Raw genomic sequence first — 455,137 nt, 5'->3', positions numbered from 1 at the left:
GAGCCGTCGGTGCGGACCCCGGAGCTGGCCCGGATCATGGTCGACGCCGACATCCAGCTGCTGGACGACGAGCTCGCCGGCCGGCTGGTCCGCATCGACTGACGGTCCCGGTTCACCGCCGCCGCGCGACCAGGCCCGCCCGGGCCGCGGCCACCAGGATGGCCAGGTCGCGCCCGAGCGACCAGCCGCCGGAGTAGTCGGCCGCCTCGGCCGCCGGCAGCCCGATCAACCCGGGCCGCAGCACCACCGGCTGCCGCACGGCACCGGCCGGCTGCGGCCGGGGACCGATCAGGGACAGGTCGCCGCGCAGCACGTTGAGCAGCTGCGGCAGCTGGTCGAGGCCCGCCGCGCGCAGCAGCCGGTCGAGGAACAGCGGTTCGGCGTCGGCCACCGGCCGGAACGACAGCAGCTGGAAGGTCCGACCGGCCGGCCCGGCGCACTCCCGTCGGGAGAGCACCGGGCCGGGCCGGCTCAGCCACAGCAGCGCCGCGAGTCCGAGCAGGACGGGCAGCACCAGCAGCAGCAGGACGGCACCCCCGACCAGGTCCAGCAGCGACTTGCCCAGCGGCTCGCGCCCCGGTGTCCGCTCGGCTTCCGGCGGCGTTCGACGCTCCGCCGGCCCCCGTGCGCCGGCGGGGCCGTCGAACGGGGTCAGACCAGCGTTCCAGCGCGGCACTGCTCTGCCCTCCCGTCGAAGGCGAAGTGGACAAGGGGCGCGCAGCCGTGGCTGCGGGGGGAACGTCGCATGGCACCGGTCCTGGGTGCAGTCGTGTGACCCGTGACGGGTCGAGAGCGATTTCGTCCGGGTCGCGGCACGAGCGGCCGACGAACCCGCGTGCCGGACGTGCGTCCGGCGGGCGCGCGAGAGCGCGCGCCTCAGTCGGGACTGGCCGACGGCTCCTCGGCACGGACGACGACGAGGCCGCGGCTCCAGGCGGCGAGCCGGGCCGAGCGCTCGTCGGAGAAGAACAGGTCGGACGAACCCGGCAGGGCCGCGAGCAGGCCGAGCGCGGCCGGGTCGTTCTGCGCGCCGCCCGGACCGGCGGTGCCCCCGCACGCCGCGCCGCCGCCCGAGGAGGGCGAGACCGGCAGCGGGGGCAGCGGCGGTTGCGAGTACGGACTCCCGCCGAGCGGTGGCGCTGGGGCCGGGCCGCCGGACAGGTGCGGCGCAGCGGGCGCGGCCGGCACCGTGCTGGCGGTGACCGCGACGGTCAGCGTGCGGGCCGGCTCGAGCACCACGGCCTCGGGCAGCGGGACGGCGACGGCTACGCAGCCGACCAGCGGCTCGGCTACCGGCTCGACCGGCGCCGGCGTGATCGTCGCCGGGTCGGGCACGTCCGCCGGGACCACCTCCGTGGCGGCGGCTTCGGTGACCGGCGCATCCGCGGTCGGCGTCGAGTCGTCGGACAGCGCGACGGTGCTGGTGTCCACGGCCTCGACCACCGGCGGCGCCGGGTCAGGCGCGGACTCGACGATCGGCGGCGCGGGGTCGGGGGCGGTCTCGACGACCGGCGCCGGCTCGGGGGCGGGCTCGACGACCGGCGCCGGCTCGGGAGCGGGCTCGACGACCGGCAGCGGATCAACGACGGGAGGAGGCGTGGTGGCGTCGTCCGCCGGTGGATCGGCCGGCGGGACGTCCGCGTCGTCCCAGGAGCTCGGGTCGGTCGTCGGGGTGTCGGCGTCCGGCACCTCGTGCACCGGCGGGGCGTCCGCCGGGAGGGACGACGTCCCGTCGTCCGTGCCCCACGCCCCGGGCTCGGCCGACAGGCTGGGGTCGCCGGACGAGTCCGTCGCGTCGCCGGCGGTCGTGCCGGCGACCGGGATCTCGGCGGCGCGCGCTCCACCGCCGAGCAGGACCAGGACTCCCCAGACGGCGGCGCACAGCGCAGCGAGCAGGAGCAGACGGCGCAGCCAGGCGCGCGAGATCGGCGAGGCACCCGTGCCTTCGGCCGACTCCGCGTCCGTCACCGGGCGAATCTTGGTTGTTGGTGGAGGGAAAACGACCGGTTCCGCTCGCTCCGAGGCTCGATCACGGCGCGTGATCGACGGAGCGTGACGACCTCCGTCAGCTACCGCGACGACCGAGCGCGCGATACGACCACCCGGCGGCCACCCACGCGTCCCTGTCCAGCGCATTCCGGCCGTCGAGAACGCGCTTCCGGTTCACGATCTCGCCGAACGCGGCCGGGTCGAGGTCGCGGTACTGCTTCCACTCCGTGAGCACCAGGACGGCGTCGGCGCGCTCGGCGGCCTCCTCCGGCGTGGCCGCGTAGTCCAGGTGCGGCCATTCCCGGCGGCTGTTCTCGACCGCCGCCGGGTCGGTCACCCGCACCACCGCTCCCTGCAGCTGCAGCTGGGCGGCGACGTTCAGCGCCGGGGAGTCGCGGATGTCGTCGGAGTCCGGCTTGAACGCCGCGCCCAGGACGGCCACGCGCTTGCCGAGCAGGGAACCGTCGCAGACCTCGCGGGCGAGCTCCACCATGCGGATCCGGCGGCGCATGTTGATGTTGTCGACCTCGCGCAGGAACGTCAGCGCCTGGTCCGCGCCGAGCTCGCCGGCGCGCGCCATGAACGCGCGGATGTCCTTGGGCAGGCAGCCGCCGCCGAAGCCGAGGCCCGCGTTGAGGAACTTGCGCCCGATCCGGTCGTCGTAGCCGATCGCGTCGGCCAGCAGCTTGACGTCGCCCCCGGTGGCCTCGCAGAGCTCGGCCATGGCGTTGATGAACGAGATCTTCGTGGCCAGGAACGAGTTGGCCGCCGTCTTCACCATCTCGGCGGTGGCGTAGTCGGTGCGGACCTGCGGGATGCCGCGGGCGACGATCGGCCCGTACACCTCGTCCAGCACCGCCGCCGCGGTGTCGCCGTCCTCGCCCGCAGGCAGGCCGTAGACCAGCCGGTCGGGGTGCAGGGTGTCGCGGACGGCGAAGCCCTCGCGCAGGAACTCCGGGTTCCAGGCGAGCAGGCTGCCCGGCACCTTCTCCCCGAACATCGCCGCGAGGTCGGCCGCCGTCCCCACCGGGACGGTGGACTTGCCGACGACGAGCTCTCCCGGCTCGAGGACCTCCAACAGCGATTCCGCGGCCGACCGGACGAACCGGAGGTCGGCGGCGTACTCCCCGTGCTTCTGCGGGGTTCCGACGCAGATGAAGTGGACCCGCGCACCGGCCGCGTCGGCGACGTCGGTGCCGAAGCTCAGCCGGCCCGAGGCGAGCGAGTGACGCAGCAGCTCGCCGAACTCGGGCTCGTAGAACGGGGCGTCCCCGCGGCAGAGCATCGCGACCTTGCGCTCGTCGACGTCGATGCCGACGACCTCGTGACCCAGCTCGGCCATCGAGGCGGCGTGCACGGCACCGAGGTAGCCGCAGCCGATGACCGCGATGCGCATGGACCGGACGTTAGGTCGGCCCCCGGACCCCTGCCAGCCGAGGAAGTCCGGCTACGCGGCCAGCGGCGCAGCCTCCAGGTGGTCGTCCCGGCGGCGCAGGACGTCGCCCGCCGGCAGGACCAGTCGCGGCAGCACACCGATGAGCACGGCGACCAGCAGCCCGGCCGCGGTCAGCGCCTCACCGCTCTCCTCGACGAAGGTCGCGAACGCCGCGGAGACCGGGCCGGCGGTGATGCGCGCGTAGGTGGAGACCAGCGACAGCCCGACGGCGGCGACGGCGTACCCGGCGAGCAGCGTGACGATCCGCCGGCGGTCCCGCCGGTCGTTGCCGCTCAGCCGCCAGAGGAACACCAGCCCGGCCGCGGTGACGATCCCGAGGACGACGGCGCCGCGCCAGGCCTGCTCGCCCGTCCCGAACAGGTGGACCAGCCGCACGTGCAGGTCACCGGCCGCCTTGGCCGCGGCCAGCCCTACGGCCGAGGCGGCCACAGCCGACCACCACACCCGACGCCCGGGCCGCAGCCATGCCCCGAGCGCCGCGACCACGGCAGCAGCGGCCAGCACGGAAGCGACGAACAGCCGCGGCAGCGAGCCCGGCAGGTCCATCGACAGCAGGTGTCCCAGCGCGCCCCGGACGTCGAACAGCCGCACCCCGAGACCCACCGTCTCGAGCGCGGCGGCGACGGCCGCGAGGACGGCGGCAACCGGCGGCACGACGGGATGCACTGGGACGGACCGGTTCACACCTGGCTGTCTAACCCGGAACGGGACGGGTCGTGTCGGGACGCGCCGTATCTGTGACGGGCACGAATGCATCTGTCACAACGTTCACACAACGCTCAGCTCCCAGGCTTGAAGCTCTCAGGCCAGGGGCACACCATGGGCACAGAGCGAACGGCTCCACCGAACGTTCTGACCGCACCGGACGACACGCCTGCCGCCCGCCTCACCTGAGGACGACGCGCATGACCTGGGTGCTGATCGTGGGGGTGGCCTGGTTGGCCATCGCCGCCGTCGCCGCGCTCGCGATCGCGCGCGCCATCCACGTGGCGGACCAGAAGCAGCACTCCTCCGACGCCGAGAACTTCGTCGTGCTCGATGACGACCCGCACGTCCCGCTGCGGTCCGAGGGGTACGTCGCCCCGGCCGCGGACGGCACCGTCCCGGAGCCCCGCGGCGCCGATGGCCGGCGATCCCGCGGGCGGCGCTCCGTCGTCCGCAACCCTGTCGCCTCCTCGGAGCGGACACCGCATCCGCACAGATCCGGCGCCGTCTGAGGCTCCCCCCTTCGGGGCAGACACGGGTCCGAGCAGGCCCGATCCCTCGTAACCTTGATCGACGCCAGGGATCACGGGGGTTGCATGAACGCCGACGAGCCGGACGCGCGCGGCCAGCAGGCCGACGCGACGACGTCCGAGACGGCTGAGACGGCCGCTCCCGACGCGACCCCCGACCCCGAGAAGACGGAGCCGGCTGCTCCCGCCCCGCGTCGCCGCAGGCTGCTGCGCCGCGCGCTGATCAGCGCCGGCGTCCTCGTGCTGGTGCTGGTCGTGCTCATCGGCGGCGGCATCTGGTTCGTCACCGCCCGCTACGCCGGCAACATCGACCGGATCAGCGACGTCTTCGGGGGCATCTCCGAGGAGACCCGGCCCGCGCCGGCGACGTCGGCCGACGACCCGAGCGGCGATCCGGTCACGTTCCTGCTGGTCGGCTCCGACACCCGCGGCCACCCCGCCTCCGGTGAGGACCCCGACGGCCGCTCCGACGCGATCATGATCGCCCGGCTGTCCGCCGACCGGAAGCACGCCCAGCTGATCTCGATCCCCCGCGACTCGTGGGTGCCGATCCCCGGGCACGGCACCAGCAAGATCAACGCCGCCTACTCGTGGGGCGGCCCGTCGCTGCTGATCCAGACGGTCGAGCAGCTGACCAAGGTGCGCATCGACCACTACGTCGCCATCGACTTCGACGGCATCGCCCAGGTCACCGACGCGCTCGGCGGCGTGGACGTCAAGGTCGCCGAGACGACGACGAACGGCCCGTACACGTTCACCGCCGGGGTCAACCACATCACCGGCGAGCAGGCCCGTTGGTACCTGGGTCAGCGCCACCGGCTGGCCGGCGGCGACTTCGACCGCGTGAAGCGCCAGCAGCAGTACCTGCAGGCGGTGTTCAAGAAGCTGTTCAGCTCCGACACGTTCAAGGACGTCGGCAAGCTGGACTCGTCGCTGCGGGCGCTGACGAGCGCGGTGAGCATCGACGACACCCTGAGCAGCACCGACCTGTTCACGCTGGCCTACTCGATGCGCGACCTCACCCCGCAGGACGTCGACTTCTTCACCGCGCCGGTGCTGGGCACGGGCATGGAGGGCGCGGCCAGCGTCGTCTACCTGGACCAGACCAAGGGCCAGCGGATGTGGGCCTACCTGAACAGCGACTCGCTGGCGCAGAACGCCGCCGAGTTCAGCAAGGAAGCGCTGCCCGACACCCCGCGCTGAGCGCGGTGGGAACCGGCCCGCTACGGCTAGCGCGCCTCGCGGCCGGCCGCGCGCCCGGGCGCGAGGTCGGGCAGGTCGAGGGTCTGTGGGTCGACGGCGCGGCGCAGCGGCCAGCCGGCCGGCAGCACCAGTCGCGGCGCGGCACCGGCGAGCACGGCGATGAGGAACGCGACGCCGCCGAGTGCCTCGCCGGATTCCTCGACGTAGGTCGCGGTGGCCGCCCACGAGGGGTCGACGGCACCGGAGATCGCGGAGAGCCCGACGGCGGCGACGGCGTAGCCGCACAGCGCGCCGAGCACGCGTCGCCGGTCACGGCGCTCGGTGCGGCTGAGGAACCACAGGGCGGTGACGACGGCGAGGGCCAGCAGCGCGCTGAGCGCGGTCGCGGCGGTCGGGCCGGCGGTCGCGGTGAGCCAGTGCAGGGCGTCGGAGTGCACGGTGCTGCCCGCCTTGACCGCGGCGATCACGCCGCCGACGAGGCCGACCGCGGTCCACCAGGTACGCCGGCCGGGCAGCGCGCTCGCACCGGCCAGGGCGATCAGCGCGGCAGCCGCGAACAGCGTGGCGACGAAGAGGCGGGGCAGCGAGTACGGGGCGTCCATCGACAGGGCGTGAGACGGCGAGCCGTCGAGGCGCAGCACGAAGCCGACGGTCTCGAGGGCCACGGCCAGCGCGGCGAGCGCGATGCCGATCGGCGGCAGCGGGAGGCGCCTGCGGGGCTCGGCCGGCACGACCTCCGCCGCGGCGAACCCGGGGAGGTCAGCGGTGGTCAGGACACCGTCGATCTCCCGCTGGTCGGCCATGCGGATCCCACGGCCGAGCACGATCCCTACCAAGAGGGCGACGACCAGCCACGCGGTCAGTCCCCCGAGCACCCACCACAGCCACACGCAGGGCTTATCGGCAGGTTGCGCTCACACCTGAACGGTGCCGTCCGGTTTCAGCCGACGGCGACGAAGTTCGGCAGGTCCGCCGTCGTCAGGACGGCGTCCCGCTCGCGACGGTCGGCCAGACGGACGCCCCGGCCGAGGACGACGCCGGCGACGGTCGCGACGACGAGCCAGGCGGTCAGGACCCAGAGCATCCACACGCGGTGATCATCGGCAGTGCGGACCCGGATCCTGACCGTCGCCGCCCCTCCCGCCCCGAGGGCCCCGTCGCCCTCAGGGGCCTCAGCGGACGTTCGCGGGGTCGGGCGCCTCGATGACGATGTTGAGCGACGACGGCGCCTTGGTCGACGGCTTGCCGGCCTTGCGGCGGCGGCCGTTGCGGTACTCGTTGACGATGAAGCCGAGCACCGGGACGTCGGAGACGTCGGCCCGGTTCCGGATCACCTCGAGGTCGGCGAGCGTCGTCCGCGGGGAGGCGAGCACGACCAGGCCGCCGGCCGCCGCGAGCTGCAGGGCGAGCGGGTGGTCGTTGACCGCCGGCGCGTCGACCAGCGCGGTGAGCGAGTCGAAGCCGTTGAACAGGCGGGCCCAGTTGTCCCGGCGGTGCTCGTTGAGCCGGCGGCCGGGCTCGGTGGCGAAACCGTTGAGGCCGACCGGGACGACCGGCACGCGGCCCTCGCCGAACGAGATGTAGTGCAGGACCTGCGAGAGCGGGCCGCCCTCGAGCACCTCGGCCAGGCCCGGCGAGTCCTGCAGGTCGAACACCTCGGTCGTCGTCGGGTGGCCGAAGCCGGTGTCGACCAGCGCGACCGGCTGGCCGATGTACTCGGCCGCGGCGGCGAGATTGCGGGTGAGGACGCTCTTGCCCTCCCGCCGGTGGGCGCTGGTGACCACGATCGAGCCGAGCCCGCGCCGCCGGGCGCTGAGCACCAGCGAGGAGGAGAGCACCTTCAGCTCGTTGCCGAGGCGGGTGTCCTCGGACAGGTCGGCCAGGCCGGGCAGCTTGCGCAGCCGGCGGTCCTTGCTGATCGTGCCGAGCAGCGGGGCGCCCAGCGTCATCGCGGCCGCGGCGGGGTCGATCACCCGGCGGCGCTCGATGGCGGCGTAGGCGACGGCCAGGCCGATCAGCAGGCCGGCGACGACACCCGCGGCGAGGTTCTGCAGGTTCGGGCTCTTGGCCGCCGACTCCGGGCGCTCGGCGGAGATGACCCGGTCGACGCCGGACTCGAGGATCGCGAAGTTGGCCGTCGACTGCTGGATCGTGTCGTTGGTGTCGTTGATGCTCTGGGTGATCGCCACGGCCTCGTTCTGCAGCCGCTGGTAGTCGACGTCGGTCTCCAGGGTCGACTGGATCCAGTTGGCCCGCTCGGTCGGGTTCGAGATGTCGCCGGAGAGGCTGGTGACGAAGGCGACCTTGTCGGCCAGCTGCTTCTGGACGTCGTCGAGCCGGTCCTGCTGGGTGTCGCGCAGCGTGGTGAGCACCTTCGTGGCCTCGTCGGCGCGCTGCCGGTAGGCCTGCGCCTCGACCGTGGCGTACGCCTGCGGGATCGCGTTGGCGAGCTGCTGGGCCAGGGCCGGGCTCGACGCCTGCGCCTCGATGTTGATGACCGTGGAGTTGCTGACCGGGTCGATCGCAACCTGGGCGGCGACCTCACCCGGGGTCAGCCGGCCACCGAGCAGCTCGCTGGTCGCGCTGTTCACCTCGGGCGAGCGCAGGATCTGCGCCGCGGTCTGCGAGTTGAGGTTGGCGTTGCCGCCGCCGGCGCTGCCGAACAGCGCGACGTCGCCCGGGCTCCGGACGACGATCTGCGACGAGGTTGTGTACGTCGTGGGCAGCAGCGGGGTGACCGCGTAGGCGATGCCGCCGCCGACGAGGGCGCCGACCAGACCGCACGCCACGTACCAGCGCAGCGCGGAGCGGGTGAGCCCCGCCGAACGCGGCGCCGCGGACAGATCGTCGAGCGAAGTCCCAGCTGTCACGTCGGTCTCCTGCGCCTCAGATGGTGCGTGCGCCGGGGACCATACATATGACACTGCGTGATCGGAGCAGGTCGCGCTCTCGCTCTTGGTTACTTTTCGTCGCAGTCAGTGGCGCGGACGACGCAGGGCCACGGGGCCGTCGCGAGCCGTCACGAAATGACGGTCAGGACGCGGAACGAATGCGTCCGGTGTCGTTTCCTGTGTCCGTGAACCCGTCGTCACCGTGGGCAGCGGACGGGACGTCGTCGGCGAGGTCGACGATCCGCTGGAGGAGCGGCAGCAGGGCCGCCGCGATGAGGTCGCCTGCCTCCTGGTGTGCCTCCAGCGGGCGGTTGATCGGGTCGGGGACGTCGTCGTCCTCGCTGGCGGTGTGCCGCGAGCGGGCGGTGGCCATCTCCCGCACCAGGTCGCGGGCACGCGTGGGCAGGTCGTCGCCGTCGGGCTCGACCTCGCCGAGCAGCTCGAGCAGGCTTGCCGCCTCGCGCAGGGTGAACGTGCGCGCGAGGGCCCGCGGCGCGAGCTGGAGGACGTCGCGCCGGTGGCCGCGGGTCATCGTGAGGATGAGGTCGGCGTCGGCCGTGTGGTCGGGCTGGATCTGGCGGGCGGCGAACTGTCCGACGTCTCCCCCGAAGCCGGCGAGGACCAGCGCGCTGTCCGGGTGCATGCCCGAGCCGACGACGGCGCCGGTGCCGGCGCTGGTGAGCCGGATCAGCTCCGGCTCCTCCCCCAGCGTCTCCGCGAGGTAGGCGCGGCCGAGCCGTTCGGCGAGAGCGCTCCGGCAGATGTTGCCGGTGCAGACCAGCAGGATCCGGAACGCGCCTGTCGCATTCTGCTGCCCTGTCACCCGGACAGTCTGCGACCTAGTAGGCGCCAGAACCACGCAGGACCGCGCCCACGGTCTTGAGCAGGATCATCAGGTCGAAGGTGAGCGACCAGTTCTCGACGTAGCGGACGTCGATGCGCACCGAGTCGTCCCACGAGAGGTCCGAGCGGCCGCTGACCTGCCACAGGCCGGTGATGCCGGGCTTGACCAGCAGCCGGCGGCGCATGTCGAAGCCGTACTGCTCGACCTCGCGGGTGACGTGCGGCCGGGGGCCGACCAGCGACATGCTGCCGTTCAGGACGTTGAGCAGCTGGGGCAGCTCGTCGAGCGAGTAGCGCCGCATGACCGCGCCGACGCGGGTGACCCGCGGGTCGCGCCGCATCTTGAACTGGACGGCGTTGCCCTCGTTCTGGTCGTGCAGGTCCAGCTCGACCTTGTCGGCGTTGGTGACCATGCTGCGGAACTTGTAGACGGAGAACGGCTTCTCGTTCTGGCCGATCCGCTCGTGCTTGAAGAGCACCGGGCCGCGGCTGGTCAGCTTGACCGCCAGCGCGAGGAGCACGAGCAGCGGCAGCAGGAACAGGATGCCGAACAGCGCCGAGGTGCGGTCGAAGACGCCCTTGACGATGCGGCGGACGCCGGTGAACTCGGGGCGCTCGACGTGCATGAGCGGCAGGCCGGAGACCGGGCGGATGCGCACCCGAGGGCCGGCGACCTCGGTGACGGCCGGCGCGAGCAGCAGCTCGGCCTGGGTGTTCTCGAGGTCCCAGCCGAGCTGGCGCAGCGCGGGACCGTCAAGCTCCGGGCAGGGCAGGACGGCGACCGTGTCGATCTCGTACTGCTTCACGATGGCGGCAACCTCGTCGAGGCTGCCGAGCACGGGCAGGCCGTTGAAGGCAGCCGGCGCCTCCGCCCGGTGACCGGACGGCAGGGCGCAGCCGACGATCCGGTAGCCGTGGTAGGCCTCGCGGTCCATCTGCTCGTGCAGCGCGGCGACGCCGGAGCGGTGACCGACCAGGATCGCGGTCTGCTGGAAGTGACCCTTGGCCCGCTGCCGGTGCAGCCAGCGGCGCTGGGCGAGGCGCTGGCCGAGCGTGAGCACCATCGCCAGGGGCAGCGCGAGGACGACGAAGCCGCGGGCGACGTCGAGCTTGAAGGCCCACGAGATCGTCCCGACCGTGGCCAACAGCAGCGCGGAGGCGAAGAAGACGCGGCGGAACTCCTCGGCGCCGATCCAGAGGAAGCGCTCCTCGTAGGTGCGCATCGCGGTCATCGCGGCGACCCAGACGATCGGCAGAGCGAGGATCAGCAGCGGCGTGGTCGAGGACGACTCGAGCGAGCCCCCTTCGGCACCGAACCGGAGGACGTGGGAGGCAGCGGCGGCGAGGAGGGCGCACAGCGCGTCGAGCACCACTAGCCGGCGGACGTAGTGCGAGCGCCACGCACGACGAGCGGACGTGCCCTCACCGCGCAGACGCGCCGCAGTCCACAGCCCTCGGCGAGCAACCGTCTGCGTAGCGTGACGTACCGACTCGTCACGAACGTCGAGCAGGGTCAAGCCCCGAACCCCCGTACCTAGATGCGCCGAGTCGCCGAAGCGACCCTCACCGGCGACGAACCCCGTGTTGACCAGGAACTACAGCGTTCAACTGGCGTTCGCTTGAACTTAACGGAGAGTTTCGTCTCGGAAAAGGTCTGTTACGTCACTCGACAGGGGTACAGCGCCCGATCGTGTTCCGGAACCAGTGATCGCCGGCGCGAGCACGCCAGCTACTTCTGCTGGCGCCGCAGGCGTCGCGCTCCGCCGTCTAGATCGGAGGCATAGCTGTAGCCGTAGCCGTAGGAACCCGACACGTCAGCCTTCGGCGGGACGATGTTGAGGATGACGCCGAGGACCCTCGCCCCGACCTGCTCAAGCGCTTCGGCAGCTCGCTGCAACTGATCCTTCCGAGAACTTCCGTATCTGACCGAGAGAAGGACGCCATCGACCATGGCCGCCAGGCCTGTTGCATCAGCGACAGGGAGCAGCGGCGGCGCATCGATAAGGACGTACTCGTACTTGTCACGCAACTGCGCTATGAGCGATGACATATGCGCCGACGCGAGCAACTGACTTGGGTTGGGGGGCGTCGGTCCCGCACCAACGACCGTGACGGCGCCGTCCTCGTACGGCTGGGAAACTTCAGACACTCCGGCCGTACCGGCCAGGATGTTAGTAAGGCCGACGCCACCAACCATGCCGAAGTAGCGCGTAACTCTCGGCCGTCTTAGATCCGCCTCGACTACGACGACTTCTCGACCGGCTTCCGCTAACGCCAATGCCAAGTTCACCGCGACGGTAGTTTTGCCCTCCGACGGCATAGGACTGGATACCATGATCACCCGGGGCGGAGCGTCTACGTTGAGGAACTGCAAGTTGGTGCGCAGTTGACGATAGTCCTCCGCCGATCGTGTTGTGCTCGAGCGATCAATCAAGTGGCTGGTCGCAAGGCGCTCATCGCGGAAAACGGTGCCAATCACAGGTGAGCCGACAAGGCCGGAGATCTCCTTCGGATCTCTCACCGAACGATCCAGGGCCATGCGCGAGATCGCTGCGGCTGTACCAATGAGCAGGCCCAGGACCGCGCCGATCGCCGCATTCCGCAACGGGTTTGGAGAACTCGGTTCCATCGGAACCTCGGGCTTCTGAACCACAGTGACTTTTACGAGCGACGCGCCGCCTCCCGATGGCGTCTCCAAATCGGTGACCAGATCCGAGAACTGTCGCCCCAAGGCTTCGGCGATTTGCTGGGCGCGTTGAGCCGAGGGATCCGTCACCGTCACTTCGAGGAGAACAGTATCAGGGACGACGTTCGCTGTGATTTGCCCGGCCAAGTCAGAGGGAGTCTCGCCGAGGTCCAAGTTATCAATGACGCGACGCGCCAACTCATCGCCGGTGAGCAACTGCGCATACGAAGCGACTCGCTCTTGCGAGAACTGACTGCCTTGGAATGCTTCGGTTGTTGTCGCGGAGTCCCGAGTCGACACAAAGAACTCTGTCCGGGACGTGAACTGCGGCGTAGCCAACAAGGTCAGGAGCACACCGGCTCCAACACCTAAGAGGAGGCCAAGAACAGGCAGCCACCAGGCCGCCCGCACTGCTCGGTAGAGGTCACCCAGCCTCAAGTGAAGATCCCCAATCATCACGACGACGCCACGAAGACGTGCGTCAATGGACCAGGAGCCTAGGCGGACGAACCCAGGAACGCCGTCTGACGGAGAGTGCCCTCCCCCACCCGAGCGATCTTGGAACCGCCCGGGTGGGGAAGCGGTCCGGACAAGAGTTAGCCTCGTCCAGCCTCCGCGGCCGCCCCCGCGCTGACATCGCATGCGCGACCTCGCCCATGCCGCCAAATCCCGAAGAACAGACTCTGGGCGGCTCGGCCAACAGCAGGACGTTACGTCTCAGTTGCAGTGGGCATCCGCTTGGTGTGTAGAACGGGGACAGGAAGTGAGTGAAGCCTTGGCGCCCACCGTGACCGTCAGCGGCATGGTCAACGAGTTCAGTGGCATCGGTGTCGTCCAGCGAGCCCTGTACCCCCGGCTAGAGGCGATGGGTCTGGAGCTTCGCGTCTCCCCGGAACGCGAACCGAGCGGCGCCGGGCTCCGCGACAGGCTCGCAGCCCTGACAACAGCACTCCTGGCGCGACCCGAACCGGGCGGTGTCTACTTTTCCACGGTCAACCCTTTCCCCCTCGCCCCAGGTGACAACGCGGTCACACTGATCCACGACCTCCAATGGCTGAACACCAAGCACGGGGCGAGCCGGCTCTACCATGCGCTCGATCTACGGCGAACGGTGAAGAAGTCCAGGGCGCTGCTCGCCATCAGCGAGCGAGTTCAACGCGATCTCTTAGCACACTTCCCCGAAGACGCGAACAAGATCACCGTCTGTCGCCTCGGGCCTGGCATCGTCGACGTTCCCCGGTTCGAACCGCGGGCGAGTCGCGATATCGTGCTCATGGGCGGCGCACCGCACAAGCGCAATGAACTGGCGGCGGAGATGCTGGCGGACGCACCGGAATCCTTCGACAAGATAATCGGGATCGGCGTCTCAGATCGCACGCGAGCGATTGTCGAAGACCGTGTCGGCACCGACCGATGCATTTGGCATTACCGCGTTCCGCGAGAGCAAGTCCTAGAGATCTTGGCCACGACATACGCGTTCATACTTCTCGGTGTCGAAGAAGGCTTCGGACTTCCCTACATCGAGGCACTCGCTTCAGGCGCACATGTCGTCGCAATAGACCAGCCGCTGACTCGCGAGCTTCTCGGCGATGCGGCGGTCCTGCTCGAAGATGCTAAGTCGGAAGCCCTGGCAAAGCAGTGGCTCGAACTCCAGTCCGACCTGCCCGCGCTCCAGGTACGCCAAGCGGTCGCAAGTCGGTACAGTTGGGATGACTTTGCCGCCCAGGCCCGCGCAGTTCTCACGAGCCTCCCGCCGGTCACATGAATCCACCACGAGTGGCAACCCCGCACCTGAGCGGCCCTCCGAAAAGCAGGGAAGCTCTGCCCCGAGGCCTGACGGACGCTCCTGCGGGCCGCGCGGCGCGACAGTTTGTGGTTATTGCGGCGGCAGTCGCCGGCGCTCTTATAGCTTCGTTTCGCCTTGAGATTCTACCACAGAAGTACTCGTATGACGGGGTGCGGATCTCGCGGATTGCGCAAGGCGTCATTCCGGATTACGGCGACCGCAGCTACGCCTCGGTGGCGGCCATTTATAGCGCGCTGGGTATAGAGAAGAGCCTTCTAACCGCTTCATTCCTAGGTTATGGCTTGTTTCTGCTCGCCCTCACCGAAGCTGTGCGGCGATACCGCCACGGCCACTTGACCTGGTCCACAACGATCGTTGCTGCGGCTGGGTGCATACTCGGGGCCGTATACCTAGGATTCTATTCGAAGGACATCGTTGTCGCGGTAATCGCTTTAGCAGTCATCGCGCTACCAAGTAACCCCGCGGGCAATGTCACGCTAGCACTGATCTTCGTTGGCTACGCTCTTACGTTCCGCAGTTACTGGTTCCTCATCTTGGCCATTTCCATCGGCCTGATCGTCTTGCGTCGAAGACTCCGAACGCCAGCGCGCATGCTTTTGCTCCTTGTCGCCGTTCTAGTGACCGCATCGCTCATTTACGCAAGTCTATACGGAGTGGACATTCGCGACGTCCGCGACGCGATCAACGCCGACAGGCTTGGCAGTGCAGACGCCCAAAGCGCGATAAGCTCTTTCCTGACAGGCGGTGGCGTCGCTGGCGGAGCCATCAACGCCTGCCTTGAACTGCTATTCTTAGTCGCTCCCATCCCCTTGGCCTTGACCGGCGGGCCACTATACGCGGGAATCGCTGTTCTCCTCGCGGCGTTTTGGATGACAGTCTTCCTGGCCGTCCGCAAACTTGGTCGGACACCAAGCGCCGACCCCAGGCTGTGGCGGGCCAGTGCCGTGCTTCTCGCCTGTGTGGTCGTGCAAAGCCTGTTTGAACCCGACTACGGTTCAGCCCTGCGCCACTTAACACCGTTTCTGCCCGTGGCGCTCTTTCTACTCCATGGAGCTTCCACCATTACTGCTCTGAGGGCGAATCAGCAGCCCGCGGCGAGGTCTCGCGTCTATATACGAGGGGCGGTCTAGATGTTCGATTTCATACTTCAAGATGTCCGGCAGGACGAGGTCGAAACCAAGGCCGGCGTCGGATCAGTCCTCACGCTTCGGACTCTGGCCGTTGTTCTCTTCCGACTGAGTCAGGCGATAGGGCGACATTCCCCGGTTCTCGCCGGAGTCTTGAAGCAGGTCAACCAACTGTTAACAGGCGCCGACGTGGCCTGGCAGGCGTCGATCGGACCCAGGCTTTCCCTCTACCACCCGGCCGCCGTAGTCATCGGTCCATACTGTGTCATCGGCGCACGATGCAAGATCCAGTCCAGCGTTACCATCGGGGGCGGTAATGGGATGCAAGGCGGTAAGGATGATTCACCCACGATCGGGGACGATGTGGCTATTGGGCCTGGGGCGAGGATCCTCGGGCCCGTGAGCATTGGACGACGCGTCCTGATCGGTGCGAACGCGGTCGTGACCCGCGATGTGCCAGAAGGTTCGTTCGCGCGCGGCGTTCCTGCTCGGTCGGAACCCCTATCAAGGTAAGTCTCCTCATCGCTCGAGCTGCTGTGAAGTCAGCAAGGAGAATGCGACAAGAGGAGAAAAGACATCACGCTATTGGAGAACGAGTGGAGCTAGAATCTGGAAGGCCCCGCGTTCTTCACGTCACGTCGGCTTGGGGCGCCGGCGTGCAGACGGCATTGATCGAGTACGCAAGGCAGGGGCGAGGGTATGAGCACCACCTGGTCCACTCCCTAGACAACGAGTTCCTGATCGATTCCGAGCTGGATGGGGTGTTTGCGAGCCGCGTAGCGGCTCCTTCAGGCTATTCGAGTCTGGTTCGGACCGCTCGCCGAGAGATCCGACAGGTAAACCCGGATGTCTTGCACCTTCACTCTGCTGTGGCCGGAGGGTTGGGGCGGATCTTCCTTGCAGGGGGTAGGGCGCGACCCGCCATTGTCTACAGTCCGCATGCGTACTTGTTCGAGCGCGCCTATCTCGCAAGACCGGTAAGGTCCGGGGTGCGGGCCTGTGAGATGCTCCTCGCCCGGCGCACAGACCTTACGGTTGGCGTGAGTCCTTACGAAGTGCGACTTGCTGAGAGCCTGGGCTCAAAAGCCAGATACGTCCCGAACATCGTCACAGACGCCCCTCAAGAGGCTCGCTGGCTCGGGGCCGAGGCGGGGAACAGCGAAGGACTTCCCCAGATCACTACGATCGGGAGGTTGATGCCACAGAAGGATCCCGATTTCTTCCTTGCCACCATCGAAGAGGCGAGGAAGGAAGGCCTTCAAGCCCGATGGACCTGGATCGGGACCGGCAACGAGCAAGACGTAGGGCGATTGCGGACTGCTGGAGTTGAGGTCACGGGGTGGCTCTCTCGAGCCAAGACCTTTGAGATATTGTGCCGGTCAGCATGCTACGTGCATACGGCCGCATGGGAAGGCAGCCCGATGTCCATCCTCGAGGCGGCCACAGTCGGCGTTCCAATTGTTGCGCGGAGCATCCCCGCGATAGTTTCTCTAGGCATGCCTGACCGCTTCTCTACACCTGCGTCCTTGGCGCGTGGAGTGATTGACGTGGTCAGCGGCCGCAGAATACCCACGCCGCCCAGGGTCGGTGACCAAAACGACCAGGCGCGCGCGCTGCGGCTCGCGTATACGGAGGCGGTGCGGCAGGTGGAGATTCGCCAAACCCGTGCGAAGTCGTATGGCCGACATGTTGGTATGGACCTGGACGAAAGCAAGTGATGAGAGGTAACTCACGTCGCGACGAGGGCCCGGAATTGTTGCAGTGATACCTCGCGCACGTTTGACCCGGGGACTACGCCGGCTGATGGGTTTCGCCGTGGTACCCGCCGTGTCAATGCTAACTCCGCTGCTCGCTATACCCATCATGTCGAGGAACTACGGGCTCTCCGGCTTCACTGCGTTTGCGATCGGGCAGTCAGTTGGAAGTACAGCCTCCGTGATAGTCGCCCTAGGGTGGCCAGTCCTCGGACCGACCTGGGCTGCTCGTGCGCCCGCCAACAAGAGAAGTGCGCTCTATCGCGCAAGCATGAGTTCGCGCCTAGTCCTATTTCTTGTGGCCGTGCCGGTGTCAACGCTCATTGCGGCTTCTCTAGCCCATGCTTATCCAGAGGTTGCAGCCATTAATGCCGCAGGCTTCACAGCTTACGGCTTGTCCGCGGCTTGGTATTTCGTCGGGCTAGGGGATTCGAAGAGTCTGACCGTGAACGAATCAGTGGTGAGGCTCGTCGCGACTGGATTGTCGTGTATCGCCCTGGCCATCAGGCTGCCACTAGCATTCTACCCCCTGCTGCTGCTGCTGGCTTGGCTGGTGTCAACTATTCTGAACGCCCGGACAACCAAGACGCCCGCCTTTCCGGTTTCGAGAACTTCCTTCTCGGACGCATTCAGGCAAGTGAAGGACCAGCGGGCATCCTCCTGGTCCAGGCTAACCAACTCCGCGTACTTTTCGGGCGGCCTGAGTGTCTACTCACTGACGGCTGGGCGTGCGGCTGTAACCAGTTTCGCGGCCTTCGATCGCGTACAGAAGTCTGCAGTGAACGCGGGCGTCTTCTTTCCGCAGGCGCTAGCGGGTTGGGTCGCGGCACCGGCATTGGCCGCCGAGCGACACAGACGAATGCGACTGACAGTCGCTCTGGATGCCGCATTCGCAACGTTGTTCTTCTTTGCGATCTGGCTTTCGTTGCCATTGGTATCAACGTACTTATTTGGACGGTCACACGCGCTATCTCCGGTCGGAATGGTGCTATGTGCATTATCGGCGGCTTTAATCATATTTTCCCGGAGTGTTCGTCTTCACGTGTTCGTACCGCTCGGGCGCGAGCGCTTCGCCGCGCACGCGATCTCGGTCATGAGCTGCCTGGGCCTGATTGGACTGGCTCTGGCTGGACGCCTCTTGGGCACGACGTGGGCGTTCGTGGTGATTGTCGCGTCGGAAACATTGCTCTTAGCAGTTCTTGGTCTGAGGCTTCTCGTAGGTAAGAGGGAGCTTACTGCAGGATTGGAAGAGGCGAAGATATAGGCGTCACCGGTATGGGGAGGGGCTGGCTGACTGCCTATTCGAATAGATCATAGGAAGAGTCTGGAGTAGCTATGCACCGCGCTAAGCATATCGCTAGGCGGATACTGTTCCGCCTAATCAGTCTATTCTTCGTGTTTCCACCCCTCCGATGGGCGCTTCTGTGTGGGGCCCCTACCGTAGAGGAGAATGCCTACCGACTTTCAGCGTTGCTTGTCCAGTCAGATTTGAGACGGCTTTGGATACTTGACGATGACCTCGGCAATGCTCGCCGAGTGGTGGAGGCATGCGCGCCGGCAGCCTACGCCGACAAACGAACTCGCTTTGTTCGCAGGACGTCACTAGGGGGTGTGCTGGCTTTTCTCTTGAGTAGGGCTGTCTTCTATAGCCATGGTGTCTACGGGTCGCCTCCAAGCGGGCCACATCGAGTCCACGTAAATGTCTGGCATGGTTCAGGGCCGAAGCGTATTGAGAATCCTCAGTTCACCACCCGCATCTCATCCGACTTGCTTACGACTAACAGTTGGGCCTGGGGACGTCCGCTGGCCGCGGACATCGGGATGGATCTTGACCGTCTTGTTGTGGTGGGGAATTCGCGGCAGGATTCGCTGAGCGATAGAGATCCCGATGAGGTACTGCCAACCTTAGGACTTGATCCAGCGCGGCCTGTGGCTCTTTGGCTACCCACATATCGCCGGACAGCGGGCCGCGGTGACGTCGGGTGGACGGATGGGGTCCGTCTGGAAGACGAGTCTCTAAGAGCCGAGGTTACTGATTTTTCGCGGCGTGCTGTTGCTCTCGGAGTTCAGCTGATCGTAAAGCCTCATCCAATGGACTCTGACAGGTTTGAGCTTCCAGGTGTTCGACGGCTGACGACGACGGACCTACTTGAGGCAGGTGTGTCGCTCTACCAATTCATTGGATGCGTTGACGCCCTGGTGAGCGACTACAGCGGAGTCTGGCTGGAATTCCTGGGACTCGACCGACCCCTCCTTCTGTTCTGTCCAGATCTTCAGGCATACAAGGGATCAAGAGGCTTCAACGCGCCAGCGTTCAGCGATGTAGCGAAGGAACTCATTGTCGAACGTGCCGCAGATGCGGCGCATTGGCTGGCGGATATCGCGGAGGGGTTAGACACATATGCGTCAGAAAGGGCGACCGTGGTCGCACGTTTGGGTCTAGCGGATGGCCGAAATACGAGTGAGGCTGTGCTGCGTTCAACGGCCGAGTTCGTCGTCGCAAATAAGAGTCGGTGGGGTCGCATAAAGCTGGTCGGCCTGAACTGCTATCTCTAGCTGTCCGGTGCAACCAATTCGATTATGCAAACTTCAGTGGGACTCGAGGCCCGTGACTGGGCGCGGATAATTTACCTAGAGGGGGCTTCCGCCGCCTAGCAGGGGGCGTTGAATGCGTTCTATGGTCGCCGTCGTCGAGATTGACGGCGTGCGTGGCAGATACACCACCTCGCAAATGTCGCCTAGGTGATCGAAGCGGCCCTGCCAGTCGTCCCCCATGACGAGTACGTCGGCTCGAAAGTGCTGGATGTACTCCGCCTTCATCTCAAGGCTTTCCTCGAGGAAAGTGCCGTCAACGCACCTCAGCGCTCCTACAATGGCCAGGCGCTCGTCTTCCGAGAACACCGGCGGTCGGTCCTTCTTGCTCATGTTGAGCGCATCGCTCGAGACGCCCACGATGAGGTGGTCTCCGAGAAGCCTGGCACGTTCGAGAATGCGGAGATGGCCGATGTGAAAGACGTCGAAAGTGCCGAAGGTGATGACGATCTTCGCGTGCTCCCCGTGTTGCATCACCTGGACAAAGCTACAGCCTTCCCAAAGGAGACGCTTCCACGGGTCCCTCGATGGAGTTGCGGGTGGGTTTGCGGCGTAGTAGGCGAGTTCGGTTAGGGCGAAGACCTAGATTCTAGGCAGTTCGGAAGGTCTGGCGGGCGTCTGTCGAGCAGCGCCAATGTCGGTACCCCATTCGCCGGGGTATCGGCGTTCTGTTCATGTCGTGGCTCTTGAGGCATGCCGGATCGAGTCGTGCCTGACGGATACGTTGCGATCGCGGGCGCGCTTCGGCGATTCTCGATGTGGCGGGGGGCTGACCCCTGTGCAACCCTCCGGGTCTCGGTGGCTCGCAGCGGTGCGTCGCGTGTTGCTGGAGGCTCCCGGTGCTGGGACTGGACGCCGAGTGCGGACTTGCTCGCCCGGCACCGAATTCGTTGTATGCGTCGCCTTGTTTTCGCCTAGACCTGTGCGACGACGACGCTGACGTTGTCCTGCGCACCCAGCTGGACGGCTTCCGCGACCAGTTGCTCCGCGAGCGCCTGCTCGTCGGCATCCGTGGTCATGACCGCGATCCGACCGTCGAGCAGCTCGCCCGTGAGGCCGTCGGAGCACATGAGGAAGCGGTCGCCGGGGACGACCGGCAGGAACGTGTAGTCCGCTCCCCCGCGGTCGCCGAAGCCGGGCGCCTTGGTGATCATGCGCCGCTGCGGGTGGGTGAGCGCCCGCTCCTCGGTGATGGCGCCGGCGTCCACGAGCGCCTGCACGACCGAGTGGTCGCTCCCGATCTGCTCGAGGCCGTCCGCCTCGGACCACCGGTAGATGCGCGAGTCGCCGACGTGGAAGGCCAGCCAGCAGACCTCGCCGTCCTGCTCGGTGAGCGCCAGGCCGGCGACCGTCGTCCCGGGCCGGCTAAGCGTGTCGACGTCCCCAAGGTCATGATGTCCTTGTCCGGCCGGCTCGAGCGCGGCGTTCAGCTGCTCGATGTTCACCGTCCGGCCCTGCACGATTTCGGCCAGCCGCTGCACGGCGATCTTGCTGGCCTGCGCGCCATCGAGGTGCCCGCCCATGCCGTCCGCCGCGGCGAAGATAAGCGGGCCACCGGGTAGCTCTCCCGGTCCTCCTGCCGTCGACCACGGTCGGGTGCGGCTGCCCAGCTGAACTCAATAGTCCGATCGGCGCTCCTGTTTCACGTCGTCCCGTGGCCGTCGTGACCTGCGGAAGAACGCGCCAGCGCTAGATCGGTCAGGGCCCTCTACGTCGAGAACTGGTCCCTAGCCTTGGACCTCCGGATTCTCGCGAAGACCCTCCGCGCTGTCCTCCAGGGCTCCAGTGGCTGCTCGCGGGCGGCGAAGCAGCCACTGACGCCGGGCGTCGGCCGCCAACATGGCCCCTAGGCCGAGGATGACGGCAACTGCGACGGTGACCATTCCGATCCCGACGGAATCCCCCACCGCGGCCCAGAAGGCCACCCCCCACACGTCCACGCCGAGGATCACGAGGCCCACCACGTGCAGAGGAACGGTGAGGAACAGCGGCCGGCCCCGCGGCACGGACGACCTCATCGGAACTCCGCGAGGTGGTCACCTAGCGAGTCCTCCTGCAGATATCGCCAGACTGCCTCCGCCCGAGTCTGGTCCAGAACGGGCGCCCCGGTCCCACCGCCGGTCACCGGCACGGTGACGAAGTCCGGTCGGGAGACGTCGCGGAGGCTCCACGCCAGCTGCACCAGGGCGGTGTCCGACAGGGTGTCGTCGACCCGCACCGCCCCGGTGAGGGCCTCGGTGAAGCTCTGCAGCCGGCGGAGGTCGCCCGACGTCATCTGCTCGAGCCGGTCGAACAGCGCGGAGACCAGCACCTGCTCGCGCTGCTCCGGGAGTGTCGTCCCGGGCTGCGGGGTCGATCGCACGTATGCCAGAGCGGCGTCCCCGTCGAGGTGCTGCCGGCCCGCGGCGAAGGAGTGCCCGTGGTTGTTGAAGGGTGCTGGGACGTCCGCCTCCACCCCGCCCAAAGCGTCGGTGACGGCGCGGAATCCGGTGAAGTCCACCTCGGCGTAGTGGTCGACACGCACGTGGGAGGCGCTCTCCACCGCCTCCAGCAGGGCCGACGGCCCACCGGCGCCGAACACCTCGCGAAGCGTCGGGCTCTGGCCCAGCGACGCGTCGACGGGCAGGAACACCACCTGCACACCCGTGCGCGCACCCGTGACGTGCACCAGGGCGATGGCGTCCGGGAGCAGCGATCCGGCGACGGGCTCGACGCCCACGGTCAGGAAGGTGAGGGATCCGGCCGCCGACGCCGGCCGTCCGCCCTCCGGAAAGACGCCGCTGACCCGCTGCACGTGACTGCTGAAGTGCTCGACCGACCACGTGACGGCTCCGACCAGGAGCCCCGCCCCGGCGACCACGAGGGCGGCGACGATGATGAGCACCGTTCGCCACGGTGGCCGGGATGCCGGCATCTCGGTGTCGGCGACCCTCCGCTTCCGACGAGCGCGCCGGCGAGAACCCGCCGGGGCGGCGGCACGCGGGATCCGAGAACCCGCGTCGGCGGCCGGCGCCTGGGCGCCGGGGAGGGCGCTTCTCGAGTGAACGGCCATCGCTCGCTCCCGGTTTCAGAGCGTTCGGCACTCCTGGAGATCCTCACACGCGACGCCCGACCGTGGTGCGGCCGCGAGCGTCCCACATCGATCAGAACAGCCGCGCCAGCCACGGACGCTGCCGGTAGGCGTCCTTGACGCGGTGGATGTAGTTCTCCCCCGAGGGCACACCGACGGCGCCGTCGTGCCAGTCGCCGGAGAACCATGCGCCCACGCAACCCCACAGATCGCCGGCGCGGTACACGCCCCGCCCCGCGTGACCGTGGTCCCGCAGCCACCACACCCAGCCCTCGTAGCAGCCGCGCAGCCACCCTCCCAGCACGTCGACCGCCGCAGCGGTGGAGTCGCGGTTCCAGGGGAAGATGCCGGGCCAGGACGTCGAGCGCACTCCGACGATGCCGAAAGTGACGGCGCAGGGCGGTGTCGAGTGCACCTCCGCGCACGCGGCGGCGTCGTCCACCTCGTCGCCGAAATTGCCCTGCCGCCACTCCGACTCCCGGTAGGCCATGGCGCGCAGCAGGTCGTCCGGCACTCCCCACTTGGCCGCGGCCCACTGGAAGATCTCGTCGGTCGTCCCGGTGAAGTCGCCCGTGACGCGGCGCAGCACGTGCGTGTTCCACCGGGGGTCGTAGGCCCGCGTGGAGGGGTCCCTGGGCACGAGGCGGAGCCCTTCGGGCACCGTGCCGTTGTAGGTCTCGTTGTCCCTCCGCGGCTCCCAGGTCGACCGGTGCACCTCCGCCGCGGCCCCCTTGTCATCGGGTAGCGACGCGTAGGACCCGACCGGGCTGAGCGAGAAGTAGCCACCGGCCAGCGGTGGCCCCGAGTCCTCGCCCTCGAACGGCGGCCATCCCTGAGCGGCCGCGACGCCGAGCGTCCCGAGGAGCACCGCCACCACCAGCGCGACCACCAGGAGGACGGTCCGCCGGCGGACCGGTCGTGGTGCCAGCACCGCTCAGACCTCGGCCCGCGATCCTCGCCGTCCGAGCACCGGACGGGCGAGGCCGATGGCCAGCAGCCACCAGCCCTGCACCTCCGCCCCGTGCTTCACCACGGCCTTCAGCTGCCGCGCCCACCCGGAGTCGGCCAGCCCGAGATCAAGCAGCAGCCGTTCGCCGACCACGTGCAGACCGAAGGAGAACACCAGCAACCCGAGCCCGACCGCCGCCGTCCTGGCGCTCTCGCGCGGCATGCGGCGGATCAGACCGATCAGGCAGACGGCGGCGCCGGCGAGCACCGGTGCGTAGAGCAACAGGTAGTGCGGCACCTGGTCGTGCAGCCGGACCACCTTGTCGAGCGCCAGGAAGGTGAGCAGCGGCGGGAGCACGACGGCGGCTGGGAGGACCGGTCGCCGTCGCACCAGCAGGAGCCACGCGGCGCCTGCGGCGGAGGCGGCGGCCACGTCCCCGACCGCCCCGAAGATGCCGCCGTCCTGCGACGAGTCGAGAGCATCGAGACCCAGACCGAGCCCGTAGTCGACCAGCTGCGCCGCGCAGCCGGCGATGACCACGGCCACCGATCCGGTGATCAGACCCCGGAGGAGCGCGTCGTGGCCGGGTGGATCGGAGGTTCGTGTCCTCACGCCGGCACCTCCTGCCGGTCGGCGGTCCGACCGGCGAGCCGGTCGATCACCGCGAGGTATCTCGTCGCCTGGTGCTCCCACGCGAGATCGGCGCGAACGCGCTCCTGTCCGACGCGGCCCAGCGCGCTGCGGCGCTCGGGGTCCTCGAGCAGAGCCACCAACTCTCGTGCCAGCGCCGCTGTGTCGCCGGCTTCGACCAGCACGCTCGCCCCGGCACCGATCGCTCTGGTCTCCCGCAGGTCGAAGGCGACGAAGGGCACGCCGAAGGCCATGTACTCCAGGGCCTTGACCGGCGAGACCTCCTCCTGCAGCGAGGCATCGGCACCCACGTCGGCGGTGGCGAGGTGGGCGAAGACCTCGTTCTCCCCCACCCACCCCGGCAGCGAGACCCAATGGTCGAGGCCCAGTTCTGCCGCGAGCGCGCGGCTCTCCTCGAGGCACTCGCCGTCGCCGAGCAGCACGAAGCGGACGTCCTTGACCCCGAGGTCGTGCACCACGTGCGCGATGGTCCGCAGCACCAGGTCCACCCGGTCCTGCCGGCCCATCTTCCCGGCCCAGCAGCACAGGAACGTGTGCTGGCCGCGCAGCGACCGGTCCGGGACGGCGCGCCCCACGCGCTCGAGCACCGGTCCGTTCCGGACGATCGTCACGCGCCGCGCGCCGGCCGCCACCAGTCGTTGCTCGAGGTACTCGTTCACGCAGATCGTCTCGTCGGCGACCCGCTGCGACCGTCGTTCGCACCACCGGAGCGCCGCGACGACGGCACCCACCTGCCGTTGCTGGCGCTCGGCGAACAGCTCTGGCAGGAGATCGCGCTGGTCGACCACGACGGCTGCGCCCAGTGCCTTGTGCAGCCAGGCCAGCGGGAAGTAGAGGTCCGGCGGCTGGCACAACTGCAGGACGTCGATCCGCCCCTGTAGGCGCGCCGCGACCGACCGGACGGCCGCCCAGGCGAAGGACACCGCGTACTCGCCCAGGTAGCCCAGGAGGCCGCCCGGTTCCGGCGGGGACGGGTACTCCAGCACGGTCAGCCCCGGCAACCGGCGGTACTCCTCGTTCTCCGGCGCGGCCCGGGTGATCACCGACACCCGGTAACAGGAGGCGAGCAGGTCGCGGACCTGCTTGCGCACGCGGATGTCGATGCCCAGTGCGACGTTCTCCACGACGACCAGCACGTGCGGCGGGCCCCCGCGGCCGGCCCTGCGCCGCGGACCCCGCCTCACGAGACGACCTCCGTCTCCGCGATGTGACCGACCGGCGGGCTGAGACGGACGGCGCCGTCCGCAGCCGCCGGCCCGTCGATGCGCCACCCGTCCGCGGTCGCCCGCACGCTGGACGACACCCGGCGCCGCCACCAGTCGTCGACCTCCGCGGGCAGCGCCCGCCAGGCGGTGTCGTCATCCCGGAACTCCTCCAGCAGAGCGCGGTACGCGCCCGTCACGCGCGGATCGACGGCGTAGTCCGGATGCGTCAGGACCAGCACCATGCCGCATCGCTCCCTCAGGTGCCGTGCCTTGTCGATCCACAGGCCCCCGTCGGTGTGCCCGAGGACGGTGAAGAGAGTGTGGTCCTGCGGCAGCGTGATCGGCAGTTCCACCTGCCCCCGGTTCAGGAAGGGCAGGTAGGTGCAGCACCCGCCGGCTTGCGGCTCGTACGGGTCGGTGTCGGTGTAGGAGGAGTCGTACGCGAACCCCATCTCGGGCATCCACTCCCAGACCCGCTGCGTGGCCGGAGAGCGGAAGCCGACGGCGCCCCACCGCTCGGCGTGTGCCCGGATCTCAGGGAGCCGCTGCTCGAGCAGGCGCCGGGAGCCGAGGTCGCGCCCGTCGTGGCGCAGCCCGTGGACGCCGATCTCGCAGCCCTGGTCCCGCAGCTCGTGGAGAACCGTCGTCCCCACCTCGTAGCGCTCGGGGTAGCGGTCCGGCACGAAGTTCCACGACGAGCGGTAGCCTCCGGCTCGCTCCGGATCGCGCAGCAGGTGCAGGTTCCGGTAGCCGATCTCCGTCTCGACGTCGTGGGTCAGCACCATCGCCCACGAACGACCGGCAGGCCACACGTCCAGCCACGGGACGGGACCTCCCGCGATCTGGGTCAGCACCGAGAACATCCACGCGTACAGGTCGTGCAGGCTGTCCTCGACCGGCCACCGCGGGAAGGCCGACCGGCCCTGCACCCGGCTGAGGCGCCGACGCAGTGCCAGCTGGGTGCTCCTGGGCACGGCCGGTTTGACCGCGTAGTAGCCGCGGAGGAGCGCGCGCCGCGCCAGGGCGGACGCGCGAGAGCTCTGCACCTGCCGATAGCGCTCGGACCAGAGCGTCTCCATGACCTCGGCCAGGTCGAACGGCACGTACACGTTGCCGGTGAGATCCCGCCAGACGGACGCGACGACGGCGCCGTCCTCCCGTCTCACGGACCGGACCGGTCGCCACCCGTGCCCGACCCTGGGCAGGAAGCGGGCGGCATCGGCATCGGCGACGACGGAACCGACCAGCCAGGAACCGCCCAGGCGGTACCGGGCAGCGATGCCGGGTGACGCGAGCTCCGCGCGCGGCCAGAGCAGCGACGTGCCGGCGATCCCCCGGACCCGGCTCAGGAATCGCGGTCCGTCGCCCTCCTGGGGCCCGGTCACCTCGTACGGCACCCGGAAGTAGTCGAGAAACCCCCAGGGGTGCGAGGCCTGGAACACAGCCGGATCCCTCCGTCGGGTCAGAGTCCGCGCTTCAGCGCCAGATAGGGCAGCAGCGCCAGCTCGTAGAGCCCCGGCAGCGGGTCGCGCACCGAGAACACGGCCTCGGTGTCGACCCCGCGCAGCGAGGAGAGGTACTCGCCCAGCTTCAGCCGGCCACGGCGCACGTCGCGCACCGCGTTGGGCACATCGGTGGCCAGGCGCACCCAGCGCACCCCGGCGCGGGCCTGGACGGGAACGACCTCCTCCCCCACCTGGTCGGCGAAGAGCAGGGCGGCGAAATCGGCTCCGGCCGCGGGTCCCACTGTGTGGTACCCCCAGGTGCGGGCGTTCACGTCGAGCAGCTTTGCCACCCCGTCACGCGGGTCGACCTTGTACTCGAGCTCGACCAGGCCGTAGTAGCCCACCGCGGAGAGGAACCGGACCGAGGGCTCGACCAGCTCCGGGGCGTCGACGGTCTCGACGTAGGTGCTGGAGCGCCCGAGGTCGCTGGGGTGCTGGCGCCGGCGGAGGACCGTCATGCTCGCCACGGGGACGCCCTCCTTGAAGAAGGCGCAGAACGAGCGCTGCTCGGCACCCCCGCCCGGGATCATCTCCTGGACGAGCAGCTCGCCCTCGGTACCCACGACCGCGCGCCCCCGGCGGAATGCGTCGACGAGTTCCTCCCGAGTGCCGACGCACCAGCCCTTGACGCCGGTGGCGTAGAAGAAGTGCTCCTTGATGGCCGGTTTGACCACGAGCGGCACTGCCGTGTCCACCTCGCGCAGGTCGTCCTCCGTGACCGGGTACCAGGTGCGCGGCGCGGGCACGCCGAGGGCTTCCGCCGTCCGGTAGGTACGGCGCTTGTCCCAGGCCTGCTCGATGCACTGCCAGGAGGGCGTCGGTACCCGGAAGTGCGCGGCCAGCTCCTCCCGGTGCGCGGCCAGGACCGCCACCGTCTCGTCGCGCGTGGGGAAGAGAACCCACCCCTCCAACCCGAAGCGCCGTCGCGCCTCCTCCAGCGCGGCGAGCGTGGATTCCGCGCTGCGCAGCTCCGGCACGTGCAGCCGGTGGGTGGTGAACCGCGACGCCGCGGCGATCGACCGCTCGTCGTCCACCACGCACACCGGCACCCCGCGCCGGCCGAGGCTCCGGACGATGCCGAGCCCTTGGTAGTCACCGCCCAGCACGACGGCCCCGACGCCGCGACCGGGCACAGCAGGCGCCCCTGCGGCGTCGGGAGCGGGCAGCGGGCGGACCACCGTCACGCGGCCTGCCTCTCCACGGGGTCCTCGGTCGTCCGGCGGCTTCCCCGGTGGTCCGTCTGCGTGAGGCGGCGGGCCACGGCCTGCCCGGTGTACCAGCCGCCGGAGACGAACCGCATGATCGGGCCGAAGCTCCACGCGGCCGGGGCGCCGACGATGTGCAGGCCGGGCACGGAGGTCTCCATGCCGGGCCCGAGCACCGGGTACCCGCCGACCCGCTGCAGGGCATCGACCAGCGGCGGCGCGAGGAAGGGGTAGCGCGCGACGTCGACCCGGTAGCCGGTACCGAGGACGACGTGGTCCACGGTCGGCCCCACCCCGGTGGACCACCGGACCCGCACCCGGTTCCCCACGGGCTCGAGCTCCCGCACCGTGCTGTCCAGCCGGATGGGCACGTCCACCAGGCGCGGCTGAAGCCAGGCGGCCCCGGCCGGTCGGATCGCCCGGTGGGCGAGCGGCTCCTGCACCGGGCGCGGCAGGCGACGGAAGAGGTCGGGCAGCGCCACCAGCCGGGACAGGCCCATCGGGCCGACGTCGGTCGGGGCGTACACCAGCGGGGCCCAGCGACCCAGCATCCGGTGGTACTTCCCGCCGTGCAGCCAGGTGAGGTGGTCCTTGCGGGCGGCGACCTCGACCTCGGCGCCGTTCTCGTGCAGCAGCGCCGCCGACTCCAGGGCACTCTGGCCGCCGCCCACGACGAGCACGCGGCGGCCGCGGAACCAGGACAGGTCGCGGTGGTCGGACGTGTGCGAGACCAACTCGGCAGGCAGGCCGGCGGCCCACGCCGGGCGGTGTGCGAAGGGGGCGATGCCGGCGGCCACGACGACCCGCCGGGCGTGCAGCCGGCCGCCGTCCGCGAACGCGAGGCGGAATCCGCCCGTGCCCTGCTGCACCAGCTCGACCTGCCGGACGTCGACGTCCGGCGCCACCTGCTGCTGCACCCAGCCGCCGTAGTCGATGAAGCGGTCCAACGGGATGGGACGGCCGAACCGGGCGCCGGTGGCTGCCATGTAGGAGTCCAGGGACAGCGGCCCCTCGTACTCCCCGATGCAGGTCGCGGTCCAGTTCGAACGCAGCACCATGCCCTCCGGCATCGTGCGCCAGAACGACATCGGATCACCGATGACCCGCACGTCCGCCCCCGCGCGCCGCAGGTGCGCCGTCGTCGCCAGCCCGTACGGGCCGGCTCCCAGCACCGCGATGTCCACGTCCGTCATCAGGCTCTCCCTCGCCGATCGATCGCTGTGGTGCCCGGCGTCTCCTCGGCGACGCCGTCGTCCTCAGGGGCAGTCGGCCCCATGTCGTCGTCCCACTCAGCAGGCAGGGGTTGGCTGCGCCGCGCAGCCCGTCCGCCGCGCCCGGCCTTCAGCAGCACACCGCCGAAGAGCGAGCTGGGGCCTCCGGAGAGCTCGGCGGCGGCCCCTTCGAGGTCGCGGCGGGTGGTCGCGCCGATCACCGCCACCAGCACGAGCAGGTGGGCGTGCTCGGCGACGACGGCCGTCTCCGCGGCGTCCAGGACCGGTGGTGTCAGGACGACGACGTGGTCGATGTCCGCGGGGATCGCGCTGAGCAGCCGGCCCACGGCGCCGAAGGTGAACAGCTCCCCCGGACCGAGCGGACCGGGGCTGCCGGCGGGCAGCAGGGAGAGGTTCTCCACCTCGCTCGCCTGCAGCGCCTGGTTCAGCGGCACCCGGCCGACCAGCGCCCGGGCCACCCCCGGTCCGGAAGGGATGTCGAACAACCCGGCGAGGCGGGGCACCCGCACGTCGCACTCGACCAGCACCACCCGGTGACCGGACTGGGCCAGCGCGATGGCGGTGTTCGCGGCGACGTGCGCGACGCCGTCCGAAGCGGACGGACTCGTGAAGAGCGTCACCGTCGTCAGCTTGCGGCGCTGCCGCGCGGCCCGCTCGACCTTTCCGCTCACCTGCCGGTAGGCCTCCCCCGCTGTCGAGCTCGGATCGCGCAGGACGGGCAGCAACGAGGCCCGGCGCCAGCGGCGCCGGCGCACCGGCACGGTGGCCAGGATCGGGAGCTCCGTCCGCTCCACGAAGTCCCGCGGACCTCGCAGACGGTCGTCCGACCGGTCGCGGAGCAGTGCGCTCCCCACACCGACGATCAGCCCCAGCGCGAGACCGGCGGCGCCGTTCACCGGATAGTTCGGCGTCGTCGCGGCGGTCGGCATGGAGGCTGCGCTGAGGGTCGCCGCCTGCCCCTTGCGGTAGTCGACGTAGGCGTCGGCGATGGCTTGGGCGTACCGCTGCGCGGACGCCGCCGAGGTGTCGTCGAACTGGATCACCAGCACCGTGCTCGCCGCGGGCACGGTGACCGACGCGTGCTCCTGGAGGTACGTGGCGGACACGCCCACCTGTTGCGCCGCCGCCGCGGTCACCACCCCCGAGATCGCGACCTGCCGCTCGGTCTCCATGTCCGGCGCCACGGCTGCTCCGACTCGGGGCTCCGCCGGCTCGACCAGGACGCGTATCTCCGACTCGAAGGACGGGTGGTGCAGGGCCCAGGACAGCGCGCAGGCGCTGGCCACCGCCACGAGGGTGACGAGCAGGATCCACCGGAGGTATGCCAGCAGCACCGGCCGCTCGCGGGGCAGACCGCGCGTCGCCGGCGTCTTGTCCAAGTGCACGGTCAACTCCTCGTCTCTTCCGCTCGGAGTCGTCCTCCGGCAGCTGGGGCCACCACGGCCGCGGGCGATCTGCCCGGGATGGCCGACGGTCGGCCGCGGTCGGCGCACGCCGTGAGCGCGAGGAGCGCGAACAGCGCGTCGGCGGAGCCGCGATAGGTGAGGTGCGGATCGAAGACCATGAGTACCGCCATGACCACGAGGCCCACGAAGACCGCCACCCCTGCCGCGCCCATGGCATCGCTGCGCGTGCGGGCGAGGCGCCAGCCGCGAGACGCGCCGACCCGGACGAAGAAGAGGAATGCCCCGAGCAGCGGCAGACCGCCTCCCCAGAGCAGCCAGAGGTAACCGCTCTCGATCCAGACGTAGCCGGTCAGCTGCGTGGGCACCGGCACCCGCGCTGCCGGGCGCACCCCGAGCAGCACGTTCCAGTGGGAAGTCAGCTCCGGCCAGAAGTAGGTGGTGAGGTTGTGCAGCCGGCCCAGCCAGCTCGGTGGCAGGCCGGAGGCGTGGCCGAAGCCCGCCAGCCGGACGGAGATGACGGGCCAGACGACGACCGCGCCGGCGACCAGGAGCACCCCCAGGAAACCCAGCACCGCTGCCGAGCCGGTGACCAGCGCCAGCGCTCCCATCCCGACGACCAGGCCCAGCATGCTGGAGAACTCCCCGGCGGCCAGGCAACCCAAGACCAGGACGGCGACGCCCGCGCAGAACAGCGCGGTGCGGCGTCGCTCACGCAGCCACAGCGCGGTGAGGAGCGCGAGGTTGAGGATCATCAGGTCGGCGGTCGCCGCAGGCAGGCCCAGGGTGGACGAGCCACGGACCGACGTCAGCTGGGTGACCGCGCCGAACTGGGAGTAGTAGTGCGTGAGGAATGTGCGGACGCCCAGCACCCCGAGGCCCTGCAGGATGCCGATGACCGCCACGACGCACGCCGCAGCGACCGACACCAGCAGGCAGATGCGCACCTCCGGGACAGTGCGGACCGCGGCCCGGACGATGAGGTACAGCGCGAGCAGCTTCCAGAGCACGAGGCTGTAGAGCAGGTCGTCGGCGGTGATCTCCTGGCCCCGCACGGACATGGCCAGCAGGAGGACGACGGAGTTGGCGACCGCCATCGCCACGATGGCGACCTCGAGCCGCCCGGGCCCCCGGAACCTGACCGCTCCCCGGCGCAGACCGCACAGCCAGCGCAGGGCCAGGGTGGCTCCGAGCAGCAGTTCGAGGGCCTCGTTGGGCCGGAAGAAGGGGATGGCCACCCCGCGGTCGATGCCGGCGACCAGTGGGGTGATGCCGACGAGGAGGTAACCGGCGACCGCCGGGCGGCGCCACACGAGCCCGGCCAGGAGCAGCGCCCCGCACGCCGCGACCGCCAGGAGCGGGCGGTAGGCCGCCAGACCTCCGGCGAGGACGGCCCCGCCGAGGACGAGCGGCTCGAGGCCCGTCCACCGCCGACGCCGCGGCCGGATGCCGAAAGCGGGGGCGGGAACGGTCAGAGTGCTCACGCCTCCACCCCCCTCGCCGGGGCCTGCCGGGGCCGGATCAGGCCGCGGGTCAGCCAGGACAGCTCCGGCGCGCGCAGCCACGCCTGGACGAGGAGGAATACAGCGGTACCGAGCACCACGGCCGCCCCTCCGGCGACCAGCCAGCCGGCCCGGCCCTCGAGCACCCGCGGGACGAGGACGACGACGGGCGCCACCGGGACCGCCATCAGAGCGGCCCCTGCGACCACCCGGACCACACCCGGCCCCAGCCGTCTCTCCAGCGAGCGGAGCCCCGAAGCCTGCGTCACGGCCAACCGCCACGCGCCCACCGTGTTCGCCAGCGACCAGGCGATCCCGAGCACCAGCGGCACCGCCGCGACGGGCACCAGCAGCGAGCAACCCGCCAGGACGAGGAACACGACGGCCTGGCCGCCCATGGCCCGGACCGGGGTCCGCATGTCCTGCCGGGCGTAGCAGGCGTAGGTCAGCACCTTGAACACCCCGTCCCCGACGAGGCCCGGTGCCAGCGTGGCGATCGTGACGGCGATCAGCAACGCGCCGGAGTGCGAGCTCATCCGCCCCACGGCGATCACCTCGCCGAGGGGCCGGGCGACGAGCACGTAGCCGACCGCGGCGGGCACGGTGACGAACAGGACGAGCGCAAGGCCGTTGGCCAGGGTCTCGCCGAACCCCTCCCGGTCACCGTGGACGTGCATCCGCGACAGCCTCGGCAGCACCGAGAGCGCAACAGGCGTGATGCCCAGCGCGACCACCAGGGTGTAGAAGGTCAACCCCATCTGGACGGCGACGACCCCGCCGGCCACGCGGTTGGCCAGGACGAGCAGCACGAGCGGTTGCAAGGCCGTGGTGCCGGCGAGGGCGAGGGCGGGCAGGGCCCGGCGCACCAGCGCCCGCACGTCGGGATCACGCCAGCCGGCCCGGGGCAGCAGGGTGACGCCCGCGCGGCGAGCCCCGTACCACTGAACCGCGGCGTGCACGGCGACGGCGGCTGTAGACCCTGCGCCCAGGAGGACCAGCTCGCCGACCGGGGCACCGGCCGCATCCGCCGACGTCCCGTAGCGGGCCGCCGCCACGCCGAGGACGACGAGGACCCCGAGGTTCTCCAGCGCAGGAGCCGCCGCTGCCAGCGCGAACCGACGGCGGGCGTTCATGACCGCAGCCGAGGTGCCGACGACGGCGTAGAGAAGCACTTGAGGGGCGAGCAGGAGCACGAGCAGCTGGGCCGCGCGCCCCTGGGCGGCCTGGGCAGCCGCGTCCTGGGTGCCCACCGCCCCGGCCCGGAGAGCGAGCGGGCCCAGCACCATGGCTGCGCCGGCAGCCAGCGTCAGGGCACCGAGCGCCACGCCGAGGAAGCCGCCCGCGATCCGCTCCGAACCGAGGCGGTCCCCCGCATCCAGCGTGCGAACCAGGGTCGGGACCAGGAGCGAGGAGAACAGGGAGCCGGCCAGGAAGCCGTAGTAGACGAGGTTGGGCAGGGAATTCGTGAACTGGAAGGCGTTGCCCAGCAGGGTCGGTCCGAGGACGGCCCCGATGGCGGCGATGCGGAGGACCCCGGTGAGCCGGCTCACCAAGGTCCAGGCTGCGATCCGCAGCGAATCCGACGCGGCCGAGACCGCAGGGTGCTCCCCGTCGACCATCCCGGCCGCGGTGACCGCCCCGTCCGATCTCGCGGTCACCGCACGCCCACTCTCCCCAGCACGCAGGGGACGGTGCGCAGCAGGATGGCGAGGTCCAGATGGAGGCTCCGCCGCCGCACGTATTCGACGTCGAGGTCGAGGGCCTGGCTCATGGTCAACGTGTTGCGGCCGCTGCACTGCCACAGACCCGTGATCCCGGGCGGGACGTCGAAGCGTGCGTCGTGCTCAGGGCCGAAGAGTTCCGCCTCCCAGGGGAGGACGGGCCGCGGACCGACGAGCGCCATCTCGCCCTTGAGGACGTTGATCAGCTGCGGCAGTTCGTCGATGCTGGTCTCGCGGAGCCAGCGACCCAGTCGGGTCACCCGGGGGTCGTCGGCCAGCTTGTACACGCCTCCGGCGTGCCCGGCCAGAGCGGGTTCGGACAGGAGCGCCGCGACGTACTCGCGGTGTGCCCGGTCGTCGCACCCGGTGCGCATCGTGCGGAACTTGTACATGACGAAAGGACGCCGGCTCAGGCCCAGGCGCTCCTGACGGAACAGCGCCGGCCCCCGTGACGTGCAGCGCACGATCAGGGCGACGGCGGCCAGGAGAGGGCTGAGCACGACGAGGACCGCCGTCGCGACGACGACGTCGAGGGCCCGTGACAACGCACGGCGCCGAGGCACCGAGCCGGGTCGCGCCTCGTCCGTCACCGGGCCGGTGGTGCCGAGGCGGGCATCCTTGGCCACCTCGATGGTCATCGTCAGCGCCTCAGGCCGAGGCCAGGCTGAGGGAGCCGTCCCTCTCCTCGAGCGGCACGGACTGACCGCTTCCGAGGGAGAGCTGAGCGGCCTCCAGGACTTCGACGACCGCAAGTCCGCTCAGCCCGTCGGTGAGGCACGGCGCTCCCGTGACGACGGACTCGACGAAGTGGTCGTCCTGGACGGCCAGCGGCTCACCGGCGGGAACGTAAGGCGCCGTGATGTCGCCGTAGCGGTACGACGTCGGCGGCTGGGTCAGGTCCTCCTTGTCGACCGGGAAGGACACGCCCTTGTCATGGATGCGGATCTTCTCTTCCATGGCCAGGTCGTTGTAGACGGCCATCTTCTTGCTTCCGACGACCGTCACCCGCCGCACCTTGCACGGGTCGAGCCAGCTGACGTGGATGTTCGCCGAGACGCCCAGGTCTGCGTACGCCAGACGCAGGTAGGCGACGTCCTCGAACCGCCGGTGGGCATGCCGCGAACCCCAGGCCTGCACCGAGGTCGGGCGCCGCCCCATCAGGAGGTTGATGATCGAGACGTCGTGGGGGGCGAGGTCCCAGACCACGTTGACGTCGCTCTGGTACAGGCCCAGGTTCAGCCGGCCGCTGTCGATGTAGAAGAGATCGCCGAGCTCGCCGCTCTCCACGATCTCCCGGAGTCGCCAGACGGCGCTGTTGTACTCGAAGGTGTGTCCGGCCATGAGGACGACGCCGGCATCTGCCGCCTCGTCGATCAGCTGCCAGGCACCGGCCGTCGTGGTGGCGAGCGGCTTCTCCACCAGGACGTGCTTGCCGGCGCGGATGGCCTCCAGAGCCAGCGGGACGTGCGTCGAGGGCGGCGTCGCCACGATCAGGGCGTCGAGGTGAGGCAATGCCGCCTCGAGACTCGTGAAGGCTCGAGCCGACGGGTACGACCGGAGCAGAGGACGCAGTCGGTCCTCGCGGGTGTCGATGATCGCCACCGACGCCACACGCTCGAGTCCGTTCACGACCCGGACGTGTTTGGAACCCCAGTACCCGGTGCCTATGACGCCGACACGCAGTCCCGACTCAGTCATCATCGCAGCCTTCGCAATCAACGGCACGGGGCGGCCATTTTCGACGTCCCGGGCGGTCCAATTCTTCGGCGCGCGTTGCGCAGAACTCGCAGGCGTTTCTGAATGGGCGCGATCTACACCCCGGAGGTGGCGTCTCCTCCCATTCCAGCGAGCCACTTCCGCACCTACTCGTCCCTGCGAAGCGAATGGATCCTGACTCCGCTCCGGCGTCGTGTCCATACCTCTATTAACGGAACTTTTCGGGGCTCGAACAATCCATCCAAAATGGAGACTCGTCGGGGTGGCGAACACGCCCCGCTGTCGGACGCTGGCGCCCCGTCGAGCTCACTAGGGCCGTTCGCCTCTTGGGACAGCTGGCGCCGATGTCTAGCCTGCGACAGCGCTCGCTGCCTGCGGAGGAGACGCGATGGCCGGCTGGAGGTGGTCGCGCCTCCGCATCGTCTACGGCACGATCCTCCTCGCATCGGGCACGCTTCTCGCTTCCGCCTGCGGGCAGGAGACCACCCGGGCGAGCTCTGCGTCCGCGGCTGAACCGATCTCGGGACTGGCGGTCCACCACGCGGAGCTCGTCGACGACGAGGGCCATCCCGTCGTGCTCCGCGGGTTCAACACGTCGGGCACCGAGTACGCATGCGTCGAGGGCTGGGGCATCTTCGACCTGCCGGGGGGCGCACCCGAGGAGGTACCCGAGGCGGTCGTGGAACGGATGTCCCGCTGGCGTGGGGCGAACACCGTCCGTGTGCCGCTGAACGAGCAGTGCTGGCTCGGCCTGGGGGTACACCCCGGGTTCGGTGGCACCGCGTACCAGCGCGCCATCGAGGGATACGTGCAGCTGCTCCGCCGGCACGGGTTCGTCGTCGTCCTCGACCTGCACCGGTCGGCACCGGCGGACGGCCGGTCGCTCGAGCAGGAGCAGATGCCCGACCGCGACCACAGCCCCGAGTTCTGGCGGCAGGTCGCGACCTCCTTCCGCGGGGACACCGGAGTCGTGTTCGACCTGTTCAACGAGCCGTGGCCGTTCGGCGAGGCCGACAGCAGGCGCGCGTGGGAGTGCTGGCGAGACGGGGGGTGCACGCTCACGTCGCAGAACACCGGGCAGCCCTACACAGCGGCGGGGATGGACGAGCTCATCGCCGCCGTCCGGTCGACTGGGGCGACCAACGTCCTGGCCGTGGGGGGCATCCACTGGGCCGAGGTGCTCGACCGGTGGCTGGAGTACCGGCCGAGGGATCCGATGGACCAGCTCGTCGCCTCGTTCCACGGCTACGCCTTCAACCGCATCTGCGCCGACGTCCGGTGTTACGACGACGTCCTGGCCGGGCTCGCCGACCGGGTTCCGCTGTACGCCGGCGAGATCGGGGCGGACGGCGCGGTGGTGGCGGGGGAAACGTGCCGCCCCGACGCCGTGGGGCGCCGTGGCTTCTCCGAGCGCCTCCTCAGCTGGCTCGACCGCCACGCGGCCAGCTGGACCGTGTGGACGTGGAACGCGTGGGGCGATTGCCTGTCCCTGGTCGCTGATGACGCAGGGGCACCCACCGGCTGGGGCCGGGAGGTGCGCGCCGCGCTGGCCGAGGGGAGCCACGACTGAGCTGAGGCGCAGGACGTCCGCCCGGTATCACCCCCGGCCGGTCGCCGACCAGGTGCGGCGCAGCTCCGCGGCCACCTCGGGCGGCGTGAACCAATCCGGCAGCTCCGCACCGTCGAAGAGGCGGCGGCGTTGCTCGGTTCCGGAGATGTGCAGACAGTGCTGTCCGGGCTCGATCTCGTCCTCGGGGATGTACCGCCGGAGCTCCTCCACGTAGACCATCCGCCGGAACGGCACGACGCCGATCCCCAGCTCCGCCTCGTGCCTGCGGACCAGCTCCTGGGCGGCGTACGGCTCGTAGAAGGGCCTGCCGCCGGCGTCGACACCGGGACCGGCGTGGTCGCGACCGACGATGAAGTGCGTCGCGCCGTGGTTCTTGCGGATGATGGCGTGCCACAGGGCCTCCCGGGGGCCGGCCATGCGCATCGCCAGAGGGAGCAGGGACAGGAGGACGCGGTCGGGCGGATAGGTCGGCAGCAGTGCCTGGTAGCACCGCACGCGCACGTACCGGTCCACGTCGCCGGGCTTGGTCACCCCCACGACGGGGTGGAGCAGGACTGCCGCGTCCAGATCCCGCGCCGCACGGATGGTCAGCTCCTGGTGGGCCCGATGCATGGGATTGCGGGTCTGGAAGGCGACCACACGCTGCCAGCCCCGCTCGCTCAGCAGGGATCGGACCTCGGCAGGGGTGTGCCGCAGGGCCCCGAAGGCCGGGTGGTGCGGTAGCCGTAGCACCTCCAGCCGGCCGGTCACGTACCAGGGATGGGTCTGGTGCAGGAGATGGTGCACGCCGGGGTGGGCGGGGTCGGTGGTGCCGAACACCGCTCTCGCCTCGGCGACACGATCGGGCTGCCATGCCTCGCGCAACCACAGCACGGCGAGTGGGGAGCCCTTGACACGCAGCACCACGGCGCCGGCTGCGCTGCCCGCATCCACCACGTTCCCCGGCAGGTCGAGGGTGACGGGGACAGGCCACAGCTCGCCGCTGGTCAGACGCATGGAGGCGCAGACCGACTCACTGTCGGCCCGGTCCAGGAAGCTGCGCAGAGGCGAGAACGCGCCCGTGGCGAGGAGTTCCAGATCGCACCGCTGACGGCGGGTGAGCTCCCACGACGGCAGCCCCTCCACCACGCGGAGCAGCTCGACGGCACGTCCCGACGGCACCAGCAGATCGACCAGCTGCCCTCCGTGCGGTGGCGGAGCCGGCCCGTCCCGCTCTTCCGCGGCCCGCGCCCGGGCACTCATCGCCGTTCCACCTGCGCCGCGGCGACGCCCGACGCCGCCTGACCGCTCCGCTGCACCGGTCCCTCGCTCGCCAGCAGCGGCCATCCCCTCCGCAGCACGAAGTCCAGCCAGGCCCCGCACGCCTGGGACGTGAGGACCGCGGTCAGGACGAGCGTCGTGAAGAACGGCGGGCTGATGATGCCCGCGTCGAGCGCCACGCTGGCCAGCACGATGCCCGGGCCGCCTCGGGCGTTGTGCGTCAGGGCGAGGTTGACGATGTCCAGACCCCGGAAGCCCGACACATGGGCGGCCAGGCCCACCGAGACGAGGACGACCGCCGTGGAACCGACCAGGAACGCGACCAGCATGACCACCGAGAACCCCCGCGTGAAGTCGAGGCGGTAGCCGACGAGCGCGAAGTAGACGGGGATGAAGACCGCCGAGGAGACGCGGCTGAGGGCGTCGAACGCGGCCCGGAAGCGCGGCTCCTCGCTGTTCGAGACGCCGCCGACCAGGCCGAACCCGGCGAGGAAGGCCGCGAAGGCGAGCGTGACGTCCAGGACGGCGGCCACGCAGACGTAGCCGAGGAAGACGACCATGAGCCAGGCGATCGGGGACCCGCTGGCCAGGACGTTCCACCGGGCACGGCTCAGGCGGCGGAGCAGCAGCGGGAGCACGGTCATGGCCAGCGCCACGTACAGGACGTTCGTCCCGACGTGCAGCGCCACTCGTCCGGCCAGTCCGGCTCCGGGCGCACCACCGGTCGCAGAGGCGAGGGCTGTGGCGACGGCGAGGAACCCCCACAGGACGATGTCCTCGAGGACGGCGACGCCCAGCATGAGGCCGGCGAAACGGGTGTGCAGGATCCCGAGGTCGTGGAAGATCTTGGTGATCACCGGGATGGATGTCACGGCCGCGGCGATGGCGAACACGAGCACGACCGCCGGTCGGTTCCCCGCCTCACCCATGAACCGGTGGAGCGGCAGCAGCGGCGCGACGCCCAGGGCCACGAGGAACGGCAGCGCCGTCCCCAGGCCGAGCATCCACGCGGTCGGCTTCCTGTTCTCCCTGGTGAGCACGTTGCGCACCCCGGCGCCCGAGACGAACATCAGCAGCAGCAGCCCCAGCTGGTAGAGGAAGCCCAGGACCACCGTGGAGGCGTCCTCCCCACCGGAGCCGAAGATCGCCGCGGCCGCTCCCGGCGCCAGCAACCCGAGCAGGGACGGGCCGAGCAGGACACCGGCGAGGATCTCCCCCACGACCCGCGGCTGGCGGAGGCGCACCGCGACCTGACCGAGCAGGTTGGCTCCCGCCAGCAACAGCAGCAGGGCGAGAGCCAGCGACCCCAGGGCTTCAGTCGACATGCTGCCCCCTGTCGATTTCAGCATCCCGGGCAACCGTCCGGAATGGGACCGCGGCCCGTCAACATAGCCGCAAGAAGGGGCCGCGAGGCAGGGTTCTGCGACCTATTGTCCCGGTGCACGCGGAAAGCGCTCGCCGCCCATCCGGATGCGAGACCGCCGCGTCGCCAGAAATGATCCCTCCCGGACGCACAAAAGGCTCCTGACCGGGTTCCCACGACGCGGATCTGCGCCTAATCTGCCCGACACTCCGTTCGATGGATTGCCATTCACCGAGCGCAGCGGAGCAATGACGGATCGTGCTGCGGGCCACTGAGGAGTGCCGTGACCATCTCCGAGCAACCGCTGACCGCAGCGCGGCCCGCGACGACGACCACCGCGTGCCGGCTGTTCGTCGTCCGCCACGGGACGACGACCATGAACGTCGAGAACCGGTACCGAGGACGCCGCGACGTGCCGCTGGACGCCCAGGGCTACCAGGACGCAGTCGACGCAGCCCGGCAGCTGTCGGACGTGGGACTCAGCGCCGTCTACTGCGGGCCCTTGCGACGAACGATCGCCACAGCGCAGATCATCGCCGACGAGGCGAGGATCCCTGACCTGCGCATCCTGCACGGGCTGAACAACGTGGACTACGGCGTCTGGGAGGGGATGACCGCCGGCGAGGCGGCCGTCTACGACCCCGCCGCCTTCGACCTCTACCGCACATCCCCCAGCCGGGCGGCGTGCCCGATGGGCGAGCGGCTCCAGGATGCGCAGGAGCGCATGGTGGGAGCGCTGCAGCTGATCGGCGGCCGGCACGCCGGTGAGACGGTCGTGGCGGTGAGCCACGCGGTGATGATCCGTCTGGCGGTGTCGCGGCTCACCGGGGTCGAGGGCGAGGAGTGGCGCATCCCGGTGGGGCGCGGCTCCCTCACCCAGTTCTGGGTCGAGGACGGCGCGATCACGCTGGCCGAGCTGCCCCAAGGCGACGACGTGGATTGACGGAGCTCCCGTGAACCCCCCTCCTGCGCTCGGTCGGGCTCGCCACCTGACGCGCACCTGGTTGAGCGAGCAGCCGGCCCTCTACCTGCCGCTGGCGCGACGCCGCTATCCGGGGCCGAGCCCGCAGGTCGTAGGGGTGGACACGGAGCTGGTCATCGACGCCTACACGCGTGCAGCGAGCACCCACATGGTCTACGCGTTCCAGCTCGCGCAGCCGCGGCCGGTCCGCCTGGCCCACCACTTGCACGCGCCGGCGCAGGTCATCGCGGCCACGCGACGGGCACTGCCCACGCTCGTCCTGGTCCGCGAGCCGGACGGGACAGCGCTCTCCCAGGCCGCACGAGAGCCGCACGTGACGGTTCGCGACGCGCTCCTGGCGCACGCCCGCTACCACGAACGCCTCCTGCCCTACCGCGACTCGGTCGTGGTGGCCGACTTCGACGAGGTGACCAGGGACCCACGCGCAGCGGTGCAGCGGATCAACGACCGCTTCGGCACCACCTTCGCCCTCCCGGCCGAGGACGAACCGCTCGTGGCCGAGCTGATCGGGCTACGCCCCACGCACTGGCCGACGCTGCTGGCGTTCGAGTCCGGGCAGGTCCCGAAGCAGGAGCTTCTCCGCGCCCTCTCCGATCCCACCACCCGTCCCGCGCCGCCTGAGGACTCAGAGGCGTGGCTTCCCTCGGAGAGGCGCCGGCAGGCCAAGGAGGCGCTGCGGGCGGACCTGCACCGGCCGGAACTGGTGCCGCTGCGCACCCGGGCGCGGGCCGCGTACCGGGCGTTCCTCGGAGGCGATGAGTGAACGGGCGAGCCCGTTCCCGAGCCCGGTCGCCTCCGCAACCGGCCAACCCTGCCGCGCGCCGCCCGCGACGAGCCGACGCCGGTGAAGCCGTTCCGCAGCCATGCCCGTCCAGCAGACCCCCAGCGTGTCGCCACACCTCGGGGCTGCTCTCGCAATCCGCCCCGCACCGAAGGTTCAGGGGAGCACCCGTGGTCACCGATTCGCCGTCGTACCGGGCACGCACGTCGTCCCACCGCGTGCGCAATGCCGCGTTCTGGGTGCTCACCTGCGCCGCCGTCGTGTTCGCGTTCCTCCCTGCCGTGTCCGCTCCCGCCGCCGGGCCGACCGTGGTGTCGTTGACCTTCAACGACGGGCATGTCAGCCAGTTCTCCTACGCCCGCCCGGTCCTGCAGGCCCACCAGATGACGGCCACCTTCTACGTGGCCAGCGGCTGGGTGACGGCCGGCTCGAACAGCAGCATGTCGTGGGGGCAGGTGCGGACCCTCTACCGCGACGGGGACGAGATCGGTGGCATGGGCACCGATCACCGGAACCTCACCACGATCGACGCGGCGACCCAGCAGACCCAGGTCTGCGGTGACCGCCAGACGCTGATCACCCAAGGCGTGGATCCGCAGACGTTCGCCTACCCGGGTGCAGGTGTGAACGCGACGGCCGAGGCCACGGTGCAGGGCTGCGGATACCTGGCAGCCCGGACCATCGGCGGCCTGGCCCAGCCCACCGCCACGACGGGGCCCTGGGCCGAGCCCATCCCGCCCACGGACCGCTACGCGATCCGGACCGCCTTCGTGCCGACCGGCGCCATCACGCTGGCGCAGCTGCAGGCGGACGTGAACCAGGCGGCCGCGAAGGGCGGCGGCTGGCTGCCCATCTCGTTCAACCAGGTCTGCCACGCCGGAACGTCGACCTACAGCACGTGCATGGCCTCGTCCAAGCCGATCGACGACGCCGTCCTCTCCCAGTTCCTCGACTGGCTGCAGAGCGGCGCGCCCGCCGGGACGACGGTCCGGACCGTGCGCGACGTCATGGGCGCTCCCGCTCCTCCTCCGCTGCCGCTGGACCCGACGGTCGTCTCGCTGACCTTCAACGATGCCTACAAGAGCCAGTACACCTACGCGCGCCCGCTGCTGAACGCCCACAACCTCCGTGGCACTTTCTACGAACCGAGCGGATGGATCGACCAGGGCGGGTCCCAGATCCTGGCCTGGTGGCAGCTCGACGACCTCTACCGGGACGGCAACGAGATCGGCGGCATGGGGGTCAACCACAAGGACCTCACCACGCTCGACGCGGCGACGCAGCAGCAGGAGGTCTGCAACGACCGGCAGCGACTGACCCAGCAGGGGTACGACCCGCAGACCTTCGCGTACCCGGCCGGCGCCTTCAACGTCACGACCAAGAGCACCGTGTCCGGTTGCGGGTACCAGGCCGCGCGCGCCTCCGGTGGGCTGTCGGCCAGCGGCCCGACCTACGCCGAGACGCTGCCGCCCAAGGACGCCCTGGCCATCCGGACCGTGACCACCTCCTCGCCGATCACCCTGGCGGATCTCCAGAACGCGGTGAATGCCGCGGCCGGCAACGGGGGCGGCTGGGTGCCGCTGACCTTCAACCAGGTCTGCAGGTCCAGCGACGCCGGCTACTCGACCTGCATGGCTTCCTCGCGGCCGATCGACGAGCAGGTGTTCTCCAGCTTCCTGGCGTGGTTGGACGGCGGCGGGGCGCCGGCGGGAACGACCGTGAAGACCGTGCGCGACGCCATGGGGATCACCGCGCAGCCCCCTCTGGCCAACCGCCCCACGACGGTTTCCCTGACCTTCGACGACGGTCTCGTGTCGCAGAACCTCGTGCCACCCGTGCTGGCCTCGCACGGCTACCACGGCAGTTTCTTCATCAACACCGGCCCCGTGGAGCGGGGCGAGCCGGGGACCATGACGTGGGCGCAGATCGCCGCGCTGCAGGCTGCGGGCCACGACGTCGGCGGTCACACCATCGATCACGTCAACCTGAAGACGACGACGGACTACGACACGAAGTACCACCAGGTCTGCGATGACCGCGCTGACCTCATCCAGCACGGCTTCAACCCGGTGTCCTTCGCCTACCCCGAGGCCGCCTTCGATGCCACGGCCGAGGAGATCGTGCGACTGTGCGGCTACCAGACCGGCCGCACCGGAGGGAGCGTGTCGCCCACCGGCCCGCTGTACGCCGAGACGATCCCGCCTCGCGACCCCTACGCCACACGCGTCCTCGGGACGACGTACGACGGGCCCATCACGCTGGCGTCACTCCAGGACGCGGTCAGCGCGGCGTCCTCGCACGGCGGAGGATGGCTGCAGACGCTCTTCCACCAGGTCTGCCAGAACGGGACGAGCGGCTTCGACACCTGCATGGCCGGCTACCGACCGGTGGACCTCGCAACGCTCCAGGCGTTCGTGGACTGGCTGGCGAACGGCGCCCCCTCCGGGGTCTCCGTCAAGAGCGTCGCCGAGGTCATGGGTGTCGCGCCGCTCGTGACCATCGCGACCCCTGCCTCCGGAGCCACGGTCGGCGGGACCACCCAGTTCAGTGGCACTGCGGATCCCTCAGGAGGCAACGTCTCTGTCACCGTGTACAGCGGGAGCTACCCGAAGGGCATCGCGGTGGCCACGGCCACAGCCGCCACTACCGGGGGCAGCTGGTCGGCAACCCTGTCGAGCGCGCTCGCTTCGGGCACGTACACCGTCAGCGCGGCCCAGACGAGAGGCGGCCTCACCGGCGTCAGCGTTCCGACGACGTTCACGGTGGACTCGTCCATCGGCGCCCCGACCGCCGCCTTCACCGTCGACAAGACCAGCGGCACCGCCCCGCTGGCCGTCCAGTTCACCGACACCTCCACCGGCGGCCCCACCAGCTGGGCCTGGGACTTCGGCGACACCACCAGCGCCACCACCCAGAACCCCGCGCACACCTACACCACCCCGGGCACCTACCAGGTCACCCTCACCGCCACCAACACCACCGGCAGCACCACCTCGGCGGCCACCACCATCACCGTCAGCTCCGCACCGGTCGCCCCGACCGCCGCCTTCACCGTCGACAAGACCAGCGGCACCGCCCCGCTGGCCGTCCAGTTCACCGACACCTCCACCGGCGGCCCCACCAGCTGGGCCTGGGACTTCGGCGACACCACCAGCGCCACCACCCAGAACCCCGCGCACACCTACACCACCCCGGGCACCTACCAGGTCACCCTCACCGCCACCAACACCACCGGCAGCACCACCTCGGCGGCCACCACCATCACCGTCAGCTCCGCACCGGTCGCCCCGACCGCCACCTTCACCGTCGACAAGACCAGCGGCACCGCCCCGCTGGCCGTCCAGTTCACCGACACCTCCACCGGCGGCCCCACCAGCTGGGCCTGGGACTTCGGCGACACCACCAGCGCCACCACCCAGAACCCCGCGCACACCTACACCACCCCGGGCACCTACCAGGTCACCCTCACCGCCACCAACACCACCGGCAGCACCACCTCGGCGGCCACCACCATCACCGTCAGCCCCGCACCGGTCGCCCCGACCGCCACCTTCACCGTCGACAAGACCAGCGGCACCGCCCCCCTGGCCGTCCAGTTCACCGACACCTCCACCGGCACCCCCACCAGCTGGGCCTGGGACTTCGGCGACACCACCAGCGCCACCACCCAGAACCCCGCGCACACCTACACCACCCCGGGCACCTACCAGGTCACCCTCACCGCCACCAACACCACCGGCAGCACCACCTCGGCGGCCACCACCATCACCGTCACCAAGGCACCGATCCAGGCGCGGTCGTCCAGCACGGCGTCCGGCTCGAACACCACCGTGGCGGTCCCGCGACCCGCCGGCGTGGTCACCGGCGACGTGCTGGTCGTGGAGATCACATCGGAGCAGAACCCGACCATGACCGCTGTTCCCGCCGGGTGGACGGCGGTCACCGCGGCGCCGCTCACGGTGGGGACGACTGCGCGCGTGTGGTCCTACGTCCACGTGGTCACGAACGCGGCCACCGACCCGGCGAGCTACACCTGGACGCTGTCGGCGCGGCTCAAGTGGGCGGCGACGATGACGGCGTTCTCCGGGGTCGACAACGCCAACCCCATCGATGTCCCGGCCACCAGCGCGACGACCACCACCGCGGCGACGACGCTCACGGTCCCCGGCGTCTCCACGGTCACTGCGGGCGCGATGCTCGTGAGCGGACTCGGGCTCTCCGCGAACGGCATCACGGCCTCCGGTCCGGCCGGCTGGACGATCGCCGCACAGACGACCGGCACCCAGAAGACCGGTCTCGCCTACCGGTTGACGGGCGCCGCTGCGGCGAGCGGGAACCTCACCTGGTCGCTGTCCAAGGCGACAACCGCCGGCGGCTGGCTGGTCGCCCTCCGTCCGGCCCCCTGATGGTGATGGGAACCGGCGCGGCCGGTTCCCATCACCATCAGCCGGCGGTCGAAGAGACGCTGACGACCACCACCGTCACGTTGTCCTGGGCGACCGCCGGATCGGCCTCCGCGACGAGCCGGTCCGCGAGGGACTGGTCGTCGGCATCGCCCCTGAGCAGTTCGCCGATGCGCGCGTCGAGCACCTCGCCGGTCAGGCCGTCGGAGCACATGAGGAAGCGCTGTCCCGGCACCACGGGGAGAAAGGCGAAATCCGCCCCACCACGGTCACCGAACCCCAGCGCCTTCGTGATCATGTGTCGCTGCGGATGGGTGAGGGCCCGCTCCTCGGTGATCGCGCCGGCGTCGACGAGCGCCTGGACGACCGAGTGGTCGGTGCTGATGCGCTCGAGTCCCTTCTCCGAGCAGCCGTAGATCCGTGAGTCCCCGACGTGGAAGGCCAGCCAGCACAACTCACCGTCATGCTCGGTCAGCGCCAGCCCCGCGACGGTCGTCCCGGGCCGGCTGAGCGGATCGACGTCCGCCCCCATCGCCATGATGTCCTTGTCGGCCTGCTCCAGCGCAGTCCGGATGGCCTCCATGGTGACCGTCGGGCCCTGAGCGATCTCGGCGAGCCGCTGCACGGCCAGCTCACTGGCCTGCGCGCCGCCGACGTGACCGCCCATCCCGTCGGCCACGGCGAAGATCGGCGGTGCCGCCAGGTGGCTGTCCTGGTTCTCGGCGCGGCGGCCCGGATCGGTCGCGGCTCCCCAGCTGAGCTCGGGTAGGTCCATCGGCGCTCCTGTCCACGTCGTCCCGCCACGACACCTCCATCGCCCCCCGTGGGCGAGCGCACGTGAGCGTAAGGGTTCAAGGTCCACTGCGGCGCGGTCGGCCTGCCGCATCGCGGGCGACGTGGACCTCGGCGACGAGGACGGTCAGCGTGCGGTGACCCCTACCGCGGGCAGCCCTTGACCCGGTCGCACTGGTACTGGTTGCCCGCGCCGTTGGCGAAGTCGGCGGTCAGCCAGGTGTGGGCGGTCAGGTGGCCCTGCACCTCGGCGATGTACCGGTCGGCGTCCGCGGAGTGCCAGTCGCCGGAGAACCAGGACCCCACGCAGCCGTTGACGTCGCCCGGGCCGCCCAGCCACGAGACCCAGCCCTCGAGGCAGCCGCGCAGGTAGGACGCCTCGTAGTCGAGGGCGAAGGCGGTGCTGTCCCGGTTGAAGGGGAAGGTCCCGTTCTGGTTGCCGGCGTAGGGCGCACCGGGTGCCTGCCAGGCCGGGTCGTCCCACGACTTGATCCCGATGATCGAGAACGTCTGCGGGCACAGCCCCGCGGCCGGGGCGTACGGGTAGGCGCCGGTCGTGCTGTTGGTGTCGCGCTGGTAGTCGTGGCCGAACCCGGCCAGCCCCGCGCAGTAGGTGCCCGAGGCGGCGGTGGACCGGGGGAACGCGTCACCGCAGCCGCGGTTCCAGTAGCACTGCCCGTCGGCGAAGTGCAGGCCCTGGTACCAGGTGGACTCGGTCACCGCCTGGGCGCGGAGCAGGTTGTCGGAGATGCCCCACTTGCAGGCCGCCCACTGGATGATCTCGTCGGTCGTCCCGGTGAACTGGCCGTCGACCCGCGGGAGCAGCCAGGAGTCCCACTGCGGGGCGTAGGAGTCGCCGCGGGGCCGGGCGGCCAGCGAGGCGTGCACCGCCTGCGGATCCGGCGTCGCGTGGTTCTGCGCCGCGTTCTCCGGCCGCGGCTCCCAGGTCGAGCGGGTGACCCGCTGGGCGCAGGTGGTCCCGCTGGGCAGCGTCGACCACGAGCCCGCGGCTGCGGTCGCGAAGTACCCGTCGGCCCGCGGGGGCGCGCTGTTCGCCGATCCGCCGGTGCTGCCCGACGAGGTGGAGGTCGGGGCGCTGGTGGTGGTCGTCGTGGGTGCCGGTGCGCTCGTCGTCGTGGACGGCGCCGGCGGCGTGGGGGTTGCGGTCGCCGTCGGGGACGGGCTGGTCGTGGTCGGGGTGGGCTTGCCCGGCTTCGCGGGCTTGCGCGAGGCCGCCGAGGACCAGTCGGCGTCGGCGGCGTGGCCGGAGACGACGGCGACGCCGGTCACCACGGCGGTGAGGCAGAGCAGGGCGAGGAGGAGTCGCTTCACGAGAACACCAGACGTGACGGAATCGTTACGCAAGGCACCGTAAGCGCTCTGTATCCGTACCCCTACGGACGGTTCCGTCCGCGGCTCAGGAGCCCCACCCGCCCCAGCCGGAGGACGACGACGGGCCGGAACCCGGGCGGCTCGCCGGCCCCGGTTCCGGCCCGTCGTGCCGCGCCGCGATGCGGCGCGGACGCGTCAGTAGGTGTTGATCGACGAGGCCACGGAGAACACGAAGGCCAGGAGGAGGACGAAGGCCAGGACGGCGAGGATGCCGCAGACCAGGCCGGCGATCGCCAGGCCGGTGCTCGTGCCGCGCTTCTTGCCCTGCGAGATGGCGATGCCGCTCAGCACGATGCCGACGACGCCGAGCAGCATCCCGAACCACGGCACCCAGCAGAGGATCAGGCCGACGAGACCGCAGACGAAGCCGGCGATGCCGAGGCCGTTGCCCTGCGCCTGGGCCTGCGGGGCGGGGTAGCCGTACGGCTGGGCCACGGGCGCGCCGTAGGGCTGGGGCGCGGGGGCCTGGTAGCCCTGCGGCGCCGGCGGCTGCTGCGGGTTCTGCGGGTAGGACGAGTCGTACTGCTCGGTGGTCATGCGGGTCCCCGTTCGGGTTCGGTCGTCGGCGGTGTCCGACGTTTCCGGCGCAGCGTCGTGACGGACGTCGCCGTCCGCAAGGGGACGCACCACGGGAGACCGCGCCGCAGTCCAATCCGGGCACATCCGTCCCAGTGGGCAACCCGCTGTCACCTCGGCGAGGTACGCCGACCGAGTTGCCGGGGACTGCCCGCCCGGCGACGCTGATCCTCGACGAGCCGGGAGTGCAGCAGCCGCCCCGGCGTATCGGCGGGTCCCCGATCCGGACCCCATCTCTTCCCGGTGCGCCCGTACGACCCTGACCCCGTCGTCGGAACTCGTGCTCAGGCGGCTGCCTCGGGCACAGCCGTCCCACCGTTCACGCCGATCGCACGGACCGGACCGCTCCTTCCCTACCGTGGGCGCAGCAGCGGGAAGGAGACCGGCGTGGCCACCATCGGAGTGACCGGACGGCACCGCTCGCTGCGCCTGTCCCGCACCTCCGAGGTCCGCCGGGCGTGGCTCGCTCCGCTGCTGGCCCTGGTCGCCATCGGCCTGCTGCCGGTCCTCGGCCGCTCCCTCGTCTGGCTCGGCACGACCGCCACCGAGGCCCCGGCGCACGAGGCGACGGTCTCCGCGCCGGCGAGCGCACCGGCTGCGCCCTCCGCGGTCGCGACCCCGTCGGCGACGCCGTCCGCGGTCGTGTCCGCCCCGACGGCGTCGACGTCGTCCGCGGCGCCGTCGCACCCGGCCCGCGCGGCCGCTCCGGCGCGCAGCTCGGCGCCGTCGTCGGTCGCGGTCGCGCCGCCGGTGGTCGTCGTCCCGACGCACGCGGACCCCGACCCGGTGGCCGCCCCGACCCCGGACGCTCCGCCCCAGGACCCGGCGACCGACGTCGGATCGTCCGGCTCCGGCGACACGACCACCGGCGACCCCGGCTCGGACCCTCCGGCGTCCGAGTGCACGACCGACTGCGAGATCGTTCCCGCCCCCTGAGGAGTCAGGGCGTCGGCGTCTCCTCACCGGGGAGGTCCACCGGCGGTTCCGGGAACGGCGGGAACGGCTCGGTGGTCTCCGTCGGCTCGCTCGACCCGCTCGGCGTCGTCGGCTCGTCCGTCGTGGTCGGCGCGGGCTCCGTCGTCGGGGTGGCCGTCGGGGCGCCGTCGTCCGTGCCCGGGCTCGGGGCGGGCCGGGACGACGACGAACCACCGGGGGCCGTCGTCCCCGCGGCGACCTCGGGCTGCGTCGTCTCCGGAGTCGTCGTCGTGGTCGTGGTCGTGGGCCTGCGCTCGGGAGGCGTCGACGTCTCGCGCTCGGCCGTCGGCCCCTCGGTCGTCGCGGTGGCCCAGCCGTCCGCGATGTCCGACCGGGTGCGCTCGGCCGACGAGCCGGACGCGGCGCTCGTCGCGGTGCCGATCGACGCGCTCGTGGTGCGCTCGACCGGCACCACCGGCCCGGACGACACGACGACGGCGGTCAGGACGGCGGCGCCCAGCACCGCGTTGCCACCGGCCACGGTCCACCAGAGCCGGCGCCGGGACCGCCGGACGGCGTGCCGAGGACTCATCTGCGGGCTCCCTGCTCGACCCGTCCCCAGCGGTGCACCACGACCCCCGAAACGCGCGTGCGACGATGACTTGAGAGTTTCAACCTTGTCATTCACGAGCGGTCTGCGGAAGAGGTTCCCTGACCCTCTGCGACCGGCCGATCACCCATCGGCCGGGTGCACGCCCGTGGCACCTGTGACGGGCGTGCCGCGCTGGATCCGACACGACCCTGTATCACGCCCGCCCGACGGGGCCGCTCCTAGTCTCCGACGCATGCCCTGTCCTTCCTGCGGGGCGACGGAGACGCGCAGCCGGATGATGCCGGGGTTCTGGCGCTGCGACGCCGTCGTCGAGATCAAGCCGCTGGTCTCCGCACCTGCCGTCGCCGGCCCCTCGGCCCCTGCCACCGCGGAGCGCCCGCGCACCCGGCGGTGCGGCACCGTCTACCCGTACTCGCCCGCCGAGGACGGCGTCACCTGCCGCTGCGGGCTGCCGTCGGTCGGCGAGTGCTCCGAGTGCGACCGCGCGGTCTGCGAGGAGCACTCCGACCTCTGGCGCGGGTGGCGGGTCTGCGACCGCGACCTGGCCAAGGCGCGGATGCGCTCGCGGGCCGCCGCCATCGAGGAGGAGCGGCAGGCCCAGGCCGCCGCGGCCGCCGCCGAGGCCGAGCGGCTGCGCCAGCGTTCCACGGTGCTCGAGCTCTCCGACGAGGAGGCGCTCTGGCTGCTCTACGTGCCGGAGCCGCGCACCGAGCAGGAGATCCGCTCCGCCGTCCGCGTGCTGCAGCGCGTGCCGGCCGACGAGTTCACCGCGCTGTGCATCTACGTGCTCGACCACAGCGCGCCGAGCACCAAGAGCCGGCAGCGCGGGCTGCGCCGGGTCGAGGGCTGGCCGTTCGCGGGCCCGGACTACCACGACCGCTCGTGGTTCCTGACCCGCAAGGGCGACTGGTACCGCACCGGCTCCTACGGCACGACCGACGCCGGCAAGGCCACCAAGGTGCGCCGCCTCGACGACACCGAGAAGCGGGCGATCATCTACGAGATGTCCTGGCAGCAGTCGATCGACAGCGGCGTCGCCTGAGCCGGTCTCAGGACGGCGGCGGGACCAGGCCGTCCTCGACCGCCCGCACGTAGAGGTCACGGCGGGTGGGCGCGGGACGTCCCACCGTCCGGTACTTGACCCGGAGCCGCCGGAGGTGGGTCTTGAGCGTCTCCTCGTCCATGCCCAGCCGCCGGGCCACCACGGGCAGCAGGTCGTTGCAGGAGGCGTAGGCGATCAGCACGTCCCGCTGCCGGGGCGACAGCTGGGGGTCCGCCGCGGGCACCGGTTCGGTTCCGCCCGTCACCTCGATCCCGGGTTCGCCGGCCAGGATCCGCGCGAGACGACGCCACTGCTGCGGGTCGGCGCGGACGATGCGGACCCTCAGAGCGTCGGTCAACCGTGCCCCCGTAGCAGCAGCTATGCATAGCGCGCGCTATGCGTGCGACCGATCGTGACAGCCGTCACGTCTCGTCGTCAAGCGCGGCCGGGTGGGCGAGAGTTCCTCCATGAGCGACGACGCCGCGGCCCGACCGCCGGTCGGCCGCAAGGCCGAGGCCAGCGCCGAGACGCGGGCGACCCTGCTGGAGGCCGGGGCGGCCCTGCTGCGGGAGCAACCCGTCGGCGACGTGCTCAGCCAGGTGACGGCGCGGGCGGTCGTGGAGCGCGTCGGCCGGACGACGGGGGCGTTCTTCCACCAGTGGCCCACCCTCGAGGCCTACCACCGCGACCTCGTGGCGTACGTGCTCGACCCGGTGCGCATCGAGAGCACCGCGGAGGCGGTCGCCTTCATCACGGCCGCGCTGCGCAGCGGCCAGGAGCCCGCGACCGTGCTGCACCTCGCCGCGCGGGGCAACTTCGAGAGCGTGCGGGCCGACCCCTACGCCCAGCTGTGGCAGGCGCTGTGGTCGAAGCACAGCCAGGACGAGCAGGTGCACGCCTCGCTCCGGCAGAACTTCGACTGGGTGACCGATCAGGTGGTGCCGCTGCTCGAGGCCTGCCTGGCCGCCGCGGGCCGTCAGATGCAGCCGCCGTTCACCGTCGACAGCTTCGCCGTCGTGATCACCGCGCTGGTGCAGGGCCTCAACCTGCGCTGGGCGATCGAGCCGGAGAGGGTGCCGGTCAAGCCGCTGTCGGAACGACCGGACGCGCCCGAGGCGCAGACGTCGTGGGACCTGTTCGGCACGACCGTGGAGATCCTGTTCCGGACCATCACGACGCCTCAGGACGGCGGCGGCAGCAGCCCGTCCTCGACCGCCCGCACGTAGAGATCGCGCCGGGTGGGCGCCGGCCGGCCGACCTCGCGGTACTTGACCCGGATCCGGCGCAGGTGCGTCTTGAGCGTCTCCTGGTCCATCCCCAGCGAGCGCGCGACCGCGGGCATCAGCTGGTTGCCGGCGGCGTAGGCGATCAGGACGTCCCGCTGCCGGGCGGAGAGCTTCGGCCGGCGCAGGGCCGGTTCGGCGCTGACGATCGCCAGCTCGTCGTCGTCGTACCCCAGCACCTCGAGGGCCTCGGAGGACTCCAGCCAGCCCACCACCTCGACGCCCGCGACCCCGGCCAGCAGCCGCGCCAGACGGCGGCGCTTGTCCGGATCGGCGCCGACGACCAGCACCCGGAGCGGCTCTGCGCCCTCCCCCTGATCGCCGCCGATGGACACGGCGCTCACTGAATCGCCGGGCCGAACCGGCAGCAAGCGGGCACCCGGCCGCCGGGACCGCAAACTGGGCGCAGCCGGCGCAGGTTGACCGCAACGAAACGCTGACCTGCCGGTACTTGAATGCGTTAGGTTCGCGGCCAGTTCCGATACGGGGGGTTCGATGACGGAGACGGCGGCCGGCCGGGACGTGCCCAAGACGGCGGTACCGGTCGATCCCTTCGTGACGCAGATCGGCTGGCTCGTGGCCACCGCCGGGGGCAAGGAGCAGCTCGTCCAGCGCTGCGGTGGGCTGGTCAGCGAGCGGACCCTCGACAACTGGACGGCCGGCAGCTATCCGCGCACGAAGGTCACCGGCGCCGTCCGCGACCTCGACGCCTGGGCCCGCCAGGCGATGCCCGGCTACCCGGACGCGGCCGGTGCCCCCTCGCTCATCGAGGCCTGCGGCCCCTACCGCAGCGCACCGGCCGTTCCCGAGCCTGCGGTCGACGCGGAGGAGGGCTCGCCCGAGCGGCGGCCGCGTCGGCTGCGCTGGGTGCTGGGGGCGGCCGCGGCGGTCGTCGTCCTGATCGCCGCCGTCGTGACGACGGTGGTCGTCGTCCGGCACAACGACGCGGAGGCCGCGAAGGCCGCGGCGGCGGCCGCCGCCCGCAGCGCGGCGAACGTGCCGCTGCCGAGCACCGGCGACGGCACGTCCCGCACCGAGCTGACCGGCAGCATCGGCGCCAAGACCTTCGCCGATCCGCGCACCCTCACCGCCGGTGGCGCCGCGATCCCGGCGAACACCGAGATCCAGGTCCGCTGCCGGTACTACGCGCCCAGCGTGCCGAGCGTGACGCCCGACGGGTTCTGGTACCTGATCGAGAGCGAGCAGTGGAACGGCCTCTGGACGCCGGCCAACTCCTTCATGAACGGGGACGTCCCGGGCGGGCCGTACACCCACAACACCGACTTCGACGTCCCGATCTGCACATGATCAGTCGTGCGGCGGGGTCAGCTGCCGCGCCGTGCACTGGTCGGCCAGCACGTCGGCCGGCAGGCCCGGGAAGGTCGCCGAGCACCACCGCGTGACGTCGTCCTGGCTCGCGAAGCCGGCGTCGGCGAGCGTCGTCCAGTACGGCGATCCGTCCGCGGCCGTCGAGCGTTTGCCGAAGTCGGTGCCCCAGAGCAGGTAGAGAGTGGCCGAGCTGCCGACCGTCGCGTTGATGTTCTGCAGCTCGGCGAGGATGTCGGCGGCGTAGAAGGTGTGCGTCCCGTTCGCCGCCGTCTGCAGCGGGTCGGTGATGCCCACGCTCTTGCTCGACAGCTGCGCCACCCAGCGCCCGTCGAGCGGCACCTGCGGTACGGACTGGTCGCGCAGCGAGGTCAGCTCGTTCAGCGCCGCCTGCTCGGCATCGGGCGCCGGGCCTGGGGCGGTGGTGGGTTCGCCGGGTTGCAGCGTCTTGCCCCCCGCCTCCGGTGACCCTGCCGACGCGCTGCCGGCCGAGGCGCTGCCGGCCGACGCGCTGCCCGCCGAGGCCGGGTTGTCGGTCGCGGTCGTGGCGCTGTCGGTCGGCGTCGCCGTCGACATCCGCTGCCAGATGAACCAGCCGGCTCCGCCCACGGCCAGCAGGACGACGACCACCACCGCGACGACCACGCCGGTGTTCCAGCCGCGCTTCGGCGGCCCGGGGTCGAACGGCGGCTGAGGCGGCGGGGGCTGGGGCGGCGGCCCCCAGTGGAGCGGCGTCTCCGGCCAGGTGGGCTGCCGCGGCAGCGGGATCGGTCCCGAGGGGTGCGCCGGGTCCTGCTGCCCCACAGGTGGCTGGTACGGATTCACGTCGTTCCCCCGCCCGCCGGCCCGCCTCTGCGCGGTGCTGCGCCGCGGCGGGGTGCTGGTGGCGCGGAGCCTAGACGCCTCCCCTGTCAGCGGGTGACGGTCGGCGCGTGCCCGTTCTGCCGCGCGGCCAGCCGCTCACGCTGAGGGACGACGGTGTACTTCGGGTCCTTGGCGCTGACCATGCCGGCCTCGAAGACGCCGAACCGGGTGAGCGCCGACCCCGCCGCCAGCAGCGCGCCGGCCAGCACCGCCCCGACCCGCTTGCGGCCGGTCAGCAGGGTGAGCGCCGCGCCGGAGACGGTGCACGCCTTGGCGATCTTCAGCAGCAGCCCCGGCCGGCCCTCGTGGTAGGGCTCGCTGACGATCCCGTGGCCGTTCTCCACCTGGTGCATCGCGGCCAGCTCGATCGCCGCGCCGGCCACCGCCATCTTGCGCGCCGGCCCGGCCTCGGCGACCGGTGAGAACGCCATCGTCATGCCCCCGCCCGCGGCCATCCCCGACCCGGCGAAGACGAACGGCAGCTGCTCCCCCGCCGCGTGCCACGACGGGACGGCGGTGTTCGCGATCAGCACCGCCGTGTACGTCGTCATCGGCCCCCCGAGCGCCCCGGCCCCGACGGCGGCCAGCTTGCGCAGTCGCGGGAACCAGCCCAGCACGTGCAGCCCCGCCGCCCCGACCGTGAGGGCGCTGAACGGCGAGAGGATGTACGACCCGACCGACAGCGGCGACGTCGGCTTGAACACCCGCAGCATGTGCAGGAACCGCTCCGGCCGGCCCAGGTCGACGATGAGCAACCCGACCGAGCCCAGCGCGCCGCCCCCGGCGAGGATCTGCGCCGCCTTGGCCAGCGTCGGCCGCTTCGTGAACTCCCCCAGCGCCGACAGGATCGCCGACGACCCGGCCGCGCCGCCGAGGAACAGGTAGAGCGGCACCTCCGGGCTCTTCCACACCGGCGGCTTGATGATCGGGCGGCCGTAGTACGAGGTGAACTCGACGTCGTCCACCATCGACAGCTCGCGGCTGCCGCCCCCGCCGCCACGCTTCTTCCGCTTCAGCCGCGGGCCGCGGTCCGCCTGCCGCCAGCCGCCCGCCGCGGTCACTTCCGCCTCCACGACGCCAGGACGGCGGTCACCGCCACACCGACGACCATCGCCGCACCCTTCGCCGCGGCCCGCCACATCGCCGGCAGGTCGCGGGTGGTCACCACCGGGTCGGGCGGGAGGCCGTACACCTCCGGCTCGTCGAGCAGCAGGAAGAACGCCCCGTTGCCGCCGACGCCGTCGTCCTCGTCGCGCCCGTACAGCCGCGCCGACTCCACGCCCTGGCTCTGCAGCGTCGCCAGCCGCGCGTCGGCCCGGGCCTGCAGCTCGTCGAGGTTGCCGAACTGGATCGACTGCGTGGGGCACGCGGTCGCGCAGGCCGGCATCAGCCCGTCGGTCAGCCGGTCGTAGCACATCGTGCACTTGAAGGCCCGGCCGTCGTCCTTGCGCGTCTCGATGACGCCGTACGGGCAGGCCGGCACGCAGTAGCCGCACCCGTTGCAGATGTCGCCCTGGACGACGACGGTGCCGAACTCGGTGCGGACCAGCGCACCGGTCGGGCAGACGTCGAGGCAGCCGGCGTGCGTGCAGTGCTTGCAGACGTCGGAGCTCATCAGCCACCGGATCTGCTTGTCCGTGCCGCTCTGCGTCGTCTGCGGGTCGAACTCGCTGAGCGCCTCGGCGTTGAGCACCGACGCCTGCGCGCGGGCCAGGGCGTCGTCCTGCTCGGCGCCGGCCGCCGGCGACGGGCCGCTCCCCGTTCGATCGCCCCCCGGCCGACCGAACGTGGGCATCGGCAGGTCCACCGTGCGCGACTGCTCGATGAACGCGACGTGCCGCCAGGAGTTGGCGCCGAGCTGCCCGGTGTTGTCGTAGGACATCCCCGACAGGCCGAGCGCGTCGCGCCGGCCGTGCGAGTCGTCCATCGGCAGCGTGTTCCACTCCTTGCACGCCACCTCGCAGGCCTTGCAGCCGATGCACACCGAGGTGTCGGTGAAGAAGCCGACCCGCGCCGGGTGGTCGCCGTCGTACCCCGACTCCCCCTGCACGTCGGGCAGCGGCCCGTAGAGCCGGTGCTCCGGATCCCGCCCGGTCCACGCCGGGCTGGCCGAGCTGATCGTCACGAGTCCTCCTCCAGCGGCGCGCGGCCGCCCACGGGCACCGTGCCCGACGGCACGCCGGCCCGCCGCCGGTACTCCTCGAGGAACCCGACCAGCTCCGGCCCGCGCGGTCGGCGGCCCGGCCGGATGTCGCAGGTCGCCGCCTTCGACTCCTGGATGTGCACGTTCGGGTCCATGACGACGCCGGTCAGGTCGTTGCCGGAGTCGCCGGTCGAGATGCCGGTCCCGCCCCAGTGGTAGGGGACGCCGATCTGGTGGATCACCCGGCCGTCCAGCCGCAGCGGCCGGATCCGCTCGGTGACCAGCACCTTCGCCTCCACCGCCGACCGCGAGGTGACCACCGTGGCCCAGCCGCCGTTCTCCAGTCCCCGCTCGGCGGCCAGCTCCGGTGAGACCTCGACGAAGAACTCCGGCTGCAGCTCGGCCAGGTAGGGCAGCGTGCGGCTCATCCCGCCGGCGGTGTGGTGCTCGGTCAGCCGGTAGGTGGTGAACACGTACGGGAAGACCTCGCTCGCCACCGGGTTGCCGCGGTTGTACGCCGCCGGGAGCTCCTCCCGGCCCGGGTTGGCCTGCTGCCCGTACAGCGGGTTGGACATCGGCGACTCGGCCGGCTCGTAGTGCGTCGGCATCGGCCCGTCGGCGAGCCCGGCCGGTGCGTACAGCCACGCCTTGCCGTCGCTCTGCATGATGAACGGGTCGGTGCCGGCGATCGCGGCCTGCGCGGTCGCGCCCTCCGGCGGCCTGTAGTCCGGCCGCTTCTCCGGCTCGAAGTCCGGGACGTCGTCCCCGGTCCACGTGCCGGCGTCGTCGTCCCAGTACACGTACTTCTTGCGGTCGCTCCACGGCTTGCCGTCGGGATCGGCCGAGGCGCGGTTGTACAGGATGCGCCGGTTGGCCGGCCACGCCCAGCCCCACTCGGGGGCGACCGCGTTCTGGTCACGCCCGGGCTTGCGGCGCGCGGACTGGTTGACCTCGTCGGCGTAGACGCCGCAGTAGATCCAGCAGCCGCAGGAGGTCGAGCCGTCGTCCTTGAGCTCGGTGTAGGCCCCCAGCGCCTTGCCGTCGGGACCGACACCGTTGATCTCCCGCAGCACCGCCTCGGGGCTGGGGTCGGCGGTCTCGCCCTCGGTCGGGTAGTCCCAGGCGAGGTCGAGGATCGGCCGGTCGCGCGGGTCGGTGGAGTTCGCCAGCCGCTGCTTGAGCAGCCGGCCCAGGTGGAAGTAGAACCACAGGTCGCTGCGGGCGTCGCCCGGCGGCTCGACCGCCTTGTGCCGCCACTGCAGCAGCCGCTGGGTCTGGGTGAACGTCCCGGCCTTCTCCACGTGCGAGGCCGCGGGCAGGAAGAAGACCTCGGTCGCGATCTGGTCGGTGACCAGCTCGCCGGTCTCGATCTCGGGGGCGTCCTTCCAGAAGGTCGCCGACTCGATCATCTGCAGGTCACGGACGACGAGCCACTCGAGGTTGGCCAGCCCGAAGCGCTGCATCCGGCCGTTGGCGTGCCCGATCACCGGGTTCTCGCCGACCAGGAAGTAGCCGGGCACGTTGCCCTCGATCATCTGCGCGACCGACTGGTAGGAGCTGTGGTCGCCGGTCAGCCGCGGCAGGTGGTCGAAGCAGAAGTCGTTCTCGGGCGTCGCCGCGTCGCCGAAGTAGGCCTTGAGCAGGCTGACCATGTAGCTGGGCATGTTGCCCCAGAAGCCCGCGGTGTTCTTGCTCTGCGCGCAGTACTCCTCGAGCGACATGTGCTGCTGGGCGTGCGGCATGACCAGGTAGCCCGGCAGCAGGTTGAACAGCGTCGGGATGTCGGTCGAGCCCTGGATGCTGGCGTGCCCGCGCAGCGCCATGATCCCGCCGCCGGGGCGGCCCATGTTGCCCAGCAGCGCCTGCAGGATCGACGCCGTCCGGATGTACTGCGCGCCGACCGAGTGCTGCGTCCAGCCGACCGAGTAGACGAACGCCGTTGTCCTGTCCCGGCCGCTGTTGGCGGTGATCCACTCGGCGACCTGCAGGAACGCCTGCGGGTCGATGCCGCAGATCTGCGCCACCATCTCCGGGGTGTAGCGGGCGTAGTGCCGCTTGAGCACCTGGAAGACGCAGCGCGGGTGCTGCAGCGTCTCGTCGCGCTTCGGCTTGACCCGGACCGTGGGGCCGCCGCTGCCGGCCGCCTCGTGCTGCGCCGCCTCGTGGACGTCCGGGCCGTGCTCACCGGCCTGCTTGCCCTCGCGGGCGTCGCGGGCGGGCTTGCCGCCCGGCTCGTCGGGGCCGCGCTGACCGGCCGCGGCCGGCGTCGCGTCGCCCTCGTACTCCCACGTCGACTCGTCGTAGTGCTTGTGCTCCGGGTCGTAGCCGGAGAACAGGCCGTCGAGGTCCTCGGTGTCGCGGAAGTCCTCGCGCAGGATCGCCGCGGCGTTGGTGTACGCGACGACGTACTCCGGAAAGTACTTGTCGTTGTCGAGGACGTACTTGATCAGGCCGCCCAGGAACGCGATGTCACTGCCCGCGCGCAGCGGCACGTGCAGGTCGGCGATCGCGCTGGTGCGGGTGAACCGCGGGTCGATGTGCACGACCTTCGCGCCGCGCGCCTTGGCCTCGCTGACCCACTGGAAGCCCACCGGGTGGCACTCGGCCATGTTCGAACCCTCGATGACGATGCAGTCGGAGTTCGCCAGGTCCTGCAGGAAGTTGGTCGCGCCACCACGGCCGAACGAGGTACCCAGACCGGGCACCGTGGAGGAGTGCTATATCCGGGCCTGGTTCTCGACCTGGATCGCGCCCATGGCCGTGTAGAGCTTCTTCATGAGGTAGTTCTCCTCGTTGTCGAGGGTCGCCCCTCCGAGGCTCGCTATCCCCATGGTGCGGTTGACGCGCTTGCCGTCGACCTCGTCCTGCCAGCCCTTGCGGCGGGCGTCGAGCACGCGGTCGGCGATCATCTCCATCGCCGTGTCGAGGTCGAGGTCCTCCCACTGCGTCCCGTACGGACGGCGGTAGCGGACCTTGGTCTCCCGGGTCGGGCTGGTGACCAGCTGCTTGCTCGCGCTGCCCTTTGGGCACAGCCGGCCGCGGCTGATCGGCGAGTCCGGGTCGCCCTCGATCTGGACGATCTTCTCGTCCTTGACGAACACCCGCTGCCCGCAGCCGACGGCGCAGTAGGGGCAGACGCTCTGGACGACGCGGTCGGCGGTGGCCGTACGGCTGACCACGTTCTCCGTGGCCTTGCTGCGCGCCGCCTTGCCGCGGCCGAGCGGGTCGGAGCCGGTCAGCTGCCGGTACACCGGCCACGCGTCGAGCCACGTCTTCACGCTGCGGACTCTGCCACCGCGGACCCATTCCGGCACGCCGGCGACCGCCTCTCCCAGGAAGCGCTCAGCTTCCCTGGACGACGTACCCGCAGGCGATGTCCTCCTGGACGGCGCCCCGTCCGAGCACCGAGAACAGCGCGCTGGCGACCACCGACGCGACCAGCCACGCTGCGACGATCACCAGGACCACGGCGTCCACGGTGCGCCGCCCGGGCGTCGGGCGGGTGACGGCCGGTCGAACATCGCTCGTCAGTTGGGCGGCGGGCCCGTTCCGGTACCCCGCTCGGCACGGCCCCACCTCTCGGCGAGCTCGGCCGACTGAGCAGTTGTGGTCGCCGGCCGCGGCGTGTCCGCGCGTGTCGGCGACCGCAACTGCTCACTCGGCCCCCCGGACGCCGGGCGCGGGCGGCTAGCGGGAGCGGACGGGCCCCGGGACGGCGGCGCCGCTGGCCGCCAGCCGGGCACGCAGGCGCGCTGCCTGGCGCCGGCGCTGTTCGGCCCGGCGGCGCAGGGTCGCCACCTGGGCGGGGTCGGTGGTGCGGCGCGCCTTCATCTCCAGCACCGCGGCCGTCTCGAGGTGCAACGCCATCTTCCGCAGATCAGCAGCTGTGTCCGGGCCGCCGTCGTGCTGTGGGCCGGGAAGTTCCCGCAGCTCGTCCCCCAGGATCATGAGGGCATGGTGGCCGGGCTCCCGGCCGCGCGCGACTCGATCATCGGTTCGCCCGATCGGGTGAAGAAAGCCGCATCTCCAGCGTTTCCGAATCGTGACCTAGGGGCATCGCAGGCGGATGACCTGGCTGCTCGTCCTCCTCGCGTGGACGATCTGCGCGGCGGTGGTGGCCCCGATCGTCGGCCGCGTCCTCGCGCACGGCAGCGTCGTCGCGCGCCCGTCCCGCCGTCCGGTGCACCACCGGCGGGTGCCGACCCGGCGCCACCCCCTCGTCATCCACTGAGCGCCCCGGCGCAACTCCCCCTTCGGGTGATCACCACGCGAGGCCTTCTGTAGGCACCCTCGCCGGTCTCCGATGACCGACAGGTGAGCACCAGACCGTCCGGCGAGGACGCGCGCAGCCATCTGCGCGTCGTCCGCTGGACCGTGCTCGCCGGTCTGGTCGGCCTCGCCGCGGCCGTCCCCTTCAGCGCCCCCGACGGCACCGGCATGCAGTGGGACGAACTGGTCCTCGGCTGCGTCGCCGCCTCCGCGGCCTGGACCCTGTTCCACCGCACCCGGACGATGTCCCGCAGAGTCGCCCGGCCGTGGCAGCTGCTCGGCGTCGCCGCCGTGCTCTTCACGGTCGCCCAGCTGCTCGCCGGCTCCTTCCCCGGCCCGGAGTTCGACGGCTTCGGCGTCGACGACGTCCTGCTGCTGGTCGGCGCGACGATGCCGCTGGTCTCCGCCGGCCTGCTCGCCCGCCGGGTGCGCCGCACCCGCTGGTCGGCGCTGGTCGTCGACGGCGCCATGGTCACCCTGGCCCTGCTGGTGGTCACCGAGGTGGTGCGCGCACCGCTGGCCAACCCGGTGAACGCCCCCGACGACCTGCGCTCGCTCGTGCTCGCCTACGGCGGTTACACGGCCGTGATGCTCGGCACCGGCGCGGCGCTGTGCACGGTCTCGACCGCCTCGCTGCGCCGCTCGGTCACCACCATGGTCGGCGCGATCTCGCTGCAGGCCGTGGCCGCGACCTGCGAGGCGATGGCGATCGTCGCGCCGTCCTGGCTGTGGACCGCGGGCTCGGACGTCGCCGTCGCGCTCGCCCTGCAGACCACCGTGCTCGCCGCGCTGCGCGCCCCCGACACCCTCGACAAGCGCAGCGCCCGCGCCGCGAACCCGGTGGTCAGCCCGGTCGGCCTGGCGCTGCTCGTCGTCGCCGTCCTCGCGCTGCCCCTGGCGATCGGGACGGCCCTGCTGGAGCACCAGCCGCTCACCGTCGGCGCCAAGCTCGCGATCGCCGGCATCTTCGTCCTGCTCGCCGTGCGGCTGGTGCTGCGCATCCGCGAGGACGGCCGGGTCACCGAGGACCTCGTGCGCCACGAGGAGGACTTCCGCGAGCTGGTCGAGTCCAGCTCGGACGGCGTCGTCATCGTGGACGACGACCTGACGCTGCTGCTCGTCTCCCCCGTGGCGCGCACGATGCTCGGCCTGCCCGACGGGGCCGAGGACGTCGAGCTCACCGCGCTCGTCGACCCCGCGGACCGCGCGCTCGTGCGGGCCGCGCTCAGCAGCCCGAACGGCCCCGACCTGCGCTTCCGCGTCGCCGACCGCCAGCTCGAGGGCACCTCGACCGCGCATCCTGGCAGCGGCCGGCGGGTGCTCTACCTCCGCGACGTCACCCGGCGGCTGGCCCGCGAGCGCGAGCTCGAGCGCATGGCCTACACCGACCACCTCACCGGGCTGCCCAACCGCGCGCTGCTGTTCCGGGAGCTCGACCGCCGCGTCGACGACGCCCGCTGCCTGCTCGTGCTCGACCTCGACGGGTTCAAGGCGGTCAACGACCTCGCCGGGCACGAGGCCGGTGACCACCTGCTGGTCGAGATGGCCCGCCGGCTGCAGGCCCTCGTCCGCGAGGACGACCTGGTCGCGCGCCTCGGCGGCGACGAGTTCGCCGTCGTGGTCAGCGGCACGCTGGAGGAGTCGGTCGAGGTCGCCTCGCGCGTCGTCGACGCCCTGGCGCTGCCGCACCGCACCGCCGAGCGCTCGTTCGCCGTCGGCGCCTCGGTCGGCGTCGCGGCGCTGAGCTCGGCCGGCGGGCAGGTCGCCTTCCGCGAGGCCGACGACGCGCTGCGCGCGGCCAAGCAGGCCGGCAAGGGCTGCGTCCGCGTCGCCGACCGGATCACCCACCACACCGACGACGGCCTCGACCTCGCCGCGGCACTGCGCAACCGCGAGCTCGAGCTCCGTTACGACGCCGTGACCGCGCCCGACGGCCGGGTCACCCACGTGCAGGCCCGCGCCGTCTGGATCCACCCCGAGCGCGGCCGCATCGACGGCCAGGACCTCTGGGCGGTCGCCGAGAAGCAGGGCCTGCTGCTGGCGGTGCAGCGGTGGGGCGTGCGCCTGGCCACCCGCGAGGTCGCGGCCATGGACGACGAGCTCGGCCTGTTCCTCCGGCTGCCGTCCAGCCAGGTCCCCGGCGACGTCATGATCGCCGAGCTGACCGCCGCGCTCGAGGCCTCGGGGCTGGCGCCGTCCCGGCTGACCATCACGCTCACCGAGGAGACGCTGCTGACCTCCCCCGCCGGGCTGCTGCCCGCGCTGGAGCAGGTCCGCGACCGCGGCGTCCGGCTGGTGCTGTCGGACTACGGCATGGGCCACAGCCTGTTCGCGATGCTCGCCCGGCTGCCGCTCGACGGCGTCCGCGTCGCGGTCGGCGCGCTGGCCGGCCGGGACGACGACGCGCGCGCCCTGCAGGTGCTCTCCGCGATCGTGCGGACGACGACGTCCTTCGGGCTGACCACGATCGCCGACGGAATCGACACCCCTGAGCTGCGCGCGGGCGCGCTGGCCGCCGGCGCGGAGTTCGTCGCCGGCCGGGTCGCGCCGGAGGACCTCCGCGCGGTCGAGGTCGCCGCGCTCCTCCCCGCCGTCGCGGTCTAGGCGTGGAACGTCGTCCGCCGACGGGATACTGACGGCGTGAGCGAGCCGGACCTGCACTTCCTCGGGCACTCGACCGTGCGGATCGAGCTGGCCGGCCGGACCGTGCTCACCGACCCGGTGCTCACCCCCGGCGTCGGCCCGCTGCGCCGCGTCGTCCCGATGCCCGATCCGGCCACCTGGGCCGGCGTCGACCTCGTCCTGCTCTCCCACCTGCACGGCGACCACCTGCACCTGCCCTCGCTGCGCATGCTCGGGAACGTCCGGATCGTCGTCCCGCGCGGCGCCGGCCGCTGGCTGCGCAGCAAGGGCTTCGCGCACGTCACCGAGCTCGCCCCGGGCGAGGCCCTCCGGGACGGCGACCTGCAGATCACCGGCGTGCACGCCCACCACAGCGGCCACCGCTGGGGTCCGCGGCTCGAGCACGGCCCGCAGACCCGCGCCATGGGCCACCTGATCAGCGGCGACGGCAGCACGGTCTACGCAAGCGGCGACACGGACCTGTTCGACTCGATGAGCTTCCTCGGCGACCTCGGCATCGACGTCGCCCTGCTGCCGGTCTGGGGCTGGGGGCCGAACCTCGGCCACGGCCACCTCGACCCGCACCGCGCCGCCGAGGCGGTCGCCCGGCTGCGGCCGCGGGTCGCCGTCCCGGTGCACTGGGGCACCCTCGCCGTCGGCGGCAGCCACCTGCTGCCGAAGCTCCGCCGCCGGATGCGCCGCGTGCTGGTCGAGCCGCCGCGCACCTTCGCCGAGGAGGTCGCGCACCGGGGCCTCGACACGACGGTGATCCACGTGGAACCAGGCCGGCACGTCCCGCTGCCGGTGATCGCGCCATGACCGTGCTCGCCTCGTCGTGGACCGACGCGTCCTCGCTGGGCTACCCGGTGCTGTTCGGCGGCGTCCTGCTCGGCTCGATCGTCCCCGTGGTCCCCACCGGAGCGGTGGTCGGGGCGGCGGCCGCGGTGGCCACCAGCAGCGGCCACCTCTCGCTGCCGCTGGTCGTGCTGATCGCGGCGGGCGCCGCGCTGATGGGCGATCTGATCACCTTCTCGATCTGCCGGTTCGGCGGGCCGACCGCGGTGCGCTGGGTGTCGCGGGGGCAGCACACCGAGCGGATCGACGAGGTGCGCGGCCAGTTCCGCGACCACGGCTGGCAGATCATCGTCGTCGGCCGGCTGCTGCCCGCCGGGCGGATCCCCGTGCTGGTCGCCGCGGGCGCGCTGGCCTACCCCTGGCGCAAGCTGGTGCCGGCCGCGGCGGGCGGCTGCGTGCTGTGGGCGATCGCCTACACGCTCATCGGCATCGTCTCCGGCGGGCTGTTCGACAACCCGCTGATCGCGACGCTGCTGGCCGCCGTCCTCATCCTGCTCATCACCGGCCTGCTCAACCTGATCGCCGCCCGGCGGCGCAAGCGCAAGGCCGAGCGGGAGAAGACCGAGCGGGAGTCGGAGCCCACGCCGTGAGCCCGCCCTCCGGCACCGGCCGGCTGCTGCAGACCGGCCGCACGCTCGCCCGGGTGCTGCTCGTCTGGGCGGTCGCCACCGGCGCGCTGATCGCCCTGGACGCGGAGCTCGAGACCTTCTCCATGCCCTCGTGGTGGCAGCCGCCGCTGCTGGCGCTGATCCTCGGCGTGCTCGCCGCCGTCGTCTGGCCGCTGGTGCTCCGCGTCGCGCTGCCGCTGGCCTTCTTCACCCTCGGCCTGGGCGGCTTCGTGCTGCTGGGGGCCGCGGTGCTGGGCATCTCCTTCGCCATCCCGGGCGTGGTCATCGCCCGGTTGTGGACGGCGATCGTGGTGATCCTGGTGATGGCGGCGGTCGCCGGCGTCGTCACCAGCGTGCTGGCCCTCGACGAGGACGAGCTCTTCTTCCGCCGCGCCCGCCGCCGCGCCGGGCGGACCGGCGACGCCGAACCCAGCCCGCCCGGCGTCCTGCTGCTGCTCATCGACGGCCTCGGCTACGACACCGTGCGCCGCGCGGTCCGCGACGGGCTGATGCCCACCCTCGCCTCGTGGCAGCGCGACGGCAGCCACGTGCTGCAGCCGTGGCACACCGACTGGAGCTCGCAGACCGCGGCCAGCGTCTGCGCGATCCTGCACGGCTCCAACCACGACATCCTCGGCTTCCGCTGGTACGAGAAGGACCACGACCACGTCGTCGCCGCGGCGCACCCGGTCGACGCCGCCGAGATCGAGCGCCGGCACTCCGACGGCCGCGGGCTGCTGGCCGGCGGCGGCGCGGCGCACGGCACGCTGTTCACCGGCGACGCCGACCACGTCTCGATGACGATGAGCTCCCTGGCGCACGTGGTGCCCAAGACCTCGCGCCGCGAGCGCCGGTTCGACCGCGCCGGCGCCGGCTACTACGCCTACTTCGCCAACCCGGTCAACGCCGTCCGCACCGTGGCCGTCTCGCTGGTCGAGGTGGTCCGCGAGATCCGGGCCTCGGCCCGCGAGCGGCGTGACGACATCCGGCCGCGGGTCTCGCGCGGCGGCATCTACCCCCTGGCTCGGCCCGGCGTCACCGTGATCACCCGCGACATCGTCACCTCGGCGCTGATCGAGGACATGCTGCTCGGCCGGCCGGTCGCCTTCGCCGACTTCCTGGGCTACGACGAGGTCGGTCACCACACCGGCATCGAGCGCTTCGACGCCCTCGAGGTGCTGCGCAGCATCGACCAGCAGATCGGCAGGCTGCAGCGGGCCACCGAGCTGGCGCCGCGCGAGTACCAGCTGGTCGCGCTGTCCGACCACGGGCTGACCCAGGGCCAGACCTTCGCGGACCGGTTCGGCGAGACGATCGAGCAGTACGTCGGCCGGCTCTGCGGCGGTGGCGAGGTCGACCAGAAGAAGCTGCCCGGCCCGACGACCAGCCGCCGGCCGATCGAGGGCTGGCAGCTCACCTCGGCGTTCGCCGCCGGCCCGGGGCCGATCGCCCGCCGGCTGCGCGAGCGGGTCGCCGCCGTGCCGGTCACCGACGGTCACGCCGAGCACGCCGCGGCCGGCGAGGCGAAGGTCCCGCGGGTGGCGCCCGGCGTCGTCTGCGTCGTCTCCGGGCACGTGGCGATGGTGTCCTTCCCCGACATCCCCGGCCGGGTGCCGCTGGAGGAGATCGAGCGGCACTGGCCCGACCTGCTGCCCGGGCTGGTCGACCACGACGGGGTCGGCTTCCTGCTGGTGCAGACCCTCGAGCACGGGCCGGTGGTGTTCGGCAGCGCCGGCGTGCACCGCATCGACACCGGCGAGGTGTTCGGCGAGGACCCGCTCGCGCTCTACGGCCCGCACGCCCCGGAACTCGTCGCCCGGACGTCGTCCTTCCCCCACTGCCCCGACGTCCTGATCAACAGCCGGTACGACCCCGAGACCGACGAGGCGCCGCCGTTCGAGCCGCACGTCGGGTCGCACGGCGGGCTCGGCGGCCCGCAGCAGCACGGCTTCCTCATGTACCCGCGCTCGTTCACCGCGCCGGGCGACATCCTGGGCGCCGAGCACCTGCACCGGGTGCTGCGCGGCTGGCTGTCCGACCTGGGCCACCCCGAGCCGACCGGCGCGGGCGCGACCGTCGGGGCCGACAGCGTGACCGCGCTGCGGCGGGCGGCCGCCGAGGTCTGAGAGTCACGACTCGGTCTCGGGACGTCGCCGAAGCCGTGATCCGGCCCTTACTCTGCGGTCCGCGGCCGACGGGGGCTGCTCGCCGAAGGGACCAGGAGCCATGGGCCGCACGCGCCGGATGCTGGGGACCGCACTGCTGACCTCGGCGCTGCTGCTGGGCACCGCGGCGTGCAGCAGCTTCGCCGAGGACTCCGCGAGCGCGTCGAGCACCTCGCGCACGTCCACCTCCGCCGCCCGGACGACGACCCCCGCCGACACCTCCACGAGCACGTCGACGTCCTCCTCGTCGTCGACGTCCTCGAGCCCGGGCGGACCGCTGGGCACCGAGTCCGCCGGCCGGCCGCTGCACCTCAACGACTTCTTCGGGCCGAGCCAGAACTGGTCGGAGAAGCGCTACGACATCGCCGACAAGAGCCAGGTGCAGGGCATCGGGACGATGGTCCAGAACTGCGGCTCCCGCTACACGCCGCAGGAGCTCGAGCTGCGGCTGGCCAACAACTTCGACCAGCTGACCTTCTCCGTCGGTCAGGCGAACGACTCGAAGGCGTCGGACCAGAACGTCACCGTGGAGATCCTGGGCAACAACCAGCAGATCGACATCCGCAGCGTGCCGTTCAACCAGATCCAGCAGTTCACCGTCCCGGTCAGCGGGGTGAACGCGCTGAAGATCGAGCTGTACCTCGACGACGCGGTGCAGAACTGCGGCCGCACCGGCTCGGTGATCGCCGTCCTCACCGACATCACGCTGAACTGACGCGACCGGACGAGCGGGTCAGTCGGTCGCGGCCTGGATGGGCAGCGCGCTGGACTTCAGGCCGTGCAGCGAGTCGGTCAGCACGTTGTCGCCCCGGGCGCTGAGCAGGCAGCGCGAGCCGTCGGGCTGGAGGGTCAGCTTGTCCTGGACCTGCTCGAACGGCTTGCCGAGGAACGTGCTCGCCCGGCCCTCGCAGTCCACCGCCGCGGTGGGATCGGCCGCCTCGGTGCCGTCGTAGACCACCTCGGTCTTGTGCGGCTTGGTGCACAGGACGTCGGTGCCGCGGTCGTCGGTGCAGCGGCGCCAGACCGCGCCGGCCGAGGTGGCGAGCACGCCCTGCGACGAGGCCTGGCTCGGTTGCGGCGCGCCCACCGTGCAGACCGCGCCGCCGGGGACGTCGGCGGTGTCGAGGGTCAGCTGCGGGGTGAGCGGGTCCTCCCCCGGCGTCCCGCCCAGGTAACCGACCAGCGCGGCCATCGTGCACTCGCCGTCGCTGTAGACCTCGGCCGCGTGCGGGCCGTCGCAGGCGGTCGCGGCCTTCGCCTCGGTCACGCAGGTACCGACCGCCAGGGCCGTCGACCCGCCTGACGCGTTGCCCCCGGTGGCGGTCTCCTGGCTCGTGGTCCCGGTGGCGGCGGCGTTCCCGCCGTTCCCGCCGCCCCCGCCCCCGTCGTTGCCCGCGGACAGCACCACGCCGAGCACGATCGCGGCGACCACCACGACCAGTGCGGCGGCGATCCAGAGCGGTGCCCGTCGGCGGCGCGGCGCCGGGGCGGGCCCCGGCTGCTGGACCGCAGGCTGGACCGGTGGCGGCGCGGGCAGCGTCGGCGCCGGGCGCGGGCGCTCCTGGGTCGCGACGTCGTCCGGCGAGGGCTGCCCGGCGCCGGGCACGGTCGCCGGCGCCGGCCGCGGCTGCACCGCCGTCCACGCGGCCTCGGCCAGCGCGGCGCCGGTCGGGTAGCGCTGCGCCGGGTCCTTGGCCAGCGCGCGGGCGACGACGGCGGCGAGCGCGGGCGAGAGATCGGGCCGGACCGTGCGCAGGTCCGGGGCCGGCTCGAAGGAGACGGCGGCCAGCAGCTGGTACTGGCCCTCCTGCGGGAACGCCTTGCGGCCGGTGAGCAGCTCGAACAGGACGGCGCCGAGCGAGTAGACGTCGGCCCGGCCGTCCATCGGCCCGCCGTTGATCTGCTCGGGCGCCGAGTAGGCGAAGGTGCCGAGCACGACGCCGGTCTGGGTCAGCGGCGAGGCGAGGGCGGCGTCCTTGGCGATCCCGAAGTCGGTGAGCATCGCCTCGCCGGTCCCGCGCTTGAGCATGATGTTCGCGGGCTTGACGTCGCGGTGCAGCAGGCCGCGCTCGTGGGCGTGGTCGAGCGCCCGGCCCACCGCGCCGACGATCTCGACCGCCTGCTCCGGCGGGAACGGGCCGCGCTCGAACAGGGCCGTGTGCAGGTCGACGCCGTCGACGAACTGCATCGCGATCCAGAGCATGTCGTCGTCCTCGCCCTTGTCCATGACGGAGACGACGTTCGGGTGCTCCAGCCGGCAGAGGACGTCGGCCTCCTGCTCGAACCGCTCCCGGAACTGCGGGATGCGCAGGTACGACGGCCACAGCACCTTGAGCGCGACGTCCTTGGGCAGGCTGCGGTGCCGGGCGCGGTAGACCGCCCCCATGCCGCCCTCCCCGAGCTTCTGCTCGATGCGGTAGCCGCCGACGGTCGAGCCGATCGGGATCTCCACGCCACCCCCGCCAAGTGCGCCACCTGTGCTGCGCCACAGTGGCGCATTTGGCGAGTTCAGGCGAGGGGTGTCGTGTCCAGCGCGTCGCGGAGGTCGGCGGGGGTGTCGAAGATGGCGATCGCGCCGGCGTCGCGCAGCTCGTCGTCCCCGAACCCACCGGAACGGACGACGAGAGCCGGCATCCCGGCGTTCTTGGCGGCCTCGACGTCCCAGACCGAGTCGCCGACCATCACGCTGTCGGCGTCCTCGGGGGCGCCGAGCTTCTTCAGCGCGACGTGCAGCAGGTCGGGAGCGGGCTTCGAGGTCTCGACGTCGGCGCTGGAGGTCCACGCGTCGGCGATGTCGCGGGCGTCGAGCAGGTCGAGGAACGCGTCGACGTGGTGCTCCTTGCCCGAGCTGGCCAGCACCAGCGGGTGCCCGCGCTCCTTGACCGCCAGCAGCAGCTCGCGGGCACCGGGCAGCACCGCGATCTCGCCCATGAGCTTGTCGGCCTCCTCGACCTGCCGCTCGCGCGCCCGGTCGCCGAGCCGCTCCTCCAGCTCCTCCCCGCCGAGCGCCGTCACGAGCTGGTCGCCGCCCATGCCGATCAGCCGGTGCAGCCGCCAGACCGGGTAGGTCTCGCCCAGCGAGCGCAGCGCCCGGTACCAGGCCAGCGCGTGCTGGTAGTTGGAGTCGACGAGGGTGCCGTCGACATCGAGGACGGCGATGGGCTTGCTCACGCAGGGGCCTTTAGCCCGAAAAAGTCCCTTTACTCGTGGACGAGCAGGCCGCGGATCGTCTCGCCGGCCGCCTGGGCGCGGTAGCCCTCGCCGATCTCCTCGAGCGGGTACCGCTTCGTGATCAGCCGGTCGAGCTCGAGCCGGCCCTCCTCGTGCAGCCGCGCCAGCATCGGGATGTCGCGGAAGGGGTTGCACGAGCCGAACAGCGCCCCCTGCACCCGGTGCTCGAACACGGTGGTCACCTGCCCGCGCAGCTGCACGTCGCCGTCGTGCGGCCGGTAGCCGAGCGCGGTGAGCACCAGCGTGCCGCCCTTGCCCAGGCACGCCGACGCCTCGGCCATCACCTGCGGCCCCATCACGCCCACGGTCACGACGACGACGTCCGCCCCGGTGCCCCGCGACAGCTCCCTCGCGAGGGCCGCCGCCTCCCCCGCGTCGGCGACGACACGGGTCGCCCCCACCGACGAGGCGAACTCCCGCTTCAGCGCCACCGGATCGACGCCGATCACGTGCAGCGCCCCGGCGTGCCGGGCGCCCTGCACCGCGTTCACCCCGACCCCGCCCAGCCCGACCACGACCACCGTGTCGCCCGGCCGCACGCCGCCGGAGTAGACCGACGAGCCCCAGCCGGTCGGCACGCTGCAGGCCAGCAGCGCCGCGGTGTCCAACGGCACGTGCGGGTCGATGCGCACGCAGGAGTACTCCGACAGCAGCGTGTGCCGGGCGAACGCGCCGACCATGCAGAACCCGCCGAGCGGCTCGCCGTCCAGGAGGAACGGCCAGCGCCCGCTGGGCAGCTGCCCGGTGGCGATCGTCGCGCCCTTGTCGCAGAGGTTGGCCCGGCCGGCCGCGCAGTAGCGGCAGTGCCCGCAGGCGGGCAGGAAGCTGGTGACGACGTGGTCGCCCGGCGCCACCGCGGTCACGCCGTCCCCGACGGCCAGGACGACGCCCGAGCCCTCGTGCCCGCCGACGATCGGGTACCGCCCGCCGGGGTTGCTGTGCCGCAGGTGCTCGTCGGAGTGGCAGAGGCCGGCGAACGCCATCTCGACGAGCACCTCGCCCGGGCCCGGGTCGGCGACCTCCAGCTCGACCAGCTCGTACTCGGTCTCCGGCGCCCGCAGCACCGCGGCAGTCGTCCTCACCGGGCCATCCTTCCCCGGCGCGCCCCGGCGGCTCCCAGCCGGGTGGGGCACGATCGGGCAGGTGAGCGCTCCCCCGTCGACCACCGTCGTCTGCCCCGGGTGCGGCAGCGTGCTCGCCGCCGGTGGGGACGACGTCCCGGCGCACCCCGGCGCGTCGGCCCCGTGCGCGCGGTTGTTCGAGGTGACCCTGCGCGGGCCGCGCGAGGAGGCCTCGGCGGACCCGTCGGCCGAGGCACTGGTCCGGCTGGCCGACGACGCCTACGACGCCCAGCACCCGGACGGCGACGACCCGCAGCGGTCGACGGCCGCGGCCGAGCGCCTGACCGCCCGGTTCGGACGGCAACCGGGACGCGCGCCGGAGAGCTGGCAGATGACGGTCGCCGACGTCGCCGCCGACCTCGACGTGATCGACCTGCCGGCGCTCGTCGAGTCGTGGGCGAGGAGCGTGGCACAGGACTGGTCTGCGTGACGGGTGGTTTCCTGCACAGAGAAGTGCCGTATGCCACACCGTTCCTTCAGCGCTTCAATACTTTGTGCACATACAGTCGACACCGTGGGTGAGCTCATGGACCGCCGTGCACGCAAGAAGGCCCGGACTCGTGAGGAGATCCGCACCGCCGCCCGGGTGATGTTCGCCGCTCGCGGGTTCGAGGCGGTGACCATCGCGGACATCGCGGCGGCGGCCGACGTCGCCGTCCAGACGGTGTTCAACCACTTCGCGACCAAGGAAGACCTGTTCTTCGACGGCCGCACGCCGTGGGTCGAGGGCGCGGCCGAGGCGGTCCGTTCGCGGCCGGCGTCGACGCCCCCGCTGCGCGCGCTGCGCGAGTACCTCGTGGGCACGGTGGCGGCGCTGGGCGATCCGCAGGCCGACGAGGAGCGGCGCAGCTACGTCGCGACCATCGAGGCGTCCCCGACCCTGCGCGCCCGCGAGATGGACATCGTCCGCGAGGCGGAGCAGCGGCTCTGCGCGGCGCTGGTCGAGGCCTGGAGCGCCGACGGCGCCGACCCGCGGCCCGAGGACCCGGACACGGTCGCCGCGCTGATCGCGGCCACCTGGCTGGCGGCCGCCCGCGTGCTGGTGCTCAGCCGGCGCACCGCGATCCTGAGCGAGGACGACGTCACGGCGGACACGGGGACCTGCCTGGCGACGCTGACCGGCGACGTGCTGGACCGGCTCGAGCGGGGGTTCGGCACGCTCCAGGACCTGGGCACGCTGCAGGCACCCCCGACGTCGGTGACCGGCTGGCCGGTCGACGTCGCCCGCGCGGGCTGAGCCCGGCTCAGACCCGCGCCGCCTCCGAGGTCGGCTCGACGACGGGCAGCAGGACGTCGTCCACCACCCGTTCGACCTGGTCGCGGGTCATCGCGCCGTCGCCGGCCGCGGTGTAGCGCTGCCACCAGAAGGCCTCGAGCACCGAGCCGAGCAGCGCCAGCCGGCGCTCGTCGAGCGGTTCACCGCGGGCCGCGGAGCGCGCCCCGATCTCGCCGACCGCGGCGGCCAGCGGCTGCACCAGGGCGGCGTCCAGGCCGGCCCGGAGGTCCTCGTCGTGCCGGGCCGCGCCGACCAGGCTCGCCGCGGCCCGCTCCTCGCGGGAGAGCGGCGAGGCCCACGGGCCGACCAGCGCGACCAGGTCGCCGCGCAGCGAGCCGGCGTCCTCCGGCAGGTCGACCAGCGTGAACCGGCCGACGGCGTGCCGGGCCAGGGCCGCCATCGTCGGCCACCGGCGGTAGATGCCGGCCTTGCCGGCCCGGGCCCGGGCGGCGATGCGGTCGCTGTTGAGCCGCCCCCATCCCTCCTCGGCCAGGATGTCCACCGCGACGGTGACCAACTGCTCCGACAGTTCGGCACTGAGCGGACGGCCCGGCGTGCCGGTCACCGTCGGTTCCCGTGACGTCTGGTCATGCGCACCCGGTCATCCTGGCCCTATCGGTGGAGTGACCACAATGACCACGAGATCGCGGTCGCCCATCCGTGCGGAACCGGAACGGATACGTCCTCCGGCTCAGGCACCGGCGGCGCTCTCGACGTGCACCTGCAGACTCGCTCCGTCGTCCCCGATCCACCCCTTGTCGCGGGCGGTGGCGACCATGCCCTCCCACCGCTGCGCCCAGTCCGGCGCGCTGCTCTGCGGCTCCGCCGCGGCTCGCAACGCGTCGACGGTGACGAATCCGACCTGGTCGTCCTGCAGCCGCCCGAGGCCCGCCTCGCGCAGCGCCTGGTCGGCCTCCTCGTCGGTCACCTCGCCCAGGGCCAGGTGCAGTCTCGTCAGGTCGTCGACGTCCACGACCTTCACCTCGGGCACCTCGTGGGTGCCGCCCACCACCTCGACGATCACAGCGCACCTCCTCGTGCGTGCTTTATCGCGATAAAGCGCGGTTCACACATGCCAGGGGAAACGGGTGAAGTCCGGGTCGCGCTTCTCGAGGAAGGCGTCGCGGCCCTCCACCGCCTCCTCGGCCATGTAGGCCAGCCGGGTCGTCTCGCCGGCGAACAGCTGCTGACCGACCAGGCCGTCGTCGATCAGGTTGAACGAGTACTTGAGCATCCGCTGCGCGGTCGGGCTCTTCGCGACGATGCGCCGGCCCCAGTCCAGCGCGGTCCGCTCGAGCTCGGCGTGCGGCACGACCTTGTTGACCATGCCCATGCGGTGCGCGTCGTCGGCGGTGTACTCGTCGCCGAGGAAGAAGATCTCGCGCGCGAACTTCTGCCCCACCTGACGGGCCAGGTACGCCGAGCCGAACCCGCCGTCGAAGCTGCCGACGTCGGCGTCGGTCTGCTTGAACCGCGCGTGCTCGGCGCTGGCCAGGGTCAGGTCGGAGACGACGTGCAGGCTGTGCCCGCCGCCGGCCGCCCACCCCGGGACGACGCAGATGACCACCTTCGGCATGAACCGGATCAGCCGCTGCGCCTCGAGCACGTGCAGCCGGCCGCTCGAGCCGGCGGAGTGCTCGTAGCCGTACTTCCCCCGTACCCGCTGGTCGCCGCCCGAGCAGAACGCCCAGCCGCCGTCCTTGGACGACGGCCCGTTGCCGGTGAGGATCACGCAGCCGACGTCGGTGGACAGCCGCGCGTGGTCCAGGGCGGTGATCAGCTCGTCGACGGTATGCGGCCGGAAGGCGTTGCGGACGTCGGGGCGGTCGAAGGCGATCCGGACGACGCCGGCGTCCACGGCGCGGTGGTAGGTGAGGTCGGCGAAGTCGAAGCCCTCCACGGGGCGCCACGCCGCGCTGTCGAAGATCTCGGAGACGTCGTCGCGGGCGGTCATGGGCCCGAACCTATCCGCCGCTCCGGGTAGGCCCTACCGCAGCAGGGGCGCAGGCAGGACACTTCCGACCGTCAGCGGTCGGCGCTGCCCCGCGCGCGTCGCCGCTCCGGCTGGCCCTCTCGGGCGCAGGACCGTCCTGCCCCGGTTCGCAGGCAGAGCAAAGGAGCCTGTCCCATGAGCCAGACCATCGACAGTCCCGCCGGATCGGTCACCCAGGAGGTCCCGGGTCCCCGCGTCCCCACGGAGTCCGTCCCCGAGGCGGTGGCGGCCGCGCCCGAACCGGCACCCGTGGGCGATCCCGGCGTGATCGGCCTGCCCGCCTTCCTGGTCGGCGCCATCGCCCTCGCGCTGGTGCTGGTGGGGTTCGTGCCGCCGGCCGCCGGCGCCGCCTCGATCCCGATCATCATGAGCGCCACCTCGGTGGGCCTGCTGATCGCGACCATCTGGGCGGCGCGGCTCGGGCAGAACGCGGTCGCCGGGGTCTACGGCGCCTTCGCCGGCTTCTGGCTGAGCTACGCGGCGCTGGTGCTCGGCCTCGGGCACAACTGGTTCGCCATCGCCACGGGCGCCGCGGCCCGCAGCCAGGAGCTGTTCCTCATCGCCTGGCTGGTGATCTTCGCCCTGCTCACGCTCGGCGGGCTGCGGCTGCCGGCGGTCTACCCCGTGCTGTTCGCGCTGGTGGTCGTGGTCATCGTGCTGGTGCTGGTCGGCACGTCCGCCCCCAGCGTCGCGGCGCTCAAGACGGCGGGCTACGTGCTCTTCGTGATCATCGCGATGGGCGCGTACCTGTTCGTGAACAGCATGAGCACGGCCACCGGTGGACGTGCCCTCCCGCTGGGGCCGCCCATCCTGAAGTGAGCCGAGGCGGTCGGCGGTCTCAGGGCACGAGGCCGCCGACCGCACCGGTCGCACCGCCGACGACCCCGCCGACGGCGCTGGTCGCCGTGTTGACCGCCGAGCACAGGCAGGTCGGCACGCTGGGCACCGGGACGGGGAGCGGCAGGGGCAGCGGGTTGCTGGGCGGCGTCGTCGTCCTCGGTGTGGTGGTGCCACCCGAGCCACCGCCCGAGCCACCGCCGGCCGACCCGCCACCGGAGCCGCCGGTCGAACCGCCCCCGGACCCGCCGGTGGCACCGCCGTTCGACCCACCCGAGCCGGCGGGCTGCCCGCCGGCCAGGGAGCCGCCCGCGGTCCCGCCGGAGCCGCCCACCGCGCCGGCATCCGAGCCGCCCGAGCCGGTGCCGCCACCGCCTCCGACGAGTCCGCCGGGCGACCCGTTGCCGTCGAGGACCGTCGTCCCGTCGGCCGGGACGACGCTGCCGCCACCCGGCACCGCGGACGACGACGACTCGGTCGCGAAACCGGGGGCGGGCGTCAGCGTGGCCGTGCCCCCCGAGCCCCCGGAGCCGTCGGAGCCGTCGGAGCCGGAGCCGCCCGATCCGCTGTCGCCGTCCGAGCCGCCGAAGACGCCCGAGCCGGGGAGTCCGCCCCCGGAGAACAGCAGCGCGAGGGGCGCGGCGACCAGCAGGAAGCCGCAGGCGAAGGAGATCAGCAGGAAGGCGCGGGCCCGGCGCGTGCCGGTGCCGGCAGCGCGGTGACGCGGGCGGGTGGACAGGACCGGCTCCTTCGGTCGTGCGGTGGAACGGAGCGCTCTTCCCCCACTGCCCGGGGTCACAAACCGACGATCCGGCGAGTCGTGACGCGGGTGACGCCTGGGAATCAGAAGTCGGCGCCGACCTCGCGCAGCAACGCCTCCAGCCGGGGCAGCGACGCGGCCAGCCCGGGGTGCAACGGCACCTCGTCCAGGCGGCGCAGCGCCACCCACGCCACCCCGTTGCTCTCGCCGTCCAGGCGCAGGTCGGCCGGCTCGAGCGCGCGGGCCGGCCGCGCCAGCACGGTCGTGTACGACCACCCGCCGTGGTCGTCGACCGACCAGGCCCCGAGGACGACGTCGTCCGGGAGCAGCCCGAGCTCCTCGCGGGCCTCGCGCAGCGCGCCCTGCTCGGCCGACTCCGCGGCGTGCAGCGCGCCCCCCGGCGTCCCCCACGTGTCGCCGTGGTGCGACCAGGCGGCCCGGTGCTGCAGCAGCACCTCCGCGCCGTCGGCGCCGTCGCGGTGCAGGAACAGCCCGGCCGCGCCGGCCCGGCCCCAGTGCCGGTGCCCGAGCGCGCAGACCGTCCAGCCGTCGGTCGAGGTGAAGGGCACGCAGCAAGTGAACACGCCTGCTGCGAGGATCGGGGCGTGAGCACCGTGCAGCTGCGCCGATACACCATGGAGCCCGGGAAGCTGGCCGCCTTCCTCGAGTGGTACCCGACGATCGTCCCGGTCCGGGAGCACTTCGGCTTCCGCGTCCTGTTCGCCTACGCCGACCACGAGCAGGAGACGTTCACCTGGGCGGTCGAGCACGACGGGGACGCCGACGAGTTCCGGTCGGTCGAGCAGGTCTACAACGCCTCCGACGAGCGGGCCCGCGCCTTCGAGACGTTCCCGGCCGGCATCGCCCGGATGGAGATCGGCCTCGTCGACGACGTGCTGGCAGGATCGAGGCCATGACCACGACGACGACCTTGGCGGAGCTGCCCGGCCTCGTGGGCCAGGAGCTGGGGACCAGCGACTGGTACGAGGTGACCCAGGAGGCGGTGAACCAGTTCGCCGACGCCACCGGGGACCACCAGTGGATCCACGTCGACGTCGAGCGCGCGAAGGCGGAGAGCCCCTTCGGCGGCCCGATCGCCCACGGGTTCATGACGCTGTCCCTGCTGGTGCCGCTGGCGTCCGGGACCTACAAGGTCAGCGACGCGAAGATGGGCGTGAACTACGGGCTGAACAAGGTGCGCTTCCCCGCGCCGGTGCCGGTGGGCTCGAAGGTCCGGGCGCGCGTCGTGCTGCAGGACTGCCAGGAGATCCCCGGCGGCGTGCAGAACACGCTGGCCGTCACGGTCGAGCGCGAGGGCGGCGACAAGCCGGTCTGCATCGCCGAGTGGGTCACCCGGGCGTACGGGGGCTGAGCGGTCCCGTGCGCGTCGCGGTCTTCACCGGCTCGCAGTCCGGTCCGTCGTCCCACCGCGAGGCGGCGGCGGCCTTCGCCGCCGACCTCGCGCGGGCCGGGGTCGGCATCGTCTACGGCGGCGGCCACGTCGGGCTGATGGGCGTCGTCGCCGACGCCGCGCTCGAGGCCGGCGGCGAGGTGGTCGGGGTGATCCCGCAGCACCTCGTGGACGACGAGCTGGCCCACCCGGGGCTGCCGCAGCTGGAGGTCGTCGCCTCCATGCACGAGCGCAAGGCGCGCATGGCGGAGCTGGCCGACGTCTTCGTCGCGCTGCCCGGGGCCGCCGGCACGCTCGAGGAGCTGTTCGAGGCCTGGACCTGGGGCATGCTCGGGCTGCACGCCAAGCCGACGGTGCTGCTCGACGTCGACGGGTTCTGGCAGCCGCTGCTGACCCAGCTGCGCCGCATGGTCGACGACGGCTACCTCGACCGGCGCCGGCTCGACGCGCTGGGCGTCGTCACCTCGGCGGCGCAGCTGCTGGACTTCGTCGACGGCTACGAGCACCCCGCCCGCAAGTGGACCGCCCCGCCCCCACCCGCCGCCTGACCTCTGCGGTTTCGCGCGCTTAACCGCGCGCGGTTAAGCGCGCGAAACCGCCTGCCCGGGTAACGCTAACGCAACAAGGGCGTGCTGGAGTGGGGCGATGCCTCCGCCACTGGTCCGGGAGAGCCGTGTCGTGCACGGTCACCGGCGTGCGTTCGTCCGCGCCGGCGACGGACCGCCGCTGCTCCTGCTGCACGGCATCGGCAACAGCGCGCAGACCTGGGCCGGCGTGATGGACAAGCTCGCGGCGGAGCACACCGTGCTCGCGCCGGACCTGCTCGGCCACGGCTCGTCGGACAAGCCGCGCGGTGACTACTCGATCGCGGGCTACGCCAACGGCATGCGCGATCTGCTCAGCGTGCTCGATCTCGAGACGGTCACGGTCGTCGGTCACTCGCTCGGCGGGGGCATCGCGCTGCAGTTCGCCTACCAGTTCCCCGAGCGCTGCGAGCGGCTGGTGCTGGTCGGCAGCGGCGGACTCGGCCCGGAGCTCTCGGTCGGGCTGCGGGCGGCCACGCTGCCCGGCGCCGAGGCGGTGCTCACCGCCCTCGCCGGCGTCTCCGGGGCCCTGCGGACGGGGCTGTGGGCGGTGCGCGAGTTCGGGACGGCTGCCGGGTGGCGGCAGGTCCGCGACCTGGCCGAGGCCGGCGACGCGCTGCTCGGACTCAAGGACGTCGAGGCCCGCCGCGCCTTCCTGCGCACCCTGCGCGGCGTGGTCGACGGCCGCGGGCAGGCGGTCACCGCTCTCGACCGGCTCTACCTGGCCAACGCGATCCCGATGCTGGTGGTCTGGGGCAGCCGCGATCCGATCGTGCCGACCGCCCACGCCGAGACGGTGCGCACGCTCGTGCCCACCGCTCGCGTCGAGGTGTTCGACGGCGCCGGGCACTGGCCGCACCTCGACGACCCCGACCGCTTCTGCGAGGTGCTGCTCGACTTCGTCGCCACCACGTCCCCGGCCTGCCACGACCGCGCCAGCTGGCGGGCGCTGCTGGCGGGCAATCCGGAGGGCGTTCCCGGCTGGGCGGCGTCCTGACCGCAATGGCTATGCGGGGGCGACGTGCGTCTGCACCTGCGCGCCCGGCAGGCCCTGGCCGATCGCCCGTTCGACGCGGTCGGTCACCTCGTGGGCGCGCTCGACGGTCCAGTCGCCCGGCAGCCGGACGGTGAGCGAGACGAACCGCTGCCGGCCTGACTCGCGGGTGCGGATCTCGCCGAAGTCGACCTCCGGCGAGCGCACCCCGTCGAGCGCGGCGTGCAGCGCGGCCAGGTCCGACGGCGGCAGCGCCGCGTCCAGCAGCGAGGTCACCGAGCTGGAGATCAGCCGGTAGCCGGTGACGAGGATGTTCAGGCCCACGGCGATGGCGACCAGCGGGTCGAGCGGCGCCCACCCCGTGAGCGCGACCAGCAGCACGCCCACGATCACCCCCGCCGAGGTGACGACGTCGGTCATCAGGTGGCGACCGTCGGCGGTCAAGGTGACCGAGCGGTGCGCCCGCCCGGCGCGGATCAGCACCACCCCGACCACGCCGTTGATCACCGAAGCGGCGGTGGAGATGAGCAGGCCCCAGCCGAGGCTCTCCAGTGCGACGGGGTGCAGCAGCCGGTGGACGGCGCTGTAGAGGATCACCGCCGCCGCCACGAAGATCATCAGGCCCTCGGCGCCCGCCGAGAAGTACTCGGCCTTGCCGTGCCCGTAGTCGTGGTTGTAGTCGGGCGGGCGCGCGGCCACCCGCAGGGAGACCAGCGCGATCACCGCGGCGCCCAGGTTGACCAGCGACTCGGCGGCGTCGGAGAGCAGGCCGACCGAGCCGGTGAGCGCGAAGGCGCCGGTCTTCAGCGCGATGGTGACGACGGCGGCGGCGATCGACAGCCAGGCGAACCGCTCGAGGCCGGCCGCCGGCGCTCCGTCCTCCGCGCCGACCTGCGGGAACGCGATCTTCTTCACGCAGCACCCCCGCGCCGAGTTTCGCACTAGCGTCGGCCGCCGTGGAGCGCTGGGACGTCGTGGTCGTCGGCGGCGGGCCCGCGGGTGCGGCCGCCGCGCTGGCCGTCGTCCGTACCGGCGCGCGCGTGCTGGTGCTCGACCGCGCCGACTTCCCGCGGGACAAGGTGTGCGGTGACGCCGTCGCCCCGGAGGCGTTCGACGTCCTGGCCGGGCTCGGGGTGGACGTCGCTCCGCTGACCGAGGGCTACCCGCCGGTGCCGCGGCTGTCGCTGCGCTCCCCCGGCGGCGCGACCGTCGAGCGCGCCACGCAGCGCCCGGCGTACGTGATCCCGCGCGAGGTGCTCGACGCCCGGCTGCTGGGGGTGGCCGTCTCCGCGGACGCGGAGTTCCGGCGACAACTCGTCCGTCGCGTCGAGCCGAGGGCGGACGGCGTCGTCGTCGACGGCTCGCTGGAGGCCCGCGTGCTGGTCGGCGCCGACGGCGCGGAGTCCGTCGTCCGCCGTGCGCTGGGGCTGGGTGCCCACGCGCCCGGCCGGCTGGCCGTCGCGATCCGCGGCTACGCCCCGACCACGGAGGACGGCGCCCTCCGGCTGGTGACGACGGCGCAGCGGTGGCCGGCCTACGCCTGGTCGTTCCCGATCGGCGACGGACGGGCCAACGTCGGCTACGGCGAGCTGGTCTCCGGCGGGGCCACTCGCGCCCAATTGGTCGAGGGGCTGCGCCGGTTGCTGCCTGACGCCGAACCCGACGCCCTGCGCGCGCACCGGCTGCCGCTGTCGACCGGCCGCCGACGGCAGCCCGACGGGCGGGTGCTGCTCGCCGGGGACGCCGCCGGGCTGATCAACCCGCTGACCGGCGAGGGGATCTTCTACGCCGTCCTCTCCGGCGCGCTGGCCGGCCGGGCCGCGGCGCACGGAGCGGGCGCCGGGGCCGAGCTGCGAAGTTCGCTGGATCGCCGGCTCGGGGCGCACCTGCGGTCGACGTCGACGGCCTCGCAGCTCTCGCGCTGGCCGCGGCTGATGGACGCCGCGTTCCGCGCCGCGGCCGCCGACCAGCAGGTCTTCGACGACGTGGTGGACCTGGGGCTCGCCGACGGACGGCTGACCGCGAGGACTCTCGCGGCCGCCGTCCGCCGGCTCCGGTGAGACCTCAGGCAGCCGGGCGGACGCCGAACGTCGCCAGGAACCGCAGGTCGTCGGGCTGGTCGATCCGGTAGGCGCCGGTCGTGCCCGCGCACGAAGAATTCGTCGCGTAGGAGTTCACCGCGACCAGCGTGCGGCTGCCGGCGACGAAGATCGGGCCGCCCGAGTCACCGAAGCAGGTGCCGCCGGTGTTGGCGTTGTTCGAGAACTTCGCCGAGACCCCCTTGCCGTTGCCGCCCACCCCGTTCAGGTCGACCAGCCGCAGGTCCGCCCGGCGCCGGGTGTCCCCGCCGAAGGACTTCTTCGGACCCGAGCCCTCGAGCCCGTACCCGACCGCGGTGTAGAGCTGCTGCTTGTTGGCCGCGTAGAGGCGGTCCAGCTGGTTCTGCGCGGCGACCTGCCCGTACTGCGGCATGGTCACCGGCCGGCTCAGCGTCAGCACCCCGAGGTCGTGCGTGAAGAACTGCGCGTCGTCGTACTGCGGGTGCGGGTGGGCGGTGGCGCGGACCCACTCGGAGGAGTTGTTCAGCGCCCGGGACCAGGCCGTGTACCGGCCGGCGTTGTTCCCGGGGACGAAGCCCGAGCTCGGCGGCAGGATCGAGTAGTTCGGGACCTCCGCGAAGCTGATCCAGACGTCGTTGCCGGCCGTGTTCGCCGGAGCCGGCCGGCCGTTGAGGCCGGTGCCGAACGTGCAGTGCCCGGCGGTGACCACGGTCGTCGGGTTCACGAGCGTGCCCGTGCAGTTGAACCAGCCGCCCGGGTCGGTGAACCGGGGGTCGACCTCGTCGGGCTGGTAGAAGAGCAGCTGCCCGACGTAGGGGTGCTGGCCGGCGTCGGCCACGCCGCCCTTGATGGCCTGGGCGTTCGTCGTGATCCCCAGCAGCGTGACCACCGCTGCCAGGACGGTCAGGATCCGTATCCGCATCGATCTCCCCTTCGAGGACGAGCAACTGCTCGGGAACCGGATCGTGCCCGTTCCGGAGGCGGAGGGGAACCCTCCGTCACGATTCTTTGCTCTTCGTGGTCCCGGCTGGCCAGAAGCACGACGGCCCGCACGCAGGTCGCTGGTTGTATTCACCATCCGTACAGCCGGTGCACAGATTCGGTTCGTCTGCGTCACGGAGGTTCGCTCCGCCCGGGCAACTCCGCCCGGCGCGGAGAGGGGACCCCTTCCATGATTTCGTCGGCGTTCCGCCGTCGCGCCGTCCCCCTGGGCGTGGCTGTCGCCCTGGTCGGCGGCACCGTCGCGCTGCTGCCCAGCGCGGCCGAGGCCCACAACGGGGGCGGCAACCACGGCGCCCAGAGCGTCATCTTCATCAACGGCGACGGCATGTCCGCCGCGCACCGCGAGGCCCTCCGCCTCCTGGCGGCCGGCTTCGACGGCGACACCGCGATGGACTCGCTGCCCGTCAGCGGACTGGAGGAGACCGACCCGCGCGACCCGAACGCCGCCATCACCGACTCGGCCGCCGCGGCGACCGCCTGGGCGACCGGCACGAAGACCTTCAACGGCGCGATCAGCGTCGACGTGAACAAGAAGCCGCTGACGACGCTCGGCGTCGAGGCGAAGAAGGCCGGCAAGGCCACCGGCCTGGTGACCACCGCGCAGGTGACCGACGCCTCCCCCGCGGCGTTCTTCTCCAACGTCGCCGACCGCGGCCAGCAGAGCGAGATCGCCCGGCAGTACATCGAGGTCTCCAAGCCCGACGTCATCCTCGGCGGCGGCGAGGACCGCTGGTACCCGACGGGCACCCCCGGCGCCTACCCCGACGCCCCGGCGGAGGACCCGACCGAGCACAGCCAGAGCGACAAGGGCAACCTCGTCCAGGAGGCCCAGCAGCGCGGCTACCAGTACGTCAGCACCGCCCAGCAGCTGAACTCGGTCAACCCGACCCGCCCGGTGCTCGGCCTGTTCGCCAACGAGGAGATGTTCCAGCAGAAGCCCGAGGGCCAGGGCGACCTCTACAACCCGGTGGTGCCGCTGTCGACCATGACGAGCAAGGCGCTGCAGGTCCTCGACAAGGACAAGGACGGCTTCTTCCTGTTCGTCGAGGAGGAGGGCGTCGACGAGTTCGCCCACCAGAACAACGCGACCCGCATGCTGCAGGCGATGCAGGAGCTCGACAAGGCGGTCCAGGTGGCGCGCGACTACGTCGCCCGGCACCCGAACACGCTGCTGGTCGTCACCGGTGACCACGACTGCGGCGGGCCCACCGTCGAGGAGGCCACGGACACCGCCGACGAGAGCGGCGACGGCACGCACATCTCGGGTGAGGACGGGCCCTTCGCCATCAAGGGCACCAACAAGCAGTTCGTCATCGACTGGACGACGACCGGCCACACCGGCGTCCCGACCGTCGTGACGGCGCAGGGCCCGAACAGCGACCAGCTCGAGGGCTACTACCCGAACACGCACATCCACGACGTCCTGCGCACCACCCTGCTCGGCCACTAATCCGCGGTTTCGCGTGCCTAACCGCGCGCGGTTAAGCGCGCGAAACCACATCGGAGGGGCCGTCCCGCGGTTTGCGGGGCGGCCCCCTCTTCGTCTTCTGGACGTCGCCGTTCCCGATTCGCGTCATCCTCCGGCCACCCGGGCCACCCACGCTGACGCCGTGACCGCCGTTCTCCTCGTCGACGAGGCCACCCGGCGTCGTCGCTCCTCCCGGCTGGCGCTCGTGCTCGCGCAGCACGGGGCGACTCGTCTCGTGCCGCGCCGGTCGCGCCGCCGGGGCGACGTGTGCAGGGCAGCCGGGCTGCTGACCGCGCTCGGCGCCCGTGTGGCGGTGCGCCCGCCGTCGACGCCCTGGCCGCGGCCGGGCAGCGGCCGGCTGGTCGTCGCCGACCGGCTCCGACCGCTCGACGAGCTCGTCCTGCGCACCGTCGTCCCGGACCGGGTGCTGCCCGCCGAGCGCGCCCCGGACCTGCCGGGCCCGGTCTGCCCGGTCGAGGTCCGGTACCGGACCGAGGACGGCGACGACGTCACGCGACTGCTCGGTGGCGACCTGGGGACGGCGGTTCGCCGCGCCCTGACCCTCCGTGGACTCGTGATCGAGGTGCGGCTGCTGCCCCACGACCGGTGGAACTGCACGACGATGAGCGCGTGACGCAGCAGCTCCGATTCACCCCGATCGACGGCCAGCCCGGCGAACTGATCGACCTGCGCCAGTGGCGGCTCAACAGCCTGCCCGACGAGAACTCCGACGAGGACTGGGACGACGACCGCGAGCTCTTCGGCCCTGACGGGCTGCGGGTCGAGACCTGGCGCGAGGGCTATCCGTACGACGACCGGATGCAGCGCCGCGAGTACGAGATCATCAAGCGCCGGCTGCAGATCGAGCTGCTCAAGCTGCAGGGCTGGGTCAAGGACACCGGGCAGAAGATCGTCATCGTCTTCGAGGGCCGCGACGCCGCCGGCAAGGGCGGCACGATCAAGCGGTTCACCGAGCACCTCAATCCCCGTGGCGCGCGGGTGGTCGCGCTGGACAAGCCGAGCGAGCGCGAGCAGACCCAGTGGTACTTCCAGCGCTACGTGGCCCACCTGCCGGCCGGCGGGGAGATCGTGCTGTTCGACCGCTCCTGGTACAACCGCGCCGGCGTCGAGCGGGTCATGGGCTACTGCACCGAGGAGCAGTACCAGCAGTTCCTGCGCCAGGCGCCGCTGTTCGAGCGGATGCTGGTGCGCAGCGACATCGCGCTGGTCAAGCTGTGGTTCTCGGTCTCGCGCGGCGAGCAGATCAGCCGGTTCATCGTCCGGCAGATCGACCCGGTGCGGCAGTGGAAGCTCTCGCCGACCGACCTCGCCTCCCTGGACAAGTGGGACGCCTACACCGACGCCAAGGAGGCGATGTTCCTGCACACGGACACCGCCGACGCTCCGTGGACGGTGATCAAGAGCAACGACAAGAAGCGGGCCCGGCTGGAGGCCATGCGTTTCGTGCTGTCGCGTTTCGAGTACACGGGCAAGGACGCCGACGCGGTCGGGGTGCCCGATCCGCGGATCGTCGGCTCCGCGGCCGACGTCCTGGAGGACGACGCCGTCGGCTCCTAGTCTCGAGTCCTGGAGGTCCGCCGTGATCGGTTTCCTCGTCCTGCTCCTGATCATCTGGATCGCGCTGGTCGTCATCGGCGCCGTCGTCAAGGGCCTGTTCTGGCTGGCCGTCATCGGCGTCGTGCTCTTCCTCGCCACCGCGGCCTTCGGCTGGATCCGCCGGCGCACCTGACGCGACAACCCCTGGCGGAGCGCCGGGTCGGTCGGCATCCTGTCCGGCCGGGTGGCGAGGGTCGCCGCCGCTGAAGGGGTGGAGTCTCCATGGTGGACGCGAGCTGGCAGCCGGATCCGAGCGGAGCGCACGAGCTCCGGTACTGGAACGGCACCGACTGGACCGAGCACGTCTCGGACCAGGGGACGACGGGCCAGGCCCCGCTCGCCGCGCCGCTGCCCCCACCGCTGCCGGCGCCGGCCACGCCGCCGCCTCCGCCCCTCCCCGCCGACGCCCCCGCTCCCGGCGCCGCGCCCGCCGCGCCGGCCGGGAAGCTGGGCTGGAAGGACCGCCTGAAGCAGGCCGCCGACCAGGGCAAGGCGATGGCCGAGCAGGGCAAGGCGAAGCTGGCCGAGCAGTCCGCGAAGCGCACCGAGCAGTGGGCCACCGACCCGAGCACGCTGTGGTTCGGCGAGAGCAAGAACGCGACCGGCGTGGCCAAGGCGCGCTACCGGATCACCAAGGACCGCATCTGGATCGAGAGCGGCGTGCTCGGCACCCGCTCCGAGAGCGTGCCGATGTGGGCCGTCCGCGACATGGACGTGCGGCAGGCCGTCTGGCAGCGCGGCAAGGACGTCGGCGACGTCGTCCTCAACCTGGAGGACCCCGCCTACGGGGCGCACCAGGACATGTTCAACCTGACCGGGGCGCCGGAGTCCGGGACGACCAACGGCCAGGTGGTGCTCGACAACATCGACGGGCCCTACGCCGTCCACGACCTGCTCGCGCCGCTGGTGAGCGAGGCGCGGCACAAGAAGACGATCGAGCGGCAGTCGTCGTACGTGCACATGCAGCCGCCGTACGGCGCGCCGGTCGCCCCGCCGGCCCCGGCGCCGGCCGCTCCGGCAGCGCCCCAGGTGGACCTGGCCGACCAGCTGCGCAAGCTCGGCGAGCTGCGCGACGCCGGCCTCCTCACCGACGACGAGTTCGCCGTCCAGAAGGCCAAGCTCCTCGCCTGACCCCCGTGGTTTCGCGCGCTCAACCGCGCGCGGTCAAGCGCGCGAAACCACGATAGCTCTGGAGCAGAGGTATTCTGCTCGGCGTGACTGCCGTGGAACATCGGCCGGAAGACGCCCGGCTGGCCGAGGAGCTGTTCGAGGCGGTCGCCTCGCTGCGCCGCCAGGTCCGGCGGACGGCGGGGCGCCCGTGGCCGGCGGCGGCGCTGTCCGGCGCGCAGATCGACCTGGTCCGGCTGCTGCGGCGCGAGCCCGGCCGCACGGTGTCCGAGGCCGCCGAGGCGCTGGGGCTGGCCCCGAACACGGTCTCGACGCTGGTCCGCCAGCTGACCGACGCCGGCATGCTGCGCCGCGACCCCGACCCCGCCGACCGCCGCGTCGCCCGGTTGCACCTCACCGCGACCGCGCGGCGCCGGATCGAGGGCTGGCGCGACCGCCGGCACGAGCTCGCCGCGCAGGCCCTCGACCGGCTCGACCCGGCCGACCGCGCGGCCCTCGACGCCGCCGTCCCGGCGATGTCGAAGATGGTGGAGGCGCTGCGGGAGCTCGAGTCGTGACCGCGCCCGCGATCGAGGTGCACGGCCTCACGCAGCGCTTCGGCGAGCACGTCGCCGTCGACTCGATCGACCTGACCGTCGGCGCCGGCGAGGTGTTCGGCCTGCTCGGTCCCAACGGGGCGGGCAAGACGACGACGATCCGGCTGCTGGTCACGCTGTTGCCCGTGGAAGCGGGCGAGGTGCGCGTGTTCGGGCACGACGTCCGCGGCGAGGCCATGGCCGTGCGGCGGCTGCTCGGCTACGTGCCGCAGCAGCTCTCGGTGGAGGGCGCGCTGACCGGGCGGGAGAACGTCACCTGGTTCGCCCGGCTCTTCGACGTCCCCCGCCGCGAGCGACGGGACCGGGTCGACGAGGTGCTGGCGATGATGAACCTCACCGACGCCGCCGACCGGCTCGCCTCGACCTACTCCGGCGGCATGGTCCGCCGGCTGGAGCTCGCGCAGGCGCTGGTCAACCGCCCGGCGCTGCTCGTGCTCGACGAGCCGACCGTGGGGCTGGACCCGGTGGCCCGCGACAGCGTCTGGCAGCGGGTGCGCGAGCTGCAGGAGCAGTACGGGACGACGGTGCTGCTGACCACGCACTACATGGAGGAGGCCGACGCCCTCTGCGACCGGGTGGCGCTCATGCACCACGGGACGATCCGCGCCGAGGGGCCGCCGGAGGAGCTCAAGGCCGCGCTCGGGCCGGCCGCCACGCTCGAGGACGTCTTCCGCCACTGGACCGGCGACCTGCTCGCCGGGGAGGAGAAGGGAGGGCTGCGCAGTGTCCGTGTCACTCGCCGAACGGCCCGTCGCCTGGGCTGAGGGCACGCGGCTGCTCGTTCGCGTCGGCACGTTCTGCCTGGTCGAGCTGCAGAAGCTCCGGCACGACCGGTCGGAGCTGCTCACCCGGATGATCCAGCCGGTCCTCTGGCTGGTCGTGTTCGGGCAGACCTTCACGCGGCTCCGGGCGATCCCCAGCGGCGACGTCCCGTACCTGGACTTCCTGTCGGCCGGGATCATCGCCCAGTCGGCGCTGTTCGTCTCGATCTTCTACGGCATCCAGATCATCTGGGAGCGCGACGCCGGGGTGCTCACCAAGCTCATGGTGACGCCGACGCCGCGGGCCGCCCTGGTCACCGGCAAGGCGTTCGCGGCGGGCATCCGCTCCCTGGCGCAGGCACTGGCGATCCTGGTCGTGTCGCTGCTGCTCGGGGTCCGGTTCACCGCGAACCCGCTGAAGCTGCTCGGGGTGGTCGTCGTCGTCCTGCTGGGGGCGGCGTTCTTCTGCTGCCTGTCGGTGACCATCGCCGGGCTGGTGCTCAAGCGCGACCGGCTGATGGGCATCGGCCAGGCGATCATGATGCCGCTGTTCTTCGCCTCGAACGCGCTCTACCCGATCGCCGTCATGCCGCACTGGCTGCAGGTGGTCTCGGCGGTGAACCCCCTCTCCTACGAGGTGAACGCGCTGCGCGGGCTGCTTCTCGGCACGCCCACGGTGCTCTGGTTGGACTTCACGGTGCTCGTCGTCGCCACGATCGCGGCGATCACCGCGGCGTCGGCCCTGCTCGGCCGCCTCACCCGCTGACCCCCCGCGCTTTATCGCGATAAAGCACGCGCGGTTTCGCGTGCCTAATCGCGCGCGGTTTCGCGTGCCTAACCGCGCGCGGTTTCGCGTGCCTAATCGCGCTGGACGGCGGTGACGAGCTGGCAGCCGGTGGAGCCGAAGGACTCGACGGCGAACCCGAGGTGCCACAGGACCTCGGCGATCGCGGCGTTCATCGACTGCTGCACCGCGGCGTCGGCGTAGGCGCCGCGGACCAGCTGCAGGCTCATCCGGTCGTGCGGCCGCCAGCTGACCAGGATCCCGGCCAGGCCCGGCTCGGGCGTGATGCAGACCCCGCCTGCCGTCAGCGTGTTCGCCTGCCCCTCGGTCGACGGTCCGCGCTGGGCGCAGTCGTGCAGCGGCAGCCCGGCCTCGACCAGCGCCGCGGTCACCTCGACGACGAGGGTGGTCAGCTCGTCGGTGTCGGACAGCAGCTCGTCCCAGTCCTCGGGCAGCCGGTCCAGCTGCTGGCCGAGCTCGTCGAGCCACACCCGCTCGTCCGGCGAGGGACGGCGGACGACGTTGCCCTCGGCGCCGCGGACGCCGTACACCGCGGTCGCCTCGTGCCCGCCGGCCAGCGCTGCCCAGTCGGCGTCCATCCGGTCGGGGAAGGGACCGGCGAGCGCCTGCGGGGAGTGCTCGGCGACCAGCCACCACCCGGTCACCGGCGCACCACCGGCCGGCGGAACGGGACGGACGGCGAGCCCGACCGCCTGCGGCTTCGGCTGGGTCTCGGCCTCGGGCAGGCGGCTGCCGGCGGGGTGCGCGGGTGAGGTGCGGGTGGACGACGACCGCCGCTGGGGTTCGCCCGCGCCGTTGCGGTCGAACTCGTAGCGAGCGGTCGCCGTCGCGCCCAGGGCAACGACCACGCCGGTGAGCGCCAGGAAGCCGAAGACGGCGACCATCGGCCACACCAGCGCCACGCCAAGGCTCACGCGGATCTCCTCGAAGAACTTCGGCCGGGGCGGGGGAAGTCGCCCCGGTCAGCGCAGAAAGTTACGGGCACGGCGGGTGCCCGCGACGCGCTGCGACGGGTCGGCAACGGCCCCGTCACCCGATCGTTGTGGTCGTTCCAGTGACCCGTCGTCCCCAGGGCCGTCTTGTCGACAAACCGCCGGTTTCCCCAGCGTGGCGCGCGGTTTCGGCGGTCGGTCATGCTCCCGACGCGGACGACGCGCGGCGTGTCAGCCGGGCCGCGGCAGAGAGTGCGCGACATGGATATCGGCAGTCCCGGCGGCCATGCTGCGCGGCACGGCATCCGTCGTGATCACCGGCGGGACCGGTGGCATCGGCTCGGCGCTGGTCCGCCTGTTCACCGAGCGGGGGGACGACGTCGTCGCGGTGGGCCGGCCGTCTGCCGCAACGCCGTCCTCGCTAGCTGCGCGGGCTGACCCGGTACCGGATGTGGGTGGCGCGCGGCGAGTGCCCGACCTCCACCGGGGTGAGCTCGACGTGGCTGAGGTCGAACATCGACTCACCCCGCCCGAGCACCACCGGGGCGAGGTCGACGACGAGCTCGTCGAGCGCGCCGGAGGCCATCGCCTGGCGCACGGTCGAGGCGCCACCGGCGATGTCGACCACGCCGTCCTCCCCGGCCACCTCGCTCGCCTGCTTCAGGGCGGAGTCGAAGCCGTCGGTGACGAAGTAGAAGGTCGTGCCCCCCGCCATCTCCAGCGGCTCCCGCGCATGGTGGGTGAGCACGAACACCGGGGCGTGGTAGGGCGGCTCCTCCCCCCACCAGCCGCGCCAGTCGCCCTCCCAGGGGCCGCGGATCGGGCCGAACATGTTGCGCCCCATGACGTAGGCGTTCCCCCGCTCGAGCAGCTGCTCGGTCCAGGGGACGTCCTCGGGGAGGAGCGAGCCCATGTGCCACCGGTGCACCGCGTGGCCGCCGATGCCGAGCGGGTTCTCCTGCGACTGGTCCGGGCCGGCGACGAAGCCGTCGAGGGACATCGACATGTGCGAGATGACGGTGGCCATGCCGTCCAGACTGCCGGAAAGCCCGGTACTCATCGGTGGCCGGTCGCGGAGGCGGAGCCGGGTTCGACCAGTCCGCTCTCGTAGGCGAAGACGACGGCCTGGACGCGGTCGCGCAGGTCGAGCTTGGCGAAGACGCGGGCCACGTGGGTCTTCACCGTCGCCTCGCCGACGAACAGCGCGGCCGCGATCTCGGCGTTGGACAGCCCCCGCGCCAGCAGCCGCAGCACCTCCAGCTCCCGCGCGCTCAGCTCGGCCAGCGCCGGTGCCGCGTGCGCGGGGGCCGGGCGCGTGAGGAAGCGCTCGATCAGCCGCTGGGTGATCGCCGGCGCGAGCAGCGCCTCACCCCGCGCCACGGTGCGGACGGCGGTGACCAGCTGGTCGCGCGGTGCGTCCTTGAGCAGGAAGCCGCTCGCGCCGGCCCGGACCGCGGCGTAGACGTACTCGTCGAGGTCGAACGTCGTCAGCACCAGCACCCGGGCCTCGACCCCGGCCTGGCGCAGCCGGCGGGTCGCCTCGATGCCGTCGAGCCCCGGCATGCGCACGTCCATCAGGACGACGTCCGGCCGCAGCTCCCTCGCCAGCCGCACCGCCTGCTGACCGTCGCCCGCCTCGCCGACGACCTCGATGCCCTCGGCGAGCTCCAGGATCAGCCGGAAGCCGGAGCGCACGAGCTCCTGGTCGTCGGCGAGCAGGACGCGGATCACGTCAGCGGCAGCTTCACGCGCAGGGCGAAGCCACGGGTGCCCGGTCCGGCGGCGAACTCGCCCCCGAGCAGGGCCACCCGTTCCCGGAGCCCGGCGAGGCCGCGGCCGCTGCCGCCGCCCGCCCCGGAGCCGTCGCCGTCGTCGTCGACCTCGACGGTGACCGCGTCCGGCTCGTAGCGGAGCAGGACGTCGACCCGGGCGGCGCCGGCGTGCTTGCGCACGTTGGTCAGCCCTTCCTGCAGCACCCGGAAGGCGGCCAGGTCCAACGCCTGCGGCAGGGGCGCGGCTTCTCCCTCGGCCCGGAAGCGGACGTCGAGACCGGCCGCGCACGCCTGCTCCAGCAGCTCGGGAGCCCGGGCCAGGCCGGGGCCGGGCGCCAGCTCGGGCGCCTCGTCGCCGCCGAGCGCGCCGAGCACCCGCCGCATGTCGGTCAGCGCCGCCCTCGCGGTGTCCCGGATCGCGACCAGCGGTTTCTGGACGAGCGCGGGGTCGCGGGCCAGCGCGCCCTCGGCGGCGTCGGCCTGGACGGCGATCACGCTCATTGCGTGGGCCACCTCGTCGTGCAGCTCGCGGGCGATCCGGCTGCGCTCCTCGGCGACGGCGGTCCGGGCCCGCTCCTCCCGCTCGTGCGCGAGCTGTTCGGCCAGCCGCTCCAGCGCCGCCGCCCGCAGCCGCTGCTGGCGCACGTAGAGCCCGGCGAACATCGGGGCGAGGGCCAGCGCGACGTCGCCGAGCAGGCTCCACGAGTGCTCGTGCTGCGGCCCGAGCCAGCTCCACGTGCTGACGCCGAGGACGGCGGCCTCGCCGAGAACCAGCCGCACGGTGCTGGCCGAGTGCGCGCCCAGCGAGTACTGCACGAGCAGCAGCGCCAGCAGCTCCGGCACCGAGTCGTGGTAGCCGCCGACGGCGACCTCGACCAGCTCCGCCCCCGCGATCGTCAGCGCGACGGCCAGCGGGTAGCGGCTGCGCCAGGCCAGCGGCAGCGTCCAGACCGGGGCCAGCACGTAGCTGATCGCGCCCCCGCCCGGCTGCACCCCGCTCGCGAGCGTGACGAGCCGGGCCACGAGCAGACCGACCGCGATCAGCGCGTCCCCGAGCGGCGCACCGGCCACCGTCCTCCGCACGCCGCGAAAACTAGCTCTCCACCAGGCGGATCCACATCCCCCGCGCGGCGGACCACGGCCCGCGCGGATCACCCGCGGGGCGGAGCCGGAACATCCCCGCGCCGGACCCGCGCCGGTGGTCGCCGTCCTAGCGTCTGGCGCCGTCCCGACCTGATCGAGGAGGAACCCAGATGAGCGACACCGTCACCGCAGCCACCCCCGTGGACGAGGCCCGCCGCACGGCACGGACCCGCGCCCTGATCTCCCTGTACGTCGGCGCCGCGAGCGCCGTCGCCCTCGCCGCGGTCCTCGTGTTCGTGCCGACGTCGACCGACGACGACGCCTTCCACCACGTCGGCGACTACTTCTTGACCGCGCTCGGCATCCCCGCCGTGCTCGTGGTGGCCGCCCTGCTGCCCGCGCTGCGCACCCTGCAGGAGCGGCGCGACGGCCGGCTGGGCATGGCCGGCATCGTCGCCACCTGCGCGGGTGCGCTCGTGCTGACCGGGATGTTCGTGTACGGGCTGATCGCCGCCACGGGCAGCTCGCTCGGCCCGACCTACCTGCTCGCCTCGGGCGCGATGATCATCGGCGTCGTCCTCTTCGCGATCGGGTCCTGGCGCACCGGGCTGCTGCCGCGCTGGCTGCTGGTCGCCTGGCCGGTCGCGTGGGCCGTCGGCGGCCTGCTGCCGGTCCTCCCCGGACCGTCGCCGCTGCTGCTCGCCGCCGCCTACCTGGCCATGGCCGTGACCCTGCCGCGCCGGGGGACGACGACGAGCTGACAGACAGCGCCTCAGCGGTCCGGGTGGGCCATCGAGTCGACGGCGACGGTGGCCGCCAGGACCAGCACGGGGTCGCGGTCGGGCTCCATCTCCACGCCGTAGGTGTCGGCGACCCGGAACCACTTCTTCGACACCGTGGCCACGGTCGAGCGCCCCTCGCTGATCGTGTACTCGTGGTCGACGATGTTGCCCTGGATGTCCCAGTCGGGGCCGTTCTCCACGTGGACGACCCAGCGGTCCCGCAGCGGGCTGACCAGGGCCTTCTTGACCATGGCCATCCGGTGGCCGTCGCCGTCCTCGATCTCCATCGAGTCCTTGATCCGGAGCATCCGCTCCTGGATCTTGGCCCGCTCGTGGCCGTCGGCGTCCTCCAGGATCATGGTCTTGCGCATCCGCAGCGCTTTGCCGTCGACCTTGTAGGACCGCCCTCCCCGGTCGTCCTCGATCCAGTAGTCGTCGCCGATCGAGATCAGCCGCTGCCGCATCCGGTAGTGGATGTTCCCGCCGCCCCGGCGCTCCTCGCGCCGTTCCTGCCGGCGCTCCCGGCCTCCCAGCATGGTCGTCCCCCTTCCGTCGTCCCCCGGGACGGCGAGCGTCGCCTCCGTGCGACAGGTGGCACCTCATCCGCAGCGGCGGAGACCGGCGGGAAGAACGCGGCCCAGGGTGCGTTGGCGGCAGGCATGACGACCATCGGGCTCATCGGCAGCGGACACATCGGCAGCACCGTGGCGCGGCTGGCGGTCGACGCCGGGCACGACGTGGTGCTGAGCAACAGCCGGGGACCGGACACCCTGGCCGACCTGGTCGGCGAGCTCGGCCCGCACGCGCGCGCGGCCAGCGCGGCCGAGGCCGCCGCGGCCGGCGATCTCGTGGTGGTGACGATCCCGCTGAAGGCCTACCGCGACGTACCGGTCGAGCCGCTGCGCGGCAAGGTCGTCATCGACACCGGCAACTACTACGCGCAGCGCGACGGGAACATCGCCGAGCTCGACGACGGGACGACGACGAGCAGCGAGCTGCTCCAGGCGCACCTGCCGGAGTCGCACGTGGTGAAGGTGTTCAACAACATCTACTTCGGCCACCTCGGCAGCCTGCAGCGCCCGGCCGGGTCCCCCGAGCGGTCGGCGCTGGCGATCGCCGGTGACGACGAGGCGGCCAAGCAGGCGGTGACGCGGTTCCTCGACTCGATCGGCTACGACGCCTACGACGCCGGCCCGCTCGCGGAGGGCTGGCGCTACGAGCCCGGCACCCCCGCCTACGGCCAGCCCTACGTCACTCCCGGTGCGGACTTCCCGGGACCCGCGCACCAGGTCCCGGCCGCGCAGCTGAAGCAGGCACTGGACGCGGCCGTGCGTCCCTGACGCCCGTGCGAGCGGAGGGCGTGGGATTCGAACCCACGATGGGTTTGACCCCATAGCGGTTTTCAAGACCGCCGCCATCGGCCACTAGGCGAGCCCTCCCGGCTGAGCCGGTGCCGATGCTACGGAACGCGAAAGGGAAGGGAGACACGTCTCCCTTCCCACTTCAACGTATAGCGCGTGGTGGGGCTTGCGGCAAGACCCAGGTGAGGTCGCAGAATCGCCGGGTTTCTCGCACCCCGATCAGAGCGGACGACGTGAATTCCCTGAGCACCAGCGTGTTCTCCCTGCCCGCCAACCTCACCGCCAAGGCCGACCCGGGGCTCATCTCCCGCGACGAGCAGCACTTCGCGGCGATCGCCGAGAGCCTCGCCCGGTCCATCGCCGAGCTGACCGAACGCCTCGACGCCGAGCGCAGGTCGCCCGGCGGCATCGGCCAGAAGGCGCTGGACCGCGACCTGGAGATCCACCGGCTGACCTCCCGGCTGCGCACTCTGCGCCGGTTCGGCCTGGACCTCTGCCTCGGCCGCATCCTCTTCGCCGACGACCCGGAGCCGGTCTACATCGGCCGGCTGGGCCTCACCGACCCCACCGGCCGCCGGCTGCTGGTCGACTGGCGCTCCCCCGCCGCCGAGCCGTTCTTCGCCGCCACCCACGCCCACCCCGAGGGGCTGGTCAGCCGCCGCCGCTACCGCTGGACCCGCGGCCGGATCACCGACTACTGGGACGAGGTGTTCACCGCCGACGGGCTCGAGGGGCACGCCGCGCTCGACGACCAGTCCGCGTTCATCGCCAGCCTCGGCAGCGACCGCTCGCCCCGGATGCGCGACGTCCTGGGCACCATCCAGGCCGACCAGGACGCCATCATCCGGGCCGGTTCCGACGGTGCGCTGGTCGTGGACGGCGGCCCCGGCACGGGCAAGACCGTCGTCGCCCTGCACCGGACCGCCTACCTGCTCTACGCCGATCCGCACCTCGGCCACCACCGGGGCGGCGTCCTGTTCGTCGGCCCGCACCAGCCCTACCTGGCCTACGTCTCCGACGTCCTGCCCAGCCTCGGCGAGGAGGGCGTGCAGACCGTCACCCTGCGCGACCTCGTGCCCGAGGGCGCCGCGGCCGGCGTCGAGACCGACCCGGAGGTCGCGCGGCTGAAGTCGTCGGCCGACCTGGTCGCGGCGATCGAGACCGCCGTGCGGTTCTACGAGGAGCCCCCGACGACGACGCTGACGGTCGAGACGCCGTGGGCGGACCTGCGCCTGCGCGCCGACGACTGGGCCGAGGCGTTCGAGACGCCCGACCCGGGCACGCCGCACAACGAGGCGCGCGACCAGGTCTGGGAGGCGGTGCTCGCGATCCTCGGCGACCAGTTCGAGGAGGACGACGACGCCTCCCCCGACGACCTGCGCCGGTCACTGGCGCAGAACCGCGAGCTGGTCGCGGCGTTCAACCGGGCCTGGCCGCTGATCGACGCGCCCGACCTGGTCGCGGACCTGTGGTCGGTGCCGGCCTATCTGCGCAGGTGCGCGCCCTGGCTGAGCGCGGAGGAGATCCGCCGGCTGCAGCGGGACGACGCCCGTGCGTGGACGCTCTCGGACCTGCCGCTGCTCGACGCGGCGCGGCAGCGGCTCGGCGACCCGGAGACCTCCCGCCGGCGTCGCCGGGCGGAGGCCGCGGCCGCCGCCGAGCGCGAGCGGATGTCGGGCGTCATCGACGAGCTGATCGCCGCCGACGACTCCGAGCTGCTGCTGATGACGACCCTGCGCCACTCCGACCTGCGCGAGGCCCTGGTCGACCAGGCCGCCCTGCCGACCGCCGAGCCCGACAGGCTGGCCGGCCCGTTCGCGCACGTCGTCGTGGACGAGGCCCAGGAGCTGACCGACGCCGAGTGGCAGATGCTGCGGCTGCGCTGCCCCTCGGGGAGCTTCACCATCGTCGGCGACCGCGCCCAGGCCCGGCACGGGTTCACCGAGTCGTGGCAGGAACGGCTCGCGCGGGTCGGCGTCGAGCGGGTCGGCCTGGCCTCGCTGACGGTCAACTACCGCACGCCCGAGGAGGTCATGGCCGAGGCCGAGCCGGTCATCCGGGCCGCGCTCCCCGACGCCAACGTGCCGACCTCCATCCGCAGCACCGGCGTCCCGGTCCGGCACGGATCGGTCTCCGAGCGGGACGCGATCCTCCAGGCGTGGCAGACCGAGCACGCCGAGGGCGAGGGGATCGCCTGCGTGATCGGCGACCCGACCTTCAAGGGGACGCCGCGCATCCGGTCGCTGACGCCCGAGCTGGTCAAGGGGCTCGAGTTCGACCTGGTCGTCCTCGTGGATCCGCAGGACTTCGGCGAGGGCATCGAGGGCGCGGTCGACCGCTACGTCGCGATGACGCGGGCCACGCAGCGGCTCGTCGTCCTGACGTCGTGAGGCTTTAGCTGGAACAGCCTTGTATCGAACCCACGCCGGTTCTACCGTGTGCGCCGGAGGTGAGTCCGATGACGACTCAGGACACTCCGGCCGACACCCGGATCATGGGAATCGTCCACGCCGCCCTGCAGCGCGACCTGCGCCGGGCCCGCGACGTGCTCGGGGCCGCGCCCCCTCCGGAGGGCGGTCAGCGCCGGGCGCTGGGCGCGCACGTGCAGTGGCTGATGCAGTTCCTGCACGGCCACCACACCGGCGAGGACGACGGCCTCTGGCCGCTCGTGCGCGACCGCAACCCGGCGGCCGGACCCCTGCTCGACTCGCTGGAGGCCGACCACGCCCGGATCGCCCCCGCGGCGGAGGCGGTGACCGCGGCCGCGCGCGAGTACGCGACGACCACGACCGACGGGCCGCGGGCCGCCCTCCTGGCCGCGCTGGACCGGCTGGTCGAGGTGCTCGTCCCGCACCTGGACCGGGAGGTGGCCGAGGCGATGCCGGTGGTCGCGGCGAGCATCACCGACCGGGAGTGGGACGCCGTCGAGCAGGAGTACAACGTCAAGCCCAAGTCGATGCGGGAGCTGGGGTTCGAGGGTCACTGGCTGCTCGACGGCATCGACCCCGAGGGCTACGACGTCGTCGTCCACACGGTGCCGGCGGTGCCGCGGTTCGTGCTGCTGCACGGCTTCGCCCGCAGCTACCGGCGGCACTCGGCCGCCTGCTGGTCGCCGGTCGTCCCGCAGCCGCGGACGGCGGTGCGTTGACCGCTCCCGGTCGTCGGGCCTACCGATCCCCCCGCCGGCAGCAGCAGGCCGCGGAGACCCGGGCCGGCGTGCTGGCCGCCGCCACCGCGCTCTTCGGCACGCGCGGCTGGTCGGCCACCGGGATGCGCGACGTCGCGCGCGAGGCCGGCGTCGCGGTGGAGACGGTGTACGCCAACTTCCGGTCGAAGACCGAACTGCTGATGGCGGCCATCGACGTCGGCGTCGTCGGCGACGCCGACCCGGTGCCCCTGGCGCAGCGTCCGGAGTTCGCCCGGCTGTCGGCCGGGGAGCTCGCCGACCGGATCACCGCGGCCGCGCACCTCATGACCGACATCAACCGGCGGATCTCCGGGCTGCGCCGGGCGCTCGCCGAGGCCGCGGGCAGCGAGCCGGAGCTCGCCGCGAAGCTCCTCCAGGCCGAGAACCGGCGCCGGGTCAACGTCCGGCAGGGCGTCGAGCTCGTCACCGGCCGGGACGTGGGCGAGGACCTGCGCGACGAGATCTGGGCGATGTCGGGCGTCGACGTCTTCCACCTGCTCACCGAGATCGCGGGGTGGTCGGTGGCGAAGTACGAGCGGTGGGTGGCCGACGTGCTGGGCAGGCTGCTCGTGCCCGGGGAGGAGGGACGGCGATGAGGCGGGTGCAGAAGAGCTCGTGCGTCAGCGTCGTCGTCGACGCGCCCGTGGACGACGTGTGGCGGGTGATCGCCGACGTCCGGCGCACCGGCGAGTGGAGCCACGAGTGCCGGTCGGGTGAGTGGTTGGACGGTGCGGACGCCGCCGCCCCCGGTGTGCGCTTCCGCGGCCGGAACCGGGCCCGCTGGTGGCGGTGGACGCGCACCTGCCGGATCGTCGTCGCCGACCCGCCGTCCGAGCTGGTCTGGCGCACCGTGCCGACCCGGCTGATCCCGGACAGCACCGAGTGGCGCATCCGGCTGGCGCCGGAGGGCGGGGGCACGCGGATCACGCAGTCGTTCGAGGTGGTGCGGGCCCCGCGGCTGCTCGACCCGGTCTACGCGCTGCTGATCCCGGACCACCGGGATCGCGATGCGCGGCTCACCGACGACCTCAGGCGGATCGGCGCGGTCGCGGCCGGGCGGGGCGTGCCGTTGTGAACCACCGGCCGGGCGGTGGAGCCGAAGCAATGTGCGTGTGTGGCGGGTTCTGGCCGCAGAACCCGCCACACACGCACATCACTGAACGATCCTCGCTTCCCGACGGCCAGCGGAGTCAGCCGAAGACGACCTCCGCGAGCCGGTCGACCTGGTCGAGCTCGGCGACGGTGGGGTCGAGGACCAGCTCGTCGACGCCGGCGTCCTCGAACGCGGCGATCACGTCCTTGATCGCCTGGGGCGAGCGGTGGGCGCCGCCGGCGATCATCTCGGCGACCTGCGGACCGAGGATCCCGTAGTAGTCGAGGAGGTACGCGCGCGAGCGCTCCTCGGTGTCACCGAGGCCGAAGTAGTTGAGCGCAGCGATCGTCGGGGAACCGTCCCGACCCGCCTCGCGCCAGGCGGCTCGGACCCGCTCCGCGAAGGGGCCGGTCGCCTGCGGCGGCGCGCCGCCCGCCGTCCACCCGGACCCGTGCTCGACGGTCCGGCGGATCGTCGCGTCGCTGGTGCCGCCGATGAGGATCGGCACCCCGCCGGGGCCGGGGTCCGGGGCGGGCGGCTTCGAGCCCTCCGCGAGGGGTTCGCCGGACCACGCCCGGCGCAGATCGGCGAGCTGCTGGTCGAACAGCCGTCCGCGGCGGCCGAAGTCGCGGCCGGCCAGCGCGAAGTCGTCCGGCCGGCCGCCGACGCCCAGGCCGAGGGTGAGCCGGCCGCCGCTGAGCTGCTGCACGGTGGCTGCCTGCTTGGCCAGCTCGGCGCTGCTGCGGGTGGGGGCGAGCAGCACGTTCGTCACCAGCCCGATCCGCTCGGTGACCGCGCCGGCCGCGCCGAGCACGCTCAGCTCCTCGAAGCCGGGATAGGCGATCCGCCCGATCGTCGCGAGGGTGGAGAACCCGGCCGCCTCGGCCCGCCGGGCCCAGTCGAGCAGGAGGGGGCCGGTGGCCCCGGTGACGGTGTTCGGGATGCCGATGCCGATGTCCATGACGTTCCCCTCTCGTCGGGTCGTGCTCGCGCCAACCCCGGAGGCGGCGTCCGGATTCCTCAGCGGCCCTCGGTCGCGCGGCGCAGGTCCTCGGGGTCCACCTTCGGCACCCGGTCGGCGGTGAGCAGGCCGTTCACCTCCTGGTAGGTGTCGGTCAGCTGCGTCCAGCAGGCGCCGGCGAGCGCGTCGCTCGCGTGCACCGCGGCCCACTGCGCGCGGTAGCGCTCGAGCAGGTCCTCCGGCGAGCGCGCGTCGGCGTAGCCCCAGTCGCGGCCGCCGGAGTTCAGCGAGATCCCGCCGAACTCCGACAGGACGACGGCCCGGCCGCCCGGGCCCGCGCGGTCGAGATCGGCCAGCCGCCCGTCGCCGCGCCGCGCCGCCACCGTGCGCGCCACCGACTCCGCCGTCCCGTACCGGGCGGCCAGCACGGCGGGGTCCTGCGTGTAGTCGTGCACACCGAAGACGTCCCCGCCGAGGGTCTCCCAGCCGTCGTCCGCCGACACCGGCCGGGTGCCGTCGAGCGCGTCGGCGACCGCGGTCAGCCCGCGCACCAGCGCCCGCTGCCGCGGGTCGACCTCCGCCTCCTGCACGCCCCAGCCCTCGTTGACCGGGACCCAGGCGACCACGCTCGGGTGCCCGCGGTGCGCGACCACGACGTCGGCCCACTCGCGCAGCAGCCGTGCGGACGACGTCGGGCCCGGCCGGTGCGCCGACGGCATCTCCGCCCACACCAGCAGCCCCATCCGGTCGGCGAGGGCCAGGTAGCGGGGGTCCTCGGTCTTCTGGTGCTTGCGGGCGCCGGTGAACCCGAGGGCGCGGGTCAGCTCCAGGTCGCGGCGCAGCGCTTCACCGTCGGGCGGCGTGGCGCCGGTCTCCGGCCAGTAGCCCTGGTCGAGCACCAGCCGCAGCGGCGCCGTCCTGCGGTTGACGAGGAACCGGCCGTCCTCGACGCTCACCGAGCGCAGCGCCGTGTAGCTCTCGGCCTCGTCGAGCACCGTGCCGTCGTCGTCGGTGAGCGCGAGCTCGGCGTCGATCAGCACCGGCGCCCCGGGGAACCACAGCAGGCCCTCCCGGTCGTCGAAGCCGCCGTCGCCCACCTGCAGCGTGCGCTCGACGACCGCGCCGTCCACCCGGACGACGTCGTCGGCCAGCAGCCGCTCGCCGTGCCTGAGCCGGACGTGCAGCCGGCCGCGGAACGGGACGGACAGCTCGACCCGCACGTCGACGCGCAGCGTGTCGGGGTCGCCGCGCCACAGCACGTCGGCGATGTGCACCGGCGCGACCTGCTCCAGCCACACGGTGCGCCAGATGCCGGTGGTCGATGGGTACCAGATGGCGTGCGGCTCGTCCCGCCAGTCCTGCTTGCCCCGCGGCGCCTCGCCGTCGACCGGGTCGTCGGCACGGACGACGAGCTCCCCGCTGCAGTCGGTCACGTCGACGCTGAACGGGGTGTAGCCGCCCTCGTGGTGGGCCACGTGCGCGCCGCCGACCCAGACGTCGCAGACGCGGTCGACCGCGCCGAAGTGCAGGAGGGTGCGCCGGTGGCCGGGGTCGGGCAGGGGGCGGCGGTACCAGGCGCGATTCAGCGGCGATCCGGTCCAGCCGACGCCGCTCGCCGGGGTCTCCGGGGCGTACGGCACCTGGATCCGCCGGTCGAAGACGACGTCGCCGATCGCCTGCTTGAGATCGGGGTCCGCGGCGAACTCCCACTCGCCGGACAGCGACGTCCAGGGACGGCGGAGCAGCGGCCGCGGGTGCTCGGTCGGATCGGTCGACGGCATCCCGAAGTCCTACCGCACCCGGAAGCCTTGCCGCCCCGGGCCGACCGTCGCCACACTCGCGACGCCGACCAGGGAGGTCCCGTGCCCGAGACGACTGCGGTCCCGCCGATCGAACTGCAGCTGCGGGTGACGGACGGCGCCGCCGTCCTGCTCTCGCTCGCCCAGCGCCGGGCCGCGTGGCTGGAGGCCTCGGCACGGTCGACCGACGACGACCTCTTCGCGCTGAACACCATCGGGACCGACATCGAGAGCGCCTTCGGCGAGGCGCCGACGCACGCCCTGGCGCTGCGCGACGTGTTCGAGCAGTACGGGCCGTGGTGCAACGAGCAGATCGCGGCCGCCCTGAGCATCGGGCAGTTCGGGGACGGCGAGCGCGCCGCCTTCGCCCGGGTGATCGACGTGACGGATGGCGACTACGCGCGCCGGGGGACGGAGCTGGCCTCGACGGTTCTCGAGGGCGGCCTGCGGACCGATCTGCGCAACCGGATCGACGGCATCGTGCTGGCCGCCGACGCGCACGACGTGGGTTGCGGCCTGATGGCGTTCGCGGCCATGGGCGGCCTGATGACGTGCCCGAAGACGCTCGGCGCCGGCTGCGCCCTCGGCGCCGGCGCGATGATCACCCTCGCCGCTTTCTGCTGAAGCGGAGGCTGTCGGCGCAGGAAACCTGACCGCTCGGCCTCCGAACGCGCTGCCGACGCATCCGGAGCCGCCATGGACCACAACCTGGCACCCGCCTCGCTGGTCGCCGTCGCCGTGGTCGCCCTCGCGGCCCCGATCCTCGTCGGCCTGGTCCCGCGCCTGCCCGTTCCCCAGGTGGTCCTGCTGCTCGTGGGCGGCATCCTGATCGGCCCGCAGGTGCTCGGCCTCAGCAGCCCCGAAGACGTCCAGGTGCTGGCCGACGTCGGGCTCGGCTTCGTCTTCCTCCTGGCCGGCTACGAGATCGACCTGCGCTGGTTCGGCCAGGACGCCGGACGTCGGGCGGTCGTGGCCTGGTTCGTCTCGCTGGCGCTCGCCCTCGCGGTGACCGGCGTGCTCGCCGGCACCGGCCTGGTCGACGCCTTCGTGCCGGTCGCGCTGGCGCTGACCACCACGGCCCTGGGCACGCTGCTGCCGATCCTGCGCGACCGCGGGCTGCTGACCGGCCGGCTCGGGCGCTACCTGCTCGCTGCCGGCGGCGCCGGAGAGCTCTTCCCGGTGCTGGCCATCGCGGTGTTCCTCGGTACGCAGAGCCGGTTCGCCGCCCTGCTGTCGCTGGCGGCGGTCGCCGTCCTGGGCGTCCTGCTCGGCCTGGCCCGACGGGTCGTGCGCGACGGAGGCCGGCTGTCCACCGTCGTCCGGCTCGGCCAGCACGAGACCGCGCAGATCACCCTGCGCGCGACGATGCTGCTCCTCGTCGTCCTCGTGGCGCTGGCCGACCGGTTCCACCTGGACGCGGTGCTCGGCGCGTTCCTCGCCGGGGTGGTGCTCCGGCACTGGGCCGGTGGCGCCGCGCCGGCGCTGGAGTCGAAGCTGGACGCCGTCGGCTACGGGTTCTTCGTGCCGATCTTCTTCGTCTACTCGGGGATGGCGCTCGACCTGCGCTCGATCGCCGGGACGCCGCTGCGCATGCTGCTGTTCTTCGCGTTGATGGTCGCGGTCCGCGGCCTCCCGGCGCTGGCCGTCTACCGGGGAGTCCTGTCGCTGCGGCAACGCACCCAGACGGTGCTGATCACGGCGACGTCCCTCCCCTTGCTGGTCGCCCTCACGGAGATCGGTCGGCGCAGCGGCACGATGCTCCCCGAGAACGCAGCCGCGCTGGTCGGCGCCGGCGTCCTGACGGTGCTCGTGCTGCCCACGCTGGCCGTCGTCCTCGACCGGCCGGCGGTGGACGCCGTCAGGACGGCCGGACCGTCCCGACCAGGTGGCCGGTCCCGTTGACCGCGTTGCGGACGGCGAAGTCCCAGCCGCCGCCGGCCTCGGCGGTCGACAGCGCCACCGTCGAGGGCAGGTACAGGGGCTTCTGGAAGCCGACGTCGACGCTGAGCGCATCGGGCAGCCGGCCGGACAGCGCCGCCAGCGCGCGGGCCTTGACCCACATGCCGTGCGCGATCGCCCGCTTGAAGCCGAACGCCTTCGCCGACAGGCCCGACAGGTGGATCGGGTTCACGTCGCCGGAGACCTTGGCGTAGCGGCGGCCGGCGTCGTCAGGGACCCGCCAGGTGGCCACCTGCCGCACCTCGCCGATCGCCACCGACGTCTCGGACTCCGGCGCCCCCTCGGGCGCCTTCGCCCCGCGCGCGAGGTAGGTCGACCGGCCGCGCCAGACCTCCTCACCGTCGACGCTCGCCGACGCGCAGAGGTCGACGGTGGCGCCCTTGCCGTGCCGGGCGAACCGCTCGGCCCAGACCTCGAGGTCCAGCGGCTCGGCGGCGCCGATCGGCCGCAGCACGTCGATCCGGTTGCGCACGTGCACCAGCCCGGGCAGGGCCAGCGGGAACGAGCGGTCGCTCATCAGCGCGACCTGCAGCGGGAAGGCGAGCACGTGGGGGTAGGTGGCGGGCAGGACGTCGGACAGGCCGAACCCGCAGACCCGGTCGTAGGCCGCCAGGTCGCCCCGGTCGACCTGCACGCCGGTGCGCGCCACCCGCGTCGACGGCAGCGCGCCGCCGCGGCCGCGCGCGGTGAGCGCGGCCTTGGCGAACAGCGCCGGCATCGCCGGAGGGCCGCTCAGCACGGTGCGGGCGTCCACGCTCACGCCCCCAGCAGCGACTGGCCGCACACCCGCACGACCTGCCCGTTCACCCCGGCGCTGGCCGGCTGCGACAGCCAGGCGATCGTCTCGGCGACGTCGACCGGCAGCCCGCCCTGCTGCAGCGAGTTGAGCCGGGCGCCGACCTCGCGGGTGCCGAAGGGCATCTGGGCCGTCATCTCGGTGACGATGAAGCCCGGCGCGACGGCGTTGATGGTGGCCCCGCGCTCGGCGAAGGCGGGCGCCCAGGCGCGCACCATGCCGATGACGCCGGCCTTCGACGCCGCGTAGTTGGTCTGCCCGCGGTTGCCCGCGATGCCGGACTGCGAGCTCACGGCGACCACGCGACCGCCGGGCTTGAAGACGTCGCCCTCCAGCAGCGCCTGGGTGATGTCCAGCTGGGCCTGCAGGTTCACCGCCATGACCGAGTTCCAGCGGGCGGCGTCCATGTTGACCAGCAGCTTGTCGCGGGTGATGCCGGCGTTGTGGACGACGACGTCCACCCCGCCGTGCCGCTCCTCCAGGTGCGCGATCAGCCGCTGCGCCGCGTCGGGGGCGGTGATGTCGAGCTGCAACGCCGTCCCGCCGATCTCGTTGGCGACGTCGGCCAGCGACTGCCCGGCGGCCGGGATGTCGACGGCGACCACGTGCGCGCCGTCCCGGGCCATGACCTTCGCGATCGCGGCGCCGATGCCCCGCGCCGCGCCGGTGACCACGGCGACCTTGCCGTCCAGGGGGCGGACGTCGTCCTGGTCGGGGATCTCGGCGGTGCTCAGCGTGACCGGCTGGCCGTCGACGTAGGCCGAGCGCCCGGAGAGGAAGAACCTCAGGGGGCTTGCCACCGACGCCTCGGCACCGGCCGGCACGTAGAGCAGGTTCGCCGTCGAGCCGTCGCGCAGCTCCTTGCCGATGGAGCGGACCAGCCCGTCGAGGGCCTGCCGCGCCGCAGCCGCCGCCGGGGAGTCGGCGTCCGACGCCGGGTCGCCCAGCACGACCACGCGGCCGCTCGGCCGCAGCCGCTTCACCGCCGGTGCGAGGAAGTCGTGCGCGGCGGCCAGGTCGGCCGGCCCGGTCAGCCCGGTGGCGTCGAGGATCACCGCGGCCGGTTTCCCCCCGTCGTCGTCCGTGCTCACCCCGGCGTCCTTGAGGACGGCGCTCAGCGTCTCGCGCAGCCGGCCCTCCCCCGCCGAGCCGACGACCGCCGGCCCGGGCAGCAGCGGCTGCCCCGGCTCGTAGCGGCGCAGCACGCCCGGGCGGGGCAGACCGAGCTGCTTGGTGATCGTCGTCCCGATCCCCGAGTGCGCGAAGTCGCGGTACCAGTCACTCACTGCAAAGCCTCCAGAAGGTGGTTTCGCGCGCTTAACCGCGCGCGGTTGAGCGCGCGAAACCTCGGATGTGGGTCAGGACTCGAGGATGGCGACGACGCCCTGGCCGCCGGCCGCGCAGATCGAGATCAGGCCGCGCTTGCCCGGGCCCGCCTCGTGCAGCTGCTTGGCCAGCGAGGCGACGATCCGCCCGCCGGTCGCGGCGAACGGGTGCCCGGCCGCCAGGGACGAGCCGTTGACGTTGAGCTTCGAGCGGTCGATCGAGCCGAGCGGAGCGTCCAGGCCCAGCCGGCCCTTGCAGAACTCCGGGTCCTCCCAGGCCTTGAGCGTGGCCAGGACCGTCGAGGCGAAGGCCTCGTGGATCTCGTAGTAGTCGAAGTCCTGCAGGGTCAGCCCCTGCCGGGCGAGCATCACCGGCACCGCGTAGACCGGCGCCATGAGCAGGCCCTCGCCGCCGTGCACGTAGTCGACCGCGGCGGTCTGCGCGTCGACCAGGTGCGCGAGCACCGGCAGGTCGTGCTCGGCCGCCCACTCGTCGGAGGCCAGCAGGACGGCCGACGCGCCGTCGGACAGCGGGGTCGAGTTGCCCGCGGTCATCGTCGCCTCGGCCCCGGCCGGCAGCGCCTTGCCGAACACCGGCTTGAGCGTGGCGAGCTTCTCCACCGACGAATCCGGGCGCAGGTTCTGGTCGCGGGTCAGGCCCAGGTACGGGGTGACCAGGTCGTCGAAGAAGCCGCGGTCGTAGGCGGCGGCGAGGTTCTGGTGCGAGCGGACGGTCAGCTCGTCCTGCTCCTCGCGGCCGATCTCCCACTCGTTCGCGGTCAGCTGCGCGTGCTCGCCCATCGCCAGGCCGGTGCGCGGCTCGGCGTTGCGCGGGATCTCCGGCGAGATCATCCCCGGCCGGATGCCGGCCAGGGCCTTGAGCCGGTCCTGCACCGTCTTGGCGCTGTTGACCTTGATGAGCACCCGCCGCAGGTCGTCGTTGACCGCGAGCGGGGCGTCGGAGGTGGTGTCGACGCCGCCGGCGATGCCCGACTCGATCTGCCCGAGGGCGATCTTGTTGGCGACGAGAACCGCCGCCTCCAGACCGGTGCCGCACGCCTGCTGCACGTCGTAGGCCGGCGTCGTCGCCGACAGCTTGGAGCCGAGGACGGCCTCGCGGGTCAGGTTGAAGTCGCGCGAGTGCTTGAGGACGGCGCCCGCCACGACCTCCCCGACCTGCTGGCCCTGCAGCCCGAAGCGGGCGACGAGCCCGTCGAGCGTGGTGGTGAGCATGTCCTGGTTGGAGGCCTGCGCGTACGTCGAGTTCGACCGCGCGAACGGGATGCGGTTCCCGCCGACGATCGCGGCCTTGCGAGTGGCGGCGCCAGTGGCGGCGCGACTGGCGGCTTTGCGGGGCTGGGCAGCCATCGGGTCCTCCGGGGTCGGTGGAATTGCTCGGTACCGACAGTATCAGGTACTGTCCGACACATGAAAGTTGGGACGGTGAGACCTGCGTCGCAGGACAAGATCGCTCACGGTGGCGAGGGCCGCGAGTCGAAGCCCGCGGGAGAGCCCCGCGATCGCCGCGACTCGAGGTGGGACGCGCACCGCGCGCAGCGGCGCCAGGAGCTGGTCGACGCGACGCTCGCCGCGGTCGGCAAGCACGGCGCCGGCGTCGGCATGGAGGAGATCGCCGCCGAGGCCGGCACCAGCAAGACCGTCGTCTACCGGCACTTCGCCGACCGCGCCGAGCTGCACGTCGCCGTCTGCAACCGGGTGGCCTCGCAGCTGCTGCCCAAGCTGCGCGAGGCGATCGAGAGCAACGCGCAGCCGCGCCACATGGTCGCCGCGGCGATCGAGACCTACCTGGCGTTCGTCGAGGCCGACCCCGAGCTCTACCGGTTCGTCGTCCACCCGCCGCAACCGGACCGGCCGGACCCGCTCACCAGCCTGGCCGACCTCGTCGGCGAGCAGGCCGCGGCCGCCGTCTCGGTCGCGCTGCAGCAGTCCGGCCGCGACGTGGCCGCCGCGGCGCCGTGGGGCCACGGCGTCGTCGGGCTGGTCCGCTCGGCCGCCGACTGGTGGCTGCGCGCCGAACGCCCCATGCTCCGCAGCGAACTCGCTGCTCATCTGACCGAACTCGCGTGGTCGGGCCTCTCGACCATCGGCACCCACCCTCAGGAGGAGAAGTGACGTCGACCCTGCCAACGACCGTGGACCCGGGGAAGCTCCAGGAGGTCCTCGACGGCCGCTGGGGCCACGTCCGGCGCGACGCCCGTGAACACCTCGGCGACCCCGAGTTCGCACCGGTGTACGGCGAGACGATGCAGGAAGCCCGCGAGCGGATCAGCCGGCTGGCCAAGAAGCTGGCCGCCACCGGCCGGGTCGGCCTCGGCTTCCCCAAGGAGTACGGCGGCCAGGACGACTCCGGCGGCTCGGTGGCCTCCATCGAGATGCTCGCCTTCGGCGACCTGTCGCTGATGGTCAAGGCCGGCGTGCAGTGGGGCCTGTTCGGCGGCGCCGTCCAGCTGCTGGGCACCGAGCGGCACCACCGCGCGCACCTCGCCGACATCATGAGCTTCGACCTGCCCGGCTGCTTCGCGATGACCGAGACCGGGCACGGCTCCGACGTCCAGCAGCTGCGCACCACCTGCACCTACGACGCGGAGACGGGCACCTTCGACCTGCACACCCCGCACGAGGCCGCGCGCAAGGACTACATCGGCAACGCCGCCAAGGACGGCCGGATGGCCGTCGTCTTCGCCCAGCTGATCACCCAGGGCAAGAACCACGGCGTGCACGCCTGGCTGGTGCCGATCCGCAACGACGACGGCACCCCGTGCGAGGGCGTCACCATCGGGGACGACGGTCCGAAGGCCGGCCTGCTCGGCGTCGACAACGGCCGGCTGAGCTTCGACCACGTGCGCGTGCCCCGCGACATGCTGCTCGACCGGTACGGCCAGGTCGCCGAGGACGGCACCTACACCTCGAGCATCGAGAACGAGACCCGCCGCTTCTTCACCATGCTCGGCACGCTGGTGCGCGGGCGGGTGAGCGTCGGCGGCTCGGCCGGATCGGCCACGAAGATGGCTCTGGACATCGCCGTCCGCTACGGCAACGTGCGCCGCCAGTTCGCCGCCCCCGGCAAGGACCGCGAGATCGTCATCAACGACTACCTCGTGCACCAGCGCAAGCTGCTGCCGGCGCTGGCCACCTCCTACGCGCTGCACTTCGCGCAGGAGGAGCTGGTCAGCACGATGCACGACGTGCAGTACAAGACCCACGTCCTCGGCGAGGAGATCGACGAGGCCGGGCAGCGCGAGCTGGAGTCGCGGGCGGCGGGACTCAAGGTGGCCAACACCTGGCACGCGACCCGGACCATCCAGATGGCGCGCGAGGCGTGCGGCGGCGCCGGCTACCTGGCCGAGAACCGGCTGCCCGCGCTCAAGGCCGACACCGACGTCTTCACCACGTTCGAGGGCGACAACACCGTCCTGCTGCAGCTGGTCGCCAAGGGCCTGCTCACCGGCTACCGCGACGCGTTCGGCTCGCTGGACGGCTGGGGCAAGGTCGGCTTCGTCGCCGATCTGGTCCGCGAGACGGTCCTCGAGCGGACGGCGGCCCGCGGGCTGATCGCCCGCCTGGTCGACGCGGTGCCGGGCCGGGACGACGACGTCCCGATGCTCGACCGCGGGTGGCAGCTGAAGATGTTCGAGTTCCGCGAGAAGCACTCCCTCGAGGGCGCGATCAAGCGGCTGCGCAAGAACGCGGCGACCGAGGGCATGGAGCCCTTCGACATGTTCAACGACGTCCAGGACCACGTCCTGCGGACGGCGCAGACGCACATCGACCGGGTGATCCTCGAGGCGTTCGTCGCCGGCATCGAGCGGACGACGGACCCCGACGCCCAGGCCCTGCTCGAGAAGCTCTGCGACCTCTACGCGCTGTGGACGATCGAGCAGGACAAGGCGTGGTTCCTGGAGCACGGCCGGCTCACCCCGACCCGGGCCAAGGTGCTGACCGCGACGGTGAACACGCTGCTCAAGGAGCTGCGGCCGCACATGACCACCCTGGTGGACGCGTTCGCGATCCCGGCTGCGTGGAAGGCCGCGAAGATCCTCGAGGAGGAGGACGACCGCCAGGAGGCGATGGCCGCCCGCGACGCCGAGGTGCGCCAGGGCGCGGAGGGCCGCCAGGCCTCGAAGGAGAGCGCCACCGACCTCGAGGTCGCCCCGGCCCAGTAGAAGGACCCCCCTGCCCCCCGCCGCGAGCAAGCTCGCGGCGGGGCCCTGCAGGGGGGCCGTTCCATCACGTCACCAGGCCGTGGCGGGTTCGCGGACGGGTGGGGCCGGGAAGCCGCCGAGCAGCTGCTCGTAGGCGTGCGCGACCTTGAGGCAGGTCGTGTCCTCGAACCGGCGGCCGACCAGCATCATCCCGACCGGCAGCCCCTCGGAGAGACCGGCCGGGACGCTGGTCGCCGGGTGCCCGCTGACGTCGAACGGCGCGCAGTTGACGATCATCTCCAGCCCGCGCGCGATCCGGACCTCGAGCGGGTCGTCCGGCGCCGGGATCGTGCGCGCCACCATCGGCACCGTCGGCATCACCAGCAGGTCGACGTCGGCCAGCGCCGCGTCGTACCGGGCGCGCACCTCGAAGGCGAGGTTGCGGGCCATCGCGTAGTGCCGGGTGTGCAGCTTCTCCACCGACCACCGCCCGGCCAGCGCGGTCACCGTCACCGTCGGCGACCAGCGGTCTCCCACCTCGCGGCGCTGCCGGCCGTAGTGCTCGACCAGCTCGGGGTCGTAGAGCCCCCAGTAGTTGTGGCCGTAGCCCTCGCCGTCGACCATCTGGATCGTCGCGCCGTCCGTGGCGATGACCGCCCACACCGCCATGGCGTTCGTGTGCCAGGGGACGTCGACGTCGACCACCTCGATGCCGAGCTCGCGCAGCCGGCCGGCGGCCGCGCGCACCGTCTCGTCGACGCCGTCCTCCGACAGCCCGGGGATCCCGAAGCCCTGCGCGACCACGCCGACGCGCAGCCCGGCGACGTCGCCGCCGAGGGCCGCCGCGTAGTGCTCGGGCGCCAGGTCGGCCGGCTGCCGCGGGTCGAGGCCGTCGCGGCCGGCGAGGACGTCGAGCATCGCGGCGGCGTCGGCGACCGTGCGGGTCATCGGCCCGAGGTGGTCGAGGGTCAGCTCGATCGGGAAGGCGCCGGTGTAGGGCACCAGGCCGTGGGTCGGCTTGTGGCCGACGATGCCGGAGAAGGCCGCCGGCATCCGGATGGAGCCGCCCTGGTCGCCGCCGAGCGCGAGGTCCACCTCTCCGGCGGCCACCAGCGCGGCGCTGCCGCTGGAGCTGCCGCCGGTGGTCCGGGACGGGTCCCACGGGTTGCGCACCGGTCCGGTGCACGAGGTGTGGCTGCCGCCGGAGAAGCAGAGGTCCTCGCAGACGGCCTTGCCGGTGATCGTCGCGCCCGCGGCCAGCAGCCGGCTGACCACGGTGGCGTCGCGCGTGGGCACGAAGCCCTCCAGCGTGTGCGAGCCGTTCATCATCGGGACGCCGGCCACCGCGGTGTTGTCCTTGATCGCCACGGTGCGCCCGGCGAAAGGACCGTCGTCGGCGCCCCGGATCTCGGTCCGCACGTACCAGGCGCCGAGCGGGTTGTCCGCCTCCTCGGGCCACGTGACGGGGCGGTCGGCGGGCGGCTCCGGGCGGATCGCCTCGTACAGCTCCTCGACCGCCTCGTAGGCGTCGAACGAGCCGGCGACCAGCAGGGCGTAGGTGTCGAGGTCGGCGTCGGTGTGCTGCAGCCCGTACGCGCGGGCCAGCGCGGCGACGTCGTCGCGATCGGGTCGAGGGACGGCCATGGCAACCTCCGGGGCGGCCGACGGGGCGACGAGGGGATGGCGCCACGCTAGGACCGCACGTTCCCCCCTGTCACCGGAGCCGGCACAGCCGCCGTCGACAATCTCCAGCCGTGTACATCGCCGCTGCCACCGAAGCGCTCAAGGTGCCGCACGTCGTCGATCTGGCCGCCGTCGTCATCGGCGCGCTGACCGGCGGGCTGCTCGCCGCGCGCGAGGGTTTCGCCGTCTCCGGGGTGCTGCTGCTGGCGGTCAGCGGGGGGCTCGGCGGCGGGCTGATCCGCGACATCCTGCTGGCCCACGCGACGCCGGTCGCGCTCACCAACAAGGCCTACCTGCCGACGGTCGCCATCACCGCGGCGGTGACCTTCTTCTTCTCCGGCTGGCTGTCCCGGCTGACCGTGCTGCTGGTGGTGCTCGACGCGGTCACCCTGGGCTTCTTCACGGTCATCGGCGCCCAGAAGGCGCAGCTCGCCGGGCTGCCGAGCGCGTCGGTGGTCTTCATCGGCGTGGTGACGGCGGTGGGTGGTGCCGTCATCCGGGACATGCTGCTGGCGCAGCAGGCCTACATCGTGCGGCCCGGCCCGTACTTCGCGGTGGCCGCGCTGATCGGCGCGGTCGCGCTGACCGTGCTGGCCGGGCCGCTCGACCTGCCGCCGCTGCCGGTCGCCGCGATCGTCATCGTGCTGGTGGCGGGCCTGAACGTGCTGTCGGTCTGGCGCGGCTGGGAGGCGCCGGTCGCGGTCGACCTGCCCACCCGCGCGCGCAGCCGCTTCGTCGCCCGCCGGAAGCAGCAGTGAGCGGTCAGCCCGCGAGCCGGACGGCCAGGACGGCGACGTCGTCCTCGGCGTCGGGCAGGAACAGCCGCTCGAGCACCCGGTCGCACAGCTCGGCCAGCGGCAGCCCGGCGCAGCGGCGCAGCACCTCGGCCAGCTCCGCCGCCCCGGCGTCGAGGTCGCGGTCGCGCCGCTCGACCAGCCCGTCGGTGTAGAGCAGCACGGTCGCACCGGGCGGCAGGACGGCGACGCGGTCGGTGCGCGGGGTGTCCGGGGCGACGCCGAGCAGCAGGTCCACCGGGCCGTCGTCGAGCAGCGTCACGGTGCCGTCGGGGGCGAGCACGGCCGGCGGCAGGTGACCGGCGTTGGACCACCGCAGCGTCGTCCCGGCGGCACCGTCGTCCGGCTCGAGGCGGGCGACCAGGCAGGTGGCCATCGTGTCCAGCGCGAGGCCGCGCACCGCGCGGTCGAGCTGGCGCAGCACGCCGGCCGGGGTGTCGCCGCTGGAGTAGCTGATGCCCCGCAGCAGGCCGCGGACCTGGCCCATCGCGGCCGCGGCCCGGCTGTCGTGGCCGACGACGTCGCCGATCGCGAGCACCGTGCAGCCGTCGGGCTGCAGGAACGCGTCGTACCAGTCGCCGCCGATCTCGGCGCCGGCGGCGGCCGGCACGTAGCGCACGACGATCTCGGTGCCGGAGGGCCGTGGCGGGGCGGTGAGCATGCTGCGCTGCAGCGTCTCGGCCAGCGCGCGCTGCTGGCCGAACAGCCGCGCGTGCTCCAGCGCCAGCCCGGCGCGGCGGCCGATCTCGACGAGGGTGTCGACCTCCGCGTCGGAGTGCGGCCCGCGCTCGGGGTCGTTGAGCAGCCCGAGCGCGCCGAGCGTCCGCCCGCGCCCGGTGAGGGGCACGACCGTGGCCGACGTCCCGCCGAGGCGGGCGAAGAGCTCACGCAGCGCCGGATCGGGCAGCACCGCATCCAGGTAGGCCTGGTCGATCGTCGTCCGGACCACCTGCCCGCTCCGGACGGCGACGTGCAGCGCCGCCTCCTCGCTGGCCCCCGCGACGAGGGCCTTGACGTACTCGGAGACCAGCGCCCGCCGCTCCGGATCGCGGTGAGCCGCCGCCAGCTGCTGCGGCCGGCCCTGCTCGTCGGTGACGACGAGGTAGCACCAGTCCGCGATGCCCGGCACGATGCGCGCGGTCAGCCGGTCGATCTGGTCCTCGATGTCGAGGCTGTCGGAGAGCACCTCGCCGACGTCGGCGAGCAGCTGCAGGTGCCGGTTGGCCTCGGTCATGGCGGCCACGGCGGCGTCGCGCTCCACGTCGGCCTGCAGCCGGGAGACCGACAGCGCGATCTGCGCGGTGAGCGCCTCGAGCACCTCGAGGTCGTCACCGGCGAACGGGTGCTCGGTGTCCCAGACGACGACGAAGCTGCCGAGCACCCGGCTCTCGACCCGCAGCGGCAGCGCGGCGAGGGCCTGCACACCGAGGACGGCGCTGATCTCGCCCATCCGCGGGAACCGGGCACGCGCCTCCTCCGGGGTGGCGAGGAACACCCGCCGGCCGTGCCGGGCGACCCACTGGGTGGGCAGCTCGTCGTCCAGCTCGATCGGGATGCCGTCGCGCGGCAGCTCGACGTCGGCCCCCGCGCGGGCCTGGTCGACCAGCCAGTGCGTCATGTGCAGCCGCAGCGGCGCGCCGCCGGGGTCGAACACGGCCAGCGCGCTGGAGCTCGCGCCGAGCACCTGGCCGCCGCGCTGGGCGATGTCGGCCAGCTCCTCGACGCGGGTGGCGTTGGCCAGCTCCGCGGCGACCTCGGCGATCGCCGCCGCCCGCTGCACCGCCGACAACCGGCGCGCCGACTGCTCGCGGGCGTCGGTGACGTCGACGACGGTGCCGAGGACCCGGATCGGCTCCCCGCTCGGGTCGGCGACGACGCGCGCGCGGGAGACGGTCCACCGCACCGCGCCGTCGGTGCGCAGCACCCGGCACTCGGCGAGGAAGGCACCGCGCTCCGCCAGCGCGGTCTGCATCGCCTGCTGGACGGTGGCGTGGTCCTCGGGGTGGATGTGGCTCATCAGCTGCTCGAGCGAGTCGAGCTGCACCGCGCCCTCGAAGCCCATGATCCCGGAGGCCCGCTCGTCCCAGAACACCGAGCCGGTGCGCAGGTCGCGCTCCCAGATGCCGACCGAGCCGGCCTCCAGGGCGACGTCCAGCCGGGCGGAGGAGGCGCCGACGGCGGACTGGGCGGCGGAGAGCTCCAGCTCGGCGACCACCGACGCCGACAGCTGCTCGAGCAGCTCGGTCGCGTCGCCGGTCCACGACCGCGGGGTCGGGTCGTAGACGGCGAGGACGCCGACGATGTGCCCCGACGCGGCGATGATCGGCGCCCCGAGGTACGCCTGCACCTGCCCGGAGGTGACCGCGGGCAGGTCCGCGACCCGCTCGTTCGCGCGGGCGTCGGGGATGTTCAGCGGGGTGCCCTCGCGGACGACGATCGCCGAGAGCGCACCGGTGAGCAGTGCGGGACCACCCACGACGCCGGCCGGCAGCCCGTAGCCGCCGACGACGATGTCCTGGTCGGTGAACAGCGTGACCTTGGCGTGGCCGGCGCCGACCAGCCGCGCCGCCAGCGCCGAGAGCCGGTCGAACGCGGCCGGACCGGGGACCTCCACCAGCAGCCGTCGGGCGCTGGCGATGCGGTGGGGATCCCGCAGGACGTCGGGCGTCGAGGGGGTGGGCAGCGCCGCCACGCGAGATCTCCCCTCGGACTCGTCGGCGGGCAGCGGGCTCCTGGTTGGGCCCACGGCGTTCGGGACATGCTGTCACGCCCGCTGGTACGAAACGGGATCGTCCCGAGGAGGGACGGCGCGCCGCGCTCCCCCGGACGGGTGAGAGGGAGGTCTCCGACCTCCACGTACGGCCGTGGGAGACCGATGCCCACCTCGTGCCCGCGTCGCGTCTGCTCGCCCTGCCGGACTGCCGTCCGCTGCTGGCGTCCCCCGACGACCTCACGCTGGCCTTCCAGCCGATCGTCGACCTCGCGGGCGCGACGATCGCCGGCTACGAGGCGCTCTCCCGCTTCCCCGGCACCGCCGGCCCGGACGTGTGGTTCGCCGCCGCGGCGGACGCGGGACTGGACGCCGAGCTCGAGGCCCTGGCGATCCACAAGGCGCTGGCCGCCGTCCCGGGCCTGCCGGACAACACCTTCCTGACCGTCAACGTCAGCCCCCACCTGCTGGGCACCGACCCGATCCAGGACGCGCTGGCCATCCGCCGCGACCTGCGCCGCGTCGTCGTCGAGCTGACCGAGCACACCCCCGTCGACGACCTGTCCGCGCTCAAGAGCCAGATCGCCGAGCTGCGCGAGCGCGGCGCGCTCATCGCCCTGGACGACGCCGGCTCCGGCTACTCGGGGCTGCAGCAGATGGCCGAGCTGCGCCCGCAGGTGGTCAAGCTCGACCGCGCGCTGGTCAGCGACGCCGACACCGACCCCGTGCGCGTGGCGCTGGCCGAGATGATGGGCGAGTTCGCCGGCCGGATCGACGCGTGGCTGCTCGCCGAGGGCCTCGAGACCGTCGCCGAGCTGGCCGCGTTCATGCGCCTGGGCGTGCCGCTGGGCCAGGGCTGGGTCCTCGGCCGCCCGGGCCCGGGCTTCGCGCCGCTGGCGCCCGAGGTGATCCGGCTGGTCAAGGGCCAGGTCGCCCGGGTGCAGCTCACCGAGAGCGTCGCCAGCCTGATGCGTCCCGTGCGGCAGATCGAGGCCGGGGCGGACGTCGCCGAGCCGCCGCCCGCCGTCCTGGTCGGCCCGCTCGGCGAGCCCACCGGCCTGGTGCTGCGCGACCCGCGGACGGCGGAGGTCTACCTGGCGCCCGTGTCGCTGCGGGTGCACCCCTCGGCCGACATCGCCGAGACCCTGCAGCGCGCGCTCACCCGGCCCCCGGCCCAGCGCTTCGACCCCGTGCTGGTCACCGATCCGACCGGCACCGTGCTCGGCCTGCTGCGCCTCGAGGACCTCGCCTCCGCCCGCCACGCGAGGTGACCCAGACCCCGGGCCGCTGAGGCCCGGTCCGCCCGTCCCCCAACGACCAAGGAGTCCCCCATGAAGACCTTCGCCTGCGGCGACGTCGTCCCCGGTTGCAGCGCCCGGTTCTCGGCCGCCGACGAGGACGGCATCCTGGCCCAGGTCGCCGGCCACGCCGCGCACGACCACGGCATCCACGACGTCACCCCGGAGCTGGTGCAGGCCGTCCGCGACCGCATCGTCAGCGCCTGAACGGAGGCTGGGAGCGCAGAAAACCTGCGCTCCCAGCCTCCGACTACGCCGAGGCGTCGGTCAGCAGCCGGAGCTCGTCGTCGGCGAGCCGGAGGTCCTGCATCGGCAGCAGGTCGGCCAGCTGGTCGACGTCGCGGCCGCTGGCGATCGGCGCGGTCACCGTCGGCTGGTCGGCCAGCCACCGCAGCGCCACCGCCGAACCGGTGACCCCGTGCGCCCGGGCCACCTCCTCGAGCGCCGCGAGCACGCGGTCGCCCTTCTCCCCCACGTACTTCGCCGCCCCCTGCGCGCGCGGCGAGTCGATCTGCTCGCCCGGCCGGTACTTGCCGGTCAGGAACCCGCGCGCCAGACCGAAGTACGGGAAGCAGCCCAGGTCGTGGCGGGCGACGACGTCGCGCAGCTCGTCCTCGTAGGCCGGGCGCTCCATCAGGTTGTAGTGCGGCTGCAGCGCGACGTAGCGCGTGATGCCGAGCCGCTCGGAGGTCGCCAGCGCCTCGCTCAGCCGCGCCGCCGAGTAGTTCGACGCCGCCGCGTAGCGGATCTTGCCGCTGGTCACGAGCTCGTCGAAGGCGGTCAGCGTCTCCTCGAGCGGCGTCGTCTCGTCGTCGTAGTGGGCGTAGTAGACGTCGATGACGTCGGTCCGGAGATTCCGCAGTGACCGTTCCACCGCCGTCCTGATCTCCCCCGCCGACAGCGGGTGCTCCTTCTGCATCCGCGAGGCCTTCGTGGCCACCACGAACCGGTCGCGCATCCCGCGCTCGGCCATCCACGCGCCGAGCAGCCGCTCGGACGTGCCGTCGCCGTAGGACTCGGCGGTGTCGACGAACGGGCGCAGCACCGACGGCACCGCGTCGTTGAAGCGGTCGAGCAGCGCGAACGTCGTCGGCTCGTCGGCCGTCCAGCCGAAGACGTTGCCGCCGAGGCAGAGATCGCTGACGTCCAGATCGGTCCCGGGGATGCGTGGCACGTCCCCCACGCTAAGCGGGGGGCGTACGGGCCGCTGTCCTGGGTATCCGTGACGGACCGGTACGCCTGTGACTGCAGGGATTCCGCAGGACCCGCACTGGCGGGATCCCGGCCCTGTCTGGCAGCGTGCACGTCCGGTCCGGCCTCAACACCCGAGGTCCGGGCCGAAATACGGGGGGTTCGTGCCTGCGCGGGTCCCCGAGAAGGAGACGGCCGGGTGCCGAGTCCGTTTTTCCGGGACAGAGCACCGGCCACCACACCGAGAGGAACCCTGTGAACAAGAGCGAACTGGTCTCCGCCATCGCCAAGCGCGCCGACGTCCCGGCCTCGACCGTGAACTCGGTCGTGGACGCCCTCCAGGAGGAGCTCGTCGACGCGATCACGCGCGGCGAGAAGGTCGCGGTCTCCGGCCTGCTCACCGTGGAGCGCACCCAGCGTTCCGCGCGCACCGGGCGCAACCCGCAGACCGGCGAGTCCATCGACATCCCGGCCGCCAACACGGTCAAGGTGACCGCGGGCTCGAACCTGAAGAAGGCCGCCGGCAACGTCCCGGTCTGATCGATCCTGATCGACCGGTCCGGCGCCTGCCCTCCTCGCGCCCGCGCTCAGGTGCGTGGGTGAGGATGCGAGGGCAGGCGCCGTCCGACGGCGGACGGCCTTCTCGAGGGAGTGGCCCGTGGCTCAGGAGCTGACCGTCGACGTCGATCCCGCGGAGGTCGGCTTCGACCCCGCCCGGCTGGACCGGCTCGACCGGAGGCTGCAGCGCTACGTCGACGACGGGCTGCTGCCGGGCTACCTCGTCACCGTCGCCCGCCACGGCCGGCTGGCCCACGTGGGGCTGGGCGGGCTGCGGCACGTCGAGGACGCCCTGCCGGTGGAGACGACGACCCGCTGGCGCATCTACTCGATGACCAAGGCGGTCACCTCGGTCGCGGCGATGATGCTGCACGAGGAGGGCGCCTTCCAGCTCAACGACCCGATCGCCGAGTGGCTGCCGGAGTTCGCGCACACGCCGGTCTACGTCGCCGGCTCCGCCCAGCGGCCGGTCACCGAGCCGCAGACCGAGCCGATCCGCGTCTGGCACCTGCTCTCGCACACCTCGGGGCTGACCTACGGCTTCCACCACGCGCACCCGGTCGACGAGATGTACCGGGCCGCCGGCCACGAGTGGGGCGCCCCGCCCGGCGCCGACCTCGCCGAGTGCACCGCGCAGTGGGCCGCGCTGCCGCTGGTCTTCCAGCCCGGCAGCGAGTGGAACTACGGCGTCTCCACCGACGTCCTCGGCCGGCTGGTCGAGGTGCTCTCCGGTCAGCCGCTCGACGAGTTCTTCGAGCAGCGGGTCTTCGCCCCGCTCGGCATGACCGACACGTCCTTCGGGCTCCGCGAGGACGACGACCCCTCGACGCTGGCCCGGCTCTACGCGCCGGTCCGCCGCGACCCGCTCGGGCCGCCGGTCGGCATCCAGCCGCTCGACGTGCTCGGCGACGGCTTCCTGTCCAAGCCGAAGTACCTCTCCGGCGGCGGCGGGCTGGTCTCCACCGCGCCGGACTACCTGCGCTTCGTCGAGATGCTGCGCCGCCGCGGTGAGCACGACGGCGGTCGGCTGCTGGGACCCCGCACGGTCGACCACATGACCCGCAACCACCTGCCGGGCAACGCCGACCTCGCGACGTTCGGCCGCCCGCTGTTCGCCGAGACGCCGCTGCGCGGGGTGGGCTTCGGGCTGGGCTTCGCGACCGTGGTCGACCAGGCCCGCTACGGCGTCGTCTCCAGCCTCGGTGAGTACAACTGGGGCGGCGCGGCCTCGACGGCGTTCTTCGTCGACCCGGTCGAGGACCTGACCGTGTGCTTCTACACGCAGCTCATGCCGTCGTCCACGCTGCCCGTGCGCACCTACCTGCGCTCCCTCGTCTACCAGGCCCTGGTGGACTGAACGTGGCGCTTCATCCCGATCAAGCGCACGTGGGAGTGCGGGAGTTCGGCGGGCGCCGGTTCGACCTCTCCCGCCGCGTGCTCGTCGGCGCCGTCGTCGACGTCACCCCCGACTCCTTCCACGCGCCCGGGACGACGTTCCGCTTCGAGGACGCCCTCGCCGCCTGCCGCCAGGCCGAGGAGGAGGGCGCCGACTGGCTCGACCTCGGCGGCGTGGCCTACGCGCCAGGTGCCTGGGTGCCGGCCGCCGAGGAGCTGGACCGGCTGCTGCCCGTGGTGACCGCGGCGGCCGAGCAGACCGGGCTGGTCGTCTCGGTCGACACCATGCGCGCCGACGTGGCGCGGGAGGTCATCGCCGCCGGCGCCACGATCATCAACGACGCGAGCGGCCTCAAGGAGCCCGCGATCGTGGACGTCGCCGCGGAGACCGGGGCCGGGCTGATCATCACCCACGCCGCCGACGGCCCGGGGACGGCGTCCTTCCGGCCGACCTACGACGACGTGAGCGCCGAGGTCGTGGAGTTCCTGCGCCGCCAGGTCGCGTTCTGCCTGGACCGCGGCGTGCGACCCGAGCAGCTCGTCATCGACCCCGGCATCGACCTGCACAAGAACACTTACCACTCGCTGGAGCTGGTCCGGCGCATGGACGAGCTGGCCGAGCTCGGGTACCCGATCCTGGCGGCGGTCTCGCGCAAGGACTTCATCGGCGAGGCGATCGGCGAGACGCGCACCGAGGACCGGCTCGAGGGCAGCCTGGCCACCACCGTGGCGTGCATCCTGCAGGGCGCCCGGCTGGTCCGCGCGCACGACGTCCGCCCGACGGTCCGGGCCGTGCGGATGACCGAGGTGCTGCTCGGCATGACGCCGCCCGTCTACGCCCTGCACAACCTGGTGTGACCGTGCCGCCGACCCTGCTCCCGGACGAGCGCACCCTGCACGGCTGGTTCGACCGCGATCTGCCGCCGGTGCTCACCGTCGATCCGGGGACGACGGTGCGGTTCGCCGCCCTCGACTCCGGCTGGTGGGCCGGCCCGCACGGGCCCGGGCGCGAGCGGAGCCCCCAGCACACGGAGGGCTCCGGGCACGCGCTGACCGGTCCGGTGGAGGTCCGCGGGGCGCGACCGGGCGACGTCCTCGCCGTCCGGATCGAGGCCGTCGTGCCGGGCGCGTGGGGCACGACGTACGCCGGGGTGCGGTCCACCGCCTGGAACGTGCGGCTGGGCGTCGAGCAGCCGGCCGTCGTCCCGTGGGACATCGACGTGGCCGCCGGAACGGCGACCTCCACCCTCGGCACCGTCGCGCTGCGGCCGTTCCTCGGCGTGATGGGCATGCCGCCAGCCGAGCCGGGGCGGCACTCGACGATCCCGCCGTACTGGCACGGCGGGAACCTCGACTGCCGCGAGCTGGTCGCCGGCTCCACGCTCTACCTGCCGATCCCGGTCGAGGGAGCGCTGTTCAGCGTCGGCGACGGGCACGCCGCCCAGGGGGACGGCGAGGTCAGCGGGACGGCGATCGAGTGCCCGGTGGAGCGCGCCGACCTGACGCTGGACGTGCAGGGCGACCTGCTCGGCCGGCCGCTGACCACGCCGGTCGCCGACACCCCGGCCGGCTGGGTGGCGATGGGGCTCGGGAACGACCTGGACGAGGCCGCGGCCGAGGCCCTGAGCGCCATGCTCGACCTGCTCGGGGCGCTGCACGGGCTGGGTCGGTCCGAGGCGATGGCGCTGGCCAGCGTGGTGGTCGACCTGCGCGTCACCCAGGTGGCCAACCAGGTCTTCGGCGTGCACGCGCTGCTCCCGCGGGACGCCGTCCGGGTCTAGCGTGCCGCGCCATGAGCGGGCGGGTCGTGCACTTCGAGATCCCCTACGAGGACGGGGATCGCGCGCAGCAGTTCTACGAGGGCGCCTTCGGCTGGCAGCTGCAGGGCGTGCCGGGCATGGGCTACGTCCTGGCGAGCACCGGGCCGACCGGCGACCGCGGGCCCACCGAGCCGGGTTTCGTCAACGGCGGGATGCTCCGCCGCTCCGACAGCCCGTCGCCCGGGCCGGTTGTCGTGGTCGACGTCGAGAGCATCGACGAGGCGCTGGAGCGGATCGGGGAGCTCGGGGGTTCGACCGTCGTGGGGAAGACGCCGGTCGGGCCGATGGTTTAAGGACCCTCCTGCCCCCCGCCACTCGCAGGCTCGCGGCGGGCCCCTGCAGGAGGGCCGTTAGGTTCGGCGTCATGGCCGCCACCGGGTTCCACACCGTCGACGAGCTCAACGACCTGCTGCCGGGCACGCTGCCCGGGCTGCTCGGCATCGTGTTCACCGCGCACGAGCCGGGGCGCATCGAGGGACACCTCGACGTCCGCCGCGACGTGCTCGCCCCCAACGGCTACCTGCACGCGGCGACCGTCGTCGGCCTGGCCGACACCGCCTGCGGGCTGGCCACCCGCGCGCTGCTGCCCGAGGGAGCGGCCGGGTTCACCACCATCGAGCTCAAGGCCAACTACCTCGGGACGGCGCGGGAGGGACGGATCGGCGTGGTCGCCACCAACGCGCACGCCGGGCGGACGACGCAGGTGTGGGACGCCACCGTCACCGCCGAGGGGAGCGGCAAGACGATCGCGCTGTTCCGCTGCACGCAGTCGGTGCTCTGGCCCAGGTAACCGCCGGGTAACCGCCATGTGAGACTGGCGCCACAGAGCATCCTGCGAGGAGGACCCCCGTGGCGCTGGCCAGCCCCTTTCCCGACGTCGAGATCCCCGACCTGTCGGTGCCCGCCTTCGTCCTGGCGGCGGGCCGCGACCGGCCGGACGCCCCGGCGCTGATCGACGGGCTCAAGGGCGACGTCATCACGCACGGCCAGCTCGCCGGCTACGTCGACCGGCTGGCCGCGTCGCTGCACGAGCGGGGGCTGCGCAAGGGCGACGTCGTCGCCGTCTTCTGCCCGAACACGATCTGGTACCCGGTCGTCTTCCACGGCATCGCCGCCGCCGGCTGCGTGATGAGCCCGATCAACTCGCTCTACACGCCCGAGGAGATCGCCTTCCAGCTGCGCGACTCCGGCGCGAAGGTCGTCATCACCATCTCGCTGTTCCTGGACCGGGTGCAGGCCGCGGTGGAGAAGAAGCCGGTCGACGAGATCATCGTGATGGACGGCGCCGAGGGGCACGCCTCGCTGATCGACCTGCTCAGCTCGCAGGCGCCGTCGGTGCAGGTGGACTTCGACCCGGCGGACGACCTGGTCACGCTGCCGTACTCCAGCGGGACGACGGGGCTGCCGAAGGGCGTCATGCTCACCCACCGCAACCTGGTGGCGAACGTGTCGCAGTGCCGGCCGCTGATCGCGCTCGGCGAGGAGGAACGGATCATCGCCGTCCTCCCGTTCTTCCACATCTACGGCCTGACCGTGCTGATGAACCAGGGCCTGGCGTGGGGCGGCGCGGTGGTGACGCTGCCGCGGTTCGACCTGGAGGACTTCCTCCGCACCATCCAGGACCACAAGATCACCCGCGCGTTCGTGGCCCCGCCGATCCTGCTGGCGCTGGCCAAGCACCCGCTGGTCGACCAGTACGACCTCTCGTCGCTGACCTCGATCCTCTCCGGTGCCGCGCCGCTGGACGCCGATCTGGCGATGGCCGCGCAGGACCGGCTGCGCAAGGGCGCCGCCGACGGCGTCACCGTGGCCCAGGGCTACGGCATGACCGAGCTGTCGCCGGTCTCGCACACGACCCCTGACCCGGAGAACCTCCCTTCCGGGCTGACCGACGTGCCGAAGGGCTCGGTCGGGTTCGCGATCCCGAACACCGAGTGCCGGCTGGTCTCGTCGGAGACCGGCACCGACGCCGCCCCGGGCGAGAGCGGCGAGCTCTGGGTCCGCGGCCCGCAGGTGATGAAGGGCTACCTGAACAACGCCGCCGCCACCGCGGACACCCTCGACGACGAGGGCTGGCTGCACACCGGCGACGTCGCGGTCGTCGACGAGCACGGCTGCTACACCGTGGTCGACCGGGTCAAGGAGCTGATCAAGTACAAGGGCTACCAGGTCGCCCCGGCCGAGCTCGAGGCCGTGCTGATCGGCAACCCGGACATCGCCGACGCCGCCGTCATCGGGGTCAAGGACGAGGCGACCGGCGAGGAGCTGCCGAAGGCGTTCATCGTGCGGGCGCCGGGCAGCTCGATCTCCGAGCAGGAGGTCATGGACTACGCCGCCTCCCGGCTCGCCCCGCACAAGAAGATCCGCGCGGTCGAGTTCATCGACGCCGTCCCGAAGTCCGCGGCCGGCAAGATCCTGCGCAAGGACCTCAAGAACCGCTGAGTTGCGGAGGCTGGGAGGCGAGGTTTCCTCGCTTCCCAGCCTCCATCAAGCCCCGAGGACGGCGTCGCGGCGGGCGGCGTAGCGCTTCTGGCCCAGCGAGAGCAGCAGCCGGCTGCGCGCGTCGGCCGCGGCGAGCACGTGCCGCAGCTCCGCGGGGTGGCACTGGTCGGCCAGCCACGGCGCCAGGAACAGCAGCCGCGACGTCGAGGTCCCCGCCCGCAGCCGCGTCCGGCAGCGCTCCAGCTCGGCGCCGGTGACGTGCGCGCGGATCCGCGCGAACACGATCGCCTCCTCCGCGGCGAGGTGCGCCTCCAGCCGTGCGGCCAGCTCGGTCAGGACCGGGGCCAGCAGCGGTGCGCCGGTGCTCGCGCAGCGGGCGAACACGGGCAGCGCCGCCCAGGCCAGCTGCAGCAGCCGCTCCAGCTCGACGTGGTCGGCCGACAGCGGTGCGAGGTCGGCCCACTCGTCGGCCGACACCACGACGAGCCGGTAGAGGGCGGCGTCCTCGCGCTCCAGGTGCGCCCGGACCTCGGTGAGCACGGCGCACGCGAACTCGACGATGCCGCGCTGCCGGGACCGGTCGCAGGCGTCGTCCCGGGCGATGCCGTCGACGGCCTCGGCGAGCATCCGGGTGCCCGAGCGCAGCGCGCGGTGCATCAGGGTGAACCCGGAGAGGTCGGGCTCGGTGGTCGCCGGGGCGTGGACGGGGCTCGGAACGGTCGTCGTCATGACGCAGACGGTGACCGGAACCGCTGGTGGCGCGCTTGCGAGCGGCTAGTGCTCGGCTTTCCGCCGGGCGGCCAGGACGATCAGCAGGACGCCGACGAGGCTCACCAGCCCGCCGACGACCAGCAGGCCCCAGCCCAGCCCGGCCAGCGACGGCGCGGTCGCGCCGGCCGTGCTGGTCACCCTGATGCCGGGGCTGCCACCGGCGTCCATGGCCCCGAGCGCCCAGTTCCCGCTCGCGGCCCGCCAGGTCAGCTGCTGGGTACCCCAGCCGCCGGCCCGCGGCGTCCAGAACGTCTGGTCGCCGGACCGCCCCCCACCGGCCGCCTCGGTCCCGGGCGACGCGCCGCTGCCCAGGTCGTCGACCACCGTGCACTGGACGCCGTCGAGGTACCCGGCGATGCCGGACGCGGCGGCGATGCCGGTGACGAGGTCGGTGCCGGGATCGGTGGCATCCGAGGTCAGGTGGGCGACCGAGGTCCGGTGGGTGCTGTCCGCCCAGAGCAGCGCACCCCCGCCGACCAGCAGCGCGAGACCGGGGACCAGCAGGAGCACCCCGAGGACGAGCGCCACGACGCGTCCCGCTCCCCAACGGCCAGGAGTCATGATCACCTCCAGAGGCCGTTCGAGGGTGGCACCGCCGGAACCGGGAAGGGGCGGGACGGCGAGCGGGTGCCGACGGGCCGCTGCGTGCCGTGCCGAGGTGGTCATCGGCTTTCACAGAGGGTCGCGACCGCTAGGCTGCCGCCCGCTATGACGGTCGAGTTCGGGGTGCTGGGCGGCGTGTGGGCCGCCCGCGACGGGGCACCGGTCGAGCTCGGCGGGCACCGGCAGCGATCGGTGATCGCCCGGCTGCTCACCTCCCGCGGCGCCGTCGTCCCGGCCGACCTGCTGGTCGCCGACCTCTGGCACGCCGAGACCCCGCCGCGCGCCCAGGCCGCGCTACAGGCGCACATCAGCCACCTGCGGCGCGCGCTGGAGCCCGACCGCCCGCCGCGCACGCCGGCCCGGCTGCTGCTCACCGTGCCACCGGGCTACGCCCTCCGCCCGGACGACGACGCGGTCGACGCCGCCCGCGCCGCCCGGCTGCTGGCCGAGGGCGACCGGCTCTTCGACGACGACCCGGCCGCGGCGCGGGACCGCTTCGCCGCGGCGCTCGAGCTCTGGCGCGGGCCGGCCTACGCCGAGTACGCCGACGAGCCCTGGGCCGCCCCCGAGGCCGCCCGGCTCGACGAGCTGCGGCTGACCGCGGTCGAGCGCTGGGCCGCCGCCGCGCTCGCGGTGCCCGGCGGCCCGGACCCGCTGGCCCGGCTGCGCGCGCACGTCGCCGAGCACCCGCTGCGGGAGGAGGGCTGGCGGCTGCTCGCGCTCGGCCTGTACCGGGCCGGCCGGCAGGCCGACGCGCTCGCCGCGCTGCGGGAGGTCCGCGGCCGGCTGGCCGACGAGCTCGGTGTCGACCCCGGCCCGGCGCTGCGGCAGCTGGAGGACGACGTCCTGGCCCAGGCACCGCACCTGCTGCACCCGGCACGGGCTCCCGAGCGTGCTCGTGCTCTGCCCACTCCGACGGGGCAGAGCACGAGCGTCGTCGACGAACCTCCCCCGCCCCCTCTCTTCGGGCGGGACGCCGAGCTGGCCGCCCTGCGCGGCGCGGCCGCCGACGCCGCGGGCGGGAGGCTGGCGGTCGCCGTCGTCACCGGCGAGGCGGGCAGCGGCAAGTCGGCGCTGGTCGAGCAGCTGACCGCCGAGCTGGCCGCGACCGGCTGGACGACGTGCGTGGCCCGCTGCCCCGAGACCGAGGGCGCGCCCAGCGGCTGGCCGTGGACGGAGGCCCTCGGCCGGCTGGCGCGCGTGCACCCGCCGGCGGACCCGGCCCGGCTGGCGCCGCTGCTCGAGGACGCGCCCGAGGAGGAGGCCGGCGACGCGGTCGCCTCCCGGTTCCGGCTGCACCGCGCCGTCGCGGCGTGGCTGGCGAGCGTGCCCGGCCCGCTGCTGCTCGTCCTGGACGACCTGCACCGCGCCGACCAGGAGACCGCCTCGCTGCTGCTCGACGTCGTCGAGGCGCTGCAGGCCACGCCCGTGCTGGTCGTGGCCGCGGCGCGCCCCGATCCGGTGCCCGAGCTCGACGCGGTGCGCGCCGCGCTCGCCCGCCGCTCGCCGGTGCGGCTGGCGCTGGCCGGGCTGGACGACGACGCGGTCCGCCGGCTGGTCGACGACGTGTCGGCCACCCCGGTCGACGACGCCGTCCGGACCGCGATCGCCGAGCGCACGGCCGGCAACCCGTTCCTGGTCCGCGAGCTGGCCCGGCTGGTCTCCACGGGCGCCGACGTCGGGGCGGTGCCCGGCGGGGTGCGCGACGTCGTCCACTCCCGGCTGGCCGCGCTGCCCGCGCAGACCGGCAGCCTGCTGCGGCTGGCCGCCGTCGTGGGCCGGGACGTCGACGTCGACGTCCTGCTGGACGCGGCCCAGGGCGACGACGACGAGGAGCTGGTCGACGCCCTGGAGTCGGCGCTGGTCAGCGGCCTGCTGGTCGAGCCGGGCCCCGGGCGGCTGCGGTTCGTGCACTCCTTGGTGCGCGACACCCTCTACGAGGACCTCTCCCGGCTGCGCGCGGGGCGGCTGCACGGCCGGGTCACCGCGGCGCTGCAGCGGCTGCGCCCGCACGACGTGACGGCGCTGGCGCACCACTCGGAGGCGGCCGGCCGGTCGCACGCCGCCGACACCGCCCGCTGGGCGGCCGCCGCCGCGGAGCTGGCCGAGCGGCGGTTCTCCTACCGCGACGCGCTGCACTGGTGGCGGCGGGCGGAGGCGGCGTCCGCGCTGGCGGCCCCGGCCGACGAGGCGGGCCGGCTTCGGCTGGTCGCCCGGGCCGCGCGCGCGGCGACGCTCGCCGGGGACATGCCCGCGGGCCGCGAGCTGCGCGACGGCGCGTTGCCGGCGGCGACGGCGCTGGGCGATCCACTGGTCACCGCCGAGGTGCTGCTCTCCTGCGACGTCCCGACGCTGTGGGCGCCGCGGCAGACACCGGCCGAGGCCGCTCTCGTGACGGCGCTGGAGCGCACCGTGGCGGCCCTGCCCGACCGCCCGGACCTGCGCTCGCGGCTGCTCGGCGTGCTCGCGGTGGAGCTGGCCGGCGCGCCCGACCCGCGCGGCTACGAGGCCAGCCTCGAAGCGGTGGCGCTGGCGCGCAGCACCGGCGACCCGCTCGTGCTGGCCTCGGCCCTCAACGCCCGCTACATCAACACCTACCGGCACGGCGGGCTGGCCGAGCGCGGCGAGCTGGGCCGGGAGCTGCTGGCGCTGGCGCAGCGCGAGCAGCTGGGCCTGTTCGAGGCCACCGCGCGGCTGGTGCTCGTGCAGCACAGCTGCGGCGTCCTCGACCTGGCAGCGGCCGACGAGCACGCCACCGAGGCCGAGCGGCTGGCCCTGGTCTACGGGCTGCCGCTGCTGCACGCGATCGCCACCTGGTACCGCGGCCTGCGCGCCACCATCGGCGGCGACTACGCCACCGCGGAGGCGGCGTACGGCGCGGCCGTGGCCGGCGTGGGCTCCACCGGGTTCTGGGCGCGGCAGGCGCAGGCGCTGTGGTGGGTGTCGGTGTTCTGCCTGCGGCTGACCGCCGGCCGCTACGACGACCTCATCGCGCAGTCGGAGGACCTGCTCGACGTCGCCCCCGTCGAGCTCGCCGAGCTGCTCGCGGTGGCGCTGATGGTCAACGGCCGCACCGAGGAGGCCCGCCGGTTCGCCGAGATCCGGCCGTCGGTCGGACGGGACTACTTCACGCCGATCCTGCTCGGCCTCCGGGCGGTGCTCGGCCTGGGCCTGGAGGACGACGACCGGGTCGACGAGGCCTACGCCGGGCTGCTGGCGCACGAGGACGCCGTCTGCGGGGCGTGGACGGCGACCATCGCCCTCGGCCCGACCGCGACCCTGCTCGCCCGGCTGGCCGCCTACCGCGGCGACGTCGCAGCCGCGGAGGCGCACCGGAAGAAGGCGGTCGAGGTCGCCGAGCGGACCGGCAACCCCGACTGGATCGCCGCCGCCCGCGCTTTGTCGCGATAAAGCGCGGGTGCTTTATCGCGACAAAGCGCGCTACGCGCCGACGACGAGGGCGCGGCGGCGCTGCCAGCGGCCCTCGCCGAGCCTGAGCAGGACCTTGAGCGGCGCCGGCGCGATCGCCAGCACCTCGGCCCGCTCCGCCGGCGAGCACTGCGCGATGATCCAGGGCAGCACGAACATCATGTGCTTGGGGCCCGAGCCCTTCTGGAACCGCTTCTCGCAGGCCGCGAAGTCCTTCGCCGAGACGTGCGCGCGGATCACCGGGAACACCTCCGCCTCCTCCTCGACGATGTGCTCGTCGAGCAGGTCGGCCATCTCGGTGAGGACGGCGCCCAGCGGGGCGGCCGCGGCGCGGACGTCGGTCGCGCCGGCGAACGCCGTCAGGGCCTCCTCGGCGCGGGCGAGGACCGCGTGCAGCTCGGTGTGGTCGTCGGTGAGCGGCTCGAGGTCGACCACGGCGCCGGCGGAGGCCGCGATGACCGGCCAGAGGACGTCGTCCTCGCGGGTGTGGTGCAGGTGGATCTCGTGCAGCACCTCGGTGGCGAAGGCGACGTAGGCGTCCCGCCGCGACGCACGGCACGAGGCACCGGCGGCGATCGCGGTCGCCGCGACGGCGAGGTCGCGGGTGCCGGCGCGCAGCGCGCGGTGGATGAGGGTGAACCCGGTCAGGTCGGCCTCCGGGTCGCCGGGTCGGCGCGGGGTGACGGGGAACGGCAGGGCGGGGGTCTGAGCGGTCATGACCGAAGGTTCGGGCCACCCACTTGCGACCGACTTGCCGGTCACTCCAGCAGCGACTCCGCCCGCGCCACGGCAGCGGCGTGCCCGAACAGCCCGGGCAGCCCGCCCGAGTGCAGCAGCACGGTCCGCTCCCCCGGGACGACGTCGCCGTCGGCGACCGCGGCGGTCAGCCCGGCCAGCGCCCGCCCGGTGTAGACCGGGTCGAGGACGACGCCCTCGGCGCGGGCAGCGGTGCTCAGCGCGTCGAGCACCGGCTCGGTGAGCGCGCCGTAGCCCTCGCCGACCTGGTCGCGGCGGATCCGCAGCACCGCCGGGTCGTACGGCGTCCCGGTCAGCCCGGTGAGCAGCCGGGCCACCTCCGCGGCCGGGTCGGTCACCGCCCCGCAGTCCACGCCCAGCACCCGCGCGGGCCCCAGGACGGCGACCAGCCCGGCCATCGTGCCGCCCGATCCCACCGCGGTCACCACCCGCACCAGGTCCGGCGCCTGCTCGAGCAGCTCGGCGGCGCACCGCGCGTAGCCCCGGGCGCCCACCGCGCTGGACCCGCCGAACGGGATCACGGCGGGGGTGCGCCCCTGCGCGCGGAGGTCGTCGGCCACCGACAGCGCGGTGGCCTCGAGGTCGGCGTCGCCGGCCCACACCACCCGGGCGCCGAGCAGGCCGTCCAGCGCCAGGTTCCCCGACGACGCGGCACCGGCGGAACCGGCCAGCACCAGGACGACGTCGAGCCCGACCCGGGCGCCGGCCGCTGCGGTCAGCCGGGCGTGGTTGCTCTGCGCCGCCCCGGTGGTGACCAGCACGTCCGCGCCGTCGTCCAGCGCGGCACCGACGGTGAACTCGAGCTTGCGGACCTTGTTACCGCCGCCGGCCAGGCCGACCAGGTCGTCGCGCTTGAGCCACAGGTCCTCATCGGCGAGGCCGAGCGCGCGGGCGAGCCGGGGCGCGGGTTCGAGCGGGGTCGGCCAGGTGCCCAGCAGCACGTGCGGAACAGCGGCATCCACCCTGCTCACCCTAGGGTTCGGAACATGCGCGCCGTCACGATCGCAGAACCCGGTGGCCCCGAGGTGCTCGGCTGGGGTGAGGTCCCCGACCCCGTCTGCGGCCCGGGCGAGGTGGTCGTGGACGTCGCCGCGACCGCGGTGAACCGCGCCGACCTGCTGCAGCGGCAGGGCTTCTACCCGCCGCCGCCCGGCGCGAGCGAGATCCTCGGCCTGGAGTGCAGCGGCATCGTCAGCGAGGTCGGCGAGGGCGTGACCGGCTGGCGGGTGGGCGACGAGGTGTGCGCGCTGCTCGCCGGCGGCGGGTACGCCGAGCGGGTCGCCGTCCCGGCCGGTCAGCTGCTCCCCCGTCCGGCCGGCGTCGAGCTGGCCACCGCGGCCGGGCTGCCCGAGGTGACCTGCACGGTCTGGTCCAACGTGTTCCTGCTGGCCGGGCTCACCCGCGGCGACTGCTTCCTGGTGCACGGCGGCTCCAGCGGCATCGGCACGATGGCGATCCAGCTGGCCGCGCGGGCCGGTGCACGGGTGTTCACCACCGCCGGCAGCGCCGAGAAGCTCGAGTTCTGCCGCGAGCTCGGCGCCGAGGTGCTGATCAACTACCGCGACGAGGACTTCGTCGAGCGGGTGAGGGAGGAGACCGACGGCGCGGGGGTCGACGTCGTCCTGGACAACATGGGCGCGAAGTACCTGGCCCGCAACGTCGACGCCCTCGCCGTCGGCGGCCGGCTGGTCAGCATCGGCATGCAGGGCGGCACCAAGGCCGAGCTCGACCTCGGCTTGCTCATGCGCAAGCGGGCCTCGGTGCACGCCACCACGCTGCGCTCCCGGCCGCCGGCCGGGCCCGGGGGCAAGGCCGAGATCGTCGCCGCCGTCCGCCACGACGTCTGGCCCGACGTCGAGCGGGGCGTCGTCCGGCCGATCATCGACCGCCGGCTGCCGATGTCCCGGGCCGCGGAGGCGCACCGCGTGGTGGAGGCCAGCGAGCACATCGGCAAGGTGCTGCTGCTCCCCGAGGACTGACGTCAGTAGGTGTACGAGGGCTGGCCGGAGGAGCTCGACGGGGCCGACGACGAGCCGGACGACGCCGTCCCGGTGACCTTCGTGCCGTCCGGCGCGACCGCCCACCAGAGGCCCATGAAGCCCTGGCCGTTGGTCTGCTTGGCGGCGGAGTCGCCGGAGAAGACGTAGAGCCGGTGCCCGTCGAGGGTCACCTGCTGCTTGCCGTCGGCCGTCGGCGCGGTGCCCACCATGCCGGTGACGCCGGTGACCGTGGGCGTGGACGACGTGGTGGTCAGCGCCGGCCACAGCGGGACGCAGGTGCCGGTGCAGGCACTCGCCGCGCCGGGGGTGTCCTTGTCGAACACGTACACGGTCTGGGCCTTGTCGTCGACCACGATCGTGCCCAGCGGGCTGTCCCAGGACGCGAGGTCGGTCGCCGCAGCAGCGGAGCTGCTCGACGACGTGCTCGAGCCGGACGCCGCGCTCGAGCCGCCGGACCCGCTCGAGCCACCGCAGGCGGCCAGGGTGAGCGCCCCCGCGGCGAACACCGTGATGATCCCGATCTTGCGCACCACGCGCCCCTCTCGTCGAAACGGCGCGGCCTGTATCGGGCGCCGTCACCCGAGGACACGGGCGAGACCGTTGCAGGGTTCAAGCAGCTGAGACCACGACCTCCGGAGCGACCGCCGATCCGCTGACGTAGCGACCTCCGGGACCGCACGCGGCGAGCAGCAGCGCGGCTGCCGCGAGGAGGGCCAGGATCCAGAACCTGCGCACGGCGTTCCCCTTCCGAGCGGGGCCGCGGGCCGTTCCCGCGGCCCACCGGGACACACGTCGGGCAGCCGGTCGGCGGTTCAGGGCCCTCAGCGCAGGCGGAGGGCGGACACGGCGTCGATCACGTAGCCGACCTCCTCGGCCGTGTTGTAGTGCGCCAGGCCCAGGCGCACCGCCCCGCCGGCCTCGTTGACGCCGAGCGCGTCGAACAGCTCGCGGGCGTAGTAGTCGCCGTCCCAGGCGCAGATGCCGCGCCGGGACAGCTCCGCGGTCACCTGCCGCGGCGCGAGGTTCGCGACGGTGAACGACAGGGTCGGCGTCCGGTCCTCGGGGCTGCCGAGCACCTGCACGTGCCGCATCGCGCGCAGGGCGTCGTCCAGCCAACCGAACAGCTCGCCCTCGTAGGCGGCCACCGCGGCCATCGAGGTCTGCAGCCGCTCGCGCCGCGAGCCGGTCCCGTCCGCGCTCAGCGCGGCGAGGTGGTCGACGGCCGCGGGCACGCCGGCGAGCAGCTCGAACGGCGGGGTGCCGGTCTCGAACCGCTCGGGCACCCGGTCGGAGGCGGGCAGCACCTTGTCCGGCCACATCTGCCCGAGCAGCGCCGGGTCGGCCACGACCGCGCCGACGTGCGGGCCGCACCACTTGTAGGCCGACAGCGCGAGGAAGTCCGCGCCCAGGGCGCGGCGGTCGAGGTAGACGTGCGGGGCGGCGTGCACGGCGTCGACGTAGACCAGCGCGCCCACGGCGTGCGCCCGGGCGGCGATCGCGGCGACGTCCGGCCGGGTGCCGATCGCGTTGCTCGCCGCGGTGACGGCGACCAGCCGGGTCCGCTCGGTGAGCAGCTGGTCGTACTGCCAGGCGGGCAGGTCACCGGTCTCGATGTCCACCTCGGCCCAGCGCACGAGGACGCCGGTCTCCTCGGCCAGCTGCAGCCACGGCCGGATGTTGGCGTCGTGGTCCAGCCGGCTGACCACCACCTCGTCCCCCGGCCGCCAGGTGCGCGCCAGGGTGCGCGCGATCCGGTAGGTCAGGGTGGTCATGTTGGCGCCGAAGATGACACCGGCCGGCGTGCCGCCGACCAGGTCGGCGACGGCGGAGCGGGCGGCGGACACGATCGCCTCGGCCCGCCCGGACGCCGGGAACACGCCCCCGCGGTTGGCGACCGGCAGCCGCATCGCGTGCGCGACGGCGCGGGCCACGCTCTCCGGCAGCAGCGTGCCCGCCGGGCCGTCGGTGTGCACGAAGCCGTCGGCGAGCGCCGGGAACAGGCCTCGCACCCGCGCCACGTCGAGACCGCCGTCCCCCACCCCTGCGACCCTAGTGCGCGGTGGACCACCCACCGGACGGTCCCCGCGGCGGGGCAGGATGGGGGCATGACGGCACCGGGAAGCGGCAGCGAAGGTCCTCAGCAGATCGTCGTGGTGGGGCCCGACGGCCGGCCCATGGGCACGATGCCCATGCCCCAGGACGATGGTCAGGGCGGCCAGGAGGGCGGGCTCAGCGTCGGCGACATGGTCGAGGAGCCGGCCAAGGTCATGCGGATCGGCACGATGATCAAGCAGCTCCTCGAGGAGGTGCGCGCGGCGCCGCTGGACGACGCCAGCCGCAACCGGCTGCGCGACATCCACGCCGCGTCGATCCGCGAGCTCGAGGACGGCCTCTCCCCCGACCTGCGGGAGGAGCTGGAGCGGATCACCCTGCCGTTCAGCGAGAACGCGACGCCGTCCGACGCCGAGCTGCGGATCGCCCAGGCGCAGCTGGTCGGCTGGCTCGAGGGCGTCTTCCACGGCATCCAGACGGCCCTGTTCGCCCAGCAGATGGCCGCCCGCGCGCAGCTCGAGGAGATGCGCCGCGGCGGGCGGGCGCTGCCCGGCGGCCAGCCGCAGCAGCCCGACTTCCGCCCGGGCGGCGGGCAGTATCTCTAGCCGGCCGGGCGGCAACGGCCCGGGCACCGGCGGCTTCGTCTGCGGCCTGGTCGGCCTCCTGCTGTCCTGGCTCATCCCGCTGCTGGGCGTCGTCCTCGGGCTGGTCGGGATCGTCCTCGGCGGCGTGGGCTTCCCGCGGGCGTCGGGCGCCGGCAGGACGCTGTCCGTCGCCGGGGTCGTCCTGGGGGTGCTGGCGGTGGTGGTCGCGATCGTCTTCTGGCGCACCTACGCGACCGAGATCCGCACCGGCTGACCGGACGGACGACGAGGGCCCCGGCGCGACGCTGCGCCGGGGCCCTGTGCCGTTCGGGAGGGTGCCGTTCGTTACACGGTGAAGCGGGCGACGGCGTCCTGCAGCTCGCCGCTCATCCGGGCCAGTTCGGCCGCGGCGCGCTGGGCGTCGTCGACCCGCTGGTTGGTCTCCTGCGTCCCGGCGGCGAGACCGGAGATCGCCGCGGCGATGTCCTGCGAGCCGCTGGCCGCCTCGGCGACGTTGCGGTTCATCTCGTTCGTCGTCGCCGTCTGCTCCTCCACGGCGGCGGCGATGGTCGCCTGGAAGTCGTTGATCTCCGCGATCACCGACGAGATCTGGCTGATCGCCTCGACCGCCCCGGCCGTGTCGGCCTGGATGGCCTCGACCCGCTTGGAGATGTCCTCGGTCGCCCGCGCCGTCTCCTGCGCGAGCTCCTTGACCTCCGAGGCGACGACGGCGAAGCCCTTGCCCGCCTCACCGGCGCGGGCGGCCTCGATCGTGGCGTTGAGCGCCAGCAGGTTGGTCTGCTCGGCGATGCCGTTGATCAGCTTGACCACGGTGGCGATCTCCTGCGACGAGTCGCCGAGCTTGCCCACGGTGTTGGTGGTGTTCTCGGCGACGTCCACGGCCTGGCCGGCGACGCGCGCCGCCTCGGTCGCGTTGTGCGCGATCTCCCGGATCGCCGACTCCATCTGCGAGGAGCCCGCCGCGACGGTGTCCACGCTGGAGGCCACCTCGCCGGCGGAGGTCACGACCGCCTCGGCCTGACCGGCCGCCGTCCGGGCGTTGTCGGCGATCGCCTGCGACGCGGCGTCGAGCTGCGCGGAGGCATCGGACAGGCGGGTGGCGGAGCCGCGCACGAGGTTCATGACGTGGCCCAGCGACTCCAGCGTGTCGTCCAGCGAGGCGGCGACCTCACCCAGCTCGCCGCCGCCGGTGGCGCCGGCCCGCACGGACAGATCACCCGCGGCGACCTGTCCGAGCACCTCGCGGATCCGGCGCGCCGGCCGGATCACCCCTTGGGCCACGACGAGCGCCAGGACGACGGCCACGATCACGCCGATCCCGATGATCACGATGGTGAGCGTCCGAGCGGAGGTGTAGGCGTCGCGCGCGTCGGCGGCGACCGCGGTGGCCTGCGCCGCGGCGGCCTCGGTCGCGGTGACCAGGCTCTTCGCGATGATCGCTTCCTGCTCGTCCATCGTCTGCAGCAGCGGACCGATCACCGCCATCGGCTGGTTGGGCTGCTGGACCTTCGCGAGGGCCTGCAGGTAGGTCTGGACGGCCTGGCCGAACTCCGCGAACGCCTGCTCGGCCTCCGGGGACAGCTGCATCTTGGCCACCACGGCGGTCTGGTCGCTCAGGGTCTGGACCATCTGGGCCGCGCTCTGCTGCGCCGACTGGATGGACGCGGGCGGCAGGGCGGTGATCGCGGCGCGGGCGGTGTAGGCCGAGAGCTCCCACCAGTCCGACTGCAGCTGGCGCAGTCCGTCGAGCGGCTTGGCGCCCTCGTCGTAGACGCGGGACGCCTCGTCGCTCAGCGCCGACATGCGGTTGATGCCGACGACGCCGACGACGATCGTGGCGAGCGCGACGACGAGGATCGCGCCGAGCATGCGGGTCCTCAGCCCGAAGCCGTTCCCGCTCTTCCCTCCCTCGACCTGCGCGGTGGGCTGGGGTTCGACGTCCATGGTGGGCCTCCGGGAAGTGCGAGTGGTCACAGCCCGTATCGGCAGCGAGCAGTTCCCTATGTCGTCGAGAGCGGTGGCGGCTGGGGTCCGTGGGGCAGGTGCGCTGAGAGGTCGGTCACCGGCATCAACCGGTGACCGACCTCTCGGCCGGAACGACCCTCAGAAGCGGAAGCCCGACACCAGTTCCTCGAGCCGCCGCGAGACCCCGGCGAGCTCGCCGGCCGCCTCCTGCGCCGCGCCGACGTGCTCGGTCGTGGAGTGGGCGACGCTCGCGACCGCTTCGATGTTGTCCGCGATCTGACCGGTTCCGGTCGCGGCCTCACCGACGCTGCGGTTCATCTCGTTGGTGGTCGCGGTCTGCTCCTCGACCGCGGAGGCGATCGTGGTCTGGTAGTCGTTGATCTGCGTGATCACCTCGGACACCTCCGCGATCGCGCTGACGGCGCTGGTGGTGTCGGCCTGGATGGCCTCCACCCGCCGGGCGATGTCCTCGGTCGCACGGGCGGTCTCCTGCGACAGCTCCTTGACCTCGTTCGCCACGACGGCGAAGCCCTTGCCGGCGTCGCCCGCCCGGGCGGCCTCGATCGTGGCGTTGAGGGCCAGCAGGTTGGTCTGCTCGGCGATCGAGCTGATCACCTTGACGACGTCGCCGATCGTGCGGCTGGACTCGCCGAGCCGGGAGACGGTCTCGGTCGTCGTCCCGACGGCGACCACCGCCTTGCCGGCCACGGTGGCCGCCTCGTTGGCGTTGTGCGCGATCTCGCGGATCGACGCCCCCATCTGCTCGGAACCGGCGGCGACGGTCTGCACGTTGCGCGAGACCTCGGTCGCGGCCGCCGCGACGACGCCGGCCTGGGCGGAGGACTCCGCTGCGCCGATGGAGATCTGCCGGCTGAGGTCGCCCACCCGCGTGCTGGCCGTCGTCAGCGCCTGGATGGCGCTGCGGAAGGTGGACATGACCTCGCCGATCGACGACAGCGCCGTGTTCATCGACTGCGCCATCCGGCCGACCTCGTCCTTCGAGGAGACCTCGAGCCGCTGGGTCAGGTCACCCTCGGCCACGGCGGCGAACGCCGCCTCGGCCTGCGCGAGCGGGCGGGTGATGCCGCGGGTGAGGTGCCACGCGATGAGGGCGGCCAGGACGGCGGCGGCCGCGCAGAACAGCACCATGGTGAGGAGGAAGCCGGAGGCGACGCTGCGGGCATCGGCCGACAGCTTCTGGTTCATCGCCTCCTCCATGTCGATGAGCACGTTGACCGCGCGCAGCCACTCGACGAACAGCGGCTTGGCCTGGTCGAGCGCACCCACCGCGGCGATCATGTTGCCGCCCGTCCGCATCTGCACGATCTGCTCGATCAGCGGGAGGGTCCGCTCCTCCACCTTCGTGATGTCGGCCAGCGCCGCGCGCTCCTCGGCGTTCGCGTTGGACGCCACGGCGAACAGGTCGTCCATCGGACCGGCCGAGTCGGTGTACTTCTGCGTCAGCTGGTCGATCAGCTCCGACTGCTGCCGGACCTCGTCCGCCGTCTTCGCCAGCACGACGTCGCGCACCGCGATCGAGCGGTCGTGCACGCTGCCGCGGAAGTTGATCGCGTACCTCTGCTTGACCGAGTTGAGGTCGTTGATCGTCGTCAGGTGGTCGTTGATCGTGCTGACGCGGGTCACGCCGATGGCGGTGAGCCCGACCATGCTCAGGACGACGACGAGGAAGCCGAGCGCGAGCCGCCGGCTGATGGACAGGTTCTTCAGCAACGAGGTCTCCGAGACGGGGTACGGGGAGCACCGGCGCTCCGCACGCCTTCCTTCTCGGCGGTCGGCTGGAGTGACTCCATCGAGGATCCGTCCCGGAGCCGTCACCGGCCGCCGCAGGAATCCCCGGCGCACCGGGCGTCCCAGCCGTCCCTCCGGATCAGAGGGAGCGGAGGAACTCCGCGACGCCGTCGTCCTCGTTGCTGTGCGTGACGTCGGTGGCCGCGGCCAGCAGGTCCGGATGGGCCTGCGCCATCGCGACCGCTCGACCGCCGGCTGCCCGCACCCACTCGAACGCCGCGATGTCGTTGGGCATGTCGCCGAAGACGACGATGTCCTCCGGACCGACGCCGTGGCGGGCGGCGACCTTGGCCAGGCCGGTGGCCTTGGTGATCCCGAGCGCGGAGATCTCGGCCAGCGCGTCGGACGACGAGCTGGTCACCGTGGCGCGGTCGGCGACGACCTCCTCGACGGTGGTCACGAACGGGGCGGCGTCGAGGTCGTCGTGGCGGGCCAGCAGCTTGGCGACGGGGGCGGTGACCAGCTCCTCCAGCGGAGCCGTCGCCACGCCGGGCGCGTTCACGTCCCAGCGGGGGTGGTAGCCGGGCTCGTGACGGAACTCCAGGCCGTACTCCACGGCGAACCGGGTGCCCGGCAGCCGCCGGCGCAGCTCGGTGACGACGTCCTGCAGCACCGCGGGCGCGAGCGCGTCCTCGTCGACGATCGTGAAGCTCTCGAGGTCGAGCAGCACGGCGCCGTTGCAGCAGACCGCCGTCCCGACCTCGAGGACCTCGCGGATCTTGACCATCCAGCGCGGCGGGCGCCCGGTCGCCAGGACGATCGGGACCCCCTCGGCGCGCCAGCGGGCGAGCTCGGCGACGGTGGCCTCGCTGACCGTGTCGTCCCAGCGCAGCAGGGTGCCGTCCATGTCGCTGGCGATGAGCCGGGGCCGCCAGTCAGACACCGAGCACCGCTTCGAGGTAGCGGGCCACGCCGTCGGCGTCGTTGCCGCTCGTCCGTTCCGGCGCCGCCGCCCGGACGGCGGGGTGCGCGTTGGCGACGGCCACCGCCCGGCCGCCGGCCGCCGCGACGGCGCCGATCATCGGCAGGTCGTTGGGCATGTCGCCGAAGACCAGGACGTCGCCGAAGTCGACCCCGTAGCGGCCCAGCGCGACGCCCAGGCCGGTCGCCTTGGTGATACCCGGCGGGAGCACCTCGATGAAGCCCAGGCCCGCGTGGGTCACCTCGGCGACCGCCGGGTCGACGACGCGCCGCGCCCGGGCCAGCAGCTCGTCCTGCCCGAGGGCCGACGAGCGCAGGAAGACCTTGAGGACGGCGCCCTCCGGGAGCACCCGGTCGCGGGGCAGCAGGTGCGCCGGCTCCGGGTACGGCCAGTCGAAGCCGTGCTGCACCCGCAGCGGCCGCCGCGACTCGGCCTGCTCGGCGGCGTCCTCGACCGCGAGGACCAGGGGACCGGTGACGGCCTCGATCTCCTCGATGACCGACATCGCCTGCTCCCGGGGCAGCCCGACCGCGCGCAGCACCTCGTCGCGCTCGAGGTCGACGACGAACCCACCCTGGGCCAGGACGGCGACCCCGCGCCCGTCCAGCGCCTCGCGGACGCTGTCGAGGAGCCGCGGGCCGCGGCCGGTCGCGCCGACCACCGGGATCCCGGCGTCCCAGCACGCCTCGAGCGCGGCCCGCGTCCGCGGGGTCACGGCGCCGGCGGAGTCCAGCAGCGTGCCGTCGAGGTCGGTGGCGACCAGCCGCGGCCGCCAGCCACCGAGGTCGGGCAGCGGGACGACGTCGTCCGAACCGGGGGCGGCCTGCCCGGAGGAGGGGAGGACGCCGGGTGAGCTCACGCGGCCGGCGGCGGAACGGCCGCCGTGAGGGTCATGCCGGCGGTGAGCGCCTCGACGCCGCCGAGCCAGGGCCGCAGCGCCTTGGGCACGTACACCGAGCCGTCGGCCCGCTGGTGCACCTCGAGCAGGCAGGCGATGGTGCGGGCGATCGCGCACAGCGTCCCGTTGAGCGTGGCCGCGGTCTGCGGCTTGCCGTCGGCGTCGCGGTAGCGGATGTTCAGCCGCCGGGCCTGGAAGGTGGTGCAGTCCGAGGTGCTGGTCAGCTCGCGGTAGGTGTCCTGGCTCGGGAACCAGGCCTCGATGTCGAACTTGCGGGCGGCGCTGGTGCCGAGGTCGCCGGCGGCGATGTCGACCACGCGGTAGGGCAGCTCAAGCTGCTGGAGGAACTCCTCCTCCCAGGCGAGCAGCCGCCGGTGCTCGTCGGCGGCCTCCTCGGGGCGGCAGAAGCTGAACATCTCGACCTTGTCGAACCAGTGCACGCGGATGATCCCGCGGGTGTCCTTGCCGTAGGAGCCGGCCTCGCGGCGGAAGCAGGACGACCAGCCGGCGTAGCGGCGCGGTCCGTCGAGGTCGAGCACCTCGTTGGCGTGCATGCCGGCCAGCGCCACCTCGGAGGTGCCGACGAGGTAGAGGTCGTCGCGCTCGACCCGGTAGACCTCCTCGCCGTGCGCGCCGAGGAACCCGGTGCCCTCCATGGCCTCCGGCTTGACCAGCGCCGGAGCCACGACGGGGGTGAACCCGGCGGCGACCGCGCGGCTGATCGCCAGCTGGGCCAGGGCGAACTCGAGCAGCGCGCCCGGCCCGGTGAGGAAGTAGAAGCGGGCGCCGGACACCTTGGCCCCGCGCTCCATGTCGATGGCGCCGAGCGCCTCGCCGATCTCGAGGTGGTCGCGGACCGGGAAGTCGTAGGTGGGGACCTCGCCGACGGTGCGCAGGGTGACGGCGTCGTCCTCGCCACCGGGCGGGACGCCGTCGTGGACGACGTTGGCGATCTTCAGGTGGGCGTCCCGCAGGGCGGCGTCCGCGGCGCGCTGGGCCTCCTCGGCCTCCTTGACCTGGGCGGCGAGCGCCTTGGCCCGCTCGAGGACGGCGGGCCGCTCCTCCTTCGACGCCTTCGCGACCGCCTGCGACGCGGACTTCTGCTCGCCGCGGAGGTCGTCGGCGTGCCCGACCGCCGCGCGGCGTGCCTCGTCGGCGGCGAGCAGGGTGTCGACCAGGGACTCGTCGGCGCCGCGGGCGCGCTGGCTGGCACGGACGACGTCGGGGTTCTCGCGCAGGAGCCGGAGGTCGATCACTCCCCGATCGTAGGTGCCCGCTCCCCATAGGCCCGCGCCACGATGGCCGGGCTGAAGACCCGCCACGTGCAGGCGGCGACGACGACGGCCACGACGAACCCGACCCAGTACGGCGCGGTCAGCCCGAACGCCGACGCGAGCGCTCCTCCGAGCACGGCCCCGATGCAGTTGCCCCCGGCGGAGACGAACAGCGTGGAGCTGCCCACCCGGCCGAGCAGCTCCGGCGGGGCGAGCCGCTGCCGGAGCGACGAGGCCACGATGCCCCAGAGCGCACCGTGGACCCCGAAGAGGAACAGCGTGACGCCCACGACGACGGCGTTGGTCGACACCGCGAGGACCAGGTGCGTGGCCGCTTCCACGAGCAGCCCGACGCGGATGGTCCACGTCGCGGTGAACCGCGCGATGAGCCGATCGCCGACGAGCGCGCCGAGCACGCCGCCGACGGCCATGCTGGTGAACAGCAGGCCGTAGCCGACCGACCCCAGACCCAGCCGGTCGCGGGCCAGCAGCACGAGCACCGCGAGGGCGGCGGTGAGCGTCACGTTGAGCAGGCCGATGAGCACCGCCATCGTGCGCAGCAACCGCTGGCCCCGGAGCCAGCGCAGCCCGTCGAGCACCTCACGGCGCACCGATCTGTCCGCGGCGGCGGCGGAGGCGCCGGCCCGGTAGGTGCCGGAGATCAGGGCGAGCGTCGCGGCGCCCACGGCGAGCAGCCCGGCATTCGCGACGAACGGCAGGGCGGCCCCGACGACGAACAGCCACCCGCCGAGCGGGCCGGCCACCATCTGCTGGGCGACCGTGGCACCGCCGAACAGCAGGCCGTTGGCCCGCTCCAGCCGCTCGCGCGGCACCAGCGCGGGCAGCAGCGCCTGGCCGGCCGCCCGCTGGAGCACCTCGCCGGTGCTCATCACGAAGAGGACGGCGAGCAGCAGCGGGATGCCGGCGCTCCTGGTGGCGACGGCGAGCGCCAGTCCGGCCATCGCGGCGGCCCGCAGCCAGTCGACGACCACCATCAGCCGGCGGCGGTCGACGCGGTCGACCAGCACGCCCCCGGGCAGCGCGAACAGCAACCACGGCAGCCAGGTGACGGCGGCGGCCGTCGAGACGACGAACGGATCGTCCGTGCGGGAGGCGATGAACAGCGGGGTCGCGACGGTGGCCAGCCCGGTGCCGAACGCCGACGCGGTGCTGGACGTCCAGAGCGCGAAGAACGGGCGCCCCAGCGTCGCTCCCCCGTCCCGTGCCACGACGAGCCAAGCTACCGGTGCGACCGGGCGCGGCCTGTCAAGGTGCTTGCCGGATCTGTGGACAGGGCTGTGACCTGGGGATTCGTCCCGGCGTCGAGGCTGGTGCGTCGCTAGCGTTGCGGTCATGTCCTCCGACGACCTCCACGCGCTGAGCGGCCCTGAGCTGCTCGACCGCACGCGTGCCCTGGTCGCCGAGCGCAACCGGATCGACGCCGCCCTGGCCCGCACGGTGCGGGTGGCCGACTCCAGGCGGGCGTTCGCCGCCGACGGGCAGAAGACCGCGGCGTCGTGGCTGCGCGGGCACGGCCGGCTCTCCGAGCCGGCCGCGTCCAAGATCGTCCGCGCCGGGCGGGCACTGGAACAGCTGCCGGCCGTCGAGGAGCTGCACGCCGCCGGCGCGCTGACCGCCGACCAGGTCGACGTGATCGCGCAGTTCACCGGGCCGAAATGGGCGCCGCGGATCGCCGCCCAGGGCGGCACGGTGGCCGACGTCGCCGAGGTCCTCGCCCGGTTCGCCGCCGACCGGCCGCACGAGGACCTGACCCGGCTGGCCCACCAGGTCCAGCAGCGCCTGGATCAGGACGGCCCGGAGCCCGACCCGACCGAGGAGCGGTTCCTGACCATCGTCCGGCACGCCGATGGATCGGTGACCTTCCGCGGCCACCTGGATGCCCTCGGCGCGGAGAAGGTCCAGGCCGCCCTGGAGGCCCACCGGCAGGCCGACCGCCCGGCCGGGGATGACCGGACCGTGTCCCAGCAGCAGGGCGATGCGCTGGTGCAGTGGGCCGACAACACCCTGGCCGCGGGCACCGCGCCGCTGCTGCGGCGGAACAAGCCGCAGGTCGCGGTCAAGGTGAGCTCGGAGGACCTGGCCGATGAGGCGACCGGCCGCGGGGCGGCCGACCTCGGCTTCGGCGGGGTCGTCTCCGCCGCCACGGCCCGGCAGGTCGCCTGCGACGCCGAGCTGCGCCGCTACCTGATCGGCCCCGACGGCGAGCTGCTCGATCTCGGGCGCAGCCAACGCCTGGCCACCCCGGCCCTGCGCAGAGCCGTCGAGCACCGCGACGAGCGGTGCGTCTTCGCCGGCTGCGACGCCCCCACGTCGTGGTGCGACGTCCACCACGTGGTGCATTGGCTCTTCGGCGGCCAGACCAGCCTCGAGAACTCGGCGCTGCTCTGCGAACGCCACCACACCCAGGTCCACCACGGCTTCACGATCGAACGAGATACCGCCGGGCGATGGCACACCTACCGACCCGACGGCACCGAGATCCTCACCCTCCGGCCCACGCCGATCGATGGCGAACAAGAACTCGCCCACGCCGGCTGAGCCGACGGCGGGTCGAGCAGTCCCGTCCTGGCACGATGTGGCGGTGTCGGCATGGGTCATGCCCAACGAGATCGCGACCGCTCGGCTCGTGCTGCGACGCCAGCGAGTCGACGATGCCGCTGCCTACCGAGAGATGTGGGCCGAGCGAGACCCTCGGGTGCCGCCGCACCGACGAATCGGCGCGGATGGTCGCCCGACAGTCGAAGACATTGCCTCCCAGATCGACGCCGAGACGCACTCCCCGAATGTAGGGCTCCTCACGATCACGCGATCGCGGGAAGGCGATGTCATCGGCTACTGCGGGCTGTTGTTCGACGGCCAGAGCATGCCGGGCGAACCCGAATTGGTCTATGAACTGCTGCGACGCGCGCACGGGTCCGGCTTCGCCACCGAAGCCGCCCAGGCCGTCGTGAGGTGGGCAGCTGACTCCGGGTTCGAGCGGCTCTGGGCAGGGGTCAGGTCATGGAACCTCGCTTCCCGCACCGTCCTGCACAAGCTCGGTTTCGTCGAGACCGGGCGCGTCGTCACTGATGCCGAGTTCGGCGACTCACTGATCACGTCCAAGACACTCGTCACGATCGGTCAGTAGGACCGCCGGCGCCATGGTGAGGACGGGTCTCAACTCCGCGCCGGCGCACCTTCCGGCAGGTGTCGGGCGAGGAACATCTCCACGGCCGGCTCGAGGAGGCGTCGCCAGCGGTCCCCGCCCGGGTCGTTGCTGACCTGCTGGCTGGCCAGCCCGGTCGTCAGCGCCGTCCAGAGGTCGACCAGCTCCGGGGAACCCATGCCTGCGGCAGCCAGCACCTCGGCCAGCCGGTCGAGGGCGATCTGCGCCAGCGCGTACGACTCGGGGGACGGCTCGAAGCCGGGCACGACGCGGAGGAACAGCAGCTGGAAGCGAGCCGGGTCCTCCACGCAGAAGTCGAAGAACAGCGGCGCAGACGCGCGCAGCTTCTCGACAGGAGAAGCCGGGGACGCCGCCGCCTCCTCGACGCGGGACGCGAGCTCGGCGCAGCCCTCCGCGAACATCGCGTCGAACACCGCGTTCTTGCTCGCGAAGTAGCCGTACAGCGAGGGCGCCTGCATGCCCACCTCGCGCGCCACGTCGCGGAGCGACCAGGCCCCGAGGCCGCGCTCACGCGCCAGCCGCCAGGCGGCGGCGACGATCTCGCTCTTGGTCGCGGCATGCCGGTCGGCACGGCGGTCCCGCGGGACGGCGGTCTCGGTCACGCAGGAATCCTAACACCGTTCGGAAAAGCTATTGACAGTCGAAAGCGGTCGGAGGACTGTTCCGAACACCGTTAGGAAAACCCGTCCGAAGAGGCCCCATGACCGTCCCGTCCACCGCCCGCGCAGGCCTCGTGCCCGCAGGCGACGCCGTCCCGCTGCTGGAGGGACCGCTCGGCGCGCTGCTGCTCGCCGGCCGCGACGACACCGCGGGCGGGCCGGCCTTCGTCGTCCACGACCTGGCTCCGCGAGCCCTGGGCAGCCCCGTGCACACGCACACCCACGAGGACGAGTGGTCGTTCGTGCTGAGCGGCGCGGTCGGCGTCGAGATCGGCGGCCGCTCGTCGATCGCCTGGGCCGGCGATCTCGTCCTCAAGCCGCGCGGCGTCCCGCACGCGTTCTGGAACGCCGGCGACGAACCCGCCCGGCTCCTGGAGGTCATCACCCCCGGTGGCTTCGAGCAGTACTTCGCCGCTCTCGGCGAGGTCCTGGCCGTCGACGGGCCGCCCGACCTGGACCGGCTCGCCGAGGTCGCCGCGCGGTTCGACCTCGAGGTCGACCCCACCTCGGTGCCGCGGCTGGCGCAGACGCACGGGCTGGTGCTGGCATGAGCGCCGGGACGACGTCGAGGACGGAGCAGCCGATGCAGCACCGCGACTGGATGGCCGCGTCGGCCGAGGAGTACCGGCGACTGGGCGAGCTGCTCGCGGGGCTGTCCGACGAGGACTGGCGCCGGCCGACCGACTGCACGGAGTGGGACGTGCGCGACCTCGTGGCCCACCTGGTCGGCAACGCGGAGGGCTCGGCGAGCATCCGCGAGCTGCGGAGGCAGCAGAAGCTCGGCCGTCGGTTGCGGCCGGGCGCGCCGGACATCGACGGCATGACCGCTGTGCACGTGCAGGAGCGCGCCGACCTCGCACCGGATCAGCTGGTGCGCGACCTGGCCGACGTCGGCGTCCGCGCGGTCCGCGCCCGCGGCCGGATCCCGGCACCGGTGCGCGCGGTCCGGATCCCGTTCGGCCCACCCCTGGGCACCCGCCCGCTCGGCTACCTCATGGACTGCATCTACACCCGCGATGCGTGGCTGCACCGGGTCGACCTCGCCCGCGCCACCGGGCGGCCGCTGGAGCTCACCGCCGACCACGACGGGCGGATCGTCGCCGACGTCGTCGCGGAGTGGGCGGCCACGCACGGGCAGCCCTACCGGCTGACGCTGACCGGCCCGGCCGGCGGCACCTGGTCGCACGGCCAGGACGGCGAGCAGCTCACCCTCGACGCGGTCGAGTTCGCGCGGGTGCTGTCCGGACGGGACGAGGGCACGGGCCTGCTGACGCACCCGGTGCCGTTCTGATGGCCGGGCTCGTCGTCTACAGCGACCTGGTCTGCCCCTGGGCGACCGTGGTCGTGCTCCGGCTGCACGAGGCGAGGGCACGCGCCGGGGCGGACGACGAGCTCTCCCTCGTGCACCGGGCGTTCCCGCTGGAGCTGCTGCTGGAGCGCCCGATCGCGCGGCGGGTGGTCGACGCCGAGATCCCGCTCTGCGCGTCGCTGACACCGGGGTTCGGGTGGTCGCTGTGGCAGGGCCGTGCCGAGGAGTACCCGGTGACGAGCCTGCTGGCGCTGGAGGCGGTGCGGGCGGCCGGCGAGAGCTCGACACGGGGCGCAGAACAGCTCGACCTCGAGCTCCGCCGGGCGTTCTTCTCCCGTTCGCGCTGCATCTCCTTGCGGCACGAGGTGCTCGCCGCTGCCGCCGCCTGCCCGGACGTCGATGTCGACCAGCTCGCCGCGGCGCTCGACAGCGGGCGGTTCCGGGCGGCGGTCATGGCCGATTTCGCCGCCGCCCGCGCCGGCGCAGCGCCGTGCAGCGGCACCGTCGTCCGATCCGACGGCACCGCCGTCTGCAACCCCGGCACGCGCACCGGCTGGAACGGCGGCCCGATGCCGCACGGCACGCCCGTGCTGCTCGACGACGACCCGACCGTATACGACGACCTCGTGCGGGCCGCGCTGGAGCCGGTCGGCGTCAGCTGACCGTGCGCACCGCGGGGAGCGTCCCGCCGTGCGCGGCGCGCAGGACCTCGGTGAGGTCGGCGCGCAGGTCCTCCACCCGGCGCTCGCCCAGCGCCTCGGCCCAGCCGCGCTCCAGCTCGGCCCAGATCTCCTCGACGTCGGCGAGCAGCGCGCGCCCTCGCGCCGAGAGCTGGACCCGCTTCGCGCGCGAGTCGGCCGGATCGGCCGCCCGCTCCACGAACCCCGCCGCGACCATCGCGTCGACGAGCTTGGACACCGCCTGCTTGCTGGTGCCGAGCGCGACGGGCAGGTCGCGCAGCGAGACCGGTCCGGCGCGCAGGGCCAGCAGCACGTAGCCGAACGCGGGCCGGACACCGACCCAGCCGCGGCCGGCCAGGCGCTCGTGCAGGTCGTCGACCAGCAGCCGGTAGGCCATGGCGAACAGCCGGGCCAGCGGGACGGGCGGTTCGCTCACCGGGCCCACGGCGGGGTGAACGGCTCGCCGTCCGCCAGTTGCGCCTGCCCACCGGTCGGCAGGCAGCAGAGCGCCCGCAGCGGCTCGTCCCCCGCGGCCGCCAAGGCGAACGGCACGCCCGCCGGGACGACGATCGCGTCCCCGGCCTCTGCCACGGACACCTCGGCGTCCAGGCTCACCGAAGCCCGTCCGGCCAGGACGACGAAGACCTCCTCGCGGGTGAGCCGGTGGGGCGCGCCCGGTGTCCCCGGGGTGATCTCGACCAGCCAGACGCTGGTGTCGCTCGAGCCGCGGGACGGCGTGGCGAGCGAGGTGAACCGGGCACCGCCCAGCTCGTGGGTCGGGGCGGAAGGAGCAGGGATCACAGCCATGGGCGGCAGCCTGCACCCACATCGCCCTATCGTCAACCAGGTTGACGATCCGTTTTCAGGGACACTGGGGGCATGCGCTTCCTCGGCAACCGGCCGGACCACGACCTCACCTACGCCGACGTCTTCATGGTGCCCAACCACTCCACGGTGGGCTCGCGGCTGGAGGTCGACCTCACGACGCCCGACCGGGTCGGGACGACGATCCCGATCGTCGTGGCCAACATGACCGCGATCTCCGGCCGGCGCATGGCCGAGACGGTGGCCCGCCGCGGCGGCCTGGCCGTCCTGCCGCAGGACATCCCGGTCGAGGTCCTCGGTGAGGTCATCACCTGGATCAAGGCGCGGCACCCCGTCTACGACACCGCGATCACGCTCGGGCCCACCTCCACGGTCGCCGAGGCGCTCTCGCTGCTCACCAAGCGGGCGCACGGCATCGTCGTGGTGGTCGAGGACGGTGTCCCCGTCGGCGTCGTGACCGACGGCGCCTGCCAGGGCGTGGACCGGTTCACGCAGCTGTCCCAGGTCATGTCGCCGGACCCGCTGACCATCCCGGCCGGCACCGATCTGCCGAAGATCTTCGACGTCCTGACCGATGCCCGCCTCAACGCCGCCCCGGTGGTCGAGGGCGACCGGCTGGTCGGCGTCATCACCCGCAAGGGCGCGCTGCGCTCGGCGCTGTACCAGCCCGCCGTCGGCGCGAGCGGCCAGTTGCTGACCTCGGCGGCGATCGGGATCAACGGCGACGTCCGCGGCAAGGCCGAGGCGCTGCTGTCCTACGGCGTCGACGTCCTCGTGGTCGACACCGCGCACGGCCACCAGGAGAAGGCGGTCGAGGCGGTCCGGATCGTGCGCTCGGTCGCGGACTCGACGCCCGTCGTGGCCGGGAACGTCGTCACCGCGAGCGGCACACGCGACCTGATCGAGGCCGGCGCGGACGTCATCAAGGTCGGCGTCGGCCCTGGCGCCATGTGCACCACGCGGATGATGACCGGCGTCGGCCGGCCGCAGTTCTCCGCCGTGGAGGAGTGCGCCGCCGAGGCCCGCGCCCTGGGCAAGCACGTCTGGGCCGACGGCGGCGTGCGGCACCCGCGCGACGTGGCGCTGGCCCTGGCGGCCGGTGCGGCCAACGTGATGGTGGGCTCCTGGTTCGCCGGCACCTACGAGAGCGCCGGCGACATGAACAACGACGGGGCCCGGCTCTACAAGGAGTCCTTCGGGATGGCCTCGGCCCGCGCGGTCAAGGCGCGGACGTCGTCCCAGTCGGGCTTCGAGCGGGCCCGCGCCGGGCTGTTCGAGGAGGGCATCAGCTCCTCGCGGATGTACCTCGACCCCGAGCGGCCGGGCGTCGAGGACCTCATCGACGGCATCGTCGCCGGCGTCCGGTCCTCGTGCACCTACGCCGGGGCGCGCACCGTCGACGAGCTCCACGAGCGCGCGGTGCTGGGGGTGCAGAGCGCCGCCGGCTACGAGGAGGGCCGGCCGCTGCCGACCAGCTGGTGAAGGCCCTTCCGCCGGCCCAGTTCGAGGAGCTGGTCGCCGACGCCCTCGACGAGGTCCCGGCCGAGCTGATGGCGCTGCTGGACAACGTCGTCGTCCTGGTCGAGGACCGAAACGCCGACGAGCCGGACCTGCTGGGCCTGTACGAGGGTTATGCGCTCACCGAGCGCGGCTGGCAGTACGGCGGCGCGCTGCCGGACCGGATCATGATCTACCGCGAGGCCATCTGCGACGTCTGCGAGAGCGAGGACGAGGTGGTCGAGGAGGTCACGATCACCGTCGTCCACGAGATCGCGCACCACTTCGGCATCGACGACAAGCGGCTGCACGAGCTCGGCTGGGGCTAGGACTAGCTTGATCGGCGTGTCAGAGACCGCAGGGAAGCTCCCGATCAAGATGCTGCACGACCGCATCCTGGTCGCGCTGCGCAAGGAGGACGGCGAGCGCCGCTCCACCGGCGGGATCCTGATCCCGGCCACCGCGCAGGTGGCCAAGCGGCTGATCTGGGGCGAGGCGCGCGGTGTCGGCTCCAGCGTCCGCCAGGTGAAGGTCGGCGACCAGGTGCTGTTCTCCCCCGAGGACCAGCACGAGGTCGAGGTGCACGGCGAGGACCTGATCATCCTGCGCGAGCGCGACGTGCACGCCGTCGCCGCCGAGCGCATCGAGGAATCGACCGGCCTCTACCTCTAGTCCGCCTTCTGGTGGCCGACGATGACCTCGGTCATCTCCTCGAGGAACCGGCGGACGACGGCCAGCTCCTCGTCGGAGTAGGACGCCATGGCCGCGACGAGGTCCCGCTGCAGCCCGCCGAAGAACTCCCCACCGGCCGCCATCGCCGAGGGCGTCATCTCCAGCACGACCCGGCGCCGGTCGTGCTCGTCGCGCACCCGCTCGACGTGCCCGACCCGCTCCAGCCGGTCGACCAGGGCGGTCACCGACGCCGAGGACAGCTCGACGGCCGTGCCCAGCGCGCCGGCGGTCATCGGCCGCCCCGCCCGGGCGGCGTCCATGATCGCGACGAGCGCCCGGACGTCGGTGCGGCCGAGTCCGTGCAGCCCGGCGAAGCGCTGCCCCACCGCGTCCAGCTCGACAGTGAGCCGCCGCAGCATCAGCGCCAGCTCGGCCCGCGTCTCGTCCACCGAACCCCCTCCGTTGGCCCGCAGTCTCTCACTCCTCTAATCTCTCGGCCATCGAGATAGTCGACCGTCGAGGGATTTCATGGCTCGCCGCACGCTCCGCTGGCTCCTGCCGGCACTCGTCGTCCTGCTCTGGCTGGGGCTCGGCGGACCGCTGGGCTCGTTCAACGGGAAGCTGAGCGCCGTCCAGGAGAACGACAACGCCGCCTTCCTGCCCGACAGCGCGGAGTCCACCCGCGTCACCGAGCTGCTGCGCCGGTTCGACACCGAGCGCAGCCTGCCCGTGGTCCTGCTCTGGGAGTCCGACGGCGGCCCGGTCGACGCCGCTGCGCAGGCGGAGATCGCGCAGCGCCTCGACCGGGCGGTGCGGATCGCCGAGGACGCCGACGCCACCACCGGCGAGGCGTCGCCGCCGATCCCGTCGGAGGACGGCGAGGCGGTCGAGGCCGTGCTCCCGTTGCGTCCGGACCTCGGGGATGCGCTGGGCGACCTCGTCGCCGAGCTGCGCGCCCTGCCGGGCGTCACCGGCACCACGGCGTACGTGACCGGCCCCGGCGGGCTGTTCGCCGACTTCGCGAACGGCTTCGCCGGCATCGACGGCCTGCTGCTGGCGGCCGCGTTCGGGGTGGTCCTGCTCATCCTGGTCGTCGTCTACCGCAGCCCGATCCTGCCGCTGCTGGTGATCGGCACGGCCGGGCTGGCGCTGTCCGCCTCGGTCGCCGTCGCCTACGTCCTGGCGAGGCAGGGCTGGATCACGGTCAACGGCCAGAGCCAGGGCATCGCCTCGATCCTGGTCGTCGGCGCCGCAACCGACTACGGGCTGCTGCTGGTCTCCCGCTTCCGCGAGGAGCTGCGCCGCGAGCAGTCCCGGTTCGACGCCATGCGGACCGCCCTGCGCCGGTCGTGGGAGCCGATCGTGGCCTCCGGCGCCACCGTGATCCTCGGCGTCCTCTGCCTGCTGCTCTCCGACCTGAAGTCCAACCGCGGCCTCGGCCCGATCTCGGCGGTCAGCATCCTGCTGGCGATGGTCGCCGCGCTGACCTTCCTGCCCGCCGCCCTGGTCCTCCTCGGCCGGGTCGCCTTCTGGCCGTTCCGCCCGCGCTACGGCGACGAGCAGCCCCACGGGCGCGGCTGGCAGCGGGTGGCCGGCTTCGTCGGACGGCGCCCGGCACGCGTGCTGGTGTGGAGCGTGATCGGCCTCGCCGTCGCCGCCGCGTTCGCCCCCACTTTCGACGTCCGCGGGATCTCCCTCACCGACGCCCTCCGCGGCGGGTCCGAGGCGACGGTCGGCCAGGAGACGCTGGCCCGGCACTTCGACGCCGGCAGCGCCAGCCCGGCGGTCGTGATCACGCCCGAGCGGACCTGGGAGGACGTCGCCGCGGCGGCCGCCGACGTCGACGGCGTCGCCGCCGTCGCCCCCTACACCGGGGAGCAGGGGCCGCCGACGGCGGACGCGGAGCCCGTCGTCGTGGACGGCCTCGTCCGCATCGACGCCACGCTCGCCGAGGCACCCGACAGCGACGCGGCCCTCGACGTCGTGGGGCAGCTGCGGACGGCGGTCCGCGGGGTCACCCCGGACGCCCTGGTCGGCGGGACGACGGCCAGCTCGCTCGACGCCCGCGAGGCCGGTACCCGCGACCTCGCGGTCATCGTGCCGACCGTCCTGCTGGTCGTAGGCCTCGTGCTGGCCGTGCTGCTCCGGGCGCTGGTCGCCCCCGTCGTGCTGGTCCTGTCGGTCGCGCTCAGCGTCGCCGCCACCGTGGGCGTCTCGGCGCTGGTGTTCCAGCACCTCCTCGACTTCCCCAGCAGCGACCCCGGCGTCCTGCTCATCGGGTTCGTGTTCCTCGTCGCGCTGGGCGTCGACTACAACATCTTCCTGATGAGCCGGGCCCGCGAGGAGTCCGTCGCCGCCGGCACGCGCGTCGGCGTCCTGCGCGCGCTCGCGGTCACCGGCGGCGTGATCACCAGCGCCGGGCTGGTGCTGGCGGCCACGTTCGGCACCCTCGCCGTCCTGCCCCTGCTGATCCTCAACCAGCTGGCGTTCCTGGTCGGCTTCGGCGTCCTGCTCGACACCGTCGTCGTCCGGTCGCTGACCGTCCCCGCCGCGGTGCACCTGCTGGGCGACCGCACCTGGTGGCCGAGCCGGCTCTCCTCCCGCCACTGAACCGGACGGATCGGTCCGCCACATCCCCGGTGCGTCGGCTTGATCCCGCAGGTCGAGCCGCGAGACTGGACCGCGATGTCAGGACGCGGCGCCTCCGCGCACCCGTGCCAGCCAGGACTCCGCGTCGGCGAAGGCCGGGTCCTGGGCGACGGGCGGCACCGGCCTGTTCGTCCGGCCGTCGGCCCGCGGGTAGGAGCCCAGGAAGCGCATCTCGTCGCAGACCCGGTGCAGCGCCGCCAGCGCCTCGGCGACCCGGCGGTCGGCCACGTGCCCCTCGCAGTCCAGGGAGAAGGAGTAGGTGCCGATCCGCTCGCGCGTCGGCCGGGACTCGATCCGGGTCAGGCTGATCTCCCGGACGGCGAACTCCCGCAGCAGCTCCAGCAGCGCGCCCGTGCGGTCGCCGACGACCGCGACCAGCGACGTCTTGTCGTTGCCGGTCGGCTCCGGCAGCCGGCCCGGCGGCTCCACCAGCACGAACCGGGTGGCCGCCCCGGGGAAGTCGGCGATGTCGTCGACCAGCGTGGCCAGGCCGTACCGCTCGGCGGCGATCGGCGCGCACACGGCGGCGTCGAACTCCCCCGCCGCGACGGCTGCGGCCGCGGCCGCGGTGGACGTCGTGGGCAGCGGCGCGACCTGCGGGAGGTGCTCGGCGATCCACCGGGCGGACTGCGCGAGCGCGTGCGGGTGGCTGGCCAGGGAGCGGACGTCGGCCAGCGCGGTGCCGGCCCGGGCGACCAGCGTCATGGTCACCGGCAGCACCACCTCCTGCGTGATCACGAGGGGGTCGCCGTCGGCCAGGCCGTCCATCGTCGCGGGCACCGAACCCTCGACCGAGTTCTCCATGGGGACCACGGCGGCGTCCGCGTCGCCCGATCGGACGGCGGCCAGCGCGGCCGGGACACTCGGCTGGGGGTGCCGGCGTCCCTCCGTGGCGGGAACTGCCCTGCTCAGAGCCGCTTCGGCGAAGGTACCCTCGGGCCCGAGGTAGGCGAATCGCGTCGGCGTCGGGCGAGCAGGCATTCCGGGCACCCGGGCAGGGTAGTGCTGTCGTCGCGGAGTGCATGCCCCACCTGGGGAGCGTCGCCTCCCCACCGGCCGATCGGGCGATCCGGGCCGGGGACACCCGTCGAGCGGAGGGAAGCGTGACGCCGGGCCCCGCGCGAGTGACCGAGGGTGACCTCGAGGCTGCGCTGTGGCGTCTGCTCACCGCGAGCGACCACGAGGACCCCACCGCGTTCCGCGCCGCCCTCGACGACGCCGAGCCGGCCCTCGTCGCGGCGACGGAACCGCGCTGGGTCGGGTGGCGGCACGTGCTCACCGCCCGGCGCGGGCTGCTCGACGGCGACGGCGAGATCGCTGCCGAGGCGGCCGGCTGCGCGCGGGAGGCGCTCGAGAAGTGCCCGCCCACCGCCGAGACCGCCCTGGCCATGGCCTACCTCGCGCACGTCGAGATGACCGCCGACCGCTTCGACTCGGCGATGCTCCTGGCCGTCGACGCCAGTTTGCTCAGTGACGGTCCGGCCGCCCGCCCGCCGACCCGCGCCCTGCTGCAGGCGCACTTCTGGCTGTCCCGCACGCTGACCGGCCTCGACCTGGAGGAGCTCGCCGTCACCCACGCCCAGCGCGGGCACGGGGTGGCCCTCCAGCTCGACCACCTCGGCGAGCGCTGGCGGCTGCTGCTGCTCACCGCCCAGCAGCACGCGGAGCTGGCCCAGACGCTGCGCCGGCGCGGCGAGATCGAGCCGGCGCGCGAGCTCGCGCTCACCGCCATCGACTGCGCCACCGCCGCGCGGGTGCTCGACTTCGTGCCCGACCAGGACGAGCAGGACCTGCTCGACGTCGTCCAGGCGTGGGCGATGACCTGCCGCGACGACCTCGACGAGGCCCTGAGCCCCATGCGCAGCGCGCACCGGCGGGTGCAGGACCACGGCGGGCTGTGGCTGCGCGGCTACGCCGACCTGGCGCTGGCCCGGTTGCTCGCGCTGCTGTCGGCGCGCGACCGGCAGCCGGCGCTCGGCGAGCAGGCCATCGACCTGCTGGTCGACGCCTCCGGGGCCTTCGCCGCCGCCGGTGACCGCCGGCGCTACCGGCACTGCCTGCTCGAGCTCGGTCAGGGTGCCGCCGCGCTGGGCCGGCCCGCGGAGGCGCTGCACTGGCTCGAGGCCTACCGCGCCGACACGGGCCGGGCGCACGCCCGCGGCCGCGAGCTGTGGGCCGACCTGTTCGTCCGCCGCAGCCGGCTCCGCGAGGCCGAACGGCAGGCCGCGCTGCTGCAGCGGCACGCGCTGGAGGACCCGCTCACCGGCCTGGGCAACCGCCGCAGCGCCGAGCACCGGCTGGGCAGCCTCTCCCTGGGCGAGGCCCCCGTCTCGCTGGCCGTCGTCGACGTCGACCGGTTCAAGGAGGTCAACGACGAGGCCTCGCACCTGTCGGGCGACGCCGTCCTCAAGCGGGTCGCCGACCTGCTGCGCGAGCACAGCCGCACCCGCGACGAGGTGTACCGCTGGGCCGGCGACGAGTTCCTCGTCGTCCTGCCGACGGCGACCGAGGAGCAGGCCGTCGGCGTCATGGAGCGGCTCCGGGCGGCGATCGCCCGGGCCGACTGGTCCGACCTGCCGCTGTCCTCCCCGGTGACGGTCAGCATCGGCGTGGCGACCGCGCCCCGGATCGAGGGCGAGAGCACCGGCCCGGTCGGCTGGCGGGCGCTGTTCGACACCGCCGACCTGCACCTGTTCAACGCCAAGCGTGGCGGACGCAACCGGGTGCAGGCCCCGGGTGGCATGCTCACCGGCGAAACGGAACCGTCTCCATGACCGTGTGGGGCGCATGGGACGCGACGGACTCCCGTCGGCGTGGCCTGTCCCCGGTGCTCGACTCCGGTGCGGACGACGTGCACAGTGCGCTCGTGCCACCGGGAACCCTGCACCAACGGGTGACCGCTGCCCTGGCCAACTGGCAGCTGGACGACGCCGAGGAACTGCTCGCCGACGTCGAGCGCGATCCGACCCCCTTCGACGCCCCCGAGACCGAGGGGCCCGCCGACCTGGGCCGGGCGTGGGCCGACACCCTGCGTGCCGAGCTGCTGGTCCGCCGGCTGCGCGTCGCCGGCTTCACCCTGGTCGGCGACCCCCTGGGCCCGGCGTCCGAGGCCGCGCCCGCGCCCGCACCCCTGGACCTGCACGCCGGCGTCGCCGAGCTGATCGAGGGCTCCGCCGAGGACGACCGCGAGGACGACGACCCGCGTGCCGAGTCCGCCTCGCGGGCCGCCCTGGCGATCGCGCTGGTCCGCTCGGCGAAGGCGGCCTTCGACGCCACGGACGACGACCTGCAGCGCGCCGCCGGGCTGGCCCGGCACGCCCGCATCGAGCTGCTGTCGCGGCGCATCGACGCGGCGATGGACGAGGCCGTCGAGGCGGCCAGCCTGCTCGACCCGCTGCTGCCCCCGAGCGAGCTGCTCGTCGACACGCTCTCGACCCTGGCCGGCGTCCTCGCCGACCTCGAGCTGATGCCGCTGGCCCTGGACTACCAGCGCCGCGCGCACGAGACCGCCGTCGCCACCGCGGCGCTCACCCCGGACGACGGTGACCTCGAGGTCCTCGTCGCCGCGCACGCCACCCGGCTCGGCGAGCTGTGCGCCGAGCTCGGCGAGGGGCTCCTGGACGACGGCGCCCCCGACTCCGCAGCCCCGCACTTCGCCGAGGCGCGCCGGATGGCCGAGCGGGCGCTGGAACTGCTGCCCCCGGGGCAGCCCGGCGTGGTCTACGCGCAGGTCGTGCACGGCTGGGCGCTGGTGGGCCTGAGCGAGCACGCGGCCGCCGCCGGTCCGCTGCGCGCCGCCGTGCGGATCACCTCGGCCACCGCCGACCGCGCGCTGCTCTCCTCCGCCCAGCTCGCGCTCGGCCGCGCGCTGCGCCGGCAGGGCGACGGCCGCGGCGCCGACGAGCACCTGACCCAGGCGCTGGCGCTGTCCACCGAGCACGGGCTGCCGCGGGTGCGCCGGGCCGCGCTGCGCGAGCTGTGCACGCTGCACTCGGAGCTGGACGACGCCGGCCGCGCGCTGCCGTACCTGCAGGCCTACATCTCCGACGAGCTGGACCGGGTCGACGAGCGGCGCACCCGCTGGGTGGAGCTGTTCGGCCGGCGCAAGAGCCTGCTGGAGACCGAGCGCGCCGCCGGCCAGCTGCGCCGGCAGGCCTACGAGGACCCCCTCACCCACCTGCCCAACCGGCGCTACGCCGAGGCCCGGCTCGACGGGCTGCTCTCGGCGGGCTCGGCGCCGGCGCTCGCCGTCGTCGACGTCGACCGGTTCAAGTCGATCAACGACGCGGTCGGGCACCCGGGCGGCGACGCCGTCCTCCGGGTGGTCGCCGAGCTGCTGGTCGACGGCGTCCGCGACACCGACGAGGTGTGCCGCTGGGCCGGCGACGAGTTCGTGATCCTGCTGCCGGACACCACCGCCGAGCAGGCCGAGCGCGCCCTGGAGCGCATCCGCACCGCGATCGCCACCTACGACTGGTCGGAGATCGGCCTGCGCAAGCCGGTGACGATCAGCGTGGGCATCGCGTCGGCCGCGCGCGGCGACGACCGGCGCACGCTGTTCGCCGCGGCCGACGGCGTGCTCTACGACGCCAAGCGCAGCGGCCGCGACCGGGTCGTCCGGCTCTCCGCCGTCACGCAGACCCGAGCCGGGGGGAGCCCGCTCGACGCGCTGTTCGGCCCGCCGCCCGCTGCCGACACCCCAAACGACGCCGACGAGCCCACCGAACCGGCCGAGGACGACGACGGCTTCGCGCCGCTGCTCGCCGAAGGCCCGGCCGACCCGCCGCTGGGCCTGGGCGGACCGGTCGACCCGCCGCTGGGCCCGCTGCCGGCGGCACGGCCCGCCGCACCGCCGGTCCTCCGGGAGACCAGCGTCGCGGTCGAGCCCGAGCTCGTGCGCGGCGCCGAGCTGAGCACCGACCAGGTGCTCGCGCTGGTGCGCACGGCGCGGCAGGAGCGCCCCGACCGGCCGGTGGTCGTGCTGCGGGCGAGCTCCGACGCGCTGGTCGCGCTGGCCGCCGAGCACGACGCCTACACGACGATGGACGCCGCCGCGAAGGCCGCCGCCGTCGGCCCGGTGATCGAGCCGGCAGGACGGGTGGCGGTGCTGGGCGAGGGGCCGGTCGCCGCCGAGACGGCGTTCGTCGCGCGGGTCGCCGGCGCCGAGGTCGTGCCGGCCGAGGACGCCGACGTGGTGGTCGTCGTCCCGGGGCTCGACGCCACGCTGCCGGCCCGGATCGCGGCGGGCACCGACGTCCCCGTCGTGGTGGTGCCGACGTCGTCCGGGCAGTCCGGCGGCTTCGCCGGGCTCGGGGCGCTGCTCACGATGCTCAGCACGCCGACGCCGGGCGTCGTCGTCAGCTCCCTGGACGACGGGTGGTCGGCCGGGCTGTTCGCCGCGCGGATCTCACGGAAGGCCGCAGGTTAGGGTCCCGACGAGCGGGGGCCCGGAGGGTCCCTCGAGGAGGGACGATGGGGCTCGACGCAGGACGGGGACGGCACCTGGCCGCGGTGTCGCCCGGTAGGGCGACGAAGTGATCGGGTGGCTCGATCTGAGCGCGGGTGCGAGCGGGGACATGCTGCTCGGCGCCCTCGTCGACGCCGGCGTGCCGCTCGACGTGCTCACCCGGGCCGTCGGTGCGCTCGGCGTCGAGCCGGTCATGCTCACCACCGAGCAGGTGACCCGCCACGGCCTCGGCGCGACCCGGGTGCACGTGCACGCCCCGCCGTCGACGACGCACCGCACGTGGTCCGACGTCCGCGAGATCCTCGCCGACGCCGCACTGCCCGACGACGTGCGCGAGCGGGCGCTCGCGGTGTTCCAGCGGCTGGCCGTCGCCGAGGGCCGGGTGCACCGGACGGACCCCGAGGACGTGCACTTCCACGAGGTCGGCGCGCTCGACGCGCTCGCCGACGTGGTGGGCGTGGTCGCCGGGTTCGCGCACCTGGGTCTGGACCGGCTGGCCGCCTCGCCCGTGGCGCTGGGCAGCGGCTCGGCGCGCGGCGCGCACGGCGTCGTCCCCGTGCCCGGGCCGGCGGTGCTCGAGCTGCTGAAGGCCGTCCCGGTGCACGCCGGGCCCGTCCCGGCCGAGACCTGCACCCCCACCGGCGCGGCGCTTCTGGCCGAGCTGGTCGACGTCTGGACGGCGCTGCCGCCGATGCGGGTCGACCGGACCGGCTACGGCGCCGGTGGCCGGGATCCCGAGGAGCAGCCGAACGTCGTCCGCCTCGTGCTCGGCGAGCCGGGGGACGGCGTCCCGCCCGGCCCGGTCGTGCTCGAGACCAACGTCGACGACCTCGATCCGCGGCTGTGGCCCGCCGTCCTGGACGCGCTGTTCGCGGCCGGCGCCTCCGACGCGTGGCTCACGCCGATCGTGATGAAGAAGGGCCGCCCGGCGCACACGCTGTCGGCGCTCTGCCCGGCGGACGCCGTGGCCGCCGTGCAGCGGGCGGTCTTCGCGCACACCTCGAGCATCGGCCTGCGGGTCGTACCCGTGGGCAAGCTGGCCCTGGACCGGGCCATCGCGCGGGTCGAGGTGCTCGGCGGCTCGGTGGCGGTCAAGCTCGCCCGCGTCGATGGCCGGCTGGTCAACGTGAGCATCGAGTACGAGGACGTCGCGGCCCTGGCGAAGAGCCGGCAGCTGCCGGTCAAGGAGGTGCTGCGGGCGGCCACGGCGGCCGCGGCGGCGGCCTACCCGGTCACCTGACCCGCAGTCCCACCGCCACCACCGGGACGACGGCGAGCACCAGCAGCGCGATCGCCCCGGCGCCACCGAGCGCCCACGCGGCGAAGACCGGCAGCGAGGCCAGCTCCACGCCGAGGCCCGCGACCGAGGTGATCGTCGCCCGGTGCGGTCCGGTGATCCGGTCCTGCAGCCGCGCCTCGGCCACGACCAGCACCGCGCAGTACAGCCCGTAGAAGACGGCGACCGCGGCCAGCGCCGCCGGGTGGGCCCAGAGCGCCGCGGTCCAGAGCGCCGCGGCGGCGACGACCAGCAGGGCCAGCAGCCACCGGGCCGGCAGCCGGCCCGCCCGGTCGGCCAGGGCGGCGCCGACCGCACCGGCCAGCGGGATCGCCAGCGTCGCCACCGGGACGGCGGCCGCCGGCACGCCCCAGTCGCCGGCCATCAGCGGCCAGTACTCCTCCACGCCGTCGATCCCGCCGAGCACGGCCGCGGCGAGCACGACCACCCGCAGCCCGGGGCGGCGCAGCGCCTCGACCGCGCCGGACCACAGCGTGCGGGCGAACGAGCGCACCTCCGCGGCCGCGTCGCCGTCCGGACGGCGCGGCGCCTCCGGGAAGCGCGCGGCCAGCGCCGCCGCGACCAGGCACGTCCCGACGCTCGCCCACCCGACCAGCGCGTAGCCGCCGAGCGCGAACAGCGCGGTCGCGGCGAACGCCGTGGGCACCTGGGCGACCAGCCGCGCCGCGTCGAGCCGCCCGGACACCCGGGTGTAGCCGGCGGGATCGGTCAGCCCCTCGTAGATCAGCGCCTCCGCCGAGCCCGAGGCCAGCGCGCCGCCGATCCCCCACAGCACGAAGCCGGCGGCGAAGGAGGCGAGCGAGGGCAGCGCCGTCCAGAGGACGAAGCCGGCCGCCTCGAGCAGCGAGGCGAGCACCAGCGCGCCGCGGCGCGACCAGCGGTCGGCCAGCGCGCCCGTCGGCACCTCGGCGACCAGCGCGGTCAGCGACCAGACGGCGAACAGCGCCGAGATCTCGGCTTGCGACAACCCGGTGTCGGCGAACAGCAGCGCGTACAGCGGGTAGAGCGGCACCAGCGAATCGGCGACCGCCCAGGCCGCCGCCAAGCGGGTCAGCGAGCGCGTGCGTCAACGGAACGGCATGGCGCGGACGCTAGCCGGGTGCACCCTGTAGCGCATCCGGTTTCACCGGAGAGGAGCGCCACCGTGCATCTGCCGTCGCCGGTCACCGTCTGCCGGACGGTCGTCGTCCTGGGCTTCCTGCTGGCCCTCGCCCTCGCCGGCCGGCCCGGCTGGTCGACCGTCGGCCTCGGGCTGGCGCTGGTCGCGGTGTGGCTGGCCCCGCTGGTGGTCCGGCACGCGCGGCACCGCGCGGCCCTGCACGCCCGGCCGGCCGAGGCGCCGGCCGGCTGACTCAGGTCAGCTGCGCGATCGCCTCGATCGTCAGCCAGATGCCGAAGAGGAAGAACAGGGCCGCCGCGCCGTAGGCGATGACCTTCTCCGGCAGCCGCTTGCCCAGCGCCCGGCCCACGACGATGGCCAGCGCGTCCGCGGCCACCATGCCCAGCGTCGAGCCCAGCCACGTGCCGAACCAGCCGTGGTCGGTGGCCAGGGTGATCGTGGCGAGCATGGTCTTGTCGCCGAGCTCGGCGAGGAAGAACGCCGTGCCGACGGCGATGATCGCCCGCTTGCCGGCGCGGTTGACCTTCTCCTGCTCGTCGTCGGTCAGGGTGTCACCGCGGAGGGTCCAGAACCCGAAGGCGATGAAGGCCAGCGCCGCGGCGAGGTTGATCCAGCCCGTGGGCAGCGCCGCGCCCAGCCCGTAGCCGATCGCGACCGACACCAGGTGCACGATCGCGGTGGCCGCGGTGATGCCGATGAGCACCGGCCAGACCTTGAAGCGCGTGGCGAAGGTCAACGCCATGAGCTGGGACTTGTCGCCGAGCTCGGCGACGAAGATGACGCCGAACGCGAGGAGCGTGCTGGCAAGTACTGCGTCCACGGGGCGGTGCGGGCCTCTCTCGTCCGGCCGGGACGAGATGCGATGACCTCGACCCGGCACGTGCTGCCTGGATCGAAGGTCTCGCCCGCCTGGAGGACCAGGCCGCGCGGCCGGACGTCCGCCGGGAACCGGCGTCGGTCAGTCTGTCGACCGCGACATTGGGGGCTACTCCCCTTCGCTGGCCTCGATCCTAGCTGCGACCGGCCCACGGCACACCGTGACGATCGTCTCCGGGCGCGTCGGCGCCGGTCGCCGGTTGGTCGCCGACAGCAGCGGCGCGGCCCAGACGCCGACGAGCACGAGGCCGAGGAGCACGGCGAGCCAGACGGGGCGGCCGGCCACCACGAGCACGGCCAGCCAGGTGCTGACGACGGCGGTCCGCCCGGCGGCGCGGACGACGATCGGGGATGCCATGGCCGGCTCCTCGCTCAGGACGTGCCCGTGGTCGGCACCGAGATCCCGTAGTCGCGGATCTTGCGGTAGATCGTCGCCCGCGACATCGCCAGCCGGCGGGCCGCCTCGACCTTGTTGCCGCCGGCGTCCACCAGCGCCTCGACGATGGCGTCGCACTCCAGCGACTCCAGCGGGGTCAGCACCCGCTTGCTGGTGACCCGGCACTCCGGCGGCAGGTCGCGGACCCCGATCAGCCCGGAGCGGCGCCGGGCCACGACCTTGCGCAGCACCGCGACCAGCTGGTCGACGTTGCCCGGCCAGCGGTTGTGCGTGAGCACCCGCATGGCCTCCGGCGAGCAGCTCACCGCCGCGTGCCCGGAGCGCGCCAGCAGGTAGGGCACCAGCTCGGCGACGTCCTCGACGTGGTGGCGCAGCGGCGGGACCGGGACCGTGCGGGGGAAGCAGGCCAGGACGGCGGCCAGCTCGGGGCCCGGCTCGTCGTGCAGCGACCGGACCGTGGCCACCACCCAGGGCCGCTCGGAGTCGGTGGCCTCCCGGTAGGGCTCGAGGACGTCGGCCAGCTCGGCGAGCACCGGCCGGTCGAGCAGGTCGACGTCGGTGAGGATCACCGTGCCGCCGCTGACCGCGAGCTCCTCGGCCACGTCGGCCACCCACTCGGGGCCGGCCGTCTCCGCGGCGAGCACGCGCAGCCGCGCCGCGGGCGTCCGGGTCTGGTGCGCGGCGCGGGCGGCGGTCGCGCGGCCGGAGCCGGGCTCGCCGTCGAGCACCAGCCACTCGCCGGCCTGCAGGTGGCGGTCGACGGCCGCGCGGCACTTGAGCCAGGCCCCGCCCGACCCGACCGACGCCGACAGCGCCGCGCCGGAGACGTTCAGGGCGGCCGGCGCGGGCGCCGGCACCGAGCTGACCAGCTGCACGTCGAGGACGCCTCCGACGATCCCCTTCTGGGTCACCGTCGGGCGGCAGTGCACGCGCGCGGACCGGCCGCTGGGCAGGTCGATCAGCAGCGGGTGCCGCCGGCCCTCGGCGAGCGCCTCGGTCGCCTCGGCCAGCAGCGGCTCCTGGTCGGCCGGGTCGAGCAGCTCGCGCGCCCGGTCGTTCATCATCAGCAGGTCCTGGCCGACGGCCAGCACCGCGCCCCGGTTGCGCCGGCAGGCCACCAGGTAGTCGTTGAGGACGGCGAGCTCCCGCTGCCCCGACTGGGCGAGCAGCATCTCCTCGATCCGCCGGGTGAGCGTGGCCGCGGTCGCGACCAGCAGCGGGCCGGCGTCGCGCTGCCAGCAGGTCAGGTCGACGACGCCGAGCACCTTGCCCGTCACAGGGTGCCGGATCGGCGCGCCGGCGCAGGCGAGCTCCTCCAGCCGCTCGACGAAGTGCTCGTGGCCGAACACCTGGGCCGGCCCGCGCGCCTCCAGCGCCGTGCCGATGCCGTTGGTGCCGACGAACCGCTCGGCGTAGCTGAACCCGGGGGCCAGCCAGACGCGGTTGAGGTGCTGCTCGAGGCCGGAGTCCCCGGTGCGCCGGGACAGGACGACGCCCTCGCTGTCGCAGAGGATCACGCTCACCGGCTCGGTGGCGAACAGGTCGGCGATCTGCAGCAGGACAGGCTCGGCGGCGGTGGCCAGCAGCGTGTCGTCGTCCACCCCCGGCTCGTACGGCAGCTCGAGGTGGTCGGGCCGGACGTGGAACAGCCGCGACCGGGTCCAGGACGCCAGGATCGGCTCGCGGACCATGCCCGGGCGGACCGGCTCGTCGACGAGGAACAGCGTGCGGGCGCGGGCGACGTCCTGCCCACCGGTGGGGATCACGGACATCGGCCTCGCCTCCTCGCCTCTGAGGAACGGCCCCCCAAGCCTAGGGATCACCACCCTAGGAAAGGTCGATGTGAGCGACGTCTCATATTGAGACCACTCACGGCCCGGCGAGCCGCTGTGATCCGTGCCACGAGGAACACGGTGCCGGGGGCACCGCACCGCGTTCCCCGCACCCTCCGGGGTCCACGACGCCCGCGCCGTCCTGGCTTCCGAGGAACCGAGAACGCGCTGCCGCACGTCCCGGCGGCGCCGACCGAGTCCCCCACCCCCGACGTGAGGAGTCGACGTGAGTCGACAGAGCCTGGCGAAGGCCCACCAGAAGATCCAGGAACTGGCCTGGGAACCGCAGTACCACGAGCCGTACATGAAGTACGGCACCGACTACACCTTCCGGAAGGCCCAGAAGAAGGACCCGCTCAAGCAGATCCTGCGGTCCTACTTCCCGATGGAGGAAGAGAAGGACAACCGCGTCTACGGCGCCGAGGACGGCGCGATCCGCGGGAACATGTTCCGCCAGGTGCAGGAGCGCTGGCTGGAGTGGCAGAAGCTGTTCCTGTCGATCATCCCGCTGCCCGAGGTCTCGGCGGCCCGCTCGATGCCGATGCTGTTCCACGTCGTCCCGAACCCGGAACTGCACAACGGCCAGGCGATCCAGATGATCGACGAGGTACGGCACTCGACGATCCAGCAGAACCTCAAGCGCCTGTACATGAACAACTACATCGACCCGGCCGGCTTCAACAACAGCCTGCGCAACTTCCACAACGACTACTGCGGCACCATCGGCAGGCAGTTCGCGGAAGGGTTCATCACCGGTGACGCGATCACCGCGGCGAGCATCTACCTGACCATCGTCGCCGAGACCGCGTTCACGAACACGCTGTTCGTCGCCATGCCGGCCGAGGCCGCCGCCAACGGCGACTACCTGCTGCCGACGGTCTTCCACTCGGTGCAGTCCGACGAGTCCCGGCACATCTCCAACGGCTACGCCACCCTGCTCATGGCGCTGTCCGACGAGGGCAACCGGCAGCTGCTCGAGCGCGACCTGCGCTACGCGTGGTGGAACAACCACGCCGTGGTGGACGCCGCGATCGGCACCTTCATCGAGTACGGCACCAAGGACCGCCGCAAGGACCGGGAGTCCTACGCGGAGATGTGGCGTCGGTGGATCTACGACGACTACTACCGCAGCTACCTGGTCCCGCTCGAGAAGTACGGCCTGACGATCCCGCACGACCTGATCGAGGAGGCCTGGAACCGGATATGGAACAAGGGCTACGTGCACGAGGTCGCTCAGTTCTTCGCCACCGGGTGGCTGGCCAACTACTGGCGCATCGACCCGATGACCGACGAGGACTTCGAGTGGTTCGAGTACAAGTACCCGGGCTGGTACGACAAGTACGGCAAGTGGTGGGAGAACTACAGCCGCCTGTCCATCCCGAACGGGCACAAGCCGATCGTCGGCGAGGACGTCGACTACGTGTATCCGCAGCGCTGCTGGGTCTGCATGGTGCCGTGCCTCATCCGTGAGGACATGGTCACCGCGGAGATCGACGGCGTGCACCGCACCTACTGCAGCGAGACCTGCCGCTGGACCGATGTCGAGGCCTTCCGCCCGGTGTACCAGGGCCGCGAGACCCCGAACATGGGCCGGCTGGTGGGGCACCGCGAGTGGGAGACGCTCTACCACGGCTGGACGTGGGACAAGGTCGTCGAGGACATGGGCTTCGTCCGCGACGACGGGAAGACGATGACGGCGCAGCCGCACCTGAACCTCGACCCCAAGAAGATGTGGACCACCGAGCACCTCAAGAGGCTCGGCCCGGTCCTGTCCCCGAACGTCCTGTTCAACGAGATGAGCGACGCGGAACGGGCGGCGTTCGTCGCCGACTACAACCGCCAGGGCCCGGCCGGCCGGCCGGCCCCCGCCCCGAGCGCCTGAGCGCGGGTCAGGCGAGGGGGAGGGCCGGGTGCCCCCCGGCCCTCCCCCGCCACCACCCACCCCCTCCCCCACGTCGCTGAGGGCTGTCCGCAGACCGCCGGCGGCGCGGAGACGACCTGCGTCCCGCGAGAGATGGAGTCATGGGCGACAAGCACCACGTGAGGTTCGAGCCGGTCGGCATCGAGATCGAAGTGGACTCCGACCAGACCATCCTGCGGGCCGCGGCCGAGCAGGGGGTCCAGCTCATGCACGGCTGCAAGGAAGGCCAGTGCGCCTCCTGCAAGTCCTTCGTCCTGGACGGCGAGGACATCGAACTGGACAGCTATTCGACCTTCGCGCTGCCCGACTTCGAGCGAGAGGAGGGCCAGACGCTGCTCTGCCGGGCGCACCCGTACGAGGACCTGGTGATCGAGCTCCTCAACTACGACGAGGAGATGATCCAGTCCGGGCTGCCGCTCCGGCAGGGCGTCGTCGAGGTGATCGCGAACGAGCCGGTCACGCACGACATGCGCCACCTCACCGTCCGGCTGGTCGAGCCGGAGGAGATCAAGTACTTCCCCGGCCAGTACCTGGACTTCCAGGTTCCCGGCCACCATGCCAGCCGGTCGTTCTCGATGGCGAACATCCCCAACCGGGAAGGCATCTTCGAGTTCGTCATCAAGGTCTACGCGGGCGGGCTGTTCTCCGGGCTGCTGGCCGACAGCATCGCGCCGGGTGACCGGCTGCAGGTGGAGGGCCCGTTCGGCGCCTTCCGCCTGCGCGAGAGCAGTCTCGCCGATCTGCTCTTCCTCGGCGGCGGGGCGGGCCTGGCGCCGCTGCTGGCCCTGCTCCGGTCGATGGCCGACCGGGGCATCGAGCGGCCGGTCACCTTCTACTACGGGGCCCGGACCGCCCGGGACCTGTGCTTCGCCGACGAGCTGGCCAAGCTCGCCGAACTGCTGCCGAACCTCACGTACGTCCCCGCGCTGTCCGAGCCGGGCGAGGACGACGGGTGGACCGGCGAGACCGGCCTGATCACCGACGTCGTCGCCCGCCGGGAGACCGACCTCTCCGGCATGGACGCCTACGTCTGCGGACCGCCGCCCATGGTCGAGGCGGCGGTCGCCACGCTCTCCCGGCTCGGGCGCAGCGAAGACCGCATCTTCTACGACAAGTTCACCACCACCGGTGAACCGGAAGGCGAGGACTGATCATGACTGCAACCCCGGAAGCCCCCCAGCGCACGGAGACCCCGGAGCGCCCGCCGCGCAGCGTGCCCAAGCCCCAGTTCACCGACGCCGAGGCCGGCGCCAAGGAGTTCCCGGACTCCGACGTCAGCGCGCGCCGCTACAACTACTACAAGCCGGCCAAGCGGAAGCAGACCCACTACGAGGACGTGACCGTCGAGGTCCAGCCCGACCCGCGGCACTACCTGTCCCAGGGCTGGATCTACGGCTTCGCCGACGGGCAGGTCGGTTACCCGCTGACCTGGACCAAGCTCAAGGCGTGGGGCGTGGACAAGCCCGAACCGGTGCGCGGCGTCGGCACCGGCGGCGGCGGCCAGGGCCTGGACTGGCCGGCCCACGGGTGGCACGAGTTCCGTGACCCGAACGAGGAGTGGGAACAGACGATCTACCGGTACAACGCCAACGTCGTCCGGCAGATCAACGGCAACGTCGAGAACGCGCGCAACGCCAAGGCCTTCGACCAGTGGAGCAAGAACTGGGTGACCTTCGTCGAGCGCAGCGTCGGCGCCTGGATGCACGTCGAGCACATCCTCGGCCTCTACGTCTTCGCGGCGAACGAGCGCTCCGCGCCGACGAACATGCACAACACCGCGCTGGCGGTGAACAGCGCCCACAAGATCCGCTTCGCGCAGGACCTCGCGCTGTACAACCTCACCCTGACCGAGGAGATCCCGGGCTTCGACGGCTCGGCGCACCTCGCCGCGTGGAACGGCGACGCCGAGTGGCAGGGCGTCCGCGAGGTCACCGAGGCCCTGACCGCGATCGAGGACGACTGGGGCGAGGCCCTCTTCGCCGCCAACATCGTGTTCGAGCCCCTCATCGGCGAGCTGTTCCGCAGCGGGCTGGTCATGCAGGCCGCCCCGGGCAACGGCGACTTCGTGACGCCCACCGTGATCGGCGCGGGCGAGTACGACTACGCCCAGCGCGACCTGCGCTGGACGCAGGCCTGCTTCGGCCTGCTGACGCAGGACCGCGAGTTCGCCGAGCACAACAAGTCGCTCATGCAGGACTGGCTGACGGCGTGGGTGCCGCGGTGCCTGGCGGCCGCCCGCACCATGCAGCCCCTGTGGTCGCAGCCCGACGCCCGGCCACCCCGGTTCGAGGACTCCCTCGACCGCGCCAAGAACCGTTTCGCCGGGATCCTCTCCGACCTCGGCCTGCAGACCCCGAAGGAGCTGGCCCAGTGACCACCACGGCAACCACCGCGTTCGGCGCGGTGAATGCGACCTCCTCCAACCGAGCCGGCATCACGCTGATGAACGACCAGGTCGGGCATGTGATCGCCGAGGTCATGAAGGAGAAGCCAGGGGTCACGGTGACCTACCTGCCCTCGATGATCCGGGTGGACGCCGACACCCGGATGGACTTCGACTACGACGAGCTGGCCGAGGCTCTCGGCGAGGAGGCCGGGTCGTTCACCTCGGCCGACCTCGAGGAGAGCATGTCGACCCACTACGGGCGGATGGTCCACGAGGACGACCGCACGATCATGTTCGCCAACCCCGAGGACGCCGCCGAGTACATCGGCTTCGACCTCAAGGCACTGCAGGTCAGCTGATCCCTCCCGCCAGGCGGCCGGCCGGCATCCACGCCGGCCGGCCATCTGGCGTCCGGCCGAACCGGCCGGTCCCACCCGCGCACAGACCGTCCACCCCACGGCCCAGGAGGACCCATGGCCAAGGAACTGCGCTTCGGCGCTGACGCACGCCGGCTGCTGCAGGCCGGCGTCGAGCAGCTCGCCGCCTCGGTGAAGAGCACGCTCGGCCCCAAGGGGCGCAACGTGATCATCGAGAAGATCACCGGCTCCCCGGAGGTCACCAACGACGGCGTCACCATCGCCCGCGAGATCTACCTGCGCGACCCGTTCGAGAACATGGGCGCCCAGCTGGTCAAGGAAGCGGCGATCAAGACCAACGACACCGTCGGCGACGGGACGACGACGGCGATCGTGCTGGCCGAGGCGATCGTCAAGCAGGGCATGACGGCGATCGAGAGCGGCGGCAACCCGGTGCTGGTCAAGCGCGGGATCGACGTCGCGGTCGCCACGCTGGTCGAGCACCTCGCCGGCGTCGCCCACGCGATGCGCACCGAGGAGGACTTCCGCCGGGTGGCGTCGATCTCGGCCAACGACGACGACACCATCGGCGACGTCGTCGCGCGCGCCCTCTACGCGGTCGGCGACGGCGGCGTGGTGACCGTCGAGGACTCCGCCGTCCTGGGCATCGACGTCGACTTCGTCGAGGACTTCGAGTTCGACAACGGCTACGTCTCGCCCTACATGGTCACCGACGTCGGCCGGCTCGAAGCCGTCCTGGAGGACTGCTACGTCCTGCTCACCGCGCACAAGATCACCGACGTCAAGCAGCTCATGCCGGTGCTGGACAGCATCATGCGGGCCCCGAAGCCGCTGGTGATCGTCGCCGAGTCCGTCGAGGGCACCGCGCTGCAGATGCTGGTGCACAACCACGTCAACGGGATCTTCCGGTGCGTCGCCATCCAGGCGCCCGGGTTCGGCGAGAAGCGCATCCACCTGCTCGAGGACATCGCGGCGCTGACCGGGGGCCAGGTGCACTCGCGGGCGTCGTCCTTCGCGCTGGACCAGATGACCACCGCGCACCTCGGTCAGGCCGACCAGGTCCGGGTGACCAGCGACCGCACGGTGATCATCGGGGGCCGGGGCGCGGCCGCGGCACGCGATCGGCGGCTCTCGCAGCTGCGCGCCGAGCTGGAGCGGGCCACGATCGGCACCGACCAGGACTTCCTGTCCGAGCGGATCGCGCGGCTGTCCGGGAAGGCCGCCGTCATCCACGTCGGCGCGCCGACCAACGCCGAGGCCAAGGAGATCCGGCACCGCGTCGACGACTCGCTGCAGGCCACCCGCGCCGCCATGGCCGAGGGCATCGTCGCCGGCGGCGGCTCGGCGCTGCTGCACGCCGAGCCGGCGCTGTCCGCGCTCGACGTCTCCGGTGACTACCGGACCGGCGTGGAGATCGTGCGCAGCGCCCTCACCGAGCCGGTGCACCTGATCGCCGCGAACGCCGGCTACGACGCCGAGGACGTGGTCAAGCAGGTCAGCGGGATGGCCGTCGACGAGGGCTTCGACGCGCTGCAGGGCCGCTTCGGCGACCTGATCGAGCTCGGCGTCATCGACCCGCTGCGGGTGGTCCGCTCGGCGCTGCAGAACGGCGCGTCGGTGGCCGGGCTGGTCCTCACCACCAACTCGCTGGTGGCCGAGGAGCAGACGCCGTGGAACAAGGCGCTGATGACCGAGTTCGGGCCGCTCGACGAGGGCCTGCCGCAGCCGTCTCCCGACGCCAGCACCCCGCAGTCCCTGGGCCTCGGCCCCTCCATGGGCTGAGCTCACGTGGTTTCGCGCGCTTAACCGGGCGCGGTTAAGCGCGCGAAACCACCGGGTCGCCTGTGTCTCAGATTGAGACGCACGCGGGAGCAGGGCGTCCGTACGTTGCCGTCCACAGGGGTCGCCCGAGCCGGAGGAGACGTCGTATGCGAGCCGTCCGCGTCCACCGCTACCACGAGGACCCGTCGATCGACGACATCGGCGAGCCCAAGCTCCTCGGCCCGCTCGACGTCATCGTCAAGATCGGCGGCGCCGGCGTCTGCCGCACCGACCTGCACATCCTCGAGGGCCAGTGGGACGAGATCCAGCACCCCGAGCTGCCCTACGTCATCGGCCACGAGAACTCCGGCTGGGTCCACGAGATCGGCGAGGGCGTCAGCAACGTCGCCGTCGGTGACACGGTGATCCTGCACCCCCTCGCCACCTGCGGGCTGTGCCTCGCCTGCCGCCGCGGCGACGACATGCACTGCGAGAACGCCTACTTCCCCGGCCTGTCCAACAACGACGGAGGCATGGCCGAGTACCTGCGCACCTCCGCCCGGTCCTGCGTCAAGCTCGAGCCGACGACCCAGCCCGCCGACGTCGCCGCGCTGGCCGACGCGGGGATCACCGCCTACCACGCCGTCCGCAAGGCCGCGCCGCTGCTGCACCCCGGCACCACGGCCGTCGTGCAGGGCGCCGGCGGCCTCGGGCACATCGGCATCCAGTGCCTCAAGGCGCTCACCGCCACGCGGGTCGTCGTCGTCGACAAGAACCCCGACGCGCTGAAGCTGGCCGGGGAGATCGGCGCCGACGAGACCGTGGTCGCCGACGGCGACCACGTCGCGGCCGTGCAGGACCTCACCGGCGGCGGCGCGAGCGTGGTGCTGGACTTCGTCGCCGAGCAGGGCGCGGAGATGGACGCCTGGCACATGACCGGCGCCAACGGGTCGCTGTTCGTCATCGGCTACGGCGGCGAGCTGCGCATCCCGACCCTGGAGTTCGTCGCCGGGGAGAAGAACGTCATCGGCAACATCGTCGGGACCTACGCCGACCTGACCGAGCTCATGGTCCTGGCGCAGGCCGGCCAGGTCACCCTGCACACCCAGCAGTACCCGCTCGACCGGGCGGTCGACGCCCTGCACGACCTCGACGCGGGGAAGGTGCGCGGCCGCGCCATCCTCGTCCCCTGATTTCCCCCGCAGCGACGCGAGAGGCGGACATCCATGTACGAGAAGGACGGCGAGAAGTACTTCATCGTCGACGGCCACATGCACTTCTGGGACGCCAGCCGCGAGAACTGGGTCCAGGGGCGGGAGAACCTGGCGAAGGGCTGGATCGACTGCTTCTACGGCTACCACAAGCTGGCGCCGCCGGAGACCCACTGGGACTGGGAGCACTACCTGAAGGTCTCCGAGGACGACCTCATGAAGGACGTCTTCGAGGACGGCTACGTGGACAAGGCGATCTTCCAGTCGACCTACCTCAAGTACTGGTACAAGGACGGCTTCAACACCGTCGAGCAGAACGGTGCGCTGATCGAGAAGCACCCGGACAAGTTCATCGTCAACGGCCGGTTCGACCCCCGGGACGGCGAGGCGGGCCTCAAGCAGCTGGAAGAAGACGCCCAGCGCTGGAACCTCAAGGGCGTGAAGCTCTACACCGCGGAATGGCACGAGAACGGCTCCCGCGGCTGGAAGCTCACCGACAAGGATTCCTACCGGTTCCTGGAGAAGTGCCGTGAACTGGGCATCACCAACATCCACGCGCACAAGGGCCCGACGATCTGGCCGCTGAACAAGGACGCGTTCTCGATGGAGGACGTCGACCAGACCGCGACCGACTTCCCCGACCTGAACTTCATCATCGAGCACGCCGGGATCCCGCGGATCGACGACTTCGCGTACATGGCGGTGCAGGAGCCGAACGTCTACGCGGGCTGCTCGGTGGTCATCGGCGGGCTCATGTACTCGCGGCCGAAGTTCTTCGCCAAGGTGATCGGCGAGCTGCTCTTCTGGGTCGGCGAGGACCGCCTCACCTTCGGCAGCGACTACAACATCTGGACGCCGAAGTGGCAGGTCGAGGGCTTCGTCGACTGGCAGATGCCCGAGGACGACGCGTTCACCGACTACCCGCGCCCGACGGTCGCCACGAAGAAGAAGATCCTCGGGCTCAACGCGGCCAAGCTCTACGGCATCGACGTCCCGGAGGAGTGCCGGCTGCCCGAGCCGCCGAACATCGTGCAGCAGCCCGGCGAGCAGCTGGTCGAGGAGACCGCCGGGGCGCAGGCGTGAGGACCGACGACGCCGTCTGGCAGGCGTTGGGGACGGTGCTCGACCCGGAGCTCGACGAGCCGATCACGACTCTCGACTTCGTGGCCTCGTGCACCGTCTCCGACGACGGCGTCGCCTCGGTCCGGTTGCGCCTGCCGACGTTCTTCTGCGCGCCGAACTTCTCCTTCCTCATGGTCGCCGACGCCTACGACGCGGTGTCGGCGGTCGAAGGGGTGACGCGGGCGGAGATCGCGCTGGAGGACCACCACGCCTCGAGCGAGATCAACGGCGGGGTGGCCGCGCACGCCGGTTTCGTCGAGACGTTCGCCGGCGAGGCCGACGCCGAGCTGGCCGAGCTGCGGCGCTACTTCCTGGAGAAGGCGGTCGTCGCCGGGCAGGACCGGGTGGCCCGGCCGCTGGTCGACGCCGGAACCGGGCCCGACGAGCTCGCCGTGCTGACGCTCGGGGCGGCGCCCCCCTCGGTCGACCTCGACCGGCTGCGGGCGCGGCGGGCCGTGCTCGGGCTGCCGGCGGACGACGGCGCGCCGCTGCTGATCCACCCCGACGGCACCCGGGTGTCCGCGGCGCAGGTCCCGCTGCACCTGCGGCGCGCCCGGCTGACCCGGCTGGGCATCGAGAGCAACGGGGAGTTCTGCCGGAGCTTCCTCAAGACCCGGTATGCGGACGCGGCCGGCACCGGCTGACTCAGCCCGGGTGCGCGACCAGCACCCGGAAGAGGTTGTGCAGCCGGTAGCCCCCGTCGTCGGTGCGGTACGGCTCCAGCCGGTCGAGGACGGCGTCCCGGAGCGCGACCGGGCCCGCCGAACGCCCGACCGCCCGGCCGAGCGCGGAGTCGAACAGCGGTCCGAGCACCGCGTCGTCGTCCTCGTAGTCGAAGGGGCAGACCACCTCGTCGAGGCGGTCGACGACCAGACCGGCGCGCTCGGCCAGGCCGCGGAGGTCGACCGGGTCCGCGGCCGGCCGGGCATCCAGCCACGGGGCCAGCGCCTCGCCGAAGACCCGGACGTCGCACTCGTCCTCGCGCCCCCACACGGTCGCGGCGACCACCGTTCCGGTCCGGCCGGCGGTGGCGAGGACGGCGACCGGGTCGACGACGTGCATCAGCAGCTGCACCGCGGCGACGACGTCGAACGGTCCGGCCGGCGGGTGCTCCGCCGTCCCGACGACGAACCTGCCCTCCGGCACCTCGGCCGACGCCATCGCGACCGCCGCCGGGTCGCGGTCGACGCCGGTCACGCGCGCGCCGCGGTCGGCGGCGGCCCGGGCGAACAGGCCGGTGCCGCACCCGAGGTCCAGCAGCGTGGCCCCGGGGCCGACGGCGGTGGCGTCGAGGACGGCGGCGTGCAGCGGCGTCCCCCAGCCGCGCGGGCCCTCGGTCACGCCGGCGACCCTAGGGCGGGATGACCGTGCTGGAGAAGGACGCGGCGGTCCGCGCCACCCGCCGGCGCCGGCTGGCCCTGTTCGGGCCGGCCTTCGTCGCCGCGATCGCCTACGTCGACCCCGGCAACTTCGCCACCAACGTCTCGGCCGGCGCGCGGTTCGGCTACCTGCTGCTCTGGGTGATCGTCTCGGCCAACCTGATGGCGATGCTCGTGCAGAGCCTGTCGGCCAAGCTCGGGCTGGCGACCGGGATGAGCCTGCCGCAGAACTGCCGCGCGCGGTACCGCCGGCCGGTCGTGCTGGGGCTGTGGGTGCAGGCCGAGGTGGTCGCCATGGCCACCGACTTGGCCGAGGTGATGGGCGGGGCCATCGCGCTGCACCTGCTGTTCGGGGTCGACCTGTTCACCGGCGGGGTCATCACCGGAGCGGTCGCCTTCGGTCTGCTCGCGCTGCAGACCCGCGGCGACCGGCGCTGGATCGGCGCGGTGACCGCGCTGTTCACGGTCATCCTCGTGGCGTTCCTGCTGCTGATCGTGCGCGTCCCGATCGATCCCGCCGGCGCCGTGGCCGGTCTCGTGCCCCGCTTCGACGGCGTCGCCAGCCTCGTGCTCGCCACCGGGATCCTGGGCGCGACGGTGATGCCGCACGCCATCTACCTGCACTCCGCCCTCGTGTCGACCAGCATCCCGGCCGGCACGGTCAACCAGCGGCGGCGGGCGCTGCGGGCCCAGCGCGGCGACGTGTTCGCCGCGATGAGCCTGGCCGGGCTGGTCAACGTCTCGATGCTGCTCGTCGCGGCCGCGCTGTTCGCCGGGTCGGCGTTCGGCGGGACCGACTCCCTCGAGGGGGCGCACGCCGGGTTCGGCGCGGCGCTCGACGGCTCGGCGGCGCTGCTGTTCGCGCTGGCCCTGCTGGCCTCCGGCTTCGCCTCCACCAGCGTGGGCACCTACGCCGGCCAGGTGATCATGGACGGCTTCCTCCAGCGGCGGATCCCGCTGTTCACCCGCCGCGCCCTGACCCTCGTGCCGGCGCTGGCGATCCTGGCGCTGGGCGTGGACCCCACCTACGCGCTGGTGGTCTCGCAGGTGGTGCTGTCCTTCGGCATCCCGTTCGCGCTGGTGCCGCTCGTGCTGCTGACCCGCCGGCCCGACGTCATGGGCGAGCTGGTCAACCGGCGCCGGACGACGGTGGCCGCCGTCGCGGTCGCGGCGGTGATCATCGCCCTGAACGCCGTGCTGCTCGTCCTGCTGTTCTCCTGACCTGCGGCAGCGACCAGTGCAGGGGGCGCCGCAGGTGCCCGGGGACCGCCGTGGTCGCGTCGCCGCTCGCGGACTCGAGCTGGGCCTGGGTGACGAACAGCGCTCCGGTCAGGTCGGCGCCCCGCAGGTCCGCACCGCGCAGGTCGGCGCCGACGAGGTCGGCCGCACGGAGGTCCGCGTCGCGCAGGTCCGCCCCGATCAGGTAAGCGCCGCGCAGGTTCGCCCCGCGCAGGTCGGCACCGCGCAGCCGCGCTCCGACCAGGTCGGCGCCGCGCGCCTCCCGCCCGGGCAGCCCGGCCCGCAGCCGCTCGCTGACCTGCAGCAGCAGCGCGCTCACCTCGGCCCGGACGGCGCCGACGTCGCAGGCCGCGAGCTCCTCGGCGCTGCCCCGGGTCAGCGCGTCGACCCGCTCGCAGGCCGCGGTGAGCTCCTCGGCGGGCGCGCGGTCGATCGCCTCGGCCAGGTAGGCCAGCAGCTCGTGCAGCTGCCGGACGACCGGGAAGACCGCGAACATCCGCCGCGCCGTCCCGGCGTCGTCCCGCCAGTCCCGGCCGCCGAAGGTGACCTGCGAGACCTTCTGCCCGGCGCCCAGGCAGTCGAAGACGGTGCACCCGGCGAAGCCCCGCTCCCGCAGCGCACCGTGGATGCCGCAGCGGAAGTCCTCCTGCAGGTTCGTGCACGGCGTGCCCGCCGGCTTGTCGACGGCGAAGTCGGCGGAGCGGGCGAAGGGCAGGGCGACGCAGCACAGCCCGAAGCAGCGGGAGCAGTCGGCCTGCAGCTGGTCGGTCCGGGTCACCTCCCCAGTGTGCGCAGCCAGTGCGCGAGGGCGCGGCCGACCTCGTGCGGCGAGTCCTCGGGCACGAAGTGCACCCCCGGCACGGTCACCTCGATCAGCGCCGGCCACCTCCGGACGACGGCCCGCTGCCGGCCGACGAGGATCGAGCCGGGGTCGGCGTTCAGGAACAGCTTCGGCACGCGGCTGTGCGCCAGCCACTGCCCGTACCGGGCGACGACGTCGTGCATCAGCGGCGGGACGTTCTCGATCGGGATCTGCCGCGGCCACTCCAGCGTGGGCCACCGGTCGGCGGGCTCGCGGAACGGCGCCCGGTAGCGCTCGTGCGCCTCGGGGCTCAGGCCGTGCAGCGTCGAGGCCGGCAGGATCCGCTCGACGAAGACGTTCTTCTCCAGAACCGCCGCCTCGCCGTCCGGACCGCGCATGGTGCGGAAGATCTTCCGGGCGTCGGCGGGCCAGTCGGCCCAGACCAGCGGCGCGACGATCGCCTCGGTGAACGCGATGCCGCGCACCCGGTCGCGGTTGCGGCTGGCCCAGTCGAAGCCGAGCGCGGAGCCCCAGTCGTGCAGGACGAGGGTGACCGGCCCGGCCGGGAGCACCGTGTCGAACCAGGCGTCGAGGTGCGCGGCGTGCGCGGCGAAGGAGTAGGTGCCCGGTCCCGGGTCGGGCAGCTTGTCCGACTCGCCCATCCCGATCAGGTCGGGCGCCAGGCAGCGGCCCAGGTCGCGCACGTGGGGGATCACGTTGCGCCACAGGTAGGACGACGTCGGGTTCCCGTGCAGGAAGACGATCGGGGACCCCTCCCCCTCGTCCACGTACGCGAGCCCCACGGCGCGCTTGCGGACGAACGGGTCGAGCGGGGAGACGTCGTCGGGCACGACGCCGATCCTCTCCCGCGGGCCCGGATCGCGCTTGACCCTGACGTTGCGTCAGGCTGCACCCTCGGCCCCGTCAACAGAGGAGGGATCCGGGTGAACGTGGGCGAGGTGGCCGCGCTGGCCGGCGTGACGGTACGGACGCTGCACCACTACGACCGGATCGGGCTGCTGTCGCCGTCGGAACGGACGCCGGCGGGCTACCGCCGGTACACGCCGTCCGACCTGGACCGGCTGCACCAGGTGCTGGTCTACCGCGAGCTCGGGTTCCCCCTCGAGGAGATCGCGACCCTGCTCGACGACCCGGCCGCCGATCCCGTGGCGCACCTGCGCCGGCAGCTCGCGCTGCTGCGGGACCGGCTGGACCGGATGCGGGCCGTGGTCGCGGCCGTGGAGAAGGAGATGGAGGCACGCACGATGGGGATCTCCCTGACCCCCGAGGAGCGCTTCGAGGTCTTCGGCGACGACGACCCGTCGCGGTACGACGCCGAGGTCCAGGAGCGCTGGGGCGAGACCGACGCCTACCGCGAGTCGCGGCGGCGGACGTCGTCCTACACCAAGGACGACTGGCTGCGGATCAAGGAGGAGGGCGCCGAGGTCGAGCGGCGCTTCGCCGAGGCGCTGCGCTCGGGTGCCGCGGCCGATTCCGAGCAGGCCATGGACGTCGCCGAGGAGCACCGGCAGCACATCAGCCGGTGGTTCTACGACTGCCCGCCGGAGATGCACGCCGGACTCGGCCGGATGTACGTCGAGGACGAGCGGTTCACCGCGCACTACGAGGAGATCGCTCCCGGCCTGGCGGAGTACGTGAGCACCGCCGTCCAGGCCAACGCCGCCCGGCGGTGACGCCTGAGGTGGTCTGAGCCGCCGGCGCCGGATACTAGGGATGCCCCTTAGGCATCCCCGGGACCCGGCGCCGGCGCACGACACCTGACATCTGAGGGACTCGACCGCCGCGATATACGCCGCTCTTCCGATTCGGGGAACTACCTGGGATCGACATCCTTTTCTCACCGGCGCAGCACACAGCGAGCCGGACCACACGGAGAGGGAGAAACCAGAAATGTCCGCGACCGCGACCCTGCGCCCCACCGAGATCACCGACCGCGCCCTGGAGAACCGCTACTTCCAGCGGCACCTGACCAGCAGGTTCTTCCGCCTGGCCGACCGGCTGTGGCTCGCCGAGATCGAGGACGCCGCCGCGCTGCTCGAGCTGGAGGACCGCCTGTACTGATCCTCGACATCCTCGCGCTGAATGCCGCTCCCCTGACCCGGAGCGGCATTCAGCGCATTTCCGTGCGCCCCGACAATGCGTCAGACCCGGATGAGCAATTCGCCGTGCATCATGCCGAGCCAGCCGTCGTCGGCGTCCCGCCAGCGCTGCCACGCGGCGGCGATCCCGCCCAGTTTCGCGGCGTCGGCCAGCCCGTAGGCCACCGCCTGCTCGGCGAAGGACGACGCGGTCGCCCGCCCGGCCCACGAGTTGCCCCACCACTCCCGCTCGGCCGGCGAAGAGTAGCACCAGGACGACGTCGTCGCCGTGACGTCGCGCAGCCCGGCCGCGTGCGCCCAGGCGAGCAGCCGGCGGCCGGCGTCGGGCTCGGCGTCGTTGCGCCGGGCCACCCGGTGGTAGAGGTCCAGCCACCGGTCCAGCCCCTCGTCGTCCGGCCACCAGACGAAGGTGGCGTAGTCGACGTCCCGGACGGCGAGCAGACCACCCGGCCGGCAGACCCGCGCCATCTCGCGCAGGGCGGCGACCGGATCGGTGAGGTGCTGCAGCACCTGGTGGGCGTGCACGACGTCGAAGGAGTCGTCGGGCGCCTCGAGCGCGTACACGTCGCCGACCGCGAAGGTCACCGCGACGCCGCGCGACTCCGCCAGGGCGCGCGCCTCGTCCAGCGGATCGGCGGAGACGTCCAGCCCCACGACCCGTCCGGGCGCCACCCGCTCGGCCAGGTCGACGGTGATCGTGCCCGGACCGCAGCCGACGTCGAGGACGTCGAGGCCGGCCCGCAGGTGCGGCGCCAGGTAGGCCGCCGAGTTCTCCACCGTGCGCCAGCGGTGCGACTGCAGCACCGGGTCCGCGTGCCCGTGCGTGTACGTGTCCATGGCGCCCACTCTGGCGCATGGTGTCCACTCAGTGGAACAGGATTCTCACATCGTGGGACTAGGTCTCCTCGGTGAGGATCCGCTCGGCCACCATCGACGCCACCGCCCGGTCGGCCGGCACCAGGCCGATGCGGGTGCGCCGGTCGAGGAGGTCCGCGACCGTGCGCGCGCCCTCCGCCCGGACGGCGAAGCGCAGCTCCCCCCGGGTCTCGGGCCGGCCCTCGACCACCGGCTCCGTGCCCAGCGCCTCGACCAGCGGCGCCTCGGTGCCGTACCGCGCCACCAGCCGGGGGGAGGCCGCGACCCGGTCGAGCACCACCCGGGGCGCGGCGCCGATCAGCGGCAGCCGCGCGGTCACCGCCCGCGCCGCCCCGCGCCCGAGCCGCGCCACGACCTCGTCCACGGCCTGCTCGGCCATGGCCCGGTAGGTGGTCAGCTTGCCCCCGACCACGGAGAGGACCGCTCCGTCCCACGCGAGCAGGTGCTTGCGGGAGAGGTCGGCGGTCGCGTCACCGAGGCCGGTCCCCGCGGAGGCGGGCAGCACCAGCGGGCGCAGCCCGGCGTAGGCCCCGACCAGGTCGGCGCGCTTCAGCGGCTCGGCGAGCACCTGGTTGACCGTCTCGAGCAGCTGCTCGATCTCGGCGTCCGACGGCTTCGGGTCCTCGTCCCCCGGCGGCCCGGCGACCGGCTCGTCGGTGATCCCGAGGTAGACCAGGCCGCGGGCCTGGGGCAGCGCGAACACGTACCGGGACCGCGACCCGGGCAGCGGCACGGTCAGCGCCGCGAACGGCGACCCGAGCCGCTCCGCCGGGACGACGAGGTGCGAGCCGCGCGAGGGCACCAGCCGGATCCCGGGCGCCAGCTTCTGCGCCCACACCCCGGCCGCGTTCACGACCACGCCGGCCCGCACGGTGGTCGACGTCCCGCCGGGCAGCGCGACGTGCACCTCGTGCCCGTCGACCCCGGTCACCACCGCGCCGGTGAGCACGTGCGCGCCGTAGGCCGCCGCGGTGCGGGCCAGCGCGACGACGAGGCGCGCGTCGTCGGCCAGCTGCCCGTCCCAGAAGACGACGCCGCCCCTGCCCTTCCGCACGCCCGGGACCAGGGCGGCCACCTGCGCGGCCGACACCCGTCGGGTCGGGGGCAGCGAGCCGCGGCCGCCGGGCACCGAGAGCCGGACGGCGTCACCGACCCGCCCGCCGAGCCCGGCCAGCGCGCTCACCGAGCGGCCGGCGGCGTCCGGGACGAGGAACGGCAGCGGCCGGACCAGGTGCGGCGCGGTCGACCCCATGAGCACGGCCCGCTCGCGCGCGCTCTCCCGCGCCAGGCCGATCTCGCCGTGCGCGAGGTAGCGCAGCCCGCCGTGCACGAGCTTGGACGACCAGCGGCTGGTGCCCGCCGCGAGATCCGCCCGTTCCAGCAGGACGACGGACAGCCCGCGCGAGGCGGCGTCGAGGGCGACTCCCGCGCCGGTGACCCCGCCGCCGACCACGACGACGTCGACCGAGGCCCCGGCGACGGCCTCGAGGTCACGGGCGCGACGGGCAGGGCTCAGCGCACCGGGCAGCACTCGGCAGACTGTAGCGATGCCCGAGCAGCCGGAAATGACGATCCAGGGCTGGGGGCCCGCACGGGCCGCCGCCGGCGACACCGTGCCCAAGGCTGCGCGCCGCTACCTGACCCGCGAGCTCGGCTGGACGCCCCGGGACACGCCACCGGTGCCGGTCGCCGAGATCGAGCTGGCGCCGTCGCGGTTGCCGGACGACGTCCGCACCGTGCTCGTGGGCCTGCTCGGCGAGGAGAACGTGCTCACCGACCGCGACGCGCGGCTGCGGCACGCCGGCGGCAAGAGCTACCTCGACCTGCTGCGCCGCCGCTCCGGCGACGCCTCGGACGCCCCGGACGCCGTCGTCCTGCCCGGCAGCACCGAGGAGACCGCGGCGCTGCTGACCGCCTGCAGCGACCGCGGGATCGTCGTCGTCCCCTTCGGCGGGGGCACCAGCGTCGTCGGCGGCCTGGCCGGCATGGACCCCGACGACCGGCCCTGCGTGGTGGTCGACCTCTCGCGGATGGCCGGCCTCCAGGCCGTCGACGTCCCGTCGTCCCTGGCGACCGTCGGCCCCGGGATGCGCGGTCCGCAGCTGGAGGAGGCGCTCGGCGAGCAGGGGCTGACGCTGGGCCACCTCCCGCAGAGCTTCGAGTTCGCGACGATCGGCGGGTACGCGGCCACCCGCTCGGCCGGGCAGCAGTCGACCGGCATCGGCCGCTTCGACGACCTGGTCGCGGGGCTGACCCTGGCCACGCCGGTCGGCGTCCTGGAGCTGGGGCACGCCCCGGCCAGCGCCGCCGGGCCGGACCTGCTCGGCCTGGCCGTGGGCTCGGAGGGCACGCTCGGCGTGATCACCGAGGTGCGGCTGCGGGTGCGCCCGAAGCCGCGGACCGTGCACTACGAGGGCTGGTCGTTCCGCTCGTGGGCGGCGGGCCTGGCGGGGCTGCAGCGGCTGGCGCGGCACGACCTCCTGCCCGACGTCGTCCGCCTCTCCGACGCCGACGAGACGCGGGCCAACCTGCTCATGGCGACCGGCGCCGGCGCGCGGGCGCTGCGCGGGGCGCTCAAGGCCCGCGGCCGGGCCGACGGCTGCTTGCTGGTGCTCGGCTGGGAGGGGCTGCCGACGCTGGTCCGCGCGCGGATGAAGACGGCGGCGTCGGTGCTGCGCGAGGACGGCGCCCTGCGGCTGGGCAGCAAGGTCGGCGAGTCGTGGCGGGCGCACCGCTTCGACGGGCCGTACCTGCGCGACCGGCTCATGGACCACGGCCTGCTGGTCGAGACCCTGGAGACGGCGGCCTCCTGGACGGCGCTGCCGACCGTGTACGACGCGGTCCTCCGGGCGCTGCGGACGTCGCTGACCCGCGAGGGCAAGCGGCCGCTGATCATGACCCACCTGTCGCACGGGTACCCGACCGGCGGCTCGCTGTACTTCACGGTGCTCGCCGACCGGGACGACGAGCTGCCGATCCAGCAGTGGCTGACGGCGAAGCGCGCGGCGACCGACGCGCTGATGTCGGCCGGCGGCACGCTCACCCACCACCACGCCGTCGGCGCCGACCACCGCCCGTGGCTGGAGCGGGAGGTCGGGCCGCTCGGCGTCGAGGTGCTGCGCGTGGTCAAGCAGCGCCTCGACCCCAACGGCATCCTCAACCCCGGCGTGCTGCTGCCGGAGTAGCAACGGAGGCTGGGAGCGCAGGAAACCTGCGCTCCCAGCCTCCGCAACGTCCTACAGGGCGTGGCCGAAGGAGAAGACGCGGTCGGGGTCGACGGCCTGCTTGACCGCCTGCAGGCGCTCGGCGACGGCCGGCGGGTAGGAGGCGGCCACCTCCGCGGGCCCTGCGACCTCGCCGAGGAAGTTGGTCACGCAGCCGGGCGCCTTCCACGGCTCGAGCGCCTTCAGCACGCCCTTGCCCAGCGCCGGGACGACGGTGGCCAGCTCCGGCACGCCGGGGCCGAGGGTGAGCACCTGGTAGGCGCCGTCGCGACCGGCGACCGCGTTCGGCACCCGCGGCTGGCGGGCGAGCGCGCCACCGAGCAGCCGGATCTCGACCATGATCAGCGGGATGTCCAGCTGCGGGCCGGCCGCGGCGAGCAGCGCGTCGACCGTCTCCTCGGTCAGCTCGGCGAGCTGCATGCCCTTCTCCCAGCCCGGCATCGGGTCGGTCGGGTCCATGTGCACCGAGTCCAGCTCGGTGGTGAGCAGCGGGTGGATGAACCCGAGCAGCACCTCACCGGCCGAGCGCATCGGCTCGACCAGCCGCTCGCCCTCGGCCGGGTCGTCGCCGGCGTAGACGTAGCGCAGGTGGACGACGGTCTGCCCGCGCAGCGGCGGCGGCAGCTCCTCCATCGGGGGCAGCCGCAGGATCGCGATCGACGTGCCGACGTCCTCGGGCAGGGTCGGGGCCCACTGGCGGAACGCGTGCAGCACGGCCGGCGCGTCCTTGCCGGCGAAGAAGATGCCGCCGCCGAGCACCGAGCGCACCGGCACCAGCTGCAGCTCGATGGCGGTGACGACGCCGAAGTTGCCCTTGCCGCCGCGGACCGCCCAGAACAGCTCGGGCTGCTCCTCGGCGCAGACGGTGCGCAGCACGCCGTCGGCGGTGACGATCTCGACGGAGAGCACCGAGTCGGCGGAGAAGCCGAACTTGCGGCCCAGCGAGCCGAGCCCGCCACCGAGGGTGTACCCGACCACGCCGACGTCGGACGACGACCCGCACAGGCCGGTCAGCCCGAACGGCGCGGCCGCCTCGAGCACCTTGGCCCACTTGACGCCGGCCTCGACGCGGGCGGTGCCGCGCATGCGGTCGATGGTCACGCCCTGCATGCGGCGGGTGGAGATCATCAGGGAGCCGGCGGCGTTGCGGACCGGGCCGTGGCCGGTGGCCTGGACGGCGACCCTGAGGCCGTGCGCGGTCGCGAACGAGACCGCGGTGGCGACGTCGGCGGCGCAGGTGGCGCCCACCGCGATCGCCGGGGTGTGCGTGACGGCCAGGTTCCAGGTCGCCACCTCGGCGACCAGACCGTCGTCGCCGGCGGCGTAGACGGGGCCGTGCACGCGGCTGCGCAGGTCGTCGACGTCCTCGGCCGGGATCGCCGGCGCGAGGCTGTCGAGGACCTCGTCGTCGATGAGGACGTCGAACGACTCGGGCTCGGTGGTGTCGAGCTCGTTGATGCTCATGAAAAGTCTTCCCTCGGGGTCACGGTGGGATCTGTGCTGACAGGGGGGAACAGTGGCCGCGGCCACTTGACCCGCACTTGCAAGACACTTGGAGCGCCCGCGGGGATACGCCGGCCCCGATTTCCGGCACGAAGAGGGGTCCCTTTTCCCGTCCGGACCTGCGAGGATCCGGCATCATGCGTTACCGCGTCCTCGGCCCGCTCGAGGTGTCGGGAACCGACGGACGGCCGGTCGACGTCGGGGGCGCCAAGCCCCGTGCGCTGCTGACCCTGCTGCTCGCCGACGCCAACCGCGTCGTCGGCATCGACCGCATCGTCGCCACCCTGTGGGGCGACGACCCGCCGCCGACGGTGACCGGCACGCTGCAGGCGTACGTCTCCCACCTGCGCCGGGTGCTCGAGCCCGAGCGCGGTCCCCGGGAGGCGCCCACGGTGCTGCTCACCCGGGCGCCGGGGTACCTGCTGCGCGCCGTGGCCGCGGACCTGGACAGCCTGCGCTTCCCCGAGCTCGTCGAGGAGGCCGAGCGGGCGATCCAGGCCGGCGACGCCAGCCGCGGGGTGAGCCTGCTGGACCAGGCGCTGAAGCTGTGGCGCGGCGAGCCGCTGCCCGAGCTGGGCGACAGCCCGACCGCCGCCACCGACCGGTTGCGGCTGGTCGAGCTGCACGTGCGCGCCCGCGAACGGCGCTGCGACGCGCTGCTCGCCCTCGGGCACGCCGATGCCGCCGTGCCCGACCTGGAGCGGCTGGTCGCCGAGAACCCGCTGCGCGAGCGGCTGTGGGCGCGGCTGGCCACGGCCCTGTACGCCGCCGACCGGCAGGCCGACGCGCTCGAGGCCATCCGCAAGTGCACCGAGCTGCTGCGCGACGAGCTCGGCATCGACCCCGGCCCCGAGCTGCGCGACCTCGAGCGGGCGGTGCTCCGCCAGGACCCGAAGCTGACCGAGCGCGTGCCGCGGCCGAAGCTCACCGTCGCCCCGCCGCCAACGCCGGCGCCGTCCGTCGCCGTCGAGGCGCAGGAGATCGTCGGGCGGGTCGCGGAGCGGGAGAAGCTGCGCACCGTCGCCGAGCAGGTCGCCGGGGGCCGGCCCGCCGTCGTCGTCATCGAGGGCGAGGCCGGCATCGGCAAGACGCGGCTGGCCGAGGCGGTCGCCGAGTACGGCCGCGCGTCCGGCTGGGCGGTGGCCTGGGCCCGGTGCGCGGACGACGCCGGCGCCCCGCCGCTGTGGCCGTGGACCCAGGCGCTCGAGCAGCTCGGCCAGGAGCAGCTGACGCTGGTCACCGAGGCCGAGGCCGGTGGGGACGCCGACGCCGCCCGCTTCCGGCTGTTCCAGGACCTGCGCGCGCGGCTGTCCGCGGCGGCGTCGCGGCCGGTGCTCGTCGTCCTCGACGACCTGCAGGGCGCCGACACCACGACCGTCCAGCTGCTGGGCCTGCTCGCCCGGCACCTCCCGCGGGTGCCGCTGCTGCTGGTGGTCACCGCCCGCACGATCGGCGAGCAGGTGCCGGCGTCGGTGTCCGACGCCCTGGCCCGGCTGGCCCGCGAGCCGGCCGCGACCTGCCTGACCCTGAGCGGTCTCGGCCAGGACGACGTCCAGGCGCTGCTGGCCCGCCAGCTCGGCGGCGGCGACCGGTCGCTGGCCTCGGCGGTGCACGACCGCACCGGCGGCAACCCGTTCTTCGTCGTCGAGCTGTCCCGCTGGATGCTCGGTGCGCACGACCTGCAGCTGAACCGGGTGCCGGTGCCGCCGTCGGTGGGCGAGGTGCTGCGCAAGCGGCTGGACCGGCTGCCGGCGCGCACCCGCGAGGTGCTGCAGCTGGCCGCGGTCGCCGGCCGCGACATCGCGCTGGACCTGCTGGAGGCCGCCGGCACACCGGCCGAGGAGGCGCTCGCGGCGCTGGACTCGGCGGTCGCGGTCGGGCTGGTCGTGGAGGGGCCGACGTCCTGGACCTGGCGGTTCACCCACGCGCTGGTGCAGGAGGTGCTCGCCGGCGACCTGCCCGCCGTCCAGCGGGCGCGGCTGAACGCGCGGCTGGGCGCGGCGCTCGAGCAGCGCGCCGCCGCGGGCACGCCCGACCAGGCCCTGCTGGAACGGCTGGCCCACCACTTCGTCGAGGCCGTGCCGGTGGCCGGTCCCGGGCCGGCGCTGCGCTACTCGGCGGACGCCGCGCACGCCGCCCGCGAGCGCTGGGCGCACGGCGAGGCGGCCGAGCACACCCGGCGGGCGCTCGGGCTGCTCGACCCCCACGCCCCCGACGCGCTGCGCACCCGGCACTCGCTGCTGACGCTGCTGGGCAACGACCTGCTGCGCAGCGGCCAGCGCACCGAGGCGCACGAGGTCACCGCGCAGGCCCTCGCGGCGGCCCGCGAGCTGGGCGACCGGCGCTGCCTGGCCGAGGCGGCGGCGATCTGGGGCAGCGTCACGGTCTGGAACTGGCGGCCGCACGGGTTCGTCGACGACGACCTGGTCGCCGTCCTGGAGGACCTGCTCGAGCACCGCGACGAGCTGGCCGACACCGACGACGAGCGCGACCGGCTCACCGCGCGGCTGCTGGGCACCCTCGGCGTCGAGCTGGCGTTCAGCTCCGACCTGCAGAAGGGCGTGCGCTACGCCGACCGGGCCGTCGAGCTGGCCCGCACGCTCGGCGACGCGGAGCTGCGCGGACGCACGCTGAACAACTACAGCCTCGCCGTCTGGGGCCGCCCCGGCGCCGCGGAGCTGCGGCTGGCCGCGGCCGACGAGACGATCGGGCTGGCCGGCAAGGGGCTGCCCCGGCGGACGGAGTTCTTCGCCCGGCTGCACCGCGCCGCGATCCGGCTGCACATGACCGACCTGCGCGGCTTCGAGGCCGACCTGGACGCCGCCCGCCGGCTGGCGATCTCGCTGTCCGGCCCGGAGGTCCGCCCGCACGTGCTGTGGCAGCAGGCCGGGGCGGCGTGGCTGCGCGGCGACGCGGCGCGGGCGGAGGAGCTGACCACCGAGGCCTACGAGCTGTACCGGCGGGTGACCCCGCACGCGCGGCACGCCTACGCGGCGCACCAGTTCACGCTGCGCCGCGGCGACCACCGGCTACCGGAGGCGATCGACCTGCTGGTCGAGACCGGCGACGAGGGCAACCCGCTGCTGCAGCTGATGGCGGTGCTCGCGGCCGCGGAGTCCGGCGACCTCAAGGAGGCCCGGCGGCTGCGGGCGCGGTGGGGGCGCACCCAGATCCGCGACTGGGCCAGCGACGTCGCCGTCCTGCTGGAGGCCGAGGTCGCGCTGCACCTGGGCGACGAGCCGGAGCAGGAGGAGGCGGTCGTGCAGCTGCTGCCCTTCCGCGGGCGGCAGGCCGTGCTCGGGACGCCGTCGTTCTCCCTCGGCGCCTACGACGAGCTGCTCGGGCGGATCGCGGAGGCCCACGGCGACACCGTGGCCGCCCGCGACTGGTGGCGGGCCGCGCGGCAGCAGGGCCGGCTGGTGGGCTCGCCGCACCAGGTCGCGCTGGCCGAGTCGCACCTGGAGCGGGTGCCGGAGGACAAGGCGGTCCGCCCGCGCCGCAAGCGGACTACGACGCCGTCCCCGCTGCCCCCCGACCCGGGCCCCGCGGCGGAGAGCGCCTGAGCCCTCCGCAGAAGTCGGGATTTCTGCCCTAGCGGGTGGTGGCGATGCCGCCGTCCACGGGGACGACGGCGCCGGTGACGTACGCCCCGGCGCGGGACGTCAGGTAGACGACGACACCGGCCATGTCGTCGGGCCGGCCGATGCGGCCCAGCGGCGCGCGGGCGGCGATCTCGGTGCCGAAGGCGTCCAGCGTCGCGGCCATCATCTTCGACTCGAACGGGCCGGGTGCGACGGCGTTGACGGTGATCCGCCGCGGCCCGAGCTCCTTGGCCAGCACGCGGGTCAGGTGGTGCAGCCCCGCCTTCGACGCGGCGTAGGAGTACGTGTGCATCGGCGGGACGTGCAGCCCGTCGATGCTGCCGACGTTGACCACGCGGGCCGGGTCGTCGTCGGTGGCGGCCTCCTCGAGCAGCGGCAGGAACGCGCGGGTGAGGAAGAACGGCGCCTTGAGGTTCAGGTCGAGCACCTTGTCCCAGGCCGAGGCCGGGAACTCGGCCAGCGGCGCGCCCCACGTGGCGCCGGCGTTGTTCACCAGGACGTGCAGCTCGTCCTCGTGCTCGCCGACGGCCGCGGCCAGCGCCCGGCAGGCGTCCTCGGTGGACAGGTCGGCCTGGACGAACCGCACCGTGCCGAACGCGGCGAGCTCCGCGCGGGCCTGCTCGCCCTCGTCGGCCTTGCGGGCGCTGAGGTACACGCGGGCGCCGGCCTGCAGCAGCCCGCGGGCCATCATCAGCCCGATGCCCCGGGTTCCCCCGGTCACCACGGCCACCTTGCCGGTCAGGTCGAACAGGTCCACGTGCCGCACCCTAGCCCGGGCGGTGTGCGAGTCTGCCGCCATGAGCAACGTCGGCGCGACCAGCGAGGTCGGCACCCTGCGCACCGTCCTGCTGCACCGCCCGGGCCCGGAGCTGCGCCGGCTCACCCCGCGCAACAACGACCAGCTGCTCTTCGACGGCGTCCCCTGGGTGGCCCGCGCGCAGGAGGAGCACGACGCCTTCGCGCAGGCGCTGCGCGACCGCGGCGTCGAGGTGCTGCACCTCGACCGGCTGCTCACCGAGGTGCTCGACTTCCCCGCCGCCCGCGCCGAGCTCATCGCCGCCGCCGTCGACGACCCCCGGCTGGGGACGACGCTGCAGCGCGCGACGGCGGCGCACATGGGCGACCTCGCCCCGGAGGACCTCGCCCGCACCCTCATCGCCGGCCTCGCGCACGACGAGCTGCGCGCCGACGGTCTCGCCTACCGGCTCCTGACCCCCGGCGAGTTCGTCGTCCCGCCGCTGCCCAACCTGCTGTTCACCCGCGACTCGTCGGTCTGGGTGGGCGACGAGGTGGCGGTGACCTCGCTGGCCATGCCGGCGCGATCGCGCGAGAGCACGATCACCGCAGCCGTCTACACCCACCACCCACGCTTCGCCGGCGTCGAGCAGCTCTACGGCGCCCACCTGGAGCACCTCGAGGGCGGCGACGTGCTGCTGCTCGCGGCCGGCGTGGTGGCGGTCGGCGTCGGCGAGCGGACGACGCCCGGCGGCGCCGAGCGGCTCGCCCGGCAGGTGTTCAGCCGCGGCCTGGCGCACACGGTGCTCGTCGTCCCGATCGCGCAGCAGCGGGCGACGATGCACCTGGACACCATCGCCACGATGGTCGACGTCGACGCGATGGTCATGTACCCGGCGGTGGCCGACTCGCTGGTGGCCTGGACGGTCACCTGCCAGACAGGCGCCGAGGACGCCGACGACCTCGAGCTCACCGTCCGCGGGCCGGCACCGTTCCTCGCCGCCGCGGCCGAGGCGATGGGCATCGACCGGCTGCGGGTCATCGACACCGGCCTCGACCCGGTCACCGCCGAGCGCGAGCAGTGGGACGACGGCAACAACACCCTGGCCATCGCGCCGCGGGTGGCCGTCGCCTACGAGCGCAACACCGTCACCAACGCCGCGCTGGAGGCCGCCGGCATCGAGGTCGTGCGGATCGCCGGCTCCGAGCTCGGCAGCGGCCGCGGCGGCCCCCGGTGCATGAGCTGCCCCATCTCCCGCGACCGCCTCTGATCCGCGCTTTATCGCGATAAAGCACGCGTGCTTTATCGCGATAAAGCGCAGAACGTCAGAGGCCCTGGGCGAGGCGGTGGTAGGCGGCGCTCCAGCGCAGTTCCTTGGCCAGCGAGCGCCGCGTGGTGTCGGCGTCGATGACCACGAGCTCGGTGCCGAAGACCTCGGCCAGGTCCGTGACCTCCTCGGCGCCGAGCTGCGTGGACAGCACCGTGTGGTGCGGCCCGCCGGCGGTCAGCCAGCCCTCGGTCGCGGTGGCGAAGTCCGGCCGCGGCTCCCACACGGCGCGGGCCACGGGCAGCTTGGGCAGCGGCTCGGAGGGCTCGACGACGTCGATCTCGTTGGCCACCCAGCGGAACCGGTCGCCGAGGTCCGACCAGCCGACGGTGATGCCCGGACCCGGGTCGGCGGTGAACACCAGCCGGGCGGGGTCCTCCCGGTCGCCGATGCCGAGCGGGTGCACCTCGAGCCGCGGCCGCGAGGTGGTGATCGACGGGCAGACCTCGAGCATGTGCGCGCCGAGGATCTTCGGCCGGTCGGAGGCCAGGTCGTAGGTGTAGTCCTCCATGAACGAGGTGCCGCCGGGCAGCCCGTGGCCGGCGACCTTGAGCACGTGCAGCAGCGCCGAGGTCTTCCAGTCGCCCTCGCCGCCGAAGCCGTATCCGTCGGCCATCAACCGCTGGACGGCGAGACCGGGCAGCTGCCGCAGCCCGCCGAGGTCCTCGAAGTTGGTCGTGAAGGCGCCGAAGCCGCCGTCCTCGAGGAACGTGCGCAGCGCCGCCTCGATCCGCGCCTGGTAGCGCACGCTGTCGTGCCGCGCGCCGCCCTGCCGCAGGTCGGCGTCCATGTCGTAGAGGTCGTCGTACTCCTCCACGAGGGCCTGCACCGACTTCTCCGGCACCGCGTCGACGACCGCGACCAGGTCGTTGACGCCCCAGGTGTTCACCGAGACGCCGAAGCGCAGCTCGGCCTCGACCTTGTCCGACTCGGTGACCGCGACGTTGCGCATGTTGTCGCCGAAGCGGGCCAGCTTGAGCGACCGCGCGGCGCGGGCACCCGCTGCGGCGCGCACCCACGACCCGACCCGGGCCTGCACGCGCGGGTTCGACACGTGCCCGGCCACCGTCGTCCGCGGCTGGCGCAGCCGGGTGAGGATGAAGGCGTACTCCCGGTCGCCGTGGGCGGCCTGGTTGAGGTTCATGAAGTCCATGTCGATCGTCGCCCACGGCAGGGCGGCGTCGGCCTGGGTGTGCAGGTGCAGCAGCGGCTTGCGCAGCGCGTCGATCCCGGAGATCCACATCTTCGCCGGGGAGAAGGTGTGCATCCAGGTGATGACGCCGAGGCAGTTCGGGTCCTCGTTCGCCTCGCCCATGGCGCGGCGGATGGCGCCGGCGTCCTTGAGGACGGGCTTCCACACCACCCGGGCCGGGACGGCGCCGGCGTCGTCGAGCCCGGCGGCCACCCGCTGGGACTGCTCGGCGACCTGCTGCAGGGTCTCCTCGCCGTAGAGGTCCTGGCTCCCGGTCAGGAACCAGATCTCCGCACCGGCGTAGGGGTTGTTCACGAGGGTGTCCTCACTGTCCGTAGACGTTCTGGTAGCGGGCGTAGAGCTTGTCGACGTCGTCCTGGTCGATGAGCAGCGGCTCCCCGAGCTGGCGGGAGAAGTGCACGGTCCGGGCGACGTCCTCGGTCATGACGGCGGCCTTGACGGCGGCCTTGGCCGACGGACCGATCGTGAAGACGCCGTGGTTGCGCATGAGCACCGCCGGCGACCGGGAGACCGACAGCGTCTCGACGATGCCCCGGCCGATGGAGTCGTCGCCGATCAGCGCGAACGGCCCGACCGGGATCGGCCCGCCGAACTCGTCGGCCATGGCCGTCAGCACGCACGGGATCTCCTCGGCGCGCGCCGCCCACGCGGTCGCGTACGGCGAGTGCGTGTGCACCTGCCCGTTGACCTCGGGCAGGTTCCGGTAGACGTAGGCGTGCGCGTCGGTGTCCGAGGACGGCCTCTTGACCCCGTCGACCGCGTTGCCGTCGAGGTCGCAGACGGTGATGCCCTCCCAGGTCAGCTCGTCGTACTCGACGCCGCTGCCCTTGATGACGAACAGGTCCTCGCCGGGCACCCGCTCGGACACGTTGCCCGAGGTCCAGGTGACCAGCTGGTAGCGGGTCAGGTAGCTGTGCAGCGCGGCGACGTGCTCGCGCTGCTCGCGGTGGGTGCCCCGCTCGGTACGCACGTCAGCAGCGGTCATTCGAATGGCTCCTCGGGTGTCGCTGGACGAGAACTCACAGGCTGGTCACGGCCGCCCGCTCGACAGGGAGCCCCGCGACATAGCGCTCCATGAACGCGGTGAAGCCGGCGACGTCGTCCGGGTCCGGCTGCGCGGTCTGCAGGCGGGCACCGGCGAAGACGGCGGTGTCGAGATAGTCGGCCAGGGTCTGCTCCGGCGACCGGCGCGTCGCGAACGCCGCCAGGACCGCCATCCCCCAGGCGCCGCCCTCCGCGGCGACGTCCCCGACCGAGACCGGGGTGTCGATCGCGGCGGCCAGGAAGCGCTGCGCGACGCCCTCGGTCTTGAACAGGCCGCCGTGCGCGAACATCCGGTCCAGCTGCACGCCCTCGGCCTTCTGCAGGACGTCCATGCCGATGCGCAGCGTGGCCAGCGACGCGAACAGGTGCGTCCGCATGAAGGTGGCGAGGTCGAACCTGCTGTCCGGGGACCGCACGAACAGCGGCCGCCCCTCCTCGAGGTCGGTGATCGGCTCGCCGGAGAGGTAGTTGTAGGCCAGCATCCCGCCGCCGTCGCGCGCACCGTCGAGAGCGGCGGAGAACAGGACCTCGAAGACCGTCGACGGGTCCGCCTCGGAGCCCATTGCCCGCGCGAACTCGGTGAACAGCCCGACCCAGGCGTTCAGCTCGCTGGCGCCGTTGTTGCAGTGCACCATCGCCACCGGGTCACCGGCCGGCGTGGTGACCACGTCGACCTCGCGGTGCATCCGGGCGAGCTCCTGCTCGAGCACGACCATGGCGAAGATGCTGGTCCCGGCCGAGACGTTGCCGGTGCGCGGGACGATCGAGTTGGTCGCGACCATCCCCGTGCCCGCGTCGCCCTCGGGCGGGCAGAGCGGGATGCCGGGGCGCAGCCGCCCGGACGGGTCGAGCAGCTTCGCACCCGCCTCCGTGAGCTCCCCGGCCGGCTCGCCGGCGACGGCGACGCGGGGCAGCAGGTCGGCGAGGGTCAGCGCGACCCCCGCCTCGGCGGCCAGCTCGTCGAACCGGGCGAGCATGCCGGTGTCGTACCCACCGGTGGCGGTGTCGATCGGGAACATGCCGCTGGCGTCGCCGACGCCGAGCACCTGCTCGCCGGTCAGCTGCCAGTGCACGTACCCGGCCAGGGTCGTCAGGTGCGCCAGCCGGCCGAGGTGGTCCTCGCGGTCCAGGATCGCCTGGTAGAGGTGCGCGACGCTCCAGCGGTGCGGGATGTTGACGTCGAACTCCGCGGACAGCCGCTCCGCCGACCGGCCGGTGTTCGTGTTCCGCCAGGTCCGGAACGGCGTGAGCAGCTCCCCGTCGGCGTCGAACGCCAGGTAGCCGTGCATCATCGCCGAGACACCGAGCGCGCCGACCGTGGTCAGCTCGACCCCGTGGCGCTGCCGGACGTCGTCGGCCAGGGCCGCGACGCTGCGCTGCACCCCGGACCAGACGGCGTCGAGCGGGTAGGTCCACACCCGGTCGACGAACTGGTTCTCCCAGTCGTGGCTGCCCACCGCGAGCGGCGCGGCATCCGGGCCCACGAGCACCGCCTTGATCCGGGTCGAGCCCAGCTCGATGCCCAGCGCCGTCCGACCTTCGGCGATCGCCTCGCCGGCGTCCATCGTCATCTCTCCCGTCCCGACAGCCGCCGCGCCGGCGCCGCGCCGGTGCTGGAGCGCACCAGCAGCGACGCCGGGACCGGGTCCTGGTGCAGGTCCTCGCCCTTCAGCCGCGCGAGCACCAGCCCGACGCCGCGGCGGCCCAGCTCGGCGAAGTCCTGCCGCACGGTGGTCAGCGGCGGGGTGAAGTAGGGCGACTCGGGCAGGTCGTCGAAGCCGACGACGCTGACGTCGCGCGGTGCCTCCAGGCCCTCCTCGTGGAAGGCGGCGAGCAGGCCGAGGGCCATCTGGTCGTTGGCCAGGAAGACGGCGGTGACGTCGTCCCCCTCGCGGACCCGGTCGGCCAGCTGCTTGCCGGCGGCGTAACCGGAGGACGGCGTCCAGTCCCCGCGCAGGATCGGCGGCACCGGCGCGGCCGCCGCGGTCAGCTCCGCGCGCCAGCCCGCGATGCGGTCGCGGGCCTCCTTGGAGTCGGCCGGCCCGGTGACGTGGTGCACGGTCCGGTGGCCCAGGTCGAGCAGGTGCCGGGTGGCCAGCCGGGCGCCGGCGACCTGGTCGACACCGACGGCGGGGTCCTCGACCGCACCGCCGCTCTGCACGGTCACCAGCGGCACGGGCGCGGAGATCTGGTGCAGCGCCTCGTAGGCGTCGTCGTAGGTGCCGAGGGCGACCACGGCGTCGACGGACTGCGCGACGAACCGGTCGACGGCGTCGCGCATGTTCTCGGATGTGGCGTCGTCCAGGACCGTGACCGACAGCGAGTAGCCGGCCGCGCGGGCCGCCTGCTCGAGGCCGACCAGCGTCTGCGCCGGGCCGTACTGGTTGATGTTCACCGTGACCAGCCCGATGGTGCGGGTCGAGCCGGTGACCAGCGCACGGGCGGCGGTGTTGGGCCGGTAGCCGAGCTCGGCGATCGCCGCGAGCACCCGCTCGCGGGTGAGCGGCGCGACGTTGGGGTGGCCGTTGATGACCCGCGAGACGGTCTGGTGGGAGACGCCCGCGCGCGCGGCGACATCGGACATCACCAGCGGGCGAGGCGCTGCCTCGGGCTGCACGTGCGGACCTCCCTTCGGGCGCGGATCAGGGTGTGCAAGGTCGGCCCCGGCGCGGGCAGTCGCGCCGGGGCGTCCCTCTGCCGGACGGACGGCGGTCAGCGCGAGGCGCCGGCCCGCCGCTTGTTGTAGACGTCGAAGGCGACCGCGAGCAGCAGGACCAGGCCCTTGACCACGGCCTGGATGGACTGGTCGACGCCCATCAGCTGCATGCCGTTGCTCATGACGCCGACGAGCAGACCGCCGACGACCGCGCCGACGACGGTGCCCACACCGCCGGTGACCGCGGCGCCGCCGATGAAGCAGGCGGCGATGGCGTCGAGCTCGAACGACAGACCCGCGGCCGGCTGGGCGCCGTTGGACCGGGCCGAGAACACGATGCCGGCGACCGCGGAGAGCACGCCCATGTTCACGAAGATCCAGAAGTTGACGACCCGGACCTTCACACCGGACAGCGTCGCGGCGGCCAGGTTGCCGCCGATCGCGTAGACCTGGCGGCCGAAGACGGTCCGGTTGGTCACCAGGCTGTAGCCGAGGATCAGCACGGCCAGGATGATCAGCACGATCGGCAGGCCTCGGGCGTGCGCCAGCTGCCAGGCGAACCACATGACGACGGCGGCCACGACCACGATGCGGGCGACGAAGAGCGGGAACGACTCGACCGGCTGCTGGTAGCGGACGCGGGCCATGCGGGTGCGGAAGGTGCTCACCGCGTAGCCGACCACGGCCAGCACGCCGATGAGCAGGGTGAACGCGTCGTAGCCGTTGCCGCCGAGGAGGCCGTTGAGGAAGCCGGTCGCGACCTTCGTGTACTGCGGCGGGAACGGCGACAGCGAGATGTTGTCGAGGACCTCCTGCGCCAGGCCGCGGAACAGGAGCATGCCGGCGAGGGTGACGATGAACGCCGGGATGCCGACGTAGGCCACCCAGAAGCCCTGCCAGCAACCGATCAGCACGCCGGTGGCGAGAGCGGCCAGGATGCCGGCCCACCAGGGCCAGCCCTCCTTGATGACCAGGACGGCCGAGACCGCGCCGGTCAGCGCCACCACCGAGCCGACCGACAGGTCGATGTGCCCGGCGATGATGACGATGACCATGCCGATCGCCAGGATCAGCACGTAGGAGTACTGCAGGATGATGTTGGTGACGTTGGTCGGGTTGAGCGAGAGCCCGTCGGTGAGGATCGCGAACAGCGCGACGATCACCACGAAGGCGATGTAGATGCCGCTCTGCCGGAGGTTGCGGGTGAACAGCGCCCAGACGTCGTTCGTGCCGACCTTGAGTGCCTCGGAAGCAGCGGCTTCCGTCTGACCCGAGGGGGTCTCCTCCGACTGCGGCGGCGCGGACGTGGTCATGCGGCCTGCTCCCTCTCCTTGGTCATGAGCGCCATGAGGTTCTCCTGGGTGGCGTCGGTGATCGTCTTCTCACCGGTGATGCGGCCGGCAGACAGCGTGTAGATGCGGTCGCAGATGCCCAGCAGCTCCGGCAGCTCCGAGGAGATGACCAGGACGGCCTTACCGGCCGCGACCAGCCGGTTGATGATCGTGTAGATCTCGTACTTGGCGCCGACGTCGATGCCGCGCGTCGGCTCGTCGAGGATGAGCACCTCGGGGTCGGTGAACAGCCACTTCGACAGCACGACCTTCTGCTGGTTGCCGCCGGAGAGCTTGCCGGTCACCGAGAGCACGCTCGGCGCCTTGATGTTCATCTCGCGGCGGTAGCCCTCCGCGACCTTGATCTCCTCGTTGCCGTTCACCCAGCCACCGGCGGCGAGCTTGTCCAGCGCCGCCGAGGAGATGTTGCGGCGGATGTCCTCGATGAGGTTCAGGCCGTACCGCTTGCGGTCCTCGGTCGCGTAGGCGATGCCGGCGTCGATGGCCTCGGCGACGTTGCGCGCCCGCACCTCCTTGCCGTGCACGAACATCCGACCGGAGATGTTGCGACCGTAGGAGCGGCCGAACAGGCTCATCGCCAGCTCGGTGCGGCCGGCGCCCATGAGGCCGGCGATGCCGACCACCTCGCCGGCCCGGACGGTCAGGTTCGCGCCGTCGACGACCTTGCGGTCCTGCGTGGGGTGCCAGACCGTCCAGTCCTCCACGCGCAGGATCTCCTCACCGGGGTGGGACTGCCGGTCGGGGTAGAAGCTCTGCAGGTCACGGCCGACCATGCCGCGGATGATGCGATCCTGGGTGGCCGACTCCTCGGACATGTCCATCGTCTCGACGGTCCGGCCGTCTCGGATGACCGTCGTGGAGTCGGCGATCGCCATGATCTCGTTCAGCTTGTGCGAGATCATGATCGAGGTGATGCCCTGCTCCTTGAGCTGGCGCAGCAGCCCGAGCAGGTGCGCCGAGTCGTTGTCGTTCAGGGCGGCCGTGGGCTCGTCGAGGATCAGCAGGCGCACGTTCTTCGACAGCGCCTTGGCGATCTCGACCAGCTGCTGCTTGCCGACACCGAGCTGGCCGACCGGCGTCACCGGGTTCTCGTCGAGGCCCACCCGCTTGAGCAGGGCCGCCGCCTCGGCGTTGGCCTTGTTCCAGTCGATGAGGCCGCCGCGGCCCTTGCGCTCGTTGCCCAGGAAGATGTTCTCGGCGATCGAGAGGTACGGGACCAGCGCGAGTTCCTGGTGGATGATCACGATCCCGATGTGCTCGCTGTCCCGGATGCCGTGGAAACGGACCGGGGCGCCGTCGAAGACGATCTCGCCGTCGTAGCTGCCGGTGGGGTAGACGCCGGAGAGCACCTTCATCAGCGTCGACTTGCCCGCGCCGTTCTCACCGCAGATCGCGTGGATCTCGCCTCGGTGGACCGACAGGCTGACGTTCTCCAGCGCCTTGACGCCGGGGAAGGTCTTGGTGATGGAGCGCATCTCCAGGATGAAGTCGTCCATGGACTCCGCTGTCCTCGCAAGTTCTGCGCCGTGTGGGTTCTGTGGGGGGCCCGTCCCTGAGGTCGGCGCCCGTGGTCAGCATGGCCCCGCCGACGCGGCGGAGCGAGCGGACCGGTTCCGGGGTGGTGCCGGCCGGACCCGGCAGCGCGCGAAGCAGCTGCCGGGTCCGGCCGGGGCCGGGGGGCAGGGTCAGTCGCTCTGACCCTTGGCGACCTCGTCCGCGGTGTAGTACCCGGAGTCGATCAGCTCCTTCTGGATGTTGTCCTTGTAGACGGTCACCACGGGGAGCAGGAAGGACGGAACGACCTTCTGGCCGTTGTCGTACGTCTTGGTGTCGTTGGCCTCGGGCTCGTCACCCTTGAGGAACGCCACCGCGGCGGTGACGGCCTGCTCGGCCAGCAGACGGGTGTCCTTGAAGATCGTGGAGCTCTGGACACCGTCGTTGATCAGCTTGACCGAGGCGATCTCGGCGTCCTGACCGGTCACGATCGGCATCGGCTTGGCACCGCCACTGGTGGTGGGGCCGTAGCCGGCGTTCTGCAGCGCGGTGATGATGCCGCGCGACAGACCGTCGTAGGGCGACAGGACGCCCTGGACGGTGGTGCCGTCGTTGTAGGACTGCGTCAGCAGGTCCTCCATGCGCTTCTGCGCGGTCTCCTGCTGCCAGCGGAGGATGGCCACCTGCTCGATCTGGTTCTGGCCGGACTTGATGACCAGGGTGCCGTCGTCGATGTACTGCTTCAGGGTGTCCATCGCGCCGTCGAAGAAGAAGTGCGCGTTGTTGTCGTCCAGCGAGCCCGCGAAGACCTCGATGTTGAACGGACCCTTGGTGCCGGTGGCCTTGCCGTCCTTGTCGGTGACCCCGAGGCCGGCCAGCAGAGCGGTCGCCTGGGCGACGCCGACCTTGTAGTTGTCGAAGCTCACGTAGAAGTCGACGTTCGGGGTGTCACGGATCAGCCGGTCGTAGCTGATGACCTTGATGCCGGCGTCGGCCGCGGCCTGCAGCTGGCTGGACAGGGCGGTGCCGTCGATCGCCGCGACGATCAGCAGCTTCTCGCCCTTGGTGATCATCTGGTCGATCTGCTGCGACTGCGTCGGGATGTCGTCGTTCGCGTACTGCAGGTCGACCTTGTAGCCCTTGTCCTCGAGCTGCTTCTTGACGTTGTTGCCGTCAGCGATCCACCGCTCCGAGGTCTGGGTCGGCATCGCGACGCCGATCGTCGTGTCGCTCGGGTTGCTGTCGTTGCCGCTCGAGCCCGAGCCGCCTCCGGCGCCACTGCCACCACAGGCCACCAGGCCCAGCGCCAGGGCGGCGCCCACGGCGCTCAGCCTGAGCTTCTTGCTCACCTGCACATCTCCTCCTCGAGACATTTCGCCGCTCGGGCGCTCAGCTCGCGCACAGCGAGCGGCCCAGTGTGAGCGCTAACACCGGGGGTCCGTCAACCCCGTGACGGCGATTCGGAGGTCACGATGCCGTAACGCGGCGTTCATCAAGGCACGGTATGGGACGGACCCGTCCGAAACCGCGATCTCCGTCTCACCCGATCGGCTGCGCCGCCGGGCAGGCAGGAGGTGCGGTGTCGCAGGTCAGCGGAGGGTGACCTGGCGGGAGAGCAGGCCGGCGCGGGCCCGGCGCTCGTCGGCCGACAGCGGCGTGCTCGCCGCGAGGGCGGCGTCGAGCCGGGTGCCGAACTCCGTCGCGGGTCCGGTCCACTCGGCGGCCGGCACGTCGGCGGGCAGGTCCCACACCGGGACGACGAGACCGTGCGCGCGGAACGCCCCGGCGTAGCGGGTGCCCTCGCCGAGGGTCAGCTCCTCGGCGGCGCGCAGCCGGGCGAGCGCGTCGAGCAGCGGCTCCTCGTCCTCCGCCCGGACCCAGCGCAGGTGGGCGCGGTCGACGCTCGGGCGGACCCAGTACGCGGCGCCGAGGCCCTCGAGCCGCTCGGTGGGCAGCACCGCGGCGTTGGCCTGCTCCAGGCCCGCGGCCGCCGCGGGTCCGGCGTCGACACCCTCCAGCCAGAACCCGAAGTCCTGGTGCACGGTGACCTCCAGCGGCGCCGACAGGTCGAGCAGCTCCTGCAGCCGCGGGCCGGCCGAGCCGGCGGCCCCGATCGGCCCGGGGTCGACCGGAGCGCCTGCGGGGGCCTCGAGCGCGGCGGCCAGCGCCGTCCCGAGGTCGCGGCTGATGTCGTCGGACGACCCCGCCAGCTGGACCCCGACCAGGATCTCGCCCTCGGCGCGCACCAGCGCCGGGGCGCCGCCGGGCAGCACGCTGGCCAGCGTCACCTCGCGGCCGTTGGCCAGCTTCAGGGGTGCGGTCGCGGCGGGCACGAGCTCGCGCAGGGCGACCCAGTCGGGCTCACCGGGGAGCCCCTCGAACGGCCGCGTCACCGGGGGCGCGTAGCCCGAGCCGTGGCAGTGCTTGTACCGGCGGCCCGAGCCGCAGGGGCACGGCGCCTTCGGGTTGATCTCCCCCTCGGCGGCCTTCGGGGCGGGCGGACGCTTGGTTGCGGAGCGAGCCATGCGCCCGAGCCTACGGAGCGGCGGCGTCCCGCTCGGCGAGCCGCTTGAGGTTGAGCAGCTGCCGCCGGGCCATCACCAGGTCTCCCACCGCCATCGCCCGCGTCGTCAGCGCCGTCGGCACCGGCAGCGGGGGCGGCGTCCACCGGATCCGCATCAGCAGGTGGCAGCCGCCGTCCTGCGGCAGGACGGCGTAGGTGATCGCGACCCGGCCCAGCGGCCGACGGGAGTCGAAGGTGACGTGCAGCGGCCGCTCGAAGGACGTGATCCGGAAGATGCGCATCGCGGGCTGCCCGACGAGCAACCGGTCCAGACCCGGCGTGAGCTGCCGCGGGCTGCGCCGGCCGAGGTTGTCGACCAGGTCGTAGGAGTACGGGCCGGCACGCAGCTGGCACAGCCACCGGAAGACCAGCTCGGGCGGGGCGGCGACGTCGACGGCGCGGTGCACGACGAGCTCGGCGTCGGGCAGCACCCGGTCGCAGGGCAGCGGGCGCGTCAGGTCGTCGTCCGTCGCACCCCAGGCCTTCACCGTCCGAGCGAGGGTCACGGCGGGCACCTTGCCACCTACGCTGCCCTCGTGTCCGTGACAGCCGCTCCGCTCGACCTCACCGACCCGGCGGTGGTGGCCGATCCGTACCCGTCGTTCGCCCGGGCCCGCGAGGCGGCGCCGGTGCAGTGGCACGAGGGCCTGCAGCTGTGGCTGGCGTTCACCCACGCCGAGGCCAACGCGGTCCTGCGCGACCGGCGGCTGGGCCGGATCTGGCGGGACAAGGAGCCGGCCGGGCGGTTCGGGCAGTTCAACCTGATCCACCGCAACGCGATCCTCGAGATGGAGCCGCCGGAGCACACCCGGCTGCGCCGGCTGATCAGCGCGGCGTTCGCCCGCGGGCACGTGGAGCGGCTGCGACCGTGGGTGCAGCAGCTGGCCGACCGCATGGTCGACGAGCTGCTGGAGCGTTCGGGCGGCACCGAGCCGGTGGACATCCTCTCCGGCATGGCCGAGCAGCTGCCGGTCGAGGTGATCGCCGAGCTGCTGGGTGTGCCGGAGGCCGACCGGCCGCTGCTGCGGCCCTGGTCCAACGCGATCGTGAAGATGTACGAGTACGGCCGGACCGCCGACGTCGAGGACGCCGCCGAGCGGGCGGCCGGCGAGTTCGTGGAGTACCTGCGCGGGCTGGCCGCGCAGCGCCGCACGGCGCTGGGCGAGGACCTGCTCAGCCACCTCGTGTCGACCCGCGACGCGGACGGGGACAAGCTCACCGAGGACGAGCTGGTCACCACCTGCATCCTGCTGCTCAACGCCGGCCACGAGGCGACGGTCAACGTCTCTGGCAACGGCCTGCTCGCGCTGCTCGAGCACCCCGACCAGCTGCAGCGGCTGCGCGAGGACCCCGCGCTGCTGCCGACCGCGATCGAGGAGCTCATGCGGTTCGACTCACCGCTGCAGCTGTTCGAGCGCACCGCCACCGAGGACGTCGAGCTCGGCGGGATCACCATCGAGCGGGGGCAGAAGATCGCGGCACTGCTCGGTTCGGCCAACCACGACCCGGCGGTGTTTCCCGACCCCGAGACCCTGGACGTCGGGCGCACCGACAACCCGCACATCTCCTTCGGCGCGGGCATCCACTTCTGCATCGGGGCACCGCTGGCCCGCGTCGAGCTGCAGGCGTCGTTCGGCGCGCTGCTGGGCCGCACGACGCGGCTGGAACTGGGCCGGCCGGCGCGGCGCCGCCCGGAGTTCGTCATCCGCGGCCTGGCCGACCTGCCCGTCGTCCTCACCCGGTGACCCTGACTCGATGACGCACGCCGTGCTCGCGCGGTTGCACGAGCTGGCCGACCCGGCGCGGCTGGCGGGCATGGCCCGCTACGGCATCGGCGGCGGGACGGCGATCGGCGTGACCGTCGCGGAGCTGCGCGGGCTGGCCAAGGACCTGGGCCGCTCCCACGCGCTGGCCGCCCAGCTCTGGGACTCCGGCGTCCACGAGGCCCGGATCCTGGCGACCCTGGTCGAGGAGCGCGACCGCGTCGAGGAGGCGCAGCTGGACCGCTGGGTCGCCGACCTCGACTCCTGGGACCTCTGCGACCAGTTCTGCCAGAACCTGGTCCGGCACACGCCGTTCGCGTGGGCGAAGGCGCTGGAGTGGAGCGTGCGTGACGAGCCGTTCGTCGAGCGCGCCGGGTTCGCCACCATGGCCGGGCTCGCGGTGTCGGACAAGAAGGCCGACGACGAGCGGTTCGCGCCGTTCCTGCAGGCGGTGGCCGAGCGGGCGGACGACGACCGGCCGATCGTCCGCAAGGGTGCGAGCTGGGCGCTGCGGCAGATCGGCAAGCGCAACCCCGAGCTGCGGGCCCGGGCGGTCGAGATCGCGCTGGCTCTCCGGGACGGCGGACCCGGCGCCCGCTGGGTGGGCACCGACGCGCTGCGCGAGCTGCGCCGCTGACCGTTACCGAAACGAGACCGGACCGTCTGGGGCCGGCACCGCCTGCCGATGCGTCTACGGGGTGGACGCACCGGACGGGGGGCACGGGTGGGCAGACCGACGGACGACGACGAGTTCACGGACTTCGTCCGGGAGCACGGCGGCGCCCTGCTGCGCACCGCGAGCCTGCTCACCGGTGACCGCGCCCGCGGGGAGGACCTGACCCAGACCGCGCTGGCGCGCGCCTACGCCCACTGGGACAAGGTCCGCGCGGCCGACGAGCCGGTGGCCTACGTCCGCAGACTGCTGGTCAACAGCCACCTCTCCTGGCTGCGGCGGCTGACCAACACCGAGCAGGTCATCGAGGCGGTCCCCGACCGGGGCGACGACGCCGACCTGCAGGCCCGGCACGCCCAGGCCGACGAGCTGCGCACCGCGCTGCGGGAGCTCTCGCCGCGGGTGCGCACCGCCGTCGTCCTCCGCTACTTCGACGACCTCAGCGAGGCCGAGACCGCCCGGCTCATGGGCTGCTCGACCAAGACGGTGAACAACTCGGTCGGCCGCGGGCTCGCCGTCCTGCGCGAGCTGCTGGCCACCTCCCCAGAGCCGACCTCGAGGAGGCTCCCGTGAACGACCTCTCCACCCGGCTGCACGACCTCGCCGACGACCTGGCCGGCCCCGCCCCCGCCGTGTCGGCGTCCGACGCCGTCGCCCGCTACCGGCACCGTCGGCGCACGCGCGCCGGGCTGATCGCGGTGACCGCCGCGGTCGCCGTCATCGCCGTCGGCGTGCCCGCCGTCGGCAGCTCGCTGTCCTCGGCACCCGCGGCCCCCGCGACCCCGGCCCCCGCCACCACGGCCGCACCGACGACGAGCTCTCCGATCCCGACGTCCGCGCCGGAGGAGAAGTCGCCGATCGCCTCCTCGGCCGCGGACGACGCCGCCCACCTCCAGGAGCTGGCCGCCCTGCAGGCGGTCGCCGCGCAGCTGACGACGCCGGTGACGCTGACGTCCCCCACCGCCTGGGACCAGTGGCTCCCGGCGGGCAAGCCCTACCCCGGTTCGTCGACTGAGGAGGAGATGTCCACCTGCCCCCGCCTGGCCACCGGGCTGTCCGCCGCCCTCGGCCAGAAGATGAGCTACTGGATCGGCACGCTGCCCAACGGCCCGATGGGCTGCGAGTGGGTGCCGGTGCCGCTCTCCTACGACGGCCCGTACGACTACGCCTACCTCCTGTCGGTCGGCTTCCTCGGCGACGGGACGGCGCCGGACGGCGTCGCGGCGTACGAGCACCAGGGACAGCCGTGCCCGACCGTCCCGCTGCCCGCGGTGGACCCGCAGGCGGTGCTCACCCGCTGCGACACCGGCACCGGCACGGAGCTGCAGCTGACCCTGCCGGATGCGCGCGGCAAGGGCACCTGGGTGCTCGACGCCCAGGCCCGCACCGAGGCGCCGCACACCGCGACCGAGGCCCTGAAGGCCCTGGTACAGGGGGTCGTGCAGAACTACAGCTGACCGGACGTCCGCAGGATCTCGGCCAGGGGCTCCCGGACGACGCAGCGGTCGAGGGCGAACGAGCCGGCCAGCTCGGTCGCCTCGTCGGGCGAGACCCCCTCGAAGGCCTTGCCGAAGTCGCCGACCAGCGCCTCGGCGAGCAGCACGTGCCGGACGATCCCGTGGATCCAGCGGTGCGCGCCCCACGGATACGGCGCGAAGTCGGGGAACTCCTCGGCGAACAGCGTCTCGATCGGGTCGAGGACCTCCCGCACGCCGGCGTCGGTCGAGCCCCACGAGTCGACGCCGAGCCGGGCCTTCTTCTCCAGCACCGGCCGGATCCGCTGCACGTACGGCGAGTCCGGTGGGGTGTGCACCAGCCCTTGCAGCCCGATGTCCTTGTACGTCCAGAGCGCCCAGCTGGCGTCGTGCTCGCGGTAGATCTCCAGCTGGTCGGCGAGCAGCCGGTAGCGCATCGCGTCGCGCTCGGCGTCGCCGGTGTAGACCGGCCCGAACTCGCCGACCCAGATCGGCGTCCCGGTCTCGCGCATGTACGCCGTCCGCTGCAGGAACGTCTGCTCCACGACCGACCGGTCGACCTGCTGCCCCCGGCTCACCCCCGGGTACGGGCCGCCGTCGACGAAGCCGGGCAGCGCGTAGTCGTGCGCGGTGTAGACGGTGTTCGGGAGCGGGTCACCGAGCTGGTCGAACTGGGTGGAGTAGCGGTTGCCGTCGAGGAACAGCACGTGGTGCGCGTCGACCGCGCGCACGGCGGACTCCAGCCGCCGGTAGAACGGGCCGATCGTCTCCCCGACGGCGTCGCCTGGTTCGTTGATCGGGTTGTAGCCGGCCACCCAGGGGTTGTCCCGGTAGTGCTCGGCCAGCGCCTCCCACAGGTGGACGACGCGGTCCTGGAAGTGGCGGTGCTGCCAGAAGTGCGCCCAGTGCGTCGGGTTGTCGCTGTGCCAGTGCTGGTTCTGGTACCCGGGCAGCGCGTGCAGGTCGAGGATCGAGAAGATGCCGGCGCGGGCGCAGGCGTCGACGGCCTGGTCGAGCCGCCGGAATCCCTCCTCCTTCAGCTCGAACGGGCGGTCGTCGTCCTCGAAGTGCCGGTAGTTGAACGGGATCCGCACGCAGTTGAGCCCGAGGTCGGCCAGGAACCGGGCGTCGGCGTCGGTGAAGAAGTCGTCGAGGAAGCGGTCGAAGAACCGCCGGTAGCCCTCGTCGCCGAGCGCGGCGCGCAGCACCGTGCGCTGCTGCGACTCCGTCCCCGGGTAGCCGGTGATGAAGTTCTCCATGTTCAGCCAGCCGCCGAGACCCACCCCGCGCAGGACGACGGGCGAACCGTCAGGCAGCACCAGCGATGAGCCGCTGACCTGGATGATCCCGTTCTCCGACACGTCGTCTCCGTCCGTCGGACGCCGGTGGGCGCGCTCCCATGCACGGTAGGGGCACGCCCCGGTGGATCGTGAGCGGGGTCACTGGCACCATGCGGATCATGCGCGGGCTGATGCAGGACTACCCCCTCACGATCGACGCGATCTTCCGGCACGTCGAGCAGCACTACGGCGACGGGACGATCGCCACCGCCGGCCCCGACGGCATCACCCGGACCACCTACGCCGAGTGGGCGGAGCGGACCCGCAAGCTCGGCGGGATGCTCGACACGCTGGGCATCAGCGCCGACGGCCGGGTGGGCACGTTCGGCTGGAACAGCCAGCGCCACCTGGAGCTCTACTTCGCCGCCCCCGCCAGCGGCCGCGTCCTGCACACGCTGAACATCCGGCTGTTCCCCGAGCAGCTGACCTACATCGCCAACCACGCCGAGGACGAGGTCGTCTTCGTCGACCGGTCGGTGCTGCCGCTGCTGTGGCCCCTGATCGACACGATGAAGACCGTCCAGCACGTCGTCGTCATGGACGACGGTGGCACCAACGAGATCCCCGACGACCCGCGCGTCTCCGACTACGAGACGCTGCTGGCCGACGCCTCCCCCGTCGACTTCTACGTCAGCGACGAGAACTCCGCGGCCTCGATGTGCTACACGAGCGGGACGACGGGCAACCCGAAGGGCGTCGTCTACTCGCACCGCTCGACGTTCCTGCACACGATGGGCGTGATGGCCCCGAACGCCTTCGGCCTGGGCATCCAGGACGTCGCCATGCCGGTCGTGCCGATGTTCCACGCCAACGCCTGGGGCATCGCCCAGGCCGCGCCGGCCGCCGGGGCGTCGCTGGTCATGCCCGGCCCGATGATGCAGCCGCAGGCGCTGGCCGACCTGATCGTGAACGAGGGCGTCACGTTCACCGCCGGCGTGCCGACGATCTGGCAGGGCGTGCTGCCGCACCTCGCCGGCCGGCCGCACAAGCTGCGCGACATCGGCTGCGGCGGCTCCGCCGTCCCCAAGGCCCTGTCCGAGGCCTACCGCGAGCAGGTGGGCCTGCCGATCCTGCAGGCCTGGGGCATGACCGAGACCCACCCGGTGGCGTCCTCCGGCGTGCTGCCCAAGCGCTACGCGGACGCCGACGAGGAGACCAAGGCGGCCCAGCGCTCCCGCGCCGGCATCCCGTTCCTCGGCGTGGAGGCGCGCATCGTCGACGCCGAGTCGCTCGAGGCGCAGCCGTGGGACGACTCGGCCACCGGCGAGCTGCAGGTCCGCGGGCCGTGGTGCGCCAAGGACTACTACAACCCCGACGCCGGCGTGACGCTGCTGACCGAGGACGGCTGGATGCGCACCGGCGACGTCGCGGCCATGGACGCCTACGGCTCGATCCGGATCGCCGACCGCACCAAGGACCTCATCAAGTCCGGCGGCGAGTGGATCAGCTCGGTCGACCTCGAGAACGTGCTCATGAGCCACCCGAAGGTGAAGGAGGCCGCCGTCGTCGGCATCCCGCACCCGAAGTGGGACGAGCGGCCGCTGGCGTGCGTCGTCCTCAACGAGGGCGAGGAGGCGACCGAGGAGGAGATCCTCGAGTTCCTGCGGCCGAAGGTGGCCAAGTGGTGGCTGCCCGACGCCGTCGAGTTCATCGACGAGGTGCCCAAGACCAGCGTCGGCAAGTTCTCGAAGAAGGACCTGCGCAGCCGCTTCGCCGAGTACCAGCTCCCGTCCTGAGCGGTGGTTTCGCGCGCTTGACCGCGCGCGGTTGAGCGCGCGAAACCGCAGAGCTCAGCGGACGAAGGGGGCGTGGCCGGTCTCGCTGACCATGGGCCGGCCGGCCGCCTCCCACTCGCCCATGCCGCCGGCGACGTTCACCGCGTCGAAGCCGTTCGCGTTCAGCCACGCCGCGACCCGCGCCGAGCGGCCGCCCATGCGGCAGGTCACGTAGAGCGGGTCACCCTCGGGCAGGTCGTCGAGGCGTGCGGGCACCTCGCCCATGGGGATGTGCGTTGCACCGTCGATGTGCCCGTGCACCCACTCGTCGTCTTCTCGGACGTCGAGGACGACGGCGTCCTCCGGGATCTCGTCGACGGACACGGTCGGGACCTGCATCGGCATCACGCGTTCCATTCTGCAACTGCCGGGCGGGGCCGCTCGTCCTGCTTGGATGGAGCCGACATGAGCACCGCACCCCCGCCCGTCCGGATGCCGGCCTGGCCGCTGTCCCGCTCCGCGATCTGGCTGTGGGTCACCCAGGGCCTGGTCAGCGCGCTCGTCCTCGGCGTCGCCGCCACGGTGTTCACCCTGCTCGTCCCCGACGAGGGCGGCCCGCTGCCGGTGCTGCAGTGGGCCGTGCCGGCCGCCGCGGTCGTGTACGCCATCGTGGCCGTCGGCATCCGCCCGGTGTTCCGCTACCGCGTGCACCGCTGGGAGGTCACCGGCGAGGCCGTCTACACGCTCACCGGCTGGCTGACCCGCACCTGGACGCTGGTGCCGATCGCCCGCATCCAGACCGTCGACGTGACCCGCGGCGTGCTGCAGCAGCTGTTCGGGCTGGCCTCGGTCGCCGTCCTCACCGCGTCGTCGCAGGGCACCGTCCGGGTGCCGAACCTCGAGCTCGACGTCGCGCAGCGGATGGCCGAGGACCTCGCGCGGAGGGCGGAAGCGGTCCGGGACGAGGCGACATGATCGAGGCGACGTGATCGAGGCGCCGCCGACGCCGCAGGGACGGCGGACCTCCCCGCTGATCGTGCTGCTGCACACGGTGACCTTCCGGCAGGCCCGCTCGTTCGTCCCCGCCGCGCTGGCCCTGCTCGCGACGGTCGGCGTGAACGGCGGCCGGTGGGCCGTCGTCGGCATGGTCGTCGCGGTCACCCTCGTCTCCCTGGTCACGGCGGGGCTGTCGTGGTGGCGGTTCGGCTACGTCGACGGCCCGACGTCGGTGGTGGTGACCCGCGGGCTGCTCGCCCGCTCGGTCCGCACCGTGCCCAACGACCGGATCCGCGGCGTCGAGGTCGAGGCGCCGGCGCTGCACCGGGTGTTCGGGCTGGTCCGGGTGCGCATCGACGCGGCGGCGGGCGCAGTCGGCCGCAAGGACGAGGAGGAGCTCGTCGTCGACGGCGTCACCCGCGCCGAGGGCGACCGGTTGCGGTCGGTCCTGCTCACCCGGCGACCGGTCGGGACGGCGGTGCAGCCCGAGGACGTCGCCGTCCCCGAGCCGCCGCCCGCCGAGGAGGAGTTCGCGCACTTCGACAACCGCTGGCTGCTCTACGCCCCGCTGGTGGGCAGCTACCTGCTGCTACCGCTGGCCGCCGTCGGCGCGCTGTTCCGGCTGGCCGACGAGCTGCCGGAGGACCTCAAGCCCGACCTGCCCGGCCCGAACGCGCTGGACACGCAGGTCGTGGTGGTCGCGATCGGGCTCGCCATCGTCGTCCTGGTGGTCGGCGCGGTGGTCGGTGCCGCGGTCGTGAACTGGGGCTTCCGGCTGACCCGCCGGGGCGGGTCGCTGCTCGCCGTCCGCGGGCTGATCACCCGCCGGCACACCGAGCTGGAGATCGACCGGATCCGCGGCGTCACCCTCGCCGAGGGACTGGGCATGCGGCTGGTCCGCGCGGCGCGGGTCAGCGCGCTCGTGACCGGCCTCGGCGACGCCGCCCGGCGCGGGCAGCTGCTGCCGCTGGGCCCGCGCGAGGAGGCACTGGCGCTCGGCCACCGCCTGGTCGACGACCCCGGACCGCTGCGCCGTCACCCGCTCGCCGCCCGCCGCCGGCGGCTGAGCCGCGCGGTCACCCCGGGCCTCGTCGTCACCGCCGTCGGCGTCGTGCTCACCGCGACCGACGGCTGGTGGTGGCTGCCGGCCGCCGGTGTCGTCCTGGCGGTGCTCGGGATCCCGCTCGGGCTGGGCCGGTACGCCTCGCTCGGCTCGGTGGCGGGGGCGACGTCGTTCAGCGTGCGGTCCGGGTGGCTGTCCCGGGAGCAGGCGGTGCTGCAGCGGCGGGCCGTGGTCGGCTGGAGCGTGCGGCAGTCGTTCTTCCAGCGGCGGGCCGGCCTGGCGACCGTCGTGGCCTGCGTCGGAGCCGGCAGCGGGGGCTACGCCGCCGTCGACCTGGCCGCCGCGGACGTGCCGGGATTCGCCCTCGCGGCATCCGAACCGTGGGCCGCCACGCTGGAACACCGTGTCGCAGCTCCGACGTTGGACTGACCGTCACTAGCATTCGCGGGCGTCCGCGCTGGTCAGGAGGCTTCATGGGGCGAGAGGACCTTCCCGGTCGCCCGCTGCCCCCGCGGCTCGACCCGCGCGCCGGGCGCACCCCCCATGAGCGGACGGCCCACGAACGCGCCCCCCACCAGCGCAGGAACCCCCGCCGGACCTCGCGCGGGGTCGTGGCAGCCCGTCTGGTCGCCGCCCTCGTGTCGGCGGCGCTGCTCGCCGTCAGCGGGTGGGGCTGGTACCTGACCCAGGTCGCCGACGCCTCGGTCAACCGCACCGACGCGATCCCGACGTCGGGCAACGACGGCATCGGCACCGACATGAACCTGCTGCTCGTCGGTCAGGACGGCCGCACGGACCTGACCCCCGAGCAGCTGGCGGAGCTCAACGCCGGCGCCAACGACTCCGGCGGCCTCAACACCGACACGATGATCCTGGTGCACGTCCCGGCCGACGGGTCCCGCGCCTCCTTCGTGTCCTTCCCCCGCGACTCGTACGTGGAGATCCCCGGCCACGGCAAGGACAAGCTCAACGCGGCCTACGCCTACGGCTACTCCTCGGCGGGCTCCCAGGCCTCGACCGCCGAGAAGGAGGCCGCCGGGGCGCAGCTGCTCGTGCAGACGATCAGCAAGCTGAGCGGGCTGCAGATCGACCACTACGCCGAGGTCGACCTGCTCGGCTTCTTCAACCTGGCCACGGTCGTCGGCGGGGTCGAGGTCAACCTCTGCTACGCCGTCGACGACAGCCAGTACTCCGGCGCGGTGTTCCCGGCGGGCAAGCAGACGATCACCGGCGCCGACGCGCTGAAGTTCGTCCGCGAGCGGCACGGCGTCCGTCCCGACGGCAGCCCCGCCCTCCCGCGCGGCGACCTCGACCGGATCGTGCGCCAGCAGGTGTTCATCGCCGGCGTCGTCCGCAAGATCCTCTCCGAGGACGTGCTGCTCGACCTCGGCAAGCAGCGGCAGCTGGTCAAGGCGGCGGCCGGGTCGCTGACCGTCGACCGCTCGCTGGACCTGCTGGACCTGGCCAAGCAGATGCAGTCGGTCACCGCGGGCAGCATCGACTTCCAGACGGTGCCGGTCGCCGACGCGAACGCCCACGACGACCAGGGCCGGTCGATCGTGAAGCTGGAGGACGAGGACACGCTGCACGCGTTCTTCGCCCAGCTCTCGGCCTCCCCGGCGGACGCGCAGGGCGGCGGCCAGCCCGCGACGCAGACCGTCGCACCGGGCGAGGTGAAGGTCGCCGTCTACAACGGATCGGGCACGGCGGGCCTCGCGGGCCAGGCCAAGACGGCGCTGCAGGCCGCCGGCTTCGTCGTCACCAGCACGGGCAACGCCGACTCCAGCGACTACGCCACCACCGAGATCCGCTACGCCGCCGGCGACGAGGCCCTGGCCGCCACGCTGGCGGCCAGCGTCCCGGGCGCGGCGCTCAAGCAGGTGGACGACGCCGGCGCCGGCACCGTCCAGCTCGTGATCGGCAAGGACTTCAACGGGATCGGGCAGGCGGTCACCGCGCCGGCGGCGCCCGCCTCGTCCTCGGCCGACACCCCGCGCACCGCCGCCGACACCAGCTGCATCAACTGACCAGCCGGGCGACCAACCGTCCGGCCGCGGTCGGGTGCTCGGCCGCCAGCAGCCCGGCCGCGGCCAGCACGTACTGCCGGTCGACGACCACGTCGCTGCCGGCCAGCACGCTGCCGGCCCCGCCGGCGTCCGCGGCGATCCGGGCCACGGCGGCGTCGACGTCCTCCGCGTGCCGGAACACACCCCCGGACAGGACGACGAGCCCCGCCGCCCGTGCGCTCGCGCCACCCGGGCCGTAGGCGGCCTCCGCGCGCAGGTGCCGTCGCAGCGCCACGGTGGCCGCCGCCTCGCCCAGCGCGAGCGGGTCGTCGCCGGGGTCGGTCAGCCCCTCGGCGCGAGCGGCCCGGCGCAGGTCGTCGGCGCTGGCGGAGACCCCGAGGTCGCCCTCGACGGTGCGCCGGCGGGCGGGCACCCCGACCGCCTCGCGACCGAGCGTCGCCTGCTCGGCGTCGGGGTCGGGCACCGAGTAGACGTCGGTGGTCGCCCCGCCGACGTCGAGGACGACGACGCCGCGCTCGGCCGCTTCTCGGGCCAGCACGCTGACGCCCTCCAGGACGGCGTCCGGCGTGACCGCCCGCACCCACTGCCGCAGGCGCGGGTCGGTGGACAGCCGCGAACCGCCGATGACGTGCTCCAGGAACACCGCGCGGATCGCCGTCCGCGCCGACTCCGGCTCCAGCAGGCCGATGTCGGGCAGCACGTTGTCCGCCTCGGTGACGGGGAGTCCGCCGTCCCGCAGGACCGCGGCGACATCGTCCCGGACGGCGGCGTTGCCGGCCAGCACGACCGGTACGGACCGACCCGTCCCGGCCAGCGCCTGGGCGTTGTGCCGCAGCACGGAGGCCTCGCCGCCGTCGGTGCCGCCGACCAGCAGGACGACGTCCGGCGCCACCGCGGCGAGGCGGGCAAGCGCGGCATCGTCCAGGCGGCCGGCGGCCACGTGCACCACCCGCGCGCCGGCCGACAGCGCCGCGCGGTGCCCGGCCTCGGCGCTGATCAGCTCCTCGTAGCCGACGACCGCAAGCCGCAGCCCGCCGCCCGCGCTCGAGCAGGCGATGACCGGCGCGTCCCAGCCCTCGGTGGCGGCGAGCACGCCCCGGACGACGTCGTCGAGGGTGGTCGGCGACTGGTTCACCGCGAGCAGGTCGCCGTCCGGTAGGCCGATCAGCGCGGCCTTGGTGTAGGTGGAGCCGATGTCGACGCAGGCGATCGCGCTCATGCGCGCACGAGGCCGGCCTCGGCGGCGCCCGCGGTGAGCGCGTCGAGGCCGAAGGCCTGCACCGGACCGGCGGCGCCGGTGGTCCGCACGCCGCTCGCGGCGGCCGTCGTCGCACCCCAGGCCAGCATGGCGCCGGTGAAGCCGTAGGGCTCCGGCCCGGCGAGCTCGACCCGGCTGACCAGCTCGCCGACGCGGTCCCGGACCTCGGCCACGGCGATGTCGCGCACCTGCTCGTTGCCCGACGGGCCCTCGGCGACCCGGCGCCCGAGGGCTGTAGCCAGCCGCTGGGCGGCGCCCGACGCCCCGGGCACCCGCGCGGCCAGGCCGGTGAACGGCGAGAGCAGGTGCGCCGCGCCCGTGGCCGGCCCGAGCCAGTCGAGGAAGACGCCGACCTCCCGCAGCGAGGGGGCCAGCGCCGGCAGCGTGAGGTGCTCGGAGCCGCCGATCGACAGGCCCTGCCGGGTGCGGCCGGCGGCGTCGAAGCGCCAGGTCCGGTGTCCGGGCGTCTGGGTCACGAGGCGGCCGCCGGTGAAGGCGAACCCCGGCTCGAACAGCACGCCGATCGACGAGACGAGCGTGCCGCGGGAGAACGCCTGACCGCGGGTGCCCTGCATGCTGTAGCCGACGTCGAGCCGGTGCGCCCGGTCGCCCGCCTCCTGCAGCGCCAGCGCGCCGGCGAGGTTGCCGGGCACGTAGTCCATGCCGAACGCCGGGACCAGCGTCGCGCGGTCGGCCCGCGGTCCGAACTCCTCGAACACCCGCCGCACGAACGGCGGCTCGCCGGTGGAGTCGAGGTAGATCGCGCCGGCGTCGACCGCCGCGGCCAGCGCCGGCTCGCCCAGCTGCAGGAACGGGCCGACGGTGGTGACCAGGACGTCGCCGGGCTCCAGCAGCGCCCGGACGGCGGCCGGATCGCTCACGTCGGCGCGGGCGGTCTCCAGGCCGCCGAGCTTCTCGGCGAGCGCGGCGAGCTTGTCGGGGCTGCGGCCGGCCAGCACCGGGCGGGCGCCGCGGGCCACCAGCGCCTCCGCGGTCAGGCGGCCGGTGTAGCCGGTGGCGCCCAGCAGGACGATCCGGGAGGTCATCCGCCGGACCCTATCCGCCGGCCGCGCGGGGCCACTCCGCCGTCCTCCCGCACCGAACGCTGTCCTCCCCCACCAACGCTGGTGCGGGAGGACAGCACTGATCAGGTCACCTGATCAGTGCTGGACGGCCTTCTCGGCGCCGATGCCGGTCAGGGAGCGGACCTCGAGCTCGGCCCACTTGTCCCCGTCGGCCTTCTCCTTGGTCAGCACCGTGCCCAGCCAGCCGAGCACGAAGGCCAGCGGGATCGACACCAGTCCCGGGTTGTTCAGCGGGAACCAGTGGAAGTCGACGTCCTGGATCATCGACGTCGACTTGCCCGTCGCCGGGTTCACCGCCGCGCCCGAGACGACCGGCGAGAAGATGATCAGGACGACCGACGAGATCAGCCCGCCGTAGATCGACCACAGCGCGCCCTGGGTGGTGAACCGCTTCCAGAACAGCGAGTAGAGGATCGTCGGCAGGTTCGCCGAGGCGGCGATCGCGAACGCCAGCGCGACCAGGAAGGCGATGTTCAGCCCCGCCTGGAGCGCCAGGATGCCCAGCCCGATCGCGATCGCGCCGATCACGATCGCGGTGATCCGGGCGACCTTGATCTCGCCGTTGGGTGGCACCTCGCCCTTCTTGATCACGTTCGCGTAGACGTCGTGCGCGAACGAGGCCGAGGCGGTGATGGTCAGGCCGGCGACGACGGCGAGGATCGTGGCGAACGCGACGCCGGCGATGATGCCGAGCAGCACCGTGCCGCCGAGCTCGAACGCCAGCAGCGGCGCGGCGGCGTTGACCGCCCCGGGTGCGCCGAGGATCCGCTCGGGGCCGACCAGCGCGCCGGCGCCGTAACCGATGACCAGGCTCATCAGGTAGAAGATCCCGATCAGCCAGATCGCCCACTGCACCGAGCGCCGGGCGTCCTTGGCCGTCGGCACGGTGTAGAAGCGCATCAGCACGTGCGGCAGGCCCGCCGTCCCGAGGACGAGCGCGAGGGCCAGGGAGACGAAGTCCAGCTTCGAGGCGTTGCTGATCCCGTACTGGTTGCCCGGGTCGAGCACCTTCGCCCCGGCGGTGTCGGCCGCCCCGCCCAGCACCGACGACGGGTTGAAGCCGTACTTCGCCAGCACCCAGACCGTGATGACCAGTGCCCCGGCGAGCAGCAGGGTGGCCTTGATGACCTGCACGTACGTGGTGCCGCGCATGCCGCCGACCAGCACGTAGAAGATCATCAGCGCGCCGACCAGGATCACGACCAGCGCCTGGGCCGCCTCGCCCTTCACCCCGAGCAGCAGGGTGACCAGGCCGCCGGCGCCGGACATCTGGGCCAGCAGGTAGAACAGCGAGACGACCAGCGTGGAGATCGCGGCGGCGGTGCGCACCGGCCGCTGCCGCATCCGGAACGCCAGGACGTCGGCCATCGTGAACCGCGCCGTGTTGCGCATCAGCTCCGCGACGAGCAGCAGCGCGACCAGCCACGCGACGAGGAAGCCGATCGAGTACAGGAAGCCGTCGTAGCCGAAGACGGCGATGGCACCGGCGATGCCCAGGAACGACGCGGCGGACAGGTAGTCACCGGAGATGGCCAGGCCGTTCTGCGTCGCGCTGATCGTGCGCCCGGCCGCGTAGTAGTCGGTGGCGCTGCGGTTGGTCCGGCTGGCCCGGAACGTGATGTACAGCGTGATCAGGACGAAGACGCCGAAGATCGCGATGTTGATCCCGGGGTTGCCGACCGTCTCCTCGGCGGCGAGCACGTCAGCCACGGCGGGCCTCCTCGCTCGTCGTCCCGGCGGCGAACTCGTGCTGCTCGAGGCGCTCGCGCATGTCCTCGGCGATGGGGTCCATCGACCGCGAGGCGTGCCGGACGTAGAGCTGGGTGATCAGGAACGTCGTCACGAACTGGCCCAGCCCGAGCAGGACGCCCAGGTTGATGTTCCCCAGCACCTTCGTCTCCATGAACGACGGCGCGTAGGTCGAGAGCAGGACGTAGAGGAAGTACCAGACGAGGAACGCGACGGTCGTGGGGACGACGAAGCTGCGGAACCGCTTGCGCAGTTCGGTGAACTCCGCGGAATCCTGCGCTTGGCGGTACTCCTCCGACGTCAACGTGCGCCGGTCGTTCGGAGCGGTCACTGTGCTGCCTTCCTGTGAAGTAGCTGTGTGAGCCGGGTCACTGTACGACTCCGCTCCGCGATCCGACACCTTCGAGTCCGATCCGTTGCAGACCGCGCCGCGTAACCCGTGGGGAACATCGATGCGGTCCAATGAGGCATGCCCGCGCTGCGCACCGGTGCCTGGTTCCCCGTCGCCCGCGCCGCCGACGTGGGGACGACACCGGTCCCGGTCGGCGCCGACGGGCAGTCCTACGTCGTCGTCCGGTTGCGGCCCGGCGGCGAGATCAGCGCGTTCCCGGCCCGCTGCCCGCACCGGCTCGTGCCCCTGGCCGCCGGCTCGGTGATCGACGGGCGGCTGCAGTGCCCGTACCACGGCTGGCAGTTCGACGCGGAGGGGCGCTGCGCCACGGTCCCGTCCCTCGGCCCCGACGGGACGCCGCCGCCCCGGGCCGACCTGCACGTGCCCTGGGCGGTCGAGGAGCGCGGCGGCTGGGTCTGGCTGGCGCCGTCGTCCACCGACGAGCCCTGCCCGCAGGCGACCGACGTCGAGCCCGAGCCGGCGCCGGCTCCCCCGCAGCCGGCCGGCCGGGTGTTCTCCAACGTCGACCCGTCGCTGGAGCACGCCTGGCACCCGGTGGCGATGTCCCGCGAGCTGCACCGGGGCGGGTGGCTGCAGGTGCGGCTGCTCGGCCGGACCTGGATGCTGCGCCGCACGCCCGACGGGCTCGAGGCCGATCCGCCGGCCTGGGGCGTCCGCGAGCGGCTCGGCCTGGTCTGGCTGGCCCCCGCCGAGCCGGTCGACGAGGTGCTCGAGGTGCCGGAGGCCGCCGACCGCCGGTTCGTGGCCGGCTGGCTGCTGCCGAAGCGCTCCGTCGGCCCGGCCGGCCCCCTGGCCGACAACTTCCTCGACGTCGCGCACTTCCCCTTCGTGCACGCCGCCACCTTCGGCGCCAGCGACGAGATGGAGGTGCCGGCCTACGACGTGATCCCGCAGCCGGGCGGGTTCGACAGCATCCAGGAGCAGTGGTTCGACAACGTCACCGACCCGGGCGTGGCCACCGGGGAGCGCCCGCTGCGGCAGCGCCGCCGGGCCACCTACAGCTACCGGGCGCCGTTCCAGCTGCGGCTGCGGCTGGACTTCCTCGACTCCGGGGCGACGACGACGATCCTGTTCCTGCTCCAGCCCGAGGACGTCGACTCGACGCGCATCTACTCGTGCCTGCTGCTCTACGCCGGCCCGGGGGTGCCGCTGCCGTCGCCGGCCACGGTGGCCGAGGAGGTCGACTTCGAGGAGCGGGTGCTCGCCGAGGACCTCGCCCTGCAGGCGACCATGGAGAGCTCGGGACTGCCGCTGGTCATGCGCGACGAGCTGCACGTGCGCTCCGACCGGCTCGGCGTCGCCCTGCGCCGCTCGCTGATCGACTTCGCCGCGACCACCGGCGCGCCGTCGGCCTGACTCAGCCCTCGATCCGCTCCCCGCACGACGGGCAGCGGGTCGGCGGGTCCTCGTCGGCGAGCCGGCCGCAGGCCGGGCAGACGCGGACCAGCCAGCACGCCGGGTCGCCGCCCTCGACGACGGGCACGTCGGAGGCCCGCCGGTCCTCGGTCATCCCGCTGCCGCCACTGCGGTCGGCCCGTGCAGGGAGGCCGCGGCGCCGAAGTCGAACAGCGCGGCGAGGATCTCCTCGCGCCGGTCGGCCGGCAGCCGGTCGAGGCCGGTGCGCAGGCCCTCCAGCCGCAGGTCGTCGTAGCGCTCGAGCGTCTCGTCGCCCGACGGGCTGACCCGCAGCTCGATCTCGCGACGCGTCCGGGGGCTGGGCCGCCGCTCGACCAGCCCGGCGGCGACCAGCCGGTCGACCAGCCGGCTGGTGGTCGAGACGGTGACGTCGAGCCCCTCGGCCAGCTGGCCGAGGTTCGCCGTCCCGAGCTCGCGGAGCACGGTCATCGCGCGCAGCTGCACCACCGACAGCTGACCGAGCCGGTCGGCGGCCCGGGTGGAGATGCCCATGACGGCGCGCGCGAGGAGCAGCAACGTCTGGTCCTGCGCGGAACGCCCCATGAACACTCCTCAGTGCGTACTTGGCGTGCACCAACAGTTTGCACCTCCGGCGCTCCGACCGGGGTCGGACCCCCGTGTCATCCTGCGGGACGACGACGCAGCGTCCGCGACTGCCTACTGTCGTGTGCGATGGAGCGGACCCCGGCCCCGGAGCGGCTGACGGCGACGATGCGCCGGCACCCGTTCGGCGTCGACGTCGCGCTCACCGTGGCCTTCGTCCTGATCACGGTGGTCCTGCCCGGGCCGGCCTACCGGAGCCCGGCAGAGGCGGTCCTGTTCGGCCTGCTGATCAGCGTGCCGCTCGCCTGGCGGCGGAAGGCACCGATCCCCGCAGCCGCCGCGATGGTCGTCGTGGGACTGCTGCAGCTCGTCGCCCTCCCCGATCTGCTGCTCGCCGACGTCGCCGTCCTCCCGATGATCTACTCGCTCGCGGCCTACGCACCCCGGTGGGCCGCGCAGACCGGCCTGGGTCTGGGGCTGTTCGGCGCGGTGCTCGCCGGCCTGCGCTACTACTCCTACGGGGCCGGCGACGCGCTGCTGGCCACGGTGACCACCGGCGGGATCGCCGTCGTGGCCGCCTGGGCGCTGGGCAACCTCCGGCGGGCCCGGGTGCAGCGGCTGGCCGCGCTGGAGGAGCGCGCCCGGCTGCTCGAACTGGAGCGGGACCAGGAGATGCGGCTCGCCGCGCAGACCGAGCGCGCGCGCATCGCCCGCGAGCTGCACGACGTCGTCGCGCACTCGCTGTCGGTGGTGATCGCCCAGGCCGACGGCGGGCTGTACGCCGGGCGCACCGACCCGGACAAGGCCACCGGAGCGCTGGAGCAGATCGCCGCGACCGGCCGCCAGGCGCTCACCGACATGCGCTCGCTGCTCGGTGTGCTGCGCGAGGACGGCCGGCAGGAGTACGCCCCGCAACCCGACGTCGCGGCGATCAAGGAGCTGGTCGAGGACGTGCGGACCAGCGGCCTGGACGTCGACCTCATCGAGGAGGGCCTGCCGCAGCCGATGCCGGCCGGGCCGCAGCTGGCCGCCTACCGGATCGTGCAGGAGTCGCTGACCAACGTGCTCAAGCACGCCGGGCCGGCCGGCCGGGCGTGGGTGCGACTGCAGTGGCGGGACGACGCGCTGGAGCTGTCGGTGCTCGACGACGGCCGGGGGGCGGCGGCCGTGCTGTCGGACGGCCAGGGCCAGGGGCTGCGCGGGATGGTCGAGCGGGCGGCGCTGCACGGCGGCCGGCTGACCGCGGGCCCGCGGCACGGCGGCGGTTTCGGCGTGCACGCGGCGCTGCCCTACCGGACCGCGGCCCGATGATCCGGGTGGTGCTGGTCGACGACCAGCAGATGGTGCGGGCCGGGTTCCGGATGGTCATCGAGTCGCAGCCGGACCTCACGGTGGTCGGCGAGGCGGGGGACGGCGCCGCGGCGGTCGCCCTGCTGGGCTCGGTGGCCGCCGACGTCGTGCTGATGGACGTGCGGATGCCCGGCACCGACGGCATCGAGGCGACCCGGCAGGTCACCGCGCTGCCCGAGCCGCCGCGGGTCGTCGTCCTGACCACCTTCGACCTCGACGAGTACGTGGTGGCCGCGATCGGCGCCGGGGCCAGCGGGTTCCTGCTCAAGGACGCCCCACCGGAGGAGATGCTCTCGGCGATCCGAACGGTGCACGCCGGCGACTCGGTGATCGCGGCGTCGTCCACCCGGCGGCTGCTGCAGCACGTGGCACCGATGCTGCGCCGGACGGCGCCGGTGCCGGCCGCCGACGAGCTCGGCGAGCTGACGCCGCGGGAGCGCGAGGTGCTCGTGCAGATGGCGTACGGGGCGACCAACACCGAGATCGCCGAGCACTTCGTGGTCAGCGAGGCGACGGTGAAGACGCACGTCGGGCGGGTGCTGGCCAAGACCGGTTCCCGCGACCGCGTGCAGGCCGTCGTCCTGGCCTACCGGACGGGCCTCGTGCAGCCCGCCGACCTCCTCCGCAACGCCTAAGCCTTTCCCCCGCGCTTTATCGCGATTAACCGCGCGTGCTTTATCGCGATAAAGCACGCGCGGGTCCGACTGGGGGATGAGGGCAAGATCGGTCTCGGCTCCGACGCGGGAGGACGACGCCGACCGGCAGCGTGATCGGCAACCGATCACCTGACCTGGAGGAACCGTGTCCGTCCCCGTCATGACAGTGCCCGGCGAGCCGCCGGCGTCGCAGTCGATGGCCGCCGTCCGCGCGAGCGGCCTGCGCAAGGTCTACGGCAGCGGCGAGACCGCCGTGCACGCCCTGCGCGGCGTCGACGTCGCCTTCGCCCGCGGCGAGTTCACCGCGATCATGGGCCCGTCGGGCTCCGGGAAGTCGACGCTCATGCACTGCCTCGCGGGGCTGGACACCGCCAGCGCCGGCCAGGTCTGGCTGAGCGACACCGAGCTGACCAGCCTGCGCGACGACCAGCTGACCACCCTGCGCCGGCAGCGGGTCGGCTTCGTCTTCCAGTCGTTCAACCTGCTGCCGGTGCTCGACGCGCTGGAGAACATCACCCTGCCGATGCAGCTGGCCGGGCAGCGGCCCGACCGCGCGTGGCTGGACGCCGTCATCGCCCGGCTCGGCCTGCGCGAGCGGCTCGGGCACCGGCCGCACGAGCTCTCCGGAGGCCAGCAGCAGCGGGTGGCCATCGCCCGCGCCCTGCTGCCCCGGCCCGACGTCGTCTTCGCCGACGAGCCGACCGGCAACCTCGACTCCCGCGCCGGCGCCGAGGTGCTCGGCCTGCTGCGCTCCAGCGTCAAGGAGACCGGCCAGACGGTCGTCATGGTCACCCACGACCCGACCGCCGCCGCCTACGCCGACCGGGTCGTGCTGCTGGCCGACGGCGCGCTGGCCGGCGAGCTGATCGCGCCCACCGCCGAGTCGGTACTCGACGCGCTGCGCGGACTGGGGGCCTGAGCCGCCGTGCGACGCGTTCTCCTCGCCCAGCTGCGCACCCACGCCGCCCGGCTGGTCGCCTCCACCCTGGCCGTCGTCATCGCGACCGGCTTCGTGGTCGCCACCCTCGTGCTGAACGAGACCTCCCGCGACACCATCTACGAGGCGGTCGGCGCCCAGTACGTCGACACCGCCGCGGTCGTGAAGGCCGACAACGGGTCCGCCTTCGACCCCTCCGCGCTGACCGGGCTCGACTCGGTCGGCGCCGTCGCCCCGACCTGGGCCACGCAGGTGCAGGCCGCCGTCCCGGGCCGTTCCGGCGCGCAGTACCTGCTGGTCGACACGGTCGCCGACGACCCCGCCCTGCGCTGGCAGCACCTGTCGTCCGGCACGCTGCCCGACCGGCCCGGTGAGATCGCGGTCAGCGACCGCGCCCGCGCCTCGGTCGGCGACGTCCTCACCATCACCGCCTACGACGGCGAGGGCAACGCAGCCACGAGCGAGGCCACGGTCACCGGCATCCTCGACCTCGGCGGCGACCCGACCGCAGGGCTCTACGCCCGGGGCGCGGTGGTGCCGCAGCAGGCGCAGGAGTGGGGGGCCTCGACGCCCGACGAGCTGCGGATCGCCGCGGCGCCGGGCTACTCCGACCGGCAGGTGGCCGACGACGTCGCCGCCGCGCTGGCCGGGCAGCAGGTCACCGTGCGCACCGGCGCCGAGGAGGCCGCGCACGCCGCCGCGGGGCTGACCGGCAACTCCACCGCGCTGGCCGCCGTCCTGCTCGTGTTCGGCACCGTGGCGGTCGTCGTCGCGGGGCTCGTCATCGCCAACACCTTCGCCGTCCTGCTGGCGCAGCGGACGCGGGAGCTCGCGCTGCTGCGCTGCGTCGGCGCCACCGCCCGGCAGGTCCGGCGCAGCGTGCTCGGCGAGGCGCTGGCCACCGGGCTCGTCTCCTCGGCGCTCGGGGTCGCGGCCGGGATCGGCCTGGCCGCGCTCGTCTCGGCGCTGACGGGCACCGACTCGCCGATCCCGCTGGCCGGGGTGAGCGTGCCGCTCTACGCCGTCCTCACCGGGCTGGCCGTGGGCACCCTGGTGACCCTGCTCGCCGCGCTGGCGCCGGCCCGCGCCGCCACCCGCGTGGCACCGCTGGCCGCGCTGCGCCCGGTGGACGCCGCGCCGCTGCGGTCCCGGCCGGGGCTGCTCCGGCTGCTGCTCGGCCTGGCCCTGCTGCTGCCCGGCGCGGGCCTGCTCGCGGTCGGCGTCCTCGTGCACAGCGTGCTCGTCGCGCTGCCCGGTGGCGTCGCCAGCTTCCTCGGGATCGTGCTGCTCGCCCAGCGCAGCATCCCTCCGGTGGTCGCGGCCGCCGGTCGGCTGGCCGGCCGGCTCGGCGGGGTGCCGGCCAGGCTGGCGGCCGGCAACGCCACCCGCAACCCCCGGCGGACCGCGGCGACGGCGACCGCGCTGCTCATCGGCGTGACGCTGACCTCGGCGATGGTCGTCGGCGCGGCGTCGACCCGGGCCACCGCAACCGCAGGCCTGGCCGCCGCCTACCCGACCGACGTGCTGGTGCGCGCCGGTGAGCCGCTGCCGGCCGGCCTGCTCGGCGACCTCACGGCGGTGGACGGCATCGCGAGCGGCACCGCCCTGGCCGCCGCGCAGGTCACCGGCCCGGACGGCTCGGAGTGGCAGGTGGAGGGCGTCGACCCGGCGGCCGCCGCGCCGGTGCTGCGCTCGACCACCCAGCTGGTGCTGCCGAAGGACGGCCAAGTGGTGCTGCCCGAGTGGCTGGCCGACAGCTGGTCGGTGCACGCCGGCGACCAGGTGCGGCTCAGCACGGACGACGGCAGCCTCGACGCCACCGTGGTCGTCGTCGGCAGCAACGACGTCGACGACCCGCTGCTCACCGCCGCCGACCTGCACCGCCTGACCCCGCGGACGACGATCGGCGAGCTCTGGCTGCGCCTGGCCGACCGCAGCGACGACGACCAGGCCGCGACCGTCGACGCGGTCACCGACCTCGTCGGCACCGCCGCGCCCACCGCGATGGTGGCCGGGCTGGTCAGCGAGCGCGCCGCGATCGACTCGGTGCTCGACACGCTGCTGCTCGTGGTCACCGGGCTGCTGGGGATCGCGGTGGTCATCGCGCTGATCGGCGTCGGCAACACCCTGGCGCTGTCGGTGGTGGAGCGGCGGCAGGAGAACGGGCTGCTGCGGGCGCTCGGGCTCACCCGCGGGCAGCTGCGCGGGCTGCTCGCCTGGGAGGCGGTGCTGGTCGCCGGCGTGGCCGCGGTGCTCGGCGTCGTCCTCGGGGGCGCCTACGGCCTGATCGGCGCGGCGTCGGTGCTCGGCGGGCTGGGCGAGGTGGTCCTGGCGGTGCCGTGGCTGCAGGTGGCCGCGATCGTCGCCGTCGCCACGCTGGCCGGGCTGCTGGCCTCGGTGCTGCCGGCCCGCCGGGCGGCGCGCACCGCGCCGGTGGCGGCGATCGCCGCCGTCTGACCCCCTGCCCCCGGGACGCTCGTGCCCTGCCCACGCCCCGTGGGCAGGGCACGAGCGTCGCGCTCACTCCTCGCCGATGTCCTCGTTCCACAGCGCGGGCCGCTCGGCGATCATCCGCCGCATGAGCTCGATGCATTCCGGATCGTCGAGGACGTCGACCTGCACCCCGTGCGAGCGGAGCAGGTCCTCGGAGGCCTGGAAGCTGCGGTTCTCCCCGATGACGATGCGCGGCACGTCGTAGAGCAGGGCCGTCCCGGCGCACATGTAGCAGGGCGACAGCGTGGTGTAGAGGACGCTGTGCCGGTACACCGAGGCCGGCTGCCGGCCCGCCCGCTCGATGCAGTCGGTCTCCCCGTGCCGGATCGAGCTGCCCATCTGCACCCGTCGGTTGCGGCCGACCGCGAGGACGCGGCCGTCGTGGACCAGCGCCGCGCCGATCGGGACCCCACCCTCCTCCCAGCCGATCCGCGCCTGCTCGACCGCGAGACCCAGGAAGAAGCGGTCCTGCTCCTCGTCGGACAGGCCGGGCGGAAGGGTGGGGAGGGGGGCCTCGGGCACGGCTGGATCCTTCCGGGTGACGGTCGGCGACGCGGTGGGCTGGCAGCGCCCCGACATCGAACCACCCCTGACGAGGAGGAAGTCACCTTCCTCAGATGACCGCCTTTGCCGCTCGGGCTGGGATGCTGGACCTCGTGGTCTCCCCTGCACTTCGCCGCACCGCCGTCGCCGCCGCCGTCCTCGCCTGGCCCGTCAGCTGGGTCGTCCGGGCCGCGTGGGGCCTGCCGAACGCCCTCGGCGCCAGCCAGCGCCAGCTGCGCCCGACCGTGACCGCGTCCGAGCACTACTACGACGGCAAGTTCCACAACACGCTGCCGACGCCGGCGCTCAAGCCGGCCAACGCGCGCGACGGGCTGCTGCGGCAGTGGCACGAGCAGCGGCACAACGGGCACCCCGGCGCCGAGGTGCCGCTGACCCGCGACGAGTTCCCGGTGCAGGCCGGCGAGCTGGCGGTCACGTGGTTCGGGCACGCCAGCGCGCTGCTGGAGATCGACGGGCAGCGGGTGCTGTTCGACCCGGTCTGGGGCGAGCGGGTGTCGCCGTCCCCGACCCTCGGGCCCACGCGGCTGCACCCGAACCCGGTGCCGCTCGAGGCGCTGCCGCCGGTCGACGTCGTCGTCATCTCGCACGACCACTACGACCACCTCGACCTGCCGACCGTCCAGTGGCTGCTGCGGCGCTCCGGCGCGGTCTTCGTCGTCCCGCTCGGCATCGGGGTGCACCTGCGCACCTGGGAGGTGCCCGAGGATCGGATCGTCGAGCTGGACTGGAACGGCAGCACGACCGTCGGCGAGCTCACCCTCACCTGCACCGAGGCCCGGCACTTCTCCGGCCGGTTCTTCGCCCGCGACACCACGCTGTGGGCGTCGTGGGCGATCGCCGGCCCGCGGCACCGGGTCTTCTTCGGCGGCGACACCGGTTACACCCCGGCCTTCGCCGAGATCGGCGCGCGGCTGGGCCCGTTCGACCTCACGATCCTGCCGGTCGGCGCCTACAACGAGGCCTGGCACGCGATCCACATGGACCCCGAGGAGGCGGTCCGCGCGCACGGCGACCTCGGCGGCCGGGTGATGCTGCCGATCCACTGGGCCACGTTCAACCTGGCGTTCCACCGCTGGGCCGAGCCGGTGCAGCGGGCGCTCGTCGCGGCGGAGCGGTCGGGCGTGCAGCTGGTCGTGCCGAAGCCGGGCGGGCGGGTCGACGTCCTCGACCCGCCGGACCTCAAGGACTGGTGGACGTCGGTCGGCTCGCAGTCCGACGCCGAGCACCACTCCCCGGAGACCGCGGACCGCTAGGCGCTGGCCCGGACGACGAGCTCCGACGGGAAGAACCGCTGCTCGTCGCGCACCCCGTCGAGGACGGTCCGCACCGCCGCGGTGGCGATGTCGGCCACCGGGTGGGTCGTCGTCGTCAGGTCGGTGAGCTCCGCGGCCGGGACGTCGTCGAAGCCCGCGACCGCCACGTCACCGGGCACCCTGCGGCCGGAGCGGCGCAGGGTCGACAGCGCGCCGAAGGCCACCTCGTCGCAGCTGGCCACGATCGCGTCGATGTCCGGCCAGCGCGCCAGCAGCGTCGCGGCGCCCGCGGCACCGTCGGCCGCGCAGAACCCGCCGGGCACCACGCGGACCGGGAGCCCGGCTGCTTGCACCGCCGCCCGGTAGGCGGCCACCGGCCGGTGCGTGCAGGGCAGCCACGACGGCCCGGTGATCATCGCGATCCGCCGCCGGCCGGAGCGGACCAGGTGCTCGACCCGCCGGCGGGCCGCCGCGGCGCCGTCCACGTCGACGGCCGGCACGGTCGCGCTCCCGACCCCGATGGACACGGTGCGGCCGACCAGCCCGCGCGGCAGCTCGGCCAGCACCTCCCGCGTGGTGTTGAGCAGCACGAGCCCGCCGATGGTGCGGTCACGGGCGAGCGCGTCGAGCACGCCGGCCGGGCGCTGCCGCGGCACCGGGACGACGCCGATGCCGAGCCCCTCGGGCGTGAGCACCTGGGCGCCGGCGGTGACCACCCGGGCCAGGTACCAGCAGGAGACGTCGGTGCAGTCGCTGACCACGGCGACGACCACCCGGGCCCCCCGCCCGCTGACCAGGGCCCGGGCCACGGGATCGGCGACGTAGCCCAGCGCGCGGGCCGCTGCCCGTACCTGTCGCTGCGTTTCCGTCGACACCGGCCCACCACCGGTGAGCGCGCGGGATGCGGTCGCCCGGGAGACACCCGCGGCACGCGCGACGTGCTCGAGGGTCACCGCGGGGTGTGCGTCGGCCGGCACGGGGCCGTCGTACCACGAGGGGCCGACGACCGCCGCCAGGTTTTCGGGTGGAAGCGCTTCCCAGCGCAGCGGTTGGCAGGAACGGTGCGGTCGCGGTCATTCCTGTCACTCGCCCGCCCACACGGTCAGCGGCACGCTGGAGGCATGTCCGTGTGGAGAGCGTTGCGCGACTTCTTCGCCGTCCAGGCCGAGTTGCACGAGCGCATGTCGCTTCGCGACCGGCCGTGGGAGGAGGAGTTCCTGCACTGAGTAAGGACCCCGCTGCCCCCCACCGCTCGCAAGCTCGCGGCGGGACCCTGCAGCGGGGCCGATACCCAGGGGCGGCAGCGCGCGATCAGGCCTTCGGCGTGACGAGCACCGCCTCCTGCGGCTCCTTGCTGCGCTCGATCGAGTGGATGACCGCGTAGAGCGCGCCGGCGATGAGGAAGCCGACGAAGAAGGCGATGTCGCCGAACGACGGCCACGTCGACGGGACGAGGCCGGTGTAGAGCGACTGGTCGGCGAACAGCCAGATCGAGAGCGCCATCCCGACCAGCATCGACACCCAGCCGGCGTAGGGCGTGTGCTTGCGGTCGAACAGGAAGCCGTCGACCCGGTGCCCGCGGCGCAGGTACCAGTCGACGAGGTAGACGCCCAGCCACGGGCCGATCCAGTAGCTGATGACGAGCAGGAAGTTCTCGTACTTGGAGATGTCGTTGAGGCCCAGGAAGGCCACGATCAGCCCCAGCACGCCGAACACCAGCGCGGTCACCGCGCGCGCCGTCTTCAGCGGGATGCGGAAGCCCAGCGCGGTGAACGACAGGGCGCCCGAGTAGATGTTGATCGCGTTGGCCGCGACCGCGCCGAGCGCGATGGCCAGCAGGGTCAGGTCGCCCATGAACGTGCCGAGGTAGGACGTGAAGTCCTCGGTCGGGTTGCCACCGAACGCGATGCTGACCGAGGCGGCGCCGGCCACCTCCAGGACGAAGCAGGAGAGGAAGACGCCGAGACCGGCCGACAGACCGGTCTTCACCGGCGAGGAGTCGGCGGGCAGGTAGCGGGTGTAGTCCGCCGCGTAGGGGTTCCAGCCCGCCGCGTAGCCGAAGGTGGCGCCGACGATGACCAGGAAGCCGCCGATGCCGGCGCCGGACGCGTGCGCCGTCGAGCCGAAGTCGGCCTTGGTGAAGGTCATGATGCAGGCGATCGCGAAGATGACCGCGAGTACGGGCGCCGCATAGCGCTCGAAGGTCTGTACGAGGTTGTGCCCGTAGAACGCGATCACGACCTGGAAGGCGACCACGACGAGCAGGCAGAGCCACTTCGGCAGCGTGGTCAGCGCGTTCAGGGCCAAGGCCCCGCTCACGCTGTTGACCGCGAACCAGCCGATGCCCGCGATGATCGCGTTCAGGCCGGCCGGCAGGACGTTGCCGAACCAGCCGAAGGCGATGCGGGAGAGCACCATCTGCGGCACGCCGTAGCGCGGACCGCGGCCGGAGAGCACCCCGTGGGTGAACGAGCCGAGGCCGGTGCCGAGCAGGATCGCGAAGAACGCCTGCCAGAAGGTCAGCCCGATGATCCCGGTGGCCAGCACGCCGAGGAACACGGTGGCGAACTCGAGGTTGGGCGACAGCCACGTCCAGAGCAGGTGCACCGGCTTGCCGTGGCGCTCGTTCAGCGGCGCGAACTCCGCACCGCCGGGTTCGACCGCGATGACCTTGGTGCCGTACTCGCCGGGGCGCACCTCGGCGACGACGGTCTCGGACTCAGGGGCGCGGTACTCGGGTGTGCTGGTAGCCATGCGGAACTCCATCTCCCGTGGCGCGAAGTGCGCGCGGCAACGGTAGGGCTTTCGCGGCTCGCTGAGGTATCGCGATGGTTACGAACCGTGCCGTCCGCAACTCAAGGCAGGGCCAGCACCTTGCGCAGGTCGGCGACGTCCCCGATCTCCCGTCCGGGCACGGGTCCGGCCGGGTCCAGGTCGTGGCCGGGTCGCCGCAGCCGGACGACGTCCAGCCCGGCCTCGAGGGCGCCTCGGACGTCGCGCGCGGAGGTGGCGACGTGGGTCAGCGCGCCCCCGGCCCGCTCCCGAGCGCGCTCGTAGATCGCGCGGCCGGGCTTGTAGGCCTTGAGCCGCTCGGAGGTGAGCACGGCGGCGTCGTCGACGAGTGGCGCGACCCGCGTGCGGGCGAAGACGACGTCGTCGACGTTGGACAGCACGCCGACCTGCCACCGCTCGGCGACCAGCGGCAGGCCGGCCTCGACGTCCGGCCACAGCGGCCAGTTGCCGACCGAGCCGAGCAGGACGGCGGTGTCGGCGTCCGCGTCGCCGTCCAGGCCGAGACCGGTGTAGACGGCGGCCAGCGCCCGTCGGCTGTGCTCGGTGAACGGCACCCACTCGGTCTCGTCGCGCTGGGAGGCCTTGTTCGCCGCGTCCCAGCGGTCGTAGAGGTCCGCGGGGTCGGCGTCCCAGCCGTGGGCGGCGGCGATCTGGCCGAACGCGGCGCTGCCCCCGCTGCGCGAGTCGATCAGCGCGCTGAACAGGTCGAACGTGACCAGCACTAGCGGAGCAGCTTCGAGAGGCGCCGGTCGGCCAGCGGCTTGCCGCCGGTCTGGCACGTCGGGCAGTACTGCAGCGAGGTGTCGGCGAAGCTGACCTCGCGGACGGTGTCGCCGCAGACCGGGCAGGGCAGGCCGGTGCGGTTGTGCACCTGCAGCCCGGAGCGCTTCTCGCCCTTCATCGTGGCCGCCTTCTGGCCGAGCTGGCGGCCGAGGGCCTCGGTGAGCTCGGCGCGCATCGCGTCGTAGAGGCGGATCAGCTCGTCCTCGTTGAGCTTGTCGGCCATCTTGAACGGCGAGAGCCGCGCGGTGTGCAGGATCTCGTCGGAGTAGGCGTTGCCGATGCCGGCGAGCAGCGTCTGGTCGGTCAGCGCGCCCTTGAGCTGGCCCGACCGGCTCGTGAGCAGCAGCGCGAAGTCCTCGAAGGACACCTGCAGCGCGTCGGGGCCGAGCCGTGCGACGCCGGGCACCTGGGCGGGGTCGTGCACCAGGTAGACGGCGAGGCTCTTGCGGGTGCCCTGCTCGGTGAGGTCGAAGCCGTTGCCGTCGTCCAGGTGGACGCGCAGCGCGAGCGGGCCTCTGCCCGGCTTGGGCGGGGCGGGCGGTAGGCCGGTGCGCCAGTGCAGCCAGCCGGCGCGCGCCAGGTGCACAACCAGGTGCAGGCCGGAGACGTCGAGGTCGAGGAACTTGCCGTGCCGGCTGACACCGGTGATCTCCAGTCCGCCGAGTGCGGACAGCGGCGGGTCGAAGGTCTTGATCGCCTGGACGGCGGCCAGGTCGACCCGCGTGACGACGTGGCCGACGGCGTTCTCCTGGAGGAACGCCGTCAGCGCCTCCACCTCGGGCAACTCGGGCACCCGCCCATGATCCACGCCGCAGCGCGGCCCCGCCGTCCCCCGACGGGTGGTTTCGCGCGCTTAACCGCGCGCGGTTAAGCGCGCGAAACCACCTCAGAAGCTGGTGCGGTCGGTGACCTCGGCGGTGGCGCCGGGCTCGTGCCGGGCCTGGTCGGCGACGGCGTGCGCGACCGCCTCGGTCGCGGCCGGGTCGAACACGCTCGGGATGATGTAGTTGGCGTTGAGCTGGTCGTCGCGGACGACGGCGGCCAGCGCGTCGGCCGCCGCGAGCAGCATCCCGGTGCTGATCTCCGTCGCCCGCGCGTCGAGCAGACCGCGGAAGACGCCGGGGAAGGCCAGCACGTTGTTGATCTGGTTCGGCAGGTCCGAGCGGCCCGAGGCGACGACGGCGGCGTACTGCCGCGCCCGCACCGGGTCGACCTCCGGCGTCGGGTTGGCCATCGGGAAGACGACGGCGCGCTCGTTCATGTTCGCCAGCGCCTCGACCGGCAGGATGTTGCCCGCGCTGACCCCGATGAAGACGTCGGCGCCGGTCAGCGCCTGCGGCAGCTCGCCGCGCTCGCCCGCCGGGTTGGTGCGGCGGGCCAGCTCCAGCTTGGCGCCGGAGAGCCGCTCGTCGTCCGGCGAGAGGATGCCCTCCCGGTCCCAGACGAGCACCGAGCCGACGCCGGCCTCCAGCAGCAGCGAGACGATCGCCGTCCCGGCCGCGCCGCCGCCGGCGACGACGACCTTGACCTCGCCGAGCTCCTTGTCGACCACCCGCAGCGCGTTGCGCAGGGCGGCCAGCGCCACGATCGCGGTGCCGTGCTGGTCGTCGTGGAAGACGGGGATGTCGAGCTTCTCGCGGAGCCGCGCCTCGATCTCGAAGCAGCGCGGAGCGGCGATGTCCTCGAGGTTGATGCCGCCGAAGCCGGGGGCGATCAGCTCCACGGTGCGCACGATCTCGTCGACGTCCTGGGTGTCCAGGCAGATCGGCCAGGCGTCGATGTCGGCGAACCGCTTGAACAGCGCGGCCTTGCCCTCCATCACCGGCATCGCGGCGCCCGGGCCGATGTTGCCCAGGCCCAGCACGGCCGAGCCGTCGGTGACGACGGCGACGGTGTTGCCCTTGATGGTCAGCCGGCGCACGTCCTCCGGGTGCTCGGCCAGCGCCATGCAGACCCGGGCGACGCCCGGCGTGTAGGCCATCGACAGGTCGTCGCGGGTCTTCAGCGGCACCCGGGAGGCGATCTCCAGCTTGCCCCCGAGGTGCAGCAGGAAGGTCCGGTCGCTGACCTTGCGGACCTTGACCCCGGGCAGGTCCCGCAGCGCCTGCACCATCTCCTCGGAGTGGGCGGCGTCGGCGGCCGAGCACGTCACGTCGACGGTGAGCCCGTCGGGGCGGCTGTCTACTACGTCGATGGCGGTGACCGCGCCGCCGGCGGACCCCACGGCGGTGGCGATGCGGCCGATGCTGGCCGGGTCGCCGTCGGCGGTGAGCCGCACGGTGATCGAGTAGGACGCCGAGGTGACCGGGCCGCGCGGCGGCGTCGCGGGCTCACCCAGGGCGGTGACGTTCGCAGAGGTGTCGGTGCTCATGGCGTCCCTCATGGTCCCACCCCGGTCGCCGCCCGATGCCGCGCGGGGCGGGTGCGGCCCGGAAGTGAGCGGTAAGTCACCGGCAAGCAGCCTGGCCCACGGTTCCGACCATGACCACATCCGTGATGCCGGCACCCGCGCCGGCGCAGACCCGCCGCTCCTCCCCCTGGACCGAGATCGGCGTCTTCCTCGGCGTCGTCGTCGCGCTCAGCGCGACGACCACCACGATCGCCCTCACCCAGCACGCCGACGTCCGCCACGTCGACAGCGCGCCGCCCGGCGCCCAGGCCGCGCTCTACGGCCAGGCGCTGATCCCGCTCCTCGCCGCGGTCGTCGCGCGGCTGGTCACCACGGGCACGCTGCGACGCAACGGCTGGGGTTTCCGCCGTACGTCGTGGCGCAGCCTCGGCACCGCCTGGGCCTGGTCGCTGGGGACGACGCTGGCGGCCGGCGCGATCGTCTGGGTCACCGGCGCCGGCGGCTTCCGGACGGCGGGCCTCGACGTCATGGTCCCGCTCGGGCTGACCGTGCTGGCGCTGCCCTACGTGCTGCTCGCGATCGGTGAGGACGTCGGCTGGCGCGGCCTGCTGGTGACCCGGCTCGCCGAGGTCGCCGGACCGCGCACCGTCGTCCTGACCAGCGGCCTGGTCTGGTCGGCGTTCCACTGGCCGCTGATCCTGCTGCTCGGTGGGACGCCGACCGGCGTCGCGACGTGGTGGGCGCTGCTGTGGTTCACGGTCGGGACGACGGCCTACGGCGCGGTCCTGGCCAGCATGCAGCTGCGCTGGGGGCTGTGGCCGGGCGTGCTGGCCCACGCGGTCGGCAACGCGGTGATGTACCACGTCCTCGAGCCGCTGACCGCCGACACCGGGCGGACGAACTGGTTCGCCACCGAGACCGGTCTCGTCTACGGGGCGGTCATGCTGGTCAGCGCAACCGTCTTCCTGCGGTTCTTCCCGCTGGCCAGGGGCGCGAAGGGCGGGACGGTGGCGGGCTAACTCTTCGTGCCGATGACCTGCAGGTAGGTGTTCGGCACGAGGATCCCGGGGTGCCCGCGGCTGTAGCTGCCCCACATCGCGACGAACTCGTCGTGGAAGGCCTGCCGGCCGCCCTCGTCGAGCCGCTCCCACGCCACCCGCACCGGGGCGTACCAGTCGACGTAGCGCTCCCACTGCACCTCCGGTGACGGTGCGGTGAAGTCGGTCGCCCGCTCGGCGTAGCGCAGCGTCACGCCACGGCGGGCGAAGAGCTGCTCGACGCCGTCGCGGGTGCCCCAGCGCAGCGGGTCGCCCGGGTGGTCGCGGGGATCGTGCTGGCGGACCAGCTGCAGGAGCTTGCCGCCGGGTGCTTCGGGCACCCAGGCGGTGAGCCCGAACCGGCCTCCCGGGCGCAGCACCCGCACGATCTCCGCGGCGGCCTTCTCGGCGTCGGCGGCGAAGACCACGCCGATCGTCGAGGTGACGACGTCGAAGCTGCCGTCGTCGTAGGGCAGCGCCTGCGCGTCGGCGATCTCGGTCGCGAACGACAGGCCCTCCAGCTCGGCCCGCTGTCGGGCGTAGTCGAGCATCTCGGGGACGATGTCGGTGCAGACGACGTCGGCGTCGCGGCGGGCCGCGGCCAGCGCGGTGTTGCCGGTGCCGCCGCCGATGTCGAGCAACCGTTCCCCGGGGCGGACCTGCAGGTCGGCGACGAGCTGCTCGCTGGCGGGCACCAGCCGGACGCCGACGCGCTGGTAGTCGCCGGCCGACCACAGCTCGCGGGTCCGCTCGGCGCCGGGGGCGGTGGCCGGGGACGTCATGTGCGCAGTGTGCTCCGCGTCACTTAGGAGGCCAACCCGACCGCGTCCCCCACCGCTGGGACGGTCGCCCCCGAACAGGACGCACGACCCTGGGCCCGGCCGGAGGACACGCGGGACAGTGCGGCGCACCGCACGAAGCCACTCGTCGGAGGCCGCGATGTCCCGCCCAGGCCGCACACCCGTCGTCCTCGCCGGCCCGGCGCTGCTGGCGGTGGTGCTGGCCGGCTGCGACCTGGGTCTGCCCACAGAGGAGGCCGCCGCATCCAGCGCGCTGGCGACGATCTGGCCCGCCGGCCGGACCGGGAGCATGGACGTGGTCGCGGAGGTCGACGGCCGGGAGATCGCCGGGCGCTGCACCGGGCTGAACTCGGGCGAACCCACCGTCCTGCTCGAGGTGGGCATGGGCGCCCCGCGGGACGAGCTGCAGGTCGTGGAGGACCACCTCGCGCCGCGGACCGTCGTCTGCACCTACGACCGGGCCGGCACGGGGAACAGCGACCCGCCCGAGAGCTCCCCCCGACCGGTCGCCGAGGTCGTCTCCGACGCCCTCGCGCTGCTGGACCAGGTGGCCGAGCAGGGCGCCGCGGCGCCGTTCTTCCTCGTGGGGCAGTCGTTCGGCGGCGAGCTGGTCATGCGGGAGAGCCAGACCCGGCCCGACCTGCTCGCCGGATTCGTCGCGATGAACCCGAGCCCGCCGTTCCAGACCTGGCTGGCGCGGGCCCGCACCGTCGAGACCGAGGAGGAGGTGGCCGCCTACGAGCTGCCCTCCTTCACGGGCGGCAACGCGGAGGGCGTCGACACCACCGCCGACGAGAGCCTGCTCACCGATCCGCTCCCGGCCGAGCTGCCCTATGCGGTGGTGTTCGACGAGGCCTGCGGCGAGCTGCCGCCGTCGCTGCAGGCCGAACCGCGGTGCGGGCAGCTGATCGCGCAGCTCGAGCTCACCATGGTGGATCTCGCGCACGTCGGTGCGGGCGGCAGTTTCGCCCGGGTGCCCGGTGCCGGGCACGCGATCTACGCGTCGCGGCCGGAGTCGGCGCTGGCGATGATCGACCACGTCTGGGCGCGGGCCACCGCCGGCTGATCAGCCGGTCAACCGCGGGAGCGGTCCGGTGCTGCCGTCCGCCGCCCAGCGCACGAGGTCGTCGACGGCGACGCCGTGCGGCGGGTCGGCCGCGTAGGGGGCGAGGTTCGCCGTCCCCCGCTGGATCAGCGCGGCCGCGCCGGTGGCGTTGCCCCGCGCGGCGTGGGTGAGCCCGACGGCGACCTGCGCCAGGCCGCGCCACAGCTGCCGCTCCTCCTCGGGCGCGCTCTTCCACGCGTCCTCGAGCACCTCGTGCGCGTGGAACGGCCGGCCGGCGTCCAGCAGCGCCTGCGCCTCGGCCAGCGCGTTCTCCGGGGTCCGGACGACGCCCTCCGGCGCGCGCTCCTCGCCGGCCGCGCCGTAGGGCAGCGGCCGGCCGAGCGCGTCCCGCGGACGGGCGTTGCGCGCACGGCCCGCAGCGTCGCGGTCACGGTCGGCCGATGCATCCACGTCGGCATCCTCTCGCGAACGCTGTTCAGCCATCGTTTCCGTCGGTAGGGGTTGATCTGATCCCAGGGCGGTGGAGGATGGCTAGCCGAGGACGGCTCCACGCAAGGGCCGCCCCCGCACCGACCCGCGGTCGACGTCTGACCGGTCCGGACCTGGAGGGGGTGGGGCCCCGTGGCCCCCGTTCCGAGCACCTCTGTCTTCCCGCTGCGCTCCGCGCTCGACGAGGCCGTCGACGCCGTCACCGCCACCGCCCTGCGCCCCGGCCCGATCGGCACGGTCGGCCTCGAGCTGGAAGGGCACCTCGTCGACCTCGCCGGTCCCGGTCGCCGGGTGACCTGGCCGCGGATCCGCGCCGTCCTCGACGGGCTGGGTCCGCTGCCCGGGAGCAGCCGGGTCACCCTCGAGCCCGGCGGTCAGGTCGAGCTCTCCGGGCCGCCGCTGACCGGGGTCGCGGCCGCGGTCGCGGCGCTGCGCGCCGACCGCCGGGTCCTCGCCGACGCGCTGGCGGACGACGGGCTCGGGCTGGCGCTGCTCGGCACCGATCCGCTGCGGCCACCGACCCGGGTGCACCCCGGCGCGCGGTACGCGGCGATGGAGGAGCACTTCACCGCCGTCGGCTGCCGCGCCGCCGGGCTGGCGATGATGACGTCGACCGCGTCGCTGCAGGTCAACCTGGACGCCGGCCCGCCGGAGGGCTGGCCGGCCCGCGTCGCCCTCGCCCACCAGCTCGGCCCGGTGCTCATCGCGGTCTCGGCCTGCTCGCCGCTGCTGTCCGGACGGTCGACCGGCTGGCGGTCGTCCCGGCAGCGGATCTGGGGCGACCTCGACCAGGCCCGCTGCGGGCCGCTGCTCGGCGGGGCCGACCCGGCCGGCGAGTGGGCGGCGTACGCGCTGTCCGCGCCGGTCATGCTCGTCCGGGACGACGACGGCGGCGCCGTCCCCGTGCGCTCCCGCGCCGCCTTCGCCGACTGGCTGACCGGCGAGGCCGACCTCGGCCGCCGGCCGACCCGCGCCGACCTCGACTACCACCTGACCACGCTCTTCCCGCCGGTGCGGCCGCGGGGCTTCCTCGAGATCCGCTATCTCGACGCCGCGCCCGAACCGTGGTGGCCCGCGCTGGCCGCGGTCACCGCCACCCTGCTCGACGACCCGGTCGCGGCTGATCGCGCCGCCGAGGCCAGCGCACCGGTGGCCGGGGCCTGGACCCGCGCCGCCCGCGACGGGCTGGCCGATCCCGCGCTGCGCCGCGCCGCCGCCGGGTGCCTGGCCGCCGCCGTCGACGCCGTCCCGGCCGTCCTGCGCCCGGAGGTGACGGCGCTGGCCGAGCTGGTCGCGGACGGCCGCAGCCCGGGCGGCGCCGTCCTCACCGCGGCCGACCGGGGCGGCCCCTACGCCGCCCTGCTGTCCGCGACCGAGCAATCGGAGGCCGTCCGATGACCCTCGCCGACGAGCTGGCGGCCCAGCTCACGACCGCCCGAGCGCGCACGCTGCACCTGACCGACCACGACGAGCCCGAGCTGGTGCGCCAGTTCGACGCGCTCATGAGCCCGCTGGTCTGGGACCTCGCGCACATCGGCCAGCAGGAGGACCTCTGGCTGCTCCGCGGCGGCGACGGCCGCCGGCAGGGCCTGCTGCCGGCGTCGGTGGAGGCGCTCTACGACGCGTTCACCCATCCCCGCGCCGTCCGCGAACGGCTGCCGCTGCTGCCGCCGGTCGAGGCCCGCGCGTTCTGCGGCGAGGTGCGCGGCCGGGTGCTCGACCGGCTGGAGCACCTGGGCGACACCGACGACCCGTTCGACTTCGCCATGGTGGTCAGCCACGAGCAGCAGCACGACGAGACGATGCTGCAGGCGCTGCAGCTGCGGTCGGGCCCGCCGCTGCTCGGCACCGGGACGCCGCTGCCCGCCGGCCGGCCCGGGGTCGCCGGCACGTCGGTGCTGGTGCCCGGCGGGGAGTTCGTGCTCGGCGTCGACGCCGCCGACGAGCCGTTCTCGCTGGACAACGAGCGCCCGGCGCACGTCGTCGACGTCCCGTCGTTCCGCATCGGCCGGGTGCCGGTCACCAACGCCGAGTACGCCCGGTTCGTCGCCGACGGCGGCTACGCGACGCAGGCCTGGTGGACCGAGCGGGGCTGGGCGCACCGGGTGTCGGCCGGGCTCGACCGGCCGCAGTTCTGGGACCCCGACGGCACGCGCACCCGCTTCGGCGTCGTCGAGGAGCTGCCGGCCGACGAGCCGGTGCAGCACGTGACGTTCTTCGAGGCCGAGGCGTACGCGGCCTGGGCCGGCGCGCGGCTGCCCACCGAGGTCGAGTGGGAGAAGGCCGCGGCGTGGGACCCGGTCGCCGGACGGCGCCGTCGCTTCCCGTGGGGATCGGCCGAGCCGACGGCCGCCCTGGCCAACCTCGGCGGGCACGCCCTGCGCCCGGCCGCGGTCGGCGCCTATCCGGCCGGTGCGTCCGCGTACGGCGTCGAGCAGCTGATCGGCGACGTGTGGGAGTGGACGTCGTCGCCGTTCCGGCCGTGGCCCGGCTTCCGGCCGATGCTCTACGCCACCTACTCCGCACCGTTCTTCAACGGCGACTACCGGGTCCTGCGCGGCGGCTCGTGGGCGGTCGGGGCCTCGATCGTGCGGCCCAGCTTCCGCAACTGGGACCACCCGATCCGCCGGCAGATCTTCAGCGGTCTCCGCCTGGCCTGGGACGCCTGACCGTGTGCCGTCACCTCGCCTGGCTCGGCCGGCCGCGCACCCTCGCCTCGCTCGTGCTGGAGCCGCCGTCGTCCCTGCTGGTGCAGTCCTACGCGCCGCGCCGGCAGCGCTACGGCACGGTCAACGCCGACGGCTGGGGCGTCGGGTTCTACGTGCCGGGTCGCGCCGAGCCGGCGCGCTGGCGCTCGGCCCGGCCGCTGTGGGGCGAGGCCTCGTTCGCCTCGCTGGCGCCGGTGGTCGAGAGCGGCTGCGTGCTGGCCGCCGTCCGCTCGGCGACGGTCGGCATGCCGATCGAGGAGAGCGCAGCCGCCCCGTTCACCGACGGCCGGTGGCTGCTCTCGCACAACGGCCGGGTCGACCGGGCGGTGCTGCCGGCCGTGCGCGCCGCGGAGTCCACGGTCGACAGCGCCCTGCTGGCCGCGCTGGTGTTCGAGCGGGGGCCGGAGCGACTGGCCGACGTCGTCCGGGAGGTCGCCGCGCTCGACCCCGCCGCGCGGCTGAACCTGCTGGTCACCGACGGCAGCCGGCTGCTGGCCACCACGTGGGGCGACACCCTGTCCGTCCTCGCCACCGAGGACGGCGTCGCGCTGGCCAGTGAACCGTGGGACGACGACCCCGCGTGGACCGACGTGCCGGACCGGCAGCTCGTCGTCGTCACCCCCGACGGCGTCTCGACGGAGGAGATCGCGTGCAGCTGACCTACCACCTCGGCCCCGACGACGCGGCCGAGGCCCTGCGGGCCGACGCCCTCGCCGGCCTGACCGCCACGCCCAAGGAGCTGCCGCCGCGGTGGTTCTACGACGAGCGCGGCAGCGAGCTGTTCGACCGGATCACCCGGCTGCCCGAGTACTACCCGACCCGCACCGAGCGCTCGATCCTGGACGCCCGGGCCGGGGAGATCGCGGCCGCGGCCGGTGCCGACGTCCTCGTCGAGCTCGGCAGCGGGACGTCGGAGAAGACCCGCCTGCTGCTCACCGCGCTGCGCGAGGCCGGCACGCTGCGGCGGTTCGTGCCCTTCGACGTCGATCCCTCGGTGCTGCGGCTGGCCGGCGCCGCGCTGACCGAGGAGTACCCGGGGCTGGAGGTGGACGGCGTCGTCGGTGACTTCACCCGGCACCTCGGCGAGCTGCCGACCGACGGCCGGCGGATGGTGGCCTTCCTCGGCTCGACCATCGGCAACCTCGCCCCGGCCGAGCGGGCCGCGTTCCTCGCCGACCTCGCGGCCACGCTGCAGCCCGGCGACTCGTTCCTGCTCGGCACCGACCTGGTCAAGGACCCGGGCCGGCTGGTCCGCGCCTACGACGACGCCGAGGGTGTGACGGCCGAGTTCAACCGCAACGTGCTGCTGGTGCTCAACCGCGAGCTCAAGGCCGACTTCGACCCCGAGTCGTTCGACCACGTCGCGCTCTGGGACGCCGAGCACGAGTGGATCGAGATGCGGCTGCGGTCGGCCCGCGACCAGCAGGTCAACGTGGCGGCGCTCGACCTGGGGGTGCCGTTCGCCGCGGGCGAGGAGATGCGCACCGAGATCTCGGCCAAGTTCCGGAAGGCCGGGGTCGAGCGCGAGCTGGCCGCGGCGGGGCTGGCGATGACGCACTGGTGGACCGACCCGGCCGGCGACTTCGGCCTGTCGCTGGCTCAGCCCGCGTAGCTGGGCGCCGCCGGCAGGGCGAAGAACTGCTCGAGCGTGGGCACGCCCTCGGTGCGCATCTCGGTGGCCAGCGCCACGCCGACGTAGCGGACGTGCCACGGCTCGTACCGGTACCCGGTCACGCCCTCAGCGCCGTCCGGGTACCGGATCACGAAGCCGTAGCGGTAGGCGTTCTGCGCCACCCACTGCCCCTGGGGCGTCGTCGCGAAGCACGGGTCGATCTCGCAGCCGCCGCCCCCGATGTCGGCCGCGAGCCCGGTCTGGTGCTCGCTGTACCCGGGCTTCGCGATGCCGCGCAGCGCCTGCGCCTCGCCGAGCCGGGCGACGCCGGAGGCGAAGGTGTTCTGCTGGTAGACGTAGGAGCGGTAGGCGCTGTCCACGTCCAGCCGCAGGCCCTGCGCGGCGGCGTCGGCGAACATCTGGTGCAGGGCCGCGGCGGCCTCGGCCCGCATCTGGTGCCCGTTGCCGACGTCGACCAGGTCGGCCGGGGCGTAGTCGATCGGGTTCAGCGGCCGGAGCTTGTCCACCACCACCCAGATGCTGTTCGCCTCGTCGATCGAGTTCTGCGTGCGGTCGAACGGCGGCGGCCCGGTCGGCGAGGGCAGCGCGGTGGTGGTCGGCGCGGCCGTGGTCGGATCGGCCGTGGTCGGATCGGCCGTGGTCGGATCGGCCGTCGTCGGCGGCGGGGGGTCGGCGGCCTGGCTGTGCGTGCCGGTCGGTCCCAGGCCGACCACGAGCGCGACCGCGCCGCCGGCCAGCAGGAGCAGGACGACGGCGCCGACGGCCACGAGCCAGCGGCGACGGGAGGGCACCCGCTCACCCTTCCCGATCCCCCGCCGCCGGGAAAGCAGCGACGCGGCTCCGGCGCGCTGGATCGCCCGCCACTCGGTAGCGTGCAACCCATGGCCTTCGAGCCGGACGACGACGAGGTGGCCCGGCGGTTCGCCGCCGGTGACGAGCAGGCGCTGGCCTGGGCGTACGAGCGGTGGGCGGGCCAGGTGCACGGGCTGGCGGTGCGCGCCTTCGGTCCCGGGCCGGACGCCGAGGACGTCACCCAGCAGACCTTCGTCGCGGCGTGGACCGGCCGCGCCGGCTACTCGTCCGCGCGCGGGCCGCTGCCGGCCTGGCTGCACGGCATCTGCCGGCACAAGATCGCCGACACGTGGGCGCGGCTGGACCGCCAGCGGCGGCTGCTCCAGGCGGCCGCGGCCGACGCCCTGCCGCCGCCCGCGCCGCTGGACGGCGCCGTCGCCGACCGGGTGCTGCTGCGCGACGAGCTGGACCGCCTCGGGCAGCCGCAGCGCGGCATCCTGGAACTGGCGTTCTACGCCGATCTCACCCACGCCCAGATCGCCGCCCGCACCGGACTGCCGCTGGGGACGGTGAAATCGCACATCAGGCGCACACTGGAGCGCCTGAGGACCCGGTTGGAGGTGGACGGTGCCGCCGCGCACGCCTGAGCCCGTTCCCCCGCCGCCGTCGGTCTGGGACGCGATCGCCGCGCGGACCGGTGTCACCGCCCGACCGCGTCCGGAGATCGTCGCCTCCCCGCTGCTGCCCGCCCCGGAGCCGCCCGCGCCGGCGCCGCCGCCGCGGGGCCGCCGTCCCCGCTGGCTGTTCGCCGCGTGGGCGGGGCTCGTGGCGTGGTCGTCGAGGACGCCGGGCGGCGTCGCCTAGCGTTCGGGGGGTGCCTCTCCTTCCCCACGAGGACGTCGGATCGTCCTGGCGTGCCGTCCGCCCCCGTCCCGCCGGACGGCACCTGGACAGCGCGGCGTGCAGCCGGCAGAGCTCGCGCACGCTGGATGCCGTCGCCCACCACGCCCGGCACGAGGCGGAGCTGGGCGGCTACGTCGCCGAGGCCGCGGCCGACGACCTGCTGCAGCAGGGCCGCTCGGTGCTCGGCGGGCTGGTCGGCATGGCCGCGGCCGACGTCGCGTTCGTGGAGTCGGCGCAGGCCGCCCTCGCCGCGCTGCTGACCGGATGGCGGCTGCCGGCCGGCAGCCGGGTGCTGTGCCTGCCCGGCGAGTACGCGCCGAACGTCGCCCAGCTGCGGGCCTTCGGCCTCCAGCCGGAGCCGATGCCGGCCGACGGCCTCGGCCGGGTCGACCTCGACGCCCTCGAACGGCTGCTGGACGACGACCCGCCGGCCTTCGTGCACCTCACGCACGTGGGCAGCCACCGCGGCGTGCTGCAGCCGGCCGCGGAGGTGGCGTTCCTCTGCCGTGAGTCCGGCGTGCCCCTCGTCATCGACGCGGCGCAGTCGCTGGGCCACGCGGACGTCGACGTCGGCGCGGACGCGGTCTACTTCCCGTCCCGCAAGTGGCTGGCCGGCCCGCGCGGGGTCGGCGTCCTCTGCGTGCGACCGCGCCTGGCCGCGCAGCTCACCCCGGTGCTGCCCGAGCCGGAGGGCGTGCCGCCGCTGCGGGCCTTCGAGTCCGGGGAGGCGCACGTCGCCGGCCGGGTCGGGCTGGTCGTGGCGGTCGGCGAGCACCTGGCCGCGGGGCCGCACCTGGTCCGCGCCCGGCTGGCCGCGGTCGGCCGCGCCACGCGGCAGCTCACCGACGGCGTGGCCGGCTGGTCGGTGGTCGAACCGGTGGACGAGCCGACCGCGATCACCACGCTGCGGCCACCGGAGGGCGCCGACGTCGTCGCCACCCGCACGCGGCTGCTGAGCGAGCACGGCATCGTCACGACGGCGATCGGGCCGGAGCGCGCGCCCGGGGAGATGACCGGCCCGGTGCTGCGGATCTCGCCGCACCTCGACGCCACGATCGAGGACCTCGAGGCCCTCGCCGCCGCCCTCTGATGTGGTTTCGCGCGCTTGACCGCGCGCGGTCAAGCGCGCGAAACCTCACGGGTTGCCGGTGACGGCGAAGCCGGCTCCTGGCGCGTAGGTGGTCAGCCCCGACGGCAGCGACTTGAGGATGTCGATCTGCGCACAGGTGGGGCAGGCGTCGTAGCCGCTCTGCCGGGCGGCGTCGGCCTGCGCGTCGACCTGCGCCCGCTGCAGCGCGGCCTGCGACTCGGTCACCCCGGCGAAGGCGGCCTGCGCCTGGTTGATCGCCTCCTGGACGTTCTGCGGCAGGTCGACCTTGCTCAGCACGAACCGCGGGTGCACCAGGATCGGCACGCCCAGCACGGTGTCCACGTCGCTGGTGAACGCCTTGTTGACCGCGTCCTGCACCTGGTTGATGGTCAGGTTGCCGTTGGCGTTGGGGTCGATCGCCGCGGCCTGGGCGCTGGAGTTGGCGGCCAGCGAGCAGGAGGCCACCAGGTCCGCGCACTCCACGTTGCCGATCTCCTGGCGCAGCACGTTCTGCACCAGGTTGCCGAGCGTGAACTCGAGGAAGGCGCTCCAGCCGTCGTCGCCGTCCCAGGCGTAGGTCGCCGAGCCGTCCGTATCGGGGTAGGTGCGCGTCCCGTACTTGTCGTCGAAGTCGCGCATCACCTTCTCGTCGGCGTAGTTCACGTCGAAGTAGAAGGTGCCCTCGACCCCGACCAGGACGCCGTCCTTGGTGGGGACGTTGATGACCTCGTTGGAGTCGGCGTTCTTCGCCCCGCTGACCTTGAAGTTCCGCTGGGTCGAGGGGTACGGGTGCGACTTCGAGAACAGCCCCGTGGCGGTGAGACCCGAGTTCGGCTGGATGACCTGCCGGATGCTGTTGTCGTCGAACGGCCCGCCGTTGCGGACGACGATGACGTGCCCGCCGTCGGCCTTGGTGAACCCGGCGGCGAGCGCGACGCCCGGGACGACCGCGCCGAGGACCACCACGAGCACGGCAACCGCCCCGATCAGCCTGCGCCGGCCGCGCCCGGGACGTCGGGACGGGAGGCCGACGGGCGAGGGATCGGACATCGGCTTCTCCTGGCGCGGACGGGTGCTCACGAGAAGCGGACTCTACGGTCCGAAAACCCCGCGCAACCGCCCCGCGCCAGATCGTGCCGAGGACGTGATCGGCGAGGCGGATCACCTGCCGGGGCGTGCCGTCTTGCCGACAAAGTCCCGGTCAGCGACGGGTGTCAGCCGGCGGCCTGCATCGCGGCGGAGACGCGACGGTGTACGGCGAGCTGCTCCTCCAGGCAGGGGTGCACCGGGACGCCGTCCTCGACCACGAACCGTCCGGCGACGACGGTGTGCCGTGCGGACACCGGCCCGCAGCGCAGCCACGCCTCGACGGGGTCCGACAGCGCCCCGGCGAACCGGACCCCGTCGAGCGCCCACACGGCGAGGTCCCCGCACGCGCCGACCGACAGCTCGCCGATCTCCCCGGACCGCCCGAGCACCGCCGCGCCGCCCCGCGTGGCGATCTCCAGCGCGTCGCGGGCCGAGAAGGCCCCAGCGCCGAGCCGCAGCTTGCCCTGCAGCATCGCCGTCCGGGCCTCCAGCCACAGCGACGCCGAGTCCGCCGAGGCCGACCCGTCCACGCCCAGCCCGACCGGCGCCCCGGCGGCCCGGAGCTCGGCGATCGGGGCCAGCCCACTGCCCAGGATCATGTTGGACGACGGGCAGTGCGCCGCCCCCACCCCCGCCGCGCCGAGCCGCGCCACCTCGGCAGGGGACGGCCACACCGTGTGCGCCAGCCAGGCCCGGTCGCTCATCCAGCCGACGTCGGCCAAGTACTCGACCGGCCGGCGGCCGAAGCGCTCGAGGCAGAAGGCGTCCTCGTCCTGCGTCTCGGACAGGTGCGTGTGCAGCCGGACGTCGAGGGACTCCGCGAGCTCCGCCGTCCGGGCCATCAGCGAGGTCGAGACGCTGAACGGCGAACAGGGCGCCAGCGCGATCCGCGTCATCGCCGCCGGCGAGCGGTCGTGGTGCGCCTCCACCAGCCGCTTCGACTCGGCGAGGATCTCCTCGTCGTCCTGGACGACGGAGTCCGGCGGCAGCCCGCCGTCCTTGACCGACAGCGACATCGAGCCGCGCGTCGGATGGAAGCGCATGCCCAGCTCCCGGGCCGCGGCGATCTCGGCGGTGATCAGATCCCCCGCGCCGGCAGGGTGCACGTAGAGGTGGTCGGTCGAGGTCGTGCAGCCGCCCAGCGCCAGCTCGGTCAGCCCGACGTAGGCCGACACGTGGGCGGCCTCCTCGTCCAGCCGCGCCCACAGCGGGTAGAGCGTGACCAGCCAGTCGAACAGCCCACCGGTCAGCGCGGGCGCGAACGCGCGGGTCAGGTTCTGGTACAGGTGGTGGTGGGTGTTGACCAGCCCGGGCGTCACCAGGCAGCCGCGCGCGTCGATCGTCCGGACGGCGTCCGGCCGCGGATCGGCCGACGAGCCGAGACCGCTGACCAGACCGTCGGTGATGGCGACCCAGCCGCCGGAGATCTCGCGGCGGGCGTCGTCGACGGTGGCCACGAGGTCGGCGTCGGTGACGAGCAGGTCGGCGGATCGGCTCTCCATGGCCGCCATCCTGCCGGTGCCGGCGCTCAGCCCTGCGGCTGCGCGTCCACCTGGATGTCGAAGCTCGCCTGGTCGCCGTCGACCTTCGTCACCTTCGCGGTCACCCCGTACGTCCCGTCGACGCCCTCGAGGGTCAGCGTGCACCGGGTCGTCGCACCGACCTTCGCCTGGAGGTCGTCGGGGCAGGTGACCTTCGGACGGGACCCGACCTGGGACTCCACCTGGTGGGCCACCGCAGCGGCGACGTCGCCCTTGGCGACCGTGCCGGCACCGCACCCCGCGGCCAGGACGAGCACCGGCAGGACCACGAGGACGCGGCGGATCACGCCCCGTAGGTTGCCGGACCGTCGAGCAGCCTCGCTACGGCTTCCGGCACCGCGCCGGTCACCGGCCGGGCGCCGACCAGCCTGCCCGCGTCCGACGGGGGCACGCCGATCGAGCCGAGCACCTCCAGCGCCTGGACGTCGGGCAGCGCCTCGAACCACCGGCGGCCCAGCGCGGCGCGGCCGGCCGCGGTCGGCCGGCCCCACAGCCGCAGCCGGGCCATGCCGCCGTCGGGGAAGACGTCGAGCCGCACGCGGGAGACCCCCGGCGCCGAGGGCAGCACGAACCGGTGCCGGGTGTCGGGCTGCAGCCGGGTCCGCGGCAGCAGGGTCACCTCACCCTCGGCGGTCAGGCCGGTCACCGAGGCGGTGCCGGGCGCGTTGCCGATGAACCACGTCGTGTCCAGCTCGGCGAGCGTGACGACGCCCTCGCAGGCCAGCGCGACCTCGACCCAGTCGTTGCCGTCGCCCCGGCGCCGCCGCGTCTCCCAGCCCTCGCCCATCGAGCGGGCCAGGCCGGGCGCGATCAGCTGGGTCGGCCGGCCGTAGAACTCGTCGCTCACGCCGGTGACCAGGGCACCGTTCTCCAGCGCCGCCAGGTCAAACGGGCCGGCGTCGAGCAGCCGGGGATCCGGGAGCGCCGTGCCGTGCACCCGCAGCCGGGCCACGCCGCCGTCCGGGTGGATGGCCAGGCGCACGTGCGTGATCCGGCGGTCGCTGTCGACGGCGAAGGCGTTCGCGGTGTCGCCGGCGAGGTCGGACAGCGGCAGCAACGGCTGCCAGTCGGCTTTCTCGAGCTCGCCGACGGTGGGGTGCCCTTCGACCGCAGCGCCCTCGACGACGGCCCGCGGCGGGTAGTTGCCGGTGAAGAACGCCGTGTCGACGACGACGCCGGCCACGATCCCGGGCAGGCCGAGCCGCACGATCGCCCAGTCGTGCCCCGGCGAGCGGCGCCGGCGGGTCTCCCAGCCGTCGTACTCCTTGCCCTTGTGCCCGAAGTCGTCACGCGGCGCGGGCTCCGCGGCGGCCACGAGGTTCTCCTTGGCGGCGAAGAACTCGTCGCTCGCGGCCACCACCGCACCGCCCACGGCGCGAGAAGCCAGGTCGGGGAGCTTCCGGAAGTCGGTCATCGGGGGTCAGTCTGGCAGCACGGGGTAGGGCGAGGCCGACCCACGACCACAGGAGGAACGCATGAGCTCACCGAACGACGACGACCTGCGCGAGCGCGCCCGCGAGCACGTCGAGGAGCTGCCCGCCGAGACGGCGCTCGGGAACCCGGATCCGGCCGGCGGGTCGCAGGAGGACCCCAAGGCCTACGACGAGGAGCACGCGGGCAAGGAAGGTCAGTAGCCGTCAGGCGGTGCCCCGGTCGAGCAGCCGCCCGATCGGGGCGCCGTCGGCCACCTGGCCCCGCAGCCAGGTGCGCCGCACCCGTCCGGTGAGCTCCCGCCCCGCGTACGGCGTGACCGGGTTGCGGTGCAGCAGCTCGGTGACCGTCCACCGCTCGTCGGGCGCGAAGGCGACCAGGTCGGCGTCCTTGCCCACGGCGATCGCCCCCTTGGCCGGCAGCCCCGCGAGCGCGGCGGGGCCGGCCGCCATCCACCGGGCGACGTGCTCGAGCGCCAGCCCGCGGTGCCGGGCGCCGCTCCACACGACGGGGAGCGCCACCTGCAGCGAGGCGATCCCGCCCCAGGCCAGCCCGAAGTCGCCCACGTCCAGCCGCTTGAGCTCCGGCGTGCACGGCGAGTGGTCGCTGACCACCAGGTCGATGTCGCCGTCGACGAGCGCCGCCCAGAGCGCCTCGCGGTGCGCGGCCTCGCGGATCGGCGGGCAGCACTTGAACGACGTCGCGCCGTCGGGCACCTCCTCGGCGGCGAAGGTCAGGTAGTGCGGGCAGGTCTCGACGGTGATCCGCACGCCCTCGGCCCGCGCGGCGCGCAGCATCGGCAGCGAGTCGGCGTCGGCGAGGTGGACGACGTGCACCCGCGCGCCGGTGTCGCGGGCGGCCGCGATCAGCCGGCCGATCGCGGTCTCCTCCGCCGTCCCGGGGCGCGAGCCGAGGAAGCGCGCGTAGCTGGCCCCGGCCGGCGGCGGCGCGTGCGCGATGACGTCGTCGTCCTCGCAGTGCGCGATGAGCAGGCCGTCGACGTCCGCCAGCGCCGTCAGCGCGGCGCGCAGCCCGTCGTCGTCCAGCGGCGGGAACTCCGGCACCCCGGAGTCGAGCAGGAAGCACTTCACCCCCACCGCCCCGGCCGCGAGCAGCCGTGGCAGCTGGCTCGCGTTGCCCGGCACCGCGCCGCCCCAGAACGCGACGTCGACGGCCACCGTGCCCTCGGCCGCCTGGCGCTTCACCTGCAGCGCCTTGACGTTCACCGTCGGCGGGATCGAGTTCAGCGGCATGTCCACGATCGTGGTGACGCCGCCGGCGGCGGCCGCCCGCGTCGCGGTCTCGAAGCCCTCCCACTCGGTGCGGCCGGGCTCGTTGACGTGCACGTGGCTGTCGACCAGCCCGGGCAGCAGCACCTCGTCGTCGGCGAGGGTGACGACGTCGTCCGGCGCGTCGTCAAAGCCGGTGACGGCGGTGATCCGGCCGTCCTGCGTGTGCACGGTCGCGGCGCGCTCGCCCTCGGGCAGCACGACCCGGCGGGCGCGGACGGCGAGGCTCACGCGACCGCCACCCGGTGCAGCTCGTCGCCCCACGCCGTGGTCACCCAGCCGCCGGGCAGCGGCAGCCGGACGACGTCCCGGCCGGTCCTGACGCCGGCCTGCTCCCCGAGGTGCACGGTCGAGACATACGCCCGCGGGGTCACCGGCGGCAACCACGACGGGCTGCCGGTGCCCAGGTCGACGGTGGTGTGCAGCAGCGGGACGCCGGCCCGCTCGACCCGGGTGGTGCCGGTCCAGCGACCGGGCTCCTCGCCGGTCCGGCCGAGCAGCACCTGCTCGGTCGCCGTGAGCACGGCACCCTCGGCCAGTTCGGCGCGCAGCTCGGCCCGGTGGTGCGCGCGGGCCGCGACCACGGTCGGCTCCGGGCGCAGGTCGAGCACGCCGGTCACCGTCGCGTGCACGCCTGCGGACGACGGCGCCCCCTGCCCGCGGGCCGGCAGCGCGACCGCCGCGGCCACGGAGCGCACGTGGAGCACCGCGCCTTCCTCGACGACCAGCCGGATCGCGGCGTCGTCCCCGCCGAGCGGCCCGAACGCGGTGGCGACCAGGTGCACCGTGGTCGGGCCGGTCCGGCGGACGGCGAGCTGACCGCTCGCCCGCACCACCGGCAGGACGGTGCGTCCCGCGACGCAGCGCGCGACGACCTCGACCGTCGTCCTCACCCGTGCGCCCGGACCTGCGCGCGCACCCACTCGGCCACCTGGGGAGCCGCCGGGTCCTCCCGGAGGCTGATCAGGAAGGTCGGCCTGCCCTGCCGCACCTGCGCGGAGTCGCGGCGCATGACGTCGAGGTCGGCGCCGACCAGCGGGGCGAGGTCGGTCTTGTTGACCACGAGCAGGTCGCTCGCGGTGACCCCCGGGCCGCCCTTGCGCGGCACCTTGTCCCCGCCGGCGACGTCGATCACGAAGATCTGCACGTCGACCAGGCCGTAGCTGAAGCTGGCGGTCAGGTTGTCCCCGCCGGACTCGACCAGCACGAGCTCGAGCCCCGGGTGGCGGGCCTCGAGGAGCTCGACGGCGTCGAGGTTGGCGGTGATGTCGTCGCGGATCGCGGTGTGCGGGCAGCAGCCGGTCTGCACCGCCTCGATCCGGTCGTCGGGGAGGACGGCGTTGCGGCGCAGGAAGTCGGCGTCCTCGGTCGTGTAGATGTCGTTGGTGACGACGGCGAGGTCGTACTCGCCGCCGAGCGTGCGGCACAGCGCCGCGGCCAGCGCCGTCTTGCCGGAGCCGACCGGACCGCCGAGTCCGACCCGCAGTGCACCCGTCCCGCCCTCCCGGTGCCGGTGCTCTCGCGGAGCGTCGACGTAGTCCTGCAGGTTGTGATCAGGAGGCATCTGATTCCAATCGCATTCATACAGCGTGGGATTTGTCGTACCTGCAGTGAAGAGTCGGAGCATGCCTCGTCGACCGCGTAAGCCGACGCATGTCGTTGCGCCGTCACGCGGATGTTCGGCGAGCACACGGCTCCGACTCACCGAAGGCGAACGTCTACTGCTAGAAGCAATTGGCGAGCACCTGACCCGCATGCGTGTCGCTGATCTGAAATCCGCCCTAGCGGGAATGGCTGCCAATGAGCGGTCCAAGTCTCTGATCCGCGATTTCGGCGTGGTGGCACGGTTCGCAGAGACCGCCTGCGCAGACAACGACGCTGCGGTTAGGGCCGCCAAGGAAGCACTGTGGAACCAACGTTCCATGCTTCGAGCCGCCATCAACCGCCTCGAGAGCCGAATCGCGGCCCCGTCGCGCAGCGGTTGTGGTTGCAGACGGAAGCGCGGCTGCGACGTCTGCAGGGACGGATATTCGACCGAGCACGAGCGTGTGATGAAGTGCCGCCGGCTCGACGTCCTCCGCGGTCGCCTCAAGAGAGTCGAGCGTCGCTTGACAGAGCGGCAGTACACGGTCGTTCTCGGGTCCGCCCAGCTGCAGAAGCGCCGCCACCACCTAGCCGAGGCCGGCCTGGACACGGCCTCATGGCGATTCCGTTGGCAGAAGCAGCGCGCCTGGTTCGGCGCGATCGGTAATGCGGGAAAGCCGGGCGGAAATCCCTGCATGACACTCACTCGCGACGAGACCGGCCGGCTGTGGCTGACGATCTCCGTCCCCCGCCCGGTGGCGCAGCGCTTCGGGGTGAGCACACGAGTACGCCTCTCCCAGCCGGTCGCATTCCGTTTCTGCGCCGAGGAGCTGGCCGATCGCATCACCACGCGGCTGAGCACCCGCCTCGACCTAGCATTCGGGGTCACGAAGCGCGGGAGGCCGACTGTCACTCTCCGGGCGTCGTGGCAGCGGCCCTCCGGGCCTCCGAGGACCCTCCAACAGACTCGGGAGCAAGGCGTCGTCGGGGTGGACTTCAACGTCGACCACTTCGCGTGCTGGCGACTCGACCGCGCCGGCAACCCCATGGGCCGTCCTCGACGCATTCCACTAGAACTCAGGGGGCTGTCTACAGCCGCTCGCGATGGCCGACTACGCGAAGCGCTCGGCCGCGTCCTCGAGTACGCCGTCAGCACAGGGGCATCGGCCGTTGCAGTAGAAGATCTCGGATTCGGCACGGCTGAGAAGTCGAGGGAAGCCCACGGTCGAAACCGGACCTTTCGTCGGTTGCTCACCGAGTTCCCCACTGCACAAGTCCGCGACCGGCTACCCCGCATGGCCGAGCGGAGGAATCTCGCGGTCATCGCCGTCGATCCGGCGTACACCTCCCGCGTCGGTGGCGCGGCGTGGCAGCGGGTCTTCTCCGACTCCTCAGTCATCGTGACCCGGCACGAAGGTGCCGCCGTCGCGATCGGTCGCCGCGCGCTCGCGCACGGCCTCACTGCCCGCCTCCGCGGGCGACCGCGGGAGCGGCCCGTTCCCCACCAGCGCGATGGAAGCACGACCGACTATGTCGGTCAGGAACGGGCACCCTCTTCCGCGGCGAGGTCAGGCCCGACACGTGGTGATCACAACCGGGTAGATGCGCTCTCAAAGGCGCCTCGGCGTCCATCCCGACCCCAAGCCGTCCACGGCCAGTCGGGTGTGGAAACGGTGGGGCGATCAACGGGCTACCCGCAGGCCGGCCATAGGTCCGCCGGCGCCTCACCGCCAAGGTGAGGCAAGCGGCAGCTGGGTGGCTGAACCCCGCCTCGGCGCTGTCACGGAACCTAGGAGGCAAAGAACCGATCTTTCCGGGCGGCGTGGACCTCGGCGAGGAGGTCGAGCAGGGGGTCGGCGGCCGCCGGGAGCCCGTCCACGGCGGAGACCTCGTCGATCTCGGGAGCGAGGCGGGCAGTGAGCGCGGCGACGGTGAGCGGGTCCATGGCGAGCAGCCGCTGGGCGGCGGTCGCCGGGCCGCTGACCGAGAGGTAGGCCGCAGCCGCTGCGGCATCCCGGGGCGTGAGTCCCCCGGCGTGCGCGGCGACGCCGAGCGCGAGCGGGTGGTGCGGCCGGTCGGGAAGGTCGTCCCAGGACGGCGACGGCCACGCCCGCCACCCGACCCGGACCAGCCCGCGCCCCTGGGCACGGGACGCCGCCCGCAGCGCCGGAGACGGCGTCCGGGCGTCGGCCTCGGCGTCCAGCCCCGCCAATTCGCCGCAGTCGGCGCCGCACGCAGCCGCCGCCAGCCCGGCCGCGACCGCGCCGGCCGTGTGCAGCCGGCGGCGCAGGAACGCCGCGAGCGTTCCCGGGTCGCGCACCACGCCCGCCGCGATCGCCTGCTCGACGCCCCCGGAGTGCGTGTGCCCGCCCGCGGGCAACCGCGAGTCGGCCAGGGTCAGCAGGGCGGCGGTCATCAGAACAGGAAGTAGCGCTGGGCCATGGGCAGCTCGCGGACCGGCTCGGGCTCCCACACCTCGCCGTCCACGCGCACCGTGAACGTGTCCGGGTCGACCCGGATCTCCGGCAGCGCCGTGTTCTCGGGCAGGTCCGCCTTGCCCAGGCGCGTGGTGTCGGTGACGGCGGCCAGCCGCCGCTCGACACCCAGCCGGTCGGCCAGGCCCGCCTCCAGTGCGGCCGGCGCCACGAAGTGCAGCGAGGTGCGCGCCGGAACCCGCCCGTACGCACCGAACATCGGCCGCGGGAGCTGCGGCTGCGGGGTGGGGATCGAGGCGTTGGCGTCGCCCATCTGCGCCCAGGCGATCATCCCGCCCTTGAGGACGACGTGCGGCCGGACGCCGAACAGCTTGGGATCCCAGAGCACCAGGTCGGCGAGCTTGCCCGGCTCCACCGAGCCGACCTCCCCGTCGATGCCGTGCGCCACCGCGGGGCAGATCGTGTACTTGGCGACGTACCGGCGGGCGCGCCGGTTGTCCGCGGCGCCGTCCCCCTCCAGCGACCCCCGCTTGCGCTTCATCACGTGCGCGGTCTGCCAGGTCCGCAGGACGACCTCGCCGACCCGGCCCATCGCCTGGGCGTCGGAGCCGATCATCGAGATGGCGCCGAGGTCGTGCAGCAGGTCCTCGGCGGCGATCGTGGTCGGCCGGATCCGGCTCTCGGCGAACGCGAGGTCCTCCGGCACGCTCGAGTCCAGGTGGTGGCAGACCATGAGCATGTCGAGGTGCTCGTCGAGGGTGTTCACCGTGTGCGGCCGCGTCGGGTTGGTGCTCGAGGGCAGCACGTTGGGGTGCCCGGCGACGGTGATGATGTCCGGAGCGTGACCGCCGCCGGCACCCTCGGTGTGGTACGCGTGGATCGACCGGCCGGCGATCGCGGCCAGGGTGTCCTCGACGAAGCCTGCCTCGTTGAGCGTGTCCGAGTGCAGGGCGACCGGGACGCCGTGGCGCCCGGCCACGGTGAGCGCGGCATCGATCGCGGCGGGCGTGGAGCCCCAGTCCTCGTGCAGCTTGAACCCGCTCGCGCCGGCCCGCAGCTGCTCCTCCAGCGCGTCGAGCGAGACCGTGTTGCCCTTGCCGAGCAGCGCCACGTTGACCGGCCAGGGGTCCATCGCCTCGAGCATCCGGGCCAGGTACCAGTCGCCGGGCGTGATCGTGGTGGCCTTGGAGCCCTCGGCCGGCCCGGTGCCGCCGCCGATCAGCGTGGTGACCCCTGAGCCGAGCGCCGTCGGGACGATCTGCGGGCAGATGAAGTGCACGTGGCAGTCGATGCCGCCGGCCGTGAGGATCTTCCCGTTGCCGGCCAGCACCTCGGTGCCCGGTCCGATCACCAGCTCGGGGTGGACGCCGTCCATGGTGTCGGGGTTGCCGGCCTTGCCCAGCGCGACGATCCGGCCGTCGCGGATGCCGACGTCGGCCTTGACGATCCCCCAGTGGTCGAGGACGACGGCGCCCGTGATGACCAGGTCCGGGGCGCCCTGCGCGCGGGTCGCCCGGCCCTGCCCCATCGACTCGCGGATCACCTTGCCCCCGCCGAACACCGCCTCGTCGCCGGCCCGGCCGGGACCGCCGCAGCGGTCCTCCTCGACCTCGATCAGCAGATCGGTGTCGGCCAGCCGGACCCGGTCGCCGGCGGTGGGGCCGTAGAGCTGCGCGTACCGCTCGCGGGAGAGCCGCACCATCAGCCCAGCCCGCCTTCGGGGGTCAGGCCCGGGACGACGCGGGCGCCGCCGAGCGGCACGAGCGTCACGGTCCTGGTGATCCCCGGCTCGAAGCGGACGGCGGTGCCGGCGGCGATGTCCAGCCGATGACCGCGCGCGGTCGCCCGGTCGAACTGCAGCGCGCGGTTGGTCTGCGCGAAGTGGAAGTGCGAGCCGACCTGCACCGGCCGGTCGCCGGCGTTGGTCACCTCGAGCTCGATGCGCGGGGCGCCCTCCCGCGTCTCGATCGTCCCGTCGACCGGGATCACCTCGCCGGGGATCACGGGATGGGGTGGTGGACGGTCACCAGCTTCGTCCCGTCCGGGAAGGTCGCCTCCACCTGCACCTCCTCGAGCAGCTCGGGGACGCCGTCCATGACGTCGTCCCTGGTGAGGACCGTGCGGCCGGACTGCATCAGCTCGGCGACGAGGACGCCGTCCCGGGCACCTTCCAGGACGTGGTCGGTGATCAGGGCGGTCGCCTCCGGGAGGTTCAGCTTCAACCCACGTGCCTGACGGCGGCGGGCCAGCTCCGCGGCGTAGGACAGCAGCAGCCGTTCCTGCTCGTGGGGGGACAGGTGCACGGGGACGACCTCCGGCCATCGGGGACGACGGACGCTAGCCGCACCGTGTAACGCCCCGGTTGCCGATGCAAGGCCCTTGCATTCCGACACAACGCGATATATCGTGACTGCGTCGTCGATATGGACGACCCAACACCAACCAGGAGGTGTGCCATGAGGCCCACAACCCCGTGGTCGCGGCACAGCCGCCGCGACTTCGACTTCGACGCGCCGGCCCCCGAGGGGCGCCGGCACCCCGGCCACGACTGGGCGGACGGTCCGCGCGGTCGTCGCCACTTCCCGCCCGGCGGAGGCTTCGGCGGCCCGGGGATGCCCCCGGTCCCGCCCGGCCCGCCGATGCCCCCGCGGCCCGGTTTCGATCCGGACTTCGGTGCCGACCCTCGGGAGCGGCTCCGCGAGGCCCGACGCGGTCACCGCCGCGGGCGGCACGGCCGCGCCGGCCGCGGCGACGTCCGCACCGCGATCCTGAAGCTCCTCGCCGAGGAGCCAATGCACGGCTACCAGCTCATGCAGGCGGTCGCCGACCGCACCAGCGGCGGCTGGCGGCTCTCGCCGGGTGCGGTCTACCCGACGATCGCCCAGCTCGAGGACGAGGGACTGGTCCAGGTCAGCACCGAGGGCGGGCGCAAGCTCGTCACGCTGACCGAGGCCGGCCGAGCCCACGTCGAGAGCCTGGGGGACGTCGACCCGTTCGCGGCCTTCGCCGGTGACGGCGACCGCGTCGACCTGCGCGGCGCGATCGGCGAGCTCATGGGCGCCGCCGGGCAGCTGGCCCGGGTCGGCGATCCGCAGCAGCTGGCCGCTGCGGCCACGGTGCTCGCCGACGCCCGCCGGTCCCTCTACCTGATCCTCGCCGGCGAGGCGGGGTCCGGTGAGTCGGCGCCCGGCAGCGAGGGCGCGACCGAGAGCTGACCCCCTCAGGGGCTTGCGGTACGGAGCCCGGTGGTTCTACGGTTCGTTACATGAGTAATGAACCCGCGAACCGCCGGGCTCTTCTCGTGCGCGCCGAGGCGGCGTGAACGAGGACGGCGGGCCGATCTTCCGGCAGATCGCGACCCAGCTCGAGGACTCCATCGTCGACGGCTCCCTGCCCGAGGAGAGCCAGGCGCCGTCCTCCAACGAGCTGGCTGCCTTCCACCGCATCAACCCCGCGACCGCGGCCAAGGGGCTCAACCAACTGGTGGCCGACGGCGTGCTCTACAAGAGACGAGGAGTAGGGATGTTCGTCGCCACCGGCGCGCGTGATCAGCTGCTGAAGCGGCGGCGCAGCGAGTTCGCCGACCAGTTCGTGGTGCCGCTGCTCGCGGAGGCCGGCAAGCTCGGCATCTCCGTGACCGAGGTCCGCGCGATGCTGACCGAGAAGGGCGGCGAGCAGTGACCGCCGTCGCCCGGCTCGAGGGCGTCACCATGCGCTTCCGCGACCAGGTCGCCCTGGACGACGTCAGCGCCGTCCTCGAGCAGGACACCATCACCGGTCTGCTCGGCCGCAACGGCGCGGGCAAGACGACGCTGATGCAGCTGCTCACCGGGCACCGGGTGCCCACCGGCGGCCGCGTGGAGGTGTTCGGCGACCGGCCCTTCGAGAACGACGCCGTCCTGTCGCAGCTGGCCTTCATCAAGGAGGGCCAGCGCTACCCCGACCACTTCCGGGTGCGGGACGCCCTGGCTGCCGCGGCCATGCTCTTCCCGCACTGGGACGACGACCTGGCCCACTCCCTGCTGCGCGACTTCGACCTGCCGGAGAGGCGGACGATCAAGAAGCTCTCCCGCGGCATGAACTCCGCGGTGGGCATCATCATCGGGCTCGCCTCGCGGGCCCCGCTGACGCTCTTCGACGAGCCGTACCTCGGCCTGGACGCCGTCGCCCGGCAGCTGTTCTACGACCGGCTGCTGGCCGACTACGCCGAGCACCCGCGGACGATCCTGCTCTCGACGCACCTCATCGAGGAGATCGCCGACCTGCTCGAGCACGTGCTGCTCATCGACCACGGCCGGATCGTGCTCGACGACGACGCCGAGACGCTGCGCGCGAGCGCGGTCACGGTGTCCGGTGCGCGCGAGCGGGTCGACGCCTTCGGTGCCCGGCACGACGTCCTGCACCGGGAGTCGCTGGCCGGCTCGGCCCGCGCCGTCGTCCGGCTGACGCACGACGACGACCCGGGCGCCGAGGGCCTGACCTGGGAGGCCACCCCGCTCCAGCAACTCGTGGTGTCGATGAGCCGGCGCAACGCCGCGACCCACGCCGACGCCCGGACCGACCTCGAGGAGATCGCACGATGAACCGCGTCGTCGCGGCCGCACGGCTGCACCTGATCCACCCGATGGTGGCGCTCGGCATCGCGTGGCTGGTCGTCGGGATCAGCTTCGCCATCAACTGGGCGATCTGGTTCTTCGCCGACCTGCAGCACCAGGCGAACGACGGCGGCTTCACCGGTGGGGTCGTGAGCCTCTACATCACGGTCGCCATCGTCTACGTCCAGGCCGTGACGCAGATGCTGCCCTTCGCGATGGGCCTGAGCCTGAGCCGGCGCACCTTCTACCTGGGCACGGCGCTCATGGGAGTCGTCCAGGCCGTGCTGTACGGCGTGATCCTGGCCGTCCTGGTCGCCATCGAGGGCGCCACCGACGGCTGGGGTGTGGGCCTGCACTTCTGGGCGCCGGCGGGACTCGACGTCGACAACTTCGCGCTGCAGGTGCTCGTCTCCGGCGCACCCATGCTCGCGTTCATCGCCTGCGGCGCGGGCATCGGCGTGGTGCACAAGCGCTGGGGCACCGCGGGGACGTGGGGCCTGATCCTCGGCAGCCTGGTCGTGATCGGCGGCCTCGTCGTGCTCGTCACGGCACTGGGTGCGTGGACGCAGGTCGGGGGATGGTTCGCCGACCGTTCGGTGGTGACTCTCGCCGTCGCTCTGCCGGCAGCCCTGGCGGTGGTCTTCGCCGGCCTGACCTGGACCGGCCTGCGCCGCACCGTCCCCTGACAGCTGCGGTTTCGCGCGCTCAACCGCGGGTGGTTTCGCGCGCTTAACCGCGGGTGGTTTCGCGCGATAAAGCGCGGGGGGTGGGTATGCGAAAGGGCCCCAGCCTGGTGGCTGGGGCCCTTTCGGTGAGGTATGTCCGGCGGCGTCCTACTCTCCCACCCCGTCTCCAGGGCAGTACCATCGGCGCTGAGAGGCTTAGCTTCCGGGTTCGGAATGTGACCGGGCGTTTCCCTCTCGCCATGGCCGCCGTAACGCTGTGAACCTGTCACACACCGCAGACCCGTTACCGGGTGTGGGTTTGTGGGTTCAGAACCGCACAGTGGACGCGAGACACGATCGAGAAGAATGTGTGTGTGGTAAGTCCTCGGCCTGTTAGTACCGGTCAGCTGCACACCTTGCGGTGCTTCCACCTCCGGCCTATCAACCCGCTGGTCTGGGCGGGGGCCTTACCCCATCGAGTGGGTGAGAGACCTCATCTTGAAGCGAGCTTCCCGCTTAGATGCTTTCAGCGGTTATCCCTGCCGAACGTAGCCAACCAGCAGTGCACCTGGCGGTACAACTGGCACACCAGAGGTTCGTCCGTCCCGGTCCTCTCGTACTAGGGACAGCTCTTCGCAAGTCTCTTACGCGCGCGGCGGATAGGGACCGAACTGTCTCACGACGTTCTAAACCCAGCTCGCGTACCGCTTTAATGGGCGAACAGCCCAACCCTTGGGACCTACTCCAGCCCCAGGATGCGACGAGCCGACATCGAGGTGCCAAACCATCCCGTCGATATGGACTCTTGGGGAAGATCAGCCTGTTATCCCCGGGGTACCTTTTATCCGTTGAGCGACACCGCTTCCACATGCCGGTGCCGGGTCACTAGTCCCAGCTTTCGCTCCTGCTCGACCCGTCGGTCTCGCAGTCAAGCTCCCTTGTGCACTTGCACTCGACACCTGATTGCCAACCAGGCTGAGGGAACCTTTGGGCGCCTCCGTTACATTTTGGGAGGCAACCGCCCCAGTTAAACTACCCACCTGACACTGTCCCTGATCCGGATCACGGACCGAGGTTAGACATCCAATTCGACCAGAGTGGTATTTCAACGGCGACTCCACGGACACTGGCGTGCCCGCTTCACAGTCTCCCACCTATCCTACACAAGCCGAACCGAACACCAATATCAAGCTGTAGTGAAGGTCCCGGGGTCTTTCCGTCCTGCCGCGCGTAACGAGCATCTTTACTCGTAGTGCAATTTCGCCGAGCCTGTGGTTGAGACAGCTGAGAAGTCGTTACGCCATTCGTGCAGGTCGGAACTTACCCGACAAGGAATTTCGCTACCTTAGGATGGTTATAGTTACCACCGCCGTTTACTGGCGCTTGAGTTCTGAGCTTCGCACACACGAGGTGCACTAACCCGTCCCCTTAACGTTCCAGCACCGGGCAGGCGTCAGTCCGTATACATCGTCTTACGACTTCGCACGGACCTGTGTTTTTAGTAAACAGTCGCTTCTCACTGGTCTCTGCGACCCCCCACCGCTACCCCGCGCGCGGCGGTTCACAGCAGAGGGTCCCCCTTCTCCCGAAGTTACGGGGGCATTTTGCCGAGTTCCTTAACCACAGTTCGCTCGATCGCCTCGGTATTCTCTACCTGACCACCTGAGTTGGTTTGGGGTACGGGCCGCTCGGAACTCGCTAGAGGCTTTTCTCGGCAGCATAGGATCATCCCATTCGCCTCATTCGGCTATGCGTCAGGCCTCACCCACAATGTCCGACGGATTTGCCTATCGGACGGGCCACACCCTTGCACCGGTACTACCACTCACCGGGAGGACTACCTTCCTGCGTCACCCCATCGCTTGCCTACTACCAGTCCGGGTCCCGCGCTCCCCGATCTTGGCTCGAAAGCCGCGACCGGTTCGGGCGGTTAGCATCGCTGGGTCCGGCATGGGCGCTCCTTCGCGGGTACGGGAATATCAACCCGTTGTCCATCGACTACGCCTGTCGGCCTCGCCTTAGGTCCCGACTCACCCTGGGCGGATTAGCCTGGCCCAGGAACCCTTGGTCATCCGGCGGGGGAGTTTCTCACTCCCCTTTCGCTACTCATGCCTGCATTCTCACTCGCGTGGCGTCCACGGCTGGATCCCTCCGCCGCTTCACCCACCACACGACGCTCCCCTACCCACCCACACACCTGGCCGCCGGCTTGTGCCGGCGGCGGGCTTCATGTGTGAGTGTCACGGCTTCGGCGGTGTGCTTGAGCCCCGCTACATTGTCGGCGCGGAACCACTTGACCAGTGAGCTATTACGCACTCTTTCAAGGGTGGCTGCTTCTAAGCCAACCTCCTGGTTGTCTCTGCGATCCCACATCCTTTTCCACTTAGCACACGCTTAGGGGCCTTAGCCGATGATCTGGGCTGTTTCCCTCTCGACTACGAACCTTATCGCCCGCAGTCTCACTGCCGCGCTCTCACTTACCGGCATTCGGAGTTTGGTTGACGTCAGTAACCTGGTAGGGCCCATCAGCCATCCAGTGCTCTACCTCCGGCAAGAAACACGCGACGCTGCACCTAAATGCATTTCGGGGAGAACCAGCTATCACCGAGTTTGATTGGCCTTTCACCCCTACCCACAGCTCATCCCCCAGGTTTTCAACCCTGGTGGGTTCGGTCCTCCACGCGGTCTTACCCGCGCTTCAACCTGGCCATGGGTAGATCACTCGGCTTCGGGTCTAGAGCACGCGACTATCCTCGCCCTGTTCGGACTCGCTTTCGCTACGGCTACCCCCCACGGGTTAACCTCGCCACGTACCGCTAACTCGCAGGCTCATTCTTCAAAAGGCACGCAATCACCCCGCCAGGTACACCCGGCTAAGGCTCTCACGGCTTGTAGGCACACGGTTTCAGGTACTATTTCACTCCCCTCCCGGGGTACTTTTCACCTTTCCCTCACGGTACTCGTCCGCTATCGGTCATCAGGGAGTATTCAGGCTTAGCGGGTGGTCCCGCCAGATTCACACCGAATTTCACGGGCTCGGTGCTACTCGGGAAAACATCCGGGAGGACTCGGGTTTTCGTGTACGGGGCTCTCACCCTCTGCGGCGACCCCTTCCAGAGGCCTTCCACTAACCACGAGTCTTTCTCACTCCCCGCCCGGCCGGCAGACCGAACTGGATGCTCCCACAACCCCGACCACACAACCCCTGCCGGGTATCACATGCGACCGGTTTAGCCTAAGATCCGCTTTCGCTCGCCACTACTCACGGAATCACGGTTGTTTTCTCTTCCTGTGGGTACTGAGATGTTTCACTTCCCCACGTTCCCTCCACACGCCCTATGTGTTCAGGCGCGGGTCACACCACATGACTGGTGCGGGGTTCCCCCATTCGGACACCCTCGGATCAACGCTCGGTTGGCAGCTCCCCGAGGCTTATCGCAGCCTCCCACGTCCTTCATCGGCTCCTGATGCCCAGGCATCCACCGTGTGCCCTTAACAACTTAACCAACACACAACAAACAACTCGACAAAAACCAGCCGACACCCTCTTTTGAAAAAAAGACGATGCGGCCGGTCAAAGATGCTCGCGTCCACTGTGCAGTTCTCAACCAACAAACAGCCACCACCCCCCGCCGGCCCCACCAGACCCGGACCCCCCACAAGGGGCCGGCGGTGTGAGACCAGGGATGGTCCTGCGTCAAGGGAAACAGTCCGCTCCCTCAGGACCCAACAGCGTGCCTACGCCCGGCCCCCACCCCGCGCCGCGTTCCACGCACGCCCGAAGACATGCAGTACTAGCGGCGCCGTCGATGAGGCACCGGCCGAACTGGTCAGCGTTCCACCCTCGAGCACCACCCAGACAACCCGCGGCGGATCGGAGTGATCCACCGTCTTCGTTCTGGCATGGCCCTGGACCGGCACCCGTGCGGGCGGCCGGCCAGCTGCTCCTTAGAAAGGAGGTGATCCAGCCGCACCTTCCGGTACGGCTACCTTGTTACGACTTCGTCCCAATCGCCGATCCCGCCTTCGACGGCTCCCTCCCACAAGGGGTTGGGCCACCGGCTTCGGGCGTTACCGACTTTCGTGACGTGACGGGCGGTGTGTACAAGGCCCGGGAACGTATTCACCGCAGCGTTGCTGATCTGCGATTACTAGCGACTCCAACTTCATGGGGTCGAGTTGCAGACCCCAATCCGAACTGAGACCGGCTTTTTGGGATTCGCTCCACCTCACGGTATCGCAGCCCTTTGTACCGGCCATTGTAGCATGTTTGCAGCCCTAGACATAAGGGGCATGATGATTTGACGTCATCCCCACCTTCCTCCGAGTTGACCCCGGCAGTCTCCCATGAGTCCCCACCATTACGTGCTGGCAACATGGAACGAGGGTTGCGCTCGTTGCGGGACTTAACCCAACATCTCACGACACGAGCTGACGACAACCATGCACCACCTGTGCACGACGCCAAAGGCACCCCGCATCTCTGCGAGATTTCCGTGCATGTCAAGCCTAGGTAAGGTTCTTCGCGTTGCATCGAATTAAGCAACATGCTCCGCCGCTTGTGCGGGCCCCCGTCAATTCCTTTGAGTTTTAGCCTTGCGGCCGTACTCCCCAGGCGGGGCGCTTAATGCGTTAGCTGCGGCACGGAGACCGTGGAATGGCCCCCACACCTAGCGCCCAACGTTTACGGCGTGGACTACCAGGGTATCTAATCCTGTTCGCTCCCCACGCTTTCGCTCCTCAGCGTCAGTATCGGCCCAGAGACCCGCCTTCGCCACCGGTGTTCCTCCTGATATCTGCGCATTTCACCGCTACACCAGGAATTCCAGTCTCCCCTGCCGAACTCCAGTCCGCCCGTATCGACTGCAGACCCGAGGTTGAGCCTCGGGATTTCACAGCCGACGCGACGAACCGCCTACGAGCTCTTTACGCCCAATAATTCCGGACAACGCTTGCACCCTACGTATTACCGCGGCTGCTGGCACGTAGTTGGCCGGTGCTTCTTCTGCAGGTACCGTCACTTGCGCTTCGTCCCTGCTGAAAGAGGTTTACAACCCGAAGGCCGTCATCCCCCACGCGGCGTCGCTGCGTCAGGCTTTCGCCCATTGCGCAATATTCCCCACTGCTGCCTCCCGTAGGAGTCTGGGCCGTGTCTCAGTCCCAGTGTGGCCGGTCACCCTCTCAGGCCGGCTACCCGTCGTCGCCTTGGTAGGCCACTACCCCACCAACAAGCTGATAGGCCGCGGGCCCATCCCCAGCCGGAAACCCTTTCCACCACCAGACCATGCGGTCAGCGGACATATCCGGTATTAGCCCCAATTTCTTGGAGTTATCCCAGAGCCGGGGGCAGGTTGCCCACGTGTTACTCACCCGTTCGCCACTAGGACACCCCCCGAAGGAGGGCCTCGTTCGACTTGCATGTGTTAAGCACGCCGCCAGCGTTCGTCCTGAGCCAGGATCAAACTCTCCGTAGATGATTTGATCGCGGCTGAGAACCAAGAGCTAGCACTCTTGATGTCAATCAACCAAAGGAATCCCCACCGGGCCATCCAAAAGACGACCCGGCATCGGGGGTTTGTTACTTGGCACTGACTTTCGGCACGCTGTTGAGTTCTCAAGGAGCGGACGCGCACCAACTCGGCCCTTTCGGGCTTTCGTCACTGGCGACTTTTCCCACTGTGCGCCGCTCGCGGGGGTGTTTACCCGGTGGGTTCTCCGCGGCCCCGTGGGGGCCTCGGCGGCGCAACAAGAACGAAGGTACACGACTCCGGAGAGGCTCTGCAGCGGGGGGTCCTGAGACCCCCGCCACGCGACGGTTCAGGCGACGCCGGCCGGCCGGAACTGCACGCTCACCCGGGGTCCGACGGGCTTCGCCGTCTTCGGGATGCAGTGCTCCCACGTGCGCTGGCACGAGCCCCCCATGACCACCAGGTCTCCGTGGCCCAGCGGGAAGCGCAGGCTCTCGCCGCCTCCCCCGGCGGGCCGGAGCATCAGCGGTCGGGGCGAGCCGAAGGACACGATGGCGACCATCGTGTCCGCCGAGCGGCCGCGGCCGATGCGGTCACCGTGCCAGGCCACGCTGTCCCGGCCGTCGCGGTACAGGCACATGCCGGCGGAGACGAAGCGCTCGCCGAGCTCGGCGCCGTAGTGGCGGTTGAGCGCCTCCCGCGCCTCGGTCAGCAATGGGTGCGGCAGCTGCTCGTGCCCGCCGTACCAGCGCAGCAGGCGCGGGACGGCGACCTCCCGCTCGTACATCTGCCGCCGGTCCGCCCGCCAGCCGATGTCCCCGAGGAGGACCTCCAGCACCTCGTCAGACCCGGTGACCCAGCCGGGCAGGTGGTCGACCCACGCTCCCCGGCTCAGCCGGTGCCGGACGACCGAGCCGGCCAGCGGGGTGAGCGCGGCCTCCTCGGCGAGGTCCCACATCGAGGGCTGGTGCGCGAGCGTCATGCGGGCACGCTATCGGAGTTTTCGCACATGTGTGCGAAAACCTGTGGACTCAGGCGGTCAGCGCGAGGGCGAACGGCAGCACCGCACCGGCCCCCGCCCGGCGCAGCTCGCGACCGGCGACCGTCATCGTCCAGCGCGAGTCGGCCAGGTCGTCGACGAGCAGCACGGGCGCCGGGCCGATCGAGCGCAGCGCCTCGGCCAGCTCAGGGCCGACGACGATCCGCCCCCAGACGCCGGCCAGCCGGAAGGCGCTGTTCCCGCCGGGCTGTCCGGTCGGGCCGCCGTGCTCCAACGACAGCGACCCCAGGAAAGGGAGGCGGCCCATCCGCGCCAGACCCTCGGCTACGCCGCGGATCAGCTGCGGCCGGCGCCGCGACGGCATCGCGACCACGGCTCCGGGGCGCTCCGCCCAGTCCCACGCCTTGAGCACGCGGGCGCACGCGGCCAGCAGCTCGTCGTCCGGCGGCTGGTCGGTCAGCGTGTGACGCAACGGGACGTCGAAGGCGGCGTCCGGGTCCTCCTCGATGCCGGGCGCCTCGAGGTCGACCACCCCGCCGACGCCGTCGTCCCCGAGCAGGGTCCGCAACCGCTGACCCCAGCCGAGGTCGGTCAGCCGGGCGACGGCCCGGCCGGGCTCCAGCTGCTCGTCGGGCGAGATCTTGCCGCGCACCTCGACGCCCAGCCGATCGGCGCCGGTGGGCCACTGCGCCCGAGGGGCGAGCTCGACGCCGGGGCGGTCGAGCACGGCGGCGGCGGCCTCGGCGGCGCCGGCCGGGACGTCGACGGGGTACCAGGGGCCGGCGCAGACGTCGCAGCGTCCGCACGGCGCCGCGGTCGGGTCGTCCAGCGCCTCCTGCAGGAACGCCATGCGGCACTGGGCCTCGTCGACCGGCCGGGCGTAGGCGATCATCGCCCGCTGCTCGGCCTCGCGGGTGCGGTGCACGCGGGCGTAGCGGTCGGCGTCGTAGACCCAGGGCTGCCCGGTGGAGCGCCAGCCGCCCTGCACCCGCTCCACCGCCCCGTCGACGGCGAGCACCTTGAGCAGCAGCTCCAGACGCGAGCGCCGGACGTCGGCGACGGTCTCCAGCCGGGCGACCGACCAGGCCTTGCCGTCGGCCATCGCCGACAGGACGGCAGCCGCGTGGTCCTCCCGCGGCATGGACGACGTGGCGAACCACTGCCAGATCGCGAGGTCCTCGGGGCCGGGCAGCAGCAGGACGTCGGCCGACTCCACGGCGCGACCGGCGCGGCCGACCTGCTGGTAGTAGGAGACCGGGGACGACGGCGCCCCGAGGTGGACGACGAAGCCGAGGTCCGGCTTGTCGAAGCCCATCCCCAGAGCCGAGGTCGCGACCAGCGCCTTGACCGAGTTCGACCGGAGCGCCTCCTCGGCCTCGCGGCGGTCGGCGTCGTCGAGCCGGCCGGTGTAGGCGCGCACGTCGTAGCCGGCGTCGCGCAGCAGGGAGGCGGTCTCCTCGGCCGCGGCCACGGTGAGCGTGTAGACGATGCCGCTGCCCGGCAGGTCGCCGAGGTGCGCGGCCAACCAGGCCAACCGCGCCCGGTCGGTGGGCAGCCGCAGCACGCCCAGGCGCAGCGAGTCGCGGGCGAGCGGGCCGCGGACGGTGGTGACCGAGACGCCGCCGGCGCCCAGCTGCTCGGCGACGTCGGCGACCACGCGCTCGTTGGCCGTCGCCGTCGTCGCCAGCACCGGCGTCCCCTCCGGCAGGGTGCCGAGCAGGTCCCGGATGCGCCGGTAGTCCGGCCGGAAGTCGTGCCCCCAGTCGGAGACGCAGTGCGCCTCGTCGACCACGAGCAGCCCGCAGCGGCGCACCAGGTCGGGCAGCTGCTCCTCGCGGAACCGCGGGTTGGTCAGCCGTTCCGGCGAGACGAGCAGGACGTCGACCTCGTCGGCGGCGAGCCGGGCGGCGACGTCGTCCCACTCGGTGGCGTTGGCGCTGGAGATCTCCACCGCCCGGATGCCGGCGCGGGACGCGGCGGCCACCTGGTCGCGCATGAGCGCGAGCAGCGGCGACACCAGCAGCGTCGGCCCGGTGCCGCGACGGCGCAGCAGCGCCGTGGAGACGAAGTACACCGCCGACTTCCCCCAGCCGGTGCGCTGCACGACCAGGGCGCGCTGCCCCTGCTCGACCAGGGCCGCGACGGCGACGTCCTGCCCCTCCCGGAAGACGGCGTCGGGACGCCCGGTCAGCTCGCGCAGGACGGCGAGTGCCTCCTCGCTCACGGAGGTGGTCAGTCCGGCAGGCGCAGCACTCACGAGGACCGACAGTAGGCATCAGGAGAGACAGGGAGGGCCACCTGCCCACGACCTGTGGAAGAGGCGCAGAATCGGGCCGATGCGACCGCCGGACAACCACGTGCACACCGAGTGGTCGTGGGACACCGCCGACTCGGCCTCGATGATCGCCGCCTGCACCCAGGCCGTCGCCGAGGGGCTGCCGGCCATCGCCTTCACCGAGCACCTCGACTTCACCGTCTGGCACGCCGAGGACCGCGCGACGACGTCCGGGATGCGCGGCCGCCACCCCGGTCAGCAGCTGCCGATCGACGTCGAGGGCTACTTCGCCGACATCGCCGAGTGCCGCGAGCGCTTCCCCGAGCTGCGGATCTGGTCGGGCATCGAGGCGGGCGAGCCGCACCTGTTCGCGGCGAGCCTCGGCCGGCACCTCGAGCGGTCGCCGGTCGACCGGATCCTCGGCTCGCTGCACTCGCTGGAGCTGAACGGCCACCTGGTCGGCGTCACCCGGCTGCTGTGGTCCGACGCGGACGGGACGATGCGCCGCTACCTGGCCGAGGTCGTGGACATGATCGAGTCCAGCGACGTCTTCCAGGTGCTGGCGCACGTCGACTTCCCGCGGCGCTACTGGCCGGGCGGGACGGACCGGTTCGTCGAGAAGGACTTCGAGGAGGAGTACCGGGCCGTGTTCCGGGCGCTGGCCGGCACCGGTCGGGCGCTCGAGGTGAACACCAGCAGCCCGCTCGCCTCGGCGGACCTGGTGCGCTGGTTCCGCGAGGAGGGCGGCGAGGCGGTCAGCTTCGGCAGCGACGCCCACCAGCCCAAGGCGGTCGGCCAGCGGTTCGACCTCGCCGTGGACGTCGTCGAGGCGGCCGGCTTCCGTCCGGGCCGCGACCGGTTCGACTTCTGGCGCCGGTGACGACGATCCGCGAGGCGACGCCGGAGGACGGCGCCGCCTGCGCCGCGATCTACGCGCCCTACGTCCGCGACACCGCGATCACCTTCGAGTCCGAGCCGCCGACGCCGGACCAGATGGCGGAGCGGATCGCGAAGGCGCAGAAGAACCACGCGTGGCTGGTCGCCGAGGACGGCGGCCGCGTCGTCGGGTACGCCTACGCGGGGCCGTACAAGGAACGGGCCGCCTACCGGTGGGCCTGCGAGGTCAGCGTCTACCTCGAGCCGGGACGACGACGCGGCGGCACCGGCCGGGCGCTCTACGAGGCCCTGTTCGAGCGGCTCGTCGCCCGCGGGTTCCGGACGGCGGTCGCCGGCATGACGCTGCCCAACCCCGCGAGCGAGGGCCTGCACCGCGCACTGGGGTTCGAGCCGATCGGCGTCTACCGCGGCATCGGCTGGAAGCACGACCGCTGGCACGACGTCGCCTGGACCCAGAAGGCGCTGGACGACGGAACGGGACCGCCCACCGAACCGGTGTGATCTTCCGGGCTGAACTACTTCACCGCTAAGAGAAATCTCGCTAGGCTCCCTCGGGTGACCACCCCGGGCGCTCGCCGAGTCGTCATCGCCCTCGGCGGCAACGCCATGACCGGCCCCGACGGCTCGGCCGCCCCCGGCGCGCAGCGCGACGCCATCGCGGTGGCGGCCCAGCACATCGCCGACGTCGTCGCGGCCGGCGCCGAGGTGGTGCTCACCCACGGCAACGGCCCGCAGGTCGGCAACCTGCTGGTCAAGAACGAGATGGCCGCGCACGTCGTCCCCCCGGTCCCGCTGGACTGGAACGTGGCGCAGACCCAGGCGACCATCGCCTTCACCCTCGCCGACGAGCTCGACGCGGCGCTGCAGACCCGCGGCCTGCCCCAGCGCACCGCCGGGCTGGTCACCCGCACCCTCGTCGACGCCGACGACCCCGGCTTCACGGACCCGTCGAAGCCGGTCGGCCGCTTCGTGTCCCGCGAGGAGGCGGAGCGGTTCATCGCGCTCGGCCAGCGCTGGGAGGACCGCGGCGAGAAGGGCTGGCGGCGGGTCGTGGCCTCGCCGGAGCCGCGCTCGGTGGTCGACTACCCGGCCATCGCCGCCCTGGCAGGGGCCGGGTTCGTCGTCGTCTGCGCCGGTGGCGGGGGCATCCCGGTGGTGGACGACGGCCGGGACGGGCAGGCGCTGCGCGGCGTCGAGGCGGTCATCGACAAGGACCTGACCGCGGCGATCCTGGCGCACGAGCTCGGCGCGGACACCCTGGTCATCGCCACCGACGTCCCCAACGTCATGGTCGACTTCGGCACGCCCACCCAGCGCCCCCTCGGCCGGGTCACCGCCACCGAGCTGCGCGAGCACGCCGCGGCCGGCCAGTTCGCGCGCGGCAGCATGGGCCCCAAGGTCGAGGCTGCGCTGCGCTTCGTCGACAGCGGAGGCACGCGCTCCGTGATCACGTCCCTCGAGCACATCGCCGACGCCGTCGCCGCAGACGACGCCGGCACCGTTCTGACCGCCCGTTGAGAGCAGAAGGACCTTCCTGCCCCCCACCGCTCGCACGCTCGCGCCGGGTCCCTGCAGGAAGGCCGCACCACTCGAAGAGAAAGCGAGACATCCAGTGCCCGCACCGATCGAGGTCCGCAAGGTCCCGCTGCACAACGTCAGCGACGCCTCCGAGCTCGCCAAGCTGATCGACGACGGCGTCATGGAGGCCGACCGGGTCATCGCCGTCATCGGCAAGACGGAGGGCAACGGCGGCGTCAACGACTACACCCGGATCATCGCCGACCGCGCCTTCCGCGAGGTGCTGATGGAGAAGGGCAGCCGGTCGAAGGAGGAGGTCGCCCAGATCCCGATCGTGTGGTCGGGCGGCACCGACGGCGTCATCAGCCCGCACGCCACGATCTTCGCGACGCTGCCCGAGGACGCCGTCGAGAAGACCGACGAGCCGCGGCTGACCGTCGGCTACGCGATGAGCGACGTCCTGCTGCCCGAGGACATCGGCCGCATCTCCATGGTGGAGAAGGTCGCCGAGGGCGTGCGCCGCGCGATGGCCGAGGCCGGCATCACCGACCCGGCCGACGTCCACTACGTGCAGACCAAGACGCCGCTGCTGACGATCGAGACGATCCGCGAGGCGCACTCGCGCGGCAAGGACACCTACTACGACGAGCCGCACGGCTCGATGGACCTCTCCAACGCCACCACGGCGCTCGGCATCGCGGTGGCGCTCGGCGAGATCGAGATGCCCGAGCAGAAGCAGGTCATGCGCGACCTGTCGCTGTACTCCTCGGTGGCGTCCTGCTCGTCGGGCGTGGAGCTGGACCGGGCGCAGATCGTCGTCGTCGGCAACGCCCGCGGCCACGGCGGCAGCTACCGCATCGGCCACTCGGTCATGAAGGACGCCCTGGACCAGGACGGCATCTGGGACGCCATCCGCCAGGCCGGGCTCGACCTGCCCGAGCGGCCGCACGTCAGCGACCTCGGCGACCGGCTGGTCAACGTCTTCCTCAAGTGCGAGGCCGACCCGACCGGCTACGTCCGCGGCCGGCGCAACGCCATGCTCGACGACTCCGACGTCTTCTGGCACCGGCAGATCAAGGCCACCGTCGGGGGCGTCGCCGCCTCGGTGACCGGCGACCCGGCGGTGTTCGTGTCGGTGGCGGCGGTGCACCAGGGCCCGTCCGGCGGCGGTCCCGTCGCCGCGATCATCAAGGCGTAAGGGCGACGAGCGCCCCTCCCGCTTTCGGCGCCGAAAGCGGGAGGGGCGTCGTGCGTCTCAGGGCTGGACGAGGATCCGGATGGGGTTGCCGTCGCGCTCGTGCAGCCGGCGGATGCCCTCGCCCACGTCCTCGAGCGAGACGACGTCGCTGATCGAGCGGGACAGGTCCAGCCGCCCGGCGGAGACCAGCTGGGCGAGGGTCTCGATGTCCTCGGGCTTGTAGCCGAGGTGCCCGAGCGCCTGCTTGCGCAGCAGGTTGAACACCATCGTCGGCCCGAGCGTCGGCTCCTGGCCGCTCATGCCGACGCCGACCAGCCGGCCACCGGGGCGCAGCATCTCGAGGCCCTGCTCGAACGTCGTCTTCAGGCCGACGGCGTCGAACGCGACGTCGAGCAACCGGCCGTGCGTGGCCGCGGCGACCTTCTGCTGCAGGTCCGGGTCGCGGGAGTCGAACGCGGCATCGGCGCCGAGGGCCAGGGCGCGATCGCGGATCTCGTCGTCGATGTCGAAGGCGAGGATCGGGTTGGCCCCGACCAGCCGGGCCAGCTGCACGATGTGCGTGCCGACCCCGCCGATCCCCCAGACGCCCACGGCCTCGCCGATGCGCACCTGCCCGGTGTGCACGACGGCGCCGAACGGGGTGGAGACGGCGTCGGCCAGGATCGCCGCCTGGTCCATGGGCACGTTGTCCGGCACGCGGGTCAGGCCGAACGCCTGCGCCAGCGTGTACTCCGCCCAGGCGCCGTCGTAGGCGAACGCCATCAGCTGCAGGTTCGCGCAGTCGCCGAAGCGCCCGCGCACGCAGAAGTCGCAGACCCCGCACGGCCGGCCGGCAGCCGGGATCACGCGGTCGCCCTCGGCCCAGCCGATCACGCCCGGGCCGAGCTTCGCGATCGTGCCCGATGCCTCGTGCCCCTGGGTGATCACGTCGGGCACGTTCGGGCCGCCGAAGACGCCGTCGATCAGGCTCAGGTCGGAGTGGCAGATGCCGCAGTACTCGACCTTGATCAGCACCTCGCCGGGACCTGGTTCGGGGATCGGGACGTCCTCGACCGCCCACTCGCGGGTCGCCTTGTAGAAACGCTGGGCTCGCATCGTCGCGGGCACGGGCACCGTCCTCTCGCCGGATCGGTCCGAACCTAGCGCGACACGCCGTGCCGACCTGCGCAGAGTTTCGTGGCCCAGGTCACAGGGAAGCCGATGGTCTCGACCGGAAGCCGACCGAGTGGGTTGTCCCATGTCCGAGAACGGAGCTCGACAGCACGGGGGCAACGGGGGATTAGTACGCGTCGTCCGCGGCGCGCTGGAGCAGTTCGCGGGGCTCACGCAGCTCGAGCCCGTCGCGACCACCGGCGTGCGCCGCGAGGACGACGGCTGGTCGGTGCTCGTCGACGTCGTCGAGCTGGAGAGGATCCCGACGACGACCAGCGTCATGGCCACCTACCGGGTGGACATCGACGGCGACGGTGAGCTGACCGGGTACGAGCGGCTGCGCCGGTTCACCCGCGGCTCGGTGGACGCGTCATGAGCGAGCCGTCGCTGCGCCGCACGGGCGGTATCGGGTCGGGGGCGCTGGGCCGGCAGCCCGACTCGCTGGCCGACGTCCTCGAGCGCGTCCTGGACAAGGGCGTGGTCATCGCCGGCGACGTCGTCGTCAACATCCTCGACATCGAGCTGCTCACCCTGAAGCTGCGGCTGTTCATCTCGTCGGCCGAGACCGCGCGCGAGATGGGCCTGGACTGGTGGTCCCACGACCCGTTCTTCTCCGGCCGGCCGGCCGTCGAGCAGGACGACGACGAGACCCAGGCGCTGCGGGACCGCGTGGCCCAGCTCGAGGAGGTGGTCCGCCGCGCCGGGCTGGACGGCGAGGCCGCACCGCGCGCACTCGACCAGGACGGCCACCGATGAGCGAGGAGCTGGACCGCCTCGCCCGCGCGGCCGTCCCCGAGGTGCTCGCCGCGGCGCTGGAGCGCGCCCGCGAGCAGGCCGTCGCCCGGCTGGCCGACCTGCTCACCGACGCGATCGTCGCCCAGGCGCTGGCCGGTGCCCCGCCGGCGCCGGCGCCCGCTCCGGCACAGGACGAGACGGACGGCGAGGCCCTCTACGCCTACGGGATCACCCCGGCCGGTCTGCCGCTGCCGGAGGAGGTGCAGGCGCTGACCGACGGCGGACGGATCGACCGGGTGGCCGCCGGCGACCTCGCCCTGCTGGTCAGCCACGTGCTCCCCGACGAGCTGCGGATCGACGAGGACGACCTGTCGGAGACCGGGCGGCTGGCCACCCTCGCGCGCGGCCACGACGCCGTCGTCCGGGCCGCGGCCGCCTCCGGCCCGGTGCTGCCGCTGCGGTTCGGCACCGTCGTCCCCGACGAGACCGCCGCCCGCCGCCTGCTCGAGGAGCACGCGGGCTCCGCCCGGGCCCAGCTGCGGCGCATCGGCGACAACCGCGAGTGGGGCGTGAAGCTGGTCCGCCGGCTCGACGAGCCGGCGGTCCTCGGCCCGCGACCGGTGGACCGCACCGGCGTGAGCGGCACCGAGTACCTGGCCCGCCGCCGGCAGGCGCTGCGCGCACGCGAGGACGACGAGCGCTCCGCGGCCGGCGCCGCCGAGCTGCTCGAGGAGGCGCTGCGGCCGCACGTGCGCGAGTCGCTGCGCCGTGGCGGCTCCCCCGGCTCGTCGCTGCTGCTGGACCTGGCCTTCCTCGTCCCGCCGGAGCGCGAGTCGGCGTTCCTCGCCGCCGCGGCCGAGCTGCGCGAGAAGCTCGACCCCGACGGCCTGGAGGTCGAGGTCAGCGGGCCGTGGCCGCCGTACTCCTTCGCCGCGCTGGAGCCCGGCGATGCGTGAGCAGCCCGGCATCCTCGGCGGCGACTCCTCCGGCACGAGCCTGGTGGAGCTGCTCGACCGCGTCGTGCACCGCGGCGCCTACGTCAGCGGCGACGTGATCGTCTGCCTGGCCGGCATCGACCTGGTGCGGCTGGACCTGCGGCTGCTGCTCACGGCCATCCAGCCGCACGACGAGGTGCGGCCGTGAGCGCCCCGCGCCGGCTCGCCGGCAGCGGTGAGGACGTCGGCCGCGGGCTCGGCCGGCTGGTCGTCACCCTGCTCGAGGTCGTCCGCCAGGTGGTCGAGCGCCAGGCGCTGCGCCGGGTCGAGGTCGGCGACCTCAGCGACGAGCAGATCGAACGCCTCGGCCAGGCCCTCCTGCAGCTGGAGGCCACCTTCGACGAGCTCATCGAGCACTTCGGCGTCGTCCCGAACGACGTGTACCTGCCCCTGGACCTGGCGGGACTCGACCGTCTCGCCGCCCCCACGAGGAGGACCCCATGACCATGGCCGGCGTCAACCGCGCACCCCGACCGAGCAGCCTGGCCGACGTGCTCGACGTCGTCCTCGACAAGGGCATCGTCATCGACGCCTACGTCCGCGTCGCCCTGGTCGGCATCGAACTGCTGACCATCGACGCCCGCATCGTCATCGCCAGCGTCGACACCTACCTGCGCTTCGCCGAGGCGGTGAACCGGCTCGACCTGCAGCCGTCGCAGGAGGCGACCGGCCTGCCGGGCCTGATCGAGCAGATGCAGGAGGGTGGCGCGAAGCGCAAGACCCGCGGCGCGCTGTCCGGCGCCGGCGAGAAGGCCAAGGACGTCATGCAGTCGCTCACCGGCCGCGGGGACGACGACGAGGACGACGAGGACGACGGCGGCCGCGAGAACGGCCGTCGGCGCGAGGACCGCGGCGTCCCGGCGTCGCGTCGGGCGAGGTCGCGGAGCTGATGGTGCTGCTCGTCCACGGACTGCTCCGCGAGCACGACCGCGCCGTCCTCGAGCGGGTCGGCGGGTCGGTGCACCCGCGCGCGGTCGCCGCCGCCGGCCTGGCCGCCGCCGTCTCCGAGGCGCCCGAGAGCGGGCTCACCGCCGACGACGCCGTCGCCCACCTGGACCTGCTCGTGGCGCTGGCCGCCGACGTCCCGGTGCTGCCGCTCCCCCTGGGGACGACGGCGCCCGACGACGACGCCGTCCGCGAGGAGGTGCTCGCCCCGGCCGCCGACCGGCTGGAGCAGCAGCTGGCCGCGGTGGCGGAGTTCGTGGAGCTGCGGCTGGACCTGGCGTTCGACACCGACGCCGTGGTCGCCGGGATCGCGCGCGGCAACCCGGAGATCGAGCACATGGCCGCGCGCAGCCGGGCGCCCGGCGCGGGGCTGCCGGAGCGGATGGCGCTGGGCGAGGCGGTGGCCGAGCTGGTCGCCGACGAGGAGGCCGTGCGGACGGCGGAGTGGACCGCCGAGCTGGCGTCGATCGCCGAGCGCTCCGCCGTCCTGGCCGCCGACGAGCAGACCCGGCGGACCGCGTACCTGGTCCGCCGCGACCGCCTGGCCGACGCCGACGCCGCCGTCGCCCGGCTCCGGACGGCCGCGGAGGGAGTGGCCGACGTCGAGTACGTCGGGCCGCTGCCGGTCTACAGCTTCCTCGACGACCTGCCGGCGGGCGAGCAGCCCGCCCCGCGCTCGCGTTGGGGGTGGTGAGCCGGAAGGACTTGCCGTCGGAACGGGGGCCGACGACACGGGGACGACAGATAGCAGAGCTCCAGAGGAGGAGTGGAATGACCGAGAGCCCCTTGTCGAACTTGTCGAACGTCAACCCGGGCGTGCTGAAGCTGGGTGGCGTCGCACTGGCCGCCTACGTGCTGGGTCGCATGAAGAAGGGTCGCGCCGCGATCGGGCTGGCCATGTGGGCGGCCGGCATGAAGATGGATCCCAAGCAGCTGGTCCGCGACGGCCTGCTCAACCTGGCCAACTCCGACCAGGGCAAGGAGCTGATCGCGCAGCTCCGCGGACCGGCGCTCGAGGCCGGCCGCAAGGCCGCCAGCGCGACGATCGAGGGCCAGATGGCCGCGCTGACCTCGGCGCTGGAGAAGCGGACCCAGGCGATCTCCGCCGGCGTCGGCCAGGCGGGCGAGGAGGCCGGCGACACCGCGGAGAAGGCGACCGGGCTGCTCGGCCGGCGCAGGGGCAAGCGCAAGGACCAGGCCGAGGCGGAGGAGCCGGCGCAGGACGAGGCCGGTGACGAGAGCCAGGAGCAGGAGGACACCGGCGGGCGCCGTCGCCGCTCCCGCGGTCGCGCTCGGGCCCAGGAGGAGCCGGAGGCCGACGAGGACCAGGCCGACGAGGACCAGGCCGAGGACGACCTCGAGGACGAGGACGAGGACGAGGACGAGGACTACGACGAGGACTACGACGCCGACTACGAGGACGAGGACGAGGAGGAGGACGAGGAGGAGCCCGAGGAGGACGAGGACGAGGAGGCCGACACCGCCGAGGCCGACGAGGGCGAGAGCGACGAGGACGAGGAAGAAGAGGAGCCCGAGCCCCAGCCGGCGCGTTCTCGCGGCCGCGGAGGCCGGGAGGAGCAGGACAGGGGACGGGAGGAGAGCCGGCCCAAGCCCCGCAAGCGCGAGCCCGCCCCTGCCCGGAGCGGCGGACGTGAGTCCGGCCAGTCCCGGAGCGGACGCGCGGCGCCGCAGAGCCGTTCGGCCCGTCGGCCCCGCAAGGAAGGAGCCCGATGATGACCAGCAGCCGAGGCGAGCAGCGAGACGAGGGCGGCGGCGGTGGCCTGCTGTCCACCCTGGCCAACAGCCCGGCCGTCAAGGGGCTGGGTGACGCGGCCAAGGACTACGCCAAGGCCCGCGGGGGTGACCTGGCCAAGAAGGTCGGCGAGAAGGTGACCGGCGCGACCGACTCGCTCAACGGCACGGCCGAGAACGGCGGGTTCAAGGCCACCGCGGTCGGCGAGGTGGCCAAGCGGGTCACCCAGGGCGAGAACCCGGTCAAGGCCGCGCTCGGCGGCGTCGGTGCCGGGATCAAGGACAAGGTCAGCGGGGCGCTCGGCCGCAAGAAGAGCGGCGGCAGCGGCAACAAGAAGTTCATGAGCATCATCGAGGACATCAACGTCGGTGTCCCCGTCGACGTGGCGTACGACCAGTGGACGCAGTTCCAGGAGTTCGCCAGCTTCATGAAGGGCGTGGAGTCGGTCGACCAGACCGACGACGTCGGCAGCAACTGGCGGGTGAAGGTCTTCAAGTCCCGGCGGAACCTCAAGGGGACGGTCACCGAGCAGATCCCCGACCGGAAGATCGCCTGGACGACGGACGGCGCCAAGGGGACGGTCAAGGGCCTGGTCACGTTCCACCCGCTGGCCGACGACCTGACCCAGATCCTGCTGGTCATGGAGTACTACCCGCAGGGCCTGTTCGAGAAGACCGGCAACATCTGGCGAGCCCAGGGCCGGCGCGCGCGGCTGGACCTCAAGAACTTCCGCCGCTTCCTCATGATGCGCGGTGAGGCCACCGGCAGCTGGCGTGGGGAGATCCGTGACGGCGAGGTCGTCCGCACGCCGGAAGAGGTCGAGCAGGACGAGCAGCGCGAGGACGAGGACCAGTACGAGGGCGAGGACGAGGACCAGTACGAGGACGAGGGCGAGGACGAGTCCGAGGGCGAGGACGAGGAGCCGGAGGAGGACGAGGAGGAGGAAGGCGAGGACGAGGAGCCGGCCGCCCGCCAGGCCGGCAACGGCCGGGTCGACCGCGCCGAGGACGAGTCCGACGACGAGGAGGAGCCCGAGGAGGAGCGCAACTTCGTCCACGACGAGGCCGACCAGGACGAGGACGAGCCCGAGGAGCGACCGAGGCCGCGGCAGCGGTCCCGCCGCCGCGAGCCGGCACGAGCCCGATGAGGAGGCGCTAGCCGATGACGCTGCCCGACGAGGACGACGTCCTGGCCCCTGAACGCGAGGCCGAACGCATCCTCACCGTCCGCGAGCAGGTGCTCGACGTCCTGCTCGAGAAGGTCGAGAACGACCACTACCCGTCCTCGGCGATGCTCGACGACATCGAGCGGATCCTCACGCCGTGGCGGCGGGAGGACTACGCCGAGATCCTGATGGACAAGATCCGCCAGGACCGCTACCCCAGCCGGCACCTCATCGAGCGGGCGATGCGCCTGTCGAGCTGAGGTCCGGACGACCGTCGAGCCGCGTGGTGGCGCGGCTCGACGGTCGGGGTCCGGCTCAGGCGGGGACGGCGACGGCCTCGTCGGCGTCCTCCCCGGCGAGGGCCTCGTCGGTCAACTCGGCCGCGTGCGCCCGCAGCAGCAGCCACAGCACGCCGGCGAGCACCAGCAGCACGGCTCCCGAGACCAGGAACACCGCCGAGACGCCGAGGAGGTCGGCCACCACACCGCCGGCGAGAGCGCCCAGCGGGATCGCGCCCCAGACGAGGGTGCGGTAGGCGCCCTGCACGCGGCCGAACATGTGCTCGGGGATGAGCAGCTGGCGCAGCGACATGGTGAGCACGTTCCAGACCATCACCCCGGCGGCCATGACGGCCGACAGCGCCGCGGCCACCCAGCCGTTGTCGACGAAGCCCATGAGCCCGATGGCGGCCGCGCTCACGGCCGCGCCCAGGGTCAGGGCGCGCACCCGGCCGAGCAGCTTGCCGACGAGCGGCGTGGCGAGGCCGCCCAGCAGCGCGCCGACGCCGGCGGAGAGCACGAAGAAGCCGAACCGGCTCGACTGCAGATGCAGGACCTCCAGCACATACAGCACCAGGACGCCGTTGATCATGCTGTTGGTCAGGCAGGTCGCCGCGGAGACCAGCGTGAAGCCGCGCAGCAGCCGGTGGTTCCACAGCCAGCGCACGCCCTCGGCGACGTCGGCCCGGACCGTCGTCGGCCCGCCGGTGCGCTGCGGCCGCTGGACCCCGCGCACGGTGAGGATCAGCAGCGCGGCGACGGCGAACCCGATGGAGTTCAGCGCGATCGGCAGCGCGACGGCGAGCGCGAACAGCGCCGAGCCCAGCGGCGACCCGATGAACTGCTGACCGAGCGACTCCTCCGCGGTGAGCAGGCTGTTCGCCTTGTCCATGTGGCGCCGCTCGATCACCTGCGGCAGCAGGGCACGAGTCGCGCTGTCGTAGATCGTCTCCGCCGTCCCGAGCAGGAAGGCGACGACGTAGAGCGCGAGCACCGAGCCCTCACCGGTCATCACCAGGACGGCGAGCACCCCCAAGGACAGCGCCCGGACGGCGTTGGCCGCCGACATCGCGTACCGGCGGTCGACGCGGTCCACCACCGCGCCGCTGACCAGCGCGAACAGCAGCCACGGCAGGAACGCGAAGCTGGCCAGCCCCGAGACCAGCACCGGGTCGCGGGTGTACGAGGCCGCCAGCAGCGGCAGCGCCGTCCGGCCGATCCCGTCGGCCAGGTTCGACGTGGCGCTGCTGGCGTACAGCCGCCAGAAGCGCGGGCCCAGTCTGCTCACGAGAGCTCCTCCTCGGCGGTGGGGTAGACGGCGTACTGGACGTCGACGTGCCGCGCGCCCGCGCCGGGCGGCAGCTCGCGGTAGCGGTCGATCACGGCCTTGAGCTCGTCGGCCAGCGCCCGCGTCTGCGCCGGATCGAGCGTGAGCGTGCCGTCCATGTCGCTGGAGGCGTTCTGCCACTCCTCCGGCCACGTGGTCGAGGTGGCGAACCAGTGCGCGAGACGGCGGCTCCGGGCGGACTCGAACTCGCGCAGCAGGAAGCCGGCGGCCTCCTTCGTGTCCGGGTCGGTCAGGAAGGCGTTGCCGCTGATGTGGATCTCGTCGACGGCCATGCGCCACATCCGCCGGCGGCGGCCGACGGCCGGCCGGTCCCCCGGCTCCTCGGGAGCGTCGACCTCCTCGACCAGGCCGTGCCGGGCGAGCTGGCGCAGGTGGTAGCTGACCGCGCCGGTCGTCTCCCCGAGCTCCTGGGCCAGGCTGGTCACGCTCATGTGCTCGCGCAGGTCGAGCTGCCGCATGATCTGCACCCGCAGCGGGTGGGCGAGCGCCTTCAGCGAGGCGGCGTCGAGTTCCTTGCGGCGGTGCGGCATGGCGCAAGGTTAGTTTGCAAAGGAGTGTTTGCAAAGTACTTCGGGGAAAAGATCTGGTTGCATCTTCACGTATCGGCGGAGCAGGTTGGGCGCGTCCGCGTCGCCGGGCTGGAGGCCTTCTGGCCGAGCCGCCGGCTGAACGCGTTCGACGGGCTGTGTCGTCCGGCCGCGCCGTCGCGCGCTGCCGGATCGCCCGGCCGATCCCGTCGTCCCTGATCGGCCTGCCGGCAGACGCACCGCGCGGGGTGCGGCCGCGAGGGATGAATCCCTACCAAGCCGATCAGATCAGGAGCTCCCCCGTGTCCGTCACCGACGAACTGCTCGAGAACAACGCCCGCTACGCCGAGTCCTTCACCGGCCCGCTCCCCCTGCCGCCGGCCAAGCACGTCGCCGTCCTGGCCTGCATGGACGCCCGCCTCGACGTCTACCGCGTGCTCGGCCTCCACGAGGGCGAGGCGCACGTCATCCGCAACGCCGGCGGCGTGGTCACCGACGACGAGATCCGCTCGCTCGCGATCAGCCAGCGGCTGCTCGGGACGACCGAGATCATCCTCGTCCACCACACCGACTGCGGGATGCTGACCTTCTCCGACGAGGACTTCCGCGACTCGATCGAGCAGGACACCGGCGTGCGCCCGCACTGGCACTCCGAGGCGTTCGGCGAGCTGGAGGACGACGTCCGCGCCTCGATCGAGCGCCTGAGCTCGCCGCCGGCCCGAGAAGGCACTTCGTGCACGCCCGGACGGCGAGTCCCGCCGTGTCGCGTGCACGAAGTGCCTTCTCGGCGGTGTTCAGGCGCGCGTAACCGCGCACGTCCTCAACGGCGTCGACGACCGGTCAGCCACGCCGCCACGGCCGCGCCCACGAGCACGAGCAGGACGGCGACGACCACGATGACCAGGACCGGACCGGTGCCCCCGACGGTGTTCACGCCGGGAGAATGCCTGATCAGCGGGAGCAGGGCCCGAGAAGGCACTTCGTGCACGCCCGGACGGCGTGTCCCGCCGTGTCGCGTGCACGAAGTGCCTTCTCGGCGCTGCTCAGGCGGCGCGGGTCTCCTCGGCCAGCGCGGCCAGCGCCTTCTCGAAGCACTCCTGCGGCGGCTGCACCAGCCCGGCGCCCACCTGACCGGTGCCGGCGACCGCGCCGGCCATGCCCGTGTTGATCTGCGGCAGCCAGCCGGTGCGCGCCACCTTGAGCACGTCGATGCCCGTGGGCGAGCCGCGGAAGCCGAGGATCGGGATCGCCATCGCCGGGTTCTCGGCCAGGGTCACCTGGTACATGCGCTCGGTCGTGGCCAGCGCGTCGGGCACCGTGCCGCCGACGAACCGGACGATCGCCGGGGCGGCGGCCATCGAGAAGCCACCGACGCCGTAGGTCTCGGTGATCGCGGAGTCGCCGATGTCGGGGTTGGCGTCGTCCGGACCGTAGTCACCGAGGAACAGCCCGACCGGCGTCTGCGCGGGTCCGGTGAACCAGCGGTCGCCGGTCCCGGCGGTCTGGATGCCGAACTCGGTGCCGTTGCGGGCCATGACGGTGACCATCGTCGAGCCGGGCACGCCGCGGGCGGCGTCCATCGCGAGCTTCGCCGTCGGCATGCCGAGGTTGAGGAAGAAGTGCTCGTTGCCGCCGATGAAGCGCAGCACCGCGGAGATGGCCTTCGCCGGGGCGTCGACCTCGGCCAGCGCCGGCGCGAGCTCGCGCAGGGTGATCGCGGAGCCGGCCCGGTTGCGGTTGTGCCCCTCGTCGCCCATCTGCAGCATCTGGGCGAGAATCGCCTTGACGTCGATCGGGTCGACGCCGGCCTCCAGCGGGGTGCGCACCGCGGCGGCGAGCACCGGGCCGAGCACGTCGGCCATCCAGTGCAGCCGCTCGATCACCTCGGGCCCGTACGCGCCGTAGCGCAGCACCTTGCCCAGGCCCTCGTTGAGGTTGCAGAAGGCACGGCCGCCGCCGACCGGGTCCTGCAGGCACCACATCCACATCGACGGGCTGGTCACGCCGGCCATCGGGCCGACGGCCGAGTGGTGGTGGCAGGGGTCGAGGGCGATCTCGCCGGCGGCGAGGATGCGCTCGGCCTCCTCGGCGGTGTCGGCCCAGCCCTCGAACAGGCAGGCGCCGATCAGCGCGCCGCGCATCGGCCCGGAGGCGTCGGCCCACTCGATCGGCGGGCCGGCGTGCAGCAGCATGCGGTCGGGCAGGTCGAGCACGGCCCGCGCGGGCTGGACGTCGACCAGCTGGGAGCCGGCGGCGAGCACCCGCTCCACGGCGGTGCGGTTGGCGGCGGCGCGGCGGGCGTCGAGGGCGAGCGCGGCCAGGTCGGCCGGGTCGCCGAACGCCGGCGGGCGCCAGTCGACGTCGTGCACCTCGGCGCCCTGCGCGCGCAGCGCGTCGGAGAAGACGTCGACGCCGGCCGCCACGATCGCCGGTGGGGTGGCCAGCAGCTCCTGCAGGCTCATCGGGCGCCTCCCAGCAGGTCGAGGGCGTAGCGGGTGGCCTGCGCGTTCGAGGCGAAGACCGCGGCACCGGCGGCGGCCAGCGCGTCGGCCTGGCGGCTCCAGCCCTGCGGATCGCCCTCGGTCCCGATCAGCGCGACGACGACGGGCAGCGGTACGTGGCGGCGGGCCGCGGTCAGCGCCGGGACCAGCGAGTGCGCCGGGTCGGGGTCGGCGCCGTACCCGAGGACGACGTCGAGCAGCAGCACCGCCGGCTCGCGCCGGGCGGCCAGGTTGCTGATCGCCTCGAGCCGCAGCGTGGGGTCGATCATCGGGTGCGCGCGGCCGACGGTCAGCGCGTCGTCCCCGAAGTCGACGACGACGTGACCCGGGGCGGCCAGGTCCGTCCCGAGGTCGAGCTCCGGGCGCAGCGGGATGTTCGAGCGGATCTCGCCGAGCGCCGGCGAGGCCAGCAGCATCGCCTCGTCGGCCAGCGTGCCGCCGGAGAAGAACCCCTTGAGGACGGCGCCCGGCACGGCCTTCTCGTCCGGCCCCGGGCGCGACGGCCAGGCCGGCACCTCGCGGCCCATGTCGGCCAGCAGCCCCTCGACGGCGGCGGTGAGGTCGGGCGCGTCGGCCGAGAGCACCGCGTCGCGGACCGGCACGCTCAGCCCGTCGGCGGCCGCGCGCACGGCCTCGGCGACGGCGGGCGCCGGCGGCTTGGAGACCAGCAGCACCCGCTCGGTGGCGGGGTCGGCGTCGAGGGCGGCCAGGGCGTCGAGCGTGGCCAGCCCGCCGACCTCGGCCTTGAGGTCACGGCCGCCGACACCGAGCACGTGCGAGACGCCGACGCCGGCCGCGTCGAGCAGGCAGGACACCTGCTGCGCGCCGGTGCCGCTGGCCGCGACCAGCCCGACGGGACCGGGCCGGACGACGTTGGCGAAGCCCAGCGCGACGCCGGAGACGATCGCGGTGCCGCAGTCGGGGCCCATGACCAGCACGCCGGCGTCGTGCGCGGCGCGCTTGAGCAGCACCTCGTGCTCGACCGGGACGCCGTCGGAGAAGACCAGGACGCTGCGTCCGGCGGCGATCGCGTCGGCGGCCTCGGCGACGGCGTACTGCCCGGGCACGCTGATGATCGCCAGCGCCTCGGTGTCGACCGGCAGCTCGTCCAGGCCGGCGCCGATCGTGCGCAGCGGGATGGTCGCGGCGGTCGCGGAGGACCGCTCCCGGGCGGCCAGCGCGGCGTCGACGGCGGCGGTCGCGGCGGCCAGGGCGGCGTCGTCCGTGGCCCGGATCGCGATGAGCAACTGCTCCGGCGAGGCCTCCTCGTCGGGGGCCAGGCCCATGTTCTCGGCGATCTCGAGGTTCAGCGGCGTGGCCATCGCGACCAGGACGCCGGTGACGCCCTCGGTCGCGCCGACGTCCCGGCTGACCTGCATGAGCTTCACGGAGTCGGCGTAGACGCCGGAGCGGAGGACGACGGAGCGGACGCCGGTCGGTGGAGCTGCCACGACCACGACCGTAGTCGTAGGTTTCTCAGCGGTGAAGTATCGCCCGAACGTGCAATAACGATTTAGCACTGAGGTACTTCCGCCGGGACTGTGCGTGGTGACACAGTGACGCCGCCCGGTCCGGCAACGCCTGTTGACCGACACCGGATCGAGTCGGAATGCGTGTCGAGGAGGCACTCATGGCGTTCAGTTGGAAGCTCTACGGGGACGGCAAGACCCCGCCGATCGGTGAGGCCGTCGCGCCGGACGAACGGCTGACGTGGCCTCGCACCATCGGCATCGGTGCCCAGCACGTGGTCGCCATGTTCGGCGCGACCTTCGTCTTCCCGATCGTCATGGGCCTGAACCCGAACCTGGCGATCATGATGAGCGGGATCGCGACGATCATCTTCCTGCTCATCGTCGCCGGGAAGATCCCCAGCTACCTCGGCACCAGCGCCTCGTTCGTCGGCGGCGTCGCGGCCATCCGCGCCCAGGGCGGCGACAGCTCCGACGTCGTCGGCTCGATCCTGATCGCCGGCGCCGTCCTGGCGATCGTCGGTCTGATCATCCACTTCGCGGGCGCCGGGGTCGTGCACCGTGTCCTGCCCCCGGCCGTCACCGGCGCCGTGGTCATGCTGATCGGTTTCAACCTCGCGCCGGTCGTGGCCGGCATCTACTGGCCGCAGGACCAGTGGGTGGCGCTGCTGACCATGGCTTTCGTCATCGTCTGCTCGCTGGTGCTGCGCGGGTTCTGGGCCCGCATCTCGATCCTGCTCGGGCTGGTCTTCGGCTACCTCGTGTCGTGGATCTTCGACAAGGCGTTCGGCCAGATCCACTCGATCACCGGCAGCAGCAACGGCGAGCAGATCGACCACTTCCGCACCGACTTCAGCGGCGTGGGCAAGGCCGACTGGATCGGCTTCCCGCCCCTGACCGCGCCGCACTTCTCGTTCAACTTCGCCCTGCTCGTGCTGCCGGCCGTCATCGCCCTGATCGCGGAGAACGCCGGGCACGTCAAGGCGGTCAGCGAGATGACCAAGCGCGACCTCGACCCGATGCTGGGTCGGGCGATCCTCGCCGACGGTGTGGGCACCGTGGTCGCCAGCTCGGTCGGCGGCTCGCCGACCACCACGTACGCCGAGAACATCGGCGTCATGGCCGCCACCCGCGTGTACTCCACGGCTGCCTACTACGTGGCCGCGATCGTGGCGATCCTGCTGGGTCTGTGCCCGAAGTTCGGCGCGCTCGTCGCGGCGACCCCGGGCGGCGTCCTCGGCGGGATCACGGTGATCCTCTACGGGATGATCGGCCTGCTCGGCGCGAAGATCTGGAAGGAGAACCGGGTCGACTTCGCCAACCCGATCAACCTGGTGCCGCTGGCGGCCGGGATCATCATCGGGATCGGTGGCGTCGCCCTGGTGTTCAGCGACACCTTCTCGCTGTCGGGCATCGCGCTCGGCACGATCGTGGCGGTCGTCGGCTGGCACGTCGCCCGTGTCCTGGCCCCGGAGGAGATGCGGACCGCGCTGCGCAGCGAGGCCGGCTACTACGGCGGCACCGGTCCGGCGGTCGGCGAGTTCGGCGTCCACGAGGTCAGCGAGACCGGTGCCGACTACGAGTCGCCCGACCCGTCGTCGGTCGACCAGGTCGGCCGTCCGGGTACCCCGCACAACAACCGATAGGGCACGCTCCACCAGTGAAACCGGCACCGTTCCGCTACGCCGACCCCGGCACCCTCGACGAGGCCCTCGCGGTCCTCGCCGACGAGGGTGAGGGCGCCAAGGTGCTGGCCGGTGGTCAGTCGCTGCTGCCGCTGCTGTTGATGCGGCTGGCGGCACCGACGACCCTGGTCGACATCAACAAGGTGCCCGGTCTCGACACCGTCGAGGCCACCGGGGACGGCGTGCGGGTCGGTGCGCTCGTCCGGCACAACGCCCTGCTCCACGACGACGCCGCCGCCCGGGTCCAGCCGCTGCTGGCCCGGGCGACGGCGAACGTCGCCCACCCCGCGATCCGCAACCGCGGGACGACGGTCGGCTCCATCGCGCACGCCGACCCCTCCGGCGAGATGACCTCCGTCCTCGCCCTGACCGACGGCTCGGTCACCGTGGCCACGCCCTCCGGCGTCGAGACGATCTCGTGGTCCGACCTGTTCGTCGGCCCGCTCGAGACCTCGGTGCACGGCCCCGCCGTCGTCACCTCCGCCTTCTTCCCGGCGCTGCCGGCGCGCTCGGGCACCGCGTTCGCCGAGGTGGCCCGCCGCAAGGGCGACTACGCGGTCTGCGGCGCCGGCGTCGTCGTCACCCTGGACGCCGACCGGCGCGTGTCCGCCGTCCGCGCCTCCTACATCTCCGTCGGCCTGGTGCCCGAGGTGCACGACCTCACCGAGGCCGTCGTCGGGTCGCCGGTCGACTCCGCCGACTGGGGCAAGGCCGCCGCGCTGGCGCAGAGCCTGGTCGAGCCCGACACCGACATCCACGCCAGCGCCGACTACCGGCGCCTGCTCGTCGGGGTGCTCACCGAACGAACGCTGGCCGCAGCGGCCGCCGAGGCAGGGGGACGCGCGTGACCGTGGACGTGGAGCGGGACGTCGTCCTGACCGTGAACGGCGTGCCGCACGAGGTGACCGTGCCGGTGCGCCGGCTGCTGTCCGACGCGCTGCGCCACGACCTCGGGCTGACCGGCACGCACGTCGGCTGCGAGCACGGCGTCTGCGGCGCCTGCACGGTGCTGGTCGACGGCCGGCCGATGCGCTCCTGCCTGATGCTCGCCGTCCAGGCCGCCGGCTCCGAGATCCAGACCGTCGAGGGGCTCGCGACCGACGACGGGCAGGGCGGGCAGAAGCTGCACCCGGTGCAGGAGGCGTTCCGCGAGTGCCACGCCCTGCAGTGCGGGTTCTGCACGCCGGGCTTCCTGATGACGATCAAGGCCGGGCTCGAGGACCGCGACCGGTCGGCGGAGATCACCGAGGAGGAGGTCGACGAGATCGTCGGCGGCAACCTCTGCCGGTGCACCGGATACGCCAACATCAAGAAGGCCGTCCGGCACGCCGCCGCCACCATGCAGGACGGCGACCGATGACCACCAGGCTGTTCGGTGAGCCGGTCCGCCGCCGCGAGGACGCCCGGCTGATCACCGGCAAGGGCCGCTACCTCGACGACATCGGCTCCGGCGCGCTGGCCGCGGCCTTCGTGCGCAGCCCGCACGCGCACGCCCGGGTGATCGGCATCGACGTCGACGAGGCGCTGGACGTCGAGGGCCTGGTCGCGATCTACACCTACGAGGACCTCACCGGCCCGATGGCCGAGCCGCTGCCGGTGCTCATCCCCCATCCGCAGCTGCACGCGCCGCGCACCGGCTACCCGCTGGCCAACGGCGTGGTCAACCACGTCGGCGAGCCGGTCGCGATGGTGGTCGCCACCGACCGGTACCTCGCCGAGGACGCCGCCGAGAAGATCGTCGTCACGTACGAGGAGCTCCCGGTCGTCGTCGGGGTGGACGGCGCTCGCGAGGCGAAGGCCGTCGTCCACGAGGACGTGCCGGACAACGTCGCCGCCGTCCACCACCAGGAGACCGGCGACGTCGAGGCGGCGCTGGCCGGCTCCGTGAACACGCTGTCCTTCACCCAGTACATCGAGCGCAGCGCCTGCACGCCGATGGAGGGCAAGGGCGTGCACGCCCGGTGGGACGCTGACGACCGCTCGCTGCGGGTCTACTCCAGCACCCAGGCGGCGACGTCGGTGCGCGCGGCGATCGCGGCCAAGCTCGAGCTGTCGCTGGACAAGGTCGAGGTCATCGCGCCGGACGTCGGCGGCGGCTTCGGCGTGAAGATCGTGCACCCGTGGCCGGAGGAGCTGCTGGTGCCGATGGCCGCGATCGCGCTCGGCCAGGAGGTGAAGTGGGCGGAGGACCGCCGCGAGCACTTCATCTCCAGCGCCCACGAGCGCCAGCAGCGGCAGGAGATCACCGTCGGCTACGACGACGAGGGCCGCGTGACGGCGCTCGACGTGCACATCTGGCACGACAACGGCGCGTACACGCCCTACGGGATCATCGTGCCGATCGTCACCGCGACCCAGCTGGTCGGGCCGTACGCGATCCCGACCTACCGGGTGAAGGTCGAGAGCGTCTACACCAACACCGTCATCGTGACGCCGTACCGCGGTGCCGGGCGGCCGCAGGGCTGCTACGCGATGGAACGGACGATGGACCGCATCGCGGACGCCCTCGGGCTGGACCGGGCCGTCGTGCGCGAGCGCAACCTGATCCAGCCCGACCAGTTCCCCTACGACCACCACCTGACGTTCCAGGACGGCCGGCCGGTCATCTACGACTCGGGCGACTACCCGGGGCTGCTGTCCAAGCTGACCGCGCTGGTCGGCTGGGATTCGATGGAGGCCCGTCGGCGCGATGCCGCCGAGCGGGGGAAGTTGCTGGGCATCGGCATGGCGCTCTACGTGGAGGGGACCGGGCCCGGCCCCTACGAGGGCGGGCACGTGCAGGTCCTCGGCAGCGGCAAGGTGCTCGTGTCGACGGGGCTGACCTCGCAGGGGCAGGGCCACGAGACGGTGTTCGCCCAGATCGTCGCCACCGAGCTGGGGGTGCCGATCGAGGACGTCGAGGTGACGACGGGGGACACGCGGCGGTTCGGCTACGCCGTGGGCACGTTCGCCTCGAGGGCCGCGGTGATGAGCGGCAACGCCATCGCGCTGGCGGCCCGGGGCGTGCGGGACAAGGCCATCCGGATCGCGGCCGACGTCCTGGAGGCCAACCCGGAGGACCTGGAGATCGCCGACGGCGTCGTCCAGGTCCGCGGGACGCCGGGGGCGTCGATCCCGCTGCGCACCGTCGCCGTGCTGTCCAACCCGCTGCGGTACGCGTTCGACGAGGCCGCCAAGCAGGCGACGCAGTTCGCGACGACGTCGTCCGACGACAAGCCGCCCGTGGCCGAGGGAGATGCCCCCGGGCTGGAGCACCGCGACTACTACTCGCCGATCCGCTCGACCTTCGCCTCGGGCGCGCACGCCGCGGTGGTGGAGATCGACCCGGCGACGTGGGAGATCGACGTCGTGGACTACGCCGTCGTCCACGACTGCGGCAACATCGTGAACCCGATGATCGTCGAGGGGCAGGTGCACGGCGGCGTCGCGCAGGGCGTCGGCGGCGCGCTGTACGAGCGGATGGCCTACGACCGCGACGGGCAGCTGCAGAACGCCTCGTTCATGGACTTCCTGATGCCGTACGCCTCCGAGGTGCCCGACGTGCGGATCGACCACCAGCAGACGCCGTCCCCTCTCAACCCGCTGGGGCTGAAGGGCGCCGGCGAGGCCGGGGTCATCCCCGGGACGGCGGCGATCGCCTCGGCGATCGAGGACGCGACGGGACGGCGGATCGCCTCGATGCCGATCTCGCCGACCGAGCTGTACGACCTGATGCGCGACGAAGATGCCGAGCGGACTGCTCGGGGGACGGGAGTTCTGGCGTGAACCTCGACGGCTCTGCGGTGCTGCACGCGGACCCCGAGCGGGTCTGGTCGGTGATCACCGACCCGGCGGTGCTGGCGCGGACGATCCCGGGCTGCGAATCGCTCGAGAAGACCGGCGCGGACGAGTACAAGATGAACGTCTCGGTCGGGGTCGGCGCGATCCGCGGCACCTACGCCGGCGAGGTCCGGCTGACCAACCAGGACCGGCCGACGTCCTACGTCATGCACGCCTCGGGCGCGGGTGCGCCGGGGCAGGTGCGGGCGACGGTGACGATCACCCTGGCTCCCGATGGGGACTCCACGACGCTGACCTACTCGGCGGACGCCGTGGTCGGCGGCCCGGTGGCCGGCGTGGGGCAGCGGATGATGACCGGCGTGGCCAAGCGGATGGCCGGGCAGTTCTTCAAGGCGATCGACGCCGAGCTGACCGGCGCCGTCGTACCGATCCGGTCGGCGCCGTCGGCCCGGCCGACCGCTTCGGAGGCCGTCGCCGAGCCTTCTGCTGCCGAGGCTCCCCAGGTCTTCACCGGCCGGGCCGCTGCTGCTCCGGCCGGTGGCAGCGACGTGCAGACGTTTCTGCTGGGTGCTGGCGTCGGCGCGCTGCTCACGGTCTTCGGTGTCGCGATCGGCTGGCTCCTGGGCCGCCGGAGGTAGCGGACGCACCGGAGGCCCTCCTGTGCAGGCGGAGGGCCTCCGGCACGCCGGCCCGTCAGCCGCAGACGGACGCCGGGATGCTGGTCTCGCAGTTGTTGCCGCGGATCGAGATGCCCTTCCCGACCGGTGGGAACTGCTGGTCCAGCGGCGGCGGCCAGCCGCGCAGGATGTCGACCGGGGTGTTGCCGAGGATGTTGTTGCTCAGCACCTCCACGTTCTCGACGGGTCCGGGGTCGACGTTCTGGGGATTGTTGAACGGGGGCAGAGTCAGCAGCGCCAGGCCCGCGGCCGGGAACTGCAGCGTCGACGGGTCCACGGCCGGCACGTTGTCGTGGATCTTGTTGTCGTAGATGCTCACGTAGTCGGCGTTGACCACCGCCATGCCGGTGCCCGAGACCCGCAGGGCCGCCTGCACCTCGCCGACGCCGGCCAGGCAGAAGCGGTCGTTCGCGGTGGACTCGTTGGCCCGGACCGTCCAGTCGCCGGCCCGGACGTTGCGAGTGGCGTCGGGCACCTCGGTGGCGGCGTCGTCGAAGATCAGCATGCCGACGCAGTTCCCGGCGATGTAGTTGTGCCGGATGATGCCGGTGCGGGCCTCGCGGACGAAGACGCCGACGTTGTAGCCCTCGACGTCGTTGGTGACGACGTCGGCGTAGGCCTCGGCCGAATCGGTGATCCCGATGCCGGCGGTGCCGCTGTTGGGCTGGTCCGCGGTGCCCCGGTCGACCCCCTCCTCGATGTTGCGGATGATGCGGGTATGGGTCGAGTCGGCCGCCAGGATGCCGTAGCGGTCGTGCCCGTGGCCCTTGGTCTTGTAGACCCGGAAGCCATCGGCCCCCCACGCGGCGATCCCGCTGGCCGGGTGGTTCCAGGTCGACAGGAACGTCACCCGGACCGGTTCGTCGGGGTCGAGGAAGAAGATCCCGGAGACGTCGTCCTTGAGCGTGTTCGGGTCGCTCTCGGGGTCGACGCTGTTCTGGGCCTCCCAGCAGGGCGTCGACGCGACGTCGGGGAGGTCGGCCGGCGTCGTCCAGTCCGGCCAGACGATCTTCGTGGCGTCCCGGCCCGCACCCTCGATGGTCAGGCCCTTGTGGTCGACGCAGACGGCCTCCTGGTAGGTGCCCGCCTCGATCTTGATCGTGTCGCCGGACGCCGCCTGGTCGACGGCGGCCTGGATCGACTCACCGGGGTGGACCACCCAGGTGTGCCCGCCGCCCGCAGCGGCGACCCCCGCCGGCAGGGCAGCGAGGAGCAGAACGGCCGACGCGGTGACCGTCAGGCCTCGCGCCGCCCTCGACGTGCGCGGGGATCTCCGTGTGCTGGTGTGGTCCATCCGTCCTCCCATTGCGGCGTGCGCTCGTGGAACTGCCGACGCCCGGTCCGCCCGGCCGGTGGGAGATCTCGCAGAACCGGGGCGCCCCGCAACGATGTGGTCGGTGTGACGGAAGGGTCCGATGACACTCCAGGGAAAACCGGGATCTCATACCTGGGTCGTGCATCCCGGTGCGACCTGGGGCGCAGGACGACCGCGACCTGCGGATCAGACCTCACAGGCAGCGACGACGGCCCTCCCCCCGGTAGCCGCCCGGGGGACTGATTGACACCTCCGATCAGCCTCGACACGCTTCGGGCACCACGGGGCCCAGCGGCGAGGCATCGGAGCAGCCATGAGCGAGGCGACGCAGGTACGTCCCACCGTGCAGGTCGAGGGAGGTCGGCTGGTCGGCACGATCGACCACGGCGTGCCCGCGTTCCTGGGGATCCCCTACGCCGCCCCGCCCTTCGGGCCGAACCGGATGCAACCGCCGCAGCCGGCGGAGCCGTGGGACGGCGAGCGGGATGCCACCGCGTACGGGCCGACCGCCCCGAAGGGCGACTACCCGCCGCAGTACGCGCCGCTGTTCCCCGAGATCACGATCCCGGGCGAGGACGTGCTGAACCTGAACGTCTGGACGCCGGATCCGCAGGCCACCGGGCTCCCCGTCCTGGTCTGGATCCACGGCGGGTCGTTCATGAACGGCTCCGGTTCCGTGGCCGCGTACCGGGGCAGCTCGTTCGCCCGCGACGGGGTCGTCTGCGTGACGATCAACTACCGGCTGGGCGCCGAGGGCTTCCTCTACCTCGGGGACGGCGTCGCCAACGTCGGGCTGCTCGACCAGATCGCCGCCCTGCAGTGGGTGCAGCGCAACATCGCCGCGTTCGGCGGCGATCCGGACCGCGTCACGGTCGCCGGGGAGTCCGCCGGCTCCATGAGCATCACGACCCTGCTGGCGATGCCCGGCGCCCGGGGGCTGTTCCGGCAGGCCGTCCTGGAGAGCGGCGCGGCGGCGCACACGCTGGCACCGGACGTCGCGCTCACCGTCTCCCGGTTCTTCGCGGAGGCGCTGGGCGTGGAACCGACCCGGGAGGCCATCACGGCTCTGCCCGTGGACCAGGTGGTCGCAGCGGCGTCGGCGCTGGTCGAGGAGGTGCAGACGGCGCCCGACCCCGCCAAGTGGGGCAGCCTCGCGCTGAGCCTGCTGCCGTTCGCCCCGGTGGTCGACGGCGACACGCTCCCGGAGCACCCGCTGGACGCGCTCGCCGGGGGTGCGAGCTCCGACGTGGCGCTGCTGGTGGGCTCGAACAACGACGAGGCGCGGCTGTTCGTCGTCCCGAACGGGGCCATCGACTTCATCGACGAGGCCGTCCTGACCGCCGCCGCCACGGGGTACGGCGCGTCCGACGAGGCGGTGGCGACCTACCGGGCCAACCGTGCCGACGCCGGCCACGGCGACGTGATGGCCGCCGTCGTCTCCGACTGGTTCTTCCGGATCCCCGCGATCCGCGTCGCCGAGGCGCACGCCGGCCCGACGTGGATGTACCGGTTCGACTACTGGTCGCCGAGCTTCGAGGGTCGCCTCGGCGCCTGCCACGCGACCGAGGTCCCCTTCGTCTTCGACACGCTGGACGACGTCACGGCGCACCCGCTGATCGGCACGTCTCCGCCCCAGGCCGTGGCCGACACCGCCCATGCCGCGTGGGTCCGGTTCGTCGCGGACGGCGACCCCGGCTGGCCGCAGTACGACACGGGCGCACGGACGACGGCGCTGATCGACGAGCAGCTCACCGTCGTCGACGACCCGGACGGCGCCGAGCGGGAGGTCTGGACCGGACGACGGTGATCGTTGTGCGCGGAGTCGCCCTTCGATCCCCTCCGAACGGCGACTCCGCGCACAGTTGCGTCACCTGCCGTCGTCCCTGAGCCGTTCCCGCAGTCCGGCGGCCATACCTGCGATCGTCAGCAGGTCGAGCAAGCCGCCGCCGATCTCGGCGAGCCATCGATGGCGGACGGGCGCGAGCCGTAGGCGCAGGTGGACGCGCGTGCACCCGCCGGCTTCGGCAGCGAGGCTGATCGACCAGGACACGTCCGTGCGTCCGCGCCGCGAGCGGTAGACCAGCGACCGGGGCGGCTCGATCGCGGTCACCGCGAACGTCTCGTGCGGTCCGCCGTAGTCGGGGATCACGTCGCCGACCGCCAGGTCCTGCCACCGCGGGTCCACGGAGCGGCTTGCCCGCCGACGAGGCGGGACGAGCCGCTCCACGCTGCGCGGGAGGTACCAGCCGGCTCGTCCCTTGCCCAGCTGCGCCAACCAGGGCCACACCTCCGCCGGTGGCGCCGGAACGGTGAACGCGCGGTCCATCACCACGTCCGCCGACGGGACGACGTCGTCGCCAGGACGGTCAACGGCGCGCTCGACGGCGGTGGCCCGCACCAGGTCGACCACAGCGCCTCCTGACTCCCGGCCGGGACAGCGGACGGCTCATCCTGCACGGGACCGACTGTGAGCGTTGGGCGCGGAGTTCGGATCAGCCGGCGCGCAGCGCCGGGTAGTCGGTGTAGCCCTCGGCGCCGGGGGCGTAGAAGAGCGCCGCGTTCGGCTCGTTCTCCGGGTGCTCGCCCTGCCAGCGCTCGACCAGGTCGGGGTTGGCGATGACGGCGCGGCCGACGGCGACGGCGTCGGCGTGCGCGGCCTCGATCAGCGCCACCGCCTCGGCGCGCGTGGTGACCGTGCCGAAGCCGCTGTTGGCGATCAGCGGGCCGCCGAAGCGCTGCCGCAGTTCCTGCACCAGCTCACCGGCGGGCTCCCTGTGCAGCACCGACAGGTACGCCAGGTCCAGCGGCCGCAGCGCGTCGACCAGGGCCCCGTAGGTCGCGCGGACGTCGTCCCGGTCGGTCTCCAGCGCGTCCTGGATGTTGTGCTCGGGCGAGATCCGCAGGCCCACGCGACCGGCGCCGATCTCCGCGGCCACCGCCGTGACGACCTCGATCACGAAGCGCGCCCGGTTCTCCGGCGAACCGCCGTAGAGGTCGTCGCGCTGGTTGGACGCCGGCGAGAGGAACTCGTGCAGCAGGTAGCCGTTGGCGCCGTGGATCTCCACGCCGTCCAGCCCGGCCTCGACCGCGCGCCGCGAGGCGGCGACGACGTCCTGCAGCGTCGCCCGCGCCTCGTCGACGGACAGCGCGTGCGGCACCGGGTAGGGCTGCTTGCCCTTCGGCGTGTGCGTCTGGCCGTCGATCGCCAGCGCAGAAGGAGCGACGACGCGTCGTCCGCCGTTGGTGTCGGGATGGGTGACCCGGCCGCCTTGCATCACCTGCATCACGATGCGGCCGCCGCGGGCGTGCACGGCGTCGGCGACGCGGCGCCAGCCGGCCACCTGCTCGTCGGTGACGATGCCGGGCTGGCCGACGAAGGCCTGCGACTCGTGGTTGGGGTAGGTCCCCTCGGTGATGACGAGCCCGACGCCCGCGCGCTGCCGGTAGTGCTCGACGAGCAGGTCGTTCGGGACGCCGGAGGCGCCGGCCCGCATCCGGGTCAGCGGCGCCATCACGACGCGGTTGGCGAGCTCGAGGTCGCCGATGGTCACGGGCGAGAACAGATCCATGTCCGAGGCAAGGGTGCGCGAGCCGACCAGATTCCGGAACGCGACCGACTGCGGTGCGCATCACGGCGCGCTCTCGGCGCCGCCCGGGAGACCTGACGCAGCGCCAGGGAGGATGGACACGTGGATGTGGAGTCGACGCTGCTGTTCGTGCTCGCTGCGGTGGCGGTGGTCGTCGTCCTGCGCTGGGTGGCCGAGAAGACGGGGCTGCCCGCGGCCGCCCTGATGACGGTCGCCGGGATCGCCTACGCGCTGCTGCCCGGCCCGAACGTCGTCCTCGACCCGCACATCATCCTGACGCTGGTCATCCCGCCGCTGCTCTACAGCGCGGCCCTGGACTCGTCGCTGCTCGCGATCCGCCAGCACCTGCGCACGGTCATCAGCCTCTCGGTGCTGCTCGTCCTCGCCACCGCGCTGCTCATCGGGGTGGGCTTCCAGCTGTGGGTGACGGGCGCGACGCTGGCCGCCGGCATCGCGCTCGGGGCCGCCGTCGCCCCACCCGACCCGGTGGCCGCCCTCTCCGTCGGGCGCCGCGTCGGCCTGCCGCCGCGCGTGCTCACGCTGATCGAGGGCGAGGGCCTGCTCAACGACGCGACGGCGCTGACCGTGCTGACCGTCGCCGTCTCGGCGGCCACCGGGCACGGCTACTCGACGCCGTGGGCGCTGGGGCGGTTCGTGCTCTCCGCCGTCGGCGGGGTCGTCGTCGGCCTAGCCGTGGCCTACGCCGTGCGGTTCGTCCGGCGGCTGCGGCGCGACACGATGACGCTCAACGCCGTCTCGCTGGCCACCCCGTTCCTCGCCTACCTCATCGGCGAGGAGCTCCACGTCTCCGGTGTCCTGGCCGTCGTCATCGCCGGCCTGCTCATCGGGCACGACAGCTCCCGCAGCGTCTCCGGCGACTACCGGATGCAGGTCGGCGCCGTCTGGCGGCTGGTCGACTTCCTGCTCGAGGGGCTGGTCTTCCTGCTCATCGGCCAGCAGCTGCCGCGGGTCGTGGAGGGGCTGCACCAGTACGAGACCTCGACGATCGTCATCGCGTCGGCGATCACCGTCGGCGTCGTCCTGGTCCTGCGCCCGCTCTGGCTGGTGCTGACCCAGCTGCTGCCCCGCTCGCTGCACATGCGGCTCGGCGGTGGGGACGACGTCGAGCAGGCCACGGACGACGACCCCGCCGAGGAGCGCGCGGCGCACGTCGACCAGCGGCTGACCGGTAAGGAGCTCACCGCGCTCAGCTGGGCCGGCACCCGCGGCGTCATCACCCTGGCCGCGATCTTCACGCTCCCGCGGGTCACCGAGAGCGGCGAGCCGTTCCCCGACCGCAACCTGCTCCTGTTCTGCGCCTTCCTCGTGGTCCTGGTGACCCTGGTCGGCCAGGGCATCACCTTCGGGCCGCTCGTCCGCGCGCTGGGGCTGCGCGCCAACGCCGCGGATCAGGCCCGGATCCGCAACCAGGCCCGCTCCGCCGCGGTGCAGTCCGGTCTCGACCGGCTCTCCGAGATGGAGCTGGAGGACCACGACGACGTCGACGACAAGGCGATCGCGGCGCTGCGCGCCCAGCTGGAGGCGCGCCTGGCGCGGTACCGGCAGCGGCTGGACGTCCTGGAGAACGCCGAGATCGACATCCCCTACAACCCGCAGTACGAGGCGGCGGTGCGCGTGCACCGGGCGGTCATCGACGCCGAGCGGGACACGCTGCTGCGCTGGCGGGACGTCGGCCGGCTGCCCGACTCGGCCCTCCGGGTGCTGGAACGCGAGCTGGACCACCAGGAGGGCCTGCTGCCCACCCGGCCCAACAGCTGAACACGGGGCCGGGGCCCCCTCGACTCGCGTCGAGGGGGCCTCGGTCAGCGGGGATCAGTGAGCTCCGCAGTCGATCTTGACGTTGCCGGCGCCCAGGCCCACGAGCTGGTACCCGCAGGTGTTGCCCTGGAAGAGGATGCCGCTACCGATGGGCGGGATCGGGATCGGTGGGTTGTTGGGGTTGGTGGGGTCGGCGAGCACCGTCCCCGGCGGGAAGCCGACCTCGATGTCCAGCGGGGCGCGGAAGGCCGGCTGCGGTCCCGGACCGTCCGGGTCGACGGCGGTGGTGTTGCCGGTGACCTTGTTGCTCACCACGGCGACCTTCTCGACCGGGATGGCCGCGTTGGGGGTGGTGGTGTTGAAGGCCGGCAGCGAGAGCAGCAGGATCCCGGCGGCCGGGAAGTCCAGCAGCTGGACCGGGTCGGCCGGACCGTTGTTGATCACCGTGTTGTACTTGAGCAGCACCGTGTCCATGTTGACCACCGCGATGCCGGTCCCGGAGACCTTCAGCCGCGCGGCCACCTGGCCGATGCCGGCCAGGCAGAACCGGTGGTTGTCGTGCACGTTGTTGCTCAGCACCGCGAAGTTGCCGGCGTTGATCGTCGAGGCCTGGTTCGGCGGCACCTCGGTGTTGGTGTCGTCGAACAGGTTGATGCCGACGCAGCTGTTGGTGATGTCGTTGCCGACCACCGCGCCGGTCCGCGACTCACGGATGAAGACGCCGATGTTCCAGCCGTTCGTGCGGTTCCCCTGGACCAGGGCGTTGGCGTTCGCCGAGTCGGAGACCGAGACGCCCGCCGTGCCGCTGTTGCCGCTCGTGTTCGACGAGGGGACCCGGGTCACGGCGGTCTCGACGTTGTACTTGATCACGATGTTGCTCGAGTTGCTCGCCAGGATGCCGTACCGGTCGTGGCCCTTGCCCTTGGTCTGGTAGACGACCACGCCCTTCTTGCCACCCTCGACGACGATGCCGTTGGCGGTGTGGTTGAGCGTCGACAGGCCGGTCACGGTGACCGGACCGTTCGGGTTGAGGAAGAACAGACCGGACACGTCGTCGGCCAGCTGGTGCTGGAGGGTGCCCTGTTTGACGCTCTCCGGGTCGTGGGAGGCCCACTCCGACCAGCAGGCGTTGCCGCCGGCCGGCGCGTCGACCTGGTCGCCGGGGGTGACGCTGCCGTTGGCGTTGACGACGTCGGGTTTGGTCCAGTCCGGCCACGAGATGAGGGTCTTGTCCGCCCCCGCCCCGACGATGGTCAGGCCCTTGCCGTTGACGCAGACGGCCTGGTTCTTGTACTCGCCGGCGACGAGGCGGATCACGTCACCGCTGCTCGCCCGGTTGACGGCGTCCTGGATCGACTGGTTGGGGTAGACGGTCCAGGTCCGGCCGGTGGCCGACGCGACGCCGGCCGGCAGCATGGTGAGCAGCAGGAGGAACGCGGAGAGGAGGGTCAGCCGCCGTGCCGTCCTGGCACGGGACCTCGACCGCCTCGTGGGGGAATCGGTCATGGTGGCCTCGATTCGATGGGTCGATGCACCGTGCGATCGCGGACGCCTGCGAGGCGGAGGGGATCCGCCTATGGACGGCCTGTCAGTGCGGTGAGAACCATGGCCGTCGGGGCAGTGCGGCGTCGAGCGACCGTGAGTAGGGAAAATCGGTCCGACCCGGGTATGGCGGGCCCCATCCCAGGTGTGGTCGCTCCTCCCCGGGGCAGGGTGGATGCGCGCAGCGGCGGGACCGCAGGCCCACGACCCCCTCCGGTGGGTCTCATACTTTCGGCCCGATCGGCCGGTACGGGATCCCCGGACCGTCGACACCGCCCCCGATCGGGGCCACAGTGCGCCGCATGCAGCAACAAACGGGCACCGCTCCCCACGCGGTGACGTCCGGCCGGCGCGTCGCCGGACCGGCGGTGGTCATGGCCGGGTTGACCAAGCGCTACGGCAAGCGGACCGTCGTGGACCGGCTCTCCCTCGAGGTGCGCCGCGGAGAGGTGTTCGGCGTCCTCGGCCCGAACGGCGCCGGGAAGACGACGACGCTGCGGATGCTGCTGGGGCTGGTCCGCCCGACCGCCGGCACGGCGTCCGTCCTCGGGATGCCGGCCGGGTCCCCGGGCGTGGCCGTCGGTGCGCTGGTGGAGGGGCCGGGCTTCTACCCGTACCTGTCCGGGCGGGACAACCTGCGGGTGCTCGCCGGGCACACGGGGGCGTCGGCCGCCCGGATCGCCGCCGTCCTCTCGATCACCGACCTCGAGGACCGCGCCGACGACCGCTATCGCACGTACTCGCTCGGCATGAAGCAGCGGCTGGGTGTCGCCGCCGCGCTGCTCACCGACCCGGAGGTCGTGGTGCTCGACGAGCCGACCAACGGGCTCGACCCCGCCGGCATCACCGACATGCGGGCGCTGCTGCGCCGGCTGGCCACCGACGGCCGGACCGTCGTGCTGTCCAGCCACCTGCTCGGCGAGGTGGAGCAGTCGTGCGACCGGGTCGCGATCATCGCGGAGGGCCGGCTGGTCGTCGAGAGCACCGTCGAGGAGCTGCGGGGCCTCGGCCGGCTGGAGATCCAGGCCGCGCCGCTCGGCGAGGCCGCCCTGGTCGCCGCCGGTCTGGTGGGGGCCGACCGGGTCTCGATCGTCGGGGACGTCCTGCACGTGCAGGCCCCGTCGAGCGCTGCCGCGGAGATCAACCGCGCGCTGGTCCACGCGGACGTGGAGGTCACGGGCCTGCGGCAGAGCGCGCGCACCCTCGAGGAGGTCTTCCTCGAGATGACCGGCGACGACGCGGGAGGCCCCCGGTGACCGACGTGCTGCCCCGACCGTCCGGAGGGCTCCGCCGCGTCGTGGCGGTCGAGCTGCTCGTGCTGGCCCGGCGGCCGGCGACCTGGGTGCTGCTGGGCCTGTGGCCCACCCTCCAGATCGTCTTCGCGCTGGTGATCCCCTACACCGCCTACCGGCGCGGCTCGTCGTTCGACGGGCTACCGGCGTCGGCGGTGCTCGGGGAGACGCTGCCGTCGCGGCTGGTCGAGAACACCATCTCCGGCTTGCCGCTCTTCGGCGGGGCGCTGCTGATGACCCTCGGCGCCCTGCTCACCGGCAGTGAGTACGGCTGGGGGACGCTCAAGACCGTCCTCGCCCAGAACCCGCGCCGGCTGCGTCTGCTCGCCGGGCAGCTGCTGGCGCTGGAGATCGTGCTCGCCGGCACCGTCGCGGTCGCCTTCCTGCTGACCGCCGGCGCCAGCGGGCTCATCGCCCACGCCGAGGACGCGCCGGCGGACTGGCCGTCGGCCGGCGCGCTCGCCCTCGGCGTCGGCGGGGGCCTGCTCATCGCCAGCACGTGGGGCGTGCTGGGGATGCTGCTGGGCACGCTGCTGCGCAGCACCGCCCTGCCGATCGCCCTGGGGCTGGTCTTCGTGCTGGCGATCGAGAACCTGATCATCAACGTCGCGGCGCCGCTGCTCAGCTTCTTCGACTCCGCGCAGGCCGTCCTGCCCGGCGCCAACGCCGGCTCGCTCGTCGCCGCGCTCGCCGCGGCCGGCACCACCGTGCACACCCCGGGGGTGGCCGCCATCGTGAGCGGTCCTCAGGCCGCGGCCGTGCTCGGGCTCTTCCTCGTCGCGGCCACGGCCCTGATGGGGCTGCTCCTCACCCGCCGCGACGTCGTCTGAGCCCGCTCGGCGGTCGTCCGAGCCCCGCTCGGCGGCGGCTCAGGCGACCGACGACGGCTCCCGCGCCACGAGGATGGCCAGCTGCGTACGGGTGCGCACCCCGAGCCGGCGCATCGACATCGTGAGGTGGCTCTTGACGGTCGCCAGGCTCAGGAACAACCGGGTCGCGATCTCGTCGTTGGACAGCCCCTGCGAGACCAGCTGGGCGACCTCGCGCTGCCGATCGGTGAGCAGGTCCAGCGCACCTCTCGGGGACGCGGCGCGGCCCGCGGGACCCGTGAGGTAGCGCACCAGCTCCCGCGTCGCCCCCGGGTCGAGCGCGACCTCGTGCCGGGCGAGGGCACGCACCGCCTCCACCAGGCGCTGCGCGCCCGACCGGCGCGGCAGATAGCCCTTCACCCCGGCCTGCAGCACCTCGACGAGCTCGGCCTCGGCCTGCTCCCCGCTCTCGGCGAGCACCAGGACGGCCGTTCTGCGCCGGCACAGGTCGCGCAGCACCGGCAGGCTCTCCCCGCCCACCAGCCCCTGCCGGACGACGAGGACCTCGGGGTCGACCTCCTCCACGCCGTCCAGGGCCGCACGCAGGTGCATGGTCTCGTCGATGACGGCCATGTCCGGCTGCGCCTCCAGCACGACCCGGAGGCCGAGGCGGAAGACCTCCTGGTCCTCGCACAGCGCGATGCGCACGAGGCGGGCCGGCGGCCGGGTCGCGGAGGGGCGCAGCGCCGTCCCGGCCAGGCGGGGCAGGGGCACGGCGGCCGCGTCGCCCCATCGGCGGACACGGTCCTGGAAGTCCCCCGTTGACGTGTGCTGTGTGCTCATCGCGATCTCGATCCGGTTCGAGCGGCAGGGACAGAGCCGACGCAACCGCAGTCTGCGGTGTTCCGATACGAGAGAGTGCCAGTAGGACCATCCACACGATAACGACATCGACAGCTGCTGAACTGATCACGGACAGCGCGGCCACAGGGATCACCGCGGTGGTCCGACGCGTCGCGACGCGGCACCACGACGCGTCCTGGCTCAACTACTCAGCGAGTCCTCCTCCGTTCCCTCCATGTGCCGCAGGGTGCGGTGCACGTGGATGGCCAACTGGGTCCGGTCCCGCAGCCCGAGCCGGCGCAGGGCGACCGTGATGTGGCCCTTGACCGTCGCCCGGGACAACTGCAACCGCTCGGCGATCTCGGCGTTGGTCAACCCCTCGGCGACCAGGCGTGAGACCGCCTGCTGCCGCTCGGTGAGCGGCAGTTCATCGGTTGCCCCTTGAGCCGTCGTGCCGTCGAGGCGGTGCAGCAGCTCGCCGGTGACCGCCGCGTCCAGCACGGTCTCTCCCTGCGCCACCGCCCGCACGCCCTCGACCAACCGCTCGGGTGACGCCGTCGTCTGCACGTAGCCCTGAGCGCCGGCGCGCAGTGCGTCGAGCAGGTCGCTGCCGGCCCCGGCCTCGCCGAGCAGGACCACCCTCGTCCCGATCTCGCTCAGCGCCCGCACCAGGTCCTCGACGACCTCACCGCGCCGGAGGCCGAGCATCGTCACGTCGGGGCGCTGCGTCCGGGCGAGCTCCAGGGCCGTGTCGCCGTCCCCCGCCTCGGCGACCAGGAGGAGGTCGGGCTCCCGGCCGAGGACCGTGCGCAGACCGTGCCGCAGCACCTCGTGCTCGTCGCAGATGAGCACCCGCACGCGTGGTTCGAGCCCGGCCGATCCCGTCCGCTCCGCTCCGATGCTCATCGGCGTTCACTCTCCGGTCTGCTCCCGGACGCAGCACCCTCGAGGGGTGCGGCTCGGACCTCGGAAGCTAAGCGAACCCTGTGTGCGGCCGCCAGATCCGACGACACGCGGCCGGATGATCGCGTCGGGTTCATACCCGAGTAGGGGTGGCGGTCGCCCGCAGAGGGGGACCACCCGGCGGGGGTAGGGGGGGCACGCCCCCTCCGCAGCGGGTCTTCCGACTCTGGGGGTGGTGGGGGGTCGCACCCCACGGCGGGTCCTCCGACCACGTCCTCGCGCCTCCGGGTGCGACCGGGAACCCGACGCGCGGCCGATTCCCCAGCGTAGGGCTCGCTCCTAGCGTTCTCACCTCGACCGGCGCGTCGTGCCGGTGCGGACGCTGGAGGCCCATGTGGACCAGACCGTGATCATCGCGAGGATGGCCCCGGCCGACGAGCACGAGGTCGCGGCGATCTTCGGGAGCTACGACCAGACGTCGATGCCCCACGAGATCGGCGTGCGCTCCCGGTCGCTGTTTCGGTTCCACGAGCTGTACGTGCACCTGATCGAGTTCGACCGGCCCGGGCCCGAGGCGATGAAGATCGCCCAGTCGCTGCCGGACTTCCGGCGCATCAGCGAGGAGCTGCGGCCCTACATCACCGCGTACGACCCCAACTGGCAGTCCCCGCGGGACGCGATGGCGCAGCGGTTCTACCACTGGACGGCCGCGCCGGAGGGAGTCGCGCGACCGCAGGCCGGGGGGCGGCGATGACCCGCACGATGACGCGGGCGGTGCACAACGGCGCCGTCGCCTCGTCCGCCCCGGCGGGCTGGGTGAGCTGCCCGGGCTGCGGCTGGCTGCTCTACCGCAAGCGGCTCGAGCGCAACCTCTCCGTCTGCCCGGAGTGCGACCACCACCTGCAGCTCGGCGCGCGGGCCCGGATCGAGCTGCTGGTCGACCCGGGGAGCTTCAGCGAGACCACCTTCGCGCCGGCCCCCCGGGACCCGTTGGACTTCACCGATCTGCGCCGCTATCCCGAGCGCCTCCGCGAGGCCGCGCAGCGCTCCGGCGAGAGCGAGGCGGTGGTCGTGGGCACGGCGCGCATCGGCGGCGCCGACGTGGTCCTCGCCGTCATGGACTTCGGCTTCCTCGGCGGCAGCATGGGTCTCGAGGTGGGCGGCCGGGTCAGCGGCGCGGCCGGGCTCGCGCTGGACCTCGGGCTCCCGCTCGTCACCGTGTGCGCCAGCGGTGGCGCCCGGATGCAGGAGGGCGTGTTCTCGCTGTTCCAGATGGCGCGGGTCAGCGAGTCGTTCGCCCGGCTCCGCGAGGCGGGGCTGCTCACCGTGTGCGTGCTCACCGACCCCACGTACGGCGGGGTGTCGGCGTCCTTCGCCACGCTGGGCTCGATCCTGGTCGGCGAGCGCGGTGCGCACGTCGGGTTCGCCGGGCCGCGGGTCGTCCAGGAGACGATCCGCACGACGCTGCCCGCCGGATTCCAGACGGCGGAGTTCCTCCTCGGCCACGGGCTGGTGGACCGCGTGGAGACGCGCGCGGAGATCCGGCCGCTGCTGGCCCGCCTGATCGCGCTGCACGCTCCCCGCCCGGACGTCGAGCCGCCGCCCACGGTCCGGCGGCCGGTGCCCCCGACACGGCTGGACCCGTGGGAGGTCGTGCGGATGGCGCGCATGACCGAGCGCCCGACCGCCGTGGACTACCTGCGCACGGTCTTCGACGACTTCGTCGAGCTGCACGGCGACCGGGCCTTCGCCGACGACCCGGCGCTCGTCGGTGGGGTGGCCTCGATCGGCGGGCGCTCCGTCGTGGTGCTCGGGCAGGAGAAGGGCCACACCGTCGGCGAGCGGGTGGCCCGCAACTTCGGGATGCCGCACCCGGAGGGCTATCGCAAGGCGATGCGGCTGCTCGGTCACGCCGAGACCTACGGCCTGCCGGTGATCACCCTCGTCGACACACCCGGCGCCCACCCCGGGCCGGAAGCCGAGGAGCGCGGCCAGTCCCACGCGATCGCGGAGATCATCATGCGCAGCAGCCGGCTGCGCGTGCCGGTCATCGCGGTCGTCACCGGCGAGGGCGGCAGCGGCGGCGCGCTGGCCCTGTGCACGTCCGATCGGCTGCTCGTGCTGGAGAACGCCTACCTCTCGGTGATCAGCCCGGAGGGGTGCGCAGCGATCCTGTGGCGCACGGCCACGGCCGCCCCGGCCGCCGCGCGCGCCATGCGGCTGGGCGCCACCCACCTGCAGGCGACCGGCATCGCGACCGCCGTCGTCCCCGAGCCGCCGGGCGGCGCGCACACCGACCCCGCTGCCGCGGCGGACGCGCTGCGCGAGGCCCTGCTGGCCGACCTCGCCGAGCTGTCCGCTCTCGACGTCGACGCCCTGCTGGAGGCCCGCGCTCGTCGGCTGGCCCGGATCGGCGGCGACGGCGCCCTGTTCCACGCGTCGGGCCCGACCTCGCTGCAGAGGAGCTGACCGTGCAACCGACCGAGCTCCCCCCGCGCAGCGCCCGCCCCTCGGCGTCCGACAACGGGCAACAGCTCCACGACGAGGTCGTGGAGCTGGCGCGGGCGCTGCCGGGAACGCTGCGCCGGCTCACGGTGCGAGACGGCGACCGGGCCGTGGAGGTGGAGTGGGCACCGGGGACCGACACCGGCGTCCCGTCGACCGTCGGCCCGGCGCCGGTGCCGACGGCGAGCGCGGCGGAGGGACGAGAGGACACGACGGCCGTGCGGGCCCCGCTGGTGGGGACGTTCTACTCCGCGGCCTCGCCCGGGGCGGATCCCTTCGTGAGCCCGGGCACCGACGTCGAGGCCGGGCAGCCCCTCGGGATCGTCGAGGCGATGAAGCTCCTCAACCCGATCGTGGCCGACACGGCCGGCACGGTCGTCGAGGTCCTCGTCGAGAACGGCGAGTCCGTGGAGTACGACCAGGTCCTCATGCTGCTGCGGCCGCGGGAGATGACCCCGTGATCAGCCGGCTGCTCATCGCCAATCGCGGCGAAATCGCCGTCCGGGTCGCGCGGGCCTGCCGGGAGCTGGGCATCGAGGTCGTGGCCGTGTACTCGACCTGCGACCGGAACTCGGCCCTGCTCGACCTGGCCGACGAGTCGGTGCACATCGGGGCGCCGGCCCCCCGGTCCAGCTACCTGCACGTGCCCAACATCATCGAGGCGGCACTGCGCACCGGCGCCGACGCCGTCCACCCCGGGTACGGGTTCCTCTCCGAGGACCCCGACTTCGCCGAGATCTGCGAGACCGAGGGGCTGACCTTCGTCGGGCCGCCGGCCGAGGTCATGCACGTCATGGGCAACAAGGCGACCGCGCGCCGGCTCATGGCCGAGGCCGGGCTGCCGCTGCTGCCCGGTGTCGTCGAGCCGGTGCCGACCGTGAGCGAGGCGCGGACCGTCGCCGACTCGATCGGCTATCCGCTGATCATCAAGGCGGCGGCCGGAGGCGGCGGCCGGGGCATGACCGTGGTCCGCGCCCCCTCGGAGCTGGCGGAGGCGTTCACCAGCACCCGTGCCACCGCGCGCGCGATCTTCGGCGACGCGACGGTCTACATGGAACGCTTCCTCCCCTCCGCGCGGCACGTCGAGGTGCAGATCCTCTGCGACGCGCACGGTCAGGGCATCTACCTGGGCGAGCGGGACTGCTCGCTGCAACGGCGGCACCAGAAGCTGCTCGAGGAGGGCCCCGCCGCCCACCTGCTCCCGGCCCAGCGGGCGGGGCTCGGCGCCCTGGCCGTGCACGGCGCGCTGTCGGTGGGCTACACGGGCGTGGGAACCATGGAGTTCCTCGTCGACGCGTCCGGACGCGCCTACTTCATGGAGATGAACGCGCGCATCCAGGTGGAGCACCCCGTGACCGAGCTGCTCACGGGCATCGACCTGGTCCGGGAGCAGATCCTCGCCGCCGGAGGGCGCCGGCTGTCGATCCGGCAGGACGACGTCGTCCCTCGCGGGGCGGCCATCGAGTGCCGGATCAACGCCGAGGACCCCACGCGCGGCTTCGCCCCCGCACCGGGCCGGCTGGACGTGCTGCACGTGCCCGACGGTCCCTGGACGCGGTTCGACACCGGTTACCGGCAGGGCGACACGGTCAGCCCGCACTACGACTCGCTGCTGGGCAAGCTCGTCGTCTGGGCCCCCGACCGCGACCAGGCGATCCGCCGGATGGACCGCGCCCTGGCGGAGCTGCGGGTCGAGGGCCCCGGCGTGCGCACCACCGTGGCCCTGCACCGCGCGCTGCTGCGCCACCCCGACGTGCTGGCCGACCGGCACGACATCCAGTTCCTGGACCGCGCCCTGCCCGAGCTGGTCGCCCGGGCCGGGGCGCTGCTCGACGAACCCGTGCCCGAGCTGCCCGCCATCGGTCGCGGCGTGCTGCAACTGGTCCCGCTCCCGGCCGACGAGCGGCCGGACCCCACCCGCAGGCACCCAGGAGGGAACCCCGCCATGCCCGACCCCACGTTCACCCTGTCCGACCTGATGGCCGTGCTCACCGAGAAGGCGGGTCTGCCGCCGTCGGCACACACCACGGACCCCGACGCCCGGTTCGCCGACATCGGGCTGGACTCCCTGGCGTTCCTGTCGATGCAGACCGAGCTGCACGACCGCTACGGCGTCGAGATGCCCGACGACAGCCCCGACCGGTACACGTTCGGCGAGATCGTCGCCACCGTGTCCGGCTCCGCCCCGGCGGGGATGGCCTGACATGAGCACCGTCGAGCAGCAGGAAACGGTCGGCCACACCGACAACTCGATCCTCATCGACGCCGGCATCGACCACGTCTGGCGGATGACCAACGACCTCGAGGCGTGGCCGGACCTGTTCACCGAGTACGCCGAGGTGGAGATCCTCGCGCAGACCGGCCCGACCTACCGGTTCCGGCTGAAGATGCACCCCGACGAGAGCGGCCGGGTCTGGAGCTGGGTGTCCGAGCGCACCCTCGACGAGGCCGCGCACGAGGTCGTGGCCCGCCGGGTGGAGCCCGGCCCCTTCGAGTTCATGAACATCCGCTGGACCTACACGCCGGAAGGCACCGGCACCCGGATGCGCTGGGTGCAGGACTTCCACATGCGGCCCGAGGCGCCGATCGACACCGCCGGCATGACGCGGCGGATCGACGCCAACAGCAAGGTCCAGATGGCCGTCATCCGCGACAAGGTCGAGGCGGCGGCCCGCGTCAAGGAGCCGGGGACGTGACCGGGCCGGGTCGCTCCGAGGCCGTCGCCGTCGTCCTGCCCGGCGAGAGCGGCGCGATCGCCGGGCTGGCCGGGCCGTGGCGGTTCGACGAGCCGGCGGCCGCCGTCCTGGCCGAGGCGTCCGAGGTCATCGGCCGGGACCTGGCCGACTGGTGGTGCGACCCGCTCGCCATGGCCGATCCCGTTGCTGCCGACCTCGAGGTGGTGGTGACGGGGGTGGCCGCCGTCCGCAGCCTCGCCGCGCTCGGGCTGCGCCCGCACGTCCTGGCCGGGCACGGAGTCGGTGAGTACGGCGCGCTGGTCGCGGCGGGCGCGCTCCGGCTGGACCAGGTGGTCGAGCTGGTCCACTGGCGCGCCGACCTGCTGAACCTGTCGCCTCGGCCGTCCTTCGCCGGGATGGCGGCGGTGATCGGCGCCGGCGCCGAGAGCGTCGCCCGGATGCTGGTCGCCGAGTCCGGCAGCTCCGGCACGCTCACCATCGCCTGCATCGACGGCCCCCGGCAGATCGTGCTCGCCGGCACCCGCGAGGAGCTGACCCGCGCCCGGCGCGCGGTGGCCGTCGCGGGGCTGGACATGGTGCGCCTGCCCGGCCGCGCCGCGTGCCACGGCCCGCTCGTGGCGCCCGTCGTCCCGCACCTGTCCACCGCCCTGGCGCGGCTGGACTGGTCCGAGCCCGACGTCGCGGTGCTGCCCAACGCCGATCCGACGCCGACGCGGGACCCCGAACGGCTGGCCACCTGCCTGCAGGCGCACCTCACCTCGCCCGTGCAGTGGCAGGCGACCTCGCAGGCGCTGGTCGACAGCGGCGCCACCGCCGTTCTCGAGATCGGCAGCGTCCCGGTGCTGGGCCCGCTGATCCGGCAGGTCCACCCGACCCTGCCGGTGGCGCTCGTCTCCGGGCCGCACCTCCCCTTCCCCGTCGACCTGCCCGAACCCGCCCTGGCGAGCCCGGTCCCCACCCGAGGAGAGACATGACGACGATCCAGCACGCCGCGCCGGCGGTCCGCTCCGGCCCGACGGTGCACCGGGCCGACACCGCGCCCAACCGCCGCCGCGGCGGGGACATCCGCGTCCTGCTGTCGCCCACGAGCGTGGGCGCCACGGCCGGGTTCATGGGCACGCTGACCCTCGAGCCGGGCGAGGTCGTGACCGAGCACTGGCACCCCTACTCGGAGGAGTACCTCTACTGCGTCTCCGGCGAGGTGTCGGTGCGGCTGGACGGCGAGGAGCGCCGGCTGCCGGCCGAGGCGGCGGTGCACATCCCGATCGGGGTGCGGCACCGCATCGTCAACGACGGCCCGACGACGGCGTTCTTCGTGTTCATGTGCGGCCCGCTGGCCCCGCGGCCGGAGCTCGGCCACGTGGACACCGAGCCCGCGCCGGGCCCGAACGGCGCTCGGTGAGCGCGGAGGGGCGCCGGGTCGTCGTCACCGGGATCGGCGTGCTCGCTCCCGGCTCGATCGGCCGGGAGGGCTTCTGGGACATGATCACGGCCGGCCGGACGGCGACGCGCCGGATCACGTTCTTCGACCCGGCCCGCTTCCGCTCGCAGGTCGCCGCGGAGGTGGACTTCGACCCGCGCGCGCTCGGGCTGACCGCGAACGAGGTGTTCCGCAACGACCGCTTCGTGCAGATGGCGATGATCGCCGCCGACGAGGCGGTCGCCGACAGCGGGCTGACGTTCGGGGCCGGCGGGGCGGCCGACGCCCCCGACCCCGACCGGGTGGCCATCACGCTGGGCACCGCGGTCGGCGCGACGATGCGGCTGGAGAACGAGTACGTGCAGGTCAGCGACTCCGGCACGCACTGGCTGGTCGACCCGCGCTACGCGACGAACTTCCTGCACCAGGCGCTGGTGCCCAGCTGCGGGGCGACCGAGCTGGCGATCCGGTTCGGCGCGCACGGCCCGGCGACGGTGGTCTCGACCGGCTGCACCTCCGGCATCGACGCCATCGGGTACGGCAGCCAGCTGATCGAGGACGGCGACGCCGACGTGGTGATCGCAGGGGCCAGCGACGCCCCGATCTCGCCGATCTCGATGGCCTGCTTCGACACGATCCGGGCGACCACCGCCAACAACGCCGATCCGGAACACGCCTCCAAGCCCTTCGACGCGCGCCGCGACGGGTTCGTCATGGGCGAGGGCGCGGCGATCCTGGTGCTGGAGGAGCTCGAGCACGCCCGCGCCCGGGACGCGGAGATCTACTGCGAGGTCAGCGGCTACGCCAACCGCTGCAACGCCTTCCACATGACCGGGCTCAAGCCGGACGGCACCGAGATGGCCGAGGCGATCCGGCTGGCGCTGGGGCAGGGCCGGGTCGACCCCGACGAGGTCGGCTACGTCAACGCGCACGGCTCGGGGACGAAGCAGAACGACCGGCACGAGACCGCCGCGGTCAAGCGCAGCCTCGGGGACACCGCGCGCCGGGTGACGATGAGCTCGATCAAGTCGATGATCGGGCACTCGCTCGGAGCGATCGGGTCGATCGAGGTCGCCGCCACGGCGCTGGCCGTGCAGCGCGGCCTCGTCCCCCCGACGGCGAACTACGAGGTGCCCGACCCCGAGTGCGACCTCGACTACGTGCCCAACGTGGCGCGCGAGCAGAAGGTCGACGTCGCGATCTCGGTGGGCAGCGGGTTCGGCGGGTTCCAGTCGGCGATCGTGCTGGCCCACCCCACGCGGCGGATGCCGTGAGCGGGCTGCTGGTCACCGGGCTCGGCGTCGTCGCCCCCACGGGGATCGGAGCCGAGGCGCACTGGGCCGCGCTGCTCGACGAGCGACCGGCGATCGGGCCGATCACCGGCTTCGACGCGGAGCGGTACGGGGTGACGCTGGCCGCCCAGATCCGCGACTTCGACCCCGGCGAGCACGTCTCGACCCAGCTGATGGTGCAGACCGACCGGTGGACGTGGACGTCGCTGGCCGCGGCGACGCTGGCCGCGGCCGACGCCGGCTACCAGGCCCCGGAGGACGCCTACGCCACCTCGGTGTTCCTGGCCTCGGGCTCGGGGGGCAACGAGTTCAGCCAGCACGAGATCCAGGGGCTGTGGGCGAAGGGGCCCAAGTCGGTCGGCGCGTACCAGTCGATCGCCTGGTTCTACGCCGCCAGCACCGGCCAGATCTCGATCCGCGACGGCTACAAGGGACCCAGCGGCGTCGTCGTCTCGGAGGGCGCCGGCGGGCTGGACAGCATCGGCTGGGCCCGCCGCGTCGCCCGCCGGGGCACCCCGGCGGTGCTCGTGGGGGGCACCGAGGCCGGCATCTGCCCGTACGCCCTGCTCTGCCAGGCGACCAGCGGCCGGCTGTCGACGGCGACCCGCCCCGAGGAGGCCTACCGGCCGTTCGACCGCCGGGCCGACGGGCACGTGATCGGCGAGGGCGGCGCGATCCTGCTGGTCGAGGAGCCCTCGGCCGCGCGGGCACGGGGCGCGGAGAAGGTGTACGGCGAGGTCGCCGGCTACGGCGCCACCCACGACGCCTACCACTCCGAGGACCCGGCGCCGGACGCGACGCAGTACGCGCGGGCGATCCGGCTGTCGCTGGCCGACGCCGGGGTCGGCCCGGACGACGTCGACCTGGTGGTGGCCGACGCCGCCGGCACGCCCGAGCTCGACGCGCTCGAGCTGCAGGCGTTCGCCGCGGTGTTCGGCGACCGGACGACGCCGGTGCCGGTGACCGCTCCGTCGTCCTGGACCGGGCGGCTGATGGCCGGCGGCTCGGCGCTGAACGTGGCCACCGCCCTGCTGGCGATGCGGGACGGGATCGTGCCCGGCATCGCGTTCCTCGACGACCCGGTCGACGCCCCGGGCGTGGACCTCGTGCGCCATCCGCGCGTGCAGGACGTGTCGACGGTGGTGGTCGTCGCCCGGGGGTTCGGCGGCTTCAACAGCAGCATCGTGCTGCGGCGCTACGCAGGGGGGATGTCATGACCATGCTCGAGGAGCGGCCCGGAACCGTGCACGGCGGGGCGGTCCGCACGTTGCTGCGGATGCGCGTGCGGGAGGGCTGCGAGGACCGGTTCGAGGACGCCTGGCGGGAGGCGGCCGCGCAGATCGCCGCCGTCCCCGGCAACCTCAAGCAGGAACTGCTGCGCGACGGCGACGACCCGCGGACCTTCCTCATCGCCGCCGACTGGGCCGACCGCGCCGCGGTCGACGCGTTCGGCCGGTCCAGCGCGCGGGAGATGCTGACCGAGGCGCTGCGCGACCTGCGGGAGGACGCCGACCGCAGCACGTTCGACCTGCTCTACGGGGTGACGGGCGGCGAGCAGGCCTCGCACGTGCGCATCGACATCGCCACGCGCGTCGGCGAGGGTGAGGGCGAGGCGTTCGAGCGCGCCTACGCGGTGGTGACCGACCGGCTGCGGGGGACGCCCGGGCTGATCCGCGAGGAACTGCTGCACGAGGCGGGCACGGACCTCTACCACATCTTCGCCGAGTGGGAGACCGAGCAGGACTTCCGCAACTGGGTGGACGACCCGTCGCACGCCGACCAGACGGGCCCGATCATCCGCTGGCTGTCGGTGTTCTTCGACCGCAAGGTCTTCGAGATCCGGTTCCGGCCGCCGGAGGCCGGGGTGGCCCGGGTGAACGCGGAACCGGCCGCCGTCCCCGCTGCCCCCGCTGCCCCCGCCGTCGTGGAGCCCGAGCCGGTGCGGGTGCCCGAGCCGCGACCGCAGCCGGTCGTCCAGGCGCCCCCCACGCCGTCGCCGAACGGCGTGGTGCGGACGGCGAAGGCGAGCGAGGTGCTGGTCGTCGGCGCCGGCCCGACCGGGCTGACCGCGGCGATCGAGCTGGCCCGCCGCGGGATCGCGGTGCGGGTGATCGACAAGCGCCCGGAGCCGTCGACCCAGGCGGACAAGGCGATCGGCATCCACTGCCGGACGATGGAGATCTGGGAGGACATGGGCATCGTCACCGAGGCGATGGACGCCGGGACGTGGTTGCACGGCCAGACCGTGTTCGTCAACGGCACGCAGACCCACCAGGTGGACTGGTCCGGCCTGGACGAGCTGCCCTACGCCCACCTGGGGCTGCCGCAGTACGAGACCGAGCGGCTGCTGGGTGCGCACCTGGCCTCGCTGGGGATCGAGGTCGAGCGCGGCGTGGAGCTGCGCGGGTTCCAGCAGGACGACGACGGGGTGACCGCGCAGCTCGAGTACCCCGGCGGCACCGCGGGGACGGCGCGGGCGCAGTACCTCGTCGGGGCGGACGGTGCCTCGAGCGCGGTGCGGGCCGGCCTCGGCCTGACGTTCGAGGGCGGGCTGTCGATGTTCCCCCAGCTGTTCATGCTCGGGGACGTCGACGTCGACTGGGACATGCCGCCCGGGCACCTGCTCCGGTGGGTGCGGATCGAGGAGGGCGGGGACTTCACCGGCATGCTGGTGTGCGTCCCGCTCAAGGGGCGCAACCGGTACCGGATCGCGACGCTGGCGCCGGAGCGGCTCCAGAAGACGATCGGCAGCGGCGTCGTCCCGCCGGGGTTCTGGAAGGAGTACGACCCGCCGGGCCTGGAGGACCTCCAGGCCGTGATCGACGACCTGGGGCCGGCCGGGACGACGGCGAGCAACCTGCGGTGGGCGTCGATCTTCCGGATCAAGCACGGCATCGTCGACCGCTACCGCGTCGGCCGGGTGTTCGTGGCCGGGGACGCCGCGCACCTCCACCCGCCGGCGGGCGGGCAGGGCATGAACACCGGCATCCAGGACGCCTGGAACCTGTCCTGGAAGCTGGCGCTCGCCGTGCGCGGCGCCGCGTCGCCGTCGCTGCTGGACAGCTACGAGGCGGAGCGGCGGCCGGCGGGCAAGGCGATCGTCGACCGGGCCGTGGCCATCGCGTTCACCGACGAGATGGACATGGAGGACGAGAAGGCGCAGTTCCTGCTCGAGATGCAGATGACCATGAACTACGCCGGCAGCCCGCTCGTCGGCGAGGTCACCGGTCTCGACGGGTTCAGCGGCGGGCCCGCGCCCGGCTACCGGGCACCGGACGTCCTCGGCCTGCGGCGCTTCGGCGTGCAGCACGACGTGCGGCTGTTCGACCTGACGCACGGCACGCACACGACGCTGCTGCTCACCGCCGACGCGACCACGCCGAAGTCGCAGATCATGGAGATGGAGGCGCTGGCCTCCTCGATCCGGGAGGCGACCGGCGGGCAGGTGCACCCGTACCTGATCGCCTGCGCCGCGGCGAAGGTGCCGCCGCTGGTCGACCTGCCGGTGCTGCGCGACTGCCACGGGGCGTTCGCCGCGGCCTACGGGCTGGGCGGGGAGACCGGCTCGGCAGCGTACGTCGTGCGGCCCGACGGGCACGTCGGGTTCCGCACCCGCCCGGTGACCGAGAGCGCGCTGCGCGCCCACCTCGCTGGGGTGTTCGCTTCCTGAGCACACGCCAGAGGCCCCCTCGACGAGATCGAGGGGGCCTCTGCCGGGTGAGGTGCTGGAACGGCTCCCCTGCAGGGGCCCGCCCCGAGCGTGCGAGGGGTGGGGGGCAGGGGGTCCTTCTACTGCACGGCGCGGCGGTGGGTGAGGATCCAGCCGGCGACGGCGGGGATCACGACCCAGGCGGCCAGGATGACGGCCGACTGCGTCTGCGACTGGCCCTGACCCAGGTTCAGCACCGCGTTCGCCGGGTCGATCTTCTCGGCGATCTCGGGCTTGAAGCCCGACAGCAGCGGGATCACACCCAGCAGCACCAGGTACAGCGAGGTCAGCGCCGCCGGGGTGTTGGCGAAGGCCGCGCCGGCGCCGGCGCCGGTCACCGCGAAGGCGACGCAGGCCACCACGGCGGCGGTCATCGCCCGCCCGGCGCCGTCCCACGAGGTGCTGTCGCCGACCATCACGGCCAGCACGCCGGCGGTCAGCGCGGTCGAGATCGCACCGAGCACCGCCCCCGTCAGCGCCATCGCCGTGGCCTTGGACGCCAGCACCCGGCCGCGGTGCGGCACGAGCAGGTACGTCGTCTGCACGGTGCGGTGGCTCCACTCCCCTGCGGTGCACAGCACGCCCAGCGCGATGAGCAGGTAGCCGGTGAGCAGCCCCATGACCGCGATCGGCCCGTCGACCGACGGCAGCGGCTCCGTGCTCGCGCCGGCGACGACGGCGGTCGCGGCGGGCGCCAGCACGATCGCCGCGGCGGCCAGCGCCTTGCCGGAGCGGGTGGACAGCGACTTGCGGATCTCGATGCCGACCAGCGACGGCAGTGACGGGCCGGTCCGGCGCACGACGGGGCGGACGGGGACGATCGTGGTCGGGGTGGCAGTGGCGGTCATGTCGGTCTCCTCGGAGGTGGCGAAGGGTGGGTGGTCGGCGGGTGAGCTCATGACGCCACCGCCGTGAGCTGGAAGAAGAGGTCCTCCAGGCCGCGCTGCAGCGGCCGCAGGTCGGTCAGCGCGATCCCGGCGGCGGCCGCGACGGCCCCGACGGCGGAGGGCTCGGCACCCTCGACGACCAGCGCGCCGTCCGCGCCGTGTTGCACGTGGAACCTCGCGCCCTCGAGCGCGCGGGCCAGGCCGGCGACGTCGGCGGCCCGCACCGACGTCCCCTCGGAGCCGAGCAGCTCGGCGACCGGGCCGTCGGCGACGATCCGGCCGGAGCCGATGACCAGCAGCCGGTCGACGGTGTGCTCGACCTCGCCGAGCAGGTGCGACGACAGCAACACCGTGCCGCCGCGCGCCGCGTGCCCGCGGAGCAGGTCGCGCATCCACCGGATGCCCTCGGGGTCCAGGCCGTTGGCCGGCTCGTCGAAGATCAGCACCGGCGGGTCGGGCAGCAGCGCGCCGGCGATGCCGAGCCGCTGCCGCATGCCGAGGGAGTAGCCGCCGACCCGGCGCCGGGCCGCGTCGGCGAGCCCGACCAGCTCGAGCGCCTCGTCGACCCGGGACGACGGGACGCCGATCGTGTCGGCCATCAACCGCAGGTGCGTCCGCCCGGACCGGCCGGGGTGCACCGCGGAGGCGTCGATCAGGGTGCCGACGACGGCGCCCGGGTTCGGGAGCTCCGCGTAGGGCCGGCCGTCGACGGTCGCGGTCCCGGACGTCGCCGGCACCAGCCCGGTCATCACCCGCATCGTCGTCGTCTTGCCGGCGCCGTTCGGGCCGAGGAAACCGGTCACCGTGCCCGGCTCCAGGGCGAAGGACACGTCGTCGACGACGGTCCGGTTGCCGTACTGCTTGGTGAGTCCGCTGACCTTGATCATCTCGGGTCCCTCTCCGGGTCGTCCTGGTGTCGACGACGAATCTGCCGAGGAGGCCCGGGTCCCCGCGTCGGCCGGACGACTGGAAGCGACGTCGACGGACGGCGGAACCTCGTCATCCGAAAGTTGACGTCGGTGATCCACCTGCGGGCGACCCGCGGGCGCTCGTGCGCGAAATACGCTCCGACGCATGGAGATCCGGGCGCGCCTGTTCCCGGGCTTCCGCACGCGCTCGATCTGGTTCGACGGCGTCGTCGCCCTGCTCGGCACGAGCACCATCGCCGTCGGCGTCCTCACCCCCGACGCCGACCTGCTGCTGCCCGACGCCGTCCTGATCGCGCTCGGCGTGCTGCAGGCGCTCGCGCTCTTCCTCTTCCGCCGCCGGGCGCCGCTGGTGCCGTTCGTGCTCAGCGCCGTCCTGGCCGCGGCGTCCACGGCCCTGACCGCCGGGCTGCTGCTCACCGCCTACGCCGTCGGCCGCTACGTCGGCCGCTGGCCGCTGCGGATCGCCGCCGGCGTGGTCGGCGCGGTGGCGGTGGCCCAGCCGTGGTCCATCGGGACGGTGGACGGGGCCGTGAGCGGGCTCGGCGGAATCCTGCTGGCCATCGTGCTGCCCGGCGCGCTGGGCATCTGGCAGCGCACCCGCGCCCTGCTGCTCGCCGCGCTGCGGGACCGCGCCGAGCGGGCCGAGGCCGAGCGGGAGCTGCTGGCGCGCGACGCCGTCCTCACCGAGCGGACCCGCATCGCCCGCGAGATGCACGACGCCGTCGGGCACCGGGTGAGCCTCATGGTGCTGCAGGCCGGTGCGATCGAGATGGCCGCCGGCGACCGCGACCGCGTCGAGCAGCTGGCCGACCAGGTGCAGACCGCCGGACGGCAGGCGCTCGACGAGCTGCGGCAGATGGTCGGCGTGCTGCGCGCCGGCGAGGTGGACGACGCGGCGCCGCTCGGCCCGCAGCCCGGGTTGTCGGACCTGCCGCGGCTGGTCGAGCAGTCCCGGGAGGCCGGGATGCACGTCGAGCTCAGCGGCTGCGCCGACGCCCCGATCGACGACGTCGTCGGCCGGGCCGCCTACCGGATCGTGCAGGAGGCGCTGACCAACGCCGGCAAGCACGCCCCCGGTGCGCCGGTCACCGTGGTCGTCGACCGGCCGGCGACGGCGCTGGAGATCCGGGTGGTCAACGGCCCGTCCGCCGGGCCGCTGCGCACGCCCCCCAGCGGCGGCTTCGGCCTGGTGGGGTTGGGTGAGCGGGTGCGCACGCTGGGCGGGACCCTGACCGCCGAACCCCGGTTGGACGGCGGGTTCGCCGTCGAGGCGGTGCTGCCGACGTGATCCGGGTGCTCTTGGTGGACGACGAGGAGCTGGTGCGCTTCGGGCTGCGCACCGTGCTCGAGGCGGCCGGGGACTTCGAGGTCGTCGGCGAGGCCGGGGACGGCGCGGCCGGGGTGAAGGCGGCCCGCGAGCTGCGGCCGGACGTCGTCCTCACCGACATCCGCATGCCCGGCATGGACGGGCTGACCGCCACCCAGCAGATCCTCGCGCTGCCGGACCCGCCGCAGGTCGCCGTCCTGACCACCTTCCACGTCGACGAGTACGTGTACGCGGCCCTGGCCGCGGGCGCCGCCGGCTTCCTGCTCAAGGACACCCCGCCCCGGGGGATCGCCGCCGCGGTGCGGGCCGTCGCCGACGGGACGGCGACGCTCTCCCCCAAGGTCACCGCGGCGCTCATCGACTCCTACGTCGACCGCCGCGCCGCCCCGCGCAGGGCCGAGGCGCAGCGGCGGATCGCCGACCTGTCCGACCGCGAGCGCGAGGTGCTCGTGCTCCTGGGCAGCGGCGAGTCCAACGCCGAGCTGGCCCGCACGCTGTACGTCAGCGAGGCGACGGTGAAGACCTACGTCTCCCGCCTGCTCACCAAGCTCGACCTGGCCAACCGCACGCAGGCCGCGATCCTCGCCCACGAGGCCGGGCTGCTGGAGAGCTAACCCATCAAGGACCACACGGCGGCCGGGCTCTCCCAGTGGGCGTTGTGCCCCGCCCCGGGGATCAGCCGCGCCGTGGGGTCGATCCGCTGCATCGCCGGCAGGGACACCATGGCGTCGCCGTCGCCAGCCGCCAGGTGCAGCGGGGCGAGGCACCGCCGCAGGATGCCGGTCACCGACGGCCCGACGGCGGAGAACACCCGGTTGTCCAGGGCGACGGTCCAGCCGCCCTCGACCTCGCGCACGCCCGCCAGGGCCACCTCGTCGCCGGGTGACGCCAGACCGCGCAGGCCCGCGAGGGCCAGGTGCCGGGCTGCCGCCTCGTCCCTGGTGGCGAACACCTTCCCGGGCCGGTCGGCGAGCGCGCGGGCCCCGGACTCCTCCTCCCCTGTCCACTCGAGCTTGGTCCCGACGGCGACGACCCGGTCGACGTCGACCCCGAACTCACCGCTGCCCAGCAGGGCCCCGACGACCCCGCCGAAGGAGTGGGCGAGCACCGTCACCCTGCCCGCGCCGAGCTCCGTGACGAGCTCGGCCATGTCGGCGGCGTGCACCGCGTAGCCGTAGGGAGGTGCGGCGAGCGAGCGGCCGTGGCCCCGGAGATCGGGCGCGACCCAGCGGCCGTGGACGAGCGGGAGCAGCCGCTCCCACACGGCGCCGGTCGCCCCGAGCCCGTGCAGGAGCAGCAGCAGGTCGTCTCCCGAGCCGCCGGTGGCGCAGGAGATGCCGGTCCTGGAGATCACAGGGCCGCGTACACCGCGTCCAGGTAGGCCTCCGCCCGGGGCGAGCCGACGATGCCCGGCGCCATCCGGTTCATCATGTAGCTCGTCGTCACCCGGCGGTCGAGGTCCATGACGATCATCGAGCCGCCCCAGCCGCCCCAGTAGCAGACCCGCCCCTCGGGGAGGTACGGCACGGCGCCCGACGGCGAGAGCCCGAAGCCGATGCCGAACCGGAACGGCACGCCGAGCACCAGGTCGATGCCGTCGGACTGGACGTCGAAGACCAGGTCGAGGGTCTTGTCCGACAGCAACCGGACGCCGCCGGCCTCGCCGCCGAGCGAGACCACCCGCATGACGTCGAGGACACCGCGCGCGTTGCTGTGCCCGTTGAGCGCGCCCATGTCGGCGGCCCGCCATTCCGGGGTGTTGGCCTTGGCGGCGTCGGCGACCGGGCCGGTGAAGCAGCGGAAGACCGGGCTGGCCGGGTCGAGGGTGGCCAGGTCGATCGGCAGCGGCGGCGGCGGGACGACGGGCGCGATCCGGCCCTCGTCCTCCGGGCGCGCGCCGATCTGGAAGTCCGCGCCGAGCGGCCCGGCCAGCTCCTCGGCCACGTACTGCTTGAGCGGCCGGCCGTCGACCCGGCGCAGCACCTCGCCGAGCAGGTGGCCCTGGTTCTGCGCGTGGTAGCCCGACGCCGTGCCGGGCTCCCACCACGGCGCCTGCGCGGCCAGGCGGGCCACGGCGCTGTCCCAGTCGTACATGTCCTCGACGGTGAAGGGCGGGTCCCAGCCGGCCACGCCGGAGGTGTGCGACATGAGGTGGCGGACGCGGACGTCGTCCTTGCCGTTGGCGTGGAACTCCGGCCAGTACTCGGCGACCGGCGCGTGCACGTCCAGCTGCCCCTTCTCGACCAGGGTGAGCACCGCGAGGTTGGTGATCGTCTTGGTCGTCGACCAGACGTTGACGATCGTGTCCTGCGTCCACGGCGTCGTCCGGGCCTCGTCGCGGTAGCCGCCCCACAGGTCCACGACGGTCTCGCCGTCGACGTCGACGGCGATCGACGCGCCGAGCTCCTCGCCGTCGAGCTGCTCCGCGAGCGCGTCGCGCACTCGCGAGAACCGGTCGTCGCAGGTGCCGTGGACCTCGGCCATGGGCCCTCCCGGGGGTGGACGCGACCCCTCTGTCGCGTAGGTCCGGATTCGACCACCATGGGCGGCCCCTGACAATGATCATGAAACGGCCGATCCGGTATCGGATGCGTACGTGGTCGCGGAACGGGGCAGGGGCGCAACACCACGGGGGCTACCAACCCGAGGGGAGACGCATGCTCACCGAGAAGTCACGCCCGGTCATCGAGGCGACCTTGCCCGTGGTCGGGGAGAACATCGGCAAGATCGCCGAGCGCTTCTACCAGCACCTGTTCGGGGAGCACCCCGAACTGCTCGACGGCATCTTCAACCGCGGCAACCAGGCCGAGGGCACCCAGCAGCGTGCCCTGGCCGGCTCGGTCGCGCTGTTCGCCACCGCGCTGGTCGAGCACCCCGACCACCTGCCGGAGCACCTGCTGCAGCGGATCGCGCACAAGCACGCCTCCCTCGGCATCAGCCCCCCGCAGTACCAGGTCGTGCGCGACAACCTGTTCTGGGCGATCGCCGACGTCCTCGGCGACGCGGTCACGCCGGAGGTCGTCGCCGCGTGGGACGAGGTGTACTGGCTGATGGCCCGCGCGCTGATCAACCAGGAACGCGGTCTGTACAGCGCCCGCGGCGTCCGCCCGGAGACGGTCTGGCGCGACTGGGAGGTCGCCGAGAAGCGCCAGGAGACCGACGACGTCGTCACCTTCACCGTCCGCCGGGTCGACGACCGGATCGTCAAGACGTCGCTGCCCGGCCAGTACGTCACGGTCAAGGTCCTGATGCCCGACGGCGTGCACCAGCCGCGCCAGTACAGCCTCACCCGCGCCGACGACGGCGAGCACCGCTCGTTCGCGGTCAAGCGGGTCACCGGCGACGGCACGCCGGACGGCGAGGTGTCCCACCTGCTGTTCGACACCGTGGGCGTCGGCGACCGGCTGACCCTGTCGGTGCCCTACGGCGACGTCGTCCTCGACGACTCCGGTCGCCCCGTGGTCTTCGCCAGCGCCGGCATCGGGGTCACGCCGATGGCCGGGATGCTCTCGCACCTGGCCGTGGCCGGCTCCCACCTGCCGATCACCGTGCTGCACGCCGATCTGCACGAGGCCGCGTTCCCGCTGCGGCAGCAGGTGCTCGACGACGTCCGGAAGCTGCCGAACGCCTCGCTGCACGTCTGGTACGAGCACGGCCCGGACGGCGAGCTGGCGGTCGACAGCCGGCACGGCGGGATCATGAACCTCGACGACGTGCAGCTGCCCGACGACGCGCAGTACTACCTCTGCGGGCCGCTGCCGTTCATGCGCGGGATCCGCGGCGTGCTGCTCGACCGCGGCGTCTCGCCCGCGGACATCCAGTACGAGGTGTTCGGCCCCGACCTGTGGCAGGCCGACGCCGACTAGCGGTGGAGCTCCTCGTCGAGGGTGAACTCGCCGGTCTTCAGCTCGCCGACGCGCTGGTAGGTCGTGATCAGCACGCCGGTGGAGGTCGCCCGCGACGAGGTCACCCGCCACGAGCGCGGGATGGTCCCGTCGCCGAAGAGCCGCTTGCCGGAGCCGAGCGTGACGGGGCTGACCATCACCCGCAGCTCGTCGACCAGGTCCTCGGCCAGCAGCGTCTGGATCAGCCCGGCACTGCCGTGCACCTGGAGCTCGCCGCCGTCCTCGGCCGTGAGCGCGCGGACCGCCTCGGCGACGTCGCCCTCGATCAGCCGCGCGCCGTCCCAGTCGACCTTGTCCAGGGTCCGCGAGGCGACGTGCTTGGGCTTGGTGTTGAGCGCGTCGGCGATCGGGTTGCCGGCGTCGGCGGGGACCTGCGGCCAGAAGCCGGCGAAGATCTCGTAGGTGGTCCGGCCGAGCAGGAAGTCCTGCGCGCCGGCGAACCAGTCGACGACCTGCTGGCCGGAGTCGTCGGAGAAGAAGGGGTGCGACCAACCGCCGTAGGCGAAGCCGCCGGAGGCGTCCTCCTCCGGGCCGCCGGGGGCCTGCATGACCCCGTCGAGGGTCACGAACGTCTGGACGACGAGCGGGCGGGGCATGGCTTCCTCCTGGCGTTCTCGGGTGTCTGTGCACTGAGACGTCGAACGGGGCCGGCACTCATCGACACGACAGCGTGAAAAGGCTCCAGAGGTCGTCGCGATCTGTCGATGACCCCGGCATGGGCAGGCAGCGCACCGACGCCGAGCAGCAGATCGCCGATCTGCTGCGGACGGCGCGGCGGTCGCTGAAGATGTCCGTCGCGTTCCTGAGCCGGCTCGACGGCACCACGCAGCACCTCGAGGTCATGGAGTCCTCGGTGCCGCTGGTCTTCCGCGACGGGCTGACCCAGCCGCAGGAGACGACGTTCTGCCAGGCGATCCTCGACGGCCGGCTGCCCGCTGTCATCCCCGACGTGCGCATGCACCCGGAGGCGATGGTGCTGCCGGCGGCGCGCATCCCGCGGATCCGCAGCTACGTCTCCGCCCCCGTGCGGTTCGCCGACGGCGAGCTGTACGGCACCTTCTGCGCCTTCGGCTTCACCTCGGATCCCGAGCTGACCACGCGGGACCAGGCGCTGATCGAGGTGCTCGCCTCGGCGGCGTCGGTGATCCTCGAACCCGAGGTGCACGAGCAGCACCGGCGGGCCGAGATCGCCGAGCGACTCGCCCCGGTGGTCGAGGCGGGCGGGCCGCTCGTCGTCCTGCAGCCCGTCGTCGACCTGGCCACCGGCGACCGGGTGGGCGCGGAGGCGCTCAGCCGCTTCCCGGCCGACTGGGGCAAGCCGCCGGACGTCTGCTTCGCCGAGGCGCACAGCATCGGCACCGGGCACCAGCTCGAGCTGCTCGCCCTGGAGCGCGCCGCCGAGCACCTGGACCGCGTCGGCGGCTACGTCGCCATGAACGTCTCCCCCAGCACGCTGCAGCTGCCCGCGTGCGCCGACCTGCTCGCGCGGCTGCCCCTGCACCGCGTGCTGCTGGAGCTCTCCGAGCACGACCCGGTCGAGGACTACGCCGCGCTGGCCGCCGTCCTGGCGCCGTTCCGCGCCGCTGGCCTGCGGCTGGCCATCGACGACGTCGGTGCCGGCTTTAGCTCGCTGCGGCACATCGTGGTGACCGCGCCCGACGTGATGAAGCTCGACCGCAGCATCGTCTCCGGCGTCGACAGCGACCCGGTGCTGTCCACGCTGGTGCATTCGCTGGTCGAGTTCGGCCACGGCTGCGACGTCCAGGTCGTGGCCGAGGGCGTGGAGACCGCCGCGGAGGCCGCGACCCTGCTGGCGCTCGGCGTCGACCACGGCCAGGGCTGGCACTTCGGCCGCCCGGGTCCGGCGGAGGCCCTGGCCCCGGTGGCCGCCGTCGCCGTCTGACCTCCGGGGGAACAGACCTCGCCCCTCGTGCGCTGGCCGGAGCATGTCCAAGACGTGGTTCATCACCGGCGCATCCCGCGGCTTCGGCCGCGAGTGGGCCATCGCGGCGCTCGAGCGGGGCGACACCGTCGCCGCGACCGCCCGCGACACCAGCACCCTCGACGACCTGGTCGAGCGTTTCGGCGACAAGATCCTGCCCATCCGGCTCGACGTGACCGACCGCGAGGCCGATCTCGCCGCCGTCGCGCAGGCGCACGAGCGCTTCGGCCGGCTCGACGTCGTCGTCAACAACGCCGGCTACGGGCAGTTCGGGATGATCGAGGAGATCTCCGAGGAGGAGGCACGCGCGCAGTTCGAGACCAACGTGTTCGGCGCGCTGTGGATCACCCAGGCCGCGCTGCCGTACCTCCGGGCGCAGGGCTCGGGGCACATCCTGCAGGTCTCGTCGATCGGCGGGATCAGCGCGTTCCCGAACATCGGCATCTACAACGGCTCGAAGTGGGCGCTCGAGGGCATCAGCCAGGCGCTGGCCCAGGAGGTCGCCGACTTCGGCATCAAGGTCACGATCATCGAGCCGGGCGGTTTCTCCACCGACTGGGGCGGCGCCTCGGCCAAGCTCGCGGCGCCGAACCCGGCCTACGACGAGTACCGGGAGAAGGCCGCCGAGGAGCGCAAGGCCCGTGTCGCCTCGCCCGGCGACCCGGAGGCGTCGGCGTCCGCCGTCCTGGCGATCGTGGACGCGGAGAACCCGCCGCTGCGGGTCTTCTTCGGCACCGCGCCGCTGGGCATCGCCACCCGCGACTACGAGTCCCGGCTGGCCACCTGGCGCGAGTGGGAGCACGTCGCCCGCCAGGCCCAAGGCTGAGCCCCCTCAGGCATGGGAAGCGATACGTGCGTCTCGCGCCCGAAAACGCACGTATCGCTTCCCATGCCTGGGTCGGTCACCGCTCGACGGGGTCGGGGATCGGGGCGCCGGAGGGCAGGCCGGCGTCGACGTGCGCCTGGTAGGTCGGCTCCCACGGCACGGTGTCCTTGCTGTGCGGGCCGCGCGAGGGGACGCCGTCGAGCACCTTGACCAGCTCGGCCAGGCACACGTACCAGCCGCTGCCGTTGCGGGCGGCGGTCGAGCGGTCCGACAGCACGTTCACCAGCCTCAGCCGGCACCCGCCGTCGGCCGGCTCCAGCGCGAGGTGCAGCTCGTCGTCCCCCCAGGTGAACGCCAGCCGGGACGGCGGCTCGTAGGCGAGCACCCGCCCCGTCGAGCCCTCCATGTACGGATCGCCCGAGAACGTCACCGCCCCGCCGACCCGCGGCTCCAGCTGCACCGCCGAGGGGAACCAGCGCACCAGCTCCCCCGGCTCGGTGACCGCCCGCCAGACGCGCTCGACCGGGTGCGGGAAGGTCCGCTCGAAGCGCACCGCGGGCCGGCCGTCGAGCTCCACGTAGGTGCCCAGGTCCGTCATGACCGTTCCTCCGTCTCGTCCAGATGCCTGCCGAGTGCGTCGAGGCGGTCGTTCCACAGCGCCCGGTACGGGTCCAGCCAGGCGTCGAGCTCGGCCAGCGGGGCCGGGTCGAGCGCGTAGATCCGCCGCTGCGCCTCCGGGATCACCCGCACCAGCCCGGCCTCCCGCAGCACCCGCAGGTGCTTGGAGGTCGCGGGCTGGGTCAGCCGCAGCGCCCCGACCAGCTCACCGACCGCGCGGGGTCGCTCCCGGAGCAGGCCCAGGACCGCCCGCCGCTTCGGATCGGCCAGCGCCGCCCACGTCGCCTCGTGCACGTCGACGAGCATGCCTCTGCAGGCATATGCCCGTCAAGGCATGGAGCGGGCTCGACCCGCCGGGAGGCAGGCGAGGACGGCGAGCAGCACGCTCAGCGCCAGCGCGGTGACCTCCACCGCGTCGCCGGGACCGGCGTGCGCGGCGTGGAACACGAGGTGCGGGACGCCGAACACCAGCCACGCCACGCCGGCCACCCACGGCCGCACGGCGGCCGGCCGCAGCAGCGCGAGAACGGTCACCACCAGCAGGGCCAGGTAGAGCGCGCCGACGTCGCGGACCAGGTGCTCGTCGTACGGCCCGGCCTCGGAGACCCACGTGTACCCCAGGCCGGGGAACGACGAGTAGAAGGACGACGGCGCGAACAGCGCCCAGAACCCCACGACGGCGGCGGACAGCGCGAGCAGCGCCAGCGCCGCCCGGACGACCGTTCTCACCGAGCGTCTCGCGCAGGGGCGAGGGCGGCCAGCCACTCGTCGAAGGTCTCCCGGCCGCGCGGCCCCGGCTCGGTGGGCAGGAGCGCCCCCTCGGCCATCTGCCGGCCGGCCTGCCCGGGTAGCCGGACCGGGAGCACCGGCCGCCGCGACCCCCGTGCCGCCAGCACCCGCCGGGCGAGGTCGACGAGCTCGTGCACCTCGGGACCGGCCAGGTCCGGGGCCGGTCCGGCGGGCGGCCCGTCGACCAGCGCGGCCAGCGCCGCCGCGACCTCGCGCGCCGCGACCGGCTGCACGCGCATGCGCGGGAGGACGGCGACCGGCCCCGGGATGCGCGCCAGCAGCTGGTCGGCGAACTCGTGGAACTGGGTCGCCCGCAGCACCGTCGCGGGCACGTCGCCGTCCAGGACCGCCCGCTCCTGCGCGCGCTTGGCCGCGTAGTAGCCCGTGTCGACCCGGTCGACCCCGACGATCGACAGGACGACGTGGTGGCCGACCCCGGCGCGCCGGCCCGCCTCGAGCAGGTGACGAGTGCCGGCGGCGAAGAACGCCTCGGCCGGGCCGCGTCGCGTCGTCGTCACGTTGCTGACGTCGACGACGGCCCCGGCGCCCTCGAGCGCCGCGTCCAGCCCCGCCCCGGTGGTGATGTCGACGCCCGTCGAGCGCGCCAGCACCACCGGGTCATGTCCCGCGGCCCTCAGCTCCTCGACCAGCAGGCCCCCGACCAGGCCGGTCCCCCCGGCCACCGCGATCCGCATCGCCCGTCCTCCTCCGTCTCAGTCCTCCCCCATGAGACGGAGCAGGGGCCGGAAGCGTGACACGGGGTCAGGAGTTCTCCTCGACGTACTGCTCCGGGTCCTTGTCGCGGATCGGGATGCCGGCGTAGTGCTGCGCCTCGTAGGTGAGGAACTGCACCGCGATGTCGTGCCGGGTCTGCAGGTCGGCGTGGTGGCGGAAGTCGAGCAGGTCCTCCCGCTCCTCCTCGCCCATGTGGTCGTCGTTGGCCTTGCGCGCGTCCCACACGGCGGTCCACCACTCGTCGGTGTCGACCTCGTGGTCGTGCGTCTTCCTCACCGCGTCGCGGATGTCGTTGTGGTCCTTGATGGCGTCCTCGACCTCCTCGTCGACGTCGCCGTCCGGATTGCCCTTCCCCAGCTTGAGCAGCCGCGGGTAGAAGAACTTCTCCTCCGCCTCGGCGTGCACCTCGAGCAGCACCTCGAGCCTCGCCCAGACGGCACCCAGCGCGGCGGTGTCGCCGCGGGGCATCTCGTCCAGGACGGCGAACATCCGCCGCTGCTCGTGGTGCTGCTCGAGGATGACTTCGGTGATGTCCATGCCCCGGACCCTCGTCGGCGTCCCGGGCCTTCGCAATCTCAGCGAGCGGAGACCGGCAGGTAGGGCTCGAGCGCCTTGAGGACGGCGGCCTGCGGCCGAGCCCCGACCAGCGTCGTGACCAGCTCGCCACCGATGAACAGACCGAGCGTCGGCATGCCGAGGACGCCGTAGCGGCGGGTGACCTCGGGGTTCTCGTCGACGTCGAGGGTGACGACGCGCAGCCGGCCGGCCTCCTCGGTCGCGATCCGCTCGAGCACCGGCTTGATCATCGTGCACGGCGGGCACCAGTCGGCGGTGAAGTCGACGAGCACGGGGGTCTCGGCGGCGAGGACGTCGCGGGCGAACGCGGCGTCGGTGGTGGTGGGCAGGGACATGACGCTCTCCTCGGGGATCAGCGGTTGACCTGGGCGATCAACCGGTCGTGCGGGCTGGTCTCCTCGCCGCACTCGCAGACGAGACGGGCGGTCACCCGGCCGCCGCAGCCGCCGTGCCGGTAGACGACGTCCTGCGCCGCGCCCGCGCCGAGGTGCCGCTCGCCCCAGTCGGACACGGCGGCCAGCAGCGGGAGCAGGTCGGCTCCGGCGTCGGTGAGGACGTACTCGGTGCGCTCGCGGCTGCCGGGGATCCGGTAGGGGCGCGGGGCCAGGACCCCGGCGGCGGTCAGCCGCCGCAGCCGGTCGGACAGGACGGTGCGCGGCGCGCCGGTCGCGGCCTCGAGCTCGTTGAACCGGCGCAGCCCGAGGGCGACCTCGCGGACGACGAGCAGCGCCCACCGCTCGCCGACGAGGGACAGCACCTGCGCCACACCGTCGTTCACGGTCCTGAGTCTAGACCCTGGACCCAGTGTGGATGCAAGGGGCGCCTGCGGCGGGTCGGAGGAGGAGTCAGCTGACGGCCGAGGGCAGATACGGCTCGAGGGCCTGCATCACCGCGTAGCCGGGCCGGCCGCCGACGACGGTGGTGACCAGCTCGCCGCCGATGAACAAGCCGAGCGTGGGCATGCCCATGACGTGGTACCGGTCGGTGGTGACCGGGTTCTCGTCGACGTCGAGGGCGATCACCGTCATCCGCGCGGCCTGCTCGACGGCGAGGTTCTCGATGACCGGCGCCATCATCTTGCAGGGCTGGCACCAGGGGGCGGTGAAGTCGACCAGCACCGGCGTCGGGCTGGCCAGGACGTCGTCGGCGAAGGTCGCGTCGGTGGTGAACGGCACGGGCATGGGATGTCCCCCTCTGCGGTCAGCTCGCAGGCAGTCGGAACATGGTGGCGTCGTCGTAGGCCGTCGTCCAGACCGAGCCGAACGCCACCACCACATCGCCGGCGCTCTCGACGTCTGCCGAGACGCCGGACACGGGCGCACCGGTCGCGGCGTCCAGCCGGACGAGGAACCGCTCCCCGTTGCGCAGGAAGACGCCGTCCCCGGCCGCGGCGATGCTGCCGTCGAGACCGATGCCGACGGCGGTCGTGACCTGCACGGCCCCGGTGCTCGGATCCAGGCGCACCGTCGCATCGGCGCCCCCGGCCCACACCTGGTCGGTGACGGCGACCGCGAGCGGCCGGTCGAGGCCCGTCGCCCGGACCGCCACGGTGCCGGCGTCCGGATCGACCCGGAGCACCTGCCCGTCGGGCTGGCTGGCCACCCACAGACCGGCCGGTCCCGCGCCCACGTCGGTCCCTCGGGCCCCGAGAGCGATCGTGGTGACGACCGCCCCGGTCGCCGGGTCGAGGCCGCGCAGCGTGCTTCCGTCACCGGCCAGCACCCACAGTCGCCCGGAGGCGGTGACCAGATGCCCCTGGCTCGCCGTCTTGTTCAGCGGGAACACCGCGGTCACCTCGCCGCTGGCGGGATCGACGCGGACGACGTCGGTGTCCCGGCACGCCCAGACGGCCCCCAGACCCGCGCCGACCCCTTGGCACAGGCCACCGCCGAGCTCCACGCTGAGCGCCGACTTGCCGGTGTCGGGATCGATGCGGTCGAGCGTGCCGTCGTCACGCTTCACCCAGACGCCGTCCTCGGCGACCGCCAGCCAGTCCGGGCCTCCCGGCAGGCGCAGCCGCGCCTCCTGGATGTCCTCGGCAGCGAACACCGGGAAGCCCTCGGGAGCCGTCGACCGCACAGTGGCAGAGGTCGTCGCCGCGGACGGCGGATCGCCTCCCCCGCCATCGGCCGTGCAGCCGGCGAGGACCAGCGCGGCGGCGATCAGGGAGGCGGAACACCGCGAGGCGGTGAGCACCGGGGCATCGCAGCACCGCGGGCACCCGGCGTCAACGAGGACGCTTCCGCGACCGGTATCTCACCGCTAAGGTACCCGGCATGAGCGCGCCGCCCCGCCGGGTCCGCATCGGCATCGACACGGGCGGGACGTTCACCGACGTCGTCGCGGTGGACGAGGAGACCGGGCAGACCAGCACCACCAAGACGCCGTCCACGCCGGTCGACCCGGCCGAGGGCTTCCTCAACGGCGTCCGCAAGGTGCTCGGGCAGCTCGGGCTGGACGGCGAGGCGGTCACCGCGGTCAGCCACGGGACGACGGTGGCGACCAACCAGCTGCTCGAGGGCAAGCTCGACCGGATCGGGTTCATCACCACCGAGGGCTACGAGTCGGTGCTGGAGATCGCCCGGCAGTCGGTGCCCGACGGCTACGGCAACAGCTACTTCTGGGTCAAGCCGCCGCGCATCGTTCCCGCCGACCTGGTGCGCACCGTCCGCGGCCGGCTCGACTTCCGCGGCGAGGAGGTCCGCCCGTTCGACCGGGACGACGCCGTCGCCGCCGTCCGCTTCTTCGAGGACGCCGGCATCCGCACCATCGGCGTCTGCTTCCTGCACTCGTACGCGAACGACGCGCACGAGCGGGCGATGCTCGAGGTGATCGAGGCCGAGTACCCCGGGGCCGTCGTCTCGCTGTCCAGCGAGGTGCTGCGCGAGTACCGCGAGTACGAGCGCTCGGTGACCACGCTGGTCGACGCCGCGGTGAAGCCCAAGGTCGCCGCGTACGTCACCAACATCCGCACCCGGCTCGACGAGATCGCGCCGGGCGTGCCGTTCTACGTGATGAAGAGCAACGGCGGCGTGCTGTCGGCCGGCGAGGTCGTGCACCAGCCGATCACCACGATGCTGTCCGGCCCGGCCGCGGGCGCCCTGGGCGCGGCGCTGATCGCCGGCACGGCCGGGTTCGACCGGGTGCTCACCTGCGACGGCGGCGGCACCTCGACCGACGTCACCGTGGTCATCGACGGCGAGCCGACGCTGACCACCGAGGGCTCGGTGGGCGACTACCCGTCGAAGATCCCGATGATCGACGTCGTCACCGTCGGCGCGGGCGGCGGCTCGATCGCCTGGCTCTCCCCCGAGGGCACGCTCAAGGTCGGGCCGAAGTCGGCCGGTGCCGACCCCGGCCCGATGTGCTACCCGAACGGTGGCGACCAGCCGACCGTGACCGACGCGCACGTCGTCCTCGGCCGGATCCCCCCGCACCTGCTGGGCGGGGAGATCCCGCTGTCGGTCGAGGCCGCCCGCGACGGGCTGGAGGCGCTCGGCGGCAAGCTGGACCTGTCCCTGGAGCGGACGGCGACCGGCATCCTCGAGATCTCCGCGTGGAACCAGGCCAACGCGCTGCGCCAGGTCACCGTCGCCCGCGGCCTCGACGTCCGCGACTTCACGCTGACCACGTTCGGCGGGTCGGGCTCGCTGCTGGCCTGCCGGCTGATGGACATCCTGGGCCTGCCCCGCACCCTGGTGCCGCCGAACCCGGGCAACGTCAGCGCGTTCGGGCTGCTCACCGTCGACGTCCGCAACGACTACGTGCAGACCGTCGTCTCCCGGCACGCCGACCTCGACCTCGAGCGGGTCAAGGCGGTCTACGCCGATCTGGAGGCGCAGGCCCGGACGGCGCTGGACGGCGAGGGCTTCGGCCGCGATGAGCAGCGGATGCAGCGCACCGCCGACCTGCGCTACGTCGGGCAGGCCTTCGAGGTGCGGGTGCCGGTCGCCGACGGCCTGCTCGACAACGCCGCCGCCGAGGCCGTGGCGCAGGCCTTCCACGCCGCGCACCGGCAGCTCTACGGCTACGACTTCGCCGACGACCCGCGCCAGGCGGTCGAGTGGGTGAACCTCCGGGTGAGCGGGATCGGGCCGATCCGCCGTCCGGACATGGTCGAACTCGAGCCGGGCGACGGCGGGACGGACCGGGCCGTCACGGGCTCCCGGCGGGTGTTCTTCGACGACTGGGTGGACACGCCGACCTACAACCGGCCCGATCTGAGGCGGGACGACGTCGTCCACGGCCCGGCGATCATCGAGGAGTTCGGCTCGACCGTGCCCGTGCACCAGGGCTTCCGCGCCACCGTCGACGCCTACGGCAACCTGCTGCTGACCAAGGAGGACGGTCGATGAGCCTCACCGACGGCAAGGTCGAGGCCGACCCGGTCCTCATCGAGATCGTGGCCGGCACGCTGGCCGCGATCGAGAAGGAGGTCGAGACGTCGATCGGGCGCACCTCGCGCTCGCCGATGATCCGCGACGCCCACGACTTCCGGGCCGGCATCCACGACCGGCAGCTGCGCAAGCTCACCGGCCGCTCGTACTCGGCGCTGGTGCACCCCGTCGTCCGGGACTACCCGATCGACACGATGAACGTCGGCGACGTCTTCTTCCACAACGACGTCTACCTCTCCGAGGGCGGGATCGGCCACCTGCCGGACCTGTGCGTGACCGTGCCGGTCTTCGCGCACGTGGACGGGGCCGAGCGGGTCGTCGCCTTCATCCAGGCGTTCGGCCACCACGACGACATCGGCGGCGCGGTGCCCGGCTCCATGCCGTCGGCGGCGACGTCGGTGTACGAGGAGGGCCTGATGGTCCCCCCGATCAAGCTGTGGGACCGCGGCGTGCCCAACGAGAGCGCGCTGAAGATCATGACCCGCAACTCGCGGATGCCCGACTCGCTGGCCGCCGACCTCGACGCCGAGTGCTCGGCCTGCCTGGCCGGCGCGCGGCGGCTGGGCGAGCTGTTCGACCGGTACGGGGTCGAGGCGGTCGAGGCCTGCTTCGACGCGATCCTGGCCAACTCCACCGAGGTCTACCGGCGGGAGATCCTGTCGCAGATCCCCGACGGCACCTACGTGTGGGAGGACTACGCCGAGCACGACGGCGTCGAGGAGCCGCAGCTGCACCGGCAGCGGATCACGCTGACCATGGACTCCTCTGCTTCGGTGCCGCTCGTGATCGACTTCACCGGCACCGGCCCGCAGGCCAAGGGGCCGATCAACCACTGCGGCGACTACGCCGACGGCAACTTCCTCAAGAAGTGGCTGGCGCCGATCCTGCGCAACCTGGCCGAGTCGCCGGAGCGGATGGCGCAGCTCGACGTCAACGAGGGCGTCGTCCCGCTGATCGAGATGCGCTTCCCGGAGAAGGGGACGCTGCTGACGCCGATCTTCCCGGCGCCGACCAACGCCCGGACGTTCGTGATCCTGCGGCTGCTCGGCGTGCTCGCCGGCGTGCTGGCCAAGGCCACCGGCGGACGGATGCCGGCCGACCAGGAGACGATCCGCTACACCGGCGTCTACGGCACCGACCTGGAGGGGCAGCCGTACCTCATGCGCGAGGTGCTCGGTGGCGGCTCGGGCGGGCGGTACTACGCCGACGGCGAGGACACCATCCACGTGGTCCCGGACTCGCGGAACCTGCCGACCGAGTTCACCGAGGGCCGTTTCCCCCTGCGCGTCGAGCGGCTGGGCCTGGCCATGGACTCCGGCGGGCCGGGGCGCTACCGCGGCGGCTGCGGCTACGAGAAGCACATCCGGGTGCTGCGCGACGCGCACTTCATGTCGATCGCCGACCGCTCGATCCTCGCCTGCTGGGGCGTGAAGGGCGGCAAGGCCGGGCGGCCGTTCCAGATCACCGTCGACCCGGGCGGGCCGGACGAGCACGAGGTGGACGCGCTCGCCGACGCCGAGCCGCTGACGGCCGGCACCGTCGTCCGGATCAGGACGACCGGCGGTGGCGGCTGGGGCGACCCGCTGGACCGGCCGGTCGAGGAGGTGCTGCGCGACATCGCGTGGCGCAAGGTCTCGGTGGCCGGCGCGCGTGCCGACTACGGCGTCGTGGTGACGGAGTCCGGCGAGGCCGACCACGAGGCGACCGAGGCGCTGCGGGCGTCGCGGCAGGCCGAGCGGACCGGCGACGAGCCGTTCTTCGACCGCGGTCCCGGCTACGCCCAGCTCTCCGGCGGCGCGGCCTTCAACGAGTTCGACGTCCTCTGATCAGCCGCGATCACGGCGCCGGAACCACCGCCGGCGCCTCCGACGGGGTTCCGGCGCCATGATCGCGGGCTCGGGCTCGGGCTCGGCCGGCGGGCGGGTCGCCCGCCAGTGCTCGAGCAGGACGTCGAGGTCGGCCATGCCCGGGACGGCGTCGGCCCGGTCGGCCGGACGGCGCCAGTGCGCGGCCACGCGCTCGTTGAACTCGTCGACCACGCCCCGGACGGCGCCCTCCGAGGGCAGGCGCGCGACCACCTCGGGCAGCCCGTCGCGCTCCTTCCGCAGCGCCAGGCCGGGCGGCAGCATGCCGTCGGGGCCGCCGTTCTCCCGCCGCGCCCACTCCAGCGCCCACTCGTAGCTGGTCTGCTCGCGGTCGCGACGGGGCAGCGGCCGCCCGGCGAGGGTGAGGCCCTCGAACGCGCCACGGGCCTGGGCCTGGGTGATCTGCTGATCGACCCAGGTCTCGAAGGACATGCCCGGGGGCTTGCGCTCGGTCATCGCCTTCGTTGATACCCCCACTCAGACGATGAGGCCCGTCAGCGGGTAGTTCTCCGGGTGCGCGCACACGTCGGGATCCACGGTGCCGGCCGAGGAGACGACTCCCTCGAACGTCTCGGTGACGTGGCAGCTGAGCCACTGCCGCCCGACGAGCGTGGTGGTCGTGCTGGTCGTCGTGGTGATCGGCCCCCGGCCGCGCTGGCTGCGGGTCGTCGTGGTCGCCACGTCGTACACGTCCTGCGCCTGCCCGTCGTACTCGGCGGTGAGCCCGGCCTCGCTGCGCGTGTTCAGCGTCGAGAAGGGCGCCGTCGTCTGCCGTGCGGTCGTCGTGACGGTGCAGGTGCTCACCGACCGCTGGTGGGCGAAGGTGCCGCCGGCGGCCGCGCAGGCGCGGGGCGTCAGCGACGAACAGGCCAGAGCGGGGGCCGCGGTCAGGACGACGATGCCCAGGACCGCGCCGCCGAGGATGGTGCCGCGCATGACTGCCTCCTTGTGTGGTTGCGGCGAGCCTGCTGTGCGAGGGGACGGCTCCGCGTCGGCCGCACGGCTGATCCGCATCCATCCGGAGGTTGACGTCGGTCAGGCGGTCACCGCCGTCCGGGCCGGTGCAGCCAGCCGGTGTGCGGCGAGCGAGACGCCCACGCTCAGGATCAGCAGCCGCAGGGGCTCCGGCGCCGGCACCATCGTCGCGGCGCCGCCGACCGCGAGCAGCACGCCCAGCCAGACCGGGACGACGCGCGCCCGCGCCAGCACGATCCCGGTCGCCAGCCAGCCGATCGCGAGGATCGCGTAGGAGGCCACGTAGCCGACCGTCACCCCGCTCAGCTGTCCGGAGGAGAGCAGCCGCGGCGCCCGGTCGGCCAGGTCCGGCAGCACGAACAGCGACGCCCACCCCCCGCCGGCCACGAGCACGGCCCCGAGGACGGCGAGCCCGGGAGCGACGAGGGTCCGGCCGGCGGCCACGGCGGCGAGCCCCGTGGCCGCGATGCCGAGCAGCGCGAGCAGCAGGAGTGCCGACGACGCGATGGCGAACGGCGAGGCCTCGACGGCCGCGCCGGAGGCGGTGGTCCCGGCCACGACCGCGAGGCCGAGCGAGACGACGGTGAGCGGCGCGACGGCGAGGCCGAGCGGACGCAGGAACGAGGGGTTCATCGGAGGCTCCTGTCGGTGGAGGTCGGGCCCAGGACGCTGCCGGAGCGGCACGGCGCCCCGCATCGGCCGCGGGCGCGAACCGCCTCCTCCTCCCGGAGGAGGGAACCGGTCCCCCAGCAGGTGGTGCTCGCGAGGTGGGCCAGGCACTCTGCGTCCCGTGACGAGCACGGCGCGAGCGGCGGTGGTGGGGCCGTGGCTCGACGTCGCCGTCCCGGGGGTGCTCGCCGTCCTCACCGTGGTGCAGCTGGTCGCCGACCGTCCGGCGGGGAACCCCGCGCTGGTCACCGTGCTGGCGCTGGCCGGCGTGCTGCCGCTCGGCGCGCGGCGCCGCTCGCCGCTGCTGGTCACCGTCGCCATCAGCCTGGCGATCCTCGGGCAGGTGCTGGCCGGCGAGTCGGCGCCGGCCACCTTCGCCAGCTTCCTCGCGGTCCTGGTCTGCGTGTACACGCTGGCCCGGCTGTCGCGGCCACCGGCGATGATCGCCGGGTTCGCCGTCGTCGCGGCGACGGTCGTCGGCACCGCGCTGCTGCAGGCCCGCACCGCGCCGGTCGCGCCGTTCGACGCCGTCTACCCGCTGGTCTACTTCGGCGTGGCCGGCGGGCTGGGCGCGCTCGTCCGGCAGCGGGCGCTGCGCCTGGCCGCCGTCGAGGACCGCGCCGCCGCGCTGGAGGGCGAGGTGGCGCGCGAGGCCGAGCTGGCCGCGGCCCAGGAGCGGGAGCGGATCGCCCGCGAGCTGCACGACGTCGTCGCGCACGGGCTGAGCCTCATGGTCGTGCAGGCCGAGGCGGCCGAGGAGGTGCTGGAAGGCGACCCGGCGCGGGCCGTGGAGCCGATCCGCCGGGTGCAGGAGACCGGGCGGCAGTCGCTGGGCGAGATGCGCCGGCTGCTGGGCGTGCTGCGGGCGCCGGCGGCCACCACCCCGCAGCCGTCGCTGGCGCGGCTGCCCGAGCTGGTCGACGAGGCGGCGGCCGGCGGTCTGCAGGTGGCGGTCACCGAGGACGGCGACCCGGTGGAACTGCCGCTCGGCGTGCAGCTGGCCGCGTACCGGATCGTGCAGGAGGCCCTCACCAACGTCCGCCGGCACGCGGGCGCGACGACGGCGTGGGTCCACCTGAGCCAGGAACCCGGGGCGCTGCGGATCGAGGTCACCGACGACGGCCGCGGCCCCAGCGGCACGCGCACCGGCCACGGGCTCATCGGCATGCGGGAGCGGGCGGCGCTGTACGGCGGCACGCTGACCACCGGCCCGGGTCCCGACGGCGGCTTCCGGGTGCTCGCCGTCCTGCCGGTGGAGGCGCCGTGATCCGCGTGCTGGTGGCCGACGACCAGGCCATGGTCCGCGAGGGGCTGCGGATGATCCTCGACGCCCAGCCCGACCTCGAGGTCGTGGCCGAGGCCGGCGACGGCCAGGCGGCGCTACGAGCGGCCGCCGAGCACCGGCCGGACGTCGTCCTCATGGACATCCGGATGCCGGGCATGGACGGGCTGCAGGCGACCGAACGGCTGCTGTCCGCGGGCTCGTCGTCCCGGGTGCTGGTGCTGACCACCTTCGGTCAGGACGAGTACCTCTACCGGGCGCTGCGGGCCGGGGCGAGCGGCTTCCTGCTCAAGGACTCGCCGCGCGCCCAGCTGCTGCACGCCGTCCGCACGGTGGCCGAGGGCTCGGCGCTGCTCGACCCCGCCCTGACCGCGCGGCTGATCGAGGACTGGGTCCGCCGGCCGCCGCCCGGCGCCGGCCTGCCGCCGGCGCTGGGCAGGCTGACGCCGCGGGAGCTGGAGGTGTTCACCGCGCTGGCCCGCGGCCGGTCCAACGCCGAGATCGCGGCCGAGCTGGTGCTCTCGGAGACCACCGTGAAGACGCACGTGGCCCACGTGCTGGCCAAGCTCGACCTGCGGGACCGCGTGCAGGCCGTCGTCCTCGGCTACGAATGCGGGCTGGTCCGGCCCGGCGAACCGGGCTAGGCGGCGTCGCGGAGCGAGCGCAGCGCCGGGGTGACCCGGGCCAGCTCGTCGAGCATCGCCTTGGCACCGGCCTCGAGCTCGGTGTTGGGCGCGAACTCGTCGTCCTCGGTGAGGAACTGGGCGAAGAACGGGATGGAGACCGCCTCGACGACCGGCAGCATGCGCAGCGCGGCGAGCACCGGCTTGATCGCCGTCGCCGCGCGCAGGCCGGCCGAGACGCCGCCGTAGCTGACCAGCCCGGCCGGCTTGTCCGCCCACTCGGCCGAGAGGTGGTCCAGCGCGTTCTTCAGCGACGCCGGGAAGGAGTGGTTGTACTCGGGGGTGACGAACACGAAGGCGTCGGCGCGCGAGACCGTGGCGCTCCAGTCCTTGGTCGACTGGTGCACGTACTGCCGCAGCCGCGGGTGGTTCGGCTCGTCGAAGACGGGGAGCCCGACCTCCGCCAGGTCGACCAGCTCGACGTCGAAGCCGCCGTGCTGCTCGGCGAAGCGCTGGAACCAGCGGGCGACGGCGATGCCCTTGCGGCCGGCGCGGGTGCTGGCGGAGATGATCTGCAGGACGGGACGAGACACGATGCTCCCTCGGGAAGACGGGCTTTCGTTGACGTCTCAACTTTGAGCCGTGCTCACGAATTCCCCGCTACCCACCGTCACCATCCTGGAATCACGTCCTCGCAACGATCGACCGGTCCAGGTTGTCAGAAGTCGCGACTCCTGCCGTTCCCGAGCGCGTTCGCGCAGCGTAGGGACGTGCCACGTCCGGGTGACACGGTCTTCCTGCCAGGCACGTCGGCCCTCACTCCGCGTGCATGATCCGTCGGTGCCGTCGTTCGTCCCGGGGTTGCCGGACCTCCCGCCCGACCTCGCGGGACCCGTGGCGGTGGAGCTCGCCAAGCCGGTGCGCGACATCCCGCCGCCGAGCGCGCTGCCCGGCGGCTGCCGGTACGAACCCAAGTGGGACGGCTACCGGTTGGTGATCGTCCGCTCGGCGTCGTCCACGCGGCTGTGGTCGAAGCAGGGCCGCGACCTGACCGACCGCTTCCCCGACATCGCCGCCGCGGCGGTGGCGCAGGTGCCGGCCGGGTCCGTGGTCGACGGGGAGGTCGTCGTGTGGAACGGCTCGCGGCTGGACTTCGGCCTGCTGCAGCAGCGCATGGGCGCCTCGCCCGGCCGGATCGGCGCCCTCGTGGCCGCCGCTCCGGCGTCCTACGTCGCGTTCGACCTGCTCGCCGCGGGTGGCACCGACCTGCGCCGCCGCACGCTGCGGGCCCGGCGCTCCGCGCTCGAGGAGCTGGCCGCCCGGTGGGCTCCCCCGCTGCAGCTCTCCCCCCTGACCGCCGACGTGGAGGAGGCCAGGGCCTGGTTCCGCGACTTCCGCCCGGCCGGCGTCGAGGGGCTGGTCGTCAAGGGCGCGTCCGGCCGGTACGCGCCGGGCCGGCGGGAGTGGCTGAAGGTCAAGTCCTGGGAGACGACGGAGGTCATCGCCGGCGGCGTCATCGGGCCGATCGAGCGGCCCAGCCAGCTCGTCGCCGGGCTGCTGCGCGACGGCGAGCTGGTCGTCGTGGGACGGTCCAGCCCGCTCTCGCCGCGGCAGGCGCAGGAGCTGGCCGCCGTCCTCACCCCGGCCGGGCCGGACCACCCCTGGCCGGACCGGATCGGCACCGGCCGCTTCGGCGGCGGCCGGCTGTCGGTGCCGCTCACCAAGGTGGAGCCGGCGGTCGTCGTCGAGGTCAGCGCGGACGCCGCGCTGCAGGCCGGCGTCTTCCGCCACCCGATGCGCTTCGTCCGGGTCCGCGCCGACCTGCACCCCGACGACGTCCCGGGGCTCCCCTAGGTGGTTTCGCGCGCTTAACCGCGCGCGGTTAAGCGCGCGAAACCGCGGTCAGCGACTGGTCGTGAGGCCGCGGCGGGCGAGGACGCCGCGCTCCAGCGGCGCGAAGACCAGCAGCTCGATGGCCACGCCGACCACGAGGATCAGCACGATCGACGTGATCACCAGCGACATCTGCGACAGCTCGCGGCCGATGTTGAGCAGCTGGCCCAGCCCCTGCCCGAGCCGCGGCGAGTAGGTGATCAGCTCGGCCGCCATGAGCGAGCGCCAGGCGAACGCCCAGCCCTGGCGCAGCCCGCCCAGGTAGCCGGGCAGCGCGGCCGGCAGCAGCACGTACCGCACCCGGCCGATCGCGGACAGGCCCAGCACCCGGCCCACCCGGTCGAACAGCGGCGGCACCTGCTTCATCCCGGTGAGCAGCCCGTTGGCGATCGAGGGCACGGCGCCCAGCAGGACGACGGTGTAGATCGCGGCGTCGGTGAGCTGGAACCAGATGATCGCGGCCGGCACCCACGCCACCGACGGCAGGCTCTGCAGCCCGCTGACGATCGGCCCGATCGCCGCCCGCAGCCACCGGCTGCTCCACATCGCCAGGCCCAGCAGCGTGCCGATCACCAGCGACAGCGCGAACCCGAAGGCGCCGCGCGACAGGCTGGTCCAGATGGCCTCGGTCGCACGGCCGTCCTGCACGGTGTGCCAGAAGGTATCGGCCACGTCGGCCGGCCCGGGCAGCGCGTACGACGGCTTCAGCTTCAGCACGTAGACCAGCTGCCACACGCCGACCAGGACGGCGAGGAAGACCACCGGCGGCAGCACCGACCGGACGAACCTGCGGCCGAGCGAGGGTCCGGCGGGAGCGGCGACCGGGGTCTCCAGCTCGTCGAGCCCGGCGACGACCGAACGGTCCTCGGCGACGTTGGGCGTCCGCAGGTCAATGGCCATGGCGGCTGATCTCCCGGTGCAGCTCGGTGGTGATCTCCGCGGCGAGCGCGCTGACCGCCGGCGACTCGATGGTGCGCGGGTGCGAGATGTCGATCTCCCACTCCCGCACGATGCGGCCGGGGCGCGAGCCCATGAGCACGACCCGCTGACCGAGCCGCACCGCCTCGCGGACGTTGTGCGTCACGAACACCACCGACAGCTGCCGCTCGGCCCAGACGCGGGTGAGCTCCTGGTGCAGCACGTCGCGGGTGATGGCGTCCAGCGCCGCGAACGGCTCGTCCATGAGCAGGACGGCGCTGTCCTGGGCCAGCGCCCGGGCGAGGGCCACCCGCTGGCGCATGCCACCGGAGAGCTCGTGCACCCGCTTGCCGCCGTGCCCGCCCAGGTTGACCACCGCGAGCAGCCGCTCGGCCTCGGCCCGCCGCTCGGAACGGCCGACCCCGCGGGCCTGCAGCGCCAGCTCCACGTTGCGCGCGGCGGTCAGCCACGGCAGCAGCGCGGCCTCCTGGAACATCAGGGCCGGCCGCTCCGCGGAGACCTCGATCCGGCCCGCGGTCGGCTCCAGCAGCCCGGCGATCAGGTTGAGCAGCGTGGACTTGCCGCAGCCCGAGGCGCCGAGCAGGCAGACGAACTCCCCTGGCGCCACCGTCAGGTCGACTCCGTCGAGCACCGGCGGCGCGCCGCGGCCGAAGACCTGCGAGACGCCCTCCACACGCACCGCCGCCGGAGCGGCGGCCGCGGTCGCGGCCCCCACCCCGGCGGTCAGCACGTCCTGCGTGCGCACTGTCATTCCTCCCCCAGCCCGCCGGCCGACACCGGCTCGAGGTTCTGCTTCTTCAAGATCTCGTTGAGCGGCCGCAGGTCGTAGATCCCCTTGAGGTCGACCTGCTTCTCCGTCGTCCCGGCAGCGACCGCGTTCTTCGCCGAGGTCTCCAGCGCCGAGGCGATCGGGTCGTAGGTGACCGTCAGCTCGCTCCACGCCCGGTCCAGCACCGGGTCCTTGAGCGACTTGCCGCCAGCGGCGTCGAGCGCGGCGTTGACCGCCTTCTTCGCGCCGTCCGGGTCGCTCTGCGCGAACTGGACCGCCTTGACGTGCGCGCGCAGCAGCGCCGCGACCGTGTCCGGGTACTGCTCGAGGAACTCGGTGCGCACGATCAGCTGCGTCGTGACGAACTGGCCCTGCGGCCAGAGGTCCTTCTCGTCGACCAGCACGTGGCCCTTGTGCTCGAGGACGAGCAGGGAGGCGGTCGGCTCGGGCACCCAGGCGCCGTCGAGCTCGCCGGAGTCGAAGAGGTTGGGCACGTCGGCGTTCGCGGTCGGGGTGATGGTGACGTCGCCGCCGCCGTCCACGCTGTTCTCCAGGCCCTGCTTCGTCAGCCAGGTGCGCAGGGCGACGTCCTGGGTGTTGCCCAGCTGGGGGCTGGCCAGCGTCGTGCCCTTGAGGTCCTCGGGGGAGTTGATGCCGTCGCGGACGACGAGCTGCGCGCCGCCGGACGCCGCGCCGGAGATGATCCGGATCGCGTCGCCGTCGCTCTGCCCGTAGGCGTTGATCGTCGGGCTCGGGCCGATGTAGGCGGCGTCCAGGCCGCCGGCGAACAGCGCCTCGACCTCGTCGGGGCCGGCGTTGAACACCTGGGTCGACAGCTTCGTCTTCCCGAGCTCGTCGGCGAAGTAGCCCTGCTGGACGCCGATCAGCGCGGCGGCGTGCGTGACGTTGGCGAAGTAGCCGAGGCGCAGCTCGGAGGGGGCGCCGCCTGAGGCGCTGTCGTCGGCGGCGCTGCTGCCGCCGCAGGCGGCCAGGCCGATCGCCAGCGGGACGGCGGCCAGCACCGCGAGTGCGCGGCGGAAGGTCGTGCGGGACATGCGGGGAGCTCCTCTGGATGGGCAGAGGGCACGCGGGCGCGCGGAGGACAGCGGGCGAGGGCACGCGTCAGCGGGCGGCCGCGCGCCAGGAAAGGGGGTGGCGAGCGGTCAGGCGCCCGGACAGAGGGTGCTGCTCAACCGACCGTGGTCGAGGTGGCGGCAGGCCACGAGCAGCAGCAGGTGCACGCGGGCACAGTAACCGACACTTTCTCCACCGGAAAGGTCGGGTTTACCGCCGCGCTGTGAACCGGCCCACAGCGCGCTTTATCGCGATAAAGCGCGCTTAAGGCTCCTGGGGGAGGCGGCCGAGAGACACGAGGAAGCGGCGGAGCAGGTCGGCCAGCTGCTCCCGGTCGTCCTCGGACAGCCCGGCGAGCAGCGCCCGCTCGGTCTCCAGGTGGTCGGGCAGCGCGGCGTCCAGGGCGGCCCGGCCGGCATCGGTGAGGGTGACGACGACGGCGCGCCCGTCGGCCTCGCTGCGCTCCCGGGTGATGAGGCCCTTCTCCTCCAGCCGGTCCAGCCGCTGGGTGATCGCGCCGGAGGTGACCAGCGCGGTGCGCATCAGCGCGGTCGGGGTGAGCTGGTACGGCGCCCCCGCCCGGCGCAGCGCGGCCAGGACGTCGAACGCCGGCGCGTCCAGGCCGTGCCGGGCGAACGTGGCCCGCTGCGCCAGGTGCACCTCGCGCTGCAGCTGGGTGATCCGGCCGATGATGCCCATCGGCGAGCAGTCCAGGTCGGGCCGCTCGCGCGCCCACTGGTCGAGGATCAGGTCGACGGCGTCGCGCACCTCGCTCGCGATCGTCACGCGGCTACCTCCACATCGGCCAGGCGCTCGGCGAAGGTCCTGGGCGCGCGGCCCAGCAGGTCGGTGAGCACGCGCGGGCTGCCTGCGAAGCCGTGCGCGCGGTAGTGGTCGAACATCGAGCGCAGGCACCGGCCGGCGTAGGAGGTCGGGGCGTCGCCGTGCGGGACGAGGTCCTCGGCGCGCACCTCCCGCCCGAGCCGATCGGCCATCAGCTCGGCCAGCCGGGGAGCGGTCAGGGGCTCGGGGCCCACCGCCTCGAACGTCCCGCGGTCGAGACCGTCCTCCGTGAGCAGCACCGCCGCGGCCTCGGCGACGTCGCGCAGGTCGACCAGCGACTGGCCCTGCCGCAGCCCCCACCGGCTCTGCAGCACCCCCGTCCGCTGCGCCTCGGCGAGCGCGTCGTCGAAGTTGTCCGCGTAGGCGCACGGCTGCAGCACGCGCCAGGGGACGCCGCTGACGTCCAGTGCCTCTTCCGCGCGGTCCTTGGCGGCGTGGTGCGGCATGACCCGGGCCTGCGGGCGCAGCACCGAGTGGTAGACCAGCCGCGGCAGGCCGGCCCGGCGCGCCTCGGCGAAGATCGCGCGCGCACCGTCGCCCTCGTCGGGGTGGAAGTTCGGCCAGATCAGGTAGAGCGCGTCCATTCCGGCGAGCAGGTCGCGCCACGGCTGGGGCTGGGTCAGCTCGCCCAGCACCACCTCCGCCCCGAGCTCCTCGAGCTCCGGGCGCGGCTTGCGGCCGGCCACCACGGCGCGCACCGCCTCGCCGCGCTCGCGCAGGGCCCGGACGACGGCCGTTCCCGTAGGGCCACCGGCCGCCGTCACCACGATCACACTCAGTAGCTCAGCAGTGAGGGATCTGGCGCGTCAAGCACACGCGCCCGCACGGGTCAGCGCAGCGTGGTGGACAGGCGCACCGTGAACCCGGTCGGCCCCGGGAACAGGTCGACGTGGTCGAAGAGCTTGCGGGCCAGCCAGAGGCCCATGCCGCCGCGGCCGAGGTCGAAGCCGTGCGCGGGGATGAAGCCGGCGAGCGGGTTGTCGAAGGTCGTCCCGCTGTCGGTGATCGTGCAGATCACCTCGCGCCCGACGCTCCACAGCCGGCCGGAGACCGGTCGCTTTCCGTGCCGGAAGGCGTTGGCCGCCACCTCGCTGATGCCGAGACGGAGGTCCTCGAGCTGCACCTCGTCCCGGACGAGGGCGGGCAGCGCGCCGATGAGTCGGTGCCGCAGGTCGGGCAGGGACGGCGCGTCGTCGACCACGACGATCGGGGCCAGGCTCTCCTCCGACGGGCGGGGCGACGGGAGCGCGCGGATGTAGCTCGCCGGGTCGCTGTACGCCTCGTTGGCGGCCCAGGTCGCGCCGGTGGCGAGCACCGGGTGGGTGTCGCGTGCGCTGGCGACGAGGTCGGGAGACAGGCGGCGGCTGTCGTAGACGCAGAGGTTGGTCACGGGCAGGTCGGCCATGACGGAGTTGACCGCCGCCTCGACGCGGATCACCTCGCGCACCTGGAGCGGGTCCCGGGCAGCGGGCACCTCGGCGAGCACGCGCAGCCGGCTGGTCCCGCCCTGCGTGGCCCGGTGGGCGTACTGCCGCAGGTGCGTGAACACGTCCGGCGGCCGGGTGTCCTGCGGGATGAGACCGGGGTCGGACTCGAGCCCGCGGGCGCCCGCCCCGAGTTCGCGACGGAGCAGCTCCTCGGTCTCCTGCGTGCAGCTGAGCACGGTCAGATCACCGGTGCGCAGCCCCTCCTCGAGGTAGCTCAGCGCCACGTCCACCAGCTCGGCGTCGGAACCGAACACGGCAGCGCCGTGGCGGAAGCCGCCCGCACCCTCCAGAACAGGATCGAGAGCGGACCCGGACGCGGGAACGGGCACAGGGGGATGCTCCCCGGTCGTACCGTTCAACTGGCCCCTCGAGGGTTCCTGGGCGGCCATCGGGCCGCCGCTGCGCCGCGTTCACTGTCATTGTCGGACACTCGGCGCGCAATCTTGAACGCGGGCCGGGTGTCCGCTGTCACCCCACCGGGCTCGGAGCGGCCAACCGGCCGGCGCACGAGGCGCTGCCGAGCCACGAGTGCGGCGCGCCCTGGTAGCACCAGCCCAACCGGGGCCGCCGCGCGCTGACCCAGAGCGCGGGCACCCGCTTGTCGCCCGCGCGCGACCCGAGCAGCGAGAAGCAGTTGCGGGAGCGCAGCACGCCCGGGTCGCCGACCAGGACGGCGAGCCCCTCCGCGACCGTCAGCGGAGTGCGGCCGGAGGCGGCGATCTTCTCGGCGGCCTGCGTCGGCGGCAGACCGAGGGTGTCGGGGCCGGTGTCGACGTCGAGCAGCAGGTACGGGGTCGCCGGGACGTCGAGCTCCGGCAGCGGCCGGAACCGGTCCAGGTCGTCGTCGGCCATCGTGGTGAACCCGGAGCCGCCGACCATCTGCGCCGTGCCGAGGAGGTCGTGCACCGGCGCGTCGGGCACCACGACGACGAACGGGATGCCGGGGCTGTCCGGCAGGGTCGGCAGCAGGTCGCGCAGCGGCTCGAGCCAGGCCCGGAAGCACTCGTCCGCCAGGTCCCGCCAGGCGGGCAGCCCGGCCTGGACGAGGGCGTCGACCTGGCGGTCGAACTCGAGATCGGCCTCCGTCCGCAGCGTCGTCCCGGCCGCGTGCGGTGCTGTGCTCATCGGGTCCCTCTCGTCACGGGCCGGCGCCGCCTCGAGCGGCACGACCGAACGATCGGCGGCGTCTGTCAGCTCCCCCGGGGCCACCGGCCGGACAGCTTAACGACCTCGACGACGGGGACGCCCGTCGAGGTGGTGACCTGGGTCTCGTCCAGGGCTCCGCAGTCCAGCCCGCGCAGCACCACCCCGGCCAGGGCGCGGGCGGTCGCGGGCTCGTCGAGGACCCCCGCGTCGGCCCGGTCGAGGTAGGCCGCGAGCCGGGCCGCGGCCGCCGGCAGCGCCGCGCGGAAGAAGGCGTACGTGGCGACGTACCGGGTGACCAGCTGGGCCGGGTGCAGGTCCCAGCCCTGGTAGAAGCCGCGCTCCAGCGCCCGCCGGACGAGCCCGGCGTGCAGCCGCCACGCGGCGTGCACCTGCTCGCGGCCGCCGACCGGCAGCACGTTCGTCGAGCCGTCGACGGCCCGGGCGCCGGTGCCCGCGACCGCCACCTGCACCACCTGCTTGGCGAAGTCGGCGGCGGGGTGGTCGGAGGACTGGTGCGCCGCGGCGATGCCGAGGGCCGCGCTGTAGTCGTACGTGCCGTAGTGCAGGCCGGTCAGCCGGGGGCCGGCGGCGTGGACCATCCGCGCCAGCGTCGCCGTGCCGTCCGGGCCGAGGACCGCCTGCGGCGTCTCCACCTGCAGCTCGAGGTCCAGCGGCACGCCGTGGTCGTCCTCGAGGGCGTCGAGGACGGGCAGGAAGGCGCGCACCTGCTCGACGTCGGTCACCTTGGGCAGCGTGACGGTCGCCCGGCTCCCGATTTCGGCGCCGAAAGCGGAGAGGAAGACGTCGAGGGTGCGGACGCCGCGGCGTCGGGTCGGCCCCTCCAGGGACTTCGCCCGGATGCCGACGGACGGCGGCGCCCCGGTCACCAGCGCCCGGGCGGCGGCCGCGACGTCGTCGTCCTCCCTGTCCGGGGTGCCGCGGTAGCCGTCCTCGGCGTCGACCCGCAGGTCCTCCACCGGCTCGGTGGCGAGCTTGGCGCGCACCCGCGGCAGCACCTCGGCGACCAGCGCCGGGTCGAGGCCCAGGTCGGGCAGGCCGTGCTCGTCGAGGGCGGCCAGCGCCGCCTGCCCCCACTGCTCCGCGATCCCGGGGACGACGGCGTCGGCGGGCACGTAGCAGGTGTGCACCGGCTGCCGGCCGGGCCGATCGCCGGGGTAGGCGGCCAGCCGGGCGGCATCCACCGGCGCCAGCCGGCGGTCGAGCTCGGCGTAGACGCTCTCGTCGAGGCCCATCTAGCTGATGAGCTCGTAGGCCGGGAGGGTCAGGAAGTCCGGGAAGTCGTCGGCGAGCGCGACCTGCTCGAACAGCCGCCGGGCGTCGTCCAGGTGCGGCAGCTCGCCGATCCCGGCGACCTCCTCGGCGACGACGGACCGCACGAGCTCCTCGGTGACCAGCTCGCCGCCCTCGAGCACGACCTCGTTGCGCACCCACTGCCACACCTGCGAGCGGCTGATCTCGGCGGTGGCGGCGTCCTCCATGAGGTTGTGGATGCCGACCGCGCCGTTGCCGCCCAGCCAGGCCGCGAGGTATCGCAGCGCGACCTCGACGTTGGCCCGCAGCCCGGCCATGGTGCGCTCCCCCGGCACCCCGGCGACGTCGAGCAGCTGCTCGGCGGTCACCGCGACTTCCGGGCGCTGCCGGTCGAGCTGGTTGGGGCGCTCGCCGAGGACGTCGTCGAAGACCTCCTTGCACACGCCGACCAGGTCGGGGTGGGCGACCCAGGAGCCGTCGAACCCGTCGCCGGCCTCGCGGGTCTTGTCGTCGCGGACCTTGGCCAGCGCCCGCTCGTTCACCTCGGCGTCGCGGCGGCTCGGGATGAACGCCGCCATGCCGCCGATCGCCATCGCCCCGCGCCGGTGGCAGACGGCGACCAGCTGGTCGGTGTAGGCCCGCATCATCGGGGCGGTCATGGTGACCGCGCCCCGGTCGGGGAACACGTACTGCGGCCCCGCCGCGCGGAAGACCTTGATCACGCTGAACAGGTAGTCCCAGCGGCCGGCGTTGAGTCCGGCGGCGTGGCTGCCCAGCGCGTGCAGCATCTCCTCCATCTCGAAGGCGGCCGGGATCGTCTCGATGAGCATGGTCGCCCGGATCGAGCCCTCGGGCAGGTCCAGCACCTGCTCGGCGTGGTCGAACACCAGCGTCCACAGCGCCGCCTCGAGGTGGCCCTCCATCTTCGGCAGGTAGAAGTACGGCCCGCTGCCGCGCGCGAGCTGCTCGGCGGCGTTGTGGAACAGGTACAGCCCGGCGTCGACCAGGGCGCCCACCGCGGGCTCCCCGTCGACCAGCAGGTGCCGCTCGGGCAGGTGCCAGCCGCGGGGGCGGGGCACGATCGTGGGCAGGACGGCGTCCTCGCGGATGCGGTACTCGCGGCCGTCGGGGGCGGTGAACTCGAGCTGCCGCCGGACGGCGTCGCGCAGCACGACCTGCCCGCCCACCACGTTGCGCCAGTGCGGGGTGTTGGCGTCCTCGAGGTCGGCCAGCCACACGTTCGCGCCGCAGTTCAGCGCGTTGACGGCCATCTTCGGCTCGGTCGGGCCGGTGATCTCCACCCGGCGGTCCACCAGGCCGGGCGGGGGCGGGGGAACCCGCCAGTCGCCGTCCCGGATCTCCGCCGTCTCCGGCCGGAAGCCGATCCGCCCCTCGGCGGCGATCTCCGCCCGCCGGGTCGCGCGGGCGGCGAGCAGGGCGTCGCGGTGCGCGCCGAAGCGGGTCTGCAGATCGGCGACGAACTCCAGCGCCTCCGGGGTCAGCACCTCACCGGAGCGCTCGACGTCCGGTCCGACCACGCGCACGTCCACCATCGCAGGCACTCCTCGTCTCGGGCTGCCGACCGTCTGGCCTGGCATCCTCTCACCGTGGCCGCCCTCGACGACCTCAACGAGCAGCCCGCCGAGCAGGCGGCCGAGGCGCTGCGCGCGTGCAACGCGGCGCCGTCCTTCGCCGCGGCCGTGCTCGCCGGCCGGCCCTACCCGACCGCCGACGCCCTGGTGGCCCGCGCCGAGGAGGTGGCCCGGGCGCTGCCGTGGGACGAGGTGGCCACCGCGCTGGCCGCGCACCCGCGGATCGGCGACCGGGTGGAGGGCACCTCGGCGGAGGCGCAGGCGTCGCGGCGCGAGCAGAGCTCGATGAGCGGTGCGGACGACGACGTGCGGACCGCGCTGCTCGAGGGCAACCGCGCCTACGAGCAGCGGTTCGACCACGTGTTCCTGATCCGGGCCGCCGGCCGCTCGCCCGAGGAGATGCTGGCCGATCTGCGCCGGCGGCTGGGCAACGACGAGGCGGCCGAGCGGGCCGAGGTGATCGAGCAGCTGGCCCAGATCACGGGCCTGCGGGTGAGGGGACTGGTGTCGTGAGCATCTCCACGCACGTGCTGGACAACGGCACGGGCCGGCCCGCCGCAGGCATGGTCGTCCGGCTCTACGAGGGCGAGGACGTGCTCGCCGAGGGGCGCACCGACGCCGACGGCCGCTGCCGGCTGGCGGAGGGCGCGACCGGCACCGGGCAGCACCGGCTGGTGTTCGCGACCGGCCCCTGGTTCGCCACGCAGCACCGCGAGACGTTCTTCCCGGTCGTGAGCATCACCTTCGCCGTCCTCGACCCGGACGAGCACCACCACGTGCCGCTGCTGCTGTCCCCGTTCGCCTACTCCACCTACCGCGGGAGCTGAGCATGGGCATCCGTCTCGGACGCAACCAGTACGGCAAGGCCGAGGTGCGGGTGGTCGCGGTCGACCGCAGCAGCCCGCGGCACACCCTCGTCGACCTGAACGTGAGCAGCAGCCTGCGCGGCGACTTCGCGGCCGCGCACACGGCCGGCGACAACGCGCACGTGCTCACCACCGACGCGCAGAAGAACACCGTGTTCGCCTTCGCCCGCGACGGCGTCGGCCAGCCCGAGGAGTTCGGGCTGCGGCTGGCCCGGCACTTCGCCGGCTCCTACCCGTGGATCACCGGCGCGCGGGTCGCCGTGGAGTCCTTCGGCTGGGACCGCATCTCCGTCGGCGGGACGCCGCACGACCACGCCTTCCGGCGCAGCGGGGGCGAGGTCCGGACGGCGGTGGTCACCGTGGACGGCGACTCCGAGCACGTGCTGGCCGGGCTGACCGACCTCGTCGTCCTCAAGACCACCGGGTCGGAGTTCTGGGGCTTCCCCCGCGACCGGTACACGACCCTGGCCGAGACCCGCGACCGCATCCTCGCCACGGCGGTGACCGCGCGCTGGCGGTACCCCCGCACCGACCTGGACTTCGCCGACTGCTTCGCCGGCGTCCGCGGCGCCCTGCTGGAGGCGTTCGCCGCCACCCACTCCCTCGCACTGCAGCAGACCCTCTACGCCATGGGCGAGGCGGTGCTGGAGCGGTTCACCGAGGTCGCCGAGGTGCGGCTGTCGATGCCGAACAAGCACCACTTCCTGCAGGACCTCTCGGCGTACGGCCTGGACAACCCCGACGTCGTCTACCACGCCGACGACCGCCCCTACGGCCTGATCGAGGCCGTGGTCGAGCGCGACGACGTCCCGCCGGCCGAGGTCGCCTGGCTCGGCAACCCGGGGTTCTGCTAGCCGGCCTCGACGCCGATCCCGCCGAACACGGCGAGGGCGCGCACCCGCAGGTCGGCGTTGTGCTCGTCGTGGCAGCGGGTCAGCCCGCCGTCGGTGCCGATGCCGCCCACGCCGCGGAACTGCGACCACACCCGCCAGTCCGGGGGCACCTTCACGGCCACCCCGCCCATGACCGCGCGCACGGTGAGGTCGATGCCGTTGGTCTCCTTGAGCCCGGTCAGGTCGATCTCGCCGCCGGCCATGCCGAGGTCCATCTCGATCCGGGAGACCTCCGGGTTCGTGGGCGTGAGCTGCAGGCCGCCCATCGTGAACACGCGGCGGATCTCCGTCGAGCTGTCGTCACCCTCGTCGAACCGCGCGGCCAGCACGCGACCGGCCACGGCCACGACCCCCTGGAAGGCCAGCCACCCGGCCAGCCACGGCAGCAGCCGCCTCGCCGTCCTCAGGATCCGCACAGCCATGCCGCCAGCCTGCCGGTCCCCGGCCCGCCTGCCCAGGGGGTTCGGCGGCCCTGCCACGATCCGGACGTGAGCGAGCCCCGGGAGAGCCCGCCGCGAGCTTGCGAGCGGTGGGGGGCAGCGGGGCCCTTTCCTTCGTGCGACCTCTGGTGGCCCCGTCCCGGGTCCCGGCCTGAGCTTGCGAAGGTCGGGGAGGACGGGGTCCTTACACTGACCGGGGCGAACGTCCTGGTCGCCGACGACGTCGCCGACACCGGCAAGACCCTCGAGCTGGTCCGCGACTTCTGCGCCGGCTACGTGGCCGAGGTGCGGACGGCGGTCATCTACGAGAAGCCGCGGTCGCTGGTGCGCTGCGACTACGTGTGGCGGCGGACCGACCGGTGGATCGACTTCCCGTGGTCCGCGCAAGCGCCCGTGGTGTCGCGCGCGACGTAGAGAGGCGCCGGCGGCGGGAGACCCTCCGCCGCCGGCGCCGTTCTTCCGGTAGCCCTCAATACCGGAAGCGGGAGACCGAGGAGTGCAGCGTGGTGGCCATCTGCGCCACCTCCTCGATCGCTGTCTGCGCGTCGGCCATCGCCGAGGTGGTCTGGCCGGTGGCGGCGGCCACGGCGCCGATGTTCTCGGCGATCTGGTCGGCCGACTGAGCGGCCTCGGCGACGTTGCGGTTCATCTCCGTCGTCGTCGCCGTCTGCTCCTCGACCGCGGCGGCGATGGTGCTCTGCGAGTCGTTGATCACGCTGATGATCGAGGAGATCTCGCTGATCGCCCGGACGGCGCCCTCGGTGTCGGCCTGGATGGCCTCCACCCGCTTCGCGATGTCCTCGGTGGCCTTGGCCGTCTCCTGGGCCAGCTCCTTGACCTCGTTGGCCACGACCGCGAAGCCCTTGCCGGCCTCGCCGGCGCGGGCGGCCTCGATGGTGGCGTTGAGCGCGAGGAGGTTGGTCTGCTCGGCGATGCTCGTGATCACCTTGACCACGCTGGCGATCTCCAGGGAGGACTCCCCGAGCTTGGCGACGGTGGCGGTGGTGGTGTCGGCGACGGTGACGGCCTGGCCGGCGACCCGGGCGACCTCGGAGGCGTTCTGCGCGATCTCGCGGATCGAGGCGCCCATCTGCTCGGAGCCCGCCGCGACGGTCTGCACGTTGCTCGAGACCTGGACGGCGGCGTCGGCGACGACCCCGCTCTGCGTGGAGGACTCGTCGGCCAGCCGGGCCATGTTCTGAGCGCTGGCCGAGAGCTCCTCGGTGGCCGAGGCCAGCGTGGTGGAGCTGTCGCCGATCGCGGCGACCACGGTGCGCATGTTCGCCATCGACTCCTCGAGGGCGGTGGCCATGCGGCCGACCTCGTCCTTGCTCGTGATGCCGGTGGTGCCGCGCAGGTCGCCCTCGGCCAGGGCGGTGACGACGGCGCCGACGCGGCGCAGCGGGCCCACGACCGAGCGCGTGATGATCCAGCCGAGGACGGCGAGCAGCAGGACACCGCCGGCGGCGACGAGCACCGCCTCGGTGATCGCGGTCCCGCGCTCGTCGGTCGTCTGCGCGACGGCTTCCTTCGCGTGGGCCTCGATCGCCTTGCCCACGGAGGGCAGCGACTCCTCCAGAGCGGAGAACTGCTTGCCGAACTGCGGGTAGGACGCGTTCGCCCCCACCGGGTTGGTCGCGACGAGCGCGATCTCCTGCTTGGCCGCGCTGAGGTAGGCCTCCACGTCGGGGCGCACCGCCGCGACGGCGCCGTCGACGTCGTCGCTCACGTGGGCGGCGGAGATCTCGTCGAGGATGTTCTGGAAGTTGTCGCTGTGGTCCTGCAGATCGGTGACGGCGCTGTCGTACTGGCTGCCCACGCCGCCGGACAGCAGCGCCTGGAGCACGTCGGCCCGGACGGCGTCGTGCATCATGTCGGCCTCGAGCGCCAGCCCGGTCGCGTTGTTGGCCTCCAGCAGGCTGTCGGCCCGCTCCCCGGTGGCCCGCAGCGCCTGCACGGTGATGAGGGCGAAGACGGCGAGGGCGATCGCCCCTGCTGCGACGAGAGCCGCGAGCTTGACGCCGAGAGGGCGGTCGTTCCAGAAGCGCGACACGAGGGTCTCCACTGAGCCGGATGCACCGGTGGGAAATCCACCGTGCCGCGATATTCGGCACGACTTTGGAACCACTACACTCGAAAGTTGTAGGACTTAAGTCCTTCAATCCCTGCAGGTCGACACGGCAACGCTGAACCTCCGGTCCCGGTCGACCACGCGGGTCGGGCCGACCAGCCGGCGCAGCGCCGCCGGGTGCGGCAACGGCGAGTTGAACACCGTCCACAGCTCACCGCCGGGTCGCAGCACCCGGCCGGCGGCGGCGAACAGCCGGTCGGCGGCTCCGCTGACGACAGCGGCTCCCACGTGGAACGGCGGGTTGCAGACGACGAGGTCGACGCTGCCGTCGGGGACCTGCGCCGCGGCGTCGTCCCGGCGAACCGTGATGCGCTCGGCGAGGCCGCTCCGCTCCGCCGTCGCCCGCGCCGAGGCGACCGCGGCCGCGGACTGGTCGGTCGCGAGGACGTGCAGCTCGGGCCGGGCGGTGGCGAGGACGGCGGCGAGCACGCCGGTGCCGCAGCCGAGGTCGAGCGCGGTGACCGCCTGCGGGTTCATCCGCGGAAGCGAGCGCAGCAGCGCCCGGGTTCCGAGGTCGATCTTCGGGCCGGCGAACGCGGCGCCGTGCGCGCACACGGTCAGGCCGAGGTCGGGGTGCTCCTGGCAGCGGGGGAAGGACGACGACGCCGCCCGCGGCCCCCTCGCGACGAGCACCCGGGACTTCTGCCGGGCCAGCGTCGCCGACACCTCGGCGAACGAGTCGCGCAGCACGTCGTTCATCGCGTGGATCATGTGCTTGACCCGGCCGCCGACCAGGACGGTGACGTCGGGAACCGCGGCCGCCGCGACCACCTCGGCGATCTCGCGCAGGGCCTCCAGGCCCTTCGGCGCCTTGACCAGGACGACGCGGGCCCCGTCGGCGAGCTCCGGGGCGAGCGGGAGCGACCGGTAGCTGCCGACCAGTCCCGTGCGCTCGGCGTTGCGGGCGAGCGCTCGCTCGGCGACGAGGAGGTCCTGGCTGACCCGGACGTCGGGAACGCCGTGCAGCGCGACCGCGCCGAGGGTGAGCGCCCCGTACGAGTCGTCGACGACCGCGACCTCCCCCGGCCCCGCCCCGGCGAGCAGCGGTGCGGCCTGGTCGAGCAGCAGCCGGTCGGTGGCGTCGACGGCGACGAGGTCGGGCGCCTCGACGTCCGGGACGCGCTCGAGCCGGGCGAACAGATCGCTCACGTGCTCGCGATGAACGCCGCGACCACGCGGGCCAGCTCCGGACCGACGTCCTCCTGGAGGAAGTGCCCACCGCCGGGCAGCGTGGTGTGCGGCCGGCCCTGTGCGCCCGGGACCACCTTCTGGAAGACCCGGTCGCCGCCGGCGGTGATCGGGTCGCCGTCGGAGAACGCGGTCAGGAAGGGCCGGTCGAACCGGGCCAGCACCTCCCAGGCGGCACGGTTGGCCGCCGCGGCGGGGTCGTCGGGCGCGGTGGGCACGAGCGCCGGGAAGGACCGGGCGCCGGCCTTGTAACGGTCGTCGGGGAACGGGGCGTCGTAGGCCGCGACCACCTCGGGCGGGAGTTGGCTCGTCGTCCCGTTCTGCACGACGCGGCCCACGTCGAACTCGGGCGCGGTCGTCGCGAACCGCTGCCAGGCGAGGAAGGCATCGCTCATCGGGGTGTCGCCGGTCGGCAGCCCGGTGTTGGCCGCGACCACCCGGGCGAACCGGTCCGGGTGCTCGGACACCAGCCGCAGCCCGATCAGCCCGCCCCAGTCCTGACCGACGAGGGTGACGTCGCGCAGCCCGAGCCCGTCGAACAGCGCCCGGCGCATCCACTCGACGTGCCGGGCGTAGGAGTACGCGGCCGGGTCGACCGGCTTGTCGGAGCGGCCGAAGCCGACCAGGTCCGGCGCGACCACGCGCAGGCCGGCGTCGACCAGCACCGGGATCATCCGGCGGTACAGGAACGACCAGGACGGCTCACCGTGCAGCAGCAGGACGACGTCGCCGTCCCCGGGCCCGACGTCGACGAACGCGACCCGCAGGGTGGCGCCCTCGTCGTCGTCGAAGGTGACGTAGCCCGGCTCGTAAGGGAAGTCCGGCAGCGCGGCGAACCGCTCGTCCGGCGTCCTCAGGATCTCCACGTGCCCCCACCACCCCTCTCGGCACACGAGGCTATGCGCCCCCGGGGAGGCCGAGGTGCAGGATCAGGGCGTGATCACCACGCGTGAGTGGCAGCTCGCCGCCCGGCCGCACGGCGAGCCCACCCCTGGCGACTTCCGGCTGGTGGAGCTCGAGCGGCCCGAACCCGCCGAGGGGCAGGTCGTCGTCCGCATGCTGGCCATGTCGGTCGACCCCTACATGCGCGGGCGGATGCGGCTGGGTCCCTCGTACGCCGCGCCATGGGAGATCGGCGAGACCATGCAGGGTGGAACGGTCGGCCGGGTGGTCGCGTCGCGCTCGGCCGAGGTCCCCGAGGGCGCGCTGGTGCTCACCAACGCCGGCTGGCGGGACGTCGCCGTCCTCGATGCCGCGCACGTCTTCGTGCTGCCCGACGCCGGCGTGCCCCCGAGCTACCACCTCGGTGTGCTGGGCATGCCCGGGCTGACCGCCTGGGCCGGGCTGTTCCGCGTCGCCGGATTCCGCGAGGGCGACGCGGTCTTCGTCTCCGGCGCCGCCGGCGCGGTGGGCAGCCTGGTCGGGCAGTTCGCCCGGCTGCGCGGCGCCTCGCGGGTGGTCGGCAGCGCCGGCAGCCCGGCGAAGGTGCAGTGGCTGACCGGCGAGCTGGGCTTCGACGCCGCGTTCGACTACCACGACGGCCGGGTCGCCGACCTGCTGGCGACGGCGGCACCCGGGGGCCTCGACGTCTTCTTCGACAACGTCGGCGGCGAGCACCTGGAGGCCGCGATGGGCGCGCTGCACGTGCACGGCCGGGTGGCGATCTGCGGGGCGATCTCGCAGTACAACGCCATCGAGCCGCCGCCGGGGCCGCGCAACTTCGGTGGGCTGATGGTGTCCAAGCGGCTGAAGGTGGAGGGTTTCCTGGTCGGCGACCACACCGATCTGCGGCCGCAGTTCGCCGAGACCGTCGCCGGTTGGCTGCGCTCGGGGGAGCTCGTCGTCCGCGAGACCGTGCGCGAGGGGCTGGATCAGGCGGTGCCGGCCTTCCTCGACCTCCTGCGTGGCGGCAACACCGGGAAGATGATCGTCCGGCTGGCCGACGAGTGAACGGTTTCGGACGACCGCGATCCGGGGCAGATCCACACCCGATCGGGTGCGAGAGCAGCGGTGCACCGGCGAGTCTGTTGCTCGGTGCCGCGTTCCCGCGCACGATCCGCAACAGTCGTGATCGACAGCTTGATCGACAGCGCCGTCGGTTCGTGCGGGAGGAGAAGCCATGACCACCGTGCAGGCCGACCGGACCGACCGTCCCGGATACCCCGTGCCGCGCCCCGACGAGGCGCACTGGCCGGGGCTGGCCACGCCGCCGCGCGCACCCCTGCGCGCCCGGGTCGCCGAGACCGTGTTCCGCTCCGCCGTCGCGTCGCTGCCGATCCGCGTCGTCCTGCCCGACGGGCGGGTGCTCGGCGCGGGCGGCAAGGACGCACCGGTGATGCACCTGGTCCGGCCGTCGGCCTTCTTCGCCCGCCTCGGGGCCGACGTCAAGATCGGCTTCGGCGAGGCGTACATGACCGGCGACTGGACGACGGGCGCCGGCACAGACCTCGCCGACCTGCTCTCGGCGTTCGCCGCGCGGCTGACCAAGCTCGTGCACCCGGCGCTGCAGAAGTTCCGCTACCTCGTCGAGCGGACCCAGCCGGCGCACGAGGAGAACTCCAAGCAGAACAGCCGGAGCAACATCTCCCGGCACTACGACCTGTCGAACGAGCTGTTCGAGGAGTTCCTCGACGAGACGATGACCTACTCGTCGGCCTGGTTCGAGCCCGGCGACGACCTGAAGTCCGCCCAGCTGCGCAAGATCGACGGGATCCTCGACCTGGCCCGGGTGCGCTCCGGGATGCGGGTGCTGGAGATCGGCTCCGGCTGGGGCGCGCTGTCGATCCGCGCGGCCGCCGAGCGCGGCGCGCACGTGACGACCCTGACGCTCTCGTCGGAGCAGCGGACGCTGGCGCAGGAACGGGCCGCCGCGGCCGGCGTGGCCGACCTCGTCGACGTCCGGCTGCAGGACTACCGCGATGTCACCGGCCAGTTCGACGCGATCGTCTCGGTGGAGATGATCGAGGCGGTCGGCGAGAAGTACTGGCCCACGTACTTCTCCGCGCTGGACACCCACCTCACGCCCGGTGGCCGGGTGGGGCTGCAGTCGATCACCATGCCCCACGACCGGATGATGGCCAGCCGGCAGGCCTACACCTGGATCCACAAGTACGTGTTCCCGGGCGGGATCATCCCGTCGGTGCGGGCGATCGAGGAGAACCTGGCGCGCACCAAGCTCTCGATCGTGGAGAGCCGCGATCTCGGCCCGCACTACGCGCGCACGCTCGGGCTGTGGCGGGAGCGGTTCGTGGCCAACTGGAGCCGGCTCGAGGGCGCGTTCGACGAGACGTTCCGCCGGATGTGGGAGTTCTACCTGGCCTACTGCGAGGCCGGCTTCCGCGCCGGGGCGATCGGGGTCAGCCAGCTCGGCCTGGCCCGCCACCCCTTCGGAGGCTGACGAGCGAGGTTTCCTCGCTCGTCAGCCTCCGAAAGGCTCAGCTGAAGAGGGCGCTGTAGCCGTTGAGCGCGGGCTGGCCGCCGAGGTGGGCGTACAGCACGGTGGACGACGGGGCGATCTCCCCGCGGCCGACCAGGTCGATCACCGCGGCCATCGACTTCCCCTCGTAGACCGGGTCGGTGACCATGCCCTCGGTGCGCGCGGCGGTCTCCATCGCCCGGATCGTCGTCCGGTCGGGGATGCCGTAGACGCCGGCGTGGAAACGCTCGTCGAGCTCCACGTCGTCGGCGGTGATCTCCCGCTGCACGCCGATGGCCTTGGCGGTGCGCTGGGCGATCCGCAGCACCTGGTCGCGGGTCTCGGCCGGCTTGGCGGAGGCGTCGATGCCGAGCACCCGCCGGGGACGGACGCCGTCCTCCTCCAGCTGCGCGAACCCGGCGATCATCCCGGCCTGGGTCGAGCCGGTCACCGAGCAGACGACGACGGTGTCGAAGAAGACGCCGAGCTCGGCCTCCTGCGCGGCGACCTCGTGCGCCCAGCCGGCGAAGCCCAGGCCGCCCAGCGGGTGGTCCGACGCCCCGGCCGGGATGGCGTAGGGCTTGCCCCCACGCGCCTCGATCTCGGCGAGCGCGGCCTCCCAGCTCTCCTTGAACCCGATGCCGAACCCGGCCTTGACCAGCCGCACGTCGGCACCGGCCAGCCGGCTGATCAGGATGTTGCCGACCTTGTCGTAGACGGCGTCGGGCCAGTCGACCCAGCTCTCCTGCACGAGCACGCACTGCATGCCGACCCGGGCGGCGACGGCGGCGACCTGGCGGGTGTGGTTGCTCTGCACACCGCCGATCGAGACGAGGGTGTCGCAGCCCTGGGCGAGGGCGTCGGCGACCAGGTACTCCAGCTTGCGGGTCTTGTTGCCGCCGAACGCGATGCCGGAGTTCACGTCCTCGCGCTTGGCCCAGACGGCCGCGCCGCCGAGGTGCCCGGTCAGCCGGTCGAGCCGGTGCACCGGGGAGGGGCCGAACAGCAGGGGATAGCGGGGGAAGTCGGCGAGGCTCATCGGGGGTCGTCCTCCAGTTCGGACAGCAGCGCCGTCCAGATCTCGGTGGTGGTGGCCACGGCGGCGTCGACGTGGCGGTGCGCGCAGGCGGCGATCAGGCGCTCGTGCAGCTCGACCGACGGGTGCGCGTCGGCGGCCCCGAAGTGCAGCCGCTCGAGGCGGCGGATGGTCGGCGTGAAGCGGTCGACGGTGGCGGTGACCGCGGCGTTGCCGCACCGCGCGAGCAGCACGCCGTGCAGGTCGTCGTCCGCGCGGAGGGCGGCGTCGACGTCCCCGGCCGCGACCGCCGCGGCGAACCGGTCGTTGGCCGCGCGCATCGCGGCGACGTCGTCGTCGGTCACCCGCCCGGCCGCCTCGCGGGCGGCCAGCTCGTGCATGGCCCGCACGACGACGGCGGCGTCGCGCACCTGGCGGACGACGAGCGGGGTCACCCGCGTGTGGCTCTGCGGCTTGGCCTCGACCAGGCCCTCGTCGGCGAGCCGGGCCAGCGCCACGCGGACCGGGGCGACCGACAGGCCGAGCTGATCGGCGAGCGCGGCGTCCTTGATCACCGAGCCCGGGGCGAGCTCGCCGGCGACGATCGCCTCGCGGATCCGGTCGGTGGCCTGGTCGCGCAGCAGCACCCGGCCGACGGGCTCGAGTGCGGTCACGACTGACATTTCAGATGTCAGAGCCGCTCCCGTCAACCCCTTTCCGCTCTCGGCGCCGAAAGCGGCCGGTTCGGTGCGGTCGTTGGCAGCGTGCGGCCTCGTGGGACGGCGACCGCGGCCGCACAGTGGCGGCATGTTCGACACCTGGGCCGCCCCGGCCGACGCCGCCGCCCACTTCGCGCACCGCCTGGCGGTGGAGACCGACGTCAGCGACGTCGCCGCGGCGCTCGACAGCGGCACGTTCGTGCTGCTCGACAGCCGCAGCGCCGAGTCCTGGGCGCAGGGCCACGTGCCGGGCGCGGTGCACCTGCCGGGCCGGGAGATCCCGGCGCGGGCGGCCGCGGAGCTCGACCCCGCCGTCCCGGTGGTGACCTACTGCTGGGGACCGGGCTGCAACGGCGCCACCCGCGCGGCGCTGGCGCTGGCGCAGCTCGGTTACCGGGTGCGGGAGATGATCGGCGGCTTCGAGTACTGGGCGCGCGAGGGGCTGCCCGTCGAGACCGCGCAGGGCGTCCGGCGGGCCGACGCCGACCCGCTGACCTCCCCGGTCGCGGTCAGCTGCGGGTGCTGAGCTCCGGAGGGGTTTCGCGCGCTTAACCGCGGGCGGTTAAGCGCGCGAAACCACCGGAGGTGGGTCGTCGGAGAGGCGCGCCCACAGCAGCTCGTCGTGCTTGACCCCGTCGCCGTACCGGTAGGAGCGCCGCAGCCGGCCCTCCAGGGTGAACCCGGCCTTCTCCGCGACCCGGCCCGACGCGGGGTTCTCGACGGCGTGGCAGAGCTCGATCCGGTCGATGGGCAGGGTGTCGAACGCCCAGCGGCAGACGGCGTCGACCACGGTCGGCGCCACACCCCGGCCCCGGGCGGCCGGCACGGTCCAGTAGCCGATCTCGGCGTCCTCCTGGTCGGGGTCGATCGAGTGCAGCGACACCGACCCCAGCAGCTCGCCAGTCGCCCGGTCCACGACGGCCCACGAGGCGTGGTCGCCGCCGCTCCAGTCGGCCCGCGTGCGTAGGAACCGGACGACCGCTTCCCTCGACGCCGAGCCCGAGCTGTTCCACAGCAGGATCTCCGGATCGCGCAGAGCCGCCCAGGTGGCGTCGGCGTCCTCCTCCCGCCACGGCCGCAGCAGCACGGCTCCGACCGTCAGCTCGAAGGGCTCCATGCCGGCATCCTGCCGTGCGGGCCGGTCAGCACGGAGCGACACTTCTTGGTGGACGCCAACAGTTGGCCGAGGAGGGCTTCCGTGCGCAAAGTCGACCGGATCGCCGATCCCTGGGGCAGCCGGACGCCCTACGGCAGCGGCGAGGAGTGGCCGGCCCGGGTGGACAGCTTCCTGGCCGACGGCCTGACCGAGGACGACGTCGACAGGTGGGCCCAGTCGGCGTCGATCCTGCACTCCAACGGCGACGCCCTGGACATCGCCGTCAAGGACGGCCGGATCGTCGGCGTGCGGGGCCGCGAGGTCGACCGGGTCAACCGCGGCCGGCTCGATCCCAAGGACCTCTTCGGCTGGCAGGCGAACAACTCCGCCGACCGGCTCACCCGTCCGCTGATCCGGCGGGACGGCGAGCTCGTCGAGACCGACTGGGACACCGCGATGGACGCCGTCGTCGGCACGGTCCGCGAACTGCTCGACGAGCAGGGCGCCAGCGCGATCGGCTTCTACACGACCGGCCAGCTGTTCATCGAGGACTACTACACGCTGGGGCTGATCGCCCACGGCGGCATCGGCACCAATCACGTCGACGGCAACACGCGGCTGTGCACGGCGACCGCGGCCGCGGCGCTCAAGGAGTCGTTCGCCTCCGACGGGCAGCCGGGCTCCTATGCCGACGTGGACGTCGCCGACGTCATCGCGCTCTACGGGCACAACGTGGCCGAGACCCAGGCCGTGCTGTGGACCCGGATGCTCGACCGGCTGGCCGGCCCGAACCCGCCGACGCTGATCTGCGTCGACCCCCGCGAGACGCCGGTGGCCCGCCACGCGACGGTCCACCTGGCGCCGCGGCCGGGCACCAACGTCGTGCTGATGAACGCCCTGCTGCACGAGATCCTGCGCAACGGCTGGCACGACGAGGCCTACGTGTCGGCGCACGCGGTCGGGTTCGAGGAGCTGAAGGGGCAGGTGGAGCAGTACCCGCCGGAGGTCGCGGCCGAGGTCTGCGACGTCCCGGTCGGGCAGATCCGCGAGGCGGCCCGGCTGATCGGCACCGCGGAGCGGCTGCTGTCCACGGTGCTGCAGGGCTTCTACCAGTCGCACCAGGCCACGGCGGCCGCCGTCCAGGTGAACAACATCCACATCCTGCGCGGCATGCTCGGCAGGCCCGGGTGCGGCGTGCTGCAGATGAACGGCCAGCCGAGCGCCGAGAACACCCGCGAGTGCGGGGCGGACGGCGACCTGCCGGGCTTCCGCAACTGGGACAACCCGGAGCACGTCGCCGAGCTGGCCCGGATCTGGAACCTCGAGCAGATCCAGATCCCGCACTACGCGCCGCCGACCCACGCGATGCAGATCCTCCGCTACGCCGAGGAGGGCTCGATCCGCTTCCTGTGGATCATCGGGACCAACCCCGCGGTGTCGCTGCCCGAGCTGCACCGGATCCGGTCGATCCTGGCCCAGGAGCGGCTCTTCGTCGTCGTCCAGGACATCTTCCCGACGGAGACCACGCGGTTCGCCGACGTCGTCCTGCCCGCGGCGACCTGGGGCGAGAAGACGGGGACCTTCACCAACGCCGACCGCACCGTGCACCTGTCGGAGAAGGCGGTCGACCCGCCCGGCCAGGCGCGGCCGGACCTCGACATATTCCTCGACTTCGCGCGCCGGCTCGGGCTGCAGGACAAGGACGGCGACCCGCTGGTGAGGTGGTCCGACCCGGAGGGCGCCTTCGAGGGCTGGAAGGAGTGCAGCCGGGGACGGCCGTGTGACTACACCGGGATCACCTACGACAGGCTGCGCGGCGGCAGCGGGATCCAGTGGCCGTGCGACGACGAGCACCCCGACGGCACCGAGCGGCTCTACGCCGACGGGCGGTTCTGGGCGCAGCCGGACTACTGCGAGGAGTACGGCCGGGACATGGTCACCGGCGCGCCCGTGACCGAGGTCGAGTACCGGGCGCTCAACCCCGAGGGCAGGGCGATCCTCCGGGCCGCGGAGTACCTCCCGCCGCACGAGCTGCCGAGCGAGGAGTACCCGTTCCAGCTCATCACCGGCCGCACGCTCTACCACTTCCACACCCGCACGAAGACCCGCCGGGCGCCCCAGCTCGACGCGGCGGCGCCCGAGGTCTGGGTGGAGATGTCGGCCGGCGACGCCGCCGACCGCGACCTCGGCGAGGGAGACCTGCTGGAGGTCACCACCCCGCGCGGCCGGGTCGAGGCACGGGTGCGGATCAGCGGCATCCGGCCCGGGGTGCTGTTCCTGCCGTTCCACTACGGCTACTGGGACACCGACGACGGGTGCGACCGGGCCGCCAACGAGCTAACGCGCACCGACTGGGACGCGGTGTCCAAGCAGCCCATCTTCAAGACCGCGGCCGCGGCGGTGCGCCGGATCGCCGCCGCCGACGGCGTCCCGGCACCGGCGCCCACCACCACGGCGTCCGCTCCCGCGGTCGGCTCGCCGCCGCCCACGACCGGTGGCCCGGACGCCCGGGCCGGCGAACTGCTCCGCGCGGGAGGTCAGGCGTGAAGCTCGACATGGCGATCGAGGAGCTGCACCGCTCGGAGAACGAGCTCTACGCGGTCCTGCTCTCGATGTCCGACCGGCACACGACCGACCACGAGGTCTTCCACGTCACCCGCGACATGGCGACGTGGTGCCGGCAGCACGTGGCCCGGCTGGCCGGGACCGGCCGGGAGTTCGGGCTCGAGCTGGACGCCGAGGCGCGGCAGACCACAGGCCTTCTCGAGAAGCTGCAGCAGAAGACCTCGGAGCTGACCGGCCGGATGTCCGCCCTCGGGCTGCTGCTGCTCGCCGACCTCCGGCACCTCTACCGCGAGGCCGGGGGCACGGCACTGGACTGGGAGCTGCTCGCCCAGGGCGCGCAGGGGGCCAAGAACGAGCAGCTGCTGGACCTCGCCGAGCGCTGCCACCCGCAGACGCTGCGGATCTCGAAGTGGGCCGAGGCCAAGCTCAAGGAGACCTCGCCCCAGGTGCTGGCCGGCTGAGCGGCAGAAGTCGCGACTTCTGCCCGGGTCAGGCCAGGGCGGGGAAGGAGACGCCGATGCCGCCGCGGGTCTGCGCGCCGTAGCGCTCGATCTCGCGGTCGAGGTCCAGGGGCTTGATCGCCATGGCCTGCGCCCGCACCTCGTCGGTGATCAGGTCGGCCGGCAGCAGCCACGAGACCTCGAACTCGAGGCCGTCGGGGTCCTGGGCGTAGAGCGCCTTGGTCGTGGCGTGGTCGGAGGCGCCGACCAGGGCACCGGCCTGCAGGAGCGCGTCGCGCACGCGGGCCAGCTCGGCGAGCGTGTCGACCTCCCAGGCCAGGTGGTACAGGCCGACGGTGCGGCGACCGGCCTCCGACGGGGCGGCCTGCGCACCGATGGCGAACAGGCCGAGGTCGTGGTCGTTGGTCGAGCCCTCCGCCTGCAGGAACACGGCCCGGCCGGGGATCTCCACCTTCACGCGGAAGCCGAGCACGTCGCGGTAGAAGGCGAGGCTCTTCTCCACGTCGCGGACGTAGAGCACGGCGTGGTTGAGGCGCTGGACGGGCATGACGGTCCTCCGATCGGATTTCTCGCTCCCAGTGTGCGCCTGTTTGCTTGAGAGCTCAAGTATCTTTCTGGGTACCGGCGGCACGTGGATGTCGTCGTCCGGGTCGACCCGTCGCTGGCGTTCCTGCTGCCGCTGCGCGACCGGGCGGTGCGGGAGCGGCGGCTGCGGTTCGACCCGGACGCGACGGTCGGCCACGTCGTCCGGGCGGCCGGCGTCCCGCCGACCGAGGTGGGCGTGCTGACGCTGGACGGCGCGCCGACGTCGCTGACGGCCAGGACGGCGCCCGGCGCGGTCCTCGACGTCTCCCCCGTCGCCCGGCCGCAGCCCGTCCCGGACGGCGGCTTCCTCGTGGATGTCGGCCTGGGCTCGCTGGCCCGCCGGCTGCGGCTGCTCGGCCTCGACGCCGCCTACGACCCGGCCGCGGACGACGCCGCGGCGGTCGCGCAGGCCGCGGCGGAGGACCGGGTGCTGCTCACCCAGGACCGCGGCCTGCTCATGCGCCGCGCGCTGAAGGCGGGGGCGCTGGTGCGCGGGGCCGGGGCGGAGCAGCAGCTGGCCGACGTCCTCGACCGGTTCGCCCCCGCGCTCTCGCCGCTGACCCGCTGCACGGCGTGCGGTGGCGAGCTGGTCGCCGTCCCCAAGGCGTCCGTCGCCGACCTGCTCGAGCCGGGGACGCGGCGCAGCTACGACGAGTTCTCCCGCTGCGCCGCCTGCGCGCGGGTCTACTGGCGCGGCGCGCACGCCCGGCCGATCGAGGAGATGGTGGCGCGGGCCGCGGACCCGCCCGGTTCCGGAATGTCGGTGGGCGGGCGCAGGCTGGGGCCATGACCAGCAGCGAGCGGCCTCCCCTCCCCGGCAGCGACCGGTACGCGGCACGCGGCGTCCGGGCGACCGGCGTCCCCGATCCCGCGGCCCCGGTCGACATCACCGTCGTGCTGCGCCGGGGGCAGCCGCTGCCGGCCCTCGGCGCCGCTCCGGACGACGTGGCCACGGCCGTGCAGGCGCTGGAGTCCGAGGGGCTGGAGGTCCTCGCCGTCGACGTCCCCTCGCGGCGGATCCAGGCCCGCGGCGACGTCGCCATGCTGGAGCGCGTCTTCGGGACGTCGCTGAGCCAGGTCCAGTCCCCCGACCCGGTCACCGGCCGGCCGGTGCCGCACCGGCAGCGCACGGGTGAGCTGGTGCTGCCGCCGTCCCTGGCCGGCGTCGTGATCGCGGTGCTGGGCCTCGACGACCGGCCGCAGGCGCGGGTCCGCTTCCGGCCAGCCGCCGGACCGACCACGTCGTTCACCCCGCTCGACCTCGGCCGGGTCTACCGGTTCCCGGCCGGCACCGACGGCAGCGGGCAGATGCTCGCGATCCTCGAGCTCGGTGGCGGCTACCGGCAGGCCGACCTCGACGCCTACTGGGCGCAGATCGGGCTGGCCGACCCGCCCACGGTCACCGCCGTCGGGGTCGACGGCGGCGCCAACGCCCCGGAGGGCGATCCGAACGGTGCCGACGGCGAGGTCCTCCTGGACATCGAGGTCGCCGGCGGGCTCGCCCCCGGTGCCGATCTGGTCGTCTACTTCGCGCCGAACACCGACCGCGGGTTCCTCGACGCGCTCAGCGACGCGGTGCACGCCCGCCCGACCCCGACGGTGGTCAGCATCAGCTGGGGCCAGTCCGAGGACGAGTGGACCGGTCAGGCCCGGACGGCGATGGACGAGGCGCTCGCCGACGCCGCGGCGCTGGGCGTCACCGTCTGCGTGGCCGCCGGCGACGACGGCAGTCGGGACAACGCCACCGACGCCGGCGCGCACGTCGACTTCCCCGCCGCCAGCCCCCACGCGCTGGCCTGCGGCGGCACCACCCTGCAGGCCGACGCGACCAGCGGCACGGTGCACAGCGAGGTCGTCTGGTTCCACGGGGTCGGCCAGGGCGGCACCGGCGGCGGGGTGAGCGACGTGTTCGCCGTCCCCTCCTGGCAGGCCGCGGCGGGGGTGCCCGGCGACGCGGACACCGGCCGGCCCGGACGCGGGGTGCCCGACGTGGCCGGTGACGCCGATCCGTCCACCGGCTACCAGGTGCGGGTCGACGGCACCGACGTGGTCTACGGCGGCACCAGCGCGGTCGCGCCGCTGTGGTCGGCGCTGGTCTGCCGGCTCGCCGAGGCGCTGGGCCGCTCCCCCGGCTTCCTGCCGCCCGTGCTGTACGGCGGCGTGACCGCCGGCCGGCCGGCGCCTGGGTTCCGGGACATCACCAGCGGGAGCAACGGCGCCTACACCGCGCGGCCCGGCTGGGACGCCTGCACGGGGCTGGGGGTCCCGGACGGCGAGGCACTGCTGGCGAGATTGCGCGGATAGGGGTCTACGCTCGGCCGCACAACAGAACACATCCGACAGGGGAGCGCTTCGGCGCTGAGAGTGCGGGACACCGCAGACCCTCGAACCTGATCCGGGTCATGCCGGCGCAGGGAGTCTGGAGGAATCCATGGCCGAGCAGGCCGTCCGTCCGTCCGCAGCCGAGACCGAGCCCGCGCACCGGTTGCGCTGGCGCACCGTCGACATCGTCGTCACCGCCGTCCTGGGCGTCGCCTTCGGTGTCGTCTTCTGGGCCTGGAACCTGCTGGCGGCACTCGCCGTGCCACCGGTCTCCGGCCTGCTGAACGGCGTCTACCTGATGCCCGGCGTGGTGGCCGGCCTGCTGGTGCGCAAGCCCGGCGCCGCCACCTTCGCCTCCACGCTCGCCGCGACCGTGAGCATCGTCCTGGGCTCGCCGTACGGCGGGATCATCGTCATCTACGGCCTGGTCCAGGGCTTGGGCGGCGAGGTCGGCTTCCTGCTGACCCGCTACCGCTCGTTCGGCTGGGGGACGGCGGTGCTGGCCGGGATCACGGCCGGCCTCTCCACGTCGATCATGGACCTCTCGCTCTACTACCCGGTGTCGGCGGACTACCCGTTCTGGTCGTTCACCGCGCCGTACACGCTGTTCACGGTGCTCTCCAGCGTGGTGCTGGCCGGGATCGTCGGGCTGCTGCTGGTCCGCGCGCTGGCCCGCACCGGAGCGCTGAGCGCGTTCGCCGCGGGCCGCCGCCGCGTCTGAGCCGCGGTTCCGGTGAGGGGTTCCCGGACTGCTGGTGCTCTGCCCACGGTGATGGGCAGAGCACCAGCACCGGCCAGGTTGGTAGCGCAGGGGCTCGGCGTCCGGCACCCGTCGCGGCGCGCGTGGGCGCTGACCGGCGTCGACCTCGTCGTCGAGCCCGGTGAGCGGGTGCTGCTCACCGGCGCCTCCGGGTCGGGGAAGTCGACGCTGCTCGCCGCGGTCGCCGGGATCCTCGAGGCCGAGGGCACCGAGATCGCCGGCGAGCTCACCGTCGACGGCGCACCGCCGCGCGCCGCCCGCGACCGGCTCGGCCTGCTGATGCAGGACCCGGACAGCCAGCTGGTCATGACCCGGGCCGGGGACGACGTCGCCTTCGGGCTGGAGAACGCCGGCCTGCCGCGCGAGCAGATCTGGCCGCGGGTGGACGAGGCCCTGACCGCCGTCGGCTTCCGCTACGGACGGGACCGGCCGACCGCGGCGCTCTCCGGCGGCGAGAAGCAGCGGCTGGTGCTCGCCGGCGCGCTGGCCCGCCGCCCCGGCCTGCTGCTGCTCGACGAGCCGACCGCGCAGCTCGACGGCCCCGGCGCCGCCCTCGTGCGCGACGCGGTCGCCCGGGCCACGGCCGACCGCGCGACCACGGTGCTCGTCGTCGACCACGACGCCGGCCCGTGGCTGCCGCTGGTCGACCGCGTCGTCGAACTCGTCGACGGGGGCCTGGTCGAGCACGGACCCGGCTGGCGGCCGGTCCCCCGGACCGCGGGTCTCCGCCTGCCCGCAGCGCCGGACGGACCGGTCCTGCTCACCGCGGACGGCGTCGGGTTCACCTACCGCGGCGCGGCGACCCCCGCCCTGCGACCGACCGACGCGGAGCTCCGGAGCGGGCGGGCGCTGGCGATCACCGGCCCGAACGGCACCGGCAAGTCCACCCTCGCACTGCTGCTCGCGGGGCTGCGCGCGCCGACGTCGGGCCGCGTGCTCGCCGCCGAGGAGCTGGCAGAGGGGGTCCGGCGCGGACGACGGGAGCCGCACCGCTGGCAGGCCGGCGAGCTGGTCTCCCGGATCGGCACGGTCTTCCAGCAGCCGGAGCAGCAGTTCCTCACCGGCCGGCTGCGCGACGAGCTCGCCCTGGGTCCGTTGCGCTCCGGCGAGCACGCGGCCGCCGCCCGGGCCACCGCCGACGCCCTGCTCGAACGGCTGGGGCTGACCGTGTTCGCCGAGGCCAACCCGTACACGCTCTCCGGCGGCCAGCAGCGCCGGCTGTCGGTGGCGACGGCCCTGGCCACCTCACCGCGGGTGCTGGTGCTCGACGAGCCGACGTTCGGCCAGGACGCCGCCACCTGGCGGGAGCTGGTCACCCTGCTCGCCGAGCAGCGGGCGGCCGGCTGCGCGGTCGCCGTCGTCACGCACGACGCCGACCTGGTCGACGTCCTGGCCGACGACCGGATCCGGCTGTGACCTCCCTGGCGCTGGGCCCGGCCCCGGACGTGCCGCTCTCCCGGATCAACCCGGTGGCCCTGCTGACGGCGATGGCGGTGGTGACCGTCGTCCTGGTCACCAGCCTCGACGTGGTGACGCCCGCCGTGGTCGTCGCCGCCGAGCTCTGCCTGCTCCCCGCCGCCGGGCTCACCGCGCCCGGCGTGCTGCTGCGCCGCACCTGGCCGCTGCTGCTCGGCGCCGGCGCGGTCGCGGCGGTCAACGTGCTCCTGTCGACCGACCCCTCGCCGGTGACCGGCATCGGCCTGGCCCTGCGTGTGGTCGGCCTGGCCCTCCCCGGAGTGCTGCTCGTCTCCGCGACCGACCCGGTCCGGATGGCCGACGCCCTCACCATCCACTGGCGGGTGTCCACCCGGTTCGCCTACGGCGCCCTGGCCGCCCTCCGCCTGGCGCCGCTGCTGGTCACCGAGTTCGAGGCGATCCGCCTCGCCCGCCGGACCCGCGGGGTGGAGGCGGGGCGCAACCCGCTCGCCGCCGCCCGGCTGCTCGCCGGCGCCGGCTTCACCCTGCTGGTGGGGGCGGTGCGCCGCGGGTCGCGACTGGCCACGGCGATGGACGCCCGCGGATTCGACGCGGGCATCCCCCGAAGCAACGCGCGCGGGTCCGCGCTGCACCGCCGCGACGCCGTCTTCGTGGCCGTCACGGTCGTCGTCTGCGCCGTCGCGGTGACACTGAGCATGGCGACCGGCGAGTGGAACCCGGTGTTCGTCGGCGGATAGCGTGCCGGTCGTGCGCTACGTCGGGCTGCTGCGCGGCATCAACCTGGGGCCGAATCGGCGCATCCCCATGCCCGAGCTGCGCAAGGCGCTCGCCGACCGCGGCTACGGCGAGGTCCGCACGTTGATCGCCAGCGGCAACCTGGTCCTCGACAGCGATCTCCCGGAGGAGGAGCTGGCCCTCGACCTGGCCAAGGCCATCGAGGAGGAGTTCGGCCTCGACGTGCCGGTCGTCGTCCGCACCGGCGAGGAACTGGCCGCGGTGCTGGCGGCCGACCCGTTCGGGAAGGTCGCCACCGATCCCTCCCGCTACTCGGTCACGTTCCTGCCCGAGCCACCGGCGAAGGCGAGGATCCGCGAGCTGCCACCGGCCGAGGGCGGGCAGTACTCGGTCCGCGGCCGGGAGCTCTACCTCTGGATGCCCGACGGGATGTCGAAGAGCCCCATGGGGAAGTGGTCGTGGGACCGGCTCCTCGGCGTGGCCGGCACCAACCGCAACTGGAACACCGTGGGCAAGCTCGCCGAGATGGCCCGGTGAGGCCGCCCTCGCTCACCCGACCGGGGTGACACGCATCCCAGCAGGTTTGGCGAGGGCTCGCAGAACCCATACGGAGGTGTTCGGTCGCTCAACTCCCAGGGCGGCCTCGGGTGCAAGGGGCGACGCGTGACGGGCAGGGGGACGGGGTCGGTCTGGCCTTCGGCGACCCCTCCCGCCGCCGGGGACGGGCAGTCGTGGGAGCTCAGCGACGTCGCCCAGCTGCCGCACGTGCGCGCCGAGGTCCGCCGGCACGCCGCCTCGACCGCGCTGCGCGCCGACCCCACGGGCGAAGACCTGCGCGACCAGCTGGTGCTGGCCCTGGACGAGATGGCCAGCAACGCGCTGCGGCACGGCGGCGGGGCCGTGCGCGCGGGGGTGCGGCTGACCCCCGAGTCCTACCTCATCGAGGTCACCGATGCCGCGACGTCGTCCCCTCCCACCCCGGCTGTGGGCCGCGACCCCAGCGAGGGTGGCCTCGGGCTCTACCTGATCGCCGAGCTGGCCACCGCGCACGGCTGGTACCGGCGCTCCGACGTCAAGGTCGTCTGGGCGCTCCTGCCGCGCGGCTGACTCAGGGCTCCGCTGGGACGTCCGGCGGGACGATCCGCGGCCCCGCCTCGGGCGGCCGGGGACGGTCCTGCGGGTGCAGCCGGATCGCGACGAGGGCGACGTCGTCCTGGAGGACGTCGGGGCGCAGCCGCTCGATGACCGCGTCGCAGAGCTCGGCGAGCGGGCGGTCGGCCAGCTCGGCCACCGCGTCCCGCAGGCGGGCGATGCCCTCGTCGAGCAGCAGCCCGCGACCCTCGACCAGCCCGTCGGTGTAGAGCAGCAGGGTGCTCCCACGCCGCACGGTGACGACCGTTTCGGTGCGCTCGGCGGTCGGGTCCACCCCGAGCATCAGCTCCGGCCGATCCCGGTCGAGCACGTCGATGCTGCCGTCGGGGTGCAGCAGCAAGGGCGGCGGGTGCCCGGCGTTCGACCACCGCAGCCGGGTGAGCCCTGCCGCCCGTTCCTCCGGGGTCTGCTCGACCCGCGCGATCGCCGCGGTGGCCAGGGCGTGCATCTGCAGGCCGTGGATGGCGCGGTCGAGCTCGGTGAGGACGGCGGCCGGCCCGACGCCGTCCCGGTAGGCGATGCCGCGCAGCAGCCCCCGCAACTGGCCCATGACGGCGGCGGCCTCGGTGTCGTGGCCGACGACGTCGCCGATCACCAGCACCGCGGCGCCGCTGGGCTGCAGGAAGGCGTCGTACCAGTCACCGCCGATCTCGGCGGCCTGGATCGCGGGGTGGTAGCGCACCACGATCTCGGCGTGGTCGGGCTCCGGCGGCGCGGTGAGCATGCTGCGCTGCAGCGTCTCCGACAGCCGCCGGTGCTGCTCGTACAGCCGCGAGTTGTCCAGGGCGAGGGCCGTGCGGTCGGCGACCTCCCGCGCGGTGGAGACCTCCTGGCCGTCCATCGGCGGCCGGTCGTGCCCGCGGTAGACGCTCAGTGCGCCGAGGGTGCGGCCCCGCGCGCGCAGCGGGAAGACGACGGCCGACCGGGGCGCGAGCAGCTCGAACAGCTCGCCGACCGGGCCGTGCAGCACATGCGCGACGGCCGGGCGCAGGTCGTCGACCTCGAGGGCCCGCCCGGTCCGCAGCGCGGTGGGGAAAGGGGCCGACGAGTCCAGGGAGGACAGCCGGAGGGCGGCGTACCGCTCGGCCGGCTCGCGCAGCGCGGGGTCGACGTGCCAGCTCCCGACGTCCCGGATGCGCCCCTCCTCGTCGACCAGGCTGGCCACCACCCAGTCGCCCAGGAGCGGGACGACGGCCTGCGCGACCTGCTGCAGCGCGGCGTCCTCGGCCTCTCCCGGCCCCATCGTGCGGGACAGGATGGAGGTGACGTCGGCGATCAGCGCCAGCCGGGCCGCGCTGCGCTGGGCGCGCTCCTCGGCCAGCCGCCGCTCGGTGATGTCGTGGAAGTAGACCGACAGGCCGTCGGGGCCGGGCCACGCCCGGACCTCGTACCAGGCGTCGAGCGGCGCCGGGTAGTACGCCTCGAACACGCGGGTGCGGCCGTCGGTCATCGCCCCGCGGTAGTGCAGCTCGAAGTCGCTGTCGACGGCGTCGGGGAACAGCTCCCAGATCGAGCCGCCGATCAGCTCCTCGCGGGTCGCGGCCAGCAGCCGCTCGGCCTCGGCGTTGACGTAGGAGAAGCGGAAGTCGCGGTCGAGGGAGAAGAACGCCGCGGTCATCGTCTCGAGCACGCGGGCGACGCGGGCGTCGGCGTCCCGCTGCTCGGTGGTGTCGTAGGCCGCACCGAGCAGCCGGATCGCCGTCCCCCTGTCGTCGGCGACCGCCTTGCCGCGCGCACGGATCCAGCGGTTCTCGCCGCTCGGCAGCACGATGCGGTACTCGGCGTCGTAGGCACCGCAGACGTCGATGGCCGTGCGCAGCGCCTCGCTGACCCGCGGCAGGTCGTCGGGGTGCAGGCGGGCGTTGAACGCCTCGATCGTCTCGGCGAAGGTCTCCCGGTCGTAGCCGAACAGCTCGACGAGCCGGTCGTCCCAGATCAGCCGACCCGAGACCAGGTCCCAGTCGAAGCTGCCGATCTCGGCGGCGTCGATGGCCAGCTCGAACCGCAGCCGGTGCGCCTCGAACTCCCGCGCCAGGGCGGACAGCTCCAGCTCCGTCGCCACCGAGTCGGCCATCTGGCGGGCGAGGGCGACGTCGCCGTCCGTCCACGTGCGGGCGTGGCGGTCGGTCACCACCAGAGCCCCGACCGCGCTGCCGTCGAACCCGGCGAGCGGCAGCCCGAGGCACGCACCGACCCGACCCTCGACGACCAGCGGCAGCGCCGCCGTCCGGGGATCCTGCGCGGCGTCACCGACGACGAGGGGGCCGTCGCCGGTGGCGGCGAGCGCGGCCAGGGACGCCCCGGCCGGGGTCTGGGCGCCGACCAGCCCCGGTGCCAGCCCCGCGCCGCTCACCACGGTCTCGGCGTCACCGAGCAGGGAGATGCGCGCGGCCGAGGCACCGAGCAGCCGGACGACGAGCTCGGCCAGCCGCCGCAGCGCCGGGGAGCCGACGGCGGTTTCCTCCAGTCGGCGCACGGCGGCCGCACGGCCGTCTGGCGAGCTCACGCCGGTTCCTTCTTCCACCACGGAGGGCGACGGCCGCTTCTTCGACCATCAGCACGGACGCGGGGATCGCCGACGTCGCCCTCCTTTGTCTCACGGACGTCCGGTCGTGCACAACGGTTGTGTCCGAACGAACACGAATGGTCACCGGCCGGCGGCGTACCCCTGCATGCCCCGTGGATTGGCCGCAGCCCGGAGGATCCCGGTGTCCGGATCACGGCTGACCGCCGAGAGCCGGCCCAGGGTCCATGGCCCGGCGACGGTGACGTCGTGCCCACGGCGGCGCAGCTCCGCGATCACGTCGTCCCCCAGGCGGGACTCGACCACCATCTCGCCGGGGACGGTCTCCCGCGGGTAGAACGACGACGGGAAGCCGGTGGTGTGCCAGGCGGGAGCATCGATCGCGGCCTGCAGGTCGAGGCCCTGGTGGACGTGCCGGAGCCAGAAGCACAGCTGCCACTGCTCCTGCTGGTCGCCTCCCGGCGAGCCGAAGGCCAGGGTCGGGACGCCGCCGCGCAGGGCGAGCGAGGGCGTGAGAGTGGTGCGGGGCCGCTTGCCCGGGGCGAGGGAGTTGGGCAGCCCGGGCTCGAGCCAGAACATCTGCGCCCGGGTGCCGAGGGCGAAGCCGAGCTCGGGGATGACCGGGGAGCTCTGCAGCCAGCCGCCGGACGGGGTGGCGGAGACGAGGTTGCCCCAGCGGTCGACGACGTCGACGTGGCAGGTGTCGCCCCGGGTCGTGCCCCGGGTGTCGACGGTGGGTTCGCCGATCCCGGCGAGTTCACGGGTGGCGGGCCGCTCAGCGGCGGAGAGGCTGGTGACGAACTCGGGCAGCCGGGGCGGGCGCTCCCCCGGTGAGCCGGGCCGCAGGTCGCGGCTCGCGGTCCTACCGATGAGCGCCCGCCTCTCGGCGGCGTAGGTGGGCGAGAGCAGCTCGCCCACCGGCACGTTCTCCACGTCCCCGTACCAGGCCTCGCGGTCGGCCATCGCCAGCTTCGTCGCCTCGACGCTCGCATGCACCACCTCGGCGGTGTCCGCGTCTTCGGAGACGGAGGCGTTGCTTCCCGCGGGGCCCGCCGGCAGCACACCGTCCAGCATCGCCAGCGCCTGGAGCAGAGCCGGTCCCTGGGACCACGGCCCGGCCTTCGCGAGCGTCCACCCCCGCCAGTCCAGAGTGACCGGCTGCTCGTACCTCGGTGTCCACGTCGCCAGGTCGTGCCCGGTCAGAAACCCGGGGTGCTGACGACCGGAGTCGTCCATCACCGGGTACCGGCAGAACCTGTCGATCGCCTCGGCGACGAATCCCGTGTACCAGGCGGCCAGCGCCGCATCGATCTGGGCCTCCCGTGTGGGACCGCGCGCTGCGTCGAGCAGCCGGCGGTAGGTCGAGGCCAGAACCGGATTGCGGAACAGACTGCCGGCGACGGGTGGTGCTCCGTCGGAGGTGAGCCAGGTGGCGGCCGAGGTCGGCCAATGGGTGCGGAAGTGCTCGGAGACCGAGCCGACGGTCGCGACCACCCGCGGGTGCAGGGGGTGGCCGGTCTCGGCGTACTCGATGGCGAAGCGGAGGACGGCGTCCAGCGGCAGGGTGCCGTGGTCGCGCAGCAGGGTCAGCCAGGCGCCGAGGGCGCCGGGGACCGTCGCGGCGAGGAGGCCGGTCCCGGGAACCAGGTCGAGGGCGAGGTCCCGGAAGGCGGCGATCGTCGCGTCGGCGGGGGCGACCCCCTGGCCGGCCAGGACGGTGACGGGCTGCCCCGTATCCCCTCTGGCGAAGAGGACGGGAACCTCGCCACCGGGTCCGTTGAGGTGGGGCTCGACGACCTGGAGGGCCAGCCCGGTGGCGACGGCGGCATCGAACGCGTTGCCGCCGGCCTCGAGCGTGGCCATGCCGGCGGCGGTGGCCAGCCAGTGGGTCGAGGCAACCATGCCGAACGTTCCGGCGAGCTCCGGTCGGGTGGTGAACACCCAGCCACGGTAGGTGCGGTCTCCTGCGGGGGCGCGCCGGGATACGAAGCCGGCGTCACGGGGGTGCTGGGCATCGCCTTGAGGACGACGGGACCGTCGACCCGCTCGGTGGAGATCACCTCGGGGACGAGCGAGATGACGCGAGCGGTGTGCGGGCGGGTGGGCGACCACGAGGCGAGGTGGGCACCGTCCGGACCGGCACCCCAGAGGGCCAGCCGGCGGGTCAGCGCGCGCAGGCGCCCCGGCCGGCTGGGGGGAACGGGGACGGCGGTGCGCCAGGCCAGGTTCTCGCCGTCCGGGCCGGCACCCCAGAGCGCGGCGCGGCGAACCAGGCCGCGCAGCCCGCTGGGCGCCGGGGAGACGAGGGGGAGGACGACCTCGGCCGGCGCCGCTGCGGGCACCGGGACGGAGGACGAGCGCAGCGGCGGGACGGGCCGCAGCGCGACCCCGCGCCGGGAGCGAGAGGCGACCGGGCGGCGCGGCTGCCGGGGCAGCATCGCGTCGGCGCGGTCGAGGACGTCGAGCAGCTCGGCCAGGGAACGGTCCGTATCGCCTGAGGAGGACGGCAGGAGCGGCGACGCGGCCGGAGAGATCGCTGCGCTGCTCATGCCGTCCTCCTTTCGACGTCCTGTCCGCTGCCAGGGGGGAAGGTGCTGCGGACAAGGAGAAAAGTAGGCGGCGGGGCGCGCTTTCTCGGCACATTCCCGACACTCCTGGAATCCCCGTGACCGAACCGTTGCCCCGGCCCGGAATGCCTGGTGGTGACCCGTTCTCCGGACGAGAGCTTTGTCGACAAGAGGCCGTTCGCCACGCTCGAAAAGACCATTCCGGAACCGCTGTCACCGAAATGGGACGCCGACACGCGCGGCGTGTCGGCCGTCCCGGCTCACGGCGGATTGCCCACTCTTGCGGGGTTCCTCGTGCTTCCGCGGTCGTGCAGCACCGCACAAGCTTGCGGAACACCGCAAGAGCCGCGAGCTAGAGGCGGGCGGTGATCGCGGCGGCCAGCCGCTGCGCCGCGCCGGGCGCGACCGGCAGGTTCAGGCTCGGCTCGGTCAGCTCCACCTCGAGCACGCGTGGCGCGCCGTCCTCGCCCGGCACGAGGTCGACGCGGGCGTAGAGCGGCACGGCGCCCGCCCGCTCGCAGACGCCGGCCAGCACGGCGTCGCCGACCTCCCGCTGGGCCGGCGTCGCCGTCCGGGCTGTGATCGTCTCCGTGGCGAACAGCCCCGGGCCCAGGGGCTCCCCCGCGAGCAGCGCGCCCTTGCCGAAGGCGTGGCTGTACGCGCCGTCGAGGTAGACCAGGCCGGTCTCGCCCTCGCCGTCGAGCAGGGTCAGGTAGGGCTGGACCATGACCGCGCGGCCGCTGTCGAGGATCCGCGCCGCGAGCGCGCCGGCCGCCACCCGCTCGGCCGGGGCGAACCGGGCGGTGTCGCGGGCGCCGGCCGAGACCGCCGGCTTGACGACGACGTCGCCGTCCCACGCCCCGAGCGCGGCCGGGAGCTCGGCCTGCTCGGCCGCCCACGCGGTCGGGACGACCTGCAGACCCGCCGCCGCGAGCTCGGCGAGATAGCGCTTGTCGGTGTTCCACGCGAGCACCGCGGCCGGGTTGTGCAGCGACGTGACCGCCTCCACCCGTCGCGCCCAGGCGAGGAACTCGTCCCGTCGCGGCGCGTAGTCCCAGGTCGAGCGGACGACGACGGCCTGCGCGGCGGCCCAGTCCACGTTCGGATCGGCCCAGTCCGCTGCTGCTGCCGTCACGCCGGCATCGGCGAGCGCGGCGAGCAGCAGCGGCTCGTCGTCGTCGAGCCCGCGGGCCTGGTCGCAGCTGGCGAGGAGGACGTGCGGCATGCCTCAGATCCTCTCCGGCGGCCCGAAGCGGAGGACCATCCCCCCATGCGCAGGACGCTGCTGCCCCTTCTCGCCGTCCTCCTCGCCGGGTGTGGTCTGTCCTCCTTCGCCGGCGACCCGGGTCCCACGCGCTCGCAGGACCGCGACATCCCGGCCGTGTCGGAGGTGGAGCTGTCCACCAGCGGAGACCTCGCGCTGACCACCGGCTCGACGCCGTCGCTGCGGGTCACCGCCGGGCGCGACGTCCTGCGGCACCTCACCAGCGAGGTGCACGGCGACCGGCTGGTGCTCGGGACGACGGGCACCGTCGGCAACCTCGGCGAGGTCCGCTACGACCTGGTCCTCCCCGCCGCGCACGCCGTGGAGCTGTCCGGCTCCGGCAGCATCAGCGCCGCGTCGCCGAGCGCGCTCAGCGGGATCGACCTGTCCGGCTCCGGGGAGGTGCGCGCCGAGGGGCTCGACGTCGACACGCTCACCGTCGACCTGTCCGGGTCGGGCGCGATCACCCTCGCCGGCCGGGCCGACCGGCAGACCGTGGAGATCGACGGCTCCGGCGACTACGCGGCCAAGGACCTCGACTCCACCGACGCCGAGGTGACCCTCTCGGGCAGCGGCACCGCCGACGTGCAGGTCACCGGCACGCTCAAGGCGGTCATCGAGGGCAGCGGCACGATCACCCACGGCGGCGGGGCCAGCGTGGAGACCGACATCGAGGGCAGCGGCACGGTCGAGGAGCGCTGAGCGTCGTCTGCTGGGATGGGCGGGTGGCCCGCATCCCGCTCGTGATCGACACCGACCCGGGCATCGACGACGCCCTCGCGCTGCTGTTGGCGATCGCCAGCCCGGAGGTGGACCTGAAGCTGGTCACCACCGTGCACGGCAACGTGGAGCTGGCGCAGACGACGGAGAACGCGCTGCGCGTGCTGCACCTCGGCGGGCGGGCGGACATCCCGGTCGCGGCCGGCGCCCGATCCTCGCTGGTGCACCCGCAGGCCGAGCGCGCCGGGCACGTGCACGGGGCCGCGGGCCTGGGCGGGGTGCAGCTGCCGCCGTCCCCGGCCGCGCTGGACCCGCGACCGGCGGTGGTGGCCCTGGCCGACCTGCTGCTCTCCTCGTCCGAGCCGGTCACCGTGGCCAGCATCGGACCGCTGACCAACCTGGCCCTGCTGCTCGGCGTCTTCCCCGAGGCCGCCGAGCGGATCGGCCGGCTCGTGGTCATGGGCGGCTCGGCGGCGCTGGGCGGCAACGTCACCGCGGCGGCGGAGTTCAACGTCTGGGCCGACCCCGAGGCCGCGCAGGCGGTGCTCACCGCCGGGCTGCCGACGACCCTCGTGGGCCTCGACGTCACCGTGCCCACGGTGCTCACCGAGGCGGGCATCGCGCGGTTCGCCGCGTCCGGCCCGGTCGGCGCGACCGCGGCGTCGATCCTGCAGCAGTACCTCGACCACGCGCGCAGCTCCTACGGCACGCCCGGGGTGGTCGTGCACGACGCGCTCGCGCTCACCGAGGCGATCGTGCCCGGGACGCTGGGCACCGTGCGCCGGTCCGTCGTCGTCGACACGACGCTCGGCGCGGCGCGGGGACAGACGGTGGTCGACCGGCGGGCCGTGTCGACCGCGCCGAACGCGGTCGAGGTCGCCGAGAGCGTCGACAGCGCGGCCGCCGTGGAGTTCCTGGTCGAGCGGCTGGAGTGGCTCTCCCGCTCGCTCGTCTAGGCCGGGGTGGGCTGACGGCCCCGCCGACTCCGCTCTTGCGGTGTTCCGCGTGGTCTTGCGGTGCTGTACGACCGCGAAAGCCTCCACAACACCGCAAGACCGCAGTCGACCACCTCGGTGCGTGCCCTCTAGGCCGGGGTGGGCTGACCGATCACGTCCAGGTGGCGGAGGACCTGGCGGTAGGAGTCGACCAGGCTCGTCTCGGCGTACCGGACGCCGCGCTCGGCGCAGAACCGCTCCACGACCGGCTTGGCCAGGCGCAGGTTGGGCCGCGGCATGCTCGGGAACAGGTGGTGCTCGATCTGGTAGTTGAGGCCGCCGAGCGTCCAGTCGGTCACGAAACCGCCCCGCACGTTGCGCGAGGTGAGCACCTGGCGGCGGAGGTAGTCCTTCTCCTCCTCGTCGGTGAGCGGCGGCATGCCCTTGTGGTTGGGCGCGAACGAGCAGCCCATGTAGAAGCCGAAGACCGCCTGGTGGACGGCGAGGAACAGCAGCGCCTGGCCCCACGTGAGGACGAGGAACGGTGCTCCGACGAAGGCGACCACGTGGACGGCGAGCAGCAGGCCCTCGCGCCACTTCGTCTTGACCGTGCCGTTGCGCAGCGCCTCGAAGCTGCCGACGTGCAGGTTCAGGCCCTCGAGCAGCAGGATCGGGAAGAACACGACCGCCTGGTGCCGGGTCAGCCAGCGCAGCAGGCCCCGCCGCCCGTCGTCGGCCTGCCCCGGCATGAACACCAGCGGCCCGGCGGGCGCGACGTCCGGGTCGAGCTCCTCGTGGTTCGGGTGCGCGTGGTGCCGGTTGTGCTTGTCGATCCACCACCCGAAGCTCAGCCCGGTCAGCAGGTTGCCCAGCGTGATCCCGATCAGGTAGCTGCTGGCGCGCGTGCGGGTCACCTGCTTGTGCCCGGCATCGTGGCCGAGCATGGCCACCTGGGTGCTCATCACCCCGAGGAAGGCCGCGACGAGCAGCTGCCACCAGCTGGCGCCGAGGAACACGAAGCCCACCCACCCGCCGGCGAACAGGCCGAGCGTGAGGGCGAACTTGAGCACGTAGTAGGGCGTCCGCCGCTCCATCAGGCCCGCGGCCTTGATGCGGGCGGAGAGGTCCGCGTAGTCGCTGCGGGTCCGGCGGGGAAGGGTCTCGGTCACGGGGCTCCTCGGCGCGCAGCAGCACGCCGGGGAACTCAGCGTGGGGGCCCGCTCGGGCCCACGGGCGACCGGGGAACGCACCGGGAAGACCCGGCCACCTAGGAGTCAGACGCTAGGGGGTCCCAGAAGGTTCCGCCCGACGATCTTGCGACCGCCCTGACGCCGGAACGGCCCTACGATGCGCCCGTGCTGCAGGTGCAGCTGCTGGGCACGTTCGCCGTCGAGCGCGACGGTGGGGCCGTGGTCCTGCCGGTCACGCCCGCGCGCCTGCTCGCCTTCCTCGCCCTGCACCCCGGCCCGCACGACCGGGACGCCGTGGCCGCCCGGTTCTGGCCGGAGGCCACCACCTCCGCGGCCCGGGCGAACCTGCGGACGGCGGTCTGGGCGCTGCGCCAGGCACTGGGGCCGGACGCGCTGTCCGCCTCCCGGTCTCGGGTGGGCCTGGCCCCGGACGGAGTCCGGGTGGACCTGGCGGAGCTGCGCGACACCGCGGCGGACGACCCGGCCGGCGCGGCGGCCGGCTGCAGCGGCGAGCTGCTGCCGTCGTTCGGCGACGACTGGGCGGCCGAGGAGCGCGCCGAGCACCGCCGCTGGCAGGTCGCGGTGCTGGACCGGGCCGCGGCGGCCGCCGAGTCGGCGGGACGCGAGGAGGACGCCGCCCGCTGGTCGCGCACCCGCTGCCGGCTGACCCCCTTCGAGGAGCCGGCGCACGCGGCGCTGGTCCGCCGGCTGGCTGCGGCGGGGGACCGTGCCGGCGCGCTGGCGGCCGGCCGGGAGTTCGCCACGCGGCTCCGCGAGGAGTTCGGCGTGGCACCGGGACCCGCGCTGCGCGCCGCGCTGGCCGAGCTGCGCGGTCCGGGACGCAGCGCCCCGGCCACGGCCGCCCGACGGGCACCGCTGTTCGGCCGGTCGGCCGAGCTGAGCGCGCTCACGGCGGCGTGGTCGCGGGCACGCGACGGCCGCGGCGGGGTCGTCGTCCTCACCGGTGAGGCCGGGATCGGCAAGACCCGGCTGACCGCCGAGCTCGCCGACCGGGTGAGCGGCGCCGGCGGCCGGGTCGCGGGCGGCGCGGCCGTCGACGTCGGCGAGCCCGCGCCGCTGGGGCTGTGGGCGGAGATCGCGCTCGCCCTCGCCCGGCAGGTGCCGGCCCCGCCGCCCTCCGCCGGGTGGCCGCCCGAACTCGGCCGGCTGGCGTCCGACCTGGCCGTGCTGCTCGGGCGGGGCCCGGGCCTGCCACCACCGGTCGCCTCGCCCGAGCTCGAACGGCTGCGGGTCTTCGACGCCGTCCTGCGGCTGGTGGAGTGGGCGGCCGGAGGCGCCCCGGTGCTGCTGATCGCCGAGGACCTGCACGGCGCCGACCGCGCCAGCCTCGCGCTGTGCGCCCACGTCGCCCGCCGGGTGGCCACGCTGCCGGTCCTGCTGCTGCTCACGCGGCGCGACCGCCCGGCCCGGTCCGACGCCGACGCGCTGGTCGCGGACGTCGCCCGCCGCGGTGTCCCGGTCGCCGAGCTGGTGCTCGACGCGCTGGCGCCCGAGGAGATCGCCGCCGTGGTGCGCAGCGTCGCTCCGCTGGGGCAGGACGACGTCGACCGCGTCGTCGCCAGCGCCGAGGGCAGTCCGCTGCTCGCGGTCGAGCGGGCCCGCCTGCTGGCCGGCGGGGACCGCGGGCTCCCGCTCACGCTGCGCGCCGCCGTCCGGGCCGCCGCCGGACCGGTCCCGCGTCCGGCCCGCGACCTGCTGGAGCTGCTCGCCGTCGCCGGCCGGGCCCTGTCCCCCGCGGAGGTCGACGCGCTCGCGGTCGCCGGACCGGACGACCTCGCGGCGGCCGAGGACACCGGGCTGCTGTCCGCCGGGGACGACGGCCTGCGCTACCGGCACGCGCTGCTGGCCGAGGCGGCCCGCTGCGACCTGGTGCGCGAGCCGGGCCGCCGGTCGGTGCAGCTGGCGGTGGCGGTCGAGGCCGCGGCCGGCGACGCCCGCGCCCGCGTGGCGGCGGAGGTGGCCGGGCACCTGCAGCGCGCCGGACGCGACGACCTGGCCGGCCCCCGGTGGCGGGACGCCGCCCGGCACGCCCGCGAGCTCGGCACGCTGGACGAGGCGGCCGACTTCTGGGCGGAGGCGGCCCACTGCGCCCCTGAGGACCCGGATCCGCGGCTGGAGCTGGCCGAGGTGCAGGCCTGGCGCGGCCGGCGCGAGGACTACGAGCACGAGTGGGAGGCGGCGATCGCGCTCGTGCCGCCCGCGGGACGAGCGGCGGCGTGGTGCCGGCGCGGTGCCGTCATGCGGTCGGTGCTCTGCCACCCCTCGGCCGGGCTGGCCGCCTACACCCGTGCCCTGGAGCTGCTCGGCCCGGGGAACGCGCCCGCGCTGCGGGCCGAGGCGCTCGCCGGACTGGCGCAGCTCACGGCCGCCGCCGGCGACCCCGATCTGGTGCCCGGGCTGCTGAGAGCCGCAGGGGGCGACGCCACCCTCGACATCGACCGGCACAGCGCCCGGCTGCTGTGGCTCATCCGCACCGGCCGCTACGCCGAGGTGGAGGCCCAGGCGGAGCTCGGCGCCGCAGCCCTCGAGGGCGCCGCCCGCCCCGACCAGGCGTACGCCGGCCTGCTGACCGCCGCCTGCGCGCTCGCCGCCGCCGGCGACCTGGCCGCCGCGCTGCGGGTAGCCGACCACGCCGTCGCGCTCACCCGCGACGTCCCGGTGCTCGCGGTCCCCTGCCTGGCCGGCCGCGCCCACCTGCTCTCGCGCACCGGCCGGCCGGCCGAGGCGCTGGCCTGCGCCCGGGCGCAGCTGGCCCTCGCCGAACGCCTCGACTCCGACGAGGTCCTGGGCCTGGCCCGCTACGACGCCGGCCTGGTCGCCCTGGCGACCGGCGCGTGGACCGAGGCCGCCGAGCTGCTCGACGCGGCGCTCGCCGGGCAGGCCCGGTTCAGCCGGCCGGCCAGCCGGCTGGCCCGCGCCGAGGCCCTGGCCCGCGACGGCCGGCCCGGTGAGGCCGCGGCGGAGATCCGTGCGGCCGCGCTGGAACCGATCGGGCCCGGCGACCAGCCCTGGGCGCTGGTCCCCCGGATGGCGCGGGCGCAGGGCCTGGTCGCGCTCGCCGCCGGGGATCTCCGCGAGGCGCGACGCCGGCTCGCCGAGTCGGTCGCGGCGTGGCGCCGGCTGGGCCGCCCCGAGCCCGGCCGGGAGCTGATGGCCAGCCTCGTCGACCTGGGCCGGCTGCCCGTGGTCGGGCTGGTCGACCCTGCCTGGGAGCTCGCCCGGGTGGAGGCCGAGCTGGCCGCCGTCCCCGAGGAGGAACCGTGCCCGCCTTCGCACTGACCGGCCACGCCGACGCCGCTGTCGAGGAGGTCTGGAAGCTGCTGTTCGACCCCACCCGCTTCCCCGAGTGGTGGGTGGGCGTGGAGACGGTGCGGACCGACTCCCCCGGCTCCTACGTCCTGTGGCCGACCGGCTATCCCGACTTCCCGATGCCGCAGCTGCTGCGCACCGACCGCGAGGCCGGGCGGGTCACCATCTCCTGCCTGGTCTCCGACATCGACGTCTGCTGGCAGCTGGCGGAGCGGACCGGCGGCACCGACATCGACGTCCGGGTGGAGCTGCCCGAGAGCGAATCGCACCGGCTGGACGCCCAGCGCGACGCGATCGGCCGCTCGCTGCGGCAGCTGGCCGACCTGGCGGCCGGCTAGCGCGGCCGGCTAGCGCTGGCGGTCCTGCGTGGATTCCACGATGCCGGCGGCGATGTCGCGCAGCTTGCGGTTGTAGCGCTGCGAGGCCTCGCGCAGGACGTCGAAGGCGGCGTCGGCATCGATGTGCCGCTGCGCCATGAGCACGCCCTTGGCCTGCTCGATGATCGCCCGCGAGTCCATCGCCAGGCGCATGTTGCGGGCCTGCTCCCCCAGTTGGGCGTGCGCGGCCAGGTTGACGACGGCGACGGCCACGACCTCGGCCACCTCCGAGGCCGCTTCCAGGGACTCCGGCGACGAGAAGGCCTCGGGCACGGTGGCGTAGTTGTTCAGCGCGCCGATGCTCTCCCCCTGGTAGGGGAGCGGGATCGAGAGCGAGCTGCGCACGCCCTGCTCCACGACCCGGGGGACGTACTGCGGCCAGCGCTGCTCGGTGCGCATGTCGTCGACGCGCAGGACGACGCCGCCGCGGGCCGCGTCCATGCACGGCCCGTAGCCCTCCTCGTACTGCAGCTCGTCGGCGGCCAGCGCCATCTCGCCCGAGTACGCCGCGGTGAACGACCTGTCGGCGCGGATCAGCGTGATCGACGTGGCCTCGGTCCCGGGGATGTTGCGGCGGGCGATGTCGGTGATCTCCCCGAGCACCTCTTCCAGCGTCCGGTCGGCGAACACGATGCGGCTGAGAGCGCGCAGGAGGTCGTCCACGAACGAACAGTCTGCCAACCGGCCGGGAGAATCCGGGCCACCTCTGCACGGTGGGATCCTTTCGGTCAGGATGGTGTCGGCCGGCCGGACTGCGCCGGCTCGCCTGCGGAGCAGACGCGAAGGGGAGGCGATGGCCCAGGAGCCCGGTCGCGACCCCGACAACCCGTCAGCGGGCGTGGTCACGTGGCCGTGCGCGCCGGTGCCGTCGGTGCCCGGCGACGTGTGGCACTGGCAGCTGTCCTCGATGTCGCTGGTCTCGCGCGTGCGGTCGGACCTGCGCGCCCGCATCGCGCACCCGTCGGTGAGCTCGTCGTCGACCGAGGACGCCCGCGACGGGCTGCTGCTGGTGTTCGAGGAGCTGGCGTCCAACGCCCTGCGGCACGGCGGCGGCGACGTGCGCGCGCTGGTGGTGGCCGGCACCGGTGGCTGGCTGCTCGACCTCAGCGACGAGGCCCCGGACCGCCCGCCGATCCCGGCCGTCGACCGCGATCCCGCGCTCGGCGGCATGGGGCTGCACCTGGTGGCGCAGCTGTCGCTGCAGTACGGCTGGGAGGGCCGGCCCGGTCGCAAGCACGTGTGGGCGCGGCTGCCGTCGGGACGCGAGGAGCTGGAGGCGCTGCACGAGCAGCTGCCCGAACCGCGCTCCCCGGAGATCCGCTGGGGCGACTGACCGATCGGTCAGTCGGCCTGCCGCGCGCGCTCCTCGCGCAGGGCCTGGAACACGCGCCGGCGGATCCGGTCGCCGTCCTTCTCCTGCACGTCGCGGAACCGGATCGAGAGCAGCCAGCGGGAGCCGCGCGCGGCGAACCGCACGACCTCGCCCTTCACCTTGAGCGGGCCGTCCTCCAGCTGGACCAGCAGGTCGAGCGCCGAGCCGGGCTCGGGCGGGATGCCGAGCCCGTCCGCCGCGGCGCGCATGCCGTTCTCGCTGAGGTCGACGGTCTCGCCGATCAGCTCGGTGCTGCCGTAGCCGATCTCCAGCGGCACGGACACGCGGCCGCGGACCGCCTGGCGGCGCTGGCTGATCTCCGACGGTCCGGTGATCTGCAGCCGCCAGCGGGGCACCGCCCCGGCGTCGGCTGTCAGCACCTCGGCCGGCACCGCCCGGGTCTCGTCCCCGGACTTCCAGAACACCTCGACCTTGTCGCCGGCGCTCGCCACGACCTGCTCCACGTACTCCCCCACGGAGGGACGGACGGAGATCACGCCGTCACCGACGAATTCCACGCGGGTGCTGACGGAGATCCCGCGGGCGGTGAGCGTGACCTCAGCCTCGCTCTGCTCCTCCGGGTGGTCGACGCCAGGTTCGCCGGTCATGGGTTTCTCTCCGATCTGCACTCCTGAGGGGTGACGGGCACGCCCGCACCGGACCCCGCGGTGACGAACCGTAGTCGTCGTTGCCCCGTCCCGTCCGCCGTCCCCTCCCCGGCGCGCCGCCACGGACCCGTCTCACCCGGGTGGGGGACTTGTCCTGGAACGGTCAAGGAACTCTCCGGAGCGGTCGATAGGACCGTCGTGCTCGCCCTCCTGCCCTCGCGGATCGCCGCGCTGCTGCCCGAGGGACGACTGCTGCCCGAGCCCGTGTGGCGCCGGCGGCACACCGTCCTCGTGCGCATCGCCGCGATCCAGGCGGTCGGGCTGGGGATCCTCTCGGTGCTGACCGGTCACGCCCTGCTCGGCTCGCTCACCAGCACGCTCGCGATCCTGCTGCCCCTGCCGTTCGCGCTGCCCGCCGAGTTCCGCCGGTCGGTGCGGGCGGGCGCGACCACGGTGAGCCTGCTGGGCGGCTGCGTCCTGCTGGTCCACCTCATGGCCGGCGTCACCGAGGCGCACTTCTCGTTCTTCGTCGTCGTCGGGCTGGTCTCGCTCTACCAGGACTGGGTGCCCTTCGGCGTCGCGCTCCTGCTGACCATCGCCCACCACGGGATCATGGGCACGCTGCATCCGCACGAGGTGTTCGGCACCGCGGCGGCGCAGTCCGCGCCGTGGGTCTGGGCCGGCATCCACGGCGGTTTCGTGCTCGCCGCCAGCCTGGCCAACCTCGCCGCCTGGCGGCTCAACGAGCAGCAGGGGCTGCGCGACGCGCTGACCGGGCTGGCCAACCGCACGCTGCTGGTCGAGGAGACCTCCCGGCTGCTGCAGCACCGGCGCGGCGTCGTGAGCGTGCTCGTGCTCGACGTCGACGACTTCAAGGACATCAACGACACCCGCGGGCACTCCACCGGCGACCGGCTGCTGGTCGCCGTCGCCGGCCGGATCGCCGGCTGCGTGCGTCCGGAGGACACCGTGGCGCGGCTGGGCGGCGACGAGTTCGCCGTCGTCGTCGCCGGCGGCCCGCGGACGGCACGCACGGTGGCCACCCGGGTGCTGGCCTCCCTCGCCGACCCGGTGAGCGTCGACGGCCGCACGCTGGTCGTCTCGGCCAGCATCGGCATCGCCGACACGACCACCGCCGAGCGCTCCGCCGAGACCCTGCTGCGCAACGCCGACCTCGCGATGTACCTGGCCAAGGCCCAGGGCAAGCAGCGGCTGGCCGTCTACGCCGACGGCATGGCCCAGGAGGCGCGCGGCAAGGCCGACCTGCTCGAGGGGCTGTCGGCCGCGCTGGCCGAGCAGCAGCTGGTGGTCCACTACCAGCCGGTGATCTCCATGAGCACCGGCGAGGTGACCAGCTACGAGGCACTGCTGCGCTGGCGCCACCCGGAGCGCGGGCTCGTGCCGCCGGTCGAGTTCATCCCGCTCGCCGAGGACACCGGTCTGATCGTGCCGATCGGCGCGTGGGTGCTGCGCGAGGCCGCCCGCCAGGCCGTGGCCTGGAGCGCCGCCGCCGGCCGGCCCATCGGCATGGCGGTCAACCTCTCGCCGCGTCAGCTCGCCGACGACGACGTCGTCGCCACCGTCGCCGCCGTTCTCGACGAGACCGGTCTGCCGCCCGTGCAGCTCACGCTCGAGGTGACCGAGAGCGTCATGGTGCAGGACGTCGACCGGGTCGTCGACCGGCTGCGCACGCTGCGCACGCTCGGCGTCCGGATCGCCATCGACGACTTCGGCACCGGCTACTCGAGCCTGTCCTACCTGCGCCGGCTGCCCGCCGACACCATCAAGATCGACCGCAGTTTCGTCATCGACCTGGCCCAGGACGGCGCCTCCCGCACCCTGGTCTCCTCGATCATCGAGCTGGCGCGCAGCCTGCAGCTCGACGTCGTGGCCGAGGGCGTGGAGGACGCCGCCCAGCGCAGCGTGCTGCAGTCCCTGCAGTGCTCGCACGCCCAGGGGTTCCTGTTCGCCCGACCGCAGCCGGCCGAGGCACAGCTGCCCGGACAGCTGGACACCGCGGTCGCGGTGCCCGCGCCGCGGTCCGCCGCGGAGGCGGCTCTTCCCGCCTGACCTGCGAACCTGTTGAATCCGGCCCATGAGGTTCCGGACGACGGTCGAGCTGCACGGGCGCACGGCGACGGGCATGCCGGTGCCGCCGGAGGTCGTCGAGGCCCTCGGTGCCGGCAAGAAGCCGCCGGTCCGGGTGACCGTCGACGGCCACACCTACCGCAGCTCGATCGGCTCCCGGGGCGGGGTGTACCTGCTGCCGTTGAGCGCGGAGAACCGCGCCGCGGCCGGGGTGGCCGCAGGCGACGAGGTGGACGTCGACGTCGAGCTGGACGACGCCCCGCGCGAGGTCGCCGTCCCCGACGACCTGCGCGCCGCCCTGGCCGGCGACGACGCGGCCCGTGCTGCGTTCGAGGCGCTGCCCTACAGCCACAAGCAGCGGCACGTGCTCGCCGTCGAGGACGCCAAGACCCCCGAGACCCGCGCCCGGCGGATCGACAAGGCCCTGGAGATGCTCCGCACCGACCGCTGATCACTCGCCGGGGGTAGGCGCGGGGACCCGGCTCAGGACCGGATCCGGCGCTGCCGATGAGAGTGTGTGCTCGATCACGTCATCGCCCGCGACGCCGCGGGGTCGCGCTGCGACGACGAGCTGCCCGACCGCGCCACGCTGGCCGAGCTGATGGCCGCCGCCCCGGAGCTGCGGGCCGAGCTGCGGGAGCGGGCGCGCGCCTCCGGCCTGCTCATGTGCTGGGTCGCCCTGCTCGTCGTCCCGGCGTGGGCCGTGATCGACCGGCTGGTGCTGCCCGCGCAGGCCGGCTCCTCCCTCGCCGTCCGGCTGCTGTGCGACATCCCGATCGCCCTGGCCACGCTGCTGCTGTGGCGCACGCGCCTCGGCCGCGAACGGCCGGAATGGCTCACCTGCCTGGTCTTCGTCGTCGTCCAGGGTCAGGTCGCCTGGATGGTGACCCGCGCCGAGGGCACCCCCTACTACCTGCAGGGCTGCACCCTGGCCGTCTACGCCAGCGGCTGCGTCCTGGTCGCGCGGCCGCGCTGGACGGCCGCGCTCGTCGCCTTCAGCTGGCTGGCCCTGGCCGTCGGCCTGCTCACCGCGGCCGAGCCGATGCCCCTGTCCGACCTGGTGCCGACGGTCGTCTTCCTCGCCACCGCCTCGCTCATCGCGACCGTCGCCCACGTGCGCCGGGACGCGCTGCACCGGCGCGAGCTGCTCACCCGGATCCGCCTGGAACGCGAGCAGGAGCGCACCCGCACGCTGCTCTCCCGCCTGGAGAAGCTCAGCCAGGAGGACACGCTCACCGGCCTGGCCAACCGCCGCCGGTGGGACGCCGAGCTCGGCGGGGCCTGCGCGGAGGCCCGGGCACGCGGCGCGTCGGTCGGCCTCGTCCTGCTCGACGTGGACCACTTCAAGGCCGTCAACGACCGCCACGGGCACGCCGGTGGCGACGAGGCGCTGCGCCGGATCGCCCGGCTGCTGAAGGCCCGCGTCCAGGACGGCGACCTGGTCGCCCGCCTCGGCGGCGACGAGCTGGCGGTGCTCATGCCCAGGGCCGACCTGTCCCGCGCGGTCGAGCTCGCCGAGTCGCTGCGCACCGGCGTCCTCGAGCTGGAACCGCCCGGCTTCGCGTCCGGCGAGCTCACCGTCTCCCTCGGCGTCTGCGTGGCCTCGGGCGAGCGCGCCTACCCGCTCGAGCTGGTGTCGTGCGCCGACGCCCAGCTCTACCGCGCGAAGATCACCCGCAACAGCGTCGGTGCGCCGGCGACACCGACGCCCGCCCGCTGACTCACCCGCTGCGGCGGGCGGTGAAGCCGCTGACGAACTCCCGCAGGCTCCGGGTCGGCCGCAGCCACGCCCCGTCGGGCGGCAGGTTGTCCAGCCGGACCCGGTCCAGCGGTGCCGCGAACGCGCCGGGCACGTCCTCGATGTCGATGAACTCCAGCAGGTCGGAGCTGATCGCGTAGCCGGCCACCTCGCTGAAGGCGACCACGGTGACGTGGGTGCCCGCGCGGGCGAGCTCCTCCAGCGGCTCGGCGAAGTTGCGCCCGTCGCCGGAGAACACGACCAGCCGGCGCAGCCGGTGGCTGTGCGCCCGCACCGCGATGTGGTCGAGCATCGCCTGGTCGATGTCGTCGTCCGGCTGGTTCTTCGGCCGGGCGAAGACGGCGAAGCCGAAGCTGCGCAGCGCCTCCACCCAGCGCTGCAGCGTGCCCACCACGGGCGGGATGTTGGCGAACACGCACGCCTCGACCTCGGCGGCGTCGGCCTCCCCTGCCCCCTCGACGAACCACGCCGCGATCGCGTCGAACCGCGGCCGCGTCTCGGCGGTCGGCCGGGCGCCGATCACCGTCGACAGGGTCATGTCGATGTTCGGCGCGTCCCAGATCAGCAGGTCCAGCGCGGGGCTCTCGGTCACCTCCGCAGTCTGCCCGGCCGCGGGGACGACGGCGTCCGGGAGGTCGGCCGCCGCGAGGTCGACGGCCCGCGGCGGCCCGGCCGGCGCGCTGGCCCGGCGCACTCGGCGGCGGAGCCGGTCGGTCAACGCCGGGTGCCCTCCAGGGCCAGCGCGCAGCGGTCCCCGCCGGCCTCCTGCACCGCGCGCACCCACGACGGGAGCTGGTCGGCCGACATCGGCTGGCCGAGCAGCCAGCCCTGCGCGAGGTCGCAGCCGGCCTGCCGGACCAGCCGCAGGTGCTCCGCCGTCTCCACGCCCTCGGCGACCGAGCGGATGCCGAGGGTCCGGGTGAGCGCCACGATCGCGGCGAGGACGTCGCCGGCGTCGGGGCCGGAGACCCGCTCGGCGGCCGTGAGCAGCGAGCGGTCGATCTTCAGCGTGCCGATGGGCAGCGCCAGCAGCTGGGCGAGGGAGGACCAGCCGGTGCCGAAGTCGTCGATGGCCACCCGGACGCCGAACGAGCGCAGCACCGACAGCTGCTCCTCGGCGCGGGCCGGGTCCTCGGCCAGGCTGGTCTCGGTGAGCTCCAGGGTCAGCTGCTCGGGCTGCAGCTCGGACTCCCGCAGCGCCGTCCGCACGTCGCGGACCAGGGTCTCGGTGGCGAAGTGCCGCGCGCTGATGTTCACCGCGATCCGCAGCGGCAGCCCCATGTGCGCCCACTGCGCGGCGTTGCGGCAGGTCTCCCGCAGCAGCCAGCGGGTCATGGGGATGAGCTGGCCGGTCTCCTCCGCCACGGACAGGAAGTTGTCCGGCGGGAGCAGCCCGCGCTCCGGGTGCTGCCAGCGGACCAGCGCCTCCACACCCTCCACGGCGCCGGTGTCCAGCCGGACGATCGGCTGGTAGTGGACGACGAGCTCGTCCAGAGCGCCGTCGCGGAGCCGGGTCGCCACCTCCAGCCGCCAGCGCGCCGCGTCCCGGAGCCCGGCGGAGAACAGGTGGACGCGGTCGCGGCCGGCTGCCTTGGCCGCGTACATCGCCGAGTCGGCGTCGCTGAGCAGGCCGTGGGCGTCCTCGCTGCCGTGGGCGGCCACGGCGACCCCGATGCTCGCCGACAGCGGCACCGACAGGCCCTCGGCGGGGAACGGCGCGGCGAAGGAGGTCTGCAGCCGGAAGGCCAGCGCGGCGGCCTCGTTGGAGTCGACGTCACGGGCCAGCACGAGGAACTGGTCGCCGGCCAGCCGCCCCACGGCGTCCCCGGGACGGACCTGCTCGACCAGCCGGTAGGCCACCTGCCGCAGCAGCGCGTCGCCGACCTGGTGGCCGAGGGAGTCGTTGACGGTCTTGAAGCCGTCCAGGTCGAGGTGCAGCAGCGCCGTCGTCCTGGTCTCGGGGTCGGTGAGCGCCTCGCCGATGAGCTCGAGCATCCGGGAGCGGTTGGCCAGGCCGGTCAGCTCGTCGTGACTGGCCTGCCAGGCCAGCGCCCGCTCCCCCACCACCTTCTCGGTGACGTCGGTGTGGCTGATGACGACGTCGCGCGAGGCGACCACCCGGGAGGCCTGCATCCGGAACCAGGCCGACGTCGGCCCGAGCGGGGCGCAGTATTCGTGGTCGAACGGCGGCACGTCCTCCGGGCCGTGGATCAGCTCCTCGAGGCCGGCCGCCAGGATCGCGTGGTCCTCGGGGTCGACGCCCTTGGCCATGCTGTCCAGGTAGTCGTCGCCGACGCCTCCGGGCTCGATCCCGGCCTCGCGGAGCAGCTCCCCGTTGCGGATCCACGCCGCGTTGGCGGTGAGGATCCGGCCGTCCTCCCCGACCAGGACGGTCGCGGCCGGCAGCGACTCGAGGATCGCGGTGAGCTGGCTGGTCCGCGCCCGGCGCAGCTGGTCGTCGCGCCTGCGGTCGTCGATGTCGCGGACGAACACCGTGACGCCGAACTCGCCGGGGTTGGCCCGGATCTCGTACCAGCGCTGGGAGGCCTCGTGCACGTACTCGAAGGCCCGCGGCTGGCCGTCGCCCACGACGGTGACCAGCTGATCGGCCAGCAGCGTGCCGCTGATGTCGGGCCGGCAGTCGTCGATGGTGTGGCCGAGCAGCTCGTCGGCCGTGGCGGCGAGCAGCCGCTCACCGGCCGGGTTGACGTAGGTGAACCGCCACTGCCGGTCGAGCTGGAAGACCGCATCGGGGATGGCGTGCAGCGGATCGTGCGGGACCGTCGTCCGGTCGACGTCCTGAGAATCCACGCTGTCCGCTTCCCTGTCCCCCGCGGCGCGTCGCACCACTGCCGCGGAGCACCGCGGCACCGGCCGACCTGGATGTCACCGGACACTACGGAACCGGCGCACCCCCGAGAGTAGTGGCCCGACGGGGGCAGATCACAACGGTGTGATCCGTCCCCTGTCGACGATCTGGCGTGTCGGCGTCCCCGCGGGGAGAGTGCCCAGGACAGCGCCCCAGTCGCCGCCCAGGCGTGTGGCGCAGAACGCATCCGCGACGGCGGACGGCGCGAACCGCAGCAGCAGCGACCCCTGCAGGCACAGCGCCAGCAGGCCGGCCACCCGGCGGGCCCGCAGCGGGAGGTCGTCGGGGTCGCCGAGCTCCGCCGAGAGCCGCTTGACCGCGTCGTCGAAGCGGGCATCGGCGCCGCGGGCCAGGTCGATCTCCGCGACGACGGCGGCGAGGGAGTCCGACTGCCGTCCCATCGCCCGGAGGACGTCGAGGGCGATCACGTTGCCCGAGCCCTCCCAGATCGAGTTGAGCGGCGCCTGCCGGTACAGCCGCGGCAGGCCGGACTCCTCGACGTAGCCGTTGCCGCCGAGCACCTCCAGGGCCTCGGCGACGACGGAGGGGGTGCGCTTGCAGACCCAGAACTTGGCCGCGGCGCCGGCCAGGCGCAGGAAGGCCTGCTCGCCGCCGTCGACCGCTGCCGCGAGCCGGATCGCCAGCGCGGTGGCCGCCTCGCTCTCGATCGCGAGGTCGGCCAGCACGTTCTGCATGAGGGGCTGGTCGACCAGCCGCGCGCCGAACGCACGCCGGTGGTCGGCGTGGTGGATCGCCTGGGTCAGCGCGGCCCGCACCGTGGAGGCCGACCCCAGCACGCAGTCGAGCCGGGTCATGTTGACCATCTCGATGATCGTCGGCACGCCCCGGCCGGGCTCGCCGACCAGCCAGCCCGTCGTCCCGTCGAACTCCACCTCGCTGGAGGCGTTGGACCTGTCGCCCAGCTTGTCCTTGAGACGTTGCACGTGGAACACGTTGCGGCTGCCGTCGGGCAGCACCCGCGGGACGAGGAAGCAGGAGACCCCCTCGTCGAGCTGGGCGAGGACCAGGAACAGGTCGCTCATCGGCGCCGAGGTGAACCACTTGTGGCCGGTGAGCGCATAGCTGCCGTCGGGCTGCCGGACCGCGCGCGTCGTGTTGGCCCGGACGTCGGAGCCGCCCTGCTTCTCGGTCATGCCCATGCCGGCGATCAGGCCGGGCTTTTCCGCGGGGTCGGTCAGTCCGAAGCGGTAGGCGCGCGCGGTGAGCCCGGGCTCGTAGCGGGCGGCGAGGTCGGCGTCGCGGCGCAGGGCCGGGACGACGGCGTAGGTCATGGTGACCGGGCAGCCGTGCCCCATCTCGACCTGGGTCCAGCCGAGATAGCCGACCGCGCGGCGCACGTGGGCCGACGGGCCGCCATCGGCCCACGGCGCGCCGGCCAGGCCGTGCTCGACCGCGGTCCGCATGAGCTCGTGCCAGGCGGGGTGGAACTCGACCTCGTCGACGCGGTGGCCGTAGCGGTCGTGGGTGCGCAGCCTCGGCGGGTTCTCGTTCGCCAGCCGGCCCCACTCCTGGGCCTGCTCGCTGCCGGCCAGCCGGCCCAGCTCGGAGAGCGAGCCGAGCGCCGCGTCGTCCGCGTGCCGGCGGCAGGCCTCGGCCAGCACGGCGTCGCCGGCGATGGGGTCGTGGCCGACCAGCGGCGGGACCTGGTTGGTGACCTCGTGGGTCGCGCTCATGGAGGAAGGTTACCGACCGGTAGCCCGGTCGGCGGGTGCTGTGCGATGTGGCCGCCGCTCGTGCCCGTCCGGCCCCGTGAAACCCGGGCGGACACGGAGCGGCCGCCCCGGCGGGGGCTGCCCGACCCGCCCCGTGACAGGTCGGGCAGCCGCCGCCGGTCCCGGGGGTGATCAGGGCGCGAACGGGTGCGGCCCCTCCCCCGGGGCCCACCGCGCGCGGCTGCGCGCGGTGGGAGTGCGGGGATGCGGCCGTCGCCGCCCGGCGCCGTTCGGGCGCAGGGCAGGGCACGGCCGGGGGAGGGACCTCAGTCGGGCGAGACGGCGGGCTCGGTCTCCGAGCCGGCCGAGAGCGCACGTGCCGGTGCCGTCGAGACGGCGGGCACGGCGGAGGAGGACCGCGCGGTGGCGGTCAGCGTGGCGGGCAGCAGCGGCGTACCGGAGCCGCTTCCTGCGGACGAAGGTGGCGGCATCGAGCCCGGGACGTCGTCCGCCGGGCCAGGCAGCGGAAGCGGGCCGGGCGCCGGAGGCACGGCGGCGGCGGGCGCGACGGTGCTGGTCGGGCCGGTGCTGGTCGGGCCGGAGACGGACGCCCGGGGGGTGATCGACGGCTGCGGTGCGGCCAGGGCGCCGGTGACCGGCGGAGCGGCCGCCGGGATCGGCGCGCTCGTCGTGGGTGCCGCGGCCTGGGCGGGGAGGGCGACCGGATCGAGCCGCGGTGCGGTGACGGCGGTCTGCACCGGGTCGACCACGGGTGCGACGGCAGCCGTTACCGGGGCGGTGATCGGCTGCAGGGCTTCGGCGACGGGTTCGGCGATCGGGGTGACCACGGCGTCCACGACGGGCGCGACGGCCTGCGTCACCGGCTGGACCACGGCCTGCGTGACCGGCGCGACCACCTGAGCCACCGGCTGGACCACGGCCTGCGCCACGGGCGTGACCACGGCGTCCGCCACCGGCGCGACGGCCTGAGCCACCGGCTGGACCACGGCCTGCGCCACCGGCTGGACCACGGCCTGCGCCACCGGCTCCACCACGGCCTGCGCCACCGGCGCGACGGCCTGCGCCACCGGCTCCACCACGGCCTGCGCCACCGGCTCCACCACGGCCTGCGCCACCGGCTGGACCACCGCCTGCGCCACCGGCTGGGCCACCGCCTGCGCCACCGGCTGCACCACCGGAGCCACGACGTCCTGGACCGCGGTCTGCACGGGCGCGGCAGCGACAGGAGCGGCGACCGCCGCTGCTTCGGTGACCGCGGGTGACACGTCGGTGACCTGGGCGACGGGCGCGGCGACGTCCTGAGCCACCGGTGGGGCGGCCGCGTTCGCGGCGTGCGCGGGCGCCGCGGCCTGAGCAGGCAGCACGGCAGCAGCGTGACCGGCCGCGACGTCGGTCGCCGCCTCGACCACGTGCCCGGGCACGGCCGGCACCGGGTCGGCCGATGCCCTTGCGGCGCTCGCGATCGCGGCCAGGACGAGCAGCCCACCCGCCGTGAACAGCAGGAGGAGCAGCGCGCGGCGCAGGACGAACCAGCGGTGGAATCCCCGCTGATCTCCGGCACCCGCGGGCTGGGGCATGCCACCTCGGTAGGCAGAACAGCGCCTCGGGAAACGCGGAGAACCGGATTCTGCCGGTCGATTTTCCGCCGGGCGCACGCATACCCGCCCGGACGTCCGAGGACGCCCGGGCGGGTCTGGGTGCGGGTGCGTCAGTGCGACGCGTGCGCGCCGGCGAACGCCGGACCCGATCCGTTCACCGGGTCGGCCTCGTTGCCAGCAGAGGTGGCGGTGGAGTCGCCGCCCCAGGTGTCGCCGGAGGTGGCGTTGCCGCTGTGCTCGACGTCGCCACCCTCGGCCCAGCCGTTGGACTGGCGGTTGGAGCCGGTGGTGCTGTCGCCGGTCCGGACGTCGCCGTCCGCACCGTGCCGGCCGTAGGACTTCTCCTGGTCATGTCCGTTGCCGGCCCGGGTGGAGGAGTTGTTGTCGCCGGTCGTGCCGGTGTTGGACTGGTCGGCGTCACCGGCGGTGTTGGTGCTCGACGAATCGGCGTCGCCGCCGGTCGTGGTGCTGTCGCCGCTGGTGGCCGACTGGTCCGACGTCGCCGTCTGGTCGGCGTCGCCCGAGCCGGCGGTGCTGTCCGCCGAGCTGCCCGAACGGTCGTCCGAGCCGCGGCTCATCCACGGCTGGCCCTCCCAGTCGCCGTGGCCGTGGCCGTGGCTGGAGTGGTGACCGCTGCGGGAGGAGGACCAGGCGCCGGCCGGGCCGGAGCCGTTGACGGGGTTGGCCTCGTTGCCGGCAGAGGTGGCGGTGGAGTCCCCGCCCCAGGTGTCGCCGGAGGTGGCGTTGCCGCTGTGCTCGACGTCGCCACCCTCCGCGGAGCCGTTCCACTGGTGGTTCGACCCGGTCGAGGAGTCCCCGGTCCAGACGTCGCCGCCCCTACCGTGCTCCCAGCCGTTGCCCTTCTCCTGCGCACCGGCGCCGTTGCCGGCCCGGGTCGAGGAGTCGTTGTTCCCCGTCGTGCCGGTGTTCGACTGGTCGGCGTCGCCAGCGGTGTTGGTGCTGCTGGACGTCGCGTCCCCGCCGGTGGTGGTGCTGTCGCCGCTGGTCGCCGACTGGTCGGACGTAGCGTCCTGCGTGGCGTCACCGGAGTTCGCGCTGCTCTCGGACCAGCCGCTGTTGCGGCCCCACCAGTCGCCGCGGGAGTTCTCCTGCGCCGTCGACCAAGCCCAACCCGAGCCGTTCCACGGGTCGGCCTCGTTGTCGGCCGAGGTGGCGGTGGAGTCCCCGCCCCAGGTGTCCCCGGAGGAGGCGTTGCCGCTGTGCTCGACGTCGCCACCCTCCGCAGAGCCGTTCCACTGGTGGTTGGAGCCGGTCGAGGAGTCCCCGGTCCGGCACTCCAGGGCCACGCAGTACGTCATGGAGCCGTTGTCGCCGGTGGTGCCGGTGTTCGACTGGTCGGCGTCCCCAGCGGTGTTCGAGCTGCTGGAGTCGGCGTCGCCGCCGGTGGTGGTGCTGTCGCCACTGGTGGCCGACTGGTCCGACGACGTGCTCTGGTCGGGATCGCCGGACGAGGCCTCACTGGACGCAGAGCCGTTCCGGTCGGACGACGAGCCGGAGCCCGCCGCGCCGGAACCGTTCCACGGGTCGGCCTCGTTTCCGGAAGAGGTGGCGGTGGAGTCCCCGCCGGAGGTGTCGCCGGAGGTGGCGTTGCCGCTGCCCTCGACGTCTCCGCCCTGTGCCGAGCCGTTGGACTGGGAGTTCGACCCCGTCGTGGAGTCGCCGGTCCGGCACTCCAGGGCCACGCAGACCGTGGTCGAGTTGTTGTCCCCGGTCGTGCCGGTGTTGGACTGGCTCGCGTCCCCGGCGGTGTTGGTGCTGCTGGAGTTCGCGTCGCCACCGGTGGTGGTGCTGTCGCCGCTGGTGGCCGACTGGTCCGATCCGACGTCCTGGGTGGCGTCGCCGCTGCCCGCCGAGGCCAGCGAGCTGATCGAGTCCGACACGGGGTTCTGCGGGACCTCGCTGGCGCTGGCGACGGCGTGGCCGAGCAGCCACAGGCCGCCGGACATCGTCGCCACGGCGAGGCCGTTGCGGATGGTGCGGTTCATCTGGATGGGTCCTTGTCCCGAGTAGGTGGCCGCGCGGTTCGGCGCGGTCGTGGAGCGGGAGCGCGGACGACGGCTCGTCCGCTCGGGACCCCTCAGTCGGGCGAGAACGACGGCTCGGGGAACGAGCCGTGCTCGAGCGTCGCGATCGGCGCGCTCGAGGCGACGCCCGCCAGCAACGGCTGCTCCAGCAGCGCGTCGACGGTGGCGAGCGGGGAGGACGTCGGCTGGCCGCCGGCGGAGGACGAGCACGGCGCGGCCGGCGTGGCCGGGGCGACCGGGGCGACCGGCGCGGGGGTGGGGACGGCGGGGCTCTCGGTCACGGCGGCCTCCGGGGTGGTTCCGACGGCGGCCGGGGTGGTTCCGACGGCGCTCGGGGCCGGGGCGGCCACCGGCGCGCTCGGAGCGGGCTGCTCGGCGGCGACCAGAGCCGGCACCGGGGCCGGGACGATCGCGTCGGCGATCGGGACCGCCACCGGAGCCACGGCCTCGGCCACCGGAGCCACGGCCTCCGTCACCGGAGCCACGGCCTCCGTCACCGGAGCCACGGCCTCCGTCACCGGAGCCACGGCCTCGGCCACCGGAGCCACGGCCTTCGTCACCGGAGCCACGGCCTCGGTCACCGGAGCCACGGCCTTCGTCACCGGAGCCACGGCCTCGGTCACCGGAGCCACGGCCTCGGTCACCGGAGCGAAGGCGGGAGCGACCGGCGCCACCACGGGCGCGGCCGTCTCGGCCACCGGGGCCAGGACGGGGGTGGCGGCCTCGTGGACCGGCGCCGTGACCGCGTGCACGGCCGGCGCTGCGGTGTCCGCGACGGCCGACACCGCGCGGCCCAACGGATTCCCGTCCGGGGCGTGCTCACTGGCCTGAGCGGTCCCGCTCGTCAGCAGCAGCAGGAAGAACCCACCCGCCAGGAAGCCGAGCACCAGGAGCCCGCGGCGCACCCACGACCGGCGGGAGCGTTCCCGCTGGTCGAGCGCTGCTCCGGGCTCCGGCATGGCCCGACGGTAGGCACGAATGATGGTGCCCAACCCGATCGGCAGCCATTTGGTGGATCTCTGTCGGGTTCACCCAGAACAGGACCGGCCGGTTTTGTCGGGTTCGGGGACATCCGCTCGGGGGTCGGCTTTCGACTAGGCCGGCGGCCCGCCGAGCAGCAGCACCCGCAGCAGGTGCATCGCCATGACGACCGACCGTGCCCGGACCGCGGACCGCGACCCCGGCAGCCGCAGCGACTTCGCCTGCCGGCCGTCCGGACCGGCCACGCACAGGTGCACGGTGCCGACCGGCTTGTCCGCCGTCCCGCCGTCGGGCCCGGCGATGCCGGTGATCCCCACGCCGACGTCCGCGCCGAACCGCGCCCGCGCGCCCTCGGCCAGGGCGGCGGCGACCTCGGGGCTCACCGCGCCGTGCGCGGCCAGCACCTCGGCCGGCACGTCGAGCAGCTCCTCCTTGGCCGAGTTCGCGTAGGCGGTGACGCCGCCGAGCACCCACGCCGACGAGCCGGGACGCTCGGTGAGCCGCGCGGCGAGCAGGCCACCGGTGCACGACTCGGCCGTCGCCACGGTCAGCCCGCGGTCGGCGAAGGCGTCCGCGACCAGGTCGTCGAGCGTGGGGCCGCGGGAGAACAGGGTGTCGCCGAAGTCGGCCTCGACGGCCGCGGTCAGGCGCTCGTAGGCGGCCTGCTCAGGAGGGGCGTAGCGGGTGACGATCTCCAGCTCGCCGTCCCGCAGGCACGTGGTGATCTCCAGCCCGCCGAGCTCCGCGTCGTGGTCGCGGAGGGTTGCGGCGAGCTGGGATTCCAGCGTCCCCCACAGCCGCAGCGTCTCCTGGCGCAGCTCCGCCCGGCCGGCCAGCGCCCGCTGGACCGGCTCGGTGGCCACGGCGGCCGCCCACATCCCCTGCAGCTCCGCCGGCGGGCCGGGCAGCACGAGCACGGTCGGCCCGGTGCGCCCGTCGGCCGGCGGGACGACGAGCCCCGGCGCCGTCCCCACCGGCTCCAGCACCGTCGCACCCGCCGGGACCAGCGCCTGCTTGCGCACCCCCGCCGCAGTGGCCTCGGGATCGGCACGCCAGCCGCGGCGCGCCATCAGCCGCTCGACGATCGTGCCGATCCGCTGCTCCAGCGCCGGGTCGACGGCCGACGGGCGGCCCTGCCAGTCGCCGACGATCTGCTCGGTGAGGTCGTCGGCGGTCGGCCCGAGCCCGCCGGAGGTGATCACCAGCGCCACGCCGGTGCCGGCCAGGAAGTCGAGGGCGCTCTCCAGGTCGTCGGGCCGGTCGCCCACGACGACGACGTGGCCGATGTCGACCCCGAGCTCGCGCAGCTTCTCGGCCAACCACGGCCCGTTGCGGTCGGCTACCCGGCCGGTGAGGACCTCGGTCCCGGTGACGACGACGCCGGCGCGGATTGCCACCCGGCGACCCTAACCGGGCGGCGACCGGTCGGCTGCGGACCGCAGCGACGCACTCGACCCGCCCGTCCGGGCTGCCGGAGGGTGCCGACGCGCCGCCCTAGCGTCCGGGAACGGACGGGTTCGTCACCGTGAACCCGCCGTCGACCCCGAGGAGCACGCCGTGACCACACCGACCGTCGAGGACGACGCCACCCCGATCGCCGCGCCGCTCCCCCCGCCGCCGGCACCGGCCGCGCCCCAGCAGTCCCACCAGACCGAGCCCGTCGAGCGCGTGCCCGGGCCGCCACCGGCCGACCGCACCGTCGTCTCGGCCACCCGGCGCCCTCGGCGGCGACCCGGCGGGTTGATCGGTCTGGGCCTCGGCGTCGCCGCGGTGGCGCTGCTCGAGGTCGGCCTGCTGCGGGGCCCCGGCCACGGTGCCTCGTTCTGGCACACGGTGCCGCTGTGGTCGGCGTTCGCGACCGTCGCCGCGCTGGTCGGCGTGCTCGCCTCGGTGGCCCGCGGCGCACGGGCGGGCAGCGACCGCTCGTGGCGGATCTCGGCCGCCGGGCTGTGCGGCCTCGCCGTCTTCTGGGTGCTCGTCGTCCTGCCGGTGGGCGGGACCGACCGCGGCTTCCTGCTCACCGCCGCGCTGGGCTGCCTCGGCGTCTCGCTCTGGCTGGCCCCCGGCCGCAAGGGCTGAGCTGCGCTACTTGCCCTTCCCCTTGCCGGGCCCCGCCGGCTCCGGCGGTTTGGGCGGTTTGGGCTTGTCGTCGGGCTTGCCGGGCCCGTTCGCGGGCCCGCCGCCCGGCCCCGCGGGATGGTTGCCGGGGCCGGTGACCGCCTCGACCACGCCGCCGGCAGAGGCGGGAGCCGGGGCGGGGGCGGCCGCCGCGCTCCCCACCGCGGCCTCGACCGTCGTGACGGACGAGGACGACGGCGCCTCCGAGGACGGGGCCGGGTCCGGGGCGACCGCGTAGGTGACGGTGATCAGCTGGCCGGGCGACACCAGGCCGACCGGGCCGACGCCGAGCACCGTCCCCGGCGCCGCGGACCCGGTGGTCTGCGCGCTGCGCACCACCTGCAGGCCCAGGTCGACCAGCGCGGCCTCGACCTCGTCGACCGGACGGCCCACGTAGTCCGCCGACCGCAGCGTCACCCCCGTCGCCGGCGCCGCCTGCGCGGCGACGGGAGGCGTGGTCGTCGGGACGGCGACGAGCTGCAGCGCGCCGACACCCAGGACGGCGCCGATGGCCAGCGCGGCGACCGGGGTGAGCACCCGGCGCACGGAACGCCGCGGCGGCAGGGGCAGGGTGGTCGGCTCGAGCGGGGGCAGGGACCGCCCGGCACGGACGTCGTCGACCGCGTCGCGGAACGCCGCGCCGTCGGGGAAGCGCTCGGCGGGCTCCCGGCACAGCGCCCGGCCGATCAGCGTCCGCACGTCCTCGGGGAGGCCGGGCGGCAGCGGCGCGGGATTCTCCTGGAGCCGCCGCAGCGCGATCTGCACCGGCGTCCCGCCGTCGTAGGCGCGGCGCCCGGCCAGGCACTCGTAGCCGATCAGGCCGAGCGCGTACACGTCGCTGGCCGGGCCCCCGCGGCCGCCCTCGGCCTGCTCCGGCGAGAGGTACTGGGCGGTGCCGACGACCTGGCCGGTCTGGGTGAGCGGGACGTCGGAGGCCGACCAGGCGACGCCGAAGTCGGTCACGCGCAGCACGCCGTCGCGGCCGACCAGCACGTTGCCGGGCTTCACGTCGCGGTGCACCACGCCCGCGGCGTGCGCGGCGGCGAGCCCGGCCGCGATCTGGTGCAGGACGTCGAGGGTGCGCTCGACGTCCAGGCGCTGCTCGCGGGCCAGGACGGCGGACAGCGGCTCGCCGTCCACCAGTTCCATCACGAGGTAGGCGAGGTGCTCGCCGCACTCCTCGGCCGAGACCTCGCCGTAGTCGAAGACGGCGGCGATGTTGCGGTGCGCCAGCAGCGCCGCGTGCTGGGCCTCGGCGCGGAAGCGCGCCAGGAAGGTCGGGTCGCCGGTGTACTCGCTGCGCTGCACCTTGATCGCGACCGGCCGGCCGAGCAGCAGGTCGCGCCCGCTCCACACCTGCCCCATGCCGCCGGTGGCCAGCAACGGGCCGAGCTCGTAGCGGCCGCCGATCGGCGGCCCGCCCGGTGCGACCAACACAACCTCCCCTGACGACGCCCGGCTCCCCATGCCCCTCGGGGGCGCTCGGCACACCTGCCGCCACGATCGGGCGACAGCCGGAGGTCAGCCCTGGACGCCGGCGTCGGTGTCTGTCGACGGCGAGGTGCTCGTGCTGGTGGACGTCGAGGTGGAGGTGGAGGTGCTGGTCTCCGTGCTCGTCGTCGTCTCGGTGGAGGTCGAGGTGCTCGTGCTGTCGGACGACGACGACCCGTCGGACGGCGTCGAGCCACCGGCCGTGGGGCCGTTCGACCCGGTCTGCTGCGCGGGCACCGACGAGGAGTCGGTGGCCGTCGGCTCGGAGGTCGCCTGGGTGCCGACCACGGCGGCGGTCTGGGAGTGCCCGCGCGGCACCGAGGTGTCGCCCGGCGCGCGCACGTAGGTGACGACGACGGTGTCGCCGGACTTCAGCGGCGTCCCGGCCGGGCTGACGTCGGTGACGGTGCCGGGCGCGACGGCCGGGTCCTCGACCGGCTTGAGCTGCACCTGGAGGCCGCGGCCGCTGAGCTGGTCGATGACGTCGTCCACCGGGTGGCCCACGTAGTCGGCGGCGACCAGCACGATCTGGCCGTTCTCGAACTTCTTGGTGGCCGCGGCCGCGGCCGTGCCGCCGTCGTCACCCGCCCGCTGCAGGTAGAGGAACGCGGCGCCCCCACCGGCGAGGAGCACGAGCAGGGCCAGCGCGACCAGGGCCAGCGAGCGGCGGCGGCGCGCCGGCGGACGGATGGAGTGCCCGGCCGCCGGGGCGGCGGCGGTCACCTGCGTCGGCGGGTCGGTGGGCTCGGGCCGGGCCGGGATCGCCGCGGCCGGCCGGTCGACCTCCACCGTCGTCGGCGCGCGGCCGGCGATGGTGTCCTCCACGGCGTCGACGAACGCCCCGCCGTCGGGATAGCGGCCCTCGGGGTCCTTGTCGAGCGCCACCATGATCAGGGTCCGCACGCCGGGCGGGAGCTCGGCGGAGAGCGGTTCGGGCTGCTCGCGGATCTGCTTGAGCGCGATCGTCACCGGGTTCTCGCCCGCGAAGGCGGCGTGCCCGGTCAGGCACTCGTAGCCGACCAGGCCCAGCGCGTAGACGTCGCTGGCCGGGGTGGCGTGCTTGCCCTCGGCCTGCTCGGGCGAGAGGTACTGCGCGGTGCCGATGACCTGGCCGGTCCGGGTGAGCGGCACGCTGCCGGCCGACCACGCGATGCCGAAGTCGGTGATCTTCACGCTGCCGTCGGCCTGGACGAGGATGTTCCCGGGCTTGACGTCGCGGTGGACCATGCCCACCCGGTGCGCCTCGCGCAGCGCGTAGCCGGTCTGCCGCAGCACCGACAGGGTGGCGGCGACGTCGAGGGGCGCCTCGCGGCGCAGCACCGCCGACAGCGGCTCGCCCTCGACCAGCTCCATGACCAGGTAGGCCAGGGTCTCGCCGCTGCCGTCCTCGGCGATGGTCTCGCCGTAGTCGTAGACGGCGGCGATGTTGGGGTGCGAGAGCGACGCGGCGTGCTGGGCCTCGGCACGGAACCGGGCGAGGAAGGTCGGATCGCCGGTGTACTCGCTGCGCAGCACCTTGACCGCGACCGGGCGACCGAGCAGCACGTCGTGCCCCCGCCACACCTGGCCCATGCCGCCGGCGGCGATCAGCTGCTGCAGCTCATAGCGGTCACCGAGGCACCGACGTCCCGGTTCGACCACCGTGGGTCACTCCTCGCGTGTCCGGCCCAGCTGTCTGCGGGCCGCCACATTGCTGCCCAGGGCCCGCGTCGCGGGCGCCTCTGCCGAGTAACACGTTTCCCGGAGAGCGCACGGATCACACATGCCCCACGAAACGATAGCCGGGTGCGCGCCGGGAAGGACCGGTCCCCAGCGCGACTGTTGCCACACCGATGCCGCTCACGCGGTGAACAGCGCGCGCCCCCACCAGTCCTCGCCGTCCCGGACGCCGGGCGGGCAGGCGAACACGGCCGACGAGGTGTGCTGGATGTACTCGTTCATCCGGTCGCCGCGCAGCTTCTTCTGCACCTGGACGAACCCGGTCTCCGGGTTGCGCTGGTAGGCGATGAAGAACAGCCCGGCGTCCAGCCGCCCCAACCCGTCGGAGCCGTCGACGAAGCTGTAGCCGCGGCGGAGGATCGCCGTCCCGGAGTTCGTCGGGTGGGCCAGGAAGACGTGCGAGTCCTGGGGGATCGCGAACCGGCCGCCCTGCTGCTTCCTGAAGTCGACCGGGTCGAACTCCGCCTTCTGGCCCAGCGGCGCGCCGGTGCCCTTGGTCCGGCCGATCACCTGCTCCTGCTCGCGCAGCGGCTGGCGGTCCCAGGCCTCGATCTCCATCCGGATCCGGCGGGTGACCACGTACGAGCCGCCGGTCAGCCAGTCGGGGCCGTCGCCGTCGGCGACCCAGACGAAGTCGTCCAGGGCCTTCGCGTTCTCGGCCTTGAGGTTGTCCGTGCCGTCCTTCATCCCGAACAGGTTGCGCGGGGTGGCCTGGCCGGTGGACGTCGACGACGTCCGGCCGAAGCCGAGCTGCGACCAGCGGACGCTCACCACGCCCTGGCCGATGCGGGCCAGGTTGCGGACGGCGTGCACCGCCACCTGCGGGTCGTTGGCGCAGGCCTGGACGCAGAGGTCACCGCCGCTGATCGCGGGGTCGAGCTCGTCGCCCTGGAACGGCGGGAGGTCCTGCAGCGGCGCCGGCCGGCGGTCGGCGAGGCCGAAGCGGTCGCGGCCGTCGGCGGCGGTGAACAGCGTGGGGCCGAAGCCGACGGTCAGGGTGAGCCCGGCGGCGGGCAGGCCGATCGCCTCACCGGTGTCGTCCGGCGGGACGTAGGCGTTGTCGGGGAGCGCACCGGTCGGGCCGGCGTCCTGCCCGGCGGTCATCCGGCGGGCGGCCGCCGTCCAGTTCTTCAGGAGCTCCACCAGGACGTCGCGGTCGTCGGTGATGACGTCGAAGGCGACGAAGTGCAGCCGGTCCTGCTGCGGGGTGGTGATGCCCGCCTGGTGGGCGCCGGTGAAGGCGATGGCGTCGGACGCCGCCGACGCGGTCGCCGTCGCCGGGTCGTCGGTGGCCCGGGCGATGGCCCCGCCGGCCACGCCGCCGACGGCCACCCCGGCCGCGCCGATCCCCGCCAGGCCGAACAGCCGGCGCCGGGAGATCCCCCGCGCCGGCCGGTCGGTCGCCGTGTCCTGCTCGCTCATGGGGCTCCTACTGCGCGATCACCGCGGGCACCTGGCTGACCTGCGCGGCCAGGGCGTTGAGCGCGTCGGACAGCGCGCGCAGCTGGTCCTGCGTGAGGTCCGTGTACGTCGTCCAGGTGTCGCCGGTGTGGTACTTCTCCAGCTCGGCCGCGGTGGCCTTGAACTGCTCGTCGAGAGCGGTCGCCAGCTCCGGGTCCCGGTCGGCGATGACCGGCCGCAGCGACTGCACCGCCTGCTGCGACCCCTCGAGGTTCGCCGCGAAGTCGTACAGGTCCGTGTGCGAGTAGCGGTCCTCCTCGCCGGTGATCTTCCCGGTGGCGATCTCGTCGAGCAGGCCGAGCGCTCCGTTGGCCAGGTCCAGCGGCTGGAGCTCGAGGTCCTCGGCCCGGGTGGCGAGGTCGTCGATGTCGCTGACCAGCTGGTCGGCGACGGGGCCGGACTGCGAGACGTCGCCGGTCTGCCACAGGTCGCGCTCGAGCACGTGGAAGCCGGTCCACGTGTCCCCGGGCTCGACGTCGTTCTCGCGGGCGTCGATCTTCGGGTCGAGGTCGCCGAAGCTCTCGGCCACCGGCTCGATGCGCTCGTAGTAGGAGCGGGCGACCGGGTAGAGCGCCTGGGCCTTCGGGATGTCGCCGGCCTTGATCGCGTCGGCGAACTCCTGGGCCTTCTCCTGCAGCGCGCTCACCTGCGTCTGCACGTACTGCGCGTAGCTGTCGACGGCGGCGGAGAGCTCCTCGTCGTCCGAGAGCTGGGTGCTCCTGCCGGTGACCGTCAGGTCGTGCCGGATGCCGTCGCCGACCATGCCCGGCTTGCAGGCGGCCTGGTAGTCGCCGGCCGGCAGTTCGACGAGCAGCCGGCGGGCGACGCCCGGGGCGATGTTCTCGACCTCGCCCATGATCCGGTCGCCCTCGGCGTAGACGTAGAACTCGGTCACCTTGGAGCCGTTGTTCGTGATCGTGAACTCGTGGGTGCCGGCCTTCAGGGTGTCGGCCTTGACGTCGCAGGTGGTGTCGGTCGCGGAGACGGCGATCGTGTCCTGCGCCTTCTGCGACCCTCCTGATCCGCCGGAGCTGCTGCAGGCGGCGGTGCTCAGGGCGGCGACGGTGCCGGCGGTGAGCAGGAGGATCCGGCGGTCACGCACGCGCATGCGAGGGCTTCTCCGTGGGAGCGGGGACGGCCGGCGCCACGTCGGCGACGACGTTGGGGGCCGCGGTCGCGGGCGCCGCGGGGGCGGCCGTGGCGGTCTTCTTCCGGGACGGCCACAGGAAGATGGTCAGCACGGGCACCAGGTAGACGACGTAGGCGATCGACTCGAGCACCGACGGCTGCGGGGTGATGTTGAACAGGCCGGAGACGACCGCGCCGTACCAGCTGGCCGGGTCCAGCCAGCCGCTGGCGTCGTAGGCGAGGTGGTTCAGGCCGGGCAGGACGCCGGCCTCCTGGAAGTCGTGGATCGCGTACTTGAAGATCCCGGCGGCGACGAAGATGAGCAGGACGCCGCTGACGGTGAAGAACTTCGACAGGTTGATCTTGATCGCGCCGACGTACAGCAGCACGCCGATGCCGACGGCGGTGAGCAGCCCGGCGCCGATGCCGACCAGCGGGGCGGCGGTGGTCGCGCCCTGCGCCGAGGCGAAGAACAGCAGCGTCGTCTCCAGGCCCTCGCGCACGATGGCGAGGAAGGCGATGCCGACGACGGCGCCGACGCCCATCCCGATCGCGCCGTCGAGGCGGCCGCGCAGCTCGCCGGACAGGCGGCGCGCGGTGCGGCGCATCCAGAAGATCATCCAGGTGACCAGGGCGACGGCGATCGTCGAGGTGATCGCGTCGAACAGCTCGTGCTGCGGGCCGTAGAGGACGGTCGAGGAGACGTAGGTCAGGACCCAGCCGAAGGTGAGGCTCACGATCACCGCGGCGAGCACGCCCAGCCAGACCGGCAGGAGCTGCTTGCGGCGTCCCGTCTTCACCAGGTACGCGACCAGGATGCTGACCACGAGGACCATCTCCAGGCCTTCGCGGAGCCCGATGAGGTAGCTGGCGAGGAACGCCTGACCCATCGCACGACCACTCTCTGTCGACATCGCCCAGGTCGGATGGCCTGAGGGAAGGCTTACCTTACTCACGCTTCCTGGACCGCCGTCCAGGCCCCCGCGCACGCCGTCGTCCGGGCCCCGGGGCGACGACTTGACGCACTCCCCACCCGCTGTGACGGTGGGGCCACCGGGCCGGGTGGGGAGTGCGCTCGGCTCGTCTTCTCACTGCCGAGTCGACGGGAGATCCCTCATGACCCAGACCACCGCCCCCGACATGACCGAGGTCCTGGCCGACGCCCCGACCAACTGGGGGAAGTGGGGGGACGACGACGAGGTAGGGGCGCTCAACTACCTGACCGCGGAGGAGGTCCTGCGCGGTGTGCGGCACGTGAAGAAGGGCGAGGTCTTCGCGCTGCAGCGGTTGATCGGCGACCCGAAGGGCGACCCGGTCTGGCCGGGGCGCTCGCCCGCCGAGCGGACGCAGATCCTCGACGAGTCGAGCTGGGACGGCGCCGACGCCCCGGCGTTCCCCGGCGGCCTGCACTACGCCGACGACAAGATCAACGCCTTCCTGCAGGGCTCCACGCAGTACGACGCCCTGGGGCACGTCTGGTACGGCGGCAAGATCTGGAACGGCTACGACGCCCGGACGACGGTCGGCGGCCTGAAGAAGGCCAGCGTCGAGCCGATCGCCCAGCGCGGCGTGGTCGGCCGCGGGATCCTGCTCGACATGGCGCGCTTCCGCGGGAAGCCGACCCTGGACAAGGGCGAGACGTTCACCCACGAGGACCTGATCGCGTGCGCGGAGGCGCAGGGCGTGCAGATCGAGAAGCGCGACGTCCTGGTCATCCGGACCAACTTCCTGCAGCTGTTCTTCGACCAGGGCCCGGCGTTCTACGAGGGCTTCAACGAGCCCGGTCTGACCTACAGCCCCGAGCTGGTGCGCTGGTTCCAGGAGATGGAGATCCCGAACCTGGTCACCGACACCATCGCCAACGAGGTCACCACCGACCCCGAGAGCGGCGTGGCGCTGCCGCTGCACTGCGCGCTCATGCGCAACCTCGGGGTCACCCTCACCGAGATCGCCGATCTGGAGAAGCTGGCCGCGAGCTGCGCCGAGGACGGGCAGTACACGTTCCTCTACGCGGCCGCCCCGCTGAAGGTGCACGAGGCGTCCGGCTCCCCGGTCAACCCCCTCGCCATCAAGTGACCTGACCCGCCCGGGCTCCCAGGCATGGGAAGCGATACCTGTGTTCTCACCGCGAAAACGCATGTAAGGCTTCCCATGCCTGACCCGAGCAGCCCAGAAGGAAGGCGGGACGACGACGATGTCCGACACCGTGACCCGGGAGGACGCTGCCGGCGTCGCCACGATCACCATGCAGCGGCCGGGGCTCTCGCACGCGCTGCGCGGCGACCTGCTCGCCGCGGTCACCGAGATCGCCGGCGACGAATCGGTGCGGGCCGTCGTCCTCACCGGGACCGGCCGGGCGTTCTGCGTCGGCCAGGACCTCGCCGAGCACGTCGAGTCGCTGCGGGGCAACGCCGCCACCTCGCTGTCGGTGGTGGAGGACGAGTACAACCCGCTGATGCTGGCGCTGGCCGGCCTGCGGGTGCCGGTCGTGGTCGCCGTCAACGGCGCCGCCGCCGGCGCGGGGCTGGGCATCGCGCTCGCCGGCGACCTGCGGATCGCCGCCGCCGGGGCGAAGTTCACCACCGCGTTCACCGGCATCGGGCTGTCCAGCGACTCGGCGCTGGCCGCCCGGCTGGTGCACGCGGTCGGCGTCTCGCGCGCCACCGAGCTGCTCCTGCTGCCCGAGCCGTTCCTCGCCGAGACCGCGGCGCAGTGGGGCCTGGTGCACCGCGTCGTCGAGGCCGAGCAGGTGCTGCCCGAGGCCCAGGCGTTGGCCACCCGGCTCGCCGCCGGCCCGACCGCCGCCTACCGCGCGGTGAAGACCGTGCTCGCGACCGCGGCCACCGCCTCCCTGGAGGAGACCCTGGCGCTCGAGGCGCGGCTGCAGACCGAGCTGGGGCAGACCGCCGACCACCGCGAGGCGGTCGAGGCCTTCCTGGAGAAGCGCCCGGCCCGGTTCACCGGTCACTGACCGCAACCGCGCCCGTGGCGCGCGGTGCCGACCTGCTGGGTACCCGCCGGTACTCCGCGTACCGGACGTGGCCGGCTCGCTTCCCGGCCGGAGGCGGTGCGAGTCTCCCCGGCAGGAAGGGAGGCGTCCGTGACCCTTGCCCAGGACCGCCCCTCGACCGCGACGACGCCGACGAGGTCGACTGGAGCCCCGATGCCCCCGCGTCCGCGCACCGCTGCGCCGTCGGCACCTCCCCCTCGACCGCGTGTCACCAGCGATCTGCCGCTGCCGGGTCTGCGCAGCGCCACGCCGCGCACCCCGTGGCCGGTCCGCGCCGGGGCCGTCCTGTGGACGTTCGCGGTCGGGGCCGGGGTGGTCGCGGTGGCCACGTCGGCGATCGACTCCACCGGCCTGCGCGACGAGCTCTACCTCTCCGCCCGCGCGGCTGCTCCGAAGCGGACGGCGGCGGTGCTGCACGACAGCGTCACCGTGACCATCGCCGCCGCGGCGGTCTTCACCGGGGTGGTCCTGCTCGGCGTGCTGATCGGCACGGTGCTGCTCAACCGCCGCCGCCGGGCCGCTCTCTGGGTGCTGCCGGTGGCCGGCGTGCTCGCGCTCGCGGCCGCGGTCCTCGACCAGAACCTGGTCGCCGGCGGCGCCACGGACCTCGACCGCTGGTCGTTCCTCGTCTTCGGCGCGTGCGTGCTCGCCGGCCTGGTGCTGCTGCCGGTGCGCGCCTCACGCGCCTGGCTGCGCCGCCACTGACCCGACCGGCGTCAGGACGCCGTCCAGCGCGGCGAGCAGGCCCTCGGTCGCCCGGCCGAGGACGGCGCACGCGTCCACCGTGGCGCGCGTGGCCTCCGGATCGGCGGCCAGCGTCCGCCAGCGGTCCAGCTCCACCAGCGCGGCGGCACGCAGCTCGTCGTCCGGGGTGTCGGGCGGCAGGCCCAGCCGGTCGGCGGCCGCGGGACCGGCGCCGCCGAGCATCCGCTCGGCCACCGGGCGCAGCGCGGCCGGCAGCGGGACGTCGACGGCGGCGAGCCGGCCGAGCAGCGCCAGCTCGCGGACGTCGTGGCGGGCCAGCCGCACCCGCTCCAGGGACGCCCACAGCCGCTGGTCGCCCGGTACCGGGGTGGCCCGCAGCACCTGCTCGACGGTGGCCAGCGCGGTGCCCGCCCGGACGCTGGCCGCGCGGTGCACGAAGCGGACGGCGAGCAGCCGCTGCAGCTCGGCCAGTCCGCTGCGGGTCACCAGCTCGTCGGCGAGCGCGTCGGCCGAGCGGGCGCCCCCGCGGACCAGGGCCACCGCCAGCCGGACGCCGAAGAGCCCCAGCCGCTCCAGCAGCGCGACGCGGATGGCCGCCGAGATCGGGACCGGCGCCTCCGGGCGGGCGAACCGGTCGGCGCTGACCAGCATGCGCTCGGCATCGGCACGGTCGGCGTCGGCGAGCGTGGCCAGCGCCACGAAGTCGCGGTGCCGCAGCGTACGGCCGGCCAGCCCGAGCAGCCCCGAGACCGGCAGCACGCCGGCGCCCAGCGCGCGCAGCGCCGGGTCCTCGGCGGTGCGGTGGGCCAGGTCGTCGGCGGCGATGAGCGCGTCCAGCCGCCCCGCCGCCGCCTCGTCGGCCCGGGAGAGCACCACCAGGGTCGTCGTCGCCAGGGCAGCGCCGCCGGTGGCGGCCCGGAAGGCGTTCAGGACACCGAGGTCCTCGGGCTGCAGCTGCCGGGTCAGGTAGACCAGCGCGTCGGGCGCCGGGACCTCGTCGGTGGCGACGAACGCCTTGGTGCGCGCCCCGGCCGACTCGGTCAGCGAGGCGACCCCCGGGGTGTCGACCAGGGTCATCGGGGCCAGCGCCGTGGTCGGCCAGTCGACCGCCAGCCGGTCGACGTCGGCCACCGGCGTGCCGCCGAGGTCGAGCCGCAGGGCGCCGTCGGACCGGCGGACCGGGAGCACCCGCGGCGGCCCGCTGACCGGGTGCAGCACCACCCGGGGGATGGGCCCGTTGCGGTACCAGGTGACCACCCGGGTGCACTCGCCGGCGTCGGTGGGCGCCAGCCGCTCGCCGACCAGGGCGTTGAGCAGCGTGGACTTGCCGGCCTTGACCCGCCCGACCAGCCCGACCCGCAGCGGCTCGTCCAGCCGGTCCCGCTGCGCGCGCAACCGGGCCGCCGCCGCGGGCACGTCGGCGTACAACCCGATCGCGTCGTCGAGGAGTTCGCCGATCCCCGGCCCCGGCGCGGTCACCGGGCGACCGCCGCGCCGGGCAGGCGGCGCACGTCGGTGCCGAGCCGGTCGAGCAGGTCGAGCCGGATCCTCAGCTCGCGGAGCCTGTTCTCCCGCTCGGCGGCGACGGTGCGCATCGCCAGCTGCGCCGCGCGGTTCGCCTCGGCCAGCGTGGCGGACAGCTCCGTCACGGTCTCGGAGATCAGGTCGCGCAGCGTCCGCTGGACGGTGCGCAGCCGGTCCTTGAGCACCTTGCCCGCCTGGAACACGACCTCGTCGAGGTGCCGCCGCACGATGTTGTTCGCCTCGTTCTGCCGCCGCTGCTTGCGGTTCTCGGCGTCGTCCTTGTACGCCTTGCGGCCCAGGACGACGCCCGCGATGAGCGACACCGGGTTGAGCAGGGGCATGCCCGCCAGGCTGGTGACCAGCCCGGTCATGAGCACGCCGCTGTAGGACCCGCGCATCCCCACGATCAGCCGCTCGCGGACCCGCATGTTCCCGCGGTCGAGGTCGGCGACCTCGACCATGTCGTCGAGCACCTCGTCCGGGGTGCCGACCGCCAGCTCGGGGACGACGGCGGCGCGCTCCTCGGCGAACTGCTCCACCACCTGCGCGGCGAGCCACTCCGAGCGCTGGGCGGCCCACACGAAGCTGTCGGTCATCGCCCCGGCGACCCGCACCTCGAGCCAGTCGGCGATCTCGTCCCAGATCTGCCCGGGGTCGTTGGCCTCGATCGTCTCCTCGGCCTCGCGTGCGATGACCCGGGTCCGGTCGCGCAGGTCGTAGTCGATGTCGCCCATGAGGTCGGTGACCCCGTCGTTGAGCATCTGCTGCCACCGCGCGCTGTTGCGGCCCAGCTCCTGGATGCGGGCGGAGGCCGCCTCCGCCCGCTGGGCGATGTCGGCGACCGACGCGGGGTCCTCCATCGCCGCCAGCTCGGCCTTGACGGCCAGCTTCAGCTGCTCGGTGACCGAGGCGACGTCGTGCACGAGGGCCCGCTCCCGCCGCTCCGCGGCGCGCTCGACCACCTCCTCGCGCAGGTGCTCGCGCAGCGGGCCGATGCCGGACTCGGCGTGCAGCTCGGCGTCGCGGGCGGCGAGCGCGGCGACCTCCAGCACGGTGGAGACGCAGAAGACGGGCACGTCGAGACCGGCCCGCGCGAGGTGGCCGCGGTCCAGCTCGGCGATCTGGCGCCAGGACGGGTAGAGGTCGGTCTTCGCCTCCACGACGACGACGTGCTCGCAGAGCGCGACCGCCTGGCGCACGAAGGCCAGCTCGGGGGCGGTGAACTCCTGCGAGGCGTCGGTGACGACGAGGACGGCGGCCGCCGTCGGCAGCAGGTCGACGGTGCCCAGGGTCGCTGTCACCCGGACACCGCCGACGCCCGGCGTGTCGACGACCTCGAGGCCGCCGGCCAGCCACTGCCGAGGCAGCTCCACCTCGGCCCGCACCAGCCGGCCGGCCGCGTCGTCGGCGATCCGGACCAGCTGCGTGGCCAGCGTCTCCACCGGGACGGCGGACCGCTCTAGCTCGCCGGGCTGCCCGGGACGGGCGAGGACCAGCGCCGCCGTGGGTGCCGGGCCGCCGCGCACCAGCGTGGGCACCGGCGTGGAGACGCCGGCCGGGCCGATGGGCACGGTGTCCCCCGCGACACCGCACACCGGTGCCCCCACCAGGACGTTCACCAGCGCGCTCTTGCCCTTGCCGGCCTGCCCGGCGACGACGACCCGGACGGCGGAACGGGCCAGCCGCTCGCGGGTCGCGCCCAGCCGGCGCTCCAGCTCCGGCCGCTCGCACCGGGCGGCCAGGGTCTGCGCCCGCTCCAGCAGGCCGATCGGTGTGCTCACGCTTCCTCCCCCACGAGCGGACGAGAGCCCGTCCGCATCCCATCAGCTCCGACCCACCGCGCACAGCAGTCCGGCCCCGATCCCCCGAGATCGGAGCCGGACTGGGCCGGTGCGGCTGTGCGGATCAGGGCGCCATGTGCATCTCGGGCGGGCCCATCGGCCCGTGGCCCTGCTCGACCTCGTTGCCGTTGAAGTTGTGCGACAGGATGTCGGTGTCGTTGTGCGAGAAGTTGTCCGACGGCGAGAAGTTGTCGTCCAGCGAGTGGTTGATGTCGTCGCCGGCCGCGACCACACCGTTGGAGTCGTTCACGTTGGTGTTGTCCTCACCGGCGACCGCGTTCTGGCCGGCGATGGCGACGCCACCGACGTCGATCGGGCCGACGTCGACGTGCGAGTTGTCCGCGCTGCTGTTCTCGCCCGAGACGCCCCCGTGGTCGGCGGAGTTGTTCGAGTCGTGGACCGAGTTGTCGACCGTGCCGCCCTCGCCCGAGTTGCCGCCGTTGTCAGCGCTGTTGCCCGAGTCGTCGGTCGTGTTCTCGTAGCCCACAGCAGCGCCGTCGCCGCTGTTGTGGTTGAAGGCGCCCTCGTAGTCCGACGTGTTCCCGACGCCGACCGTCGCGCCGTCCCCGCTGTTCGCGATGTGGTTGAACGAGTCCGAGTTCTGGACCGTGTTGCCGAAGCCGACGGCCGAGCCGTCGCCGGTGTTGTTCACGGCCTTGACCTCGGAGTCCTTGATGTCGTCGCCGGCCGCGACGCCACCGTTGATCGCGACGGCCGAGTCCTCGGCCCACACGTTGTACTGGTCGCCCCACACGCTGTGCGAGAAGTCGAGGACCTGCGTGTGCGAGTAGCTGTAGTTCTGCTGCACGTACTTGATGTGCTCGATGGCCTGGTAGCCGCCGTCGTGCTCGGGACCGTGCTGGTAGTTGTCCCGGCCCTGGTTGTGCTTCGAGTAGCTGGGCGAGTAGCCGCTGCTGTGGGCGTGGTACGGGGAGACACCGGCCGGTGCGTAGTCCGACAGCATCGGCATGATCGCCTGGACGTCGGCGCCGCACACGTCGCTGAGGCCGGCGTCGTGGAGCGCCTGCTCCGGGTGCTCGTTGAACGCCTGCGCCTGCTGGGGGTCCTTCAGCAGCGAGAGGATGAAGTCGAGCAGCGTGCTCGTGATGTTGGACATCGTCACCTGATCCCTGAGTCGCGCCGTCCGCTGGTGTCCGGCTGCTGGTCGGGAGTCTTCGGTGCCGGGGCGAGCCCGGGCATCGGGTGGCAGCCCGCGACGAGACGACCCCGTACCGGGGGGATCCCCCGCACACAGCGTTAGGGGATTCGGGGTGTCGCCCCCCTCTTGCCCCCCGGGGGGCCGTCATCGGCCCGCCACCCGGTTGCGGACCGTTAGCGTCCGCCCGCGACGTCCTCGCGCTAGGGGCGTCCGGGTCGGAGCAGACCAGGGGGACGGATGAGCGCAGACGGATACGGACTCGGGATCGACTTGGGGGACGCGACCATCACGGTCGCCGCGTGCTCTCCGGGCGACGAGCGCTGCGCCGAGCCGCTGCGTCTGCCACCTCTTCCGGACACCGGGTGCACCGGCGCCCTGCTCGACCGGGTCGGCGATCCGGTCCCGCTCTACGTGGACGGGCGGCCGCGCCCGGCCGCCGACGCGGTCGCGGCCGTGATCGCCGAGGTCGTCGAGCGGGTCGCCGAGCAGCGCGGGCCCGCGGCGGCCACCGTCGTCACCGTGCCGCCGTCCTGGAGCGAGCACCGCCGGCAGGCTCTCGACGAGGCGCTGCACGGCACCGCGACGCTGGTCTCCAGCGCGGTCGCCGTCACCCGCCACGGCCGCGCGACCGGCACCGTGCCCGCCGTCGCGACGGTCGCGGTGTACGACCTCGGCGCGAGCACGCTCGACACCGCCGTCGTCCGGGCCGACGCCGACGGCGACCTCGCGCACGTCGCGCCCCCGCCGGCGCCGCTGCCCTGGGGCGGCCGGGACGTCGACGACGCCGTCGTCGAGCACGTCCGCAGCTTCCTGCCCACCACCCCGACGGCGCTCCGGACCGCGTGCGTGGCCGCCAAGGAGGCGCTGAGTACACAGACCGACGTCCGCGTCGAGATCGACGGGCAGACCCGGCCGATCCGCCTGGTCCGCGAGGACCTCGACGAGCTGCTCGCCGACGCGGTCACCGAGTCGGTCGGCGCCCTGCGCGCCGCCGTGACCGGTGCCGGGCTGGAGCCTTCCGAGCTGGACGGGATCGTGCTCGCCGGCGGTGGCGCGCGCCTGCCCGCCGTGGCCGAGGCGCTGTCGGCCGACCTCGGCCTACCCGTCCTGATGACCGACGAACCGGAGCAGGCCGCCGCCTGCGGTGCCGCCGAGCTCGCGCTCGACCTGATCGAGGCGCCCGCGGTGCCGACCGTCGAGCTCGCGGTCGTCGCCGACGAGGAACCCGGCGACGCATTCGTCGAGGACGACGTCCCCGAGGACGACGAGCCCTACGAGGACGACGAACTGGCCGGACGGCGCCGCCGGCGCCCGACCGGGCCGGCGGCGCTCAGCCGGGTCGCCCTGGTCGCGGCCCTGTTCGTCGCCATCCTGGCCACCCCGGTCACGCTGCTCGCGGCCCTCGACTCCGGGGTGCTGGCCTCCCACGGCGGGGGCGCCGCCAGCGCGGCCGACTCGTCACCGGCGGCCGGCACGACCGGCCCGGACTCCCCGGCCGCGGCCACCGGACCGGCCGGCACGACCGCCGCCGCCCACGGGACGTCCCGCTCCGCCGGGCACTCGACCCGGGCCGCGAGCCCCCGCAGCAGCAGCAAGGCCGGCACCGGCGGCTCGACCGCCTCGAGGGCGGCCGCCGCTGCGGCGTCATCTCCGGCAGCCGCGTCGGCCGCGGCCGCCCCGGTCGACACCACGGTCGCGACGACCGACCCGGGCACGACGGCGGCGGCCCCGGTGACCGATCCCGCCCCCGTGACCAGCGACCCGCCACCGGTGACCAGCGACCCGCCACCGGTGACCAGCGACCCGCCGCCCGTGACCAGCGACCCGCCGCCCGTGACCAGCGACCCGCCACCGGTGACGAGCGACCCGCCGCCACCGCCGCCCGCTGACACGCCGCCGGCCGACACCGCACCGGCCACGCCGTGAGCCTCCTCGACGGCTGGGCGCTGGATTCCGCGCCGACCGAGGCCGACCCGGACCTGCAGGCCACCGCCGAACGGCTGCTCGACGACGTGGGCGGCCCCGAGAGCGGCGGGACCGTGGTCTCGGTCCGCGGGCCGGGCGGCACGGGCAAGACCGCGCTGCTGGCCGAGCTCGGCGGCCTGTGGGCGGACGCCGGGGTGCCGGTGCTCGACCTGCGCCGGGTCCCCCTTGCCGACGCGACGGGCCGACCGATCGCCGTCCTCGTGGACGACGCGCACCGGCTGGACGCGCCGTCGCTGACCCGCGTCCGGCAGCTGGCGGGCGACCCCGCCGTCCGGGTGGCGCTGGCCTACCGGCCGTGGCCGCGACCGCCCGAGCTGATGGCGGTCACCGCGGTCGGGGACTCCGCCGTCCTGGGCAACCTGTCGCGGTCCGCCCTGCAGCGATGGTCGCTGCGCGCGCTCGGCGTGCCCGCCGCGCCGCAGGTGGTCGAGGCCGTGCTGCGCGAGACCGGCGGCGTGCCGGCCCTCGCCCTGCCGCTGCTGCGCGCCGCCGCCCGGCCGGCCGCCCGCCTCACCGCGGCGCAACCGGTGCGGCTCGAGATCCCCCCGGAGGTCTCCGGCCGGGTGCGCACCGACCTGGCCGCCCTCGACGACGCCGGCCGCGCGGTGCTCTGCGCGCTGGCCGTCGGCGCCCCGCTCGACCCCGACCTGCTGGCCGACGCGCTCGAGGTCCCCGTCGCGCAGGCCGGCGACCTGGTCGCCTGCGCGCGGGCCACCGGCTTCCTGCTGGCCTCCGGCGAGGTCGTGCCCCTGGTCCGCCGGATCCTGCTCGCCGCCGCACCGCGCGAGGGCGTGCGCGGCCTGCGGCGCCGGCTGTTCAACCTGCTGCTGGACAGGGGCGAACGACCGCTCGAGCTGGCCCGGGCGATCGCCCGCGAGGGGGACCGCAACCCCCGCGCCGGCGCCCTCCTGGCCGAGCAGGGCGGCCTCGCGCTGACCGCGGACCCGCGGCTGGCCGGCGAGCTGCTCGCCGAGGCGGCGGCCACCGGGCAGCCGGCGCTCACCGCCCGCCGGGCCGAGGCCGCGGCGCTGCTCGGCGAGTTCGACGCCGCCCTGTCGCTGGCCGACGCGGCGCTGCAGGACGCCACGGTCCCCGACCACGACCGCGCGGCGCGGGTGGCCGGTGCCGTCCTGGCAGGCCGAGGGCTGCTCGGGCGCAGCGCCGACCTGCTCCGGCAGGCCGGAGGTGACGCCACCGGCGCCCTGGCGCTCGTGCTGACGGCCGCCGGCGCACGCGCCGAGGCGGAGGCGGTCCTGGCCCCGGCCGAGGGCAACTGGGCGGCCCCGAGCCTGGTCGCGGCCGGGCAGGTGCTCACCGCCCAGGGCGTGCTCGCCTCGCTCGGCACGGCCGGGTCGGACGACGTCCCGCGGGCGCTGTCGCTGCTGTCCCAGGCGACGCAGCTGCTCGAGCCGCTCGGCAGCGGCGTGCTGCTCGCCGACACCCCGGCGGCGCTGGCCGGGCTGGTCGCGCTGCACAACGGCGAGCTCGGCATCGCGGAGTCGGTGCTGCGGCGGGCGCTGGCGCACGAGCTCGGCGGCCGTCCGGCCCACCCCCGGCACCTGCTGCTGCTCGCCTGGGCCTCGATGCTGCGGGGCCGGCTGCACGCCGCCCGGGCGCACGCGACGGAGGCGGCCGGCTCGCCGCTGGAGCCGCGCGACGAGCTCTTCCTGCGGGCGCTCGAGGTCGGGCTGGCCCGCCGCAACAGCGACCTGCCGGGCCTCGCCCGCGCCTGGGACCACGCCCGCGAGGCGGTCCTGCGCCACCCCATCGACCTGTTCAGCCTGCTGCCGCTCGGTGAGCTGGTGGTCGCCGGCGCGCGGCTGGGCACCGGCGGCGTCCTGGCTCCGCACCGGGCCGCGACGACCGAGCTGCTGGGTCGGCTCGGCGGCGCGCCGCTGTGGGCCACGTCGCTGCACTGGAGCGGCGTGCAGGCGGCGATCCTCAGCGGCGATCCGGCCGCGCTCGGCCCGCACGCCACGGCGCTGGTGGCCGCGGCGCGCACCAACCGGTTCGCCGCCGCGCTGGCCGCCGCCGGCCGCTCGTGGCTGCACGTGCTCAACGACGACATCGACGCGATGGCGGTGGTGGCCGCCGCCGAGGGGCTGGGCGCGGTGGGACTGGCCTGGGACGGCTCCCGGCTCGCCGGGCAGGCGGCGGCGCGGGCCGCCGATCCGCGGGACCGGACGGCGCTGCTGTCGTGCGCGCGGTCGCTGGCCGAGGACGACGAGGCGGCGCCGGCGCCCCGGAGCGCCACGGCCGAGGCCGCCCCGGAGCCGATCCGCGGCTGCCAGCTCAGCTCGCGGGAGCGGGAGGTGGCCGAGCTGCTGGTGGCCGGGCAGACCTACCGCGAGGTGGGCGGGAAGCTGTTCATCTCGGCGAAGACGGTGGAGCACCACGTGGCCCGCATCCGGCAGCGGCTCGGGGCGAGCAACCGGTCGGACCTGCTCGCCCGGCTGAGAGCCGAACTCGCGCTCGGCAGCTGACGGCGGGCCGCGGCCGGAGGAGGCGTGCGCCTGCCGCCGGGGCGTGTCCCCCCACCCGGCGACAGGGCGTTCAGGGGCGCCGCGTCAGCGGGCGAGGGTGACGCAGGCGGGGCAGACGTCACGGGCGACGGTCGGCCACTCCACGTCGGTCATGATGCGGGCGAGCGAGCCGCAGAGGGTCAGCTCGCAGGCGCCGTCGACCTCGGGGGTCGGCCGGTGCACCTCGACCGCGTGCCACAGGGCGGTGGTGGGGCCGTGGGCGCGGCTGCGCGCGGCGGCGTAGACGGTGGCGGGCGCCGGGGCGACGGTCGGGGTCGTCATGTCCCGAACGGTCGGCAGGTCGCCGTCCGCTGGTTACGGTCCCCCCGGGTCCCCTCCCCCCGAAGGGGGAGACGGACGCCCCTGCACATCCCGAGCCCGTCCGGTGCAGGATGCGGTCATGGAGCTCACCAAGCACGGGCACGCCTGCGTCGTCCTCAGCGACGGGGACCGCCGGCTCGTCATCGATCCCGGGGCCTTCACCGATCCGTCGGTGCTGCAGGGCGCGAGCGCCGTCCTGGTGACCCACGAGCACTTCGACCACGTCGTGCCCGACCAGCTGAAGGCGGCGCTGGAGGCCGACCCGGCGCTGGAGGTGTGGACCAACCGGTCGGTCGCCGAGCTGCTGGACGGCGCCGGGTCGCGGGTGCACGTGGTCGGCGCGGGAGACGCGGTGACCGCGGCCGGCTTCGAGGTGCACGTGCACGGCGAGCTGCACGCGCAGATCCACCCGGAGATCCCGCGGATCGCCAACGTCGGGTTCCTGGTCGAGGGCCAGGTCTTCCACCCGGGCGACGCGTTCACCGTGCCCGACGAGCCGGTGGCCACGCTCCTGCTGCCGATCCACGCCCCCTGGTCGAAGGCGGCAGAGGTGATCGACTACGTGCGCGAGGTGCGCGCCGACCAGGCGTACGCGCTGCACGACGGCCTGCTCAACGACAGCGGGCTCGGCGTGCTCACCGGGCTGCTCGGCGAGCGGGGCCCGGGCACCCCCACCCCCTACAGCCGGCTGTCCCCGGGGGACTCGGTCGACCTGTGAGTCCCCCGGGGGTCCGAGTTACCTGATCGCCCGGCGGCGGGAGCCGCCGGTGATCGCCTCCGCGGTGCCGACGAGCAGCACGCTGGCGACCACGGCCAGGATGAAGCCCAGCACGTTGAGCTCCCAGATGCTGCCGGTGCCGAGCATCCAGGCGATCGTGCCGCCGATCAGCGAGCCGACGAGGCCCAGGCCGAGCGTGGCCAGGATCGACAGGTTCTGCTTGCCCGGCATGATGAGCCGCGCCAGGGCGCCGATGACGAGTCCTGCGACGAGAAAGCCGATCATGTCCGTCTCCTCCGGGTCGGACCGGCGCGTGCCGGCGGTCAGCCGGCTGCACGGCGCCGGTGCAGTTGCGCCGCACCTACCCTGACGACCGGGCCCGATGCACGGTTCCCCCGAACCGGGGACGGCGCTCAGGCGGTCTCGGCCACCTGGTCGACGTGCGCGGGCAGCTTGTCGAGCTCGGCGTCGACGGTGCGCTGCACCAGCCGCCGCATCGCCCCCTGCTGGATGCGCTGCACCACCCGGCTGCCGCGCTTCGCCTCGTGCGTCAGGGTGATCGTCACCCGGGTCGCCCCGGGGCCGGCGTCGGCCAGCTCGATCCGCGTCGTCCAGGTCTCCGGCGTGAGCTCCAGTCGCGTCGCGACGACCTTCTTGGGCACCCAGTCGACGATCTCGCCCTGCGGAGCGCCCGCGTCGGGCGCCCGGCCGCCTTCCAGCCGGCCCGGGACGCACACGAACGTCGTCCCGGTGCCCGCCGTCGGCGAGCCGGAGACCACGTAGGAGACGTCGCAGACCGCGCAGTACGGGGAGAGGACGGCGAGCGCCTGCCACACCCGCGCGCGCGGGAAGGGGACCTCGCGGCTACCGCTCGCCGTCGTCATGAGGCCATCTTTCACTTGCCGCCGACGGAGACCTCGAACTCGACCTGGCTCACGTCCGGTCGCAGGCGGGAGAAGCTGTGCACCAGGGGGTGGCCCCCGCTGTCGTGCACGGTCGTGCGGACCACCAGGAGCGGGGAGCCGGCGACCACGTCGAGCAGCTCGGCCTCGTCGGGAGCGGCCATGCCGACGTCGACCACGATCCGGGCGTGGGCCAGGTCGGCGGCGTACTCGCGGCGCAGGTACTCGTACAGCGAGCCCTGGGAGAGGTCGGCCTCGGCCGCCTTCGGGTAGACCGCGGCGGGCAGGAAGCTGTGCGCGACGTGGTTGGGCGCGCCGTCGACGCTGCGCAGCCGCACCAGCTCGACGACGTCGTCGGCGACCGCGAGGGCGAGCTCGCCGGCCACGGACGACGGCGCCGGCACGACGCGCTGGGTCAGCACCGTCGTGCCGACCTGGGCGCCCTGCTCGGTCATGACCGAGGTGAAGCCGGCGATCCGGTGCACGAAGCTCTCGCGGTACTCGTGCCGGATGGCCGGGCGGGTGACGTACGTGCCGCGGCCCTGCTCGCGCACCAGGTGGCCGTCGGCGACCAGGCCGTCGACCGCGCGGCGCAGGGTGATCCGGCTGACCCCGTACTCGGCGCACAGCTGCGGCTCGGGGGGCAGCAGGGTGTGCTCGGGCAGGGCCGAGACGCGCCGCCGCAGGTGTTCCCGGACCGAGAGGTACTTCGGTCCCGCGGGCGTGGTCGTCACGGTTCAAAGGTACTGGAAGGAAAGACGTCTGGTCGTCATGTCGTCTCGGACGTCCGGCAGCGCGGGAGTTTAACGCGGAAGAGGTCGAGACGTCTAGACGTCATGACGTACTGTCGTCTCGCCCACGGTTCCCCAAGGAGAGGACCCCCGTGCGACTCGGGATCCTGACCGGCGGCGGCGACTGCCCCGGCCTCAACGCCGTCATCCGCTCGGTCGTGCGCGCGGCGACCACCCACTACGGCAGCGAGGTGCTCGGCTTCCGCGACGGCTGGCGCGGGCTGCTCGAGGACCGGACGACGCCGCTGGACGTCGCGGCCGTCGACGGCCTGCTCACCCGCGGCGGGACGACGCTCGGTTCGGCGCGGGTGGCACCCGAGACGCTCAACGCCGGGATCGCGCAGATGAAGGGCGTGCTCGCCGCGCACGGGGTCGACGTCCTCGTCCCGATCGGCGGGGAGGGCACGCTCACCGCCGCGCACCTGCTCTCGCAGGCCGGCGTCCCGGTGGTCGGCGTCCCCAAGACCATCGACAACGACATCGACGGCACCGACCTGACCTTCGGCTTCGACACCGCGGTCAGCATCGCCACCGAGATGATCGACCGGCTGCACACGACCGCCGAGTCGCACCAGCGGGTGCTGCTGGTCGAGGTGATGGGCCGGCACGCCGGCTGGATCGCGCTGCACGCCGGCCTGGCCGCGGGCGCCCACCTGACCCTGGTGCCCGAGGAGCCGTTCGACGTCGCCGAGGTGGCGAAGATCGTCGAGGGCCGCTTCGACCGCGGGGACACCCACGTGATCGGCGTCGTCGCCGAGGGTGCCCACCCCAGGCCGGGCAGCATGCCGCTGCGGGACGGCGGGCTGGACGAGTTCGGCCACCGCCGGTTCACCGGGGTCGCCCAGCAGCTGGGTGAGGAGCTGGAGCGGCGCACCGGCAAGGAGGTGCGCACCACCGTGCTCGGCCACGTGCAGCGCGGCGGGACGCCGACGTCGTTCGACCGCGTGCTGGCCACCCGGTTCGGTCTGCACGCGACGATCGCCGCGCACGAGGGCGCCCACGGGCAGATGGTGGCGCTGCGCGGGACGGAGATCGAGCTGGTGCCGCTGGCCCGCGCCGTGGCGAAGCTGAAGACCGTTCCGCCACGGCGCATGGCCGAGACCGGCGCGTTCACCGGCTGAGCCGTAGCGTGAGCGCATGCGCAAGGGCATCCACCCCGAGTACCGCGAGGTCGTCTTCCGCGACGCCGCGAGCGGAGCGACCTACAAGACCCGGTCGACCATGAACAGCGACCAGACGGTCGAGTGGACCGACGGGCGTACCTACCCCCTGGTGGTCGTCGACATCTCCGCCGCCTCGCACCCGTTCTGGACCGGCAACCAGCGCGTGCTGGACACCGCGGGTCGCGTGGAACGCTTCCGGCAGCGGTACGGGGGCAACGAGCGCCCCCGCAAGAAGTGATGCGTGGAGAGGTGCCTGGTCAGGACCGTGCGCGACGGAGCACGATCTGCGCGTGAGCGGAACGCCGGACTGGCGCGCCCAGAAGCGCGAGGAGACGCACCAGCGCATCTACGACACAGGCATGCGCCTGTTCGCCGAGCGCGGGTTCGACCGTGTGAGCGTCGGCGACATCGCCCGCGAGGCCAAGGTCTCGGTGCCGACGTTCTACGCGCACTTCGAGAACAAAGAGCACATCGTGATGCAGATGCCGGCGCAGGAGGAGATCGACACGATCCTCTCCGCGCAGCCGACGGACGTGCCGCTGGCCGAGCGCATCCGCAGCGGGATCATGGCCTGGATCAACCACTACGGCCCCGAGGAGCGCGAGCAGCTGCTGCAGCGCTGGCGGATCGTCGTGGCCACCCCGGGCCTGCGCAACCAGGCCGCCACGTTCGAGCGGGCCACCGCCGGCCTGGTCTCCGACGCCCTCAAGGCCGACGCGGAGCCGGGTAGCTCGCCGGTCGCGATGGACGTCGTCGTCACCGCCAGCCTGTCGGCCTACACCCAGATCATCCTGCGGTGGGCCGAGGCGGGCGGGACGCTGTCCCTCGAGGAGGTCGCCGAGGACGTGCTCAACGCCCTCCGCGAACTCTAAGGAGCCTTCAACTCGATCACGGTGACCTCGGGGGTGGCGCCGACTCGCATCGGCGGCCCCCAGAACCCCACCCCGGGCGTGACGTACAGCTGCGTCGGCCCCTGTCTCGACCAGCCCTCGACCGCCGGCTGGTCGAGCCGGACGACGTGGTCGAACGGCCACAGCTGCCCGCCGTGCGTGTGCCCGGACAGCTGCAGGTCCACCCCGGCGGCTGCGGCCTGCTCCACCTGCACCGGCTGGTGGGCCAGCAGCACGACCGGCCGGCTGTCGTCGCGGCCGTCCAGCGCCGCGTCGAGGTCCGCGCCCTGCCCGGGGATCCCGGAGGAGGCCGCCGTCCGGTCGTCGATGCCGGCCAGGTCGAACGACGCGCTCCCCCGGCGGATCGCGACCCGCTCGTTGTGCAGCACGTCGATGCCCAGGGTCGGCAGGTGCCGGAGCCACGCGCGGGTGTCGACGAAGTACTCGTGGTTGCCGGTGACGAAGTAGACGCCCTGCTCGCTCACCAGGTCGGCCAGCGGCGCCACCTCACCGCGCAGCTGGGCCACCTCGCCGTCGACCAGGTCGCCGACGATCGCGACGACGTCCGGCCGCTGCTGGTTGACCAGCTCGACCACCCGCTCGAAGCGCCGTCCGCCGTAGGTGGCCGACAGGTGGGCGTCGGAGAAGGTGACGATCCGCAGGCCGTCCAGCGCCGGGTCCAGCCGGGGCAGCGTGATCGGCACCCGCCGCACCCGCGGCGGTGAGTTGGCCAGGTAGGCACCGGTGCCGGCGGTGGCGAGCGCGACGACGCCGGCCGTCGCGGCCAGGCTCCGACCGAGGAAGAGCCGGCGGGCCGGATCGACCACGGCCTCCTCGACGACGGCGGCGCCGGGCCCGTCGGCGAGCGGCCGCCGGGTCCAGCGCCGCAGCGCCCACCGCACGGGCTCCAGCACCACGAGGGTCAGGAAGGCGTAGAACGCCACCCCGAGCCAGCTGTAGGCGATCCAGTCCAGCGGCGCGGCGACCGGGTTCGGCAGGCCTCGGCCCAGCGTCACGGCCAGCGGCAGCAGGACCGCCAGCACGACGGTCGTGAGCGTCAGCCACCGGCGGGCCCGGCCCGGCCGGGTGGTGCCGCGCACCAGCCGCCACCACAGGTAGGTGTGCAGCAGGACGACGGCGAGCAGGACGACGGTGCCGAACCCGAGCAGGCGGACGAGGGTCAGGGCCGGCTCCTCATTTCTTCCCGGCCTTGCGGACGGCCTTGGACAGCGTCGGTTCCAGCTCCCAGAACCCCGCCTCCGCCGCGGTGGCGCGCGCCTCCTCCAGCGCGTGCAGCCGGCCGAAGGTCCAGCCGTTCTCGCCCGCGGCCGAGGCGGCCATGCCGAGCCGGCGGCACCAGTCGCGGGTGACGACGGTGTCCTGCCGCTCTCCCAGCAGGTCCTGCACGGTCTTCATGCGGTCCACCAGGGCGTCGGCGCGGCTGCCGAGCACGGGGGCGGCCACCTCGGCGGTGTAGCGCACCCGCTTGGCCGCCTTGCGCACCTCGTGCAGGGAGCCGCTCGCCGACTCGTCCTGCGCGGCCGCGATCCGCCTGCGCAGCCGCTTGCCGGCGCGCCGGACGGCGTCGGCGAGCACGGGGCGGGCCGGGTCCCCCGCGCGGTCGCCGTACGGGGGGTCGTCGAGCAGCGCGTGCAGGTCGTCGAGCAGCTGCCGGTACCGCGCGCCGGCGAGCGTGCGGGCGGCCGCACGCCGGCCGGCCTCGGCGTCCTTGATCTCGGCCTGCTGCAGGCGGGCGATCACCGGCCCGACCAGCAGCTCGTCCGGCTGGGCCGCGGCCAGCTCGCGCAGGTGCGCGAGGGCGACCTGCCCGTCGCGGGCGCCCGAGAGCTCCGTGCCGACCCACTTCAGCTCGTCGCGCAGCGGGTCGGTGCGTGCCCGGTCGACCACCGGGCGGTAGGCGGCGAGGATGCTGCGCAGCCGGCGGCAGGCGACGCGCAGGTCGTGCACGCCGTCGGCCTGGTCGGTGCGGACCAGCAGGTCGGCGTCCTGCAGCGCCTGCACCTGGGTGGCCAGCGCGGCCAGGACCACCTGTCCCGCGGGGGTCTTCTTCGTCGGTTTCGGCAGCGCCGGCCCGCCGTCGACCGCCGCCAGCCGGTCGGTCAGCACGCGGGCGAGCTTGGACGGCGACGGCGAGGGTGAGGCACCGGCCGCCACCAGGCGCTCGGCGACCGCGGCCAGCACCGCCTCGTCGCCGTCCACCAGCTCCACCTCGAGCTCGCGCCACACCTGCACGGTGGCCGGCTCGTCCGGGGTGGCGGCGAACGCGGTGCCGGTGACCGTGTCGTCGGCGACCTCGGCGAGCACCCGGCCGTCGTCGGCACGCAGCAGGGTGACCAGCCGGCGGGTCTGCAGCGAGGCGACCGGCCCGACCGGCGCGCCGCGCACGATCCCCGTCACCGGCTCCTGCACGGTCTTGGGCGGCGTCCGCCCGGCCCGGCCCAGCGGGGAGTGCAGCTCCCGGCGGGCGCCGGCCGTCTCGGGCAGCTTGACGTGCCAGCCGGCGTCCGGGCCGCCAGTGCGCCGGCGCATCGTCACGCGGGCGCGGGCCAGCCGCAGATCGGGGGTGTCGTGGTAGACCGCCTCCAGCTGCCGCTCCTCGGGGGCGTCCACGCCGGCCACCCCGTCCACGCCGGCCAGGTCGGGCAGGACGAAATCCGTGGGCACGTCGAACTTGCGCTCGACCTCCACGTGGACCGCGGGCATGGCGCGCCTCCTCGCTGCGGGGGACAACCGGAACGATGCCACCCCACCAGGGCGGATGCGCCTCCGATGTTCGCCGGTCGACCCGACGGGGCACTCCCGGCACCACAGTCGAGGGGAGCCCACCCATGTTGACCGAGCGCGAGGTGTCCGCCGCAGTCGGCGGCACCGCCTACGACGCCGAGGGCGGCAAGCTCGGCACCGTCGAGCACTTCTTCGCCGACGACCGCACCGGCACACCCACGTGGGTCGCCGTGACGACGGGCCTGTTCGGCACCCGCACGTCGCTGGTGCCCGTGCAGAGCGCCTCGCTGTCCGAGGGCCGGCTGGTCCTGCCGGTGACCAAGGACGCGGTCCGATCGGCTCCCGAGGTCGGCGACGGCGGCCACCTGGGCCCGGACGACGAGGCGCAGCTGCGCCGTCACTACGGCCTCGAGCCGGCCGGCACCGGCGAGCCGGCGTGGACGGCGGACGCCACGGGCCTCACCCCCGCCGGCGCCGGGCCGGACGAGGAGGAGCACAGCGGCCGGCACGCGGCCCCCGACCAGGCCACGGACGGGGGGATGGTCCGCTCCGAGGAGCAGCTGCGGGTCGGCACCGAGCAGGTCGCCGCCACCCGGGTCCGGGTCGTGAAGTACGTCGTCACCGAGGAGGTGCAGCTCACCGTCCCGATCCGGCGCGAGGAGATCCGCGTCGAGGAGGTGCCGCTGGACGCGCCCGACGAGCCCGGGGAGTCGCTGGTCCCGACCGGGGCCGGTGGGGAGCTGCCCGACGAGATCGTGCTGCACACCGAGCGGCCGGTGGTGGGCGTGGAGGTCGTGCCCACCGAGCGGGTGCGCCTGCGCACCGAGGTCGTGGCGGGCCAGGAGACGGTGACCCGCCAGGTGCAGCGCGAGCAGATCGCCGTCGACCAGCAGGGCCCCGCTCGCTAGCGTGCCGGGGTGGACTTCGCCCCTGATCCCCGGACCACCGAGCTCGCCGAGCAGCTCCAGGCCTTTCTGGACGAGCGGATCTACCCCGCGGAAGCGGCGTTCGACGAGCAGGTGCAGGAGTCGGGCTGGGCGCGCCCGCCGATCATCGAGGAGCTCCAGGCCGAGGCGCGCTCGCGGGGGCTGTGGAACCTCTTCCTGCCCAAGGAGCACCACGAGCGGCACGGCTACGGCGCCGGGCTGACCAACCTGCAGTACGCCCCGCTGGCCGAGCTCACCGGGCGCAGCCCCGCGCTGGCCCCCGAGGCGGTGAACTCCGCGGCGCCGGACACCGGCAACATGGAGCTGCTGTCGCTGTTCGGCACCGAGCAGCAGCGCGCGGAGTGGCTCGAACCGCTGCTCGCCGGGGAGATCCGGTCGGTCTTCTCGATGACCGAGCCCGCGGTCGCATCGTCCGACGCCACGAACATCCGCACCGAGATCCGCCGGGACGGCGACGAGTACGTCATCCAGGGGCGCAAGTGGTGGTCCTCGGGTGCGATGAACCCCAACTGCCGGATCGCGATCGTCATGGGCGTCACCGATCCGGACGCCGAGCCGCACCGCCGGCAGTCGATGATCCTCGTGCCGATGGACACCCCCGGCGTCACGATCGAGCGCTCGACCAGCGTGTTCGGCTACTCCGACGCCGCGCACGGCGGGCACGCGGTGATCCACTACGACGACGTCCGGGTGCCGGCGTCCAACCTGCTCGGCGAGCCCGGCTCCGGCTTCGCGCTCGCCCAGGCGCGGCTGGGGCCCGGCCGGATCCACCACTGCATGCGGCTGCTGGGCATGGCGGAGCGGGCGGTGGACCTCATGGTCGACCGGGTCAAGCAGCGGGTCGCCTTCGGCAAGCCGGTCGCCGAGCAGGGCGTCGTCCAGCACTGGATCGCCCAGTCCCGCATCCGGATCGAGCAGGCCCGGCTGCTGGTGCTCAAGACGGCGTGGCTGATCGACACCGTCGGCAACCAGGGCGCGCGCACCGAGGTCGCCGCGATCAAGGTCGCCACCCCCGAGGTGACCAAGTACGTGGTCGACCGGGCGATCCAGGCGCACGGCGGCATGGGGGTCAGCCAGGACACCCCCCTGGCGTCGCTCTACGCGCAGGCGCGGCTGCTGCAGATCGCCGACGGCCCGGACGAGGTGCACGAGATGGTCATCGCCCGGCGCGAGCTGCGCGCCCGCTGACAGGGCAGGCGTTGATCAGGTGACCTGATCACCGGCTGTCCTCCTGCACCAGCGTTGGTGCGGTCGGACAGCGTTTGATCAGGTCACCTGATCACCGTCCGGCACCCTGCCGCACGGACCGGCGTTTTGCGCTCGCGATCCTCGGCTAACCCGAGGGTCTGGTCGGTCAGCCTCGGGGGGACATCGGCGCCGGGCCGACCCAGGATGAGGGAGCGTCCGTTGGCACACGAGGCGAAGCGAGAAGCGCAGGAAGCCCTGTTCACGGCGATCAAGGACCAGGCCGAGACGAACATGAAGTCGGCCCTGCGGGCGCCGGAGAAGGCCCATCTCCTCCTGGAGCTGGCCGAGGCCTACCGGCTCGCCGCCGGCGGTCCCATGCCGGAGATGGCCAGCGCCCGGCAGCGGTCCAACGGCGCGACCCACCAGGAGGCGGCTACGCGCTGACGCCGAGCCTCCGGCGGACCACCTTCCGGGCGATCTCGAGGGCCCCCGGGTCGTCGTGCAGCACGAAGTTGGTGTCGGCGGCCAGGATGATCCCGTTCAGCTCGAAGGCGAGGGCCACCGGGTCCTCGTCGTCGGGCAGGTCGCCCTGCTGCACCGCCGCGGCCGCGACCTGCTGCAGCAGCTGGTGGAACCGCGACTGGAAGGCGGCCACCCGGTCCTTCACCGGGCCGGGGCGGGTGCCCATCTCCAGCGCCGCCCCCGCGAAGAAGCAGCCGCCGGGGAACGTGCGGCGCTCCAAGTGGTCGAAGAAGGCGTCGCAGACGGCGACCAGCCGGGCCACAGGCGTGGGCGCGGCCAGGGCGGGGCCGATGACCTCCAGCTGGAAGATGCGCCCCGCCTCGTCGACGGTGGCCAGCTGCAGTTCCTGCTTCGAGCCGAAGTGGGCGTAGAGGCCGCTCTTGCTCATCTTCAGGGCGTCGGCGAGGTTGCCGATGGACAGCCCCTCCAGCCCGTCGACGGTAGCGAGGGAGACGGCCTCGCGCAGGATCGCCGCGCGCGTGCGCTGGCCGTCGGAGCGCGTCTTGCGCGCCCGCGGCAGCGGCTCGAGGAGGACGTCCTCCGAGGGAGCGGCACTCACCTTGACAAGTTAGCACGACCGTTCGTACTTTCCTCTGCCATAGCACGAACGGTCGTGCTAACTAGCCGGAGGTGGAGCCATGGCGAACAAGTCGGTCATCAGCCTGACCACGGGCATGGAGGACCCGGAGAAGGTCATGATCGCGTTCCTCGTCGCGGTCGGGGCCGCCGAGCAGGGACGGCAGACGCTGATGTTCCTGACCAAGGAGGCCGTCCGGCTGGCCACGGAAGGGGTCGCGACCGGCACGGCGTGCGAGGGCTGCCCGCCGCTGCCCTCCCTGCTCGAGCGGTACGGCAAGGCCGGCGGGACGTTCCTGGTCTGCCCGATCTGCTTCGACTCGAGGAAGCTCGACAAGGGCATGCTCATCGAGGGCGCCGAGCTCGGCGGCACCGTGCCCATGTGGCAGTGGATCGGCGACGACCCCGCGGTGACGTTCTCCTACTGAGCCGAGGTTCCGGAGGGGGCTCCGCTCCGGGCCCCCCGCGCGGCAGGATTGTTCTGTGCGAGGCCTGGAGATCGTCGTCGTCATCGGGGTGCTGGTGCTGCTCGGCGGCGTCCTGGCCCCGTGGCTGAGGCTGCCGGCGCCCCTCGTCCAGCTGCTGCTCGGCGTCGCCGTCGGCTTCGTGCCGGGCCTCGGCGACGTCGAGATGCCGCCCGAGGTGGTGCTGTTCCTCTTCCTGCCGGCCCTCCTGTACTGGGAGTCGCTGAACACGTCGCTGCGCGAAGCGCGGGCGAACGTCCGCGTGATCTTCCTGTCGTCGGTCGTCCTCGTGCTGGTCACGGCGACGACCGTCGCGCTGGTCGGGCACGCGCTGGGCCTGTCCTGGCCGATGGCCTGGGTGCTGGGCGCCGTCCTCGCGCCCACCGACGCGACCGCGGTCGCCGCCGTCGCCGGCCGGCTGCCCCGGCGCCAGGCCACGCTGCTGCGCGCGGAGAGCCTGATCAACGACGGCACCGCGCTGGCCGTCTACGGCGTCGCGGTGGGGATCGCCGTCGGCACCCTGGAGATCGGCGCGGGCGGGATCGCGTGGCGGCTGGCGTGGTCCTACGTCGGGGGCATCGCCGCGGGCCTGGCCGTCGCCAGCCTGGCCGTGCTCGTGCGCCGGCGGCTGCACGACGTCCGGCTGGAGAACCTGGTCGGGCTGCTCACCCCGTTCGTCGCCTACCTCCCCGCCGAGCTGCTGGGCGCCTCCGGGGTGGTCGCCGTCGTCACGGCCGGGCTGGCGCTCACCCAGATCCCGCCGACGCTGATCCCGGCCCGCACGCGCGTCCAGTCCCGCGCCTTCTGGACCCTGACCAGCTACGTGCTCAACGGGGCGCTGTTCGTGCTCATCGGCCTGGAGCTGCACGCCGTGGTGGCCGGCCGCAGCGCGTCGGAGCTGCTGGCGGGCTCGGCGATCGCGCTGCTGGTCTCGCTCGTCGTCGTCGGCACCCGGCTGGTGTGGTCGAACTCGACGCCGTACCTGATCCGGGCGATCGACCGCCGACCGGCGCAGCGCCTGCGCCGGGTGGGCTTTCGCCAGCGCCAGCCGCTGGCGTGGGCGGGCTTCCGCGGCGCGGTCTCGCTGGCCGCGGCGCTCGCCATCCCCGCCACCATGGACGGCGGCGGGCCGCTGGAGGGCCGCGACCTCGTGCTGCTGGTGACCTTCGGCGTCATCGTGTTCACGCTGGTCGTGCAGGGCCTCACGCTGCCGGCCGTCGTCCGCTGGGCGCACCTGCCGGAGGACAGCCGCGAGACCGAGGAGCAGCGGCTGGCCCAGCGCGAGGCGACCCGGGCGGCCATGGATGCGATGGAGGACCGCGCCGCCGAGCTCGGCGTGCCCGACGACGTCTGGAAGCAGGTGCACGCCGACTACGAGGAGCACCTGCGCGAGCTGGAGCTGAAGTACGCGGTGCTGGACGGCGAGGCCGAGGATCGCGACCGCGATTCCCTGGCCGCGCTCAAGGCCGCACGCCGGCTGCGGGTGGCGCTGCTCGCGGACAAGCGCCGGGCGCTCGCCCAACTGCGCCACGACCGCCGCATCGACGACCTGGTGCTGGTGCGCATGCAGAACCAGCTGGACGCCGAGGAGGTCCGCCTCTCCGGCCCCGTCGACGACGACTGAGCGGAGTGCCACGGGCGCGCTTTCCGCGCCGTGGCACTCCGCTAGGGCCTGCGGTCGGGCATGAAGGCGAACTTCTCGCGGGTCGCGGCGACCTCAGCCGCGTCGACGTCCGCGAGCAGCATCGTCTCGACGCCGGCCGCCGTGGCCAGCAGCTCGCCCATCGGGCTGACGATCCGGCTGTCGCCGAGGTGCTCGAGACCGTTGCCGTCGGCGCCGACCCGGTTCACGCCGACCACGTACGCCTGGTTCTCGATCGCGCGGGCCTGCAGCAGCGTCTGCCAGTGGTGCCGGCGCGGGCTGGGCCAGTTCGCCGGCACCAGGTAGACGTCGGTGGCCGGCGCGGCGTCCCAGAACACGTTCGCGAAGCGCAGGTCGTAGCAGATGAACGGCGTGATCCGCAGGCCCCCGATCTCCACGCTGGTCGGCTTCTCCCCCGCCCGGAACCGCTCGTGCTCGCCGGCGTGGGTGAACGGGTGCAGCTTGCGGTAGCGGTGCGTCGTCCCGTCCGGCCCGGCCAGGACGAAGGAGTTGTAGGGCAGCTCGCCGTCCGCGGCGATCTCGGGACAGGTGCCGCCCACCCAGACGCCGTGCTCGGCGGCCTGCGCCTGCAGGAACTGCGCGGACGGGCCGCCCTCGGGCTCGCCGATGCCCGGCGTCATCGAGAAGCCCGTCGAGAACGTCTCGGTGAGCAGCACAAGCTCGGCACCGGCGCCCGCCGCGCCGGCGATCCACGGGGCGAGCCGCGCGAAGTTGGCGTCGCGGTCCTCCCACACGATGTCGTGCTGCACCGCCGCGATCCTCATGCCATCTCCCTCAACCGCTTCACCGCAACGCCGAGCACCTCGTCGCGCTTGCAGAACGCGAACCGGACCAGGTGCCGGCCCAGGTGCGCGTGCGCCGGGTCGTAGAACACCACAGTCGGGACGCCGACGACACCGGCCCGCTCCGGCAGCGAGCGGCAGAACGCCAGCCCGTCGCCGTCCGGCTGCACGGGGCGGACGTCGACCGTCGCGAAGTACGTGGCCTCCGGGCTGATCACCGGCAGCCCCGCCTCGCGCAGGCCCTGGACCAGGACGTCGCGCCGGTACTCGAGGTCGCGGGCGATCCCGGTGAAGTACTCGTCGGGCAGCCGCAGCCCGGCGGCGATCGCGGGCTGGAACGGCCCACCGCTGACGTAGGTGAGGAACTGCTTGGCCGTGCGGACGGCGGTCACCAGCTCGGCCGGCGCGCAGATCCAGCCGATCTTCCAGCCGGTGGTGTTGAACGTCTTGCCGGCGCTGCTGACGACGATCGTGCGCTCGCGCATGCCCGGCAGGGTGGCGATCGAGCGGTGCTCGGCCCCGGAGAAGACCAGGTGCTCGTAGACCTCGTCGGTGAGCACCAGCAGCTCGTGCTCCATGGCCAGGGCGGCCAGCTGGCCCAGCTCCTCGGCGGTGAACACCTTGCCGGTGGGGTTGTGCGGGGTGTTGAGCAGCAGCAGCTTCGTCCGCGGCGTGACGGCGGCCCGCACCTCGTCGGGGTCGAAGCTCCACGGTCCGTCGTCCCCGGCCGGTGGGCGCAGCGGCACCGGCCGCAGCACGCCGCCGGCCATGGCCACGCCCGCGGCGTAGCTGTCGTACATCGGCTCGAAGAGCACGACCTCGTCGCCGGGCTCGAGCAGCGCGATCAGCGCGGCGGCCAGCGCCTCGGTGGCCCCGGCGGTGACCAGCACCTCGGTGTCGGGGTCGTAGCCGAGGCCGCGGAAGTGCTGCACGTGGTCGGCGATCGCCAGCCGCAGCTCGGGGATGCCCGGGCCGGGCGGGTACTGGTCGTGCCCGGTGCCGATCGCGGCGCGGGCGACGTCGAGCACCTCGTCGGGGCCGGGGTAGTCGGGGAAGCCCTGGCCGAGGTTGACCGCGCCGGTGGCCACGGCCAGGGCGCTCATCTCGGCGAAGATCGTCGTCCCGAAGCCCTGCAGCCGGGCCGACAGGTAGGGCACGCGGGTCATGTCACCACCTCGAAGCGCACGCTACGGCTCGCCACGTCGGCCTCGACCAGCCGGACCTCCACCCGGGTGCCCGGCGTCAGGGGGCCGGCGCAGCGGGCGCGCACGGCCAGCTCGTCCAGGACCACGGTGCCCTCGTCGAGCGCGACCGCCGGGAAGCGGTCGCCCTCGCGGCCGTGCAGGAGCCACGCCTCCGTGGCGTCGACGACCGCGCGCTCCACCTCGTGCGTGCGACGGTCGGAGGTCGCCATGAGCTCGGGGAGCAGGGGCAGGGCCGCGCGCAGCTCGTCGCCCGGACCGCGGCCGGTGGCCAGCGCCAGGCAGACCTCGGTGCCGAACCGGTCGACCAGCCGGCGCAGCGGCGCGGTGACGTGCGCGTACGGGGCGGCGACCCCGCTGTGCAGCGGCTGCGCGGGGGGCGCACCGTCGAAGGCGGTGTAGCCCGAGCCGCGCAGCAGCGTCGCCGCCTCCTCGAGGAACGCCGCGTGCCGGGGGTCGCCGGCGTCCAGGCCGCTGATCACCGAGCCGGGGCTCGCACCGGCCGGCCAGTCGACGCCGAGCGCCGGCGCCAGCAGCCGCAGCCGTTCGACGTCCTGGGGGCGGGCCGGCGGGAGCGTGCGCAGGATGCCGACCCCGCCGTCGAGCATCAGCCCGGCCGCGCACCGGCCGGTGAGCAGCGAGATCTGCGCGTTCCACGTCTCGACGGGCAGGTCGCCGCGGAAGACAAGGGTCCAGCCGCCGTCCGGCGTGGGCTGCACCTCCTGCTCGGGGGTGCCCAGCTCGATGGCGCCGCGGTCGGCGGCCCGTTCCAGCAGCAGCCGGCCGATCCGCGGCAGCAGGGCCAGGGCGCCGGGCAGCGTGCCGGCGTCGGCCTGCGCCTGCACGCCCGGGTAGTCCAGCTGCGCGCGGCTGCGCACCCGCGCCCGGCGGACGTCGGAGGTGGTCAGCTCGCCGTCGCCGTCCAGGTCGAGGGTCCAGACGACGGCGGGCGTGACCTGGCCGGGCAGCAGGCTGGCCGCGCCCTCGCTGAGCACGGTCGGGTGCAGCGGCACGCGCCGGTCGGGGCTGTAGACGGTCTGGCCGCGGCGGCGGGCCTCGGCGTCCAGCGCCCCGCCGAGCCGCACGAAGCCGCCGACGTCGGCGATCGCGTAGGTGACCCGGAAGCCGCCGTTGCGCTCGGCGAGGTGCACCGCCTGGTCGAGGTCGCGGCTGCCCGGCGGATCGAGGGTGACCAGCTCGACGTCGGTGGCGTCCAGCTCGGGCAGCGGCGGGCGCGCCGCGGCTGCCTCCGCCTCCGCCAGCGCATCCGCGGGGAAGTCCTCCGGCACGCCGAGCTCGGCCCGGATCGCCGCGAAGTCCGGTGGGGACGGCGCCGGCCGCGGCCAGCTCGGCACGCGCAACGGATGCCGCGGAGGACGCTCCATCGGTGTCGTCCTCCTGTCGTCCTGGCGTGGATCAGGTCACCTGATCAAACGCTGTCCTCCCGCACCAATGCTGGTGAGGTAGGACAGCCGGTGATCAGGGAACCTGATCACCGGCTGCCGTTCCACGTGGAACCTCAGCTGCCGGCGGGCTCGCGCAGCTCCCTCCGCAGGATCTTGCCCGTCACCGTCTTCGGCAGCTCGCCGACCAGCTCGATCGAGCGCGGGTACTTGTAGGCCGCCATCCGCTCCTTGCAGAACGCGATGAGCTCCTCGGGCGTGGCCTGGCTTCCCGGCTTGAGCGACACGAACGCCTTCACCGTCTCCCCGCGGTACTCGTCGGGAACGCCCACGACCGCGGCCTCGCGCACCGCCGGGTGCCCGTAGAGGACGTCCTCCACCTCCCGGGGCCACACCTTGTAGCCGGCCGCGTTGATCATGTCCTTCTTGCGGTCGACGATGAAGATCCAGCCCTCGGGGCTCATGAACCCGACGTCGCCGGAGCGCAGCTCGCGACCCGGCAGCGCCTCCTCGGTCTCCTTCTCCTTGCCCCAGTAGCCGAGCACGACCTGCGGCCCCTTCGCGCAGATCTCGCCGACCTCGCCCAGCGGCACCGGCTCGCCGTCCTCGCCGAGGATCCGGACGACGGTGTTGTTGACCGGGCAGCCGACGGAGAAGGCGCCCGAGGTCTGGTCGACCGGCGAGGCGACGCCGCGGGGGGTGAGCGTCATCGGCGAGGTCGTCTCGGTAAGGCCGTAGGCGTTGTGGATGGGCAGGCCGGTCGCCTTCTCGAACGCCTCGGCGACGGACGGCGCGATCGCCGCGCCGCCCGAGTAGATCCACTCGAACGACTCGAAGTCCTCCCGGGCGAAGCCCGGAGCGTTCATCAGCGCGATGAACACGGTGATCGCGCCGATGGTGAACGTCGGCCGGTGCTCGCGGATCGCGTCGAGCACGACCTGCGGCTCGAAGCGGTAGGCCAGCACGAGCGAGGAGCCCGACAGCAGGCAGACGCCGATGTGCCCGATCAGGCCGGTGATGTGGAACAGCGGTGCGACGCCGAGCACCGAGCCGTCCCTGCCGACGCCGGCGTAGTCCCGGTAGACCTGCGCGGTGAAGCAGACGTTGCCGTGGGTGTTCATCGCGCCCTTGGGCACGCCCGTCGTCCCGGACGTGTAGGTCAGGAACGCGACGTCGTCCACCCCGTAGGAGACGTCGGGCACCGACTCGCCGAGGTGTGCCTCGATCAGCTCGACCAGGTCCGTGGTGCCGTCGGAGCGCTGCCGGGAGACCGACCCGAACAGCCGCGAGTCGTGCCGGTTCTGGTACTCGAGCTCCGAGGTGGTCAGCACCAGGGTGACGTCGGTGTCGGGGACGACCTTGCGCGCGACCGAGTCGTACAGCGACTCGAGGCAGAGCAGCACCTTCGCGCCGGAGTCCTCGAGCTGGTAGGCGAGTTCCCGCTCCCGGTTCATCGGGTTGATCGAGACCATGATCCCGCCGGCCTTCCAGGTGGCGACCATGGCGATCACGAACTGCGGGACGTTCTGCAGGTAGACCGCCAAGCGGTCACCGCGCTCGAACCCGTGCTCCCGCAGCCCCGCGGCCAGCGCGGTGGACTGCTCGTCGAGCTGGCGCCACGTGAGGACGCCGTCGAAGTACTTGATCGCCGCGTCGTCCGGCCGGGCGGCGAACGTGGCGCGGACCATCGCGAGGGCGTCGTCGAACTCCACGGCGACGTCAGGGGTCTGGTCGGAGGTGTAGAGGGCCAGCCAGGGTCGGTCGTCGTACGTGGTCATGGAGATCCCCCTCGACAGCGGCGTCGGAATCTCCTCATACAAGCGCCAGACCCCGGCGCCGTCCACCGGTCAGCCGAGGTCGATCCGGACGTCCTCCATCCCCTCGATCGACACCACGTCGCCGCCGCGCAGCTGCCGCCCGCGGCGCTCCTCGGGCTCGCCGTTCACCCGCACGGCGCCTGTCAGCAGCACGTCCTTGACCTGGGCACCGGTCGGGACGGCGTCGACCAGCTTGAGCAGCTGCCCGAGCCGGATGCTCTCCTCCCCCGGGCGCAGCGAGACCGTGCGCATCAGTCCACCACCGGCTGCAGCTCGTCGCCGACCGCCACCGTGCCCGGCCGCAGCACGCCGGCGCCGACGGCGAGCAGGCCGTCCCGCTCGCGGTGGATGGTCTTCAGGACGCCGTTGTCGCGGCCGATCCCGCCGGGCTGCGGGCGGGTGACCATCACGCAGCGCGGCACCGGTTCGACCAGGTCGAGGACCGCGGTGCCCAGCTGCTGCCGGGTACCCGCCAGCGCGTCCTCCCCCTCGCCGTCCAGGACGACGTTGGCCCGGAACCGCCGGCGGTCCCACGTGCCCAGCGTGCCGGTGGACACCAGCGTCACCCGGAAGTCGGGGTTGTCGTGCAACGCCCCGCTCGCGCCCTCCCAGGCGTGCCACGGGCTCGACTCGTCGAAGGCGTCGTCGAGGTTCTCGTACCGCGGCGCGGCGTCGGTGGCCGGGCGCAGCGCGATCCGCCGGCCCGCCCAGTCCGACAGGACGGCGTCGTCGGTGGTGGCCGTGCCGTCGGGCAGGACGACCTCGACCGCGCCGTCCCGGATGCGCGCCGCGGCGAACAGCAGGTCGGGCACCCGGCGGGCGGTCAGGCCGAAGCCGGTCTCGAGGTCGAACAGCGCCCACTGCCGGTCGCCGGCGACGCCGAGCGGCCCGAGCTCCGCCGTCCGGAGCCGTTCCCCCTGCAGGGATTTGACCGGGTAGCGCCAGAGCTCGGTGACGCGCACGTCAGCCGGCCGGCGTCCAGGCCAGCGACCAGCTGCCCTGCCACTGCCGGCCGGGCTCGAGGACGACGAGGTCCACCTTGTCGGCCAGGGCGTTCGGCGGGCAGGTCATCGGCTCGACCGCGAGGCTGCGACGGCGCTCGCCGGCGGGCAGCGTGTCGCCGCTGTAGGCCTGCAGCCACGGCCAGTTCCGGTCGACCGAGAGCCGCAGCGCTCCGGCGGAGCCGCGCAGCTCGACGTGCGCCCAGCCGTCGTCGTCCCGGACCAGGTCGGTGAGCGGGTCGTCGAAGCGGCGCTCGCCGATCCGGCCGACGGCGCCGTCGAAGTCCCGCGTCTCGCCGGTGGGCAGACCGTCCTCGCCCACGACCATCAGCGTGCGGGCGGGCAGGGTCAGCTCTGCCTCGGCCAGACCGCCGTCCTCGGTGGCGCCGACGGACAGGTACGGGTGCATGCCGGCGCCGAACGGCGCGGGCGAGTGCCCGGCGTTGCCCACCCGCAGCGTGACGTCGAGCCGGTCGGCCGACAGGGCGTAGTCGAGCGCGGCGACCAGGCGGAACGGGTAGCCCGGGCGCGGCTCGACGACCGTGCCCACCGACAGCACCCCCTCGGTGCGCTCGAGGATCGTCCACGGCTGCCACGACACCAGGCCGTGGATGGCCACCGGCCGCTCGGGCGAGGAGATCTCCAGCTGGTGCTGCTCGCCGTCCCACTCCCACCGGCCGTCGCGCAGCCGGTTGGGCCAGGGCAGCAGCAGGTGGCCGCGGCGGCCGTGCGGGATCGTGCCGGACGGGTAGCCGTCGAGCACGTGCCAGCCGCCGACGACGAGCCGGCGCAGGCCGCCGCCGCGCAGGTCGACGTCGAGGCGCACGTCGTCGCCGCAGAGCATGCGGGCCTCGGCCGGCTCGGTGACCGGCCACTCGGGGGAGGTCCGAGGGGAGATCGACACGGGGCTCACCTCACCACAGATCAGGGCAGGTCGTAGTCGAGGGTCAGCACCGCCCCCGACTCGCCGTGCGCGATGGTCATCGTGCCGCGGAGGCCTTCGAGCTCACCGGTCCCCGTGCCGGGCAGGACGACGCCGCTCGGCGGCGGGGCGCCGTCGTCGACGACGCCGGTGTGCTGGAGGACGAACGAACCGGTGCGGCCCTCGAGCGTGCCGGTGACCAGCTCGACGGCGACGTACCCGACCGGTGCCTCCCCGACGGCTGCGCTGGTCATGGACACCACGCTGGTGCCGGTCAGGGGTCCGGAGAACGTCTTGCGCAGCCCGACCCGGCCGAAGGTCACGGCCCCCGGCTCGCCGAGCTCCAGCGGCGCCGGCTCCCAGCCGGTGACCTCGAACGGGACCTCCACCTGCGGCATGCCGACCTCCTGCGTCTCGGGACGCGCAGTCTGCCCGATCCCTACGACACGGCTCGGTCGCCGTCCGCCCGGTGCTGCACGGTGCGCTCGATCCGCCGGTCGGGCACGAGCCAGATCAGGGCCGCGGCAGCGTACACGAGGACGCCCAGCGTGGCCGAGACGTACGAGAGCCCGATGCCCACCAGGTACAGGACCGGCGAGAGCTTGCCCTTCAGGTCCCGGCCGACCGCCGTCCGGACGAGGGACCCCTCCCCCTGGTCGCGGACGATGAGCGTCTGCAGCAGGTAGTACGCCAGCGCGGCGGCCAGCAGGACGATCCCGTACGCGGCCGCCGGCACCGCGGCCAGGTGGTTCTCCCCCAGCCAGGACGTGGTGAACGGGATCAGCGACAGCCAGAACAGCAGGTGCAGGTTGGCCCAGAGGATGCCGCCGGTCACCCGGTCGGTCGCCTGGAGCATGTGGTGGTGGTTGTTCCAGTAGATGCCCAGGTAGGCGAAGCTGAGCACGTAGGCGAGCAGCACCGGCAGGTCGTCGTGCAGCGCCGACCAGGTCACGCCCTCCGGTCTGGGCAGCTCGAGGACCATCACGGTGATCGCGATGGCGATGACGGCGTCGCTGAACGCCTCCAACCGACCGGTCGACATGCGCGCCGACGCTACTGGTCGAGGACCCGCTCGAAGAACAGCGAATCGGTGGCCGCCGGGTCGCCGCGGTAGGCGCCGAACGCCTCGATCGGCCGGTAGCCGGCGCGGGTGTAGAGGCCGATCGCCTCGGGCTGGCGCGGCCCGGTCTCCAGGCGCAGCGTCGTCCACCCGTTGCGGCGGGCGGCGTCCTCCAGGCCGCGCAGCACCGCCTTGGAGACGCCCCGGCCGCGCGCGGAGGGGACGACGTACATCCGCTTGACCTCGGCGACGCCGTCCCCGAGCGCGCGCAGGGCGCCGCAGCCGAGCGCCGTCCCGTCCTCGTCCCGGACCAGCAGGACGACGCTCACGTCGGAGGCGGACGGCGGCGTGCCCGGCTCGTTCTTGCCGTCGTAGCGCGCCCGGACCTCGGCCTGCTGGTCGGTGGTGAGCCGCTGGACGTCGGCGTCGTCCCAGGCCACGGCCTCCGGCGTCACAGGCTGATCCCGTGCAGCAGGAGCGCGGCGAGCTCGCGGTAGGCCGCGGCGTCGTCCAGGCCGGTCGCACGGGCGGTCTCGCCGCGACCGATGCGGAACATCAGCGTGGTCACCGTGTCGGCGATGAGCGCCGGGTGCACCGCGCGGAAGTGACCGGCGGCGACGCCCTCGTCGATCAGCTGGCGGACCCGATCGGCGGCCGCGGCGGTGTTCTGCTCGTAGACCGCGCGGCCGGGCGGGAATGCGTCGAGGTCACGGTGGAACGCCGGGGTCGCCGGGACGAGCGCGCGGGCGACCGCTGCGAGGTAGGCGGTCACCCGCAGCGCCGGGTCGGTCTCCCGCGCGGTCTCCGCCTCGACCGCCTCGGTGGCCTGCCGGAAGAAGTGCCGGACCACCCGCAGCGCGAGCTGCTCCTTGCTGCCGGCCAGCGTGTAGAGGGTGCTCTTCGAGCAGTGCAGGCGGAGGGCGATGTCCTCGAGGGTGAACCGGGCGAAACCCTCGGCGAGGAACAGCGCCTCGAGCTGGTCGAGCAGCTGCGCCTGGCGGCGGGTCATGCCGGCCTCGTCGGACGGCACGACGGTCGTGGTCATGGCACCTCCTCGACACCAGCATGACGGCTGGACTAAAGACAGTACTGCGGTATCGTCCTCAGTACTGTTTTCGGGGAGCGAGGGGCATCGTGCAGGTCGAGCGAGAACTACCGACGGACGAGGCGCGCGACCTGATCGCGCTCACCCGCGAGCTGGCCGACGCCGAGCTCGCGCCCCGGGCGGCGCAGTACGAGCGGGAGGAACGCTTCCCGCGCGAGGTGTTCCGCACCCTCGGCGAGGCCGGCCTGCTCGGCCTGCCCTTCGCGGAGGAGGCCGGCGGGGGCGGCCAGCCCTACGCCGTCTACCTGCAGGTGCTCGAGGAGCTGGCCATGCGCTGGGCCAGCATCGCGCTCGGCATCAGCGTGCACACGCTCGCCTGCTCGCCGATCGCGTACTTCGGCACCGACGAGCAGCGCCGCGACCTGCTGCCGGCGATGGTCGGCGGCGAGCTGCTGGGGGCCTACTGCCTGTCGGAGGCGCACGCCGGCTCCGACCCTGCCGCGATGCGCGCCTCGGCGACCCCCACCGACGGCGGCTGGATCGCCCGGGGCGAGAAGGCCTGGGTGACGCACGGCGGGCAGGCCGACTTCTACTCGACGTTCCTGCGCACCCCCGAGGGCATCTCCTGCTTCCACCTCACCCCGGACATGACCGGCTTCGAGCCGGCCAAGCCCGAGGAGAAGATGGGGCTGACCGCCTCGCACACCGCGGCGATCCGGCTGGACGACGTCCCGATCCGGGGCGACCGGCTGGTCGGTGAGCCGGGCCGCGGGCTGAACATCGCCCTCTCGGCGCTGGACTCCGGCCGGCTCGGGGTGAGCGCGGTCGCCGTCGGCCTGGCCCAGGCGGCCCTCGACGTCGCCGTCGAGTACGCCGTCGACCGGGAGGCCTTCGGGCGACCCATCGCCGAGCACCAGGGCCTGCAGTTCCTGCTGGCCGACATGGCGGCGGCCGTCGAGTCGGCGCGGGCCACCTACCTGGCCGCGGCCCGGCGCCGCGACGCCGGCCAGCCGTACTCGCGGCAGGCCTCGATCGCCAAGCTGGTCGCCACCGACGCGGCGATGAAGGTGACCACCGACGCCGTCCAGGTGCTCGGCGGCGCCGGCTACACCCGCGACCACCCCACCGAGCGCTACATGCGCGAGGCGAAGGTCTTCCAGATCTTCGAGGGCACCAACCAGATCCAGCGGATGGTCATCGGCCGCCACCTCGCCAAGGAAGCCGGCACCAGGAAGGCCGTGCCGGCGAGGGCCTGACGCGGTCGAGTGAGCAGTTGCGGACGGCGACACGCGCCGACCCGCCGTCCGGGACGACCGCAACTGCTCACTCGCCGGAGGGCCCGAACCGTCGGCGTTCGGGTGCACGATCGCGCGCATGGCGTCGTTCTCCCAGCTCGAGAAGGAAGAACCCGACTTCGCCGCGCGCGTGAAGGCGGCGTTCGACGCGCACGTGCACAAGATCCTCGCGACCCTGCGCACGGACGGCGCACCCCGGGTCAGCGGCATCGAGACCCGCTTCGCCGACGGCGAGCTGTGGCTGGCCGGGATGACCGGGTCGGTGAAGTTCGCCGACCTGCGCCGCGACCCGCGCATGGCCCTGCACAGCGGCAGCGACGACCCCGACACGTTCGCCGCCGACGCGAAGCTCGCCGGCCGGGCGGTGGAGGTCACCGACCGGTCCGAGCTCGCCCGGTTCGACGGCGGGACGGAGGTCCCGGAGGGCGAGCCGTCGTTCGAGCTGTTCCGCATCGAGCTCGAGCAGGTGGTGCTCACCGCGCTCAGCGAGGCCAAGGACGCGCTGGTCATCACGTCGTGGCGGCCGGGCGCGGGGCTCCGCGAGACGCGTCGCGAGTGAGATCTCACGGCGGAAGTGATGACGTTCGTCAGTGCCGCTCGGGCCTGCGGCGACGAAGACTGGAGCTCCCCGGACCAGGAGAGCGGTGACCATGCCCGACCCCCAGATGCGCGCTGCCGACACCGACCGCGAGGCCGTGGCCAGTCGACTCGGCGAGCACATGACCGCGGGCCGGCTGAGCGTGGCCGAGTACGAGGAGCGCGTGGCGCGGGCCTACTCGGCGAAGACCTACGGCGAGCTGTCCGAGCTCACCCGCGACCTCCCGTCGGAGCGCCCGACCTACCGGCCGGCTCCGCGGCCCGCTGCCGCGGGTCCGTGCGGTCCTGCGCCCTGGGGCGGCTCGTGGACGGCCGCCCCCTGGCGCCGGGCGGTGTGGGGCAGCTGGCTGAGCACGGCGATCATCGTCACCGCGATCTGGCTGATCACCTGCCTGTCGGCCGGGGCGTTCCTCTACTTCTGGCCGATCTGGGTGATCGGCCCGTGGGGCGCGGTGCTGCTGGCCCAGACGCTGGGCGGCGGTGGCGGACGGTCCCGCCGCCACCACCGCCCGCACAACCGCGTCTGACGGCGCGGACCCGGTGGGCCCTCAGCAGGGAGTGGCCGGACCCGCCTCGTAGCACTCGTCGGACACCATCTGCAGCGAGTGGGTGGGCACGGGCGGGGGCGCGGCCGCCGACGGCGTCCGCACCAGCAGCAGGGTCAGGACGACGACGGCCGCGGTGAGCAGCACGAACGCGGCCGCGACGAGCGCCCGCTGCGGGGGCGAGCGGAACGGACGGGGCAGGCGCACGGACGACGACATCTCACGCCCCTTCCCGGACCTCGTGGATCTCGTCGGCGACGAGGCCGTGCGCCTCGCGGTGCACGGTGGCCGCCGCCTCGGCGGACGGGGCCTCGACCAGGCAGAAGATCGTGCCCGCCGGCTCGTCGACCCAGTAGCGCAGGTAGGACACGTCGTGCCCGCCCTGCACCTCCAGGTCGGCCTGGTGGGCCTGGGCGACGGCGTCCAGGGTGGCTCCGCCGTCGATGCGGTGGACGTCCATGAACAACGGCATGGGGACTGCTCCTCGGGTTGGGGAAGGTCGACGCATCAGCAGGGCTTGTCGCGGCTGATCCCGGTGCAGTGGTTCTCGATCGTCGTCGTGTGCGGGGCCGGGGCCGGCTCGGACGCCGACGACGGACCGGAGACGACCAGAGCCACCAGGACGCCGGCCAGGACGAGCAGCGCGGCGCCTGCTGCGATGAACCACCGGAGGCTCATGTCGGACCCTCGATCTCTCGCGTCGGAAAGGGACGCGACCGACGCTAGGAACGATGGGCAGGAGCCCGGATCGGCGAGCGGTGCCCAGATTCGCGCGCGCCGGTGCCCAGGTTTCAGGCGTCGAGCAGCCCCAGCCGCTCGGCCTCCCGGGCCGCGGCGGTGCGCGAGGCGACGCCCATCTTGGTCAGCAGCGCGGAGACGTGGTGGTCGACCGTCCGCTGGGAGATGAACAGCCGCCGGGAGATGTCGCCGTTGGGCAGCCCGGCCGCGACGAGGGCCAGGACCTCCTGCTCGCGGCGGGTCAGCCCCAGCCGGTGCTGGCGGGTCGCCGCCCGCGGGCCGACCGGGACGCCGGTGAGCCCGCGCCGGCGCATCAGCCGCCGCGTCCGCCGGGCCGGCACCAGCGCCCCCAGCTCGTCGAAGACGGCGAGCGCCTCGCGCAGCGCCGCCTCGTCGTCGGACCCGGCAAGCGCCAGGCCCGCCTCGTACGGGCAGCCCACCGCGCGCCAGGCCGCGGCGGCGCCCTGCGGATCGCCGGCCAGCTCGAGGGCGCGCGGCTCGGGCAGCCCGGCGGCCGGCTCCCCCGCCCGGCCAAGGCGGGAACGCCAGACCGCGACCGCCCCGCGGACCCAGGGGTCGCAGCGGTCGGCCACCTCCGCCACGCGGGCCAGCTCGTCCGCCGCCGCCTGCGGCTGGTCGGTCAGCCAGGCCGCCTCCGCGCGGGCGAGCCGGGCCTGGGCGATCCAGTCCGGCTCCCCCGTGCCGTCGGCCAGCCGCGCGGCCTCGTCGAGGTCGGCCGCCGCCTCGGCCTCGCCGCGCCGCGCGCGGATCCGGCCCAGGCTGATCAGCGGGTTGATCCGGTTGACCGGTGAGATCACCGGGTCGGCCAGCAGCGCCGTCGACAGCGCGACCGCCTCGTCCCAGCGTCCCCGCTGGTCCAGCCAGTTGGTCCGCTCGCCGCGCAGGCACGTGCCGAACGTGGCGACGTCGTGGTCGTCGCAGTAGGCCACGCCCTCGGTGAACCAGCGGTCGGCGTCCCCGTAGCGCCGCTCGGCGCAGGACAACCCGTGCAGGTTGGCGTACGCCCGGCCGGCCTGCTCCTCGCGGTCCGCCTCGACGGCGACCTCCAGCGCGCGGAGCATGGTCGGGCGCCACTCCCGCCGGGAGAACGCCGTCGCGCAGGCCTCGGAGTTGAGCGCGTCGCTGAGGATCGTCGCGTCGCCCAGCCGCTCGGCCAGCTGCTGCCCCTGCCGGGCGAGCACGATCGAGGAGTCCAGCCGCCGGTGCAGCATCTGCTGGACGGCCAGGTTGGCGTGCGCCCAGGCCAGCTCCGGCCCCGCCGGCGACTGCGCCGACAGCACGACCAGCGCCTCCTGCGCGGCCTCCTCCGCCTCCGCGCCGCGGCAGAGCCGGTAGAGCGCGCGGGACAGCGCCCGCAGGCTGTCGCCCTCGCGCGTCCGGTCGCCCACCCACCGCCAGAGCGGCAGGGCCGCCTGCCGGGCGGCGGCCGAGTCGGCCCAGCGGTCGACCAGCGAGGTCTCGTAGCCCAGCCCGTCCCACAGCGCCGCCTGCGCGGCCGGGTCCAGGTGGGTGGCGAAGCGCAGCGCCCGCTCGTACTGCGCGACCGCCTCGCGGTGGGAGGCCAGCGCGGCGGCCTTCCGCGCGGCCCGCGGGGCGTGGACGACGACGGCGATGGCGTTGCCCGCACCCTCGGCGTGGTGGGCGAGCCGGGCGTCGTCCTCCGAGCCGATCTCGTGCAGCGCCTCGAGCAGGTCGGCGTGCATCCGGCCGCGCCGGTGCGCCGGGACGGCGTCGGCCACCGCGAGGCGGGAGATCTCGTGCCGGAACCGCAGCCCGGCCTCGTCCGCGGTGAGGACGCCGCCGGCCAGGCCGGCCTCCAGCCCGGCCGCCGCGTCGGGCACCAGGCGCTCCAGCAGCGGCGGGTCGATCCGCGCACCGGCCAGGGCCGCGTACTCGACCAGCCGCCGGGCGCCGGCGTCCAGGCGGGCGACCCGGGCGAGCACGGCCTCCCGCGCCGACACCGGCAGCGCCCCGCCGCCGGCCGCGAGCACCTCGGTGACGAAGAAGGGGTTGCCCCCGGTGAGCCGGAACAGCTCGTCGGGTGCGACCGGCGAGGCGGCGGCGAGGGAGTCGACGGCGGCCTCGGACAGCGGCGGCAGGGCCAGGCGGCGCGTCGTCCGCTGGGTGGCGAGGAACCCCAGCACGACCCGGAGCGGGTGGTCGGGAGCCAGCCCGTCGTCCCGGAACGTGGCGACCAGCAGCACGGGCAGGCCGCGCAACCGGCGCCCGACGTATCGCAGCAGATCGAGCGTGGCCTCGTCGGCCCAGTGCACGTCCTCGACGACGACCACCCGCAGGTGACCGGCGGCGGCGCTCAGCTGCCGCAGCAGGGTCGCGAAGAGCGCGTCGCGGTCCGCACCGCCGGCCGCGGCCGCGCGCAGCTCCCCGCCCAGGCGCTCGGCGAGATCGAACAGCGGCCCGAGCGGGCGCGGTGTGAACAGGCCGTCGCAGGCGCTCCAGGCCCACTCCGCGTCGGGCAGCTCGGCCTCGAGCTGCTCGACCAGCGCGGTCTTGCCGACCCCGGCCTCGCCGGAGACCAGCACCAGCCGGCCGTCGCCCGCGCGCGCCTCCGCGGCGTGCTGCGCGAGCGACGCGAGGAAGGCAGCGCGTTCGAGCAGCGGCACCGCCGCATTCTCGACCGCGGACGACCCCCGGGGAACCCCGGAGGCCGTGGGATCAGGCGGCCAGCCGGTGGTGGTGGCAGCGGCCACCGGCGGTCGCCCGGGCGGCGCACGGCGCGCCGGCCTTGGTGCGGCCACCGCTGTCGCCGCAGCGGGCCGGCGCGGCCGGCTGCGCGGGCTGCGGCGCGACGGCCGGGCGGGGGAACGGCAGGATGACGGCGTCGCGCTCGACGACCGGCACGACCGGGGCCTGGACGGCCGGTGCCGAGACCGCGGGCGCACCGGCCCGGCGGCCGCGGATGCGGCGGAGTGCGGCCGAGACGGTCAGCCCGGCGGCGGTGACGACGAGAGCGGTGACGACCCGAGAGCGCATGCCTCTCTCATCGGCGGTCCCCCGGCCGGTTCGAACCCCCGCCGATCACCCTCGGCGGATGAGGACTGCCCGGTTCCCGTGCTGCTGTCGTGGTCCCTCCCTTTCTCGGGAGGTGCGCCGATGACGACCACGACCGTCGCCCCGCCCACGGCGATCCCGCCCCGCACGTCCGCGGCATACGGCGTGCACTCGGAGGTCGGCGTCCTGCGCAAGGTGCTGGTCTGCGCGCCGGGACTGGCCCACGAGCGGCTGACCCCGCGCAACTGCGACGACCTGCTCTTCGACGACGTGCTGTGGGTGGACAACGCCCGCCGCGACCACGCCGAGTTCGTCCAGGTGATGCGCGAGCGCGAGATCGAGGTGGTCGAGCTGCACGACCTGCTCGCCGAGACCATGGCGATCCCCGAGGCGAGGGACTGGCTGCTGGACCGCAAGATCACCGCCAACGAGGTGGGGATCGGCCTGGTCGACGCGACCCGCGAGTTCCTGCAGGGCCTGGAGGACCGGCGGCTCGCCGAGTTCCTCGTCGGCGGCCTGGCCACCACGGACCTGCCCGACGACTTCCGGCCGGACTACCTCGCGCTGGCCCGCGAGTCCACGGGCGTGCGCGAGTACCTGATGCCACCGCTGCCCAACACGCTCTACACGCGGGACACCACCTGCTGGCTCTACGGCGGCCTCACGCTCAACCCGCTGTTCTGGCCGGCCCGCCACGACGAGACGCTGCTGATGAAGGCGCTCTACTCCTTCCACCCGGACTTCGTCGGCTCCACCGTGTGGTGGGGCGACCCGGAGCAGGACTGGGGCCTGGCCACGCTCGAGGGCGGCGACGTCATGCCGATCGGCAACGGCGTGGTGCTCATCGGCATGAGCGAGCGGACGTCGCGGCAGGCCATCACCCAGGTCGCCGCGGCCCTGTTCGCCGCGGGCGGGGCGAGCAGGGTGATCGTCGCCGGCATGCCGAAGCTGCGCGCGGCGATGCACCTGGACACCGTGTTCACCTTCGCCGACCGCGACCTCGCCACCGCCTACTTCGAGATCGTCGACGGGCTGCACACCTTCAGCCTGCGGCCGGGCGACAAGGAGCCGGTGGAGGTCACCGACGAGAAGGACCGGCGGTTCCCGGACGTCGTCGCCGAGGCCCTGGGCCTTCCGCAGTTGCGCGTGCTCGGCACCGGCGGCGACGCCTACGCCAACGAGCGGCAGCAGTGGGACTCCGGCAACAACGTCGTCGCCGTCGCGCCGGGCGTCGTCTTCGCCTACGACCGCAACACCCAGACCAACGACGTGCTGCGCCGGGCCGGGGTCGAGGTGCTGCCCATCGTGGGCGCCGAGCTCGGGCGGGGCCGGGGTGGCGGCCACTGCATGACCTGCCCGATCATCCGCGACCCCGTCGACTTCTGAGAGGAGAAGGCCTCGTGGAACAGCCCGTCGGCCCGGTGGAGTGGGTGGCGCTCACCTTCCCCGGCAGCTCCCTCGACGCCCGGGTGGTACCGCCGCTCAAGGAACTGGTCGATCCCGGCACCGTCCGCCTGCTGGACGCGGCCGTGCTGCACAAGGACGCCGACGGCGTGATGACGGAGTCGGAGCTGGAGACCGAGGGCGTGCAGGCCTTCGACGACCTCGACGGCGACGTCCTCGAGCTGCTCAGCGACGACGACCTGATCGCCATCGCGGCCAGCCTGGCGCCCGGCACGACCACGCTCGTGCTGGTCTGGGAGAACCGGTGGGCCGCGGCGTTCGCCGACTCGGTGCGCCGGGCCGGCGGCGTCCTGTCGGCCTACGACCGGGTGCCGACCGAACGGGTGGACCCCGCGCTGCACCGGGCCCCGCTGGCAGGGGCGTCGGCATGAGGTCCGCGCAGGGCCGGGGGCGCAGCGGACCGAGCCTGCTGGGCACCGCGGCGCCGGTGCCTGCGGCGCCTCCGCAGGGACCGCCCGCGGTGACCGCGGCGGCGAGCGTGGAGGTCCAGCTGACCAAGCTGGCAGAGCTCCGCCAGGTCGGCCTGCTCACCGACGAGGAGTTCGCCACCTACCAGGCCCGGCTGCTGGCCCCCTGACCGGACGGGAGGAGGTCACGATGGTCGACACGGTCCCGCCCCCGCGGGTCAGCGAGCTGGCGGCCGAGGCCCCGGTCACGACGCCGGGGACGATGAGCCTGCCCACGCTGACCGGGCTGGTGGTCGGCAGCATGGTCGGCGCGGGGGTCTTCTCGCTGCCCGCCCGCTTCGGCGTGGCCACCGGCATCCTCGGGTCGCTGATCGCGTGGGCGGTCGCGGGCACCGGGATGCTGATGCTCGCCTTCGTGTTCCAGACCCTGGCCATCCGCAAGCCGGACCTGGACTCCGGGGTCTTCATCTACGCCAAGGCCGGCTTCGGCGACTACGTCGGCTTCAACTCCGCGATCGGCTTCTGGGCCAGCGCGGTCGCCGGCAACACCTTCTACTGGGTGTTCATCAGCGCGACCATCGGCGCGTTCTTCCCCGCGTTCGGCGACGGCGACACGGTCCTCGCCGTCGCGCTCGGCACCGCCGGCGTCTGGTTCTTCCACTACCTGATCGCGCGCGGGGTCCGGGACGCCGCCGTCATCAACCGGATCGTCACGGTCTTCAAGATCCTGCCGATCCTGGTCTTCATCGTCGTGCTGTTCTTCGCCTTCGACGCCGGCGTCTTCTCCGACAACTGGATCGCCACCGGCTACGGCGACCTCGGCAACCTGAACGAGCAGGTGCGCAACACCATGCTCATCACGACGTTCGTCTTCATCGGCATCGAGGGGGCGAGCGTCTACTCCCGCTACGCCAAGCGCCGCGAGGACGTCGGCCGGGCGACCGTGCTCGGGTTCCTCAGCGTGCTGGCGGTCTTCGCCCTGGTGACGCTGTCGAGCTACTCGGTGCTGCCGCAGCCGGAGCTCGCCACCACCCGCCAGCCGTCCATGATCGGCGTCTTCGAGTCCGTCGTCGGCGACTGGGGCCGCTGGTTCATCAGCATCGCCGTCATCGTCTCGGTCCTCGGCGCCTACCTGGCCTGGACGCTGATGGCTGCCGAGGTGATGTACATCCCGGCCCGCAACGAGGACTTCCCCGCCTTCCTCGGCAGGGAGAACGACCAGAAGACGCCGATCACCGCGCTCGTCGTGACCTCGCTGGCGATCCAGGCGCTGCTGGGCGCGACCCTCGTGCTGACCGACGCGCTGAACTTCATGCTCGACCTGTCGACCAGCCTCGCGCTGATCCCGTACTTCCTCGCCGCCGCGTACGCGCTGAAGCTCTGCCTGACCGGCGAGGCCTACGAGGACGTGGACCGCAGGACCCGGCGCAAGGAGGCGGTCTTCGCGGGGATCGCCACCGCCTACACGCTGTTCCTCTTCGACGCCGCCGGCCTGGAGTTCCTGCTGCTGGCGACGGTGCTCCTGGCCCCCGCCACGCTGCTGTACGTCAAGGCGCGCAGCGAGCGCGGCCGACGGCTGTTCACGCCGACCGAGGTCGTGCTCTGCGCCGTGATCGTCGGCGGCGGGATCACCGGCGTGGTCGGCCTCGCGACCGGTTTCATCGCGATCTGACCGGGGGTCGGCATGCACCGCATCGGAGCAGCTGTCCTGCTCACCGTCGTCCTGACCGCCGGCTGCGGCGTCCAGTCGGGCACGACCGACCTCGAGCGCGCCCGGATCGGGCTGGACAGCGTGGACGGGCGGGTGGGCGACCTGCGGCTGCTCAGCGTCTCCATCGCCTCGCCCGGTCCGCGCGGCAGCACGCACCTCGCCGGGGACACCGCCGCGCTCCTGCTGACGGTGGCGAACGACGGTCAGGACGACGACGTGCTCACCGGCGCCGAGACCGCCGTGGCCGAGAAGGTCGTGTTCCGGGACGGCGACGGCGCGGCGGAGGAGCGGCTCGACGTGGCCGTGCCCGCCGGTGGGGTGGCCGTGCTGCGGGAGGTCACCGGGGCGCACCTGGAGCTGACCCAGCTGCGCGAGACCTTGCGCAGCGGCTTCAGCGTCCCGGTGACGTTCGAGTTCCGCGACGCCGGCGCGGTGACCCTCTCGGTGCCGATCCGCACCTACGAGGGCGTGCGGCCCGACCGACTGGTCGAGCACTCGTCCTGAGTGGGCAAGGGGGGAGTTGAACCCCCACGTCCTTTCGGACACACGGACCTGAACCGTGCGCGTCTGCCATTCCGCCACTTGCCCTGGCGAGGGAAAACACTAGCAGCCCCGGATCGCGGACCCGCGAAGGGCCTGGTTGGACGACGCCCACCGGGGCGTCGCGCCTTCCTGGCCGGTCCGTGGTGGTACGCACGGCTACGATCCAAGAGGGGATCACGACTCAGACCGTCGGCGGCGAGCGCAAGGGAGCGACTGTGGGTGTGCTGCAGCGCTTCGAGCGACGACTCGAGGGCATGGTCGGTCTGGCCTTCGCTCGCATCTTCAAGGGCAAGGTCCACCCGGCCGAGATCGCCAAGGCCCTGCAGCGCGAGGCCGACGAGCAGCGCAACGTCCTGGGCGAGGGCCGGGTGCTCGCGCCCAACGTCTACGTCGTCCGCCTCGGCCAGGTCGACTACGACAACCTCGCCGAGTGGTCCGACCAGCTCGCGGCCGAGCTCGCCGACATGGTCAGCGAGCACATCTCCGGCGAGGGCTACCAGACCTTCGGCGACGTCCAGGTGACCCTGGAGCAGGACGACGACCTCCCGACCGGCGTGTTCGAGGTGAGCTCGCACGTCGCCGACCCGTCCCGGCCGCCCTCGCGCGAGGCGCCGGTGCCCCCGGTGAACGGCTTCCCCAGCGTCGCGCACCCGGCTCTCCCGCCGCTGCCGCCGATCCGCGGCCGGGTGGCCACCGACACCGGCCGGCAGTCGCCGTCGGTCTCCGGCCGGGCCGGCACGCGGATCCAGCACGTGCTCGTCGTCGACGGCCCGGGCACCAGGCACGTCCTCTCCTCCGGCCGCAACGTCATCGGCCGCGGCACCGAGGCCGACATCCGGCTGCCCGACACCGGCGTCAGCCGCAAGCACGTCGACGTCGTCCTCGACAGCGGCACGGCGATCTGCGAGGACCTCGGCTCGACCAACGGCACGCTCGTCAACGGGCGGAGGATCACCCGCCAGCCCCTCGCGGACGGCGACGTGATCCGCATCGGTCACTCGGTGCTGGTCTACCGGCAGGACGGCGCGTGAAGGCGCTCCGGCGCTCGGCAGCGGCCGGAGCGGACCCCGAGGGGATCGCCGCATGACCGCCGAGATCGTGCTGCAGATCTTCCGGTTCGGCTTCCTGCTGCTGCTCTGGCTGTTCATCTTCGCGGCCTTCCGCGTGGTCCGGGCCGACCTGTTCGGCGGCCGGGCCGGCCGGGTCTCCTCGGTGCCCCCGCGGGCGGCCCAGCAGCCCAAGAAGAAGGGTCAGCGCGGCCCGCGCACGCTCGTGGTCACCGCCGGGCCGCTGTCCGGCACCAAGATCACGCTCGGCGAGCAGCCGATCCTCATCGGCCGCGCCGACGACTCGACCCTCGTGCTCACCGACGACTTCGCCAGCTCGCGGCACGCCCGGCTCACCAACCGCGGCGGCCAGTGGTACGTCGAGGACCTCGGCTCCACCAACGGCACCTACCTGGACCAGCAGCGCGTGCAGGGCCCGCTGCTGGTCCAGCCGGGCCAGCCGATCCGGATCGGCCAGACGGCGCTGGAACTGCGGACATGACCCTGGTCCTGCGCTACGCCGCGCGCTCCGACCGCGGGCTGATCCGCGGCAACAACCAGGACTCGGTCTACGCCGGGCCCCGGTTGCTCGCGGTCGCCGACGGCATGGGCGGGCACGCGGCCGGCGACGTCGCCAGCAAGGTGGTCATCGCCGCGCTGGAGCACCTGGACGACGACGCCCCGTCCGGCGACATGCTCCAGTCGATGCGCGCCGCGGTGTTCGAGGGCAGCGAGCACCTGCGCGAGGTGATCCGCGAGGCGCCCCAGCTCGAGGGCATGGGGACGACGCTCACCGCGATCCTCTTCGCCGGCGGCCGGCTGGCGCTGTGCCACGTCGGCGACTCCCGCGCCTACCTGCTGCGCGACGGCGAGATGTCGCAGATCACGCACGACGACACGTTCGTGCAGACGCTCATCGACGACGGCCGGATCACCCAGGAGGAGGCGAACAGCCACCCGCAGCGCTCGCTGCTGCTGCGCGCCCTCAACGGCCAGGACGTCGAGCCGGACCTCTCCATGCGCGAGGCGCGCGCCGGCGACCGCTACCTGCTCTGCTCCGACGGCCTGTCCGGCGTGGTGAGCGAGGAGACCCTCGCCGACGCCCTCAAGGACCCCGATCCGCAGTCGACCGCCGACCGGCTCATCGAGCTCGCCCTGCGCAGCGGCGGCCCGGACAACATCACGGTGATCGTCGCCGACGTCATCGAGGTGGAGGGCGGCCACCCGGCGCTCATGGAACCCGTCGTCGACGGCGCCGCCGGCGACAACGTGGGCCAGCGGCAGGTCGACAACCGGTCCGCCGCGGGCCGCGCGGCGCTGGCCGATCCGCCGCCACCCCCGCCGCCGGCGATGCCCAGCTCGGTCAGCCCGCCGCCGCGCCGCCGGCGCCGGATGCGCTGGGCGTTGATCGCGCTCGGCCTCGTCGTCGTCCTGATCGGCGCCGGGGTCGGCACCTACGCGTGGGCGCTGCAGCACTGGTTCGTCGGTGTCGAGGGCTCCGGCCAGGACGAGAACGTCGCCGTCTTCCGCGGGCTGCACACCTCGCCGTTCGGCGTCGACCTGTACCGGGTCGACTCGAGCACCGACCTGGCCGTGAGCGACCTGACCCCCGACTACCGCAGCCGGGTCCGCGACGGCATCGAGGCCAACGACGCGGACGACGCCGCGCGCATCCTCGCCACCCTGCGCGCGCACCGGCTGCCCCTCTGCCGGACGACCGGCAAGGAGGAGCCGGCGTCGCCGACGACGGCGAGCCCGACGGTCGGCCTGCCCTCCGGCACGCTGCCCTCGGACACGCTGCCCTCCGACACGTCGGCGTCGGGCTTCCCGGTGCCGACGGGCAGCACGGCGACCGCCTCCTCGACCACCCGGACCTCGTCCGCCGAACCGGGAGTGAACTGCCGGGAGGAGAACTGATGGCTGGCCCGGGAACCGACCCGCGAGGGACGGCGACCGGCCCGGCGCCCAAGCGCCGCGGTACGGAACTGGCCCTGCTTGCCTTCGCGCTGGTCATCACGCTGGCCGCGCAGTGCATCGTCGACCTGACCGTCACCGGGTCGCTGCGCCCCGAGCTGGCCGAGTTCGGCATCTGGATCACCGCGCTGTGGACGGCGGCCCACCTCGCGATCCGCAAGTGGGCGCCCTACGCCGACCCGCTGCTGCTGCCCGCCGTGGCCCTGCTCGTCGGGCTGGGGCTGTCGGTGATCCACCGGCTGGACCTGGCCGACGCCCAGAACGGCAGGGGGTCGGAGAGCGCGCCCACCCAGCTGATCTGGGCGACGATCGGCGTGGCCCTGTTCGTCGCCGTCCTCGTGGTGATCCGCGACCACCGCGTGCTGGCCCGCTACGCCTACATCCTCGTGCTGGCCGGGCTGGTGCTGCTGGCCATCCCGGCGATCCTCCCGGCGCGGTTCTCCCAGATCAACGGCGCCAAGCTGTGGATCCTGGTCGGCGGCTTCTCCATCCAGCCCGGTGAGTTCGCCAAGATCTGCCTGGTCATCTTCTTCGCCGCCTACCTGGTCGACAAGCGCGACGTGCTGGCGCTGGCCAGCCGCCGGGTGGTGGGCCTGGAGCTCCCCCGCGGCCGCGACCTCGGTCCGGTGCTGGTCATCTGGGGGCTGTCGATCCTCGTGCTCGTCTTCGAGCGCGACCTGGGCAGCTCGCTGCTGCTGTTCGGCATCTTCGTGGTGATGCTCTACATCGCCACCGAGCGGGCGAGCTGGCTGGTCATCGGCCTGCTGCTGTTCGCCGCCGGCGCGTTCCTGGCCTACCAGGTGTTCGGCCACGTGCAGCAGCGCGTCGACGTCTGGCTCGACCCGTTCAAGTACAAGAGCACCGACGGCTACCAGCTGGTCCAGTCGCTGTTCGGCCTGGGCACCGGCGGGCTGTTCGGCGCCGGGCTCGGCGGGGGCCGCCCCGACCAGGTGCCGGTGGCCAAGAGCGACTTCATCGCCTCTGCGATCGGCGAGGAGCTGGGCCTGTTCGGCCTGGTCGCCGTGATCATCGTCTACCTGATCCTCGTCGAGCGCGGGCTGCGCACCTCGCTGATCGTCCGGGACGCCTTCGGCAAGCTGCTGGCGGCGGGCCTGTCCTTCGCGATCGCCTGGCAGGTGTTCGTCGTCCTCGGTGGCGTCACCGGGCTGCTGCCGCTGACCGGCCTGACCACGCCGTTCCTGGCCTACGGCGGTTCCTCGCTGGTGGCCAACTTCGCCCTGGTGGCCCTGCTCGTGCGGATCAGCGACGCCGCCCGGCGGCCGGCGGCACCGCCGGCCCCGCAGCCGCCGCGGCTGGGTGAGGCGCCCACCGAGGTGGTCAGCACGTGAACGCACCGCTGCGCCGGGTCTCCATCAGCGTGCTGGTCCTGTTCACCCTGCTGATCATCAACGTCAACATCATCCAGGTGGTGCGCGCCGACAAGCTGCGTACCGACCCGAGCAACACCCGCGTGCTCATCGAGGAGTACAGCCGGGAGCGCGGGTCGATCGTCGTCCAGGGCGGCACGGAGATCGCCAAGTCCACGCGCACCGACGACCGGCTGGCCTACCTGCGCCAGTACTCGAACGGGCCCGTCTACGCGCCGGTCACCGGCTACTACTCGCTGGTCTACAACACCTGGGCGCTCGAGCGGTACGAGAACGACGTCCTCGCCGGCAACGACCCGCGGCTGTTCGCGCGGCGGCTGGCCGACCTGTTCACCGGCCGCGACCCCTCCGGCGGCGACCTGGTCCTCACCCTCGACCCGACCGTGCAGCAGACGGCGATGGACGCCCTCGACGGGGTGACCGGCGCGGTCGTGGCCCTCGACCCGAAGACGGGGGCCATCCTCGGCCTGGCCAGCACCCCCACGTACGACCCGAACCAGCTGTCCAGCCACGACCCCGCGGCGATCCGCGCCTACGGCAACCAGCTCGGCCAGGCCAACCCCGACCCGCGCTCGAACCAGGCGATCAACCAGCGCTACTCCCCCGGCTCGGTGTTCAAGACGATCATCTCGGCGGCCGCGCTGAGCAACGGCTACACCCCCGAGACGACGATCCCGGCGCCGGACCTGCTGACGCTGCCCGGTACCCGCACCACGCTGGAGAACTACAACGGCGAGTCCTGCAACGGCGGCGCCGACCAGTCGCTGATCGACGCCTTCACCATCTCCTGCAACACCGCGTTCGCCCAGCTCGGCATCGACCTCGGCGAGGACAAGGTGCGCAGCATGGCCGAGGCGTTCGGCATCGACGACGAGGGCTTCGACATGCCGCTGCCCGTCGTCGGCAGCACCATCGGCGAGATCGAGAACGACGCCCAGCTCGGGATCAGCTCCATCGGCCAGCAGGACGTGCAGATCACCGCGATGCAGGGCGCGATGATCGCCGCGGCGGTGGCCAACAACGGCACGCTCATGCAGCCCTACCTGGTCGACCAGGTCCGCGCCCCGGACCTCACGGTCATCGACCAGACCGACCCCGAGGTCAAGAACAAGCCGGTCTCCCAGCAGGTCGCCGGTGAGCTCCAGCAGATGATGGTGAGCGTCGTCGAGCACGGCACCGGCCGGAAAGCCCGCATCCCCGGTGTCACTGTCGGGGGCAAGACGGGTACCGCAGAGGTCGGCGACGGGCAGAATCCGCACACCTGGTTCGTTGGGTATGCCGGGGAGGGCGATCGCCAGATCGCCATCGCCGTCTTCATCAAGAACGGTGGGCAGAGCGGCACCGAGGGCACCGGCACCGGAGGCGACATCTCCGCGCCGATCGCCCAGCAGGTGATGTCTGCCTACCTCGGGGAACAGGGGGGCTGATGGCGCTGTCGCTGGGCACCCTGCTCGCCGGGCGCTACGAGATCACCGCCCCCATCGCCGTCGGCGGCATGGGCGAGGTCTGGCAGGCGCGCGACCGGGTCCTCGACCGCACGGTCGCGGCCAAGGTGCTGCGCAGCGAGTTCACCGGCGACCCGAACTTCCTGGCCCGGTTCCGCAACGAGGCCCGGCACACCGCGGCGCTGACCCACCCGAACATCGCCTCGGTCTACGACTACGGCGAGACCGTCGACGAGCGCACCGGCACGAACCTGGCCTTCCTCGTCATGGAGTTCGTCGACGGGCAGCCGCTGGTGACGATCCTGCACGAGGAGGGCCGGCTCCCCGTCGACTGGACCCTGCACGTGCTCGGCCAGTCCGCCGAGGGCCTGTCCGCCGCGCACCGGGCCGGGGTCGTCCACCGCGACATCAAGCCGGGCAACCTGATGGTCCGCCCCGACGGCGTGGTCAAGCTGACCGACTTCGGCATCGCCCAGGCCCGAGACGCCGCGCCGCTGACGCGCACCGGCATGGTCGTCGGCACCGCGCAGTACCTCTCCCCGGAGCAGGCGCAGGGCTTCGAGGTCACCGCCGCCTCCGACGTGTACTCCCTGGGCGTCGTCGCCTACGAGTGCCTGACCGGCGGCCGGCCGTTCGACGGCACCTCGCAGGTCGCGATCGCGCTGGCGCACATCAACCGCCCGCCGCCGCCGCTGCCCGCCGAGGTCCCGCGGGCGGTGCGGGAGCTGATCGAGCGGGCCCTGGCCAAGGACCCGGCGCAGCGCTTCGCCGACGGCGCGGAGTTCGCCGCGGCGATCCGGGCCGTGGCCGCGTCCGGGGTCTCCCCCGGCGGCGCCGTGCCGGCGACCGGCGCGACCACCGAGGTGATCGCCGTCCCCGAGGGCGCCACCCGGGTGAGCGCGACCGGCGCGGCCGCCGCGGTCGCCGGGGGCCCCAGCACCGCGCCCCGCCCGATGCCACCGCTCCAGCGGCCGGAGGACGACGAGCCCTACGCCTGGGACGACGAGCCGCAGAAGCCCAGCCGGCGCTGGATCTGGGTGGCCGCCATCGTCGCGGTGGTGCTCCTGCTCGGCGGCGGCGGGTGGCTGCTGCTCAGCAGCAACGGCAACGACTCCGGCGGCAACGGCGGCAGCACGACCAGCTCGTCGGCAACGGGGACGACGCCGGCCGGCACGGTCGCCATCGACACCAACGGCTTCATCGGCGAGGACTTCGACACGGTGCGGGCGCAGCTGGAGGGCGCCGGGCTGAAGGTCACCCGGGCCGAGGCGACCGACGCGCAGCTCGAGGCGCTCGGCCGGGGGCTCGACCCGAACTCCGTCGCCGGCTCCGACCCGGCGAACACCACCGTCCCGGTCGGCTCGTCCGTCACGCTGTTCGTCGCCTCCGAGGGCTTCACGCCGGACGACGGCTCCGCGCAGACGACGCAGCCGCACCGGACCACCGAGCCGCCGTCGTCCACCTCGAGCTCGTCGTCCTCGACCACCTCGACGTCGACGTCCACGACCACCACGTCGACCTCGACGTCCACCTCGCCCTCGACGGACACGGCGCCGGGTTCGTCGGTGCCACCGGACAGCCCGCCGGTCGATCCGGGTGGTGACGCGGCGGGTGCGGCGGGTGGGACGGGGTGACCGACGCCCTGCCGGATTCCCCGGATCCGGCGGCTCGTGCCGTTAGGCTGCCCGACGGCCCCCTCCGGCCTCGGCCGGGCGCCCCGCGGGGCGTGCACGGCACCACCCGAGAGGACCCTTGATGACCAGCCCGCAGGTGCTCGGCGAGCGCTACGAGATCGGCGGGGTGCTCGGCCGCGGTGGCATGGCGGAGGTGCACCGCGGCCGCGATCTCCGCCTGGGCCGCGAGGTCGCCGTGAAGGTGCTCCGTCAGGACCTCGCCCGCGATCCCTCCTTCCAGGTGCGCTTCCGCCGCGAGGCGCAGGCCGCCGCCTCGCTCAACCACCCGTCGATCGTCGCGGTCTACGACACCGGTGAGGACCGCACCGCGCTGGGCGCGACGCCCTACATCGTCATGGAGTACGTCGAGGGCGAGACGCTGCGCGACGTCCTGCGCCGCGAGGGGGTCCTCGACCCCGACCGGGCGATGGAGCTGGCCGCCGACATCTGCGGCGCCCTGGACTTCAGCCACCGCAACGGCATCGTGCACCGCGACGTGAAGCCCGGGAACGTGATGATCACGCCCCAGGGCACCGTCAAGGTGATGGACTTCGGCATCGCCCGCGCCGTCTCCGACTCCGCCGCGACGATGACCTCCACCGCGGCCGTGATCGGCACGGCGCAGTACCTCTCCCCCGAGCAGGCCCGCGGCGAGGGCGTCGACGCCCGCTCCGACGTCTACTCGGTGGGCTGCCTGCTCTACGAGCTGGTCACCGGCACCCCGCCGTTCACCGGCGACTCCCCCGTGGCCGTCGCCTA

At 73.3% G+C, this 455,137-nt stretch carries 435 protein-coding genes, 2 tRNA genes, 3 rRNA genes, 2 pseudogenes and 1 riboswitch (2 of these 443 cut by a window edge); of the genes and pseudogenes, 217 read left to right on the top strand and 225 right to left on the bottom strand.

Annotation, left to right across the window (positions count from 1 at the left end; all coding sequences use genetic code 11):
• Positions 1-102 carry the 3' portion of a GDP-mannose 4,6-dehydratase gene (gene gmd / locus GGQ55_RS10845; protein ID WP_179716590.1) on the top strand. 909 nt of this gene lie to the left of the window's left edge, so the window shows 102 of its 1,011 coding nt (coding positions 910-1,011); the start codon falls outside the window, past its left edge; its stop codon occupies positions 100-102.
• A gap of 10 nt (positions 103-112) precedes the next feature.
• On the opposite strand, the gene GGQ55_RS10840 is transcribed toward gmd, so the two are convergent.
• From GGQ55_RS10840 to GGQ55_RS10825, 4 genes are all read right to left on the bottom strand, one after another.
• Positions 113-676 (bottom strand): sugar transferase, encoded by a 564-nt coding sequence (locus GGQ55_RS10840; protein ID WP_218859246.1) that lies wholly within the window; start codon positions 674-676, stop codon positions 113-115.
• A gap of 200 nt (positions 677-876) precedes the next feature.
• Complete coding sequence (locus tag GGQ55_RS10835) at positions 877-1,968, bottom strand: hypothetical protein (RefSeq protein WP_179716588.1); 1,092 nt, start codon at positions 1,966-1,968, stop codon at positions 877-879.
• Between the two features lie 97 nt (positions 1,969-2,065).
• On the bottom strand, positions 2,066-3,385 hold the full coding sequence (locus GGQ55_RS10830) for a UDP-glucose dehydrogenase family protein (protein ID WP_179716586.1): 1,320 nt from the start codon (positions 3,383-3,385) through the stop codon (positions 2,066-2,068).
• 51 nt (positions 3,386-3,436) lie between these two features.
• Positions 3,437-4,099, bottom strand: coding sequence for a hypothetical protein (locus GGQ55_RS10825; protein ID WP_179716584.1), 663 nt, complete (start codon positions 4,097-4,099; stop codon positions 3,437-3,439).
• Positions 4,100-4,350: 251 nt separating this feature from the next.
• Between GGQ55_RS10825 and GGQ55_RS10820 the strand changes: the two genes are divergently transcribed.
• Both GGQ55_RS10820 and GGQ55_RS10815 read left to right on the top strand, forming a co-directional pair.
• On the top strand, positions 4,351-4,662 hold the full coding sequence (locus tag GGQ55_RS10820; protein ID WP_179716582.1) for a hypothetical protein: 312 nt from the start codon (positions 4,351-4,353) through the stop codon (positions 4,660-4,662).
• An 84-nt stretch (positions 4,663-4,746) separates the two neighbouring features.
• Positions 4,747-5,883: an LCP family protein gene (locus GGQ55_RS10815; protein WP_179716580.1), complete on the top strand. Its 1,137-nt coding sequence runs from the start codon at positions 4,747-4,749 to the stop codon at positions 5,881-5,883.
• Between the two features lie 26 nt (positions 5,884-5,909).
• On the opposite strand, the gene GGQ55_RS10810 is transcribed toward GGQ55_RS10815, so the two are convergent.
• From GGQ55_RS10810 to GGQ55_RS10785, 6 genes are all read right to left on the bottom strand, one after another.
• Positions 5,910-6,773, bottom strand: a complete 864-nt coding sequence (locus GGQ55_RS10810; protein ID WP_179716578.1) for a hypothetical protein — start codon at positions 6,771-6,773, stop codon at positions 5,910-5,912.
• A gap of 50 nt (positions 6,774-6,823) precedes the next feature.
• A complete protein-coding gene (locus GGQ55_RS10805; protein WP_179716576.1) occupies positions 6,824-6,973 on the bottom strand; it encodes a hypothetical protein in 150 nt (49 codons plus the stop codon).
• An 82-nt stretch (positions 6,974-7,055) separates the two neighbouring features.
• Complete coding sequence (locus GGQ55_RS10800) at positions 7,056-8,753, bottom strand: hypothetical protein (RefSeq protein WP_179716574.1); 1,698 nt, start codon at positions 8,751-8,753, stop codon at positions 7,056-7,058.
• 163 nt (positions 8,754-8,916) lie between these two features.
• Positions 8,917-9,597, bottom strand: coding sequence for an arsenate reductase/protein-tyrosine-phosphatase family protein (locus GGQ55_RS10795; protein ID WP_179716572.1), 681 nt, complete (start codon positions 9,595-9,597; stop codon positions 8,917-8,919).
• A 16-nt stretch (positions 9,598-9,613) separates the two neighbouring features.
• Positions 9,614-10,990: a sugar transferase gene (locus tag GGQ55_RS10790; RefSeq protein WP_366489052.1), complete on the bottom strand. Its 1,377-nt coding sequence runs from the start codon at positions 10,988-10,990 to the stop codon at positions 9,614-9,616.
• 356 nt (positions 10,991-11,346) lie between these two features.
• A complete protein-coding gene (locus GGQ55_RS10785; RefSeq protein WP_246323798.1) occupies positions 11,347-12,759 on the bottom strand; it encodes a tyrosine-protein kinase domain-containing protein in 1,413 nt (470 codons plus the stop codon).
• 346 nt (positions 12,760-13,105) lie between these two features.
• Between GGQ55_RS10785 and GGQ55_RS10780 the strand changes: the two genes are divergently transcribed.
• From GGQ55_RS10780 to GGQ55_RS28340, 6 genes are all read left to right on the top strand, one after another.
• The gene (locus GGQ55_RS10780; RefSeq protein ID WP_179716566.1) at positions 13,106-14,068 is read left to right on the top strand and encodes a glycosyltransferase; all 963 of its coding nucleotides are present in this window, start codon (positions 13,106-13,108) and stop codon (positions 14,066-14,068) included.
• 191 nt (positions 14,069-14,259) lie between these two features.
• The gene (locus GGQ55_RS10775) at positions 14,260-15,240 is read left to right on the top strand and encodes a hypothetical protein (RefSeq protein WP_179716564.1); all 981 of its coding nucleotides are present in this window, start codon (positions 14,260-14,262) and stop codon (positions 15,238-15,240) included.
• A complete protein-coding gene (locus GGQ55_RS28350) occupies positions 15,241-15,750 on the top strand; it encodes a serine O-acetyltransferase (RefSeq protein WP_179716562.1) in 510 nt (169 codons plus the stop codon). It begins immediately after the preceding gene.
• Positions 15,751-15,791: 41 nt separating this feature from the next.
• On the top strand, positions 15,792-16,955 hold the full coding sequence (locus tag GGQ55_RS28345; RefSeq protein WP_366489051.1) for a glycosyltransferase: 1,164 nt from the start codon (positions 15,792-15,794) through the stop codon (positions 16,953-16,955).
• 334 nt (positions 16,956-17,289) lie between these two features.
• Entirely contained in the window at positions 17,290-18,255 is a 966-nt protein-coding gene (locus GGQ55_RS10760) for a hypothetical protein (RefSeq protein ID WP_179716558.1), read from the top strand.
• A gap of 71 nt (positions 18,256-18,326) precedes the next feature.
• Positions 18,327-19,547, top strand: a complete 1,221-nt coding sequence (locus GGQ55_RS28340) for a CDP-glycerol glycerophosphotransferase family protein (RefSeq protein WP_179716556.1) — start codon at positions 18,327-18,329, stop codon at positions 19,545-19,547.
• Positions 19,548-19,622: 75 nt separating this feature from the next.
• On the opposite strand, the gene GGQ55_RS10750 is transcribed toward GGQ55_RS28340, so the two are convergent.
• The 14 genes from GGQ55_RS10750 to GGQ55_RS10685 all read right to left on the bottom strand — a co-directional run bounded on the left by GGQ55_RS10750 (position 19,623) and on the right by GGQ55_RS10685 (position 35,724).
• Positions 19,623-20,057 (bottom strand): FAD synthase family protein, encoded by a 435-nt coding sequence (locus GGQ55_RS10750; RefSeq protein WP_179722575.1) that lies wholly within the window; start codon positions 20,055-20,057, stop codon positions 19,623-19,625.
• Between the two features lie 440 nt (positions 20,058-20,497).
• Positions 20,498-21,193: a PP2C family protein-serine/threonine phosphatase gene (locus GGQ55_RS10745; protein WP_281371575.1), complete on the bottom strand. Its 696-nt coding sequence runs from the start codon at positions 21,191-21,193 to the stop codon at positions 20,498-20,500.
• A 404-nt stretch (positions 21,194-21,597) separates the two neighbouring features.
• Positions 21,598-22,467 (bottom strand): LCP family protein, encoded by an 870-nt coding sequence (locus GGQ55_RS10740; protein WP_179716552.1) that lies wholly within the window; start codon positions 22,465-22,467, stop codon positions 21,598-21,600.
• Between the two features lie 259 nt (positions 22,468-22,726).
• On the bottom strand, positions 22,727-23,584 hold the full coding sequence (locus tag GGQ55_RS10735) for a hypothetical protein (RefSeq protein ID WP_179716550.1): 858 nt from the start codon (positions 23,582-23,584) through the stop codon (positions 22,727-22,729).
• A gap of 3 nt (positions 23,585-23,587) precedes the next feature.
• Positions 23,588-24,214, bottom strand: coding sequence for a hypothetical protein (locus GGQ55_RS10730; RefSeq protein ID WP_179716548.1), 627 nt, complete (start codon positions 24,212-24,214; stop codon positions 23,588-23,590).
• Positions 24,211-25,437, bottom strand: a complete 1,227-nt coding sequence (locus tag GGQ55_RS10725) for a glycosyltransferase family 4 protein (RefSeq protein WP_179716546.1) — start codon at positions 25,435-25,437, stop codon at positions 24,211-24,213. Before GGQ55_RS10725 ends, GGQ55_RS10730 begins: the two co-directional genes overlap by 4 nt.
• Complete coding sequence (locus tag GGQ55_RS10720) at positions 25,434-26,900, bottom strand: polysaccharide deacetylase family protein (protein WP_179716544.1); 1,467 nt, start codon at positions 26,898-26,900, stop codon at positions 25,434-25,436. The genes GGQ55_RS10725 and GGQ55_RS10720 overlap by 4 nt, the downstream gene beginning before the upstream one ends.
• A gap of 20 nt (positions 26,901-26,920) precedes the next feature.
• On the bottom strand, positions 26,921-28,147 hold the full coding sequence (locus GGQ55_RS10715; RefSeq protein WP_218859245.1) for a carboxylate--amine ligase: 1,227 nt from the start codon (positions 28,145-28,147) through the stop codon (positions 26,921-26,923).
• Positions 28,144-29,361 carry an NAD(P)-binding domain-containing protein gene (locus GGQ55_RS10710; protein WP_179716542.1) on the bottom strand — a complete coding sequence of 406 codons (1,218 nt, stop codon included), beginning with the start codon at positions 29,359-29,361 and terminating at the stop codon, positions 28,144-28,146. Before GGQ55_RS10710 ends, GGQ55_RS10715 begins: the two co-directional genes overlap by 4 nt.
• Positions 29,361-30,785, bottom strand: a complete 1,425-nt coding sequence (locus tag GGQ55_RS10705; protein ID WP_179716540.1) for a tyrosine-protein kinase domain-containing protein — start codon at positions 30,783-30,785, stop codon at positions 29,361-29,363. The genes GGQ55_RS10710 and GGQ55_RS10705 overlap by 1 nt, the downstream gene beginning before the upstream one ends.
• Before the next feature lie 2 nt (positions 30,786-30,787).
• Positions 30,788-32,287, bottom strand: coding sequence for a hypothetical protein (locus tag GGQ55_RS10700; RefSeq protein WP_179716538.1), 1,500 nt, complete (start codon positions 32,285-32,287; stop codon positions 30,788-30,790).
• Positions 32,284-33,855, bottom strand: coding sequence for a murein biosynthesis integral membrane protein MurJ (murJ, locus tag GGQ55_RS10695; protein WP_179716536.1), 1,572 nt, complete (start codon positions 33,853-33,855; stop codon positions 32,284-32,286). Before murJ ends, GGQ55_RS10700 begins: the two co-directional genes overlap by 4 nt.
• Positions 33,856-33,959: 104 nt before the next feature.
• The gene (locus GGQ55_RS10690; RefSeq protein ID WP_179716535.1) at positions 33,960-34,664 is read right to left on the bottom strand and encodes a sugar transferase; all 705 of its coding nucleotides are present in this window, start codon (positions 34,662-34,664) and stop codon (positions 33,960-33,962) included.
• A gap of 10 nt (positions 34,665-34,674) precedes the next feature.
• On the bottom strand, positions 34,675-35,724 hold the full coding sequence (locus tag GGQ55_RS10685) for a Gfo/Idh/MocA family protein (RefSeq protein WP_246324350.1): 1,050 nt from the start codon (positions 35,722-35,724) through the stop codon (positions 34,675-34,677).
• A gap of 406 nt (positions 35,725-36,130) precedes the next feature.
• On the opposite strand from GGQ55_RS10685, the gene GGQ55_RS10680 reads away from it, so the two are divergent.
• Positions 36,131-37,312 (top strand): glycoside hydrolase family 5 protein, encoded by a 1,182-nt coding sequence (locus tag GGQ55_RS10680; RefSeq protein WP_179716533.1) that lies wholly within the window; start codon positions 36,131-36,133, stop codon positions 37,310-37,312.
• A gap of 27 nt (positions 37,313-37,339) precedes the next feature.
• On the opposite strand, the gene sat is transcribed toward GGQ55_RS10680, so the two are convergent.
• Positions 37,340-38,554: a sulfate adenylyltransferase gene (gene sat, locus GGQ55_RS10675; RefSeq protein WP_179716531.1), complete on the bottom strand. Its 1,215-nt coding sequence runs from the start codon at positions 38,552-38,554 to the stop codon at positions 37,340-37,342.
• Entirely contained in the window at positions 38,551-39,897 is a 1,347-nt protein-coding gene (locus GGQ55_RS10670; RefSeq protein WP_179716529.1) for a cation:proton antiporter, read from the bottom strand. The genes sat and GGQ55_RS10670 overlap by 4 nt, the downstream gene beginning before the upstream one ends.
• A gap of 321 nt (positions 39,898-40,218) precedes the next feature.
• On the opposite strand from GGQ55_RS10670, the gene GGQ55_RS10665 reads away from it, so the two are divergent.
• The 3 genes from GGQ55_RS10665 to GGQ55_RS10655 all read left to right on the top strand — a co-directional run bounded on the left by GGQ55_RS10665 (position 40,219) and on the right by GGQ55_RS10655 (position 46,104).
• Positions 40,219-40,878, top strand: a complete 660-nt coding sequence (locus GGQ55_RS10665) for a histidine phosphatase family protein (RefSeq protein WP_179716527.1) — start codon at positions 40,219-40,221, stop codon at positions 40,876-40,878.
• A gap of 10 nt (positions 40,879-40,888) precedes the next feature.
• Positions 40,889-41,680, top strand: coding sequence for a hypothetical protein (locus tag GGQ55_RS10660; RefSeq protein WP_179716525.1), 792 nt, complete (start codon positions 40,889-40,891; stop codon positions 41,678-41,680).
• A 188-nt stretch (positions 41,681-41,868) separates the two neighbouring features.
• Positions 41,869-46,104, top strand: a complete 4,236-nt coding sequence (locus GGQ55_RS10655) for a PKD domain-containing protein (RefSeq protein WP_179716523.1) — start codon at positions 41,869-41,871, stop codon at positions 46,102-46,104.
• Between the two features lie 37 nt (positions 46,105-46,141).
• Here the strand turns inward: GGQ55_RS10655 and GGQ55_RS10650 are convergent, their stop codons facing one another.
• From GGQ55_RS10650 to GGQ55_RS10640, 3 genes are all read right to left on the bottom strand, one after another.
• Positions 46,142-46,876 carry a PP2C family protein-serine/threonine phosphatase gene (locus GGQ55_RS10650; protein WP_281371571.1) on the bottom strand — a complete coding sequence of 245 codons (735 nt, stop codon included), beginning with the start codon at positions 46,874-46,876 and terminating at the stop codon, positions 46,142-46,144.
• 161 nt (positions 46,877-47,037) lie between these two features.
• The gene (locus GGQ55_RS10645) at positions 47,038-48,225 is read right to left on the bottom strand and encodes a hypothetical protein (protein ID WP_179716519.1); all 1,188 of its coding nucleotides are present in this window, start codon (positions 48,223-48,225) and stop codon (positions 47,038-47,040) included.
• A 195-nt stretch (positions 48,226-48,420) separates the two neighbouring features.
• A complete protein-coding gene (locus tag GGQ55_RS10640) occupies positions 48,421-48,822 on the bottom strand; it encodes a DUF4190 domain-containing protein (RefSeq protein ID WP_179716517.1) in 402 nt (133 codons plus the stop codon).
• Between the two features lie 426 nt (positions 48,823-49,248).
• Between GGQ55_RS10640 and GGQ55_RS10635 the strand changes: the two genes are divergently transcribed.
• On the top strand, positions 49,249-49,797 hold the full coding sequence (locus GGQ55_RS10635) for a hypothetical protein (RefSeq protein WP_179716515.1): 549 nt from the start codon (positions 49,249-49,251) through the stop codon (positions 49,795-49,797).
• Between the two features lie 4 nt (positions 49,798-49,801).
• On the opposite strand, the gene GGQ55_RS10630 is transcribed toward GGQ55_RS10635, so the two are convergent.
• Complete coding sequence (locus tag GGQ55_RS10630; RefSeq protein WP_179716513.1) at positions 49,802-50,368, bottom strand: hypothetical protein; 567 nt, start codon at positions 50,366-50,368, stop codon at positions 49,802-49,804.
• A gap of 253 nt (positions 50,369-50,621) precedes the next feature.
• Here GGQ55_RS10630 and GGQ55_RS10625 point away from each other — a divergent pair, with 253 nt between their 5' ends.
• Entirely contained in the window at positions 50,622-51,431 is an 810-nt protein-coding gene (locus GGQ55_RS10625; RefSeq protein WP_179716511.1) for a hypothetical protein, read from the top strand.
• Positions 51,432-51,438: 7 nt separating this feature from the next.
• On the opposite strand, the gene GGQ55_RS10620 is transcribed toward GGQ55_RS10625, so the two are convergent.
• Positions 51,439-51,789 carry a helix-turn-helix transcriptional regulator gene (locus tag GGQ55_RS10620; RefSeq protein ID WP_179716509.1) on the bottom strand — a complete coding sequence of 117 codons (351 nt, stop codon included), beginning with the start codon at positions 51,787-51,789 and terminating at the stop codon, positions 51,439-51,441.
• A 109-nt stretch (positions 51,790-51,898) separates the two neighbouring features.
• Between GGQ55_RS10620 and GGQ55_RS10615 the strand changes: the two genes are divergently transcribed.
• Positions 51,899-52,657 carry a TetR/AcrR family transcriptional regulator gene (locus GGQ55_RS10615; RefSeq protein WP_179716506.1) on the top strand — a complete coding sequence of 253 codons (759 nt, stop codon included), beginning with the start codon at positions 51,899-51,901 and terminating at the stop codon, positions 52,655-52,657.
• On the opposite strand, the gene GGQ55_RS10610 is transcribed toward GGQ55_RS10615, so the two are convergent.
• Positions 52,612-53,049: a response regulator transcription factor gene (locus GGQ55_RS10610; RefSeq protein ID WP_179716504.1), complete on the bottom strand. Its 438-nt coding sequence runs from the start codon at positions 53,047-53,049 to the stop codon at positions 52,612-52,614. The two genes, GGQ55_RS10615 and GGQ55_RS10610, sit on opposite strands and share 46 nt — an antisense overlap.
• Before the next feature lie 160 nt (positions 53,050-53,209).
• On the opposite strand from GGQ55_RS10610, the gene GGQ55_RS10605 reads away from it, so the two are divergent.
• Entirely contained in the window at positions 53,210-54,022 is an 813-nt protein-coding gene (locus GGQ55_RS10605) for a hypothetical protein (protein WP_179716502.1), read from the top strand.
• Here GGQ55_RS10605 and GGQ55_RS10600 read toward each other — a convergent pair whose 3' ends face one another.
• The 7 genes from GGQ55_RS10600 to GGQ55_RS10575 form a co-directional block, all read right to left on the bottom strand.
• A complete protein-coding gene (locus GGQ55_RS10600; RefSeq protein ID WP_179716500.1) occupies positions 54,023-54,844 on the bottom strand; it encodes a hypothetical protein in 822 nt (273 codons plus the stop codon).
• A gap of 107 nt (positions 54,845-54,951) precedes the next feature.
• Positions 54,952-55,965, bottom strand: coding sequence for an NrfD/PsrC family molybdoenzyme membrane anchor subunit (gene nrfD / locus GGQ55_RS10595; protein ID WP_366489050.1), 1,014 nt, complete (start codon positions 55,963-55,965; stop codon positions 54,952-54,954).
• Positions 55,962-57,029 (bottom strand): 4Fe-4S dicluster domain-containing protein, encoded by a 1,068-nt coding sequence (locus GGQ55_RS10590; RefSeq protein WP_218861161.1) that lies wholly within the window; start codon positions 57,027-57,029, stop codon positions 55,962-55,964. The genes nrfD and GGQ55_RS10590 overlap by 4 nt, the downstream gene beginning before the upstream one ends.
• The gene (gene fdh / locus GGQ55_RS10585) at positions 57,026-59,752 is read right to left on the bottom strand and encodes a formate dehydrogenase (protein ID WP_218859243.1); all 2,727 of its coding nucleotides are present in this window, start codon (positions 59,750-59,752) and stop codon (positions 57,026-57,028) included. Before fdh ends, GGQ55_RS10590 begins: the two co-directional genes overlap by 4 nt.
• A 12-nt stretch (positions 59,753-59,764) precedes the next feature.
• A complete protein-coding gene (locus tag GGQ55_RS28740; RefSeq protein WP_179716498.1) occupies positions 59,765-60,325 on the bottom strand; it encodes a dehydrogenase in 561 nt (186 codons plus the stop codon).
• A 64-nt stretch (positions 60,326-60,389) separates the two neighbouring features.
• Complete coding sequence (locus GGQ55_RS27740) at positions 60,390-60,515, bottom strand: hypothetical protein (protein WP_281371299.1); 126 nt, start codon at positions 60,513-60,515, stop codon at positions 60,390-60,392.
• A 219-nt stretch (positions 60,516-60,734) separates the two neighbouring features.
• Positions 60,735-60,995: a hypothetical protein gene (locus GGQ55_RS10575; RefSeq protein WP_179716496.1), complete on the bottom strand. Its 261-nt coding sequence runs from the start codon at positions 60,993-60,995 to the stop codon at positions 60,735-60,737.
• A gap of 118 nt (positions 60,996-61,113) precedes the next feature.
• On the opposite strand from GGQ55_RS10575, the gene GGQ55_RS10570 reads away from it, so the two are divergent.
• The 6 genes from GGQ55_RS10570 to GGQ55_RS10545 all read left to right on the top strand — a co-directional run bounded on the left by GGQ55_RS10570 (position 61,114) and on the right by GGQ55_RS10545 (position 68,281).
• Entirely contained in the window at positions 61,114-61,278 is a 165-nt protein-coding gene (locus tag GGQ55_RS10570) for a hypothetical protein (protein ID WP_179716494.1), read from the top strand.
• Positions 61,279-61,361: 83 nt separating this feature from the next.
• Complete coding sequence (locus tag GGQ55_RS10565) at positions 61,362-63,920, top strand: diguanylate cyclase domain-containing protein (RefSeq protein WP_179716492.1); 2,559 nt, start codon at positions 61,362-61,364, stop codon at positions 63,918-63,920.
• Positions 63,921-63,956: 36 nt separating this feature from the next.
• Complete coding sequence (locus GGQ55_RS10560) at positions 63,957-64,757, top strand: MBL fold metallo-hydrolase (RefSeq protein WP_179716490.1); 801 nt, start codon at positions 63,957-63,959, stop codon at positions 64,755-64,757.
• Positions 64,754-65,383, top strand: a complete 630-nt coding sequence (locus tag GGQ55_RS10555; protein WP_179716488.1) for a DedA family protein — start codon at positions 64,754-64,756, stop codon at positions 65,381-65,383. Before GGQ55_RS10560 ends, GGQ55_RS10555 begins: the two co-directional genes overlap by 4 nt.
• Positions 65,380-67,527, top strand: coding sequence for an alkaline phosphatase family protein (locus GGQ55_RS10550; RefSeq protein ID WP_179716486.1), 2,148 nt, complete (start codon positions 65,380-65,382; stop codon positions 67,525-67,527). The genes GGQ55_RS10555 and GGQ55_RS10550 overlap by 4 nt, the downstream gene beginning before the upstream one ends.
• A gap of 100 nt (positions 67,528-67,627) precedes the next feature.
• A complete protein-coding gene (locus GGQ55_RS10545; protein WP_179716477.1) occupies positions 67,628-68,281 on the top strand; it encodes a hypothetical protein in 654 nt (217 codons plus the stop codon).
• 18 nt (positions 68,282-68,299) lie between these two features.
• Here GGQ55_RS10545 and GGQ55_RS10540 read toward each other — a convergent pair whose 3' ends face one another.
• The 3 genes from GGQ55_RS10540 to GGQ55_RS10530 are packed head-to-tail and all read right to left on the bottom strand — an operon-like array spanning position 68,300 to position 71,879.
• Entirely contained in the window at positions 68,300-70,018 is a 1,719-nt protein-coding gene (locus GGQ55_RS10540; protein WP_179716475.1) for a serine/threonine-protein kinase, read from the bottom strand.
• A 56-nt stretch (positions 70,019-70,074) separates the two neighbouring features.
• Positions 70,075-70,737, bottom strand: coding sequence for an HAD family hydrolase (locus GGQ55_RS10535; RefSeq protein ID WP_179716473.1), 663 nt, complete (start codon positions 70,735-70,737; stop codon positions 70,075-70,077).
• Between the two features lie 29 nt (positions 70,738-70,766).
• Positions 70,767-71,879, bottom strand: a complete 1,113-nt coding sequence (locus GGQ55_RS10530) for an NDMA-dependent alcohol dehydrogenase (RefSeq protein ID WP_179716471.1) — start codon at positions 71,877-71,879, stop codon at positions 70,767-70,769.
• A 61-nt stretch (positions 71,880-71,940) separates the two neighbouring features.
• Here GGQ55_RS10530 and GGQ55_RS10525 point away from each other — a divergent pair, with 61 nt between their 5' ends.
• Together GGQ55_RS10525 and GGQ55_RS10520 are read left to right on the top strand one after the other, a co-directional pair.
• Positions 71,941-72,348, top strand: coding sequence for a DUF5946 family protein (locus tag GGQ55_RS10525; RefSeq protein ID WP_179716462.1), 408 nt, complete (start codon positions 71,941-71,943; stop codon positions 72,346-72,348).
• Between the two features lie 84 nt (positions 72,349-72,432).
• A complete protein-coding gene (locus tag GGQ55_RS10520; RefSeq protein ID WP_179716460.1) occupies positions 72,433-73,155 on the top strand; it encodes a TetR/AcrR family transcriptional regulator in 723 nt (240 codons plus the stop codon).
• Between the two features lie 7 nt (positions 73,156-73,162).
• Here the strand turns inward: GGQ55_RS10520 and GGQ55_RS10515 are convergent, their stop codons facing one another.
• From GGQ55_RS10515 to GGQ55_RS10505, 3 genes are all read right to left on the bottom strand, one after another.
• The gene (locus GGQ55_RS10515; protein ID WP_179716458.1) at positions 73,163-73,759 is read right to left on the bottom strand and encodes a TetR-like C-terminal domain-containing protein; all 597 of its coding nucleotides are present in this window, start codon (positions 73,757-73,759) and stop codon (positions 73,163-73,165) included.
• Between the two features lie 126 nt (positions 73,760-73,885).
• Entirely contained in the window at positions 73,886-74,218 is a 333-nt protein-coding gene (locus GGQ55_RS10510; RefSeq protein WP_179716456.1) for a hypothetical protein, read from the bottom strand.
• Between the two features lie 42 nt (positions 74,219-74,260).
• Positions 74,261-75,148: a 1,4-dihydroxy-2-naphthoyl-CoA synthase gene (locus GGQ55_RS10505; protein WP_179716454.1), complete on the bottom strand. Its 888-nt coding sequence runs from the start codon at positions 75,146-75,148 to the stop codon at positions 74,261-74,263.
• Between the two features lie 174 nt (positions 75,149-75,322).
• Between GGQ55_RS10505 and GGQ55_RS10500 the strand changes: the two genes are divergently transcribed.
• Positions 75,323-76,006 carry a GPR1/FUN34/YaaH family transporter gene (locus GGQ55_RS10500; RefSeq protein ID WP_179716452.1) on the top strand — a complete coding sequence of 228 codons (684 nt, stop codon included), beginning with the start codon at positions 75,323-75,325 and terminating at the stop codon, positions 76,004-76,006.
• Between the two features lie 19 nt (positions 76,007-76,025).
• Here the strand turns inward: GGQ55_RS10500 and GGQ55_RS10495 are convergent, their stop codons facing one another.
• Positions 76,026-76,823, bottom strand: a complete 798-nt coding sequence (locus GGQ55_RS10495) for a hypothetical protein (protein WP_179716450.1) — start codon at positions 76,821-76,823, stop codon at positions 76,026-76,028.
• A 44-nt stretch (positions 76,824-76,867) separates the two neighbouring features.
• Entirely contained in the window at positions 76,868-77,353 is a 486-nt protein-coding gene (locus GGQ55_RS10490) for an NUDIX domain-containing protein (RefSeq protein ID WP_179716447.1), read from the bottom strand.
• Positions 77,354-77,389: 36 nt separating this feature from the next.
• Between GGQ55_RS10490 and GGQ55_RS10485 the strand changes: the two genes are divergently transcribed.
• The 4 genes from GGQ55_RS10485 to GGQ55_RS10470 all read left to right on the top strand — a co-directional run bounded on the left by GGQ55_RS10485 (position 77,390) and on the right by GGQ55_RS10470 (position 79,776).
• The gene (locus GGQ55_RS10485) at positions 77,390-77,701 is read left to right on the top strand and encodes a hypothetical protein (RefSeq protein ID WP_179716445.1); all 312 of its coding nucleotides are present in this window, start codon (positions 77,390-77,392) and stop codon (positions 77,699-77,701) included.
• A complete protein-coding gene (locus GGQ55_RS10480; protein WP_179716443.1) occupies positions 77,698-78,156 on the top strand; it encodes a MaoC family dehydratase in 459 nt (152 codons plus the stop codon). The genes GGQ55_RS10485 and GGQ55_RS10480 overlap by 4 nt, the downstream gene beginning before the upstream one ends.
• 8 nt (positions 78,157-78,164) lie before the next feature.
• Positions 78,165-78,743, top strand: coding sequence for an LOG family protein (locus GGQ55_RS10475; protein WP_179716441.1), 579 nt, complete (start codon positions 78,165-78,167; stop codon positions 78,741-78,743).
• 97 nt (positions 78,744-78,840) lie between these two features.
• Positions 78,841-79,776, top strand: a complete 936-nt coding sequence (locus tag GGQ55_RS10470; RefSeq protein ID WP_179716439.1) for an alpha/beta fold hydrolase — start codon at positions 78,841-78,843, stop codon at positions 79,774-79,776.
• A 9-nt stretch (positions 79,777-79,785) separates the two neighbouring features.
• Here GGQ55_RS10470 and GGQ55_RS10465 read toward each other — a convergent pair whose 3' ends face one another.
• On the bottom strand, positions 79,786-80,688 hold the full coding sequence (locus tag GGQ55_RS10465; RefSeq protein WP_366489049.1) for a cation diffusion facilitator family transporter: 903 nt from the start codon (positions 80,686-80,688) through the stop codon (positions 79,786-79,788).
• Positions 80,689-80,729: 41 nt separating this feature from the next.
• Between GGQ55_RS10465 and GGQ55_RS10460 the strand changes: the two genes are divergently transcribed.
• Positions 80,730-81,833 carry an NAD(P)/FAD-dependent oxidoreductase gene (locus GGQ55_RS10460; RefSeq protein ID WP_179716434.1) on the top strand — a complete coding sequence of 368 codons (1,104 nt, stop codon included), beginning with the start codon at positions 80,730-80,732 and terminating at the stop codon, positions 81,831-81,833.
• A 4-nt stretch (positions 81,834-81,837) separates the two neighbouring features.
• Here the strand turns inward: GGQ55_RS10460 and GGQ55_RS10455 are convergent, their stop codons facing one another.
• Entirely contained in the window at positions 81,838-82,755 is a 918-nt protein-coding gene (locus tag GGQ55_RS10455; protein WP_179716432.1) for a S1 family peptidase, read from the bottom strand.
• A gap of 249 nt (positions 82,756-83,004) precedes the next feature.
• Here GGQ55_RS10455 and GGQ55_RS10450 point away from each other — a divergent pair, with 249 nt between their 5' ends.
• The 8 genes from GGQ55_RS10450 (at position 83,005) to GGQ55_RS10405 (ending at position 89,171) form a co-directional block, all read left to right on the top strand.
• The gene (locus GGQ55_RS10450) at positions 83,005-84,285 is read left to right on the top strand and encodes an alkaline phosphatase (protein WP_179716430.1); all 1,281 of its coding nucleotides are present in this window, start codon (positions 83,005-83,007) and stop codon (positions 84,283-84,285) included.
• Positions 84,286-84,445: 160 nt separating this feature from the next.
• Positions 84,446-84,937, top strand: coding sequence for a hypothetical protein (locus GGQ55_RS10445; protein WP_179716428.1), 492 nt, complete (start codon positions 84,446-84,448; stop codon positions 84,935-84,937).
• Positions 84,934-85,881 (top strand): polyphosphate kinase 2, encoded by a 948-nt coding sequence (gene ppk2 / locus GGQ55_RS10440; RefSeq protein ID WP_179716426.1) that lies wholly within the window; start codon positions 84,934-84,936, stop codon positions 85,879-85,881. The genes GGQ55_RS10445 and ppk2 overlap by 4 nt, the downstream gene beginning before the upstream one ends.
• A 22-nt stretch (positions 85,882-85,903) precedes the next feature.
• A complete protein-coding gene (locus tag GGQ55_RS10435) occupies positions 85,904-86,053 on the top strand; it encodes a hypothetical protein (protein ID WP_179716424.1) in 150 nt (49 codons plus the stop codon).
• 89 nt (positions 86,054-86,142) lie between these two features.
• Entirely contained in the window at positions 86,143-87,051 is a 909-nt protein-coding gene (locus GGQ55_RS26465; RefSeq protein ID WP_218859242.1) for an SHOCT domain-containing protein, read from the top strand.
• Between the two features lie 83 nt (positions 87,052-87,134).
• A complete protein-coding gene (locus GGQ55_RS10415) occupies positions 87,135-87,605 on the top strand; it encodes a MarR family winged helix-turn-helix transcriptional regulator (protein WP_218859241.1) in 471 nt (156 codons plus the stop codon).
• Positions 87,602-88,408: an ABC transporter ATP-binding protein gene (locus GGQ55_RS10410; RefSeq protein ID WP_179716422.1), complete on the top strand. Its 807-nt coding sequence runs from the start codon at positions 87,602-87,604 to the stop codon at positions 88,406-88,408. The genes GGQ55_RS10415 and GGQ55_RS10410 overlap by 4 nt, the downstream gene beginning before the upstream one ends.
• Entirely contained in the window at positions 88,368-89,171 is an 804-nt protein-coding gene (locus tag GGQ55_RS10405) for an ABC transporter permease (RefSeq protein WP_179716412.1), read from the top strand. The genes GGQ55_RS10410 and GGQ55_RS10405 overlap by 41 nt, the downstream gene beginning before the upstream one ends.
• 92 nt (positions 89,172-89,263) lie before the next feature.
• Here the strand turns inward: GGQ55_RS10405 and GGQ55_RS10400 are convergent, their stop codons facing one another.
• Positions 89,264-90,124, bottom strand: a complete 861-nt coding sequence (locus GGQ55_RS10400; RefSeq protein WP_366489048.1) for a hypothetical protein — start codon at positions 90,122-90,124, stop codon at positions 89,264-89,266.
• Between the two features lie 304 nt (positions 90,125-90,428).
• Between GGQ55_RS10400 and GGQ55_RS28335 the strand changes: the two are divergent.
• Positions 90,429-90,560, top strand: a pseudogene (locus tag GGQ55_RS28335) (NAD-dependent epimerase/dehydratase family protein); the annotation flags it as partial.
• 3 nt (positions 90,561-90,563) lie between these two features.
• On the opposite strand, the gene GGQ55_RS10395 reads toward GGQ55_RS28335, so the two are convergent.
• The 3 genes from GGQ55_RS10395 to GGQ55_RS28330 are packed head-to-tail and all read right to left on the bottom strand — an operon-like array spanning position 90,564 to position 92,997.
• The gene (locus GGQ55_RS10395; protein ID WP_218859240.1) at positions 90,564-91,169 is read right to left on the bottom strand and encodes a dihydrofolate reductase family protein; all 606 of its coding nucleotides are present in this window, start codon (positions 91,167-91,169) and stop codon (positions 90,564-90,566) included.
• A 29-nt stretch (positions 91,170-91,198) separates the two neighbouring features.
• Entirely contained in the window at positions 91,199-91,873 is a 675-nt protein-coding gene (locus GGQ55_RS10390) for a response regulator (RefSeq protein WP_179716410.1), read from the bottom strand.
• Entirely contained in the window at positions 91,870-92,997 is a 1,128-nt protein-coding gene (locus tag GGQ55_RS28330; protein ID WP_179716408.1) for a sensor histidine kinase, read from the bottom strand. Before GGQ55_RS28330 ends, GGQ55_RS10390 begins: the two co-directional genes overlap by 4 nt.
• Before the next feature lie 170 nt (positions 92,998-93,167).
• On the opposite strand from GGQ55_RS28330, the gene GGQ55_RS10380 reads away from it, so the two are divergent.
• Positions 93,168-93,758 (top strand): hypothetical protein, encoded by a 591-nt coding sequence (locus GGQ55_RS10380; protein WP_179716406.1) that lies wholly within the window; start codon positions 93,168-93,170, stop codon positions 93,756-93,758.
• A gap of 11 nt (positions 93,759-93,769) precedes the next feature.
• Here the strand turns inward: GGQ55_RS10380 and GGQ55_RS10375 are convergent, their stop codons facing one another.
• On the bottom strand, positions 93,770-94,315 hold the full coding sequence (locus GGQ55_RS10375; protein ID WP_218859239.1) for an LURP-one-related/scramblase family protein: 546 nt from the start codon (positions 94,313-94,315) through the stop codon (positions 93,770-93,772).
• 123 nt (positions 94,316-94,438) lie between these two features.
• Between GGQ55_RS10375 and GGQ55_RS10370 the strand changes: the two genes are divergently transcribed.
• Positions 94,439-95,119 (top strand): NADPH-dependent F420 reductase, encoded by a 681-nt coding sequence (locus GGQ55_RS10370; protein WP_179716404.1) that lies wholly within the window; start codon positions 94,439-94,441, stop codon positions 95,117-95,119.
• Positions 95,120-95,131: 12 nt separating this feature from the next.
• Here the strand turns inward: GGQ55_RS10370 and GGQ55_RS10365 are convergent.
• Positions 95,132-95,218: transfer RNA gene (locus GGQ55_RS10365), tRNA-Ser, on the bottom strand.
• 155 nt (positions 95,219-95,373) lie between these two features.
• Here GGQ55_RS10365 and helR point away from each other — a divergent pair.
• From helR to GGQ55_RS10345, 4 genes are all read left to right on the top strand, one after another.
• Complete coding sequence (gene helR / locus GGQ55_RS10360) at positions 95,374-97,530, top strand: RNA polymerase recycling motor ATPase HelR (RefSeq protein WP_179716402.1); 2,157 nt, start codon at positions 95,374-95,376, stop codon at positions 97,528-97,530.
• Between the two features lie 68 nt (positions 97,531-97,598).
• On the top strand, positions 97,599-98,288 hold the full coding sequence (locus GGQ55_RS10355; RefSeq protein ID WP_218859238.1) for a hemerythrin domain-containing protein: 690 nt from the start codon (positions 97,599-97,601) through the stop codon (positions 98,286-98,288).
• Entirely contained in the window at positions 98,285-98,923 is a 639-nt protein-coding gene (locus GGQ55_RS10350; protein WP_218859237.1) for a TetR/AcrR family transcriptional regulator, read from the top strand. The genes GGQ55_RS10355 and GGQ55_RS10350 overlap by 4 nt, the downstream gene beginning before the upstream one ends.
• Positions 98,920-99,402 (top strand): SRPBCC family protein, encoded by a 483-nt coding sequence (locus GGQ55_RS10345; RefSeq protein ID WP_179716400.1) that lies wholly within the window; start codon positions 98,920-98,922, stop codon positions 99,400-99,402. Before GGQ55_RS10350 ends, GGQ55_RS10345 begins: the two co-directional genes overlap by 4 nt.
• Before the next feature lie 115 nt (positions 99,403-99,517).
• Here the strand turns inward: GGQ55_RS10345 and GGQ55_RS10340 are convergent, their stop codons facing one another.
• Complete coding sequence (locus GGQ55_RS10340) at positions 99,518-100,381, bottom strand: LLM class flavin-dependent oxidoreductase (RefSeq protein WP_179716398.1); 864 nt, start codon at positions 100,379-100,381, stop codon at positions 99,518-99,520.
• A 59-nt stretch (positions 100,382-100,440) separates the two neighbouring features.
• Positions 100,441-102,162 carry a glycoside hydrolase family 2 protein gene (locus GGQ55_RS10335; protein WP_179716396.1) on the bottom strand — a complete coding sequence of 574 codons (1,722 nt, stop codon included), beginning with the start codon at positions 102,160-102,162 and terminating at the stop codon, positions 100,441-100,443.
• Between the two features lie 81 nt (positions 102,163-102,243).
• Between GGQ55_RS10335 and GGQ55_RS10330 the strand changes: the two genes are divergently transcribed.
• Complete coding sequence (locus GGQ55_RS10330) at positions 102,244-102,804, top strand: hypothetical protein (RefSeq protein ID WP_179716394.1); 561 nt, start codon at positions 102,244-102,246, stop codon at positions 102,802-102,804.
• A gap of 72 nt (positions 102,805-102,876) precedes the next feature.
• Positions 102,877-104,082 carry a cation:proton antiporter gene (locus tag GGQ55_RS10325; RefSeq protein WP_179716392.1) on the top strand — a complete coding sequence of 402 codons (1,206 nt, stop codon included), beginning with the start codon at positions 102,877-102,879 and terminating at the stop codon, positions 104,080-104,082.
• On the opposite strand, the gene GGQ55_RS10320 is transcribed toward GGQ55_RS10325, so the two are convergent.
• From GGQ55_RS10320 to GGQ55_RS10310, 3 genes are all read right to left on the bottom strand, one after another.
• A complete protein-coding gene (locus GGQ55_RS10320; protein ID WP_366489047.1) occupies positions 104,039-104,899 on the bottom strand; it encodes a MaoC family dehydratase in 861 nt (286 codons plus the stop codon). The genes GGQ55_RS10325 and GGQ55_RS10320 overlap by 44 nt on opposite strands.
• Entirely contained in the window at positions 104,896-106,221 is a 1,326-nt protein-coding gene (locus GGQ55_RS10315) for a 3-oxoacyl-ACP reductase (protein WP_179716390.1), read from the bottom strand. The genes GGQ55_RS10320 and GGQ55_RS10315 overlap by 4 nt, the downstream gene beginning before the upstream one ends.
• Before the next feature lie 72 nt (positions 106,222-106,293).
• Positions 106,294-107,628, bottom strand: a complete 1,335-nt coding sequence (locus tag GGQ55_RS10310; RefSeq protein WP_179716388.1) for an acetyl-CoA C-acetyltransferase — start codon at positions 107,626-107,628, stop codon at positions 106,294-106,296.
• Positions 107,629-107,703: 75 nt separating this feature from the next.
• Here GGQ55_RS10310 and GGQ55_RS10305 point away from each other — a divergent pair, with 75 nt between their 5' ends.
• Positions 107,704-108,393, top strand: coding sequence for a TetR family transcriptional regulator (locus GGQ55_RS10305; RefSeq protein WP_366489046.1), 690 nt, complete (start codon positions 107,704-107,706; stop codon positions 108,391-108,393).
• A complete protein-coding gene (locus GGQ55_RS10300) occupies positions 108,390-110,444 on the top strand; it encodes an acyl-CoA dehydrogenase family protein (RefSeq protein WP_179716384.1) in 2,055 nt (684 codons plus the stop codon). The genes GGQ55_RS10305 and GGQ55_RS10300 overlap by 4 nt, the downstream gene beginning before the upstream one ends.
• A 69-nt stretch (positions 110,445-110,513) precedes the next feature.
• Here the strand turns inward: GGQ55_RS10300 and GGQ55_RS10295 are convergent, their stop codons facing one another.
• Positions 110,514-112,067: an amidase gene (locus tag GGQ55_RS10295; RefSeq protein WP_179716382.1), complete on the bottom strand. Its 1,554-nt coding sequence runs from the start codon at positions 112,065-112,067 to the stop codon at positions 110,514-110,516.
• Positions 112,068-112,177: 110 nt separating this feature from the next.
• Here GGQ55_RS10295 and GGQ55_RS10290 point away from each other — a divergent pair, with 110 nt between their 5' ends.
• Positions 112,178-112,864 (top strand): trimeric intracellular cation channel family protein, encoded by a 687-nt coding sequence (locus GGQ55_RS10290; protein WP_179716380.1) that lies wholly within the window; start codon positions 112,178-112,180, stop codon positions 112,862-112,864.
• A 4-nt stretch (positions 112,865-112,868) separates the two neighbouring features.
• On the opposite strand, the gene GGQ55_RS10285 is transcribed toward GGQ55_RS10290, so the two are convergent.
• The gene (locus tag GGQ55_RS10285) at positions 112,869-115,592 is read right to left on the bottom strand and encodes a SpoIIE family protein phosphatase (protein ID WP_179716378.1); all 2,724 of its coding nucleotides are present in this window, start codon (positions 115,590-115,592) and stop codon (positions 112,869-112,871) included.
• A 194-nt stretch (positions 115,593-115,786) separates the two neighbouring features.
• Here GGQ55_RS10285 and GGQ55_RS10280 point away from each other — a divergent pair, with 194 nt between their 5' ends.
• Positions 115,787-116,881: an EAL domain-containing protein gene (locus tag GGQ55_RS10280; protein WP_179716376.1), complete on the top strand. Its 1,095-nt coding sequence runs from the start codon at positions 115,787-115,789 to the stop codon at positions 116,879-116,881.
• A 60-nt stretch (positions 116,882-116,941) separates the two neighbouring features.
• On the top strand, positions 116,942-117,115 hold the full coding sequence (locus GGQ55_RS10275; protein WP_179716374.1) for a DUF1059 domain-containing protein: 174 nt from the start codon (positions 116,942-116,944) through the stop codon (positions 117,113-117,115).
• A 43-nt stretch (positions 117,116-117,158) separates the two neighbouring features.
• On the opposite strand, the gene GGQ55_RS10270 is transcribed toward GGQ55_RS10275, so the two are convergent.
• Entirely contained in the window at positions 117,159-118,082 is a 924-nt protein-coding gene (locus tag GGQ55_RS10270) for an aldo/keto reductase (protein ID WP_179716372.1), read from the bottom strand.
• 272 nt (positions 118,083-118,354) lie between these two features.
• Between GGQ55_RS10270 and GGQ55_RS10265 the strand changes: the two genes are divergently transcribed.
• The 7 genes from GGQ55_RS10265 (at position 118,355) to GGQ55_RS10235 (ending at position 124,314) form a co-directional block, all read left to right on the top strand.
• Positions 118,355-118,639, top strand: a complete 285-nt coding sequence (locus GGQ55_RS10265) for an HU family DNA-binding protein (protein WP_179716370.1) — start codon at positions 118,355-118,357, stop codon at positions 118,637-118,639.
• Between the two features lie 118 nt (positions 118,640-118,757).
• A complete protein-coding gene (locus tag GGQ55_RS10260) occupies positions 118,758-120,014 on the top strand; it encodes a serine hydrolase domain-containing protein (protein ID WP_179716368.1) in 1,257 nt (418 codons plus the stop codon).
• Between the two features lie 29 nt (positions 120,015-120,043).
• The gene (folP, locus tag GGQ55_RS10255; protein WP_179716366.1) at positions 120,044-120,910 is read left to right on the top strand and encodes a dihydropteroate synthase; all 867 of its coding nucleotides are present in this window, start codon (positions 120,044-120,046) and stop codon (positions 120,908-120,910) included.
• A 2-nt stretch (positions 120,911-120,912) separates the two neighbouring features.
• Positions 120,913-121,833, top strand: coding sequence for an acetamidase/formamidase family protein (locus GGQ55_RS10250; protein WP_179716363.1), 921 nt, complete (start codon positions 120,913-120,915; stop codon positions 121,831-121,833).
• 11 nt (positions 121,834-121,844) lie between these two features.
• A complete protein-coding gene (locus tag GGQ55_RS10245) occupies positions 121,845-122,165 on the top strand; it encodes a VOC family protein (protein WP_179716361.1) in 321 nt (106 codons plus the stop codon).
• 71 nt (positions 122,166-122,236) lie between these two features.
• Positions 122,237-122,662, top strand: coding sequence for a PaaI family thioesterase (locus GGQ55_RS10240; RefSeq protein ID WP_179716359.1), 426 nt, complete (start codon positions 122,237-122,239; stop codon positions 122,660-122,662).
• A gap of 59 nt (positions 122,663-122,721) precedes the next feature.
• Positions 122,722-124,314, top strand: coding sequence for a 4-coumarate--CoA ligase family protein (locus GGQ55_RS10235; protein ID WP_179716357.1), 1,593 nt, complete (start codon positions 122,722-122,724; stop codon positions 124,312-124,314).
• A gap of 45 nt (positions 124,315-124,359) precedes the next feature.
• Here the strand turns inward: GGQ55_RS10235 and GGQ55_RS10230 are convergent, their stop codons facing one another.
• Positions 124,360-125,043 (bottom strand): hemerythrin domain-containing protein, encoded by a 684-nt coding sequence (locus GGQ55_RS10230; RefSeq protein WP_179716355.1) that lies wholly within the window; start codon positions 125,041-125,043, stop codon positions 124,360-124,362.
• Between the two features lie 45 nt (positions 125,044-125,088).
• Complete coding sequence (locus GGQ55_RS10225) at positions 125,089-125,613, bottom strand: hypothetical protein (RefSeq protein WP_179716353.1); 525 nt, start codon at positions 125,611-125,613, stop codon at positions 125,089-125,091.
• 180 nt (positions 125,614-125,793) lie between these two features.
• Between GGQ55_RS10225 and GGQ55_RS10220 the strand changes: the two genes are divergently transcribed.
• Positions 125,794-129,099, top strand: a complete 3,306-nt coding sequence (locus GGQ55_RS10220; RefSeq protein WP_179716352.1) for an ATP-binding protein — start codon at positions 125,794-125,796, stop codon at positions 129,097-129,099.
• A gap of 30 nt (positions 129,100-129,129) precedes the next feature.
• Here the strand turns inward: GGQ55_RS10220 and GGQ55_RS10215 are convergent, their stop codons facing one another.
• Entirely contained in the window at positions 129,130-129,834 is a 705-nt protein-coding gene (locus tag GGQ55_RS10215; protein WP_179716351.1) for a hemerythrin domain-containing protein, read from the bottom strand.
• Positions 129,835-129,875: 41 nt separating this feature from the next.
• Complete coding sequence (locus tag GGQ55_RS10210) at positions 129,876-130,835, bottom strand: D-cysteine desulfhydrase family protein (protein WP_366489045.1); 960 nt, start codon at positions 130,833-130,835, stop codon at positions 129,876-129,878.
• A gap of 24 nt (positions 130,836-130,859) precedes the next feature.
• Here GGQ55_RS10210 and GGQ55_RS10205 point away from each other — a divergent pair, with 24 nt between their 5' ends.
• Positions 130,860-131,852, top strand: coding sequence for an NAD(P)H-quinone oxidoreductase (locus GGQ55_RS10205; protein ID WP_179716350.1), 993 nt, complete (start codon positions 130,860-130,862; stop codon positions 131,850-131,852).
• A gap of 2 nt (positions 131,853-131,854) precedes the next feature.
• Here the strand turns inward: GGQ55_RS10205 and GGQ55_RS10200 are convergent, their stop codons facing one another.
• From GGQ55_RS10200 to GGQ55_RS10195, 3 genes are all read right to left on the bottom strand, one after another.
• Complete coding sequence (locus GGQ55_RS10200) at positions 131,855-132,406, bottom strand: COG4315 family predicted lipoprotein (RefSeq protein ID WP_179716349.1); 552 nt, start codon at positions 132,404-132,406, stop codon at positions 131,855-131,857.
• Between the two features lie 76 nt (positions 132,407-132,482).
• Positions 132,483-132,608 (bottom strand): hypothetical protein, encoded by a 126-nt coding sequence (locus GGQ55_RS27735; protein ID WP_281371298.1) that lies wholly within the window; start codon positions 132,606-132,608, stop codon positions 132,483-132,485.
• Between the two features lie 86 nt (positions 132,609-132,694).
• On the bottom strand, positions 132,695-133,912 hold the full coding sequence (locus tag GGQ55_RS10195; RefSeq protein ID WP_179716348.1) for a cysteine desulfurase-like protein: 1,218 nt from the start codon (positions 133,910-133,912) through the stop codon (positions 132,695-132,697).
• A 66-nt stretch (positions 133,913-133,978) separates the two neighbouring features.
• Here GGQ55_RS10195 and GGQ55_RS10190 point away from each other — a divergent pair, with 66 nt between their 5' ends.
• A complete protein-coding gene (locus GGQ55_RS10190) occupies positions 133,979-134,530 on the top strand; it encodes a bacterial proteasome activator family protein (protein ID WP_179716347.1) in 552 nt (183 codons plus the stop codon).
• A 124-nt stretch (positions 134,531-134,654) separates the two neighbouring features.
• Entirely contained in the window at positions 134,655-134,783 is a 129-nt protein-coding gene (locus GGQ55_RS27730; RefSeq protein ID WP_281371297.1) for a hypothetical protein, read from the top strand.
• Positions 134,784-134,854: 71 nt separating this feature from the next.
• Here GGQ55_RS27730 and GGQ55_RS10185 read toward each other — a convergent pair whose 3' ends face one another.
• From GGQ55_RS10185 to GGQ55_RS10160, 6 genes are all read right to left on the bottom strand, one after another.
• Entirely contained in the window at positions 134,855-136,474 is a 1,620-nt protein-coding gene (locus GGQ55_RS10185; RefSeq protein ID WP_179716346.1) for a methyl-accepting chemotaxis protein, read from the bottom strand.
• Between the two features lie 159 nt (positions 136,475-136,633).
• Positions 136,634-138,226 (bottom strand): methyl-accepting chemotaxis protein, encoded by a 1,593-nt coding sequence (locus GGQ55_RS10180; protein ID WP_246323795.1) that lies wholly within the window; start codon positions 138,224-138,226, stop codon positions 136,634-136,636.
• Between the two features lie 157 nt (positions 138,227-138,383).
• A complete protein-coding gene (locus tag GGQ55_RS10175; RefSeq protein WP_179716345.1) occupies positions 138,384-139,187 on the bottom strand; it encodes an HAD family hydrolase in 804 nt (267 codons plus the stop codon).
• Positions 139,180-140,085 (bottom strand): HAD family hydrolase, encoded by a 906-nt coding sequence (locus GGQ55_RS10170; protein WP_179716344.1) that lies wholly within the window; start codon positions 140,083-140,085, stop codon positions 139,180-139,182. The genes GGQ55_RS10175 and GGQ55_RS10170 overlap by 8 nt, the downstream gene beginning before the upstream one ends.
• A complete protein-coding gene (gene serS, locus GGQ55_RS10165; RefSeq protein ID WP_179716343.1) occupies positions 140,082-141,380 on the bottom strand; it encodes a serine--tRNA ligase in 1,299 nt (432 codons plus the stop codon). Before serS ends, GGQ55_RS10170 begins: the two co-directional genes overlap by 4 nt.
• Positions 141,377-142,627 (bottom strand): MFS transporter, encoded by a 1,251-nt coding sequence (locus GGQ55_RS10160; RefSeq protein ID WP_218859236.1) that lies wholly within the window; start codon positions 142,625-142,627, stop codon positions 141,377-141,379. The genes serS and GGQ55_RS10160 overlap by 4 nt, the downstream gene beginning before the upstream one ends.
• Before the next feature lie 124 nt (positions 142,628-142,751).
• On the opposite strand from GGQ55_RS10160, the gene GGQ55_RS10155 reads away from it, so the two are divergent.
• Positions 142,752-143,957: an HNH endonuclease signature motif containing protein gene (locus tag GGQ55_RS10155; RefSeq protein ID WP_179716341.1), complete on the top strand. Its 1,206-nt coding sequence runs from the start codon at positions 142,752-142,754 to the stop codon at positions 143,955-143,957.
• A gap of 58 nt (positions 143,958-144,015) precedes the next feature.
• A complete protein-coding gene (locus GGQ55_RS10150; RefSeq protein ID WP_179716340.1) occupies positions 144,016-144,546 on the top strand; it encodes a GNAT family N-acetyltransferase in 531 nt (176 codons plus the stop codon).
• A gap of 29 nt (positions 144,547-144,575) precedes the next feature.
• Here the strand turns inward: GGQ55_RS10150 and GGQ55_RS10145 are convergent, their stop codons facing one another.
• Positions 144,576-145,187, bottom strand: coding sequence for a TetR/AcrR family transcriptional regulator (locus tag GGQ55_RS10145; protein WP_218859235.1), 612 nt, complete (start codon positions 145,185-145,187; stop codon positions 144,576-144,578).
• A 98-nt stretch (positions 145,188-145,285) separates the two neighbouring features.
• Here GGQ55_RS10145 and GGQ55_RS10140 point away from each other — a divergent pair, with 98 nt between their 5' ends.
• From GGQ55_RS10140 to GGQ55_RS10130, 3 genes are read left to right on the top strand one after another with little or no spacing between them, the layout of a single operon-like run.
• Entirely contained in the window at positions 145,286-145,795 is a 510-nt protein-coding gene (locus GGQ55_RS10140) for a cupin domain-containing protein (RefSeq protein ID WP_179716339.1), read from the top strand.
• Positions 145,792-146,535 carry a maleylpyruvate isomerase family mycothiol-dependent enzyme gene (locus GGQ55_RS10135; protein WP_218859234.1) on the top strand — a complete coding sequence of 248 codons (744 nt, stop codon included), beginning with the start codon at positions 145,792-145,794 and terminating at the stop codon, positions 146,533-146,535. Before GGQ55_RS10140 ends, GGQ55_RS10135 begins: the two co-directional genes overlap by 4 nt.
• Complete coding sequence (locus tag GGQ55_RS10130; protein WP_179716338.1) at positions 146,535-147,215, top strand: DsbA family oxidoreductase; 681 nt, start codon at positions 146,535-146,537, stop codon at positions 147,213-147,215. The genes GGQ55_RS10135 and GGQ55_RS10130 overlap by 1 nt, the downstream gene beginning before the upstream one ends.
• On the opposite strand, the gene GGQ55_RS10125 is transcribed toward GGQ55_RS10130, so the two are convergent.
• Both GGQ55_RS10125 and GGQ55_RS10120 read right to left on the bottom strand, forming a co-directional pair.
• Positions 147,208-147,669 carry a MarR family winged helix-turn-helix transcriptional regulator gene (locus GGQ55_RS10125; RefSeq protein ID WP_179716337.1) on the bottom strand — a complete coding sequence of 154 codons (462 nt, stop codon included), beginning with the start codon at positions 147,667-147,669 and terminating at the stop codon, positions 147,208-147,210. The two genes, GGQ55_RS10130 and GGQ55_RS10125, sit on opposite strands and share 8 nt — an antisense overlap.
• Positions 147,666-148,040 carry a cupin domain-containing protein gene (locus GGQ55_RS10120; RefSeq protein WP_179716336.1) on the bottom strand — a complete coding sequence of 125 codons (375 nt, stop codon included), beginning with the start codon at positions 148,038-148,040 and terminating at the stop codon, positions 147,666-147,668. Before GGQ55_RS10120 ends, GGQ55_RS10125 begins: the two co-directional genes overlap by 4 nt.
• 72 nt (positions 148,041-148,112) lie before the next feature.
• Here GGQ55_RS10120 and GGQ55_RS10115 point away from each other — a divergent pair, with 72 nt between their 5' ends.
• Genes GGQ55_RS10115 through GGQ55_RS10105 form a run of 3 tightly spaced genes read left to right on the top strand, consistent with a single transcriptional unit; the run spans position 148,113 to position 150,227 of the window.
• Positions 148,113-149,540 carry a GuaB1 family IMP dehydrogenase-related protein gene (locus tag GGQ55_RS10115; protein WP_179716335.1) on the top strand — a complete coding sequence of 476 codons (1,428 nt, stop codon included), beginning with the start codon at positions 148,113-148,115 and terminating at the stop codon, positions 149,538-149,540.
• A complete protein-coding gene (locus GGQ55_RS10110) occupies positions 149,537-149,884 on the top strand; it encodes a metallopeptidase family protein (protein WP_366489044.1) in 348 nt (115 codons plus the stop codon). Before GGQ55_RS10115 ends, GGQ55_RS10110 begins: the two co-directional genes overlap by 4 nt.
• A 16-nt stretch (positions 149,885-149,900) precedes the next feature.
• Positions 149,901-150,227 (top strand): GroES family chaperonin, encoded by a 327-nt coding sequence (locus GGQ55_RS10105; protein ID WP_366489043.1) that lies wholly within the window; start codon positions 149,901-149,903, stop codon positions 150,225-150,227.
• Here GGQ55_RS10105 and GGQ55_RS10100 read toward each other — a convergent pair.
• On the bottom strand, positions 150,224-150,676 hold the full coding sequence (locus GGQ55_RS10100; RefSeq protein ID WP_366489042.1) for a MarR family winged helix-turn-helix transcriptional regulator: 453 nt from the start codon (positions 150,674-150,676) through the stop codon (positions 150,224-150,226). The genes GGQ55_RS10105 and GGQ55_RS10100 overlap by 4 nt on opposite strands.
• Before the next feature lie 79 nt (positions 150,677-150,755).
• On the opposite strand from GGQ55_RS10100, the gene GGQ55_RS10095 reads away from it, so the two are divergent.
• Positions 150,756-152,837 (top strand): MMPL family transporter, encoded by a 2,082-nt coding sequence (locus GGQ55_RS10095; RefSeq protein WP_179716334.1) that lies wholly within the window; start codon positions 150,756-150,758, stop codon positions 152,835-152,837.
• Positions 152,838-152,915: 78 nt separating this feature from the next.
• Here the strand turns inward: GGQ55_RS10095 and pheA are convergent, their stop codons facing one another.
• Positions 152,916-153,857, bottom strand: coding sequence for a prephenate dehydratase (pheA, locus tag GGQ55_RS10090; protein WP_179716333.1), 942 nt, complete (start codon positions 153,855-153,857; stop codon positions 152,916-152,918).
• Positions 153,858-153,979: 122 nt separating this feature from the next.
• On the opposite strand from pheA, the gene GGQ55_RS10085 reads away from it, so the two are divergent.
• From GGQ55_RS10085 to larC, 3 genes are all read left to right on the top strand, one after another.
• The gene (locus GGQ55_RS10085) at positions 153,980-155,650 is read left to right on the top strand and encodes a GGDEF domain-containing protein (RefSeq protein ID WP_366489041.1); all 1,671 of its coding nucleotides are present in this window, start codon (positions 153,980-153,982) and stop codon (positions 155,648-155,650) included.
• 92 nt (positions 155,651-155,742) lie between these two features.
• Entirely contained in the window at positions 155,743-158,304 is a 2,562-nt protein-coding gene (locus tag GGQ55_RS10080; protein ID WP_366489040.1) for a diguanylate cyclase domain-containing protein, read from the top strand.
• 106 nt (positions 158,305-158,410) lie between these two features.
• Positions 158,411-159,583 carry a nickel pincer cofactor biosynthesis protein LarC gene (gene larC, locus GGQ55_RS10075; protein WP_179716330.1) on the top strand — a complete coding sequence of 391 codons (1,173 nt, stop codon included), beginning with the start codon at positions 158,411-158,413 and terminating at the stop codon, positions 159,581-159,583.
• Here the strand turns inward: larC and GGQ55_RS10070 are convergent.
• Positions 159,576-160,685, bottom strand: a complete 1,110-nt coding sequence (locus GGQ55_RS10070) for an MFS transporter (RefSeq protein WP_246323794.1) — start codon at positions 160,683-160,685, stop codon at positions 159,576-159,578. The genes larC and GGQ55_RS10070 overlap by 8 nt on opposite strands.
• Positions 160,686-160,784: 99 nt before the next feature.
• Between GGQ55_RS10070 and GGQ55_RS10065 the strand changes: the two genes are divergently transcribed.
• Entirely contained in the window at positions 160,785-160,991 is a 207-nt protein-coding gene (locus GGQ55_RS10065; RefSeq protein ID WP_179716329.1) for a hypothetical protein, read from the top strand.
• Between the two features lies 1 nt (position 160,992).
• Here the strand turns inward: GGQ55_RS10065 and GGQ55_RS28325 are convergent, their stop codons facing one another.
• The 3 genes from GGQ55_RS28325 to GGQ55_RS10050 form a co-directional block, all read right to left on the bottom strand.
• Entirely contained in the window at positions 160,993-161,580 is a 588-nt protein-coding gene (locus GGQ55_RS28325) for a TMEM165/GDT1 family protein (protein WP_179716328.1), read from the bottom strand.
• Between the two features lie 165 nt (positions 161,581-161,745).
• Positions 161,746-161,994, bottom strand: coding sequence for a hypothetical protein (locus GGQ55_RS10055; protein ID WP_179716327.1), 249 nt, complete (start codon positions 161,992-161,994; stop codon positions 161,746-161,748).
• A gap of 14 nt (positions 161,995-162,008) precedes the next feature.
• Positions 162,009-163,805: a sigma-54-dependent Fis family transcriptional regulator gene (locus GGQ55_RS10050; protein WP_179716326.1), complete on the bottom strand. Its 1,797-nt coding sequence runs from the start codon at positions 163,803-163,805 to the stop codon at positions 162,009-162,011.
• Between the two features lie 286 nt (positions 163,806-164,091).
• Here GGQ55_RS10050 and GGQ55_RS10045 point away from each other — a divergent pair, with 286 nt between their 5' ends.
• From GGQ55_RS10045 to GGQ55_RS10010, 8 genes are all read left to right on the top strand, one after another.
• Complete coding sequence (locus GGQ55_RS10045; protein WP_218859232.1) at positions 164,092-165,747, top strand: ferritin family protein; 1,656 nt, start codon at positions 164,092-164,094, stop codon at positions 165,745-165,747.
• Positions 165,748-165,887: 140 nt separating this feature from the next.
• A complete protein-coding gene (locus GGQ55_RS10040; protein WP_179716325.1) occupies positions 165,888-166,937 on the top strand; it encodes an NADH:ubiquinone reductase (Na(+)-transporting) subunit F in 1,050 nt (349 codons plus the stop codon).
• Between the two features lie 2 nt (positions 166,938-166,939).
• The gene (locus GGQ55_RS10035) at positions 166,940-168,160 is read left to right on the top strand and encodes a ferritin family protein (RefSeq protein WP_179716324.1); all 1,221 of its coding nucleotides are present in this window, start codon (positions 166,940-166,942) and stop codon (positions 168,158-168,160) included.
• Complete coding sequence (gene mimD, locus GGQ55_RS10030; RefSeq protein ID WP_179716323.1) at positions 168,157-168,531, top strand: propane 2-monooxygenase effector subunit MimD; 375 nt, start codon at positions 168,157-168,159, stop codon at positions 168,529-168,531. Before GGQ55_RS10035 ends, mimD begins: the two co-directional genes overlap by 4 nt.
• Positions 168,532-168,645: 114 nt before the next feature.
• Positions 168,646-170,331: a chaperonin GroEL gene (gene groL / locus GGQ55_RS10025; RefSeq protein WP_179716322.1), complete on the top strand. Its 1,686-nt coding sequence runs from the start codon at positions 168,646-168,648 to the stop codon at positions 170,329-170,331.
• 146 nt (positions 170,332-170,477) lie between these two features.
• The gene (locus GGQ55_RS10020) at positions 170,478-171,503 is read left to right on the top strand and encodes an NAD(P)-dependent alcohol dehydrogenase (RefSeq protein ID WP_179716321.1); all 1,026 of its coding nucleotides are present in this window, start codon (positions 170,478-170,480) and stop codon (positions 171,501-171,503) included.
• A gap of 33 nt (positions 171,504-171,536) precedes the next feature.
• Positions 171,537-172,604, top strand: coding sequence for an amidohydrolase family protein (locus GGQ55_RS10015; RefSeq protein ID WP_179716320.1), 1,068 nt, complete (start codon positions 171,537-171,539; stop codon positions 172,602-172,604).
• Positions 172,601-173,287, top strand: coding sequence for an iron-sulfur cluster assembly protein (locus GGQ55_RS10010; protein ID WP_179716319.1), 687 nt, complete (start codon positions 172,601-172,603; stop codon positions 173,285-173,287). The genes GGQ55_RS10015 and GGQ55_RS10010 overlap by 4 nt, the downstream gene beginning before the upstream one ends.
• A gap of 1 nt (position 173,288) precedes the next feature.
• Here GGQ55_RS10010 and GGQ55_RS10005 read toward each other — a convergent pair whose 3' ends face one another.
• Entirely contained in the window at positions 173,289-173,984 is a 696-nt protein-coding gene (locus GGQ55_RS10005) for a class I SAM-dependent methyltransferase (RefSeq protein WP_179716318.1), read from the bottom strand.
• A gap of 20 nt (positions 173,985-174,004) precedes the next feature.
• Here GGQ55_RS10005 and GGQ55_RS10000 point away from each other — a divergent pair, with 20 nt between their 5' ends.
• Positions 174,005-175,243 carry an Nramp family divalent metal transporter gene (locus GGQ55_RS10000; RefSeq protein ID WP_179716317.1) on the top strand — a complete coding sequence of 413 codons (1,239 nt, stop codon included), beginning with the start codon at positions 174,005-174,007 and terminating at the stop codon, positions 175,241-175,243.
• Here the strand turns inward: GGQ55_RS10000 and GGQ55_RS09995 are convergent.
• Entirely contained in the window at positions 175,200-176,039 is an 840-nt protein-coding gene (locus GGQ55_RS09995) for a pentapeptide repeat-containing protein (RefSeq protein ID WP_366489039.1), read from the bottom strand. The two genes, GGQ55_RS10000 and GGQ55_RS09995, sit on opposite strands and share 44 nt — an antisense overlap.
• The gene (locus tag GGQ55_RS09990; RefSeq protein WP_179716316.1) at positions 176,036-176,914 is read right to left on the bottom strand and encodes a haloalkane dehalogenase; all 879 of its coding nucleotides are present in this window, start codon (positions 176,912-176,914) and stop codon (positions 176,036-176,038) included. Before GGQ55_RS09990 ends, GGQ55_RS09995 begins: the two co-directional genes overlap by 4 nt.
• Before the next feature lie 93 nt (positions 176,915-177,007).
• On the opposite strand from GGQ55_RS09990, the gene GGQ55_RS28320 reads away from it, so the two are divergent.
• Both GGQ55_RS28320 and GGQ55_RS09980 read left to right on the top strand, forming a co-directional pair.
• The gene (locus GGQ55_RS28320) at positions 177,008-177,757 is read left to right on the top strand and encodes a MerR family transcriptional regulator (RefSeq protein WP_366489038.1); all 750 of its coding nucleotides are present in this window, start codon (positions 177,008-177,010) and stop codon (positions 177,755-177,757) included.
• Between the two features lie 217 nt (positions 177,758-177,974).
• The gene (locus tag GGQ55_RS09980) at positions 177,975-178,145 is read left to right on the top strand and encodes a hypothetical protein (RefSeq protein ID WP_179716315.1); all 171 of its coding nucleotides are present in this window, start codon (positions 177,975-177,977) and stop codon (positions 178,143-178,145) included.
• 80 nt (positions 178,146-178,225) lie between these two features.
• On the opposite strand, the gene GGQ55_RS09975 is transcribed toward GGQ55_RS09980, so the two are convergent.
• Positions 178,226-179,020, bottom strand: coding sequence for a methyltransferase domain-containing protein (locus GGQ55_RS09975; RefSeq protein ID WP_179716314.1), 795 nt, complete (start codon positions 179,018-179,020; stop codon positions 178,226-178,228).
• A gap of 58 nt (positions 179,021-179,078) precedes the next feature.
• Positions 179,079-180,590, bottom strand: a complete 1,512-nt coding sequence (locus GGQ55_RS09970; RefSeq protein ID WP_366489037.1) for a glycerol-3-phosphate dehydrogenase/oxidase — start codon at positions 180,588-180,590, stop codon at positions 179,079-179,081.
• Positions 180,591-180,606: 16 nt separating this feature from the next.
• Between GGQ55_RS09970 and GGQ55_RS09965 the strand changes: the two genes are divergently transcribed.
• Positions 180,607-182,244, top strand: coding sequence for an FAD-binding oxidoreductase (locus tag GGQ55_RS09965; RefSeq protein ID WP_179716313.1), 1,638 nt, complete (start codon positions 180,607-180,609; stop codon positions 182,242-182,244).
• Between the two features lie 51 nt (positions 182,245-182,295).
• Here the strand turns inward: GGQ55_RS09965 and GGQ55_RS09960 are convergent, their stop codons facing one another.
• Positions 182,296-183,747 (bottom strand): FAD-binding oxidoreductase, encoded by a 1,452-nt coding sequence (locus GGQ55_RS09960; RefSeq protein WP_179716312.1) that lies wholly within the window; start codon positions 183,745-183,747, stop codon positions 182,296-182,298.
• 176 nt (positions 183,748-183,923) lie between these two features.
• Between GGQ55_RS09960 and GGQ55_RS09955 the strand changes: the two genes are divergently transcribed.
• On the top strand, positions 183,924-187,349 hold the full coding sequence (locus GGQ55_RS09955) for an ATP-binding protein (protein WP_179716311.1): 3,426 nt from the start codon (positions 183,924-183,926) through the stop codon (positions 187,347-187,349).
• 28 nt (positions 187,350-187,377) lie between these two features.
• On the opposite strand, the gene GGQ55_RS09950 is transcribed toward GGQ55_RS09955, so the two are convergent.
• A complete protein-coding gene (locus tag GGQ55_RS09950) occupies positions 187,378-188,145 on the bottom strand; it encodes an SDR family oxidoreductase (protein ID WP_179716310.1) in 768 nt (255 codons plus the stop codon).
• A 40-nt stretch (positions 188,146-188,185) separates the two neighbouring features.
• Between GGQ55_RS09950 and GGQ55_RS09945 the strand changes: the two genes are divergently transcribed.
• On the top strand, positions 188,186-189,394 hold the full coding sequence (locus tag GGQ55_RS09945) for an arginine deiminase (protein ID WP_218859231.1): 1,209 nt from the start codon (positions 188,186-188,188) through the stop codon (positions 189,392-189,394).
• Positions 189,395-189,449: 55 nt separating this feature from the next.
• Here the strand turns inward: GGQ55_RS09945 and araA are convergent, their stop codons facing one another.
• The 9 genes from araA to GGQ55_RS09900 form a co-directional block, all read right to left on the bottom strand.
• A complete protein-coding gene (gene araA / locus GGQ55_RS09940; RefSeq protein WP_179716308.1) occupies positions 189,450-190,958 on the bottom strand; it encodes an L-arabinose isomerase in 1,509 nt (502 codons plus the stop codon).
• A 10-nt stretch (positions 190,959-190,968) separates the two neighbouring features.
• A complete protein-coding gene (locus GGQ55_RS09935) occupies positions 190,969-191,649 on the bottom strand; it encodes an L-ribulose-5-phosphate 4-epimerase (RefSeq protein ID WP_179716307.1) in 681 nt (226 codons plus the stop codon).
• Between the two features lie 34 nt (positions 191,650-191,683).
• Positions 191,684-193,279 (bottom strand): xylulokinase, encoded by a 1,596-nt coding sequence (locus tag GGQ55_RS09930; protein ID WP_179716306.1) that lies wholly within the window; start codon positions 193,277-193,279, stop codon positions 191,684-191,686.
• Positions 193,276-194,325 (bottom strand): LacI family DNA-binding transcriptional regulator, encoded by a 1,050-nt coding sequence (locus GGQ55_RS09925; protein ID WP_366489036.1) that lies wholly within the window; start codon positions 194,323-194,325, stop codon positions 193,276-193,278. The genes GGQ55_RS09930 and GGQ55_RS09925 overlap by 4 nt, the downstream gene beginning before the upstream one ends.
• 95 nt (positions 194,326-194,420) lie before the next feature.
• A complete protein-coding gene (mmsB, locus tag GGQ55_RS09920) occupies positions 194,421-195,677 on the bottom strand; it encodes a multiple monosaccharide ABC transporter permease (protein WP_179716305.1) in 1,257 nt (418 codons plus the stop codon).
• On the bottom strand, positions 195,674-197,212 hold the full coding sequence (mmsA, locus tag GGQ55_RS09915; protein ID WP_179716304.1) for a multiple monosaccharide ABC transporter ATP-binding protein: 1,539 nt from the start codon (positions 197,210-197,212) through the stop codon (positions 195,674-195,676). The genes mmsB and mmsA overlap by 4 nt, the downstream gene beginning before the upstream one ends.
• A 189-nt stretch (positions 197,213-197,401) precedes the next feature.
• On the bottom strand, positions 197,402-198,559 hold the full coding sequence (gene chvE, locus GGQ55_RS09910; RefSeq protein ID WP_179716303.1) for a multiple monosaccharide ABC transporter substrate-binding protein: 1,158 nt from the start codon (positions 198,557-198,559) through the stop codon (positions 197,402-197,404).
• Positions 198,560-198,799: 240 nt separating this feature from the next.
• Positions 198,800-199,735: a DUF5926 family protein gene (locus GGQ55_RS09905; protein ID WP_179716302.1), complete on the bottom strand. Its 936-nt coding sequence runs from the start codon at positions 199,733-199,735 to the stop codon at positions 198,800-198,802.
• Positions 199,736-199,745: 10 nt separating this feature from the next.
• On the bottom strand, positions 199,746-200,279 hold the full coding sequence (locus tag GGQ55_RS09900; RefSeq protein WP_218859229.1) for an SRPBCC family protein: 534 nt from the start codon (positions 200,277-200,279) through the stop codon (positions 199,746-199,748).
• 30 nt (positions 200,280-200,309) lie between these two features.
• On the opposite strand from GGQ55_RS09900, the gene GGQ55_RS28315 reads away from it, so the two are divergent.
• The 4 genes from GGQ55_RS28315 to GGQ55_RS09880 all read left to right on the top strand — a co-directional run bounded on the left by GGQ55_RS28315 (position 200,310) and on the right by GGQ55_RS09880 (position 203,666).
• On the top strand, positions 200,310-201,518 hold the full coding sequence (locus GGQ55_RS28315; RefSeq protein ID WP_179716301.1) for a cytochrome P450: 1,209 nt from the start codon (positions 200,310-200,312) through the stop codon (positions 201,516-201,518).
• A gap of 10 nt (positions 201,519-201,528) precedes the next feature.
• Positions 201,529-202,173, top strand: coding sequence for a DNA alkylation repair protein (locus tag GGQ55_RS09890; RefSeq protein ID WP_179716300.1), 645 nt, complete (start codon positions 201,529-201,531; stop codon positions 202,171-202,173).
• 87 nt (positions 202,174-202,260) lie between these two features.
• Positions 202,261-202,782, top strand: a complete 522-nt coding sequence (locus GGQ55_RS09885; protein WP_366489035.1) for a SigE family RNA polymerase sigma factor — start codon at positions 202,261-202,263, stop codon at positions 202,780-202,782.
• Positions 202,779-203,666, top strand: a complete 888-nt coding sequence (locus tag GGQ55_RS09880; RefSeq protein WP_179716298.1) for a hypothetical protein — start codon at positions 202,779-202,781, stop codon at positions 203,664-203,666. The genes GGQ55_RS09885 and GGQ55_RS09880 overlap by 4 nt, the downstream gene beginning before the upstream one ends.
• On the opposite strand, the gene GGQ55_RS09875 is transcribed toward GGQ55_RS09880, so the two are convergent.
• A complete protein-coding gene (locus GGQ55_RS09875) occupies positions 203,657-205,045 on the bottom strand; it encodes a glycoside hydrolase family 5 protein (protein WP_218859228.1) in 1,389 nt (462 codons plus the stop codon). The genes GGQ55_RS09880 and GGQ55_RS09875 overlap by 10 nt on opposite strands.
• A gap of 68 nt (positions 205,046-205,113) precedes the next feature.
• On the opposite strand from GGQ55_RS09875, the gene GGQ55_RS09870 reads away from it, so the two are divergent.
• A complete protein-coding gene (locus GGQ55_RS09870; protein ID WP_366489034.1) occupies positions 205,114-206,760 on the top strand; it encodes a long-chain fatty acid--CoA ligase in 1,647 nt (548 codons plus the stop codon).
• Positions 206,761-206,814: 54 nt separating this feature from the next.
• Here the strand turns inward: GGQ55_RS09870 and GGQ55_RS09865 are convergent, their stop codons facing one another.
• Positions 206,815-207,144, bottom strand: coding sequence for a rhodanese-like domain-containing protein (locus GGQ55_RS09865; protein WP_246324306.1), 330 nt, complete (start codon positions 207,142-207,144; stop codon positions 206,815-206,817).
• Positions 207,145-207,204: 60 nt separating this feature from the next.
• Between GGQ55_RS09865 and GGQ55_RS09860 the strand changes: the two genes are divergently transcribed.
• From GGQ55_RS09860 to GGQ55_RS09850, 3 genes are all read left to right on the top strand, one after another.
• Positions 207,205-207,714 carry a PH domain-containing protein gene (locus GGQ55_RS09860; RefSeq protein ID WP_179716296.1) on the top strand — a complete coding sequence of 170 codons (510 nt, stop codon included), beginning with the start codon at positions 207,205-207,207 and terminating at the stop codon, positions 207,712-207,714.
• Positions 207,715-207,724: 10 nt separating this feature from the next.
• Positions 207,725-209,227 (top strand): PH domain-containing protein, encoded by a 1,503-nt coding sequence (locus GGQ55_RS09855; protein ID WP_179716295.1) that lies wholly within the window; start codon positions 207,725-207,727, stop codon positions 209,225-209,227.
• 182 nt (positions 209,228-209,409) lie between these two features.
• The gene (locus tag GGQ55_RS09850; protein WP_366489033.1) at positions 209,410-210,825 is read left to right on the top strand and encodes an LCP family protein; all 1,416 of its coding nucleotides are present in this window, start codon (positions 209,410-209,412) and stop codon (positions 210,823-210,825) included.
• Here GGQ55_RS09850 and GGQ55_RS09845 read toward each other — a convergent pair.
• The 4 genes from GGQ55_RS09845 to GGQ55_RS09830 all read right to left on the bottom strand — a co-directional run bounded on the left by GGQ55_RS09845 (position 210,818) and on the right by GGQ55_RS09830 (position 215,248).
• Positions 210,818-212,044: a glutamate mutase L gene (locus tag GGQ55_RS09845; protein WP_179716293.1), complete on the bottom strand. Its 1,227-nt coding sequence runs from the start codon at positions 212,042-212,044 to the stop codon at positions 210,818-210,820. The genes GGQ55_RS09850 and GGQ55_RS09845 overlap by 8 nt on opposite strands.
• On the bottom strand, positions 212,041-213,129 hold the full coding sequence (locus GGQ55_RS09840) for a saccharopine dehydrogenase family protein (protein WP_179716292.1): 1,089 nt from the start codon (positions 213,127-213,129) through the stop codon (positions 212,041-212,043). Before GGQ55_RS09840 ends, GGQ55_RS09845 begins: the two co-directional genes overlap by 4 nt.
• A 114-nt stretch (positions 213,130-213,243) precedes the next feature.
• Positions 213,244-214,878 (bottom strand): monocarboxylic acid transporter, encoded by a 1,635-nt coding sequence (locus GGQ55_RS09835; RefSeq protein WP_179716291.1) that lies wholly within the window; start codon positions 214,876-214,878, stop codon positions 213,244-213,246.
• A complete protein-coding gene (locus GGQ55_RS09830) occupies positions 214,871-215,248 on the bottom strand; it encodes a DUF485 domain-containing protein (RefSeq protein WP_179716290.1) in 378 nt (125 codons plus the stop codon). Before GGQ55_RS09830 ends, GGQ55_RS09835 begins: the two co-directional genes overlap by 8 nt.
• Positions 215,249-215,386: 138 nt before the next feature.
• On the opposite strand from GGQ55_RS09830, the gene GGQ55_RS09825 reads away from it, so the two are divergent.
• Entirely contained in the window at positions 215,387-216,685 is a 1,299-nt protein-coding gene (locus GGQ55_RS09825) for a Rieske 2Fe-2S domain-containing protein (RefSeq protein ID WP_179716289.1), read from the top strand.
• Between the two features lies 1 nt (position 216,686).
• On the opposite strand, the gene GGQ55_RS09820 is transcribed toward GGQ55_RS09825, so the two are convergent.
• Together GGQ55_RS09820 and GGQ55_RS09815 are read right to left on the bottom strand one after the other, a co-directional pair.
• Positions 216,687-216,839 carry a hypothetical protein gene (locus tag GGQ55_RS09820; RefSeq protein ID WP_179716288.1) on the bottom strand — a complete coding sequence of 51 codons (153 nt, stop codon included), beginning with the start codon at positions 216,837-216,839 and terminating at the stop codon, positions 216,687-216,689.
• The gene (locus tag GGQ55_RS09815) at positions 216,836-217,288 is read right to left on the bottom strand and encodes a MarR family winged helix-turn-helix transcriptional regulator (protein ID WP_179716287.1); all 453 of its coding nucleotides are present in this window, start codon (positions 217,286-217,288) and stop codon (positions 216,836-216,838) included. Before GGQ55_RS09815 ends, GGQ55_RS09820 begins: the two co-directional genes overlap by 4 nt.
• Before the next feature lie 129 nt (positions 217,289-217,417).
• Between GGQ55_RS09815 and GGQ55_RS09810 the strand changes: the two genes are divergently transcribed.
• The 4 genes from GGQ55_RS09810 (at position 217,418) to GGQ55_RS09795 (ending at position 222,688) form a co-directional block, all read left to right on the top strand.
• Entirely contained in the window at positions 217,418-218,599 is a 1,182-nt protein-coding gene (locus GGQ55_RS09810; protein WP_179716286.1) for a sensor histidine kinase, read from the top strand.
• Positions 218,596-219,273 (top strand): response regulator, encoded by a 678-nt coding sequence (locus GGQ55_RS09805; protein ID WP_179716285.1) that lies wholly within the window; start codon positions 218,596-218,598, stop codon positions 219,271-219,273. Before GGQ55_RS09810 ends, GGQ55_RS09805 begins: the two co-directional genes overlap by 4 nt.
• Before the next feature lie 166 nt (positions 219,274-219,439).
• Entirely contained in the window at positions 219,440-220,213 is a 774-nt protein-coding gene (locus tag GGQ55_RS09800; RefSeq protein ID WP_436277827.1) for an ABC transporter ATP-binding protein, read from the top strand.
• Between the two features lie 6 nt (positions 220,214-220,219).
• Positions 220,220-222,688 carry an FtsX-like permease family protein gene (locus tag GGQ55_RS09795; RefSeq protein ID WP_179716284.1) on the top strand — a complete coding sequence of 823 codons (2,469 nt, stop codon included), beginning with the start codon at positions 220,220-220,222 and terminating at the stop codon, positions 222,686-222,688.
• Between the two features lie 63 nt (positions 222,689-222,751).
• Here the strand turns inward: GGQ55_RS09795 and GGQ55_RS09790 are convergent, their stop codons facing one another.
• On the bottom strand, positions 222,752-223,246 hold the full coding sequence (locus GGQ55_RS09790; RefSeq protein WP_366489032.1) for a nucleoside deaminase: 495 nt from the start codon (positions 223,244-223,246) through the stop codon (positions 222,752-222,754).
• Between the two features lie 95 nt (positions 223,247-223,341).
• Between GGQ55_RS09790 and GGQ55_RS09785 the strand changes: the two genes are divergently transcribed.
• Entirely contained in the window at positions 223,342-224,541 is a 1,200-nt protein-coding gene (locus tag GGQ55_RS09785; protein WP_246323793.1) for an MBL fold metallo-hydrolase, read from the top strand.
• Here the strand turns inward: GGQ55_RS09785 and GGQ55_RS09780 are convergent.
• The 5 genes from GGQ55_RS09780 to GGQ55_RS09760 form a co-directional block, all read right to left on the bottom strand.
• A complete protein-coding gene (locus GGQ55_RS09780; RefSeq protein ID WP_179716282.1) occupies positions 224,538-225,518 on the bottom strand; it encodes a LacI family DNA-binding transcriptional regulator in 981 nt (326 codons plus the stop codon). The genes GGQ55_RS09785 and GGQ55_RS09780 overlap by 4 nt on opposite strands.
• A 334-nt stretch (positions 225,519-225,852) precedes the next feature.
• Complete coding sequence (locus tag GGQ55_RS09775; RefSeq protein WP_179716281.1) at positions 225,853-227,295, bottom strand: purine-cytosine permease family protein; 1,443 nt, start codon at positions 227,293-227,295, stop codon at positions 225,853-225,855.
• Between the two features lie 101 nt (positions 227,296-227,396).
• Positions 227,397-228,056 (bottom strand): HAD family hydrolase, encoded by a 660-nt coding sequence (locus tag GGQ55_RS09770; protein ID WP_179716280.1) that lies wholly within the window; start codon positions 228,054-228,056, stop codon positions 227,397-227,399.
• The gene (locus tag GGQ55_RS09765) at positions 228,056-228,910 is read right to left on the bottom strand and encodes an Fpg/Nei family DNA glycosylase (protein ID WP_179716279.1); all 855 of its coding nucleotides are present in this window, start codon (positions 228,908-228,910) and stop codon (positions 228,056-228,058) included. The genes GGQ55_RS09770 and GGQ55_RS09765 overlap by 1 nt, the downstream gene beginning before the upstream one ends.
• A 93-nt stretch (positions 228,911-229,003) precedes the next feature.
• Positions 229,004-230,488 (bottom strand): NAD-dependent malic enzyme, encoded by a 1,485-nt coding sequence (locus GGQ55_RS09760; RefSeq protein WP_179716278.1) that lies wholly within the window; start codon positions 230,486-230,488, stop codon positions 229,004-229,006.
• Positions 230,489-230,598: 110 nt separating this feature from the next.
• On the opposite strand from GGQ55_RS09760, the gene GGQ55_RS09755 reads away from it, so the two are divergent.
• Positions 230,599-231,486: a CPBP family intramembrane glutamic endopeptidase gene (locus GGQ55_RS09755; protein ID WP_179716277.1), complete on the top strand. Its 888-nt coding sequence runs from the start codon at positions 230,599-230,601 to the stop codon at positions 231,484-231,486.
• Here GGQ55_RS09755 and GGQ55_RS09750 read toward each other — a convergent pair.
• Positions 231,483-232,286: a class I SAM-dependent methyltransferase gene (locus GGQ55_RS09750; RefSeq protein WP_179716276.1), complete on the bottom strand. Its 804-nt coding sequence runs from the start codon at positions 232,284-232,286 to the stop codon at positions 231,483-231,485. The two genes, GGQ55_RS09755 and GGQ55_RS09750, sit on opposite strands and share 4 nt — an antisense overlap.
• Positions 232,287-232,443: 157 nt before the next feature.
• On the opposite strand from GGQ55_RS09750, the gene GGQ55_RS09745 reads away from it, so the two are divergent.
• Positions 232,444-233,370: an alpha/beta fold hydrolase gene (locus GGQ55_RS09745; RefSeq protein ID WP_179716275.1), complete on the top strand. Its 927-nt coding sequence runs from the start codon at positions 232,444-232,446 to the stop codon at positions 233,368-233,370.
• Here GGQ55_RS09745 and GGQ55_RS09740 read toward each other — a convergent pair whose 3' ends face one another.
• Positions 233,371-233,820, bottom strand: coding sequence for a DUF309 domain-containing protein (locus GGQ55_RS09740; protein WP_366489031.1), 450 nt, complete (start codon positions 233,818-233,820; stop codon positions 233,371-233,373).
• A 171-nt stretch (positions 233,821-233,991) separates the two neighbouring features.
• Between GGQ55_RS09740 and egtA the strand changes: the two genes are divergently transcribed.
• From egtA to egtD, 4 genes are read left to right on the top strand one after another with little or no spacing between them, the layout of a single operon-like run.
• A complete protein-coding gene (gene egtA, locus GGQ55_RS09735; RefSeq protein WP_179716273.1) occupies positions 233,992-235,257 on the top strand; it encodes an ergothioneine biosynthesis glutamate--cysteine ligase EgtA in 1,266 nt (421 codons plus the stop codon).
• Complete coding sequence (gene egtB, locus GGQ55_RS09730) at positions 235,254-236,528, top strand: ergothioneine biosynthesis protein EgtB (RefSeq protein ID WP_179716272.1); 1,275 nt, start codon at positions 235,254-235,256, stop codon at positions 236,526-236,528. The genes egtA and egtB overlap by 4 nt, the downstream gene beginning before the upstream one ends.
• 2 nt (positions 236,529-236,530) lie before the next feature.
• Positions 236,531-237,226 (top strand): ergothioneine biosynthesis protein EgtC, encoded by a 696-nt coding sequence (egtC, locus tag GGQ55_RS09725; protein ID WP_179716271.1) that lies wholly within the window; start codon positions 236,531-236,533, stop codon positions 237,224-237,226.
• Positions 237,217-238,179, top strand: coding sequence for an L-histidine N(alpha)-methyltransferase (gene egtD, locus GGQ55_RS09720; RefSeq protein ID WP_179716270.1), 963 nt, complete (start codon positions 237,217-237,219; stop codon positions 238,177-238,179). The genes egtC and egtD overlap by 10 nt, the downstream gene beginning before the upstream one ends.
• On the opposite strand, the gene GGQ55_RS28310 is transcribed toward egtD, so the two are convergent.
• Positions 238,167-238,991 carry a M15 family metallopeptidase gene (locus GGQ55_RS28310; protein WP_179716269.1) on the bottom strand — a complete coding sequence of 275 codons (825 nt, stop codon included), beginning with the start codon at positions 238,989-238,991 and terminating at the stop codon, positions 238,167-238,169. The two genes, egtD and GGQ55_RS28310, sit on opposite strands and share 13 nt — an antisense overlap.
• A gap of 90 nt (positions 238,992-239,081) precedes the next feature.
• Here GGQ55_RS28310 and GGQ55_RS09710 point away from each other — a divergent pair, with 90 nt between their 5' ends.
• Genes GGQ55_RS09710 through egtE form a run of 3 tightly spaced genes read left to right on the top strand, consistent with a single transcriptional unit; the run spans position 239,082 to position 240,985 of the window.
• Positions 239,082-239,639 carry an RNA polymerase sigma factor gene (locus tag GGQ55_RS09710; RefSeq protein ID WP_179716268.1) on the top strand — a complete coding sequence of 186 codons (558 nt, stop codon included), beginning with the start codon at positions 239,082-239,084 and terminating at the stop codon, positions 239,637-239,639.
• Positions 239,620-239,856, top strand: a complete 237-nt coding sequence (locus GGQ55_RS28305) for a hypothetical protein (RefSeq protein WP_179716267.1) — start codon at positions 239,620-239,622, stop codon at positions 239,854-239,856. The genes GGQ55_RS09710 and GGQ55_RS28305 overlap by 20 nt, the downstream gene beginning before the upstream one ends.
• Positions 239,857-239,866: 10 nt before the next feature.
• Complete coding sequence (egtE, locus tag GGQ55_RS09700; RefSeq protein WP_179716266.1) at positions 239,867-240,985, top strand: ergothioneine biosynthesis PLP-dependent enzyme EgtE; 1,119 nt, start codon at positions 239,867-239,869, stop codon at positions 240,983-240,985.
• A gap of 45 nt (positions 240,986-241,030) precedes the next feature.
• Here the strand turns inward: egtE and GGQ55_RS09695 are convergent, their stop codons facing one another.
• From GGQ55_RS09695 to alc, 4 genes are all read right to left on the bottom strand, one after another.
• Positions 241,031-242,065, bottom strand: coding sequence for an SPFH domain-containing protein (locus GGQ55_RS09695; RefSeq protein ID WP_218859227.1), 1,035 nt, complete (start codon positions 242,063-242,065; stop codon positions 241,031-241,033).
• A 134-nt stretch (positions 242,066-242,199) separates the two neighbouring features.
• The gene (locus GGQ55_RS09690; protein WP_218859226.1) at positions 242,200-243,576 is read right to left on the bottom strand and encodes an 8-oxoguanine deaminase; all 1,377 of its coding nucleotides are present in this window, start codon (positions 243,574-243,576) and stop codon (positions 242,200-242,202) included.
• Positions 243,577-243,602: 26 nt separating this feature from the next.
• Positions 243,603-243,902 carry a DUF4333 domain-containing protein gene (locus GGQ55_RS09685; protein ID WP_179716264.1) on the bottom strand — a complete coding sequence of 100 codons (300 nt, stop codon included), beginning with the start codon at positions 243,900-243,902 and terminating at the stop codon, positions 243,603-243,605.
• Entirely contained in the window at positions 243,899-245,029 is a 1,131-nt protein-coding gene (gene alc, locus GGQ55_RS09680) for an allantoicase (RefSeq protein ID WP_179716263.1), read from the bottom strand. Before alc ends, GGQ55_RS09685 begins: the two co-directional genes overlap by 4 nt.
• 61 nt (positions 245,030-245,090) lie before the next feature.
• On the opposite strand from alc, the gene GGQ55_RS09675 reads away from it, so the two are divergent.
• On the top strand, positions 245,091-245,249 hold the full coding sequence (locus GGQ55_RS09675) for a hypothetical protein (RefSeq protein WP_179716262.1): 159 nt from the start codon (positions 245,091-245,093) through the stop codon (positions 245,247-245,249).
• A gap of 3 nt (positions 245,250-245,252) precedes the next feature.
• Here GGQ55_RS09675 and allB read toward each other — a convergent pair whose 3' ends face one another.
• The 7 genes from allB to GGQ55_RS09640 all read right to left on the bottom strand — a co-directional run bounded on the left by allB (position 245,253) and on the right by GGQ55_RS09640 (position 252,657).
• Positions 245,253-246,566 carry an allantoinase AllB gene (gene allB / locus GGQ55_RS09670; protein WP_179716261.1) on the bottom strand — a complete coding sequence of 438 codons (1,314 nt, stop codon included), beginning with the start codon at positions 246,564-246,566 and terminating at the stop codon, positions 245,253-245,255.
• Positions 246,563-247,228, bottom strand: a complete 666-nt coding sequence (locus tag GGQ55_RS09665; protein WP_179716260.1) for an urease accessory protein UreD — start codon at positions 247,226-247,228, stop codon at positions 246,563-246,565. The genes allB and GGQ55_RS09665 overlap by 4 nt, the downstream gene beginning before the upstream one ends.
• Positions 247,225-247,899 carry an urease accessory protein UreG gene (gene ureG / locus GGQ55_RS09660; protein WP_179716259.1) on the bottom strand — a complete coding sequence of 225 codons (675 nt, stop codon included), beginning with the start codon at positions 247,897-247,899 and terminating at the stop codon, positions 247,225-247,227. Before ureG ends, GGQ55_RS09665 begins: the two co-directional genes overlap by 4 nt.
• Before the next feature lie 1,809 nt (positions 247,900-249,708).
• Positions 249,709-250,335: an urease accessory protein UreF gene (locus GGQ55_RS09655; protein ID WP_179716258.1), complete on the bottom strand. Its 627-nt coding sequence runs from the start codon at positions 250,333-250,335 to the stop codon at positions 249,709-249,711.
• Positions 250,335-252,056, bottom strand: a complete 1,722-nt coding sequence (locus tag GGQ55_RS09650) for an urease subunit alpha (protein WP_179716257.1) — start codon at positions 252,054-252,056, stop codon at positions 250,335-250,337. Before GGQ55_RS09650 ends, GGQ55_RS09655 begins: the two co-directional genes overlap by 1 nt.
• Positions 252,056-252,358, bottom strand: coding sequence for an urease subunit beta (locus GGQ55_RS09645; protein ID WP_179716256.1), 303 nt, complete (start codon positions 252,356-252,358; stop codon positions 252,056-252,058). Before GGQ55_RS09645 ends, GGQ55_RS09650 begins: the two co-directional genes overlap by 1 nt.
• On the bottom strand, positions 252,355-252,657 hold the full coding sequence (locus tag GGQ55_RS09640; protein ID WP_179716255.1) for an urease subunit gamma: 303 nt from the start codon (positions 252,655-252,657) through the stop codon (positions 252,355-252,357). Before GGQ55_RS09640 ends, GGQ55_RS09645 begins: the two co-directional genes overlap by 4 nt.
• Before the next feature lie 153 nt (positions 252,658-252,810).
• Between GGQ55_RS09640 and GGQ55_RS09635 the strand changes: the two genes are divergently transcribed.
• The 4 genes from GGQ55_RS09635 (at position 252,811) to GGQ55_RS09620 (ending at position 255,635) form a co-directional block, all read left to right on the top strand.
• Positions 252,811-253,569, top strand: coding sequence for a PadR family transcriptional regulator (locus tag GGQ55_RS09635; protein WP_218859225.1), 759 nt, complete (start codon positions 252,811-252,813; stop codon positions 253,567-253,569).
• A 103-nt stretch (positions 253,570-253,672) separates the two neighbouring features.
• Positions 253,673-254,035 (top strand): GntR family transcriptional regulator, encoded by a 363-nt coding sequence (locus tag GGQ55_RS09630; RefSeq protein ID WP_179716254.1) that lies wholly within the window; start codon positions 253,673-253,675, stop codon positions 254,033-254,035.
• Positions 254,032-254,937, top strand: a complete 906-nt coding sequence (locus GGQ55_RS09625) for an ABC transporter ATP-binding protein (protein WP_366489030.1) — start codon at positions 254,032-254,034, stop codon at positions 254,935-254,937. Before GGQ55_RS09630 ends, GGQ55_RS09625 begins: the two co-directional genes overlap by 4 nt.
• On the top strand, positions 254,934-255,635 hold the full coding sequence (locus GGQ55_RS09620) for a hypothetical protein (protein WP_179716253.1): 702 nt from the start codon (positions 254,934-254,936) through the stop codon (positions 255,633-255,635). The genes GGQ55_RS09625 and GGQ55_RS09620 overlap by 4 nt, the downstream gene beginning before the upstream one ends.
• Positions 255,636-255,769: 134 nt before the next feature.
• Here GGQ55_RS09620 and rrf read toward each other — a convergent pair.
• The 5 genes from rrf to GGQ55_RS09595 form a co-directional block, all read right to left on the bottom strand.
• Positions 255,770-255,886: ribosomal RNA gene (rrf, locus tag GGQ55_RS09615) — 5S ribosomal RNA — on the bottom strand.
• Positions 255,887-255,988: 102 nt separating this feature from the next.
• Positions 255,989-259,120, bottom strand: a 23S ribosomal RNA gene (locus GGQ55_RS09610).
• Positions 259,121-259,566: 446 nt separating this feature from the next.
• A 16S ribosomal RNA gene (locus tag GGQ55_RS09605) occupies positions 259,567-261,088 on the bottom strand.
• The 16S, 23S and 5S rRNA genes sit together here, the layout of an rRNA operon.
• A gap of 343 nt (positions 261,089-261,431) precedes the next feature.
• The gene (locus tag GGQ55_RS09600) at positions 261,432-262,064 is read right to left on the bottom strand and encodes an alpha-ketoglutarate-dependent dioxygenase AlkB (protein WP_179716252.1); all 633 of its coding nucleotides are present in this window, start codon (positions 262,062-262,064) and stop codon (positions 261,432-261,434) included.
• Positions 262,065-262,113: 49 nt separating this feature from the next.
• The gene (locus GGQ55_RS09595; RefSeq protein WP_366489029.1) at positions 262,114-264,339 is read right to left on the bottom strand and encodes a RecQ family ATP-dependent DNA helicase; all 2,226 of its coding nucleotides are present in this window, start codon (positions 264,337-264,339) and stop codon (positions 262,114-262,116) included.
• A 79-nt stretch (positions 264,340-264,418) separates the two neighbouring features.
• Here GGQ55_RS09595 and GGQ55_RS09590 point away from each other — a divergent pair, with 79 nt between their 5' ends.
• The 4 genes from GGQ55_RS09590 (at position 264,419) to bar (ending at position 267,970) form a co-directional block, all read left to right on the top strand.
• Complete coding sequence (locus GGQ55_RS09590) at positions 264,419-265,237, top strand: PHP domain-containing protein (RefSeq protein WP_179716251.1); 819 nt, start codon at positions 264,419-264,421, stop codon at positions 265,235-265,237.
• Positions 265,234-265,755: a GNAT family N-acetyltransferase gene (locus GGQ55_RS09585; RefSeq protein WP_366489028.1), complete on the top strand. Its 522-nt coding sequence runs from the start codon at positions 265,234-265,236 to the stop codon at positions 265,753-265,755. The genes GGQ55_RS09590 and GGQ55_RS09585 overlap by 4 nt, the downstream gene beginning before the upstream one ends.
• Positions 265,756-265,809: 54 nt before the next feature.
• Positions 265,810-266,772: a carbamate kinase gene (locus GGQ55_RS09580; RefSeq protein WP_179716250.1), complete on the top strand. Its 963-nt coding sequence runs from the start codon at positions 265,810-265,812 to the stop codon at positions 266,770-266,772.
• A 94-nt stretch (positions 266,773-266,866) separates the two neighbouring features.
• Positions 266,867-267,970 carry a barbiturase gene (gene bar, locus GGQ55_RS09575; protein WP_179716249.1) on the top strand — a complete coding sequence of 368 codons (1,104 nt, stop codon included), beginning with the start codon at positions 266,867-266,869 and terminating at the stop codon, positions 267,968-267,970.
• A gap of 57 nt (positions 267,971-268,027) precedes the next feature.
• Here bar and GGQ55_RS09570 read toward each other — a convergent pair whose 3' ends face one another.
• Entirely contained in the window at positions 268,028-269,077 is a 1,050-nt protein-coding gene (locus GGQ55_RS09570) for a zinc-binding dehydrogenase (RefSeq protein ID WP_179716248.1), read from the bottom strand.
• A 130-nt stretch (positions 269,078-269,207) separates the two neighbouring features.
• Between GGQ55_RS09570 and GGQ55_RS09565 the strand changes: the two genes are divergently transcribed.
• The 10 genes from GGQ55_RS09565 (at position 269,208) to GGQ55_RS09520 (ending at position 274,975) form a co-directional block, all read left to right on the top strand.
• Positions 269,208-269,498 (top strand): gas vesicle protein GvpO, encoded by a 291-nt coding sequence (locus tag GGQ55_RS09565; RefSeq protein WP_179716247.1) that lies wholly within the window; start codon positions 269,208-269,210, stop codon positions 269,496-269,498.
• Complete coding sequence (locus tag GGQ55_RS09560) at positions 269,495-269,878, top strand: gas vesicle protein (RefSeq protein ID WP_179716246.1); 384 nt, start codon at positions 269,495-269,497, stop codon at positions 269,876-269,878. The genes GGQ55_RS09565 and GGQ55_RS09560 overlap by 4 nt, the downstream gene beginning before the upstream one ends.
• Positions 269,875-270,813: a GvpL/GvpF family gas vesicle protein gene (locus tag GGQ55_RS09555; protein WP_179716245.1), complete on the top strand. Its 939-nt coding sequence runs from the start codon at positions 269,875-269,877 to the stop codon at positions 270,811-270,813. The genes GGQ55_RS09560 and GGQ55_RS09555 overlap by 4 nt, the downstream gene beginning before the upstream one ends.
• Positions 270,806-271,000: a gas vesicle protein GvpJ gene (gene gvpJ, locus GGQ55_RS09550; RefSeq protein WP_179716244.1), complete on the top strand. Its 195-nt coding sequence runs from the start codon at positions 270,806-270,808 to the stop codon at positions 270,998-271,000. The genes GGQ55_RS09555 and gvpJ (GGQ55_RS09550) overlap by 8 nt, the downstream gene beginning before the upstream one ends.
• Positions 270,997-271,296: a gas vesicle protein K gene (locus tag GGQ55_RS27705; RefSeq protein ID WP_179716243.1), complete on the top strand. Its 300-nt coding sequence runs from the start codon at positions 270,997-270,999 to the stop codon at positions 271,294-271,296. The genes gvpJ (GGQ55_RS09550) and GGQ55_RS27705 overlap by 4 nt, the downstream gene beginning before the upstream one ends.
• Entirely contained in the window at positions 271,293-271,742 is a 450-nt protein-coding gene (gene gvpJ / locus GGQ55_RS09540; protein ID WP_179716242.1) for a gas vesicle protein GvpJ, read from the top strand. Before GGQ55_RS27705 ends, gvpJ (GGQ55_RS09540) begins: the two co-directional genes overlap by 4 nt.
• On the top strand, positions 271,742-272,491 hold the full coding sequence (locus tag GGQ55_RS09535) for a GvpL/GvpF family gas vesicle protein (RefSeq protein ID WP_179716241.1): 750 nt from the start codon (positions 271,742-271,744) through the stop codon (positions 272,489-272,491). Before gvpJ (GGQ55_RS09540) ends, GGQ55_RS09535 begins: the two co-directional genes overlap by 1 nt.
• Positions 272,492-272,568: 77 nt before the next feature.
• Positions 272,569-273,531, top strand: coding sequence for a hypothetical protein (locus GGQ55_RS09530; protein WP_179716240.1), 963 nt, complete (start codon positions 272,569-272,571; stop codon positions 273,529-273,531).
• The gene (locus tag GGQ55_RS09525) at positions 273,531-274,697 is read left to right on the top strand and encodes an SRPBCC family protein (protein WP_179716239.1); all 1,167 of its coding nucleotides are present in this window, start codon (positions 273,531-273,533) and stop codon (positions 274,695-274,697) included. Before GGQ55_RS09530 ends, GGQ55_RS09525 begins: the two co-directional genes overlap by 1 nt.
• Positions 274,698-274,711: 14 nt before the next feature.
• Positions 274,712-274,975 carry a hypothetical protein gene (locus GGQ55_RS09520; protein WP_179716238.1) on the top strand — a complete coding sequence of 88 codons (264 nt, stop codon included), beginning with the start codon at positions 274,712-274,714 and terminating at the stop codon, positions 274,973-274,975.
• A 55-nt stretch (positions 274,976-275,030) separates the two neighbouring features.
• Here the strand turns inward: GGQ55_RS09520 and GGQ55_RS09515 are convergent, their stop codons facing one another.
• Positions 275,031-276,281: an MFS transporter gene (locus tag GGQ55_RS09515; RefSeq protein ID WP_366489027.1), complete on the bottom strand. Its 1,251-nt coding sequence runs from the start codon at positions 276,279-276,281 to the stop codon at positions 275,031-275,033.
• Complete coding sequence (locus GGQ55_RS09510) at positions 276,278-276,871, bottom strand: ArsR/SmtB family transcription factor (protein ID WP_179716237.1); 594 nt, start codon at positions 276,869-276,871, stop codon at positions 276,278-276,280. The genes GGQ55_RS09515 and GGQ55_RS09510 overlap by 4 nt, the downstream gene beginning before the upstream one ends.
• A gap of 260 nt (positions 276,872-277,131) precedes the next feature.
• Between GGQ55_RS09510 and GGQ55_RS28300 the strand changes: the two are divergent.
• Positions 277,132-277,416 (top strand): annotated as a pseudogene (locus GGQ55_RS28300) (carbonic anhydrase); the annotation flags it as partial.
• Positions 277,417-277,911: 495 nt separating this feature from the next.
• Here the strand turns inward: GGQ55_RS28300 and GGQ55_RS09500 are convergent.
• A complete protein-coding gene (locus GGQ55_RS09500) occupies positions 277,912-279,330 on the bottom strand; it encodes a YlbE family protein (RefSeq protein ID WP_179716236.1) in 1,419 nt (472 codons plus the stop codon).
• Positions 279,327-280,820, bottom strand: coding sequence for an AllF/FdrA family protein (locus GGQ55_RS09495; RefSeq protein ID WP_366489026.1), 1,494 nt, complete (start codon positions 280,818-280,820; stop codon positions 279,327-279,329). Before GGQ55_RS09495 ends, GGQ55_RS09500 begins: the two co-directional genes overlap by 4 nt.
• Positions 280,821-280,999: 179 nt before the next feature.
• Between GGQ55_RS09495 and GGQ55_RS09490 the strand changes: the two genes are divergently transcribed.
• From GGQ55_RS09490 to GGQ55_RS09470, 5 genes are read left to right on the top strand one after another with little or no spacing between them, the layout of a single operon-like run.
• Complete coding sequence (locus tag GGQ55_RS09490; protein ID WP_179716235.1) at positions 281,000-282,484, top strand: uracil-xanthine permease family protein; 1,485 nt, start codon at positions 281,000-281,002, stop codon at positions 282,482-282,484.
• 14 nt (positions 282,485-282,498) lie between these two features.
• The gene (locus GGQ55_RS28295) at positions 282,499-283,371 is read left to right on the top strand and encodes an FAD binding domain-containing protein (protein ID WP_179716234.1); all 873 of its coding nucleotides are present in this window, start codon (positions 282,499-282,501) and stop codon (positions 283,369-283,371) included.
• Positions 283,368-283,883, top strand: coding sequence for a (2Fe-2S)-binding protein (locus GGQ55_RS09480; protein WP_179716233.1), 516 nt, complete (start codon positions 283,368-283,370; stop codon positions 283,881-283,883). The genes GGQ55_RS28295 and GGQ55_RS09480 overlap by 4 nt, the downstream gene beginning before the upstream one ends.
• On the top strand, positions 283,880-286,288 hold the full coding sequence (cutA, locus tag GGQ55_RS09475) for an aerobic carbon-monoxide dehydrogenase large subunit (RefSeq protein WP_179716232.1): 2,409 nt from the start codon (positions 283,880-283,882) through the stop codon (positions 286,286-286,288). The genes GGQ55_RS09480 and cutA overlap by 4 nt, the downstream gene beginning before the upstream one ends.
• Positions 286,285-286,941, top strand: coding sequence for an SRPBCC family protein (locus GGQ55_RS09470; RefSeq protein ID WP_179716231.1), 657 nt, complete (start codon positions 286,285-286,287; stop codon positions 286,939-286,941). The genes cutA and GGQ55_RS09470 overlap by 4 nt, the downstream gene beginning before the upstream one ends.
• Before the next feature lie 55 nt (positions 286,942-286,996).
• On the opposite strand, the gene GGQ55_RS09465 is transcribed toward GGQ55_RS09470, so the two are convergent.
• Entirely contained in the window at positions 286,997-288,139 is a 1,143-nt protein-coding gene (locus tag GGQ55_RS09465) for a right-handed parallel beta-helix repeat-containing protein (RefSeq protein WP_179716230.1), read from the bottom strand.
• 469 nt (positions 288,140-288,608) lie between these two features.
• On the opposite strand from GGQ55_RS09465, the gene GGQ55_RS09460 reads away from it, so the two are divergent.
• The gene (locus tag GGQ55_RS09460; RefSeq protein WP_179716229.1) at positions 288,609-290,102 is read left to right on the top strand and encodes a carboxylesterase/lipase family protein; all 1,494 of its coding nucleotides are present in this window, start codon (positions 288,609-288,611) and stop codon (positions 290,100-290,102) included.
• A gap of 60 nt (positions 290,103-290,162) precedes the next feature.
• Here the strand turns inward: GGQ55_RS09460 and GGQ55_RS09455 are convergent, their stop codons facing one another.
• Both GGQ55_RS09455 and GGQ55_RS09450 read right to left on the bottom strand, forming a co-directional pair.
• A complete protein-coding gene (locus GGQ55_RS09455; RefSeq protein ID WP_218859224.1) occupies positions 290,163-290,705 on the bottom strand; it encodes an SRPBCC family protein in 543 nt (180 codons plus the stop codon).
• 82 nt (positions 290,706-290,787) lie between these two features.
• A complete protein-coding gene (locus tag GGQ55_RS09450; RefSeq protein WP_179716228.1) occupies positions 290,788-291,864 on the bottom strand; it encodes an alkene reductase in 1,077 nt (358 codons plus the stop codon).
• Between the two features lie 120 nt (positions 291,865-291,984).
• Here GGQ55_RS09450 and GGQ55_RS09445 point away from each other — a divergent pair, with 120 nt between their 5' ends.
• Positions 291,985-293,661: a Na+/H+ antiporter gene (locus GGQ55_RS09445; RefSeq protein ID WP_179716227.1), complete on the top strand. Its 1,677-nt coding sequence runs from the start codon at positions 291,985-291,987 to the stop codon at positions 293,659-293,661.
• A 54-nt stretch (positions 293,662-293,715) separates the two neighbouring features.
• On the opposite strand, the gene GGQ55_RS09440 is transcribed toward GGQ55_RS09445, so the two are convergent.
• On the bottom strand, positions 293,716-295,167 hold the full coding sequence (locus tag GGQ55_RS09440) for a right-handed parallel beta-helix repeat-containing protein (protein WP_179716226.1): 1,452 nt from the start codon (positions 295,165-295,167) through the stop codon (positions 293,716-293,718).
• A 338-nt stretch (positions 295,168-295,505) separates the two neighbouring features.
• Between GGQ55_RS09440 and GGQ55_RS09435 the strand changes: the two genes are divergently transcribed.
• Positions 295,506-296,459 carry an ABC transporter ATP-binding protein gene (locus tag GGQ55_RS09435; RefSeq protein ID WP_179716225.1) on the top strand — a complete coding sequence of 318 codons (954 nt, stop codon included), beginning with the start codon at positions 295,506-295,508 and terminating at the stop codon, positions 296,457-296,459.
• Positions 296,456-297,325 carry an ABC transporter permease gene (locus GGQ55_RS09430; protein ID WP_246323791.1) on the top strand — a complete coding sequence of 290 codons (870 nt, stop codon included), beginning with the start codon at positions 296,456-296,458 and terminating at the stop codon, positions 297,323-297,325. The genes GGQ55_RS09435 and GGQ55_RS09430 overlap by 4 nt, the downstream gene beginning before the upstream one ends.
• Before the next feature lie 39 nt (positions 297,326-297,364).
• Here the strand turns inward: GGQ55_RS09430 and GGQ55_RS09425 are convergent, their stop codons facing one another.
• Together GGQ55_RS09425 and GGQ55_RS09420 are read right to left on the bottom strand one after the other, a co-directional pair.
• Positions 297,365-298,078 carry a LuxR C-terminal-related transcriptional regulator gene (locus GGQ55_RS09425; RefSeq protein ID WP_366489025.1) on the bottom strand — a complete coding sequence of 238 codons (714 nt, stop codon included), beginning with the start codon at positions 298,076-298,078 and terminating at the stop codon, positions 297,365-297,367.
• A 270-nt stretch (positions 298,079-298,348) separates the two neighbouring features.
• Positions 298,349-299,053: a LuxR C-terminal-related transcriptional regulator gene (locus GGQ55_RS09420; protein WP_179716223.1), complete on the bottom strand. Its 705-nt coding sequence runs from the start codon at positions 299,051-299,053 to the stop codon at positions 298,349-298,351.
• A 403-nt stretch (positions 299,054-299,456) separates the two neighbouring features.
• Here GGQ55_RS09420 and GGQ55_RS09415 point away from each other — a divergent pair, with 403 nt between their 5' ends.
• The 10 genes from GGQ55_RS09415 to GGQ55_RS09370 are packed head-to-tail and all read left to right on the top strand — an operon-like array spanning position 299,457 to position 310,633.
• A complete protein-coding gene (locus GGQ55_RS09415) occupies positions 299,457-299,804 on the top strand; it encodes a TcmI family type II polyketide cyclase (RefSeq protein WP_366489024.1) in 348 nt (115 codons plus the stop codon).
• A complete protein-coding gene (locus tag GGQ55_RS09410; protein WP_246323790.1) occupies positions 299,801-301,519 on the top strand; it encodes an acetyl-CoA carboxylase carboxyltransferase subunit alpha in 1,719 nt (572 codons plus the stop codon). The genes GGQ55_RS09415 and GGQ55_RS09410 overlap by 4 nt, the downstream gene beginning before the upstream one ends.
• A gap of 2 nt (positions 301,520-301,521) precedes the next feature.
• Positions 301,522-302,016, top strand: a complete 495-nt coding sequence (accB, locus tag GGQ55_RS09405) for an acetyl-CoA carboxylase biotin carboxyl carrier protein (protein ID WP_179716221.1) — start codon at positions 301,522-301,524, stop codon at positions 302,014-302,016.
• On the top strand, positions 302,013-303,758 hold the full coding sequence (locus GGQ55_RS09400; protein ID WP_179716220.1) for an acetyl-CoA carboxylase biotin carboxylase subunit: 1,746 nt from the start codon (positions 302,013-302,015) through the stop codon (positions 303,756-303,758). The genes accB and GGQ55_RS09400 overlap by 4 nt, the downstream gene beginning before the upstream one ends.
• Before the next feature lies 1 nt (position 303,759).
• Positions 303,760-304,251, top strand: a complete 492-nt coding sequence (locus GGQ55_RS09395; protein WP_179716219.1) for an SRPBCC family protein — start codon at positions 303,760-303,762, stop codon at positions 304,249-304,251.
• A complete protein-coding gene (locus tag GGQ55_RS09390; RefSeq protein ID WP_179716218.1) occupies positions 304,248-305,225 on the top strand; it encodes an ACP S-malonyltransferase in 978 nt (325 codons plus the stop codon). The genes GGQ55_RS09395 and GGQ55_RS09390 overlap by 4 nt, the downstream gene beginning before the upstream one ends.
• A complete protein-coding gene (locus GGQ55_RS09385; protein WP_179716217.1) occupies positions 305,222-305,653 on the top strand; it encodes a cupin domain-containing protein in 432 nt (143 codons plus the stop codon). Before GGQ55_RS09390 ends, GGQ55_RS09385 begins: the two co-directional genes overlap by 4 nt.
• Positions 305,650-306,945, top strand: coding sequence for a beta-ketoacyl-[acyl-carrier-protein] synthase family protein (locus GGQ55_RS09380; protein ID WP_179716216.1), 1,296 nt, complete (start codon positions 305,650-305,652; stop codon positions 306,943-306,945). The genes GGQ55_RS09385 and GGQ55_RS09380 overlap by 4 nt, the downstream gene beginning before the upstream one ends.
• Entirely contained in the window at positions 306,942-308,180 is a 1,239-nt protein-coding gene (locus tag GGQ55_RS09375) for a beta-ketoacyl synthase N-terminal-like domain-containing protein (RefSeq protein WP_179716215.1), read from the top strand. The genes GGQ55_RS09380 and GGQ55_RS09375 overlap by 4 nt, the downstream gene beginning before the upstream one ends.
• Complete coding sequence (locus GGQ55_RS09370; RefSeq protein ID WP_246323789.1) at positions 308,177-310,633, top strand: FAD-dependent oxidoreductase; 2,457 nt, start codon at positions 308,177-308,179, stop codon at positions 310,631-310,633. The genes GGQ55_RS09375 and GGQ55_RS09370 overlap by 4 nt, the downstream gene beginning before the upstream one ends.
• Before the next feature lie 119 nt (positions 310,634-310,752).
• On the opposite strand, the gene GGQ55_RS09365 is transcribed toward GGQ55_RS09370, so the two are convergent.
• A complete protein-coding gene (locus GGQ55_RS09365) occupies positions 310,753-311,520 on the bottom strand; it encodes a hypothetical protein (RefSeq protein WP_179716214.1) in 768 nt (255 codons plus the stop codon).
• Positions 311,521-311,567: 47 nt separating this feature from the next.
• Positions 311,568-312,446, bottom strand: a complete 879-nt coding sequence (locus GGQ55_RS09360; RefSeq protein WP_179716213.1) for an ABC transporter ATP-binding protein — start codon at positions 312,444-312,446, stop codon at positions 311,568-311,570.
• Positions 312,447-312,633: 187 nt separating this feature from the next.
• Here GGQ55_RS09360 and GGQ55_RS09355 point away from each other — a divergent pair, with 187 nt between their 5' ends.
• Both GGQ55_RS09355 and GGQ55_RS09350 read left to right on the top strand, forming a co-directional pair.
• Positions 312,634-313,776 (top strand): sensor histidine kinase, encoded by a 1,143-nt coding sequence (locus tag GGQ55_RS09355; protein WP_179716212.1) that lies wholly within the window; start codon positions 312,634-312,636, stop codon positions 313,774-313,776.
• Positions 313,773-314,429, top strand: a complete 657-nt coding sequence (locus tag GGQ55_RS09350) for a response regulator transcription factor (protein WP_179716211.1) — start codon at positions 313,773-313,775, stop codon at positions 314,427-314,429. The genes GGQ55_RS09355 and GGQ55_RS09350 overlap by 4 nt, the downstream gene beginning before the upstream one ends.
• Here GGQ55_RS09350 and GGQ55_RS09345 read toward each other — a convergent pair.
• Entirely contained in the window at positions 314,426-315,169 is a 744-nt protein-coding gene (locus GGQ55_RS09345) for an alpha/beta fold hydrolase (protein ID WP_179716210.1), read from the bottom strand. The genes GGQ55_RS09350 and GGQ55_RS09345 overlap by 4 nt on opposite strands.
• Positions 315,166-316,299, bottom strand: coding sequence for a serine hydrolase domain-containing protein (locus GGQ55_RS09340; RefSeq protein WP_179716209.1), 1,134 nt, complete (start codon positions 316,297-316,299; stop codon positions 315,166-315,168). Before GGQ55_RS09340 ends, GGQ55_RS09345 begins: the two co-directional genes overlap by 4 nt.
• 173 nt (positions 316,300-316,472) lie before the next feature.
• On the opposite strand from GGQ55_RS09340, the gene GGQ55_RS09335 reads away from it, so the two are divergent.
• Complete coding sequence (locus GGQ55_RS09335; RefSeq protein ID WP_179716208.1) at positions 316,473-317,681, top strand: globin domain-containing protein; 1,209 nt, start codon at positions 316,473-316,475, stop codon at positions 317,679-317,681.
• Here GGQ55_RS09335 and GGQ55_RS09330 read toward each other — a convergent pair.
• A complete protein-coding gene (locus GGQ55_RS09330) occupies positions 317,678-318,316 on the bottom strand; it encodes a dihydrofolate reductase family protein (protein WP_179716207.1) in 639 nt (212 codons plus the stop codon). The genes GGQ55_RS09335 and GGQ55_RS09330 overlap by 4 nt on opposite strands.
• A gap of 119 nt (positions 318,317-318,435) precedes the next feature.
• Between GGQ55_RS09330 and GGQ55_RS09325 the strand changes: the two genes are divergently transcribed.
• Both GGQ55_RS09325 and GGQ55_RS09320 read left to right on the top strand, forming a co-directional pair.
• Complete coding sequence (locus GGQ55_RS09325; protein WP_179716206.1) at positions 318,436-319,623, top strand: EAL domain-containing protein; 1,188 nt, start codon at positions 318,436-318,438, stop codon at positions 319,621-319,623.
• A 43-nt stretch (positions 319,624-319,666) separates the two neighbouring features.
• On the top strand, positions 319,667-320,488 hold the full coding sequence (locus GGQ55_RS09320) for an SDR family oxidoreductase (RefSeq protein ID WP_179716205.1): 822 nt from the start codon (positions 319,667-319,669) through the stop codon (positions 320,486-320,488).
• A gap of 76 nt (positions 320,489-320,564) precedes the next feature.
• On the opposite strand, the gene GGQ55_RS09315 is transcribed toward GGQ55_RS09320, so the two are convergent.
• From GGQ55_RS09315 to GGQ55_RS09275, 9 genes are all read right to left on the bottom strand, one after another.
• Positions 320,565-321,086, bottom strand: a complete 522-nt coding sequence (locus tag GGQ55_RS09315) for an SRPBCC family protein (protein ID WP_179716204.1) — start codon at positions 321,084-321,086, stop codon at positions 320,565-320,567.
• The gene (locus tag GGQ55_RS09310; RefSeq protein WP_366489023.1) at positions 321,083-321,400 is read right to left on the bottom strand and encodes an ArsR/SmtB family transcription factor; all 318 of its coding nucleotides are present in this window, start codon (positions 321,398-321,400) and stop codon (positions 321,083-321,085) included. Before GGQ55_RS09310 ends, GGQ55_RS09315 begins: the two co-directional genes overlap by 4 nt.
• Positions 321,401-321,433: 33 nt before the next feature.
• The gene (locus tag GGQ55_RS09305) at positions 321,434-321,835 is read right to left on the bottom strand and encodes a hypothetical protein (protein ID WP_179716202.1); all 402 of its coding nucleotides are present in this window, start codon (positions 321,833-321,835) and stop codon (positions 321,434-321,436) included.
• Positions 321,832-322,590, bottom strand: a complete 759-nt coding sequence (locus tag GGQ55_RS09300) for an SDR family oxidoreductase (protein WP_179716201.1) — start codon at positions 322,588-322,590, stop codon at positions 321,832-321,834. The genes GGQ55_RS09305 and GGQ55_RS09300 overlap by 4 nt, the downstream gene beginning before the upstream one ends.
• A gap of 67 nt (positions 322,591-322,657) precedes the next feature.
• Complete coding sequence (locus GGQ55_RS09295) at positions 322,658-323,167, bottom strand: hemerythrin domain-containing protein (protein ID WP_179716200.1); 510 nt, start codon at positions 323,165-323,167, stop codon at positions 322,658-322,660.
• A 38-nt stretch (positions 323,168-323,205) separates the two neighbouring features.
• Positions 323,206-323,541, bottom strand: coding sequence for a thioredoxin family protein (locus tag GGQ55_RS09290; protein ID WP_246323788.1), 336 nt, complete (start codon positions 323,539-323,541; stop codon positions 323,206-323,208).
• 17 nt (positions 323,542-323,558) lie between these two features.
• Entirely contained in the window at positions 323,559-323,984 is a 426-nt protein-coding gene (locus GGQ55_RS09285) for a winged helix-turn-helix transcriptional regulator (protein WP_179716199.1), read from the bottom strand.
• Between the two features lie 67 nt (positions 323,985-324,051).
• Positions 324,052-324,387, bottom strand: coding sequence for a thioredoxin family protein (locus tag GGQ55_RS09280; protein WP_179716198.1), 336 nt, complete (start codon positions 324,385-324,387; stop codon positions 324,052-324,054).
• Positions 324,388-324,406: 19 nt separating this feature from the next.
• On the bottom strand, positions 324,407-325,255 hold the full coding sequence (locus GGQ55_RS09275; protein WP_179716197.1) for an NHL repeat-containing protein: 849 nt from the start codon (positions 325,253-325,255) through the stop codon (positions 324,407-324,409).
• Between the two features lie 227 nt (positions 325,256-325,482).
• Here GGQ55_RS09275 and GGQ55_RS09270 point away from each other — a divergent pair, with 227 nt between their 5' ends.
• On the top strand, positions 325,483-327,561 hold the full coding sequence (locus tag GGQ55_RS09270; RefSeq protein WP_179716196.1) for a hydantoinase/oxoprolinase family protein: 2,079 nt from the start codon (positions 325,483-325,485) through the stop codon (positions 327,559-327,561).
• Positions 327,558-329,429 carry a hydantoinase B/oxoprolinase family protein gene (locus tag GGQ55_RS09265; protein WP_179716195.1) on the top strand — a complete coding sequence of 624 codons (1,872 nt, stop codon included), beginning with the start codon at positions 327,558-327,560 and terminating at the stop codon, positions 329,427-329,429. Before GGQ55_RS09270 ends, GGQ55_RS09265 begins: the two co-directional genes overlap by 4 nt.
• Here the strand turns inward: GGQ55_RS09265 and GGQ55_RS09260 are convergent, their stop codons facing one another.
• From GGQ55_RS09260 to GGQ55_RS09250, 3 genes are all read right to left on the bottom strand, one after another.
• Positions 329,430-329,924, bottom strand: a complete 495-nt coding sequence (locus GGQ55_RS09260; RefSeq protein WP_179716194.1) for a DnaJ family domain-containing protein — start codon at positions 329,922-329,924, stop codon at positions 329,430-329,432. It lies immediately after the preceding gene.
• Between the two features lie 21 nt (positions 329,925-329,945).
• A complete protein-coding gene (locus tag GGQ55_RS09255; RefSeq protein WP_179716193.1) occupies positions 329,946-330,404 on the bottom strand; it encodes a hypothetical protein in 459 nt (152 codons plus the stop codon).
• 99 nt (positions 330,405-330,503) lie between these two features.
• On the bottom strand, positions 330,504-331,076 hold the full coding sequence (locus GGQ55_RS09250; RefSeq protein ID WP_179716192.1) for a hypothetical protein: 573 nt from the start codon (positions 331,074-331,076) through the stop codon (positions 330,504-330,506).
• 157 nt (positions 331,077-331,233) lie between these two features.
• Here GGQ55_RS09250 and GGQ55_RS27695 point away from each other — a divergent pair, with 157 nt between their 5' ends.
• Positions 331,234-332,379, top strand: a complete 1,146-nt coding sequence (locus GGQ55_RS27695) for a sensor histidine kinase (protein ID WP_179716191.1) — start codon at positions 331,234-331,236, stop codon at positions 332,377-332,379.
• Complete coding sequence (locus GGQ55_RS09240) at positions 332,376-333,038, top strand: response regulator transcription factor (RefSeq protein ID WP_179716190.1); 663 nt, start codon at positions 332,376-332,378, stop codon at positions 333,036-333,038. Before GGQ55_RS27695 ends, GGQ55_RS09240 begins: the two co-directional genes overlap by 4 nt.
• Here the strand turns inward: GGQ55_RS09240 and GGQ55_RS09235 are convergent.
• Positions 333,035-333,610 carry an NADPH-dependent FMN reductase gene (locus GGQ55_RS09235; RefSeq protein ID WP_179716189.1) on the bottom strand — a complete coding sequence of 192 codons (576 nt, stop codon included), beginning with the start codon at positions 333,608-333,610 and terminating at the stop codon, positions 333,035-333,037. The genes GGQ55_RS09240 and GGQ55_RS09235 overlap by 4 nt on opposite strands.
• 247 nt (positions 333,611-333,857) lie before the next feature.
• Here GGQ55_RS09235 and GGQ55_RS09230 point away from each other — a divergent pair, with 247 nt between their 5' ends.
• Complete coding sequence (locus GGQ55_RS09230; protein ID WP_179716188.1) at positions 333,858-334,871, top strand: ATP-dependent DNA ligase; 1,014 nt, start codon at positions 333,858-333,860, stop codon at positions 334,869-334,871.
• Between the two features lie 48 nt (positions 334,872-334,919).
• Here GGQ55_RS09230 and GGQ55_RS09225 read toward each other — a convergent pair whose 3' ends face one another.
• The 9 genes from GGQ55_RS09225 to aceB all read right to left on the bottom strand — a co-directional run bounded on the left by GGQ55_RS09225 (position 334,920) and on the right by aceB (position 343,993).
• Complete coding sequence (locus GGQ55_RS09225) at positions 334,920-335,810, bottom strand: ABC transporter permease (protein WP_179716187.1); 891 nt, start codon at positions 335,808-335,810, stop codon at positions 334,920-334,922.
• Positions 335,800-336,600 carry an ABC transporter ATP-binding protein gene (locus tag GGQ55_RS09220; RefSeq protein ID WP_179716186.1) on the bottom strand — a complete coding sequence of 267 codons (801 nt, stop codon included), beginning with the start codon at positions 336,598-336,600 and terminating at the stop codon, positions 335,800-335,802. The genes GGQ55_RS09225 and GGQ55_RS09220 overlap by 11 nt, the downstream gene beginning before the upstream one ends.
• Positions 336,597-337,673 carry an ABC transporter substrate-binding protein gene (locus GGQ55_RS09215; protein WP_179716185.1) on the bottom strand — a complete coding sequence of 359 codons (1,077 nt, stop codon included), beginning with the start codon at positions 337,671-337,673 and terminating at the stop codon, positions 336,597-336,599. Before GGQ55_RS09215 ends, GGQ55_RS09220 begins: the two co-directional genes overlap by 4 nt.
• A 283-nt stretch (positions 337,674-337,956) precedes the next feature.
• Complete coding sequence (locus GGQ55_RS09210) at positions 337,957-338,478, bottom strand: MarR family winged helix-turn-helix transcriptional regulator (RefSeq protein ID WP_366489022.1); 522 nt, start codon at positions 338,476-338,478, stop codon at positions 337,957-337,959.
• On the bottom strand, positions 338,475-339,308 hold the full coding sequence (locus GGQ55_RS09205; protein ID WP_179716184.1) for an SDR family oxidoreductase: 834 nt from the start codon (positions 339,306-339,308) through the stop codon (positions 338,475-338,477). The genes GGQ55_RS09210 and GGQ55_RS09205 overlap by 4 nt, the downstream gene beginning before the upstream one ends.
• A gap of 56 nt (positions 339,309-339,364) precedes the next feature.
• Complete coding sequence (locus GGQ55_RS09200; RefSeq protein ID WP_246323787.1) at positions 339,365-340,411, bottom strand: sensor histidine kinase; 1,047 nt, start codon at positions 340,409-340,411, stop codon at positions 339,365-339,367.
• Between the two features lie 79 nt (positions 340,412-340,490).
• Positions 340,491-341,147 (bottom strand): DUF5701 family protein, encoded by a 657-nt coding sequence (locus GGQ55_RS09195; protein ID WP_179716182.1) that lies wholly within the window; start codon positions 341,145-341,147, stop codon positions 340,491-340,493.
• A 65-nt stretch (positions 341,148-341,212) separates the two neighbouring features.
• Complete coding sequence (locus GGQ55_RS09190; protein ID WP_179716181.1) at positions 341,213-342,421, bottom strand: DUF6986 family protein; 1,209 nt, start codon at positions 342,419-342,421, stop codon at positions 341,213-341,215.
• Positions 342,422-343,993, bottom strand: coding sequence for a malate synthase A (gene aceB, locus GGQ55_RS09185; RefSeq protein ID WP_179716180.1), 1,572 nt, complete (start codon positions 343,991-343,993; stop codon positions 342,422-342,424).
• Positions 343,994-344,047: 54 nt separating this feature from the next.
• On the opposite strand from aceB, the gene uraD reads away from it, so the two are divergent.
• The 3 genes from uraD to pucL are packed head-to-tail and all read left to right on the top strand — an operon-like array spanning position 344,048 to position 345,752.
• Positions 344,048-344,545 carry a 2-oxo-4-hydroxy-4-carboxy-5-ureidoimidazoline decarboxylase gene (gene uraD, locus GGQ55_RS09180; RefSeq protein ID WP_179716179.1) on the top strand — a complete coding sequence of 166 codons (498 nt, stop codon included), beginning with the start codon at positions 344,048-344,050 and terminating at the stop codon, positions 344,543-344,545.
• The gene (uraH, locus tag GGQ55_RS09175; protein ID WP_179716178.1) at positions 344,542-344,859 is read left to right on the top strand and encodes a hydroxyisourate hydrolase; all 318 of its coding nucleotides are present in this window, start codon (positions 344,542-344,544) and stop codon (positions 344,857-344,859) included. The genes uraD and uraH overlap by 4 nt, the downstream gene beginning before the upstream one ends.
• 2 nt (positions 344,860-344,861) lie before the next feature.
• Positions 344,862-345,752, top strand: coding sequence for a factor-independent urate hydroxylase (pucL, locus tag GGQ55_RS09170; RefSeq protein WP_179716177.1), 891 nt, complete (start codon positions 344,862-344,864; stop codon positions 345,750-345,752).
• Here pucL and GGQ55_RS09165 read toward each other — a convergent pair.
• Positions 345,749-346,213: a hypothetical protein gene (locus tag GGQ55_RS09165; RefSeq protein WP_179716176.1), complete on the bottom strand. Its 465-nt coding sequence runs from the start codon at positions 346,211-346,213 to the stop codon at positions 345,749-345,751. The two genes, pucL and GGQ55_RS09165, sit on opposite strands and share 4 nt — an antisense overlap.
• 66 nt (positions 346,214-346,279) lie before the next feature.
• Between GGQ55_RS09165 and GGQ55_RS28290 the strand changes: the two genes are divergently transcribed.
• On the top strand, positions 346,280-346,645 hold the full coding sequence (locus tag GGQ55_RS28290) for a phosphoribosyltransferase (protein ID WP_366489021.1): 366 nt from the start codon (positions 346,280-346,282) through the stop codon (positions 346,643-346,645).
• Positions 346,646-346,700: 55 nt separating this feature from the next.
• On the opposite strand, the gene GGQ55_RS09155 is transcribed toward GGQ55_RS28290, so the two are convergent.
• From GGQ55_RS09155 to GGQ55_RS09145, 3 genes are all read right to left on the bottom strand, one after another.
• On the bottom strand, positions 346,701-348,284 hold the full coding sequence (locus GGQ55_RS09155; protein ID WP_366489020.1) for a methyl-accepting chemotaxis protein: 1,584 nt from the start codon (positions 348,282-348,284) through the stop codon (positions 346,701-346,703).
• A gap of 105 nt (positions 348,285-348,389) precedes the next feature.
• The gene (locus tag GGQ55_RS09150; RefSeq protein WP_179716174.1) at positions 348,390-349,511 is read right to left on the bottom strand and encodes a class I SAM-dependent methyltransferase; all 1,122 of its coding nucleotides are present in this window, start codon (positions 349,509-349,511) and stop codon (positions 348,390-348,392) included.
• On the bottom strand, positions 349,508-350,416 hold the full coding sequence (locus GGQ55_RS09145; RefSeq protein WP_179716173.1) for a haloalkane dehalogenase: 909 nt from the start codon (positions 350,414-350,416) through the stop codon (positions 349,508-349,510). The genes GGQ55_RS09150 and GGQ55_RS09145 overlap by 4 nt, the downstream gene beginning before the upstream one ends.
• Positions 350,417-350,486: 70 nt before the next feature.
• Between GGQ55_RS09145 and GGQ55_RS28285 the strand changes: the two genes are divergently transcribed.
• Both GGQ55_RS28285 and GGQ55_RS09135 read left to right on the top strand, forming a co-directional pair.
• Positions 350,487-351,500, top strand: coding sequence for an NADP-dependent oxidoreductase (locus GGQ55_RS28285; RefSeq protein WP_366489019.1), 1,014 nt, complete (start codon positions 350,487-350,489; stop codon positions 351,498-351,500).
• A 169-nt stretch (positions 351,501-351,669) separates the two neighbouring features.
• Positions 351,670-352,947 carry an SAM-dependent methyltransferase gene (locus tag GGQ55_RS09135; protein WP_179716172.1) on the top strand — a complete coding sequence of 426 codons (1,278 nt, stop codon included), beginning with the start codon at positions 351,670-351,672 and terminating at the stop codon, positions 352,945-352,947.
• A gap of 37 nt (positions 352,948-352,984) precedes the next feature.
• Here the strand turns inward: GGQ55_RS09135 and GGQ55_RS09130 are convergent, their stop codons facing one another.
• Both GGQ55_RS09130 and GGQ55_RS09125 read right to left on the bottom strand, forming a co-directional pair.
• Positions 352,985-354,004 (bottom strand): 1-aminocyclopropane-1-carboxylate deaminase, encoded by a 1,020-nt coding sequence (locus GGQ55_RS09130; RefSeq protein ID WP_179716171.1) that lies wholly within the window; start codon positions 354,002-354,004, stop codon positions 352,985-352,987.
• A complete protein-coding gene (locus GGQ55_RS09125; RefSeq protein WP_366489018.1) occupies positions 354,001-354,654 on the bottom strand; it encodes a GntR family transcriptional regulator in 654 nt (217 codons plus the stop codon). Before GGQ55_RS09125 ends, GGQ55_RS09130 begins: the two co-directional genes overlap by 4 nt.
• A 133-nt stretch (positions 354,655-354,787) precedes the next feature.
• Here GGQ55_RS09125 and GGQ55_RS09120 point away from each other — a divergent pair, with 133 nt between their 5' ends.
• On the top strand, positions 354,788-355,225 hold the full coding sequence (locus GGQ55_RS09120) for a rhodanese-like domain-containing protein (protein ID WP_179716169.1): 438 nt from the start codon (positions 354,788-354,790) through the stop codon (positions 355,223-355,225).
• 36 nt (positions 355,226-355,261) lie between these two features.
• Here GGQ55_RS09120 and GGQ55_RS09115 read toward each other — a convergent pair whose 3' ends face one another.
• On the bottom strand, positions 355,262-355,816 hold the full coding sequence (locus GGQ55_RS09115) for a GNAT family N-acetyltransferase (protein ID WP_179716168.1): 555 nt from the start codon (positions 355,814-355,816) through the stop codon (positions 355,262-355,264).
• 81 nt (positions 355,817-355,897) lie between these two features.
• Here GGQ55_RS09115 and GGQ55_RS09110 point away from each other — a divergent pair, with 81 nt between their 5' ends.
• Together GGQ55_RS09110 and GGQ55_RS09105 are read left to right on the top strand one after the other, a co-directional pair.
• Complete coding sequence (locus GGQ55_RS09110) at positions 355,898-358,342, top strand: molybdopterin oxidoreductase family protein (protein WP_179716167.1); 2,445 nt, start codon at positions 355,898-355,900, stop codon at positions 358,340-358,342.
• Entirely contained in the window at positions 358,339-358,821 is a 483-nt protein-coding gene (locus GGQ55_RS09105) for a hypothetical protein (RefSeq protein WP_179716166.1), read from the top strand. Before GGQ55_RS09110 ends, GGQ55_RS09105 begins: the two co-directional genes overlap by 4 nt.
• A gap of 28 nt (positions 358,822-358,849) precedes the next feature.
• Here GGQ55_RS09105 and GGQ55_RS09100 read toward each other — a convergent pair whose 3' ends face one another.
• Complete coding sequence (locus tag GGQ55_RS09100) at positions 358,850-359,368, bottom strand: VOC family protein (RefSeq protein ID WP_179716165.1); 519 nt, start codon at positions 359,366-359,368, stop codon at positions 358,850-358,852.
• A gap of 84 nt (positions 359,369-359,452) precedes the next feature.
• On the opposite strand from GGQ55_RS09100, the gene GGQ55_RS09095 reads away from it, so the two are divergent.
• The 7 genes from GGQ55_RS09095 (at position 359,453) to GGQ55_RS09065 (ending at position 365,767) form a co-directional block, all read left to right on the top strand.
• A complete protein-coding gene (locus tag GGQ55_RS09095) occupies positions 359,453-360,196 on the top strand; it encodes a Mut7-C RNAse domain-containing protein (protein ID WP_179716164.1) in 744 nt (247 codons plus the stop codon).
• On the top strand, positions 360,193-361,710 hold the full coding sequence (locus GGQ55_RS09090; protein ID WP_179716163.1) for a S53 family peptidase: 1,518 nt from the start codon (positions 360,193-360,195) through the stop codon (positions 361,708-361,710). Before GGQ55_RS09095 ends, GGQ55_RS09090 begins: the two co-directional genes overlap by 4 nt.
• A 27-nt stretch (positions 361,711-361,737) precedes the next feature.
• Positions 361,738-361,840: riboswitch (TPP riboswitch) on the top strand.
• A complete protein-coding gene (locus tag GGQ55_RS09085) occupies positions 361,838-362,449 on the top strand; it encodes an ECF transporter S component (RefSeq protein ID WP_179716162.1) in 612 nt (203 codons plus the stop codon). It overlaps the preceding riboswitch by 3 nt.
• 78 nt (positions 362,450-362,527) lie before the next feature.
• Positions 362,528-363,904: an ABC transporter ATP-binding protein gene (locus GGQ55_RS09080; RefSeq protein ID WP_246323785.1), complete on the top strand. Its 1,377-nt coding sequence runs from the start codon at positions 362,528-362,530 to the stop codon at positions 363,902-363,904.
• Positions 363,901-364,662, top strand: coding sequence for an energy-coupling factor transporter transmembrane component T family protein (locus GGQ55_RS09075; protein ID WP_218859222.1), 762 nt, complete (start codon positions 363,901-363,903; stop codon positions 364,660-364,662). The genes GGQ55_RS09080 and GGQ55_RS09075 overlap by 4 nt, the downstream gene beginning before the upstream one ends.
• Before the next feature lie 10 nt (positions 364,663-364,672).
• Entirely contained in the window at positions 364,673-365,197 is a 525-nt protein-coding gene (locus GGQ55_RS09070; protein WP_366489017.1) for a DUF1697 domain-containing protein, read from the top strand.
• 126 nt (positions 365,198-365,323) lie between these two features.
• Entirely contained in the window at positions 365,324-365,767 is a 444-nt protein-coding gene (locus GGQ55_RS09065; protein ID WP_179716159.1) for an ATP-binding protein, read from the top strand.
• A 1-nt stretch (position 365,768) separates the two neighbouring features.
• Here the strand turns inward: GGQ55_RS09065 and GGQ55_RS27685 are convergent, their stop codons facing one another.
• The 3 genes from GGQ55_RS27685 to GGQ55_RS09050 form a co-directional block, all read right to left on the bottom strand.
• On the bottom strand, positions 365,769-368,318 hold the full coding sequence (locus GGQ55_RS27685; protein ID WP_179716158.1) for a SpoIIE family protein phosphatase: 2,550 nt from the start codon (positions 368,316-368,318) through the stop codon (positions 365,769-365,771).
• A 141-nt stretch (positions 368,319-368,459) separates the two neighbouring features.
• Positions 368,460-370,277, bottom strand: a complete 1,818-nt coding sequence (locus GGQ55_RS09055; RefSeq protein WP_179716157.1) for a gamma-glutamyltransferase family protein — start codon at positions 370,275-370,277, stop codon at positions 368,460-368,462.
• A 978-nt stretch (positions 370,278-371,255) separates the two neighbouring features.
• Positions 371,256-372,128, bottom strand: a complete 873-nt coding sequence (locus GGQ55_RS09050; protein ID WP_179716156.1) for an ATP-grasp domain-containing protein — start codon at positions 372,126-372,128, stop codon at positions 371,256-371,258.
• Between the two features lie 45 nt (positions 372,129-372,173).
• On the opposite strand from GGQ55_RS09050, the gene GGQ55_RS09045 reads away from it, so the two are divergent.
• Positions 372,174-372,869 (top strand): GIN domain-containing protein, encoded by a 696-nt coding sequence (locus tag GGQ55_RS09045; RefSeq protein ID WP_179716155.1) that lies wholly within the window; start codon positions 372,174-372,176, stop codon positions 372,867-372,869.
• Positions 372,870-372,892: 23 nt separating this feature from the next.
• Positions 372,893-373,843 (top strand): nucleoside hydrolase, encoded by a 951-nt coding sequence (locus tag GGQ55_RS09040; RefSeq protein ID WP_179716154.1) that lies wholly within the window; start codon positions 372,893-372,895, stop codon positions 373,841-373,843.
• Positions 373,844-373,971: 128 nt separating this feature from the next.
• Here GGQ55_RS09040 and GGQ55_RS09035 read toward each other — a convergent pair whose 3' ends face one another.
• Positions 373,972-374,991: a fatty acid desaturase family protein gene (locus GGQ55_RS09035; RefSeq protein WP_218859221.1), complete on the bottom strand. Its 1,020-nt coding sequence runs from the start codon at positions 374,989-374,991 to the stop codon at positions 373,972-373,974.
• A 186-nt stretch (positions 374,992-375,177) separates the two neighbouring features.
• Between GGQ55_RS09035 and GGQ55_RS09030 the strand changes: the two genes are divergently transcribed.
• A complete protein-coding gene (locus tag GGQ55_RS09030; protein WP_179716153.1) occupies positions 375,178-378,312 on the top strand; it encodes an ATP-binding protein in 3,135 nt (1,044 codons plus the stop codon).
• Entirely contained in the window at positions 378,294-378,680 is a 387-nt protein-coding gene (locus GGQ55_RS09025) for an SRPBCC family protein (RefSeq protein ID WP_218859220.1), read from the top strand. The genes GGQ55_RS09030 and GGQ55_RS09025 overlap by 19 nt, the downstream gene beginning before the upstream one ends.
• 9 nt (positions 378,681-378,689) lie before the next feature.
• On the opposite strand, the gene GGQ55_RS09020 is transcribed toward GGQ55_RS09025, so the two are convergent.
• Positions 378,690-379,382: a GAF and ANTAR domain-containing protein gene (locus tag GGQ55_RS09020; RefSeq protein ID WP_218861159.1), complete on the bottom strand. Its 693-nt coding sequence runs from the start codon at positions 379,380-379,382 to the stop codon at positions 378,690-378,692.
• A gap of 130 nt (positions 379,383-379,512) precedes the next feature.
• Here GGQ55_RS09020 and GGQ55_RS09015 point away from each other — a divergent pair, with 130 nt between their 5' ends.
• Positions 379,513-380,052 carry an ATP-binding protein gene (locus GGQ55_RS09015; protein WP_218859219.1) on the top strand — a complete coding sequence of 180 codons (540 nt, stop codon included), beginning with the start codon at positions 379,513-379,515 and terminating at the stop codon, positions 380,050-380,052.
• 8 nt (positions 380,053-380,060) lie between these two features.
• Here GGQ55_RS09015 and GGQ55_RS09010 read toward each other — a convergent pair whose 3' ends face one another.
• Positions 380,061-380,699, bottom strand: coding sequence for a PilZ domain-containing protein (locus GGQ55_RS09010; protein ID WP_179716151.1), 639 nt, complete (start codon positions 380,697-380,699; stop codon positions 380,061-380,063).
• A gap of 198 nt (positions 380,700-380,897) precedes the next feature.
• Here GGQ55_RS09010 and GGQ55_RS09005 point away from each other — a divergent pair, with 198 nt between their 5' ends.
• The 3 genes from GGQ55_RS09005 to GGQ55_RS28280 all read left to right on the top strand — a co-directional run bounded on the left by GGQ55_RS09005 (position 380,898) and on the right by GGQ55_RS28280 (position 384,507).
• Entirely contained in the window at positions 380,898-382,769 is a 1,872-nt protein-coding gene (locus GGQ55_RS09005) for a putative bifunctional diguanylate cyclase/phosphodiesterase (protein ID WP_179716150.1), read from the top strand.
• Positions 382,770-382,794: 25 nt separating this feature from the next.
• Positions 382,795-383,238 (top strand): YdeI/OmpD-associated family protein, encoded by a 444-nt coding sequence (locus GGQ55_RS09000; protein ID WP_179716149.1) that lies wholly within the window; start codon positions 382,795-382,797, stop codon positions 383,236-383,238.
• Positions 383,239-383,304: 66 nt separating this feature from the next.
• A complete protein-coding gene (locus GGQ55_RS28280; RefSeq protein ID WP_179716148.1) occupies positions 383,305-384,507 on the top strand; it encodes a GGDEF domain-containing protein in 1,203 nt (400 codons plus the stop codon).
• Position 384,508: 1 nt separating this feature from the next.
• Here GGQ55_RS28280 and GGQ55_RS08990 read toward each other — a convergent pair whose 3' ends face one another.
• From GGQ55_RS08990 to GGQ55_RS08960, 7 genes are all read right to left on the bottom strand, one after another.
• Entirely contained in the window at positions 384,509-385,264 is a 756-nt protein-coding gene (locus GGQ55_RS08990) for an NYN domain-containing protein (RefSeq protein WP_179716147.1), read from the bottom strand.
• A complete protein-coding gene (locus GGQ55_RS08985) occupies positions 385,261-387,357 on the bottom strand; it encodes a putative bifunctional diguanylate cyclase/phosphodiesterase (RefSeq protein ID WP_366489016.1) in 2,097 nt (698 codons plus the stop codon). The genes GGQ55_RS08990 and GGQ55_RS08985 overlap by 4 nt, the downstream gene beginning before the upstream one ends.
• Before the next feature lie 132 nt (positions 387,358-387,489).
• Complete coding sequence (locus tag GGQ55_RS08980; RefSeq protein ID WP_179716146.1) at positions 387,490-389,109, bottom strand: acyl-CoA dehydrogenase family protein; 1,620 nt, start codon at positions 389,107-389,109, stop codon at positions 387,490-387,492.
• Positions 389,110-389,414: 305 nt separating this feature from the next.
• Positions 389,415-390,686: a hypothetical protein gene (locus GGQ55_RS08975; RefSeq protein ID WP_179716145.1), complete on the bottom strand. Its 1,272-nt coding sequence runs from the start codon at positions 390,684-390,686 to the stop codon at positions 389,415-389,417.
• A gap of 131 nt (positions 390,687-390,817) precedes the next feature.
• A complete protein-coding gene (locus GGQ55_RS08970; RefSeq protein ID WP_179716144.1) occupies positions 390,818-392,713 on the bottom strand; it encodes a serine-rich family protein in 1,896 nt (631 codons plus the stop codon).
• Positions 392,714-392,805: 92 nt separating this feature from the next.
• On the bottom strand, positions 392,806-393,711 hold the full coding sequence (locus tag GGQ55_RS08965) for a hypothetical protein (protein WP_179716143.1): 906 nt from the start codon (positions 393,709-393,711) through the stop codon (positions 392,806-392,808).
• Between the two features lie 135 nt (positions 393,712-393,846).
• On the bottom strand, positions 393,847-395,130 hold the full coding sequence (locus GGQ55_RS08960) for a competence/damage-inducible protein A (protein WP_179716142.1): 1,284 nt from the start codon (positions 395,128-395,130) through the stop codon (positions 393,847-393,849).
• A 160-nt stretch (positions 395,131-395,290) separates the two neighbouring features.
• On the opposite strand from GGQ55_RS08960, the gene GGQ55_RS08955 reads away from it, so the two are divergent.
• Positions 395,291-395,812 carry a hypothetical protein gene (locus tag GGQ55_RS08955; RefSeq protein ID WP_179716141.1) on the top strand — a complete coding sequence of 174 codons (522 nt, stop codon included), beginning with the start codon at positions 395,291-395,293 and terminating at the stop codon, positions 395,810-395,812.
• 6 nt (positions 395,813-395,818) lie between these two features.
• On the opposite strand, the gene GGQ55_RS08950 is transcribed toward GGQ55_RS08955, so the two are convergent.
• From GGQ55_RS08950 to efeU, 5 genes are all read right to left on the bottom strand, one after another.
• Positions 395,819-397,285 (bottom strand): protein kinase domain-containing protein, encoded by a 1,467-nt coding sequence (locus tag GGQ55_RS08950; RefSeq protein ID WP_246323783.1) that lies wholly within the window; start codon positions 397,283-397,285, stop codon positions 395,819-395,821.
• An 87-nt stretch (positions 397,286-397,372) separates the two neighbouring features.
• On the bottom strand, positions 397,373-398,983 hold the full coding sequence (locus GGQ55_RS08945; protein ID WP_179716139.1) for a protein kinase domain-containing protein: 1,611 nt from the start codon (positions 398,981-398,983) through the stop codon (positions 397,373-397,375).
• Between the two features lie 198 nt (positions 398,984-399,181).
• A complete protein-coding gene (gene efeB, locus GGQ55_RS08940; RefSeq protein WP_179716138.1) occupies positions 399,182-400,483 on the bottom strand; it encodes an iron uptake transporter deferrochelatase/peroxidase subunit in 1,302 nt (433 codons plus the stop codon).
• Positions 400,484-400,490: 7 nt separating this feature from the next.
• Positions 400,491-401,630 carry an iron uptake system protein EfeO gene (gene efeO, locus GGQ55_RS08935; protein ID WP_179716137.1) on the bottom strand — a complete coding sequence of 380 codons (1,140 nt, stop codon included), beginning with the start codon at positions 401,628-401,630 and terminating at the stop codon, positions 400,491-400,493.
• Positions 401,617-402,540: an iron uptake transporter permease EfeU gene (efeU, locus tag GGQ55_RS08930; RefSeq protein WP_179716136.1), complete on the bottom strand. Its 924-nt coding sequence runs from the start codon at positions 402,538-402,540 to the stop codon at positions 401,617-401,619. The genes efeO and efeU overlap by 14 nt, the downstream gene beginning before the upstream one ends.
• A 226-nt stretch (positions 402,541-402,766) precedes the next feature.
• Between efeU and GGQ55_RS08925 the strand changes: the two genes are divergently transcribed.
• From GGQ55_RS08925 to GGQ55_RS08915, 3 genes are all read left to right on the top strand, one after another.
• Positions 402,767-403,726, top strand: a complete 960-nt coding sequence (locus GGQ55_RS08925; RefSeq protein WP_179716135.1) for a cyclase family protein — start codon at positions 402,767-402,769, stop codon at positions 403,724-403,726.
• 118 nt (positions 403,727-403,844) lie between these two features.
• Positions 403,845-404,621, top strand: a complete 777-nt coding sequence (locus GGQ55_RS08920) for an enoyl-CoA hydratase-related protein (RefSeq protein WP_179716134.1) — start codon at positions 403,845-403,847, stop codon at positions 404,619-404,621.
• 192 nt (positions 404,622-404,813) lie between these two features.
• The gene (locus GGQ55_RS08915; protein ID WP_179716133.1) at positions 404,814-405,365 is read left to right on the top strand and encodes a hypothetical protein; all 552 of its coding nucleotides are present in this window, start codon (positions 404,814-404,816) and stop codon (positions 405,363-405,365) included.
• Here GGQ55_RS08915 and GGQ55_RS08910 read toward each other — a convergent pair.
• The 3 genes from GGQ55_RS08910 to GGQ55_RS08900 all read right to left on the bottom strand — a co-directional run bounded on the left by GGQ55_RS08910 (position 405,339) and on the right by GGQ55_RS08900 (position 409,847).
• Positions 405,339-406,844 carry a dynamin family protein gene (locus tag GGQ55_RS08910; RefSeq protein WP_179716132.1) on the bottom strand — a complete coding sequence of 502 codons (1,506 nt, stop codon included), beginning with the start codon at positions 406,842-406,844 and terminating at the stop codon, positions 405,339-405,341. The genes GGQ55_RS08915 and GGQ55_RS08910 overlap by 27 nt on opposite strands.
• Positions 406,841-408,670 carry a dynamin family protein gene (locus GGQ55_RS08905; RefSeq protein ID WP_179716131.1) on the bottom strand — a complete coding sequence of 610 codons (1,830 nt, stop codon included), beginning with the start codon at positions 408,668-408,670 and terminating at the stop codon, positions 406,841-406,843. The genes GGQ55_RS08910 and GGQ55_RS08905 overlap by 4 nt, the downstream gene beginning before the upstream one ends.
• Positions 408,671-408,794: 124 nt before the next feature.
• A complete protein-coding gene (locus tag GGQ55_RS08900; RefSeq protein ID WP_179716130.1) occupies positions 408,795-409,847 on the bottom strand; it encodes an IniB N-terminal domain-containing protein in 1,053 nt (350 codons plus the stop codon).
• A 279-nt stretch (positions 409,848-410,126) separates the two neighbouring features.
• On the opposite strand from GGQ55_RS08900, the gene GGQ55_RS08895 reads away from it, so the two are divergent.
• Together GGQ55_RS08895 and GGQ55_RS08890 are read left to right on the top strand one after the other, a co-directional pair.
• Complete coding sequence (locus tag GGQ55_RS08895; RefSeq protein ID WP_179716129.1) at positions 410,127-411,815, top strand: Hsp70 family protein; 1,689 nt, start codon at positions 410,127-410,129, stop codon at positions 411,813-411,815.
• A complete protein-coding gene (locus GGQ55_RS08890) occupies positions 411,812-414,358 on the top strand; it encodes a helix-turn-helix transcriptional regulator (RefSeq protein WP_366489015.1) in 2,547 nt (848 codons plus the stop codon). The genes GGQ55_RS08895 and GGQ55_RS08890 overlap by 4 nt, the downstream gene beginning before the upstream one ends.
• An 84-nt stretch (positions 414,359-414,442) precedes the next feature.
• On the opposite strand, the gene GGQ55_RS08885 is transcribed toward GGQ55_RS08890, so the two are convergent.
• A complete protein-coding gene (locus GGQ55_RS08885) occupies positions 414,443-414,679 on the bottom strand; it encodes a hypothetical protein (protein WP_179716128.1) in 237 nt (78 codons plus the stop codon).
• 118 nt (positions 414,680-414,797) lie between these two features.
• On the opposite strand from GGQ55_RS08885, the gene GGQ55_RS08880 reads away from it, so the two are divergent.
• The gene (locus GGQ55_RS08880; protein WP_179716127.1) at positions 414,798-415,436 is read left to right on the top strand and encodes an MBL fold metallo-hydrolase; all 639 of its coding nucleotides are present in this window, start codon (positions 414,798-414,800) and stop codon (positions 415,434-415,436) included.
• Between the two features lie 18 nt (positions 415,437-415,454).
• Here GGQ55_RS08880 and GGQ55_RS08875 read toward each other — a convergent pair whose 3' ends face one another.
• From GGQ55_RS08875 to GGQ55_RS28275, 3 genes are all read right to left on the bottom strand, one after another.
• The gene (locus GGQ55_RS08875) at positions 415,455-415,721 is read right to left on the bottom strand and encodes a GlsB/YeaQ/YmgE family stress response membrane protein (protein WP_179716126.1); all 267 of its coding nucleotides are present in this window, start codon (positions 415,719-415,721) and stop codon (positions 415,455-415,457) included.
• A 128-nt stretch (positions 415,722-415,849) separates the two neighbouring features.
• Positions 415,850-416,320: an SRPBCC family protein gene (locus tag GGQ55_RS08870; RefSeq protein WP_179716125.1), complete on the bottom strand. Its 471-nt coding sequence runs from the start codon at positions 416,318-416,320 to the stop codon at positions 415,850-415,852.
• 11 nt (positions 416,321-416,331) lie between these two features.
• Positions 416,332-417,072 (bottom strand): GntR family transcriptional regulator, encoded by a 741-nt coding sequence (locus tag GGQ55_RS28275; protein WP_179716124.1) that lies wholly within the window; start codon positions 417,070-417,072, stop codon positions 416,332-416,334.
• Between the two features lie 149 nt (positions 417,073-417,221).
• Between GGQ55_RS28275 and GGQ55_RS08860 the strand changes: the two genes are divergently transcribed.
• From GGQ55_RS08860 to GGQ55_RS08850, 3 genes are read left to right on the top strand one after another with little or no spacing between them, the layout of a single operon-like run.
• The gene (locus tag GGQ55_RS08860) at positions 417,222-418,250 is read left to right on the top strand and encodes an ATP-dependent 6-phosphofructokinase (RefSeq protein ID WP_179716123.1); all 1,029 of its coding nucleotides are present in this window, start codon (positions 417,222-417,224) and stop codon (positions 418,248-418,250) included.
• A 16-nt stretch (positions 418,251-418,266) separates the two neighbouring features.
• Positions 418,267-418,530: a type B 50S ribosomal protein L31 gene (locus GGQ55_RS08855; RefSeq protein ID WP_179716122.1), complete on the top strand. Its 264-nt coding sequence runs from the start codon at positions 418,267-418,269 to the stop codon at positions 418,528-418,530.
• 52 nt (positions 418,531-418,582) lie between these two features.
• Positions 418,583-419,164 carry a TetR/AcrR family transcriptional regulator gene (locus GGQ55_RS08850; protein ID WP_179716121.1) on the top strand — a complete coding sequence of 194 codons (582 nt, stop codon included), beginning with the start codon at positions 418,583-418,585 and terminating at the stop codon, positions 419,162-419,164.
• Here the strand turns inward: GGQ55_RS08850 and GGQ55_RS08845 are convergent.
• On the bottom strand, positions 419,161-420,282 hold the full coding sequence (locus GGQ55_RS08845; protein WP_366489014.1) for a metallophosphoesterase: 1,122 nt from the start codon (positions 420,280-420,282) through the stop codon (positions 419,161-419,163). The two genes, GGQ55_RS08850 and GGQ55_RS08845, sit on opposite strands and share 4 nt — an antisense overlap.
• Positions 420,283-420,376: 94 nt before the next feature.
• Positions 420,377-421,906, bottom strand: coding sequence for a CYTH and CHAD domain-containing protein (locus GGQ55_RS08840; protein ID WP_179716120.1), 1,530 nt, complete (start codon positions 421,904-421,906; stop codon positions 420,377-420,379).
• A gap of 125 nt (positions 421,907-422,031) precedes the next feature.
• On the opposite strand from GGQ55_RS08840, the gene GGQ55_RS08835 reads away from it, so the two are divergent.
• From GGQ55_RS08835 to GGQ55_RS08825, 3 genes are all read left to right on the top strand, one after another.
• Positions 422,032-422,835: a PRC and DUF2382 domain-containing protein gene (locus GGQ55_RS08835; RefSeq protein ID WP_179716119.1), complete on the top strand. Its 804-nt coding sequence runs from the start codon at positions 422,032-422,034 to the stop codon at positions 422,833-422,835.
• 9 nt (positions 422,836-422,844) lie between these two features.
• Positions 422,845-424,062 carry an acyl-CoA dehydrogenase family protein gene (locus GGQ55_RS08830; RefSeq protein WP_179716118.1) on the top strand — a complete coding sequence of 406 codons (1,218 nt, stop codon included), beginning with the start codon at positions 422,845-422,847 and terminating at the stop codon, positions 424,060-424,062.
• A gap of 219 nt (positions 424,063-424,281) precedes the next feature.
• Positions 424,282-424,506 (top strand): hypothetical protein, encoded by a 225-nt coding sequence (locus GGQ55_RS08825; protein WP_179716117.1) that lies wholly within the window; start codon positions 424,282-424,284, stop codon positions 424,504-424,506.
• On the opposite strand, the gene GGQ55_RS08820 is transcribed toward GGQ55_RS08825, so the two are convergent.
• Positions 424,496-425,143 (bottom strand): TetR/AcrR family transcriptional regulator, encoded by a 648-nt coding sequence (locus GGQ55_RS08820; protein ID WP_218859218.1) that lies wholly within the window; start codon positions 425,141-425,143, stop codon positions 424,496-424,498. The genes GGQ55_RS08825 and GGQ55_RS08820 overlap by 11 nt on opposite strands.
• Positions 425,144-425,222: 79 nt before the next feature.
• On the opposite strand from GGQ55_RS08820, the gene GGQ55_RS08815 reads away from it, so the two are divergent.
• Both GGQ55_RS08815 and GGQ55_RS08810 read left to right on the top strand, forming a co-directional pair.
• On the top strand, positions 425,223-425,588 hold the full coding sequence (locus GGQ55_RS08815; RefSeq protein WP_179716116.1) for a DsrE family protein: 366 nt from the start codon (positions 425,223-425,225) through the stop codon (positions 425,586-425,588).
• A 55-nt stretch (positions 425,589-425,643) separates the two neighbouring features.
• A complete protein-coding gene (locus GGQ55_RS08810; RefSeq protein WP_179716115.1) occupies positions 425,644-427,248 on the top strand; it encodes a Na+/H+ antiporter in 1,605 nt (534 codons plus the stop codon).
• 41 nt (positions 427,249-427,289) lie between these two features.
• On the opposite strand, the gene GGQ55_RS08805 is transcribed toward GGQ55_RS08810, so the two are convergent.
• From GGQ55_RS08805 to GGQ55_RS08755, 11 genes are all read right to left on the bottom strand, one after another.
• The gene (locus GGQ55_RS08805; RefSeq protein ID WP_179716114.1) at positions 427,290-428,051 is read right to left on the bottom strand and encodes a nitrilase-related carbon-nitrogen hydrolase; all 762 of its coding nucleotides are present in this window, start codon (positions 428,049-428,051) and stop codon (positions 427,290-427,292) included.
• Positions 428,048-429,235: a pyridoxal phosphate-dependent aminotransferase gene (locus GGQ55_RS08800; protein ID WP_179716113.1), complete on the bottom strand. Its 1,188-nt coding sequence runs from the start codon at positions 429,233-429,235 to the stop codon at positions 428,048-428,050. The genes GGQ55_RS08805 and GGQ55_RS08800 overlap by 4 nt, the downstream gene beginning before the upstream one ends.
• On the bottom strand, positions 429,232-430,626 hold the full coding sequence (locus tag GGQ55_RS08795; protein WP_366489013.1) for an RNB domain-containing ribonuclease: 1,395 nt from the start codon (positions 430,624-430,626) through the stop codon (positions 429,232-429,234). Before GGQ55_RS08795 ends, GGQ55_RS08800 begins: the two co-directional genes overlap by 4 nt.
• A gap of 164 nt (positions 430,627-430,790) precedes the next feature.
• Positions 430,791-432,452 (bottom strand): class I adenylate-forming enzyme family protein, encoded by a 1,662-nt coding sequence (locus GGQ55_RS08790; protein ID WP_179716111.1) that lies wholly within the window; start codon positions 432,450-432,452, stop codon positions 430,791-430,793.
• A gap of 69 nt (positions 432,453-432,521) precedes the next feature.
• Positions 432,522-432,743, bottom strand: a complete 222-nt coding sequence (locus GGQ55_RS08785) for an RNA-binding S4 domain-containing protein (RefSeq protein ID WP_179716110.1) — start codon at positions 432,741-432,743, stop codon at positions 432,522-432,524.
• On the bottom strand, positions 432,743-433,453 hold the full coding sequence (locus GGQ55_RS28270; protein ID WP_179716109.1) for an MOSC domain-containing protein: 711 nt from the start codon (positions 433,451-433,453) through the stop codon (positions 432,743-432,745). Before GGQ55_RS28270 ends, GGQ55_RS08785 begins: the two co-directional genes overlap by 1 nt.
• A 1-nt stretch (position 433,454) precedes the next feature.
• Positions 433,455-434,396 (bottom strand): aldose 1-epimerase family protein, encoded by a 942-nt coding sequence (locus GGQ55_RS08775; protein ID WP_366489012.1) that lies wholly within the window; start codon positions 434,394-434,396, stop codon positions 433,455-433,457.
• 20 nt (positions 434,397-434,416) lie between these two features.
• The gene (locus tag GGQ55_RS08770; RefSeq protein ID WP_179716108.1) at positions 434,417-434,812 is read right to left on the bottom strand and encodes a DUF3224 domain-containing protein; all 396 of its coding nucleotides are present in this window, start codon (positions 434,810-434,812) and stop codon (positions 434,417-434,419) included.
• Positions 434,813-434,853: 41 nt separating this feature from the next.
• The gene (locus GGQ55_RS08765; RefSeq protein ID WP_179716107.1) at positions 434,854-435,456 is read right to left on the bottom strand and encodes a TMEM175 family protein; all 603 of its coding nucleotides are present in this window, start codon (positions 435,454-435,456) and stop codon (positions 434,854-434,856) included.
• Positions 435,457-435,467: 11 nt separating this feature from the next.
• Entirely contained in the window at positions 435,468-435,929 is a 462-nt protein-coding gene (locus tag GGQ55_RS26845) for a GNAT family N-acetyltransferase (RefSeq protein WP_179716106.1), read from the bottom strand.
• Positions 435,926-436,519, bottom strand: coding sequence for a TetR/AcrR family transcriptional regulator (locus tag GGQ55_RS08755; RefSeq protein WP_179716105.1), 594 nt, complete (start codon positions 436,517-436,519; stop codon positions 435,926-435,928). The genes GGQ55_RS26845 and GGQ55_RS08755 overlap by 4 nt, the downstream gene beginning before the upstream one ends.
• Before the next feature lie 89 nt (positions 436,520-436,608).
• Between GGQ55_RS08755 and GGQ55_RS08750 the strand changes: the two genes are divergently transcribed.
• From GGQ55_RS08750 to GGQ55_RS08740, 3 genes are all read left to right on the top strand, one after another.
• A complete protein-coding gene (locus GGQ55_RS08750; protein WP_179716104.1) occupies positions 436,609-437,775 on the top strand; it encodes an acyl-CoA dehydrogenase family protein in 1,167 nt (388 codons plus the stop codon).
• A gap of 118 nt (positions 437,776-437,893) precedes the next feature.
• Positions 437,894-438,373, top strand: a complete 480-nt coding sequence (locus GGQ55_RS08745) for a pyridoxamine 5'-phosphate oxidase family protein (RefSeq protein WP_179716103.1) — start codon at positions 437,894-437,896, stop codon at positions 438,371-438,373.
• Positions 438,374-438,464: 91 nt separating this feature from the next.
• Entirely contained in the window at positions 438,465-438,938 is a 474-nt protein-coding gene (locus GGQ55_RS08740) for a DUF1707 SHOCT-like domain-containing protein (RefSeq protein ID WP_179716102.1), read from the top strand.
• 21 nt (positions 438,939-438,959) lie between these two features.
• Here the strand turns inward: GGQ55_RS08740 and GGQ55_RS08735 are convergent, their stop codons facing one another.
• The 5 genes from GGQ55_RS08735 to GGQ55_RS08715 form a co-directional block, all read right to left on the bottom strand.
• Positions 438,960-439,175 carry a hypothetical protein gene (locus GGQ55_RS08735; protein ID WP_179716101.1) on the bottom strand — a complete coding sequence of 72 codons (216 nt, stop codon included), beginning with the start codon at positions 439,173-439,175 and terminating at the stop codon, positions 438,960-438,962.
• A gap of 1 nt (position 439,176) precedes the next feature.
• On the bottom strand, positions 439,177-439,428 hold the full coding sequence (locus GGQ55_RS08730; protein ID WP_179716100.1) for a DUF4242 domain-containing protein: 252 nt from the start codon (positions 439,426-439,428) through the stop codon (positions 439,177-439,179).
• 35 nt (positions 439,429-439,463) lie between these two features.
• The gene (locus tag GGQ55_RS08725) at positions 439,464-439,634 is read right to left on the bottom strand and encodes a hypothetical protein (RefSeq protein WP_179716099.1); all 171 of its coding nucleotides are present in this window, start codon (positions 439,632-439,634) and stop codon (positions 439,464-439,466) included.
• 113 nt (positions 439,635-439,747) lie between these two features.
• On the bottom strand, positions 439,748-442,339 hold the full coding sequence (locus GGQ55_RS08720) for an ATP-binding protein (RefSeq protein ID WP_179716098.1): 2,592 nt from the start codon (positions 442,337-442,339) through the stop codon (positions 439,748-439,750).
• 52 nt (positions 442,340-442,391) lie between these two features.
• On the bottom strand, positions 442,392-442,709 hold the full coding sequence (locus tag GGQ55_RS08715; RefSeq protein WP_179716097.1) for a hypothetical protein: 318 nt from the start codon (positions 442,707-442,709) through the stop codon (positions 442,392-442,394).
• Between the two features lie 120 nt (positions 442,710-442,829).
• Between GGQ55_RS08715 and GGQ55_RS08710 the strand changes: the two genes are divergently transcribed.
• From GGQ55_RS08710 to GGQ55_RS08690, 5 genes are read left to right on the top strand one after another with little or no spacing between them, the layout of a single operon-like run.
• On the top strand, positions 442,830-444,113 hold the full coding sequence (locus tag GGQ55_RS08710) for an arginine deiminase (protein WP_179716096.1): 1,284 nt from the start codon (positions 442,830-442,832) through the stop codon (positions 444,111-444,113).
• Positions 444,114-444,127: 14 nt separating this feature from the next.
• A complete protein-coding gene (locus GGQ55_RS08705; protein WP_179716095.1) occupies positions 444,128-444,562 on the top strand; it encodes a DUF6325 family protein in 435 nt (144 codons plus the stop codon).
• Positions 444,559-444,768, top strand: a complete 210-nt coding sequence (locus tag GGQ55_RS08700; protein ID WP_179716094.1) for an SHOCT domain-containing protein — start codon at positions 444,559-444,561, stop codon at positions 444,766-444,768. Before GGQ55_RS08705 ends, GGQ55_RS08700 begins: the two co-directional genes overlap by 4 nt.
• Before the next feature lie 20 nt (positions 444,769-444,788).
• Entirely contained in the window at positions 444,789-446,270 is a 1,482-nt protein-coding gene (locus GGQ55_RS08695) for a basic amino acid/polyamine antiporter (RefSeq protein WP_218859216.1), read from the top strand.
• A gap of 12 nt (positions 446,271-446,282) precedes the next feature.
• Entirely contained in the window at positions 446,283-446,813 is a 531-nt protein-coding gene (locus GGQ55_RS08690) for a copper chaperone PCu(A)C (protein WP_179716093.1), read from the top strand.
• Position 446,814: 1 nt separating this feature from the next.
• Here GGQ55_RS08690 and GGQ55_RS08685 read toward each other — a convergent pair.
• Positions 446,815-446,897 (bottom strand) — tRNA-Leu (locus GGQ55_RS08685).
• 170 nt (positions 446,898-447,067) lie between these two features.
• Here GGQ55_RS08685 and GGQ55_RS08680 point away from each other — a divergent pair.
• The 7 genes from GGQ55_RS08680 to pknB form a co-directional block, all read left to right on the top strand.
• The gene (locus GGQ55_RS08680; protein WP_179716092.1) at positions 447,068-447,883 is read left to right on the top strand and encodes an FHA domain-containing protein; all 816 of its coding nucleotides are present in this window, start codon (positions 447,068-447,070) and stop codon (positions 447,881-447,883) included.
• Between the two features lie 52 nt (positions 447,884-447,935).
• Entirely contained in the window at positions 447,936-448,400 is a 465-nt protein-coding gene (locus tag GGQ55_RS08675; protein WP_179716091.1) for an FHA domain-containing protein FhaB/FipA, read from the top strand.
• Complete coding sequence (locus GGQ55_RS08670) at positions 448,397-449,815, top strand: PP2C family protein-serine/threonine phosphatase (RefSeq protein ID WP_179716090.1); 1,419 nt, start codon at positions 448,397-448,399, stop codon at positions 449,813-449,815. The genes GGQ55_RS08675 and GGQ55_RS08670 overlap by 4 nt, the downstream gene beginning before the upstream one ends.
• Positions 449,815-451,221: an FtsW/RodA/SpoVE family cell cycle protein gene (locus GGQ55_RS08665; protein ID WP_179716089.1), complete on the top strand. Its 1,407-nt coding sequence runs from the start codon at positions 449,815-449,817 to the stop codon at positions 451,219-451,221. Before GGQ55_RS08670 ends, GGQ55_RS08665 begins: the two co-directional genes overlap by 1 nt.
• Complete coding sequence (locus GGQ55_RS08660) at positions 451,218-452,687, top strand: peptidoglycan D,D-transpeptidase FtsI family protein (RefSeq protein ID WP_179716087.1); 1,470 nt, start codon at positions 451,218-451,220, stop codon at positions 452,685-452,687. Before GGQ55_RS08665 ends, GGQ55_RS08660 begins: the two co-directional genes overlap by 4 nt.
• Positions 452,687-454,339 carry a protein kinase domain-containing protein gene (locus tag GGQ55_RS08655; RefSeq protein ID WP_179716085.1) on the top strand — a complete coding sequence of 551 codons (1,653 nt, stop codon included), beginning with the start codon at positions 452,687-452,689 and terminating at the stop codon, positions 454,337-454,339. Before GGQ55_RS08660 ends, GGQ55_RS08655 begins: the two co-directional genes overlap by 1 nt.
• A gap of 121 nt (positions 454,340-454,460) precedes the next feature.
• Positions 454,461-455,137: the 5' end (the start) of a Stk1 family PASTA domain-containing Ser/Thr kinase gene (gene pknB / locus GGQ55_RS08650; RefSeq protein WP_179716084.1), read on the top strand. It continues 1,228 nt past the right edge of the window; the window shows 677 of its 1,905 coding nt (coding positions 1-677); it begins with the start codon at positions 454,461-454,463; its stop codon lies off the right edge, out of view.

The organism is Petropleomorpha daqingensis, from assembly GCF_013408985.1.
In the GTDB taxonomy this organism is placed as follows: domain Bacteria; phylum Actinomycetota; class Actinomycetes; order Mycobacteriales; family Geodermatophilaceae; genus Petropleomorpha; species Petropleomorpha daqingensis.
This window is presented reverse-complemented; position numbering and strand designations above follow the sequence as displayed.

Excerpts from the sequence above, each read along its gene's own strand:
- gvpJ (WP_179716244.1), top strand. The coding sequence starts at position 270,806 with ATGCGTGAGCAGCCCGGCATCCTCGGCGGCGACTCCTCCGGCACGAGC.
- GGQ55_RS10035 (WP_179716324.1), top strand. The coding sequence starts at position 166,940 with ATGACTGCAACCCCGGAAGCCCCCCAGCGCACGGAGACCCCGGAGCGC.
- GGQ55_RS08805 (WP_179716114.1), bottom strand. The coding sequence starts at position 428,051 with ATGAGGATCGCGGCGGTGCAGCACGACATCGTGTGGGAGGACCGCGAC.
- GGQ55_RS10335 (WP_179716396.1), bottom strand. The coding sequence starts at position 102,162 with ATGCCGTCGACCGATCCGACCGAGCACCCGCGGCCGCTGCTCCGCCGT.
- GGQ55_RS09980 (WP_179716315.1), top strand. The coding sequence starts at position 177,975 with ATGTCCGCGACCGCGACCCTGCGCCCCACCGAGATCACCGACCGCGCC.
- GGQ55_RS08765 (WP_179716107.1), bottom strand. The coding sequence starts at position 435,456 with ATGTCGACCGGTCGGTTGGAGGCGTTCAGCGACGCCGTCATCGCCATC.
- GGQ55_RS09785 (WP_246323793.1), top strand. The coding sequence starts at position 223,342 with ATGACCGCCTTTGCCGCTCGGGCTGGGATGCTGGACCTCGTGGTCTCC.
- efeU (WP_179716136.1), bottom strand. The coding sequence starts at position 402,540 with ATGGGTCAGGCGTTCCTCGCCAGCTACCTCATCGGGCTCCGCGAAGGC.
- GGQ55_RS10000 (WP_179716317.1), top strand. The coding sequence starts at position 174,005 with ATGACCGTGCTGGAGAAGGACGCGGCGGTCCGCGCCACCCGCCGGCGC.
- GGQ55_RS09265 (WP_179716195.1), top strand. The coding sequence starts at position 327,558 with ATGAGCCTCACCGACGGCAAGGTCGAGGCCGACCCGGTCCTCATCGAG.
- GGQ55_RS09120 (WP_179716169.1), top strand. The coding sequence starts at position 354,788 with ATGTTCGACACCTGGGCCGCCCCGGCCGACGCCGCCGCCCACTTCGCG.
- GGQ55_RS09260 (WP_179716194.1), bottom strand. The coding sequence starts at position 329,924 with ATGACCGAGCGCAAGCCCCCGGGCATGTCCTTCGAGACCTGGGTCGAT.
- GGQ55_RS09845 (WP_179716293.1), bottom strand. The coding sequence starts at position 212,044 with ATGAGCGCGATCGCCTGCGTCGACATCGGCTCCACCTACACCAAGGCC.
- GGQ55_RS09165 (WP_179716176.1), bottom strand. The coding sequence starts at position 346,213 with ATGGCTGTGCGGATCCTGAGGACGGCGAGGCGGCTGCTGCCGTGGCTG.
- GGQ55_RS10150 (WP_179716340.1), top strand. The coding sequence starts at position 144,016 with ATGCCCAACGAGATCGCGACCGCTCGGCTCGTGCTGCGACGCCAGCGA.
- GGQ55_RS09115 (WP_179716168.1), bottom strand. The coding sequence starts at position 355,816 with ATGGAGCCCTTCGAGCTGACGGTCGGAGCCGTGCTGCTGCGGCCGTGG.
- GGQ55_RS09440 (WP_179716226.1), bottom strand. The coding sequence starts at position 295,167 with ATGACCGATTCCCCCACGAGGCGGTCGAGGTCCCGTGCCAGGACGGCA.
- GGQ55_RS10205 (WP_179716350.1), top strand. The coding sequence starts at position 130,860 with ATGCGCGCCGTCACGATCGCAGAACCCGGTGGCCCCGAGGTGCTCGGC.
- GGQ55_RS09975 (WP_179716314.1), bottom strand. The coding sequence starts at position 179,020 with ATGGACACGTACACGCACGGGCACGCGGACCCGGTGCTGCAGTCGCAC.
- GGQ55_RS08790 (WP_179716111.1), bottom strand. The coding sequence starts at position 432,452 with ATGACCACGTACGACGACCGACCCTGGCTGGCCCTCTACACCTCCGAC.
- GGQ55_RS10015 (WP_179716320.1), top strand. The coding sequence starts at position 171,537 with ATGTACGAGAAGGACGGCGAGAAGTACTTCATCGTCGACGGCCACATG.
- GGQ55_RS08900 (WP_179716130.1), bottom strand. The coding sequence starts at position 409,847 with ATGTCCAACATCACGAGCACGCTGCTCGACTTCATCCTCTCGCTGCTG.
- GGQ55_RS09825 (WP_179716289.1), top strand. The coding sequence starts at position 215,387 with ATGCCCGCGCTGCGCACCGGTGCCTGGTTCCCCGTCGCCCGCGCCGCC.
- GGQ55_RS28345 (WP_366489051.1), top strand. The coding sequence starts at position 15,792 with ATGCGACAAGAGGAGAAAAGACATCACGCTATTGGAGAACGAGTGGAG.
- GGQ55_RS09395 (WP_179716219.1), top strand. The coding sequence starts at position 303,760 with ATGAGCACCGTCGAGCAGCAGGAAACGGTCGGCCACACCGACAACTCG.
- GGQ55_RS10050 (WP_179716326.1), bottom strand. The coding sequence starts at position 163,805 with ATGTCCGTGATCCCCACCGGTGGGCAGGACGTCGCCCGCGCCCGCACG.
- GGQ55_RS08975 (WP_179716145.1), bottom strand. The coding sequence starts at position 390,686 with ATGCCCCAGCCCGCGGGTGCCGGAGATCAGCGGGGATTCCACCGCTGG.
- GGQ55_RS09385 (WP_179716217.1), top strand. The coding sequence starts at position 305,222 with ATGACGACGATCCAGCACGCCGCGCCGGCGGTCCGCTCCGGCCCGACG.
- GGQ55_RS10780 (WP_179716566.1), top strand. The coding sequence starts at position 13,106 with ATGGTCAACGAGTTCAGTGGCATCGGTGTCGTCCAGCGAGCCCTGTAC.
- efeO (WP_179716137.1), bottom strand. The coding sequence starts at position 401,630 with ATGCGCGTGCGTGACCGCCGGATCCTCCTGCTCACCGCCGGCACCGTC.
- GGQ55_RS09270 (WP_179716196.1), top strand. The coding sequence starts at position 325,483 with ATGAGCGCGCCGCCCCGCCGGGTCCGCATCGGCATCGACACGGGCGGG.
- GGQ55_RS09435 (WP_179716225.1), top strand. The coding sequence starts at position 295,506 with ATGCAGCAACAAACGGGCACCGCTCCCCACGCGGTGACGTCCGGCCGG.
- GGQ55_RS09500 (WP_179716236.1), bottom strand. The coding sequence starts at position 279,330 with ATGAGCCTGCAGGAGCTGCTGGCCACCCCACCGGCGATCGTGGCGGCC.
- GGQ55_RS08855 (WP_179716122.1), top strand. The coding sequence starts at position 418,267 with ATGCGCAAGGGCATCCACCCCGAGTACCGCGAGGTCGTCTTCCGCGAC.
- GGQ55_RS09815 (WP_179716287.1), bottom strand. The coding sequence starts at position 217,288 with ATGGGGCGTTCCGCGCAGGACCAGACGTTGCTGCTCCTCGCGCGCGCC.
- GGQ55_RS10570 (WP_179716494.1), top strand. The coding sequence starts at position 61,114 with ATGACCTGGCTGCTCGTCCTCCTCGCGTGGACGATCTGCGCGGCGGTG.
- GGQ55_RS09675 (WP_179716262.1), top strand. The coding sequence starts at position 245,091 with ATGAGCTCACCGAACGACGACGACCTGCGCGAGCGCGCCCGCGAGCAC.
- GGQ55_RS08815 (WP_179716116.1), top strand. The coding sequence starts at position 425,223 with ATGGCGAACAAGTCGGTCATCAGCCTGACCACGGGCATGGAGGACCCG.
- GGQ55_RS09015 (WP_218859219.1), top strand. The coding sequence starts at position 379,513 with ATGGCCCAGGAGCCCGGTCGCGACCCCGACAACCCGTCAGCGGGCGTG.
- GGQ55_RS10130 (WP_179716338.1), top strand. The coding sequence starts at position 146,535 with ATGGCCGGGCTCGTCGTCTACAGCGACCTGGTCTGCCCCTGGGCGACC.
- GGQ55_RS10395 (WP_218859240.1), bottom strand. The coding sequence starts at position 91,169 with ATGGCCACCGTCATCTCGCACATGTCGATGTCCCTCGACGGCTTCGTC.
- GGQ55_RS08880 (WP_179716127.1), top strand. The coding sequence starts at position 414,798 with ATGGAGCTCACCAAGCACGGGCACGCCTGCGTCGTCCTCAGCGACGGG.
- GGQ55_RS08840 (WP_179716120.1), bottom strand. The coding sequence starts at position 421,906 with ATGCCCGCGGTCCACGTGGAGGTCGAGCGCAAGTTCGACGTGCCCACG.
- GGQ55_RS09775 (WP_179716281.1), bottom strand. The coding sequence starts at position 227,295 with ATGGCTACCAGCACACCCGAGTACCGCGCCCCTGAGTCCGAGACCGTC.
- GGQ55_RS09820 (WP_179716288.1), bottom strand. The coding sequence starts at position 216,839 with ATGACCGAGGACCGGCGGGCCTCCGACGTGCCCGTCGTCGAGGGCGGC.
- GGQ55_RS08725 (WP_179716099.1), bottom strand. The coding sequence starts at position 439,634 with ATGAGCCTCCGGTGGTTCATCGCAGCAGGCGCCGCGCTGCTCGTCCTG.
- GGQ55_RS10370 (WP_179716404.1), top strand. The coding sequence starts at position 94,439 with ATGACGACCATCGGGCTCATCGGCAGCGGACACATCGGCAGCACCGTG.
- GGQ55_RS10670 (WP_179716529.1), bottom strand. The coding sequence starts at position 39,897 with ATGTCGACTGAAGCCCTGGGGTCGCTGGCTCTCGCCCTGCTGCTGTTG.
- GGQ55_RS08665 (WP_179716089.1), top strand. The coding sequence starts at position 449,815 with ATGGCTGGCCCGGGAACCGACCCGCGAGGGACGGCGACCGGCCCGGCG.
- GGQ55_RS09620 (WP_179716253.1), top strand. The coding sequence starts at position 254,934 with ATGAACCGCGTCGTCGCGGCCGCACGGCTGCACCTGATCCACCCGATG.
- GGQ55_RS10020 (WP_179716321.1), top strand. The coding sequence starts at position 170,478 with ATGCGAGCCGTCCGCGTCCACCGCTACCACGAGGACCCGTCGATCGAC.
- GGQ55_RS09200 (WP_246323787.1), bottom strand. The coding sequence starts at position 340,411 with ATGGCCGCCCAGGAACCCTCGAGGGGCCAGTTGAACGGTACGACCGGG.
- GGQ55_RS10220 (WP_179716352.1), top strand. The coding sequence starts at position 125,794 with ATGACGGTCGAGTTCGGGGTGCTGGGCGGCGTGTGGGCCGCCCGCGAC.
- GGQ55_RS08915 (WP_179716133.1), top strand. The coding sequence starts at position 404,814 with ATGCCCCCGCGTCCGCGCACCGCTGCGCCGTCGGCACCTCCCCCTCGA.
- GGQ55_RS09840 (WP_179716292.1), bottom strand. The coding sequence starts at position 213,129 with ATGACCTCCCGGATCGTCCTGCTGGGCGCCACCGGCTACACCGGCCGC.
- GGQ55_RS09355 (WP_179716212.1), top strand. The coding sequence starts at position 312,634 with ATGGAGATCCGGGCGCGCCTGTTCCCGGGCTTCCGCACGCGCTCGATC.
- GGQ55_RS09965 (WP_179716313.1), top strand. The coding sequence starts at position 180,607 with ATGCCCGAGCAGCCGGAAATGACGATCCAGGGCTGGGGGCCCGCACGG.
- GGQ55_RS28350 (WP_179716562.1), top strand. The coding sequence starts at position 15,241 with ATGTTCGATTTCATACTTCAAGATGTCCGGCAGGACGAGGTCGAAACC.
- GGQ55_RS09335 (WP_179716208.1), top strand. The coding sequence starts at position 316,473 with ATGCTCACCGAGAAGTCACGCCCGGTCATCGAGGCGACCTTGCCCGTG.
- GGQ55_RS09045 (WP_179716155.1), top strand. The coding sequence starts at position 372,174 with ATGCGCAGGACGCTGCTGCCCCTTCTCGCCGTCCTCCTCGCCGGGTGT.
- GGQ55_RS10685 (WP_246324350.1), bottom strand. The coding sequence starts at position 35,724 with ATGACTGAGTCGGGACTGCGTGTCGGCGTCATAGGCACCGGGTACTGG.
- GGQ55_RS08920 (WP_179716134.1), top strand. The coding sequence starts at position 403,845 with ATGTCCGACACCGTGACCCGGGAGGACGCTGCCGGCGTCGCCACGATC.
- GGQ55_RS09295 (WP_179716200.1), bottom strand. The coding sequence starts at position 323,167 with ATGGACATCACCGAAGTCATCCTCGAGCAGCACCACGAGCAGCGGCGG.
- GGQ55_RS10040 (WP_179716325.1), top strand. The coding sequence starts at position 165,888 with ATGGGCGACAAGCACCACGTGAGGTTCGAGCCGGTCGGCATCGAGATC.
- GGQ55_RS08755 (WP_179716105.1), bottom strand. The coding sequence starts at position 436,519 with ATGACCACGACCGTCGTGCCGTCCGACGAGGCCGGCATGACCCGCCGC.
- GGQ55_RS08925 (WP_179716135.1), top strand. The coding sequence starts at position 402,767 with ATGACCCAGACCACCGCCCCCGACATGACCGAGGTCCTGGCCGACGCC.
- GGQ55_RS09000 (WP_179716149.1), top strand. The coding sequence starts at position 382,795 with ATGAGGTTCCGGACGACGGTCGAGCTGCACGGGCGCACGGCGACGGGC.
- GGQ55_RS09935 (WP_179716307.1), bottom strand. The coding sequence starts at position 191,649 with ATGACCGCTGCTGACGTGCGTACCGAGCGGGGCACCCACCGCGAGCAG.
- GGQ55_RS10115 (WP_179716335.1), top strand. The coding sequence starts at position 148,113 with ATGCGCTTCCTCGGCAACCGGCCGGACCACGACCTCACCTACGCCGAC.
- GGQ55_RS10345 (WP_179716400.1), top strand. The coding sequence starts at position 98,920 with ATGAGGCGGGTGCAGAAGAGCTCGTGCGTCAGCGTCGTCGTCGACGCG.
- GGQ55_RS09100 (WP_179716165.1), bottom strand. The coding sequence starts at position 359,368 with ATGCCCGTCCAGCGCCTCAACCACGCCGTGCTCTACGTCCGCGACGTG.
- ureG (WP_179716259.1), bottom strand. The coding sequence starts at position 247,899 with ATGCCTCCTGATCACAACCTGCAGGACTACGTCGACGCTCCGCGAGAG.
- GGQ55_RS09215 (WP_179716185.1), bottom strand. The coding sequence starts at position 337,673 with ATGTCCCGCACGACCTTCCGCCGCGCACTCGCGGTGCTGGCCGCCGTC.
- GGQ55_RS08875 (WP_179716126.1), bottom strand. The coding sequence starts at position 415,721 with ATGATCGGCTTTCTCGTCGCAGGACTCGTCATCGGCGCCCTGGCGCGG.
- GGQ55_RS10355 (WP_218859238.1), top strand. The coding sequence starts at position 97,599 with ATGACGACTCAGGACACTCCGGCCGACACCCGGATCATGGGAATCGTC.
- GGQ55_RS09320 (WP_179716205.1), top strand. The coding sequence starts at position 319,667 with ATGTCCAAGACGTGGTTCATCACCGGCGCATCCCGCGGCTTCGGCCGC.
- GGQ55_RS09750 (WP_179716276.1), bottom strand. The coding sequence starts at position 232,286 with ATGACGTCCCCGGCCACCGCCCCCGGCGCCGAGCGGACCCGCGAGCTG.
- GGQ55_RS10820 (WP_179716582.1), top strand. The coding sequence starts at position 4,351 with ATGACCTGGGTGCTGATCGTGGGGGTGGCCTGGTTGGCCATCGCCGCC.
- GGQ55_RS10190 (WP_179716347.1), top strand. The coding sequence starts at position 133,979 with ATGACGGCACCGGGAAGCGGCAGCGAAGGTCCTCAGCAGATCGTCGTG.
- GGQ55_RS09225 (WP_179716187.1), bottom strand. The coding sequence starts at position 335,810 with ATGGCCATTGACCTGCGGACGCCCAACGTCGCCGAGGACCGTTCGGTC.
- GGQ55_RS09960 (WP_179716312.1), bottom strand. The coding sequence starts at position 183,747 with ATGAGCATCAACGAGCTCGACACCACCGAGCCCGAGTCGTTCGACGTC.
- GGQ55_RS10135 (WP_218859234.1), top strand. The coding sequence starts at position 145,792 with ATGAGCGCCGGGACGACGTCGAGGACGGAGCAGCCGATGCAGCACCGC.
- GGQ55_RS09905 (WP_179716302.1), bottom strand. The coding sequence starts at position 199,735 with ATGGCTCGCTCCGCAACCAAGCGTCCGCCCGCCCCGAAGGCCGCCGAG.
- GGQ55_RS10455 (WP_179716432.1), bottom strand. The coding sequence starts at position 82,755 with ATGCGGATACGGATCCTGACCGTCCTGGCAGCGGTGGTCACGCTGCTG.
- GGQ55_RS09410 (WP_246323790.1), top strand. The coding sequence starts at position 299,801 with ATGACCCGCACGATGACGCGGGCGGTGCACAACGGCGCCGTCGCCTCG.
- GGQ55_RS10380 (WP_179716406.1), top strand. The coding sequence starts at position 93,168 with ATGAGCGACACCGTCACCGCAGCCACCCCCGTGGACGAGGCCCGCCGC.
- GGQ55_RS10340 (WP_179716398.1), bottom strand. The coding sequence starts at position 100,381 with ATGGACATCGGCATCGGCATCCCGAACACCGTCACCGGGGCCACCGGC.
- GGQ55_RS09600 (WP_179716252.1), bottom strand. The coding sequence starts at position 262,064 with ATGACGCTCGCGCACCAGCCCTCGATGTGGGACCTCGCCGAGGAGGCC.
- GGQ55_RS09755 (WP_179716277.1), top strand. The coding sequence starts at position 230,599 with ATGACCACATCCGTGATGCCGGCACCCGCGCCGGCGCAGACCCGCCGC.
- GGQ55_RS10575 (WP_179716496.1), bottom strand. The coding sequence starts at position 60,995 with ATGATCCTGGGGGACGAGCTGCGGGAACTTCCCGGCCCACAGCACGAC.
- aceB (WP_179716180.1), bottom strand. The coding sequence starts at position 343,993 with ATGGTGGACGTGCGCGTGGTCGGACCGGACGTCGAGCGCTCCGGTGAG.
- GGQ55_RS10555 (WP_179716488.1), top strand. The coding sequence starts at position 64,754 with ATGACCGTGCTCGCCTCGTCGTGGACCGACGCGTCCTCGCTGGGCTAC.
- GGQ55_RS08980 (WP_179716146.1), bottom strand. The coding sequence starts at position 389,109 with ATGAGCGCGACCCACGAGGTCACCAACCAGGTCCCGCCGCTGGTCGGC.
- GGQ55_RS09010 (WP_179716151.1), bottom strand. The coding sequence starts at position 380,699 with ATGACCGGCGAACCTGGCGTCGACCACCCGGAGGAGCAGAGCGAGGCT.
- GGQ55_RS09135 (WP_179716172.1), top strand. The coding sequence starts at position 351,670 with ATGACCACCGTGCAGGCCGACCGGACCGACCGTCCCGGATACCCCGTG.
- GGQ55_RS10830 (WP_179716586.1), bottom strand. The coding sequence starts at position 3,385 with ATGCGCATCGCGGTCATCGGCTGCGGCTACCTCGGTGCCGTGCACGCC.
- GGQ55_RS08835 (WP_179716119.1), top strand. The coding sequence starts at position 422,032 with ATGTTGACCGAGCGCGAGGTGTCCGCCGCAGTCGGCGGCACCGCCTAC.
- GGQ55_RS08655 (WP_179716085.1), top strand. The coding sequence starts at position 452,687 with ATGGCGCTGTCGCTGGGCACCCTGCTCGCCGGGCGCTACGAGATCACC.
- GGQ55_RS10680 (WP_179716533.1), top strand. The coding sequence starts at position 36,131 with ATGGCCGGCTGGAGGTGGTCGCGCCTCCGCATCGTCTACGGCACGATC.
- GGQ55_RS10505 (WP_179716454.1), bottom strand. The coding sequence starts at position 75,148 with ATGACCGCCCGCGACGACGTCTCCGAGATCTTCGACAGCGCGGCGTGG.
- GGQ55_RS10310 (WP_179716388.1), bottom strand. The coding sequence starts at position 107,628 with ATGGCTGCCCAGCCCCGCAAAGCCGCCAGTCGCGCCGCCACTGGCGCC.
- pheA (WP_179716333.1), bottom strand. The coding sequence starts at position 153,857 with ATGCCTGCTCGCCCGACGCCGACGCGATTCGCCTACCTCGGGCCCGAG.
- GGQ55_RS09525 (WP_179716239.1), top strand. The coding sequence starts at position 273,531 with ATGACCAGCAGCCGAGGCGAGCAGCGAGACGAGGGCGGCGGCGGTGGC.
- GGQ55_RS08735 (WP_179716101.1), bottom strand. The coding sequence starts at position 439,175 with ATGTCGTCGTCCGTGCGCCTGCCCCGTCCGTTCCGCTCGCCCCCGCAG.
- gvpJ (WP_179716242.1), top strand. The coding sequence starts at position 271,293 with ATGACCATGGCCGGCGTCAACCGCGCACCCCGACCGAGCAGCCTGGCC.
- GGQ55_RS09050 (WP_179716156.1), bottom strand. The coding sequence starts at position 372,128 with ATGCCGCACGTCCTCCTCGCCAGCTGCGACCAGGCCCGCGGGCTCGAC.
- GGQ55_RS09710 (WP_179716268.1), top strand. The coding sequence starts at position 239,082 with ATGGCCTTCGAGCCGGACGACGACGAGGTGGCCCGGCGGTTCGCCGCC.
- GGQ55_RS10450 (WP_179716430.1), top strand. The coding sequence starts at position 83,005 with ATGATTTCGTCGGCGTTCCGCCGTCGCGCCGTCCCCCTGGGCGTGGCT.
- GGQ55_RS09945 (WP_218859231.1), top strand. The coding sequence starts at position 188,186 with ATGAGCAACGTCGGCGCGACCAGCGAGGTCGGCACCCTGCGCACCGTC.
- GGQ55_RS09250 (WP_179716192.1), bottom strand. The coding sequence starts at position 331,076 with ATGAACCCCTCGTTCCTGCGTCCGCTCGGCCTCGCCGTCGCGCCGCTC.
- GGQ55_RS10750 (WP_179722575.1), bottom strand. The coding sequence starts at position 20,057 with ATGCAACACGGGGAGCACGCGAAGATCGTCATCACCTTCGGCACTTTC.
- GGQ55_RS10375 (WP_218859239.1), bottom strand. The coding sequence starts at position 94,315 with ATGCTGGGAGGCCGGGAGCGCCGGCAGGAACGGCGCGAGGAGCGCCGG.
- egtB (WP_179716272.1), top strand. The coding sequence starts at position 235,254 with ATGACCCTCGCCGACGAGCTGGCGGCCCAGCTCACGACCGCCCGAGCG.
- GGQ55_RS08695 (WP_218859216.1), top strand. The coding sequence starts at position 444,789 with ATGGTCGACACGGTCCCGCCCCCGCGGGTCAGCGAGCTGGCGGCCGAG.
- GGQ55_RS10120 (WP_179716336.1), bottom strand. The coding sequence starts at position 148,040 with ATGGCTGTGATCCCTGCTCCTTCCGCCCCGACCCACGAGCTGGGCGGT.
- GGQ55_RS10230 (WP_179716355.1), bottom strand. The coding sequence starts at position 125,043 with ATGACGACGACCGTTCCGAGCCCCGTCCACGCCCCGGCGACCACCGAG.
- GGQ55_RS08785 (WP_179716110.1), bottom strand. The coding sequence starts at position 432,743 with ATGCGCACGGTCTCGCTGCGCCCGGGGGAGGAGAGCATCCGGCTCGGG.
- GGQ55_RS09555 (WP_179716245.1), top strand. The coding sequence starts at position 269,875 with ATGAGCGAGGAGCTGGACCGCCTCGCCCGCGCGGCCGTCCCCGAGGTG.
- GGQ55_RS08895 (WP_179716129.1), top strand. The coding sequence starts at position 410,127 with ATGAGCGCAGACGGATACGGACTCGGGATCGACTTGGGGGACGCGACC.
- GGQ55_RS10650 (WP_281371571.1), bottom strand. The coding sequence starts at position 46,876 with ATGGACCTACCCGAGCTCAGCTGGGGAGCCGCGACCGATCCGGGCCGC.
- GGQ55_RS09690 (WP_218859226.1), bottom strand. The coding sequence starts at position 243,576 with ATGGAGAGCCGATCCGCCGACCTGCTCGTCACCGACGCCGACCTCGTG.
- GGQ55_RS09090 (WP_179716163.1), top strand. The coding sequence starts at position 360,193 with ATGACCAGCAGCGAGCGGCCTCCCCTCCCCGGCAGCGACCGGTACGCG.
- GGQ55_RS09460 (WP_179716229.1), top strand. The coding sequence starts at position 288,609 with ATGAGCGAGGCGACGCAGGTACGTCCCACCGTGCAGGTCGAGGGAGGT.
- GGQ55_RS10815 (WP_179716580.1), top strand. The coding sequence starts at position 4,747 with ATGAACGCCGACGAGCCGGACGCGCGCGGCCAGCAGGCCGACGCGACG.
- GGQ55_RS10630 (WP_179716513.1), bottom strand. The coding sequence starts at position 50,368 with ATGAGTCCTCGGCACGCCGTCCGGCGGTCCCGGCGCCGGCTCTGGTGG.
- GGQ55_RS09360 (WP_179716213.1), bottom strand. The coding sequence starts at position 312,446 with ATGATCAAGGTCAGCGGACTCACCAAGCAGTACGGCAACCGGACCGTC.
- GGQ55_RS10055 (WP_179716327.1), bottom strand. The coding sequence starts at position 161,994 with ATGGCATCCCCGATCGTCGTCCGCGCCGCCGGGCGGACCGCCGTCGTC.
- GGQ55_RS09190 (WP_179716181.1), bottom strand. The coding sequence starts at position 342,421 with ATGGGCCTCGACGAGAGCGTCTACGCCGAGCTCGACCGCCGGCTGGCG.
- cutA (WP_179716232.1), top strand. The coding sequence starts at position 283,880 with ATGACCACCAGGCTGTTCGGTGAGCCGGTCCGCCGCCGCGAGGACGCC.
- GGQ55_RS28340 (WP_179716556.1), top strand. The coding sequence starts at position 18,327 with ATGCACCGCGCTAAGCATATCGCTAGGCGGATACTGTTCCGCCTAATC.
- GGQ55_RS09220 (WP_179716186.1), bottom strand. The coding sequence starts at position 336,600 with ATGACAGTGCGCACGCAGGACGTGCTGACCGCCGGGGTGGGGGCCGCG.
- GGQ55_RS09560 (WP_179716246.1), top strand. The coding sequence starts at position 269,495 with ATGAGCGAGCCGTCGCTGCGCCGCACGGGCGGTATCGGGTCGGGGGCG.
- GGQ55_RS09535 (WP_179716241.1), top strand. The coding sequence starts at position 271,742 with ATGGTGCTGCTCGTCCACGGACTGCTCCGCGAGCACGACCGCGCCGTC.
- alc (WP_179716263.1), bottom strand. The coding sequence starts at position 245,029 with ATGACCGACTTCCGGAAGCTCCCCGACCTGGCTTCTCGCGCCGTGGGC.
- GGQ55_RS10640 (WP_179716517.1), bottom strand. The coding sequence starts at position 48,822 with ATGACCACCGAGCAGTACGACTCGTCCTACCCGCAGAACCCGCAGCAG.
- GGQ55_RS08800 (WP_179716113.1), bottom strand. The coding sequence starts at position 429,235 with ATGACCCGCGTGCCCTACCTGTCGGCCCGGCTGCAGGGCTTCGGGACG.
- GGQ55_RS09590 (WP_179716251.1), top strand. The coding sequence starts at position 264,419 with ATGCGACCGCCGGACAACCACGTGCACACCGAGTGGTCGTGGGACACC.
- GGQ55_RS09340 (WP_179716209.1), bottom strand. The coding sequence starts at position 316,299 with ATGGCCGAGGTCCACGGCACCTGCGACGACCGGTTCTCGCGAGTGCGC.
- GGQ55_RS09370 (WP_246323789.1), top strand. The coding sequence starts at position 308,177 with ATGACCATGCTCGAGGAGCGGCCCGGAACCGTGCACGGCGGGGCGGTC.
- GGQ55_RS10095 (WP_179716334.1), top strand. The coding sequence starts at position 150,756 with ATGGCTCGCCGCACGCTCCGCTGGCTCCTGCCGGCACTCGTCGTCCTG.
- GGQ55_RS09195 (WP_179716182.1), bottom strand. The coding sequence starts at position 341,147 with ATGAGCACAGCACCGCACGCGGCCGGGACGACGCTGCGGACGGAGGCC.
- GGQ55_RS08740 (WP_179716102.1), top strand. The coding sequence starts at position 438,465 with ATGCCCGACCCCCAGATGCGCGCTGCCGACACCGACCGCGAGGCCGTG.
- GGQ55_RS10785 (WP_246323798.1), bottom strand. The coding sequence starts at position 12,759 with ATGATTGGGGATCTTCACTTGAGGCTGGGTGACCTCTACCGAGCAGTG.
- GGQ55_RS10625 (WP_179716511.1), top strand. The coding sequence starts at position 50,622 with ATGCCCTGTCCTTCCTGCGGGGCGACGGAGACGCGCAGCCGGATGATG.
- GGQ55_RS10500 (WP_179716452.1), top strand. The coding sequence starts at position 75,323 with ATGAGCCAGACCATCGACAGTCCCGCCGGATCGGTCACCCAGGAGGTC.
- GGQ55_RS08885 (WP_179716128.1), bottom strand. The coding sequence starts at position 414,679 with ATGACGACCCCGACCGTCGCCCCGGCGCCCGCCACCGTCTACGCCGCC.
- GGQ55_RS09810 (WP_179716286.1), top strand. The coding sequence starts at position 217,418 with ATGGAGCGGACCCCGGCCCCGGAGCGGCTGACGGCGACGATGCGCCGG.
- GGQ55_RS09315 (WP_179716204.1), bottom strand. The coding sequence starts at position 321,086 with ATGACGGACCTGGGCACCTACGTGGAGCTCGACGGCCGGCCCGCGGTG.
- GGQ55_RS08670 (WP_179716090.1), top strand. The coding sequence starts at position 448,397 with ATGACCCTGGTCCTGCGCTACGCCGCGCGCTCCGACCGCGGGCTGATC.
- sat (WP_179716531.1), bottom strand. The coding sequence starts at position 38,554 with ATGAGTGCCCGGGCGCGGGCCGCGGAAGAGCGGGACGGGCCGGCTCCG.
- GGQ55_RS08965 (WP_179716143.1), bottom strand. The coding sequence starts at position 393,711 with ATGCCGGAGCCCGGAGCAGCGCTCGACCAGCGGGAACGCTCCCGCCGG.
- GGQ55_RS08710 (WP_179716096.1), top strand. The coding sequence starts at position 442,830 with ATGACGACCACGACCGTCGCCCCGCCCACGGCGATCCCGCCCCGCACG.
- GGQ55_RS10615 (WP_179716506.1), top strand. The coding sequence starts at position 51,899 with ATGAGCGACGACGCCGCGGCCCGACCGCCGGTCGGCCGCAAGGCCGAG.
- GGQ55_RS09490 (WP_179716235.1), top strand. The coding sequence starts at position 281,000 with ATGGCGTTCAGTTGGAAGCTCTACGGGGACGGCAAGACCCCGCCGATC.
- GGQ55_RS10480 (WP_179716443.1), top strand. The coding sequence starts at position 77,698 with ATGACCACGACGACGACCTTGGCGGAGCTGCCCGGCCTCGTGGGCCAG.
- mmsA (WP_179716304.1), bottom strand. The coding sequence starts at position 197,212 with ATGGACGACTTCATCCTGGAGATGCGCTCCATCACCAAGACCTTCCCC.
- GGQ55_RS10245 (WP_179716361.1), top strand. The coding sequence starts at position 121,845 with ATGAGCGGGCGGGTCGTGCACTTCGAGATCCCCTACGAGGACGGGGAT.
- GGQ55_RS09130 (WP_179716171.1), bottom strand. The coding sequence starts at position 354,004 with ATGAGCCTCGCCGACTTCCCCCGCTATCCCCTGCTGTTCGGCCCCTCC.
- GGQ55_RS09865 (WP_246324306.1), bottom strand. The coding sequence starts at position 207,144 with ATGCCGATGCAGGTCCCGACCGTGTCCGTCGACGAGATCCCGGAGGAC.
- GGQ55_RS09635 (WP_218859225.1), top strand. The coding sequence starts at position 252,811 with ATGAGGCCCACAACCCCGTGGTCGCGGCACAGCCGCCGCGACTTCGAC.
- GGQ55_RS09760 (WP_179716278.1), bottom strand. The coding sequence starts at position 230,488 with ATGAGCACCGACACCTCTGCGAACGTCACCGCCCTGGGTGAGCCCGCG.
- GGQ55_RS10690 (WP_179716535.1), bottom strand. The coding sequence starts at position 34,664 with ATGACCATCGAGGTGGCCAAGGATGCCCGCCTCGGCACCACCGGCCCG.
- GGQ55_RS09805 (WP_179716285.1), top strand. The coding sequence starts at position 218,596 with ATGATCCGGGTGGTGCTGGTCGACGACCAGCAGATGGTGCGGGCCGGG.
- groL (WP_179716322.1), top strand. The coding sequence starts at position 168,646 with ATGGCCAAGGAACTGCGCTTCGGCGCTGACGCACGCCGGCTGCTGCAG.
- GGQ55_RS10215 (WP_179716351.1), bottom strand. The coding sequence starts at position 129,834 with ATGACCGCTCAGACCCCCGCCCTGCCGTTCCCCGTCACCCCGCGCCGA.
- GGQ55_RS09955 (WP_179716311.1), top strand. The coding sequence starts at position 183,924 with ATGCGTTACCGCGTCCTCGGCCCGCTCGAGGTGTCGGGAACCGACGGA.
- GGQ55_RS09300 (WP_179716201.1), bottom strand. The coding sequence starts at position 322,590 with ATGCGGATCGCGGTGGCCGGGGGGACCGGCCTGGTCGGGGGCCTGCTG.
- GGQ55_RS09325 (WP_179716206.1), top strand. The coding sequence starts at position 318,436 with ATGGGCAGGCAGCGCACCGACGCCGAGCAGCAGATCGCCGATCTGCTG.
- GGQ55_RS08770 (WP_179716108.1), bottom strand. The coding sequence starts at position 434,812 with ATGCCGCAGGTGGAGGTCCCGTTCGAGGTCACCGGCTGGGAGCCGGCG.
- GGQ55_RS09520 (WP_179716238.1), top strand. The coding sequence starts at position 274,712 with ATGACGCTGCCCGACGAGGACGACGTCCTGGCCCCTGAACGCGAGGCC.
- GGQ55_RS09290 (WP_246323788.1), bottom strand. The coding sequence starts at position 323,541 with ATGTCCCTGCCCACCACCACCGACGCCGCGTTCGCCCGCGACGTCCTC.
- GGQ55_RS09650 (WP_179716257.1), bottom strand. The coding sequence starts at position 252,056 with ATGGTGCGGCTCTCCCGCGAGCGGTACGCGCAGCTCTACGGCCCCACC.
- GGQ55_RS09745 (WP_179716275.1), top strand. The coding sequence starts at position 232,444 with ATGTCCCGCCCAGGCCGCACACCCGTCGTCCTCGCCGGCCCGGCGCTG.
- GGQ55_RS26465 (WP_218859242.1), top strand. The coding sequence starts at position 86,143 with ATGGTGGACGCGAGCTGGCAGCCGGATCCGAGCGGAGCGCACGAGCTC.
- GGQ55_RS09930 (WP_179716306.1), bottom strand. The coding sequence starts at position 193,279 with ATGACGATGGACGCCGGCGAGGCGATCGCCGAAGGTCGGACGGCGCTG.
- GGQ55_RS10155 (WP_179716341.1), top strand. The coding sequence starts at position 142,752 with ATGTCCTCCGACGACCTCCACGCGCTGAGCGGCCCTGAGCTGCTCGAC.
- GGQ55_RS08675 (WP_179716091.1), top strand. The coding sequence starts at position 447,936 with ATGACCGCCGAGATCGTGCTGCAGATCTTCCGGTTCGGCTTCCTGCTG.
- GGQ55_RS09255 (WP_179716193.1), bottom strand. The coding sequence starts at position 330,404 with ATGCGCGGCACCATCCTCGGCGGCGCGGTCCTGGGCATCGTCGTCCTG.
- GGQ55_RS09280 (WP_179716198.1), bottom strand. The coding sequence starts at position 324,387 with ATGCCCGTGCCGTTCACCACCGACGCGACCTTCGCCGACGACGTCCTG.
- GGQ55_RS08700 (WP_179716094.1), top strand. The coding sequence starts at position 444,559 with ATGAGGTCCGCGCAGGGCCGGGGGCGCAGCGGACCGAGCCTGCTGGGC.
- GGQ55_RS08745 (WP_179716103.1), top strand. The coding sequence starts at position 437,894 with ATGGCGTCGTTCTCCCAGCTCGAGAAGGAAGAACCCGACTTCGCCGCG.
- GGQ55_RS09860 (WP_179716296.1), top strand. The coding sequence starts at position 207,205 with ATGAGCACCGCACCCCCGCCCGTCCGGATGCCGGCCTGGCCGCTGTCC.
- GGQ55_RS08690 (WP_179716093.1), top strand. The coding sequence starts at position 446,283 with ATGCACCGCATCGGAGCAGCTGTCCTGCTCACCGTCGTCCTGACCGCC.
- GGQ55_RS10325 (WP_179716392.1), top strand. The coding sequence starts at position 102,877 with ATGGACCACAACCTGGCACCCGCCTCGCTGGTCGCCGTCGCCGTGGTC.
- GGQ55_RS10185 (WP_179716346.1), bottom strand. The coding sequence starts at position 136,474 with ATGGACGTCGAACCCCAGCCCACCGCGCAGGTCGAGGGAGGGAAGAGC.
- GGQ55_RS09530 (WP_179716240.1), top strand. The coding sequence starts at position 272,569 with ATGACCGAGAGCCCCTTGTCGAACTTGTCGAACGTCAACCCGGGCGTG.
- GGQ55_RS09085 (WP_179716162.1), top strand. The coding sequence starts at position 361,838 with ATGGCCGAGCAGGCCGTCCGTCCGTCCGCAGCCGAGACCGAGCCCGCG.
- GGQ55_RS10295 (WP_179716382.1), bottom strand. The coding sequence starts at position 112,067 with ATGGCCGTCCCTCGACCCGATCGCGACGACGTCGCCGCGCTGGCCCGC.
- GGQ55_RS09330 (WP_179716207.1), bottom strand. The coding sequence starts at position 318,316 with ATGCCCCGCCCGCTCGTCGTCCAGACGTTCGTGACCCTCGACGGGGTC.
- GGQ55_RS09655 (WP_179716258.1), bottom strand. The coding sequence starts at position 250,335 with ATGACCGCCGCCCTGCTGACCCTGGCCGACTCGCGGTTGCCCGCGGGC.
- GGQ55_RS09420 (WP_179716223.1), bottom strand. The coding sequence starts at position 299,053 with ATGAGCATCGGAGCGGAGCGGACGGGATCGGCCGGGCTCGAACCACGC.
- mmsB (WP_179716305.1), bottom strand. The coding sequence starts at position 195,677 with ATGACCACGTCCGCGCCGCCGCAGTCGGAGGAGACCCCCTCGGGTCAG.
- GGQ55_RS09510 (WP_179716237.1), bottom strand. The coding sequence starts at position 276,871 with ATGCCGCACCGCCGCAAGGAACTCGACGCCGCCTCGCTGAAGGCGCTC.
- efeB (WP_179716138.1), bottom strand. The coding sequence starts at position 400,483 with ATGAGCGAGCAGGACACGGCGACCGACCGGCCGGCGCGGGGGATCTCC.
- GGQ55_RS09450 (WP_179716228.1), bottom strand. The coding sequence starts at position 291,864 with ATGGATCTGTTCTCGCCCGTGACCATCGGCGACCTCGAGCTCGCCAAC.
- GGQ55_RS09890 (WP_179716300.1), top strand. The coding sequence starts at position 201,529 with ATGACGCACGCCGTGCTCGCGCGGTTGCACGAGCTGGCCGACCCGGCG.
- GGQ55_RS09365 (WP_179716214.1), bottom strand. The coding sequence starts at position 311,520 with ATGACCGCCACTGCCACCCCGACCACGATCGTCCCCGTCCGCCCCGTC.
- GGQ55_RS10545 (WP_179716477.1), top strand. The coding sequence starts at position 67,628 with ATGGGCCGCACGCGCCGGATGCTGGGGACCGCACTGCTGACCTCGGCG.
- GGQ55_RS10240 (WP_179716359.1), top strand. The coding sequence starts at position 122,237 with ATGGCCGCCACCGGGTTCCACACCGTCGACGAGCTCAACGACCTGCTG.
- GGQ55_RS10605 (WP_179716502.1), top strand. The coding sequence starts at position 53,210 with ATGACGGAGACGGCGGCCGGCCGGGACGTGCCCAAGACGGCGGTACCG.
- pucL (WP_179716177.1), top strand. The coding sequence starts at position 344,862 with ATGGGCATCCGTCTCGGACGCAACCAGTACGGCAAGGCCGAGGTGCGG.
- GGQ55_RS10710 (WP_179716542.1), bottom strand. The coding sequence starts at position 29,361 with ATGACGGACGTGGACATCGCGGTGCTGGGAGCCGGCCCGTACGGGCTG.
- GGQ55_RS10275 (WP_179716374.1), top strand. The coding sequence starts at position 116,942 with ATGAAGACCTTCGCCTGCGGCGACGTCGTCCCCGGTTGCAGCGCCCGG.
- GGQ55_RS10470 (WP_179716439.1), top strand. The coding sequence starts at position 78,841 with ATGCCTCCGCCACTGGTCCGGGAGAGCCGTGTCGTGCACGGTCACCGG.
- GGQ55_RS10140 (WP_179716339.1), top strand. The coding sequence starts at position 145,286 with ATGACCGTCCCGTCCACCGCCCGCGCAGGCCTCGTGCCCGCAGGCGAC.
- GGQ55_RS08870 (WP_179716125.1), bottom strand. The coding sequence starts at position 416,320 with ATGACGACGGCGAGCGGTAGCCGCGAGGTCCCCTTCCCGCGCGCGCGG.
- GGQ55_RS08715 (WP_179716097.1), bottom strand. The coding sequence starts at position 442,709 with ATGCGCTCTCGGGTCGTCACCGCTCTCGTCGTCACCGCCGCCGGGCTG.
- GGQ55_RS09565 (WP_179716247.1), top strand. The coding sequence starts at position 269,208 with ATGTCCGAGAACGGAGCTCGACAGCACGGGGGCAACGGGGGATTAGTA.
- GGQ55_RS08730 (WP_179716100.1), bottom strand. The coding sequence starts at position 439,428 with ATGCCGTTGTTCATGGACGTCCACCGCATCGACGGCGGAGCCACCCTG.
- GGQ55_RS08970 (WP_179716144.1), bottom strand. The coding sequence starts at position 392,713 with ATGAACCGCACCATCCGCAACGGCCTCGCCGTGGCGACGATGTCCGGC.